Annotated in this window: 573 protein-coding genes, 5 tRNA genes, 3 rRNA genes, 2 other RNA genes, 4 pseudogenes and 1 other annotated feature (2 of these 588 running past the window's edge); of the genes and pseudogenes, 369 read left to right on the top strand and 218 right to left on the bottom strand. The window is 23.5% G+C overall.

The features are described 5' to 3' along the window. The 3 genes from tyrS to AACK83_RS01775 form a co-directional block, all read left to right on the top strand. On the top strand, nt 1–445 hold the 3' portion of the coding sequence (gene tyrS, locus AACK83_RS01765; RefSeq protein ID WP_338958964.1) for a tyrosine--tRNA ligase. The gene continues 1,172 nt to the left of window position 1, outside the view; only the last 445 of its 1,617 coding nucleotides appear in the window; the start codon falls outside the window, past its left edge; it ends in the stop codon at nt 443–445. A gap of 16 nt (nt 446–461) precedes the next feature. Continuing rightward, complete coding sequence (locus tag AACK83_RS01770; RefSeq protein ID WP_338958967.1) at nt 462–1,538, top strand: hypothetical protein; 1,077 nt, start codon at nt 462–464, stop codon at nt 1,536–1,538. A 189-nt stretch (nt 1,539–1,727) separates the two neighbouring features. Beyond that, nucleotides 1,728–2,243 (top strand): hypothetical protein, encoded by a 516-nt coding sequence (locus AACK83_RS01775; RefSeq protein ID WP_338958970.1) that lies wholly within the window; start codon nt 1,728–1,730, stop codon nt 2,241–2,243. Between the two features lie 66 nt (nt 2,244–2,309). Here the strand turns inward: AACK83_RS01775 and AACK83_RS01780 are convergent, their stop codons facing one another. From AACK83_RS01780 to AACK83_RS01800, 5 genes are all read right to left on the bottom strand, one after another. Further along, on the bottom strand, nt 2,310–2,651 hold the full coding sequence (locus tag AACK83_RS01780) for a hypothetical protein (protein WP_338958972.1): 342 nt from the start codon (nt 2,649–2,651) through the stop codon (nt 2,310–2,312). Nucleotides 2,652–2,885: 234 nt separating this feature from the next. Further along, on the bottom strand, nt 2,886–3,497 hold the full coding sequence (gene rpsD, locus AACK83_RS01785) for a 30S ribosomal protein S4 (RefSeq protein WP_174480874.1): 612 nt from the start codon (nt 3,495–3,497) through the stop codon (nt 2,886–2,888). A 273-nt stretch (nt 3,498–3,770) separates the two neighbouring features. Then, the gene (locus AACK83_RS01790) at nt 3,771–4,643 is read right to left on the bottom strand and encodes a BspA family leucine-rich repeat surface protein (protein WP_338958976.1); all 873 of its coding nucleotides are present in this window, start codon (nt 4,641–4,643) and stop codon (nt 3,771–3,773) included. 327 nt (nt 4,644–4,970) lie between these two features. Next, entirely contained in the window at nt 4,971–5,147 is a 177-nt protein-coding gene (locus AACK83_RS01795) for a hypothetical protein (RefSeq protein WP_338958979.1), read from the bottom strand. A gap of 251 nt (nt 5,148–5,398) precedes the next feature. After that, a complete protein-coding gene (locus AACK83_RS01800; protein WP_338958982.1) occupies nt 5,399–6,367 on the bottom strand; it encodes an SGNH/GDSL hydrolase family protein in 969 nt (322 codons plus the stop codon). A gap of 409 nt (nt 6,368–6,776) precedes the next feature. Between AACK83_RS01800 and rplM the strand changes: the two genes are divergently transcribed. From rplM to AACK83_RS01815, 3 genes are all read left to right on the top strand, one after another. Further along, nucleotides 6,777–7,217 carry a 50S ribosomal protein L13 gene (gene rplM / locus AACK83_RS01805; RefSeq protein WP_252319876.1) on the top strand — a complete coding sequence of 147 codons (441 nt, stop codon included), beginning with the start codon at nt 6,777–6,779 and terminating at the stop codon, nt 7,215–7,217. A 6-nt stretch (nt 7,218–7,223) separates the two neighbouring features. Beyond that, on the top strand, nt 7,224–7,631 hold the full coding sequence (gene rpsI, locus AACK83_RS01810; protein ID WP_252319874.1) for a 30S ribosomal protein S9: 408 nt from the start codon (nt 7,224–7,226) through the stop codon (nt 7,629–7,631). 284 nt (nt 7,632–7,915) lie between these two features. Beyond that, entirely contained in the window at nt 7,916–9,016 is a 1,101-nt protein-coding gene (locus AACK83_RS01815) for a hypothetical protein (protein ID WP_338958984.1), read from the top strand. 101 nt (nt 9,017–9,117) lie between these two features. Here AACK83_RS01815 and AACK83_RS01820 read toward each other — a convergent pair whose 3' ends face one another. The 3 genes from AACK83_RS01820 to AACK83_RS01830 form a co-directional block, all read right to left on the bottom strand. Beyond that, nucleotides 9,118–9,540: a hypothetical protein gene (locus tag AACK83_RS01820; RefSeq protein WP_338958986.1), complete on the bottom strand. Its 423-nt coding sequence runs from the start codon at nt 9,538–9,540 to the stop codon at nt 9,118–9,120. Nucleotides 9,541–9,728: 188 nt separating this feature from the next. Further along, nucleotides 9,729–9,986, bottom strand: coding sequence for a hypothetical protein (locus AACK83_RS01825; protein WP_281748997.1), 258 nt, complete (start codon nt 9,984–9,986; stop codon nt 9,729–9,731). 122 nt (nt 9,987–10,108) lie between these two features. Further along, entirely contained in the window at nt 10,109–10,270 is a 162-nt protein-coding gene (locus AACK83_RS01830) for a hypothetical protein (protein WP_252319474.1), read from the bottom strand. Between the two features lie 176 nt (nt 10,271–10,446). Here AACK83_RS01830 and AACK83_RS01835 point away from each other — a divergent pair. The 4 genes from AACK83_RS01835 to AACK83_RS01850 all read left to right on the top strand — a co-directional run bounded on the left by AACK83_RS01835 (nt 10,447) and on the right by AACK83_RS01850 (nt 15,257). Next, nucleotides 10,447–10,523, top strand: a tRNA-Ile gene (locus AACK83_RS01835). Between the two features lie 309 nt (nt 10,524–10,832). Continuing rightward, nucleotides 10,833–11,921, top strand: a complete 1,089-nt coding sequence (locus AACK83_RS01840; RefSeq protein ID WP_252319476.1) for an ABC transporter ATP-binding protein — start codon at nt 10,833–10,835, stop codon at nt 11,919–11,921. After that, nucleotides 11,921–13,333, top strand: coding sequence for an ABC transporter permease (locus AACK83_RS01845; protein WP_338958991.1), 1,413 nt, complete (start codon nt 11,921–11,923; stop codon nt 13,331–13,333). The genes AACK83_RS01840 and AACK83_RS01845 overlap by 1 nt, the downstream gene beginning before the upstream one ends. 100 nt (nt 13,334–13,433) lie before the next feature. Continuing rightward, nucleotides 13,434–15,257 carry an MATE family efflux transporter gene (locus AACK83_RS01850; RefSeq protein ID WP_338958993.1) on the top strand — a complete coding sequence of 608 codons (1,824 nt, stop codon included), beginning with the start codon at nt 13,434–13,436 and terminating at the stop codon, nt 15,255–15,257. 13 nt (nt 15,258–15,270) lie between these two features. On the opposite strand, the gene AACK83_RS01855 is transcribed toward AACK83_RS01850, so the two are convergent. Further along, complete coding sequence (locus AACK83_RS01855; RefSeq protein ID WP_338958996.1) at nt 15,271–16,179, bottom strand: hypothetical protein; 909 nt, start codon at nt 16,177–16,179, stop codon at nt 15,271–15,273. Between the two features lie 321 nt (nt 16,180–16,500). Between AACK83_RS01855 and AACK83_RS01860 the strand changes: the two genes are divergently transcribed. The 38 genes from AACK83_RS01860 to AACK83_RS02070 all read left to right on the top strand — a co-directional run bounded on the left by AACK83_RS01860 (nt 16,501) and on the right by AACK83_RS02070 (nt 51,006). Beyond that, the gene (locus tag AACK83_RS01860) at nt 16,501–16,626 is read left to right on the top strand and encodes a hypothetical protein (RefSeq protein ID WP_338958999.1); all 126 of its coding nucleotides are present in this window, start codon (nt 16,501–16,503) and stop codon (nt 16,624–16,626) included. 4,722 nt (nt 16,627–21,348) lie between these two features. Further along, nucleotides 21,349–21,642, top strand: coding sequence for a hypothetical protein (locus AACK83_RS01890; RefSeq protein ID WP_338959001.1), 294 nt, complete (start codon nt 21,349–21,351; stop codon nt 21,640–21,642). A 23-nt stretch (nt 21,643–21,665) separates the two neighbouring features. Beyond that, nucleotides 21,666–23,324, top strand: a complete 1,659-nt coding sequence (locus AACK83_RS01895; RefSeq protein ID WP_252320392.1) for a DAK2 domain-containing protein — start codon at nt 21,666–21,668, stop codon at nt 23,322–23,324. Nucleotides 23,325–23,377: 53 nt separating this feature from the next. After that, nucleotides 23,378–24,193, top strand: coding sequence for a hypothetical protein (locus AACK83_RS01900; protein WP_338959007.1), 816 nt, complete (start codon nt 23,378–23,380; stop codon nt 24,191–24,193). 365 nt (nt 24,194–24,558) lie between these two features. Next, a complete protein-coding gene (locus AACK83_RS01905) occupies nt 24,559–24,807 on the top strand; it encodes a hypothetical protein (RefSeq protein WP_174481147.1) in 249 nt (82 codons plus the stop codon). A gap of 182 nt (nt 24,808–24,989) precedes the next feature. Next, nucleotides 24,990–25,994: an ornithine carbamoyltransferase gene (gene argF / locus AACK83_RS01910; RefSeq protein ID WP_338959009.1), complete on the top strand. Its 1,005-nt coding sequence runs from the start codon at nt 24,990–24,992 to the stop codon at nt 25,992–25,994. 205 nt (nt 25,995–26,199) lie between these two features. Next, nucleotides 26,200–26,508 (top strand): hypothetical protein, encoded by a 309-nt coding sequence (locus AACK83_RS01915; protein ID WP_338959011.1) that lies wholly within the window; start codon nt 26,200–26,202, stop codon nt 26,506–26,508. A 645-nt stretch (nt 26,509–27,153) separates the two neighbouring features. Next, entirely contained in the window at nt 27,154–27,297 is a 144-nt protein-coding gene (locus AACK83_RS01920; RefSeq protein ID WP_338957035.1) for a hypothetical protein, read from the top strand. Between the two features lie 14 nt (nt 27,298–27,311). Next, on the top strand, nt 27,312–27,464 hold the full coding sequence (locus tag AACK83_RS01925; protein ID WP_338957033.1) for a hypothetical protein: 153 nt from the start codon (nt 27,312–27,314) through the stop codon (nt 27,462–27,464). A 16-nt stretch (nt 27,465–27,480) separates the two neighbouring features. Further along, nucleotides 27,481–27,888, top strand: a complete 408-nt coding sequence (locus AACK83_RS01930; protein WP_338957031.1) for a hypothetical protein — start codon at nt 27,481–27,483, stop codon at nt 27,886–27,888. Between the two features lie 3 nt (nt 27,889–27,891). After that, a complete protein-coding gene (locus AACK83_RS01935) occupies nt 27,892–28,329 on the top strand; it encodes a hypothetical protein (protein ID WP_338957028.1) in 438 nt (145 codons plus the stop codon). After that, nucleotides 28,319–28,612 carry a hypothetical protein gene (locus AACK83_RS01940; RefSeq protein ID WP_338956663.1) on the top strand — a complete coding sequence of 98 codons (294 nt, stop codon included), beginning with the start codon at nt 28,319–28,321 and terminating at the stop codon, nt 28,610–28,612. The genes AACK83_RS01935 and AACK83_RS01940 overlap by 11 nt, the downstream gene beginning before the upstream one ends. Before the next feature lie 3 nt (nt 28,613–28,615). Next, complete coding sequence (locus tag AACK83_RS01945; protein ID WP_338957025.1) at nt 28,616–28,759, top strand: hypothetical protein; 144 nt, start codon at nt 28,616–28,618, stop codon at nt 28,757–28,759. 221 nt (nt 28,760–28,980) lie between these two features. After that, complete coding sequence (locus AACK83_RS01950; protein ID WP_338956667.1) at nt 28,981–29,235, top strand: hypothetical protein; 255 nt, start codon at nt 28,981–28,983, stop codon at nt 29,233–29,235. Beyond that, a complete protein-coding gene (locus AACK83_RS01955; protein WP_286640816.1) occupies nt 29,235–29,480 on the top strand; it encodes a hypothetical protein in 246 nt (81 codons plus the stop codon). The genes AACK83_RS01950 and AACK83_RS01955 overlap by 1 nt, the downstream gene beginning before the upstream one ends. 121 nt (nt 29,481–29,601) lie before the next feature. Continuing rightward, a complete protein-coding gene (locus tag AACK83_RS01960; protein ID WP_338957016.1) occupies nt 29,602–29,802 on the top strand; it encodes a hypothetical protein in 201 nt (66 codons plus the stop codon). After that, a complete protein-coding gene (locus AACK83_RS01965) occupies nt 29,789–30,598 on the top strand; it encodes a hypothetical protein (RefSeq protein ID WP_338959013.1) in 810 nt (269 codons plus the stop codon). Before AACK83_RS01960 ends, AACK83_RS01965 begins: the two co-directional genes overlap by 14 nt. A 15-nt stretch (nt 30,599–30,613) precedes the next feature. After that, entirely contained in the window at nt 30,614–30,772 is a 159-nt protein-coding gene (locus AACK83_RS01970) for a hypothetical protein (protein ID WP_338957013.1), read from the top strand. A gap of 247 nt (nt 30,773–31,019) precedes the next feature. Further along, nucleotides 31,020–31,205, top strand: coding sequence for a hypothetical protein (locus AACK83_RS01975; protein WP_174480219.1), 186 nt, complete (start codon nt 31,020–31,022; stop codon nt 31,203–31,205). A 17-nt stretch (nt 31,206–31,222) separates the two neighbouring features. Continuing rightward, nucleotides 31,223–31,597 carry a hypothetical protein gene (locus tag AACK83_RS01980; protein WP_338959015.1) on the top strand — a complete coding sequence of 125 codons (375 nt, stop codon included), beginning with the start codon at nt 31,223–31,225 and terminating at the stop codon, nt 31,595–31,597. Between the two features lie 18 nt (nt 31,598–31,615). Further along, nucleotides 31,616–33,115: a phage terminase large subunit gene (locus AACK83_RS01985; protein WP_338959017.1), complete on the top strand. Its 1,500-nt coding sequence runs from the start codon at nt 31,616–31,618 to the stop codon at nt 33,113–33,115. A 3-nt stretch (nt 33,116–33,118) separates the two neighbouring features. Continuing rightward, nucleotides 33,119–34,420: a hypothetical protein gene (locus AACK83_RS01990; RefSeq protein WP_338959019.1), complete on the top strand. Its 1,302-nt coding sequence runs from the start codon at nt 33,119–33,121 to the stop codon at nt 34,418–34,420. Further along, nucleotides 34,383–36,809: a hypothetical protein gene (locus AACK83_RS01995; RefSeq protein ID WP_338959022.1), complete on the top strand. Its 2,427-nt coding sequence runs from the start codon at nt 34,383–34,385 to the stop codon at nt 36,807–36,809. The genes AACK83_RS01990 and AACK83_RS01995 overlap by 38 nt, the downstream gene beginning before the upstream one ends. A 176-nt stretch (nt 36,810–36,985) precedes the next feature. After that, nucleotides 36,986–37,528: a translation initiation factor IF-3 gene (gene infC / locus AACK83_RS02000; RefSeq protein WP_174480738.1), complete on the top strand. Its 543-nt coding sequence runs from the start codon at nt 36,986–36,988 to the stop codon at nt 37,526–37,528. 16 nt (nt 37,529–37,544) lie between these two features. Continuing rightward, the gene (gene rpmI, locus AACK83_RS02005; RefSeq protein WP_338959025.1) at nt 37,545–37,733 is read left to right on the top strand and encodes a 50S ribosomal protein L35; all 189 of its coding nucleotides are present in this window, start codon (nt 37,545–37,547) and stop codon (nt 37,731–37,733) included. Between the two features lie 16 nt (nt 37,734–37,749). After that, the gene (gene rplT / locus AACK83_RS02010) at nt 37,750–38,109 is read left to right on the top strand and encodes a 50S ribosomal protein L20 (protein WP_338959028.1); all 360 of its coding nucleotides are present in this window, start codon (nt 37,750–37,752) and stop codon (nt 38,107–38,109) included. An 88-nt stretch (nt 38,110–38,197) separates the two neighbouring features. Next, nucleotides 38,198–39,058 carry a YwaF family protein gene (locus AACK83_RS02015; RefSeq protein ID WP_252320318.1) on the top strand — a complete coding sequence of 287 codons (861 nt, stop codon included), beginning with the start codon at nt 38,198–38,200 and terminating at the stop codon, nt 39,056–39,058. Nucleotides 39,059–39,089: 31 nt separating this feature from the next. Further along, on the top strand, nt 39,090–39,593 hold the full coding sequence (locus tag AACK83_RS02020; RefSeq protein ID WP_338959033.1) for a dUTP diphosphatase: 504 nt from the start codon (nt 39,090–39,092) through the stop codon (nt 39,591–39,593). Nucleotides 39,594–39,628: 35 nt separating this feature from the next. Continuing rightward, nucleotides 39,629–40,336 carry a SprT family zinc-dependent metalloprotease gene (locus AACK83_RS02025; protein WP_338959036.1) on the top strand — a complete coding sequence of 236 codons (708 nt, stop codon included), beginning with the start codon at nt 39,629–39,631 and terminating at the stop codon, nt 40,334–40,336. Next, the gene (locus tag AACK83_RS02030) at nt 40,314–41,093 is read left to right on the top strand and encodes an RNA methyltransferase (RefSeq protein ID WP_338959038.1); all 780 of its coding nucleotides are present in this window, start codon (nt 40,314–40,316) and stop codon (nt 41,091–41,093) included. The genes AACK83_RS02025 and AACK83_RS02030 overlap by 23 nt, the downstream gene beginning before the upstream one ends. 64 nt (nt 41,094–41,157) lie before the next feature. Further along, entirely contained in the window at nt 41,158–42,222 is a 1,065-nt protein-coding gene (pheS, locus tag AACK83_RS02035; protein ID WP_252320310.1) for a phenylalanine--tRNA ligase subunit alpha, read from the top strand. A gap of 24 nt (nt 42,223–42,246) precedes the next feature. Continuing rightward, nucleotides 42,247–44,652 carry a phenylalanine--tRNA ligase subunit beta gene (gene pheT / locus AACK83_RS02040; RefSeq protein WP_338959041.1) on the top strand — a complete coding sequence of 802 codons (2,406 nt, stop codon included), beginning with the start codon at nt 42,247–42,249 and terminating at the stop codon, nt 44,650–44,652. Between the two features lie 76 nt (nt 44,653–44,728). Further along, entirely contained in the window at nt 44,729–46,150 is a 1,422-nt protein-coding gene (locus tag AACK83_RS02045) for an MATE family efflux transporter (protein ID WP_338959043.1), read from the top strand. Nucleotides 46,151–46,608: 458 nt separating this feature from the next. Further along, on the top strand, nt 46,609–47,124 hold the full coding sequence (locus tag AACK83_RS02050) for a hypothetical protein (protein ID WP_338959046.1): 516 nt from the start codon (nt 46,609–46,611) through the stop codon (nt 47,122–47,124). A gap of 12 nt (nt 47,125–47,136) precedes the next feature. After that, a complete protein-coding gene (locus tag AACK83_RS02055) occupies nt 47,137–47,436 on the top strand; it encodes a hypothetical protein (protein ID WP_338959048.1) in 300 nt (99 codons plus the stop codon). 102 nt (nt 47,437–47,538) lie between these two features. Continuing rightward, nucleotides 47,539–49,368 (top strand): hypothetical protein, encoded by a 1,830-nt coding sequence (locus tag AACK83_RS02060; protein ID WP_338959050.1) that lies wholly within the window; start codon nt 47,539–47,541, stop codon nt 49,366–49,368. Nucleotides 49,369–49,507: 139 nt separating this feature from the next. Beyond that, nucleotides 49,508–50,239 (top strand): ABC transporter ATP-binding protein, encoded by a 732-nt coding sequence (locus AACK83_RS02065; RefSeq protein ID WP_338959053.1) that lies wholly within the window; start codon nt 49,508–49,510, stop codon nt 50,237–50,239. After that, the gene (locus AACK83_RS02070; protein ID WP_338959055.1) at nt 50,239–51,006 is read left to right on the top strand and encodes an ABC transporter permease; all 768 of its coding nucleotides are present in this window, start codon (nt 50,239–50,241) and stop codon (nt 51,004–51,006) included. The genes AACK83_RS02065 and AACK83_RS02070 overlap by 1 nt, the downstream gene beginning before the upstream one ends. A gap of 99 nt (nt 51,007–51,105) precedes the next feature. On the opposite strand, the gene AACK83_RS02075 is transcribed toward AACK83_RS02070, so the two are convergent. Continuing rightward, entirely contained in the window at nt 51,106–51,723 is a 618-nt protein-coding gene (locus AACK83_RS02075; RefSeq protein ID WP_338959057.1) for a BspA family leucine-rich repeat surface protein, read from the bottom strand. A gap of 409 nt (nt 51,724–52,132) precedes the next feature. On the opposite strand from AACK83_RS02075, the gene AACK83_RS02080 reads away from it, so the two are divergent. Further along, nucleotides 52,133–52,543 carry a GNAT family N-acetyltransferase gene (locus AACK83_RS02080; protein WP_338959060.1) on the top strand — a complete coding sequence of 137 codons (411 nt, stop codon included), beginning with the start codon at nt 52,133–52,135 and terminating at the stop codon, nt 52,541–52,543. 730 nt (nt 52,544–53,273) lie between these two features. Then, entirely contained in the window at nt 53,274–55,901 is a 2,628-nt protein-coding gene (locus AACK83_RS02085; protein ID WP_338959063.1) for a valine--tRNA ligase, read from the top strand. 7 nt (nt 55,902–55,908) lie between these two features. Here the strand turns inward: AACK83_RS02085 and AACK83_RS02090 are convergent, their stop codons facing one another. Next, complete coding sequence (locus AACK83_RS02090; protein WP_338959066.1) at nt 55,909–56,391, bottom strand: hypothetical protein; 483 nt, start codon at nt 56,389–56,391, stop codon at nt 55,909–55,911. Between the two features lie 102 nt (nt 56,392–56,493). Here AACK83_RS02090 and AACK83_RS02095 point away from each other — a divergent pair, with 102 nt between their 5' ends. From AACK83_RS02095 to AACK83_RS02115, 5 genes are all read left to right on the top strand, one after another. Beyond that, nucleotides 56,494–57,039: a hypothetical protein gene (locus tag AACK83_RS02095; RefSeq protein ID WP_338959069.1), complete on the top strand. Its 546-nt coding sequence runs from the start codon at nt 56,494–56,496 to the stop codon at nt 57,037–57,039. Nucleotides 57,040–57,311: 272 nt separating this feature from the next. Next, nucleotides 57,312–59,150, top strand: a complete 1,839-nt coding sequence (locus tag AACK83_RS02100; RefSeq protein ID WP_338959072.1) for a ComEC/Rec2 family competence protein — start codon at nt 57,312–57,314, stop codon at nt 59,148–59,150. 196 nt (nt 59,151–59,346) lie between these two features. Next, nucleotides 59,347–60,345, top strand: coding sequence for an SGNH/GDSL hydrolase family protein (locus AACK83_RS02105; RefSeq protein WP_338959074.1), 999 nt, complete (start codon nt 59,347–59,349; stop codon nt 60,343–60,345). 215 nt (nt 60,346–60,560) lie between these two features. Continuing rightward, nucleotides 60,561–61,472, top strand: a complete 912-nt coding sequence (gene holA, locus AACK83_RS02110) for a DNA polymerase III subunit delta (protein WP_338959077.1) — start codon at nt 60,561–60,563, stop codon at nt 61,470–61,472. Nucleotides 61,473–61,515: 43 nt separating this feature from the next. Beyond that, on the top strand, nt 61,516–62,958 hold the full coding sequence (locus AACK83_RS02115; RefSeq protein ID WP_338959080.1) for a hypothetical protein: 1,443 nt from the start codon (nt 61,516–61,518) through the stop codon (nt 62,956–62,958). A 56-nt stretch (nt 62,959–63,014) separates the two neighbouring features. On the opposite strand, the gene AACK83_RS02120 is transcribed toward AACK83_RS02115, so the two are convergent. After that, nucleotides 63,015–64,625, bottom strand: a complete 1,611-nt coding sequence (locus tag AACK83_RS02120; protein ID WP_338959083.1) for an ABC transporter ATP-binding protein/permease — start codon at nt 64,623–64,625, stop codon at nt 63,015–63,017. Nucleotides 64,626–64,964: 339 nt separating this feature from the next. Between AACK83_RS02120 and ilvA the strand changes: the two genes are divergently transcribed. Next, on the top strand, nt 64,965–66,215 hold the full coding sequence (ilvA, locus tag AACK83_RS02125) for a threonine ammonia-lyase (protein WP_338959085.1): 1,251 nt from the start codon (nt 64,965–64,967) through the stop codon (nt 66,213–66,215). 106 nt (nt 66,216–66,321) lie between these two features. Here the strand turns inward: ilvA and rpsT are convergent, their stop codons facing one another. Beyond that, the gene (gene rpsT, locus AACK83_RS02130; RefSeq protein WP_338959088.1) at nt 66,322–66,582 is read right to left on the bottom strand and encodes a 30S ribosomal protein S20; all 261 of its coding nucleotides are present in this window, start codon (nt 66,580–66,582) and stop codon (nt 66,322–66,324) included. Nucleotides 66,583–66,794: 212 nt separating this feature from the next. Between rpsT and AACK83_RS02135 the strand changes: the two genes are divergently transcribed. The 5 genes from AACK83_RS02135 to AACK83_RS02155 are packed head-to-tail and all read left to right on the top strand — an operon-like array spanning nt 66,795 to nt 71,055. Next, nucleotides 66,795–67,076, top strand: a complete 282-nt coding sequence (locus AACK83_RS02135; RefSeq protein ID WP_174480491.1) for a hypothetical protein — start codon at nt 66,795–66,797, stop codon at nt 67,074–67,076. Between the two features lie 21 nt (nt 67,077–67,097). Continuing rightward, nucleotides 67,098–67,706, top strand: coding sequence for a hypothetical protein (locus AACK83_RS02140; RefSeq protein ID WP_338959091.1), 609 nt, complete (start codon nt 67,098–67,100; stop codon nt 67,704–67,706). A 36-nt stretch (nt 67,707–67,742) separates the two neighbouring features. Then, entirely contained in the window at nt 67,743–69,497 is a 1,755-nt protein-coding gene (locus AACK83_RS02145) for a DUF2779 domain-containing protein (RefSeq protein ID WP_338959094.1), read from the top strand. Next, nucleotides 69,484–70,431: a methionyl-tRNA formyltransferase gene (gene fmt / locus AACK83_RS02150; RefSeq protein WP_338959096.1), complete on the top strand. Its 948-nt coding sequence runs from the start codon at nt 69,484–69,486 to the stop codon at nt 70,429–70,431. Before AACK83_RS02145 ends, fmt begins: the two co-directional genes overlap by 14 nt. 42 nt (nt 70,432–70,473) lie before the next feature. Continuing rightward, a complete protein-coding gene (locus tag AACK83_RS02155) occupies nt 70,474–71,055 on the top strand; it encodes a hypothetical protein (protein ID WP_338959098.1) in 582 nt (193 codons plus the stop codon). Here AACK83_RS02155 and AACK83_RS02160 read toward each other — a convergent pair whose 3' ends face one another. Beyond that, complete coding sequence (locus AACK83_RS02160; protein ID WP_338959100.1) at nt 71,056–71,865, bottom strand: hypothetical protein; 810 nt, start codon at nt 71,863–71,865, stop codon at nt 71,056–71,058. 269 nt (nt 71,866–72,134) lie between these two features. On the opposite strand from AACK83_RS02160, the gene AACK83_RS02165 reads away from it, so the two are divergent. Then, on the top strand, nt 72,135–72,443 hold the full coding sequence (locus tag AACK83_RS02165) for a hypothetical protein (RefSeq protein ID WP_338959102.1): 309 nt from the start codon (nt 72,135–72,137) through the stop codon (nt 72,441–72,443). Nucleotides 72,444–72,526: 83 nt separating this feature from the next. On the opposite strand, the gene AACK83_RS02170 is transcribed toward AACK83_RS02165, so the two are convergent. From AACK83_RS02170 to AACK83_RS02180, 3 genes are all read right to left on the bottom strand, one after another. Next, nucleotides 72,527–73,378 carry a hypothetical protein gene (locus AACK83_RS02170; RefSeq protein WP_338959104.1) on the bottom strand — a complete coding sequence of 284 codons (852 nt, stop codon included), beginning with the start codon at nt 73,376–73,378 and terminating at the stop codon, nt 72,527–72,529. 270 nt (nt 73,379–73,648) lie between these two features. Further along, a complete protein-coding gene (locus tag AACK83_RS02175; RefSeq protein WP_338959107.1) occupies nt 73,649–74,965 on the bottom strand; it encodes an ETX/MTX2 family pore-forming toxin in 1,317 nt (438 codons plus the stop codon). 38 nt (nt 74,966–75,003) lie between these two features. Continuing rightward, a complete protein-coding gene (locus AACK83_RS02180) occupies nt 75,004–75,678 on the bottom strand; it encodes a BspA family leucine-rich repeat surface protein (RefSeq protein ID WP_338959110.1) in 675 nt (224 codons plus the stop codon). A gap of 224 nt (nt 75,679–75,902) precedes the next feature. Here AACK83_RS02180 and lepA point away from each other — a divergent pair, with 224 nt between their 5' ends. Continuing rightward, entirely contained in the window at nt 75,903–77,711 is a 1,809-nt protein-coding gene (gene lepA, locus AACK83_RS02185) for a translation elongation factor 4 (RefSeq protein WP_422397099.1), read from the top strand. Nucleotides 77,712–77,744: 33 nt separating this feature from the next. On the opposite strand, the gene AACK83_RS02190 is transcribed toward lepA, so the two are convergent. Then, on the bottom strand, nt 77,745–78,047 hold the full coding sequence (locus AACK83_RS02190) for a hypothetical protein (RefSeq protein WP_338959115.1): 303 nt from the start codon (nt 78,045–78,047) through the stop codon (nt 77,745–77,747). A gap of 183 nt (nt 78,048–78,230) precedes the next feature. Between AACK83_RS02190 and AACK83_RS02195 the strand changes: the two genes are divergently transcribed. Next, nucleotides 78,231–78,584 (top strand): hypothetical protein, encoded by a 354-nt coding sequence (locus tag AACK83_RS02195; RefSeq protein ID WP_338959118.1) that lies wholly within the window; start codon nt 78,231–78,233, stop codon nt 78,582–78,584. Nucleotides 78,585–78,659: 75 nt separating this feature from the next. After that, nucleotides 78,660–79,172, top strand: a complete 513-nt coding sequence (locus AACK83_RS02200) for a hypothetical protein (protein WP_338959121.1) — start codon at nt 78,660–78,662, stop codon at nt 79,170–79,172. Nucleotides 79,173–79,350: 178 nt separating this feature from the next. Here AACK83_RS02200 and AACK83_RS02205 read toward each other — a convergent pair whose 3' ends face one another. Then, on the bottom strand, nt 79,351–80,319 hold the full coding sequence (locus tag AACK83_RS02205) for a hypothetical protein (protein WP_338959124.1): 969 nt from the start codon (nt 80,317–80,319) through the stop codon (nt 79,351–79,353). A 278-nt stretch (nt 80,320–80,597) separates the two neighbouring features. Here AACK83_RS02205 and AACK83_RS02210 point away from each other — a divergent pair, with 278 nt between their 5' ends. From AACK83_RS02210 to AACK83_RS02230, 5 genes are all read left to right on the top strand, one after another. After that, complete coding sequence (locus AACK83_RS02210) at nt 80,598–81,779, top strand: prolipoprotein diacylglyceryl transferase (RefSeq protein WP_338959126.1); 1,182 nt, start codon at nt 80,598–80,600, stop codon at nt 81,777–81,779. A 123-nt stretch (nt 81,780–81,902) separates the two neighbouring features. After that, the gene (locus tag AACK83_RS02215; RefSeq protein WP_174480536.1) at nt 81,903–82,211 is read left to right on the top strand and encodes a hypothetical protein; all 309 of its coding nucleotides are present in this window, start codon (nt 81,903–81,905) and stop codon (nt 82,209–82,211) included. 19 nt (nt 82,212–82,230) lie between these two features. After that, complete coding sequence (locus AACK83_RS02220) at nt 82,231–83,289, top strand: MSC_0882 family membrane protein (RefSeq protein WP_338959129.1); 1,059 nt, start codon at nt 82,231–82,233, stop codon at nt 83,287–83,289. A gap of 296 nt (nt 83,290–83,585) precedes the next feature. After that, on the top strand, nt 83,586–84,518 hold the full coding sequence (locus tag AACK83_RS02225) for a BspA family leucine-rich repeat surface protein (RefSeq protein WP_338959131.1): 933 nt from the start codon (nt 83,586–83,588) through the stop codon (nt 84,516–84,518). Between the two features lie 484 nt (nt 84,519–85,002). Then, nucleotides 85,003–86,583, top strand: coding sequence for a hypothetical protein (locus AACK83_RS02230; RefSeq protein ID WP_338959133.1), 1,581 nt, complete (start codon nt 85,003–85,005; stop codon nt 86,581–86,583). Between the two features lie 87 nt (nt 86,584–86,670). Here AACK83_RS02230 and AACK83_RS02235 read toward each other — a convergent pair whose 3' ends face one another. Continuing rightward, a complete protein-coding gene (locus AACK83_RS02235) occupies nt 86,671–87,213 on the bottom strand; it encodes a hypothetical protein (protein WP_338959135.1) in 543 nt (180 codons plus the stop codon). A gap of 246 nt (nt 87,214–87,459) precedes the next feature. Here AACK83_RS02235 and topA point away from each other — a divergent pair, with 246 nt between their 5' ends. The 4 genes from topA (at nt 87,460) to AACK83_RS02255 (ending at nt 91,670) form a co-directional block, all read left to right on the top strand. Then, on the top strand, nt 87,460–89,421 hold the full coding sequence (gene topA / locus AACK83_RS02240; RefSeq protein ID WP_338959137.1) for a type I DNA topoisomerase: 1,962 nt from the start codon (nt 87,460–87,462) through the stop codon (nt 89,419–89,421). A 9-nt stretch (nt 89,422–89,430) separates the two neighbouring features. After that, the gene (gene truB / locus AACK83_RS02245) at nt 89,431–90,354 is read left to right on the top strand and encodes a tRNA pseudouridine(55) synthase TruB (protein ID WP_252320746.1); all 924 of its coding nucleotides are present in this window, start codon (nt 89,431–89,433) and stop codon (nt 90,352–90,354) included. Beyond that, nucleotides 90,347–91,231, top strand: coding sequence for a riboflavin biosynthesis protein RibF (ribF, locus tag AACK83_RS02250; RefSeq protein ID WP_338959141.1), 885 nt, complete (start codon nt 90,347–90,349; stop codon nt 91,229–91,231). Before truB ends, ribF begins: the two co-directional genes overlap by 8 nt. A gap of 136 nt (nt 91,232–91,367) precedes the next feature. After that, a complete protein-coding gene (locus AACK83_RS02255) occupies nt 91,368–91,670 on the top strand; it encodes a hypothetical protein (protein WP_252320869.1) in 303 nt (100 codons plus the stop codon). 50 nt (nt 91,671–91,720) lie between these two features. Here the strand turns inward: AACK83_RS02255 and AACK83_RS02260 are convergent, their stop codons facing one another. Further along, nucleotides 91,721–92,395 (bottom strand): phosphotransferase, encoded by a 675-nt coding sequence (locus tag AACK83_RS02260; protein WP_338959144.1) that lies wholly within the window; start codon nt 92,393–92,395, stop codon nt 91,721–91,723. A 211-nt stretch (nt 92,396–92,606) separates the two neighbouring features. On the opposite strand from AACK83_RS02260, the gene AACK83_RS02265 reads away from it, so the two are divergent. Genes AACK83_RS02265 through AACK83_RS02275 form a run of 3 tightly spaced genes read left to right on the top strand, consistent with a single transcriptional unit; the run spans nt 92,607 to nt 93,895 of the window. Next, entirely contained in the window at nt 92,607–93,140 is a 534-nt protein-coding gene (locus AACK83_RS02265; protein WP_338959145.1) for a cob(I)yrinic acid a,c-diamide adenosyltransferase, read from the top strand. Further along, nucleotides 93,140–93,733, top strand: a complete 594-nt coding sequence (gene rdgB / locus AACK83_RS02270; RefSeq protein WP_338959147.1) for an RdgB/HAM1 family non-canonical purine NTP pyrophosphatase — start codon at nt 93,140–93,142, stop codon at nt 93,731–93,733. The genes AACK83_RS02265 and rdgB overlap by 1 nt, the downstream gene beginning before the upstream one ends. A 9-nt stretch (nt 93,734–93,742) precedes the next feature. Further along, complete coding sequence (locus AACK83_RS02275; protein ID WP_252320877.1) at nt 93,743–93,895, top strand: hypothetical protein; 153 nt, start codon at nt 93,743–93,745, stop codon at nt 93,893–93,895. 326 nt (nt 93,896–94,221) lie between these two features. Here AACK83_RS02275 and AACK83_RS02280 read toward each other — a convergent pair whose 3' ends face one another. After that, nucleotides 94,222–95,199: a hypothetical protein gene (locus tag AACK83_RS02280; protein WP_338959150.1), complete on the bottom strand. Its 978-nt coding sequence runs from the start codon at nt 95,197–95,199 to the stop codon at nt 94,222–94,224. 241 nt (nt 95,200–95,440) lie between these two features. Then, nucleotides 95,441–96,088 carry a hypothetical protein gene (locus AACK83_RS02285; RefSeq protein ID WP_338959153.1) on the bottom strand — a complete coding sequence of 216 codons (648 nt, stop codon included), beginning with the start codon at nt 96,086–96,088 and terminating at the stop codon, nt 95,441–95,443. A gap of 136 nt (nt 96,089–96,224) precedes the next feature. Here AACK83_RS02285 and AACK83_RS02290 point away from each other — a divergent pair, with 136 nt between their 5' ends. The 3 genes from AACK83_RS02290 (at nt 96,225) to AACK83_RS02300 (ending at nt 98,999) form a co-directional block, all read left to right on the top strand. Next, entirely contained in the window at nt 96,225–97,499 is a 1,275-nt protein-coding gene (locus tag AACK83_RS02290) for a hemolysin family protein (RefSeq protein WP_338959155.1), read from the top strand. Between the two features lie 75 nt (nt 97,500–97,574). Next, nucleotides 97,575–98,645, top strand: a complete 1,071-nt coding sequence (locus AACK83_RS02295; RefSeq protein WP_338959158.1) for a hypothetical protein — start codon at nt 97,575–97,577, stop codon at nt 98,643–98,645. Nucleotides 98,646–98,738: 93 nt separating this feature from the next. Continuing rightward, nucleotides 98,739–98,999 carry a hypothetical protein gene (locus AACK83_RS02300; protein WP_338959160.1) on the top strand — a complete coding sequence of 87 codons (261 nt, stop codon included), beginning with the start codon at nt 98,739–98,741 and terminating at the stop codon, nt 98,997–98,999. Nucleotides 99,000–99,244: 245 nt separating this feature from the next. Here AACK83_RS02300 and AACK83_RS02305 read toward each other — a convergent pair whose 3' ends face one another. Next, nucleotides 99,245–100,120, bottom strand: a complete 876-nt coding sequence (locus AACK83_RS02305) for a Cof-type HAD-IIB family hydrolase (protein ID WP_174481248.1) — start codon at nt 100,118–100,120, stop codon at nt 99,245–99,247. A 12-nt stretch (nt 100,121–100,132) separates the two neighbouring features. Further along, a complete protein-coding gene (trpS, locus tag AACK83_RS02310) occupies nt 100,133–101,158 on the bottom strand; it encodes a tryptophan--tRNA ligase (protein ID WP_338959163.1) in 1,026 nt (341 codons plus the stop codon). Nucleotides 101,159–101,349: 191 nt separating this feature from the next. Here trpS and AACK83_RS02315 point away from each other — a divergent pair, with 191 nt between their 5' ends. Next, nucleotides 101,350–102,969, top strand: coding sequence for a hypothetical protein (locus tag AACK83_RS02315; RefSeq protein WP_338959165.1), 1,620 nt, complete (start codon nt 101,350–101,352; stop codon nt 102,967–102,969). A 50-nt stretch (nt 102,970–103,019) separates the two neighbouring features. Here AACK83_RS02315 and AACK83_RS02320 read toward each other — a convergent pair whose 3' ends face one another. Both AACK83_RS02320 and AACK83_RS02325 read right to left on the bottom strand, forming a co-directional pair. Then, nucleotides 103,020–103,325 carry a hypothetical protein gene (locus AACK83_RS02320; protein ID WP_338959168.1) on the bottom strand — a complete coding sequence of 102 codons (306 nt, stop codon included), beginning with the start codon at nt 103,323–103,325 and terminating at the stop codon, nt 103,020–103,022. Further along, on the bottom strand, nt 103,294–103,440 hold the full coding sequence (locus AACK83_RS02325; protein ID WP_338959170.1) for a hypothetical protein: 147 nt from the start codon (nt 103,438–103,440) through the stop codon (nt 103,294–103,296). Before AACK83_RS02325 ends, AACK83_RS02320 begins: the two co-directional genes overlap by 32 nt. A gap of 399 nt (nt 103,441–103,839) precedes the next feature. On the opposite strand from AACK83_RS02325, the gene AACK83_RS02330 reads away from it, so the two are divergent. From AACK83_RS02330 to AACK83_RS02340, 3 genes are read left to right on the top strand one after another with little or no spacing between them, the layout of a single operon-like run. Further along, nucleotides 103,840–104,235, top strand: a complete 396-nt coding sequence (locus AACK83_RS02330; RefSeq protein WP_174481244.1) for a Spx/MgsR family RNA polymerase-binding regulatory protein — start codon at nt 103,840–103,842, stop codon at nt 104,233–104,235. Between the two features lie 23 nt (nt 104,236–104,258). Further along, nucleotides 104,259–105,074, top strand: coding sequence for an NAD(+)/NADH kinase (locus tag AACK83_RS02335; RefSeq protein WP_338959173.1), 816 nt, complete (start codon nt 104,259–104,261; stop codon nt 105,072–105,074). 38 nt (nt 105,075–105,112) lie between these two features. After that, nucleotides 105,113–105,511, top strand: coding sequence for a hypothetical protein (locus AACK83_RS02340; protein WP_338959176.1), 399 nt, complete (start codon nt 105,113–105,115; stop codon nt 105,509–105,511). 1 nt (nt 105,512) lies between these two features. On the opposite strand, the gene AACK83_RS02345 is transcribed toward AACK83_RS02340, so the two are convergent. Further along, nucleotides 105,513–105,848 carry a rhodanese-like domain-containing protein gene (locus tag AACK83_RS02345; RefSeq protein ID WP_252320544.1) on the bottom strand — a complete coding sequence of 112 codons (336 nt, stop codon included), beginning with the start codon at nt 105,846–105,848 and terminating at the stop codon, nt 105,513–105,515. Between the two features lie 105 nt (nt 105,849–105,953). Here AACK83_RS02345 and AACK83_RS02350 point away from each other — a divergent pair, with 105 nt between their 5' ends. Both AACK83_RS02350 and AACK83_RS02355 read left to right on the top strand, forming a co-directional pair. After that, entirely contained in the window at nt 105,954–108,068 is a 2,115-nt protein-coding gene (locus AACK83_RS02350; RefSeq protein WP_338959181.1) for a polyribonucleotide nucleotidyltransferase, read from the top strand. A 178-nt stretch (nt 108,069–108,246) separates the two neighbouring features. Then, nucleotides 108,247–110,016, top strand: a complete 1,770-nt coding sequence (locus AACK83_RS02355) for a ribonuclease J (RefSeq protein ID WP_338959184.1) — start codon at nt 108,247–108,249, stop codon at nt 110,014–110,016. A gap of 346 nt (nt 110,017–110,362) precedes the next feature. Here the strand turns inward: AACK83_RS02355 and AACK83_RS02360 are convergent, their stop codons facing one another. Continuing rightward, nucleotides 110,363–110,857 (bottom strand): hypothetical protein, encoded by a 495-nt coding sequence (locus AACK83_RS02360; protein ID WP_338959187.1) that lies wholly within the window; start codon nt 110,855–110,857, stop codon nt 110,363–110,365. Nucleotides 110,858–111,201: 344 nt separating this feature from the next. On the opposite strand from AACK83_RS02360, the gene AACK83_RS02365 reads away from it, so the two are divergent. Both AACK83_RS02365 and uvrC read left to right on the top strand, forming a co-directional pair. Beyond that, nucleotides 111,202–112,302: a hypothetical protein gene (locus tag AACK83_RS02365; RefSeq protein ID WP_338959190.1), complete on the top strand. Its 1,101-nt coding sequence runs from the start codon at nt 111,202–111,204 to the stop codon at nt 112,300–112,302. Between the two features lie 104 nt (nt 112,303–112,406). Continuing rightward, nucleotides 112,407–114,176, top strand: coding sequence for an excinuclease ABC subunit UvrC (uvrC, locus tag AACK83_RS02370; protein WP_338959193.1), 1,770 nt, complete (start codon nt 112,407–112,409; stop codon nt 114,174–114,176). A gap of 682 nt (nt 114,177–114,858) precedes the next feature. Here uvrC and AACK83_RS02375 read toward each other — a convergent pair. After that, nucleotides 114,859–116,043, bottom strand: a complete 1,185-nt coding sequence (locus AACK83_RS02375) for an ankyrin repeat domain-containing protein (protein WP_338959194.1) — start codon at nt 116,041–116,043, stop codon at nt 114,859–114,861. A 355-nt stretch (nt 116,044–116,398) separates the two neighbouring features. Between AACK83_RS02375 and parE the strand changes: the two genes are divergently transcribed. From parE to AACK83_RS02525, 30 genes are all read left to right on the top strand, one after another. Then, a complete protein-coding gene (parE, locus tag AACK83_RS02380; RefSeq protein ID WP_338959197.1) occupies nt 116,399–118,321 on the top strand; it encodes a DNA topoisomerase IV subunit B in 1,923 nt (640 codons plus the stop codon). A gap of 20 nt (nt 118,322–118,341) precedes the next feature. Continuing rightward, nucleotides 118,342–120,855, top strand: coding sequence for a DNA topoisomerase IV subunit A (gene parC, locus AACK83_RS02385; RefSeq protein ID WP_338959200.1), 2,514 nt, complete (start codon nt 118,342–118,344; stop codon nt 120,853–120,855). A 159-nt stretch (nt 120,856–121,014) separates the two neighbouring features. Continuing rightward, nucleotides 121,015–122,454, top strand: coding sequence for an NADP-dependent glyceraldehyde-3-phosphate dehydrogenase (locus AACK83_RS02390; RefSeq protein ID WP_338959202.1), 1,440 nt, complete (start codon nt 121,015–121,017; stop codon nt 122,452–122,454). A gap of 200 nt (nt 122,455–122,654) precedes the next feature. Beyond that, nucleotides 122,655–123,605 (top strand): L-lactate dehydrogenase, encoded by a 951-nt coding sequence (locus AACK83_RS02395; RefSeq protein WP_252320496.1) that lies wholly within the window; start codon nt 122,655–122,657, stop codon nt 123,603–123,605. A gap of 20 nt (nt 123,606–123,625) precedes the next feature. After that, nucleotides 123,626–124,453, top strand: a complete 828-nt coding sequence (locus AACK83_RS02400; protein WP_338959204.1) for a formate/nitrite transporter family protein — start codon at nt 123,626–123,628, stop codon at nt 124,451–124,453. Nucleotides 124,454–124,908: 455 nt separating this feature from the next. Further along, entirely contained in the window at nt 124,909–126,045 is a 1,137-nt protein-coding gene (locus AACK83_RS02405) for a hypothetical protein (protein WP_338959207.1), read from the top strand. A gap of 173 nt (nt 126,046–126,218) precedes the next feature. Then, a complete protein-coding gene (gene rpmG, locus AACK83_RS02410; RefSeq protein ID WP_174481164.1) occupies nt 126,219–126,368 on the top strand; it encodes a 50S ribosomal protein L33 in 150 nt (49 codons plus the stop codon). 83 nt (nt 126,369–126,451) lie between these two features. Further along, on the top strand, nt 126,452–127,528 hold the full coding sequence (locus tag AACK83_RS02415) for a M24 family metallopeptidase (RefSeq protein WP_252320433.1): 1,077 nt from the start codon (nt 126,452–126,454) through the stop codon (nt 127,526–127,528). A 2-nt stretch (nt 127,529–127,530) separates the two neighbouring features. Further along, on the top strand, nt 127,531–128,094 hold the full coding sequence (gene efp / locus AACK83_RS02420; RefSeq protein ID WP_174481165.1) for an elongation factor P: 564 nt from the start codon (nt 127,531–127,533) through the stop codon (nt 128,092–128,094). Between the two features lie 14 nt (nt 128,095–128,108). Next, nucleotides 128,109–128,477 carry a hypothetical protein gene (locus AACK83_RS02425; protein ID WP_338959220.1) on the top strand — a complete coding sequence of 123 codons (369 nt, stop codon included), beginning with the start codon at nt 128,109–128,111 and terminating at the stop codon, nt 128,475–128,477. Then, nucleotides 128,443–128,847, top strand: a complete 405-nt coding sequence (gene nusB / locus AACK83_RS02430) for a transcription antitermination factor NusB (RefSeq protein ID WP_338959222.1) — start codon at nt 128,443–128,445, stop codon at nt 128,845–128,847. The genes AACK83_RS02425 and nusB overlap by 35 nt, the downstream gene beginning before the upstream one ends. Nucleotides 128,848–129,194: 347 nt before the next feature. Continuing rightward, nucleotides 129,195–129,977: a rolling circle replication-associated protein gene (locus AACK83_RS02435; RefSeq protein WP_338959224.1), complete on the top strand. Its 783-nt coding sequence runs from the start codon at nt 129,195–129,197 to the stop codon at nt 129,975–129,977. 51 nt (nt 129,978–130,028) lie between these two features. Continuing rightward, nucleotides 130,029–130,256 carry a hypothetical protein gene (locus tag AACK83_RS02440; RefSeq protein WP_338956646.1) on the top strand — a complete coding sequence of 76 codons (228 nt, stop codon included), beginning with the start codon at nt 130,029–130,031 and terminating at the stop codon, nt 130,254–130,256. A 4-nt stretch (nt 130,257–130,260) separates the two neighbouring features. Then, the gene (locus tag AACK83_RS02445; protein ID WP_338956648.1) at nt 130,261–130,641 is read left to right on the top strand and encodes a hypothetical protein; all 381 of its coding nucleotides are present in this window, start codon (nt 130,261–130,263) and stop codon (nt 130,639–130,641) included. Nucleotides 130,642–130,856: 215 nt separating this feature from the next. Further along, nucleotides 130,857–131,144: a hypothetical protein gene (locus tag AACK83_RS02450; RefSeq protein ID WP_338956649.1), complete on the top strand. Its 288-nt coding sequence runs from the start codon at nt 130,857–130,859 to the stop codon at nt 131,142–131,144. Nucleotides 131,145–131,193: 49 nt separating this feature from the next. Next, nucleotides 131,194–131,388 carry a hypothetical protein gene (locus AACK83_RS02455; RefSeq protein ID WP_338959227.1) on the top strand — a complete coding sequence of 65 codons (195 nt, stop codon included), beginning with the start codon at nt 131,194–131,196 and terminating at the stop codon, nt 131,386–131,388. A gap of 114 nt (nt 131,389–131,502) precedes the next feature. After that, complete coding sequence (locus tag AACK83_RS02460; RefSeq protein WP_338959229.1) at nt 131,503–132,360, top strand: hypothetical protein; 858 nt, start codon at nt 131,503–131,505, stop codon at nt 132,358–132,360. Between the two features lies 1 nt (nt 132,361). Then, on the top strand, nt 132,362–132,487 hold the full coding sequence (locus AACK83_RS02465) for a hypothetical protein (RefSeq protein WP_338956654.1): 126 nt from the start codon (nt 132,362–132,364) through the stop codon (nt 132,485–132,487). Next, nucleotides 132,487–132,675, top strand: a complete 189-nt coding sequence (locus AACK83_RS02470; protein WP_338956656.1) for a hypothetical protein — start codon at nt 132,487–132,489, stop codon at nt 132,673–132,675. The genes AACK83_RS02465 and AACK83_RS02470 overlap by 1 nt, the downstream gene beginning before the upstream one ends. Before the next feature lies 1 nt (nt 132,676). Next, nucleotides 132,677–132,877 (top strand): hypothetical protein, encoded by a 201-nt coding sequence (locus tag AACK83_RS02475; RefSeq protein ID WP_338959231.1) that lies wholly within the window; start codon nt 132,677–132,679, stop codon nt 132,875–132,877. Nucleotides 132,878–132,911: 34 nt separating this feature from the next. Beyond that, nucleotides 132,912–133,172 (top strand): hypothetical protein, encoded by a 261-nt coding sequence (locus tag AACK83_RS02480; RefSeq protein ID WP_338956747.1) that lies wholly within the window; start codon nt 132,912–132,914, stop codon nt 133,170–133,172. 12 nt (nt 133,173–133,184) lie between these two features. Further along, on the top strand, nt 133,185–133,508 hold the full coding sequence (locus AACK83_RS02485; RefSeq protein ID WP_338959233.1) for a hypothetical protein: 324 nt from the start codon (nt 133,185–133,187) through the stop codon (nt 133,506–133,508). Nucleotides 133,509–133,510: 2 nt separating this feature from the next. After that, entirely contained in the window at nt 133,511–133,708 is a 198-nt protein-coding gene (locus tag AACK83_RS02490; protein ID WP_338959235.1) for a hypothetical protein, read from the top strand. Nucleotides 133,709–133,717: 9 nt separating this feature from the next. Then, nucleotides 133,718–133,909: a hypothetical protein gene (locus AACK83_RS02495; protein ID WP_338959238.1), complete on the top strand. Its 192-nt coding sequence runs from the start codon at nt 133,718–133,720 to the stop codon at nt 133,907–133,909. Between the two features lie 2 nt (nt 133,910–133,911). Continuing rightward, nucleotides 133,912–134,967, top strand: a complete 1,056-nt coding sequence (locus tag AACK83_RS02500; protein ID WP_338959241.1) for a hypothetical protein — start codon at nt 133,912–133,914, stop codon at nt 134,965–134,967. Between the two features lie 9 nt (nt 134,968–134,976). After that, a complete protein-coding gene (locus AACK83_RS02505; RefSeq protein WP_338959243.1) occupies nt 134,977–135,837 on the top strand; it encodes a hypothetical protein in 861 nt (286 codons plus the stop codon). 163 nt (nt 135,838–136,000) lie between these two features. Beyond that, nucleotides 136,001–136,249 (top strand): hypothetical protein, encoded by a 249-nt coding sequence (locus tag AACK83_RS02510; RefSeq protein ID WP_338959246.1) that lies wholly within the window; start codon nt 136,001–136,003, stop codon nt 136,247–136,249. Nucleotides 136,250–136,377: 128 nt separating this feature from the next. Further along, the gene (locus tag AACK83_RS02515) at nt 136,378–137,166 is read left to right on the top strand and encodes a hypothetical protein (RefSeq protein ID WP_338959248.1); all 789 of its coding nucleotides are present in this window, start codon (nt 136,378–136,380) and stop codon (nt 137,164–137,166) included. A 1,429-nt stretch (nt 137,167–138,595) separates the two neighbouring features. Further along, nucleotides 138,596–139,339 carry a hypothetical protein gene (locus AACK83_RS02520; protein ID WP_338959250.1) on the top strand — a complete coding sequence of 248 codons (744 nt, stop codon included), beginning with the start codon at nt 138,596–138,598 and terminating at the stop codon, nt 139,337–139,339. A gap of 16 nt (nt 139,340–139,355) precedes the next feature. Continuing rightward, on the top strand, nt 139,356–140,135 hold the full coding sequence (locus tag AACK83_RS02525) for an alpha/beta hydrolase-fold protein (RefSeq protein WP_338959252.1): 780 nt from the start codon (nt 139,356–139,358) through the stop codon (nt 140,133–140,135). 6 nt (nt 140,136–140,141) lie between these two features. Here AACK83_RS02525 and AACK83_RS02530 read toward each other — a convergent pair whose 3' ends face one another. After that, the gene (locus AACK83_RS02530) at nt 140,142–140,420 is read right to left on the bottom strand and encodes a SemiSWEET family sugar transporter (protein ID WP_286641432.1); all 279 of its coding nucleotides are present in this window, start codon (nt 140,418–140,420) and stop codon (nt 140,142–140,144) included. A gap of 132 nt (nt 140,421–140,552) precedes the next feature. Here AACK83_RS02530 and AACK83_RS02535 point away from each other — a divergent pair, with 132 nt between their 5' ends. Beyond that, a complete protein-coding gene (locus AACK83_RS02535) occupies nt 140,553–141,083 on the top strand; it encodes a hypothetical protein (RefSeq protein ID WP_338959255.1) in 531 nt (176 codons plus the stop codon). Between the two features lie 89 nt (nt 141,084–141,172). Next, nucleotides 141,173–141,601: a DUF3137 domain-containing protein gene (locus tag AACK83_RS02540; protein ID WP_338959258.1), complete on the top strand. Its 429-nt coding sequence runs from the start codon at nt 141,173–141,175 to the stop codon at nt 141,599–141,601. A 53-nt stretch (nt 141,602–141,654) separates the two neighbouring features. Here AACK83_RS02540 and AACK83_RS02545 read toward each other — a convergent pair whose 3' ends face one another. Next, on the bottom strand, nt 141,655–143,277 hold the full coding sequence (locus AACK83_RS02545; RefSeq protein ID WP_338959260.1) for an ABC transporter ATP-binding protein/permease: 1,623 nt from the start codon (nt 143,275–143,277) through the stop codon (nt 141,655–141,657). Nucleotides 143,278–143,608: 331 nt separating this feature from the next. Between AACK83_RS02545 and AACK83_RS02550 the strand changes: the two genes are divergently transcribed. Together AACK83_RS02550 and AACK83_RS02555 are read left to right on the top strand one after the other, a co-directional pair. Beyond that, nucleotides 143,609–145,849: a hypothetical protein gene (locus tag AACK83_RS02550; protein ID WP_338959262.1), complete on the top strand. Its 2,241-nt coding sequence runs from the start codon at nt 143,609–143,611 to the stop codon at nt 145,847–145,849. 141 nt (nt 145,850–145,990) lie between these two features. Beyond that, nucleotides 145,991–147,565 carry an APC family permease gene (locus AACK83_RS02555; protein ID WP_338959264.1) on the top strand — a complete coding sequence of 525 codons (1,575 nt, stop codon included), beginning with the start codon at nt 145,991–145,993 and terminating at the stop codon, nt 147,563–147,565. 28 nt (nt 147,566–147,593) lie between these two features. Here AACK83_RS02555 and AACK83_RS02560 read toward each other — a convergent pair whose 3' ends face one another. Both AACK83_RS02560 and AACK83_RS02565 read right to left on the bottom strand, forming a co-directional pair. After that, a complete protein-coding gene (locus AACK83_RS02560; protein WP_338959267.1) occupies nt 147,594–147,761 on the bottom strand; it encodes a hypothetical protein in 168 nt (55 codons plus the stop codon). A 322-nt stretch (nt 147,762–148,083) separates the two neighbouring features. Beyond that, nucleotides 148,084–149,202, bottom strand: a complete 1,119-nt coding sequence (locus AACK83_RS02565) for an Mbov_0401 family ICE element transposase-like protein (protein ID WP_338956980.1) — start codon at nt 149,200–149,202, stop codon at nt 148,084–148,086. A gap of 296 nt (nt 149,203–149,498) precedes the next feature. Between AACK83_RS02565 and AACK83_RS02570 the strand changes: the two genes are divergently transcribed. Beyond that, the gene (locus tag AACK83_RS02570) at nt 149,499–149,732 is read left to right on the top strand and encodes a hypothetical protein (protein WP_338956981.1); all 234 of its coding nucleotides are present in this window, start codon (nt 149,499–149,501) and stop codon (nt 149,730–149,732) included. A gap of 87 nt (nt 149,733–149,819) precedes the next feature. Here AACK83_RS02570 and AACK83_RS02575 read toward each other — a convergent pair whose 3' ends face one another. The 23 genes from AACK83_RS02575 to AACK83_RS02685 form a co-directional block, all read right to left on the bottom strand. After that, nucleotides 149,820–151,946 (bottom strand): hypothetical protein, encoded by a 2,127-nt coding sequence (locus AACK83_RS02575; protein ID WP_338959270.1) that lies wholly within the window; start codon nt 151,944–151,946, stop codon nt 149,820–149,822. Then, entirely contained in the window at nt 151,891–153,138 is a 1,248-nt protein-coding gene (locus AACK83_RS02580; protein WP_338957148.1) for a hypothetical protein, read from the bottom strand. Before AACK83_RS02580 ends, AACK83_RS02575 begins: the two co-directional genes overlap by 56 nt. A gap of 18 nt (nt 153,139–153,156) precedes the next feature. After that, entirely contained in the window at nt 153,157–153,279 is a 123-nt protein-coding gene (locus tag AACK83_RS02585; RefSeq protein WP_255495924.1) for a hypothetical protein, read from the bottom strand. 4 nt (nt 153,280–153,283) lie between these two features. Then, nucleotides 153,284–153,580 carry a hypothetical protein gene (locus AACK83_RS02590; RefSeq protein WP_338959271.1) on the bottom strand — a complete coding sequence of 99 codons (297 nt, stop codon included), beginning with the start codon at nt 153,578–153,580 and terminating at the stop codon, nt 153,284–153,286. Then, nucleotides 153,514–155,634 (bottom strand): hypothetical protein, encoded by a 2,121-nt coding sequence (locus tag AACK83_RS02595; RefSeq protein ID WP_338959272.1) that lies wholly within the window; start codon nt 155,632–155,634, stop codon nt 153,514–153,516. Before AACK83_RS02595 ends, AACK83_RS02590 begins: the two co-directional genes overlap by 67 nt. 3 nt (nt 155,635–155,637) lie before the next feature. After that, complete coding sequence (locus tag AACK83_RS02600) at nt 155,638–157,335, bottom strand: hypothetical protein (protein WP_338956996.1); 1,698 nt, start codon at nt 157,333–157,335, stop codon at nt 155,638–155,640. Between the two features lie 14 nt (nt 157,336–157,349). Next, complete coding sequence (locus AACK83_RS02605; protein ID WP_338957176.1) at nt 157,350–158,531, bottom strand: hypothetical protein; 1,182 nt, start codon at nt 158,529–158,531, stop codon at nt 157,350–157,352. A gap of 18 nt (nt 158,532–158,549) precedes the next feature. Further along, a complete protein-coding gene (locus tag AACK83_RS02610; RefSeq protein WP_338957002.1) occupies nt 158,550–158,924 on the bottom strand; it encodes a hypothetical protein in 375 nt (124 codons plus the stop codon). A 17-nt stretch (nt 158,925–158,941) separates the two neighbouring features. Continuing rightward, nucleotides 158,942–159,127 (bottom strand): hypothetical protein, encoded by a 186-nt coding sequence (locus AACK83_RS02615; RefSeq protein ID WP_174480219.1) that lies wholly within the window; start codon nt 159,125–159,127, stop codon nt 158,942–158,944. Nucleotides 159,128–159,144: 17 nt separating this feature from the next. Next, entirely contained in the window at nt 159,145–159,333 is a 189-nt protein-coding gene (locus tag AACK83_RS02620; RefSeq protein ID WP_338957011.1) for a hypothetical protein, read from the bottom strand. A gap of 41 nt (nt 159,334–159,374) precedes the next feature. Further along, complete coding sequence (locus AACK83_RS02625; RefSeq protein WP_338957013.1) at nt 159,375–159,533, bottom strand: hypothetical protein; 159 nt, start codon at nt 159,531–159,533, stop codon at nt 159,375–159,377. A 15-nt stretch (nt 159,534–159,548) separates the two neighbouring features. Beyond that, nucleotides 159,549–160,358 carry a hypothetical protein gene (locus tag AACK83_RS02630; protein ID WP_338957014.1) on the bottom strand — a complete coding sequence of 270 codons (810 nt, stop codon included), beginning with the start codon at nt 160,356–160,358 and terminating at the stop codon, nt 159,549–159,551. Continuing rightward, entirely contained in the window at nt 160,345–160,545 is a 201-nt protein-coding gene (locus AACK83_RS02635) for a hypothetical protein (RefSeq protein ID WP_338957016.1), read from the bottom strand. The genes AACK83_RS02630 and AACK83_RS02635 overlap by 14 nt, the downstream gene beginning before the upstream one ends. Before the next feature lie 121 nt (nt 160,546–160,666). Next, nucleotides 160,667–160,912 (bottom strand): hypothetical protein, encoded by a 246-nt coding sequence (locus AACK83_RS02640; protein ID WP_286640816.1) that lies wholly within the window; start codon nt 160,910–160,912, stop codon nt 160,667–160,669. After that, nucleotides 160,912–161,166, bottom strand: coding sequence for a hypothetical protein (locus tag AACK83_RS02645; protein ID WP_338956667.1), 255 nt, complete (start codon nt 161,164–161,166; stop codon nt 160,912–160,914). Before AACK83_RS02645 ends, AACK83_RS02640 begins: the two co-directional genes overlap by 1 nt. Nucleotides 161,167–161,387: 221 nt before the next feature. Further along, nucleotides 161,388–161,531: a hypothetical protein gene (locus AACK83_RS02650; protein ID WP_338957025.1), complete on the bottom strand. Its 144-nt coding sequence runs from the start codon at nt 161,529–161,531 to the stop codon at nt 161,388–161,390. 3 nt (nt 161,532–161,534) lie between these two features. Then, entirely contained in the window at nt 161,535–161,828 is a 294-nt protein-coding gene (locus AACK83_RS02655; protein WP_338956663.1) for a hypothetical protein, read from the bottom strand. Further along, complete coding sequence (locus AACK83_RS02660; RefSeq protein ID WP_338957028.1) at nt 161,818–162,255, bottom strand: hypothetical protein; 438 nt, start codon at nt 162,253–162,255, stop codon at nt 161,818–161,820. Before AACK83_RS02660 ends, AACK83_RS02655 begins: the two co-directional genes overlap by 11 nt. A gap of 3 nt (nt 162,256–162,258) precedes the next feature. After that, nucleotides 162,259–162,666, bottom strand: coding sequence for a hypothetical protein (locus AACK83_RS02665; protein ID WP_338957031.1), 408 nt, complete (start codon nt 162,664–162,666; stop codon nt 162,259–162,261). Nucleotides 162,667–162,682: 16 nt separating this feature from the next. After that, the gene (locus AACK83_RS02670) at nt 162,683–162,835 is read right to left on the bottom strand and encodes a hypothetical protein (protein ID WP_338959274.1); all 153 of its coding nucleotides are present in this window, start codon (nt 162,833–162,835) and stop codon (nt 162,683–162,685) included. A gap of 14 nt (nt 162,836–162,849) precedes the next feature. Next, nucleotides 162,850–162,993, bottom strand: a complete 144-nt coding sequence (locus tag AACK83_RS02675; RefSeq protein ID WP_338957035.1) for a hypothetical protein — start codon at nt 162,991–162,993, stop codon at nt 162,850–162,852. 747 nt (nt 162,994–163,740) lie between these two features. Next, nucleotides 163,741–164,649: an ABC transporter ATP-binding protein gene (locus tag AACK83_RS02680; protein WP_338959276.1), complete on the bottom strand. Its 909-nt coding sequence runs from the start codon at nt 164,647–164,649 to the stop codon at nt 163,741–163,743. 13 nt (nt 164,650–164,662) lie between these two features. Continuing rightward, complete coding sequence (locus AACK83_RS02685) at nt 164,663–166,384, bottom strand: hypothetical protein (protein ID WP_338959278.1); 1,722 nt, start codon at nt 166,382–166,384, stop codon at nt 164,663–164,665. 455 nt (nt 166,385–166,839) lie between these two features. Between AACK83_RS02685 and AACK83_RS02690 the strand changes: the two genes are divergently transcribed. From AACK83_RS02690 to AACK83_RS02790, 21 genes are all read left to right on the top strand, one after another. After that, the gene (locus AACK83_RS02690) at nt 166,840–167,775 is read left to right on the top strand and encodes a rolling circle replication-associated protein (RefSeq protein ID WP_338958223.1); all 936 of its coding nucleotides are present in this window, start codon (nt 166,840–166,842) and stop codon (nt 167,773–167,775) included. 359 nt (nt 167,776–168,134) lie between these two features. Then, the gene (locus tag AACK83_RS02695; protein ID WP_338958222.1) at nt 168,135–168,416 is read left to right on the top strand and encodes a hypothetical protein; all 282 of its coding nucleotides are present in this window, start codon (nt 168,135–168,137) and stop codon (nt 168,414–168,416) included. Between the two features lie 2 nt (nt 168,417–168,418). Then, entirely contained in the window at nt 168,419–168,619 is a 201-nt protein-coding gene (locus AACK83_RS02700) for a hypothetical protein (protein ID WP_338958221.1), read from the top strand. 18 nt (nt 168,620–168,637) lie between these two features. After that, nucleotides 168,638–168,877, top strand: a complete 240-nt coding sequence (locus AACK83_RS02705) for a hypothetical protein (protein WP_338958218.1) — start codon at nt 168,638–168,640, stop codon at nt 168,875–168,877. A 22-nt stretch (nt 168,878–168,899) separates the two neighbouring features. Further along, on the top strand, nt 168,900–169,064 hold the full coding sequence (locus tag AACK83_RS02710) for a hypothetical protein (protein ID WP_338958215.1): 165 nt from the start codon (nt 168,900–168,902) through the stop codon (nt 169,062–169,064). Nucleotides 169,065–169,183: 119 nt separating this feature from the next. Beyond that, nucleotides 169,184–170,041, top strand: a complete 858-nt coding sequence (locus tag AACK83_RS02715) for a hypothetical protein (protein WP_338959280.1) — start codon at nt 169,184–169,186, stop codon at nt 170,039–170,041. A gap of 1 nt (nt 170,042) precedes the next feature. Next, the gene (locus AACK83_RS02720) at nt 170,043–170,276 is read left to right on the top strand and encodes a hypothetical protein (RefSeq protein ID WP_174479931.1); all 234 of its coding nucleotides are present in this window, start codon (nt 170,043–170,045) and stop codon (nt 170,274–170,276) included. A gap of 1 nt (nt 170,277) precedes the next feature. Further along, the gene (locus AACK83_RS02725) at nt 170,278–170,484 is read left to right on the top strand and encodes a hypothetical protein (RefSeq protein ID WP_174480862.1); all 207 of its coding nucleotides are present in this window, start codon (nt 170,278–170,280) and stop codon (nt 170,482–170,484) included. 21 nt (nt 170,485–170,505) lie between these two features. After that, nucleotides 170,506–170,760 carry a hypothetical protein gene (locus AACK83_RS02730; RefSeq protein ID WP_174480864.1) on the top strand — a complete coding sequence of 85 codons (255 nt, stop codon included), beginning with the start codon at nt 170,506–170,508 and terminating at the stop codon, nt 170,758–170,760. 11 nt (nt 170,761–170,771) lie between these two features. Beyond that, on the top strand, nt 170,772–171,065 hold the full coding sequence (locus tag AACK83_RS02735) for a hypothetical protein (RefSeq protein ID WP_338958209.1): 294 nt from the start codon (nt 170,772–170,774) through the stop codon (nt 171,063–171,065). 84 nt (nt 171,066–171,149) lie between these two features. Next, entirely contained in the window at nt 171,150–171,347 is a 198-nt protein-coding gene (locus tag AACK83_RS02740) for a hypothetical protein (RefSeq protein ID WP_338959282.1), read from the top strand. 9 nt (nt 171,348–171,356) lie between these two features. Beyond that, nucleotides 171,357–171,548 carry a hypothetical protein gene (locus AACK83_RS02745; protein ID WP_338958204.1) on the top strand — a complete coding sequence of 64 codons (192 nt, stop codon included), beginning with the start codon at nt 171,357–171,359 and terminating at the stop codon, nt 171,546–171,548. Between the two features lie 2 nt (nt 171,549–171,550). Further along, nucleotides 171,551–172,603, top strand: coding sequence for a hypothetical protein (locus AACK83_RS02750; RefSeq protein WP_338959284.1), 1,053 nt, complete (start codon nt 171,551–171,553; stop codon nt 172,601–172,603). A gap of 11 nt (nt 172,604–172,614) precedes the next feature. Next, nucleotides 172,615–173,520 carry a hypothetical protein gene (locus AACK83_RS02755; protein WP_338958200.1) on the top strand — a complete coding sequence of 302 codons (906 nt, stop codon included), beginning with the start codon at nt 172,615–172,617 and terminating at the stop codon, nt 173,518–173,520. Nucleotides 173,521–173,895: 375 nt separating this feature from the next. Further along, nucleotides 173,896–174,030: a hypothetical protein gene (locus AACK83_RS02760; RefSeq protein ID WP_338959286.1), complete on the top strand. Its 135-nt coding sequence runs from the start codon at nt 173,896–173,898 to the stop codon at nt 174,028–174,030. A 13-nt stretch (nt 174,031–174,043) separates the two neighbouring features. Beyond that, entirely contained in the window at nt 174,044–174,178 is a 135-nt protein-coding gene (locus AACK83_RS02765) for a hypothetical protein (protein WP_338959288.1), read from the top strand. Between the two features lie 24 nt (nt 174,179–174,202). Then, nucleotides 174,203–175,225, top strand: coding sequence for a hypothetical protein (locus AACK83_RS02770; RefSeq protein WP_338959290.1), 1,023 nt, complete (start codon nt 174,203–174,205; stop codon nt 175,223–175,225). Then, complete coding sequence (locus AACK83_RS02775) at nt 175,185–175,412, top strand: hypothetical protein (protein WP_338959292.1); 228 nt, start codon at nt 175,185–175,187, stop codon at nt 175,410–175,412. The genes AACK83_RS02770 and AACK83_RS02775 overlap by 41 nt, the downstream gene beginning before the upstream one ends. 26 nt (nt 175,413–175,438) lie before the next feature. After that, nucleotides 175,439–175,810 carry a hypothetical protein gene (locus AACK83_RS02780; RefSeq protein ID WP_338959293.1) on the top strand — a complete coding sequence of 124 codons (372 nt, stop codon included), beginning with the start codon at nt 175,439–175,441 and terminating at the stop codon, nt 175,808–175,810. A gap of 457 nt (nt 175,811–176,267) precedes the next feature. Continuing rightward, a complete protein-coding gene (locus AACK83_RS02785) occupies nt 176,268–177,509 on the top strand; it encodes a DEAD/DEAH box helicase (RefSeq protein ID WP_338959295.1) in 1,242 nt (413 codons plus the stop codon). 194 nt (nt 177,510–177,703) lie between these two features. After that, on the top strand, nt 177,704–178,138 hold the full coding sequence (locus AACK83_RS02790) for a hypothetical protein (protein ID WP_338959296.1): 435 nt from the start codon (nt 177,704–177,706) through the stop codon (nt 178,136–178,138). Between the two features lie 2 nt (nt 178,139–178,140). On the opposite strand, the gene AACK83_RS02795 is transcribed toward AACK83_RS02790, so the two are convergent. After that, complete coding sequence (locus AACK83_RS02795) at nt 178,141–179,262, bottom strand: Mbov_0401 family ICE element transposase-like protein (RefSeq protein WP_338959297.1); 1,122 nt, start codon at nt 179,260–179,262, stop codon at nt 178,141–178,143. 300 nt (nt 179,263–179,562) lie between these two features. Between AACK83_RS02795 and AACK83_RS02800 the strand changes: the two genes are divergently transcribed. Then, on the top strand, nt 179,563–180,462 hold the full coding sequence (locus AACK83_RS02800) for a hypothetical protein (protein WP_338959298.1): 900 nt from the start codon (nt 179,563–179,565) through the stop codon (nt 180,460–180,462). A gap of 111 nt (nt 180,463–180,573) precedes the next feature. After that, nucleotides 180,574–180,759 carry a hypothetical protein gene (locus tag AACK83_RS02805; protein WP_338959299.1) on the top strand — a complete coding sequence of 62 codons (186 nt, stop codon included), beginning with the start codon at nt 180,574–180,576 and terminating at the stop codon, nt 180,757–180,759. On the opposite strand, the gene AACK83_RS02810 is transcribed toward AACK83_RS02805, so the two are convergent. The 5 genes from AACK83_RS02810 to AACK83_RS02830 all read right to left on the bottom strand — a co-directional run bounded on the left by AACK83_RS02810 (nt 180,760) and on the right by AACK83_RS02830 (nt 185,562). Then, nucleotides 180,760–182,124, bottom strand: a complete 1,365-nt coding sequence (locus tag AACK83_RS02810; protein WP_338959300.1) for a hypothetical protein — start codon at nt 182,122–182,124, stop codon at nt 180,760–180,762. Further along, complete coding sequence (locus AACK83_RS02815; RefSeq protein WP_338959301.1) at nt 182,096–183,307, bottom strand: hypothetical protein; 1,212 nt, start codon at nt 183,305–183,307, stop codon at nt 182,096–182,098. Before AACK83_RS02815 ends, AACK83_RS02810 begins: the two co-directional genes overlap by 29 nt. Nucleotides 183,308–183,325: 18 nt before the next feature. Continuing rightward, the gene (locus tag AACK83_RS02820) at nt 183,326–183,448 is read right to left on the bottom strand and encodes a hypothetical protein (protein ID WP_338959302.1); all 123 of its coding nucleotides are present in this window, start codon (nt 183,446–183,448) and stop codon (nt 183,326–183,328) included. Between the two features lie 4 nt (nt 183,449–183,452). Beyond that, complete coding sequence (locus AACK83_RS02825) at nt 183,453–184,952, bottom strand: hypothetical protein (RefSeq protein WP_338959304.1); 1,500 nt, start codon at nt 184,950–184,952, stop codon at nt 183,453–183,455. A 112-nt stretch (nt 184,953–185,064) separates the two neighbouring features. After that, nucleotides 185,065–185,562, bottom strand: coding sequence for a hypothetical protein (locus AACK83_RS02830; protein WP_338959305.1), 498 nt, complete (start codon nt 185,560–185,562; stop codon nt 185,065–185,067). Nucleotides 185,563–185,843: 281 nt separating this feature from the next. Between AACK83_RS02830 and AACK83_RS02835 the strand changes: the two genes are divergently transcribed. Beyond that, nucleotides 185,844–186,974 (top strand): ribosome-inactivating family protein, encoded by a 1,131-nt coding sequence (locus AACK83_RS02835; protein WP_338959307.1) that lies wholly within the window; start codon nt 185,844–185,846, stop codon nt 186,972–186,974. Between the two features lie 21 nt (nt 186,975–186,995). Here AACK83_RS02835 and AACK83_RS02840 read toward each other — a convergent pair whose 3' ends face one another. The 6 genes from AACK83_RS02840 to acpS form a co-directional block, all read right to left on the bottom strand. Beyond that, nucleotides 186,996–187,733, bottom strand: a complete 738-nt coding sequence (locus AACK83_RS02840) for a pseudouridine synthase (RefSeq protein ID WP_338959308.1) — start codon at nt 187,731–187,733, stop codon at nt 186,996–186,998. Beyond that, nucleotides 187,726–188,307, bottom strand: a complete 582-nt coding sequence (scpB, locus tag AACK83_RS02845) for an SMC-Scp complex subunit ScpB (protein WP_286641535.1) — start codon at nt 188,305–188,307, stop codon at nt 187,726–187,728. The genes AACK83_RS02840 and scpB overlap by 8 nt, the downstream gene beginning before the upstream one ends. Then, nucleotides 188,300–189,052: a segregation/condensation protein A gene (locus AACK83_RS02850; RefSeq protein WP_338959311.1), complete on the bottom strand. Its 753-nt coding sequence runs from the start codon at nt 189,050–189,052 to the stop codon at nt 188,300–188,302. Before AACK83_RS02850 ends, scpB begins: the two co-directional genes overlap by 8 nt. Before the next feature lie 155 nt (nt 189,053–189,207). Further along, on the bottom strand, nt 189,208–190,530 hold the full coding sequence (locus AACK83_RS02855) for a hypothetical protein (protein ID WP_338959312.1): 1,323 nt from the start codon (nt 190,528–190,530) through the stop codon (nt 189,208–189,210). A gap of 75 nt (nt 190,531–190,605) precedes the next feature. Then, the gene (locus tag AACK83_RS02860; RefSeq protein ID WP_338959314.1) at nt 190,606–191,913 is read right to left on the bottom strand and encodes a thymidine phosphorylase; all 1,308 of its coding nucleotides are present in this window, start codon (nt 191,911–191,913) and stop codon (nt 190,606–190,608) included. 28 nt (nt 191,914–191,941) lie between these two features. Then, nucleotides 191,942–192,262, bottom strand: coding sequence for a holo-ACP synthase (gene acpS / locus AACK83_RS02865; RefSeq protein ID WP_174479919.1), 321 nt, complete (start codon nt 192,260–192,262; stop codon nt 191,942–191,944). 131 nt (nt 192,263–192,393) lie between these two features. Here acpS and AACK83_RS02870 point away from each other — a divergent pair, with 131 nt between their 5' ends. From AACK83_RS02870 to AACK83_RS02885, 4 genes are all read left to right on the top strand, one after another. Beyond that, a complete protein-coding gene (locus AACK83_RS02870; protein ID WP_338959317.1) occupies nt 192,394–193,254 on the top strand; it encodes a ribonuclease HIII in 861 nt (286 codons plus the stop codon). 166 nt (nt 193,255–193,420) lie between these two features. Further along, entirely contained in the window at nt 193,421–193,687 is a 267-nt protein-coding gene (locus AACK83_RS02875) for a hypothetical protein (RefSeq protein WP_338959319.1), read from the top strand. A gap of 643 nt (nt 193,688–194,330) precedes the next feature. Then, entirely contained in the window at nt 194,331–195,578 is a 1,248-nt protein-coding gene (locus tag AACK83_RS02880; protein WP_338959321.1) for a hypothetical protein, read from the top strand. Nucleotides 195,579–195,735: 157 nt separating this feature from the next. Continuing rightward, nucleotides 195,736–195,903 (top strand): hypothetical protein, encoded by a 168-nt coding sequence (locus AACK83_RS02885; protein ID WP_338959323.1) that lies wholly within the window; start codon nt 195,736–195,738, stop codon nt 195,901–195,903. A gap of 259 nt (nt 195,904–196,162) precedes the next feature. Here AACK83_RS02885 and AACK83_RS02890 read toward each other — a convergent pair whose 3' ends face one another. After that, on the bottom strand, nt 196,163–196,747 hold the full coding sequence (locus AACK83_RS02890) for a hypothetical protein (RefSeq protein WP_338959325.1): 585 nt from the start codon (nt 196,745–196,747) through the stop codon (nt 196,163–196,165). Between the two features lie 718 nt (nt 196,748–197,465). On the opposite strand from AACK83_RS02890, the gene AACK83_RS02895 reads away from it, so the two are divergent. The 13 genes from AACK83_RS02895 (at nt 197,466) to AACK83_RS02955 (ending at nt 208,601) form a co-directional block, all read left to right on the top strand. Next, nucleotides 197,466–197,630 carry a hypothetical protein gene (locus tag AACK83_RS02895; protein ID WP_338959327.1) on the top strand — a complete coding sequence of 55 codons (165 nt, stop codon included), beginning with the start codon at nt 197,466–197,468 and terminating at the stop codon, nt 197,628–197,630. A gap of 160 nt (nt 197,631–197,790) precedes the next feature. Further along, a complete protein-coding gene (locus AACK83_RS02900) occupies nt 197,791–198,186 on the top strand; it encodes a terminase small subunit (RefSeq protein ID WP_174480004.1) in 396 nt (131 codons plus the stop codon). After that, nucleotides 198,180–199,532 (top strand): phage terminase large subunit, encoded by a 1,353-nt coding sequence (locus AACK83_RS02905; protein WP_338959331.1) that lies wholly within the window; start codon nt 198,180–198,182, stop codon nt 199,530–199,532. The genes AACK83_RS02900 and AACK83_RS02905 overlap by 7 nt, the downstream gene beginning before the upstream one ends. Nucleotides 199,533–199,535: 3 nt before the next feature. Continuing rightward, a complete protein-coding gene (locus AACK83_RS02910) occupies nt 199,536–200,027 on the top strand; it encodes a hypothetical protein (RefSeq protein ID WP_338959333.1) in 492 nt (163 codons plus the stop codon). 25 nt (nt 200,028–200,052) lie between these two features. Continuing rightward, nucleotides 200,053–200,838, top strand: a complete 786-nt coding sequence (locus AACK83_RS02915; RefSeq protein WP_338959335.1) for a hypothetical protein — start codon at nt 200,053–200,055, stop codon at nt 200,836–200,838. After that, nucleotides 200,801–203,626: a hypothetical protein gene (locus tag AACK83_RS02920; protein ID WP_338959336.1), complete on the top strand. Its 2,826-nt coding sequence runs from the start codon at nt 200,801–200,803 to the stop codon at nt 203,624–203,626. Before AACK83_RS02915 ends, AACK83_RS02920 begins: the two co-directional genes overlap by 38 nt. Before the next feature lie 16 nt (nt 203,627–203,642). Continuing rightward, nucleotides 203,643–204,137: a hypothetical protein gene (locus tag AACK83_RS02925; protein ID WP_338959337.1), complete on the top strand. Its 495-nt coding sequence runs from the start codon at nt 203,643–203,645 to the stop codon at nt 204,135–204,137. A 1-nt stretch (nt 204,138) separates the two neighbouring features. After that, nucleotides 204,139–204,402: a hypothetical protein gene (locus AACK83_RS02930; RefSeq protein ID WP_338957953.1), complete on the top strand. Its 264-nt coding sequence runs from the start codon at nt 204,139–204,141 to the stop codon at nt 204,400–204,402. A 1-nt stretch (nt 204,403) separates the two neighbouring features. Further along, on the top strand, nt 204,404–205,594 hold the full coding sequence (locus AACK83_RS02935) for a hypothetical protein (RefSeq protein WP_338959339.1): 1,191 nt from the start codon (nt 204,404–204,406) through the stop codon (nt 205,592–205,594). Nucleotides 205,595–205,599: 5 nt separating this feature from the next. Further along, a complete protein-coding gene (locus AACK83_RS02940) occupies nt 205,600–206,382 on the top strand; it encodes a hypothetical protein (RefSeq protein WP_338959340.1) in 783 nt (260 codons plus the stop codon). Next, entirely contained in the window at nt 206,366–207,949 is a 1,584-nt protein-coding gene (locus tag AACK83_RS02945; protein ID WP_338959341.1) for a hypothetical protein, read from the top strand. The genes AACK83_RS02940 and AACK83_RS02945 overlap by 17 nt, the downstream gene beginning before the upstream one ends. Before the next feature lie 304 nt (nt 207,950–208,253). Next, on the top strand, nt 208,254–208,376 hold the full coding sequence (locus AACK83_RS02950; protein WP_338957331.1) for a hypothetical protein: 123 nt from the start codon (nt 208,254–208,256) through the stop codon (nt 208,374–208,376). Between the two features lie 18 nt (nt 208,377–208,394). After that, a complete protein-coding gene (locus tag AACK83_RS02955) occupies nt 208,395–208,601 on the top strand; it encodes a hypothetical protein (RefSeq protein WP_338957961.1) in 207 nt (68 codons plus the stop codon). A gap of 37 nt (nt 208,602–208,638) precedes the next feature. On the opposite strand, the gene AACK83_RS02960 is transcribed toward AACK83_RS02955, so the two are convergent. Both AACK83_RS02960 and AACK83_RS02965 read right to left on the bottom strand, forming a co-directional pair. Next, nucleotides 208,639–209,424, bottom strand: a complete 786-nt coding sequence (locus AACK83_RS02960; protein ID WP_338959342.1) for a hypothetical protein — start codon at nt 209,422–209,424, stop codon at nt 208,639–208,641. Continuing rightward, the gene (locus AACK83_RS02965) at nt 209,411–209,593 is read right to left on the bottom strand and encodes a hypothetical protein (protein WP_338957966.1); all 183 of its coding nucleotides are present in this window, start codon (nt 209,591–209,593) and stop codon (nt 209,411–209,413) included. The genes AACK83_RS02960 and AACK83_RS02965 overlap by 14 nt, the downstream gene beginning before the upstream one ends. A 471-nt stretch (nt 209,594–210,064) precedes the next feature. On the opposite strand from AACK83_RS02965, the gene AACK83_RS02970 reads away from it, so the two are divergent. The 4 genes from AACK83_RS02970 to AACK83_RS02985 all read left to right on the top strand — a co-directional run bounded on the left by AACK83_RS02970 (nt 210,065) and on the right by AACK83_RS02985 (nt 213,773). Beyond that, nucleotides 210,065–210,517: a hypothetical protein gene (locus AACK83_RS02970; protein WP_338959344.1), complete on the top strand. Its 453-nt coding sequence runs from the start codon at nt 210,065–210,067 to the stop codon at nt 210,515–210,517. A gap of 4 nt (nt 210,518–210,521) precedes the next feature. Continuing rightward, a complete protein-coding gene (locus AACK83_RS02975; protein WP_338957828.1) occupies nt 210,522–210,644 on the top strand; it encodes a hypothetical protein in 123 nt (40 codons plus the stop codon). Between the two features lie 13 nt (nt 210,645–210,657). Beyond that, complete coding sequence (locus AACK83_RS02980) at nt 210,658–211,557, top strand: hypothetical protein (protein ID WP_338959346.1); 900 nt, start codon at nt 210,658–210,660, stop codon at nt 211,555–211,557. Nucleotides 211,558–211,844: 287 nt separating this feature from the next. After that, nucleotides 211,845–213,773, top strand: coding sequence for a hypothetical protein (locus tag AACK83_RS02985; protein ID WP_338959347.1), 1,929 nt, complete (start codon nt 211,845–211,847; stop codon nt 213,771–213,773). Between the two features lie 91 nt (nt 213,774–213,864). Here AACK83_RS02985 and AACK83_RS02990 read toward each other — a convergent pair whose 3' ends face one another. The 3 genes from AACK83_RS02990 to AACK83_RS03000 all read right to left on the bottom strand — a co-directional run bounded on the left by AACK83_RS02990 (nt 213,865) and on the right by AACK83_RS03000 (nt 216,001). Beyond that, complete coding sequence (locus AACK83_RS02990; RefSeq protein ID WP_338957535.1) at nt 213,865–214,008, bottom strand: hypothetical protein; 144 nt, start codon at nt 214,006–214,008, stop codon at nt 213,865–213,867. Beyond that, nucleotides 213,962–214,144 (bottom strand): hypothetical protein, encoded by a 183-nt coding sequence (locus tag AACK83_RS02995; RefSeq protein ID WP_338957532.1) that lies wholly within the window; start codon nt 214,142–214,144, stop codon nt 213,962–213,964. The genes AACK83_RS02990 and AACK83_RS02995 overlap by 47 nt, the downstream gene beginning before the upstream one ends. 150 nt (nt 214,145–214,294) lie before the next feature. After that, nucleotides 214,295–216,001, bottom strand: a complete 1,707-nt coding sequence (locus AACK83_RS03000) for a hypothetical protein (RefSeq protein ID WP_338959349.1) — start codon at nt 215,999–216,001, stop codon at nt 214,295–214,297. Nucleotides 216,002–216,074: 73 nt separating this feature from the next. Between AACK83_RS03000 and AACK83_RS03005 the strand changes: the two genes are divergently transcribed. The 12 genes from AACK83_RS03005 (at nt 216,075) to AACK83_RS03060 (ending at nt 230,351) form a co-directional block, all read left to right on the top strand. Further along, nucleotides 216,075–217,235 carry an Mbov_0401 family ICE element transposase-like protein gene (locus AACK83_RS03005; protein ID WP_338959351.1) on the top strand — a complete coding sequence of 387 codons (1,161 nt, stop codon included), beginning with the start codon at nt 216,075–216,077 and terminating at the stop codon, nt 217,233–217,235. A 199-nt stretch (nt 217,236–217,434) separates the two neighbouring features. After that, on the top strand, nt 217,435–217,680 hold the full coding sequence (locus AACK83_RS03010; protein WP_338959353.1) for a hypothetical protein: 246 nt from the start codon (nt 217,435–217,437) through the stop codon (nt 217,678–217,680). Nucleotides 217,681–217,698: 18 nt separating this feature from the next. Further along, nucleotides 217,699–218,883 (top strand): hypothetical protein, encoded by a 1,185-nt coding sequence (locus tag AACK83_RS03015; protein ID WP_338959354.1) that lies wholly within the window; start codon nt 217,699–217,701, stop codon nt 218,881–218,883. Between the two features lie 14 nt (nt 218,884–218,897). Beyond that, a complete protein-coding gene (locus AACK83_RS03020) occupies nt 218,898–220,619 on the top strand; it encodes a hypothetical protein (RefSeq protein ID WP_338959355.1) in 1,722 nt (573 codons plus the stop codon). Between the two features lie 3 nt (nt 220,620–220,622). Continuing rightward, on the top strand, nt 220,623–221,081 hold the full coding sequence (locus AACK83_RS03025; RefSeq protein WP_338959356.1) for a hypothetical protein: 459 nt from the start codon (nt 220,623–220,625) through the stop codon (nt 221,079–221,081). Nucleotides 221,082–221,418: 337 nt separating this feature from the next. Beyond that, nucleotides 221,419–222,957: a hypothetical protein gene (locus AACK83_RS03030; protein ID WP_338959357.1), complete on the top strand. Its 1,539-nt coding sequence runs from the start codon at nt 221,419–221,421 to the stop codon at nt 222,955–222,957. 303 nt (nt 222,958–223,260) lie between these two features. Further along, nucleotides 223,261–223,671 (top strand): DEAD/DEAH box helicase, encoded by a 411-nt coding sequence (locus AACK83_RS03035; protein WP_338959794.1) that lies wholly within the window; start codon nt 223,261–223,263, stop codon nt 223,669–223,671. Nucleotides 223,672–223,784: 113 nt separating this feature from the next. After that, a complete protein-coding gene (locus AACK83_RS03040) occupies nt 223,785–224,693 on the top strand; it encodes a hypothetical protein (RefSeq protein ID WP_338959358.1) in 909 nt (302 codons plus the stop codon). Between the two features lie 245 nt (nt 224,694–224,938). Beyond that, nucleotides 224,939–226,460 (top strand): 16S ribosomal RNA (locus tag AACK83_RS03045). A 192-nt stretch (nt 226,461–226,652) separates the two neighbouring features. After that, nucleotides 226,653–229,589 (top strand): 23S ribosomal RNA (locus tag AACK83_RS03050). Between the two features lie 82 nt (nt 229,590–229,671). Next, nucleotides 229,672–229,778, top strand: a 5S ribosomal RNA gene (gene rrf, locus AACK83_RS03055). Together the 16S, 23S and 5S rRNA genes form the textbook arrangement of a ribosomal RNA operon. 336 nt (nt 229,779–230,114) lie before the next feature. Next, on the top strand, nt 230,115–230,351 hold the full coding sequence (locus AACK83_RS03060; RefSeq protein ID WP_338959359.1) for a hypothetical protein: 237 nt from the start codon (nt 230,115–230,117) through the stop codon (nt 230,349–230,351). Nucleotides 230,352–230,401: 50 nt separating this feature from the next. Here AACK83_RS03060 and AACK83_RS03065 read toward each other — a convergent pair whose 3' ends face one another. Further along, nucleotides 230,402–231,205, bottom strand: a complete 804-nt coding sequence (locus tag AACK83_RS03065; protein WP_338959361.1) for a Pr6Pr family membrane protein — start codon at nt 231,203–231,205, stop codon at nt 230,402–230,404. A 439-nt stretch (nt 231,206–231,644) separates the two neighbouring features. Here AACK83_RS03065 and AACK83_RS03070 point away from each other — a divergent pair, with 439 nt between their 5' ends. Continuing rightward, a complete protein-coding gene (locus AACK83_RS03070) occupies nt 231,645–233,273 on the top strand; it encodes a hypothetical protein (protein ID WP_338959363.1) in 1,629 nt (542 codons plus the stop codon). Nucleotides 233,274–233,702: 429 nt separating this feature from the next. On the opposite strand, the gene AACK83_RS03075 is transcribed toward AACK83_RS03070, so the two are convergent. Beyond that, nucleotides 233,703–234,506 carry a hypothetical protein gene (locus tag AACK83_RS03075; protein WP_338959364.1) on the bottom strand — a complete coding sequence of 268 codons (804 nt, stop codon included), beginning with the start codon at nt 234,504–234,506 and terminating at the stop codon, nt 233,703–233,705. Between the two features lie 122 nt (nt 234,507–234,628). On the opposite strand from AACK83_RS03075, the gene tsaB (AACK83_RS03080) reads away from it, so the two are divergent. The 4 genes from tsaB (AACK83_RS03080) (at nt 234,629) to AACK83_RS03095 (ending at nt 239,272) form a co-directional block, all read left to right on the top strand. Then, nucleotides 234,629–235,210 (top strand): tRNA (adenosine(37)-N6)-threonylcarbamoyltransferase complex dimerization subunit type 1 TsaB, encoded by a 582-nt coding sequence (gene tsaB / locus AACK83_RS03080; RefSeq protein WP_252320355.1) that lies wholly within the window; start codon nt 234,629–234,631, stop codon nt 235,208–235,210. Between the two features lie 50 nt (nt 235,211–235,260). After that, complete coding sequence (locus tag AACK83_RS03085) at nt 235,261–236,103, top strand: MurR/RpiR family transcriptional regulator (protein WP_252320354.1); 843 nt, start codon at nt 235,261–235,263, stop codon at nt 236,101–236,103. 82 nt (nt 236,104–236,185) lie between these two features. Beyond that, a complete protein-coding gene (locus AACK83_RS03090; protein WP_338959365.1) occupies nt 236,186–238,291 on the top strand; it encodes a fructose-specific PTS transporter subunit EIIC in 2,106 nt (701 codons plus the stop codon). A 33-nt stretch (nt 238,292–238,324) separates the two neighbouring features. After that, nucleotides 238,325–239,272, top strand: a complete 948-nt coding sequence (locus AACK83_RS03095; RefSeq protein WP_338959366.1) for a type I phosphomannose isomerase catalytic subunit — start codon at nt 238,325–238,327, stop codon at nt 239,270–239,272. Nucleotides 239,273–239,282: 10 nt separating this feature from the next. Here AACK83_RS03095 and AACK83_RS03100 read toward each other — a convergent pair whose 3' ends face one another. The 3 genes from AACK83_RS03100 to AACK83_RS03110 all read right to left on the bottom strand — a co-directional run bounded on the left by AACK83_RS03100 (nt 239,283) and on the right by AACK83_RS03110 (nt 243,815). Beyond that, nucleotides 239,283–240,491, bottom strand: coding sequence for a trans-sulfuration enzyme family protein (locus AACK83_RS03100; protein ID WP_338959367.1), 1,209 nt, complete (start codon nt 240,489–240,491; stop codon nt 239,283–239,285). A gap of 1,350 nt (nt 240,492–241,841) precedes the next feature. Further along, nucleotides 241,842–242,819: a hypothetical protein gene (locus AACK83_RS03105; RefSeq protein WP_338959368.1), complete on the bottom strand. Its 978-nt coding sequence runs from the start codon at nt 242,817–242,819 to the stop codon at nt 241,842–241,844. Between the two features lie 615 nt (nt 242,820–243,434). Then, complete coding sequence (locus tag AACK83_RS03110; RefSeq protein WP_252320861.1) at nt 243,435–243,815, bottom strand: RidA family protein; 381 nt, start codon at nt 243,813–243,815, stop codon at nt 243,435–243,437. Nucleotides 243,816–244,303: 488 nt separating this feature from the next. Here AACK83_RS03110 and AACK83_RS03115 point away from each other — a divergent pair, with 488 nt between their 5' ends. Next, the gene (locus AACK83_RS03115; protein ID WP_252320859.1) at nt 244,304–244,618 is read left to right on the top strand and encodes an HU family DNA-binding protein; all 315 of its coding nucleotides are present in this window, start codon (nt 244,304–244,306) and stop codon (nt 244,616–244,618) included. Here AACK83_RS03115 and AACK83_RS03120 read toward each other — a convergent pair. After that, a complete protein-coding gene (locus AACK83_RS03120) occupies nt 244,615–245,076 on the bottom strand; it encodes a Holliday junction resolvase RecU (RefSeq protein ID WP_338959369.1) in 462 nt (153 codons plus the stop codon). The two genes, AACK83_RS03115 and AACK83_RS03120, sit on opposite strands and share 4 nt — an antisense overlap. Before the next feature lie 76 nt (nt 245,077–245,152). Between AACK83_RS03120 and AACK83_RS03125 the strand changes: the two genes are divergently transcribed. From AACK83_RS03125 to AACK83_RS03165, 9 genes and pseudogenes are all read left to right on the top strand, one after another. After that, nucleotides 245,153–245,470, top strand: a complete 318-nt coding sequence (locus AACK83_RS03125; RefSeq protein ID WP_338959370.1) for a DivIVA domain-containing protein — start codon at nt 245,153–245,155, stop codon at nt 245,468–245,470. A gap of 29 nt (nt 245,471–245,499) precedes the next feature. Next, nucleotides 245,500–245,849, top strand: an RNA gene (gene rnpB, locus AACK83_RS03130) — RNase P RNA component class B. 48 nt (nt 245,850–245,897) lie between these two features. Further along, complete coding sequence (locus AACK83_RS03135; RefSeq protein WP_338959371.1) at nt 245,898–246,359, top strand: CinA family protein; 462 nt, start codon at nt 245,898–245,900, stop codon at nt 246,357–246,359. A 53-nt stretch (nt 246,360–246,412) separates the two neighbouring features. Continuing rightward, entirely contained in the window at nt 246,413–247,396 is a 984-nt protein-coding gene (gene recA / locus AACK83_RS03140) for a recombinase RecA (RefSeq protein ID WP_338959372.1), read from the top strand. 153 nt (nt 247,397–247,549) lie between these two features. After that, the gene (rny, locus tag AACK83_RS03145; RefSeq protein ID WP_252320144.1) at nt 247,550–249,124 is read left to right on the top strand and encodes a ribonuclease Y; all 1,575 of its coding nucleotides are present in this window, start codon (nt 247,550–247,552) and stop codon (nt 249,122–249,124) included. Between the two features lie 240 nt (nt 249,125–249,364). Continuing rightward, nucleotides 249,365–249,481 (top strand): annotated as a pseudogene (locus AACK83_RS03150) (signal recognition particle receptor subunit alpha); the annotation flags it as partial. 120 nt (nt 249,482–249,601) lie between these two features. Next, nucleotides 249,602–250,644: pseudogene (locus tag AACK83_RS03155) on the top strand (signal recognition particle protein). Between the two features lie 331 nt (nt 250,645–250,975). Beyond that, nucleotides 250,976–251,227: a hypothetical protein gene (locus tag AACK83_RS03160; RefSeq protein ID WP_174480064.1), complete on the top strand. Its 252-nt coding sequence runs from the start codon at nt 250,976–250,978 to the stop codon at nt 251,225–251,227. Beyond that, entirely contained in the window at nt 251,208–252,560 is a 1,353-nt protein-coding gene (locus tag AACK83_RS03165; RefSeq protein WP_338959374.1) for a hypothetical protein, read from the top strand. The genes AACK83_RS03160 and AACK83_RS03165 overlap by 20 nt, the downstream gene beginning before the upstream one ends. Before the next feature lie 596 nt (nt 252,561–253,156). On the opposite strand, the gene AACK83_RS03170 is transcribed toward AACK83_RS03165, so the two are convergent. Beyond that, nucleotides 253,157–254,275 carry an Mbov_0401 family ICE element transposase-like protein gene (locus tag AACK83_RS03170; RefSeq protein WP_338959376.1) on the bottom strand — a complete coding sequence of 373 codons (1,119 nt, stop codon included), beginning with the start codon at nt 254,273–254,275 and terminating at the stop codon, nt 253,157–253,159. Nucleotides 254,276–254,570: 295 nt separating this feature from the next. Between AACK83_RS03170 and AACK83_RS03175 the strand changes: the two genes are divergently transcribed. The 3 genes from AACK83_RS03175 to AACK83_RS03185 are packed head-to-tail and all read left to right on the top strand — an operon-like array spanning nt 254,571 to nt 255,510. Further along, a complete protein-coding gene (locus tag AACK83_RS03175; protein WP_338957601.1) occupies nt 254,571–254,879 on the top strand; it encodes a hypothetical protein in 309 nt (102 codons plus the stop codon). Nucleotides 254,880–254,885: 6 nt separating this feature from the next. Then, complete coding sequence (locus AACK83_RS03180; RefSeq protein WP_338957603.1) at nt 254,886–255,230, top strand: hypothetical protein; 345 nt, start codon at nt 254,886–254,888, stop codon at nt 255,228–255,230. 1 nt (nt 255,231) lies between these two features. Continuing rightward, nucleotides 255,232–255,510: a hypothetical protein gene (locus tag AACK83_RS03185; RefSeq protein WP_338958492.1), complete on the top strand. Its 279-nt coding sequence runs from the start codon at nt 255,232–255,234 to the stop codon at nt 255,508–255,510. 1 nt (nt 255,511) lies between these two features. On the opposite strand, the gene AACK83_RS03190 is transcribed toward AACK83_RS03185, so the two are convergent. The 33 genes from AACK83_RS03190 to AACK83_RS03350 all read right to left on the bottom strand — a co-directional run bounded on the left by AACK83_RS03190 (nt 255,512) and on the right by AACK83_RS03350 (nt 272,111). Further along, nucleotides 255,512–257,545, bottom strand: coding sequence for a hypothetical protein (locus tag AACK83_RS03190; protein WP_338957607.1), 2,034 nt, complete (start codon nt 257,543–257,545; stop codon nt 255,512–255,514). After that, on the bottom strand, nt 257,496–258,737 hold the full coding sequence (locus AACK83_RS03195; RefSeq protein WP_338957608.1) for a hypothetical protein: 1,242 nt from the start codon (nt 258,735–258,737) through the stop codon (nt 257,496–257,498). The genes AACK83_RS03190 and AACK83_RS03195 overlap by 50 nt, the downstream gene beginning before the upstream one ends. A 17-nt stretch (nt 258,738–258,754) precedes the next feature. Further along, nucleotides 258,755–258,877, bottom strand: a complete 123-nt coding sequence (locus AACK83_RS03200) for a hypothetical protein (RefSeq protein WP_255495924.1) — start codon at nt 258,875–258,877, stop codon at nt 258,755–258,757. 265 nt (nt 258,878–259,142) lie between these two features. Further along, nucleotides 259,143–260,579 (bottom strand): hypothetical protein, encoded by a 1,437-nt coding sequence (locus AACK83_RS03205; protein ID WP_338958499.1) that lies wholly within the window; start codon nt 260,577–260,579, stop codon nt 259,143–259,145. 3 nt (nt 260,580–260,582) lie between these two features. Continuing rightward, nucleotides 260,583–260,921 (bottom strand): hypothetical protein, encoded by a 339-nt coding sequence (locus tag AACK83_RS03210; protein WP_338958501.1) that lies wholly within the window; start codon nt 260,919–260,921, stop codon nt 260,583–260,585. A 72-nt stretch (nt 260,922–260,993) separates the two neighbouring features. Continuing rightward, nucleotides 260,994–261,146, bottom strand: coding sequence for a hypothetical protein (locus tag AACK83_RS03215; RefSeq protein WP_338959378.1), 153 nt, complete (start codon nt 261,144–261,146; stop codon nt 260,994–260,996). Nucleotides 261,147–261,169: 23 nt separating this feature from the next. Continuing rightward, a complete protein-coding gene (locus tag AACK83_RS03220; RefSeq protein WP_338959380.1) occupies nt 261,170–262,192 on the bottom strand; it encodes a hypothetical protein in 1,023 nt (340 codons plus the stop codon). Between the two features lie 14 nt (nt 262,193–262,206). Next, a complete protein-coding gene (locus AACK83_RS03225) occupies nt 262,207–263,391 on the bottom strand; it encodes a hypothetical protein (protein WP_338958508.1) in 1,185 nt (394 codons plus the stop codon). Nucleotides 263,392–263,409: 18 nt separating this feature from the next. Then, entirely contained in the window at nt 263,410–263,784 is a 375-nt protein-coding gene (locus AACK83_RS03230) for a hypothetical protein (RefSeq protein WP_338958511.1), read from the bottom strand. Nucleotides 263,785–263,801: 17 nt separating this feature from the next. Further along, nucleotides 263,802–263,987: a hypothetical protein gene (locus AACK83_RS03235; RefSeq protein ID WP_174480219.1), complete on the bottom strand. Its 186-nt coding sequence runs from the start codon at nt 263,985–263,987 to the stop codon at nt 263,802–263,804. A gap of 1 nt (nt 263,988) precedes the next feature. Further along, nucleotides 263,989–264,177, bottom strand: coding sequence for a hypothetical protein (locus tag AACK83_RS03240; RefSeq protein WP_174481134.1), 189 nt, complete (start codon nt 264,175–264,177; stop codon nt 263,989–263,991). A 40-nt stretch (nt 264,178–264,217) separates the two neighbouring features. Beyond that, nucleotides 264,218–264,376, bottom strand: a complete 159-nt coding sequence (locus AACK83_RS03245; RefSeq protein WP_338957615.1) for a hypothetical protein — start codon at nt 264,374–264,376, stop codon at nt 264,218–264,220. A gap of 16 nt (nt 264,377–264,392) precedes the next feature. Beyond that, the gene (locus AACK83_RS03250) at nt 264,393–265,220 is read right to left on the bottom strand and encodes a hypothetical protein (protein WP_338958513.1); all 828 of its coding nucleotides are present in this window, start codon (nt 265,218–265,220) and stop codon (nt 264,393–264,395) included. 11 nt (nt 265,221–265,231) lie between these two features. Further along, on the bottom strand, nt 265,232–265,468 hold the full coding sequence (locus tag AACK83_RS03255) for a hypothetical protein (protein ID WP_281748585.1): 237 nt from the start codon (nt 265,466–265,468) through the stop codon (nt 265,232–265,234). After that, nucleotides 265,468–265,722: a hypothetical protein gene (locus tag AACK83_RS03260; protein WP_338957620.1), complete on the bottom strand. Its 255-nt coding sequence runs from the start codon at nt 265,720–265,722 to the stop codon at nt 265,468–265,470. The genes AACK83_RS03255 and AACK83_RS03260 overlap by 1 nt, the downstream gene beginning before the upstream one ends. A 103-nt stretch (nt 265,723–265,825) precedes the next feature. Next, the gene (locus AACK83_RS03265; RefSeq protein ID WP_338956665.1) at nt 265,826–265,951 is read right to left on the bottom strand and encodes a hypothetical protein; all 126 of its coding nucleotides are present in this window, start codon (nt 265,949–265,951) and stop codon (nt 265,826–265,828) included. A 2-nt stretch (nt 265,952–265,953) separates the two neighbouring features. Continuing rightward, nucleotides 265,954–266,247, bottom strand: coding sequence for a hypothetical protein (locus AACK83_RS03270; protein ID WP_338957621.1), 294 nt, complete (start codon nt 266,245–266,247; stop codon nt 265,954–265,956). After that, nucleotides 266,237–266,401 (bottom strand): hypothetical protein, encoded by a 165-nt coding sequence (locus AACK83_RS03275; protein WP_338958519.1) that lies wholly within the window; start codon nt 266,399–266,401, stop codon nt 266,237–266,239. The genes AACK83_RS03270 and AACK83_RS03275 overlap by 11 nt, the downstream gene beginning before the upstream one ends. A gap of 56 nt (nt 266,402–266,457) precedes the next feature. After that, the gene (locus AACK83_RS03280) at nt 266,458–266,673 is read right to left on the bottom strand and encodes a hypothetical protein (RefSeq protein ID WP_338959382.1); all 216 of its coding nucleotides are present in this window, start codon (nt 266,671–266,673) and stop codon (nt 266,458–266,460) included. A 3-nt stretch (nt 266,674–266,676) separates the two neighbouring features. Further along, entirely contained in the window at nt 266,677–266,886 is a 210-nt protein-coding gene (locus AACK83_RS03285; protein ID WP_338957623.1) for a hypothetical protein, read from the bottom strand. Nucleotides 266,887–266,901: 15 nt separating this feature from the next. Further along, the gene (locus AACK83_RS03290) at nt 266,902–267,084 is read right to left on the bottom strand and encodes a hypothetical protein (RefSeq protein ID WP_338957624.1); all 183 of its coding nucleotides are present in this window, start codon (nt 267,082–267,084) and stop codon (nt 266,902–266,904) included. A 163-nt stretch (nt 267,085–267,247) separates the two neighbouring features. Beyond that, a complete protein-coding gene (locus AACK83_RS03295; RefSeq protein ID WP_338957626.1) occupies nt 267,248–267,400 on the bottom strand; it encodes a hypothetical protein in 153 nt (50 codons plus the stop codon). Between the two features lie 845 nt (nt 267,401–268,245). Further along, nucleotides 268,246–268,494 (bottom strand): hypothetical protein, encoded by a 249-nt coding sequence (locus AACK83_RS03300; RefSeq protein WP_338959384.1) that lies wholly within the window; start codon nt 268,492–268,494, stop codon nt 268,246–268,248. Next, a complete protein-coding gene (locus AACK83_RS03305; RefSeq protein ID WP_338957966.1) occupies nt 268,481–268,663 on the bottom strand; it encodes a hypothetical protein in 183 nt (60 codons plus the stop codon). The genes AACK83_RS03300 and AACK83_RS03305 overlap by 14 nt, the downstream gene beginning before the upstream one ends. Nucleotide 268,664: 1 nt before the next feature. Then, nucleotides 268,665–268,838, bottom strand: a complete 174-nt coding sequence (locus AACK83_RS03310; RefSeq protein ID WP_338957968.1) for a hypothetical protein — start codon at nt 268,836–268,838, stop codon at nt 268,665–268,667. A 2-nt stretch (nt 268,839–268,840) separates the two neighbouring features. Beyond that, nucleotides 268,841–269,104, bottom strand: coding sequence for a hypothetical protein (locus tag AACK83_RS03315; RefSeq protein ID WP_338957971.1), 264 nt, complete (start codon nt 269,102–269,104; stop codon nt 268,841–268,843). 363 nt (nt 269,105–269,467) lie between these two features. After that, the gene (locus AACK83_RS03320) at nt 269,468–269,638 is read right to left on the bottom strand and encodes a hypothetical protein (RefSeq protein WP_338957973.1); all 171 of its coding nucleotides are present in this window, start codon (nt 269,636–269,638) and stop codon (nt 269,468–269,470) included. A gap of 17 nt (nt 269,639–269,655) precedes the next feature. Next, on the bottom strand, nt 269,656–270,567 hold the full coding sequence (locus AACK83_RS03325) for a recombinase RecT (protein ID WP_338959385.1): 912 nt from the start codon (nt 270,565–270,567) through the stop codon (nt 269,656–269,658). A gap of 201 nt (nt 270,568–270,768) precedes the next feature. Next, a complete protein-coding gene (locus AACK83_RS03330; protein ID WP_338957979.1) occupies nt 270,769–270,924 on the bottom strand; it encodes a hypothetical protein in 156 nt (51 codons plus the stop codon). Next, nucleotides 270,917–271,573: a PD-(D/E)XK nuclease family protein gene (locus tag AACK83_RS03335; protein ID WP_338958532.1), complete on the bottom strand. Its 657-nt coding sequence runs from the start codon at nt 271,571–271,573 to the stop codon at nt 270,917–270,919. The genes AACK83_RS03330 and AACK83_RS03335 overlap by 8 nt, the downstream gene beginning before the upstream one ends. Further along, a complete protein-coding gene (locus AACK83_RS03340; protein WP_338957985.1) occupies nt 271,566–271,688 on the bottom strand; it encodes a hypothetical protein in 123 nt (40 codons plus the stop codon). The genes AACK83_RS03335 and AACK83_RS03340 overlap by 8 nt, the downstream gene beginning before the upstream one ends. Nucleotides 271,689–271,706: 18 nt before the next feature. Continuing rightward, nucleotides 271,707–271,880 carry a hypothetical protein gene (locus tag AACK83_RS03345; RefSeq protein WP_338957988.1) on the bottom strand — a complete coding sequence of 58 codons (174 nt, stop codon included), beginning with the start codon at nt 271,878–271,880 and terminating at the stop codon, nt 271,707–271,709. An 18-nt stretch (nt 271,881–271,898) separates the two neighbouring features. Further along, nucleotides 271,899–272,111, bottom strand: a complete 213-nt coding sequence (locus AACK83_RS03350; RefSeq protein WP_338957990.1) for a hypothetical protein — start codon at nt 272,109–272,111, stop codon at nt 271,899–271,901. A gap of 447 nt (nt 272,112–272,558) precedes the next feature. On the opposite strand from AACK83_RS03350, the gene AACK83_RS03355 reads away from it, so the two are divergent. Continuing rightward, on the top strand, nt 272,559–273,050 hold the full coding sequence (locus AACK83_RS03355) for a hypothetical protein (RefSeq protein WP_338959387.1): 492 nt from the start codon (nt 272,559–272,561) through the stop codon (nt 273,048–273,050). A gap of 127 nt (nt 273,051–273,177) precedes the next feature. On the opposite strand, the gene AACK83_RS03360 is transcribed toward AACK83_RS03355, so the two are convergent. The 36 genes from AACK83_RS03360 to asnS form a co-directional block, all read right to left on the bottom strand. Beyond that, nucleotides 273,178–273,309, bottom strand: a complete 132-nt coding sequence (locus AACK83_RS03360; protein ID WP_338959389.1) for a hypothetical protein — start codon at nt 273,307–273,309, stop codon at nt 273,178–273,180. Nucleotides 273,310–273,313: 4 nt separating this feature from the next. Further along, nucleotides 273,314–275,206 carry a hypothetical protein gene (locus AACK83_RS03365; RefSeq protein ID WP_338959391.1) on the bottom strand — a complete coding sequence of 631 codons (1,893 nt, stop codon included), beginning with the start codon at nt 275,204–275,206 and terminating at the stop codon, nt 273,314–273,316. Nucleotides 275,207–275,209: 3 nt separating this feature from the next. Continuing rightward, nucleotides 275,210–276,907, bottom strand: coding sequence for a hypothetical protein (locus AACK83_RS03370; RefSeq protein ID WP_338959392.1), 1,698 nt, complete (start codon nt 276,905–276,907; stop codon nt 275,210–275,212). An 11-nt stretch (nt 276,908–276,918) separates the two neighbouring features. Then, nucleotides 276,919–277,227 (bottom strand): hypothetical protein, encoded by a 309-nt coding sequence (locus tag AACK83_RS03375; RefSeq protein ID WP_338959394.1) that lies wholly within the window; start codon nt 277,225–277,227, stop codon nt 276,919–276,921. Nucleotides 277,228–277,251: 24 nt separating this feature from the next. Continuing rightward, the gene (locus AACK83_RS03380) at nt 277,252–278,103 is read right to left on the bottom strand and encodes a hypothetical protein (RefSeq protein WP_338959395.1); all 852 of its coding nucleotides are present in this window, start codon (nt 278,101–278,103) and stop codon (nt 277,252–277,254) included. Between the two features lie 18 nt (nt 278,104–278,121). After that, entirely contained in the window at nt 278,122–278,499 is a 378-nt protein-coding gene (locus AACK83_RS03385) for a hypothetical protein (RefSeq protein WP_338957549.1), read from the bottom strand. Between the two features lie 16 nt (nt 278,500–278,515). Then, nucleotides 278,516–278,707 (bottom strand): hypothetical protein, encoded by a 192-nt coding sequence (locus AACK83_RS03390; protein WP_338957816.1) that lies wholly within the window; start codon nt 278,705–278,707, stop codon nt 278,516–278,518. A gap of 34 nt (nt 278,708–278,741) precedes the next feature. Further along, a complete protein-coding gene (locus AACK83_RS03395) occupies nt 278,742–278,900 on the bottom strand; it encodes a hypothetical protein (protein WP_338957552.1) in 159 nt (52 codons plus the stop codon). Between the two features lie 15 nt (nt 278,901–278,915). Then, nucleotides 278,916–279,062, bottom strand: a complete 147-nt coding sequence (locus AACK83_RS03400; protein WP_338959396.1) for a hypothetical protein — start codon at nt 279,060–279,062, stop codon at nt 278,916–278,918. Nucleotides 279,063–279,100: 38 nt separating this feature from the next. Next, nucleotides 279,101–279,688, bottom strand: a complete 588-nt coding sequence (locus AACK83_RS03405) for a hypothetical protein (protein WP_338959397.1) — start codon at nt 279,686–279,688, stop codon at nt 279,101–279,103. Further along, nucleotides 279,657–279,932, bottom strand: a complete 276-nt coding sequence (locus AACK83_RS03410; protein ID WP_338957557.1) for a hypothetical protein — start codon at nt 279,930–279,932, stop codon at nt 279,657–279,659. Before AACK83_RS03410 ends, AACK83_RS03405 begins: the two co-directional genes overlap by 32 nt. Further along, nucleotides 279,925–280,068, bottom strand: a complete 144-nt coding sequence (locus AACK83_RS03415) for a hypothetical protein (RefSeq protein WP_338957559.1) — start codon at nt 280,066–280,068, stop codon at nt 279,925–279,927. Before AACK83_RS03415 ends, AACK83_RS03410 begins: the two co-directional genes overlap by 8 nt. After that, nucleotides 280,068–280,580 (bottom strand): hypothetical protein, encoded by a 513-nt coding sequence (locus tag AACK83_RS03420; protein ID WP_338957560.1) that lies wholly within the window; start codon nt 280,578–280,580, stop codon nt 280,068–280,070. The genes AACK83_RS03415 and AACK83_RS03420 overlap by 1 nt, the downstream gene beginning before the upstream one ends. Continuing rightward, nucleotides 280,573–280,860: a hypothetical protein gene (locus tag AACK83_RS03425; protein ID WP_338957561.1), complete on the bottom strand. Its 288-nt coding sequence runs from the start codon at nt 280,858–280,860 to the stop codon at nt 280,573–280,575. The genes AACK83_RS03420 and AACK83_RS03425 overlap by 8 nt, the downstream gene beginning before the upstream one ends. Continuing rightward, nucleotides 280,860–281,084: a hypothetical protein gene (locus tag AACK83_RS03430; protein ID WP_338957562.1), complete on the bottom strand. Its 225-nt coding sequence runs from the start codon at nt 281,082–281,084 to the stop codon at nt 280,860–280,862. Before AACK83_RS03430 ends, AACK83_RS03425 begins: the two co-directional genes overlap by 1 nt. Further along, a complete protein-coding gene (locus AACK83_RS03435; RefSeq protein ID WP_338957563.1) occupies nt 281,084–281,245 on the bottom strand; it encodes a hypothetical protein in 162 nt (53 codons plus the stop codon). Before AACK83_RS03435 ends, AACK83_RS03430 begins: the two co-directional genes overlap by 1 nt. Nucleotides 281,246–281,248: 3 nt before the next feature. Continuing rightward, nucleotides 281,249–281,542: a hypothetical protein gene (locus AACK83_RS03440; protein ID WP_338957564.1), complete on the bottom strand. Its 294-nt coding sequence runs from the start codon at nt 281,540–281,542 to the stop codon at nt 281,249–281,251. Beyond that, on the bottom strand, nt 281,532–281,969 hold the full coding sequence (locus tag AACK83_RS03445; RefSeq protein ID WP_338959398.1) for a hypothetical protein: 438 nt from the start codon (nt 281,967–281,969) through the stop codon (nt 281,532–281,534). The genes AACK83_RS03440 and AACK83_RS03445 overlap by 11 nt, the downstream gene beginning before the upstream one ends. 2 nt (nt 281,970–281,971) lie before the next feature. Beyond that, nucleotides 281,972–282,136, bottom strand: coding sequence for a hypothetical protein (locus AACK83_RS03450; RefSeq protein WP_338957566.1), 165 nt, complete (start codon nt 282,134–282,136; stop codon nt 281,972–281,974). Nucleotides 282,137–282,270: 134 nt separating this feature from the next. After that, nucleotides 282,271–282,789, bottom strand: a complete 519-nt coding sequence (locus AACK83_RS03455; protein ID WP_338959400.1) for a hypothetical protein — start codon at nt 282,787–282,789, stop codon at nt 282,271–282,273. Between the two features lie 12 nt (nt 282,790–282,801). Continuing rightward, nucleotides 282,802–282,933: a hypothetical protein gene (locus tag AACK83_RS03460; protein WP_338958910.1), complete on the bottom strand. Its 132-nt coding sequence runs from the start codon at nt 282,931–282,933 to the stop codon at nt 282,802–282,804. A gap of 509 nt (nt 282,934–283,442) precedes the next feature. Next, on the bottom strand, nt 283,443–283,640 hold the full coding sequence (locus AACK83_RS03465) for a hypothetical protein (RefSeq protein ID WP_338959401.1): 198 nt from the start codon (nt 283,638–283,640) through the stop codon (nt 283,443–283,445). A gap of 17 nt (nt 283,641–283,657) precedes the next feature. Then, nucleotides 283,658–283,843, bottom strand: a complete 186-nt coding sequence (locus AACK83_RS03470; protein ID WP_338959402.1) for a hypothetical protein — start codon at nt 283,841–283,843, stop codon at nt 283,658–283,660. A gap of 1 nt (nt 283,844) precedes the next feature. Further along, complete coding sequence (locus AACK83_RS03475) at nt 283,845–284,033, bottom strand: hypothetical protein (RefSeq protein WP_338959403.1); 189 nt, start codon at nt 284,031–284,033, stop codon at nt 283,845–283,847. 40 nt (nt 284,034–284,073) lie between these two features. Further along, nucleotides 284,074–284,232 carry a hypothetical protein gene (locus tag AACK83_RS03480; RefSeq protein WP_338959405.1) on the bottom strand — a complete coding sequence of 53 codons (159 nt, stop codon included), beginning with the start codon at nt 284,230–284,232 and terminating at the stop codon, nt 284,074–284,076. Between the two features lie 16 nt (nt 284,233–284,248). Then, the gene (locus AACK83_RS03485; protein ID WP_338959406.1) at nt 284,249–285,076 is read right to left on the bottom strand and encodes a hypothetical protein; all 828 of its coding nucleotides are present in this window, start codon (nt 285,074–285,076) and stop codon (nt 284,249–284,251) included. 11 nt (nt 285,077–285,087) lie between these two features. After that, nucleotides 285,088–285,324, bottom strand: a complete 237-nt coding sequence (locus tag AACK83_RS03490) for a hypothetical protein (RefSeq protein WP_338959408.1) — start codon at nt 285,322–285,324, stop codon at nt 285,088–285,090. Next, the gene (locus tag AACK83_RS03495) at nt 285,324–285,461 is read right to left on the bottom strand and encodes a hypothetical protein (protein ID WP_281747958.1); all 138 of its coding nucleotides are present in this window, start codon (nt 285,459–285,461) and stop codon (nt 285,324–285,326) included. Before AACK83_RS03495 ends, AACK83_RS03490 begins: the two co-directional genes overlap by 1 nt. Continuing rightward, a complete protein-coding gene (locus tag AACK83_RS03500) occupies nt 285,454–285,804 on the bottom strand; it encodes a hypothetical protein (protein WP_338959409.1) in 351 nt (116 codons plus the stop codon). The genes AACK83_RS03495 and AACK83_RS03500 overlap by 8 nt, the downstream gene beginning before the upstream one ends. Continuing rightward, nucleotides 285,797–285,976 carry a hypothetical protein gene (locus AACK83_RS03505; RefSeq protein ID WP_338959410.1) on the bottom strand — a complete coding sequence of 60 codons (180 nt, stop codon included), beginning with the start codon at nt 285,974–285,976 and terminating at the stop codon, nt 285,797–285,799. Before AACK83_RS03505 ends, AACK83_RS03500 begins: the two co-directional genes overlap by 8 nt. Nucleotides 285,977–285,979: 3 nt before the next feature. Continuing rightward, the gene (locus AACK83_RS03510) at nt 285,980–286,273 is read right to left on the bottom strand and encodes a hypothetical protein (protein WP_338957297.1); all 294 of its coding nucleotides are present in this window, start codon (nt 286,271–286,273) and stop codon (nt 285,980–285,982) included. After that, the gene (locus tag AACK83_RS03515; RefSeq protein ID WP_338959411.1) at nt 286,263–286,700 is read right to left on the bottom strand and encodes a hypothetical protein; all 438 of its coding nucleotides are present in this window, start codon (nt 286,698–286,700) and stop codon (nt 286,263–286,265) included. Before AACK83_RS03515 ends, AACK83_RS03510 begins: the two co-directional genes overlap by 11 nt. A gap of 2 nt (nt 286,701–286,702) precedes the next feature. Then, entirely contained in the window at nt 286,703–286,858 is a 156-nt protein-coding gene (locus AACK83_RS03520; protein WP_338957292.1) for a hypothetical protein, read from the bottom strand. A gap of 134 nt (nt 286,859–286,992) precedes the next feature. After that, nucleotides 286,993–287,511: a hypothetical protein gene (locus AACK83_RS03525; RefSeq protein ID WP_338959413.1), complete on the bottom strand. Its 519-nt coding sequence runs from the start codon at nt 287,509–287,511 to the stop codon at nt 286,993–286,995. A 12-nt stretch (nt 287,512–287,523) separates the two neighbouring features. Further along, entirely contained in the window at nt 287,524–287,655 is a 132-nt protein-coding gene (locus tag AACK83_RS03530; protein WP_338957288.1) for a hypothetical protein, read from the bottom strand. 794 nt (nt 287,656–288,449) lie between these two features. Continuing rightward, nucleotides 288,450–289,868: an asparagine--tRNA ligase gene (gene asnS, locus AACK83_RS03535; protein ID WP_422397100.1), complete on the bottom strand. Its 1,419-nt coding sequence runs from the start codon at nt 289,866–289,868 to the stop codon at nt 288,450–288,452. A 181-nt stretch (nt 289,869–290,049) separates the two neighbouring features. Here asnS and AACK83_RS03540 point away from each other — a divergent pair, with 181 nt between their 5' ends. From AACK83_RS03540 to tsaE, 4 genes are all read left to right on the top strand, one after another. Further along, entirely contained in the window at nt 290,050–290,586 is a 537-nt protein-coding gene (locus AACK83_RS03540; protein ID WP_286642680.1) for a hypothetical protein, read from the top strand. Between the two features lie 22 nt (nt 290,587–290,608). Further along, nucleotides 290,609–291,184, top strand: a complete 576-nt coding sequence (gene pnuC / locus AACK83_RS03545; RefSeq protein ID WP_338959416.1) for a nicotinamide riboside transporter PnuC — start codon at nt 290,609–290,611, stop codon at nt 291,182–291,184. A gap of 101 nt (nt 291,185–291,285) precedes the next feature. Beyond that, the gene (locus AACK83_RS03550) at nt 291,286–291,501 is read left to right on the top strand and encodes a nicotinamide mononucleotide transporter (RefSeq protein ID WP_338959418.1); all 216 of its coding nucleotides are present in this window, start codon (nt 291,286–291,288) and stop codon (nt 291,499–291,501) included. A 95-nt stretch (nt 291,502–291,596) separates the two neighbouring features. Beyond that, complete coding sequence (gene tsaE, locus AACK83_RS03555) at nt 291,597–292,067, top strand: tRNA (adenosine(37)-N6)-threonylcarbamoyltransferase complex ATPase subunit type 1 TsaE (protein ID WP_286642683.1); 471 nt, start codon at nt 291,597–291,599, stop codon at nt 292,065–292,067. Nucleotides 292,068–292,109: 42 nt separating this feature from the next. On the opposite strand, the gene AACK83_RS03560 is transcribed toward tsaE, so the two are convergent. From AACK83_RS03560 to ileS, 4 genes are read right to left on the bottom strand one after another with little or no spacing between them, the layout of a single operon-like run. Further along, complete coding sequence (locus AACK83_RS03560; RefSeq protein WP_338959420.1) at nt 292,110–293,468, bottom strand: hypothetical protein; 1,359 nt, start codon at nt 293,466–293,468, stop codon at nt 292,110–292,112. After that, entirely contained in the window at nt 293,468–294,391 is a 924-nt protein-coding gene (locus tag AACK83_RS03565) for an RluA family pseudouridine synthase (protein ID WP_338959797.1), read from the bottom strand. Before AACK83_RS03565 ends, AACK83_RS03560 begins: the two co-directional genes overlap by 1 nt. Beyond that, nucleotides 294,279–294,986, bottom strand: coding sequence for a signal peptidase II (gene lspA / locus AACK83_RS03570; RefSeq protein WP_338959421.1), 708 nt, complete (start codon nt 294,984–294,986; stop codon nt 294,279–294,281). Before lspA ends, AACK83_RS03565 begins: the two co-directional genes overlap by 113 nt. Nucleotides 294,987–295,017: 31 nt before the next feature. Beyond that, complete coding sequence (ileS, locus tag AACK83_RS03575) at nt 295,018–297,780, bottom strand: isoleucine--tRNA ligase (RefSeq protein WP_338959422.1); 2,763 nt, start codon at nt 297,778–297,780, stop codon at nt 295,018–295,020. A gap of 244 nt (nt 297,781–298,024) precedes the next feature. On the opposite strand from ileS, the gene AACK83_RS03580 reads away from it, so the two are divergent. The 41 genes from AACK83_RS03580 to AACK83_RS03780 all read left to right on the top strand — a co-directional run bounded on the left by AACK83_RS03580 (nt 298,025) and on the right by AACK83_RS03780 (nt 323,563). Next, the gene (locus AACK83_RS03580) at nt 298,025–298,777 is read left to right on the top strand and encodes a TIR domain-containing protein (protein WP_338959423.1); all 753 of its coding nucleotides are present in this window, start codon (nt 298,025–298,027) and stop codon (nt 298,775–298,777) included. Nucleotides 298,778–299,336: 559 nt separating this feature from the next. Further along, nucleotides 299,337–299,468, top strand: a complete 132-nt coding sequence (locus AACK83_RS03585) for a hypothetical protein (RefSeq protein ID WP_338959425.1) — start codon at nt 299,337–299,339, stop codon at nt 299,466–299,468. 24 nt (nt 299,469–299,492) lie between these two features. Continuing rightward, on the top strand, nt 299,493–299,687 hold the full coding sequence (locus AACK83_RS03590) for a hypothetical protein (protein ID WP_338959427.1): 195 nt from the start codon (nt 299,493–299,495) through the stop codon (nt 299,685–299,687). A 1-nt stretch (nt 299,688) separates the two neighbouring features. Then, nucleotides 299,689–299,859: a hypothetical protein gene (locus AACK83_RS03595; protein WP_338959429.1), complete on the top strand. Its 171-nt coding sequence runs from the start codon at nt 299,689–299,691 to the stop codon at nt 299,857–299,859. Then, the gene (locus AACK83_RS03600; protein WP_338959431.1) at nt 299,852–300,055 is read left to right on the top strand and encodes a hypothetical protein; all 204 of its coding nucleotides are present in this window, start codon (nt 299,852–299,854) and stop codon (nt 300,053–300,055) included. The genes AACK83_RS03595 and AACK83_RS03600 overlap by 8 nt, the downstream gene beginning before the upstream one ends. 8 nt (nt 300,056–300,063) lie before the next feature. Beyond that, the gene (locus tag AACK83_RS03605) at nt 300,064–300,501 is read left to right on the top strand and encodes a hypothetical protein (protein WP_338959433.1); all 438 of its coding nucleotides are present in this window, start codon (nt 300,064–300,066) and stop codon (nt 300,499–300,501) included. Next, entirely contained in the window at nt 300,491–300,784 is a 294-nt protein-coding gene (locus AACK83_RS03610; protein ID WP_338959434.1) for a hypothetical protein, read from the top strand. The genes AACK83_RS03605 and AACK83_RS03610 overlap by 11 nt, the downstream gene beginning before the upstream one ends. A gap of 3 nt (nt 300,785–300,787) precedes the next feature. Next, nucleotides 300,788–300,949, top strand: coding sequence for a hypothetical protein (locus AACK83_RS03615; RefSeq protein WP_338959435.1), 162 nt, complete (start codon nt 300,788–300,790; stop codon nt 300,947–300,949). Continuing rightward, on the top strand, nt 300,949–301,152 hold the full coding sequence (locus tag AACK83_RS03620) for a hypothetical protein (RefSeq protein WP_338959436.1): 204 nt from the start codon (nt 300,949–300,951) through the stop codon (nt 301,150–301,152). The genes AACK83_RS03615 and AACK83_RS03620 overlap by 1 nt, the downstream gene beginning before the upstream one ends. Continuing rightward, nucleotides 301,145–301,282: a hypothetical protein gene (locus AACK83_RS03625; RefSeq protein WP_338959437.1), complete on the top strand. Its 138-nt coding sequence runs from the start codon at nt 301,145–301,147 to the stop codon at nt 301,280–301,282. Before AACK83_RS03620 ends, AACK83_RS03625 begins: the two co-directional genes overlap by 8 nt. Beyond that, nucleotides 301,282–301,527, top strand: coding sequence for a hypothetical protein (locus tag AACK83_RS03630; RefSeq protein ID WP_338959439.1), 246 nt, complete (start codon nt 301,282–301,284; stop codon nt 301,525–301,527). The genes AACK83_RS03625 and AACK83_RS03630 overlap by 1 nt, the downstream gene beginning before the upstream one ends. Before the next feature lie 3 nt (nt 301,528–301,530). Then, entirely contained in the window at nt 301,531–302,358 is an 828-nt protein-coding gene (locus AACK83_RS03635; protein WP_338959441.1) for a hypothetical protein, read from the top strand. Between the two features lie 15 nt (nt 302,359–302,373). After that, nucleotides 302,374–302,532: a hypothetical protein gene (locus AACK83_RS03640; protein ID WP_338959443.1), complete on the top strand. Its 159-nt coding sequence runs from the start codon at nt 302,374–302,376 to the stop codon at nt 302,530–302,532. A gap of 40 nt (nt 302,533–302,572) precedes the next feature. Further along, nucleotides 302,573–302,761: a hypothetical protein gene (locus AACK83_RS03645; protein ID WP_338959445.1), complete on the top strand. Its 189-nt coding sequence runs from the start codon at nt 302,573–302,575 to the stop codon at nt 302,759–302,761. A gap of 16 nt (nt 302,762–302,777) precedes the next feature. After that, nucleotides 302,778–303,155 (top strand): hypothetical protein, encoded by a 378-nt coding sequence (locus AACK83_RS03650; protein WP_338959447.1) that lies wholly within the window; start codon nt 302,778–302,780, stop codon nt 303,153–303,155. 18 nt (nt 303,156–303,173) lie between these two features. Next, a complete protein-coding gene (locus AACK83_RS03655) occupies nt 303,174–304,358 on the top strand; it encodes a hypothetical protein (RefSeq protein WP_338959448.1) in 1,185 nt (394 codons plus the stop codon). 15 nt (nt 304,359–304,373) lie between these two features. After that, nucleotides 304,374–305,108 carry a hypothetical protein gene (locus AACK83_RS03660; RefSeq protein WP_338959449.1) on the top strand — a complete coding sequence of 245 codons (735 nt, stop codon included), beginning with the start codon at nt 304,374–304,376 and terminating at the stop codon, nt 305,106–305,108. Between the two features lie 15 nt (nt 305,109–305,123). Next, complete coding sequence (locus AACK83_RS03665; RefSeq protein ID WP_338959451.1) at nt 305,124–306,092, top strand: hypothetical protein; 969 nt, start codon at nt 305,124–305,126, stop codon at nt 306,090–306,092. Nucleotides 306,093–306,095: 3 nt separating this feature from the next. Next, nucleotides 306,096–307,631 (top strand): hypothetical protein, encoded by a 1,536-nt coding sequence (locus tag AACK83_RS03670; RefSeq protein ID WP_338959453.1) that lies wholly within the window; start codon nt 306,096–306,098, stop codon nt 307,629–307,631. Between the two features lie 41 nt (nt 307,632–307,672). Next, nucleotides 307,673–308,824, top strand: a complete 1,152-nt coding sequence (locus AACK83_RS03675) for a hypothetical protein (RefSeq protein WP_338959454.1) — start codon at nt 307,673–307,675, stop codon at nt 308,822–308,824. Nucleotides 308,825–308,828: 4 nt separating this feature from the next. Then, a complete protein-coding gene (locus AACK83_RS03680) occupies nt 308,829–308,951 on the top strand; it encodes a hypothetical protein (RefSeq protein ID WP_255495924.1) in 123 nt (40 codons plus the stop codon). A gap of 17 nt (nt 308,952–308,968) precedes the next feature. Then, nucleotides 308,969–309,304 carry a hypothetical protein gene (locus AACK83_RS03685; protein ID WP_338959456.1) on the top strand — a complete coding sequence of 112 codons (336 nt, stop codon included), beginning with the start codon at nt 308,969–308,971 and terminating at the stop codon, nt 309,302–309,304. 770 nt (nt 309,305–310,074) lie between these two features. Next, entirely contained in the window at nt 310,075–310,593 is a 519-nt protein-coding gene (locus AACK83_RS03690) for a hypothetical protein (RefSeq protein ID WP_338959457.1), read from the top strand. 134 nt (nt 310,594–310,727) lie between these two features. Next, the gene (locus AACK83_RS03695) at nt 310,728–311,030 is read left to right on the top strand and encodes a hypothetical protein (protein WP_338959458.1); all 303 of its coding nucleotides are present in this window, start codon (nt 310,728–310,730) and stop codon (nt 311,028–311,030) included. Between the two features lie 2 nt (nt 311,031–311,032). Beyond that, nucleotides 311,033–311,470: a hypothetical protein gene (locus AACK83_RS03700; RefSeq protein WP_338959460.1), complete on the top strand. Its 438-nt coding sequence runs from the start codon at nt 311,033–311,035 to the stop codon at nt 311,468–311,470. After that, a complete protein-coding gene (locus AACK83_RS03705; protein ID WP_338959462.1) occupies nt 311,460–311,753 on the top strand; it encodes a hypothetical protein in 294 nt (97 codons plus the stop codon). The genes AACK83_RS03700 and AACK83_RS03705 overlap by 11 nt, the downstream gene beginning before the upstream one ends. 3 nt (nt 311,754–311,756) lie before the next feature. Further along, nucleotides 311,757–311,918, top strand: coding sequence for a hypothetical protein (locus AACK83_RS03710; RefSeq protein ID WP_338959464.1), 162 nt, complete (start codon nt 311,757–311,759; stop codon nt 311,916–311,918). Continuing rightward, a complete protein-coding gene (locus tag AACK83_RS03715) occupies nt 311,918–312,262 on the top strand; it encodes a hypothetical protein (RefSeq protein WP_338959466.1) in 345 nt (114 codons plus the stop codon). The genes AACK83_RS03710 and AACK83_RS03715 overlap by 1 nt, the downstream gene beginning before the upstream one ends. Then, nucleotides 312,255–312,392 carry a hypothetical protein gene (locus AACK83_RS03720; RefSeq protein WP_338959467.1) on the top strand — a complete coding sequence of 46 codons (138 nt, stop codon included), beginning with the start codon at nt 312,255–312,257 and terminating at the stop codon, nt 312,390–312,392. The genes AACK83_RS03715 and AACK83_RS03720 overlap by 8 nt, the downstream gene beginning before the upstream one ends. Next, entirely contained in the window at nt 312,392–312,757 is a 366-nt protein-coding gene (locus AACK83_RS03725; protein WP_338959468.1) for a hypothetical protein, read from the top strand. Before AACK83_RS03720 ends, AACK83_RS03725 begins: the two co-directional genes overlap by 1 nt. Nucleotide 312,758: 1 nt before the next feature. Then, nucleotides 312,759–313,583 carry a hypothetical protein gene (locus tag AACK83_RS03730; RefSeq protein WP_338959469.1) on the top strand — a complete coding sequence of 275 codons (825 nt, stop codon included), beginning with the start codon at nt 312,759–312,761 and terminating at the stop codon, nt 313,581–313,583. A 16-nt stretch (nt 313,584–313,599) separates the two neighbouring features. Continuing rightward, the gene (locus tag AACK83_RS03735; protein WP_338959470.1) at nt 313,600–313,758 is read left to right on the top strand and encodes a hypothetical protein; all 159 of its coding nucleotides are present in this window, start codon (nt 313,600–313,602) and stop codon (nt 313,756–313,758) included. 39 nt (nt 313,759–313,797) lie between these two features. Next, nucleotides 313,798–313,986 (top strand): hypothetical protein, encoded by a 189-nt coding sequence (locus AACK83_RS03740; protein WP_174481134.1) that lies wholly within the window; start codon nt 313,798–313,800, stop codon nt 313,984–313,986. A 1-nt stretch (nt 313,987) separates the two neighbouring features. Continuing rightward, nucleotides 313,988–314,173, top strand: a complete 186-nt coding sequence (locus tag AACK83_RS03745; RefSeq protein WP_174480219.1) for a hypothetical protein — start codon at nt 313,988–313,990, stop codon at nt 314,171–314,173. Nucleotides 314,174–314,190: 17 nt separating this feature from the next. Then, a complete protein-coding gene (locus AACK83_RS03750; protein WP_338959471.1) occupies nt 314,191–314,499 on the top strand; it encodes a hypothetical protein in 309 nt (102 codons plus the stop codon). 86 nt (nt 314,500–314,585) lie between these two features. Continuing rightward, entirely contained in the window at nt 314,586–315,770 is a 1,185-nt protein-coding gene (locus AACK83_RS03755) for a hypothetical protein (RefSeq protein WP_338959473.1), read from the top strand. 14 nt (nt 315,771–315,784) lie between these two features. Then, on the top strand, nt 315,785–316,774 hold the full coding sequence (locus tag AACK83_RS03760) for a hypothetical protein (protein WP_338959474.1): 990 nt from the start codon (nt 315,785–315,787) through the stop codon (nt 316,772–316,774). 22 nt (nt 316,775–316,796) lie between these two features. Next, nucleotides 316,797–317,483, top strand: a complete 687-nt coding sequence (locus AACK83_RS03765) for a hypothetical protein (protein WP_338959476.1) — start codon at nt 316,797–316,799, stop codon at nt 317,481–317,483. Nucleotides 317,484–317,486: 3 nt separating this feature from the next. Then, nucleotides 317,487–320,195, top strand: coding sequence for a hypothetical protein (locus AACK83_RS03770; RefSeq protein WP_338959477.1), 2,709 nt, complete (start codon nt 317,487–317,489; stop codon nt 320,193–320,195). Nucleotides 320,196–320,340: 145 nt separating this feature from the next. Continuing rightward, nucleotides 320,341–321,588 carry a hypothetical protein gene (locus tag AACK83_RS03775; RefSeq protein WP_338959478.1) on the top strand — a complete coding sequence of 416 codons (1,248 nt, stop codon included), beginning with the start codon at nt 320,341–320,343 and terminating at the stop codon, nt 321,586–321,588. After that, a complete protein-coding gene (locus AACK83_RS03780) occupies nt 321,533–323,563 on the top strand; it encodes a hypothetical protein (protein ID WP_338959479.1) in 2,031 nt (676 codons plus the stop codon). The genes AACK83_RS03775 and AACK83_RS03780 overlap by 56 nt, the downstream gene beginning before the upstream one ends. A 1-nt stretch (nt 323,564) precedes the next feature. Here the strand turns inward: AACK83_RS03780 and AACK83_RS03785 are convergent, their stop codons facing one another. Further along, nucleotides 323,565–323,807 (bottom strand): hypothetical protein, encoded by a 243-nt coding sequence (locus AACK83_RS03785; RefSeq protein WP_338959480.1) that lies wholly within the window; start codon nt 323,805–323,807, stop codon nt 323,565–323,567. 383 nt (nt 323,808–324,190) lie between these two features. Here AACK83_RS03785 and AACK83_RS03790 point away from each other — a divergent pair, with 383 nt between their 5' ends. Beyond that, nucleotides 324,191–325,198, top strand: a complete 1,008-nt coding sequence (locus AACK83_RS03790) for a UPF0236 family transposase-like protein (protein WP_338959481.1) — start codon at nt 324,191–324,193, stop codon at nt 325,196–325,198. Between the two features lie 414 nt (nt 325,199–325,612). Here AACK83_RS03790 and AACK83_RS03795 read toward each other — a convergent pair whose 3' ends face one another. Together AACK83_RS03795 and AACK83_RS03800 are read right to left on the bottom strand one after the other, a co-directional pair. Next, entirely contained in the window at nt 325,613–325,798 is a 186-nt protein-coding gene (locus tag AACK83_RS03795; protein WP_338958723.1) for a hypothetical protein, read from the bottom strand. A gap of 25 nt (nt 325,799–325,823) precedes the next feature. Further along, a complete protein-coding gene (locus AACK83_RS03800) occupies nt 325,824–326,024 on the bottom strand; it encodes a hypothetical protein (RefSeq protein ID WP_338958725.1) in 201 nt (66 codons plus the stop codon). Nucleotides 326,025–326,325: 301 nt separating this feature from the next. On the opposite strand from AACK83_RS03800, the gene AACK83_RS03805 reads away from it, so the two are divergent. The 8 genes from AACK83_RS03805 to rpoC all read left to right on the top strand — a co-directional run bounded on the left by AACK83_RS03805 (nt 326,326) and on the right by rpoC (nt 338,876). Continuing rightward, nucleotides 326,326–326,559 (top strand): hypothetical protein, encoded by a 234-nt coding sequence (locus AACK83_RS03805; RefSeq protein WP_338958727.1) that lies wholly within the window; start codon nt 326,326–326,328, stop codon nt 326,557–326,559. Nucleotides 326,560–326,570: 11 nt separating this feature from the next. After that, nucleotides 326,571–327,443, top strand: coding sequence for an Mbov_0401 family ICE element transposase-like protein (locus AACK83_RS03810; RefSeq protein ID WP_422397101.1), 873 nt, complete (start codon nt 326,571–326,573; stop codon nt 327,441–327,443). 562 nt (nt 327,444–328,005) lie between these two features. Further along, nucleotides 328,006–329,598: a hypothetical protein gene (locus AACK83_RS03815; RefSeq protein WP_338959484.1), complete on the top strand. Its 1,593-nt coding sequence runs from the start codon at nt 328,006–328,008 to the stop codon at nt 329,596–329,598. 152 nt (nt 329,599–329,750) lie between these two features. Further along, entirely contained in the window at nt 329,751–329,963 is a 213-nt protein-coding gene (locus tag AACK83_RS03820; RefSeq protein ID WP_252320294.1) for a hypothetical protein, read from the top strand. 168 nt (nt 329,964–330,131) lie between these two features. Beyond that, nucleotides 330,132–330,257: a sequence feature (ribosomal protein L10 leader region), on the top strand. 36 nt (nt 330,258–330,293) lie between these two features. Beyond that, nucleotides 330,294–330,785 (top strand): 50S ribosomal protein L10, encoded by a 492-nt coding sequence (rplJ, locus tag AACK83_RS03825; protein WP_338959486.1) that lies wholly within the window; start codon nt 330,294–330,296, stop codon nt 330,783–330,785. Between the two features lie 40 nt (nt 330,786–330,825). Then, nucleotides 330,826–331,206: a 50S ribosomal protein L7/L12 gene (gene rplL, locus AACK83_RS03830; RefSeq protein WP_252320298.1), complete on the top strand. Its 381-nt coding sequence runs from the start codon at nt 330,826–330,828 to the stop codon at nt 331,204–331,206. Nucleotides 331,207–331,388: 182 nt separating this feature from the next. Further along, nucleotides 331,389–335,099 carry a DNA-directed RNA polymerase subunit beta gene (locus tag AACK83_RS03835; protein WP_338959488.1) on the top strand — a complete coding sequence of 1,237 codons (3,711 nt, stop codon included), beginning with the start codon at nt 331,389–331,391 and terminating at the stop codon, nt 335,097–335,099. A 24-nt stretch (nt 335,100–335,123) separates the two neighbouring features. After that, on the top strand, nt 335,124–338,876 hold the full coding sequence (gene rpoC, locus AACK83_RS03840; protein WP_338959800.1) for a DNA-directed RNA polymerase subunit beta': 3,753 nt from the start codon (nt 335,124–335,126) through the stop codon (nt 338,874–338,876). Between the two features lie 76 nt (nt 338,877–338,952). Here the strand turns inward: rpoC and AACK83_RS03845 are convergent, their stop codons facing one another. The 3 genes from AACK83_RS03845 to AACK83_RS03855 all read right to left on the bottom strand — a co-directional run bounded on the left by AACK83_RS03845 (nt 338,953) and on the right by AACK83_RS03855 (nt 342,118). Then, complete coding sequence (locus tag AACK83_RS03845) at nt 338,953–340,221, bottom strand: TIR domain-containing protein (RefSeq protein WP_338959490.1); 1,269 nt, start codon at nt 340,219–340,221, stop codon at nt 338,953–338,955. A gap of 149 nt (nt 340,222–340,370) precedes the next feature. Then, the gene (locus AACK83_RS03850; RefSeq protein WP_338959492.1) at nt 340,371–340,757 is read right to left on the bottom strand and encodes a hypothetical protein; all 387 of its coding nucleotides are present in this window, start codon (nt 340,755–340,757) and stop codon (nt 340,371–340,373) included. A 623-nt stretch (nt 340,758–341,380) separates the two neighbouring features. Then, nucleotides 341,381–342,118 (bottom strand): hypothetical protein, encoded by a 738-nt coding sequence (locus AACK83_RS03855; RefSeq protein WP_338959494.1) that lies wholly within the window; start codon nt 342,116–342,118, stop codon nt 341,381–341,383. A 176-nt stretch (nt 342,119–342,294) separates the two neighbouring features. On the opposite strand from AACK83_RS03855, the gene AACK83_RS03860 reads away from it, so the two are divergent. Beyond that, entirely contained in the window at nt 342,295–342,948 is a 654-nt protein-coding gene (locus AACK83_RS03860; protein WP_338959495.1) for a DDE-type integrase/transposase/recombinase, read from the top strand. A 70-nt stretch (nt 342,949–343,018) separates the two neighbouring features. Here AACK83_RS03860 and AACK83_RS03865 read toward each other — a convergent pair whose 3' ends face one another. Both AACK83_RS03865 and AACK83_RS03870 read right to left on the bottom strand, forming a co-directional pair. Next, a complete protein-coding gene (locus AACK83_RS03865; RefSeq protein ID WP_338959496.1) occupies nt 343,019–343,471 on the bottom strand; it encodes a GNAT family N-acetyltransferase in 453 nt (150 codons plus the stop codon). A 108-nt stretch (nt 343,472–343,579) separates the two neighbouring features. Next, nucleotides 343,580–343,984 (bottom strand): annotated as a pseudogene (locus AACK83_RS03870) (IS3 family transposase); the annotation flags it as partial. A 162-nt stretch (nt 343,985–344,146) separates the two neighbouring features. On the opposite strand from AACK83_RS03870, the gene thyA reads away from it, so the two are divergent. The 3 genes from thyA to AACK83_RS03885 are packed head-to-tail and all read left to right on the top strand — an operon-like array spanning nt 344,147 to nt 346,247. Further along, on the top strand, nt 344,147–345,016 hold the full coding sequence (thyA, locus tag AACK83_RS03875; RefSeq protein WP_252320867.1) for a thymidylate synthase: 870 nt from the start codon (nt 344,147–344,149) through the stop codon (nt 345,014–345,016). Next, nucleotides 345,016–345,504 (top strand): dihydrofolate reductase, encoded by a 489-nt coding sequence (locus AACK83_RS03880; protein ID WP_338959497.1) that lies wholly within the window; start codon nt 345,016–345,018, stop codon nt 345,502–345,504. The genes thyA and AACK83_RS03880 overlap by 1 nt, the downstream gene beginning before the upstream one ends. A gap of 5 nt (nt 345,505–345,509) precedes the next feature. Continuing rightward, on the top strand, nt 345,510–346,247 hold the full coding sequence (locus AACK83_RS03885; protein ID WP_338959498.1) for a lysophospholipid acyltransferase family protein: 738 nt from the start codon (nt 345,510–345,512) through the stop codon (nt 346,245–346,247). A 44-nt stretch (nt 346,248–346,291) separates the two neighbouring features. Here the strand turns inward: AACK83_RS03885 and AACK83_RS03890 are convergent, their stop codons facing one another. Further along, entirely contained in the window at nt 346,292–347,368 is a 1,077-nt protein-coding gene (locus tag AACK83_RS03890) for a sulfite exporter TauE/SafE family protein (protein WP_338959499.1), read from the bottom strand. 272 nt (nt 347,369–347,640) lie between these two features. Between AACK83_RS03890 and AACK83_RS03895 the strand changes: the two genes are divergently transcribed. Then, the gene (locus AACK83_RS03895; protein ID WP_338959500.1) at nt 347,641–348,204 is read left to right on the top strand and encodes a hypothetical protein; all 564 of its coding nucleotides are present in this window, start codon (nt 347,641–347,643) and stop codon (nt 348,202–348,204) included. A gap of 242 nt (nt 348,205–348,446) precedes the next feature. Here the strand turns inward: AACK83_RS03895 and AACK83_RS03900 are convergent, their stop codons facing one another. Together AACK83_RS03900 and mgtA are read right to left on the bottom strand one after the other, a co-directional pair. Beyond that, nucleotides 348,447–349,973: an ankyrin repeat domain-containing protein gene (locus AACK83_RS03900; RefSeq protein ID WP_338959502.1), complete on the bottom strand. Its 1,527-nt coding sequence runs from the start codon at nt 349,971–349,973 to the stop codon at nt 348,447–348,449. Between the two features lie 161 nt (nt 349,974–350,134). After that, a complete protein-coding gene (gene mgtA / locus AACK83_RS03905; RefSeq protein ID WP_338959504.1) occupies nt 350,135–352,846 on the bottom strand; it encodes a magnesium-translocating P-type ATPase in 2,712 nt (903 codons plus the stop codon). Between the two features lie 381 nt (nt 352,847–353,227). Here mgtA and AACK83_RS03910 point away from each other — a divergent pair, with 381 nt between their 5' ends. From AACK83_RS03910 to AACK83_RS03935, 6 genes are all read left to right on the top strand, one after another. After that, the gene (locus tag AACK83_RS03910; RefSeq protein WP_252320689.1) at nt 353,228–353,428 is read left to right on the top strand and encodes a hypothetical protein; all 201 of its coding nucleotides are present in this window, start codon (nt 353,228–353,230) and stop codon (nt 353,426–353,428) included. A 69-nt stretch (nt 353,429–353,497) separates the two neighbouring features. Continuing rightward, entirely contained in the window at nt 353,498–354,112 is a 615-nt protein-coding gene (gene yihA / locus AACK83_RS03915) for a ribosome biogenesis GTP-binding protein YihA/YsxC (RefSeq protein ID WP_338959507.1), read from the top strand. A gap of 244 nt (nt 354,113–354,356) precedes the next feature. After that, a complete protein-coding gene (locus AACK83_RS03920; RefSeq protein WP_338959509.1) occupies nt 354,357–354,518 on the top strand; it encodes a hypothetical protein in 162 nt (53 codons plus the stop codon). After that, nucleotides 354,499–354,864 carry a hypothetical protein gene (locus AACK83_RS03925; RefSeq protein WP_338959510.1) on the top strand — a complete coding sequence of 122 codons (366 nt, stop codon included), beginning with the start codon at nt 354,499–354,501 and terminating at the stop codon, nt 354,862–354,864. The genes AACK83_RS03920 and AACK83_RS03925 overlap by 20 nt, the downstream gene beginning before the upstream one ends. Before the next feature lie 204 nt (nt 354,865–355,068). After that, on the top strand, nt 355,069–357,366 hold the full coding sequence (locus tag AACK83_RS03930; protein ID WP_338959511.1) for a cation-translocating P-type ATPase: 2,298 nt from the start codon (nt 355,069–355,071) through the stop codon (nt 357,364–357,366). A gap of 61 nt (nt 357,367–357,427) precedes the next feature. Beyond that, nucleotides 357,428–357,700 carry a hypothetical protein gene (locus AACK83_RS03935; RefSeq protein WP_338959512.1) on the top strand — a complete coding sequence of 91 codons (273 nt, stop codon included), beginning with the start codon at nt 357,428–357,430 and terminating at the stop codon, nt 357,698–357,700. A gap of 209 nt (nt 357,701–357,909) precedes the next feature. On the opposite strand, the gene AACK83_RS03940 is transcribed toward AACK83_RS03935, so the two are convergent. The 6 genes from AACK83_RS03940 to AACK83_RS03965 form a co-directional block, all read right to left on the bottom strand. Further along, nucleotides 357,910–358,062, bottom strand: a complete 153-nt coding sequence (locus AACK83_RS03940; protein ID WP_281749279.1) for a hypothetical protein — start codon at nt 358,060–358,062, stop codon at nt 357,910–357,912. Between the two features lie 103 nt (nt 358,063–358,165). Beyond that, nucleotides 358,166–358,984 carry a Cof-type HAD-IIB family hydrolase gene (locus AACK83_RS03945; protein ID WP_252320908.1) on the bottom strand — a complete coding sequence of 273 codons (819 nt, stop codon included), beginning with the start codon at nt 358,982–358,984 and terminating at the stop codon, nt 358,166–358,168. 213 nt (nt 358,985–359,197) lie between these two features. Next, nucleotides 359,198–359,282: transfer RNA gene (locus tag AACK83_RS03950), tRNA-Leu, on the bottom strand. 4 nt (nt 359,283–359,286) lie between these two features. Further along, nucleotides 359,287–359,362: transfer RNA gene (locus AACK83_RS03955), tRNA-Lys, on the bottom strand. A gap of 56 nt (nt 359,363–359,418) precedes the next feature. Further along, nucleotides 359,419–359,493 (bottom strand) — tRNA-Glu (locus AACK83_RS03960). A gap of 24 nt (nt 359,494–359,517) precedes the next feature. Next, nucleotides 359,518–359,592, bottom strand: a tRNA-Asn gene (locus AACK83_RS03965). 245 nt (nt 359,593–359,837) lie between these two features. On the opposite strand from AACK83_RS03965, the gene AACK83_RS03970 reads away from it, so the two are divergent. The 3 genes from AACK83_RS03970 (at nt 359,838) to AACK83_RS03980 (ending at nt 362,219) form a co-directional block, all read left to right on the top strand. Beyond that, nucleotides 359,838–361,001 carry a hypothetical protein gene (locus AACK83_RS03970; protein WP_338959515.1) on the top strand — a complete coding sequence of 388 codons (1,164 nt, stop codon included), beginning with the start codon at nt 359,838–359,840 and terminating at the stop codon, nt 360,999–361,001. A 93-nt stretch (nt 361,002–361,094) separates the two neighbouring features. Continuing rightward, nucleotides 361,095–361,373, top strand: a complete 279-nt coding sequence (locus tag AACK83_RS03975; protein ID WP_338959517.1) for a hypothetical protein — start codon at nt 361,095–361,097, stop codon at nt 361,371–361,373. Nucleotides 361,374–361,409: 36 nt separating this feature from the next. Continuing rightward, entirely contained in the window at nt 361,410–362,219 is an 810-nt protein-coding gene (locus AACK83_RS03980) for a hypothetical protein (protein ID WP_338959519.1), read from the top strand. Between the two features lie 95 nt (nt 362,220–362,314). Here AACK83_RS03980 and AACK83_RS03985 read toward each other — a convergent pair whose 3' ends face one another. After that, nucleotides 362,315–364,276, bottom strand: a complete 1,962-nt coding sequence (locus tag AACK83_RS03985) for a hypothetical protein (RefSeq protein WP_338959521.1) — start codon at nt 364,274–364,276, stop codon at nt 362,315–362,317. Between the two features lie 183 nt (nt 364,277–364,459). On the opposite strand from AACK83_RS03985, the gene AACK83_RS03990 reads away from it, so the two are divergent. The 38 genes from AACK83_RS03990 to AACK83_RS04175 all read left to right on the top strand — a co-directional run bounded on the left by AACK83_RS03990 (nt 364,460) and on the right by AACK83_RS04175 (nt 385,377). Further along, nucleotides 364,460–364,624: a hypothetical protein gene (locus tag AACK83_RS03990; protein ID WP_338959522.1), complete on the top strand. Its 165-nt coding sequence runs from the start codon at nt 364,460–364,462 to the stop codon at nt 364,622–364,624. 492 nt (nt 364,625–365,116) lie between these two features. Next, complete coding sequence (locus AACK83_RS03995) at nt 365,117–365,257, top strand: hypothetical protein (protein ID WP_338957569.1); 141 nt, start codon at nt 365,117–365,119, stop codon at nt 365,255–365,257. A 12-nt stretch (nt 365,258–365,269) separates the two neighbouring features. Further along, entirely contained in the window at nt 365,270–365,788 is a 519-nt protein-coding gene (locus AACK83_RS04000; RefSeq protein WP_338958598.1) for a hypothetical protein, read from the top strand. A gap of 134 nt (nt 365,789–365,922) precedes the next feature. Beyond that, nucleotides 365,923–366,087, top strand: coding sequence for a hypothetical protein (locus AACK83_RS04005; RefSeq protein ID WP_338957566.1), 165 nt, complete (start codon nt 365,923–365,925; stop codon nt 366,085–366,087). Nucleotides 366,088–366,089: 2 nt separating this feature from the next. Next, nucleotides 366,090–366,527 carry a hypothetical protein gene (locus AACK83_RS04010; RefSeq protein WP_338957565.1) on the top strand — a complete coding sequence of 146 codons (438 nt, stop codon included), beginning with the start codon at nt 366,090–366,092 and terminating at the stop codon, nt 366,525–366,527. Beyond that, a complete protein-coding gene (locus AACK83_RS04015) occupies nt 366,517–366,810 on the top strand; it encodes a hypothetical protein (protein WP_338957564.1) in 294 nt (97 codons plus the stop codon). Before AACK83_RS04010 ends, AACK83_RS04015 begins: the two co-directional genes overlap by 11 nt. Before the next feature lie 3 nt (nt 366,811–366,813). Continuing rightward, nucleotides 366,814–366,975, top strand: coding sequence for a hypothetical protein (locus AACK83_RS04020; RefSeq protein ID WP_338957563.1), 162 nt, complete (start codon nt 366,814–366,816; stop codon nt 366,973–366,975). Further along, nucleotides 366,975–367,199: a hypothetical protein gene (locus AACK83_RS04025; protein ID WP_338957562.1), complete on the top strand. Its 225-nt coding sequence runs from the start codon at nt 366,975–366,977 to the stop codon at nt 367,197–367,199. Before AACK83_RS04020 ends, AACK83_RS04025 begins: the two co-directional genes overlap by 1 nt. After that, on the top strand, nt 367,199–367,486 hold the full coding sequence (locus AACK83_RS04030) for a hypothetical protein (protein ID WP_338957561.1): 288 nt from the start codon (nt 367,199–367,201) through the stop codon (nt 367,484–367,486). The genes AACK83_RS04025 and AACK83_RS04030 overlap by 1 nt, the downstream gene beginning before the upstream one ends. Next, the gene (locus AACK83_RS04035; protein ID WP_338957560.1) at nt 367,479–367,991 is read left to right on the top strand and encodes a hypothetical protein; all 513 of its coding nucleotides are present in this window, start codon (nt 367,479–367,481) and stop codon (nt 367,989–367,991) included. The genes AACK83_RS04030 and AACK83_RS04035 overlap by 8 nt, the downstream gene beginning before the upstream one ends. Next, nucleotides 367,991–368,134: a hypothetical protein gene (locus AACK83_RS04040; RefSeq protein WP_338957559.1), complete on the top strand. Its 144-nt coding sequence runs from the start codon at nt 367,991–367,993 to the stop codon at nt 368,132–368,134. The genes AACK83_RS04035 and AACK83_RS04040 overlap by 1 nt, the downstream gene beginning before the upstream one ends. Next, nucleotides 368,127–368,402 (top strand): hypothetical protein, encoded by a 276-nt coding sequence (locus tag AACK83_RS04045; protein WP_338958604.1) that lies wholly within the window; start codon nt 368,127–368,129, stop codon nt 368,400–368,402. Before AACK83_RS04040 ends, AACK83_RS04045 begins: the two co-directional genes overlap by 8 nt. Beyond that, nucleotides 368,371–369,141 (top strand): hypothetical protein, encoded by a 771-nt coding sequence (locus AACK83_RS04050; protein WP_338958822.1) that lies wholly within the window; start codon nt 368,371–368,373, stop codon nt 369,139–369,141. The genes AACK83_RS04045 and AACK83_RS04050 overlap by 32 nt, the downstream gene beginning before the upstream one ends. A gap of 15 nt (nt 369,142–369,156) precedes the next feature. After that, complete coding sequence (locus AACK83_RS04055; protein WP_338957552.1) at nt 369,157–369,315, top strand: hypothetical protein; 159 nt, start codon at nt 369,157–369,159, stop codon at nt 369,313–369,315. Between the two features lie 34 nt (nt 369,316–369,349). Continuing rightward, nucleotides 369,350–369,541, top strand: a complete 192-nt coding sequence (locus AACK83_RS04060) for a hypothetical protein (RefSeq protein WP_338957816.1) — start codon at nt 369,350–369,352, stop codon at nt 369,539–369,541. A gap of 16 nt (nt 369,542–369,557) precedes the next feature. Beyond that, entirely contained in the window at nt 369,558–369,935 is a 378-nt protein-coding gene (locus AACK83_RS04065) for a hypothetical protein (protein ID WP_338957549.1), read from the top strand. Nucleotides 369,936–369,953: 18 nt separating this feature from the next. Further along, entirely contained in the window at nt 369,954–371,138 is a 1,185-nt protein-coding gene (locus AACK83_RS04070) for a hypothetical protein (RefSeq protein WP_338958609.1), read from the top strand. 11 nt (nt 371,139–371,149) lie between these two features. After that, nucleotides 371,150–371,557: a hypothetical protein gene (locus AACK83_RS04075; protein WP_338959523.1), complete on the top strand. Its 408-nt coding sequence runs from the start codon at nt 371,150–371,152 to the stop codon at nt 371,555–371,557. Between the two features lie 645 nt (nt 371,558–372,202). Next, entirely contained in the window at nt 372,203–372,346 is a 144-nt protein-coding gene (locus AACK83_RS04080) for a hypothetical protein (protein WP_338957035.1), read from the top strand. 14 nt (nt 372,347–372,360) lie between these two features. Next, the gene (locus tag AACK83_RS04085) at nt 372,361–372,513 is read left to right on the top strand and encodes a hypothetical protein (RefSeq protein ID WP_338957033.1); all 153 of its coding nucleotides are present in this window, start codon (nt 372,361–372,363) and stop codon (nt 372,511–372,513) included. 16 nt (nt 372,514–372,529) lie between these two features. Beyond that, complete coding sequence (locus AACK83_RS04090) at nt 372,530–372,937, top strand: hypothetical protein (RefSeq protein ID WP_338957031.1); 408 nt, start codon at nt 372,530–372,532, stop codon at nt 372,935–372,937. A gap of 3 nt (nt 372,938–372,940) precedes the next feature. Next, a complete protein-coding gene (locus AACK83_RS04095; RefSeq protein ID WP_338957028.1) occupies nt 372,941–373,378 on the top strand; it encodes a hypothetical protein in 438 nt (145 codons plus the stop codon). Beyond that, the gene (locus AACK83_RS04100) at nt 373,368–373,661 is read left to right on the top strand and encodes a hypothetical protein (RefSeq protein WP_338956663.1); all 294 of its coding nucleotides are present in this window, start codon (nt 373,368–373,370) and stop codon (nt 373,659–373,661) included. The genes AACK83_RS04095 and AACK83_RS04100 overlap by 11 nt, the downstream gene beginning before the upstream one ends. Nucleotides 373,662–373,664: 3 nt before the next feature. Further along, a complete protein-coding gene (locus AACK83_RS04105; RefSeq protein WP_338957025.1) occupies nt 373,665–373,808 on the top strand; it encodes a hypothetical protein in 144 nt (47 codons plus the stop codon). Nucleotides 373,809–374,029: 221 nt separating this feature from the next. Beyond that, nucleotides 374,030–374,284, top strand: coding sequence for a hypothetical protein (locus AACK83_RS04110; protein WP_338956667.1), 255 nt, complete (start codon nt 374,030–374,032; stop codon nt 374,282–374,284). Next, complete coding sequence (locus AACK83_RS04115; protein WP_286640816.1) at nt 374,284–374,529, top strand: hypothetical protein; 246 nt, start codon at nt 374,284–374,286, stop codon at nt 374,527–374,529. The genes AACK83_RS04110 and AACK83_RS04115 overlap by 1 nt, the downstream gene beginning before the upstream one ends. A gap of 121 nt (nt 374,530–374,650) precedes the next feature. Further along, a complete protein-coding gene (locus AACK83_RS04120) occupies nt 374,651–374,851 on the top strand; it encodes a hypothetical protein (RefSeq protein WP_338957016.1) in 201 nt (66 codons plus the stop codon). After that, nucleotides 374,838–375,647, top strand: coding sequence for a hypothetical protein (locus AACK83_RS04125; protein ID WP_338957014.1), 810 nt, complete (start codon nt 374,838–374,840; stop codon nt 375,645–375,647). The genes AACK83_RS04120 and AACK83_RS04125 overlap by 14 nt, the downstream gene beginning before the upstream one ends. A 15-nt stretch (nt 375,648–375,662) precedes the next feature. Next, nucleotides 375,663–375,821, top strand: a complete 159-nt coding sequence (locus AACK83_RS04130; protein WP_338957013.1) for a hypothetical protein — start codon at nt 375,663–375,665, stop codon at nt 375,819–375,821. A gap of 41 nt (nt 375,822–375,862) precedes the next feature. Then, the gene (locus AACK83_RS04135) at nt 375,863–376,051 is read left to right on the top strand and encodes a hypothetical protein (protein WP_338957011.1); all 189 of its coding nucleotides are present in this window, start codon (nt 375,863–375,865) and stop codon (nt 376,049–376,051) included. Between the two features lie 17 nt (nt 376,052–376,068). Further along, entirely contained in the window at nt 376,069–376,254 is a 186-nt protein-coding gene (locus AACK83_RS04140; RefSeq protein ID WP_174480219.1) for a hypothetical protein, read from the top strand. Between the two features lie 17 nt (nt 376,255–376,271). Continuing rightward, nucleotides 376,272–376,646: a hypothetical protein gene (locus AACK83_RS04145; protein WP_338957002.1), complete on the top strand. Its 375-nt coding sequence runs from the start codon at nt 376,272–376,274 to the stop codon at nt 376,644–376,646. 18 nt (nt 376,647–376,664) lie between these two features. After that, nucleotides 376,665–377,846, top strand: a complete 1,182-nt coding sequence (locus AACK83_RS04150) for a hypothetical protein (RefSeq protein ID WP_338957176.1) — start codon at nt 376,665–376,667, stop codon at nt 377,844–377,846. Between the two features lie 14 nt (nt 377,847–377,860). Beyond that, nucleotides 377,861–379,558: a hypothetical protein gene (locus tag AACK83_RS04155; protein ID WP_338956996.1), complete on the top strand. Its 1,698-nt coding sequence runs from the start codon at nt 377,861–377,863 to the stop codon at nt 379,556–379,558. Between the two features lie 3 nt (nt 379,559–379,561). Then, complete coding sequence (locus AACK83_RS04160; RefSeq protein ID WP_338957178.1) at nt 379,562–381,913, top strand: hypothetical protein; 2,352 nt, start codon at nt 379,562–379,564, stop codon at nt 381,911–381,913. Between the two features lie 4 nt (nt 381,914–381,917). Next, the gene (locus tag AACK83_RS04165; protein ID WP_255495924.1) at nt 381,918–382,040 is read left to right on the top strand and encodes a hypothetical protein; all 123 of its coding nucleotides are present in this window, start codon (nt 381,918–381,920) and stop codon (nt 382,038–382,040) included. An 18-nt stretch (nt 382,041–382,058) separates the two neighbouring features. Next, a complete protein-coding gene (locus AACK83_RS04170) occupies nt 382,059–383,306 on the top strand; it encodes a hypothetical protein (RefSeq protein WP_338957148.1) in 1,248 nt (415 codons plus the stop codon). Beyond that, nucleotides 383,251–385,377 carry a hypothetical protein gene (locus tag AACK83_RS04175; protein ID WP_338957151.1) on the top strand — a complete coding sequence of 709 codons (2,127 nt, stop codon included), beginning with the start codon at nt 383,251–383,253 and terminating at the stop codon, nt 385,375–385,377. Before AACK83_RS04170 ends, AACK83_RS04175 begins: the two co-directional genes overlap by 56 nt. Before the next feature lie 87 nt (nt 385,378–385,464). Here the strand turns inward: AACK83_RS04175 and AACK83_RS04180 are convergent, their stop codons facing one another. Next, the gene (locus AACK83_RS04180; protein WP_338956981.1) at nt 385,465–385,698 is read right to left on the bottom strand and encodes a hypothetical protein; all 234 of its coding nucleotides are present in this window, start codon (nt 385,696–385,698) and stop codon (nt 385,465–385,467) included. A gap of 296 nt (nt 385,699–385,994) precedes the next feature. Between AACK83_RS04180 and AACK83_RS04185 the strand changes: the two genes are divergently transcribed. The 3 genes from AACK83_RS04185 to AACK83_RS04195 all read left to right on the top strand — a co-directional run bounded on the left by AACK83_RS04185 (nt 385,995) and on the right by AACK83_RS04195 (nt 390,310). Beyond that, entirely contained in the window at nt 385,995–387,113 is a 1,119-nt protein-coding gene (locus AACK83_RS04185) for an Mbov_0401 family ICE element transposase-like protein (RefSeq protein WP_338956980.1), read from the top strand. A 626-nt stretch (nt 387,114–387,739) separates the two neighbouring features. After that, nucleotides 387,740–388,561, top strand: coding sequence for a hypothetical protein (locus AACK83_RS04190; protein ID WP_338959524.1), 822 nt, complete (start codon nt 387,740–387,742; stop codon nt 388,559–388,561). Between the two features lie 129 nt (nt 388,562–388,690). Beyond that, nucleotides 388,691–390,310 (top strand): hypothetical protein, encoded by a 1,620-nt coding sequence (locus tag AACK83_RS04195; RefSeq protein ID WP_338959526.1) that lies wholly within the window; start codon nt 388,691–388,693, stop codon nt 390,308–390,310. Nucleotides 390,311–390,456: 146 nt separating this feature from the next. Here the strand turns inward: AACK83_RS04195 and AACK83_RS04200 are convergent, their stop codons facing one another. The 19 genes from AACK83_RS04200 to AACK83_RS04290 form a co-directional block, all read right to left on the bottom strand. Next, nucleotides 390,457–390,636, bottom strand: a complete 180-nt coding sequence (locus AACK83_RS04200) for a hypothetical protein (protein WP_338959528.1) — start codon at nt 390,634–390,636, stop codon at nt 390,457–390,459. A 203-nt stretch (nt 390,637–390,839) separates the two neighbouring features. Next, on the bottom strand, nt 390,840–391,277 hold the full coding sequence (locus tag AACK83_RS04205) for a hypothetical protein (RefSeq protein WP_338959529.1): 438 nt from the start codon (nt 391,275–391,277) through the stop codon (nt 390,840–390,842). Between the two features lie 105 nt (nt 391,278–391,382). Further along, nucleotides 391,383–393,209, bottom strand: a complete 1,827-nt coding sequence (locus tag AACK83_RS04210) for a PTS transporter subunit EIIC (RefSeq protein ID WP_338959530.1) — start codon at nt 393,207–393,209, stop codon at nt 391,383–391,385. 41 nt (nt 393,210–393,250) lie between these two features. After that, nucleotides 393,251–393,823, bottom strand: coding sequence for a hypothetical protein (locus AACK83_RS04215; protein ID WP_338959532.1), 573 nt, complete (start codon nt 393,821–393,823; stop codon nt 393,251–393,253). A 153-nt stretch (nt 393,824–393,976) separates the two neighbouring features. Further along, nucleotides 393,977–394,783 (bottom strand): SDR family NAD(P)-dependent oxidoreductase, encoded by an 807-nt coding sequence (locus AACK83_RS04220; protein WP_338959534.1) that lies wholly within the window; start codon nt 394,781–394,783, stop codon nt 393,977–393,979. Between the two features lie 23 nt (nt 394,784–394,806). Next, complete coding sequence (gene pgsA, locus AACK83_RS04225) at nt 394,807–395,448, bottom strand: CDP-diacylglycerol--glycerol-3-phosphate 3-phosphatidyltransferase (RefSeq protein WP_338959535.1); 642 nt, start codon at nt 395,446–395,448, stop codon at nt 394,807–394,809. A 210-nt stretch (nt 395,449–395,658) separates the two neighbouring features. Continuing rightward, the gene (locus AACK83_RS04230) at nt 395,659–397,542 is read right to left on the bottom strand and encodes a VirD4-like conjugal transfer protein, CD1115 family (protein WP_338959539.1); all 1,884 of its coding nucleotides are present in this window, start codon (nt 397,540–397,542) and stop codon (nt 395,659–395,661) included. A 45-nt stretch (nt 397,543–397,587) separates the two neighbouring features. Beyond that, nucleotides 397,588–397,716 carry a hypothetical protein gene (locus AACK83_RS04235; protein ID WP_338959541.1) on the bottom strand — a complete coding sequence of 43 codons (129 nt, stop codon included), beginning with the start codon at nt 397,714–397,716 and terminating at the stop codon, nt 397,588–397,590. A 34-nt stretch (nt 397,717–397,750) separates the two neighbouring features. Continuing rightward, complete coding sequence (locus AACK83_RS04240) at nt 397,751–399,106, bottom strand: Mbov_0396 family ICE element transmembrane protein (protein WP_338959543.1); 1,356 nt, start codon at nt 399,104–399,106, stop codon at nt 397,751–397,753. A gap of 58 nt (nt 399,107–399,164) precedes the next feature. After that, nucleotides 399,165–399,464 carry a hypothetical protein gene (locus AACK83_RS04245; RefSeq protein WP_174480067.1) on the bottom strand — a complete coding sequence of 100 codons (300 nt, stop codon included), beginning with the start codon at nt 399,462–399,464 and terminating at the stop codon, nt 399,165–399,167. 367 nt (nt 399,465–399,831) lie between these two features. Then, entirely contained in the window at nt 399,832–402,519 is a 2,688-nt protein-coding gene (locus AACK83_RS04250) for an Mbov_0397 family ICE element conjugal transfer ATPase (protein WP_338959546.1), read from the bottom strand. Next, a complete protein-coding gene (locus AACK83_RS04255) occupies nt 402,500–402,751 on the bottom strand; it encodes a hypothetical protein (RefSeq protein ID WP_174480064.1) in 252 nt (83 codons plus the stop codon). Before AACK83_RS04255 ends, AACK83_RS04250 begins: the two co-directional genes overlap by 20 nt. Nucleotides 402,752–403,082: 331 nt before the next feature. Beyond that, the gene (gene ffh / locus AACK83_RS04260; RefSeq protein ID WP_252320142.1) at nt 403,083–404,438 is read right to left on the bottom strand and encodes a signal recognition particle protein; all 1,356 of its coding nucleotides are present in this window, start codon (nt 404,436–404,438) and stop codon (nt 403,083–403,085) included. A gap of 131 nt (nt 404,439–404,569) precedes the next feature. Next, entirely contained in the window at nt 404,570–405,727 is a 1,158-nt protein-coding gene (gene rny, locus AACK83_RS04265) for a ribonuclease Y (protein WP_338959550.1), read from the bottom strand. A 6-nt stretch (nt 405,728–405,733) separates the two neighbouring features. Continuing rightward, nucleotides 405,734–406,150, bottom strand: a complete 417-nt coding sequence (locus tag AACK83_RS04270) for a hypothetical protein (RefSeq protein WP_338959553.1) — start codon at nt 406,148–406,150, stop codon at nt 405,734–405,736. Nucleotides 406,151–406,315: 165 nt separating this feature from the next. Next, the gene (recA, locus tag AACK83_RS04275) at nt 406,316–407,245 is read right to left on the bottom strand and encodes a recombinase RecA (RefSeq protein WP_338959803.1); all 930 of its coding nucleotides are present in this window, start codon (nt 407,243–407,245) and stop codon (nt 406,316–406,318) included. 107 nt (nt 407,246–407,352) lie between these two features. After that, nucleotides 407,353–407,814 carry a CinA family protein gene (locus AACK83_RS04280; protein WP_338959371.1) on the bottom strand — a complete coding sequence of 154 codons (462 nt, stop codon included), beginning with the start codon at nt 407,812–407,814 and terminating at the stop codon, nt 407,353–407,355. Nucleotides 407,815–407,862: 48 nt separating this feature from the next. Then, an RNA gene (gene rnpB / locus AACK83_RS04285) (RNase P RNA component class B) lies at nt 407,863–408,212 on the bottom strand. 29 nt (nt 408,213–408,241) lie between these two features. After that, on the bottom strand, nt 408,242–408,559 hold the full coding sequence (locus AACK83_RS04290; RefSeq protein ID WP_338959370.1) for a DivIVA domain-containing protein: 318 nt from the start codon (nt 408,557–408,559) through the stop codon (nt 408,242–408,244). A gap of 85 nt (nt 408,560–408,644) precedes the next feature. Between AACK83_RS04290 and AACK83_RS04295 the strand changes: the two genes are divergently transcribed. Then, nucleotides 408,645–408,890 (top strand): Holliday junction resolvase RecU, encoded by a 246-nt coding sequence (locus tag AACK83_RS04295; RefSeq protein WP_338959555.1) that lies wholly within the window; start codon nt 408,645–408,647, stop codon nt 408,888–408,890. A gap of 202 nt (nt 408,891–409,092) precedes the next feature. Here AACK83_RS04295 and AACK83_RS04300 read toward each other — a convergent pair whose 3' ends face one another. Beyond that, a complete protein-coding gene (locus AACK83_RS04300) occupies nt 409,093–409,407 on the bottom strand; it encodes an HU family DNA-binding protein (protein WP_252320859.1) in 315 nt (104 codons plus the stop codon). 488 nt (nt 409,408–409,895) lie between these two features. Between AACK83_RS04300 and AACK83_RS04305 the strand changes: the two genes are divergently transcribed. The 33 genes from AACK83_RS04305 to AACK83_RS04465 all read left to right on the top strand — a co-directional run bounded on the left by AACK83_RS04305 (nt 409,896) and on the right by AACK83_RS04465 (nt 425,388). Beyond that, a complete protein-coding gene (locus tag AACK83_RS04305) occupies nt 409,896–410,276 on the top strand; it encodes a RidA family protein (RefSeq protein ID WP_252320861.1) in 381 nt (126 codons plus the stop codon). 320 nt (nt 410,277–410,596) lie between these two features. Then, nucleotides 410,597–411,532 (top strand): rolling circle replication-associated protein, encoded by a 936-nt coding sequence (locus AACK83_RS04310; RefSeq protein WP_338959558.1) that lies wholly within the window; start codon nt 410,597–410,599, stop codon nt 411,530–411,532. A gap of 359 nt (nt 411,533–411,891) precedes the next feature. Then, nucleotides 411,892–412,173: a hypothetical protein gene (locus tag AACK83_RS04315; protein ID WP_338958222.1), complete on the top strand. Its 282-nt coding sequence runs from the start codon at nt 411,892–411,894 to the stop codon at nt 412,171–412,173. 2 nt (nt 412,174–412,175) lie between these two features. Beyond that, nucleotides 412,176–412,376, top strand: coding sequence for a hypothetical protein (locus AACK83_RS04320; RefSeq protein WP_338958221.1), 201 nt, complete (start codon nt 412,176–412,178; stop codon nt 412,374–412,376). An 18-nt stretch (nt 412,377–412,394) separates the two neighbouring features. After that, on the top strand, nt 412,395–412,634 hold the full coding sequence (locus AACK83_RS04325; protein ID WP_338958218.1) for a hypothetical protein: 240 nt from the start codon (nt 412,395–412,397) through the stop codon (nt 412,632–412,634). Nucleotides 412,635–412,656: 22 nt separating this feature from the next. Further along, on the top strand, nt 412,657–412,821 hold the full coding sequence (locus AACK83_RS04330) for a hypothetical protein (protein WP_338958215.1): 165 nt from the start codon (nt 412,657–412,659) through the stop codon (nt 412,819–412,821). Between the two features lie 119 nt (nt 412,822–412,940). Next, on the top strand, nt 412,941–413,798 hold the full coding sequence (locus AACK83_RS04335; protein ID WP_338959280.1) for a hypothetical protein: 858 nt from the start codon (nt 412,941–412,943) through the stop codon (nt 413,796–413,798). Nucleotide 413,799: 1 nt separating this feature from the next. Continuing rightward, nucleotides 413,800–414,033, top strand: coding sequence for a hypothetical protein (locus tag AACK83_RS04340; protein WP_174479931.1), 234 nt, complete (start codon nt 413,800–413,802; stop codon nt 414,031–414,033). A 1-nt stretch (nt 414,034) separates the two neighbouring features. Then, nucleotides 414,035–414,241, top strand: a complete 207-nt coding sequence (locus AACK83_RS04345) for a hypothetical protein (RefSeq protein ID WP_174480862.1) — start codon at nt 414,035–414,037, stop codon at nt 414,239–414,241. Nucleotides 414,242–414,262: 21 nt separating this feature from the next. Continuing rightward, nucleotides 414,263–414,517: a hypothetical protein gene (locus AACK83_RS04350; protein WP_174480864.1), complete on the top strand. Its 255-nt coding sequence runs from the start codon at nt 414,263–414,265 to the stop codon at nt 414,515–414,517. Nucleotides 414,518–414,528: 11 nt separating this feature from the next. Further along, a complete protein-coding gene (locus AACK83_RS04355) occupies nt 414,529–414,822 on the top strand; it encodes a hypothetical protein (RefSeq protein WP_338958209.1) in 294 nt (97 codons plus the stop codon). Between the two features lie 84 nt (nt 414,823–414,906). Continuing rightward, nucleotides 414,907–415,104, top strand: a complete 198-nt coding sequence (locus AACK83_RS04360) for a hypothetical protein (protein WP_338959282.1) — start codon at nt 414,907–414,909, stop codon at nt 415,102–415,104. A gap of 9 nt (nt 415,105–415,113) precedes the next feature. Then, nucleotides 415,114–415,305 carry a hypothetical protein gene (locus tag AACK83_RS04365; protein ID WP_338958204.1) on the top strand — a complete coding sequence of 64 codons (192 nt, stop codon included), beginning with the start codon at nt 415,114–415,116 and terminating at the stop codon, nt 415,303–415,305. A gap of 2 nt (nt 415,306–415,307) precedes the next feature. Beyond that, nucleotides 415,308–415,595 carry a hypothetical protein gene (locus AACK83_RS04370; protein ID WP_338959561.1) on the top strand — a complete coding sequence of 96 codons (288 nt, stop codon included), beginning with the start codon at nt 415,308–415,310 and terminating at the stop codon, nt 415,593–415,595. A gap of 9 nt (nt 415,596–415,604) precedes the next feature. Then, nucleotides 415,605–416,360 carry a hypothetical protein gene (locus tag AACK83_RS04375; RefSeq protein ID WP_338959564.1) on the top strand — a complete coding sequence of 252 codons (756 nt, stop codon included), beginning with the start codon at nt 415,605–415,607 and terminating at the stop codon, nt 416,358–416,360. An 11-nt stretch (nt 416,361–416,371) separates the two neighbouring features. Further along, nucleotides 416,372–417,277: a hypothetical protein gene (locus AACK83_RS04380; RefSeq protein ID WP_338958200.1), complete on the top strand. Its 906-nt coding sequence runs from the start codon at nt 416,372–416,374 to the stop codon at nt 417,275–417,277. A gap of 103 nt (nt 417,278–417,380) precedes the next feature. Beyond that, nucleotides 417,381–417,788 (top strand): hypothetical protein, encoded by a 408-nt coding sequence (locus AACK83_RS04385; RefSeq protein WP_338958198.1) that lies wholly within the window; start codon nt 417,381–417,383, stop codon nt 417,786–417,788. 13 nt (nt 417,789–417,801) lie between these two features. Next, entirely contained in the window at nt 417,802–417,927 is a 126-nt protein-coding gene (locus tag AACK83_RS04390; RefSeq protein ID WP_338959567.1) for a hypothetical protein, read from the top strand. Between the two features lie 116 nt (nt 417,928–418,043). Next, entirely contained in the window at nt 418,044–419,210 is a 1,167-nt protein-coding gene (locus AACK83_RS04395; RefSeq protein ID WP_338959569.1) for a rolling circle replication-associated protein, read from the top strand. 61 nt (nt 419,211–419,271) lie between these two features. Then, nucleotides 419,272–419,787: a hypothetical protein gene (locus tag AACK83_RS04400; protein ID WP_338956756.1), complete on the top strand. Its 516-nt coding sequence runs from the start codon at nt 419,272–419,274 to the stop codon at nt 419,785–419,787. A gap of 253 nt (nt 419,788–420,040) precedes the next feature. Continuing rightward, the gene (locus AACK83_RS04405; RefSeq protein ID WP_338956755.1) at nt 420,041–420,316 is read left to right on the top strand and encodes a hypothetical protein; all 276 of its coding nucleotides are present in this window, start codon (nt 420,041–420,043) and stop codon (nt 420,314–420,316) included. 59 nt (nt 420,317–420,375) lie between these two features. Then, nucleotides 420,376–420,579, top strand: coding sequence for a hypothetical protein (locus tag AACK83_RS04410; protein WP_338956753.1), 204 nt, complete (start codon nt 420,376–420,378; stop codon nt 420,577–420,579). Nucleotides 420,580–420,796: 217 nt separating this feature from the next. Beyond that, entirely contained in the window at nt 420,797–421,654 is an 858-nt protein-coding gene (locus AACK83_RS04415; protein WP_338956752.1) for a hypothetical protein, read from the top strand. 1 nt (nt 421,655) lies between these two features. Then, nucleotides 421,656–421,781 carry a hypothetical protein gene (locus tag AACK83_RS04420; protein ID WP_338956654.1) on the top strand — a complete coding sequence of 42 codons (126 nt, stop codon included), beginning with the start codon at nt 421,656–421,658 and terminating at the stop codon, nt 421,779–421,781. After that, nucleotides 421,781–421,969: a hypothetical protein gene (locus AACK83_RS04425; RefSeq protein WP_338956750.1), complete on the top strand. Its 189-nt coding sequence runs from the start codon at nt 421,781–421,783 to the stop codon at nt 421,967–421,969. The genes AACK83_RS04420 and AACK83_RS04425 overlap by 1 nt, the downstream gene beginning before the upstream one ends. 1 nt (nt 421,970) lies before the next feature. After that, a complete protein-coding gene (locus AACK83_RS04430; RefSeq protein ID WP_338956748.1) occupies nt 421,971–422,171 on the top strand; it encodes a hypothetical protein in 201 nt (66 codons plus the stop codon). Between the two features lie 34 nt (nt 422,172–422,205). Beyond that, nucleotides 422,206–422,466 (top strand): hypothetical protein, encoded by a 261-nt coding sequence (locus tag AACK83_RS04435; protein ID WP_338956747.1) that lies wholly within the window; start codon nt 422,206–422,208, stop codon nt 422,464–422,466. 12 nt (nt 422,467–422,478) lie between these two features. Then, complete coding sequence (locus tag AACK83_RS04440) at nt 422,479–422,802, top strand: hypothetical protein (RefSeq protein WP_338957437.1); 324 nt, start codon at nt 422,479–422,481, stop codon at nt 422,800–422,802. A 3-nt stretch (nt 422,803–422,805) separates the two neighbouring features. Further along, nucleotides 422,806–423,003 carry a hypothetical protein gene (locus AACK83_RS04445; protein ID WP_338956743.1) on the top strand — a complete coding sequence of 66 codons (198 nt, stop codon included), beginning with the start codon at nt 422,806–422,808 and terminating at the stop codon, nt 423,001–423,003. 9 nt (nt 423,004–423,012) lie between these two features. Further along, entirely contained in the window at nt 423,013–423,204 is a 192-nt protein-coding gene (locus tag AACK83_RS04450) for a hypothetical protein (RefSeq protein ID WP_174481228.1), read from the top strand. Nucleotides 423,205–423,206: 2 nt separating this feature from the next. After that, on the top strand, nt 423,207–424,262 hold the full coding sequence (locus tag AACK83_RS04455; protein ID WP_338956741.1) for a hypothetical protein: 1,056 nt from the start codon (nt 423,207–423,209) through the stop codon (nt 424,260–424,262). Between the two features lie 32 nt (nt 424,263–424,294). After that, nucleotides 424,295–424,528, top strand: coding sequence for a hypothetical protein (locus AACK83_RS04460; protein ID WP_338956739.1), 234 nt, complete (start codon nt 424,295–424,297; stop codon nt 424,526–424,528). Next, nucleotides 424,528–425,388, top strand: coding sequence for a hypothetical protein (locus tag AACK83_RS04465; RefSeq protein WP_338957761.1), 861 nt, complete (start codon nt 424,528–424,530; stop codon nt 425,386–425,388). Before AACK83_RS04460 ends, AACK83_RS04465 begins: the two co-directional genes overlap by 1 nt. Nucleotides 425,389–425,745: 357 nt before the next feature. On the opposite strand, the gene AACK83_RS04470 is transcribed toward AACK83_RS04465, so the two are convergent. From AACK83_RS04470 to AACK83_RS04545, 16 genes are all read right to left on the bottom strand, one after another. Then, nucleotides 425,746–426,606 carry a hypothetical protein gene (locus tag AACK83_RS04470; protein ID WP_338957761.1) on the bottom strand — a complete coding sequence of 287 codons (861 nt, stop codon included), beginning with the start codon at nt 426,604–426,606 and terminating at the stop codon, nt 425,746–425,748. Continuing rightward, nucleotides 426,606–426,839, bottom strand: coding sequence for a hypothetical protein (locus AACK83_RS04475; protein ID WP_338956739.1), 234 nt, complete (start codon nt 426,837–426,839; stop codon nt 426,606–426,608). Before AACK83_RS04475 ends, AACK83_RS04470 begins: the two co-directional genes overlap by 1 nt. A gap of 32 nt (nt 426,840–426,871) precedes the next feature. Beyond that, entirely contained in the window at nt 426,872–427,927 is a 1,056-nt protein-coding gene (locus AACK83_RS04480) for a hypothetical protein (protein WP_338956741.1), read from the bottom strand. Between the two features lie 2 nt (nt 427,928–427,929). After that, nucleotides 427,930–428,121 carry a hypothetical protein gene (locus AACK83_RS04485; protein ID WP_174481228.1) on the bottom strand — a complete coding sequence of 64 codons (192 nt, stop codon included), beginning with the start codon at nt 428,119–428,121 and terminating at the stop codon, nt 427,930–427,932. A gap of 9 nt (nt 428,122–428,130) precedes the next feature. After that, nucleotides 428,131–428,328, bottom strand: coding sequence for a hypothetical protein (locus tag AACK83_RS04490; protein ID WP_338956743.1), 198 nt, complete (start codon nt 428,326–428,328; stop codon nt 428,131–428,133). 3 nt (nt 428,329–428,331) lie between these two features. Then, nucleotides 428,332–428,526, bottom strand: a complete 195-nt coding sequence (locus AACK83_RS04495) for a hypothetical protein (RefSeq protein ID WP_338959571.1) — start codon at nt 428,524–428,526, stop codon at nt 428,332–428,334. Between the two features lie 142 nt (nt 428,527–428,668). After that, complete coding sequence (locus AACK83_RS04500; RefSeq protein WP_338956747.1) at nt 428,669–428,929, bottom strand: hypothetical protein; 261 nt, start codon at nt 428,927–428,929, stop codon at nt 428,669–428,671. A 34-nt stretch (nt 428,930–428,963) separates the two neighbouring features. Continuing rightward, a complete protein-coding gene (locus AACK83_RS04505) occupies nt 428,964–429,164 on the bottom strand; it encodes a hypothetical protein (RefSeq protein WP_338956748.1) in 201 nt (66 codons plus the stop codon). Between the two features lies 1 nt (nt 429,165). Further along, entirely contained in the window at nt 429,166–429,354 is a 189-nt protein-coding gene (locus tag AACK83_RS04510) for a hypothetical protein (RefSeq protein ID WP_338956750.1), read from the bottom strand. Then, complete coding sequence (locus tag AACK83_RS04515; RefSeq protein ID WP_338956654.1) at nt 429,354–429,479, bottom strand: hypothetical protein; 126 nt, start codon at nt 429,477–429,479, stop codon at nt 429,354–429,356. The genes AACK83_RS04510 and AACK83_RS04515 overlap by 1 nt, the downstream gene beginning before the upstream one ends. Nucleotide 429,480: 1 nt before the next feature. Then, nucleotides 429,481–429,819: a hypothetical protein gene (locus AACK83_RS04520; protein ID WP_338957730.1), complete on the bottom strand. Its 339-nt coding sequence runs from the start codon at nt 429,817–429,819 to the stop codon at nt 429,481–429,483. A gap of 47 nt (nt 429,820–429,866) precedes the next feature. Next, entirely contained in the window at nt 429,867–430,337 is a 471-nt protein-coding gene (locus tag AACK83_RS04525) for a hypothetical protein (RefSeq protein WP_338957763.1), read from the bottom strand. Between the two features lie 217 nt (nt 430,338–430,554). Continuing rightward, complete coding sequence (locus AACK83_RS04530) at nt 430,555–430,758, bottom strand: hypothetical protein (RefSeq protein ID WP_338956753.1); 204 nt, start codon at nt 430,756–430,758, stop codon at nt 430,555–430,557. A gap of 59 nt (nt 430,759–430,817) precedes the next feature. Next, nucleotides 430,818–431,093 (bottom strand): hypothetical protein, encoded by a 276-nt coding sequence (locus AACK83_RS04535; protein WP_338956755.1) that lies wholly within the window; start codon nt 431,091–431,093, stop codon nt 430,818–430,820. A 243-nt stretch (nt 431,094–431,336) separates the two neighbouring features. After that, nucleotides 431,337–431,852 carry a hypothetical protein gene (locus AACK83_RS04540; RefSeq protein WP_338956756.1) on the bottom strand — a complete coding sequence of 172 codons (516 nt, stop codon included), beginning with the start codon at nt 431,850–431,852 and terminating at the stop codon, nt 431,337–431,339. A gap of 61 nt (nt 431,853–431,913) precedes the next feature. Continuing rightward, complete coding sequence (locus AACK83_RS04545) at nt 431,914–432,861, bottom strand: rolling circle replication-associated protein (RefSeq protein ID WP_338956758.1); 948 nt, start codon at nt 432,859–432,861, stop codon at nt 431,914–431,916. Nucleotides 432,862–433,340: 479 nt separating this feature from the next. Between AACK83_RS04545 and AACK83_RS04550 the strand changes: the two genes are divergently transcribed. From AACK83_RS04550 to AACK83_RS04570, 5 genes and pseudogenes are all read left to right on the top strand, one after another. Continuing rightward, a complete protein-coding gene (locus tag AACK83_RS04550) occupies nt 433,341–433,709 on the top strand; it encodes a hypothetical protein (protein ID WP_338959574.1) in 369 nt (122 codons plus the stop codon). After that, nucleotides 433,594–434,568 (top strand): hypothetical protein, encoded by a 975-nt coding sequence (locus AACK83_RS04555; RefSeq protein ID WP_338959577.1) that lies wholly within the window; start codon nt 433,594–433,596, stop codon nt 434,566–434,568. Before AACK83_RS04550 ends, AACK83_RS04555 begins: the two co-directional genes overlap by 116 nt. Before the next feature lie 1,108 nt (nt 434,569–435,676). Then, nucleotides 435,677–436,045, top strand: coding sequence for a hypothetical protein (locus AACK83_RS04560; RefSeq protein WP_338959574.1), 369 nt, complete (start codon nt 435,677–435,679; stop codon nt 436,043–436,045). After that, the gene (locus tag AACK83_RS04565) at nt 435,930–436,904 is read left to right on the top strand and encodes a hypothetical protein (protein WP_338959577.1); all 975 of its coding nucleotides are present in this window, start codon (nt 435,930–435,932) and stop codon (nt 436,902–436,904) included. The genes AACK83_RS04560 and AACK83_RS04565 overlap by 116 nt, the downstream gene beginning before the upstream one ends. Before the next feature lie 1,111 nt (nt 436,905–438,015). After that, a pseudogene (locus tag AACK83_RS04570) lies at nt 438,016–439,214 on the top strand (trans-sulfuration enzyme family protein). A 10-nt stretch (nt 439,215–439,224) separates the two neighbouring features. Here the strand turns inward: AACK83_RS04570 and AACK83_RS04575 are convergent. The 5 genes from AACK83_RS04575 to AACK83_RS04595 form a co-directional block, all read right to left on the bottom strand. After that, nucleotides 439,225–439,362 (bottom strand): hypothetical protein, encoded by a 138-nt coding sequence (locus AACK83_RS04575; RefSeq protein WP_338959579.1) that lies wholly within the window; start codon nt 439,360–439,362, stop codon nt 439,225–439,227. Beyond that, the gene (locus AACK83_RS04580) at nt 439,363–439,515 is read right to left on the bottom strand and encodes a hypothetical protein (RefSeq protein ID WP_338959582.1); all 153 of its coding nucleotides are present in this window, start codon (nt 439,513–439,515) and stop codon (nt 439,363–439,365) included. Next, nucleotides 439,488–440,174 (bottom strand): type I phosphomannose isomerase catalytic subunit, encoded by a 687-nt coding sequence (locus AACK83_RS04585; RefSeq protein WP_338959585.1) that lies wholly within the window; start codon nt 440,172–440,174, stop codon nt 439,488–439,490. The genes AACK83_RS04580 and AACK83_RS04585 overlap by 28 nt, the downstream gene beginning before the upstream one ends. Before the next feature lie 33 nt (nt 440,175–440,207). After that, a complete protein-coding gene (locus tag AACK83_RS04590) occupies nt 440,208–442,313 on the bottom strand; it encodes a fructose-specific PTS transporter subunit EIIC (protein WP_338959588.1) in 2,106 nt (701 codons plus the stop codon). 82 nt (nt 442,314–442,395) lie between these two features. Then, nucleotides 442,396–443,214, bottom strand: coding sequence for a MurR/RpiR family transcriptional regulator (locus AACK83_RS04595; protein ID WP_338959806.1), 819 nt, complete (start codon nt 443,212–443,214; stop codon nt 442,396–442,398). A gap of 487 nt (nt 443,215–443,701) precedes the next feature. Between AACK83_RS04595 and AACK83_RS04600 the strand changes: the two genes are divergently transcribed. The 20 genes from AACK83_RS04600 to AACK83_RS04695 all read left to right on the top strand — a co-directional run bounded on the left by AACK83_RS04600 (nt 443,702) and on the right by AACK83_RS04695 (nt 456,449). After that, nucleotides 443,702–443,833 (top strand): hypothetical protein, encoded by a 132-nt coding sequence (locus tag AACK83_RS04600; RefSeq protein ID WP_338958596.1) that lies wholly within the window; start codon nt 443,702–443,704, stop codon nt 443,831–443,833. Between the two features lie 12 nt (nt 443,834–443,845). Beyond that, nucleotides 443,846–444,364, top strand: coding sequence for a hypothetical protein (locus tag AACK83_RS04605; protein WP_338958598.1), 519 nt, complete (start codon nt 443,846–443,848; stop codon nt 444,362–444,364). 134 nt (nt 444,365–444,498) lie between these two features. Next, complete coding sequence (locus AACK83_RS04610) at nt 444,499–444,663, top strand: hypothetical protein (RefSeq protein ID WP_338957566.1); 165 nt, start codon at nt 444,499–444,501, stop codon at nt 444,661–444,663. A gap of 2 nt (nt 444,664–444,665) precedes the next feature. Beyond that, complete coding sequence (locus AACK83_RS04615; protein WP_338957565.1) at nt 444,666–445,103, top strand: hypothetical protein; 438 nt, start codon at nt 444,666–444,668, stop codon at nt 445,101–445,103. Further along, nucleotides 445,093–445,386 carry a hypothetical protein gene (locus AACK83_RS04620; protein WP_338958601.1) on the top strand — a complete coding sequence of 98 codons (294 nt, stop codon included), beginning with the start codon at nt 445,093–445,095 and terminating at the stop codon, nt 445,384–445,386. The genes AACK83_RS04615 and AACK83_RS04620 overlap by 11 nt, the downstream gene beginning before the upstream one ends. 3 nt (nt 445,387–445,389) lie before the next feature. Then, on the top strand, nt 445,390–445,551 hold the full coding sequence (locus tag AACK83_RS04625; RefSeq protein ID WP_338957563.1) for a hypothetical protein: 162 nt from the start codon (nt 445,390–445,392) through the stop codon (nt 445,549–445,551). After that, a complete protein-coding gene (locus AACK83_RS04630) occupies nt 445,551–445,838 on the top strand; it encodes a hypothetical protein (protein WP_338959591.1) in 288 nt (95 codons plus the stop codon). The genes AACK83_RS04625 and AACK83_RS04630 overlap by 1 nt, the downstream gene beginning before the upstream one ends. Continuing rightward, nucleotides 445,831–446,343 (top strand): hypothetical protein, encoded by a 513-nt coding sequence (locus AACK83_RS04635; protein ID WP_338957560.1) that lies wholly within the window; start codon nt 445,831–445,833, stop codon nt 446,341–446,343. Before AACK83_RS04630 ends, AACK83_RS04635 begins: the two co-directional genes overlap by 8 nt. Next, complete coding sequence (locus tag AACK83_RS04640; protein WP_338957559.1) at nt 446,343–446,486, top strand: hypothetical protein; 144 nt, start codon at nt 446,343–446,345, stop codon at nt 446,484–446,486. The genes AACK83_RS04635 and AACK83_RS04640 overlap by 1 nt, the downstream gene beginning before the upstream one ends. Beyond that, entirely contained in the window at nt 446,479–446,754 is a 276-nt protein-coding gene (locus AACK83_RS04645) for a hypothetical protein (RefSeq protein ID WP_338958604.1), read from the top strand. Before AACK83_RS04640 ends, AACK83_RS04645 begins: the two co-directional genes overlap by 8 nt. Then, nucleotides 446,723–447,493 carry a hypothetical protein gene (locus tag AACK83_RS04650; RefSeq protein ID WP_338958606.1) on the top strand — a complete coding sequence of 257 codons (771 nt, stop codon included), beginning with the start codon at nt 446,723–446,725 and terminating at the stop codon, nt 447,491–447,493. The genes AACK83_RS04645 and AACK83_RS04650 overlap by 32 nt, the downstream gene beginning before the upstream one ends. 15 nt (nt 447,494–447,508) lie before the next feature. Further along, nucleotides 447,509–447,667, top strand: a complete 159-nt coding sequence (locus tag AACK83_RS04655) for a hypothetical protein (protein WP_338957552.1) — start codon at nt 447,509–447,511, stop codon at nt 447,665–447,667. Between the two features lie 34 nt (nt 447,668–447,701). Beyond that, nucleotides 447,702–447,893, top strand: coding sequence for a hypothetical protein (locus AACK83_RS04660; RefSeq protein WP_338957816.1), 192 nt, complete (start codon nt 447,702–447,704; stop codon nt 447,891–447,893). 16 nt (nt 447,894–447,909) lie between these two features. Beyond that, nucleotides 447,910–448,287, top strand: a complete 378-nt coding sequence (locus tag AACK83_RS04665) for a hypothetical protein (protein WP_338959593.1) — start codon at nt 447,910–447,912, stop codon at nt 448,285–448,287. A gap of 18 nt (nt 448,288–448,305) precedes the next feature. Further along, the gene (locus AACK83_RS04670) at nt 448,306–449,490 is read left to right on the top strand and encodes a hypothetical protein (protein ID WP_338958609.1); all 1,185 of its coding nucleotides are present in this window, start codon (nt 448,306–448,308) and stop codon (nt 449,488–449,490) included. 11 nt (nt 449,491–449,501) lie between these two features. Then, the gene (locus tag AACK83_RS04675; RefSeq protein ID WP_338959595.1) at nt 449,502–451,199 is read left to right on the top strand and encodes a hypothetical protein; all 1,698 of its coding nucleotides are present in this window, start codon (nt 449,502–449,504) and stop codon (nt 451,197–451,199) included. A 3-nt stretch (nt 451,200–451,202) separates the two neighbouring features. Beyond that, nucleotides 451,203–453,095, top strand: coding sequence for a hypothetical protein (locus AACK83_RS04680; protein WP_338958614.1), 1,893 nt, complete (start codon nt 451,203–451,205; stop codon nt 453,093–453,095). Nucleotides 453,096–453,099: 4 nt separating this feature from the next. Then, entirely contained in the window at nt 453,100–453,222 is a 123-nt protein-coding gene (locus AACK83_RS04685; RefSeq protein WP_338957828.1) for a hypothetical protein, read from the top strand. A gap of 13 nt (nt 453,223–453,235) precedes the next feature. After that, nucleotides 453,236–454,474: a hypothetical protein gene (locus AACK83_RS04690; RefSeq protein WP_338958617.1), complete on the top strand. Its 1,239-nt coding sequence runs from the start codon at nt 453,236–453,238 to the stop codon at nt 454,472–454,474. Further along, nucleotides 454,425–456,449, top strand: coding sequence for a hypothetical protein (locus tag AACK83_RS04695; protein ID WP_338958620.1), 2,025 nt, complete (start codon nt 454,425–454,427; stop codon nt 456,447–456,449). Before AACK83_RS04690 ends, AACK83_RS04695 begins: the two co-directional genes overlap by 50 nt. On the opposite strand, the gene AACK83_RS04700 is transcribed toward AACK83_RS04695, so the two are convergent. Continuing rightward, nucleotides 456,446–456,724 carry a hypothetical protein gene (locus tag AACK83_RS04700; RefSeq protein ID WP_338959597.1) on the bottom strand — a complete coding sequence of 93 codons (279 nt, stop codon included), beginning with the start codon at nt 456,722–456,724 and terminating at the stop codon, nt 456,446–456,448. The genes AACK83_RS04695 and AACK83_RS04700 overlap by 4 nt on opposite strands. A 150-nt stretch (nt 456,725–456,874) precedes the next feature. Then, complete coding sequence (locus tag AACK83_RS04705) at nt 456,875–458,581, bottom strand: hypothetical protein (protein ID WP_338958622.1); 1,707 nt, start codon at nt 458,579–458,581, stop codon at nt 456,875–456,877. Nucleotides 458,582–458,654: 73 nt separating this feature from the next. On the opposite strand from AACK83_RS04705, the gene AACK83_RS04710 reads away from it, so the two are divergent. Then, on the top strand, nt 458,655–459,794 hold the full coding sequence (locus tag AACK83_RS04710; RefSeq protein ID WP_338959599.1) for an Mbov_0401 family ICE element transposase-like protein: 1,140 nt from the start codon (nt 458,655–458,657) through the stop codon (nt 459,792–459,794). A 364-nt stretch (nt 459,795–460,158) separates the two neighbouring features. Here AACK83_RS04710 and tsaB (AACK83_RS04715) read toward each other — a convergent pair whose 3' ends face one another. Then, complete coding sequence (gene tsaB, locus AACK83_RS04715) at nt 460,159–460,740, bottom strand: tRNA (adenosine(37)-N6)-threonylcarbamoyltransferase complex dimerization subunit type 1 TsaB (RefSeq protein WP_252320355.1); 582 nt, start codon at nt 460,738–460,740, stop codon at nt 460,159–460,161. Between the two features lie 122 nt (nt 460,741–460,862). On the opposite strand from tsaB (AACK83_RS04715), the gene AACK83_RS04720 reads away from it, so the two are divergent. After that, on the top strand, nt 460,863–461,373 hold the 5' portion of the coding sequence (locus AACK83_RS04720; protein WP_252320357.1) for a hypothetical protein. 293 nt of this gene lie beyond the right edge of the window; the window shows 511 of its 804 coding nt (coding positions 1–511); its start codon is at nt 460,863–460,865; its stop codon lies beyond the right edge, outside the window.

Raw genomic sequence — 461,373 nt, forward strand, 5'->3', positions numbered from 1 at the left:
TTTATTTAGTGAAGAACAAATAGCAAAAATTTTAGTAATTCATAACAGTGATGTTAAGCAACATTATGGACAAAAGATTTTAGCAGCTTTATTAACAGTATTTATTCATAAATTAAATGGATATTTTAGTGCTATTAATATTACTAATGCTTTTTTCCACGACCGGATTCATCAAATGAAATCATCTGAGATTTTACAGGTTTTAAAAGATGTACCACATTTTAATCTTAATCATAATGAACAAATAATTGATTTTTTAGTTAATAATCAAATTTGTAATTCAAAAAGAATAGCAAGAGAACTAATTATTCAAGGTTCAATTGTTGTTAATGGTGAAAAAATTACCAATATAAATTTTCTTATTAGTAAAAAAAACGCAATTAATAATCAAGTAACAGTTATTAAAAAAGGTAAGCGTCATTATTTTATAGTTGTTCATAAATAAGGAAGGGTATTTAAATATGATATTTATTAATGTTTCTCCATTATTATGGGATATTATTATTTTTGCTATTATTATTTTTGGTATTGTTACTGGCTTTTTTATTGGGGGAAGAGCATTAACATTTATTAGCGCTGGTAATTTACTTAGTATTGGTTTAATGTTGGCATTTAAACCAATGTTAATAGATTCTTTTAAAAATATGGTATCACCATGGTTTAGTGACCTTAGCGGTAGTTTTGCTTCATTTAAGAATTTATTAACTGATAATATTGGATTTTTGATATATGCTATTGTTTGAATTATTGGTATTAATATTTTATTTTGAATAATCTATATTATTTTATATTTTGTACTTTTTAATAAAAATAAAATTGAACACAAAGCAATAAATGCTACAGCGGGAATTTTAATTAATTTTATTAGAATGAGTATTTTAGGTAGTATCATAATAATTATGATGGGTACTAGTGTTTTCGGTAATAAATTATTAAGTTATGGTGTTATTAAAAATGAAATACCAACAACTTCTGTTACTCATAAAATATTTAGTAGTATTGATAATAATCTTCCTTTTTTAAATGTTAATGTAACAGACATTAACACTGTTATTGATTTATATCAAAATAGTGAAACATTAAAGCAGAGTATAAATGAATTAAAAAATAATACAACTTATGAGGAATGTTATAGTACTGTTGAAAAGTTAAAAATGATAGGTATATTAAGAGTAGATGAAACCGATAAAATTGCTAATGCTCTAAAAGAAATGGAATCAACAGGTGATATCAATGCTAATAAAAAAATAATTATAGAACTCTTGCAACAACACGGAGTTGATAATTTTTTAGATGTTAATGATATGGTATTAGTTTTTAATGCTTATGCTAATATACTTAATTTATATTCGGAAGTAGTACAAGTATTTGATAATAATTTAAAAGATATGCCAAGAATAGATACTACACTTCCAAAAAATATGGGTCGTTATAATCTTTTAAAGCCTAAAATTTCTGCTTTTACTAATTCAATTAAAGATGTAATAGTAAGAGAACATATTATTCAAAATTTAAAAAATATTTATAATCCGTTTTAATAAAAATAAAAAAATAGTTGAGGAATTTAATTTTTACTTATAACTGGAGTAGTAATTTTTCTTTGTGTTTTAAAAAAAAATATGATATTATTACCTAGTAATTTAATAAATGTTCTTTCCTAGTATAGATATTTTCTATATTAGGATTTTTATTAAGTTAATTTTAATAAGCAAAGGAAGATAAAGAATATGTTAGATGATTTATTAAGAAAAACATTAGAAAACACACCTAAAGAATATAAGAAAAATATGATTGACAGTTTCAGAATAAATATAGGTAAAATAATTAATAATATTAATGACTATATAGACGTTGAAGAGAAAATTTATAATGCAGAAAGTAAAGCAGGATATTCTGTTTCTTATAATCCTTTTTATATGTCACTTCAACATCGAATTAATATCCAACTATTAAAAGAAATAGTAAATGCTCTTAATAATGTTGATGAATTAGAAAAGTTTAAAAAATTAGAAGAAATATATAAAGAATTAGTTACTAGAAAAGAAGAAATTGAAACACCAAATTCAAGATGAAAGAATGCTAATAAATATAAAGAACCTAATAATCCTGACTTACAAACAAGAATTAATCAAATTTTAGAAAATGGTCCATTAACAAGACAACAAAATTTTATTGATGCAGCAAATCAAGAACATATTCCTAATAATGGTAATGGTTCAAATAGTTTTCATAATGTTATATAATATATGAACCTATATTAAGTTCATTATTTATAGAGAACATATAAAAGTTACCCTTTGGGGTAACTTTTACAATATTTTATTTTTTATTAAATCAATAGTATTTTCTACTTGTTTATTATTACTTTCTTTTTTGTCTTTTGTCTTAATAAATCGATAAGTACTAATGATTAAAAAACCTATATAAATTAAATAAGATATCGTTAATACTGATATTAGTAAAATATTATCATAATAATTTTTAGTAAAAAATGAAAATATGTTACTAAAAATTAAAGGAATTATAGCTATTCATAAAATTAAATATTTCTTTTTGTTTTTACTAATTCCTAATCAGCCAATAGCTGTTATCATAACAGCTATCACAAAAGTAATACTAACTATTTTTTCAGAAATTTCATTTTTAATCATTTTTATTCTTCCTTTACTCATCTATAATTAACATTATATCATTTAATTTAATTGACATAGTAGTTGTAGAAAATTAATTGGTACTTTTGTTTTAAGGAAATTGATTAATAGATAATTAATTTATATTTTATTTTTTCAAAAATAAAAAAAATAATAAATGCTTTTATTGATATTTACCATCTAAAAAATAAATCTGTTATCAATTGATAACAGATTTTAAATTAATTATTAATTTTAAGCACGTCCATATGATTCAACAACTAATGCTTCATTAATATCAGTATTTAGTTCGTCACGTAGTGGATGACGTACATATGTACCAATAAATGTTTTTTTATTGAATTCAATAAATGGTAATGTTGAAGCATTAGCGCTTAATGCTTCAATAATTTTTGCATTTTTTTGTGCTTTTTCAGTAATAGTAATTTTATCTCCTATTTTAACACGATATGAAGGAATATTAACTTTTTTACCATTAACTAAAACATGACCATGATTTACTAATTGACGAGCACCTTTTCTTGTTAAAGATAAACCTAAACGAAAAACAATATTATCTAATCTTGATTCTAAGAATACCAACAAGTTAGTACCAGTAACACCATGAGTTTTTTTTGATTCATCAAATAAATTTTTCATTTGACGAGCATTTAAACCATAAGTGAAACGAATTTTTTGTTTTTCTTGTAATTGTAATCCATAGTTAGAAAGTTTAATTCTTTTTTGACCGTGTTGTCCAGGAGCGAATGTTCGCTTTTTTCCTTTTGCAAATTCTTTACCAGATTCAAGAATTGAGAAGTTTAATCTTCTTGATTTTCTAAAAACCGGACCAGTATATCTTGACATAATAAAAACCTCCTTGGAATGTATACAAACACAAAGAGACTTTAATAAGTTCTCATTAAGATAGTTTACAATTCGCCAGAACAGCACTGGTTACTATTAAGATTAATAGAAAATTCTACTAATAAAAAGAATAATCTTTGAGGGTAAACTATTTGCAACTTAATAATACTTATTTGCTGCTTTCGTGAATGCTTGTTAATTATAGGATAAGTAATGTTATTTGTCAAATATTATTTTTCATTTTTGCAATTAAATATCATTAAATTTTAGTTATTATTTTTTTAAAAAATAATTTAAATTTATATAATAAAATTTAGTATTTAATTTAAAAAAGTTAGTTATTGAATTTTGGTATTTTTTGTCATCAGTTATTCCTGAATTCCAGAAAAAGTCAATATATTCTATGACTTTTTCTACATTTCATTGTGAAATATCTTGATTAAATTTTTTTGCGTCATAGAACATAAAATTCATATCTGTTACATTTGAAACATTTCAACCGGAAATGTTTTGATTAAATTTTTCGGCACCAGCAAACATACTACGCATGTCTGTTACTTTTTCTACATTTCATGTTGAAAGCTCTTTATCAAATTCAAGAGCGTTACAAAACATGTAACTCATATCTGTTACTTTAGAAGTATTTCAGTTTGAAATATTTCCATTAAAGTATTTTGCATAGTAAAACATGTAACTAATATTTGTTACATTAGAAGTATTTCACTTTGAAAGATCTTGATTGAATTTTGAAGCACCACCAAACATATTATGCATAGTTGTTACATTTGAAACATTTCATTTTGAAATATTTTGATTGAATGATTGTGTAAGAGAAAACATTGATGTCATGTTTGTCACTTTTGAAGTGTCTCAGTTTGAAATGTCTTGGTTGAATTTTGAGCTACCAGAAAACATTTCTTGCAATGATGTTATTTCTGATGGTAGTTTGTCAGGTACTTTTTCAATTATTCTTGGCATTTTAACCACTTGAATTTCACCTTGTTGATTTTTATAAAAACCAATTTGAACAACCTCTTTACTTTCTATATTTGACAAATCTTCTATATTAGTTTTTATTTCTTCTCCATTTTTATTTTTGTAAATTGTATCTTGTTGTGTTTTGTATGTTTTTAATAATATTTTCATTAATAAAACCCCCTTTTTATTTACTTTTAATATTTTTTAGATAAATATAATTGATAGACTTATTATTTTAAACTTATATTTATGAATTTATATAACTTTTTATTATTATCTTAAGATTTATTTAAAAATATTTACTTTTAATTTATAATAAAATTTTTATTTAAGTTCATAATTATGATATTAAAGATAAGCAATATAGTTTTGATAAATCTTAATTAAAGTTTATATGTGAAAAAATTAATATACAATAAAAAATATTTAATGTTAATTATTATGAGTAAACTTGATTAAAATTTTTAATTATTTATTTTTAATACCATTTTTTATTTATTGACTAAAAACACCCATACTATCATTTTTATCTCATGAACCAATTCTATTTGTAACAAGCCTTATTCCTTGATCTTCTGGTAGTCTTTTAAAAAAATTATTTATTTCTTGAAAATGATCAATAATAACTTTTATTGTTGTATAAATATCATCTTGACTTATACTACCACCCAATCCAGTATCGTCTTCTTTTGCAAATTTATTGATAATTTTAAAAAATAATTGTTTAAAATTTTCTTGTTTTTCAGTATTATAGATATTTTGGATATGTAAAAAGTTATCATAACTAATTTTTACTTTTATTCAATCATGTGCAGCAGGACGATAATCTACTTCAAATAGATTTTTATTATTAAATTTGTATAAAAATTTGTATAAATCATTAGCAATTTGTTCTTGAACTCATTTTGTTGGATGAAATTGATCTAAAAAAAATAGTTATCAATATTTTGTGAGTTTGCACCAGAAACATATTGAGTTTGTAATATTCCATTTTTTCCAAGAGTATTTATATCAATTTTAGTAGCATTTGAATCTTGGTATTGACTTCCTCTATTTTTGAATTGTTCAAATAGTTTATTAAATTTTGAAAAAACATCATACTCTTTAATATTTGTTTTTTCAAAGTTTTTATTTGCTTTTTTAATTTCTTCAGTTAATTTTAAGTTAAATTTATTTACAAGATTTGTCATTGGTTGTTGATTAATAGTTTCTTTATAGTTAGGAATTAATCCCATATCAGCAATATTTGTTATAACTATTTTTTTAATATTTTTATTAATTAATTCTGTTAAATCTTCATCAAGTTTATTAATAATTTTATTAATAGCATTATCAATATCAGTAATGTTATGATCAATTATTCACATTAAATCATTAGTTCCAATGTTTATAAAAACTAAATCATCATTATAAAAATCACTATGTTGTTTTATTAATGATTTTATTTGCTCATCAAGTGAAAATTTATTTAAAAATAAACCTTCAAGACCATAAACTTTTTCTATAAATGTTCCACCAACAGCGTAGTTAGTACCTATTTGTGAAAAATGTTGACCATTTAATGCTATAAAGTCTCATCCAGCTGTAACTTTTTGTTTTAATTTTTTACTAATTAATTCGGTTGCAGCAGGGCCATTACATCAAGATCGATTTTGATAATAAGGAGGTTTTAATTGTACATCATGAGATTTCATAAGTTCCTCTGGGAGGGGAATATTTTGAAAAAATTGACTTCCTGCACCAACCAATGCTCCTACATCTGATAAACTGTCTCCTAAAGTATAAAAATTATTTTGAAAATTACTTGTATTATAATTTGCATTACTTAATGTTGAGATTATGTTTGTCATTAATAAAGAACATGTTGTCATTAGTTTTATTAAATTTTTCATAGTTATTTATTCTCCTTTTAATTTATTTTTAGTTTTTAATTTATTGTTTAAATAATGATATATTTTGGTATATATTTTTTAATTTGTATTTTTGTAGAATTAAATTAAGACTTATTTAAAAAGTATTTTAAATAAGTCTTAATTTAAGTTTATAATTGAAAAAAATAATATATAATAAAAAAATGTTTAATGTAATTATTTTTAGAAAATAATACTATATTTTTAAAAAATAAATATTTTTATAAGAGTTAGTTATAACTTTTAATTATTTATTTTGTAATCGATAATTTTGTGTAAAAATAATTATTAAATCTTTGATAATACTTGTTTTTTTAAATAAGTTTCTATATAATTATTAATGCTTTAAGCAATGTAGTCCCGGTAAAAATTACACTGTAAGGAGAAAAAAATGCGTCAAACAACAATGAATTTCAGTAACATTGAAAAAAAGTGATATGTTATTGATGCCAGTGGTTTAATTTTAGGACGTCTTGCAACTAAAGTTGCAATGATATTGCGTGGTAAAAATAAACCTTCATTTACACCACATTTAGATTGTGGAGATTATATCATTATTATTAATGCAAACAAAATTAAATTAACAGGTAATAAATTACAAGATAAGAAGTATTATAACCATTCACAATATCCTGGTGGATTACGTGTACGTAATGCACAAAGTATGATTGCTAAAGATGCTTCTGAATTAGTAGAGATAGCGATTAAAGGTATGCTACCAAATACTACCTTAGGTCGTAAGCAATTTACACATCTTCATGTTTATAACCATGATCAACATCAACATCAAGCCCAAAACCCCGAAGTTTTAATATTAGGCCAAGAGGAGTAGACTTTTATGACAACATCTAATAAACCCGTAACTTATTCAAGTTCAGGCGGACGTAAAACGTCAACTGCCCGTGTTCATTTAAAAAATACTGGTCAATCAAAAATATTAATTAATGGTTTTGAGCCTTTAAAATATTTAGAACAAGAAATCTTAGTTCAAGATATGTTATTACCTTTAAAAGTAACTAATACGTTAGAAAACTTTGAAATTAATATCAAAGTTGAAGGTGGCGGAAGAACTGGTCAAGCTGGTGCAGCACGTTTAGCTTTATCTAATGTTTTAGTTAAGGTGTCAGAAGATTATCGAGTATTATTAAGACAATTTGGATTATTAACTCGTGATGCACGTAAAAAAGAACGTAAAAAATATGGTTTAAAAGCAGCCAGAAAAGCACCGCAGTTTTCAAAACGTTAATATAATAAAAAAAGAGTCTCAGACTCTTTTTTTATTACTATTATCTAATATTTTTTTATTATTATAGTATTACTAGAATTTTATATATTATTTTTGTTTATAATTTACTTTTTTATTTATATAACTTTCTTTTTTTTAAAATTTGTATTTCTTTAAATAAATTAGAGGTGTTTTTATTATAAACACTATATATGTGTAAAATAAGAATATCAATAATTTGTTTTAATAATAATGTAAAATTAATTTACAAAAAATTTAATAAAATTAAGGAGAGATTTTAATTTATGCCAAAAGAAATTAAAAGAAAAAGAAAAGTTATTGTAGGAATGGTTGGTGGGGCAGTTTTGGCTGGTGGATTAATCGGGGGTATTATAGCAATTTCTGAAATATTAGTTCAAAATGAGGGGGTATATCAAGAAAAATTAAATATTTTTAATTGACCTGAATCTTATGGTGCAATATCAACTTTATTAAATATAAATAATGATTTATATGTCGGAACTAGTAATAGTGTATATAAAATTAAAGATAATGCAAGTAATACAAAAGACAAAATAATAACACCAATTAGTGGTATTAATGGTTATATTTCTAGTTTAGTTGTTACTAATGATGGAACTGTTTATGTAGCAACTTTTGCTAATGGACTTTTTAGATATTCTCCTGAACAAAATATTTTGACACAAATATCAGAAATAACAGGAGAAGTTTATAGTTTAGTAGCTATGGGTAATAATGTATATGTTGGAACAAGAACTTCTGATTGTTATGGTAAGTTATTTATGATTGAATCTAATAAAAAAGTATCAGAAATTAAGGATTGAATTGAAACATATGGTGAAGTTAGAAGTTTAGCGGTTATTGATAATGATTTGTATATTGGTACTAAAACTGGTACATATACTGGAAATTTATTAATATTTAAGCCTAATGGAATATTAGAATTGTTAAAAAAATGAAATCAAAATAATGGTGAAGTTTGGAGTTTAATAGTTTTTGGTAATGATTTATATATTGGAAGTAGAAATCAACTATATGAAAGTAGACTATTTAAACTTTCTCTTAAAGGAGAAAAAATAACAGAAACTATTGGTTGAAGAAATAATAAAAATTATGGTGAGATTTGAAGTTTAGCTTTTGTTAATAATGATTTATATGTTGGAAGTAGAGTTCAAGTTATTGATAATAAATTTTTTAAAGGTGGATTATATAAGTCATCTGATGGTGGTATTACTTTTACTGAAGTATTTGGTTGAAATAAAGATTATGGTGCGGTAGTAAGTTTATTACTTGCAGATAATAATTTATATATTGGAAGCAAAAACTATAGTGATAAAACTAATCAAAATTATCAAGGGAAGTTATTTTTTAAAAGAATAAAATAAAATTATTAAAAAAAATAAAAAACATTATAATAAAAATATTATAATATTTAGAAAATATTTAGTTTTTAAATTATTAATAAGATAAAGTATATTAATAAAAATTAATGAACATAGTAATTATTAATAATTTCACAATTTTCGATTGCATCTCAAAAATTATTATTTTTTTCTTTTATTTTAAAAATAAAAATAATTACTATGAATAGAAATACTGTATATAATAAAATTGGAACGATAATTATACAAAAGATAACTCCAATCTGTAATTGAATTCAAGGATAGTAATTATCAGGAAAATGATTTAAGTTACAGAAAGAACTTGCCGAAGTGCTAATAGTATAATTTAAACCAAAATGTTTTAATATTGTATATCCATCTTTAAAATTTGAATGACATTGTTCCTTATTATCGAATTTAAAATAAAAGTTACTAAATCAAATTAAGTATAAACCAGTAATTGTAATTAAAACCGTGATTGCAAATAATATTATAGTTGTTAACTGTAATATTTTAACTTTTTTCATTTTGATACCTCTTTAAATATAAAAAAACATTTTTAGATAATAAAAATAATAAGTTAAGAACTATATTATTTTATGTAAAAATGATAACAAATTTATATTGTTTTTACAATTATTGATTGTATAAGCAAAGTTTTAATTAATTATATAAATGAATAATATTAAGAAAATATTCAAATATTTTCTTAATATTATTTTGATTTATTAATTTGATTCAATATTCTACTTGCATCTAAATTAAATGGTATTACAATAATTTCATAGTGAATAATTTCGCGATTAGGATATCCAAATTTTGTCACTATTTCTTTAAAACTTAGATGAAATAGTGTTGCTAATTCTAATGTTTCAAATGCTTTATATTTTATGTCATCACTTTGATTTGTTTTATATTTTAATAAATAAATTTCTTTGAGTTTTATTTTCATTTCATTTTTATTGCCATTCATTTTTTTACCTCTCAAACTTATATAATTTAACAAGTAAATTATATATAAATTATATCATTTTACTTAATTCATATTTAGTATTTTTTATTAAAAATTTTAATAAATATACAATAAAAATATGATTATGAAAACGTAGGTGATTTTGCAATAATATCATCATTAATTTTCTCTATATTTTCATTCTCATTTATATCTTTTATATCATCATCATTTAGTGTTGCTTCTTTTCCTAAATTTTGATTTCATTTTTCAATTTTTAAGATATGTATTTTAATCTTTGTCATTCTGAATCCTCTCTTAATAAAAAACCTTGTATGAATAAATTATACAAAAAATTTTTTTTACTTTTAAAAATATAAATTTTTATTATAAGAATATTAAATAAAAATTAAATAAAATATTGTTATTATATATTGCAATCGTGCTTGAACAAATATATAATATCTCTGTTGCTCTTTTTGGGACTATAGCTCAGCTGGTTAGAGCGCACGCTTGATAAGCGTGAGGTCGATGGTTCAAGTCCATTTAGTCCCACCATTATATGTGAAATTATGAAATAAACAGTTTTGTTTATTTTTTTTTATTTAAATCAAATTAAAAATTATAATAAAGATGTAAATCAATTGATTTATTAAGAATATAAAAAGTTATATTAAAAACCTATGATTAATCAGATATTTTAATTAGTGATAGGTTTTTAGTAATTGTTATTTTTTTTAGTATGTTTTATATTATTAATTTTTTTTATTTTTGAATTATAAATTAATATATAATATATCAGTATATTAGTATTAAGTATATTAACCATATAGTAATTATTATATTTAAGTAGTTAGGAGAATGAGTATGAAAAAACAAGAAATATTAAAACCAGTTATTAATAGTTCTTTAGTTGAAGATGATGTTAATGCTAAATCAAAAGAAAAACATAAATTTCTAAATTTTATTAAATCATATTTTAAAAACTGACGTAATCATTATAACCGTAATGTAATAGTTAATCCCGAAGATGCTCAATATGCAGTTTTAATTCGTGATTTTACTAAACAGTTTAAAAAATTTAAAGCTGTTGATAATGCTATTATTAAAGTTAAAAAAGGTACTATTCATGGTTTTATTGGTCCAAATGGATCAGGTAAAACTACTACTATTAAGTGTTTAATTAGCGCTATGGTTGAAACACACGGTGATTTAATTATTCATGGTAAGCGTTCATGAACAGTTGAAGCAAAAAAACAAGTAGGTTATATTCCAGAAGCTGCAAGATTTCCTAAACGAATTACTACTTATGATTATTTAATTTCAATGGGACAAATTAGTGGTTTGAAATATAAAATTGCTAAGGAAAAGACAGAAATGATTTTAAAGGAATTAGATTTATGGAAATTTAAAAAACGCAACCCTAATGCTTATTCTTCGGGTATGAAGAAAAAGGTGTTATTAGCACAATCACTATTAAATAATCCAGATGTCTTAATTTTAGATGAACCAGCCGCTAATCTTGATCCAACAGCAAGAACAGAACTGTTTAATGATTTAAGAAAGCTTCGTGAACAAGGTAAAACTGTTTTTATTTCATCACATATTTTATCTGAATTACAAAATTTAGCCGATGAAGTTACTGTTTTAAATTATAGTAAAGTTGTTTATACAGGATTGGTTAATAAAACTGATTCATTATATGAAATAAGTTCTAATAATAACAATAATAAATTAATGAAGTTATTAATAGATAAAAAATTTTCAGTAGATGTTAATGAAAATCGTTTATTGGTAAATATTAAAACTGAAGCACAAGTTGCAGAAGTATTAGCAATTGCTTTAAGTGCTAATATCATCATTACTTATTTAAAACCATATACTGTTGATTTGCAAACAATGTATGAACGAATTGTTATGGAAGCTAATGATAAAAATAAGAAGGGAGAAAAATAATGCCAATATTTCGTTATATTTTTAAAAAGATGATTGCTACTCCTTCAACTTGAATTATTTTTATTATAACTTTAATTTTTCTTGCTTTATCTTGGTCTTTAATTTCGTTATTTGTGGGTTCTGAAGCAATAAAACAATTAACTTATGATCAAGCATTAAATTTTTATGTACCACAATGAAAAGTATTATCGTTCTCGGTACTTTTATCAATTATGATTTTTGTATTTATTTCAGTTAAAGCAACACAAGTTTTTCGTGATGAAATTGATGATGGTACTTTATTGATTTTAGTATCAAAGCCAGTTAGTAGAACTAGAATTTGAACTGAAAAGTTATTATCTTTACAAGTGGTAATTATTTTATATTTATTTTTATCTATTTTTATTGCTAGTTTTGTTATTACTATTCCTGGCATTGGTAGCTCAACTATTTATAATGTGGTATTTCCTTATTTATGAATTTTATTTGGTGTTGCTATTATTTTTGATTTAATTATTTCTTCAATTGCTATTTTATTTTCATTAATTTTAAATGCTAAGGCTTTAGTTGCAATTATGATTGGAATGGCTGCTTTATTCAATATTTTTGCGACATTAATTAATGGTTTAGTAACATTTGATCCTACATATTATGTTGTTTCACAGTCATTAGCAGTTTATAATAATGTAAAAGCTAAATTAGATAAAACTGATATTGATTGAATTAATGACGTATATAGAAAAGACCCAACAACTACTATTGAATCTATTCAAAAGGCTATGTTTAGTATTTACGATACATATATTAAAGAAGTTAAGTATCCTAATAATTATGATTATCAAAAAGAACAAACAATAGTATTAGCAATTAAGAATGGTAGTACTAGTACTCCACCAACTACTGATGCTCCTAAGGACTTAGTTACTCATATTTACAATATTAGTAATGCTTTTCGTCAATGAAAAGAACAAAGTTTTGAAGAATTAATGACAGGTAAAAAAGTTGGACTAGATAACCTTGGTCCCAAAAGATCAAATGGTGTTGGTAGCAATAATGTTGATTATTCAGTAAATCTTATGATTACGGGTTTAAATACATCTCTTTCTCAATCACAATATGATGCTCTTAATACTAAGACATCACAAGTTAAAGCAATGCGTTATTTAAATATTTTTTATCAATTAAAATATATTTGAGATGGAATATCGACTGAACAAAGTTCAATCTTTGCTTATCCAAGTGAGTATGCTATGACAGCAGATCCTTATTTAGTTAGTTTTAATAAAGTTAACACAAATTATCAAGTTGATACCAATAAAGCAACTAATAGTAAAATTCTTAATTTTCCAGTTTTATTGACTGTGTATGTTTTGCTTGGTATTGGTTTATTGAGTGCTTCATGATTAGTATTTAATCGTAGAGATTTTACTTAGCAGTTTAGTATTTTTTATATATTAAATTTCAAACCTCATTATTTAAATGATGTAAAATTATTATTATAATATAGAGCAAATTAATGATAAGGGTGAAATTATGAAAATTAGTGGATTTAAAATTAATAATAGAGCAAATCCACATAAAATTAGTAATTTTTTTGCTACTAAAAAATGGTATTTATTAGCATTAATGATTATTATTCCGGCAGTATTGCAACAAATATTATCAGCATCAATGAATTTACTAGATAATATTATGGTTGGAGAATTAAAGGATAGTTTTATTAGTGATTTAAAGCCAATGAATGAACATATTAGGGATATTTTTACTTCATTAGGACTTTGAGATAATTGAAGTTGATGAAAAGATAATGGTTTAGAACATTTTTATCATTTGCAATATTCAGCAGGACAAATTGCTGTTTCGGGAGTTACTGCTTCTAATCAAATTTTTGTTATTATTTATGCCGTTATGGGAGGTTTTATCAACGGTGTTAGTATTTTTGGTGCTCAATTTTATGGAGCTGGAAGATATGGTTCTTTAAGACAAACAGTAAGAATGAGAATTATTTTTGGATTTTTAATTGGAGTGATAGTTATTATTTTATCTTATACAGTGGGTGAATATTTAATTTCTTATACTACTAGTCCTAGTAGTGCATTGGATAAATTTAATCAATTATGTGCTGCTAAAGGATTAACTCTTAATGATATTAATGAGTTAAAGGACATTTTAAATTATAATCATGCTTTTGATGAAAATTCACTTATTAATTTTATGAATGTTCATAATATTGATAAAAACGATCCCCAATTTGTACAAATTATTTTACGTTATTATGAATTTCATTCAGCATCTTTAGCAACAGCACAAGGTATTGATTATAATCAATGAATTGTTTTTTCTTATCCATTGTTAGGAATAAACTTTGCTTTTGTTTCAGTATTTCGTGAAACAAAACGTGGTTATATTCCATTAATATTAACTTTTGTTTCAGTATTTATTAACTTTTTATTAAATTTATTATTAATTAATGGTATTTGTGCAGTTGCAGGAATTGGAGCACGAGGTTCAGCAGTTGCTACTTTAACAGCGAGAATTTCTCAGTTGGCATTAATTAGTAGTTTTATTATATGAAAGAAATATGAATTTCAACCAAAAGTTTTGAAAATGTTTAAGATTAGGGGTGATTTATTTAAAAAAATTATAATTAAAACATGGCCATTAATGTTAAATGATTTATTATTTGCAGTTGCTACGACAATGATTATTAGATTAATTTCGCAATGAAGCTTTGAAGCATTAAGTGGTTCGGCAATTGCTTCCACGATTAATACCATGTTCTATACTTTATATATTGGATTTGGTATTGCTTCTTCGGTGTTAATTGCCAATCGTTTAGGTGCCGATGATTTGATTGGTGCTAAATATAATGCTAAACATTTAATTAGGTTAGGCTTTTTTGTATCATTATTTTTTGCTGGTTTATTAGTTTTATCTTCATTTTTTTTACCACAATTATTATTTAATGCAACAACAGAAGCCTTACGAATTTCTAGTTGAATGATGCGTGTTGATGCTATAGTTTTTAGTGCTTATACTATTTTGTATACTTGTATTTATGCATTTCGTGCTGGTGGTTTAGCAATTACTGTTTTACTTGTTGATAGTTGTTTTACTTGATGTTTTTCAATATTAATTTTATTTATTGAGGTACATTATAGTCCTTTAGATATTGTTTATATTTATGCTATTATGCGTTCTTGTGATGTTATTAAAATGATTATTTCTTTATTTATTTATCATCGTGGTAAATGAGTAAGAAATTTAGCAAGTAGTATGAATAAAGTATATCCAGAATCTCCACCAGTAATTGATATACCAAAAGCAAAAGATAAAGTTGATATTGCTAATTTCTAAATATGTTTAATTTTTAAAATTTTATTATTCTTGAATTAGTTGGCTTTATTCTTTGCTTATAATTTTTTGTTGGAATATCATTTTCATATTTACGTAGTGTTTGTTCTCAAGGGATGTCTTTTTCTTTTTGTTTATTAATAGGGTTAGATATTTGTGGTTTTGGTTGTATTTTTAGAGGTACTGAAATATCTGAATTTAAAGAATCTGTTGATGTAGATTTTGAATTAAAGCCTTCATCACTACTGTTAGATAATAATTGATTTTCCAAATCACAAATTTTTTCACTAAGTTGAAATATTTCTGATTCAAATTGTTCAACCATTTGCTCATTGACTTCGACAATTGTTTCTTTTTCTTGCTGTTCTTTTTGATTTATTAAATCAATTAATAAATTATTATTATTATTTAACAAATTATTTTTATCTTCTAATAATTTGTTTTCATGTTCAGTTATTTGATTAATATTAGTTATTAAATTTGCGTATTTTGTTTGTTTTTCAATATAATTTGAATTTAAAATATTAATTTTTTGTTGATTATTTAATTTTGTTTTTTTAAATAATTCACAATTTATTTCTTCTGTTTCAATTAAACTATTAATACTTTTATTTTTATTTATTTTTCCAAATGAAAAAAGATTAATAAAAAAATTTTTAATTTTGTTAATTTTTTGTTCCTTTAATTTATAGATTTGAATATTAAATTGAAATACTTTATCTTCTATTTCTTTATTTTGTTTAATTCAAAATTGAATAGTTTTTTGATAATTATTAATTTCTTTTTCAATTTTCTCACTTTTTTCAATAAGTTTTATTTTTTCTCCTTTTAAATTTAGTAATTGTTTTTTAATTTTTTCTACAGTTTCATAATTTATTAAATATGCTTTGTTAGTAAATATTTGTTCTTTTTTAATTGTTTTCATTTTGTCCCCCTTTTAAAATAAAAACCTATTTGTTAAAAAATAAAACAATAGGTCAAAAACTATATCTTTAGTTTACAAGTATTATATCTAATATTTTTTTGTAAACGAGAAATTACTTTATTTGTAATATTTATTATAAGAAATTATTTTAGTAATAAAATGAAATATTAAATTTTATTAAAATCAATATTTGTGATAGTATTATTAATAATTTAATATATGTTCATTACTAATATAAGTATTTTTTATTTATATTAGTTTTTTATTAAATTATATTAATCAGAAGGATATTTTTCATAGATTAGAAAGAGAGAAATAAAAATGGATATTAGTAAATCTTCATTTGCTTCTTCAATGCAAGATGAAAATAATTATGTAGTGGAAGTTGTTAAACCTTCACTATCAAGAAAAAAAGTTTTCGAAAGAAATTTAAAAAAAATTTTGTAAAAAATTTACCTATAATAACTGCCGGTACTGCTACAGTAGTAACATTAGCGGTTGGTGGAATTGATGGCTTTCAATGTTCTGATTTAGGAATAGCAGCTAGTGCAGGTACATCTGCTGCTATGATGGGTGCAGTTATTAAAGCTACGATTAAACAAAATAAACAAGAGAAAGTAGAATTAGAAGATGACAATAATGAAAAATCAAGTATTCTTCAGAGAAAATTAGAAGAATTACAATTAGAAACAGTAGGAGCAAAAATTCTTAAAAAACAATTAGAAAGAACTAAAGTTGAACTTGAATTAGTTAAAGCAAGAGAAAAATTAGCAAAACTTAATAACATAACTAGTTTAAATATTACTTCATCACCGATCCCTCAAGAATTAAATTTAGCAAAAGTAGTAAATGTAGAAACAAGTAATAATTGTTCATTATCAATTCATAAAAAAATAAGTACATATATATAAAAATGTAAATAAACAATTGAAAAGGATAAAAGATATGAAAACAGAATTGTAAAATTTAAATGATTGTAATAATGAAACTGTTGTTATTGCAAAAAAAACTTTAGATAAAGAAAATAAAAAATTTTATTGAAAAACTGGTATTCAAGCTGTTATAAGTACTGCTGCTATTACTGGCTTGTTTGTAAGTGGTGTTGGGTTAATACCAATATCTATTTTTTCTGGAAGTGTAATAATTGGTAATACACTTTCAATTTGAGCAGAAAGAAAAAGAAGAAAAAATGTCAAAAAATTTTTTCAAGAATGAAATAAAAAATTAAATAAGGAATTAGAAATTAGTAAAATAAGATCAGAAATACAAAAAGAAAGATTAGAAGCAGAAAGATTAGAAGCAGAAAATTTAATTAAGCAAGAAGAACTTGAACAATTAAAGTTAGAAATAAATGAAAAAGAATTAATTATTTTAACTAAACAAATAGAATATAAAAAAATAGAATTAGAAAAAAGGAAGATAGAAGCAGAAAATTTGATTAGGGAAAAAGAACTTGAACAATTAAGTCTAGAAAAAAGTAGGGTACAACAAGATATTTTAACTAAGCAGTTAGACCTTGCAAAATTAGAAATGACTACCACGTTAGAAACAGATAAAACATTAGTACAATCTCAATTAAATGGTACATTAAAAGTAGAAAGTTTATTTGATATTTTAGAAAAAAATAGATTAGCAAAAAAAGAGAGTAGAAGGAAATTTTTTGAAGATGAATCATTAGATGAAAGATTAAATATTGAAAAAATTAATAAATCAGAATCACAAAATCAACAATCTTTAACAAAAAATTATTCGCAAGAAAGTTGCAAATTTAAAGTTTATTAAAAATATTATGATACATTTTTATTAAGTTAAATCTAAATTTTAATTTTCAAGAAGTATTTTTATAAAGGTTATATTTTCATTTATATTTCATAATTGTCGTTAAACATGTTAATCATCATTTATGATAGAATTTAATATATGAGATTTTAGAGTTGTGAGGTTTTAGTATGGAAGTGTCAGCAGAGAATTATAGAAACATTAATTCTCATAATCGTTGAGGAATTATTGTTAGTTCGGGATTAATGGCAATAACTTTGATTATAAGTTGAGTATTATGACTTATACTTTATCGTACTAATGTTAATGAGATTTTAGCAATTTTAACTGAAGTAATTAATAGTAAAGGCATTACATTTACTCTTACTTTTCAGATTTTAACAATTTTTACTTTAATTTTTTCGGTTATTACTCTAGTGTTTATTACAATTCCATTTATTTTTTTAAATAAATATGGAATAATAATTTTAGTATGAGCATTAATAGTAGTAGTAATTTCGCTTGTCTTACTTATTGGTTCAGGATTATTAATAAGTTATGGTTATAAAAAAATTTATAGTTATGTTATGGACAAAAAAATTATTAATGTTTTATTTTTTATTTTACCTTGAGGCTTTGCATTAATTTGTAGTTTCTTTTTAGTACTTTTTTCTTTATGATTAATAATGGCTAATTTAAGAAATAAATCAAAAAAAGCATTATCATTGACAAATAATAATGCTTTATCAGCAACAGAAATACCCGCAAGTGTTGAACAAAATTCTCTTTTTGGTGAACAAACTATTGGACCATCATTTACAGATCGATTTTTTAATGAACATGATAAATCAACACAAGGTATAAATATAGTTATTAATAATACTGGTGGAGGTGCACTTCCACAATCAAAATTACTTGATAATCAAGTAACTAGTAATCCAAATCCTGTTCAAACTAATAACAGTAGTAATAACAGTAGTAATAACAGTAGTAATGTTGTTAATAGTGAAGTAACTTGAACACCACAACAAATTGAAGAAGTATGAAATAAAGGAGAAATTATTGATGATTATAATCCACAGTTATATCGAAAAGACTATGCGGGTGCGCTAATGTTTAAAAATAACTTTATTAGTAATGTTAAACTTAATGATGATCCTAAAAGTTATAATTGAACTATTATACATCAACGACCTTTATTTCATGGAGGCACTTCTGATATTAGTAATTTACAACCAATGAATAATACTAATGCTATTACTAAAGGTAATAATTATCCACGTTGAAAAACAGCTATTACTTTTAATGGAAAACAAAATTTTTTAAAACAAAAATCATGAAAAGATAAAAAATAGAGTATTAATCATTAATTTAACTGAAGATGATATTAAGCATATTATAAATATAATTGGTATTTTGCTTAGTTGTTAATAATTTAAATTTAATTACACTATTATCTTTTAAAATTTATTTGTTTATGGGAAAATGTATATAATAATTAAAAGATAGGAGCAATTAATCATGCAAGTTATTGTCCATGGAAAAAATATTAATATTACTTATGAAATTAAAATTGCTGTTGATAAAAATTTTAATTATTTACAAGAAAAGTATTCTAAATATATTAAAAAAGATATGATTGCTAAAGTTGGTATTGAAAGAAATAGTAATCATACATATAATATTTCCGTTCATATTCAGTTATTAAATAATAATTTTTTACAGTGTTTAGTAGAAAATCACGATCTTTATGTTGGCATTAATAAAACATTAGTTCCGTTGGAAAAACAATTAAGTCGTTTAAAAACGGTTGCTGATAAAACTGGTGCTGAAAGCGTTGGTCAATTTATAACTAAAGAAATTCTTGATGATAATAGTGAAGTTATTATTGACGTAACAGAAAATAAAGATTAAAGAAAACGTTTATGAAAGTATACAATTATTAGCATTAGTTTTTTTATGTAAATATGATGCATCATATTTTTCATTTTCTGCATCTTGTGCTTTTTTTTGTAAATTTTCTTCTGGTGTTATTTTTAAATTTCGCTTATAAATATTTGTATCCATTTTGTTTATTATTAAAATGGCATATTCAAGACTTTTTTTTATTTCTTTAATTAATTGTATATTTAAATTATCTTGATAGTTTTTTGTTGAAATATGTTTCTTTTTTTTGTTATCTCTAATTCTAAAATGTTTGATATAGTTATAGTAATAAAAAATATAATAGAGATTTTTAAAAGTATTAATAATTTTTTTTGTATATTTTTCAATAAAAAAATCACTAATATCACTATTAGTTGCGTTATCTTTTATACAAATTTTATAAAAAATTATAGTTAAAGTAGTTGTATTATTAAATACTTCACTTACTTCTTTTTCAATTTCTTTTGTTAATTTTTTATTTATTGTTATTAGTGGAATTTTAATTTTATGATGTGTATCATAAAATTCTTTTATTAATGTTTCTAAATCCATATTTTTTGTTTTATTAAATTCATTAGCAATTTTTTCATTAGTCAAAAATGTAATAAATTTTTGATCTAGAAACCCATTGACTGTTGTATAAAAATATATAATTTTTTCTATTAAAGTTTTGAATATATATTCACAAAAAACTTTAGCATATTCAGTGGGATCTGGTAAATAATTAGTAGATATTTTTAACATATTATTGTTCCTTTCAAAATCATTAAATTTTATGTATATAAAATTTCAATACTTATTATAGTTAACACTTTTGAATGTTAACATTTAAATATTATTTTATATTATATAAAATTACAATTGTTAATAAGTGGTTGAACATTAAATTTAGTTATTAAGAAGTTAATATATTTTCGTTATCATTAAATTAATTTTTATTTTAAAAAGTGATAATCTTTTTATATAAAATAGGAGGTAATTTATTGAAATATGTAATTGTTATTATGAAAATTGTAATTGAAATTTCTGCAAAAAATAAGATTACGATTAAAAACACAAAAATTCCTAAAATTTATATAGTAAATTTTTGAAGTATAGTTTAATTATTAATTATACTTTTGGTTAGTTAGTATTTTATATATTTTAAATTTTATTATTTTCTATTATATAATGTTTAAGTATAAAAATAAGACAGTTAAGAATAAGTAATTATTTAATTATTATTGTATTACTTTACTAAAAGTAATATTAATATTAATTTTTAAAATTATAGATAGTATTTTATATTTAATAATTAGGTAGTTTAGTTTTTCTTAATTATGTTTTTATATAGAAAAAACCATTATCAATATATAATATCTTTATCTTTAAGATTATTATTGTCTTGATATATTATATTAGGTATAATATAAAAGACTATAAAAATTATAAGAGATTTTATTTTATATAAATTTAATTTATTATTAATATAATAGGGGTGATTATGTGGAGAAAGATAAAGATATTATGAACATTATTAAAAAAGCATTATCAGAAAGTATTTTATCTGTACCAGGTGTTGCCAATATTTATGAAAAAAATAATAATTATGGAATTAAAGTTAACAAGTCTGATTTAGGTTGAATTATTGATATTAATATAGTTTGTTTTTTTAATAATAATATTTGAAATATTATGAATCAAACTCAGAAAAATTTAAAATATATTGTTGAAAAGATTATTAAACATCAAGACTATATAGTACTTAACATTTTTGTTCATGATTTAATTGAAGAATAAAAGAAAATATAAGGTGAAATTAAATGAAAAAAATTGATATTAAAACCTTAAAAGTTATGCTTATTAGCGGTGCTAATAATCTTTATAATCATCATTTTGAAGTTGATAAATTAAATGTTTTCCCAGTACCTGATGGTGATACTGGAACAAATATGAATTTAACAATGATGAATGGTATAAAAGAATTAAATGGCAAAGAATATGATAGTTTAAAAACATTTGCTACTACTTTTTCTCGTGGTTTAATGATGGGTGCGCGTGGTAATTCTGGAGTTATTTTATCTCAAATTTTTCGTGGTTTTTTTCAAACTATAAAAACAAAAGATTTAAAAAATGATTTCATTAGTAATGAGGATTTATTAAAATCTTGAAAAAGTGCGCAAGATTATGCATATCGTGCAGTTATGAAACCAGTAGAAGGTACTATTCTTACTATTATTAAAGATGGTGCTAATTATATTAATGAATTAGAAATAACAGGCAAAGATTCGCTTTATATTTTTGAAAAATTACTAGAAGGAATGAATGAATCATTAAAAAGAACACCTGATTTATTGCCAATTTTAAAAAAAGTAGGAGTTGTTGATTCGGGTGGTGCTGGTTTAGTTTATATTGTTGAAGGTATGGTGTATGGTTTAAAGCACGGTAAAGCTATTTCACCAAAGAAAAAATTAGAACAACAAGATACAGCAAAATTAGAAATGGTTTTAAATCAAGAAAACTTTGGTTATTGTTCAGAAGTTATTGTAAAACTAAATAAAGTTAGTAAGTTAGATTTTAATTTAAGCAAAACACGAACTGATTTAGAAACAATGGATGGTCAATCAATAGTTTTAGTAGATGATGAAGATTTAATCAAAGTTCATGTTCATACTTTAAAACCAGGTCAAATTTTAAATTATTTTCAGAAATTTGGTGAAATTTTAAAAGTAAAAATTGAAAATATGACCGAACAGGCAAAAGCACATACACAAACTATTAAACCAATTCGTAAATTAAATAATAAATTTGCTTTAATTGCTGCTGTTCCTGGTAGAGGAATTGAAACCTTTTTTAGAGATGAATTAAAGGTTAACAATATTATTATGTATTCAAAAAGAATTAATCCATCAACAGATGACTTTTTAAAGGCAATTGAAATTGTCGATGCAAAAAATGTCTTTATTTTGCCAAATGATAGTAATTTATTTTTAGCAGCAGAACAAGCAAGAAAATTAGAAAAAAAATCAAAAGTTTTTGTATTACCTGCTAAAAATATTGCTCAAGGTATGCGTGCCGCTTTAAATTTCAATCCTGAATTAAGTGCAAAAGAAAATAATAAAAATATGTGAAGTGAAATTAAATATGCTGCTTTTGGTTATGTAACAGTTGCTGATCGTGATGTTGAAATAGATGGTATTAAAATTGGAAAAAAACACTTTTTTTCTGCTGTTAGTTTTCGTAATAAAGATGGTAAAGAAAAAATTATTGCTTCAAATGAAAATTTATTTAATGTAATTAAAGTATTGTTTACTAAATTAATTTGAGATGGTGCAGAAATAATTACTATTTTTAAAGGTAAAGGTTATTCAAAAGATCAAATTAATTTTATGAAAAAAATTTTAGATGAAGATTATGATATTGAATATGAAATTGTTGATGGTGATCAAGAAGTTTATAACTTTCTTTTCGTGGTGGAATAATACTATGTTATAATATTGTAGACTCTATTCAAATAGTTAGAAAGGAGAAGATTATGACTAATTTATTATTATCCTCAGTTAATCCAAATGATCCAAAGACTTGATCAACTAGTTTAATTGTTTTAGCAAGCTTATTAGCTATTGTTGGTGTAATTTTGTTTGTTGTTACTATGATTTGATTTTTCACTTGAATTAAGTATTCTTGATTCCATCGTGAAAATAGTGCTAATTTAACTGGTGGCGAGTTATCTCAAAAATATTTAAAAACATACGGTATTAATGCAAAAAGAATAAAATTTAAGGGATTTGGTAATATTAATAGTATTACTGTTGAACCTAGGTTTTTTTATTTAAGGCCATATTTATTTAATAATGGTAATTTTACTTTAAGACTATTACCATGAACTTATCACCGTCGTTCTATTTATACTTTAGCAATGGCAATGGAAAGTACTTGGGCAGTAAGTAGTTCAAATAGTAGTCGTTTTAATACTTTTTGATGAGATTTTTCTCGTAAAATAACATTATTTTTTGTTTTAATTCCTTTTGCACTTGCTATTCTATTTGCTCTTTCACCTGCTAATTCTTGAATTACTTTATCAGCAGCGAGCGCAAATATACTTTCAATTGTTTTATCAATTTTAGGTAGTATTTTATTAATTCTTTTTTCTTCAATGCAAATGATTTTTTATGCTAAATCAAGAAAAGAAATTTGTCAAAATCTTGTTGGTATTTTAAATGAAAAAGAAATACGTGCTATTAGTTGAATTTTCCAAATTAAGTTTATTTATTACTTGATTCGTATGATTTATGAAATATTACAACTTATTTTACGTATTGTGATGTACACACAGCAAAATGAGAAATAATAAAAATTTGTACCTATAATTTAGGTACAAATTTTAAATTTAAAATTATATTAAGTTTTATTGATAAAACATTATTTTCAAAACTTTTATAAAATATTCTATTTTAGTAAGTTTTAAAGTTTTGTTTTTTTAATTTTACATTTAATTACTAAACTAATATTTTTCATTTTCATTTATTATTGTATATTTAAAATTTTATTTTGATAGTTTTAAATTTTAAATATACAATAAAATACACTTATTAATTTAATATATACATATTCATTAGTAATTTTTTGTATATTTATTGCAAAAATATAAAAAAAGGTTTTAAATGTTAACTATGAGAGAGAAAAAAGAATATTTTAAGTTAAGGAGAATACTGAATGCAAAGTAAGTCTGCTATTAATATATATTCAGAAATTAATAAATTAAAAATAGTTTTATTACTTGCTAAAATTTTTATCAGAAATGGTATTGGAGTATTTTATATTAAAAAGTTTGTTGTAATGAGTATTATCCAAGATAAAAAAATATGTTCTTACTTAATCAATCAAATTTTAAAAGAATGGAATTCTAAAAAAGAATATATTATTTCACTAGAAAAATATTTAAAACAACTTTCAGTTCAATAATTTATTAACAAAATAATTACTTGCTGTTAATAAATTTGAGTTAAAAATTAAATATAATAATACATATCCATGTTTATGAAATTACTAATTCTGAATTGTCATGTGGCCAGAGTGTTGCCCATATTGTATATTAATGTTAAATTAAATAAAGATATTAGGAACTGAAAGGAAGAAAACATATCATGGCTATTAATTTAAAAGGCAGAAATTTTATTTGTTTATTAGATTTTACTTCAGAAGAAATTTATTACTTATTAGAATTAGCTGCTACTTTAAAAATTGCAAAACAAAAAGGAATAGAAAAACAGCCATTAAAAGGCTATAGTGTTGCTTTATTATATCGAAAAGATTCATTAAGAACAAGAAGCGCGTTTGAAGTTGCTGCTTGTGATTTAGGAATGCATTCAACATATTTTGATCCAACTAGTAGTAAATTAGGAGTTAAAGAATCAATTATTGATACCGCTAAATTTCTTGGTAGAATTTATAATGGTATTCAATTTCGTGGATATAAACAAACTGATGTTGAAGAATTAGCTGAAAATGCCGGTGTTCCGATATGAAATGGCTTAACTGACTTATATCATCCAACACAAATGTTAGCTGATATTATGACAATTCAAGAGTGTAAAAAAAATAAAGATGTTAAAGGTATTAAATTTGTTTATTTTGGAGATGCTCGTTTTAATATGGCTAATAGTTATATGATTATTAGTGCAAAATTAGGAATGAATTTAGTAATCTGTACTAATAAAAATTTATGACCATATCCTCAACTATTAAAACAATGTCAAGAAATTGCTCAAGAAACGGGTGGTTCTATTATTTTAACAGAAGATTATAAAACAGCAAGTAAAGATGCTGATGTAGTTGCTACTGATGTTTGAACATCTGTATGTGAAGATAAAATTTTATTAAAACAACGAATTAAAGAATTAATGCCATATCAAGTTAATGATGAAAAAATGAAAATTGCAAAATCAGATGTTATATTTTTACATTCTTTACCAAGTTTTCATGATGGTAATACACAAATTACTCAAGATATTGTTAAACAATATGGTGGAACAGTTGAATTAGAAGTTACTGATGAAGTATTTCGATCTTCTGCATCAAAGGTATTTCAACAATCAGAAAATTGTTTACATACTATTAAAGCTGTAATGTTAGCAACTTTGAAAGGATAATATATGAGAGTATATTAATAATGAAAAGAAGCTTTAATTATTTTATTATTTAATAAACTTATTTCCATTAATTAGTTTTTATTATTCTTATTTTAGAATATTAAATATATTAATTAATTGTTTAATAAAATATTAATGTTAGTTTTTATGTTAAGATATTAATAATTAATTTTATTAACTCAAATTAGAAAAATAGGAGTAAATTATGATAAGACAAGAAAGAATATCAGAAGATAGTAGACAACAATTAATATATAATTATCAAGGATTAAATATATGAGAAAAAGTGGGTATTATTGGTAGTGGGTTTTTGCTTAGTACAATACCAGGAATTGGTATAACATATTTATGTAATGAAAAAATTGTTAAAGCACTTGGTAGTAATGAAAATAAATTTTCATTACCAATTCGAATGCTAATTGGTGCTGCTACTAGTTCATTATTAGTATTATTTATTATGGGGCCATTTGTAATTATGGGAGGTTCCCAAAAACGTAGGAAGATAAATTACTAGATAAATAAATTCTTTTGAATATTACCATTTCAAAATGATGATAGACAAATTAAATTCTCTTTTACCCTTAAATTTATATTCGACGTATTTTAAAAAATATAGATTTTATAAGATAAAATAAAAATTATTCTCAAAGGAAAAAGACAAGAAATAATCTTGTCTTTTTTTGTAATTGTAAAATTTTAAAATTTTTATTATTAACACCCTTTAAATATCTACTACACGCAGTGACCAAGTAGGAGAAAGTTAATAATTAATAACCCTCTTTAACACTATTATCAACACGTGTTAGGGAATTAAAACAGTGAACTACAACACAGTTGTTAAAAATAGTGGCCAAAACATGTGGACTTGCATGGATAAATAAAAAGTGGAGTGATACCTAATAAAATATACTAACCAGTAATGGTAATTCTTGGGGTGGGAGCGAATTGGAAACTAGTATATATAGACCTACTAGGGAACCTACTATATTAATTCTATTCTTTATTTAACCAACCTTGCCACCCCCCAGTGAGCAAGCGTTGGTTTTATTTTTTTTGAAAATTTTTTTGGGCGAAAAAATAAATTTCAAACTTGTAAAAAAAATTGAGCGGTGCCGGTTCAATTAAAATATTAATTTGTTTAACACAAATTAAATAAATATTGAATCGAATGCCTCGATTTCTTTTTAAAATTTCACAATTTATTTTTGAGCCCAGAATTTCTGGAATGAATAAAACTAATAGTATTAATAATATAAAAATAAAAATATATATTCTTTATGCTACAAGCAACAGAATATATTAGAAAAGAAAGTAAAAATGGAAGAAAAAGAAAAGAAAGAATTAATAGAACAAAAAATCAAAATAGCAAAAGAACATCAAAAAAAGTGATTAAAAATAAAAATAATTATTACTTTAATTTCAACTTTAATTGGATTAATAATTTTATTAATTACTGTAAGTAAAAATTAAAGAAATAAATAAAGTTATGAATATTAATGAAAATAAAAAATGTGAATTAAGAATTTGTAAAAATAAAGTTTGAAAAGATTGTATTAATAATTCTACTAAAACTATTAAATATAAAAATTGACCAATACCTTATTTAATATGTGACAGTTGTTATCACAAACTACCTAAATACCTTAAACAAACAGCAAAAATAATTGAAAAGGATATTTTGATTATGAATAAAACTAAAAAAAGAAGAAAAAGATGTGTTGAATGTAATGAATTATATGAAGATAACAAAATCAATATGCTTTATCACTTTAAAACAGAATTAGAAGCAGAACAACATAATACTAAAAAATATGAAGATAATTATGATATTGAAAAACATTTAGATTATACAAAATCATATGGATATGTTTGTGATTGATGTAGAGATGATTAATAAATGCAATACGAATTAATCATTGGTATTGACCCTGCTGGTATTGGTAATAATGGAATTGTTATATACTCAAATGAAACTAATAATATTATTTTTAATGAAACATTTAAAGCAAAAACAGTTTTAGAAAGTAAAAATATATATAAAGAATATTTTAAATTAATTAAAAAACAATTTAAAAATAAAAAAATATTAGTTATTGTAGAAAATTTCTTTTTAAGTTCAAAACAGTTATTAACTAATCCATTAGCAACACCAAAAGTTATTGGTGCTTTAATGATATTAGTACAAGATGTTATGAACTGAGATTATCATGAAAATGAACCAAAAAACAAAAATAAAATAGAAGATTATAAAGGAAATATAAAATTTACAAAACATGAACAAGATGCTTATAAACATATTCAATATTATTTAAGGAATTATAAAAATGAAAAATAAAGAAAATTACGTTAAATTAACAGTAAAACTTAGTAATACTATTGAAGTAAAATATCATGAAAAAGGTAATAAACAATTATATTATACTGTTCGTGGTCAATGAAATGGATTAAACTATGTTACTTTAATTTTTAATAACCCAAAATTTTATAAACGATGTATTTTATTAAACAAAAATGATGAAATTATAGTAACTGGTCAAATCTTTAATACTTTAAATATTCCTAAAAATCGTGCATTTTGTTCAATTAATGTTAAATGATTTAAAAAATGAAAGGAATAAATAATGAATTTTGATGAATGATACATGAAAAAAATAAAAGAAACTTTAAAAATTATTGAAAGTGATAGTTATAAAGAAGAACTAAAAAAACATAATGAAATCATTGAAAAACATAAAAATTTAATGAAAGAACTAAATAATGAATAAAGAAAAATTAATTAATTATATTAAAAAACAACAAAAATTCTATAACGGTACAGAAATAGATTTGATACTTGATATTTTATTGTAAAAAATAATTAATGGTGAATTTAATAATGAATAAATGTAAAAAATGTAATAAAAGAATCTGATTAAGTAAAAATTGATGTATGACATGTTTAGAAATAATAGTTAATAATTTAAATAAAAATAAGGAGAAATAGATAGTGAATAAAGACCAAGAAATTATTAATGAATATAATAAAAAACGTAATAAAGAAATAACTGAAGAACATTTATATAATATAGAAAAATTAAGAGAAGAGTTTAAACAAAAAGTAATTAATAAATATAATGAAAAATTAATTATCTGATTGAATAAGCAAATTAGTATTTGTTTATGTGATTCATTAAAAGAAGCAGGTAAACTTACTGCTTATTATAAATTAATTGAGTTTATAGAAAATGGAGAACTTCATTAATGATAATATTACCTACTTTGTTTGAAAATAAAGATGAAATTGAAATATTATCACCATTTCCAAAAGCAATTCATACAAGTAATGATATTAGAGCAATTATTTTAAGACAATATCCAAATGTTAAATCAAAACACATAATTGTTTCTGACCCCGAAAGTAATGTTGCATTAATAGTTGGTGATAATGATGTTTATCAAGGTTGAATTAAAGTAACAGTTAAAAAATTAGAAATTAAAGGAGAATAAACAAATGCAAAAGGAAAAAATTAAAATTAGAAATTATGAATTTGAATTAAATTCTTATGTAGTAGATTCCTTATTAGATGTTATAAGAGAACTGATAAAAACAAATAAAGGAGAATAAATTATGTTAGATGAAATTTTAAAAGTAATTTTTGATAGAGCAGATAAAAAAGAATTAATTAATATGATAGAAAGATTAATTCTTTGTACTAATAATAGAAAAGAAACAAAAAAATGACTTATTAGAGAATTTGATAAAAATAATTATGTTTTAGAAAAATTATTACAATTAGAAATACAAGGAGAAAAAAATGGAAACAAATAATTATACTTTAACTAAATTAATTAGAACTGGTATAAGTCCTATTTGTGCAATGATTGGTACAAGTGCTTATTATGGTCAAGTAATTGCAAATCCAATATTAGGTTCAATTAATAGTTTATTATTTGGTAAAAAATTAGGTTTAGATATATGAAATTTAAATCAAAGACCAAATACAAAAACTAAATTAATTAATAGTTCTAAAAAAATTATTTTAGGTTTAGAAACAATTGGTTTAGCAAATTATAGTAAATGAACAGAAAATAATATTAATCCTATTATTCCAACAACACCAACTCCAATAACTACTACAACTACAACAGAAGGTCCTCCATGATTACTATTAAATAAACAAGAAAATCAGTCATTAATGGATTGAGATACATATATTAGTTTAAATGCTTATGGTATATCAAATCTTATTAGTGGAATTCTAGAATTAATACCTAATAAATTTGAAGCAATAAGAAAAATTTGTAATATGGCAACTGGTGGATGTTTAATATCAAGTGATGTTGCTATGGGTATTAATAATGATTTTAATAATTCTTATGCAGTACCTACCATAATTGCTGGTGTAAGTGAAATTATCCATAATTTACTTCCAATAGAAACAAATCATAATAGAGAAATGCAAGAAACTTCATTTACAAATGAAACTGCAAGATTAATAAATGATAATAGATTTACTATTAATAGTGAAACATCAAGTCAATATGGTAGTGGTAATATAAGCGAAGCACTATTAAATAATGATAATGCTTCATTAAATTGAGATTATAATCACATGAGTTTATAAAGGAGGTGAAAAATAATGAATAAAGAAAAATTACTTGAATATTACAATGATAAATTAAAACAACATGAAAAAGATTTACAAGAAATACGACTGAATGAAGGTATAGCTAAAAATATTTTAATAGACACAAAATATATGATTGAAAAAATTAATAAAGGTGAATTTGATGAATAATCAAAAATAAAAAAATAAAAAATTGAAAGGAAAATATAAAAATGAAATAATTTTTAAAAGCACTTGAAACAATTGGAATAAGCACTGGTATATTAATTTGCAGAGAAATTATTGTTTTATTAAAACGATTTATTACAACTCCAAAACATGTTAGAGCAAATAACAAAATTATCAAACATCAAAAAAAATTAGCAAAATTAAATGAAAAGATTAATAAAGAAAATAAATAATAAAGGAGAAAAATAATATGACAAAAATTGAATTTAATGAAAAATATAGAAAACAAGATATCAGTATTGATAGAGATTTTGATTTACATATTGATAATTGTTTTAAATTTTCTGATATCAATACATTAGAAAATGCTGTTAATGATTATAAAAAACTAATAAGTGAAATGCCACAATTAGTTAAAGATTGATTATTGGGATAAGATTAGGAGAATGTTAAATGTTAGAAAATGAAAATAATGTTCAACAAACAACTGAACCTTTAACTGAAAATAATGCTCAACAAGAAATAGAAAATAAAGTTAATGAAGCAGAAAATAAGTTAAATAAACTTAATCAAGAAATTAAAGAAAAAGAAATGATTAATATATTTAAAAAATATCAAGTTAAAACTGAATTTTATGATTATTTAAAATTTAAAACTAATAATTTAGAAAATTCAAAAATTGAAGAAACTATTAAAAAAATCATTAAAGAACAACCAGTATTTAAAGAAACAATTAATACAGGTGGCAAACCACAAACAATAATAACAAATCAACCAAGTTCAATAAAAAGTACATTATTGGATTATAAAAAAAATAATAATTTATAACAGAAAGGAAATCAAAAAATGGCAATACAATTCAATAAAAATTTAGATAATACCGAAAAATTAGTAGAAGCACCAGAGTTTATAGAATTTTATAAACAATCAAATTCACCATGAGCAAGTTTTTTTCCTATCGAAATGGTTAATTCAACAAAAATTGAATTTATAGTTAAAAAACCAAAAAATTCAGAAATTAAAGTATTAAAATGAAATGATAAAAGCAAAGGATTAGATGTTAGTTATGCTGAAACTATTAAAATTTTAAAAGAAATTAAAGAAGAAGCAGTTGCGGGTGAAATAATTGCTAATGTTGATTTAAATGCTGAAAATGGACAAAATTTATTAAATACAATGCAATATGAAGTTGCTAATGACTTAGCAGATTATTTAGCAAATAATGATACAAATGTAATTGCAAAATATGCAACTAAAATAGACGAAACTAAAAAAACTATTGAATTTAATGGTAGTAAAATAACTTGTAAATATTTACATTCACAAGATAATAGTAATGTTAAATTAACTGGATTAGCAAGTAATTATTTATATGATTATGTAATTATATGAAGTGATGAAAGATATGAAATTACTGAAAATGATTATCAAGATTTAAAAGATGCTATTCGTGGTGCAAATCAATTATTAGAAATTGAAAGTTGTAATCCTTGAAGTATTTTAAATGAATTTATTAAAAAAACTATAAATGCTTGTCCTCAAAATGAAAAACAAATTATTAATGAATATGAACAATTTACTATTATTGATAATACTATTTATCATTATCAAAATTGAAAATTAAATACTCATTTAAAAGATAGTGATAAACAACAATTATTAGAAATAGAACTTCTAGACCCAATATCTGCAAGAGTAAGAAGTCATGGTTTAGTAGGTTATGAATCTGGTGGAATATATTCACATTTAATTCATAAGATTAGTAGATTATTACAACCAAGTTATAGATTTAGTGCTGGATTAGATTATGGGTTTAAAGATGATGCTTTAGCATGTTTATTAATAGGTTTTGATTATAATTTTAAATTTGTTAATGTTATTGATTGTTTAAAAATAGAAAATAAATTAATTCGTTATGATAATAAACAATTAGCAAGATTAGTAGTTGAGTTTTATATTAAATTAGCAAAAGAAAATAATTTGTTATATGAATATGGTTTAACTGTATATTGTGATTTTAGTAATTATACATTTATTGAAATGTTAAATGATACAGCAATTAAATATCAAGTTAATTCATGGCTATATTTTAAAGATTGTGTGAAATTAAGACTTGAGTTTAGAATAGGTAAAAATGTGGCTTTAATGGCATCAGAACGCTTAAATATTAGTATGAATGCACAAGCATTATTAGATGAATTTAGATTGGCTGTATGAGACCCTAAAAGTATTAAACAAATACCATTAGCTGGTAATGACCATTTACGTGATGCATTTGATTATGCAATTGAGCCATATATTAGAAATTTAAGTGCAAATATAAATCCTTATTTTGAAAGGAAGTAACATATGAATAATCATAATACTGAAATATTAATTCCTAAGTGATGTATGATTAATCTTCAAGAAATAATAGCAAATCATGCAAGTAAATTATTATGGGGTAATGGTTATACTTTAACAAGTGAACATGAAGAATATAAAAGAGCAATTGAAAAAATAAAAGAATGAAATAATTTTGATAGTTTGTTTTATCAAGATTGTCATATTAAATCTGGTTATGGTTATAGTATTGTTCAAATTGATAAAAGTAAAACTGGTAGAATATCATTAAATTTTGCTCAGCCATATGCTCAATCAAGAGTTGCAAGAGTATTAGAAACTGAATATAGTGCATCAACATGGTCAAGAGTACAGTATGATGACCAAAGTATTTATGTTAAAACAACATATACTCAAAATCAAATAATTAGATATTTTACAAGTGATTATGTTACTTTAGATGGTTTACAAGAAAAGATAAGTAAAGATTTACAATTACCATTAATAGAAAATCATAATTTAGGTATTATTCCAGTTAAATTTATGCAAAATTTACCTAAAAAGAATTTTTTTGGTGGAGTTATTGGTGATTATTATCCAGATATGACTCCAATTAAAAAATTACAAGAATTATTAAATAAAACATTTGAATCAATTGACCATGAACTTGAATTTAATGTTACTCGTGTATTTTTAGATATTACTGAACAAGAGATAAATCAATCTAAAACTGCTTTTGATTTAAAAAAATTAATAGGTAAATTTATTTTACAAGCAAATTTAAGAAGTTTAGGAAGTACTAGTGGAACACCACCAATTGCAATATTACAAGGTAGTCCAATATTAGATAAATATGCTGAATTTATACAATTTATTATTGATAAAGCATTTGAAGGTAGTGGATATAGTCCAGTAAATGATACTACAAGTCAAAAAACTGAAGCAGAAGTATTAATTACTAATTCTCGTGATATGGAAACTACAAGAATTAAAAGAACTTTAAATCAAAGTGATTGAAATGAAATATTTCAAAGATGTTTTATATTAATGGGATTAGATGGTGATAAATATAAATGAACATTTGAAATTAAAGAAAATACTATTACAGATAGATTAAAATCACTTGAAATTGATGAAGCAGAATTAAGATTAGGAATTACTAATATTAAAAGAATTATTGTTAAAAGATATGGTGTTAGTGAAGAAGAAGCACAACAAATTATTAATGAAAATAGAAAATATCAAAAAGAAGAAATTGAATTTAATAATACTTTTTTAGGAGAAACTAAAAATGGGAATGACACCAAAACAGAATCATCAATTAATTAAAACTGTATGAAAAAGTACAGGTGAAATTGAAAAAGATTTTACACAAAATAAAGATTTACAATTTCGTGTATGTCCTTTTACTATTATTTTAGGTGCTATAAATTCAACAGAAACGGGATATAAACCACCAACTAGTATTCCTAATGATTATACTTCATTTAGTAAAATCTTTACTGGTAGAGAAGCCATACAAGCAGTTTGAGACCATTCTTATTATCCTATTCAAAATAAAGATAATCCAGATGAAGCATATAAACAATTACAAATTGGTGATGTATTTTATGGAAATATTGTAAGTGACCAATTAGGTATTACTTATTCAGCAACGCCAGCAAATAATGCTTTTATTCAAGAACAAGCAATTAAAAATGTAGTTATTAATATTCCAAATGAAAAAAAGAATTTTAATTTTATTAATAATATTGTTTCAAATTTATATAAGTTATATATGATTCCAGAAATTAATAAAGTTATAAATACTGATAAATCAATTAAAGTTGATAGACAATGATATATTCTTGAAGTTGCAACTAAAACTTATAATCCAGAAAATAAAGAATTGGCTTATATTCAATGTACTTTTAGTAGTTTAAATGATAAATTAGCACATAGTGGATTAGCAATTAATCAATATGTGCAATTAGGTGCGCCCGGTGACCCAGTAGCATTACCAGCATTAGATGAAAATAATAATATTGTTTTGGATGGTAATTATTTAACACCATTACCAGTTACTCATTGTCAAATATCTTTTTATGGTTCAGTTAAGCCTATTTCAATAGCATTATGAGGTAGAGATATTGATAATAATCCTATTAATACTAAAAAACATAAATATAGACAATATCCAAGTAAATTATTATTTCCATGACAATATCAATGTTCAACTTATGACCCAGTAAGTTTTCAAGCATTACCAGAAACTAATTATGTTTTAACTGTTCAAGGACAATCAGTTATGGATAGTTATCAAGATTGACAAAAAGTAATTTCTCCAAATTATGATGATGGTGCAACTAAACATTATGAAGGTCATTTAAGAACTAATGTTGAAAAAACTAAAAATACTAATAAAGTTGATGTTTCAAATAGATTAGTAAATTATTGAGATAATAATTTTTTAAATGGTGCTGAAATTGAAGATTATAATTATGCAACTGCTGGTAATCCATATTTTCAATATTATAATAAAAATAATAAAAAATTTATTGGTAATACTCATTATAATATGAATAATAATAAATTTAAGCAATTAAATACTATTAATGCATTACATTATTTTATTTATAATCCTATTAGTGAAATACCGTTAACAGTACGAGAAACAATTAAAATTAATCTTAATACTATACCTATATTTGGGTCATTTATGAATGCTTTTGTTGGTGGTTTAGATATAGGTGCTAAATTATCAAGTAATTTATTAATACCTCAATTTCCTTATATAAATGGCTTAATTTCTGCTGAATTATATAATTTTTATACAACATTATTATATAGTTCACAAAGTACTAATCCAGCATTAATTCCGTTAGATGTATTTAGAAATGATACTCCAGATGCTATACAAGCAGTTGCTGGAACAGCAAGTCATATGACATCATTTACATTTAATTTAACTGATATGATTAATTTACAAAATTTTGATATTAATGATGGAAGTATTTCTTCACAAGGAATTTATGATACTGTAAATTTAGTTCAAAATGGTGCTGGTGGTAAAGATACAATTTCATTATTAGCAAAAGAAGATAGTTCAATTCCATTATTAAATGAACCTAAATTTACTAATACAAATATAGTTAAATGAGCAATTGATATGATTGATATTAAAGTTGTAGGTAAAAGTAATTTTAAAATAACATTTTATTCAATGCCTGATAATAGAAATGGTGCTGTTAATGATAATTTTAGTATTTGAAGTGGTACTTATCAAACAGTAGGTAAAGCAAGTAATAATAGTAGATTAATTCAAAATACATTTATTTTAGCAAACAATACTTTTAAATTTGACCAACCATTTAATTATCCACAAGCAATCCAACCACCCCCATTAATAGAAAGAGCGCACCCTATATTTATTGATTTAAGTAATCAAAGTCAATATGGGATTAATAATAATATTGATGGTACATTAAAATCTACAACTGTTGATATTTATCAAATGAGACCACATACTTTAGAAGATATTAAAGGTAAATTTAATAATAGTATTGGTATTTATATAAATCAATATGGTTATGATAATATTGATAAATTTAAAGAAGATTATGAAAGTATAACATTTAATTTTAATCTTAATCTTAATTCTATTTGAAAAACATCTTATAATCAACCTACTTATATTAACTCAAAAAGTTGATTTACACCTATTAAAAAAATCTTGTAATTTATTAAAAATCTAATATAATAATACTTGACATAAAGAAAGTAGTTTTTACGCTCACCTGATAGCTAAGTTGTTATAGGTTCAATGCTTTAAATTTTTATTTTTAAAATAAAGTTTTGTAGTGGTGAGTGTGCGTTTTAGCACACTTTTATTTATGCAAATTAAAGGAGGTATGTATGGCTTTTAAAAATAATGATAATTTATGAAATAGTAATATTCCCTTTTATGAATTTTTATTAATTGGTAATGATGGTACTAATTATGGTTTAATGAAAAAAAATGATGCTTTAAAAAAAGCAGAAGATTTAGGATATGACCTATTATGTATATCACCAAATGCTAAACCACCTGTTTGTAAAATGTTTAAATTTGATACATATCGTTTTGAACAACAAAAAAAGGAAAAAGAAGTTAAAAAAGCACAAAAATTAACAATTGTTGAAGAAAAAGAAATTCGACTAAGTGTTGTTATTGATAACAATGACATTAAAACAAAGGCAAATAAGGCTCGTAAATTTCTAAGTAATGGTAACAAAGTAAAAGTTACATTAAAATATCGTGGTCGTGAATTACATAATCCTGAAGCAGGATTTGAAGTAATTACAAAATTTTATAAAGAATTAGAAGATATTTGTATTTATGATAAAAACTTTGATAAAAAAGAAAAAAATATACAAACTATTTATCTTTTTCCAAAAAAGAAAAATCAAGAAAATTAACAATAGGAGGTAAAATATGCCAAAAATGAAAGCAAAAAAAGCTTTAAAAAAAAGAATTAAAGTAACAGGAAGTGGTAAATGAATGCGTAGTGGTGCTTTTGTTTCTCACTTAGCTCAAAATAAAACAACAAAACAAAAACGTCAATTACGTGGGTGAAGTGAAGTATCTGCTTCTGACTATAAGCGTTTAAAAGATTTAATTTAGGAAGGTGACAAAATAAATGGCTAGAGTTAAAGGTGGTTATATAACTAATCATCGTCGTAAAAAAATACTAAAAGCAGCAAAAGGATATTATGGAGCAAAACATAGTTTATATCGTACAGCAAATGAACAAGTAATGAACTCATTAGCATATGCTTATCGTGATCGTAAAAATTGTAAACGTGAGTTTCGCAAGTTATGAATTCAAAGAATTAATGCAGCTGTTCGTAATTATGATTTATCATATTCACGTTTTATTGATGGCTTAAATAAAGCTAATATTAATCTTAATCGTAAAATATTGTCTGAGTTATCAATTAATCAACCAGAAGAATTTGAAAAATTAGTTTTGGCATCAAAATCTGCTTTAGCAAAATAATTAATTGCATAATTTTATATAAATTAAAAAATAAATTCGCTTCTTAGTATAAAAATAAGAAAGAAATTTAAAAAAAGAGGGGGCCATTATGCAATTTGTTTTTCTTGGATTTTTTGATGGTAATCCACAAGCAGTTATTAATCCTTTATTTGGTATGTATTATTGAATTGGCTTATCTATATCATTATTCTTGATAATTAGTTTATTTATTTTTAAAAGGTTTTATGCTAATTTAAGTAAGTGCTATAGTTTTAAATGTAGTTTAGGTATTTTTCAAATACTTTTATATATTAGTTTTTATATTGTTCATGGATTGAATGGTGATAATTATCAATGGTATGATTATTTTCCTTTTCAATTATGTTCGGTATTAAATATTACTAGTGGTATACTATTAATTATTCCTAATAAAAGTTTATTTAATATTACTTTTCCTTTAATTGGTCCTGTTATTTTGGCATTTTTATTACCAGATAAAACAAAATGAGTTTTTGGTCCACAGCATTTTCTTTATTGAAATTATTATTTTATTCATATTATTATTCTTTTTTCTTATTTACTTTTATATTTATATGGTCATATTGAATATGACAAAATATATATCAAAAAAAGTATATTATATTTAACTTTATTTGGTAGTGGTGTTTTTATTTTTAATACTTCTTTTGGTACTAATTACTTATTTATTGGTAATGCTGGTTATACAGCAAGTTTTGGTAAAAAAGTATTAGACACTTCAGTGTGGTTACCAATTTTACGTTTTACATTTATGTCTGTTGTTGGTATTTCATTACTAGTTTTAACATATATTTTTATTATAAAAACTTTATCTCCTTTTTATTTAGAAAAAGGAACAAAAATTAATCCTATTTATAAAGATAAAAAATCATTAATTACAAAATTTTATAAAAAATTAAATTTAAAAGATAAAAAAATAATGAAATCTTAATTAATAATTAAAAAAAGAAAGTGAGTTAATTATGTTAAATTCAAAACAATTTTTAACAATTATCCAACTTCAAAATGAGTTAGATAAAAAAATAATTATTAATCGTGGTGTTAGCGATATTAAAACATTAAATTCTAGATTTTTAGCACTTTTAGTTGAATTAGGTGAATTTGCAAATGAACAAAGATGTTTTAAATATTGAAGTTCAAAACCAAGTAGTGAAAAATCAGTAATGCTTGAAGAATATATTGATAGTCTTCATTTTATTCTTAGTATCGGTAATAGCCTTAATATTGATTTTCAAAATTTTAGTTTTTCAGAAAAAACAAATTATCAAGATCTTAATCTTGCATTCATTGATTTATTTGCTTTTGTTACAACTCTTTTTAAATCAAAATCAAGTAATGATTTTTTTGAATTATTAAATATTTATTTTACAATTGGTAAAAAATGTAATTTTAATAGTGAAGACATTATTTCTTGTTATATTTATAAAAATGAAATAAATCATTTACGACAATCACAAAATTATTAATGGAAATAAGTGATCGTTTTATTTAGGAGATTAAAATGACTAATGTTAAAATTTTCAATTATAATAATACAAAATGAGAGTACATTATTACATATAAACAACAAAAACATATGTATTTAAAAGTGCGCAACGATCAAATTATTATTAGTGCTCCATTTTTTATGCAAGAAAAATTAATTGAAGATTTCATTTTAAAAAGTTTACCTAAAATTTTAAAAAAGAAAACTATATTAAAACCTAATATTGTTATTAATAATAATGACAGTTATCTTTATTTTTTAAGTAAAAAATATAAATTAATTACTAAGTATCATTCAAAAAAAACCATTATTTATTTTGAATTTAATAATTTGGTAGTATGCACAAATATTCAAGATGATAAGCAAATATTAATTAAAATTCAAAAATTTTTAAAAGAAGAGTCAAAAAATATTTTTATGAGTCGCTTACAATATTGATCAGAAATTATCAATATTGAGTTTTCAGTACTAAAAATTCGTTCGATGTTAAATAAATGAGGTGTTTGTCAACCAAATACTAAAATCATTACACTTAATTATAAATTAATTCATTTTGATTATGCTGTAATTGATTATGTTATAATTCATGAGTTAACGCATATAATTCATGCTCATCATAAAAAAACATTTTGAAATTTTGTTGCTCAATATTGTCCAGATTTTCAAGATTGTCAAAAAATATTAAAACAAGGAGTTATGGATGAAACAAATAACCTCACTTAAAAATCCAATAATTCAAGAATTAGTTTTATTACATGAAAGAAAACATCGCAATGTTAAAAAAAAGTTTTTAATTGAAGGAGAACATTTAATTAGTATTGCATTATTAAAAAAAAGATTACTTGCAGTATATGTTGATGAGAAGTATTTAGACAAATATGCAAATTTATTAAAAACTTGTAATAATATTGAAGTTATTGTTGTAAATAGTATGATTATTAAAAAAATTTCACAACAAAAAACACCACAACCAATAATTGGCGTTTGTAATATTGTTAAACCTTTAAATTATTTTTATTCTTCTCATATTATTCTAATTGATACAATTCAAGATCCAGGTAATTTAGGAAATATTTTACGCAGTGTTACTGCTTTTAATATTTCTGAAGTATATTTATCAAATGAAAGCGTTGATTTATATAATCACAAAGTAATTAGTGCAAGTCAAGGAGCTATTTTTTATACTAATGTGTATTATGAAAATTTTGATCAATTTTTATTAAAAGTAAAAAATGCAAATTATATGATTTATGGTACATTTCTACATGAAGATAATAGTACTAATTTATCTGAAATTACCTTTAAGCAAAAGAATGCTTTTTTATTTGGCAATGAAGGACAAGGTATTAATAAAAAGTATAAAGATAAAATTAATAGTAATATTTTTATTCCAACTTCTTTTAATGTTGAATCATTAAATTTAGCAACAAGTGTAGCAATAGTAACGTATTGCTTATTTACTAGTAATATATTAAAATAAATTATACTTATTTTGAATTATAAAAATTTAATTATACATATTAATAAATTAATGGAGGAATAGAATGTTAGCGGTTAACGATTTAAAAAAAAGATTAGAAATTATTAGACAGCAAGCATTTAATAATATTGATGAAGTTGCTGATTTACATAAATTGCAAGTTTTAAAATCACAATATTTAGGTAAAAATTCGGATATTAATAATATATTAAAATCTTTAGAAAAGTTTCCTCATAATTTTAGAATTGAAATTGGTCAAGCAGCTAATAAATTAAAAAAAGAAATTAATGAATATATAATAAAAAAATTTAATGAAATTGAGAAAGATAACATTAATGAGCGTCTTAAATCTTCAGAAATTGATTTAACACTACCGGGTATTGATTTTAATATTGGTCACACCAATCCTTTATTAAAAACTGTTACCGAAATATCTGAAATTTTTAAAAATTTGGGTTATCAAATCATTAGTGGTAATGAAGTAGAAAATGAAGAATATAATTTTAATCGCTTAAATTTACCATTTGATCATCCAGCAAGAGATATGCAAGATACTTTTTATCTTGAAAATAATAATGACAAACTTAATCGTTGATTATTAAGAACACACGCTACAAATATGACTGCACGCATTCTTAGCGAGCAAGATAAAAATTCAAAAGAAACCACGGCTATTATTAGTTTAGGAAATGTTTATCGAAAAGATGATGATGATGTTACTCATTCTCACCAATTTATGCAAGTTGATGGGTTTTTAGTTGGATCTAATATTACTTTTGCAAATTTAAAATGAACATTAAATTATTTTTGTCAGCAATTTTTTGGTATGGAAACTAAAACAAGATTACGTCCTAGTTATTTCCCATTTACGGAGCCTTCAGTTGAAGTAGATGTAAGTTGCCCAAAATGTAATACAGAAGGTTGTTCATTATGTAAGTATACTGGTTGAATTGAAGTTTTAGGTGCTGGTATGATTCATCCAAATGTTTTTATTGCTGCTGGTTTAGATGAAACAACAGCAGGTTTTGCCTTTGGTGTAGGCATTGAAAGAATTACTATGATTAAATATGGCATTGACGATATCAGATTATTTTATAATAATGATTTTCGATTCTTAAAACAATTTTAAAAATTAAAAGGAGTATAAAATAAAATGATAGTTTCACGTAAAATCATTTCGCAGTGATTGAATATTAATAGCATTAAAGATTATGAAATCGTTGATGCTTTAAATAGTTTGGGTTTTGAGGTTGATCAAGTAAAAAATTTAATGTTCAGTAATACAAACTTAGTTGTTGGTCAAATTACTAAAATTACTAAACATCCTAAATCAAATAAATTAAATATTTGTGAAGTAACAGTAGGCACTGAAATGTTAACTATAGTTTGTGGTGCAGCAAATGTAGTTATTGGTATTAAAGTTGTTGTAGCAAGGATAGGAAGTACTTTAGGTAATGGTCTTACTATTGTTGAAAGAACAATTCAAGACGTTGTTTCTTCAGGAATGCTTTGTTCATTAACAGAATTAGGATTAAGTGGTATTGTTCAGAATAAAGAAGAATTAAGTGGTATTATTCATTTACCAGATGATGCAATGGTTGGTAATATTAATCCATTACAATATTTAAATTTAGATGATACAATTTTTTTTATTGATTTAACAGTAAATCGTAGTGATTGTTTGGGGATTTATAGTATTGCTAGAGAATTAAGCGGTTATTTTAAAATTCCTTTAAAAAACATGGAAGTTAGTAGTATAGGAAAATTTGATAATAAAAGTCAAGTTAGTGTTCTTAATGGTAAAATTCAAGCTTTAGCAACATTAAAGATTGAATTTGATGATAAATCTGTAATAACACCAATTTGAATTAGAAGAACACTACAACTTGCAAATATTGTACCCAAAACTTTATCAGAAGATATTATTCATTTAGTAATGTTAGAATTGGGTCAACCCTTAATTACTTTTAGTGCCGATGTTTTAAAAAAACCATCTTTAAATATTTCACCTAAATCATACCCAGAAGGTAATTTGCAAATTAAAGAGGGTGATATTTTATTACATGATAAATATTTGGCTTTTAGTGTTTTAGGAGTTAGTCATAATATTGAATATGAAGTTAAACCAAGTTCCAAAGAAGTTTTTATATTTTCAATTAATCCTGATGTTACCTTAATGAGTAAACAAGCAAAGCGACATGGTGCTCTTATTAATACATTATTAGAACGTTTAACAAGACCAGTTGTTCCTGATTATTATTTAATTGCTTTACAACGTTATTTGTTTATTTTAGGACAATTACAAGTTAAATATGAAATTACTGGTTTTAGTAATGATGTTCCTTATCAAGTTAAAACAAAAGTGATCAATTTTAATTTTAATTTTATTAATAAAATTTTAGGTACAAATTTTGGGGTTAATGAAATAATTAATTATTTGACTATTATTGGTTGTCAAATTGAAATTGATGCAAAAAATCAAGAAATTTTAAAAGTAACAGTTCCTAATCATCGTAGTGATTTAAATAATGCTAATGATTTTAGTGAAGAAGTTGCCAGAGTATTTGGATATGATAAATTACCAGTTATTAAACCACAATTTAATGTATCATTTAAGTCACCAACGGCAATGGAAAATTTAATGATGAAGTGAAGACAACATTTAACAAGTTATGGTTTTAATCAAGTAAAAACATATAGTTTAACAAGTATGCAGAGATTAAATGATTTTAATTTTTTTAAATATAAAATACCTGTAAAATTAGAAGCACCTTTGACATTAACAAGAGAAGTTATGCGTTTTAGTTTGACAGATAGTTTATTAAGAATTTGTCAATATAATTATGCACGTAAAGAAACACAATTAAAAATTTTTACTGATGAAACTATTTATACAGGTGATGAAACTGATGATAATCATCATTTAGCTTTTATGATTATGGATAATTTTTGACCAAAAATTAATACTAATAGAATTACTAATAGTACGTATTATTTTATTAAAGGTTTTTTAGATGGTTTTTTAGCAAAAGTTATGCCAAATTTATTTAACTCTATTGTTTATAAAACAAATAATAATTCTTTAATGCATCCGTATTTAAGCGCAGATATTTTTTATGAGCAAGAACATATTGCTACTATTGGCGCACTGCATCCACAAACTGAAAAAATAATGAATGTTGAAAAAATATTCTTAGCAGAAATTAATTGTAGTAAGTTAGTTAAAATCATAGAAGAACAACAAAAAGTAGTTTCTAAATTTAAGCTTTGATCAAAATTTAATGCTTTAAGTCGTGATATATCAATTATTGTTAATAGTAATATTCAATTTTCTGATGTAAAAAATGCTATAATATTTGCAAATATTGATTTTTTAGAACAAATATCTTTGGTAGATTTTTATAATGATGAAAAATTAAAATCACAAAATCAACACTCATTAACTTTTAATTTGAAATTTAATAGTCAAGAAGAACAATTAGATGAAACAAAAGTAAGTGGACAAATAAGTATTATTCAAGAAATATTAAAGAAAAAATTTCAAGCAATTATTCGTTAAAAATATAACAAAATATTAAATAATAACATTAATATATTTTTTTATTATATTAAATTTTTAAATTGGGTGAGATAATATGAAAACATTAAACAAAGATAATTTAAACTTTTATAAAATGGCATTATTATTTATGATTCCAATTTGTGCACAATCTTTAATTGAAACATTAATAAACTTAATGAATAATTTTGTGGTTGGTCAATTTGGAAATGATGATGCTATTGCTGGAGTTGCATCATCAAGTAATATTTATGATATGGTTTGATATATCTTTTTTGCTATCGTTGCTACCGGTAATATTTTTACTGCTCAATATTTAGGTATTAAAGATAAGAAGAAAATTCAAGAAACTACTAATATAAAATTATTTTATACTTTAATTTTTTCAATATTTTTTGTTGTAATATTAGAATTATTTAGCAAACAAATTATGGGAGTAATTCTTGGTGCTGAAGATAATTCTCATGAAAATGCTATTGGTATTGCTGAAGAATATAGTAAATTAATTGCTTGAAATTACCCATTGTTAGGTTTTGCTTTTATTATGTCAATTACTATGAATACATGTGGTAATGTTAAAACACCATTGATAACTTCTATTTGCTCATTACTCTTAAATACATTTTTAGTTTGTATTTTATCATTACCATATAGTGGGGGACCACAATTAGGTATTGAAGGATTAGCAATAAGTTTAATTATTTCAAGAGCAGTAGAATGTTTTATATTGTTAGGTTATTTAATTTATAAAAAACCAATTTATGCTCCTAATTGAAATATTTTTAAATTTACAAAAGATTTACATAAAAAATATATTATTACTTTTATTCCTTTATTTGCTAGTCAAGTATTATTTGGTGTTTCAGTAGTAATGTTAACAGCTTTATATTCTCATTTTGGTGATACTGAAGTTGTTGCCGCTGTGCAAATTGTTGGTAGTGTTGTTGCTATTTTTTATTCTACTTTTAGGGGATATAATGCTTTAGTTGGATATGCTGTTGGTAGCAAGTTAGGTTCAGGAGAACTAGTACTGGCTAAAGAAAATGCTAACAAGATATTAAAATTGAGTTTTGCTATTTCAACTGTTATTGCTTTAATTATTTTGGGTAGTGCTTTTTGAGTTCCAAAAGTATTATTTCCAAATTTATCTAATAATGCTATGAAACTTGCAGTTTGATATATGGCTTTTTCAGCAGTAACTTATTTTTTCATTAATATGATGCAACCATTATTTAGTTTTCTTTATGCTGGTGGCTATACTTTAATTATTAGTATTGCTGATCTATTTTTAATTTGATTTATTGATATTTTTATTACTTTTGCTTTATTGCAGTGAACTGACTTAAGTATTAAAATGGTAATTATGATTTCGTGTTTAAGTAAATCAGCTGATTTTATTTGTGCTTATGTATTTTATAAAGTAATTCCTTGAAATAAAAATATTATTAATTCTAAAGTAGAAAATGTACCTCATCCGACATTTGAACCACATGGATAATATAAAAATCCCTTTTTAATAATAGATTTTATTTTAATAAATTTTGTTTAAAAAATGTTAAAAAAATTTTATTATATTTTAGCAAATAAATTCATATTTATCGTTTTATTTTTATTGTATTTAATATACAATTATTATAGTTACTGGTGTGATTTTAGAGGATGGTAGAAGTAATGATTTTTTTATTTTTAGTTATAATTAAACTTTTATAATAATTAAATTTTAAATAACTAAATAAATACGGACATTAAAAATTTTGACATACCTTTATTATAAGAAATTTTTGTTTTTTGAAAGAATTTTAAAAATAAGTTTAAGTAAATATATAAAAATAGTAATAACACCAGAACTAATAAAATCATTTTGGAATTAAAAAAGAAATTAAGAAATAATAAAAAAATAAAAAAAGCATGATTGTTTTAAAATTTTTTTATTTTTTTATAAAAAGGAGAAAGAAAATGTTAAAGTTTATAAGAAAATTTTATAATAAGTATCTTAAAAAGTACTTTAAAAAGAAAAATAAAGAATTACAAAAATTAAGAAAAGAAATTCTTGATATAGAAGAAGAGATGAAAAAACTAAAAGAAGACAATATTTTTTTATTTAAGACTATTAAAATGTTTTTAAATTATCAAAATAGTTCAATTGATAATCCTTTATATTTTAATCAAGATGATCATATTTATGAAGAAATAAAAGAAAAAACTATTTTTGAAAAATTTATTTATGAAAATGTAAAAGATGAAACAACTTCATTGAGTTCAGTTGGTAATAATGTTCCTCCACAATTACCACCAAGAAATAAAACAAGTGAAAATAATATGAAAGTAACGACCGAAGAAACTAATGAAATTAAACCATCAAATATTACAAAAAAAGTAGAAGAACAACCTATTTATGAAAAAATAAATACCGATCCAATTTATGATGAAGTTAAATCAAATGTTAAACCATTTTGTTGTTCTATTTCTTAGGAGGGCAAAACTATGAAAAAAATATTAAGTATATTTACAATAAGTACTTTAGCATCATTACTTTTCACAAGTAACATTATTAATAGTATCATTATTAATAATGATAGTAATAAAATGGATAATAATGTTGTTAAAAAAAATTCCTTACTACCAAAAAAAGAATCAACAAATGAGCCCTTAACTCATTTATTTAATAATCAATATAATTATTTAACAAATAGTAATTGAATTACTAATCAATCAAATTTAGATCAAAAATTTTACAGTTATGATACAAATCATGCTAATTATAAGTTGAGCAATGATATTTAATGCTAGAGAAGTTTTTTTGTTGATAATGATGGTAATTTAAATTATGATTCTACACTTATTTTAGAAAAGGATAAGTTAAATATTGAAAATACAAAACAAGAAATGATTAACTATAAAAAAGTGACAAAAACTAAAGATAAAAAAAATATATCTAATGAAAGTATTTATGATAATAATTATTTTGAAGGTGATAATAATGATTGACAATATATTCAATTTGGAGGATTAAATAGTCATATTGATATTTCAAATCAAGTAGGTGCTGATAAAGTTGAACACAGTAATAATCTAAATGAAACATTAGGTTTATATTATATTGTTAAAGCAGTACACGAAAATAAAATTACTAAAGGTGTAGCTGATAGTTTAGGAAAGGATTTTATTAGTAAAATTAGTATTAAAAATAGTTTTAATAAAAGTTTAACTAATGAGATTATTAATTTAATTGTTGATAAAGAAAAAGTTTATAAACTAATTAATGAATTGCCCTTTTCTAATGATGCAAGAGATTATTCAATTAATTATATTTTTGATAAAGATAATAATGTAATTGAAATTTATGATAATAAATTTAATAATACGAATTTAAGTAAAAATATTAATATATTTAATTCTCAATCATTTGATGGAACTAATAGTTGAGAAGATTTTAAATCAGAAAACTACACTTTAATTAATTGAACAAAATATGCAAAAAGATGAGAAGAATTTTGTCTATTATGACCTAGCCTTTCATTTAATAATTCTTATATTAAATTAACTAATTCTAATGGTCCTGTTATTAACAATAATCTAAGTTTAATGACTAATAAAATTAATAAATCTATTCCTGAGTATATTGCTCCTCCATTTAATGATCCTGTAGTATTAAATAATGATACTTTTAATTTTAAGTTTGAAAATAATTTTTGAATTTTTATGGCTCAAAATCGAATTCATATATATTTATGTATATGGCACGATGATAATAATATTTATTGTCAATATGCAGGTCATAATTTTTCTCAGTTTTGTGCTAGTGGTAGTTCTTATGATATAAAATTAGATTCTATTACATTTCATAATTTATCTGATTCATCTGTTTTATTAAATAAAAAAATAGCAAATGAAAAAATTTATGCTTTGGGTGTTGATTCACAAAGTAATATTTTTAGAACACAAGAAGATAGAGTTTATAAACTTAGTACTACAGGAGTAGAAACTTTAATAGAAGGATTAGATGCTGGTAAAACTGCCAGAAATATAGTAATTGATAATGAAGATAATGTTTATGTTGGAACTGATTCTGGTTCTGTTTATAAAAGTGATGGAATACATAAATTTGAAAAAATTTTATTGCCAGATTCAACAAATTGAATATGAGCTTTAGCGGTTAATAAAAAAACCGGCATTGTTTATGTTGGGAATGATGATGGTGTGTATAGCATTGATAAAAATAGTAACGTTAATCATATGTTAGGAACACATGATTATATTAATAGTTTAGCAATAGGTGAAGATGGTTCTGTTTTTGCTGGAGCTAATAATCATGGTAAAATTTATAAAAGTAATGGTGTAAATGATTTTCAATTAATTAAAGAACAAAATGATGCTGGGTCAATAAAAAGTTTAGTCGTAGATACTATTGGAACTATTTTTGCTGGTTCTGATAATGGTAATATTTATCAAATTAATAGTGGAAGTATGTATTCTAAAATTTTAAATACAGGTCATGAAATTAAACGATTAATTATTGATAGAGATGGTGTTTTGTTCGCTGGTGTTGATTCAAATCAAATATATAAAAAAGTAAAAAAATCATCTATTTTTTGCAATATGTTAGGAATAGATAATGATAATGAACATATTCTTGCCTTAACAATTAATTCAGAAAATACTTTATATGCTGCAGGAACTGAAGGAATTTTGTATTCAAATAAAAATTTTAAGTAACATTTAAAATGTTACTTAAAATTAAATATATTAAAAAAAATTTTAATTAAAAAAAATGTTGGTTCTTATGATATAAAATTAGATTTTTTTAATGCTATACTTATTTATAAAGTTTAAAATAATATGAAAGGAAGCAATTATGAAAGTAATTAAGGTTAAAAATATTACGAAGTCGTATAATGGTAATGTTGTACTCGGATCTATTAATTTAGAAATTGAGAGTGGTAGTTCTGTTGCTATTTTTGGTGCTAATGGTGCTGGTAAAACCACATTATGTGAGATTATTAGTAATACTAAAAATGCAAGTACAGGAGAAATTGAATATAACTTTAATAAAAAAGATATTCCATATGTTGTTGGAATAAATTTTCAAGATCAAGTTTATCCTAACTTTATAACAGTTAAAGAATTAATAAATTTTTATCATAAGATTTATTTAGATAAAATAAAACCCGAAATTTTTAATAGTATGTTAGATAAGTTTCAATTAACAGAATTATACAAACGTAAAGTAAATAGTTTATCGGGTGGTCAAAGACAAAGAGTTAATTTATTTTTATCATTATTTCATCAACCAAAAATTTATATTGGTGATGAGATTTCAACTGGTTTAGATGTTAAAACAAGAATTGATATTATTAATTTTTTACAAGAACAAATTAGTTTGAATAACATTACTTTAATTTTAGTTAGTCATAACTTAGATGAAATCCAAGCTTTATGTAAACGTATTATTTTTTTAAAGGATGGTCAAATTATTGATGATACTACTGTTGTTGAAGTTACTAAAAAATATGGTTCATTATTAAAATATTATTTAGAAAAAACAGAAACACCATTAGAAATAACTACGAGAAAGGAAAAAAAATAATGCTAGCAATGTTTCAATTATTATTTGGTTATTTTAAGAAATCTTTCCATAGTATTTTCTTTGGTTTTATTTTCCCTATTATTATGTTAACAATTTTAGTTGCTGTATTAACACCCGGTAACCCAAATGCTGCACAAACAGTATTACCGGGGTTAGTGATGTCAGCTTCACCAGTATTAGGAATTGTTACTTTATCAATGACATATTCTGATTTTAAACAATCAATAATTATTAAAAGAATTGGTGCAACACCATTAAAACCATGACAATTTATTAGTAGTATTTTAATATTTCATGTTATTTTAATTTTTATTGGTAGTTTTTGAACATTAGGAATTGGTGCAGCTTTATATCATAATCAGATTAATTGAGAACTAATTAATTGAGGTTATATATTACTAGCAATTCTGCTTTCATCAATTATGTGTTCAGCAGTAGGAATAATGGTTGGTATTCTTGCTTCTGATTTTAAAATTGCTAATGCTTTTGCTTTATTATTATATTTGCCAACATCATTTTTATCGGGTCAATATATTCCGTATGTAGCCATTAAAGGACAACCAGTTTTAGTTATTATTGCTAAAATTATTCCTTTTTCTTATCCTGTTTCTATTATGAATAGAGGATGAAATAATTATGGTACTCCAAATGATTTAATCAATGCAGCACTTTTTGATAATTACTGAATACCGATTTTAGTTAGTTTACTTTGAATTGGAGCATTAATATTTGGAGCAATTATGGCTTATAAATATCGACGTAAATAAGTAAATAAGAAAAAAGATTTGTTTATAAACAAATTATTTAAAATTATAAAAAATATTTACAAAATAAACAAGCCTAATTAGGCTTGTTTTGATTTATTTTTAAAAAAAATGATACTTAAATTTTGGTCATTTACTGCGGCTATCAATTCCTGAATTAGTAGCAAAAAGATCAAAATTAATAACATTTTTTACATTTCATGCTGAAAGGTTCTGATTAAATTTTTTTGCATTTCAAAACATTCCCATCATATTTGTTACATTTGAAACATCTCAACCGGAAATGTCTTGATTAAATTTTTTTGCATCATAAAACATATAACTCATATCTACTATATTTGATATATTTCAAGAAGCTATGTTTTGATCAAATGTTAGATTATTAGCAAACATATTACTTAAAGAAGTAATTTTTGTTGGTAATTGATCTGGTACTTTTTCAACTATTTTTGGCATTTTAACAGCTTGAATTTCTCTAATTCCATTTTTAAAAAAACCGATTTGAACAATTTCTTTACTTTCTATGTCTGACAAATCTTTATCATTAGTTGTTTTTTGTATTCCATTTTTATCTTTGTAAATTGTATCTTGTTGTGTTTTATTTTGAATATAATTAGTTGTAATATTAGTATTTTGTTTGATAGTGTTTAAGAAACTAGTTAAATTACCTGTGGTTGTTGTAAGTATTAAAATACTTAATGTTTTGATTAATGTTTTCACTAAAAAATCTCCTTTTTTTGTTTTTTCCAATAACTTCTTAAGTTTAAGAAGTTAATTATATTTTAATTCGTTTAAAAATAAATTCAATAAGTGTTAAATTTTATGTTAAAAATAAAAATATATAAATATTAGGAAAAATTTTTTATGTTATTAGTAAGTTTAAATGTAATACAAAAGTTATATAATATATTTTAATTTACATACAATTTGTTTATTTTTTTAAAATAAAGATATTTTTATGATATTATTAAATTAATTTAATAACTGTTAATTACTAGTATAGATAGTTTTATCTATATTAGTTTTTTTGTTTTTATTAAATTAATTTAATTAAAAAAAATATTATATATTGGGTTTATTGCGTTTAAAGTCAAGTTTTATATTGAGTTTATTAGAAAGAAGTTAAAATATGGCAAACGGCAGAGAAGTTATTATTACGAATAATTTAAATAATCCAAGTATAAAAAGTTTATTATTAATTGATGAATTTAATAATAAAATCGGTGACGCAATACTTATTATTGATTTAGAAAAAAAAGAAGATATTTTAGAAAGTATATTTATTGAAGAAAAATATCGTAAGCAACAATATGGTAGTTTACTTATTTACAAAATTTTTGAGATATGTCATAGCAATAATATCGAAAACCTTATTTTATTATCAGATCCAACTAATGTTACTGTCGGTGAATTTTATGAAAAATTAGGATTAACTTATGCATGAAATAAAAAAACTTTTTTTATGATTATGAAATTAATATACCTCATGCAATTTTTAATAAAAGAGATGAAATTGAAAAGTGAAAAAATATTAAAATAAAAGAAATTTTTATTGATTTTGATAAGTCAAAATCAAAAGCTATAAATGATGAACAAAAGATATTAGAGGATAGTGAAATATTATCTAGTATTTTAGATGAAGTTTTAATACATGAAGAATCAATTTTCAAGGAAGATTATCAAAAAGTTATTGATTGATTTAATCAACAAAGAGAACAAATAATCAAAAATCCAAAACAATGATGAAATACTTTAACCCCCAAACAAGTAGATGTTGTTAAAAATGAGGCAAAAAAATGGTGAAATAACTTAACACCAGAACAAAGAAAAATAAAATTATTAGAAAAACAAGCATATCAAAAAAAGACAATAAAAAAAGATGATACTCCTTTATTGTGTGATTTTGATCAAAATATAAAAAATAAATTAGACTGCATGCAGTCTATGAAAACATCAACTCCTGTTGTTAAAAAAGATAATTTTAATATTTAGATTTTTTCTTTTCTCAAATGTCTTGTTTTTTAAAATTAACAATGTAAAATAAAATACATAATTAATTTAAAATATAAAAGAGTAAAATTAAATGGTAATTTAGAGACTTAGTGGTTGCTGTAAACTAAGCAAGTTTAATTTGAAGGTAACTTATATTATTAGTAATTTAAATAATAATTAAGTGCATTTACTTTGTAAATGAATTAGGATGGTACCGCGTTAAAAAACGTTCCTATTTGTGGAATGTTTTTTTATTTTAAAAAAAAGGAGTATAACAAATGAATAGAAATTTAAACAAAAAATATAATCATATTGAAATTGAAAAGGATCGTTATGAACAATGAGTAAAATCTGGATTATTTAAGGCAAATGTTAGTTCTATTAATCCTACATTTTCTATTATCTTACCACCACCTAATGTAACCGGACTTTTACATTTAGGTCATGCTTGAGATAGTACTATCCAAGATTTATTAATTCGTTATAAACGTTTACAAGGATTTAATACTTTATTTATACCTGGTGTGGATCATGCTGGCATTGCCACGCAAGTTAAAGTTGCACAACGTATTAAAGAAGAACAAAAACTTAATTTGCAAGAATTAGGTAAAGATAAATTTTTACAACAAGCATGAAAATGAAAAACAGAATATGCACAAAACATAAGAAAACAGTGAGCAAAACTTGGTTTAGCATTAGATTATTCGCATGAAGTATTTACTTTAGATGAAAATGTTAAGCAAGCAGTTAATGAAGTATTTGTAAAGTTATATAAAGAAGGTTTAGTTTATCGAGGAAAAAAGATAGTAAATTGAGATCCAGAATTAAAAACCGCTATTTCTAATATTGAAGTAAATTATCATGAAACAAAAGGAAAAATGTATTATTTAAAATATTTTATAGAAAATAGTAGTGAATTTATTACTATTGCTACTACCAGACCAGAAACAATGTTTGCTGATCAGTGTATAGTTGTAAATAGTAAAGATAAACGTTATTTACAATTTATTGGTAAAATGGTTGTTAATCCGGCTAATAAAATGTTAATTAAAGTCATTGCTGATGATTATGTTGATATGAATTTTGGAACAGGTGCTATGAAATGCACACCAGCACATGATGCTAATGACTATGAAATTGCATTACGTCACAATTTAGCAATGCCTATTTGTATGAATGTTGATGGAACTATGAATGAATTAGCACAATCATATATTAATCAAGATCGAATGGTATGTCGTAAACAATTAGTTGAACAATTAAGAAAAGAAGATTTAGTTGTAAAGGTTGAAGACCATCTTCATCAAGTTGGTTATTCAGAAAGAAGTAACGCTATTATTGAACCATATTTATCACAACAATGATTCATAAAAATGAAACCATTAGTTGAAATGATTATTGATAAACAAAAAAATAAGAAAACAAAGATTGATTTTCATCCAATATTATTTGAACAACAACTTTTGCAGTGATTAAATAATATTCAAGATTGATGTATTTCTCGTCAATTGTGATGAGGTCATTCGCTTCCAGTTTGATATCATAAAAAAACTAAGAAAATTTATGTTGATACTAACCCACCATCACCAATTAACGATTATATTCAAGAATCAGACGTATTAGATACATGATTTTCTAGCGGTTTATGACCTTTTGTAACCTTGGGTTGACCACAAAAAAATGTTGATTTGCAAAAATATTATCCAATATCAGTATTAGTTACTGCTTATGATATTTTATTTTTTTGAGTTGCACGAATGATGTTTATGGGTTGAAAATTTACTAATCAAAAACCATTTACTAATGTTTTAATTCATGGTTTAATTCGTGATGAACAAGGTAGAAAAATGTCAAAATCATTAAATAATGGAATTGATCCAATGGAAGTTATTAAAAAGTATGGTGCGGATGCTTTACGTTACTTTTTAGTTAGCAATTGTGCTCCAGGTCAAGATTTAAGATTTAGTATTACTAAAGTTGAGTCAGCTTGAAATTTCAATAATAAGTTATGAAACGCTGCACGTTATGTACTAATGAATATTGATGATAAGTTTCAATTGGATGAAAATATTGTCTATAATAATTCATTATCATTTATTGATCAATGAATTTTACAAGAACTTAATCAATTGATTATTTATGTAGAGCAATATATGGAAAAATATGAATTTGTTTTAGTAGTTAAAACACTATCAAATTTTATATGAAATAAATATTGTTCTTGATATATTGAATTAAATAAAGTTAATTTACAAAATCAAGAGCAACAAAGTAACTCATTACAAACATTATATTATGTTTTACAACAAATTATTATTATGGTTCATCCCTTTATTCCCTTTATCACAGAAGCAATCTATGAAGAAATGGGGTATAAAAATAGCATTTTAACAAATAAGTTTCCTAAAGTTAAAGTTATGGAAAAAACAAAAGATGTAACTCAATTTGTTGAAATATTAATTGAAATTATTGGTAATATTCGAGAAATTCGTAAAGAACTTAATTTATCTTTAAAATTACCGTTAACTATTCATATCAATACGACTAATTCTTTTTTTGAATTAGAAAAAAATACTTTAAATCCTTATTTATTACAATTAACTAATAGTCAAATTGTTACTATTAGTGATAGTCCGTTGTCTGTTAATAATAAAATAATTAAAATTATTAATTCAGCAGTAATAGAAATTAATGTTTCAAATTTATTTAATAAAGAAGAACAATTAGCAAAATTAAAAGAGGAATTAGTTTATATTGAAAATGAAATAAAACGTAGTAAAGATATTTTAAGTAACCAACAATTTTTAGCAAAGGCACCACCAACAAAAGTTGAAATAGAAAAGCAGAAATTAGAAAAGTATCAAAATCAAAAAATTTTAATCAATGCCAAGATTAAAGAATTATAAAAAACTTTTATTTTAATTCAAGTTGAAAAATTTCATTATTTTCCAATTTAATATCATCGATACCTACTGAAAAATCAATAAATTCTTTACCATTTCAGTGCTCAATGTATCAAAATTTTTTATCTTCTTGAGTACCTTTTTTACCTTTTACAGCAACCAAAAATCTTCCAATTTGACTTTTTTCAACAGTAAAATCATTAGAACAAGCACTTAGTAAATTACCAAGTGTATTAAAAGTAGTAATATAATTAGTTTTTTCAAGAATAGTTTCCTTGCCGTTGATAGCTGTAATTTCAATATTAGTAGTAACGCTATTTTGATTAGTAGTACCATTTAAGAATTTTGGGATATAAATAATATTTAGTATTAATGAAGTTCCTAATATTAATATAATAGAATTATATTTGCATCATTTAATAAATGTTTTATTTTTAATTATTTTTATAAAATTATTTTCTCATTTCTTACCATCAGTTTTTATTTTTGTCATTATTATCAGCCTTTGCATTATCTTTTTTATTTTATTATATTAAAAAAAATAAAAAAAGGAAATTGCTTATCTCATTTTTAATAATTATTGAGGTGAAATTAAATGAGATTATTAATTATAACATTGACAATTCTTTTTCTTGCAAGTAATGGATTAGTTGTATTAAAGTTGATTAAAAATTTTAATGAAAATGAAATAGTTAGTAAGGAAAAAAATGATACAAAAATTATTACTATTACTGTTGAAATTAAAGAACATTTACCAATTAGAGAAGATTTATGTATACGAAATAAATATTATGTTAAAATTCTTAATTCAAAAATAAGTATTATTAATTTAATTAATACTTTAAATATTTCTAATGTTTATTTTGACATTTTAGCATTAAATCTAAATCAAAATATTAGTGAAAATTATAAATTAATATTATCACCAAGAAATAATGCTATTAAATATTATTCCCGTTATACTATTACTTTAGAGCCTTTAATTAATTTAGGTTTAAATAGTCAAGATGCCAAAAAAGTATTATTATTATTTAATAAAAAAAATTTAAATGCAAAACAATTGTTAGAGAATTTAGAAAAATTATTAATAACTACAAAAAGAAAATATATACAATTGATGCATAAATTTATTAGTTTTTAATGATGTTTACTTATCATGCTTTATTAGTTTTATTTCTAATATTTTTAGTTTTCTTTTTATCAAGTTTTACGATATTTAGTGGTTTAGTTTTATTATTAATAATAATTATTATTTTGTATTTTATTTTTTTTAAAAAGCAATCATTTTATAAGTATTTCTTTTTATTATTAGTATTTACTTTTACTTCCTTAGTTAACATTAACTTTAAAAAAGATGAACATATAAATATTGAAAATGTTAATTTGAAAGTAGTAGAAACCCATCCAAATTATTTGATAATACAAGAAGGATGAAAAAAATATTATTTATTATCACATTATTATATTAATAATATGCAGTATACTATTAATGCCCAATTAGATGATACACTTATTTTTAAAGGTCAAACTAAAGATTTAAAAACTATTAATAATTTTTATGAGTTTGATTTTAAATTATTTTTAAATGCTAATAATGTTAATAAACAAATAGTAGTTAATGAAAATAAAGTAAAAGTTGTTTTTGGAAAAACTCTTAGAAGTATTTTTTTTAATTATATAAATACTTTTCCAAAGGAAATTAAAACTTGAACTAAATTATTATTATTTGGTCAGCAAACCGAAGAAAATAAATCTATTTTTACCATTTTTAATAAGTTTGGTATTACTCCAATTATTGTTGTTAGTGGTTTACACATTAATTTTTTCTTTGTTTTTTTAAAAAAAAGTTTTTGATTTATCAAAAATGAATTAATTAAACTTTTAATTTGCTTTGCAATTTTATGTTTTTATTTATATTTACTTAATTGATCTATTGCAGCAATGAAAGCATTATTTTTTTTAATTTTTAGTTGTATTTTAAAATTTAATAAAAAAACTATTCATCCAATTTCTATTCTTAGTTTTAGTGCTTATTGTTGTCTTTGTTTATGACCTTTACAATTCTATCTTTTAGGATTTCAAGTTTCTTTTGGTATTACTTTTTTGATTTTATTTATTAATAATAAATTTAAAAAATATAGTTATTGGATTAGATTATTATTGATTAATATTGTTTTATTTTTATTCACTATTCCTATTCAGTGACAAATAAATCATGGTTTTAGTTTGTTAACTGTTGCATATTTATTATTTTTTACACCAATCATTATTTTTTGTGATGTTATTTTATTTTTAAATTTATTTTTAAATTCAATTTTAAGTTTTTTTGTTTCTCCAATTTTAAATTTTTTAATTATTATTATTAAGTTAATAAATATGAGTAATATTTGAATTCCGACTTTTCAAATTGAAATTTGAATTTTACAACTTTATTTTTTAATTTTAATAGTTATTTATAACTGTTGACGATATTTTAATTGAAGAATGTTAACAGTTATTATTATTAATTTTGTTTTACTTTCAACATTATGAATGAATAGTATTATTAAACCTTATTATGAATTAACGATGATTAATGTTGGTAATGCTATGAGCTTTTTATTAACTAGTCCTTATAATAAATCTGCTATTTTAATTGATGCGGGCACAGAAGATTTAAAACCAAATAATCCAACTATTTATAATTATCTTTCAGCAAAAGGAATTCATAGTTTAAAAGCAGTATTTTTAACTCATCATGATTTAGAACATATTAGTAATATTGGATTTTTGAAAATGAAATTAAAAATAGATAAAATTTATGAAAATACCAATCAATTATCGCAATATATTATTGATGGTTTTAATCCAATTCATAATTTAGTTTATGGTTTTAATTTGCAATATGTTTCTGAAAATAATAAAAGTTTAGTTTTGTTATTAAAAGTTTATAATTATAAAATTTTATTTACTGGTGATATTGAAGAACAAACCGAAAATTTATTAGTTAACACCCATGTATTAAGTAAAATTAATATTTTACAAGTTCCTCATCATGGTTCAAAAACTTCATCAACTATTAGTTTTTTAAAAACTCTTAATCCAGAAATAGCATTAATTTCCGGACATTATCAAAAACGAAGACAGTTTCCGAATATTGAAACATTGAATAATCTTAAAAAAATTAATTCTCAAGTTTATTATTCGGGAAAAAATAAAATTGTGATTATAAGAATATATATGAAACATTATGGTATTATAACGTTAATATAAACTGATATAATAATATTGTGAGATTAGAAATAGTATTTATATTATTCATGTTCAATATGAATATTTAGTAAAAAGTATTGAATAATTAAAAGAAAATTACTTTTTAGAAAAGAAACTAAAAAATATATAATTAAAACAAAAGGGGAAAAATATGAAAAAAATAAATCATTTATTAAAAATTTTGTTGTTACCTTAAATGTTAATAACTACTATTACATCCAATATTAAGGAAGAAAAAACAGTTATTGATTATTATCAATTATACATTCTTGGTGATAGTCTTTCTGATACTGGGAGTTTTGTTGGAGCTGGGAGTGACTTTGTCCAAAAATCACCATTAGCACCTTGATGAGTCGCTCAAGTAGAATTAGGAGATCCATATTATTTAAATCGCTCTTTCAGTAATGGTAAGGTTGCAGCTGAAATTTTAGCTAATAAATTACATTTAAACTTACAAGCAGGATGAAAATATACGATTTTAAATGATGCAGCAACTTATGAGCAATTTGGTAATAACTATGCGGTTGGGGGTGCTGTTGCAGCTGAAAATGATTCATGAACAGGAACATTTTATTCAAATCGTTTTAGCCTTCAACATCAAATGGCTGCTTTTTTATCTCAACATCAAGATTTACAAAGTGATGATTTAGTCTTTCTTGAATCAGGAAATAATGATATGTTGGCTGCTATTGATAGTGGTAACTATTATAAAGGACTTGATATTATTTATAATGCAATTATAAAAGAAGGAGATATAATTCAAGAATTAATTAATAAAGGCATCCAACATATTGTTGCTACTGATGTTCCAGATTTTAGTCTTGTCCCAAAATATTATGGAACTAAATCGCAAGTTTTAGCAAAACAATTATCTGATGCTTATAAAACACTTTGAAATCACGAGATATTTTTATATACAACTAATTATCCTAATTTTATTAGAAGATTTAGTTTAAGAGAAGAATTAAGTAAATATGCACTGATATTTCAACAAGAAGGTAAAAATATTACTCAAAATGCAATTGAATCTGATTATGCTCATATGGCATTAGATGGTGCTGTTACAGCAACATATGTTAATGGTTCAACAAAAGAAACATTAAATAATTATTTCTTCTTTGATGAAGTTCATCCAACAACATTAGTGCATCAAGCGGTTGCTGAAGATCTTTATAATTTAGTTGAAAAGTGATAATGTTTTAAAACATTAGATATAATAATTACTATATAAGATAAAAGTTCAAATTTGGAATATTATCAAAAACGAAAGTATTTTTCAAATATTGAAACACTGAATAATCTTAAAAAAGTTTATTATTGAGGAAAAAATAAAAGTGTGATTATATATGAAACATTATGATATTATAACATTAACATAAAATATATTAATAATTTTGTGAGGTTGGAAACATGGTTTATATTGTTCATGGTCAAGATGAGTATTTAGTAAGAAAAAATATTGAACAATTAATTAAAAAAAATCATAAAAAAGAAAATTATGATTATAATCTATATGAATTACAAGAGGATACAATTGTTAATATTATTAATGAAATTCAAATTATGAGTATATTTGAAGAAAATAAAGTAATCGTAATTAATGATAGCAGTAATTTATGACAAAAATATATTAAAGAAAAAAAATTTGTTAATGCTTTGCTTAATCATAATCAAAAAACAATGATAATTATTAAAAGTTTAAATGTTGATTTTAAAATTAGTAGAGAATTTCAACAATTTAATATTATCAAAATTAAAAATTATACAAAATCACAATTATTATTATTAATTAATAAAGTTTGCAATAGTTTTAAAATTAACATTACTCAAGAAGCAACTAATTTTCTTTTAGAATACTTGCCAAATGATGTCAGTATTATTTTAAATGAGTTATCAAAATTAAGATTAATTGGAAAAAAAATAACTTCAGATATTATTATTGAGGTGGTTCCTAAATATTTTGAAACAAATATTTTTAAAACTGTTGAATATATATTAAAAAAAGATTATAACAATTTTTGAAGACAATATAACTATTATAATGTTATTAATTATGATAAAATTAAATTGATTAATATTCTTGTATATCAATTAGAATTAATTAGAGATATCAAAATTTTAGTTAAACAAAAAAAAAGTAATGAAGATATTTCCAATATATTAAATATTTCTAAGTTTCAAGTAAAAATATTAGAACAATATTTAAATATTAATTTAAATATTAATAATATTTTGTTAAAATTATATGAATTAGATTACAATATCAAAAAAGGAAAGTTTAATAAAAATATTGCAATTGATTTATTTTTTTTGAATATTTAGTATATAATTATAGATGTTTTAAACTCAAGAGGTGATACATATAATGAAAAGTAATAAAAATACTGATGTTACAGAAAAAAAGTTAGTAGAAGAAAATAGTGACATTACATTGGTTAAACCAAAAGTAAAAAGAGTTACAAAGAAAAAAACTGAAAAAGTGTACTCAGAAGAAGATTTAAATGTTGCATTATACTATGAAATATCAAGTACTATATATAACAGTTTAAATAATTTAATTGTTAGAAAATCTATTTTTGCTAATGAAGAACTTTTAAAAATTTTAGAATTACAAATTTCTAATTTATTTTTTCTTGAAAAAGAATTAAAAGATAAAAAGTATGCAATAGAATTTTTGCAGTTAATTTCTAATTTGGTAAATCGTAGTTTGAGTATTACTAAAAGTTCTCCTAAAAATCGTATTGAAATTCTTGAAGAGCGTAACTTATTAATAGTTACAATTACTAATATTTGTAAGACTGTGGAAAAAGAAAGTCTTGAACGAATAAGACAGTTTGATAATAATACTTTTAATGAATTAAATGATCAAATTACTGCATTAAATAATTTTAGTGATGATGCTACTGAGGTTAAGCCAAGTGTTACTCCAAATAATCAGAATGTTGATAATAATGTTGATACAAATCCTAATATTGGTGGCATTGGAAATCTGGGTAATAATTTAAATATTAATAATCTTGATAATAATAGTTTAGCAAATTTAGCGAAGTTAGGTGTATTACCGCAACATCCCGCCACAAATCCTAAATTTTACCCGTATATGAATAAACCAAAATATATTCCACTTTTAAAGAAAATATTATCAGCTTTTTTCTTATTAACAACAGTGCTAGCAATAGCTACTTATATACTAACTTATTTTATAGCAGGTACTTTTCAAATTAAAAATAATAGTACATTACCTGTTTATTATAATTTTGCACAACAATCAAAAACTATAGTTTTCACTATTGTCACAACAATAGTTTTAAATGGAGGCTTTTTATATTCAATTTTAAAACCACCAAAATTAGGTCGTGATTTATATCGAACATCATATTTTTTAATAGTTATTTTAATTTTTTGAATAATTTATACAATTTCAAATTTAATTTATATGACAACAAATGATTCATTATTAAGAACATTTATTTCTTTTTTAGATAAAGGTAATGAAATTAATCCTAATGCTTTACCTTGATTAAAAGGATTAGCAACTTTTAAAGCTTTTCAAATATTAACATATATTACAGCAGCAACAGCAATTTTACCAATTGCTATTATACTAGTTATTGCTATTCTTAATCCAAAAATTGATCGTAATAAAATTATGAGAGCCAATTCGGAATATCAAAATGCTATTAATAATGCTTTAAGTGGTAAACCCTATGAAATCGATCCATCACTTTTTGATGATAGTTTAGATAATGATAATAAAAAAGATACAAAAGATCATAAATTTTGACGTAATAGTGATTTATTTAAATAATAAAATAAAAAAGGACTTTTAGTCCTTTTTTATTTTATTATTTTTAATTATTAGATTTAATATCTTATGCTTGTCAACGTAATTTTGAACTTGCAACTATTGTGTAAATACCAATCAATCCAAGCCGCAACTCCTAGATATATTCCATAAGTTGTTGTAAAAGTAAAACTTGTTCCACTTCAAGCTTGAATAAATGGATCCATAGCGTATTTAAATGGATTAAAGTAAGTTGCGTATTTTAAAACGGGACTACTATTAATTAACTCAGCTGGGAAAAATACCCCACTTAAAAGTGCAACCGGAAAATAAATTACATTTGATGCTGCAACTAAAGCAGTTACTGATTTGAAAATTGAGGCCAATAACATTCCTAAACCCATTGATGAAAAGAAAATTAAGATAATAAATGGGATAGATTCTCCAATAAAATTTGCTGTTACTATATTATTTCACCCATAAGTACCACCAAACATAATTCCAGTTCATAATAAAGATCATAAGAATGTCGCTATCATAAAGAAAAATCCAATTATCATAACTGAAAGAACAAAGAAAATTGGTTTAATATTTGTTGCTCCAATTCGCTTCATTAAAACACTATTTTTAAATTCAACAATTGTTTGTGGAATAATGAAAATTCCTACTGCCATTGGTTGTAACATTGAAATTGAACCAACTAAAGTATGTAAACTTTTTACAGTATCACCTTCCATTTGTTTAAAAGCAAAACCTTCTAAGAACAACATTAGAATTGGAAATAAAACTAAAAAGAAGGGTACAAAAAATCCTCGATAATAATATTTAAACATTAAGTTTATTAATGGTCGACTTTTTTCGGGCATTTTGGCTTTATGAATTCATTTATTTTTTTTCTTATTTTTTTTGATTTCAGCATTTTCTTTTTTTATTTCTTCATATTGTTTTTTTAAATCAGCTTTTTTATTTTTATCAAACATTTTTCATGTAAAGTTATGAACTGAACCATATTTTTTAACAATATCTTTAACATTTCCTGCTTCTTTTATAATTCCATTATGAATGTAAATATACTTTTCACAAAATTCTTCAACTTCGCTCATATTATGAGTAACTAAGATCATTGTCTTATTTTTGTCAATAATATTTTTTCTAAAAAATTCAAAAATTTCTGAACGAACTTCAATATCTAATCCTGTGGAAACTTCATCTAAAATAACTAGATCAGGATCATGAATAACAGCAAGTAAAATATTTAAACGTTGTTGTTGTCCACCCGAAAGTGTTTGAATAAACTTATTTTCAATTCCAAGTAATTGGTATGTCTTCAGTAACTCTAATAGTTCATCTTCTTTCATTGAAATATTAAAAGTATGTAAATAATATTTAATCATATCCATAACAGATATTCCGGCCGGATATCTAGATTCTTGAAATTGTAAACCATTTACTAGATGTTCTTGACGAATTATTTCACCAGATGTTGGTTTACGAATACCACCAATAATTTCACTTAAAGTTGATTTACCACTACCATTTGCACCAATGATTCCAATTCGATCGCCAGGATTAATAGTTAAATTAACTTTATCTAATGCTATTTTATTTTTATATTCCTTTGTTAGATTTAAAATTTCTACTAGTGGCCGAGATTTATCTATTTTTTTCTTATTTTGTTCATTATTTTCCATATATAATACCTCCTGCATTAGATTGTACTATAATTAAGTGTTAAAAAGCAATTATTGAAATTTGTAACAATAAAATAAACAGTATTAATTCTAAATATTTTGGAAAAATATTTTTTAATTTTTGTTTTTCATGTATATATAATATAGATTTGAAAATAGTGATTATGTAGTATAGCAATTTAACATATGCTTTAAATCAACATTTATGAATTCAAATCCCATTTAATTATAAAACCATATACTATTAATGATTACTTTTGTTGTTTTATAAATAAAAGTTATTATATTGTATAATTAATTATATTTGAGAAATTAGATAGAAACTCAGGAGGAACCATTTTGGAAAATTTAGTAAGTGAAGAAGTAATTGAAGAAACGTATTCAAAAATTAAAGATAAAATTAGTAAGACAAGTTTGATAAAAGCAGATAAACTTTCTTCATTTTCTGGTAATAATATATTTTTAAAGTTAGAAAATTTACAAAAAACAGGTAGTTTTAAAATTAGAGGAACTTTAAATAAAATTCTTAATTTATCAAAGGAACAGCAAGCAAAGGGTTTAATTGCTGCTAGTGCTGGTAATCATGCACAAGGAGTTGCTTTAGCAGCTTCAAGTTTAAATTTAGTATCCAAGATAGTTATGCCTTTAACAGCACCACTAGCCAAAATTGCTGCTACTAAAGAATTTGGTGGTGCTAAATGTACTGTTAAACTTTGTGGTAATATGTTTGATGATGCAATGTCTGAAGCATTAAGACTTGAAAAAGAAGAAGGGTTAACGTTAGTTCATCCATATGATGATAATTTTGTTATTGCTGGTCAAGGTACAATTGGTTTAGAAATATATGAGCAAATGAATGCAATGGGTAAAGAAATTGATTATTGTTTAGTTCCAATTGGAGGAGGAGGACTTTTAAGTGGTATTTCAATTTATTTAAAAAGTAAAAATCCAAATATTAAATTTATTGGGATTGAGGCACAAAATGTTGATTCTTATAATCAAGCTTTAAAACAAGGAAAACCATTTAAAATTCAAGGTAAAAGTTCAATTGCTGATGGAATTACTGTTAAACAAACAGGAGAATTAACATTTAATATTTTAAAGAAAAATGTTGATAAAGTTGTTACTGTTAGCGAAGAAGAAATTTCGCAAGCAATGTTATTTTTATTAGAAAAATGTAAAATTGTAACTGAAGGTAGTGGTGCTGTTAGTGTTGCTGCTATTCTTTCTGGTAAATTAGATAAAATCATTGGTAAAGATAAAAATGTTGTTTGTGTAATTAGTGGTGGTAATGTTGATATTACTACATTAGGAACAATTATTAATAGCGCCTTAATTAGTTCACATCGACGAGTTCCTTTTTCAGTTAACGGTAAAATTAATAATAGTACTATTAGCGAAATTATTAATATTATTACTAAAAATGGTGCCTCTATTTATAAAATTCACAGTACATTTGATCGTAATAAATTAGATATTAGTAATTTTAGTATTTTTATAGTTATGGATACATCAGATGAATTTCAAAAAAATAAAATTTTTGCTGAGATTAGAGCATCAAGTTCTAACTTTACATTATTAGCTAAATAGTTTTTAAATTTGGTATTTTATTAAAACAAAAATTTAGTTTAAAAATATCAATTATATTTTAAAAAGAGACACTATTAATAGTGTCTCTTTTTAAAATAAATTATAGTTATTTTGCTTTTGCTAATTTAGTCATAATTTTAGATTTTTGACGAGCAGCTTTATTAATGTGATAAATGTCTTTAACAACAGCTTTATCAATTAAACTACATACTTCATTAACAAGTACTGCAGCATTTTCTGCTTTGTTTTTTATTGATATTTCAGCTTTTTTTAAAGCAGTTTTAACTTTAGATTTATAACTTTTATTAATTTCATTTCTTTTTTGGTTTGTTTTAATTCTTTTAATTTGTGATGCAATGTTAGCCATTTTTTCTCCTTTTTTGTTTTGAACATGTTTTATAGATTAATTACAACAAAAATAATTATAACAAAAATCATAAATGTTGTATAATATTTTTTATTTTTTCAGTATAATTAATGTGTTAGCTTTTTGTTAATAGTATATTTTAATTTTTTTACACTTTTAATGTAAATTATTTGTTTAAAAACTTTAATGATAAATGTAGGTGTGGTAAATAAATGAGTTACTATTTTCGTAACCCTTATCAATTTTCTTACCATAGTATTGGTAGGATTAGAACAAGATTAAAATTGCAAGACTTAAATGATATCCAATTACGTGAATATTGTTTAAAATTGATTAATGAGTCTTATGATATTGAAGAGACAAAAAGTTTTAAATATATTAGAGTAAATAAAACACATCTTTATTTTGTAATTAAAAAAGATGTTAATTTAATTTTAACAATTTCACCGATGAGTCCAACTAAACTATTAGCAGTAATCGAGGAAAATTTATAAATCAAAAAAGAGGAATAAAAAATGGGAAATTTATCTAGTCAATGATGAATGTTAGCGCTTATAGGAGTAGTTTTAATAATTTTTATTTTTACAACAATTTCAGCAAAAAAGAAGAAAAAAGAAGAGAAAAAACAACGTCAAAAAGAAGTAAAAAATATTATTAAATCCTTTATGCGTGATGAATTAAAATTGCAACATAAAACAGTAGAATTTGAACAAGTAGTTTCACGTAGTAGTAAAGAATATCGCTATCGTGATGTTTTTGATGTAATTGTAAAATTATATGATTCTAAGAAAAATGATTTATTTGCAACTAAAGCATTTGAGGTAGAAGGGTTTACTAAACAATTATCAAAGAAAGAATTTGAAACAATTTGAAAAGTAAATTGTGAATTAGATTTAGAAGAAACACTTAAGAAAATTGAAATGTCAAAAAAACGTAGTGGTAAAATTAAAATAAAAAGAAAGACAGCAGAAGAAAAAGCAGCAATTAAAAAAGAAAATGAAGGCGTTAAACTTGCAATTGAAGAAGAACGTTTACAAAATAAAGAAAATAAAAAACGTGCTAAAAATTTAGAAAAACCTAAAATTGCAATTCATGATAAATTTTCTGGATGAAAAGATAAATAAATCTTTATTTTAAAGTAGGCAATTGGGTGATATGTAATGAAAATTTATAAAGATGATTATAAGCATTTCCGTATTTGTCGAAAACTTTCATGATTTTTAAATGCAAAAAATTATGCTTTAGCTAAGCATTTAATTGAAGAGAAAAAGATAATAAATTTTGTTGAACTAACGCATACTAAAACAAGTAGTAAATTTAAATCTAATTTAATTACTATTTCTGATTTAGACGATGATACATTTGAAAATAATTATAATGAAGAAGATGATTCTGAATTTTATCTTGGTGAAACAATTGCAGATGGTATTGAAACTGGGCACTATGCTCAAGAATATTTTAAAGTAAAATATTCTTGTTTTAATTTTGAGTCTGAACTGGGTAGTAATGTTATAGAAATTATTAATAATAAAGAGTATGATGTTTTATTTGAACCAAGATTTGAATATCAGGGTTGTGTTACTAAGTGTGATATTTTAAAGCGAAATAATGATGGTTGGGATTTAATTGAAGTAAAAGCAGTAACTTGAGTTAAAGAAGAACATATGTGAGATTTACTTTATCAGTATGATATTTTAACCAAATGTGGAATTAAAGTAGTTAATACTTATATTATGTATTTAAATAATAATTATGTTAAGAAAGAAAAAATAGATTTAAATGAATTATTTATTGTTAATGGATCAACTTGGCAAAAAAGTCCAAATACTAAAAAAAGTTTTAGTCTTTTTGAATCAATTCAAGATGAAATTTTAAATAATAATTTGAAATTACAATATGAAAATATTAAGAATATTATTAAAATTAGTGATATTGACGAAATAGTTAAATTATTAACTTTACCTTATTGTCATGAAAATAGTAATCAATTTTGTCCTCATATTTTTAAATATTTTTCTATTCATAATACTATTTTTGAATTATATCGTTTAAGAAAAACTAAGAAAGCATTGTGATATTATGAAGAAGATTTCTTAGAAATTAATGATGAAAGATTATTACCATTTTTAACAAAGTCTAATTTACATTTAAGACAATATGATGTAATTAAAAATGGTGAAAAATTAATTGATGGCAATAAATTTGTTGATTTAAAAATTGAATACAAAAAGTACCAATATCCAATTTATATGTATGATTTTGAGACTATGAAATCTGCAATACCTAAGTTTAAAAATAGTAAACCATATCAACAAATTCCTTTTCAATATTCTGTCCATGTGTTATTAGCACCAGATTTTGATTTTAAAACTTATAAATCAATTAAACATTATGAATTTTTAGCAGATGGCAATGATGATCCAAGAGAAATGTTAACAAAAAAATTATGTTATGATTTAATTAATATTCATGGTAAGGGTACGTATGTTGCTTATAATCAATCATTTGAGAAATCTGTTCTTAAAAAATTAGCTTATTATTACCCTCAATATAAAAATAAATTATCATTAATTCATGATGGTACTATTGATTTACAAGATTTTTTTAAAGAATTTAAAATTTATAAAGAACAGTTTTATGGTTCTCTTTCAATTAAAAAAACTTTACCAGCATTTGAACCTTCCTTTTCTTATGAAGGATTAGTTATTAAAAAAGGAGATATGGCATCAGAAGTTTTTCGTAGAAGAGTTGAAAATAACATTAGTTTAACTAATTGAATTCATAATTTTCGTGAAAATATGTTAAAATATTGTGCTCAAGATACTTTAGGTATGGTAGTATTATTCTGACATGTAAAAAATATTATTGAAATGTACAAAGCAAAAATTGAGGGCGAAAATTATGAAAAAATTTAAAATTTTATTTATGGGTTCTTCTTTTTTTTCTGAAAATATTTTAAAAACATTGTTATTAACAATGAAAAATGAAATTGAAATAGTTGGTGTTGTTTGTCAGCCAGATCGTAAAATTGGTCGTAAACAAGAAGTTGTTCCTTTAGCAATTAAACAATTGGCACAAGAATATCAAATTCCTGTTTTCCAACCCGAAAATATTATTGAAAGTTTAAAAGATTTACAATTATTAAATATTGATGTTATTCTTACTTGTGCTTATGGTCAATTTTTACCAAAAGCAATTTTAAATTTACCAAAATATAAATGTTTAAATATTCATGCTTCATTATTACCATCATTGCGTGGTGGTGCCCCTATTCAATGAGCAATTATTAATGGATTACAAACTACTGGTATTACATTAATGAAAATGGTAAGTAAAATGGATGCAGGAGCAATTTATGTTCAAGAACAAGTTTCAATTGGTATTGAGGATACATATACTTCTTTAGTTAATAAGTTGATAACTTTAGCACAAAATATGTTAATAAAATATTTATTAAAAATCATTAATAATGAAATTGAAGAACAAGAACAAGATGAAAATAAAGTAACTTTTGGTTTAAATATTAAAAGAAGTGATGAAAAAATTAATTGAAATCTTTCAGCACAATTAATTTCATGTCATGTTCGTGGATTGTATAATACACCAATTGCTTATACTACGTTGAATGATAATATATACAAAATTCATCAAGTAGCAGTAACTAATGAATTATCAAATGCTCTGCCAGGAACAATTGTTGCAATAAATAAATTAGGTATTATTGTTGCCACTAAAACTAATAACATAGTAATTAAAGTTATTCAACCAGCAGGTAAAAAAGAAATTATAGCAGCTTGTTACTATGGTTCTAAAATTAATCCAATTGCAATTGGTTTTATCTTTAAATAGTAAAAAAATAACTAATATTTTTTGGTAATCTAGGAGGAAAAGATGTATCGTTTTCGCTCAATTAAATATTTAGCAATGACTGGTATTATTACTGGTTTATTAGTAACAATTGGTTATTGTTCAACTTTTCTTTTTGGTTGAGCAATTACTAGTTTATTTGGTGGAAATTCTACTTTGCAATTATTTGATGCTGTTTTTATTCCATTATTGTGCTTTTTTTGAAGGGCCAATGCTGTTATTTGCAGAACCAATTGGGGTGGCATTTTTGATTTAATTAGTGGTGTTAAAATTGTGGTTATTCCTATTACAATTTTTATTAGAATTTTAATGTTTTTTGTTATTAAGTTATTAATTAATAAATATTGATGAAGTACTGTTTATACTTTCTTTTTTGCTGCTATTTTACTATTTATTTACCCATTGTCTTATTTAGTAATTTATCAAGATTATGCTATTACAGTTAATGAATTAATTACTGATAGTATTCAAGCTATCTTTGCTTATTTTGTTGCTATTCCACTTTATTATGCTCTTAGTAAAAATAAAATTAGATCAAATTATAGTTTTTGAAATGATCAAGAATTTGATTATTTAAAAAATAAAAAAATAACTGTTTTAGAATAGTTATTCAAAAGATCATAAAATATTTGGTATTAAATTAATTATTTTTGTGATGAAGAGAGAAAATAATGATTGAATAAAAAGATAAAACAGACATTCTTTATAAGAATAGTTTGTAATAAATTTATTATGCTCTGGGTCATTTCTGAAAGGTATTTTGTTATTTTCTTCAAAATTTATTATTTCATCAATAAGTTTTTTATTTATATCAATATATTTTTTTAGATTATTTAAATTAGAATTATTAATATTGGTTGCAATTAATATTTTTAAATAATCTAAAGTATATTTTCACTTTTTTTCTTTTTTATTTATTATTACTTGATTTATTTTTTTAAGAAATCTTTCATTTATTGAATATAAATTATTGGCATAGTTAATAATTTGTTCATTTTTATCTCCAAATTCTAATTTTCTGATATTAATTTTTTTAGATTTTAAATTATTTAAAAAACTATTAATTTCTATTCATTCATTAAATAATTGTTTTAATGAGTTTCTATTTGAAAGTTTATAGTTTAGTTTTTTATGGTGTTCATCAAGAATCTTTTCTTCTATATATTCTAGCCCTAAATTTTTGTTTAAATTTCTTATATTTTGTGCTGTTCCATCAATTTCTGATTCAATAAAACTTCTTAGATTCATAGTATTTATATTTTGAAAATTTAGTTCATTAAAGAATTTGGAAAATTGATTAATAATAATATTTTCAATTAAATAATCAGAATCAAAATTGTTAATTATTTTTTTTGATTTTTTAAAAATTAATAAAACTTCAAATATATAATCTTCTAATTTATTTAAGTTTAACATTTTGTCACTTCCTAATTTAATTATGAATAATTGACATATAATAAATTATTTTAATTATTAAAAGTAAAAAGATCAATTGATCTTTTTATTTAAATTTGTTTTGTAATGGTATTTAATTGTAAAATAAGTGTATTCTTTACTTATTATCCATTATTTATATCTAATATAGACAATATGGTATAATTTTATAAACTTAATATAAGTTTATACCCATTTACTTAAGTTTTAAGGTAAAGGGTTTTTAATTAAAATAAGGAGAAAAAGGTTTTATGAATAAAAAAATTAAAAAAAGTTTTAAAAAAATATCTAAGTTAAAAAAAGTAATTAAAAATCATATAATCGATCCAACACCATCTGAAACAGTTATTGGAACTACTGTTCTTTCTGCTGCTATTAGTGGTATTATGATTGGAGCTGGTGGTGCGCCTGTTATTGTTCCTGCACTTGCTGGTGGTATTATTGCAGTGGGAACGGTTTCTGCTATTACATATATAGTAGAAAAAATAAATGAATCAGAAAATAATAGTGTTATTGAAGGTAGTAAATCTCAAACAAAGAGATTAACATCAGTAATATAGATAAATTAATATAATGAAATATTATTTTTAATATTTAATTAATAATAAAAAAATGAATATAATAATTATTCATTTTTTTTATTTTAAATAATAGTTAGCGTATATTCACTATTAAATTGAATTTCACCAATTGAAAATTTTACTTTAATAACATCACCTTTTGCAAAATAAGTTCCATCATTTACGGACTTACTTACTTTAACTTTAAAGTGGTCACCTTGTTTCATAAGATCAGCAATTCTTTCTCCTAAAGAATAAATTGGACTTTTTAGATAGTTTGTTAAATCTGTATCAACTAATAATTTTGATTTAGGTTGTCCAATTTTAAATTCTGGAATATCATTAAAGTTATTTAATGATACCTTAGATGTGGTTGGTAATTTAGGTAATACAAGACCATCATTTGGTTTGGATAAAATATTTAATAAATAATTGTCAGATAATTGTTTATTATTTTTTAAAAAAAATATAGTTACTGTACCACCTGTAATTATATAATCTGTATGATCTATTTTTTTATTAATTATTGGTGAGTAAGATTTAACTTTCATCTTAATGGATTGTGTATCACTATGTTTAAAAAGTCTATATTTTCCTTGACCACTAACTGCTTTTAATTTTAAAATATCAACTAAAAAGTTAGCAGCATCAGCAGATTTAGCTTTAGTAGTTTCGCTATCATTTTCTAATAAATTGCTGGCAGTAATATTGTTTAGTTGAATAGAGTTTCATTTTGTTAATTTAGTTATATTATTTTGATAGATATCTAATTTGATTGTTGAATTATTATTTGAATCTAAAAAATTAAAATCTTTTTGTACTTGCATATTCATTTTTAGAATATCATCTGATTGACATGCAATGAGTGAGCCTGTACTAACTGTTGTTAAAATAACTGCTGTCATTAATTTAAATAAAGTTTTTATATTTTTCATATTTTTTCTTTCTCCTTTTAAATCTAGAAAAATTTTAGTTATTTTTAATAATTTAGTAATTAATTAAAAATAATTTTCTGATATAAATTATATATTTTTAGCACTTATTAATGATTTTCATAATAATTTTCTTTTGTTGGTGTTGTTTTAATAATTTTAAAGTTGAATAAAAAAATCTTTAGTGAATAAAAAAATATTTAAAAAAACTGCTCAATTGAGCAGTTTTATTTTAAAAAATGTTATTTTTGAATTAAATATTTTATATAAACTTTAAATTGGTTGTTCTGGATTGACTGTAACATCTAATTCATTAGATTTACCATATAAGGTTAATGGAATAGAATAATATAATTCGTTATTATTAGCATACATTAAACAATTATTAGCAAATTGATTTTTATTTAATTCTGTTAGAAGCTCATAGAAATTATATGTTTGTCAACCTTTATTAACATTATCTTCTCAATAATATAAATTTCCAGAAAAAGTTGAACTCTTATCTAATTTTAAAGTTAGAATATAGTCAGATTTAGTATTATTTAAAAATATATCATAATCTATATTTACCTTTTTATGAGGTAATACATTTATTTTTTGAGATGGATATTTTAATGTTACTGATTCAGAATTTGTATTTGTGGTACTATGGCTAAAGTTAAAATTAAAGGTTGTTTCTTCAAAAGGTATTGATATTTTTTCACTTATACCAACATCATATGTATTAGTAACAGAATAAGTATTTGTTACTTCTTTATCGTATTCTTGTGTACTAAGTTGTTGTTCAAGGTTTGTATTATTTTTAAGTTCTGTTTGTTCAGAAGTTTCAAAGGTCTTAGTTAAATTTATTAATGAAATTTTATCATTTGATAAAATTTCATTATTTTTAATATTAAGTTTCATATTTTCCAATCAATAACCTTTATTTTTCATATGACCCATTACAAGAATATCTAGAAAATTTCATATATTAAAATCAAATTCTTGTCTATAACTTAAAGTAATTTCACCTTTATAGTCACCAGTTCCTTCAATTATAGCACTTGTAGTATTAATAGACCCTTTAATATTAAAATCATTAATAGTTAAAATACTAGCATCATAATTTATGCTTTTGATACCAATTAAAAGTTCCTCTTTGGTTGGAATTAAATTTTTTGCTAAAATTTTAATAAATCCTAGGTTTTGATTTGCTATAAGTAAATTTAAGTCTTTTTTCTCTTGTGTGGTTGTAATATTTATATTTATCGTTTTTTCACCAGTAAAGTTTATAGAAGTACTTAATGCAATTATTTTTATAATTAATTTTCTATTTTTAATATCAGCATCTTGTAGAGGTATATTATTATTTTTACTAATTTTTACATCGCTTAGTTGTAAATTTGAAAATGTTTTTTTTCTTAATTTATTAATTAATTCAACTTTAAAAACTTTTACATTATTATCAAGTGTTGTAATGTCTAAGTTATCAGATAAACCTTTTAAATCTTTTTTATGTACAGGATATACTGCTCCTCCACAAGCAACTAAACTAATACTTGTTGGTGTTGCAACCATTAAAGATAATATAAATCTTAGCAGTTTTCTCATAATTATTTACCACCTTATCTTTTTCTTATTAAATTTTTTTATTGTTTAAATTTTGGTAATTTACTGGGATTATAAATTTTTGAGCCAGTAGCAAAATTACTGTGTTCTATTATTTTTTTTACATTTGATTTTGAAAGGTTTTGATTGAATGATCTTGCATTAAAAAACATTTTATTCATATTTGTTACATTAGAAGTATTTCAATTTGAAATATTTTGATTAAATGTTAAAGCATCAGCAAACATTGAATTCATATTTATTACATTTGATGTATTTCAATCTGCAAGACTTTGATTAAATGCAATGGCATTTTGAAAGATAAGACTTAAATCTGTTACTTTTGAAATGTCTCACTTTGAAATATCTTGATTGAAGACAATAGCATCTCAAAACATATGTTTTAATGATGTTATTTCTGATGGTAATTGATCTGGCACTTTTTGAATTGTTTTTGGCATTTTAACCACTTGAATTTGATTAATAATGTTTTTATAAAATCCAATTTGAACAATTTCTTTGCTATTTATATTTGATAAATCTGTTTCATTAGTTGTTATTTGTTCTCCATCTTTGTCAATGTAAATTGTGTCCTGTTGAGTTTTATTAATTATATGTACATTTTGTTGCCAACTACTATTTAAATTAACATTATTTACATTTCCAACAGTAATTGTAATTGCTAAAATACTTAATGTTGTTAATATTTTTTTCATATTATTAACAACCCCCCTCCTTTTATTTTTTGTTATTATAATTTTACATGATTTTAAAAACTAGTTATTTATGTATATATCTTTTCATATATTGTTAAGTGATAGTTTAATATATTTATAACATTATCTGCAACTTTCGATTTAATTTTATTTAAACTTTGGTATACTAAAACATAGTAAATAGTTTATAAGCAAAAGATAGGTGAATAAATAATATTATGAGTATCGATAAAAAATACATTAGAAATTTTTCAATTATTGCCCATATTGATCATGGTAAATCAACTTTGGCTGATCGTATTTTAGAATTAACTAATGCTGTTTCAAAAAGGGAAATGAAAAATCAATTGTTAGATTCACTAGATTTAGAACGTGAACGTGGCATTACAATTAAACTAAATAGTGTACAACTTAAATATCAATCATTAGATGGTCATACTTATTTGCTTCACTTAATTGATACTCCAGGTCATGTTGACTTTACTTATGAAGTATCGCGTAGTTTAGCAGCATGTGAAGGTGCCATTTTAGTAGTTGATGCTGCTCAGGGTATTGAAGCACAAACTTTAGCAAATGTATATTTAGCATTAGATAATGATTTAGAAATTATTCCTGTTATTAATAAAATAGATTTACCAAGTGCTGAACCAGAAAAAGTTAAGGAAGAAATTGAAAAAGTATTGGGTTTACCTGCTGATTATGCGCCTTTAATTTCTGCAAAAACAGGTATTAATATTCGCGATGTTTTAGAAGCAGTTATTAAATATATTCCTTATCCAATTGATGCTGATGATAATGAACCATTGCGTGCTTTAATTTTTGATTCATTATATGATAAATATCGTGGAGTGATGGCATTTATTAGAATTAAAACTGGTGTAATTAAAGTTGGCGATAAAGTAAGAATGATGTCAACTGGTGCCGAATATGAAATTACTGAATTAGGAGTACGCACACCAAAAGAAGAAAAGAGAGAAATGTTAACAGCTGGTGAAGTTGGTTGAATTAGTGGTGCAATTAAAATAATTAGTGATATTCATGTTGGTGATACGATTACTAGTGTTATTAATCCTGCTGATGAACCATTACCGGGTTATAAAACTTTAAAACCAATGGTTTATTGTGGTTTATATCCAATTGATACTAATAAATATCAAGAATTAAAGGATGCATTATATAAAATTCAATTATCGGATGCCTCATTAATTTTTACTGCTGAAACATCACAAGCATTAGGTTTTGGTTTTCGTTGTGGTTTTTTAGGGTTATTACATATGGATGTTATTCAAGAACGTTTAGAGCGTGAATATAATTTAGTTTTAATTTCAACAGCTCCTTCTGTAATTTATGAAGTAAATTTAACTAATGGTGAAAAGTTAATAATTGATAATCCAGCAAAATGACCAACTGTGCAGACAATTAAAAGTGTAGAAGAACCATTTGTGCAAGTAACAATAATGACACCAGAACAATATGTTGGTGCATTGATGCAATTATGTCAGGATAAACGCGGAACTTATTTAGATTTAAAATATGCTGATAATTTACGAAGAACTCTTATTTATAATATGCCACTGAATGAAATTGTCATTGATTTTTTTGATAAATTAAAATCAATATCAAAAGGTTATGCTTCATTAGATTATGAATTAATTGGTTATCAGGAAAGTAAATTAGTGAAAATGGATATTTTATTAGCAGGTAATATTGTTGATGCATTATCTGTTATTGTTCATAAGGATTTTGCTTATGATCGTGGGCGTGTTTTATGTGAAAAATTAAAAAAATTAATTCCAAAACAAAATTTTGAAGTTGCTATTCAGGCTGCTATTAATAATAAAATTATTGCTCGTCAAACTGTGCAAGCAGTTAGAAAAGATGTTATTGCTAAATGTTATGGTGGTGATATTACAAGAAAAAGAAAACTTTTAGAAAAACAAAAAGAAGGAAAGAAAAAAATGAAATCGATTGGTAATGTTGAATTACCACCAGAAGCATTTCGTGCTGTTTTAAAAATAGATGAAGAAAATTAATAAAAAAGTTATAAATATTTGCTTTGTTTTTTTCTAAATTGGATTATTTGAAAATAAAAAATTAATTGATCTATTTAAGTCAATTAATTTTTTATTTTCATAAAGCATATTTTGAAATAAAAATGAGATTTCTCACAATTTTATGTTAAATATATAGTATTTTTTTAATTCTGCAATTATTTCCATTTTAATTTTTATGTAATTTTTTAGCATTTCAATATTAATTAAATTCTCTTGACTTTTTAAATGATTATTTTCTAAATTATTTTTTATTATTGCGTGACACTCAATTTCTCTAGAGTAATTTTTAATCATATTTTTTATGTTATTAATCATTTTATATTCCCCATTTCAAAGTTTTATAAATAATTTATTTATATTTTTTATTATATCATTTTATTTATAAAAATTATAAATAAAATGATATAATAAAAAAACAATTCCCTAAGAAATTGATAAAATTTTAATTTATAATAAGTATATTAATAATAATTACTTAAATGGGGAGTAGGGGGTTATGTGAAAATTTTATTAAAAATAATTGATTGTTTGAACCCAATTTCTATTTTTAAAAGTATTAAAAAGTATATAGAAAATAGAGCTAAGATTGAAGCAAAATTAATTGATAAAGAAAAGCAAAGACAACATGAAAAAGATTTACAAGATTCTAGATTTAAACGTGAATCACTTGAAAATGAAAAAGACAGAAAATTACAAAAAGAATTAGCTGAAGAAAAAACTAAAAGATTAGGGTTAATATTAGAAAATAAATTAACTATAAATAGACAAAATTATTATTTAAAACATGATAATAATCCTAAATTAGAATTGGAACTTAAAAGAAAACGAATTAAAGGTAAAAAAATAAAGTAATATTGTATTTACAAAAATATGAGGTTAAAATTGATATAATCACTCTATTGAAGGTGATTTTAAGGAGTTTTGATAATGGATTTAAATATCAATAAAAATTTAAAAACAAAAGTTTTAAATAATTTTTTAAATTTATTAGCAATTAATTTAGCAGATACTTATTTAGAAACCTTAAAAAAATATAAATCAAAAGATGTAGATGAATTAGTATTAAATTTTTTAGATCAAATAGTTTATTTAGTCGATGAAGAAATTGATATAACAAACGTTAAAAATAGTTCAAAAATATCAAAAATAAATACTAAACAAAAAGAAAAATTTAATAATGCTTTAAGAAAAGATAATAAATATCGAAAAATGTGTTCAGTTCTTAATTTTATATATCGAGTAATAAAAGAAGAAGAAACACAAGAGCAAGTATTCAATAATATATATCATTTTTATGAAAAATCTGATGCTGAAACTTTAGAAATATTTTCTAATGATTATAAAGAAAAAGAAAGATTTGATTTTTTTAAAGAAATAAAATTAAAGTTAAAAAATAGTAATAGTTTTTTATATAAATCAAATTTACAAGCAAATATATAAGTTTAATATATTTATAAAGTATCTTTAAAAACATCTCTAATAAAATATTAGAGATGTTTTATGAATAAACAAAATTATAAAAAATTAAAATGATTTATAATTTTACTATTAAATTTTCAATAAGTATTACAATTTTTTTAAAAAAGAACTAACTTAAAATTAGTTATTTTAAATTAGATTATTTATTTTTATATATTCCATCAGTAGTTGTTGCATAAATAGTAAAATTATTAGAATTATAAATCAATTCATTAATTGAATTAAGTTTATTTTCATAGAATAAAGTGAAGTTTTTTTCTTGATAACTTTTTCATATATTACCATCTTTATCACCAACTAAAACCCCTGTTCCAAAAGTTATTACTGTTGTATTTATTGTTTCTAAAGTTTGCTTATATGGTAAAAAATTAGCAATAGTAACACGTTTATAATAAACTTTTTTACTGTTGTTAGTAACAAAGATTGTTTCTTTATTATCAACAGCAATACTTGTAATACCACCATCTTTTAGTTGCTCAACTAAATTAAAAGGATTACCCCCAATACTTTTAAAAATCATTCCTTCTGTATTACCAGCATAAATTAAGCCATTTTTAGTTGTTTTTAAAACTGTAATGCTACCTGTTGCCCCATCTATTTTTTCTAATTCAGTTGTTGGACTTGAATTAGTATATACCCCTTGATTTGTTCCTATATAAATATTATTTTCTTTGTCAAAAGTCATTGCTAATAATTGATATGAACTTAAAGTATATTTTTCAGCAAGTTGATCATTTTTAAGAATATAAACTTTTAATTCATTATTTTTTTCATTATAAGTTCCAACATAAATTGTGCCATTAGGTGTTGTAATTAGTGATTTTATTTTATAATCATAATTAAGTAAATTTATTTCTTCAAAAGATTGACCATTGTCACTTTTATAAACAATACCTTCACTATTAACGGCATAAGTTTGTTCCCCCTTAAAAGTTAAACTATTAATTTCACCAGTAGTGCCTGTCATTTTGTTAAAGCTAATTTTAGAAACATTGTTTTTATTTAAAAAAGTAGTATTTTGATTGCTATTAATTATTTTATTATTTGATAATATCATCCCTAAACTTGTAACAGTGGTAATTAATAATAACAATTGTTTAAATTTCATTTTTATTCCCTCCTTTTTTTTAAAATTAAATTAAGATTTAGCAAAAATACATTATTTTTTGTATTTGTTTTTTGGTAAATCTTAATTTAAGTTTATATTTGCAAAAAATAATATACAATAAAAAATCTAAAAAAATGTGAATTACAATTACACTTTATCAAAATTATATATGTAATATATATTGTTTGCCTTTATTTATATTGTGATTCTTAGTTAGTTATGGTATTCTATTATGGTATTCTATATTAAAAGATGGTCTTGTAAGTGAGGTGTTTGTTATGTTAAATTTAGATTTTGTTGGACCTCACGGCATTACTGATACTTATGGTGGATGGTTTCATGTTTATGCATTTGCTATTATGTCGGGTATTTTTGCTTCAATTATTGCTTCTTGAGTAAAATTTAAACGTTATCGTGTTCCTACTGATTCTTTAGCATGATCAATAATATTTATTATTCCTGCTTCATTATTTGGTGCTAGTTTTCTTGGCAAGGATGATCCTAATAAGTCAATTAGTTTTTTTGAAAAATTTGCATTTTGAAAACCAGGGATGTCTATTCATGGTGGTGTTTTATTTGGAATTATTGCTGGTGCAATTATTTTTTACTTTGTTGGTCGTAAGTATAAAATATCATTATGAATATATGGTGATTTAATTATTCCTAATATTTTATTAGGACAGGTATTAGGACGTTGAGGTAATTTCTTTAATCATGAATTACTTGGTAACGTTGTAAGTTATGATTCATTATCATGATTACCTGCTTTTATTCGTGATAATTGTTTTAAATTAAATGGTGGACCAAGTGGCACTCCAGAAACTATTAATGGTGAAATTGTTTATCGTGCACCAATATTTCTTTATGAATCAATTGCTAATTTAGGATTATGATTAGTGATTACACTTGTTGTTCCAAATCTTGGTAAATGATTTGGTAAAAAGCCATGAAAAGTAGAACCAGATAAGTTTCAATTTGATTTTAAAAATAATTTTAAATACTGAGGAAAAATAACTTTTAATCCAAAATATTGAAATAAAGTAAATCGTGACCCAAAACATTTGACTTGAACTAAAATGTGAAATAAAGTTTACTATTATAATCAAGTACCAAAAAATGTAGTAAATAAAGCATTAGCAGAAGTCAAACCTTCTGGTAAGAAAATTAATGATTATATAAATAAAAGCAAAAAACTTTATGAAATAAATAATCCACATCATTATCGAATGATGCATGCAGGTGTTCAAATGGGACTTTACTTTTTTGGATGAAATTTAATTAGATTTATTTTAGAGTTACAGCGCCCACCAGAAGATTTATTTTTAATTAATCGTCCAATTCTTGATTATACAGTTTTATTATTGATTACTTTCTTTGGCCTGTTTCTAGCAATATTTGCACAATTTGTTGCAGCAAAATATTTACGTAGCGAAGGATGAACATATGAAAAAGAATATTAATAATATTCTTTTTTATTATTAAAATAATTATTATAACATAAAATAAACTATTAAATAGATAATATTAATTAGATTTGGTGTTTTTGTTATAATATTTATATACTAATGTATGAGGTGAAATTAGTGTTAGCAGTAGTAAGTGATGATAGTAGTACTAATACCATTAAGTTTTTAGGTTTTGAGATTCCAATTACTACTTTTTTATATTCAATGGGTGGGTTAGCACTTTTGATTTTTCTGTTATTATTATCAATTTTATTAATAATGTATTTACGCAAAAGGATTTCTATTAAAGGATACTTAAGTTTAGAAGAAAAAGATTATCAATTTGAAGATAAAATTTTGGAAATTGAACATGAAATTGCCAAATTACAAAGAAAATTTTATTCAAGTAAACATATTTCTAAAAAGACAAAAAAATATTTTAACTAATTAAATGTAGGTGATGTATATGTCTAAAATAAAATTTAAATTATTTGATAAATTTTTTTCACAAAAAAATAGGTTATCAGATAAAGAAGGTTATCAAAAATCAACTAATAATAACACTTATTTTAGCAATGTTGTACCACCAATTAATAAAAATAAAGAAAATATTCATAATTCTGATTTTAATGAAAATGATTATAATGAAAAAAAATATGATGGTAAAAATATACAAGTTACTAGTTCTTATATAATACCTTTACAAGAAAAAAAGACAGTGCCGATCAATGAAAACTTTACTAAAGAAAAAGATATGTATTATGATCAACCACAAACATTTAATACTATGGAAATAGTTAGTTATAAAAATAGTTTTAAAATTCCAAAACCAATTAGCAGAGAAATTAAATCAGAGAAGCTAAAACAATTAATTTTATTATTTATTGGTGTTATGACATTAATTATTGCTTCAACTTTTATTGGTTTATATTTTGGTATGATTAACATAAAAATTATTCCTCATACTGTAATTACTATTCCATTAGCAATTATTGCTCTTACTATTATTTTAATTAATATTATTGAATTTGTGACATTAAGAAGAGAAGTGGATTTATATATTGAAAGAACATTAAAAGGGTCATTATTACCTCCTAATTTTATAATTAGAAATTATCGTAAAATTCATGCTAACTTGATAATTATTAATTGAATAAGTATTAGTAGTTATATTGTTCTTGGTATTATTATTGGCATTATGTTTTTGATTAGTGGTCAGAAATTAACTTTTATTATTCAAAAATGAACAGTTAATGTTCCTGATATTATTAAAGATGCAATAACTTTAACAATTATTTTAGGTGTTATTTTCTTTATTCATATGATTAATATTGTTATTTTTAAATTTCGTAAACGTAATATTATAAGTTATTATGGCTATGAAATTATTAATCCACAAGAGTTAAATCAATACAAAAAAAAGATAAATAGAATATGTATGATTATTACTATTGGTTTTACTGCTTTAATATTTTTTGCAATTGTTATTCCAATATTTGTATTAAAAAGAAGAAAGAAAAAGTAAAAAAATATTGAATATTATCTATATATAATTAGAGTGTGTCATTAAATAAAATATTTTATGTAATAAAGATTATTTTTAAATAAAAACTAATTTGTATTATGTAAATATTTTTTTATTAAATAGTTAAATTTAAAAAAGTAAGTATTTATTTACAATATTTAATTAGTTAATAACTTTTTATAAATTTAATGTATTATTAACTTGTATAAAATATTGAATCCAAAAAATCAAATAAAAAAAGTAAAATGGGAAATATGAGAAATTTATAAGGATAGAGTCCAAAGGAGAATTAAGTTATGAAAAAATTATTAACAACATTAAGTTTTTTAACACTTGCAACAACCGCAGGAAATTTAACGAATTTCTTAAACTCAACTATACAAAAAAATAATATTACAACTAACTATATTCAAAATAAAACTCAACAAGATACAATTTACATTGATGAAGATGGAAAAGAACAAACAACTAATGCACATGATTTATTACTTATAAAAACTAAAGAAATTGTTCAAATTGGATTTTATAAAAATGAGAAAGAAGAAATTCAAGTTGTCAGAATGCCAGTAACAGTTGAGAAAGTACCTAATCAATTACCACAAGAAATAACATCTTTAAAAAATATGTTTTCTAGTGCTTTTGGTTTTACTGAAAAATTTAATCAAGATATTTCATCTTGAAATACTTCAAATGTAAAAGATATGAGTAGTATGTTTTATGGTGCTATGTTATTTAATCAAGATCTTTCAAAGTGAGATACTTCAAAAGTAACAAATATGTCATGTATGTTTCAAGGTGCACAGCAATTTAATCAAGATATTTCATCTTGAATTACTTCAAATGTAAAAGATATGAGTAGTATGTTTTCTAGTGCTATATCTTTTAAACAAAATATTTCAAATTGAAATACTTCTAATGTAACAAATATGTCAGCTATGTTTGAAGGTGCAAAGCAATTTAATCAAAATATTGGAAAATGAGATACTTCAAAAGTAAAATCTATGGGTTTTATGTTTAGCAATGTTTTTGATTGATTTTCAATATTTAATCAAGATATATCAGAATGAAATGTATCTAATGTAGAAGATATGAGTTATATGTTTTATAATGCTAAAGATTTTAATCAAGATCTTTCAAAATGAAATGTAGAAAAAGTAACAGAACATAAAAATTTTAGTGTTAATTCAGGAATTGATAATCCTAACAAATTACCAAAATTTAAAAATTAATTCATTAAAATTTGTTATATAATTTTTTGTTAGTTATAAGTAATTTTTTTTGATTAATATATTATAAAGTGTGTTATATGAAACTTTTATTTTTTTCATTAATTATTTTTTAAAAAATGTTGAAAATTTAAATTATAAATTTGTATTTCTCTTTTACTTTTGGAAAATTTTACTTGATAACTAATAGGAAGTTGTCACTAAATAATGATAAATTTTAAAAAAATGTTTTCATTTATTTTTTTGATGTTATAATTATTCACATTAACTAAAAATAGTACTTAAAAACTTTAATGAGTGTTTGCTCATTATAGTTTTTTTTATTTTTAGTTAATTTTAATAAAAGTAAGGCATTGGTTTATTTTTAGTTTAAAGTTTACAATTAGAAAATTCGAGAATATATAGATAGGATGAGAAAGTAAATGCCAAAAAAAATCAAAATAGAGGAAGACAAAAAACTTTAATAAATAGTCCAAGTATTACTGAAATGCAAAATTTAAAACTAATAGAATTAGAATTAAAAGAATTAGAAAAAGAAAAAGAAGAAAGTACTATTAATGAAGAAAAAAATATTCATATTCCTTATCAAAATTTAGTTGAGGAAATTACTAATTTTAATGATTTAGCAACTGAGATGACTATTAATACTATTAAACAAAAGGCGTTAGATTGAAGAAAAAGAGAAATAGAATTAAAAGCAAAAATTGATTCTTTACGTACCCAATCATTTAATATTTTTGGTGTTTATAATGTTTGACTAATTCAAGAAGTATTAAATATAGAACCACATTGATGAAATCGTTTTACTAATGCCAGAGAACAATGAAAACAGCTTACAAGTAAAATAAATAATATAACAAAAGAAGAATTTATAGTTAGAAATTTATGTAGTAATAGTATCAGTGATGTTGAACAAACAGAATTGAGAAGAAAACAATTGAGAAAACAATTTAAAAATATTAGTTTTGGACATTTCAGTAGAGAAAAATATTATTCATTATTTCAAGATTGAAATACCATTATAAATAAATTACAAAATGAATGCGATCAATTAAGTCAAGAAAAAATGGAAATGATACTTTTTTTAATAAAGACGGTGGGTAATGCCAACAATAATATTAGTAATAATAAAGTATTAGAAATAATTAAAGAAGTTTTTCCTTTGTCAAAAACTGAAATTTCATTAGAAAATAATAAAGCAGAAGAAATACAAGTAAGTGATGAAGAAAATTTAAAAAAACAACTTGCAGAAGAAAATCAAAAATGTAAAGAAATAATGGAAACAAAAAAAGATGAAATAATTAAAAAAACTAGTTCTTTAAAGAAAGTAAATAAAGAACTAAATACTAGTATAGATATTTGAAGTCAAAGATTAAAAAAATTAAAAAAACAATTTAATGATTATGAAAATAAGCATGGAATGAGTTTAAAACTTAAAGAAATAAATATTAGAATAATAACATTAGAAGCAAAATTACTTGCACTTTTAGAAAAAAATCAATTTAAAATCAAATGATATCGTGAATTACCTTCTAAGTTTGAAGTAGGAGAATATGTTATTAATGAAAATGATTTAGAAAATGCAAAAAAAATAGGAATCCCAATGTTATATGAAAAAGATCTTAAGCAATTATTAGAAAAATATAAAATTACAATTAAAAATAAAAAATATAAAATTGATAATGATAATGGTAGTATTGTTGTTGCTGGTGTCAAGAAATTTGAATTAAAATTAGGAAATTATGGTGGTAGTTTTGAAATTCCTACTTTATTGCAAATTCCTAGTTTTTCTCAAAATGGTAATAGCAATATTCTAGTGAGTGGTAATAATACTGTTAATGGTAATCAATCAGGATCATTATCAGAAAGTGGTGATGTTACTGATGGTAGTTCATCATTTAGTAATTATTCACGATCATTATCAGAAAGTGGTGGTACTACTGATAGTGAACATGATAATGATGATAAAGAAACTTTATCAATATTTACTAGTTCAGAAACTTGTAATAATGGTATGTTAGATCAGACAATGTTAGAAACTAAAAATAATGTAGGTTCTTCTTTATAAATAAATTAAAAAGAATGAGTTTTAATTAATTTTAATTAAACTCATTCTTTTAACTTTTTTTCTTTTTAATATTTTATAAAATATAGTCTATAAAATATTTTTATGAATAGTATTTTTTACATTAGATTGATTATCAATTATTACCCATTCATCTTCTTTGTTTATTTCTGATTTAGCATCATTTAACATATCATATTGTTCTTCAACATTTATTTCTGATTTAGCATCATTTAGCATATCATATTGTTCTTCAACATTTATTTCTGATTTAGCATCATTTAGCATATCATATTGTTCTTCAACATTTTTGCTATTGTTATTATCTAAAATTATTTGATTAATTTTAGTTGCATCATCTAATATCATATTATATTCATATTTACTTATATTACTTGATTGATTTGTTAGATTATTTGAGTTTAATGTAGTTTTCTTTTCATCATTTTTTTGTATTACTTTTATATTTAATTCTTGTTTTTTATTTTTGTAAAAATTTCATGAATAGTAACCAATTCCACCAGCAAGACATACTAGTCCCACTGTAAGAGGATTATTTGGAAGTATTGATTGTAATAAATTAGAAAGTATTTCAGAATTAATTTCGCTCTCATTTGTGTTTAAAAATTTCATTTTTATGTTCCTTTCAAATCAAAATAAAAATCTATTTATTTACAAAAATAAATAGGATAAAAACTTATATTAAATTTTTACTAAATAAATATAGCATAATTTATATATTAATTGTTAATAAGTTATTTAAAATTTTTATAAAAAAGCATATATCCAAAAAAATATTGACTTTCGCGTTAAAGTTATATATATTACAAAATAGTATTTGAATAAAGCTAATAAATTATATATAGAGGAAGATATAAGATGCCATCAAAATTAGTAATCATGGAATCTCCAGTTAAAAGTAAAGCAGTACAATCATATTTAGGTAATGATTATTTAGTGTTATCTTCGGATGGACACATTCGTAATTTAGCAATTAAAGGTCAATATGGTTTGGGAATTGATTTAGAAACTTTTGAACCAATTTACAAAATTGATCGCAAAAAAATGCCAAAGGTAAAAGAATTAAAAAGTAAATTAAAAAGTATTACTCATGTTTATCTAGCAACCGATCATGATCGTGAAGGAGAAGCAATTGCTTATCATTTAGATCAAGTATTAGCAACAAGTAATATATCATCACGAATAACTTTTAATGAAATTACTAAAGATGCAATTTTAACAGCATTTAAATCTCCACATAGTATTGATTTACCATTAGTTCGTAGTCAAGAAGCAAGAAGAATGGTTGATCGTATCATTGGTTTTCGCTTAAGTAATCTATTACAAAAGAAGATCGGTTCACGTAGTGCAGGGAGAGTACAATCAGTAGCATTAAAATTAATAGCAACAAGAGAACGTGAAATTATTAATTTTATTAGTAAAGAATTTTGAACAATTAATAGTACTTATCAAAAAAAAATAATATTAAATTGTGAAAAATATAAAGAAGAACTGTTAGTTATTAATAATGAACAAGAAGCAGTTGCTATTAAAAATGCATTAAGTGATAGTTATCAAGTAATTTCTGTTACTGAACAAAATCGTAAGCGTAATTCATTAAATCCATTTACTACTAGTAGTTTATTACAAGCAGCATCAACACAATTAAATTTTAGTACTGCTAAAACAACGCTTATTGCTCAGCAATTGTATGAAGGAATTGATGTTAATGGAACACTTACTGGATTTATTAGTTATCCTCGTACTGATTCAATACGTTTAAATGATAAATTTATTAAAAATGCCAAAACATTAATTGTTAATGAATATGGTGAACAATATCTTGGACAGAAGAAAGAACAGACTAATAAAAAAAATGTGCAAGATGCTCATGAAGCAATCAGACCAACTGATTTAACAATGAATAATAAACGTGCTATTGATTTTTTAAATAAAGATCAATTAAAACTTTATAATTTAATTTATTTTCGTGCCCTTAGTTCATTAATGGCACCAGCACAATTAATTAGTACTACTGTTTTATTTAAAAATAATGATTATCAATTTCGTTTAACAGGACAACAAATCAAGTTTAAAGGATTTTTAATGCTTGATGTAGAAAGTCTTGAAAATGAAGAACTTTTAGTTTTACCAAAATTTGAAAAAAATCAAATTATTAAAGTTGAGTCAGTAAATTTACAGCAACACTTTACTAAACCAAAACCAAGATACACAGAAGCTAAATTAATTAAAACATTAGAAGAACTAGGAATTGGTCGACCATCGACTTATAATCCAATTATGAACACTATTAAAGAACGCGGTTATGTTATTATTGAAAATAAGTCTTTTAAAGCTACTGAGAAAGGTCTTTTAACTAATGATAAACTTCAAGAGTTTTTTTATGATATTATTAATGAGACATATACTTCACAAGTTGAAACTCAATTAGATCAAATTGCTCATGGTAATTTTGATATGCATCAAGTGGTAAAAGACTTTTGAGTTAAGTTTGAACCAAGGATTGATGATGCTTTTGATAAAATGACTGAGTTTAAAATTAAACCGGTTTTATTAGATCAAGATTGTCCACTTTGTGGTGCCCCACTTGTGCAAAGAACAGGAAGATATGGTAAATTTAACGGTTGTTCAGCATTTCCAAAATGTCGATATATTCAAAAACAATTAGAAAAAATTAAACCTTGTTTAGTATGTACAGATGGTTGAATGGTTGTTAAATCTTCAAAACAAAATCGAAAATTTTTAGGGTGTACTAATTATCCAAATTGTAAACATGTTGAAAAGTATCAAGAAGTAACTTCTGATAAAGAAGTAAAGTAGGTGAAACGCATGTTAAAAGATTATATATTATTAATAGATAAACCTTCATTTATGACATCACAAGATTGTCTTGTTGTTATTAAAAAACGTTTGAAATTAAATAAAATTGGTCATACAGGTACGTTAGATCCTTTAGCAACAGGACTAATGGTAGTACTTGTGAATGAAGCAACCAAAATTAGTGATTTTATTTTAAAAAGTGATAAAGTTTACATTGCAAAAATGCAACTATTTTTAAAAACCGACACCGGCGATATTACTGGTAAAATTATTGAATCAAAACCACATCTTGATTTAAAAGAATCAGAAATTGTTAAAGCACTTGAATTTTATAATAATCGTCAATATGAGCAAATAATTCCTGCTTATGCAGCAGTTAAAATTAATGGTAAAAAACTTTATGAATATGCTCGTGAGAATATTCCTGTTGAATTACCAAAACGTAAGGTTTATATTAAATCTTTAAAATTAATTAGTTTTAATAATGATTTAGTTACTTTTGAAGTAGTATGTTCAAAAGGAACTTATGTTCGAGCTTTGGTTACTGACATTGCTAGAATTTTACATACATCAGCAACTTTAACTTATTTGAGAAGAATTCATCAATCGGGTTTTGATTTAAGTAATGCCCTAAATTTAGATGTTATTAATGAAGAAACAGTTAGTAAAAATCATATTAGTATTTATGATGGTGTTAAAAATATTATGCCAGCGATTGTTGTTGATAATAGTAAAAGTGTTATTGATGGTAAACCTTTAGTTATTGATAGCACTAATGAGCCATATGTTTTAGTTGTTAATTCTGAACATTTGCCATTAGCTATTTATCGTAATCAAAAAAATAATTTATACGTAAGCCAACGAGGTTTTAAATGTAATGAAGATATTAAAATTGAAAAATCTAAATATTCAAAATCAAAAATTGATGTCTAAACCAATTATTGCTTGTTGAGGTTTTTTTGATGGTATTCATCAAGGTCATCAAGCCCTATTTAAACAATTATTAGTTAATTCAACAATAAATAATTATCAAACATGTATTATTAGTTTTGATAGAAAACCACAAAGTGTAATTAGTAATAAAAATAATGAGGTTTTATTAAGTAATGAAGATAAAATTAAAACAATTGCTAAATACAATTTTGATTATTATTGGGAAATTAAGTTTAGTAAAGAAATAGCAACACTTTCACCAGAGCAATTTATTTCGTGATTATTGGCAAATAATGTTAAAGCAGTAGTTGTTAATCCAAATATTAGGTTTGGTTATCAAGGGCAAGGTAATATTAAAACATTACAACAATCTTCATTACAAGTTTATCTTTGTAATGATATTATTGTTAATAATAACAAAGTTTCTTCAACTTATATTAAACAACTTTTACAAAATAAAGATATTAGTAGTGCTAATCTTTGTTTACAACAAGAGCCATATACAATTAGTGGTAAAGTAGTTCATGGTATTAAAGAGGCTAGAACGATTAATTTTCCAACTGCTAATTTATCGTTATTAACAAACTATGCATTACCGGGTCTTGCTACTTATATTACGCTTACTGAAGTAGATAATAAATGATATCAAAGTATGACAGTAATTATGTTACGTAATAATAAGCCGTTAGTTGAAACTTACTTATTAAACTTTAATCAAGATTTATATGGAAAAATCATTAAAGTTAGATTTTTAGATTTTCTTCGTGATAATTTAAAGTTTACTAATTTAGATGATTTAAAAAAACAAGTGGATAAAGATTTAATAGAAACAATTAAATATTTTGCTAATTCTAGTAGTAAATTATTAAAGCCATAATAATTGTGATATTCTTTATATTTACAATAATTATTAACATTATAAATACTATTTATTAAAAACTATTTCCAATAAAATTTAATTTTATTGTATATGCTAATGAAAAATAAAAAAGAAAAAAGGGAGTAAATAAATAATGAAATATTGAGTAAAAGAATTTATAAATCAAATAAAAGATAATAATGAAATTTGCGCAAACTGTGATTATAAAGAAAATTTACAAAAAAATATTACTTCAAATGATAATTGTCAAATTGTAAATGATGAAAGAATGCCATTGTTACAAGAACACGCTTCAAATAATAAATGTATAGTTATTGAAATAGAATCAAACATTTCAGCTGTTAATAATATAGTAGAAATAAATTTACAAGGAAAACAAATTGAACAAAAAAAACAGACTACTAATAAATTACCTAATTATGGTTCAATTTGTTAAGAAGTTAAAACTACATAATCAGGCTTAAAATGATGAATTATTTAAATAACTTATTTTAATAGATTAGTTAATTTACTTTCACTAATTTCTTTATATATGTTTAAATTAGTTTGTTCGTATAAATAACAAGCTCAATAATATCAAATTAAATTTTGATAATTCATTCATTTTTTAGCAATAATTATTTGTTCATTATTTAAATTAAAACAATTAAATCAAGTATTAATTTCGGTTTCAGAAGTTAAACTTTCAGAAGCAAAAGAGGCAATATCAAATAATTCGTCGTTTCAACAAGCAAAATCTCAATCAATTAAATATCAACAATTATTTTTTTTAACAAAATTATTTAATGTTAAATCATTATGAGATAAAACAATTGTTGTTGGTTGATAAGTAGCAATTCATTTGATTACCTCACTGGTTATTTTTTCTAAGCAAGGATTACTAGTAGTTAAATTACAGTATAAATTAAGTTGTTCTAAACCTTTTCAAGTTTTAATTAATGATTTATTATCAAATTTAATATTATGTAGTTGTTTTACCAATGATGAAATTTGTTCTAATATTTGTTTATTAATTATTTGTTCGCTTAAATTAATTAAATTATGATAATATGGCATTAAGGTTAATAGTTTATTATTATTAATATTGACTTCATTAATAGGTAATGTAAATTTTTTTGATTTAATTAATTTAATAACATTAATTTGATTTGTAAAATTCAAAAAAGGTTGCAAAATATCTTTAGATTGTTTTAAAAAAAATGTTTATTTACTAAAAATAAGTCATTGGTTAAACCTTTTGTTTTTAATATCTCTAATTGATATGGTGGTTTAATAGTTTTAAATTTCAAAATGACACCTCTATTTTGCTTGTATTGTCCGTAATAAAATTATACAATTTATTAAATAAAAAATATTGAAAGTAAGTGATAGTATGTTAAAAAAAGGTTATATTCATATTTATAAAGGTGAAGGAAGAGGTAAAACCTCAATTCTTAATGGTATGGTAATTAGAGCATTGGGTAATAATCTTAATGTTAGTTACTTACGTTTTTTAAAAAATCGTCCTTCTGGTGAAATTAATTTTTTAAAACAAAATACTAAACTTAAAATTGAAAGTTTTTATGAATCTTCGCAAAAATTTTTTTGAGAAATGGATGAAGAAGAAAAAAATAAATTAAAACAAGAAACTAATTATGGTCTTACTAGATTAAAACTGTTAAGTCAAAGTGATAATACTGATCTTATTGTTGTTGATGAAATTTTAGGGTGTATTCAAAATAATTTGATTAAAGAACAAGACTTAATTGAAATTTTAAAAAATAAAAAATCACATATTGAAATTGCATTATCTGGTAGATATGCATCTTTTGCCTTAGAGCAATGTGCTAATTTAATTAGTGAAGTTAAATCAATTAAACATTATTTTGAAAAAGGTCAAATTGCTCGTGAAGGGATTGATTATTAATGACTGCTAAAACCTTATGGTTTGCATCTAATAATATCGGTAAAATTAATGAATTAAAGAGTATCTTACAGACAAAGGGATATAATGTCAAATCAATGTTAGATCTTAATTCTCCTCTTGAAATTAATGAAACAGGTACATCATTTATTGAAAATGCAATTTTAAAAGCAACAACACTTGCAAAATTAGTGAATGGTCCTGTAATTGCTGATGATTCAGGGTTAGAAATATTAGCTTTAAATAATTTTCCTGGTATTAACTCAGCACGATGAAAGGGAGAAATGTCCTATCATGATGCAATGTTAGACATTTTAGAACAAATGGAAGGTGAAACTAATCGTGCAGCAGTATTTATTTCTGCTATTGCTTATGTTGATTTTGATCATAAGATTACTAAAGCATTTATTGGTAAACTTGAAGGTGAAATCACTACTGAGATAAAAGGTAATGATGGTTTTGGTTACGATCAAATATTTTATGTTCCAGTAGTACATGCTACTTTAGGTGAATTGTCATTGGCAGATAAAAATAAAATTTCTCATCGTAGTTCAGCAATTCAGCAATTATTAACATTTTTACAAGAACAAAATTAGATAGTTAAAATGAAAAATAAAAAGGATGGTTTAATTCTTTTTTACAGTTTTTCTTTTTTAAAGATTGAATTTTGTTTAGAAACTATTTTAAATAATAGTTTAAGTAAAATAGATAAATTAAAAAAAATTAGTAAAGATACTATGTTAGTTATATCATTTTAGTAATAGTTTACTTGTTTATTTTTTAGTGATATTATTAAAAAATGAAAGAATGGTTTATATAAAAAAATAACGCAAAATGAAGTTGATTCATTACAAGAAGTAGTTGTTATTGGATTTCCTAGAACATATAATACTTTTGGTAATACTGAACTTTAATATTAAAACATAGTATTAGTTTTGATAGTTTTTTAATATTCAAGAAATAAATGAAAATGGTAAACGAGATTTTACTATTAATAGTAGTCAAAAATTTAATTTTATATCAATATAATTTGTTTAAAAATTAATTTTTAAAAAGCTTGTAACTTTTAAGTTACAAGCTTTTTTTACATTTTTGGTAAATTTGGTTTAAATTCACTTGTTGTTGATTGAGTTTGCAAATCCATAGTGTTAATCTTTGTGATTACTTGTTTTGGTCAAAATACTTCTTTTTGTTCTTCTGTAAATCAAGAAATTTGTTCTTGTGTAAATGATTGTATTTGTTCTTTAGTAAATCATGGAATTTGTATAGGTGTAAATGATTGTATTTGTTCATTTGTGAAACTTTGCATTTGTATAGGTGTAAATGATTGTATTTGTTCACTTGTGAAACTTTGCATTTGTTTTTGTGTAAATGATTGTATTTGTTCTTTAGTAAATCATGGAATTTGTATAGGTGTAAATGATTGTATTTGTTCATTTGTGAAAGTTTGCATTTGTATAGGTGTAAATGATTGTATTTGTTCACTTGTGAAAGTTTGCATTTGTTTTTGTGTAAATGATTGTATTTGTTCTTTAGTAAATATTTCAATTTGTTTGATTGTGAATGCTTGTATTTGTTCACTTGTGAAAGTTTGCATTTGCTCTTTTGTAAAAGCAGAGATTTGTCAAAATGTAAATTGTTCAATTTGATGCACCATTAATGCTTGAATTTGTTCAGGTAAAAATGATTGTATTTGTTGAACTGTAAAACTTTGTATTTGTTCTGCTGTAAGTTCTTTAATTTGTCAATTTGTTAATCATTTTATTTGTTTTGGTGATAATCTTTGTATTTGTTCTGTTGTTAGTGTTGAGACTAATATATTTGTGCTTCTTTTTTTATGTCTGTTTTTAATTTTAGTTGTTGTTAATGGTGTTGTTATTTGTTGTCTTAACTTTTTTCCTCATTCTTGTGATTTTAAAAAAATTTGATATGTTTGTTCAACTTTATTTTTGTGTTCTTGAATAGAATTTTTTCAAGTAATATTTTTTATATTAGTAGGATCTGTACTGTTAGTATTAAAAGTTACCAATTCACTGGTATTATTAATAAGTAAATCATTCATTTTAGATACCTCTTTTTAACTATAAAACTCATTACTTTTTTTAAAGTAATGAGTTAGAAATGTTTAGAATTATTGTTATTTTTATTAAATCTGCTTATCTACTAAAATTTTAGCACCTTATAAATAAAATACAATAAAAAATAAACACGTATCTTAGTTAAATTAATTTATAAAAAATGGAATAATCAATATTAAGAAATAAAAAAGTAAAAGAAGATATATAATTATCTTCTTTTAAAAATTATATAGTTTTTTTAGCAGCAGTTTTTAATAGATTACCTGTGATTAAAGCTGTTAGTTGATCAAAAAACTGATTTGGACTATCAATAGTTCCTCATTCTTGGCCAACAGTTATTAGTTTACCTTTATTAACAATAAAAACAATTGGTAAAGCTTTAAATGCTCTTTCTTTATCAACAGGATTTTGAATTTCCTTGACACCTGAATCAGCAACAGGTGCTGAACTATTATCAGAAATTTTATGGTCAAGTAGTCAATGATAAATTTGTTGTTGTCAACTAATTTTTTTATCATTTCAAAATTGGTTAACAATATCACTACTAGGGTTGGCATAAGGAGATTTTTCATAAATTTTAATATCAATAGTCCCATTAGTAGTAACACTGTTTATTTCAGTTTTCTTTTCTGTTAATCAGTTATCTCATTTACTTGGCACATTATTATTTTTGATTTGCATTGTGTGTAAACCGTCAATAATTTGCTTAGAAAGTGGATTATCAGCAGCACCAAGTATGCCAAAAAAAGCATGCCCATTATTAACATCACTAATAAATTCTTGATATTTTGAATCATCTGTACAAGCACTAACTTGTAAACTAGTTGTTGTGCCTATTATTAAGGCTGCTATTAGTTCAAATTTTTTACGCATTTATTTTCATCACCTTCAATATAATATCATAAAGTTATATGAGTAATAAATTAATAATTAAATATAACGTACTAAGTATACTATGTTATAATCTTAATAACAATATAAAAATCAAAAGGAGTAGTTTTTTTTCTATATGGACAGTAATTGGTATATTTATTTAATAATATTGCTAGTTTTATTATTTTTAAGTGGTTTTTATTCATCTGCTGAAACATCATTAACTTCTTTAAGTGTTATAAGAATTAAATCTATTGGTAAATTACGTAGTAAGAAAAGTCGTCGTGCTAATATTGTATTTAAGTTAGTTAAAAATTATAATGTAACTTTAACAACAATTTTACTTGGTAACACAGTAATTAATGTTGGAATTGGTACTTTAAGTACCATATTATTTATTGATTCTTTTCATGTTTCTCCTACTTATGGTCCTTTAATATCAACTTTAGTTTCAGCAATTGTTGTTTTAATTATTGGTGAAATTATACCTAAAAGTGTTGCAAAATTACATCCTGAGACAATAGCTTTAAATTATGCATATATTTTGTATATTCTTAATATTATTTTTTATCCAATAACTTTTATTGTTACTTTATTTCAATTTAAAAGTAAAAAACCAACAAGTTCTGAACAAGAACTTATTGAATTGATTTCAATAATTGAAAGAGAAGGAGTTCTTGAAAAAGCAGAACGTGATTTAATTGAATCTGCAATTAAATTTGATGAAAAATCAGTTTTTCAAGCTATGCATCCCAAAAGTAAAATTAAATATATTTATGATGATACGCCACCTAAAGTTATTAAACATCTATATTTAGAAGAAAAATATAGTAGAATTCCTGTTTTAGATCATGTTAATCAAAATGTAATTGGTATTTTAAATATTAAAGAATTTATTATTAATATGTTAGAAAATGAAAATCCAGATTTATTACAATTAATGTTACCAGCAATTTTTATTTCTAAGCGTACTAAGTTAAATGAAGCATTGGAAATTTTACAAACCGAAAGAATGCATATGGCTATTGTCTGCAATAATAAAGATAAAAAAGATTTTAATGGTATTATTACACTTGAAGATATTCTTGAAGAATTAGTTGGTGAAATTTATGATGAAACTGATGAAATTGGATTGATACAAGAAATAGGAACACATAAGTTTCGTGTTGATGGTTCTTCAAAACTTGAAGTATTATTTAAACGTTATTTAAAAAGAAAACCTCCAAATTATAATAAACAAACTGTCCAAGAATGATATATGTTCAAAACAAAAGTAAAGAAAGTAAGGAAAAATAGTCCACTTTTAAAATTTCGAAATTTTTCATTTAAAGTTATAAAGGTTCGCAAAGAATTTGCTGTTTTTGAAGTTGAAATTTTTACTAATAAAAAAATTAAAAATAAATGAGAATAGTTAGTGCAGGATTTTTATTTAAATGCTACAATGTAAAATCATAATTATAATTATGATATGAAGGGGAGGTTAATTATGAAAAAAGGTATTAAATTAGTAACTATGATTGCAGCATTAAATCTTGTAACAGTTAATGGTTTAATGTTAACGTTTTCTCCAGACAGTGATCATTATGTCTATTTAAATAAGCATGATGCTAATGCTAGTTTATTAAAATGAAAACTTTCACCAGAAGATGCAAAGATGGTAAAAAAATATGAATATAAAATCCATCAAATGGCAAGTAAAGAAAGTATTGATGAATTTAATAACTTGTATGATAATAATAAAAGTGATGTAATTTGAAGTAATTATGATAGTTTACAATATGATTTAACTCATACTAAAATTGGTGGTAAAACCATTGATGTTAATTGAGTTGAAATGTATAAAAAAGCTGGTTTAAATAATGAACAATTACAATTAGCAGAGCAACAACAATTACGTTTTTATAATATTTTTGCTAAAGTTTTTCATAAAAACACTGTTATTAAACTAATTCAAAAAGTAGCATCAGTTGCTGTAAGTGATAGCACAGTAGCATGAACTGCTTTTAATTCAGAAGCTGATAATCAACGTATGGGTTATGGTCCTGAATTTGCAAATATTAATTTAATTGATCAACAATTTCAAGAGGGATTTTGATCTTCAGATCAAATAATTAGTGTTACAACTCACGAATATGGTCATGCTTTAAGTAATTTTATTGGTTTAAGTGCTGATGAAAGAAATTCATTTAATGCTAATTGAAAGTGACCAGATAGCAGTTATAGTGATTTTAATACTAATATGACATCAGTTTCTCATAAACTAACTGTTAACAATGATAACAAACAAATTTATGATCGTACTTGATATTTAATTGATTATTTAGGTCAACAAGCAAAATTAACTAATATTAAGCAAGAATTATTATTTGGTTTAATAACAGTTAATAGTAATTATGGTCGTAGTGTCTGATTTAATGGTAAATATAATATAAATCTTGATGATGAATTTTTTGCCGAAAGTTTTGCTAGATGAATTTTAACACCTCAGAATCAGCGTGATTGAGGATGAGAATTAGAAAATAGTTTTTTCTTACATTATTTACCAACGGTTTTATAACATTTTACTAGTTAAAAAGGAGAAATAATTCTCCTTTTTTATTATTTGGTATAATAAATTTAAGTAAAAGAATTGAGGAAAGTAGGTAATTTTATGTTTGGCAAAAATATCCATGATCATGAATCACAGCAAAATAGTTGTTTAAAATGTCAGTATGAAAAACTTTTTAAAACAGGTAAAATATTATTTGATGAATGAGATAAACAACCACCAGCACCTGCTCAATTACTTAAAATAAAAAAGCAATTAAATGAATTAAAAATTAAAATTGAAGAACAAAAAAATGATTCGGAATTAAAGTTTTGTGCCAATCACCCAGAAATTTTTGACTTCTTGCCTTTAGAAGTTTTATAGTTTTTTGTATTAATAGTATTAAAATATTTATATTTAGTAGAAGTTTAATATAATTAATGTCCTATTGTTTTGAAAAATAAAACAATAGGTTTTTTATTTTAGTATATTAAATTTATAAAAAACTTTTTTAATAAAAACCTATTTACTTTAAAAATAAAGTAAATAGGTTAAAAACTTATATTAATGTTTAAAAACTATATCATATTACAAATATAGAAATAATAGTTAATATATTTTCATTTCCATTAAATATAAATTTCACTTTCTTCATAAAGATTTAATAATTTTGATAAATGATCACCAACGCCACCCTCATCATTAGTTTTAGTAGTAATATCATTGGCAATACTTTTAATAACAATATTACCATTTTTCATTGCTACACCATAGCCAACTTCCATCAACATTTCTTTATCATTAATTTCATCACCATAAGCAATAACATCTCTAATATCAACATTATAATATTGAGCCAAAATGCGAGCTGTCATTCCTTTATCAATAAATTTACTTGAAATTTCAAAGATTAGTTTATTATTATCATAACGATTTCAAGTATTTACCTTAATTGAGTTTGAATATTTTTCCAAGTCACGATATACTTGATCAAGATTAGTATTTTCTTTAAATTCAATTAAAATGGCATTAGCGCTCCCTTTTCAATCACGAATTAATTTACTAATTGTAAAAGTATCATTTTCAATAGTATCTAAATGAAAATAAGTTTCAAAGAAATCATCTTTTTTTCAACATACTGCTTTGTTGTAATATTCAATAACCGCGTTTTCAATTTGTTGAAAAATATAGTCTTCATTTAAAATATGTTTAACAATTGTTTCAGAAATTGGAAAAACTAATCGTTTGAATTTTTTGATTTTTGGATCATGAATATGGCCACCATTAAAATTGCATAGTAATGTATTAAGACCTAATTCACGATAAAATTTAATTGATCCACGATAAGGTCGACCAGTGACAATACAAACAATATGACCTTGTTTTTGAGCATCAATTAGTGCTTTTTTAGTATTAATATGAATTTCTCGACCACCACTTTTTAATAGAGTACCATCTAAATCAACTAGGATTAAATGTTTTTGTTTTTTATTGTATAAAGACATTGTCTCTTCCTCCTATCTTTCTTTCTCGATAAAATTAATACCCATTGTGTCTTGAACAAAGTTTAATTTTTTAGTAGCAATATTATTAGCAAAATTTGCACCTTCTTCTAAATATTTTGCTAATTGTGATGATTTTTCATTAATAAGTTCTTGGTGTTTTTTTTGCATTGGTTCTAATAAATCATTTATTACTTTAATTACTTCTTCTTTTAAAAAACCATAATTGTGATTGCTGAAGTATTGTTCACAAGTTTTGATATCTTTTTTAGTAATGCTAGCATAAATAGTTAATAAATTACTAACTCCAGGCTTATGTTCTGGATCAAATTTAATAATATTTTCTGAATCAGTAACTGCTTTTTTAATTTTATTGGTAACTTCTTGTTTGCTATCGCTTAAAAAAATAGTATTTTTTAGATTAGTATCAGATTTTGACATTTTTTTTTCAGGCTCTTGTAAACTCATAATTTTCTGTGCTTGTTTATCAATAATTATTTTAGGAATTTTGAATAAATCAGTTTTATAATTGTTATTCATTCTTGTTGCTAAAGTTTTTGTCAATTCTAAATGTTGAGTTTGATCAACACCAACTGGCACAAAATCAGCGTCATATAGTAAAATATCAGCAGCCATTAATGCTGGATATGTAAGAATACCTGTTGGAATACTAATCGTTTTATTTTGTTGATTTGTCATTTTTTGACTTTTATCTTTAAATTGTGTCATTCGTTCTAATTCACCGACATAACTATTACATAATAATATATATCCTAATTGACTATGGGGTAAAACATCAGATTGAATAAAAATATGAGATTTATTTGGTATAATACCAGCAGCAAAATATCAAGCGGCAATATCTTTAATATTATCTCTTAATTCTTGTGCTTTTATTGGTAGTGTTAATCCATGTAAATTTGCAACAAATATTAAGAGTTCATGTTCTTCTTGCAATTTTAAAAAATTATTAATTGCTCCCAAGTAGTTACCAAGAGTTAATTTTCCAGTGCTAGTTATTCCAGATATAATACGAGCCATATATTTTGCTTCCTCCAAATTAATTTTTTAATATAATTAATTATCAATGATAAAGTTAAATAATTCAATTAATTATATTAAAATTTGTTTGATTTTGATATAATAAAAACATAAATTAAAAATAGTTTTTGACCCATAGCTTTTATTTTTTAAGAGTAATGGGTTTTTTACTTTTATAAAGGAGTTTTTTTATGTTATTTGGAGAAGAAAAATATAAGGATGATTTACAAAAATATTTAAAGAAAATAAAAGTTCGAAACAATGTGAAAGAATATCTTCAAACTCTTGGGTTAAAACTTGAGGAATTAGAAATCAAGAAACAAAATATTGCCAAAAAACAAGCAAGTTTTGAATTTGAAAGAAAACAACTAGAAGATATATTGAAGAAAGCTGAAAGTCAATTAAGAAATATCAAAGATAGTGAAGATAAAAAAACATTTATTGAACAATATGTTAATCAGATGACTGATAAATTAAAAGCAGTTAATGAAAATATATATACTTTAGAAGTTGAAAGTAAAGAAACTGATAAAGATATAAAAAACAGAAATCTAGACAAAGTAGATAACAGAAGAACCTTAGAAAGAATTAGAAATGAATTATTTAATTTAAAAGAAATAATTCAAGAATCATCTTTTTTTAATGGTAGTTTAAAAGCATTAAAAGAAAATATGACAAAATTACAAGAAGAAAAAACTAAAATATTAAATTTAAAAAAAGAAATTTTAAAAAAAGAAGAATTGAAAGCGGAATTACAAAGTTTAGAAAATTTAATTGCATTAATAAAACAAAAATCAGAAATTGAATTAGAAATTGAAAGATTAGAAAAAAACAAGGAACAATTAACAACAGACATTGATGCAAATAAAGGTCAAATACAATCTATTTTGAATGATAATGAAAGTTCTAAAGAACAATTAATCACAAAAATAGATGAAATAAATTTAAATATTAAAACATTAAATGACAATATAGATGCAAAAACTAATTCAATTTCTTGTTTAGAAAAAGAAATTAAAAGTAATGAAGAAAATATTAGTTTAAAACTAAAAGATTCAGAAAATATTTTTCAAAATATTATAGTTTTACAAGATTGAAGAGATAGTATTTGACGTCGTGTTATTTCACTATTAACTTTTGGCATTTTTTGTAATTACAAAAGTGTTCAAAAAAAATTATATAAAGAATTTGTTAATCGAAGTAATATAAATAAAGAAATTATTGATTTACGAATGGCAAATGAAAAAAAAATAAAACAAGAAAAAGATTTGTTTAATGAGATATTAAAACATAAAAAAGAGACAAATATATTAAAGGAAAATTGACTAGTATTAAAAGCACAATTAAGCAAAAAGAATAGTACTAAAGAAATAGAAGATTTCAAAGTGACTAATAGTCAAAAACAATTTTTATTAGAAAATACAATACTAAAAATTAAACAACAAAGAGAAAAATTAAAAAATATTTCAATTGAAAATATGCAACCATTAACTGATTTAGAAATACTTCAAAAAGAAAAAAGTGATAAATTAAATTCATTAAATGCCATTAGTTTAGATAAACTTGATAAAGATATAGAAACACTAATAGTAAGAGAAAGTGAATTAAAAATAAAAATTAATGAAAATAAATCATCTATTTCAGATTCTAGTTTAGATAATTTTAAGATAGAAGTAGAAATTGAAACAAAAAAACAACTTTCAGAAGTAGAACCATTTACTAAAGTAAAGCCACTCTTAGAAAAGAGTAATTCTAACGATTCTGGTATTGATATAACAACAGAATCAATTAAAATGATAAGATCAGTTTAATTTATTAAGCTATTTAAATTAAATTTTATTTGTCTTTAAAAGATAAATATTTATAAAGTATTAATTGTTACTTTATTATTTATATTATTGACTGGGTTTTGTAATTCAAAGTTATTGATGTTCGTTACATCATTATTTGCTAATAAAGGAGTTCTATTTTTAGATTTTGAAAATGATACTAGCATATTTTCTACTAATCCTTTAGTGGCATTTGTTATTTTTTTATTACCAACTTGTGTTATGTTTAAACTATGAATTAAAGGTACAGAACCCATTATGCATACTACTAAATTATTTGGATTTAAAATAGTATTTAATTTATCTTTATATTGATTTTCCATTTCTTGTATTATCATAAAAAAATAAAATAGTTGATAAACTAAGACCAGTTAATAATATTCCGGTGGAACTAATTATAGTTCCAATTATGAATTCTTTAAAATATTTACTGTTATTATTTTGAATAGGCATGTTTAGTTAACTCCTTGTTTTTTTACGCATAAAAATTATTTATTTTTAATTATTTACTTTAAAATAAAGAAAATTTAATTTTATAATTTCATTATATTATAATTCAAATTATTAATAAAATTTGATAGTAAAATATATGTTAAATTTTTTTATAAAATTTAAGGAATAAAAGTATCTATTTTTCAAAAAATAATATGATATAATATGTGGGTGAAGGATATAGCGGAAAAGGTCTTTCATGTACTTATTTTCTAAGCTTGGTCAAAGATAGTGTGGAAATATATATTATTATAGTAATGTAGAGTTTATTAACTTTTATCTTTTAAAGATAAAAAAATATTAATTTTAAAAAAGAGTATTTAAATCAAATGTAGTCTAAAAGCAAAGAGGGGTATTGTCATGATTAAAATATATGTTTCGCCAAGTTGTTTGTCTTCAAAAAAAGTTATTCAATTTTTTGATAAACATAAAATTCCATATATTAAACGTAATATTATCCATAATCCATTGACCGATACTGAAATTAAATTATTATTAAGATTTGTACCAAATGGTGTTGGTGATATTATTTCAACAAGAGCAAAGTTTATTAAAACACATGCTATTAATATTGAAAAGTTAACAATGTTACAAGTTTTTGATTTAATTAAAACTTCACCAACTGTTTTAAAACGTCCAATTATTGTTCAAGAAAATAAACAACGTATTCAAATTGGTTATAATGAAGACGAGATTGAATTATTTTTACGTGGTTCTATTGAAAACGAATTTGAAGATTCTTGTGAAATATTTTAATTGAAATATGATTGGAATACATGATGAAAAATTATAAATTTACAATTATTGCTAATAAATATGAGAATTCTCAATCATTAGCTAAGGAATTAAGGGCCAAGTTATTGGCTCTTAAAGCACTTGAAGATACTTCTTTTCCAGATATTGTTTTTATTATTGGCGGTGATGGAACATTTTTAAAAGCTGTTCATGATTATAATAATATGCTCAATACTGTTAAGTTTGTTAGTTTTAAATGTGGTAATCTTGGTTTTTATGAAAACTTTTTAAACACAGAAGTTGACAAAGTATTAATGTGAATTGATAAAAATGATAATAATTTAATAGTAAATAAATTTTCATTATTAGAAGTAAATATTAATAATAAGATTTTATATGCTATTAATGAAGTTAAATTTGTTAATTTAACAACAACTCTTTCATGTCAAGTGTTAATTAATAATCAATTATTTGAAAACTTTCGTGGTTCTGGTTTAGTTATTGCAACAAGAACTGGTTCGACGGGTTTAATGAAATCACTTGGTGGTGCTGTTTTAATTTCAAATCATAACTTAATGCAATTTCATGAAATTGCTCCAGTAGATAATAATAGTTATCGCAGTTTAAATTCACCACTAATTTTGGATGAAAATCATGAAATTACTTTGAAAAATATTCAAAAAGATAGTAAATTGAGTGATTTTGGAAAATTAATTGTTGATACTTTTGATTTTAATGATAAACTAAATGATAAGGTAACAATTAAATTATCAGAATTAACGTTACAAGTTTTAGAATATCGACTTAATCATTATTCTTTACTTGCTAAAGTAAAAAAAGCTTTTATTCAAGAAGATTAAGAAAATATTTAAAAATATATTAATTAAGGAAGGTAATCATGCCAATTTGACAAATAGTATTATTAGTTATTGCATTGTTATTTGCTGTGGCTAGTATTGGGATTTGAATATGAAATGTTAGTACAGCTAAAAAATTACGCAATCAACAAGAAAGTAGTTCAAAACCTATTAATAAACCACAAAAATTCCCATTTAAATTACAAAATTTTATTGTTGATTTAGGGGGAATTGATAATATTAAAGAGACAACAGCAACAGCAAATAAAATTAAGGTAGAGATTATTGATCATTCAAAAATTAATTTTAATAATCTTAAAAAAATTAAAAATCGTGGTATTTTAGACCAAGACGATAGTGTTAGTTTAGTCTTAGGAACTTATTGTAATAATTTAAGTATTGCTATTAATGATCTTATTAAATTAAATAATGAGAAATAAGTTATTTTTTGTAATATCCATAAATACCATTAATTAAAACATAAGTGTTAGTATAGCCCAATTCTCTGAGTGTTAGTGCAGCAGCAGTTGAACGATTTCCTGCATTACAAATAGTTATAATCACTTGATTTTTGTTTTCAATATATTTACTAGGATTTTTAATCAAATCATAGTAAGGAATATTAACAATATTAAGTTCACCATTATCATTTGTTATTTTTTTTAAAATTTGATATTCAGCAACATCACGAACATCAATAATTAAAGCTTTATTTTTAATTTTATCAAAGTCTTTATTTGAAATTGAAATTTCATTTTGAATTTTATGTTTAAACATAAGTTATGACCTCCTAAAATAAAATTGTTCTATAACTTATTTTAACATTTTATTATGCTATAATGCTCATAGTTGCGACAAAAAATGGAAGCTAAGGAGTAAATAATGTTAAAAGAAAAATTCCTTTTTAAAGAAGGAAAATATGAATTAATTGTTGAATTAGGTACAATGGCTAATTTAGCAGAAAAATCAGTAAAAATTACTTATGGAAATACAGTTGTATTAACAACTGTATCATATAATGAAGTTATTAATAATCAAGATTTTTTTCCATTACAAATAGTTTTTCAAGAAAAGTTATATTCAGTTGGTAAGATTCCAGGTGGTTTTTTAAAGCGTGAAGGTCGACCTAGTGAATATGCAACACTATGTGCTAGATTAATTGATCGTTCAATCCGTCCATTATTTCCAAAAGGTTTTGTTAATGAAGTGCAAGTTGTAAATAATGTTTTTGCGTTAGATGATGCTTGTGATGTTAGAGTAAATGCAGCTTTTGGTACTTCACTTGCTTTAGGATTAAGTAGTTTGCCATTTCAGGGTCCTAGTGCTACTGTTGTTGTTGGTAAAATAAATGATGAACTTGTCCTTAATCCAACACAAGAGCAATTATTAAATTCAAAAATGGAATTGATTGTTGGTGGAACAAAAGATGCCATCAATATGGTTGAAGCTGGATGTCATGATATTTTAGAAAAAGATATGATTAAAGCATTAAAATTTGCACATGAACATATTATTAAATTAATAATTTTTCAAGAAAGTATCATTGAAAAATTAAAACCAAATAAATTTAAACCACAGTTAGCATTAATTCCTGTTAATATTGAACAATTTGTAGAAACAAATTGTCAATCACAAATTAGTAAAATTAGTACTACTGTTGATAAAAAAAGTCGAAGCAACTTGATTAAAAATTTAGTTGAAGAAACATTTCAAAGTTTTAAAAATAAATTTAATCAAGAAGTTTTAAATGTTGGTGAAGAAACAACTATTCATAATTTACGCAAAAGTATTGATCAATTATTACAAAAAGCAATGCGTACTATGATTTTAAAAAATAATGTACGAGTTGATGGACGAAAAGCAGATGATATTAGAAAATTAACAAGTATGATTGATGTTTTACCTATTGTTCATGGTAGTGCAATGTTTACTCGTGGTGAAACACAAGTTTTATCAGTTTTAACTTTGGGTGCACTTGCGGAACATCAAATTATTGATGGATTAGGTAAAGAAGAGTATAAACGTTTTATTCATCATTATAATTTTCCTCCATTTTCTGTTGGTGAAACCGGAAGAATGGGTGTTCCTTCACGACGTGAGATTGGTCATGGCGCCCTTGGTGAAAAAGCATTATTACAAATTATTCCTCTTGAAAAAGATTTTCCTTATACAATTAGATTAGTATCAGAAGTATTAGCATCAAATGGTTCAACTTCACAAGCAGCAATTTGTGCTTCATCAATGGCATTAATGGCTGGTGGTGTACCGATTAGAGCTGCAATTGCTGGTATTGCCATGGGTTTAATTAAAGAAGAAAAAGATTTTACAATTTTAACTGACATTCAAGGATTAGAAGATCACTTAGGTGATATGGATTTTAAAGTGGCAGGAACAGCTAATGGTATTTGTGCTTTACAAATGGATATTAAAATTACTGGTATTGATTTTAATATTATTACACAAGCTTTAGAAAAAGCCAGAATTGCGAGATTACAAGTATTAGCAAACATGAATGAAGTAATTAAAAAACCTAGAACTACATTGGCACCTAATGCTCCAAAAATTATTCAAAAGTTAATTCCAATTGATAAAATTCGTGATATTATTGGTGTTGGTGGGAAAGTTATTAATAAAATTATTACCGACTGTGATAATGTTAAAATTGATATTGAAGATGATGGACGATTGATGATTTATCATAATGAACAATCAGCCATTGATAAAGCTTGACAAATTATTGAAAGTATTGTTAATCCTGTTCAAATTAAAATCGGTTCTGAATTTGATAGTAAAGTTGTAAAAATTGTTAATTTTGGTGTTTTTGTTAATTTACAAGATAAGATTGATGGTTTAATTCATATTTCAGAATTTTCAAAAAAATTTAATAAACGTATTGATAATTTAAATAATGTCGTTAAAATCAATGATATAATTAAAGTTCGAGTAATTAAAGTTGAAGATAATAGTAAGCTTAGCTTAGAAATTATTGATAAATAATTTGAAACTATTTTTAATGAAAATTAATTACAGTTTTATTATTAAATTAGTGTTAAAATACTAATAACATAATATAGCAGCATCTTGGGAATTTAAGTTAAAGTTTTAATTTTTATGTTCTTCTAAGATATTAAATTTTATAAAATAAAAATAAAGAAAGTAGAAAACTGGTGAAAACATGGCAAAGATAAAAGTATTTGCTCTGGGTGGATTAGATGAACGTGGTAAAAACTTATATGTTGTTGAAGTAAATGATAAGATATTTGTATTTGATGCCGGCATTAGACTCCCAGAAAGAGAAATTTTAGGAATTGATATTATTATTCCAGATTATACATATTTAAAAGAAAATAAACATCGTATTCAAGGTATATTTATTTCAAAACCATCTGATGATGCTTTTGGAGCACTACCTTATATTTTAAAAGATTTTAATAAAATAAAACCCGAGTATAAAGTTCCAATCTTTACTAGTAAACTAACTGATTTTATGATTAAGCAGAAATTAGAACGTTTTCGTTTTATTAATCAAAATGAAATTATAATTAAAACTATTGAACCCGAACAAAAAGTATCATTTGGTAATGTTGTTGTTAAAACATTTAAAACAACTACTTCAATTCCAGGTAGTTTAGGTTTTGTTCTAACTGTAAATAATGGTGAAAATATTAAATTAAATGAAACAATTGTTTATACGGGTGATTATATTTTTGATGGTGAACATCGTAGTGATTTTACTACTGATATTCAACATTTAGCTAGTGTTTCTAAAAATGATGTTTTATTATTAATTAGTGAAGCAACATGTGCCAATAGAAAAGCTTTTACAGCTCCTAAGCATAAAATTCAAACTATTATTGAGCCAGTATTAAAAGAAGCACCAGGAAGGGTTATTCTTGCATGTTATGATCAAGATTTATATCGTGTTAGTGAAATTCTTAATGCTATTAAAGAAACTGACTCTAAACGTAAAATTGCAGTTTATGGTGCAACTTTATATGATATTTTATTAAAAGTTAATGATTTAAACGCTTTCAATATTGATAAATCACAAATTATTAATTTAGCACAAACAATTGGTACTAAAGATACAGTAATTATTGTTACTGGTAGTGGTGAGCGTTTATTTACTAGAATGAATAAAATTGCTATTGGTAATGATGATTATTTAAAACTTGAATCCCAAGATACAATAATTTTAGCAACTCCACCAATTCCAGGAAATGAATTGGCTCATGCAGCCTTATTAGATGACTTAGCACGTACTGATGTTAAAGTTATTAATATATCAGAAAAACAAGCTTGAAGTTTAAATGCTTCTTATGAAGATATTAAGTTAATGGTTAATATTATTGAACCAAAATATTTTTTGCCAGTTAAAGGTTTATATAAAGATTTTGTAGCAGCACAAGCAGCAGCCATTGATGCTGGTGTATTACATAACAATGCTTTAATTCATGATAATGGTGAAGTTATTACTTTTGAAAATGGTAAATTAATTGATAATTTTGTTAAACAGTATGTTGCACGTCCTTCTCGTTTTAATGATAAAAATGCTACTAATAAAACAACAGATAACTTAATAAAAACTGGTGATGTATATGTAGATGGTATTGGTGTTGGTGATATTGGTTCCATTGTTATTAGTGAAAGAAAACAATTACAACGTGATGGTATTTTAATTACAGGAGTGACAATAAATCGTAAAACTAAAGAAATTGTTTCTTTAATTGATGCACAAATGCGTGGTGTTGTTTATTTAACTAATAATGAAGAAATGTTGAAAAAATTGCAAAATATTATTATTAATGTTATTGAAAAATATAAAACTAATAATGCTTTTAGTCTTAGTGAAGTTAAGACTAAAATGAAAAATGACTTACAAGATTATATTAAAAAAGAAACTGGTAAGTTACCTATGATTTTAACAATTGTTAATGAAATTTAAGGTTAATGATAATATCATTAACCTTAACTTATATAATTTTTCATATTTAAACTAATTTTAAAATTTATATAATGTTTAGTAAATTAGAACTAGTTTAGAAAATTACTAAAAGCTATTGAAAATCAATTTAAAATAATTTATAGTGCATTTAGTAAAAAAACATGAAAATTATTGCTGGAGAATTTGAAAATAATAAAAAAATTTCTTCAACTGGTATATTAGTTTTGGTTGAAGAAATTTTTTATTTTATTAATTAAAAATCTAATAACTTTGTAAACTACATTATATAAATTAATAGAAAAATTTAAAATTTAAAAATTTCATGGATTATAATGTCCTTTACCTTTTATTTTTGCTGCATTTTCTGCTTCTGCACGTTCTCTTTTTGTCTTTCATCTTCTTCAGCTGCTCTGGCGCGTTCTCTTAATTCTTTAGCTCGATCTTCTTTTAATTTTTCTTGAAAAATTTTTTCTCGTTTTTCTTCTCTTTCTATTCTTTGTTTTTCCATATATTCATTTGCTTCTTTTACACGTTGGCTTTCTTCTTCAGCTTTTCTATTTTTTTCTTCTCTTTCTCTTTCTTCTTTTTGTTTTTGTCTTTCTTCTCTTTCGGCTTTTAATCTAGCTTGGTCTCTTTCAATTTTTCATAGTTGTTCTGCTTGTTTTTCGGCTTCTCTTTGCTTTTCTTTTTTTTCTTGTTCTTCTTTTTGTCTTTTTCTTTCTTCTCTTTCGGCTTTTAATCTAGCTTGGTCTCTTTCAATTTTTCGTAGTTGTTCTGCTTGTTTTTCAGCTTCTCTTTGTCTTTCTTGTTCTTCTTTTTTATTTTTATTAAAACCCCACATTGTTTATGTCCCCTTTAAAATTAGAAAATAAAAACCCATTTTACTTTAAATAAAGCAACGGGTAAAACTTATATTAAGTTTACAATGATTATATAATATTATATAAATTAATTGTTAAATAAATATAAATAAGAAAAATGATTTATTTTAAATTTTTAAAATCTAGAAAATAATGAATATGAAATTTAAATAATACATTTTTTATGATAAAAGTATTAAAAAATTAATATTGTTTTTTGCAATAATAAATCAAAAATCGATTATAGAAAGATATTACATATATCAATTATGTTATACTATTTTTATAAGTTATTTTGTGGAGAATGTTAAGAGGTGATGTTCTTATGATTAAAAATGGCATTAAAATATCAAAATCTCAATCTCGTGGTGATGAAGTTGGATTACTTTTTTTCTTATTAGTAATCTTCTTTTTCCTAATGGTTAGTTTAACTAGATTTTCAATAATTGGTAAAGTACTTGATGATTTTCTTTTTTCTTTTTTATTTGGGTGAATGAAATATGCTGTTTATTTCTTTCTTTTTTTAATGATTATTCCTTTAGCTTTTGGTTATCGCATGCAATTTAAATTGAAGTATATTTTTGTTTATTTTTTATTTTTAGTGATTAGTTGTTGGACAACGCAAACTTTAACTTTAATAATTTTAGGAAAGAATAATTTATGAACTAGTTATTATAATTTAAACCTATTAAATATTAGTGAAATATACGTTAAAACATGATGAAATATAAATGGTATAAATAATTATCTAGGTTTTTTTGCTTCACCAATTTCTTTTAAAGATTTTAGTGTTGAAACCTTTTTTCCAGCATATGCTACTGGTGGCATTATTAGTAATGTTTTAATAGGTATTTTTAATTATGGTTTTTTTGTTACTAATTTAATTGCAAACTTTATTAGTATTTTTTCTTTAACTTGTTTATTTATTTTTAATAAACCTTTTATTTTCTTTAGCAAAATGAAACAAATTATTAAACAAATTATTATTAATAATAAAAATAAAAAGCAAAAAAATAAATTAAATGCTGATTTAAAACAAAAACATATTAAGTTAAAAAAAGAAAAATTATTAATTGATAAACAAGTTAAAAAATCTTTTAGAAAAGAAAATAGTTTTAATAAGGAATCAAAGAAGGAACCGCCTATATCACCAGTAAAAAAAGCAGAAATAAAACAAAATGAAATAAAACAAAATGAAATAAAACAAAATGATAATAGTGACATTATCAATAAACCTTCTTCGCCTATTGTTTATTTTAATGAAAATAGTTATTTAACTCCTTTTGGTAAAATTGACCCTGAAAAACAAAAAGATGTAATGAGTAATAGCAAAGGTACTCTGGTAGTTAAAAAAAGTTTAGAAGATAGTATTTTAAATCGTGAAATTCTTAATGATAACGAAACTATTATTAATAACGAATCATAAGTAATTAATAATGAATAAAATTAAGAATTTACTTTAGGATAAAACATTATATTAATGTTAAAATCAAAGTATCTTTTAATTTGTTAATAAATTTAGGTGAACTAATGGCAGAAAAATCTTTACTACAAATGAAAATTAAACTTTTACCTAATATTGCTGGATGTTATTTATTTAAAGATATACATAATAATTTAATTTATGTTGGTAAAGCTAATTCATTAAAAAAACGAGTAACTTCATATTTAAATAAAGCCAGTAATTTTAAAACAATGTTATTAGTTAATGATATTCATGATGTTGAATACATTACGACATCTAATGAAAAAGAGGCTTTAATTTTAGAACAAACATTGATTAAAAAACATCATCCTAAATATAATATTTTGTTAGCAGATGATAAAAAATATCCTTATATTCAAATTACTAATAATCGTGATCCACAATATCGTTATGTACGTAGTGCTACTAAAAAAGAGGGACATTATTATGGACCATTTCCCGATGGTACTGGTGCGCGTGAAATTTTAAAGTTATTGGAACGAATTTTTCCATTACGAAAATGTGCTGGTAATCTTGGTAAACCTTGTTTATATTATCATTTACAGCAATGTTCTGGTGCTTGTTTTAAATCGGTACCTATTACTTATTATGAAGATATGATTAGTAAAATTGATCAATTTTTCAAAGGGAATGTTACTGCTGTTAAAAAAATATTAATTAATAATATGAATATTAGTGTTGAAAACTTACAATTTGAAAATGCTAATCGTATTAAAATTTTGTTATTAAAAATAGATTTATTTTTATCACAACAAGTTGTTGAGTTTCAAGATTATGGAAATCGCGATTTTATTAATTTTTTAATTGAAGATGAAATGGTTGTTTTAATTACTTTATTTTATCGTAATGGTAAATTGCAAGCTAAAGATGAACAAATAGTTCAAAATAATTACTTAGAAATTCAAGATTTAATTCGTAATTATTGTCAACAACTATATAGTAAAAATACATTGCCAAATGAAATATATTTACCATCAAATATTGATTTAAAACAATTAAAATTATTATTTCCACAAATAAAATTTATTAATCCAATTAAAGGAACAAAAGAACATATTTTAACATTGGCAAAAACCAATGCCATTTACGCATGAAATAATTATTTACAAACTAATCAATTTAATGCACCGTTAAATATGATGAAAGTATTATCACAATGATTAAAAATTCCTAATTTAAATCATTTAGAGGTTTTTGATGTTTCTAATCTTCAACAAAGTGCTAGTGTTGGCGGTATGATTGTTTATAAGAATGGTAATCCTAGTTTTAATGATTATCGCAAATTTTTATTAGATCCAAAAATTATTGATGATTATCATCGTTTTTGTGAAATGATTTATCGTAGATATCATCACTTAGTTATTAATAAATTGCCACTTCCTGATTTAATTATTGTTGATGGTGGAAAACCACAAATTAGTGCTACATTAGAACAACTAACATTATTAAACTTAACAATTCCTATTATTGGATTAGTTAAAAATAAAAAACATCAAACTGATAAAATTATAAATGATAAAATGCAAATTATTAATATTCCTAAAACTGATGCTTGTTTTTTATTTTTGAGTAAATTACAAGATCAAGTTCATAATTATGCAATTAAATATCATAAAACAAAACGAAGTCAATCAATGATAAGTAGTGTTTTATCATCAGTACCAGGAATTGGTTTACAATTACAAAATAAAATATTACAGCAATTTCCAACTTGACAATTATTGCAAAATGCTACAAAAACAGAACTTTCATCATTAGTTAAATCAAAAGTAATTTTAGAAAAACTATGAAAAGAATTACATAGTTTTGAATAATATATTATTAAGAAATAAATAATAACGTAAATAAGATATTTATCTAAGTTACTAATGTAAAAATATCAAAAATTAGATAAAAAATATCTTAATGTTTTAAGATATTGAAAATTTTAAGGTATTGCTTTCGTTTGTGAAAGAATTTTGCATTTGTAAATCGATACTACTAATATGTTCTCAACTTTCAATACTATTTTTATCTTTTGGCATATAATAGTCAATAATTTTTTTTCTATTTTCACTGGCATTTTTATTAATTTCTTTTTTTCAATTGGATTTCAATTTGTAGATGAAGGAATTAATTGTTTTATAAATACTTTATTTTTATAAGTTAATTGATGTTCTTTTTTAATAGTCAAAGTATTTTTTGATTGTAATAACATACAAGCATGATTTCATGCCGAATTTCCTGAATTATCTTTATAATCAATATCAACTGGTCATTCATTTATTAAATAAGTTACTAATTTTTGTCAATCATTTAATACTGCTATATGTAATAATGAATAATTTTCTTTTCCAAACTTGATAATATTAATAAAATCTTTTTTTAGAGAATGATTATTAAGTTCTGAATTAATATTTTTAAGTTTTTGATTTAAATTATGTTCATAGTTATCAATGATTTCAATAATTTCTTCTTGATTATTTTTTCAAATTTCATTATCATTTTGATTATCTTTTATTTCATTAGTTTTTTTAGTTGTTCATTTAAAGCCTTATTAATGTTTAGTATCATTTCTTTAGCATTTATTAAATTTTCTGCTTTTAGTTGATTTAGTTGATTTATTTGCTCGATTATTCATGCTATTTTTATATGGTTATTTTTATTGGCCATCATTAAAGCTGTATTACCATTTTGATTTGCATAATTAAGATTAGCGTTATTTTCTATTAAAGCATTAGTAATTTCTAAAAAACCATTTTCAGCAGCTATCATTAAAGGACTATAACCAGATTGATCTGAATAATTAACATTAACATTTTTTGTTAGTAAAGTGTTAACTATTTCCAAATAACCTTTTCAAGTACTTCATATTAAAGCTGTATCACCTTTTTCATTTACATAATTAATATTGGTATTATGTACTATTAAACTATTAACTATATTTAGATAACCATTTCGCGCGCTTCATACTAAAGCATTATTATTTATTTGATTTGTATGATCAGCATTAGCATTATGCGCTATTATAACATTAGCTATATCTAAATATCCGTTTCTGGCGGCTCACTTGAAAGCAGTGTAACCTTCTATATTTTCATGATTAATATTAATATTATGTTGCATTATTAAGCTATTAACAATATTTAAGTGTCCGTTTCTAACGGCTCATATTAAAGCTGTATCACCATAACGATTTTCATGATTAATATTAGCAAAATTATCGATTAAGAGATTAATGATTTCATGGTGTCCGTTTCTGGCGGCTAAGATTAAAGCGGTTTCATCATTATCTTCATTTATATGATTAACATTGGCATTATGTGTTATTAATACATTAACGATATTTAAGTGTCCATTTTTAGCAGCTAATAATAAAGCAGTTTCATTACCATTATTTTCATGATTAATATTAGCGTTATTTTCTATTAGTGTATTAACTATTTCAATATGATTATTTTCAGCAGCTAATAATAAAGCAGTATTACCAAATATATTAGCATGATTGATATTAGCACCATTTTCTAGTAAAGTTTTAACGATATTTAAGTGTCCATTTCAGGCGGCTAGTGTTAAAGCACTAAAATTATTTATAGTTAAATAATTAACATCAGCACCATTATTTGTCAGTAAAATATTAATTGTATCTAAATCACCATTTCAAGCACTATTTATTAATTTTTCATTTAAATCGTCATTCATTTTTTTACTCCTTTAACAATAAAAACCCATTTACTTTGTAAATATTAAAATAAATAAGCGATAAAATTCTATAATCTTTATAAGATTATTATATTTATTTTTTTTATGATTCAAATATTAACTTTTAAATTAATTAAAAGTTAATAGTTTTTTTATATTTATTTTATAACTGTTTTATTAATAATTAAAAATTATTAGATAAATATTTATTTTAAATGTATTATATTAAATTTTGTATAGAAACCTTTAACTTTAAATTATAAAATTGATTTAGTTCTTTTATCGACATTATCTTTAAATAAATAAATATATGATAAAATGAAAATGAAATAAATTGTAGTAAGGAGTTTTTTTCATGGCAAATAAACCAAAAAGCAGTGTTTATAATGAATCATCAATTCAAATTTTAGAAGGTCTAGAAGCAGTTAGAAAAAGACCTGGAATGTATATTGGTTCTACTGATAATCGTGGTCTTCATCATCTAGTTTGAGAAATTGTTGATAATGGTATTGATGAAGCATTAGCTGGCTTTTGTACTAGTATTGTTGTTACTATTAATTTTGATAAGTCAGTTACTGTTGAAGACAATGGTCGTGGTGTTCCAACTGGTATGCATGCTTCAAAAAAAAGTACTCCCGAAGTTATTTATACGGTTTTACATGCTGGTGGAAAATTTGACACTAATAGTTATAAAACCTCGGGTGGTTTACATGGTGTTGGTGCTTCAGTAGTAAATGCTTTAAGTAATTGAATGATTGTTACTATTCATCGTGATAAAAAAATTCATGAAATTAAATTTAAAAATGGTGGTAAGATTGATCAAAGTTTAAAAATGATTGGTAGCACTTATAAAACAGGAACTAGGGTACAATTTTTACCTGATTTTCATCGTGTTTTTCTAGGTTGTGATTGAAATGTTCATTTATTTGAACAACATTTACGTGAAAGTGCTTTTTTAATTAATGATTTAAGTATTCAATTAATTGATAAGAGGACAGGTACTGAAGAAACTTTTCATTATGAAAATGGCTTAGTTGCTTTCATGCAATATTTAAATAAAGATAAAAAAAATTTATCACCAATTGTTAGTTTAAAAGGTAAACAAAATAATATTGACGTTGAAATTGTATTACAATATACTGAAGATTATAGTGAAACGTTAGTAGGGTTTGCTAATAATGTTAAAACTGTTGATGGTGGAAGTCATTTAGTTGGTTTTAAAAGTGGTTTAACGAAAGCTATTAATGAATATGCAAGAAAACAAGAATTATTAAAAGCAAAAGATAAAAATTTAGAAGGTAATGATTTGCGAGAAGGTTTGGTTGCTATTGTTTCGTTGCGTATTCCTGAAAATTTAATTCAATATGAAGGTCAAACAAAAGGTAAATTAGGAACGCCCGAAGCAAGAATTGTTGTTGATAATATTGTTAATGAAAGATTTTCATTTTGACTTCACGAAAATAGTGATGCTGCTAAAAAAATTATTGATAAAGCCATTAAGGCTCGTGATATTCGTAATGCTTTAAGAAAAGAACGCGAATCATTGCGTAATAAAAGTAAAGATACGCAAAAATTTTTAGTAGGTAAATTGGTGCCTGCACAAAGTAAAAATCCTAACATTAATGAATTATTTTTAGTGGAAGGAGATTCCGCTGGTGGCAGTGCCAAGTCAGGTCGTGATCGTAAGTTCCAAGCGATATTACCGTTAAAAGGAAAAGTAATTAATGCCGAAAAAACTAAAGTAATTGATCTTTTTAATAATGAGGAAATTAGTATGATTATTAATGCGATTGGTGCTGGTGTTGGTAACGAATTTAGTATTGAAAATTGTAATTATAATAAAGTCATTATTATGACTGATGCCGATACTGATGGTGCCCATATTCAAATTTTATTACTAACTTTTTTCTATCGTTATATGCGAGATTTAATTACTTCGGGTAATATTTATATTGCATTACCGCCTTTATTTAAAATTTCTTTTAAAGAAGAAGAGCAAGAGAAACATGTATATGTTTGAAATGAGTTAGAATTAAAAGATAAAGTTGAAACAATTAAAGGTAAATATGACCTGCAACGTTATAAAGGTTTAGGAGAAATGAATGCTGAACAATTATGAGAAACAACTATGGATCCAAATGTCCGTCAATTAATTAAAATTACTATTGAGGATGCTCTATCAGCAGAAACAGAAATTCAAATATTAATGGGTGATAAACCAGAAAAAAGACGAAAATGAATTGAAGAAAATATTTCTTTTGAAGCTAGTGATTATTAAGAAAAAGGAGTTTATAAGTTATGAATAGTAAAGAAGAGATTCAACAAAATAATGAACAAATTTTATCTTATCCTATTGATGATATTGTTGCAGAACGTTTTGGTCGATATGCCAAATATATTATTTTAGAACGAGCATTGCCCGATATCCGTGATGGTTTGAAACCAGTTCAACGTCGAATTTTGCATGCTATGAATGATTTGGGTTTAACCAATGATAAAGCATATAAAAAAGCAGCTCGTGTTGTTGGAGAAGTAATTGGTAAATATCATCCTCATGGTGATACAGCGGTTTATGCTGCTATGTGTAGAATGGCACAAGAGTGAAAGGTAGCATGACCATTAGTACAAATGCATGGTAATAAAGGTTCAATTGATGGTGATAATCCTGCTGCGATGCGATATACAGAAGCGCGTTTATCATTAATTTCAGAATTATTATTGAAGGATATTAAGAAAAATACTGTTAGTTTAATTAAAAATTTTGATGAATCAGAAACAGAACCAACAGTTTTACCTGCCTATTTTCCAAATTTATTAGTAAATGGTGCTTCTGGAATTGCTGTTGGAATGGCAACTAATATTCCACCTCATAATTTACAAGAAGTAATTAATGCAATTGTCATGAGAATTAATAATCCACAATGTAATTTAAGCGAATTAATGCGTGTTATTAAGGGTCCTGACTTTCCAACCGGAGGAATTATTCAAGGTATTAAAGGTATTAAAGAAGCTTATCGTTCTGGTAAAGGGCGAATTGCAATTCGTGCTAAAACTCATATTAATAATGAAGGTGAAATTCCACAAATAATTATTACCGAAATTCCATTTGAAGTTATTAAACAAGATTTGATTAAAAAAATTGATGATGTTAAAACATTAGCAAAAATTCATGGTATTAAAGAAGTACGTGATGAAACGGATCGTTTTGGTTTACGAATAGTTATTGATTTAGTAGAAGATAGTAAACCGCAAGAAATTTTAAATTATTTATTTAAAAATACCAATTTACAAATTTATTATAACTTTAATTTAGTAGCAATCGCTAACAAAAAACCAGTACAAATGAGTTTAATTAATATGTTAGATTTTTATATTAATCATCAAATTGATGTTGTTACTAAGCGTTCACAATATGACTTAGCACAATTAGAACGAAGATTAGAGATTGTTAATGGTTTAGTTATTGCATTAAGTGAAGTTGATAAAGTAATTAAAATTATTAGAACATCAACTGACCGTATGCAAGCAAAATTAAATTTAATATCAGCTTTTAATTTTACTGATATTCAAGCAGAAGCAATTGTACAATTGCGTTTATATCGTTTAACTGCTACTGATATTCAATCATTAGTTTTAGAAAAAGCAGATATTGAAAGTAAAATTATTGTTTTACAAGAAATTCTTAATAATGAAAATTCACTACGTCAAGTTATTATTACTGAGTTAGAACAAATTAATTCTCATTTTTCTGGATTAAGAAAATCACAAATTCAAGGTGAAATTTCTGAAATTACAATTGATGAAAAAGCAACATTGCGACAAGAAAATGTATTTGTTAGTATTAGTTATGATGGTTGAATTAAGGTAATAAGTAGTAAAGTATTTTTACAAAATCTTGATTATCAAGATTTTGGACGTAAGCCAAATGATGTTATTATTGGTGGAGCAATGTTCAATAATTTTAATAATTTATTATTTTTTACAAATAAAGGTAATTATTTTTTAATACCAATTTTTAAATTAGAAGAAAATAAATGAAAAGATAATGGTATTCATGTTAATACGTTATGTAAACTTGAAGGAAATGAAAAAATTATTAGTGTTGCGCAAGTTAATAGTTTTGAACAGCCAAATGTAAATATAGTAGTCGCTACTAGATATGGTTTAATTAAAAGAATGCCACTTTTAGAGTTAGCAACTACTAGATTTAATAAAACCGCCAAATATGTTAAGTTAAAAGAGAACGATAGTGTTATTAGTGTTAATAGTACTACCGGTCATGATTTTATTGTTATTAGTACTCGCAAGGGTATGACTTTAAAATATTTAGAAACGAAAGTTCCATTATTAACTAAAACTGCAACAGGTGTTAAAGCTTTGAAAATTAATTCTGAAGAAGATGAAGTGGTAGGAATGGCTTGTGGTAATAGTAATGATATTTATGCAATGTTAACATCAGTTGGAACAATTAAACGAATGTTATTCAATACTATTGAACAAACTTCACGAACAACAAAAGGTAATAAAGTAATAAAAGTTCCTAAAAGTAAAAGTATTAGTATTATTAAAACCTTCTTATCACCAGCAACATCTTTTATTAATATATTAACGAAAAAAGAAAAATGATTAGTGATTAAAGCAAGTGACATTAATCTTAGCAAGGTAAATGAAGGAACTGGCAAAGTAGTTGCTGATGATATTATTGCTGGTGGTAATAATTTAGTGATTGATTTAAAAACTGATGTTATTGATGCTGATATATCATCAATATCAGAAAATTTTAATACAAAAGAAAGCAACAATGGTATTTAAAATAAACTTTTTTATTGAAAATTATGAACTTTTTTAAAGAATTAGTTTTTTTGATTTTCATAATATAAATTTAAATAATAATTTTAGTTAAGAGTGAATAGGATAGGACTTATATCAATGCTATAATTATTATAGTAGTGATTTAAGGAGGAAGTATAGATGACAAATAATATTATTAAATATCAATCTCTAATTAATGGTGAGTTGTATGAAAATGGTAATTGAATATCAGTTATTAACCCCACTACTAATAAAATAGCAGGCCAAGTTCCTGCCTTAACTAAAGTTGAAATTAAAAAAGTATATGAATTTGCAAAATTTGCTCAAAAAAATTGAGAACAAATGCCTATTTTAAAAAGAATTTCTTTTTTAAATTCTTGAAAACAATTAATTATTCGCGATAAATTAATACTTGCTGAATTAATGACCAATGAAATTGCTAAAGGCACAAAAGCGGCTTGCAGTGAAATTGATAGAACAGTTGAATATATTGAATATACTTTACAAGAAGCATTACGTCTTCATCCTGAATCTTATACAGGTGATAGTTGAGGAAGTATGAACAAATTAGCTATTTTTGAATACGTACCAAAAGGAATTGTTCTTGCTATTTCCCCTTTTAATTATCCGATAAATTTATCAGTCTCTAAAATATTTCCAGCACTTGTGACCGGTAATAGTGTTGTTTTTAAACCTGCAACACAAGGATCATTGGTGGGATTACACTTAGCTAAATTAGCCAAAGAAGCTAACATTCCTAATGGTGTTTTTAATGCTATAAGTGGTAAAGGTAGTGAAATTGGTGATAGTTTAGTTGAAAATGAAGCAATTAATGTTATTTCTTTTACTGGTAGTGCTGTTGTTGGTAATCGTATTTCACAGAAATCTTTAAAAGCTGATTTGATTTTAGAATTAGGAGGTAAAGATCCAGCAATAGTGCTTAATGATGCTGATCTTGAAGATACAGCAACCAAAATCATTAAAGGTGCATTTAGTTATTCAGGACAACGATGTACTGCTATTAAGAGACTGTTAGTACAAAGAACAATTAGTAGCAAATTAATTCCAATTTTAAAAGAAAAAGTTGAAAAATTAACTGTTGGTTTGCCCACAGATGATTGTGATATTACTCCTGTTATTGATCAACCAACAGTTGATAATGCTAAAAAATTAATTAAAGATGCTTTAGATAAAGGAGCCAATTGTTTAATTGGTAATAAATTTAAAGAAAATTTAATGTGACCAACTATTATTACTGACGTAACAACAAAAATGAATTTAGCATGAGAAGAACCTTTTGCACCATTGTTGCCAATTATTATTTTTGATGAAGTAAAAGAAGCAATTAATATTACAAATAATTCACAATATGGTTTACAAGCTTCTGTTTTTACTACTAATATTAATAGTGCAATGAGTATTGGTAAATTATTAGAAGTTGGAAGTGTTAATATTAATGATCAGTCACAACGTGGTCCCGATCACTTTTCTTTTGTTGGTGTTAAGGATTCAGGTCTTGGCGTACAAGGTATTCGTCCTTCGTTACTTGCTTTTACTAGACCAAAAGGGATTGTTATTAATTGAAAAACAAAAATTTAAAAGAAAAAATAGTGGTAAGATAAAAATGTAATAAATTTTTGTCCTTGTTAATTAGATTTTTATTTTTTTAACATTCTTATATAAAAAGCATAATAAAAATATTACATATCATTGTAACTTTTATTTTAAAAAGTAAGTTATTAAAATAGTGCCGAGGATAAAGTACTGTTACATGAAATGCAAAAAATATGGAGGTAAATATGGCAAAACGAAAAATTGTCCTTGTTGGATGTGGAGCTGTTGGTAGTAGTTTTATTTACAGTGCCATTAATCAAGGTTTAGCCCAAGAATATGTATTAATTGATGCTTTTGAAGGTATAGCTGAAGGTAATGCGATTGATTTTGCTGATTGTCAAGCAGCTTTAGATCATCCTTTTATTTCAATTAAGGCTGGAAATTACAGTGATTGTAAAGATGCTGATATTATTGTTATTACTGCTGGAAGACCACAAAAAGATGGTGAAACAAGATTAAATATGGTAGCAGATAATGCCAAAATTATGAAGAGCATTGCTTTAGAAATTAAAAAATCAGGATTTAAAGGTGTTACTATTATTGCATCTAATCCTGTTGATATAATGACAACTGTTTATCAAAAAATTACACAATTTGATTATCATCAAGTATTAGGTTCTGGTACAATTTTAGATACCTTACGTTTACAATATTTAATTGGAGAAAAAATTGCAGTTAATCCAAAGTCAGTTGCTGCTTATGTAATTGGTGAACATGGTGATTCTTCAATGATTCCTTGAAGTTCGGTTTCGGTAGGTAATAAAACTATTTATCAACAAATTACTGAAGGTAGAATTAAAGAAAAAGATTTAGAAGAATTAAGAAAAGAAGTAGCACAAAGAGCTTATAAAATTATTAAATTAAAACGCGCAACTTTTTATGGTATTGGTGCAGCATTGGCATTATTAGTAAGAAATATCCTTGAAGGACAAAATCACGTTTTAGTAGCGGGTGCTTATTTACAAGGAGAATATGGACAGCAAGGTTTTTATATTGGTGTACCAACAATACTTTACGAAAAAGGTTGAAAAAGAGTAGTTCAGTTACCATTAACGAAAGAAGAGCAAACGGCATTTGATAAATCTTGTGCAATTATTAAAGAAACTTTAGAAACAGCTTTTGCTGCTATTAAATAAAAGATAGGAGTAGTTTATTCGTGAATACAAGTGTAGAAAATATGAATAATGAAGAAACATTAACAAGTATTGAAACTTATATTGCTGTTTATAAGTATGCATTAAAGAAAGCACAAAGTCCGTTATTAAAAACTTTTTTAATGGGTATTGCGGCCGGACTTTTTGTTGGTATTGCTTATATTGCGGCTATTTTTGGTAGTAGAGGATTAAGTGATAATGGTATTAAAAATTTAACATTTGGTTTTATTTTTACTTTAGCAATTACTATGATTGTCTTTATGGGTGGTGAACTTTTTACTTCTAATTCCATGATATTTATGCCATTAATAAAAAAACAAGTTAAGTTAACAAGAATGTTAATTAACTTACTAGTAGTATTAATTGGTAATTTTATAGGTTGTTTTATTCTTTCATTATTTACATGATGAGCAGGATTTTTTGATAATCAAGCTTTTTTGGATAATGCTGTTAGTATTTTTAATCATAAATTAGTAATGTCTTGATGAAAAGCCTTTTTTAGTGGTATATTATGTAATTTTTTAGTAGCAGGAAGTGTTTATATTTCTCATGCCACTCGTTCATCTACTGCTAAATTTTTATTAATAGGATTAGTAATTATGGTTTTTGCCTTATCTGGTTTTTCTCACGTTGTAGCAAATTCTTATGCTTGAGGATTAGGACCTTTGTTTAATATTTATGGAATTCATAGTGGATTTAATGACTTTTTACAATTTGGTTATCAAGTACAACTTCCAACCTTATTTGGTAATTTTATTGGTGGTGGTATTTTATTACCTGGTATGTATTATTTAATCTTTAGAAAAGAATTACCAAAAATAACATTATAAATATATTATTAGTTTAATATAAAAATTAATCCATTACTTTAGTTTTAAGTAATGGATTTATTAATTTTATGAAAATAAATTAATTGTAAATAGAAGTTATTTGATAAGCATATTTTAAAATTTGTCAAATTAAAGATTTTAAAAAGGAGAATGGTTTTGATAAAAAATATTTTTTAGAAAATAGATTAGAATACTTTAATATTAATTTTTTATTGCATTTATTTTTTTTGAAAATTAAAATGTAATTAACTTCTTAAATTTAAGAAGTTAATGGGGAAAAAGGGGGTTTTCATCATGAAAGCATTATTAAAAACATTAAGTGTTTTAACACTTGCAACAACTGTTAGCAGTTTAAGTAGTATTTTAAATACTAATAAATAGGTACGAATGCTAATCAGTTACAAGATTTAAAATGTAATCTTCAACAAAATAAAGATGATATTTCTTTAATTAATTTGAATAAAAAAGGTAAATTTTATTTTTTTAATAATAATCTTGGTTTAGTGATTAATGGAAATCAATTATGATTTTTAGATAAAGATAAGAAGTTTCAAGAAATTTCTAATCCTGATCATGTAAGATTCACTGAATTCACTAATGGTCAAGGAGGAAATTACGGAATTTTAACAGAAAAATCTACCAAAAACCTGTATTTATTAACTTCTAATGGTGTTTTAACTTCATTAAAAATAGAAATATTTAAAGAATTTAATCTTTATGGCAAGGTAACAGCAATTAGTAATACAAAATTTTTAATTGAAACAAAAATTTTAAATCACACTATACTTACTCTTGGAGAAGTAAAAGATCAAAAATTAATGCCATTAAAATTTGTTTCTTTATTTCATACAATAAAAGAAATTAACTATATTCGTGATGATGAAGTTATTATTAAGTCAGATAATGGAGACTATAGTCTTTTAATAAGTAATTCCGATTTTACTATTAATAAATTATCGTGAACAGCAAAATATTTTTTTAAAACTAATAGGGAAGTTTGAGTAATTAAAGATGATAATAATCAAGTATTAATTTATGATTATGTAAGTAATACATATTCTGAATTAGATCTTTATGGAATTGATATTATTAGATTAAATAGTAAAACATATATTTTAAAAGAAGATAGTAAAAATATTCAAATTATTGATTCATCAGGTCAAGTTATTAAAGGAAAATATAATTTTGAAATTTCTGATGATTATGATTTATTGAATATTAATAGTCAATTATTACTTTTATTTGATCGACAACAAAAAATGACAGTTAGAATAATTGAGAGAAATCTTAATTCTGAAAATGAATTAGTTGTATTAAAAACAATAAATTTAACTAATGAAATAAGTGAAATAAAATTATTAAATAATCAAGAAAATAAGGGTAAATCTTCAACTAATTTTTTCGTTAAAACATTAAATAATACAAATTATGTTCTTAATATTGATGCAAATATAAACAAAATTGAGAATTTAGAAGTTAATACTAAAAGTATTCCTGATGGAATGAATGGCGAAATTAATAGATATAATAAAACAGTTAGTATTTTTACACAGTATAAAACTGATGACTTATATTGATATCAAGTGTTTTAAATAATATTATTTAAATAATTACCTAGTTACTGATATTTTTTATTTTTAATATTAGTAACATTTTTTCATATAAGGAAGTTTAAAAATAATTCCTTTATTTAATTGAACTAACTATTTAATTATGCAATAATATTGTATTGTATATAACTCAATTATTATTAAGGAGGCGCACAATGCGTGATGGATTAACTTTAAGATGTGAAGTTTGCAAAGAAGAAAATTATATTGCTGATCGTAATAAAAAAACTAAGCCTGAAAAATTAGAAACAAAAAAACATTGTTCTCGTTGTAATCAACATACACTACATAAAGAAAAGAAATAAGTTTTACTTATTTCTTTTCTTTAATTTGCAGTACAATATACTTAGTTATTAATTAATGATTTATTAAAAGGATTGAATTTAAAATGAAAAATTTAAATAAAAAAGAAATTATTGAAACAATATTAACCAAAAATAAAATAGATGCTATGTTATTTTATTCTCCCGAAAATCGCTTTTGATATAGTGATTTTATTTCAACGTTAGGTTATTTATTGATTAGCAAAAATGATGCAAATTTATTATTAGATGGAAGATATATTACTGAGGGAAAAGAAAATGCCAAAAATGTTAAATGCATTCAATTTAGTAATATTTTTTCTTCATTGAAAGATTTATTAAAATCACAAAAAATTAAAAAAATTGGTTTTGAAGCAGAATATATTACTATTGCTCAATTAGAAAGTTGAAAGCAAGAAATTAAAGATATTGAATTTGTTCCAATTTATGTTAGTTCACTAAGAATGATTAAAGATGAAATCGAAATTGCACGAATTGCAAAAGCTTGTGCTATTGGTGATTTGGCTTTTAATGAAGTTTTAAACTTTATCCGACCTGGTGTTAGTGAAAAAGATGTTGAAGATATAATATTACGTTCATTTGTTAAAAATGGTGCAACAAAAGCATCATTTGATACTATTGTTGCTTCTGGAGAAAGAGGAGCAATGCCTCATGGTAAAGCTAGTAATAAAAAAATTGGCAATAATGAGTTAATTACTTGTGACTTTGGTTGTGTATATGAAGGTTTTTGTTCAGATATGACTAGAACTTTTGCGATTGGTAAAGTTAATCCAAAATTAATTGAAATTCATGAAATAGTTAAGTCAGCACAAATGGCAGGAATTAAGGCTGTAAAGCCGGGTATAGCTATTGGTGAAATTGATAAGATTTGTAGAGAATATATTAAAGAAAAGGGTTATGAACAATATTTTACTCATGGTACTGGTCATGGACTTGGTATTGAAATTCATGAATCACCTTGAGTTATTAAAAATGAATCTACTATTTTAGTTCCGGGAATGGTTATTACTGTTGAACCAGGTATTTATATTCCTAATTTAGGTGGTGTTAGAATTGAAGATGATATTTTAGTTACCAAAGATGGTTATCAAATTTTAACAAAATCATCTCGTGAAATTGATATTTGAAAGGAGAAAAAATAAAAATGATTAACGTTAATGATTTTAAACCAGGAATTACTTTTTTACATAATAAAACTGATATTTTAATAGTTATTGAATCAGCACATTCTAAAAGTGGACGTGGACAAGCGCATGTGAAAGTAAAAGCAAAAAATTTAAGAACACAAGCTATTATTAGTATTACTTTTACTGGTGGTGATACAGTTTATCCAGCTATTATTGATAAACGACCAGCAATTTATAGTTATGATGATGGTATGTATTCAGTTTTTATGGATAATGAAGATTATAATGAAATTAGGATTGATCAATCACGCTTATCATGAGAAAAAAAATTTTTAGTTCCTGGTAATGAAGTATCATTAAGGGTTTATAAAAATTTAGAAATATTAGGTATTGATTTACCTCCTTCGGTAGTATTAGCGGTTGTTGATGCTCCACCAGGAGTAAAGGGAAATAGTGTTTCTAATACAACAAAAACAGCTATTTTAGAAACTGGTTTACAATTACAAGTACCAATGTTTATTAATAATGGTGATAAAATTGTAGTAAGTACAGATGAAGGGAAATACAAAACTCGCGCTTAAGAAAGGTGAATATTATGGAAATACTTATTGAAGAAAGTAAAGTTGGAACATTAAAATTATCTTCGTTAATTATTAAAAAATTTATTTATATGTTATTAATTAATGATAACTATCAATTAACATTAGAAGATGTTGAAGTTCTAATGTTAGAAACAAATGATATTACTGCTATTAATAATAATATTGTTGTGCGAATAAAATTAATTGTTAATCCAAATGAAGATTTAGTAAATTTAAAAAATAAAATTAATAATTTAATTTTAAGACGTACTGAATCAGCTTTAAATTTATTTTTATTAAATATTCATATAATATTTATTGCTCAAACTAAGGAAGTAGAAATCAACAATGCAAGAACAAAAGAAGATAACCCAGCATCATAAAAGAATTGGCATGATGGAAGTATTATATCAATATTTCCTTGAAGGCCAATCACAACAATCGTTTAAACAATTTCTTTTTGAAGAAGAAGGTAAGAGTTTAATTACTGAACAATGTGAGATATTAAATAAAATAATTGATTATGAATATGATTTAATAGATTTAATCAATAATAATTTAAAACAAGGATGAGATTTTGAAAATTTAAAACCAATTGAACAAGCAATTTTAATTTTAGCAGTGTATGAAATTGTCCATACTAAAACAGATAAAAAAATTATTATTAATGAAGCTATTATTATAACTAAAGCTTATTGTCCAAATGATGCTTATAAATACATTAATGGTGTTTTAGATAAAATAAATAAGTAATTATAACTAGTATATGATTGAATTTAGTTAATAACTATATTTCTAATATAAATATATTATATTATTTTAAAGATAATTTTTTATTTTATAATCCAATATTTTTGTTCAATATAACTATTTTTTTAAAATTAATAGTTAAAAAATAAAAAAATAAAGTATATTATACTTATTAAGTAACACAATTCACCGCAAGATAATTTATTAATTATTTTGTTTTTTATGTTATGATTATTTTGTTATTAAAGTATATAAAATTATTAAAAAATCTGTGGAGTTTTATATATGCAAGAGAATTTTATATTAAAAAAGTATATTATGGTGCTTATGTTAAAAATATAGTTTTACCTATGAGTGCTATATTAAATAATAAACGTAATGGACAAGGTATTAAAAATTTAGGTATTAATGATAAAAAGTTGCGTAATTCTACTATTCGTACTAAAACAAAATTAATACATAAAGCATATCATAATTTTTATAATTCAAATGTTTTAAGTTTTGTTACTTTAACTTATAAAGATAATATGCAAGATATTAATAAAGCAAAACATGATATTGCTATATTCTTTAAACGTTTGAAACGTTGATGAAATGACCCTAAACGTGCTAAATATTTAGGTGAATTAAAATATATGTATGTTTATGAATATCAAAAACGCGGTGCTATTCATTTTCATATTCTATTTAATAGAAAAATACATAAAAGTATGTTACCTCAATGATGACCATTTGGTTTTAATGATGTAAAATTTGTTCAAAAAGGTACTAATGAAAATATAGTTAAGTATTTAAGTAAATATGTTGTAAAAGTGCAAAATGATATAAAATCTCAAAATCAATATGATTTAGGTGTGCGTGCTTATGCTTTTTCTCGTAATTGCTCTAATCCAAAAGTAATTAAAGGTCAAAAAATAATGTTATATCAACGTTTAATTGACGCTTCTGTAAATGCCTTACATACACAATTTTTTAAAAAGAAAATTGATAATTTAGGTCGTACTATACTTTTTGGTGGTAGTTTTGATACTACTGTTTTTGGCGATAATTTTAAAGATTATAATGAATATGTTTCAATTGATAGTATTCGTTTTAGAAATGCTATTAAAGGTATACCAAGAATTTTACATTAGTGAAATATTTTGATATAATTTATGAAAAATTGTAAAGAGTTGATTATTTTTATGTCTAATGAGAATTTAAAATATTTTTTAGATAATGCTTATAAACCAAAATGTGATTATAAAGAAGTAAACTTAGTTGCACCTAAAAGTAATGATTTAGAAATATGAAAATTATTTTTATTTCTATGTTTCATTAATGATAATATTTATCTTACATATTCTAGTTTAGAACTTAAATTTAGAAAAGCATTAATAAAAATTAATGTATTTCTTAAAAAAAGAATATAACTTAATGTTAAATAATGATGAAAAATTTAATCAAAATATATTTGAAATTAAAAATATAAAAGATGCTTTTGATGAAATAGATAAATTATATAATGAAGTAGCAAATAAATTTCAAAAATATAAGAAAAATAAATTATTGAAGTTAGAAGCACTTGAAATAAATTATTCAAGTTTTATAAATTTTATTTATTCTGATAATAAGTATAACTTAGGTATATTTTTAAATAATTATTGTTCAACTATTATTCAAATACCAAAATTAATTTTAAAAACAAAATATTTAGAAAAGAAAAAAACGAAAATAATCTTTTCATTTGTAAAAGATTTATTATTTTTAGTTTTATCTATTTTGTCAATAATATTAGCAATAGTTGCTTTAAAATAAAATATTATTTTTATAAAATCACTTGTATGTATATATATATATATATATAATGGTTAATAGCAAAGATGTAAAGTTTTACCACAGATTTAACTTTATGTTTTTGCTTTTTTTGTTGTTTTTTTATTTTTTTATGTTATATTATAAATAATAATGTTTATTACTCGTTACTCGCATTATTAATCTGGCTATTATTAGTCTAATCTGTGGAGGTTAAAATGTATTTTCTTTGTCAATTGACAAAAATTAGAAGTAATGAAGTAATTAAAGATGAAAAAAGTGGTAAGTCCAAAAATTATGATGTACTTACTTTTTCGCCGTTTTATGTTACTGATAAAGGTATTAAAATATCAACTGGTGAAAAATCTAAGGATAAATGGGTTTTACATGATAGTGAATTATTTATTAAACTTTCTAAAATGAATTTAAGTCTTGGTTCTTATTATGATGTTGAAATAACATGAGAAGCAAAAATTATTGACATACATAATTTAAAAACTAAATAGTTATTTATTATAGGGTAATTGTTAAATAATTATTTAAAGGATTTAAGTTATGTCAAAAATTAATAATTGTGCTTGTGAACAACATTTTCATTTAGCAATGTATATATGTAAACTTTGTGACCAAGTTATTTGTCCTAAAAGAGTTTTACAAAATTTATATACTGGAAAATATTACTGTCCAAATTGCATATTAGATATTGCTTTGGTTAAACAAAAAGAACAATTACAACAAAAAGAGAATTAAAAACTAAATAGGGAGCATATATATATATATATATACTTTTTTGTGTACTTTGCTCCCATGTTATACAAATTAGTATAAATATGCTCCTTATTAAATAAGTAAGGAGTTTTATTTATGCCTAATGAGTTAGAACAAACTAGTAATTATACTTTAACTAAAATATTAAGAACTGGATTAAGTCCATTAAGTGCTATGGTAGGAGTTAGTGCTTATTATGGTCAATATTTAAAAGACCCAATTTTAGGAAGTATTAATTCTTTGTTATTTAGTAAAAAGTTAGGAATTGATATATGGAATATTAATCAAAGACCAACTACTAGAAATAAAGCTATTAATAGTTATAAAAAAATATTTTTAGGTTTAGGAACAATTGGTTTAATAAATTATGCTAAGTTTGTTCAGTATGTAGATAAGTCAGTTTCTTTATTAAGAGATGAACCTTGTTTTTGGCCACCTTGTCCTACTGAGCCACCAATTCCTACTCCAATACCAACTCCTAAACCAGTAATTGATAAACCTTTTGTAGATTGAGATACTTATATATCTTTAAATAGTTTTGGTATAGCGAATATTATTAGTGGTTTAACTGAATTAATACCTAATAGATTTCAAAATATAAGAAAAATAGCGAATATGGGTACTGGTGGTTGTTTGATTAGTAGTGGTGTTGCTATGGGTATTAATAATGATTTTAATAATTATTTTGCTATTCCTACGATTATTGCTGGAGCAAGTGAGATTATAAATACTTTATTGTTACCTTTGGGAAGTACACATAATAATACTGAATTACAAGAAGTATTTACTGATGAAAGAGCAAGAATAATTAATAACAGTGTTAATGATTATCAAAGTACAGATGACGGTATGGTTGAAGTTGATTTAAATGATGATAATATGTCGGAGATTAATTTAGATAGAGCAAGTTTAAACTGGGATTATTCTTATGCTTATACATTAGGTGGTGTTTAAAATGAAAAAAGATAAATGAAAAAATATGCCAAGACAAAAGTTACATAAGAAAAAAGCAAAGAGAAATTTTGAACAAAGATTAAGTGAAAATATGAGTTTTGATAATTTTTTAGGAGGTAAAAAATAATGGTTAAATGAATAGTTGTGATATTGGCTGTGCTTGGTACTTCTTGGGCTTTTAAGGGTACTATTAAAAAGATAATTTGAAAATTTAAACATAAAAAGCATAATGTAATTGACCCAGATTGTTGTTATTGTAAAGAACAAAAACGTAAAGAAAGAGCAAGAAAAGAATTAGAGGAGGGAGGTGATTAGAATGCCCGCAGGTTTAACCGCACTATTAAATATGATTGGAGGTATTGGCCAACAATTATTAAGTTCTTTTAGTTATGTATTTAATTGAGTGTTTGCTGGTGACTCAATTATGACAAATTGACCGGTATTAATTCCAATATTTATGATGGTTTTAGTATTTATTAAAGAATTTATAGGACATATTATTCGTGGATTTAGATAGAAAAAATTAAAGTTATTTTTAGGAGGTAATAGTTATGATTAAATTATTTTTTGCAATAATTTTTGTTTTTCCTTTATTAGGTAAACTTTTACCTTCTTTAAATAATATTGTTCAAAATATTTTACAAAGTTATATTACTGATTTTTCTGGTTTACATAATTTATCTTTGGTTATTAAAAGTTTTATTTTTGGTGATAGTTCACAACAAATAGTTTCTATGCCAGCACCATTATTAGCAATTATTTTAGTACTTTTTACTTTTTCATTAATTTTAAAATTATTAAAAATTATATAGGAGTAGTTTATTATGGGTATTGCTTTTATTTCAAAAATTTTAGAATTATTTGGACAAATTTTTATGAAATTTTGAAATTTGCCAATGGCAGATTTAGGTTTTAATTTGGGAACTTTTGTTGTTTTTATTCTTTTAATAAAGTTTGCTATGTCAGTTTTTTTAAATATTGATATTCAGCCAGTTTCTACATCGGGTACTGTAAAGCAAAGTTATAAAAATATTAAAGGTAGTTCGAAATTTGTTGGAAAGCAAATTGCTAAACAACATGAAAGAAAACGTTTAAGAAATAAGGCTAAGGGTTTTGAAAATAAAAAAGGGAAGTTTGTAGGTACTTAATTATGAGTGATTTTGTGAATAGTATATTGCATTTAATTTTTATATTTTCTAGTAAAGATATTCAAATATTTTTAAATCAACCAAATATTACTAATGAAGTTTATATTTTGTTTAATTTGACTTTTTGGTTGGTATTAGGTGTATTTTTTAATTTTATTTATCGTAGTATTAAATTTATTTTTAGGTCATTGTTTGGGTAGGTGTTAATTATGAGTGTTTGAGATATTTACAATAAAATACATCAATGTATAGTTGATTATTGAACTATGTTTATAGGTAATCCAGTTGATGATTTTACTACTATTTTATGAAATTTAGTAGTTTATGGAACTCAGTTTTTTATTGGATTTATTATATTTTATGGTTCATGGTGAATTTTAAAATGTTTATTTGGTAAATAATTATGTGATTTAAGTTTGCTAAATTATTTTTTGTTGTAAATAGTACTGTTCAAGCACCCACTAGTTTAATTGTTTCTAATGCACCTAGTGAAAGTAATTACACTATAACTAGCGATATGGTTAAACCCGTTAAATATAATGATTTTAATGATTGAGCAACTATTCCTTGAAATTCTGCTTATTTTGATGTTGGTCAGCCAGATTTAAAATTAGTTTCTGCCGTTGTTCATAAAACTACTGTTACTCCTTATTCAATTCAATTTCATTCTGATGTTGTAGGTAATTTTGATAGGCGAGTTAGTGATTTGTCCACAGATTATAGATTTACAGAACAAGACTTAGACCAATTATCTCTTATTTTATTTAATCATAATTATATACAAACTGGTAAGTTTAATGAGTTAGTTTTTTGGAATTATAATGTTTCTAATAATTTAAGTTTTAAGTTGACTTTTGAAATTTCAAAACCTTTGAGTTTTTATATACAAGGTTTTATGTTTTATATTTCTGCTGAATATTTTAGTTATTTTTCTTCTATTTATACATTTTCGTTTTTAGATTATGAGGGTAATATTCGTTATAATTTTAAAGGTGTATTAAATGATAAAGATAGTGTTTATAATTTAGGAAAATATAATTTTGTTATTATGCCGGTTCGTGTTCCTAATTTAAAACATTTAACGATTAATTTTGATTTATCTTCATTAACTAATCGTGACGGTTTGCATGTTAAATTTGGTCAGATGAATATTTTTTCTTCCAAAGATATTGTTCCAGTACCACCAAATAGTCCTTTTAACCCTGATTATGAACGTGTTAGTTGATATGATGTTTTTGGTCATTTGCGTAATGCTTTTAGATGAGTACTTTATGGTGTTGTTGGTAAAGTTTTACCAGTAGAACCATTAAGACAGTTTTTGTTTACAACAGATAGTTTATTACGACATATTTTTTCAGATACTATTAGTACCGCTTTAAATGTTGATATTGTTAGTGGAATAGAAAATATTATACCTTTATGATTATTTGTTAGAGCAATTAGTTTAATTATAGGTTAGGAGTTTATTATGCCTTGATATGGTTATGTGTTATTAGTTATAGGTTTGATTATGATTATTTATCCAATTTGTATAACTATTCGTAATGTTAAAATTTTAAAACGAGTTGGTAGTTATATTATTTCAGCGCCACCACGTACTGGTAAATCTGCTCTTGCTTGTTGTTTAGCACAAACTCATAAAAAACGAGTAGTTAGTCCTTTTCCTATTAAATTAAAAAATGGTTATTCTTATTTGGTTAATTATAATGATGTTTTTACTTTTAATCAGTTAGCAAGTAATTATGCTTTTGAAGAAGAAGATTTAATAATTTTAGATGAATTAGCATTAAAGATAAATTCTAATGATTTAGGAGTACAGTTTAAAAATCAACAAGAAAGTTTAGGGCAATTTTGTAAGTTAATAGGTCATATGTTTAATGGTACTATGTATTTGATTGAACAACATCCTAATAGAATACCAGTACAAGCAAGAGAAAAAGTAGAGTATGTTGTGCAAGTTAAAAGAATGCGTTTTTTGGGCTTTGTTGTTATATTTAATCTTAATTTATATACTAATATTGATGATTATAATAAAGTAGTGTTTTCACGACGTAGAACAAAGAAAATGATTAAAAAAGGCATTATGCCTCCAAGTTATAGTGGTGAAGCAATGGCTATGACTTTATTTTTTCCTAGACACTGGTTAAAAAGGTATAATTCACGTGCTTTACATTATGTGCATGAACTTAAAAGTGAATTGTCACCTAAAAAATACCTTAAAGAAGCAAGTAGTATTGATATGACTTATACTGATATTAAGTCTGCTGGTTTAGATAAATTAGACAATATTTTAAAGAAAAAAGATAAACCTAAAAATAAAGATAAATAAAAATAGTTATAGTCGCAGTGAACCTACTGCGACTATAATTTGGGTGAGCCACGTAGTGGCGAGGGACGTAGTCCCTATATACTTGATAAACTTAATATAAGTTTTTACCCATTGTTTTTTTAAAGCAAATGGGTTCTTTTGTTTTTAAAAAGGAGAAGTATATATGCCATTAACTAAAGAAGAATCTTTTTTAATATTAGATAAAGAAATTAAAGAATTAGATGAAAAAATATCTTATATTGATAAAAAAAATACAGAATTAAAATTAAATATTTCATTAATCAAAGAGGAGGAATTTTTTACATTAGATGAAGAAATCAATGAATTAACTGGACAAATATTTGATGAAGAAGATAAAAATATAAAATTAATTGGAAAAATTAAAGTATTAGAAAAAATATTAAAGTTCTAGAAAAACAAAAAAACCAAAAAAATTGAAAACTAACTTTTTTAAATGTATTTACTTTTGGTATTTTTAAATATTATAAAAATAAAAATATTGATAAGCAAATTAAAGAAATAAAAATTAATAGAGAATGTTTGAAACAAAGGATAAATAATAATAAAAATATTATTAAATTGTTAAAAATTAAAAAATTAAAAATTATTAAAAAAACTAATATTCTTTTAAAAAACTTATTTTTTGTTAACAATCGATTAATTAAAATTAATAAAGAATTTTTTCAACAGTTAGATAATTTAAAAAATCAAATAGCAAAAAAAATAGTAGTTCCTATTAATAATGATTCTTCATTAGAACAAAATTCTTCTGGATATAATAGTGCTGATGATAGTGATATTGAAGTACTTTCTGAATCTGAGAAAAAAGATGATATGTTAAAAGTATCTTTAAATAAAAAAATTATCTTTAGTGAAGAAATGGAAGTAGATGTTACTGTTAATAAATTAAATTTTAATGATGATGATAGTGATATTGAAGTACTTTCTGAATCCGAGCAAGAAGATGATATATTTTTAAGTAAAGATAGTGGTTTTAATGATGATGATGGCAGTGATATTGAAGTACTTTCTGAATTAGAACAAGAAAATGATAATATAAAAATATATTCAAAGTCAAGCAGTATCAATTTTGAAAGACAATTATCAGATATACCAGAAGAAGAAATTACAATAACATCTTCAAGTAGCGATAGTACTTTTAATGAAGATGATGATGGCAGTGATATTGAAGTACTTTCTAAATCAGTGGAAGAAGAGGATGCTAAAATATTTGGAAGTTGTTGTTTTAGTCAAAATTTAATAAATAATTTCGCGAAAAGTTTTTCTACAGTACCTCCTATTTTACAACAAAGTATTTTAACTAGTTAAAATACTTTTTTTAAAACATATTAGTGAAAAAAATAAAAATAATAATTAAAAATAAAAAAGTAAGTATAATTTAGTTTATAAACTAAATATAGTTTTTAACCTATTGCTTTATTTATAAGTAAATGGGTTTTTTTAATTTTTAAAGGAGAAAAAAATGTTAATTGAAAAAATTAATATATTAAAAAAAGCAAAAGAAGACTTGGATAAAGAAATATTTTTTATTGAGAAAAAAAGTGAATAAATAGTTGAGCAAATTGAATCTTTAGAAAATAAAATTAAACGTTTAAAAAAACTAAAAAAATCAAAAAAAATACAACTATTTTCAAATATTAATAAACAAATTAAAGAAACAGAATTAAATATAAAAGCTTTAATAGAAGAAATTGATGAAAATGAAAAAAATGCACAACCATTTAAAAATTCAAAATTAAATATTTTAAAAGAAATTATTGATTTACAAGGTCAGTTATATGAAAATAAAGTTAAGAGATATAAAGAAATATTTGAACAATTAGATTTTATTTTAAAAAATAAAAACTTTGAAGAATTAGAACATTCTATATATCCATCTAAGAAAAATCCTTTTGAAGAAGATGGTGATACAGAATTATTTGATAGTATTAGTTTCTCAGTAATTCAAATTAAGGATTTAGAACAAAAAATATTTGATTTTCAAGAAAAAAATAAAGAAATATTAGATAAAATTGATTTACTTGAACTTGATATTAAAAATTTAAGAGAAAAAAAGCAGAAAAAAATTGAAAACTAACTTTTTTAAATGTATTTACTTTTGGTATTTTTAAATATGTTAGAAACAAAAAAGTTAATAAAGAAATTAAAGAAATAAAATTGAAAACAAGAAATTTAAGAGAAGAAATAAATGAAAATGGAAAAAATATTAAACCACTTAAAGTTTTAAAATTAAATATTTTTGAAAATATTATTAATTTACAAGTCAGTTTGATTAATAAAATTACAAATGAAAAAATGAAGAAATTTTTGATAAATTAAATTTTATTTCAGAAAATGAAATATCAAAGCAATTTGATGAAGACAATCCTTTTTCTAGTAAAAAACAATTAATTTCAAGAGTTAATAGTCAATATAGTGATCTTGGTTTTGAAACAGATATTGAAAAAAATCAATCTTGTTTTAGTTTGCCAAATGAAGATAAAGCAGAAGAAAAATTAAGTTCTTCTTTGAAATCAATAAATTCTTTATAAGAAAAAAAGATTTTAGTTAAAAATGAATTTAAAAAGTTATTATTTAAAATAACTTTTTATTTTTATATATTAAATATAATTAATTATCAATGATATTATTGGCAATTAAATATAATAAATAAGTAACATTATGTACTTATTTATTTCAATGTTATAATTATTTTAAGATTAAATTTAAAAATATATAATTAGATTGGAAGTAAAAAATGATTCCCGAATATCGATTATTTAACCATCTTTTGCTTTTAAAAAGTAATTATTTTTTTAAGCGCGAAATTAAAAAAAAATTAGGTCATTTAAAAGCAAAAGATTATCGTAATACTTATAACTTAATATTTAATAGTAATCAAAATTTAATGTTTATGAAAATAGTAAGTGTTTATTTATATTTTAATAAAATTTCTTATAAAGAATATTTAAGATTAGTTGCAAATTTTATATTAACTATTTCTGCTTTAATTCCTACTTTTAAGCGTCAAGAAAAACAGTTAGATGATTATCAAAATGCCAAGGAACTTTTATTATTACTTGGATGTAAAGACCAAATAAAAGTTTGGTTTGATGATACTTCAAAAGTAGTATTACCTGATTTTTTGGTAAATAATTCTAATTTGAAAAAAGAAAGTTTGCTCATAATTAAAAGATTGGTAAATATTAGTGGTAATATTTTTATTAATTTAACTAAGAATGAAACAAACATAAAAAATAATTATGAGTTTGGAAGTTTATTAATGTTATTTTACTTGTTGGATTTAGAAACTAGAAAAACATTGCTGACAAAAGATAGTACTGATTTAAATTTAAAAGCTTTTTTTTCATATGAAACTTTATTTACTAATAAGTTGATAATTTTAGATGAATTGGTTAAATGTGCTATGCGCTTAGAACAAACTAATTTTAATTTTTATATTAGAATAATGAATTATTCTTTGTTAGGAAATTATCAATAAATTAAGGAGAAAAAATATGAATAATTATGATATAAAAGTTGAAAATATTAAAAGTAAATTTTTAAACATTAATAAAGATATTATTATTACTTTACCTTCTATTTATGATCAAAATATTGCTTATGAAGTTTATTTAGTTTTTGATGGTAAAGATATGTTACTTAATAGTAATAGTAATATTTTATTTGAAAATAATAGTAATTGTATTTTTATTGGTATTGGTAGTACCAATAATATGACTCGTTTTAATGATTTAGCAACTTATACCAATGATGATGTAAAAATATTAATGACAAAATATTTTCCTGAATTAAAAAAAAGTAACATTGATTTTCTTGGTGGTAATGGTAAAAATTACTTAGAATTTATTATTAATGAGGTTATACCATTTGTTATTAAAAAGTTTAATTTAAAAATTAAAAATTTAAATGCCATTGGTTGTTCTTTGGGAGCATATTTTTGTTTACAAATGTTATATTTATCAAAATTACAATTTACAAAATTATTATTATTTTCGCCAGCAATTTGATTTAATTCACAAATTATTGAAGATTTAAAAACTAAAGTTTTAAATAATAATCAACCTTTAATAGTTGAACTATGGGTAGGAAAAAAAGAACCAAAGTTTTTTGAAGGCAAATTAGTAACAAATTATGAAAGTAATACTATTGAATTAAAAAAAATATTAACTAATAGAAAAATTACCACTAATTTAGTAATTGATGAAAATGGTAGTCATGGTTTTAAATGATGAATTAAATATATTAATGAAAATCCTTTAATTCTTATTACCTAATTGAAACTATGGTTTTTCTTTTTTTCTAAAAATATTATTAATTTTTAGAATTAAAATAATACTTGCAAAAAATAATACAATAGTATTAGTTGTAATAATAGCAGGTTGATTAGACAATATTGCAAAAATAATTCATGTTATTGCTGATAGTACAAAAATAATATACATATATAATGATAATGATTTTGTATCTCTGGTGCGAATTATTTTAAAACTTTGAGGAATTAAAACAATACTAGTTAAAATTGCTCCAATCCAAGATAAAATATTAATTGTAAGTTCCATATCTTTCTCTCCTAAATTCTTACTATATTTTAGTATTCTAAATGTTATTATAAGATATTAATGGTTAAGTTGATAGTAAAAATAATAATTTTAAGTATAATTATTTTAATAAATTAATATATGGGAGGAAAAATGAGCAGAAATAATAGTATTATAAAGTTTAATGAGAATGAATTAAAAATTATTAAAGAAAATATACATTCAATTTATAACAAGATTTTAAATACTTCCTTTAAGCGAATGTTTATAAGCAATGTATATAAAATTATTGCTTATATTATTTTGGCATTAGGTTTTTTTACTATTATGTTAGGGATAATTTTTCTGAGTAGTTTATTACCTGAAAAAGTGTCTAGCACATTTTATTTAGTAATAGTTATTATTGGTATTATTTTTATTTTAGTTGGAACATTGTTAGTAACAGTTGGACAAACTTTTTCTAAAAAAATAAAACGAGAATTTTTAGAATATAATATTAATTATTTAAAAATGGCAGTTAATTCTACTTTTAAAGCAGTTGAAATTACTAATGTTACTAATAATTTTACCATTGTACCACAAAAATTCTTAGTTATTGGTAGTGATTTTAATCATCGTGTTTGAACTAAAAAGTTATTATTGGTAGTATTAATGATAAAAATTTTAATTGTGGAACAACCTTAGAAAAGATTACTAGAACTTACAAGACAGGAAAAACTACAACTACTAGTACTACATATAATCGATATCTTTATTTTACGTGTTTAATTGATATGCAAGATGTAATAACAACGATTGTTCCTGAAACATTAGGTTCAAGAATTATGGGTTCAAATCGTGGTGATCAACTTGAATCAGCAGCATTTGAAAAGTTATTTGCTCTTGATTATAGTGATCCAATTAAGTTAAGAAAGTTATTAGTGCCGAAAGTAATGAGCAAAATGGTTGATTTAGCAAATACACAAGAAAAAATACCACGTATTTATGTTAATAAAAATCAAGTCACTCTAATGCTTCCTTATATGAATATTGGTTCTGATAATAGTTCTACTGCTAATTTATTAAATTTAGTTATTGCTAATAGTGAAGAAAAATTATTAGAAAATGTTGTTGAAATGTTAAATTTTACATTAGATATTATAATAAACTCTTATCAATGAGTAGTAAGTTTAGATTTAAGTAAGGAATTATTATTTAAATAATTAAAAAATATTAAAAGTGATTGGGAATCCCAATCACTTTTAAATTTAGATTATTAATCTTGTCATTTTAATTTGCGAGCAGCAATTCCCATAAAAATTGCTAGTATTATTAAACTAATACCTCCATATAAATACATTTCTCATGTCATTTTAAATGTTCCATTTCAACATTCAAAGTAAGGCAAAGTAGAGTATTTAAATGGTGAGAAATAACTAATAATATTTAATACTTTACTACTTGTAATTCAATCAATAGGCATAATTGAGCCACTTAAGTAAGCAACAGGTAAATATAATACGTTGGCAACAGCAATAAATGAAGTAATAGTCTTAAATAGTGATGCTAACATTATTCCTAAACCAATAGTAGTAATAAAAATAATAATAATTCATGGAATAGAAGCACCAATTTGAGTAGGAAGAGCAATAACACTTCAGCCATACGTACCACCAAAGTAAATGCCCCCTCATAATAATGTTCATAAGAAAGAAATTATTGAAGCAAATACACCGATGATAATTACAGCAGTAACAAAAAATAAAGGATGAATATTAGTTGCACCAATTCTTTTTAGTAATACAGATAATTTAAATTCAATAATTGTTTGAGGAATAATAAATATTCCAACTGAAATAATATTAACAATCGCAATACCAGCAATCATTTGTTTAACAGCAGTAATGGTGCTAGCAACATCAGCACCAGTATGCCGTATTGATTCTCCTTGAATTCCCAAAATTAGAATTGGATAAACAATTAGAAAAAATGGGACAAAGAAGCCTTTTAGATAATATTTAAACATTAAATTCAATAACGGTATTTGTTTAGAAGTGCGTGTTTTTGCGGCATTTACAATTTTGTTTGGATCTTGCTGACCTTTTTTCTTAGATAATGCTTCTTTTTCTGCAGCAATAGTAGGTTTTTTATATTTTTGAAATTGTTGAGATGTATAGTTATGAACTGAACCATATTCTTTAACGACTTCTTTAACAGTCCGTTTTTCAATAATGTCACCATCATGCATATAAATGATACGTGTACAGAAATGTTCAATTTCACTCATGTTATGAGTAACTAAAATCATTGCTACATTTTTTTCAACAATATTTTTTTGTAAAAAATCAAATATTTCTTCCTTAACTTCAATATCTAAACCAGTTGATACTTCATCTAAAATAACCAAGTCAGGTTTATGAATAACACTTAATAATATATTAAGTCGTTGTTGTTGACCACCAGATAGAAACATAATATTTTTATTTTTAGCAGCTGATAATTGATAGGTATTTAATAATTCATTTAATTGACCAACATTGATTTCGATATTAAATGTTTCTAAATAATAAGTAAGCATATCCATAACAGTAATCCCTGGTGGATATTTTGATTCTTGAAATTGAAAACCAATAACAATGCCTTCTTTTTTTTCAATAACTCCTGAAGTTGCATGTCTAATACCAGCAATAATTTCTGTTAGTGTTGACTTACCACTACCATTTGCACCAATGATTCCAATTCGCTCACCAGCTTTAATTTGAATATTTAATTTATTTAAAACCGTTTTATCACCGTATACTTTAACAATGTCAGTAGCATTAATTAGAAAGTCACTATTTTTAACTCTTTTTTCATGTGTTGTTTCTGTTAAATTTGTTTTTGTTTCTTTTTCTAACATTTTTTATTTCCTCTCCTTTCAATCTAAACTACTATTTTCACTATCTAAATTTGGTTCTAATAAATCATTATATATCATCTTGGTGCTGTTAACAATTAAAATATGAGTAAATAATTTTTATTTTAGTTAAGTAATATTATTAATATTTTTTAAATATGTTTTTAAAAGTTATCTTTTTATAAAAAATTGAATTAATAGTATTATTTATAACACTATTTTAAAATAGTGTATTATTACAATAATATTAAAAGAATATAAATTTTTAACCCTTTACTTTATTTTTGAAAGTAAGTGGTTTTTTTATCTCTAAAAAGAAAGGACAGTATATATTATGAAAATTTTTAATATAAATTATTGATTTAAAGCATGAACATTAACTGCTTTTAGTTTTGAACAACAAAATAAAAAAACACATGATATACCTATGACAAATAATGAAATGATAACAAGAAATCAATTATTAATTGATAATAAAAATATTACAACGATATTAGATTTTAATTTAAATAGAATTAAAAGGGAAACTAATTCAATTGATAATATAAATATAATGAAAATTTATGAATTAAATTTATTACAAATTCAAGAATTAACAAAAAAACAGATTCAAAACATTCAAGTATGAGATATTACAATAATTAGAGAAAAACAAATTTCATGATTTAAACCAGAACAAATTTCATGATTTAAACCAGAACAAATTTCATGATTCAAATCATGACAAATTTCAGAATTTACAGAAAAACAAATACAATCATTTACAGAAAAACAAATGAAATCGTTTGAACCATATCAAATTCAAGCATTTACTCCAAAACAAATTTCATGATTTAAACTAGAACAAATCCCATGATTTACTTCAGAACAAGTCCAGTATTTTACACAAAAACAGATTCAATCTTTTACAGAAGAACAAATTAATAAATTTACACCAGAAAAAACTAAATTATTTTTATGAGAAGTTTTTTGATTAACATCGGCACAACTTTCAGAAATAGCACCAGAGCAAATTGCAAAAATTTCCCTAGAACATTTTTTATTATTAACAATTTCTCAAATTAAAGCATTGACCCCAATACAAATTAAAGCATTAACAAAAGAACAAATTCAAATTTTTACAATACAACAAATTAAAGCATTAACAGAAAAACAAATTAAATCATTGATGCCTAAACAAATTTCATGATTTAAACCAGAACAAATTTTATTATTATGAACATGACAAATTTCAGAATTTACAGAAGAACAAATTAAATCACTAACAAGAGAACAAATTGAATTTTTTACAATACAACAAATTAAAGCATTGACCCCAATACAAATTAAATTTTTTAAACCAGAACAAATTTCATGATTTAAACCAGAACAAATTTCAAAATTTACAGAAGAACAAATTTCAGAATTTATAGAAAAACAAATTCAAGAGTTTTTACCACTACAAATTAGATCATTGACAAAACAACAAGTAAGTTCATTTTATTTATGACAAATTTTAGAATTTAAAGCAAGTCAATTAGTGCAATTATCACCATTGAAAAAACAATATTTTACATCAATTATAAATGGTAATAGTTTTAACATTAAAACATGAGATGGTAAAATTAAAAGTTGTATACATGAAGCAGGACATATTATGAATGATTTTAATTCCGTTTTTTTTAAAGATTTTATTATTTCAATGGAAGTTTTTAATAGAGAAAATGTTACAGGAATAACCAAACTTAATATTACTGGTTATATAACAGATGTTGAAAATACACAATATATATATTCTTGACTTAGATCTGTACTTGGTGGTGCTTCAGCTGAAATAGTTATGAAATATCCGTACCCTTATCGTCGTAATGGTCATGAAGTAGCGCCAAATATAAAAATAGTGCATGAAATGTTAGTAATAAAAAGAAGGCAAATTTCAAATTTAGATTTTCAAATTTTAATTGAACAATTAAAAAAGGATTCAATAAAAGTAATAGAAGATAATAAAATAGCATTTAGTAAAATAATCGAAATATGTAGTATTTTCAGTAAAGTTACTAAAGAAGAAATTGAATATATTTTTAAATATAAAAGTTTGCCAGTAATAGTCGAAAATATAAAAAGTCAAATTCAACAACGTATAGATAATATTGATTGAAATGAAATAAATTCATTTCATTTACAAAGTATAGAAAAAGTATTAGTAAATGCCAAAGATAATTTTGTCGGAAATGAATGATTATTATTTTTAGCCTGTGCTATTTTTGTTTCAATGGGATTTGGTTTTGTTTATAATAAACCATTTGCTTTAAAATCACAAATCGATAAAACAATAGCAGAAAGTAATTTAGATAATTTAACAGAGTTAGTTACTATTGATCAACAATTTTATCAAACAGAAATAAGCATGAAAACAGTATTTCTAATTAATAATGCAAGTAATGAAGATTTAGATCAACATCAAAAAGAAATCGAAAAAGAGCATCATAAAGGAGAAATAATTCCTTTATTACAAGATGAAATAACTTCAATAAATAATCTTGATTTGCAAAATCAACTTTCAATAAGTAGACATAGTAGATTGTTATTTACTTAAATGGTTTTAATAATTATTATCATTAAAATTAGAATATATATCATTAATTTAATTAATAACAAAATATTTAATGAAAAATATTTTGTTATTTTTCTTTTTAAATGTTATAATTAATCTTAAAAATATTAAGGAGGAAAAAAAATGAAGAGTGATGAATCTCATAAACGATTATCGTTAAAAGAATTTGTTTGATTAGGTTTTAATTATGCAGTAGGAATTGGTTTTATTGGTAATTTTGCAATATTATCTAATATTGGAAAACCTAACTCAATTGGAATTAATGCAATATGAGTGTATTTATTAATTGGTTTTGTGGCGGGTAATTGTGCATGAGATTTTGCAAAATTATCTAGAATTCATAATTCTGATAATAATGGTGGTGCATATATCTATGTTAGGACAACTTTTGGTAGATTCTGAGGTTGATTAGTAGGTTTTATGCAATATGCTTGTTTACCATTTGTTGTGACAATTCAAGTAATGATGTTAATTAGAGGAACTTTTTCTCCAGAATTTATTAGTAATGGTCAACCACAATGATATAGTGGTAATTGAGGACCATTTTCTGATTTATATTTAGATTTCATTGGAATTTTTATTTATATGATTTCAGCTTCTGTTATTTTTGCTGGGATTAAAATATATAAAAAAATGGCACATACAACATCAATTATTAAGTGATTAACAGCCGGATTTTTAGTTATTGCTGGAATTAGTTTAGCAATAACTAATGGTTCATCAAATTGAAATTACTGAACTACTGAGAGTACATTTTCTTTTGCTGGATTTATGAATACTTTTACTTCATGTTTCTTTTTCTTTGCTGGTTTTGAAATTTTTTCAACAGCAGGTAAAAATGTTAATAACCCTGAAAAAAATATTGGTAAAGGTATTACTTTAATTATGATAATTATGACAGTTTTCTATGTTGTTATTTCATTAATTTTCTTTTTAGGATATAGCGTCTTTGTGCAAAATATGAATATGGGTGCGTGAAGTCCTTTTACAAGCAAAATAATTATCTATGGTGGTCCAATTATAATGATTATTAGTGGGTTAGCTTTAAAAATTAATATCGCAATGCAAAATGCTTTATATGGTGGTACCACATTACAGCCACTTTCTAAAGAAGGATATATTTCTAATAAGTTATTTAATTTAAATAAAGATGGCATTCCTGTTAAAGCAGCAGTTATTAATTTAATAGTAACATCTGTTATGTTAATTTTATGATTAGTTATTCCTGATTTGATTAAAGGAATTTGGTTAGTTTCACATCCTGATCAACAATATTCATCAGCTTTTAATGTTGCTAATTTATCATCAGCTTTTTCTGTAATTACAATGTTTATTTATATCATGGTTTTAATTACAGTATTAAAATTAGCATTAGATAAAAAATTAAAACTGAATTGATATGAAAAAATTACTTTTCCATTTATTTTGGTAACTTTAGGTTTAATGTTCGTTTGACATTATTATTCTATTATTTATGATGCAGTTACAGCAACTGATTCAAGTGCAATAATTGCTATGGTTATTGAATTAGTATTTATTTTAAGTAATGTGATTTTTGCAATAACTTGATACTTTGCTTATTACTCTAAAAAATATAAACTTCGTTTAAAAACAAATCCTAATTTACAAGTAGAATTGAATAGTGAATTTACTTTTAATTTAGAACATCAAGCAAAATTAGCAAAATGTAATAGTTAACAAAAAATAAGTTACTCTATAGAGTAACTTATTTTTTTATTAAATTAGTTTTTTTATATTTGTTGTTTATTTCTTCTCTTAAATTATTAATTATTTTGTGTTCTTGTTCTCAATTTATTTTTATTTGATTTCTTTCTTCAAGTGTTTTCTTAAATTCATGTTGATGTTTATTTATTCATTCATTAACTTTTCGCATTTTTTCTCCTTATTAAAATGTAAAGGTATTTATTTAAAATAATTAAACTTATATTAAGTTTATAAATAATTATAGGTTATAGGGACGGTAACAAAAACGGAGGATATAATTACTTTTTAAACATTTCTTTTAAATTATAGACAAGAAATAATTGTAATTATATGCAATTGTAAGTAAATATTACTACTAAATTAAATTAATTTCAATTAAAATACAAATATTAAAAAATCAATAAGAAAATTTAATATAAATACACAACAAAAATTCTTATTAACTTTTAATTAATAAGTTTTTAATATTTTAATAAAAATAAAAATTTTGATTATGTTTTAGAATTGACAAGATTACACTTAAAAATAACCATTTTAATATAAATATCTATGCTATATGTTCTATTACCAAGCATTTCTTTTAAAATATATCAAATATTACTTTCAGCAAAAGTACCAATATTTCATTTTGCACCTTGATTTTCAATTCCTTGTTTATTATTTTTAAAATATTGTTTTTTTAATTTTTTATGATTTTTTAATATTTCATTCATATACTTTATTAATTCATCATATTGACCATTTTCAATAAAGTTTCTACAAGTATTATATTCTTCAAAATATTTTCCTTTGTTTCCAGCAATAATTCCTACATACAACTTTTTAACTAAATGGAATTTATCTAAAACAAATTGTGCATCTAAATAATTAGCAACATCTTTAATTCATTCTGCACTATCACCACAAATAATGATTTTTGCTTGGTCAAAATTTTCAAAAAATCTATTTCCTTGTTCTAAAATAAATTCAGCAGTTTTTTGAACTCCAATTTTAGTTTTTGTTGGTCTTATTATTACATCTACTCTTTTATTAACTAATTTATGATTAACATTATCTGTACAAAATAACACTAAACGCATTGAATATTTACCAGAATTTCGTTTAAATTTTCAAAACTTTCGATGTCCATCATCAATACTAATATAAATAAATTGATTTGGTTCTAATTTTATTTTAGGAACATCTAATTTACTAACTTGATATTCTTGAAATAATCTACTAATACTTGTTGTGCTAAATTTTGTTTGTTTCATAGTATGTAAAATGTCAATATACCTTTTTCCATCTGCAAAATGTTCAATAACATTATTTTTGATATCCTGACAAGTCCTTTTGTATTTAGGTAATTGCAATTTTTCATCTAATAAACAAATAGGAACTCATTTTTTTAATTGTTCATCATAATATTTATAATCACGACATTTATAAGTAACAAGACCATTGATAGTATTTCTAGTTCTTGTTTTAATTTTAACGGGGATATATTTTCTATCTCTTTCTTTTAAGATTCTTCAATCTGTTTTTTCTCATTGATTTTTTACATCATCTCTAAATGATTGATACATTCTTTTTGTTGCTTCTTTTAAAGTTCATAAATAATTAAAACTCATATTTTTTCTCCTAACTTTTTTTAAATTTTAAATTTATTGTAAATATATTTAAAAAATTAATTTACTTTTTTATTATAAACATATATAAGTGTAATTTAAAATTAAATCAAAACTTTTTAAAAAACGACTTTCATATTTAAAATATAATAAACAATTTCAATATAATTAATAGTATAGGTATCATAAAATAAACGCCTTTAATTTAGGCGTTATTTTGCATTTAAAAGCATACTTGTAAAAATAATGAAAAATAGTACAATTTAGAAATAAAATTAAGAAAAAAGGAGTAATTAAACATGAATGAACAAAATTCTGAATTACATTATGCTAAAAATATAGCAAAACAAAGAAAAACACAAAGGAATATATTTATTGGTATATCTACATTTATGACTGTATTATTTATTATTTCAGCAACAGCATTAGGTCTTGCTTGTAAAGACGGAAGACAAAAATTAAGTTTTTATTTAAAACCCGACCATACAGCAGTCTGGGGGGGCAACTATATGAGAACATCGTTATGACCATAATATAATTTCATTATATTTTGCAAATAAAAAAGGTGATAAAACAGATATCAAATGAGATGGTACTTATCCTAATGGATATTTTAATAATTAAATTTCAATATTAATATAAGATAATGTTTCATCATTTGAATTAAATAATTGAATATTATTAATATTTATGGTTTTACTTTCTGTTTCTAGCAGAATATCATAATTACCAATACCAAAAATTCCGGAAATTTCTAGTTTATGTAAATTAGAAATTTCTTTTTCTATATTGAATTTAATTTCATTACTAAAATAATCTTTTTGCACGAAATTAAATCAATCTCAACTTGAAAAATATTGTTTTTGACTATTAAATAATTTTAATAACTCTAAAACGTTATTAATTATACTTTTAACCATATATTTACCATATTCACCATTATTTAAACTAATATCTTGTGGTAATAATGAAGGTATGTTATTACTTTCTAGATTATTAGTTAATGATAATCAATTAAATTGGTTATTACTTAGTTTAAATCATTCATTTTGACTAATATTCTTATTTTTAACTTTAATATTATTAGGGTCAGTAAAATCAAAATACTCAGATTTTAAAACAACATAAACATTATCAAAACTTCATCTATCATGACTTGATTTTCTTGTTGGTTTTGATTTTAATTCAAAGTAATAAGGTAATAATAATTTATAGTCATCATCTAAACCTTTATTAATTGATAAATAAGAAAGTATACAATTTGATAACATCATAATTACTTGTTTAAAAATTTTTACTTTTGAATTATTAATAAAATTAGGATTGTCTAATTTTCATTGTTCAAATAAATTATTAATTACATCATGTGGTTTTTGATTTTCAAACTCATTTCTTAATTTTGTAATATCAGGTGTTTCTTTAACATCTGGATTTGCATCATATTTTGGGTCATAACCTTTAAAATTTGCTTGATAATTATAAGTATAACCTAACATATCCATTAATAATTTTCCCAATGTTGTAGTTGGTTTAATTTTATCGTAAGTTAAAACTACACTATCAATTTCATTGATTTTTCAATGTGTTTGTGCAGTTGCTTGTCCTTCTGCAACTTTAATAGTTCACTTTTTATTTTCTAATAATCTAGGACAGTTAGGACCACATGAAGTATCAGTATCTGCTGAAATATAACTACTTTCATCATTTTTTGAAAAAATAAAATTCATTTCTTTTTGAATATTAGTTTGTTGGTTTTTTTCATTAGTAACGATTGTTTCAACATTTTTTAATTCAATTTTTTTAACGTGTTTAAATTCTTGTGATGGTGGATTAGGTATAATTTCACCAATATCTAAATATTCTAAAATAGAATTTTGATTAATGAAATTTTTAGCAATATTTCACTCTAAAATTTGGTCACTAAATCATTGTTGTAAAATATTAACTTTTGGTTGAGTTTGAATTGGTAAAGCATATAATGGAAATAATTGGTTATCATCAGCAATTAATAAATTTGGTGATACTTTTAATCCATCAATTTCACCATTTACTTTTATATTGCCAAATAACATTGTTTTAGGAAATTTTAAAGTTATACTTTTAACCTTGGTATCTTTGTCTAATGGTTTTTGTAATTTAATAATAATTGGATAACCATCTCTTGTTTTAAAATCTTTAATTTTAATAATAGTAATACTTTTAGTACTTCTTGTTTTTGGATTTTGATAAGGTTGTGAATAGTTATTAATGATATATAAATTATCAATATTATTTTCAGTTAATGGTTCATTAATAGATACTGCATATAACTTAAATTGATTTAATAAATTTATTTCTTGAAATATTAAATTTTTAATATCAGTCATACTATATTCAATTGTATTATCATTAATATTAGTACTTGCTCTTTGATTTAATTGCATAGTAAAGTCTGATGTTTCAGCAGCAGTAGTTTTTAATACTTTATCAATATCAATAAAACCTATTTTAATAGTATTTGCTGAAAATCTTAAATTATTATTTTCATTATTTTTAAATAAACGCTCAATTTCATAAATATAAATTGTTCTTTTTTTAAATTCATCGTATGCTCTATTAATATCTGGGTCACTAGTAGCACCCATCATATTAGTAAAATCATATGGAATATTATCAATTAAATAATCATTTTCTACTTCTGCTTGATTAAGTTTAGTTTGCTTCTGTTTCTGTGGAAACTTCGTTTGTGGTTTGTTGTTGTTTTCCATTGTTATCTCCTATTAATTGGTTATTTTCGGGATTAAATAATTTTAATTTAACTGTTAAATTATTAATTTCTTGTTCATCATTAATATTAAATGTTTTACTATTTAATAAATCTTTATCAATTTTCACTAATATTTGAATAAATTTAAGAATATCAATATTAAATTGTCATAATTTTTGTTCAATATAATTAATAGTTGAAATATTAACTGCTGTACTTTCGGGAACTGATTGTTGTGCAGATTTCTTTTGACTTGGTATATGAATACCACAACGTTTAAATATTTCATTAACATTTCAATCATATATATCAGTTAAATTTTTACCTTTAAAATTACTATTTGTCATATTGATATTTTCGTTTTGTTCATTATTATCTCCACCACTTTTAAATATGTAGTTTTTAGTAACCAAAGTTCTTACTGCTTCTTCTAATGCTGATTGAACATTACCATAAGTTTGACTAAATATAAATTTAGGTGAGTTTAAAATAGTATCTAAAACAATTTGTTCATAAATAACATCTAATGCTTTAATTTTATCCATTACTTTATCACAATCTGCTTGTTCATTTGCTTTATTTCTCATAATTGCTATTGGTATATAGTTAATGTTTAATGTTTGTTCTTGTGATAAATTAGGATTATTAATGTATGATTTAAAATCTAATGGAAATTGTTTTTTATTATCACTAATACTATAAATTGCACGATTAATTGTTACTTGTTCATTATTTAATGTATAAACTTCGAATAATCTTACAGTTTGTGCATTTTGTTGATAACTATCATAAAAAATAGTACATTCAATTAATTTACCAGTAATATCATAAACTCTTTGTTGTATATCAACTACTTGAAAATATAAATTATCATTTGCAATATAAATTAAATAACCACTAATTCCTAATTTACTTAATTTAAAAATAGAATTTCAATTTTTTCTATAAAATTCTTGTTGAATTAAATATTGTTTAATGGTTTCATTATTAATTTCTAATGGAGCATTATATAAATTAGCATTATTTTCTGCTACAAAATCAGTAAAATAAGTTTCATGGTTAAAATCATTAAAACCAAAATAATTTAAAATAGAAGCATGTGTACTTTTATTTTTATTAGTTAAAAATTTTAATTTTTCACTTTGATTATCATTAATATTATTTTTTTCTTTTCTTTTAAATAAACTTAGCATAATATTCACCACCTTTCTTTAAAATATTTGATTAATTTTTAATATAATTTTTACAATAATGAATATAATTAAACCAGCAGTTGCTGATGATAGAATTACTCCAATTAAACCTAAAATAATTTTTATAATTTTAAAAAACATAATATTATTCCTGTAATTCTTCTAATTTTCATACATTACCTTTTAAATTACCTTTTCCACTATAAATAGTAATCAATTTAGCATGTTGAACTGATAAAATTACTATATTAACACTATCATTAAAGGTTTGTATTGGTACACCAGCAATTTTGTTATCCGTTATAATAAATTCTTGAATAGTATAAACTGGATTATATATACTTCAAGAATAATAAACTCTATAATGTTTATTAACTATAAAATCATAAGTAATTTGTCAATTATCTCATTTATTTTTTTTCTTGTTCCTACATCTTTTCATTGTTGATTATTTGGACTTGGTGTTGGATTATCTGGTAATTCAATATCTCAACAATTTTCTTCAACTTCATTTGTTTCTAAACTTTTTGAATTAATTTTTATTTTTGGTGTAACATCAACTTTAATTGTATTTTGTAATTCTTCTAATGAAAGAATAGCACCATAATTAATATCTCCACCTTTTAAATATAAACTACAATTAAAACTACTTTCTCTAACAGTTAAAGTTAATATTACATCTTCATCTTTAATTTTAAATTTTGCAAGTAAATAATCTCCACCTAAATAATTACCAGTTTTAAATTCTACTTTATGCTTTATATTTGCTTGATTTACTGGTAATTCATCTAATGTTATAATTACTCTATATACAGTATTAAAATTAATTTCAAACGTATCTCATTCACGATTATTTTTACTTTTACTTATTACTTTTCATATTTCTTTATCTTGTTTTTTATCAATATTTGCTTTATTTTCATTAATAGCACCAGCAACAGTTTTATTAATAGTTTCTAAATTAGGGATTTCTTGACTTACAGCATTCAATTGAAATGCAATAGGGAATTGTGACTTTACATCTTCTAATTTTTTATCAATTTCTGGTTTTGTATAATATTTAGTTGGGTCAACTCCACCACCACTATCTTTAATTCATTGTTTAATAAATTTAGTTGGTGGAATATCTAAATCACCCGTAAATAAACCAGTTCCTAATTCTCTATATTGTAAAACTTTATAAGTAATATCTTCTTTAATTAAAGATAATTTATCTTGTTTTTTATCTAATAAATTATTAGTTTCTAGTTTTGTATAATAATCACGTTCAGTATTTTCTTCTGCTATAAATTCAGTTGGTGTTCCAGTACCTTGATATTGATATATATTATGAATTATTGGTGTATACTTTTTTGTGCTATTAGCAACAATAAATTTTATTAAATTATCATCATATAATAACATTACTTTGTCAATATTAACATCAATTTTTTCAATTATTATTTGTCTATTTTCTATTTGATGATTAGTAATTCTTATATTAGATTTAGTTAATTTATTATTACTTATAATAAGTTGTTTACTATCGATAAAATAATATGTTCAATCAATAATATATCATATATCTGTTTTAATATTTTCATTTTTAACTTTTTTTCATAAAGGACTAGTTTCAATATTAAATCAATTATTTTTAATATCATCAATATTTTGTTTATTAATATCAACTTTATTTTCTAATAATTTAATACTATTTTCATTAGTAGTAATTCTTTTTTGTTGTTTAGCAGAAAAGTCAGCAGTCGCAGCATGAGTAAAATCACCAATTTGTGGATTATTTTGTAATGCTTCTGGTGGTAATGTACCAATTTCATCAGGTCAATCTAAAATCATTGTTTCAGTTTTTGGGTCATAATCAGTTGCAACATAACCTTTATTTATAAAGTTTGTAACACGACCCCTATATATCTCATTTTCGTTATCATTAACTAAATCATCATATAATTTTATTTGTTTTGATAATGTAAATTCTTTTTGTTCTTTAATTAATTCATCAACTTGATTTCTAGTATAAAATACTTTTAAGTCAATTTTTTCAATATCTATTTCATCTTGATTATAATTTGAAAATACTTGTTTTAATTCTGTTAATCTTGCTCATATTTTCATTCTACTTGGTGCTAAATCTCAAACATTAATTGTAGGAATACTACTTGCATTAAATGATGTACCATTATTGAATTGAATAGTAGCATCAACATTAAATTCAATTGGTGTACGATTAAATACTCAATGTTCAACCATTACATAAACCATATCTCTTAATGTTTCTTTAATTAATTCATCTTTAAAACTATCAAAAGGAAATTTAGATAAAATAAAATCAAGATAAGCATTAATATCATTTTGAGCGCGAATAGCAAAAGTTGTAAATCAGTCTTTTACATTAGGTCATGTATTTATATATTGCGGTGGAGTTTCTGTAATTTTTCCAGTTAATGGATATCAGTTATTATAATTTTCAAGACTGACATCAGTTCAAAGTTTATTAATCATAATTTATCATTCCTTAAAAAATGCTTTTTTATAATGTTTAGTTTTTGTTTTAGTTTTCCTATGTGATATATGGATAATTTCTTTTTGTAATTTTTTCTTACCTTTTTCTACAACTTGACTATATGCAAATTTTTCTAAATGATGTAATAGTCCAGTACCAAATAAAGTATTAACTGAAAATTTTAAACCAACACTTTTAAATGATTTATTAATATTTTCAATAGGATTATTAATAACATTTACTACTTTATGATAAGTTCTAATAGTTCTAAATATTTCTCTATATACTTTAAAACTATCTCTAATTACTTGTTGCACCACTGGTGGAGCAAATGCTATTGCTTTTAATCATTTATTACGATTAACACCATAACCAATGTATCAACCACTATATCAACGATATCAATGAAATGGATGTATTTGAGTAACAAAAGTTTTTGCTTTAAGAATACTATCAACAACTGTAATTGGTTTATACTTAGGATTACGATGATAAATAGTAATTGCACATTTGTCTAATGATAAAGGTTGAATTTTACAACCCATAAATACTGGTGAATTTAGTGGAATTAATTGTGCATGTTTAATTGCTCTTTTTTCTGCACTAGTAAATAAATCTGTTGCTTTTTCTTTTAATTTATTAATTTTTTCAAATGCTTGTTTTTCTAATTTTTCAAATTTTTCTTGTAATTTATATATACTTTCTCGTAATTTTTCAAAATATGGTGTATCTTTTCAAAATTTATTTAAACCTTTTTTTAAATAAAATCTAATATCAAAATACTTAAAAATTTTATTTGCATTTAAAACAATTTTATGAATTGAACTATTTTTAAAATTAAATTTAATAGCATTAGCACGAATTTTTTGTAAATCTAAAATTAAAGTTTTTCCATATCTATTCTCTGTATGTATTGTATGAACTAAATTTAATCAATCATGTTGGTTCATTTTTAATACTTCTTTTAATTCAGTATTATATTTTTTTAAAAAGTTATTTGCTTTTTCAATATCTTTAATTTTAAACTTTGGAGTTAATTGTGGACTTAATTTTATTAATGTATTTTGTAATGATAAATATTCTTTTATTTGTTGTGATTTTAAAGATTTAAAATTATTTTTAAATTGTTTTTCAGCAACATAACCTAAATTTTGTGTTATTGTTTCACGATTAGGTGCCAAACTATAATTAAATAAATAACGTTTATTACCAATGATTTTATCTGTTAAAATTTCTTTTCCACTTACTTGACTAATAATTTCTTGTAAATTTTTTGCTTCTTTAACACCAATTTGTTCTAATGTTTTAGTTTTTTGTGCTAACTTAATAAATTTAGTAGTACGATAACCACGACTAATTTTATTAATTCCAACAAATGCAGGTAATATATTAAAAAAAGTATTTAATGGTGTTACATTTCCTTTTAAATAATCATAAACTTGATTAATAGTAAAATCAGTTGTAGCATAAATACCAAAATTAATAGTACTTGCAATAAAATCACTTGCACCTAATCCAAGTGCTATACTTTCACTTAAACCACCAGTAAAAGGAGCAAGTGCTACTGCTATTACTTGTACACCAATCATTTCTAAAATTTCTCATCAAAAACTTTTATTTTCTTGTTGGTTACTTGTTCTAGTATGTTTTGGTTTATTTATGTTTAAAAGTATTGCTGTACTAGTTGTACCAATTGGCATGATATTAATTTCCTTTATTTAAGAGTTATTTTAATTGGATTTGTTGTTCCTTTATAATTTAAGTCATTAATATTTGCAGTAATAGTTATATATAAGTCACCTGCTTTTTGTTTTTGATTACTTACATTAGTTTTTCCTTGTGCATCACTAAAATATTTAATAGTTGGATTTGTTAAATTTGGATTTAATGATTTAAGTTCATTAGTACTTTTTATTTCTGTATTTAATTCATTGTTATTGTTATTACCATTTGCAGTAATATCAGTTGTTAAATTTGTAATCTTAGTTTTTAAATCATTTTTATCATTATTAACAATTGCACATAACATTCAGCGTGAAGTTGTTTCTTCATCTGTTATATAGGGTATTGATTCACCAGTTACTTCTCCACCAACTAAATATCTTCTTCCAACTTTACCATCAGCAATATCTTGAACATATACAACTGTATTTTGTAACATATATCTTTTCATTGCTCTTGGTGTTGCTAAAACAAAAGACATAATTTTAGTTTCATTATTATCAGTAAATGTCATATAATCATCCATTACAATTTGACATAGTACACCTTTAATATATAAATCATTTCCATTTAATCTTAATTGTTGAGCAATCTGATTATCAGTAATTAATCCTTTATTATTAGCTAAATAAACAATACTATCATAAAGATTATTAGTAATAAAAAAACGACAATTATTACTATTTCTTAGTTGAAATAAAGTATTTCAAGCATCTAACATTGATTTTAAATATCCTACTGGTGATTTATCAGTAATGTCTATTTTAGTTGCATATTTTGCAATTACATTTGTATCATTATTTGCTAAATAATCTGCTAAGTCATTAGCAACTTCATATTGCATTGTATTTAATAAATTTTGTCCATTTTCAGCATTTAAATCAACATTAGCAATTATTTCACCCGCAACTGCTTCTTCTTTAATTTCTTTTAAAATTTTAATAGTTTCAGCATAACTAACATCTAATCCTTTGCTTTTATCATTTCATTTTAATACTTTAATTTCTGAATTTTTTGGTTTTTTAACTATAAATTCAATTTTTGTTGAATTAACCATTTCGATAGGAAAAAAACTTGCTCATGGTGAATTTGATTGTTTATAAAATTCTATAAACTCTGGTGCTTCTACTAATTTTTCGGTATTATCTAAATTTTTATTGAATTGTATTGCCATTTTTTGATTTCCTTTCTGTTATAAATTATTATTTTTTTTATAATCCAATAATGTACTTTTTATTGAACTTGGTTGATTTGTTATTATTGTTTGTGGTTTGCCACCTGTATTAATTGTTTCTTTAAATACTGGTTGTTCTTTAATGATTTTTTTAATAGTTTCTTCAATTTTTGAATTTTCTAAATTATTAGTTTTAAATTTTAAAAAATCATAAAATTCACTTTTAACTTGATATTTTTTAAATATATTAATTATTTCTTTTTCTTTAATTTCTTGATTAAGTTTATTTAACTTATTTTCTGCTTCATTAACTTTATTTTCTATTTCTTGTTGAGCATTATTTTCAGTTAAAGGTTCAGTTGTTTGTTGAACATTATTTTCATTTTCTAACATTTAACATTCTCCTAATCTTATCCCAATAATCAATCTTTAACTAATTGTGGCATTTCACTTATTAGTTTTTTATAATCATTAACAGCATTTTCTAATGTATTGATATCAGAAAATTTAAAACAATTATCAATATGTAAATCAAAATCTCTATCAATACTGATATCTTGTTTTCTATATTTTTCATTAAATTCAATTTTTGTCATATTATTTTTCTCCTTTATTATTTATTTTCTTTATTAATCTTTTCATTTAATTTTGCTAATTTTTTTTGATGTTTGATAATTTTGTTATTTGCTCTAACATGTTTTGGAGTTGTAATAAATCGTTTTAATAAAACAATAATTTCTCTGCAAATTAATATACCAGTGCTTATTCCAATTGTTTCAAGTGCTTTTAAAAATTCTTTCATTTTTATATTTTCCTTTCAATTTTTTATTTTTTTATTTTTGATTATTCATCAAATTCACCTTTATTAATTTTTTCAATCATATATTTTGTGTCTATTAAAATATTTTTAGCTATACCTTCATTCAGTCGTATTTCTTGTAAATCTTTTTCATGTTGTTTTAATTTATCATTGTAATATTCAAGTAATTTTTCTTTATTCATTATTTTTCACCTCCTTTATAAACTCATGTGATTATAATCTCAATTTAATGAAGCATTATCATTATTTAATAGTGCTTCGCTTATATTACCACTACCATATTGACTTGATGTTTCACTATTAATAGTAAATCTATTATCATTTATTAATCTTGCAGTTTCATTTGTAAATGAAGTTTCTTGCATTTCTCTATTATGATTTGTTTCTATTGGAAGTAAATTATGGATAATTTCACTTACACCAGCAATTATGGTAGGTACTGCATAAGAATTATTAAAATCATTATTAATACCCATAGCAACATCACTTGATATTAAACATCCACCAGTTGCCATATTACAAATTTTTCTTATTGCTTCAAATTTATTAGGTATTAATTCTAGAATTCCACTAATAAGATTTGATATACCATAAGCATTTAAACTAATATATGTATCTCAATCCATTAATGACTGATTTTCTTGTTTATTTAATAGTAATCATGGAGGACCTTCTGTTGTAGTTGTAGTAGTTATTGGAGTTGGTGTTGTTGGAATAATAGGATTAATATTATTTTCTGTTCATTTACTATAATTTGCTAAACCAATTGTTCCTAAACCTAAAATAATTTTTTTAGAACTATTAATTAATTTAGTTTTTGTATTTGGTCTTTGATTTAAATTTCATATATCTAAACCTAATTTTTTACCAAATAATAAACTATTAATTGAACCTAATATTGGATTTGCAATTACTTGACCATAATAAGCACTTGTACCAATCATTGCACAAATAGGACTTATACCAGTTCTAATTAATTTAGTTAAAGTATAATTATTTGTTTCCATTTTTTTCTCCTTGTATTTCTAATTGTAATAATTTTTCTAAAACATAATTATTTTTATCAAATTCTCTAATAAGTCATTTTTTTGTTTCTTTTCTATTATTAGTACAAAGAATTAATCTTTCTATCATATTAATTAATTCTTTTTTATCTGCTCTATCAAAAATTACTTTTAAAATTTCATCTAACATAATTTATTCTCCTTTATTTGTTTTTATCAGTTCTCTTATAACATCTAATAAGGAATCTACTACATAAGAATTTAATTCAAATTCATAATTTCTAATTTTAATTTTTTCCTTTTGCATTTGTTTATTCTCCTTTAATTTCTAATTTTTTAACTGTTACTTTAATTCAACCTTGATAAACATCATTATCACCAACTATTAATGCAACATTACTTTCGGGGTCAGAAACAATTATGTGTTTTGATTTAACATTTGGATATTGTCTTAAAATAATTGCTCTAATATCATTACTTGTATGAATTGCTTTTGGAAATGGTGATAATATTTCAATTTCATCTTTATTTTCAAACAAAGTAGGTAATATTATCATTAATGAAGTTCTCCATTTTCTATAAACTCAATTAATTTATAATAAGCAGTAAGTTTACCTGCTTCTTTTAATGAATCACATAAACAAATACTAATTTGCTTATTCAATCAGATAATTAATTTTTCATTATATTTATTAATTACTTTTTGTTTAAACTCTTCTCTTAATTTTTCTATATTATATAAATGTTCTTCAGTTATTTCTTTATTACGTTTTTTATTATATTCATTAATAATTTCTTGGTCTTTATTCACTATCTATTTCTCCTTATTTTTATTTAAATTATTAACTATTATTTCTAAACATGTCATACATCAATTTTTACTTAATCAGATTCTTTTATTACATTTTTTACATTTATTCATTATTAAATTCACCATTAATTATTTTTTACAATAAAATATCAAGTATCAAATCTATTTCTGTACCGTTATAGAATTTTTGTTGTTTTTTAATATAATTAATTAATTTTTCTTTATTCATTATTTAGTTCTTTCATTAAATTTTTATGTTTTTCAATGATTTCATTATGTTTTTTTAGTTCTTCTTTATAACTATCACTTTCAATAATTTTTAAAGTTTCTTTTATTTTTTTCATGTATCATTCATCAAAATTCATTATTTATTCCTTTCATTTTTTAAATCATTTAACATTAATTGAACAAAATGCACGATTTTTAGGAATATTTAAAGTATTAAAGATTTGACCAGTTACTATAATTTCATCATTTTTGTTTAATAAAATACATCGTTTATAAAATTTTGGGTTATTAAAAATTAAAGTAACATAGTTTAATCCATTTCATTGACCACGAACAGTATAATATAATTGTTTATTACCTTTTTCATGATATTTTACTTCAATAGTATTACTAAGTTTTACTGTTAATTTAACGTAATTTTCTTTATTTTTCATTTTTATAATTCCTTAAATAATATTGAATATGTTTATAAGCATCTTGTTCATGTTTTGTAAATTTTATATTTCCTTTATAATCTTCTATTTTATTTTTGTTTTTTGGTTCATTTTCATGATAATCTCAGTTCATAACATCTTGTACTAATATCATTAAAGCACCAATAACTTTTGGTGTTGCTAATGGATTAGTTAATAACTGTTTTGAACTTAAAAAGAAATTTTCTACAATAACTAATATTTTTTTATTTTTAAATTGTTTTTTAATTAATTTAAAATATTCTTTATATATATTTTTACTTTCTAAAACTGTTTTTGCTTTAAATGTTTCATTAAAAATAATATTATTAGTTTCATTTGAGTATATAACAATTCCATTATTACCAATACCAGCAGGGTCAATACCAATGATTAATTCGTATTGCATTTATTAATCATCTCTACATCAATCACAAACATATCCATATGATTTTGTATAATCTAAATGTTTTTCAATATCATAATTATCTTCATATTTTTTAGTATTATGTTGTTCTGCTTCTAATTCTGTTTTAAAGTGATAAAGCATATTGATTTTGTTATCTTCATATAATTCATTACATTCAACACATCTTTTTCTTCTTTTTTTAGTTTTATTCATAATCAAAATATCCTTTTCAATTATTTTTGCTGTTTGTTTAAGGTATTTAGGTAGTTTGTGATAACAACTGTCACATATTAAATAAGGTATTGGTCAATTTTTATATTTAATAGTTTTAGTAGAATTATTAATACAATCTTTTCAAACTTTATTTTTACAAATTCTTAATTCACATTTTTTATTTTCATTAATATTCATAACTTTATTTATTTCTTTAATTTTTACTTACAGTAATTAATAAAATTATTAATCCAATTAAAGTTGAAATTAAAGTAATAATTATTTTTATTTTTAATCACTTTTTTTGATGTTTTTTTGCTATTTTGATTTTTTGTTCTATTAATTCTTTCTTTTCTTTTTCTTCCATTTTTACTTTCTTTTCTAATATATTCTGTTGCTTGTAGCATAAAGAATATATATTTTTATTTTTATATTATTAATACTATTAGTTTTATTCATTCCAGAAATTCTGGGCTCAAAAATAAATTGTGAAATTTTAAAAAGAAATCGAGGCATTCGATTCAATATTTATTTAATTTGTGTTAAACAAATTAATATTTTAATTGAACCGGCACCGCTCAATTTTTTTTACAAGTTTGAAATTTATTTTTTCGCCCAAAAAAATTTTCAAAAAAAATAAAACCAACGCTTGCTCACTGGGGGGTGGCAAGGTTGGTTAAATAAAGAATAGAATTAATATAGTAGGTTCCCTAGTAGGTCTATATATACTAGTTTCCAATTCGCTCCCACCCCAAGAATTACCATTACTGGTTAGTATATTTTATTAGGTATCACTCCACTTTTTATTTATCCATGCAAGTCCACATGTTTTGGCCACTATTTTTAACAACTGTGTTGTAGTTCACTGTTTTAATTCCCTAACACGTGTTGATAATAGTGTTAAAGAGGGTTATTAATTATTAACTTTCTCCTACTTGGTCACTGCGTGTAGTAGATATTTAAAGGGTGTTAATAATAAAAATTTTAAAATTTTACAATTACAAAAAAAGACAAGATTATTTCTTGTCTTTTTCCTTTGAGAATAATTTTTATTTTATCTTATAAAATCTATATTTTTTAAAATACGTCGAATATAAATTTAAGGGTAAAAGAGAATTTAATTTGTCTATCATCATTTTGAAATGGTAATATTCAAAAGAATTTATTTATCTAGTAATTTATCTTCCTACGTTTTTGGGAACCTCCCATAATTTATACTATGAGAAATTAAAAAGATTAGAAATTTTATAGTTAAATTTTTGTTTTTTTATTTTATAAAAAATTTTTTAAATGTGATAAATCTATTTCTTTTTCATAAAGATTTTGAATACCAATTTTATATTTATTTAAAATTGAACTAAGATTATCAATTTTTTCTTGTGTATCTAAGCGAATTAAGATTTCATTTAAATCTTTAAGATATTTAAATTGATATTGATATTTTGTTAATATAGTGGCTGTTAATGGTAAATTGTTGGTAGTTAAAATAAAAATTTTGCCAACATCAAATTTTGCTATTGGTCCACTATAAAGCATTTTTCCCAAATCAATAATAGTACAATCATCAATAATATCTTTAACCTCGTTAATCATATGAGTTGTTAAGAAAATAGTTTTACCTTCTTCTTTTAATCTTTTTAATACATTTGTAAAATATTTTCGTGACTCTGAATCTAAGTTTGCACCAGGTTCATCAAGAATTACTAATTCTGGATCATGTGCTAAGGCTTGAATTAGCATAATTCTATTTTTCATTCCTGAAGAGAAAGAATTTAAACCCTTATTACGATGTTCTCATAAATTAAAATTATTTAATAATTTTTGTAAATTAACTTCTAAAGCACTATCGGTAATAGTAGTTGTTTGTCCTAAATATTTTAGAAAATTATAAGCTGTTAAACCTTGTGGAAAGTTTTCTAAATTTAAGGAATAACCTAAGCTTAATTTTGATTTTGCACTTCCTGCTTTGTAATCATTAACCTTAATTGTACCACTGTATCTGTTACTAGGCATTGCACCAATGATAGACTTTAATAAAACGGATTTTCCGCTACCAGATTGACCAACCAAAGCATGAATAGTTCCTTTAAATACAGTAAAATTTATATTACTAATATTAAACTTTTTAAATTTTTTGTTATAGTTTCTGACACTAATCATAATGTCTTCTGTAGTTCCCATAATAAGTTTTCTCCTAACTAACAATTTTTCGATTATACATTAAATAAGAAAGTAAGAATAAAATGATAGAAAATCCACAATATATTTCAAGAACTGATTTATTATTTTGAAAATAATCAATGTTATCGGTTTTTATTTTTTTATTATTTAATGTTAGTTTAAAATCAGGATAACTAAATAAAGTATTTTTTTGTGTATCAAAATCGATACTAGATGTTGCATAAGGTTCAAATCAAAAATCACCATAGTAGTCCATAAAATAAGTCCAAATTTGATTTCAATGTTCAATAAAATTTATTGCATTGATAAATTGATAACTATTTGCAATACTAATGTAATTTTTATAATTTTTATCATTAGTAACAGAATTATTAGTAATCTGACGATAAATATAAATTTGATTATAAATATATTCTTCGGTTGTTCTAACTAAAAAATAAACAGGATTATAAAAAATTTTATTAAATTCATTACGAAAATCAAATTTATATGCATATGTATCAATAAAAATATTTTTAATTTCCTTGGGTGATAGTGGAACAGGTTGTTCTAATATTGGACCTGTAATTTGTATATAAGTATTATTAATATCAGTATCGTATGTTAATAGTGAAGGTGCTTTACCGCTTTGCAGATCCATAAATGAATCAATATTATATTTTTTATCATAATCATTAATTATATTAATTAAGTCTTCTGTAATTTGATTATTATCAACATTGTTTTTTAATTCATCTAAGTTTTTAAAATAACTATTAAAAGTAATTTTCATAAATATATTTTTATTTTGAAATTCAGGTGGTTTTCAAGAGGTTGTTTTACCACTAAGAGTTTTAACAGTAGGATTTGTTTTAATAAATCCTAATTTTTGATAAAAATCAATACGCTTATTAATAACATTATTTTCTTTAATATCCTTTAATTCTTGATCACTAAGATTAGAATAAAAATCAAAAATAGCTTTTGTTAAATTTGGATATTTAATTAATCCTTTTTCTAAATTTTGTTTAAATAAAATTGCTTCTTTGATTTCACTAACAGTATATTGGATATTATTTTCAAAATTAATTTTAATAATGTCACTATTTATTTTGGTTAATGAGTAAGGCAAACCACCTAATAAAAATAGACTACAGAAAATAACAAAAATTAAAAAAACTGTTTGTGATGGAGTAAAAGCTAACATTGTTACTACACCAATAGTAACTAAAACAGCAAATAAAGAGCAAAAGCCAAAAAACTTTAGGATCGTTAATACGTAAAAAGTTAAATAAGAAACTTTTATAATAATTCCGCAAATCCCGCCAAAGATTAATAAAGCAATAATATTTATGAAAATAAAAGTTAAACTCATAAAAAATAAAGCAGCGTATTGAGTTAAAATAATAACATTTCTTGTATAAGGTTTAGTAAGTAATAATAAGAAAGAACTATCTTCAAATTGAGTACCAAAAATTTTTATAGCATTTAATAAAATAAAAATAAATAAAAATATACTATAAAAAATCATAATATAATATTGTAAATCAATAATAAAATCTTCTATTGATAAATTTAAAAAAAACAAAACACTAATGCTCAATACCGAAATTACTATTGAAAATAAAAATAAAAATGCTGTAATAAAACTGTAACTAATTTTAATTATAATTAATCTAAATAACTTAAATCAACTTGCCTTTTTGGTTTTAGTTTTTTCTATAGTTTTCGTTGTGGTTTCTAGTAATCTGTCCATTATTTTTTCTCCTTTACATATTATCAATTATAATCAATTATTTTTTTTGTTTATAAAATATAATTTAATGAAAATGAAAAAATATTTATTATTAAACTGTATTAAAAAAAGAAATATTATTTGAACATTTTAATTATAAGTAATAAAATTTAACAAATTTTGATATAAAAGATAATCTAATAATTATGATTACAATGCTTATTTTTTGATTATTAAATTAAACTTTATTTTTTTTATAAACTTATTAGTTTACATAAATATTAAACTTAATATATTCACAACATTTTAATTATAAATATTATAGAATATACTAAAACTTTAGTTAAGTATCATTTTTCACCGCAAGTGTCAAATTTGATACTTTTTTTTATTTTTTATGATAATATATATAAAGATTTATATTTATTTATAAATCATTCAATTTTATCAAAAATTCCTACCAGGATTGATTATAGATGAATATTTCATACAATTTTTATGTTAAAAAAATTTTTTATGCTTGTTATGTTAAGAATGTTGTTTTGCCTATTGATATTTTAAAAAATGAGAGAAATAAATTAGGTATAAAGAATATTGGTAATAATACTAAATTAAGAAATAATAATGTTCGTACTAAATGTAAATTAGTTCAAAAAGCATTACATAATTTTTATAATGCAAGAGTTTTGAGTTTTTTAACTTTAACTTATCATAAAAATGAAACTGATATTAAAAAAGCAAAACATGATTTACAATTATTCTTTAAACGTTTAAAACGTTGATGAAATGACCCTAAACGTGCTAAACATTTGGGTGAATTAAGATATTTTTATGTTTATGAATATCAAAAGCGTGGTGCAGTTCATTTTCATATATTATTTAATCGTAAAATACCATATAGTATGATAACTACATGATGAACACATGCTGGTAATAATAAAGGTATTGATTTAAAGGTTGTACATAAAGGAACAAATGAATTTGTAGTTAAATATTTGAGTAAATATGTAACAAAAGTACAAGAAAATATTAAATCATTAAATCAAAAAGATGTTGGTGTTCAAGCATATTCATTTAGTAGAAATTGTAGAAATCCGCTTGTAGTTCGCGGAACTAAAATGTTAAGTTTACAAGAATTAGTACAAGCATGTGCAAAAGCAAAAGAATTTTATTTATTTAAAACTAAACCAAATGAACAAGGTGTTACCAATTTAATTGGTGGAAGTTATGATTATGTTGCAAATTGTGATTATTTTAAAGACTTTAATTATTATGTTAGTTTAGAAAGTTTACGATTTAGGTATTGATTAAAAAATACATTTAATAAAAATGATATTTTAGATTTTATTTATAAAATTTTTGATAAAAGCAAAATTCAAAAAATATTTTTAAATAAACGGATTTTACATTAATTTTATATTTTTTTTGTAATATTTGTATTTTTTGGTACATTTGTTATACTTTAATTGTGGTAAAGATATTTGCTGTTCTGGTAGGTAGTAAATGTCTTTACTTTTTGTTTTATATTTATTGATATTTTATTTAATTATGATATTATCTACTTATAAGTAAATATATTTTAGATTAGTTTTTAAATTATATTTAACTTATTTGAATTGGTTTACAATTCCCTACCAGGAATAGTTAAATATTAATATAAGAACTTTTTATTTATTAAATTAATTTTATAGTTGTATATTTTTAATTTAGTTATTTATAATTGTTTGCCAATTCAATTTATATTTTATATAGAAAGAAGTTGGCAATTTTTATGTTTAAAGTTCAATTGGTTAATATTGATAAAAATAGAATGATACCTGATAAAAATAATCAAGGTCAAAATTTGAAATTTGATGTTTTAACTTTTTTAGAAATTAATAAACAAACAAATATACCTACCGGTAAAGTACGGGATAAATGATATAACCCGTTAGTAGTTAATGATTTTACACAATATTTACATAAACTTAGTTTTAAAGTTGGTAATTATTATGATTTAAAATTAGATTTATCCGGTACTATTGTAGATATTATTGAATGAAAAGATAAATAATTATGGTTAAAAATGATAATTGTTTATGTGAACAAGCATTTCATTTAGCAATTTATATGTGTAAACTTTGTGACCAAGTTATTTGTCCTAAAAAAGTTTTACAAAATTTATATACTAAAAATTATTATTGTCCTAATTGTATATTAAATATAGCGTTAAATAAATCAATGAGAAAAAAACAATTACAGTTAAAAGAAAATTAAAATTAAGGTAGGTTTAAAATGTTAAATGTTGAAAGTTATTTAAAAATGAATGGAATTGATGAAAAAAAGTTTTTAGATTTTTTATTAGATGAATTTGTTAATTTTCGTTGTAGTAATAAAAAATGTACTACAAAATTTTTAAAGCCTTATGGTAATTTTGATGTTTCAATGATATTAACTATGCTTGAAAATTTAATTTGTGTTGATTGTAATAAATGTTATCATTGTTGAAATAAAAATCATAAATGTAATAAATAAAAAAATAAGGTGGTATATAAAAGTGCAAGATTTAGAAAAACGTATTGAAGAATTAGAAACGGTTGTTAATGATTTAATTAAATTTCAAACTTTACTTTTACATTCTTTTAATTATCTTGGTAAAGATGAAGAAAAGTTTAAATATAGTGAGATTAAAAGAAAGACTGTTATTAAACATTTAAAATAATATTTTAAAAAAAACTAAATAGGGAGTATATATATACTTTTTTGTGTACTTTGCTCCCATGTTATACAAATTAGTATATATATGCTCCTTATTATTATATAAAGTAAGGAGTTTTATTTATGCCTAATGAATTAGAGCAAACTAGTAATTATACTTTAATTAAAATTTTAAGAACTGGATTAAGTCCTTTAAGTGCTATGGTTGGCGTAAGTGCTTATTATGGTCAATATTTAAAAGACCCAATATTAGGTTCTATTAATTCATTATTATTTAGTAAAAAGTTAGGAATTGATATATGGAATATTAATCAAAGACCTACTACTAGAAATAAAGTTATTAATAGTTATAAAAAGATATTTTTAGGTTTAGGAACAATTGGTTTAATTAATTATGCTAATTTTGTTCAGTATGTAGATAAGTCAGTTTCTTTATTAAGAGATGAACCTTGTTTTTGACCACCATGTCCTACTGAACTACCAATTCCTACACCAATACCAACTCCTAAGCCAGTAATTGATAAGCCTTTTGTAGACTGAGATACTTATATATCTTTAAATAGTTTTGGTATAGCAAATGTTATTAGTGGCTTAACTGAGTTAATACCTAATAAATTTCAAAATATAAGAAAGATAGCAAATATGGGTACTGGTGGATGTTTGATTAGTAGTGGTGTTGCTATGGGTATTAATAATAATTTTAATAATTATTTTGCTATTCCTACTATTATTGCCGGAGCAAGTGAGATTATAAATACTTTATTGTTACCGTTAGGAAATACACATAATAATACAGAGTTACAAGAAGTATTTACTGATGAAAGAGCAAGGTTAATTAATGCTAGTGTTAGTGATTATCAAAGTACAAATGATAGTATGGTTGATGTTGATTTAAATGATGATAGTATGTCTGAGATTAATTTAGATAGAGCAAGTTTAAATTGGGATTATTCTTATGCTTATACGTTAGGTGGTGTTTAAAATGGATTTTAAGGAGATTATAAAATATGCTTTATATATTGGTGGGTTTTGTCTTATACTTTGATTTTGTCGTAATTGAATACATGAGGGTATACAGAAATTCAAACATAAAAAACATGTAAAGGAAAAAGAAAATGACCCTGATTGTACTTTTTGTCGTAAAGATTTTGAAAAGAAGAAACGTAAATTAGAAATGGAAAAACAACAAAAAGAATTAGAGAAAGGGGGTGATTAATATGCCCGCTGGACTATCAGCATTATTAACCATGATAGGTGGTGTTGGACAACAATTATTAAATGCTTTTACTTATATTTTTGGTTGAGTATTTACTACTGGCGATGGTGGAACACTTACAAATTGACCAGTTTTAATTTCAATCGTATTTATGGTTCTTGTATTTATTAAGCAGTTTGTTGGTCATATTATCCATGGAACTCATTAGTAATTAGAAAGGAGTAAGCAAATGGTAAAGTTATTTTTTAGTTTGGTTTTTGTTTTACCATTATTAGGTAGACTTTTACCAGTTGTTAATACTTTGGTACAAACTATTTATATGCAGTATTTAAGTTCTTTTGCTGGATTACATACTGTGACACTTTTTATTAAGTCGTTTTTTTATGATAGTTTATACACTTTACCTTTGCCTATTCTTGCTTTAATAAATGTTAGTTTTGTATTTTATTTAATTTTAGGATTATTTAGATTTACAAGACATTAGGATGTGAAATTATGTTTATACCTTTTATTACAACTGTTATGCAATTATTTGCTTCAATTTTTATGAAGTTTTTTAGTTTTCCACTTGGTGATTTAGGTTTTAATTTAGGTACGTTAATGATATTTTTGATTTTGCTTAGATTTGCATTTAGGGTTATTTTACCTGAATTGATGTTACCAACATTAGGTTTAGGATATGCTGTTAAGTTCATTGGTAAAAGTTCTGTTTCTTTGGGTGTTGGTACTGGTCAACAAATTGCTAAGAGTTATCAAAGACGTGTTGAAAAAGTGAAAAACAAGAAATAAACAACAAGGTAAGTTTAAAGGTGGTGCTGATGGTAATAAGTTTACTGGTAGTTCAACTCGTGATTTTGGTATTGGTGATTAATTATGTCTAATTTTGTTCTTAGTATATTACATTTTATTTTTATATTTTCTAGTAAAGATATTCAAATATTTTTAAATCAACCAAACATTACTAATGAAGTTTATATTTTGTTTAATTTGACTTTTTGGTTGGTATTAGGTGTATTTTTTAATTTTATTTATCGTGTTATTAAATTTGTTTTTAGGTCATTGTTTGGGTAGGTGTTAAGTATGAGTGTTTTAGAAATTTATAATAAAATACATCAATGTATAGTTGATTATTGAACTATGTTTATAGGTAAGCCAGTTGATGATTTTACTACTATTTTATGAAATTTAGTAGTTTATGGTACACAGTTTTTTATTGGATTTGTTTTGTTTTATGGTTCATGGTGAATTTTAAAATGTTTATTTGGTAAATAATTATGTGATTTAAGTTTGCAAAAATATTTTTTGTTGTAAATACTTCTGTTCAAGCACCAACTAGTTTAATTGTTTCAAATGACCCTAATGTTGTTAATTATGATATTACAAAAGAAATGGTTAAACACGTTAAGTATAATGATTTTAATGATTGAGCAACAATTCCATGAAATTCTGCTTATTTTGACATTGACCAACCGGATTTAAAATTAGTTAGTGGTGAATATATTGGTAATCAGGGTACTTATATATGTTCTTATTATAGTGATACAGTTGGTGTTCCAAAACAACAGATAAATATGGGGTCTGGCGTTTATACTTTTAATAGAAAACAATTGGATGAATTTTCACGTATTATGTTTAATCATAATTATGTTTCAGAAAAGAATACTAATCATTTGAATTTTGTTAATAACGATAGGAGAGTTATAAATTTTCAAACACAGTTAAATTTTGAAATTGATAAACCTTTGAGTTTTTATATTCAAGGATTTATGTTTTATTTTGAATATGAACGTTTTAAAACTTTTACTGCTAATTTTACTTTTAGTTTTTTAGATTATGTTGGTGATACAAAGTATGTTTTTAAAGGTAAGGTTGATAATAATATTTATCAGCAACATTTATATAATTTTGTTACTTTGCCTATTCGTGTACCAAATTTAAAACATTTAACAGTATTTTTTGATGTTCACGGCGATTCATATTCTTATATGTCACCACAGTTAAATCTTGGTCAAGTTAATATTTTTTCAAGTGAAAAAGTTATGCCAGTTCCACCAAATAGTCCTTTTAACCCTGAGTATGAGCGTGTTAGTTGATATGATGTTTTTGGTCATTTGCGTAATGCTTTTAGATGAGTACTTTATGGTGTTGTTGGTAAAGTTTTACCAGTTGAACCATTAAGAGAATTTTTTACTAAACTTGATGGATTATTGAGACGTATTTTTGATGATACTATTAGTTCTGTTTTAAATGTTGATTTTACTAGTGGTTTAGAACAAGTTTTAACTTTATGAGTATTTTTAAAAGCAGTAGGATTTTTAGTTGGTTAGGAGTTGAAATAATGCCTTGATATGGTTATTTCCTTTTAGGAATTTTATTATTAATAATACTATATCCATTTTTAATAACTAGAAAAAATATAAAGATATTACAACGTGTAGGTAGTTATATTATTTCAGCACCACCACGTACTGGTAAATCTGCCCTTGCTTGTTGTTTAGCACAAAAACATAAGGGTAGGGTAGTTAGTCCTATTCCTATTAAAGTACGTAATGAATATAGTTATCGCTGTTCTTATGATGATGTTTTTAAGTTTAATCAATTAAATAGTAATTATGCTTTTAAAGAGAATGATATGCTTGTTTTTGATGAATTAGGTTTAAAAATTAATAGTAATGATTTGTCACCCGAATTTAAAGAAACACAGGAAAGTTTAGGAATGTTTTGTAAATTGATAGGTCATAATTTTAATGGAATTATGTATATGATTGAACAACACCCCGATAGAATACCAAAACAAGCACGTGAAAAAGTAGAGTATATTGTTCAAGTTAAAAGAATGCGTATTTTATTATTTTTAGTTAAGTTTAAACTTAATATTTATACTAATGTTGATGATTATAATAAAATTGTTTTATCTAAAAGACAAACAAAGCGAATAATTAAACGTGGTGGATTACCACCCAGTTATAGTGGTGAAACTATGACTTTTAGTTTATGATTTCCTAAGTCTTATTTACAAAGATATAATAGTCGTGCTTTAAATTATATTCATTCGTTAAAGAGTGAATTAAGTAGTGTTAAAGACTATGAACAGTCACAAGCATTAGATTTTACTGTTGATGATATTAAAGCAGTAGGATTAGATAAGTTGGATAATATATTACAGACTGAAAAGAAAGAAACTAAAAATACTGTATGTCGTGCTTGTTATTATAGAAATAAACATTCTAACAAAAATAAATAAAGATGCTAAAATAAATTCATAAACTTAATATAAGTTTTTAATTCATTATTTTATTTTAAAAATAAATGAGTTTTTTATTTTGAAAAAGAAAGGTGATTAAATTATGTGAAAAAAAAATGAACAATATAAGGAATTTAATGATAAAGCTAAAGCTCAAAAAAAAGAAGATATGAAGAAATATAATGAGTTTCAACAAGAAAGGAAAAAAGAAGAAAAAAAATAAAAGAAAAGCTAAAAAGAGCTGAAAAAGAAGCAAGAGTCAAAGAAGAATGAGAAAAAAGAGACCGTGAAAGAAGAAAAGCAGAAGAACAAAAAGCTCATGAAAAAGCCTGAGAATGTGAACAGAAGGAACGTATAAGAAGAGAACAACAACGAATGGAATTACAAAAAAAAGAAGAAGACAGAAGACTTAAAAAAGAAATTGAAAAACAAATGCAAGAATTAAAAATAAAATCAGAAAAAAAAGAAAATTTTGATAAATTTTCAAAAAAAACAAATCCATTTTTATAAAAATTATAGTATTTTGAAAAATTTAAACCTATATTATTGGTCGGAGCCAACCAGAACCTTGGTTGGTTGGCCGCGGGGTTTAGCCCCGCTGGGGTGAGTTGCGAAGCAACGAGGGGCAAAGCCCCTATTACTTGATAAAAGATATTAAAAGAAATTTTAGGAGGGTACTAGAGTGAAGGGAATATTAGAATTATTAGCAATTTTTGGATTAACAGCACCATTAGCAGTAAATGTAGTGGCATGTGGAAATGGTAATAGTTCTGATACTGATGATGAAGTATCGGAAAATGCTGATGTACAAGAATTATTAAAAAAAGCTAAAGAGCAAATTAGTTTAGGACTTGCAAATTTAATTAGTGAATATAAGAATTTAACTTTTGAAGATGAATTTGGTGAATTTGGAAAAGATATTACTAATAATTTAAATAGTTTATCTAAAGATAGTGACAGTCTGGTTGATAATGAAATAAAAGATATATTTTTAACTAGGCTTCAAGAAGATATTACAAATTTTATTATTGAAGATTATTTATTACAACCATCTGATTTAAAACCATTATTTAATAATATAACTACTAATGAAATTTTAAAAATTGATTTTAATGGAACAACAATGACAAATAAACAATTCAATTGAACTAAGGAAAAAGCTGATTTTGGTATTGAAAATTATGATCCAGAAACGTATAAGATAACAATGTGATATAAACTTACTACAGATTTAAAATTAAAATTATCTTATAAAGATGAAAGTAACAAAAAGACAGAAATTGAAGTATCTAATATTTTTGATTTTAATTACGCTAATACTGGCGCTAATTTAAAAGATTTAATTGAAGCTTCAACTGGTAATGTAACAAAAGTATTAAAAGATTTTATGATAGAAATGGAAAACGCCACTACTGATAGTGAAAGTTTATTACAAAAAGCAAAAGAATTAATTACTGGAAAACTTAATAACAATAAAGTTAATATTACTAAAGTTGATATTAATGCTCAATCAGAAGTTCTTCAAAAAAATGATGTGTATGCTAGTGGTGATCATATGTATGAAGCGCTTACTAAACCTACAATTGATGAAGCAATTGATTCTTTGAAAAATTATTTATCACCAACAGCAACAGCTTTTTCAGATGAGATTACTAAGTGACTTGTTGGAAAACAAGGAGTGCCTGAAGAAAAAAAAGAAAATTAATGCTTTTGGAAAAATCACTATTAGTGATTGAAGCATTTCAGGATTAAGATTAACACCAATGACTTTAGATTTTATTAATATTAATCCTAATCAAACGCAAGGTGAATGAGCAGAGCAAACAGCAACAGCATTAGGTAAAATATTTTATACAAAAAGTGCATTTGCGCTGAAGGGCGTATTGATATAACTACTGATAATAATTTAACAATATATATGAATCCTGGAGATTTTGATGACTTTGTTCAAAATAATAAAAAAATGAGTGATATTAGTGACTATATTAGTTCAAAAATAAATTCTAAAGCTACAACCGAAGATCTTATTAAAGGTAATATTTCAGTTACTTTAAATGGTCTTTGAAAAGGAGCAAAAAATCCTACTTTAAGTGATAGAACTAGTGTGGAAAAAGTAAATGATAATACATTTAAAGTTAAAAGAAATGCGGGTGGTATGCATGGTTATAATTATTTAACTATTCGTTATGCAAACACTAGTTTTTTAACTGGAATGATTAAGAATCATAAAAATAATCATATTTTATTTGATAATTGAATTATTAAAAAAGCAGATACTAATGTTTGATAATTTATATTATTTTTCAAATTTTTTTGTTATGATAAAAAATTTCTAATATAATTTAAATTTTTAAATTGATTAAAATTAAAAATTTGTATAGTATTTTAATTATTATTTTTATATTTTCATTTCTAAAAATTTATCTTTACATTTAATTAAAAATAGTGTATTATATTTAAGTTGTTGATTAATTCGCAATTTTCTTTTAAGATATGATTGATAAAAAAATATCAAAAAGTTGTTAATGATGTCAAAGAAATAAATAATATCATGAAATTATTTGACAACTTTTAATTTTAGAAAAATTAGATGAATTAATACTTTAAAATGTAAGTAAGTATATTATATATAAATAATAAATAAAACTAATCCTTTTTTAAAATAATTCTCTTTTAGAGGTTATTTTTCAGGTTATAATTATCATTTTTTCTAAATTTATTCAAAATTTATTTTTAAGGAGAAATATATGAGTTTTACAGAACTAAATTTAAAACAAGAATTAACTGCTGCTATTGCTAAATGAGGTTATACTACCCCAACACCAATTCAAAAGAAGACAATTCCAGTTTCTTTACAAAAAAAAGATATTATTGGAAAAAGTCATACCGGAACCGGAAAAACTGCTGCTTTTGTCTTACCTATATTACATAATTTAGATATAAAATTATATCGTAATCAAGCCATTATTGTTTGTCCAACTAGAGAATTGGCAATCCAAGTTGCTAAACAAGTAAAAAAATATGCTTATTTTTTAAATGGTGTTAATGTTGCTTTATTATGTGGTGGTGTTAATATTAGAAATCAATTATATGATTTAAGAACTAGTAATATAGTTGTTGGAACACCAGGAAGAATTACTGATCATATTAATCGTGGTAGTTTAAGATTAAATTCAATTAAAACATTAGTTTTAGATGAAGCAGATGAAATGTTAAAAATGGGATTTAAAAAAGATATTGATTTCTTATTTGAGAATTCACCACAAAATATTCAAACTGTCCTTTTTTCAGCAACAATGTCAAAACCAGTTTTAAAAATTGCTGATGATTATCAAAATAATCCAGTTAGTATTACTGTTGAAGATGAAAGTCAAAAATTACAACAAGCAAATATTAAACAATATTATTTTGATTGTCGTAATATAACAAAAGAAACTGCATTAGTTACTTTATATCAAAAATTACAACCACAATTAAGTATTGTTTTTTCAAATACAAAAGATTTTACTAACAAAATTGCACAATTATTAGAACAAAATAATATTAAATGTGCTGTTATTAACGGTGATAAAAGTCAAAGAGAACGTATGGAAGCAATGAGACAATTTAAAAATGGTAAGGTTAAAGTATTAATTGCTACTGATGTTGTTGCTAGAGGAATTGACATTAATGGCATTGATTATGTTTTTAATTATGATATTCCACGTGAATATGAATACTATACTCATCGTATTGGTAGAACAGCTCGTGCTGGAGCACAAGGAACTGCTATTACTTTAGTAAGTAATAGAGTTCAATATAATGAAATTCAAGAAATTCAATATTATCAAAATCATGAAATTACTTTACTAGATACTACAGGTTGAGATTTGCCTAAAAATGTTGTTAAAGTACCAACTAAATTAAATTTTTCATCTCATAATAATAGAAATGATTTTAAACGTAATGTTGATAATAATTCAAAATGAAAAAGAAAACCAAAATATTAAAAGGGCGGTTGTCAAAAATCCGGAATAAATTAAATCTTATATAGTCTTATTATATTTTAGACAAGAAATAATTTGGATTTTTATGAAATTGTATTTAAATAATATATTTTTTTTCAATAAATTGCAACTAAAATACTTATAATTAAATTTGTTAAATGTTAAACTTATGAAGTAAAGTTAAGGAGAATTTAAAAATGAAACTTAAAGCACTTAAAAAATTACAGTTAATAACTGTATTATTATTTATTTTTACTATTTTAATTATGATTATAGGTTTAACTCTTATAGGTTCTTGTGATTATCATTCTCATATTTACAATTTATTAACGAAAAAATATATAAACCTAGAAAAAAATGGATTTGGAATATTAAGTACAACCAGTATAATCCATATTTTAGGTTGTTCTCCCAAATCTGTATGTTCAATAACTAAATGTAATGGAAATTATTGTAGTTGAATTCAATTACAAATTGGAGTGATTTTTTGTCTAATTTTAGTACCAATTTTAATAATTATAATTTTATCATTAACTTTTTTCATTATTGGTTTAAAAGTAAAAATAAAAAATAATAATTTTTGAGATGCTATTCAAAATTGTGAAATAATAAGTAACTATTACATACATTAAAGCTATGTTTCTAAATTTATCTTATTACATTTAAAAATAACCATTTTAATATAAATTAAAATATTATATGTTCTATTACCAAGCATTTCTTTTAAAACATGTCAAATATTAGTTTCTGTAAAACAACCAATATTTCACTTTGCACCTTGATTTTCAATACCTTCTTTATTATTTTTAAAGTATTGTTTTTTTAATTTTTTATGATTATCTAATTGATTATATAAATAGTTAATTAATTGTTCATATTGACCATTATTAATTAAATATTTACAATGATTATATTCTTCTAAATATTTTTCTTTATTTCCAGCGATTATTCCAAGATATAATGTTCTAATTAAATGAAATTTATCTAAAACAAACTGTGCACCTAAATAATCAGCAACTTCTTTAATTCATCCTGCACTATCACCACAAATAATAATTTTTGCTTGTTCAATATTTTCATAAAATTTTTGACAATGTTCTTTAACAAATTCAGCAGTTTTTTTAACTCCAATTTTTGTTTTTGTTGGTCTTATAATTGCCTTTACTCTTTTATTTTGTACTTTATGATTAATATTATCTGTATATGTTACTATTAATCGCATAGAATGTTTTGTACCTTTACGTTTAAAATTTCAAAATTTTCGGTGACCATCATCAATTGCTACAAAAATAGGCTGATTTTTTTCTAACTTTACTTTTACTGGATTTGCTTCAATTACTTCTAAATTTTTAAAAACTCTATGAATAGAACTAAGACTAATATTTGCTTTTTTTATAATATCTCAAATATCTCTGTATCTTTTTCCATCAGCAAAATATTCTATAATAGTTTGTTCAATATCTTCACCTATTCTTTTATATTTTGGCAGTTCTAGTATTTCATCAACTAAACAAACACGAACTCATTTTTGTAATTTTTCATTAAAATATTCATAAATTCTTCTTTTATAAGTTACTAATCCATGTATAGTTTTTCTCGTTCGATATTGATAATCAACAATTTTATATTTCTTTTTATCTCTTGTATTTTTTATTCTTCAATCTATTTTTTCTCATTTATTTGTTATATGTTTTAAAACTAATTTATCAATTTTTGCACTTTGTTCTCTAAAATTTCATTTATAATTAAAATTCACATTTACTTTTCCTAACTATTTTAAAAAAATCTAAATTTATTGTAAATATATTTAAAAAATTAATTTACTTGTTTATTATATACATATATAAGTGTAATTTAAAATTAAATCAAAACTGTTTAAAAAAACCACTTTCATATTTAAAATATAATAAACAATTTCAATATAATTAATAGTATAGGTATCAGAAAATAAACGCCTAAATTAAAGGCGTTTATTTTGTATTTAAAAGCATACTTGTAAAAATAATCAAAAATAGTACAATTTATAAGTAAAATTAAAAATTAAAGGAGTAATTTAATGAATCAAGAATATTTAAAATTTATTAAAGTTGAATTTATGCATGGTGTAGAAGAGCCTTGATGTAATAACCAAGGAGTTGCTATATTGCCTTATGTTATTAAAAACAATGAATACTATTATTTACTAGTTATAGAAAATAATCCATTATTTAAAGATAAACAAATTAGTGAATATGGTACTATCACTGGAGGTCTTGAAAATCTTGACCCTTATCAAACAGTAATTAATGAGATGCTTGAGGAAACTGGAATTGATGTTAAAAATGATAAATCAAAAATTTATTATTTAGATAAACATTATGCAAATAAATCAAGTACAAAATTATGATATTTTTTTTCTATAGATTTAACAATGTTGAATTTGGATTTAACAAAAACATACAAAGGTAGTGGTGATGGAACAGAAGCAGAAAAAGACATCATTGCAAAATTTATAAGTTATGAAAAAATTTGCAAATCTAATGATTCTTTATGTTTAGCAATTTTTGCTAAATGAACTTCTAGAGAAAAAGCAATAAAAGAAAAAGCAAAACAACTATTTAATTTTAAAAATGAAATATTATCTGATAAGTTTTTAACTGGAATTCATCTTAATGAAATTGACGAAGAAAACCCAGAATTAATAAGATGTTTTTTACCTAGAGATAATTGACAAGAATTTTTGAAACTTGAAGAAGATTTAGACAATAGTATATTATATAAACTGCAAGAATTAAATAATGAAATGTTAATTTCAAATTCATCAAATTTACATAAAAATTTGAAATTACAAGCTAGTATATTTTACGATAAAAATAAAAATATTTTTTGAGAATATGAAGCAATAAATAAATTAGGTGATGAATATTATTCAGGTGCAGAAATTTATGAAATAAATTCAATTGCACCTCATTTATAAAAAAGGAGTAATTTAATATGCAAACATGAATAAAAACAAATTTAAGTAAAATAACATTAGCATTAGCACTAACTGGTGCAACAACTGGAACAATAGGATTAATCATGGGGGGTGCTTACCCATAAAATAGATAATTCCTATTTAGAACCAAACGGCGAAAGAGTATTAGGAATAACAACTATTTGATGAAATAAATGAGATAGTCCGAATAAAACTGAATTATATTTTTCTAAATTTAAACATCATGATGAAGATGTAAAATGAGATGGTACTTATACAAATAATTATTTTGAATAATTATATCTCTAAATTTATATAAGAAATATTTTCGTTATATTTATCAAATAAATTAATATTTTGTAAATTTATTTCTTGCTTATCTGTCATTAAAATTAAATCATAATTTCCAGCACCAAATATGCCACTAATTTCAATCCGATTTAAATTATTAATCGGATTTTCTATTTGTAATTCAAATTCGTTATTATTATCAATTTGTAAAATTTCTTTATAAAATTCTAATTTTGAAAATAATTGTGATTTATTTGAACCATATAAATTTAAAACATTTTCAATTTTATTTTTTTCAATAATTGTTCTTGTAAAGTATTTTCCGTATTCTCCATTACCAAGTGTTCAATCAGCAGGAATTAATGAAGGTATATTGTTACTTTCTAATTCATTAGTTATAGATAATCAATTAAATTGATTATCATCTAACTTAAATAATTCATTTTGACTAATATCATTACTTTTTAATTTGATATTATTAATATCAGTCAAATCAAAATATGAAGAGTGTAATATAACTTTTATATCTTTATACTCTCAAATTTTATTTTCATTTTGATGTATTGGTTTTGATTTTAATTCAAAAAAATAAGGTAATAAAATTTTATTATCATCATTTAAACCTTTATTAATTGACATACTTGAATAAATATATTTTGATAACATTATAAATATTTGTTTAAATATTTTCACTTGTAGTAAATTTATGTAATTTGGATAATCTAATTCTCATTGTTTAAACAAATTGGTTATTACTTCTTCGGGTTTTTGTCCTTCAAATTTTGCTCTTAATTTTGCTATATCATTATCGGGTTTACCAGTTTTATCATTATATTTAGCACCTTCAAAATTTCTATTGTAGTTATATGTATAACTTAGCATATCTAGTAATAACTGTTGTAAACTATCAATTGGTGGTTTATCATTTATTTCAATTTCAATGTCATTAAAATTCTGTGATAACTCAATAGCAATATATCTACTTGGATATGGTGGGTTTGGTTCTCTATGACTATATAATGTATATTGTTCATTCTTTTTCATTTCAAAATCAGCTAATTTTTTCGGTACTGGTGATGGTCCATCATATTTACCAATTTTAGCATATGTTACTTTTGCATTATTAATAATTTCTTTTCTTGTTTCACTTCCACCACCAATAGCAATTAAACCTTCAATTTCATAAATATATAAAGTTCTTAGTTTAAATTCATCATATGCTCTTTTAAGCTCAGGGTCACCTTTGCTACTCATAAGATTAGTAAAGTCATAAGGAATATTATCAATTAAATAATCATTTTCTACTTCTGCTTGATTGAGTTTAGTTTGTTTCTGTGGAAACTTAGTTTGTGGTTTGTTGTTGTTTTCCATTGTTCTCTCCTATTAATTGGTTATTTTCGGGATTAAATAATTTTAATTTCACGGTTAAGTTATTAATTTCTTGTTCATCATTAATATTAAAGGTTTTACTATTTAATAAGTCTTTATCAACACTTACTAATATTTGAATAAATTTAAGAATATCAATATTAAATTGTCATAATTTTTGTTCAATATAATTAATAGTTGAAATATTTACTGCTGTACTTTCGGGAACTGATTGTTGTGCAGATTTCTTTTGACTTGGTATATGAATACCACAACGTTTAAATATTTCATTAACATTTCAATCATATATATCAGTTAAATTTTTACCTTTAAAATTACTATTTGTCATATTGATATTTTCATTTTGTTCGTTACTATCTCCGCCACTTTTAAAAATATAATTTTTAGTAACTAATGTTCTTACTGCTTCTTCTAATGTTGATTGAACATTACCATAAGTTTGACTAAATATAAATTTAGGTGAATTTAAAATGGTATCTAAAACAATTTGTTCATAAATAACATCTAATGCTTTAATTTTATCCATTACTTTATCACAATCTGCTAACTCATTTGCTTTATTTCGCATAATTGATATTGGTATATAATTAATATTTAGTGTTTGTTCTTGTAATAGATTAGGATTATTAATAAATGATTTAAAATCTAATGGAAATTGTTTTTTATTATCACTAATACTATAAATTGCACGATTAATTATTACTTGTTCATTATTTAATGTATAAACTTCGAATAATCTTACTGTTTGTGCATTTTGTTCGTAACTATCATAAAAAATAGTACATTGAATTAATTTACCAGTAATATCATATATTCTTTGTTGTATATCAACTACTTGAAAATATAAATCATCATTAGCAATAAAAATTAAATAACCACTAATTCCTAATTTACTTAATTTAAAAATAGAGTTTCAATTTTTTCTATAAAATTCTTGTTGAATTAAATATTTCGTAATAACTTCATTATTAATATCTAATGGAGCATTATATAAATTAGCATTATTTTCTGCTACAAAATCAGTAAAATAAGTTTCATGGTTAAAATCATTAAAACCAAAATAACTTAAAATAGAAGCATGTGTACTTTTACCTTTTAAAAAAGTTAATTTAGTTTTTTCTTCATTATTAGTACTTTTATCTTTTTTTAAAAATCTACCTAGCATAATATTCACCACCTTTTTTTAAAATATTTGATTAATTTTTAATACAACTTTTACTATAATAAATATAATTAAACCTGCTATTGCTGACGATAAAAGAACTCCAATTAAACTTAAAATAATTTTTATAATTTTTCAAATCATAATATTATTCCTGTAATTCTTCTAATTTTCATACATTACCTTTTAAATTACCTTTTCCACTATAAATAGTAATCCATTTTGCATGTTGAACTGATAAAATTACTATATTAGCACTATCATTAAAGGTTTGTATTTGTACACCAGCAATTTTTTTATTAGTTATAATAAATTCTTGAATAGTATAAACTGGATTATATATACTTCAAGAATAATAAACTTTATAATGTTTATTCTCTTGAAAAACATAAGTAATTTGTCAATTATCTCATTTATTTTTTTCTCTTGTTCCTACTTCTTTTCAATTTGAACCACTTGGACTTGGTTGTGGTTGTTTTTCTAATATTTCATTAATAGCCCCAGCAATAGTTTTATTAGTAGTTTCTAAATTAGGAATTTCAGTACCAATAGTATTAATAGAAAAAGCATATTTAAAATGGTCTTTATCCATTTTATCTTCTAATTTTTTATCTATTTCTTCTTTTTTATAATAATCAGATAAATCAGTTTTACCACCAATAGCACTAATAGTATTAGTTACTTCATCAATTTTAATATTTTCGCCAACAGTTAATTTATTTTGCTTTTTATCTAATAAATTATTAGTTTCTATTTTTGTATAATAATCACGTTCAGTATTTTTCTCTGCTATAAATTCAGTTGGTGTATCTATTCCTTGATATTGATATATTTCTTCTATATCACCAATTAAATTAATTTTTCCATGTTCAGGATAAGAATTACCACCACCACTAAATTCTTTCTTTTTATTGTTATAGTAAATCGTTCCGGTATTTAAAATTCTTTTATTTTGGATTTGTTCACTATACGTCATGGAATCAACATTTAACAATTCAAATTCATTAAAAACATGATTTAAATAAATTTTAATTACTTTATAAAATTTCATAAAGTCATTTTCTGTTGAATATCGATAACTGATTTTAATAAAATATCATTTAAATGTTTCTATATTATTATTTTCAACTTTTTTTCATAATGGACTAGTTTCAATATTAAATCAATTATTTTTAACATCATTAATATTTTCGTTTGTTTTAATTAATTCACTATTTAATTTGGTAATTTCATTTTCATTTGTAGTAATTCGTTTTTGTTGTTTAGCAGAAAAATCACAAGTTGGTGCATGTGTATAATCACCAATTTGTGGATTATTTTGTAATGCTTCGGGTGGTAATGTACCAATTTCATCAGGTCAATCTAAAATCATAGTTTCAGTTTCTTTATCATAATCAGTTGCAACATAACCTTTATTAATAAATTTACTAACAGGACCTCTATATATTTCATTTTCATTATCATCAACTAAATCATCATATAATTTAATTTGTTTTGATAATGTAAAGTCTTTTTGTTCTTTGATTAATTCATCAACTTGATTTCTAGTATAAAATGATTTTAAGTCAATTTTTTCAATATCTAGACTGCACTTGATAATAATAATGCACCCATAAATGATAATGGTTTTTTCATATATATACCTCATTTAAATATTGTAAAAAATTAATAATTATTTTAAAGTGATTATATCATAATTTAAAAAAAATTAAATTCTAGATTTTTAAATGATTTTATTAAAAAATAGCTTGTTATATATTTTACATTTTTAATGTATGTACTTTTAATGAAGGAGTTGAAATCGAAATATTTTGTACATCTTTATTAATTTTTTTAATAACAAAATTTGATATTTTATTATCATTTTCTAAGTTTTTCTTTACAAAAAATTGTTTTTTATAACATTCAAAATACTGTTCTTTTCAATATTTAACTATTTCTTTTTCTTTTTTATAAAGTTTAATAGAAAATTTATATCAAAATTTATTGATTGATAATTCTAACTCAAGATTATTAACTAAGAATTCATTATTTATATTTTTACTTAATAAAAAATTTTGATGTTCTAAAAGTTGAATTTTTATTTCTTGAAAATTATAATTTTGTTCTAAAATTGAATCTTTTATCATATCTATCTCTTCGTCACAATAGTTATTTCTATTAAATATGATTTCATTTAAAATTTCATTATTACGTTTATATAATTTTTTTATATTTAATATTTTTTCATTTATCTCTTTTAAATGTTCTTCTTTCATTTTTTTTCCTTTCAAAAAAATTCATTTATTTTAATTTTTAAAATAAACTATAAATAATAATAATAAATGATTATCTAAAAAACATAAAAAATGCTTTTAACACTATTAAAGTTTTTATTATTACTTTTTTTGAAATTTGACCTATTTTGAAATAATATAAAAGATTCTAAAGTTGACAAATTTTTTTTATTTTCTATACTGTATATAACTAAATATTAGTTTTTAATCCATTTACTTTCATAAAAAGTAAATGGGTTTTTATTTTGAAAGGAAAATTAAATATGCCAAAAAAATCAAATTTTGAAAAAAAAGATTGAAAAGAAAAAGAAAAATTTGATGAAGAAGAAATAATCAACTCAAGTATTTTTCATACAATAACAATTTTAGAAGTTTTAAATGATAATCCTATAATATTTTTTAAAAAATTAAATCATATTATTAAAGAACTATATATAGAAACTATTTTATTAAAAATGCCAAATACATATGGTTCAAATGCTAACTCAGAGTTTTATTATATAAATCAAAAAGCACAATATGATTACTTTTCAATTACTGTAAATATTGAACAAAAAACGTTAAAATTATTTTTTTGTTCAAAAAGTTTATACCTACAAGGATTTACTTTTGAAACAACTTATTATTATTTTGAAGACAGCACATTAATAAATCCTAATATAAAAAATATTTTTTGCCAATCTTTACCTTTTGTAGGAAGTTATGTAGCAAGTAATGGACTCCAGGCACATAATAATTATTCTTGACAAACAATACATAATGATTTTTTATTGTTAACAAATTCTAACTTAAATGAAAATCAAATTAAATGCTCATTAATAGGAGTAATTCTAACTACATCAGAAAGTATTCGTTTCAGAAGTGTTAAATATTTTATTCTTCAAAGTCAAAGACCTATAAATCCAATAATACAAAGTTGAGTTTTTTTTCAAAAAATTATAAGAAATTGAGATCGCGGAACACATAATGCTATTAATTATCTTTTAAATAATAAAGGTAACTTAAATAAATATTTTCACCAAGAATTAAGTAATAATGGATTAAGAATAATGGTTTTTAACACAAGCATGTATCATGCAATTAACAATTATCAAAATCCACCATTAATAACTCCAAATCAAAAATGAAAAATAAAAAAATTACAAGATTGAATAGATATCGGTATTAAAATCTGTGAAAAACAAAAATACGCTATTGCTAAAGAAATAAATAAATTTCAAAACTTAAATAATCTTATTGAAATACTGAAAAATTTTAAAAATGATATTATTACAAATAAAAAATTACAAGACGAAATAAAAACAGCAAAAGATTTTGCTGATAATATTATTGAAATAAATAAGGTTTTTGATATAAAGACAAACCCAGAAAATATAAAAAGTTGTTATATTTAAAAAATAAATTATTCTTTTATTTTAACTCTTTTGACTCAATTTCATCAATGTTGTTACTTCTTCTTCTGTCAAATAACGATATTCACCCATTGCTAAATCTTTTAAAGTAATATTAGCAACTTGTAAACGCTTTAAAGTAATTACTCTACTTCCTACTGCTTTAATCATACGTTTAACTTGTTGATTTTGTCCTTCATGAATAGTGAGATGTAGTAAAGTATTTTCTTTTTTTATATTTTTATAAATTATTTTAACAATAGCAGGAGAAGTTGTAAATGAAGTTGATAAAATAATACCGTCTTGTAGTTTTTTAATAGCATTTGATGACAAAATACCACTTGCCAATATTTCATATACCTTATCTATTTTATAACGAGGATGAATAATAGCATTAGTAAATTCACCATCATTAGTCATTAACAACAAACCTGAAGTATCAAAATCTAAACGACCGACTGGGTAAATTCTACTATTAATATTAGTAAAATAATTCATTACCGTTGGTCGATTTTTAGGATCACTTACTGTTGTTAAACAATTAGGTGGTTTATAAAATGCTAAATAAATATGATTAGATTGCTTAATAATTTGATTATTAACTTTAATAACATCACTACTTGTAACTTTAAAACCTAACGTTGTAATAATTTGCCCATTAACTGTTACTTGCCCATTAATAATTAGTAATTCTGCTTTTCGTCGTGAACATACTCCAGAATTAGCAATAACTTTTTGCAAGCGTTCTAAATCATTATTCATTAGTAAAGTTGTAGATTTCTTGTTCATCATTTTGGTTATTAAATTGAGGCAAAGTTGGCAATTGAGTTAAAGATTCGATATTAAAATGATCCATAAATTCATCAGTTAAATCATATAAAATTGGTTTTCCCGGTAATTCACTACGACCAATCTCGGTAATTAAATTTAAACTTTTTAGTTTAAAAATAATAGAATCACAATTTACACCACGAATATCTTCAATTTGTGGTTTAGTAACTGGATGATTATAAGCAATAATAGCTAGTGTTTCTAAAGCTGCTTGTGATAAACGTATTAAAGGTTGTTGTTTTAATACTTGATAGCGATTATAATGAATAGGTTTTGTTGTTAATTTATAAATATTACCAACTTTAATTAAACTTAAACCACTGGTATCATCATCATTTAATTTCATTTGTAAAGATGCAATTAAATTTTCAACAGTTTTTGGTTTTTTTGTTAATTCTAAATATTCAGCAAGTGTTAATAAATCAAGACCTTCATTGCCAGCAATAAATAATAAACCTTGTAAAACTGCTAATCTTTCGTTTGTTTTTCAATTGCTATTATTCATTTTTCTCACCTCGATAAATTACTGTAATTTCAGTAAAAGTATTAGTTTGTATAATATGTAACATTTGATGATTTGCAAGATCTAAAATTGCAATAAAAGTAATAATAAAATAATGTAAAGTTAATGTTTTAGTAAAAAATAATTGTTCTAAAGTAAAATGTTGCTTGGGATTTTTTTTCAGTAACTGTTTAATTTCTTTAGCTCGATCTTCAGCTGAAATTAAGTTTAATGCTAAATTAACTGGTAATTTATTTTCATTTTGTAGTCTATTAAATAAGTTTAACATTGCTTGTGTTAGTTTATTAACATTATTTTTTACCAAAATTGGTGTAATTTCATCAACTAAATATGTTTTTAAATCACTAGGTGCTTTTGTTAATAATTGGGTTCTATATACAGCCTGTTCTTTAAAATAATTACTTATTTCTTTAAATTTTTTATATTCTAATAAACGAGCAATTAATTTTTGACGATTAACTTCATTTTCATAAGCACTATCTACTACTAGTTCTTGTTTTGGTAATAATTGTTTTGATTGCAATTCTAATAAATAAGCAGCAATCGGTAAATATTCACTTACTAAATCAATGTTTTTAATTAATTCTTCATTAATAAAATGAACATATTGGTTAGTAACATCATTTAGATTTAAATCTAAAATATCAATATTTTTTTCTTTAATTAAATGCGAAAGCAAATCCATTGGTCCTTGAAAAGATTCAATTGTAATTACTGGTTGTAACATTATTCTCGTTCCCTCAATATCATTTTATACTTATTAATATTAATTATAACTTAATTTAATAGTACTTGATTAATCTTTAATAAATAAAAAAAACTTATTTTTAATTTTTTAATGATTAAAATAAGTTTTAAAAGTTATTATATTTTTAAATATTATTATTTAACTTCACGTAACGTAATATGAATATTTTCAGCAGATATTTCAAATTTTGAAGTTGTCTTTATATCTGGAAAGACTTTATTTAGATCATATTCTAATTTAAAGTTTAAATTAAAATAACCATTTTTTTCATTAGGATTAAGATTAAATCTACTTTCAGGATTAGTAATAGTTATTACATTATTTCATTTAGGAACAAGAATACTATAAATTTTATTAATATTAGCAAAATAACCATTTGTTATAACTTGTTCTTTTATTTTTCCATCTTTGTCATAATCTGAATACTTATCTGAAGCTTTTGGTAATTCCTTTACTGTATCAACTGTTCAGTCAGAAAATATTTTTGAAATTTGTGTTGTTGCATCAACAAAAGTTTGGTTAATCTTAATAGCAGTAGTACTTTCAATATCACCAGTATTAAAAGTAGAATTACCATCATTACCAACTAAGAAATCAATAGTAATATTACTAACATTACCATTAAATACAATTGATTTATCATCATTATTGGTCACCGTTGGATCTGTCATTTTAAATAAAGTTGATTTAGGAACATTTGAAAAATCACCTGAAAATTCAAAACTTAAACTTAAACCAGAATATTGAACTTTATCTTTAATGGCAACATTTAAATTTTGTTTAATATATGATAACTGAGTTCTAGCAATTTCTTCTTTTTCTTTTTTTTCTGCTCCTTTAATTTCTCCAGTTATTGGTAAATTTTCAACATTAATATTTAGATTACCTTTAGTAATTTCTTCTTTAATAAAGTCTCTAATTGCATCAGCTTTTTTTTGATCATTAGTATGACTTGTATCATTATTAATTGTAATTTTAATATCTTTAGTAACTGATGGTAAATTTAAATAAGAGATTTCCGCTTTTACTCATAAATGACCATTGACTAATTCACTACCAGTTGGTAAAACAAACTTAGGTTTGTCTTTTTCATCATTATCATTATCTTTTTTTGGAACATAGTCCATAATTTTGACATGTGCATCAGGGTGATATCAATTTGTTGGATGTTCATTGGTACTTTCTTTAAGTTTACTAGAGAAAAAGTTACCAATAGCTGTTTGCACAGAAGTATCTAATTCGCTAAAAATTTTACCTTTCATTTCTCCTATATTGGTATCATCTGATAAATTAAGATCAGCCTTAATTTGCACACTACTATCAGTAACAAAAGAGGCAGCAAAATTAAGAATATCCCTTGGAGTCATTTGATTATTTTCACTACCACAAGCAACAACTGTTACAACTGGTGTTGTTGCTAAAGCAAGTGTGCCCAGTAATTTCAATAAAGATTTCACAAAAACGCTCCTTATCATTTCATTTAATTAATATTTTTTAAAATACTGTAACATTATAAACAATTTTAAACTAAATTACATTATTATTTCTAAAATTATTGGTTTAATATCGTATTTTTTATTAGTAATCTGAAATGTAGAAATTGCCAAATCTAAAAATTGTTGATGAAAATGTTGATCTTTATTAGTATGGAGTTCCATAATTACACTATTTTTTTCAACTTTTTGACCATGAATTTGTTTTAAATAAATTCCTGCCACTGGATCAATGATATCAGTTTTAGTAGTTCTTCCTGCTCCTAATATTACTGATAATTCACCTAAAGCATAATTATTAGTAACATCTAAATAGCCCGATAATTGTGCCTTAACTTTAATAATATATTTAGCTGGTGGTAATTTATCAATATTATCAAGATATTTAGTATCTCCACCTTGACTTTTAACAAAATCATAAAAAATTTGTAGTGGTTTTTCACTAGTAAACATAGCATTAACTTTATCAATACCCTCTTTTAAGGTTTTTACGTTTTTAGCTCCCAATAAGGCTAAAGCTACTAAATTACTAACAAGAATTTTCAAATCTTCTGGTCCTTTATTTTTTAAACTTAAAATAACTTCTTGTAATTCTAATGCATTACCAATTGTTTGTCCTAAAGGCTTATTCATATCACTAATAATAGCATAAATTTTTTTATTAAAAGCTTTACCAATATGTACCATTAATTTTGCTAACTTTCTTGCAGTTACTATATCCTGAACAAAGGCACCTTTTCCACATTTAATGTCTAGTAAAATTAAATCAGCACCCATTGCTATTTTTTTAGACATAACACTAGCAGCAATTAATGGCAATGAATCAACTGTTCCTGAAACATCACGTAATGCATATAATTTTTTATCAGCAGGCACTAAATTACTAGTTTGACTAATAATACTCATACCAACTTTATTAACAACTTTAATAAAATCTGATATTTCCAAATCACATTTAAAATTTGGAATTATTTCCAGTTTATCAATAGTACCACCAGTAATACCCAATCCTCTTCCAGAAATTTTTGCAACCTTTAATCCACAAGCAGCAGCTAATGGACCAAATACTAAACTAGTTTTATCACCAACACCACCAGTTGAATGTTTATCAATACTAAAACCAGTAATTTGTGATAAATCCATGGTTTCACCACTATTAATAACGGCTTTTGTATATTCTACTAATTCATCATTAGTCATTCCCTGAAAATAAACAGCCATTGCTCAAGCACTAATTTGATAGTCTGGTATTGTTTCATTGACAATACCTTCTGTTAAAAATTTTAGTTCTTCTTTATTTAAACTTTGTCCTAATTTCTTTTTAGAGATTAAATCAATCATATACATTTTAATAAAACACCTTACTTTCTTTTTATTAAATAACAATTGCAATTGCAATTGCATTAGTTTCATTATGTGATAAAGATAAAAGTAATTGATAATTCTTAATGATAGTTATTGGTTGATTATATTGATTATAACTAATATCAATATTTTTAAATGTTAACTTTTCTTGTGGTAATGCCTTAAAAATTGCTTCTTTTAATGCTCATCTTCCTGCCAAAAATTCCTGTTGACGTTGTAAAGAATATTGATTAAAAAGTATAATTTCTTTCTTACTTAAAATTCTTTTAGCAAATTCTTCAATATTTTCTATTCGATTTACTTCAATAATATCTATACCTACACTACGCATTGTTAACTCCTTATATAAAATAAAAGGTTAAAACCCTAAAATCCTTGTTTTTATTATATAATTAATATGAAAGAAAGTGTGATATTAATTTCAATAAATCAAATAAATTTTGAAAAGATGGTGGTATATTAATGACATTTTACTTAAATCAAAAACAAAAATCATTAATTAAAGAACACTACCAAAACTATAAAGTTGATAATAAAAATAGTAGTTATGAATTATTTCAATATCATAATATAACAATTGAAATTTATCAAGAAAAAGTTATTTTTAAAGGTACTAAAGAGGATATTATTGCAGAATATCGTAGAATTTGAAATCAACTTGATGAAAATCAATCACTAGTCATTGGCAATGCTGAATTTGGTATTAATAATTTTTTTGGTCCACTTGTTATTATTAGTTCTTATATTGGTTCGGGTAATTTAGAAAAATTACGTTTACTTAACATTCGCGATTATAAAGACTTATCACAAAGTAAATTTATTGAATTAGCACAAGATATTATGAAAACAATTATTTTTGAGTCAGTAATCATTAACAATCGTAAATATAATCAATGAATTGATGCGGGTTATAGCCCCAATATTATTAAAACCTGAGGAGAAAATCAAGCATTAGTTCGTATGTTACAACATAGAATTCAATATGATACTATAGTTATTGATCAATATATTAATGAAGATACATATTACAAATACATTGAAAATATGAAAGATAATCGTAATAAAATTATTAAAGATAAAGTTCAATTTGTTACTAATGCAGAAAGTAAGTATTTAGCTATCGCTTGTAGTACTATTATTAGTCGTTATTTATTTTTAGAAGAAATTAAAAAAATAAAAGGTATTGACACTAATACAATTCCATTAGGTACTGGAAAAGAAGTTAATATATTTTTAGAAAAAATTAAAAATGAAAAAACAATTGAATTTAATAAATTTCTTGAACGTCATAGCAAAAAATCATTTACTGAATTTTTTAAATAAATAAAAAACTTAATTTTTATTAACTATATATAAAAAGATATTTTTTATTTAAAAACTATTAAATAAATGATATAATCCAAATCAGATATATGTTTAAATATATTTTTAAGTCCTATTTTGTTTTTATAAACAAAATAGGACTTTTATACTTAAAGGAGAAAATAAAATGCCAAAAGAAGAAAAAAAACCTTTATTAGAAAAAAATAAACATACTAATTATGGAATTACCCAGCAACAATCTTCTATAAATAATAGTAATTCAAGTAGTACTGAAAGTCTTAATAGTTCAAGTACAATCATCGAAATAGAAGATAGTGAAGAAAATAATTGAATAAATTGTAGTAGTCGTTATGGAGGAACAACACAAAAAAACTCGATGATAATGGAAATTGAAAATATGAAACCCAAATTAAAAATAACTTTGATAGTTTAACTTTTTTTAATGAAAGCACTATTACCATTAATAACAATCAATACTGACAAAAACTAACATTTGTTGAAAAAAATGGAACAGTAATTATAGTGATTTTAGAATTATTAAAAATAAACTTTAATAGAAATATATAAAAAAGAATACAATGATGTTGATGAATATATTGATGATAATTTAGATTTAAAAACTTTTCAAAAAAAAGAAAGAAGATTATCACCCGAAGATCAATTCTTAGAAGGTATTACTATAAAAACTATTAATAATCTTAATAAATTTATAACAAATACCAACTCACTTAATGAACAATTAAAATTATTTAAAGAAAATTCTAATAATAGAGATTTAAATGTTTTATTAAAATTATATAAATATTTAACAATAATACAAAATTTTATTGATCAAACAAAACCAGGAATAATAAGAAATATTGCATATAAATTTTTAGGATTATTAGAAATTTATATTGGACTTACTGGTAAAAATTTACAAAGAGTAGTTTCTAATTTTCCCATTGATGGTAAAGAACACACATCCCAAGATTATATTGATGCTATATTTTGAAATTGACAAAATTATGTTATGGTATTACTTGATACTGCACTTGGCACATTTTTCACTTCAGCAGCTTCAAGTTGATCACGAGATGTTTTTTAATAAAAAAAACAAAACAAATCCCATTGAAATCAATCAATTTAATACCAGTGACTTTGAAAAATATAAAGAAATATTTGAAACACTTTTATTTGAAGAAGACCATCAAAAATTAATGAAATATTTTTCAAATATTTCCATACTTAATGATTTAATACAGAAATTTAATCAAATTGAAAATTGTGTAGAAACAGAATTTGAATATCATCCAAATTTTAAAAAAGAAATTGAACGAATTAAAAAACTAATTATTAATTCACAAACAGAAAATAATAATGCTAATAATGATATTGAAATTAAACAAGTAATATCTTTAGCAAATAAAACAATTAAAACTATGGAACAACAAAATAATAAACCAATAGCATTAGTAACTAATTGAGGACGTAATCTTTTAGTTAATTTAACTTTAGAAACACTAACATGGGCAGGTAGTCATATTATTCTAACTGGTTCATCAGAAAATACTTCTAAAGAAGATTTTAATTTACATGATTGAATCACGAAAGACATTTTTACTACAGGTGCTTTAGCAGCAAATATAAGTCGTTATTTTGTTATGAGACCAATTAATAATATTTTTAAATCGGGTTTAACAAACTTAGGAATTCCAACTAATCTTTGTCCTGAAAAACTTTCAAAATGAGTTGAAAAACAAACTAGATATAAAAAAATATTAATGGCAATCCCTTTATTTTTATCAGTCACTTGTACTGTTAATGCTGTTAAAACAGAAGCTGCATTAGTTACTGAATATGGATTTCAAAAAGCCACAAAATTATTTTATGAAAAATTTGTTAGATGAACAACATTAGGATTTTCAATTGGTGTAACAGCAATTGATATAATTGCTTTTGCTATTTCTGATTTTTATAAAGATGTATTTAATCAACCAATAACTATAAAAAAAATAACAGCAATATTAACTAGTTGTTGTGGATTTACTAAAAAAGAAGCAGTTTTTCTTGAAAAACATTTAGAAAAATTAGAAAACAATGGGAAATTCACAACTTTTGATGAATTGTTTAAAAAATATCAGGAAGAAGAATTTGAAGATTCTGGTATTGAAGAAGTTTTATCACAACAAATAGAATCAGAAAAATCATCAAATGAAAAAGAAACTGATGACGAAACATCAATAGAAGAATTTTCTATTGACAATCCATATGAATTTGCAAATGATATAAATAACCAACCATCAACAAGTACAGGAATATACCATCCAATGCCATTCAATTAAAAGCACTATTTAAATTTAATTTTTAGTCACTCTTTTAAAAAGAGTGACTTTTTTAATATTTTATATTTATTTTTTTTCTAAAAAATGTACACTGATTTTGGATATTTTAGATGTATAAGAATAAATATACCAAAAAAGTAGTGAGAAAGGGATTTTTATGGATGAAAAAAATAAAAGAGAAAAAGAAATAGCAAGAATAAAAGAAAAAATTGCAGCTAATAAATTAAAAAAAGAATCCGAAAAAGCTGAAAAAGAAAGACAACAACAAGAAATCGAAAATAAGAAAAAAATGAAAATAAAAAAACTTTATAAAATTAATATTTAAAGAAAAAATCACTTAATTATTAAGTGATTTTTTTATAAAAATGATTAATTTTAATATGGACGGGTTGTCAAAGGACGTATAAGTTTAACCCATAGAATTCAATAACATTTACAATATAACTTGAAAATTCTATGATTTGTTAATTAAATTATACCATAAATTTTAAAAATGTTAAAAAATATAATTACAAAATTACATTTAAATAACACAAAAATTCTAATCTTAAAATTAGTTTTTAAAAATATTAAATTGTATTAATTTAAGTACTATTAAGATAACTTCTATAATTTAAATAATTTGCTTTTGCTATTAACATATTATTTAATGTTTGATAATTATATATTTTTGCTCCATTAGTTAAAGATTTTAAAAAATGATATACATCACTTTCTGCAGAACATCCAATATTTCAATCAGCATTTTGATTAATAATTCCTTGTTCATTATTTTTAAAATAATTATAAGTTTTTTTAGTAACTTTATTATGATTATTTTCTAAAATAGTAATTAATCCATTATAATTACCATTTGAAAAAGTAGTTGTTACATCTAAATACTTTGTTCAATCAAGTGCTTTCTTTTGATGTTTACCACGAACATTAACAAAAGATTTTCATAAATAACTAAAAGCATGATATTTATCTAAAATATAATAACAACCTAATCAACTAGCCATTGCTCTAATTCATAATGCACCATCACCAGCAACTACTAAATTATAATTATTATATTCTCAATTAATAGCAAATATATTTAATTTAATATCATAATGATTATTAATAGTTTGTATTGTAAAATTATGTAATTCTTCTTGTTTTGGTGCATTATTAGTTTTAAATAACATAAATGAAGTTATTTTCTTATCTAATTTATTTCTATATGAATAAATTTCTTTTCTTCCTAAATTATAAGTTAAAAGTCTACAACAATATTGTTGTTTTAAACCATTTTCATCTCAACAAGTTATATAAGCATTATCTGCACATATATTTAATTTTTCATTATCTAATACTTTAAATTTTTCTTCTGGTATTCATTTTGCAATTTTTGCATTTTTAAAAATTCTTGAAATAAGATTTTTAGAAAAAGAAGTATATTTAAATTCTGATTGAATATTAAAATAACCTTTTTTACTTATTAAATTTTCAATTAAATTATCTAATATATCAAAATATAAATCATTAGTAATTCTTGCTCTTTTTTTAATACCAAATTCTTCATAAATTGGATAATAATATTGTTTATTAATTGTATCTCAATAAACTCTTTGTCTAAAAGTTCCTATTCCAATTGGAGTATTTACTGTTCTATTAACTCTTGAATCAATTTTATATTGATTTTTATTTCTATTTTGAAAAAAATATTCATCAAAATCATGGATTTTTTGAAAATATTTTGCTAAAATATTAGTGATTTCAGATTTTAGAGTATAATATTAACAAACGTTTAATAACTTGAAAATTCTATTTACGTTTAAAAGATAACTTTTATTAGTTATCTTTTCTTTTTTAATAAAATAATGTACAATAAAGAAAAATATAAATAGAAAAGGAAAATAAAAAATGATAGGACAGTACTTAACAAATATTGAACATCATGGCCAAGACCCTAAATGATTATTGATAGGTGTAGGTGTAATAGGACTAGGTATTATGTGATGTTTAATAGATTATTTAATAAAAAAAATTAAAAATAAAAGAATAAAAAATAAAAAAATAGCAGTATAATGCTATTTTTTGTTATAATTATATTATAAAAATTAAATAAAAAATATATGAAGTAATTAATAAAGTTAATAAGTTAGTTTTTTCGGTCACTTAACTTAAAGATTATATTAATTATATCATAATTTTTCGTTTTTTAAAGCATATGAAAGGAGATTTTTATGTGCAAGAAGAAAAAATAAAAATAAGAACAATTTTTAATGATGCAAAAGCATTAAGAGAAAAATTAGAAGAATATTTTAATCATTGTAAACAAACTGAAGAAGTACCTACTAAAATTGGTATGTTAGTTTATTTAGATATTACTGAAAATACTCTTTATAGTTGAAAACAAAAAAAGAGAAATACTTTTTTACAACAAATTAATTGAGCATATTTACAAATACGCCATATTAATACACAAAGATATTTAAAAGCAAATGCAAATAATACTGCATGATATTTAGAAAGAGCATTTGTGAAAGAATATCATTTATCTACAAAAATTGATATAAAAAGTAGTGATAATACAGCCCCTATAGCAATTAGTTTAGAAAATAAAGGTAAGAATAAATGTTAAGTAATTTTGGTTATTTATTAGATATTGCTAAAAGAATGTATTTAAAACAACCTTTAAATATTAATAAAATTAAACAATTAGGTAGTCGTAAATCAGGTAAAACATTTAGTGATATTGAATTTCTTGGAATTTTATTAATGTTAGAAAATATTAATATTCATGCTTATTTAATTCGTAATATGTCAAAACAATTAAATGATAGTTGACAAGAATTAAAACAAATTATTAGAGCAACATATCCTAGTATTAATTTTATTATTAGTGAAACTAAAAAAACTATTGAATTTAATGGTAGTAAAATAACTTGTAAATATTTACATTCACAAGATAATAGTAATGTTAAATTAACTGGATTAGCAAGTAATTATTTATATGATTATGTAATTATATGAAGTGATGAAAGATATGAAATTACTGAAAATGATTATCAAGATTTAAAAGATGCTATTCGTGGTGCAAATCAATTATTAGAAATTGAAAGTTGTAATCCTTGAAGTATTTTAAATGAATTTATTAAAAAAACTATAAATGCTTGTCCTCAAAATGAAAAGCAAATTATTAATGAATATGAACAATTTACTATTATTGATAATACTATTTATCATTATCAAAATTGAAAATTAAATACTCATTTAAAAGATAGTGATAAACAACAATTATTAGAAATAGAACTTCTAGACCCAATATCTGCAAGAGTAAGAAGTCATGGTTTAGTAGGTTATGAATCTGGTGGAATATATTCACATTTAATTCATAAGATTAGTAGATTATTACAACCAAGTTATAGATTTAGTGCTGGATTAGATTATGGATTTAAAGATGATGCTTTAGCATGTTTATTAATAGGTTTTGATTATGATTTTAAATTTGTTAATGTTATTGATTGTTTAAAAATAGAAAATAAATTAATTCGTTATGATAATAAACAATTAGCAAGATTAGTAGTTGAGTTTTATATTAAATTAGCAAAAGAAAATAATTTGTTATATGAATATGGTTTAACTGTATATTGTGATTTTAGTAATTATACATTTATTGAAATGTTAAATGATACAGCAATTAAATATCAAGTTAATTCATGGCTATATTTTAAAGATTGTGTGAAATTAAGACTTGAGTTTAGAATAGGTAAAAATGTGGCTTTAATGGCATCAGAACGCTTAAATATTAGTATGAATGCACAAGCATTATTAGATGAATTTAGATTGGCTGTATGAGACCCTAAAAGTATTAAACAAATACCATTAGCTGGTAATGACCATTTACGTGATGCATTTGATTATGCAATTGAGCCATATATTAGAAATTTAAGTGCAAATATAAATCCTTATTTTGAAAGGAAGTAACATATGAATAATCATAATACTGAAATATTAATTCCTAAGTGATGTATGATTAATCTTCAAGAAATAATAGCAAATCATGCAAGTAAATTATTATGGGGTAATGGTTATACTTTAACAAGTGAACATGAAGAATATAAAAGAGCAATTGAAAAAATAAAAGAATGAAATAATTTTGATAGTTTGTTTTATCAAGATTGTCATATTAAATCTGGTTATGGTTATAGTATTGTTCAAATTGATAAAAGTAAAACTGGTAGAATATCATTAAATTTTGCTCAGCCATATGCTCAATCAAGAGTTGCAAGAGTATTAGAAACTGAATATAGTGCATCAACATGGTCAAGAGTACAGTATGATGACCAAAGTATTTATGTTAAAACAACATATACTCAAAATCAAATAATTAGATATTTTACAAGTGATTATGTTACTTTAGATGGTTTACAAGAAAAAATAAGTAAAGATTTACAATTACCTTTAATTAGAAAATCATAATTTAGGTATTATTCCAGTTAAATTTATGCAAAATTTACCTAAAAAGAATTTCTTTGGTGGAGTTATTGGTGATTATTATCCAGATATGACTCCAATTAAAAAACAACAAAAATTATTAAATAAAACATTTGAATCAATTGAACATGAACTTGAATATAATGTTACTCGTGTATTTTTAGATATTACTGAACAAGAAATAAATCAATCTAAAACTGCTTTTGATTTAAAGAAATTAATAGGTAAATTTATTTTACAAGCAAATTTAAGAAGTTTAGGAAGTACTAGTGGAACACCACCAATTGCAATATTACAAGGTAGTCCAATATTAGATAAATATGCAGAATTTATTCAATTTATTATTGATAAAGCATTTGAAGGTAGTGGATATAGTCCAGTAAATGATACTACTAGTCAAAAAACTGAAGCAGAAGTATTAATTACTAATTCAAGAGATATGGAAACTACAAGAATTAAAAGAACTTTAAATCAAAGTGATTGAAATGAAATATTTCAAAGATGTTTTATATTAATGGGATTAGATGGTGATAAATCAAAATGAACATTTGAAATTAAAGAAAATACTATTACAGATAGATTAAAATCACTTGAAATTGATGAAGCAGAATTAAGATTAGGAATTACTAATATTAAAAGAATTATAGTTAAAAGATATGGTGTTAGTGAAGAAGAAGCACAACAAATTATTAATGAAAATAGAAAATATCAAAAAGAAGAAATTGAATTTAATAATACTTTTTTAGGAGAAACTAAAAATGGGAATGACACCAAAACAGAATCATCAATTAATTAAAACTGTATGAAAAAGTACAGGTGAAATTGAAAAAGATTTTACACAAAATAAAGATTTACAATTTCGTGTATGTCCTTTTACTATTATTTTAGGTGCTATAAATTCAACAGAAACGGGTTATAAACCACCAACTTCAATACCTAATGATTATACTTCATTTAGTAAAATCTTTACTGGAAGAGAAGCAATACAAGCAGTTTGAGACCATTCTTATTATCCTATTCAAAATAAAGATAATCCAGATGAAGCATATAAACAATTACAAATTGGTGATGTATTTTATGGAAATATTGTAAGTGACCAATTAGGTATTACTTATTCAGCAACTCCAGCAAATAATGCTTTTATTCAAGAACAAGCAATTAAAAATGTAGTTATTAATATTCCAAATGAAAAAAAGAATTTTAGTTTTATTAATAATATTGTTTCAAATTTATATAAGTTATATATGATTCCAGAAATTAATAAAGTTATAAATACTGATAAATCAATTAAAGTTGATAGACAATGATATATTCTTGAAGTTGCAACTAAAACTTATAATCCAGAAAATAAAGAATTGGCTTATATTCAATGTACTTTTAGTTCATTAAATGATAAATTAGCACATAGTGGATTAGCAATTAATCAATATGTGCAATTAGGTGCACCTGCTGACCCAGTAGCATTACCAGCATTAGATGAAAATAATAATATTGTTTTGGATGATAATTATTTAACATCATTACCAGTTACTCATTGTCAAATATCATTTTATGGTTCAGTAAAACCTATTTCAATAGCATTATGAGGTAGAGATATTGATAATAATCCTATTAATACTAAACAACATAAATATCGACAATATCCAAGTAAATTATTATTTCCATGACAATATCAATGTTCAACTTATGACCCAGTAAGTTTTCAAGCATTACCAGAAACAAATTATGTTTTAACTGTTCAAGGTCAGAGTGTTATGGATAGTTATCAAGATTGACAAAAAGTAATTGCACCAAATTATGATGATGGTGCAACTAAACATTATGAAGGTCATTTAAGAACTAATGTTGAAAAAACTAAAAATACTAATAAAGTTGATGTATCAAATAGATTAGTAAATTATTGAGATAATAATTTTTTAAATGGTGCTGAAATAGAAGATTATAATTATGCAACTGCTGGTAATCCATATTTTCAATATTATAATAAAAATAATAAAAAATTTATTGGTAATACTCATTATAATATGAATAATAATAAATTTAAGCAATTAAATACTATAAATGCATTACATTATTTTATTTATAATCCTATTAGTGAAATACCTTTAACAGTTAGAGAAACTATTAAAATTAATCTTAATACTATACCTATATTTGGGTCATTTATGAATGCTTTTGTTGGTGGTTTAGATATTGGTGCTAAATTATCAAGTAATTTATTAATACCTCAATTTCCTTATATAAATGGCTTAATTTCTGCTGAATTATATAATTTTTATACAACATTATTATATAGTTCACAAAGTACTAATCCAGCATTAATTCCATTAGATGTATTTAGAAATGATACTCCAGATGCTATACAAGCAGTTGCTGGAACAGCAAGTCATATGACATCATTTACATTTAATTTAACTGATATGATTAATTTACAAAATTTTGATATTAATGATGGAAGTATTTCTTCACAAGGAATTTATGATACTGTAAATTTAGTTCAAAATGGTGCTGGTGGTAAAGATACAATTTCATTATTAGCAAAAGAAGATAGTTCAATTCCATTATTAAATGCTCCAAATTTTACTAATACAAATCTTGTTAAATGAGCAATTGATATGATTGATATTAAAGTTGTTGGTAAAAGTAATTTTAAAATAACATTTTATTCAATGCCAGATAATAGAAATGGTGCTGTTAATGATAATTTTAGTATTTGAAGTGGTACTTATCAAACAGTTGGTAAAGCAAGTAATAATAGTAGATTAATTCAAAATACATTTATTTTAGCAAATAATACTTTTAAATTTGACCAACCATTTAATTATCCACAAGCAATTCAACCACCCCCATTAATAGAAAGAGCACACCCTATATTTATCGATTTAAGTAATCAAAGTCAATATGGCATTAATAATAGTATTAAAGGTTCATATGATATAAGACCAAATTATCCTTATCAGATGAGACCTGATATAAATGATGAATTAAGTGGTTATGGTAAAGCAGTATTATTTTCATTTAAAGATTATGGTTATGATAGTTTTGATAAATTTAAAGAAGATTATGAAAGTATAACATTTAATTTTAATTTTAATATGAACGCAATTTATGAAACAGTAACAAATTCAAAAAATTGGTTTACACCTATAAAAATTAATTTAAGTGAATTAAAAGATATTAATGAAAATAATCCACAATTTGAATCACATGTTAATTATTATGATAATAATTCTGGGAATCATAATGATGCTACAGATAATTGAACATTTAATATTATTAATGAAAAAAAATCCCACGATAAATATCCTCGTCAATCAGCAACTTTAAAAGCAACAGATAATATTAATAGCACTTATGTTAATGATTTATTATGAACAAATGATAATTTAAGTCGAGAAAATACAATTGCTTCATCAATTTGATTTAAAATAGTGGCTTATATTAGTTTTGATAAATATATAGTACTAAGATATCAATTTATTGTAACTTTTACATTTAGCATGGGATTACCTCATATTAAAACTAATGCCAATTGAAACTTACAAACTACATCATTGGTAATTAATCCAAAAAGTTCAACTTAGAAAGGTGGTGGTAATTATGTTAAATGAAGATGAAATGAAAGAAGGTAATACTATGGAAGAAAAAGAAAAAGATGAACAAGAAGAAATTGAATCAAATTCAACAGAAAATGAATCAAAAAGCGAAGAAAATGAATTAAAACCATTAGAAAGTGAATCAAAAGAATCAGAAACTGAAGAAGTTAAAGAACCAACTTTAGAAGATAAATATAAAGAATTAGAAGAAAAATATAATGCTTTATATAAAGAAAAAACTGATAAAGATAGAGAAATTAGACATTCAAAAAGTTATAAAAAATATGATTTATCACAAGAAAATATTGATTTATTAAAAAGATATCTTGGAGATAAAGAAGATATTGAAGAAGAATTATCATTATTAAATAAAGATTTTCCACATTTATTTAATAAAAATAAAGATACAAATATTAGTTCTTCTTTAGATGTAAAAGATAAATTTAAAGAAAATAAAGAAGATGAAGTAGATACTAGAAAAATAGGAATGGTAGGTTAATATGACTATTAAAGAATTTAATGAAAAATATAAAAATATAAATCTTCGTTATGATAAAACTTTAAATTCTTTAAGTTTATCTACAGAAGATGATATTAAGAAAATAATAACAAAATATGATGAATTAAAATTTTATCATCATGAACAAATAGATTTTATAGTACAAGTAACAAGTGATTTATTAGAATTACAATCAGTTTGAGAAATTAAACCTACTAGAGAATATTTAAAAATAGAAGAATTAGAAGCGCAAGGAGATAAATAAAATGGCAATTATTACAACACAATCAACAACAATTAATGACCCAAGTAATCCAACTGGGAAATTAGATTTATCAGTTAAATATATTAAAAATTTAAAAGTTTTATTATCAAAAAGAGTAGCGTTAATTAATGCAACAGTAGAAAATAGAGAACAATTAGATGCTGGTACTGCTATTTATAATATTACTAAAAGAAATATTACTGAAGATTATACTGCTGGTGCTGGAGCAAATAATCTAACAGCAGTGAATACAGTTCAAATTCTTTTAAATAAAAAGAAAGAAATTAATTTTGAAGAAGAAACATTAGATTTAAAGTTATTAGGTGCTAAATATGAAGATGGTAATGTTCTTGTATCAGATAGTTTAGCATCAAGTTGAATTGATGCAAAAGCAAAATCTGTTGAAATATATTTAGTTGCAAAATTATTATCATTAGCAGTTAAAACAGCCAAAGATAATGGAATTATTAATATTGCATTACCAAGTAATCCAAAAATAGATGATTATAGAATGTTATTATGATTAAAAATATCAAATACGTTAGCAACATTAAAAGCAAGAATTACTGATGAATATATTGGTACAGATGAAGAAGATTATGTATTATGAGTATCTAGTTTTTTTAAACCATTAGTATTATTATCAACAACTACATTAGGTAGTGATAGTGCTTCACAAGCATTAAAAGATGGTAAAATTGTAGAAATTGGTGGTATTAAAATTATAGAATGTCCATGATTAGGAAGAAATTATCCTGCTGGAGTTATTGATAAACAAGAATCATTTAATTTTTTAGGATGTGATGCTGTATTAGTACATAAAGAAGCATTAGCATTTCCATTTAATCGTGGTCAAGATAATACTTTTGTTTTACAAAGTAATGGTAATGTTAAGAATTTTCATAAGTTTTTAGTTTCAGAAGGTAAAGCATTAAGACCAGATTTAGTTAAAGGATTTACAGTTACTTCAAGTATAGATATTGCAACAGCAATTGAGTTTACGAATTTAGGAAAAATAACTATGGCTGGTGATGCTCCAACTGCAGATGAAGTAGAAAAAGCAGTTATTGCTAAAAATCCTAATTATGTTAAAGGTAATGCTAATTTTTCAGATTTAACAGCAACAAGTGCTAATGTTGAAGGTAAAACTTTATATGATGGTTCTTTACAAGTAACTTTTACAAAGAAGTAATTTAAATGCTTATTATATTACTTTTAAGAATGATATTAGAAACTGCTGTTAGTGATATACAAACTGCTGAATTAATAGAAAAATTTAAAAAAAATAATTCATTATTTAATAGTTTTTTAAAAAATCCAGCAGGAATATTAAAAAATCAATTAATGTCAAAAGTATTAGGACAAGGTAAATCTCAAAAAGAATTATCTGAATTTCAACAAGTTTTACAAAAATTAACAAATTTACCAGTAATTCATAAAAAAATAATGACACATATTACTAATAATAATATTGCTAAATTACAACATATTCAAAAACAATATTTAAATGGTAAGTCATTAATGGATAAAGGTAAAGAAATAATAATGAATTCTTTAACTGAACAAGATTATGATAGTATGATTGGAGTTTATGTAAATCTTTCTAGTAGTGCATTAGCGGGTGGTATATGAACTCCAGTAATACAACAACAGTCGGGTACTTATGGTATTGCTACATTAACTTATAGAACTAATTTATCTAAAAGTTATGATTATTTTATGGTTTCTAGAGAAACTTGAATTGATATGTGTAAAGCAACAGGTGCTTATGGTACTGGTGCTAATAAGATATTTCAAAATCAATATTATCACGGTGGTTTATCAAAATCTGATAGAGAACAAAGAGCCAGAACTAATGTTAAAAATATGAATAAAAAAGTTACTCAACAATCTAAATATAAATCAGTTATTGGTGTAGTTAATAAATCACAAGCAGTACAAGGATATGGAAGGTTTAAAGATTATGGAAAACAAAAATAATATTGATTGAAATGTAAATTTAAATTATATTACAAAAGATGATTTAAAAACTATATATGGTTTTATACCAGATGCTGACCAAACTACTATTGATAATACTAAAACTGATTTTACTATTATGTCTATTGCTATATCAAGTGAGCGAATTAATACTATTACTGGTAATCAAATTGAAGTAATAGGATTTAAAAATCTTAATGAAACTCAACAACAATTAGTTAAAAGAGCAACAGCAAGAATGACTATATATTATTTAACTGATGGAATGGCATTTATAAGAAGTAGTGTATCAATTAGTGGTAATGGTTTATCAAGTAGTATTAGTCCACCAAGTGAACCAGATTATGTATTAATGGAAGTATATAATTTATTACAACAAGCAAATTTACATACTCCAAGAAAAGCAATTAATAATCCTATTTCATGTAATACAGATAATTTTAATACACCTAATATTTTTGATGAAAGTGATACTAGAGTAATTACTTGAGATTCTGGTAATAAAACATTTTTACGAAAAGAAGGATTAATTGCTGGTACTGGTATAAAAATAGATGATATTACTGATACTATACCTAAATTAAAAATTCATGTTGATAGTAATATTGATTCATTATGAGAAGTTGATAAAGATAATCCTAATTTTATAAAGCCAAAAGATGATAAAGGTATTGATGTTAATGGTAAAAGAATTATTGATGTTGGTACTCCTACATTTTTAAGTGATGCTACAACTAAAGAATATGTTGATAAAAAGCAAGATAAATTAATTGCTGGTACTAATATAACTATTGATGAAAATAATAAAATTAGTGCTACTGGTGGTAAAGTAGATTTATCTGATTATTATAAAAAAGAAGAAGTAGATAAAAAATTAGAAGATACAAAAGCAATGTTTCCAGTAGCATTTCAATTAAATGCTATTGGTCAAGAAATTCCTAGTTTAAAAACTACTAATAAAACAGTTGTTGGTGCTATTAATGAAATTAAAGTAAATAGTAGTTCAGTTGATGAAAATAGAATATTTGATAATAAAGAACAGAAAAAAGTAAGTTTACATTTTACAAATGATATTGCTATTGCTGGTGGTCAAACATTTACATATAAAAATAATCCATATTTAACAGAAGATAATGATATACCAAATAAAAAATATGTAGATAATAAAGTAAATGATAAACAAGATAAAATTAATGATTTAGATAATAGAATATTTAAAGATAAAAAACAAAAAGAAAATATTATTGAATTACTTACAAATGCTTTTTATCTTGCAAATACTCTTTTTGATGAAAATGAATTTTATGGAACAAATACAAAAGAATTAGGTAATAAAATTCATTTAAATGCAAATGGTATTGTAAAAATTTTAAAAACTAAAAATATACCAGAATTAGAAACATTTTATAAAACTATTATTGGTGCTATTAATGAATTAAATAAAAGAATACCAAAAATTAAAAGTAAAACATTAAATATTAATGAAGTAGATAATACTTATGATATTGAATTAAAAAATAATCCAACACCAAGTCCAAATATTTCAAATTGAAAAGAAGTAGGATAAATTATAACAGATAAAAATAATAATAATCAAAATTATATAAAATATATATTTAAAGATAAAACACATTATAGAATATATATAAGTTATGGTGATTATACAACTAAAGAAAATAATAAAAATTATAGTTGACAAATAATTAATTTTTATTATCAATTAGATACAAGCGTTGTAAAAAGTAGTTTATGAATAGCAAATAATAACAATAACCAACAAACTGAAATTAATATTTATAACAATAGAATAATGTGGGGTATGGGTAGAGATTATATTTTTAAAAAATTAGAAGAATTACAGGAATAATATTATGATTTGAAAAATTATAAAGATTATTTTAGGTTTGATTGGAGTTTTATTATCTTCTGCTGTTGCTGGTTTAATTATATTTATTATTGTAAAAATTATATTAAAAATTAATCAAATATTTTAAAGAAAGGTGGTGATTAATATGGATACTACAACAATTATTATAGTTGCTAATTTATGTATTAATGGAGGTTATGTTTTAATTAAATTAGGAAAAGCATTAGTTGCATTTGGCAAATCTTTAACAGACCCTAATAAAAAAGCACTTAAAAAACAAAATAAAATTAATAAATTACAAAGTAAATTAAATTCTATTAATAAACAACCAGAAATAAAAAGTATTTATTAATAATAAAAAAATGCCTTTAATAGGCATTTTTATTTATTTATAAACTCATATGACTATAATCTCATCTTAAATTTGATTCACTAATTTCACTAGTAGCACCATATTGACTTATACTATCATTAATAAGATTTGCAGTTTCATTATTAAATGCTGTTTCTTGCATTTCTTCATTATGATGTGTGGTTTCCATAGGTAATAAATTATGGATTATTTCACTTGCACCAGCAATTATGGTAGGTACTGCATAAGCATTATTAAAATCATTATTAATACCCATAGCAACACCACTACTAATTAATGTTCCACCAGTAGCCATATTGGCTATTTTACGTATAGTTTCAAATTTACTTGGTATTAATTCAGTAATTCCAGCAACTAAATTAGCAATACCATATGAATTAAGACTAATAAATGTATCTCAATCCATTAAATGATTATCAGTAGTATTGGGATTGCTTAATAATAAATCTGGTGGAAATGGGTCAACTGTTGTAGTACTAGTAGTAGTTATAGGAATAGGTGTTGTAGTTGGTTCTATAGGATTTGTAGTATTAGTAAATTTAGCATAATTAACTATTCCAATTGTTCCTAATCCTAATAATATTTTTTTAGAACTATTTAATAATTTAGTTTTATAAGAATGTCTTTGATTTAAATTTCAAATATCTAAACCTAATTTTTTACCAAATAATAAACTATTAATTGAACCTAATACTGGATTTGCAATCACTTGACCATAATAAGCACTTGTACCAATCATTGCACAAATTGGACTTATTGAAGAGCGAAGTATTTTTATTAAAGTATAATTATTTGTTTCCATTTTTATTCTCCTTATTTTTTTCCTTAAAATAATTTTTAATACCTTTATTATATATTTCTAATAAATGATTTAATACTGCTTGTTCTCTTTGATATTGATAAGTTGCGACTATACATTTATTAGGTTTATGATTAGCACATATATGTTCTTCTGACATTCTTTCAATCATTTTATTCTCCTTCATTAATTTCTATTTCTAAATTAGAAATAATACATTCTAATATATAAATAAAATCTTTTACTAAATGAAATTGTGATTTTTTTAATAAATCTTTAATTTTCATTTCTTTATAATATCGTAGATGATGTAATTTACTATAACAATAAAAAGAAAGAATTTAGTGGTGGCGGTAATTCTTATCCTGAACGTGGAAAAATTAATTTAATTGGTGATATAGAAGAAATATATCAATATCAAGGAATAGATACACCAACTGAATTTATAGCAGAAGAAAATACTGAACATGATTATTATACAAAACTAGAAACAAATCAATTATTAGATAAAAAACAAGATAAGTTAATTGCTGGTGAAAATATTAAAATTGATGAAAATAATAAAATTAGTGCTACTTGCGGGAAAACTGATTTAACTGATTATTATAAAAAAGAAGAAGTAGATAAAAAATTAGACAATAAAATGGATAAAGACCAATTCAAATATGCTTTTTCTATAAATACTATTGGTACTGAAATTCCTAATTTAGAAACTACTGATAAAACTGTTGCTGGTGCTATTAATGAAATTATCAAAAAACAACCACAACCAATTCCAATTCCTCCAAGTAGTTCAATTTGAAAAGAAGTAGGAATAAGAGAAAAAAATAAATGAGATAATTGACAAATTACTTATGATTTTATAGTTAATAAAAGATATAAAGTTTATTATTCTTGAAATATATATAATAATGTTTTTGCAATTAAAGAATTTATTATAACTAATACAAAAATAGCAGGTGTACCAATAGAAGTTTTTAACAATAATACTAATGTCTTAGTTTTATCAGTACAACACTCAAAATTTATTACTATTTATTCTTTAAAAGGTAGCGATAAAGGTAATACATGAAAATTAGAAGAATTACAGGAATAAAATTATGATTTGAAAAATTATAAAAATTATTTTAAGTTTAATTGGAGTTTTATTATCTTCTGCTGTTGCTGGTTTAATTATATTTATTATAGTAAAAATTGTCTTAAAAATTAATCAAATATTTTAGAAAGGAGAAAAAAATGAAACCTTTTTGACCAAGAAAAGATAAAACAAATATTAATAATAATGAAGAAAAATCTAAATTAATTTTTTTAGAAAATAAAAGTACACACACTTCTATTTTAAGTTATTTTGGTTTTAATGATTTTAATCATGAGACTTATTTTACTGATTTTGTTGCTGAAAATAATGCTAATTTATATAATGCTCCATTGGATATTAATAATGAAACTATTAAACAATATTTAATTAAACAAGAATTTTATAGAAAGAATTGAAATTCTATTTTTAAATTAAGCAAATTAGGAATTAGTGGTTATTTAATTTATATTGCTAATGATGATTTATATTTTCAAGTAGTAGATATACAGCAAAGAATTTATGATATTACTGGTAAATTAATTCAATGTACTATTTTTTATGATAGTTATCAACAAAATGCACAAACAGTAAGATTATTTGAAGTTTATAAATTAAATAATGAACAAGTAACTATTAATCGTGCAATTTATAGTATTAGTGATAATAAAAAACAATTTCCTTTACCTTTTAAAGAATATAGTAATAATCCTAATTTAGAACAAGAACAAACATTAAATATTAATTATATTCCAATAGCAATTATGAGAAATAAAGCAAATGAGTTAGCAGATTGTAATAAAGTAATGGATAAAATTAAAGCATTAGATGTTATTTATGAACAAATTGTTTTAGATACTATTTTAAATTCACCAAAGTTTATTTTTGACCAAACTTATGGTAATGCTAAATCTACAATGGATGAAGCCGTAAGAACATTAGTTACTAACAACTATATTTGAAAAACTACTGGTGATAATAATGAAAAAAGTGAAAATATTAATATGACAAGTAGTAATTTTAAAGGTAAAAATTTAACTGATATATGATTGAAATATTAATGAAATATTTAAACGTTGTGGTATTCATATACCAAGTCAAAAGAAATCAGCACAACAATCGGTTCCCGAAAGTACAGCGGTAAATATTTCAACTATTAATTATATTGAACAAAAATTATGACAATTTAATATTGATATTCTTAAATTTATTCAAATATTAGTACGTTTAGATAAAGATTTATTAAATAGTAAAACATTTAATATTAATGATGAACAAGAAATTAATAACTTAACAGTTAAATTAAAATTATTTAATCCAGAAAATAACCAATTAATAGGAGAAAACAATGGAAAACAACAACAAACCACAAACGAAGTTTCCACAGAAACAAACTAAACTTAATCAAGCAGAAATAGAAAATGATTATTTAATTGATAATATTCCTTATGATTTTACTAATATGATGAGTGCTACTAGTGACCCTGATATTAATAGAGCATACGATGAATTTAAAAAAAGAAAAATTTATATTTATGAAATTGAACGTTTATTTAAAAATAATGAAAATAATAGTTTAAGATTTTCAGCAAATACTATTAAAATAGGTTTTATTGATATTGATAAAGTATTAAAAACTACTGCTGTTGAAACATCTGATTTTACTATGCAATTAAATCAAAGAGCAAGTACTAATATTAATGACAATACAATTGAATATAGTATGACTGATATTAAAAATGTAATATTTCAAGAAATAAATTTATTAAATCAATTTAAGTTATATGCAGTTAGTATAAATGAACCATTAACTGAAAATAATATTGATAATTTATATATTATTAATAATTATTCAGAACCTTATCAAAATCCAAAAACTAGAAGTACTAAAAGTATTACTATTATTAAAATTAAAGACTTTAAAACAAGAGATGGTTATCCAATTATTATTAAATTACAAAAACCACTAGATAAAGACACCAAAGTTATTGGTTTAAAAATTAAAGCACCTAGAAGCATGATTTTTGGCAATATAAAGGTACTTGGTGAAGTCGACAATATGGAGGTATACCCAAAGTTATTTGTCAAAGATAAGATAGCATTTCCGCTATTATCAATGCCTATTGAAACTCAACCAAAAGTTAGAATATTACAACAATGATTTAGTGAACAAATATTACCTTGAAATTTAGCAAAACAATTTATAGGACAAGAAAAATCAGTTTTAGATTTAATTGCTATTGGTGGTGGTAGAGAAACAAGAAAAGAAATTATTAATAATGCAAGAGTAACTAATGCTAAAATTGGTTATGATGTTTCTAAAAATTCAAAAGTATGACCATTATCTGATGAACTAGAATTAAAAGATAAAAAATTAGAGTCATGATTTTTAGTAAGTGACTATAATTTATTTATTTCTACAACAAATAAATTTCATGATGTTGAACTAGAAATAAAAGATAGACCACCAATTGATAGTTTACAAAAAGTATTATTAGATATGTTAACTTATACATATACTTATAATAGAAACTTTGATGGTGCATCATTAAGTAATGTTTTAAAAGAAATGAATGATTTAGATAAAATTCGTGCTAAGTTTGAAGGACAAAAACCAAATGAAGTTATTACTAATTTATTTAAACAATGAGAATTAGATTATCCTAACTATACAAATTTACCACAAGTTAAAATATTAAAACAAATAGTTATAATGCTATCAAAAAATATTTATTCAACCATGTCTATTAATAACGGTTTAAATGATGACTATAAATTATTATTACCTTATTATTTTGAATTAAAATCAAATCCTATACATTCTACACCTGATAAGATTTGAGAATTTAAAGATATAAAAGTAGTATTAAAATCTGTATATTTTGATTTTACAGATATCAATAACATTAAACTAAAAAACAATGACATTAGTCAAAATGAATTATTGAAATTAGATGATAATCAATTTAACTGACTATCCATAACTAATGAATTAGAAAGCAATAATATACCATCATTAATTCCGGCAGATTGAACATTAGGTAATGGTGAATATGGAAAATATTTTACAAGATTAATTATTAATAAAAATAAAACCGAAAATGCTTTAAATTTATATGGTTCAAATAAATCACAATTATTTTCTAAATTAGAATTTTATAAAGAAGTTTTACAAATTGACAATAATAGTGAATTTGAATTACAAATTGAAAATCCAATTAATAACTTAAATCAATTGAAGTTAGCGGACTATTTGGTGCTGGTAATTATGATTTAATTTTAGTAACAAATAAACAAGAAATAAATTTAAATAATATTAATTTATTTGATAAATATAATGAAAATATTTCTTATATAAATTTAGAAATTTAATTATCAAAATATCCATCTGGATAAATACCATCTCATTTTACTGCATCATCAGTTAATTTATTTGATGCTCAGTAAAGAGTAATTTTATGTTTATTACTTACTGGTCTTGCTCAAATAGTTGCCCCCCCAGTGTGCTTCATGGTCGTAATCATAAAAATATGTTAATTGATTATTTTTATTATATGAAACTATTCCTAAGATTAAACCGGTAACACCAGTTATTACAGCAAATGATAATGATATTTTTTGAAAATTTGTTTTTATTCATGTTTTCATAATAAATATCTCCTTTTTTCCTTGATTTTACTTTTAAATTGTACTATTTTTGATTATTTTTACAAGTATGCTTTTAAAAGCAAAATAACGCCTAAATTAAAGGTGTTTATTTTTTGATACCTATACTATTAATTGTATTGCGCTTATTTATTATATTGCAAATGTGAAGATACTTTTTTTTACAGTAGCATTATTTTTACCCCTAATTACATTTTTATATGGATATAATGCATAAAATAATGCATCATAAGGGTCTTGATACATATTTTTGTCAGGAATGTTAGTTTTGGTTTGGTCATAACGTAATTCTTCTAAACATTGAGTTGTTTTTGGTAAATCATCTTTATTTGCATAAAAGTTTCCATAACTCATAATATTTCTCATTCAAACTACTCTATTAGTTAATCCGGCTTCTTGATTTAAATTTGAAGCATGTTTAATAGCGGTTTGTGTTATTAAAATAGTATTGTGTTCATCAATTAATTTTTGATTTAATCAATCCATTGCTGTTCTTGCTTTATCATCATAAAAATAAATTGCTTGTTCAAAATTTTCAAAATTATCCATTAATCCTAAAATTTCATTAACATAAGCATTAATTTTTTCATTTTCATTTATAAAATCATTTGGAGTAACTACTAATTCACAAATAATATAAGCATCATAATAACCAGTATTATTATATTTTTTAAAACCAACTACCATAAATACAGTATGGTCTTTTGATCCCGTAGCTCAATCAATACCAACACTATAAAAATCAAATTTATACATTTCTTTTTCTTGATTATAAAATTGTTTTAAATCATATGATTGTCAATATTTTACTGTTTTTTGAAATGGGAAAATTGTTGCATCGCTATCTAAAAATTCAAAACCATAATAAACAGTATTATATTCATCTGGATTACTTTTTTCCATTTCTAATAATGTTCTTTGTTGAATGTCAGGTAATTTATTTCAAAATGGTTGAATAGTAAATCTTAAAACAAATAAACCTAAACCACTAAACATATCTTTATTTTCATAATAAACTTTACCAACTTTTTTAAGATTTTTCATGACTTCATCATTTAATGGTAAAAATGGTGTACAGTATTTTAAATAAAATGGATGATATTTATCATAAGGATTACATGTAAAAGTAATGAAAAAACTTTTATAAAAATAACGAGTAATCTTTTGTCCAAAGGTAGAACTATATATATTTTTATCAATAAATGTTCAACTTCACTCTTTAATAGGTTTATTTGATACTTTAATACGATTACTTCTAAACATAGAGTTTTGTAAACGTTCATATCGATATGTTAATTGTTTTTCAGTTAATGTTTCTTTTTCTTCTGCCATAATAATTTCATCTGTTCTTGAACCTAAAAAACTTGACCCACCTGCTTCTTTTCCAAAAATCTTATTACCATTAGCATAACCAATAAAGTCAATTTGTTGATTACTTGGAAAGATAATACATCCCCCATCCTTAGTAATTTTTCATTTAATGCCATGTGGATTATTAGGTAATAAATTAATATTATATGTATCTAATAAAACTTGACAAACATTCATTAAAGCACCAATTGTAGTTTCACTATGAGTATTTTCATATCTTCTTACTTCTTGAACACTACTATCTCTAAAATTACAACATATAAATAAATCAAATGCTAAACAGTTTCAAGTTTTTCTTGTTCCACGTGCTGTTGGAACAAAACGATAAAAACAATTAGTAGTAAAATATTCTGCTCATTCATCACCAACAAATTCTTTAAAAATATCTCAACTAAAACCATAATTATTATCACTAAAATTAAGATTATATTTTTTATTTAATTGTCCATAACTACTAATAAAAGCCATATTTACTCCTTATTTTTTAAAAAAAATTAAACTTAAATTATTAACAAACAAAAATTAGAAAGGAACATTAAAAATGTTTATATTACCATTCGCAAATCATTTTGATTGAGACAAACATGATTTTAATCAAGATGAATTAAGTTTAAAACAAACAGAAGAATTATTTGCAAAAATAGATGATTATTTATGAAGTATATGTGATAAATCTGAATATAAATCATATAGATTTAGACAACGAAAATTAAAAGCAAAAAAAGGTTTATTAACTTATAAACGACGTATTTGTACACATTATAACACAAAAACACAAAAAATGGAGTACGTATCATTATTAGATAATTATCTTGGTGTTAAAAAATATAGTAAACTTGCACCTAACGTTATTAAACAAATTTTAAAATATTTTGCTGATGGTAAAAAGTATCGTGATGTTTGTGATACTTTTATTGAAGATTTAATAAGTAATAGTACAGTTTGTAGAACATATCAAAAATTTGAATTACCAAAAGCAAATATTCCCAAAATACCATTACAACCAAATCAAAATTTATATGTAAATATTGATGATGGTCATCGAAAATTTAAGTTTAATGAAAAACACAATACTAAAAATTGTAAAAAATGTTCGATGAGATTAATAGTAATGTGTACTGGTAAAAAGAAAAATGGAAAATTAATTAATAAAAGAGCTGTATGTAAAATAAGAGTTTCAAAAACAGAAATTGGTGCTGAAAAAACCGCAAAATTAATAGAAAAATATGGTAATTTATTTTTTGAAAACTTTGACCAAGCAAATTTAATAGTTTGTGGAGATAGTGCAAAATGAATTAGAAAAACTGCTACAATTTTAAATGCTAAATTTATTTTAGATAAATTTCATGCTTTTCATGTTTTATTTCTTGGTATAATGGCAGGAAGAAGAAAAAATCAAATTGCTAAATTACACTATCAAAATGCAATAAATTTATTTGACAAAGGTCAATATTATGAATTAATTGATTTTTTACAATCATTAACTTTACAATATAAAAAATTAAAAGTTGATTATTTTATTAATGCAAAAGATGGTGTATTAAACCAAGCATTAGTTGAAAATATTGGTTGCTTTACTGAAACTAATATTAAACAAATTTTAAAGCATATGATTGGTGATAGAACTTATAACATTGATATGTATACAAAAATGGTTAATTTTAAATGTTATCAAATAAATACAATTATCCAGTTATTATAAATTAAAACTTAAATTTAAAAAATAAATAAAAATAAAATAAAACTTATTAAAGAAAACTTTAATAAGAATTTTTGAGTTATAAAAGTAAGTATTATTGTTGACTAATATTTTTGAAGTGTTAAGATTAACTTATAATTGCATATTGAAGTCTAAATTATTCTCGTCTAAACTTATAATTTAAAGACAAATTTGAATATTATTGACAACATCGGTATGCTCCCTTAAAAAATATCAAGTTAAAACTGAATTTTATGATTATTTAAAATTTAAAACTAATAATTTAGAAAATTCAAAAATTGAAGAAACTATTAAAAAAATGATTAAAGAACAACCAGTATTTAAAGAAACAATTAATACAGGTGGCAATAAACAAATAATTATTAATAATAAACCAAATGATAAAGAAAATTTTTTAATTAATTATAAAAAGAAAAATTATTTATAAACGAAAGGAAGAAATAAAATGTCAGTACCATTTAATCAAAATTTAGACAATACAGAGAGATTAGTAGAAGCACAAGAATTTATAGAGTTTTTTAAAATTTCAAATAGTCCATGGGCAAACTTTTTCCCTACTGAAATTGTTGACTCAGTAAATATTGAGTTTATTGTTAAAAAACCAAAAAAACCAGAAGTTAAAATTATTGCTTGAGATGATAAAAGTAAAAGATATGAATTACCATATGTTGATACAGATAAAATTAGTAAAAAAATAACTAAAAAATATCTTGCAGGAGAAATTATTGCAGATGTAGATTTAAAAGCAAATAATGGACAAAATTTATTAGATAGTATGCAATATGAAGTTGCAAATGATTTAGCAGATAAATTGGCAATTAATGATACACAAGCAATTGCAAAATTTGCTACTAAAATCGATATTGAAGATACAACACCAGTAGGCTATTTAAAATCAATGTTATCTGCTTGAAATACTTTGTTTCAATTTAGAAATATTGCAAATAGTAAATTTTTTATTACTAATGGTCTTTATGATAGTTTAGTTTATTTAGCAGATAATAAAGGTTTAATTACTGATAATCAGTTGGCACAACAATTACGTTTAAATGGAAATAATTTATATGTAAAAGGTGTATTATGTGAAATCGTTCTTGATGACTATATGGTTTTTACTAATGATAAAAATGAACAACAATTAATGACCTTTATTTTAGCAACACCAAGAGCAATGAAAAGATACATGATAGAAAATACAGTTATTTATGTAGATTTTATTAAAGATGATAAAGCAGGAAGAGCATATAAAGTTGCTGGTGAAGTTGTTGGAGAAGCAATACCATATATTTCTAATAATGAAACAACATCAAGATGAATGTTATGTGGAGTTATTAAAACAGAAAAAACTGATTTAAAAACTAAAATTACAAGTTTAACAATTGATATTACTGCAAATGTTAATAACAATAATAGTGAATTAAATACACAAATAAAAAGTACTAATGAACTTAAATCATTAAATCCAAATTTAACAAATCCAACTATTAAATATTTTAGTGATGCACAAGGAAAAACTAATGTAAGTAATCAAAAACAAAAAGCCGGTGACTTATATATAACTATTACTGCAAATGTTAATGACTTAAATTATAAAGGAACAACAAATCAAATTAAAATAACTCTTAAATAAAGGAAATTAATACCATGCCAATCGGTACAACTAATACAGCAATACTTTTAAACATAAATAAACCCAAACATACTAGAATAAGTAAACAACAAGAAAATAAAAGTTTTTGATGAGAAATTTTAGAAATGATTGGTGTACAAGTAATAGCAGTAGCACTTGCTCCTTTTACTGGTGGATTAAGTGAAAGTTTTGCACTTGGATTAGGTGCAAGTGATTTAGTTGCTAGTATTAGTGCTGTTGGTGTAGAGTTTTTAACTGATTTTACTATTAATCAAGTTTATGATTATTTAAAAGGAAATGTAACAAAATTAAATACTTTCTTTAATATACTTCCTGCATTTGCTGGACTTAATAAAATTAGTCGTGGTTATCGTACAACTAAATTTATTAAATTAGCACAAAAAACTAAAACATTAGAACAAGTTGGAATTAAAGAAGTAAAAAACTTACAAGAAATTATTAGTCAAGTAAGTGGAAAAGAAATTTTAACAGATAAAATTATTGGTAATAAACGTTATTTAATGAATTATAGTTTTAGTCCTAATCGTGAAACAATATTACGAGATTTAGGTTATGTTGCTGAAAGACAATATAAGAATAATTTTCAAAAATTAGAAACACAAAAGTTAAAAGAACACTTATTATTACAAAATACATTAATAAAATTAAGTCCCCATTTAACTCCAAAATTTAAAATTAAAGATATCGAAAAAACAAATAACTTTTTAAAAAAATATAATACTGATTTAAAAAAAGCATTAGAAATGAATCAACATGATTGATTAAATTTAGTTCATACAATACAAACAGAAAATAGATATGGAAAAACTTTAATTTTAGATTTACAAAAAATTCGTGCTAATGCTCATAAATTTTATTGAATTCAAAATGACTTAATTAATAAAAATATTATAAGACTGAATAAAATTTTTAAATATTTTGATATTAGATTTTATTTTAAAAAAGGTTTAAAAAAGTTTTGAAAAGATACAACATATTTTGAAAAAATACGAGAAAGTATATATAAATTACAAGAAAAATTTGAAAAGTTAGAAAAAAAAGCATTTGAAAAGATTAATAAATTAAAACAAAAAGCAACTGATTTATTTACTAGTGCAGAAAAAAGAGCAATTCAGCATGCGCAATTAATTCCATTAAATTCACCAGTATTTATGGGTTGTAAAATTCAACCTTTGTCATTAAATAAATGTGCAATTACTATTTATCATCGTAATTCTAAATATAAGCCTATTGTAGTTGTCGATAGTATTATTAAAGCAGAAACTTTTGTTACACAAATACATCCATTTCATTGATATCGTTGATATAGTGGTTGATACATTGGTTATGGAGTTAATCAAAATAAATGATTAAAATCAATAGCATTTGCTCCACCAATTATTCAACAAATAATTAGAGATAGTTTTAAGACATATAGAATAATATTAAGAACTACGAGAACTTATTATAAAGTTGTTAATATTATCGATAATCCTATGAAAAATATTAATAAATCATTTAAAAATGTTGGTTTAAAATTTTCAGTTAATACTTTATTTGGTACGGGATTATTACATCATTTAGAAAAATTTGCATATAGTCAAGTTATAGCAAAAAGTAAGAAAAAATTAAGAAAAAGCAAAAATAAAATACAAAAAGAAATTGAACATATAACACATAGAAAAACAAAAAAACATACTCATCATTATAAACAAGCATTTTTTAAGGAATGATAAAATATGATTAATAAACTTTGAACTGGTGTCAGTTTAGAAAATTATAATAACTGATATCCATTAACTGGAAAAATTACAGAAACACCACAGCAATATATAAAAACATGACCAAATGTTAATGATTGATTTACAACTTTTGCTATTCGTGCTCAAAATGATATTAATGCTTATCTTGGTTTTATTTTATCTAAATTTCCTTTTGATAGTTTTAAAGATGAATTAATTAAAGAAACATTAAGAGATATGGTATTTGTAACTGCTGAACATTGAGTATTTAATCGTACACCAATTGAATTTAATGTTGATGCTACTATTCAGTTTAATAATGGTAGTCAATTTAGTGCAAGTAGTCTTCCAACAATTAATGTATGAGATTTAGCACCTAGTAGAATGAAAATATTAGCAAGACTAACAGAATTAAAACAAATATTATCAAGTTATAATGATGATGAAATAGACTAGTACAACGGCATGTAATAATCTAACTATATTCAAAAAAGATTTAAAAAAAGATTTAACACAAACAGATTTAAAAATTGTACCAGAGGAACATCGAGGAACAATACCTACAGATTATGAATTAAAATCACAACTATTTATTTTAAATCATGAACTTCATACTGATAATATTAAAATTATTAATAAAACCACTAATTATGCTTTTGTTGTTGGTGATGGTATTTTTTATAATCAAGATAAAATTAAAATTACTTATCAAATCCAAACTATTGATATTAGAACAATAATTGTTGATGGAGCATCCATTGGTAATTTTAGTACTAGTGGTCAAAAACCTACTGTGGAAGCTGTTTACAGTCGTATTAAAGAAAAATATTCTAATTTAGAAATGGATCGCCTTAAAATTGACGTTATTTCTAATAAAGAAGCAACTATTACAGGTATTACGGGTGATGATATTATTCCTCTTTATACTGGTAAGGTAACAGTTACATTTAGTACTAATGATAGTGTTGATTTAAGTACTATTATTAATAAAAAAGATTTAATGGTTAAGACTAGTGGTCATGATATACCATCAAATAATGATGTAATGAGAGCATTACGTGATACTTACCAAGAAAAGTTAGATACTTCTTTTATTGCAATAGAAATTACTTCTACTAATAGTGCCACTATTACTAGTACAAATCAAAAAAAATATACTGGTAAAGTAATACTAAGTTTAAATCTTGATATTAGAATTGCTCTTAAAGACGTTATTAATAAGGGATTAGATAAAATTGCTATTATAGGAAAAGTAATAACTTTAGAAGATGTTAATAGTGCATTGAAAAAACAATATTCAAGCTTAAATATGAATGCTATTCAAGTAACGTTGCAAAATAATAGTGTTACTATTAAATCTATTAATCAATATGTATACACTGGTCCTAATGTAGTAATTGATAATTTACTTATTGATTTCAATAGTGTTTTAAATAATAAATTACCAACTTTTAATATTCCTGGACAAAACAAACCAAGTAAAGGACAATTAATTTCAGCACTTAAAACCGCTAACTATAATCTTGATGTAAGCAAAATTATAGTTGATAAAATTACTGATAATAGTGCAGTTATTAATGGTGATGGTAAATTTTATAGCAATGATAGTATTGTTGTTACTTATGATTGTGATAAAACAGAACTTTTAAGTGATGTTTTTAAAAATTTAAATTTAGGAACAATTAAAACTAATGGATTATCAAAACCAAATATTGAAGAAATTAAAACTGCGATTAGTAAAAGTAATCCAAATGTAAAGTTAGATGCAATTAAATTTAGTGAAGATGATATTACTAATCAACAAGTAACTATTAGTGGTGATGAAACTATTTATAAAGGGAAGATAGTTGCTGATTTTACTATTGATAGTAGTATTATTAATAATGATCAACTAAATTATAATTATAGTGAAACTAATAGTGTTGGTTCATTAAAAAGTACTTGAACCAGCCCCAATATTACTCTATTATCTAATTGAACAAATTATGCACCAGATTGAGATAGTTTTTCTAATAAGTTTAGTAAATTAAGTTTTGGTGATAATTCGTATTTTAGTCTTTATTGTAATACTTATACTGATCAAAAATTAAAAGGTTCGCAATTAAGTATTAATACTAATGATATTAATAATGATAGAAACAAAAATATATTTGAGCTTAGTTATTATTATGATGGTGGATTTTGAGGAGCCTTTCTTGAATTACATGGTTATATTCATATTTGACATGATGAAGAAAATGTTTATGTAAGCATTAATTGAAGCATTGATACAGTTAAATGTTTCCGTGATCGAGTATGGAATATTAACTTGCAAGGTGTAACCTTTAGTTAGAATTTAACAGATTATATTTATATAGTTTTACTGTTAATCATATAATTTTGAAATATTAATTTTTATTAAAAAGATAAATGAGAGATAATACTCTCATTTTTAATATCTTTTTATATAAATTAAGTAAATAACTAAAAAAGGATATACAAAGTAAGTTTAAAAATTAAAATTAAAAATTATTAATTTATAATTATTATAAACTTAATATAGTTTTTATTTTAAAATAAATGAGTTTAGATTGAAAGGAAAAAAATGATGAATAGAGGGTAAGAAATAAATATATTAAATGTAGAGATAAGTTTAATTGAACAAAATCGGATTTGTTTAATTTTTTGTATTAACATTACTCATGCACAAATTGTTGCTAGATTTTTGCAAAATCAGGGCTTAAAAGCAGACTTTTTAACAAGTAAAAATCAAACTAATCGTAGTAAAATAATTAATGATTTTAAAAATAGAATTATTAATTATTTATGTGTAGTAAATATTTTTAATGAAGGAATTGATATTCCTGAAATTGATACTATTATTTTATTACGACCAACTAATTCAAAAACAGTATATTTGCAACAATTAGGAAGAGGATTGAGAAAAACAGAAACTAAACATTGTTTAGAGGTTTATGATTTAATTGCTAATATTGATAAAAAATATGACATAACGATTGGTATTAAAAATCTTTCAAATTCACATATTATCAATGTTAATAAATAATTACCTAATAGTTTTAATTTACCTTATGGATGTACTATTACTTTAGAACAAAGAAGTCAAAACGTCATTTTAACTAATTTAAAGCAATGATATCAATCGCGAAAAAAAATTATTTGGTAATTCAATCATACTATCAACTTTATAATGATAATGCTATTTTTAAAATATTAATTGATTATGATTTGACAATTCAAGAATTTTATAATTTTTTAAATGATTTTTATTTACGAATAGCAAAAAAAATAAAAAATTATCAAACCCATGATAATGATACTAATCGTAATCAAAATATCTTAAAACAATTCTTATTTTTAAATGATTATCAAATAGTTAATTATTTTTATTTAAGATTAAGTCAAGAATTAGATACTAAATTAATTAATTATCATTATGACAATTTATTAATAGCATCATTATTATATGAGGTTACAAGTAATAAAGTATTTAATCGTATTTTTCCAAATTTTAATGAAATACCATGTTTAGTTACAAATTTCATTGAAAATAACAAATTAGTTGTTAATGAACTAAAAATTATTCTTAAATATAAACTAGATTATGAAACATTATTACTTAATGAACATTTTAATCAAGATTACCCTTTATTATCTTATCAATCAACATTTACTGTGCATCAGGCACTATGTGCAATTAATCGTGTTAATTTTAATAAAAAACTTGGACCTTTAAAAATTATTGCCTTTCAATCGGGTCATTTGACATTTAATGAAAATAAATCAGTAATTTTTGCAGATATTGATGGAACAAATTATGGTAAATTAACTAGTTATAATAAATTAACAAAAGAATATTACTGATCAATACCAGAAAATAAAACGATTAATTCAAAATTAGTGAAAGATTTACAAAATAATAATATTGAAAAAATATTATTTTTAAATAATGATTGTAATAAAAAATTTAAAAATCTTGCTTTAAAGTTGTATGACTTTATTGGTATTGGTCAATATCAATTAACAATTAAAAGTGATTATATTACTATTAAATTTTTAGTAGAATAAATAATATTTTATTTTTTTAATTTTATAAAAAATTTTAATAATTTTAATTTTAAAAAAATAATGCTTTTTTATGATAATTAGGTTGACAATAATTATGGCATGTTGTACTATTATTATTGTCCCAAAAATAAATGGGTTACAAACTAGAAAAAACGATCTTTGAAAACTAAATAGAACAAGAATTAATTCGTCAATTTTTTATTAAAAATTAAATAAGTCAGACATCATCTTTTAACAAAAACAATTTTATTGAGAGTTTGATCCTGGCTCAGGATTAACGCTGGCGGCATGCCTAATACATGCAAGTCGAACGAAAGTAGCAATACTTTAGTGGCGAACGGGTGAGTAACACGTATCTAACCTACCATTTAGTGGGGAATAACTGTTGGAAACGACAGCTAATACCGCATATGTTATTTATTTGCAATGATAAATAATGAAAGGAGCATTTGCTTCGCTAATTGATGGGGATGCGGCGCATTAACTAGTTGGTAAGGTAATGGCTTACCAAGGTAACGATGCGTAGCCGATCTGAGAGGATGAACGGCCACATTGGGACTGAGACACGGCCCAAACTTCTACGGAAGGCAGCAGTAGGGAATTTTTCACAATGGGCGAAAGCCTGATGGAGCAATGCCGCGTGACTGATGAAGGTCTTCGGATTGTAAAGGTCTGTTGTAAGGGAAGAAGTGCTAGAATAGGAAATGATTTTAGTATCGACCATACCTTACCAGAAAGCCACGGCTAACTATGTGCCAGCAGCCGCGGTAATACATAGGTGGCAAGCGTTATCCGGATTTATTGGGCGTAAAGCGTGCGTAGACGGTTTTGCAAGTCTGAGGTTAAATTTAGGGGCTCAACCCCTAACCGCCTTGGAAACTACATTACTAGAGTATAGGAGAGGTTAGTGGAATTTCATGTGTAGCGGTGGAATGCGTAGATATATGAAGGAACACCAGTGGCGAAGGCGGCTAACTGGCCTATTACTGACGTTGTGGCACGAAAGCGTGGGGAGCAAATAGGATTAGATACCCTAGTAGTCCACGCCGTAAACGATGAGTACTAAGTGTTGCCATGAGGCAGTGCTGTAGCTAACGCATTAAGTACTCCGCCTGAGTAGTATGCTCGCAAGAGTGAAACTCAAAGGAATTGACGGGGACCCGCACAAGCGGTGGAGCATGTGGTTTAATTCGAAGCAACGCGAAGAACCTTACCAGGTCTTGACATACCTTGCGAAGCTATAGAGATATAGTAGAGGTTAACAAGGATACAGGTGGTGCATGGTTGTCGTCAGTTCGTGTCGTGAGATGTTTGGTTAAGTTCAGCAACGAACGCAACCCTTGTCCTTAGTTGCCAGCATTAAGTTGGGGACTCTAAGGAGACTGCTAGTGTAAGCTAGAGGAAGGTGGGGACGACGTCAAATCATCATGCCCCTTATGACCTGGGCTACACACGTGCTACAATGGCTGATACAAAGAGTCGCTAAACCGCGAGGTCAAGCAAATCTCAAAAAGTCAGTCTCAGTCCGGATTGAAGTCTGCAACTCGACTTCATGAAGTCGGAATCGCTAGTAATCGCGAATCAGCAATGTCGCGGTGAATACGTTCTCGGGTCTTGTACACACCGCCCGTCAAACCACGAGAGTTGGCAATGCCAGAAGTCGGTGTCCTAACCGTAAGGAGGGAGCTGCCAAAGGCAGGGTTGATGATTGGGGTTAAGTCGTAACAAGGTATCCCTACCGGAAGGTGGGGATGGATCACCTCCTTTCTATGGAGTTTAGTTTCTAATAAGAAACCAAGACAACAAGAAAAAATAGATGGATGATTTATTGGATTACTTCTTTTGTTCTGTTTAGTTTTCAGGGATTGTTTTCTCTGAGCAATTGTTCTTTAAAAACTGGATAATAGACATCTTTTAAAAAAAATAAGATAATTTTTATCTTGCAATAGGATATTCTAAAAATAAATTATTAAGAGCGTATGGTGGATGCCTTGGAATTGGAAGACGATGAAGGACGCGATTATCTGCGATAAGCTTCGGGGAGCTGGAAATATGCTTTGATCCGGAGATGTCCGAATGGGGAAACCCACTATCTTTAATCAGATAGTACTGTACAATGAATTCATAGTTGTGCAGAGTGATACCTAGAGAATTGAAACATCTTAGTACCTAGAGGAAAAGAAAGCGAATGCGATTCCCTTAGTAGCGGCGAGCGAAAAGGGAGCAGCCTAAACCAGTCGTCAGACTGGGGTTATAGGACTGTCTATTAGGTTCGACCTATGAAGAGTTACAAAATTTATATATAGCAGAAGTTGTTGGGAAGCAACGCCATAGATGGTGAAAGCCCAGTATGCGAAATGTATAAATCTCTTGACAGTATCCTGAGTACGGCGAGGCACGTGGAACCTTGTCGGAATTTGCGCAGACCACTGCGTAAGGCTAAATACTAACCAATTACCGATAGTGAACCAGTACCGTGAGGGAAAGGTGAAAAGTACCCCGAGAGGGGAGTGAAATAGTTTCTGAAACCATATGCTTACAACAAGTCGGAGCCCGTTAATGGGTGACGGCGTGCCTTTTGTAGAATGAGCCGGCGAGTTACGATTACATGCAAGGTTAAGTTGAAAAGACGGAGCCGAAGTGAAAGCGAGCCTGAATAGGGCGTTTAGTATGTGGTCGTAGACCCGAAACCAGGTGATCTAGCCATGAGCAGGTTGAAGTTAATGTAACAGTTAATGGAGGACCGAACCAACGTTCGTTGAAAAGACCGTGGATGACTTGTGGCTAGCGGTGAAATTCCAATCGAACCTGGAGATAGCTGGTTCTCCCCGATATAGTTTTAGGACTAGCGTCAGAATTAGTGCAATGGAGGTAAAGCTCTGAATGTATGATGGCCCCACCTCGGGGTACTGAATGCAATTAAACTGCGAATGCCATTGTTACATATCTGGCAGTCAGTCTATGGGTGATAAGGTCCATGGACGTGAGGGAAACAGCCCAGATCATCAGCTAAGGTCCCCAAATCAATGCTAAGTGAAAACGATGTGGAATTGTTCAGACAGCTAGGAGGTTGGCTTAGAAGCAGCCATCCTTTAAAGAGTGCGTAACAGCTCACTAGTCGAATGATTCTGCGCGGAAAATGTACCGGGGCTAAGCATTGTACCGAAGCTATGGGTCTATATATATGTTTACATATATTGTGGGCGGTAGGGGAGCGTTCTAATCTGCGACGAAGTTAGACCGGAAGGACTAGTGGAGTGTTTAGAAGTGAGAATGCCGGCGTGAGTAACGATTGAAGGTGAGAATCCTTCATGCCGATTGACCAAGGTTTCCTGGGCTAGGTTCGTCCACCCAGGGTTAGTCAGGACCTAAGGCGAGGCCGAAAGGCGTAGTCGATGGATAACAGGTTGATATTCCTGTACCACCATGGTGACTGATGGAATGACGGAGAAGGCTAAAATGTCCCAGTGATTGGTAGTGCTGGGCTAAGTACAAAGAGGGTTGTGTAGGCAAATCCGCACAGCGTTAACCTTGAAGTACGATGGGGAGTGAACGGTTCGCTTAGTAACGAAGCATTTGATGCCATACTTCCAAGAAAAGTTTCTAAAGACATCACCATGGTGCCTGTACCGAGAACGGACACACGTGGTCAAGGAGAATATCCTAAGGCAAGCGAGATAACTATAGCTAAGGAACTCTGCAAAATAACCCCGTAAGTTAGCGAGAAGGGGAGCTCATAGCAATATGAGTCGCAGTGAAGAGGTCCGGGCGACTGTTTAGCAAAAACACAGCTCTCTGCTAAGTCGTAAGACGATGTATAGGGGGTGACGCCTGCCCAGTGCTGGAAGGTTAAAGAGATTTGTTAGCGTAAGCGAAGCTTTGAATTGAAGCCCCAGTGAACGGCGGCCGTAACTATAACGGTCCTAAGGTAGCGAAATTCCTTGTCAGGTAAGTTCTGACCCGCACGAAAGGCGTAACGATCCGGACGCTGTCTCGGCTATAGACTCGGTGAAATCTTAGTACCTGTGAAGATGCAGGTTACCCGCGATTAGACGGAAAGACCCCGTGGAGCTTTACTACAACTTGATATTGAATTTTGGTGTAGTTTGTACAGCATAGGTGGGAGACGTTGATATGCAGACGCTAGTAGGCATGGAGTCACCATTGGGATACCACCCTTGCTATATTGAAATTCTAACTTGAGACCATAATCTGGTCTAAGGACAGTGTCTGGTGGGTAGTTTGACTGGGGCGGTCGCCTCCTAAAAAGTAACGGAGGCGCCCAAAGGTACCCTCAATATGAATGGAAATCATATGTAGAGCGCAAAGGTAAAAGGGTGCTTGACTGCGAGACATACAAGTCGAGCAGGAACGAAAGTTGGGCTTAGTGATCCGGCGGTGCTGTGTGGAAAGGCCGTCGCTCAACGGATAAAAGTTACCCCGGGGATAACAGGCTAATCTCTCCCAATAGTTCATATAGACGGGGAGGTTTGGCACCTCGATGTCGGCTCATCGCATCCTGGAGGTGTAGTCGCTTCCAAGGGTTGGGCTGTTCGCCCATTAAAGCGGTACGCGAGCTGGGTTCAGAACGTCGTGAGACAGTTTGGTCCCTATCTGTCGTGGGCGCAAGAAATTTGAGGAAAGCTGTTCCTAGTACGAGAGGACCGGAATGGACCTACCTCTGGTGCACCAGTTGTCACGCCAGTGGCACAGCTGGGTAGCTATGTAGGGCATGAATAAGCGCTGAAAGCATCTAAGCGCGAAGTCAGTTCCAAGATGAGATTTCTCATTCGAAAGAAGTAAGATCCCTTGAATACTACAAGGTTGATAGGTCAGGTGTGTAAGCATAGTGATATGTTCAGCTTACTGATACTAATAGATCGAGGATTTATTGAAGAATATATTCTCTATTGCAAATCAAAAGTAATCAAATTTAAAGATGTCTGTTTCTAGTTTTTAGGGAGCAATTGCTAAACTATTTGGTGTCCATGGCGGAGTGGTCACACCTGTTCCCATCTCGAACACAGCAGTTAAGCACTCCAGCGGCGAAAATACCAGCAATGGGAAAATAGCACGATGCCAAATTTTTTTTATTGTGTTAATATTTAATTTAAAATTTAAATTTTTTTTATGTTAAGATTGAGAATATTAAAATGTAAAAAAGATTTTAAGAAAAAAGGAGAAAAAATGGATAAGGTTGAAAAGAAATTAGATAAAAAATTATACATTGGAGCTAAAATTGGATTCATAACAAATATTATAAGTATTATTTAAAGTGTAATTATTACAATTATTTTAGCTACAGCAAGTAGTGTCATTTTTAACAGTTTTACAAAATATGATCACACTTCATTAACATCAGGAGTTAGTACAATATTTATTGTTGGATTGATTTTTGGACTTTTAATTGCAATAATTATCATGTGCAATAATGTTTTAAAAGGAAATGCTAATAGTGGTTTAGCTGTTGGAATTGTAACTTTAGTTTTAGCAGGTTTTTCTTTAATAGCTATGTTTTCATCACATTTTAATTTTATTAGTGGTATTAATATTATTTTTTTAGGACTTAATATTGCTTCAGGTGTATTATTAATTATTGGTAAATATCTTCCAGTTACTAATAAACCAGAAGAAGTAGTTTCTATGGTAAATGAATAATTAAAAATATTTAATAAATTATATAAATAAGGCTTTTAATTTCTAAAGCCTTATTTATATAATTTAAAACCATAAGGATAAGTAATGATTGGAAAATTTGGTTTATCATCATCATGCTTTTTTTTATATTGTATATTATTAATTCATAAATAAAGGTATTGTAAACCAATACTAATAATTAACAGAAAAATAATAGCAGTAACTAATACTCCTACACCATATTTTTGGTAGTTGAAAAAAAAGTAAGGATAACAAGTATTAATATTTTCTCCTTGTTTAACACGTAGTACACCACGAACCATTACCATTACTACATAAAAACAAGGATAAAATAAGATAAATCACATATAAAGTTTATGATGATTTTTTAGTGAATAAAAATCACGTCCACATGATAAAGCAAAATTTAAAATCATAACAATTGGCATAATTAGATTTAGAATTATTGTTTTAAATCATAAATAAATATCAGTTCCATATTTACTTCTTTCTTGGCTATTACTAATGATACCTATTCAAAATACTAACATTGTAATTGTAATATAAATAGTAATGCTTAATAAAATATAAAAACTTGGTTTTGAATTTTCTTTAAATTTACTTTCAAATAAAAAAGCAAATAAATAAATGAGTACTAAATAATTAGTTTGAGTTGTAAAATAAAAATAATAAATTGCTAATCTTTCAGTTGGTTTATCAACATTAGGAACAATGAAAGCATTGGGATAATTAATAGTAATTATTAAATCAAAAATTAAGAATAAAGAAATAATAAGTAGACCAAATAAACGTCAAATAAATTTAATAAGATTTCTTTTTTTTAATCGGTATTCACTACTATTTTTTCAATTCATATTTTTTCTCCTATTTATATTAGAATTAAATTTAATTAAATTTTTGATAGGAAATTTAATTTTTTATTATGATTGAATATGCTACTTATTTAGTATATCAAGTTTTTCCTTATCACTATTAATATTTACTAACTGATTATTTAAAACACCTAATAAGTTAAAAAAATTAACTTATTAATTATTTAATCTTGATTTTTTGCTAATAAAGTTTATTATTAATGTTAAGGATATAATTTTTATCCTTATAATTTTAATGAATATATAAGTAATTATATAAGTATTAAAATTATATATGTTGATTTAACAAAAAGTTTAATAATTGATTATATATCCTTAGTTTTATTTTATTAAAACTAAGATTTTAAGTATTTAATTAAATATGCTTAATTTAATATTATAATTATAAACACAAATAATAGGTAAAAAAGGAGTAATCATAATGACAAATTTCTTATCTTTTAGTTTTAAAAAAACTAAAAGTTTTAAAACAATAAGTTTGGCTTTGGCATTATCTCTTACTAGTAGTTTAATGATAGTTACTAATCATCAATCTAATATTAGTACTGTTAATGAGAGTAACAAACTTTCTGGGTTTCATATTACTGTTAAGGAAAATAATAAAAATTTAATTAGTGAAGCTAATACTTGAAATTCAATTAATAATAATTATGAAGATTTTATTAGATTGCATAAAGAAGTAATAACAGAACAATTTAATGATTGATCAGACCTTATTAATAAGGTTAATAATAATCCAAATGATGATATTAGTAAAGATGTTAATAAGAAATTTAAGGAACAAATTGAAAACAAAGCTAATAATATCTTGCCAGATAATGGTATTAAATATTTTACTGATAAAGTTATTGGTCGTAGTGTTGCTAAACAAAGTTTTAATGATATTGTTAGTTTTGGCTATGTTTATGTTGGTTACCATGATAATAGTTTACCAGCGCAGATTAACAATGGTATTTTTGCAACGGTAAATCCTAGGGCAGATTTTAATAATTATTTTAGTATTCCTTATATGATTAAACCGAGCGATGATTTTTTAAATAGTCATAAAAGTGTTCAAGATCGGTTAGCAATTTTACCACTTAATAATGGTAATCCCAATGATACTAATCAACCAATGTTAGCTATTTTAGCAAAAAATAAAAATGATAAGAATGAACAATTATTAATAAATGATAAAAAGGATGAAGTTGTTGATAATGATTCAATTAGTTATGCAATATTAAATCATAAACCAGATGATCATTTAAAATCAACTAGTTTTAATGTTAGTGTTAAAGATAGTGGTTATAGTAAAACTATTAAGTTAACAAATAATAGTTCAAATATTCAATTTAGTACTATTAGTGATGAAAAAGTTAAAGAAAATCCTGTAATTGTACCTCAATATTTAGTTCAAAATAATTCACAAGATAATAAAAATACATTAATAGTTATGAATAAAGCCATTGAGAAAGCTAAAGTAAATATTAGTGATTCACAACAACATTGACTAAAATGAAAAGTTGATTCACAAACTTTACAAAAAGCAAAAAATGATTTGGGAACACCTATTAAAGATGGTGATAATTTAACTCTTAATCAAGGAAGTAATTTTCAAGTTTATTGTATAGGTTTAGATACATCTGACTTACAACGTCAAGCTGCTTCTGAACAATATATTACTGTTTATAGAAGCAATACAAAAATACCTAATTTTCCAAATTGTACTGATTTTTTTGAAAAAACTAATAATTTATTAGCGGGTTTTCAACAATATTTAACTAGTGCTACTAATAATAGTATTAAAATTGAAGATTTAAAAAATAATGCTGCTGGTGAGTTTTTATCATGATTTATTCAATATCAAGGTGATATTACTAAACAAAATTATGTTAATTATTTACAAAGTAATAATTCAGATCGTCCCTGAGATGTTAATATATCATTAACAACTAAGATGATGTTAGTTAATAATTGAAATATTATTATCATTTGTGGCTTCATTATTAGTTTTTTAACTATAATTCCAATAGTTGTTGTTATTATTCGTAAAAAGAAATATTTAAAATAAAGTTTATTATTTTTAAGTAGTACTTGTTAAAAAACAATATTTTATATAAAAATATAAAATGATAAGTGTAAAAAATGTTATTACTTGTTTTTTCTTTTTAGTGAGTTACAATAAAAATGGCAGTTATAAATGTTTAGAAAATATTTAGGTAATGCCGGTTTTAATTTTATATTTGACTTTAAGTCCTTGTATACTATATATGCTATACAAGGAGTTTTTATATAATTTTAAAATAAAATATATTAAGAAAAAGGAGGCAAAAAATAACAAAATAATATTTAAAAAAAATAATACAATTTCAAATTTTTACTTTTCACAAATATATATTCCTCCCTACAATTATTTTTCAATATTTTTTAAATAATAAATAATAGTAATAAAGTGTACTAGTTTATAAACTAGTACACTTTATTTATAAATTATTTTACATTAAAAATTTGTATCTCTTAAAGCCGCTATTGGTTTATTATTTTTTTTATAAAGGATATTCTTATAAAGAGTAAAAAGTAACATCAAAATTATGTATAAGATTAAAATTGCAAAGATATAAATAAAGAAAGTAGTTAAACTTTTATGAAAATCTAAAAATGGATATGGAAATGAATAATCAATTTCTGTTGTTCCTTTTCTTAAAAAACCAACAAAATTTCCTTTAGCAAGTGCATAACCTAAATATACAAACATGTAAATAGAAATAATTGGTATTCAAAGATATGTTTGTTTTCCAAGTTTTCAGTAGTATTTACCAGCAGAAAACATAAAATATAAAATCACTATCACTGGTACTATTAAATGTAATAAAAATGTATTTATAAAATTTAATATGCTAATACTATTACTACTATCTAAATTATTTATCATTGGTTTAAATAATACAGCAAAAAATACGATAAGAGTTACGGTAATATAAACAGTAATTGCTAATGAAAAGCGCCCAAAAACAAATTGTGCGCGATTGTCATGAAAACGATTTGTTAATACAAAACAAAAGAAAAGAAAAACTAAAAAATTTGACTGAATAGTAAAGGTAGAAATCATTGTTCAAATACCAACTCATGGGCCATCTGGAGTTCATAAATTATGAGGATTAGGTGTTCCAACTGTTATTGGTTTATACTCAATTAAAACTATTGCAAATTGCATTATTAGACCTATAACAGCAATAATTAGTCCAGATCAAAGTAAAAAATCAGAAAATTTACTTTTAAATCCTATATTTTTTCCTATTCCCATATGGATCAACTCACAATTCTATATTTTTTCTATTTTAATTACATTATACATGATATTATAATAAGTATGTAAGATATTAGAAAATTATTAATAGCAACTAAATGAAATAATAAGGTGATGTTATGTATCAATTATATTTAGATACAACAAATAACAAATTAACAGTGGTGATTTTGCAAGCTAATAAAATTTTAGCAAGTTCATCATTTATTGCTTGACAAAAACAAACAGAATTGGCAATTCCAACTATTACTAATTTACTTGTAAAATGTAAAATAAAATTAAAAGATATTTCAAAAGTAGTTATTGCAAATGGTCCTGGCAGTTATACTGGAATTAGAGTAGCAATTACTTTTGTCAAAACACTTAAAGTTTTGAATAGTTTTTTAACGGTTTTTACTATTAATAGTTTATTATTACAGGCAGGATTAATAAAATCAATAAGTGTTTTGTCAGCATACAATAATAAAAGTTATTTGGCAGTATGTGATAATGGAAAAATAATTATTCAGCCGCAATTAGTAGATGAAAATGCTAAAATTGGTATTATTAGTGATTTACTAGATTATAAAATAATTGAAAATTTAGAAAAGTGTAATATTGTGGAAAATTTTCAAAAGTTGTCACCATATTTTATCGAAGTAAAAAACATGGAAGATTTGCAACCATATTATATTAATGATCCATTTTCATCACATAATTAAAAAATAATAATATTTAAATATTTTACATTAGTTTAAAAAGGAGCTTTTACATGCTTATCAATGATAATTTTTGATCTAGAGTATCAAAGGAAGAAAATAATTTCACAAAAAAAGAAAAAGTTCTTATTAACTATATTAATAAGAATAGTCAAAAAATGGATCAAGTTACTATTAGTTCTTTGGCTAAAGAAAATACTGTTGGTTATAGTGTTGTTTATAATTTAATTAAGAAATTGGGATTTAAAGGTTATCGTGAATTTATCATTAGTTTAGCTGCGCAAGAAACTACTTTCAAAGCTTTAAATCGTGAGTTTTTTGGTGATCGTAGTGTTTTAAAAGAACATTATAAAAAACTAATGGATTTAAATGATTCAACGATTAATTATGAGGAATTACAAAGATTTATTAATTGAATAGATGATAATCGTAAAGCTTGTATTTATTTAGCAGGCATTGGTCATTCTGGTTTAGGTGCGGAGGATTTATCAAATAAATTATATCGGTTTGGTTTACGATCAATCTGTTTAAATAAAGATGATGATAGTATTTTAATGCATGCTTCTTTAATTATTCCAGAAGATGTAATAATTCTTTTTTCATTATCAGGTAAAACCGCTACTATTGTTGAAGCAGCTAAACTTGCTAAAAAGAATAATGCTAAAATTGCAGTTGTTACATCACAAGATAAAACTGAATTAGTGACTTATGCTGATTGAACATTTAATATTGTTTCTTCAGGACTTTATGAAGCACAAGAAATATTTATTTCTCCATTATTTGCTATTACTTATTTTAATGATTTAGTAACAACATATTTATTAAAATCAAAGCATAAAGATTGATATTTAGAAAATAGAATTAAAACTAATAAAGTAATTAAAAAATTTAATTAATTTTTTAAATAAAAAAACTGTTTTTTTTAAAATAATAATTTAATATTATGTCATGAATATTTATTAAGTAAGGAGATGAAGTATGTTGTCTAAACAAGATGATATTTTGACAGTAGAACACGTTTTTCTTGAATCTGATTGTAAAACACAAGCAGAAGCTTTTCAAGAAATAGCAACTTCTGCTAAAAAATTAGGTTTTTTGAAAAAAAATATTAGTGAAAAATCAGTAGTTAATAGTTTTCTACAAAGAGAAGGAGAAGGAACTACTGGTTTTGGTGGTGGTGTTGCTGTGCCACATGCTCGTAATGAAGATATTGTTAAATCAGGAATTTTTATTATGCGTTTTAAACAGCCAATTCCTTGGAAAGCACTAGATGAACAACCCGTTAAAGCAATTATTGCTTTAATTGTGCCACTAAAAAGTGCTGGTAATGAGCACTTGGAAATTTTATCAAAAGTGGCACAAAGATTAACAAAACCGGAATTTCAATCAATATTATTTAATTCAAAAGATAAAAAAGTAATTATTCAATCACTAAATATTAATAATAAATCTAATGTTGAAACTAGTAGTAAAACTATTAGTGAAGATATGAAAGGTTCTTCAAAAAAAACTAAAAATATTATAGCAATTACTGCTTGTCCAGTTGGGGTAGCACATACTTATATTGCACAAGATAAATTAGAAATTGCTGCAAAAAATTTAGGTTATAATATTAAAGTTGAAACTCATGGTAGTATTGGTATTAAAGGTGCTTTTACAGCAACTGATATTGCCAACGCTGATTTAGTTATTATTGCAGTATCGGCCGGTGTTGCAGATTTAAAATTAGAACGTTTTAATAATAAACCATTATATAAAGTAGAAATTAGCAAAGTTATTAAAAATCCTGAAAGTATTGTTAATGATGCTTTTGCTAACGCAAAACCTTATGAAATAAACAAGTCAGAATCGGGACAAAAAGCGGAAAAAGAAAATAAATCAAATGATTTATTTACTACTGATAAACAGGGAATTATGAAACATATTATGGCTGGTGTTGGCTATATGGTTCCATTTGTTGTTTTTGGTGGAATTATGTTAGCATTATCAATTGGTATTGCTAAAGCAGTTTATGGTGTTGACTTTGATATTTCCAAGTTACCACATAATCATTTTCTTTATTTTATGAATCAAGCTGGAAGTATTGCTTTTACATTAATGATTCCAATTTTAGCTGGTTTTATCGCTAATTCAATTGCAGGACGTGCTGCCTTGGTTCCGGCAATGGTAAGTGCATATGTTGCTAATACAGCAGGATTAGTTTATCCAATTGCTGGTTTAGAGCCAAAGGTTTCTGCTGGATTTTTAGGAGCATTATTAATTGGTCCAAGTGTTGGATATTTAGTAAGATGAATTATTACTTGAAAAGTACCAAAGACTATTGCTCCAATTATGCCAATTTTCTTTATTCCTATTGTAGTAACATTTTTAATTAGTTTCACTTTTATTTATGCAATTGGAGCTCCAATTGGTTGAATAATGGAACAATTTCAAAATGGGTTAACCCACATGCCACGTGAAGCAATGGCAGCAATTGGAATGTTGCTAGGAGCCATGATTGGATTTGATATGGGTGGTCCAATTAACAAAGTTGCTTTTTTAGCAGCCTCAACAACTATAACTGCTGATCCTAGTTCACAATTATTTATGGGAGCAGTAGCTGCAGCTATTCCTGTTGCACCACTTGGAATGGGTTTAACAACTTTGATTTTTCGTAAATTCTTTAATGAAAGTGAACGTACATTAGGTTTAACAGCAATGTTAATGGGGTGTATTGGTATTTCTGAAGGTGCGATTCCTTTTGCAGTAAGAGATCCAAAACGTGCTATTATTAGTAATATTATTGGTAGTGCTGTTGCTGGTAGTATTGCTGGTGCTTTCTTATTAACTGATGCTGCTGGTCATGGTGGTCCTATTGTTGCTATCTTAGGTGCAGTTAGTTCAGTTAATTATGTGCTTTGGGTAAGTATTCTTTTATTCTTTTTAGCCATTATTGTTGGAAGTATTGTTACTTGTTTAGTATATGGTGGATTATTAATTATTCAATCACGTAATATTAAGGTTTTTAAATTAATGAATGAAAGAATCATGAAAATATTTAATAGTAAAAAAACTAAATCTAAAAATAGTAAAAATAAAGTTTAATTGAACAAATAATCAAAGTTTAGGAGAGTGAATATGAATAATAGCACATCACAAATAATTTTTTTAAAACCTGCTTTTATTCGCAAATTGTGAGGTAGTCAAAAATTAGCACACAAATTTAATTTTGATTTACCTAAAAATACACCAATTGGTGAAGCATGATTAGTTAGTGCTCATCCCAATGGAATGAGTTATGTTTTAAATGGCGAGTATAAAGGATTAAGTTTAGCAGAATTGTTTAAACAGCAACCTAGTTTATTTGCTAATCTTGATAGTTCAGGTAGTGTGATTAATAAAGAATATCCATTGTTAACAAAAATTTTAGACGCAAATGATAGTTTAAGCGTTCAAATTCACCCTGATGATAAATTCGCAGAAAAAAATCATCAATGTTTAGGAAAAACTGAATGTTGGTATATATTAGAATGTTTACCCAAAGGTAGAGTTATTTTGGGTCATAATGCTAAAACCAAAGATCAGTTTAATCAATGATTGGCAAAAGAACAATGACATAAACTATTAAAATATATACCAATTAAAAAAGATCAATTTATTTATGTTCCTTCTCTAAAAATTCATGGTTTATTGGCACATACTATGGTTTTTGAATTACAACAATCATCAGATATTACATATCGTTTATATGATTATGATCGTAAAGATGAACTTGGTAATTTACGAAATTTGCATTTGAAAGAAGCATCAACTATTGTTTTAGCTCCTGATTTAAATAGTAGTGAAGCTAATGGTCATGATAATTATTTAGTTGATAACAAGTTTTTTAAGTTAATTAAATTAATTAATGAGGGAATTAACCATTATAGTTATCCTAATACTAGATGATTGCAAATCTCAGTATTGGATGGTAATGGTATAATTGATGATACTAGTATTAAAAAAGGTGACTCATTTATTTTACCAAATGGTTATACTGATTTTTGTTTAAGTGGTAATATGTTGTTGATGGTTGCATATTGCTAATAAATAATTATTATAGTTTTTTTAATGCTTGTTCCAAATCATTTCACAAATCTTCAACATATTCAATACCAATTGAAAGACGAACAAGACCTTCTGAAATATTTGCATCTGCTAATTCTTGTGCATTATAAGTAGAATGTGTCATTGAAGCAGGATGTTCAATCAATGACTCAACTCCACCTAAAGAAACTGCCAAAATTATTAATTTTAAATTATTTAATAGTTTGATTCCTCCATCATATCCACATTTTAATTCGAAACTAATCATTGCTCCTGGTAATTTCATTTGTTGTTCATAAAGTACTTGTTCTGTTGCTGAATTAGTTAGTCCAGGATAAAATACTTTTTTAATCTTAGGATGTTCTTTTAATCTTGCTGCAATTATTCTTGCATTTTTGCAAGCTCTTCATAATCGTAATTCTAAAGTTGATAGTCCTCTTAAAACAAGAAAGGCATCATGAGGTGATAATACAGCTCCTGTTAAATCTTTTAATCCTTCAAAACGAATTTTATTTATTAAAGTACTTTTACCACAAACAATTCCGGCCATAACATCAGAATGACCGTTAATATATTTTGTTGCTGAATGGATAACAATATCAGCACCAAAAATTAATGGTTTAGTAATGATTGGTGTAGAAAAAGTATTATCAACAATTACTTGAATTTGCGGATTATATTGATGGACAATATCACTAATTGCTTTAATATCTAAAATTTCTAAAGTAGGATTAGCTGGTGTTTCGAAAAAAACAACTTTAGTATTTGGTTTTAAATTTTTTTTAATTTCATCAAGTTTAGTAAAATCATCAAAATCAACTTCAATTTGAAAGCGTGATATTCCTTTTTCAATAAGTGAATGAGTACCACCATAAATTGTTTTTGATGATAATAAATGGTCAGTAGCATTCAATAATGTTCAAAAAGTAGATGCAATGGCCCCCATACCCGATGAGAAAGCAATTGCTTCTTCTGATCCTTCTAAATGTGCCATTCGTTTTTCTAAAACAGTTGTTGTTGGATTACCAATTCTTGTATAAACATATCCTTCTTCTTGTAAATTAAATATCCTACCACCTTGTTCGGCACTATCAAAAGCAAAAGTTGTTGATAGATAAATAGGAGGTAGAGCGGCTCCAAATTTATCATTATAATTACCACAATGAACTAATTTAGTTGCAATGTGGTAATTATTTTTATTTTTTTTAATTTTTGTCATAATTATCTCCTTATAGATATAAATTTATTTTATTTTTATGTTATTTCCATTTAATTTGTATTTTAAAACTACCTTTTATATAAATAAAGGTAGCAAGTTTATATTAAAGTATATAAATATCTTAGATTAATGTTAACAATCCTGTTTTAAAAAAGTAGTTATAATCTAATATTCAATTTTTATATGAAAATACTACAATATCTTTTTGTTATTTTATAGTAATTTTTTTTAATAAAAAAGGTTACCTTTTTACTAGTAATCTTTAAATTCATATTTTAAATTCAATACTTATTATAGTTTTTATTAATTAACATAATTTTAGTTTATTATTGATATTTTATATAGATTAAGATTTATTTAGAATGTATTTTATTATTGTTTTAAGTATAAAATATTTAGAATTTTGAGAAAAGTGTGAAATTGTAGTAAGAATATTAAATTGGAAAGTGTAGTAATGTATCATTAAAAATGATATTAGTTTATTTTACTAATATCATTATTATATGAATAAAACTTTTTAAATTTTAAAGTACTTTTTCTAAATAAATCTTGATTTAATTTTATATTCAAAAGTTTACATATGCAATAAATATTTTTATGTTAAAAAAATAATTTATTATAATTAAAATCTATATTATATGTATTAAAATTTAATTATCAATTGGAATACAAAAATTGTAAAAGAAAATTAAATATTAGTTTACAAATGATTATTAGTTTTTCATTTTATTATAAAAATTTTAAATATATTTTAATAATAAATTATAAAAATTTATCAGAAAAAAATTCTAATGATACATTAGTTTTAAAACATTTAATTTTTCAATTTTGAAAATATAACAAAAATGAACTATGTTTATTTAAAATTAAAATATTACAGTTGTTCATTTTTGTAAATTTTAAAGATAGAATTATTTTAAACTAATGCTTTGTAAAATTAAGTTATACTAATTCCTAGAAAGTTTAATTTTATAATTATCTTTTAACTTGATTATTTTTTTAATTTATTTGTTAATTTTGATATTATTGTATTTTACTATAATTTTAATTGTGTAAAGTAAATTTTTTTATTTTAGAACTAAAGAATATCTGAAAAATTGCTATCAAATGATTTCAATTAAAGAGATATTTGATATTTTAGGTGTAGATTGTTTACTAACTCCTAAATAAGTTTTATTTTTATCATAAACTATACTTAAAAGTTCATTACTTTTTATAAGACCAATATTTAAGATTTCATTGTTTTTTGTTACGATATTAATACGTATAAATTCTTCCCCACGATTAACATATAAATATTCTTCATTAAAATTATGATATACTGTTTCATTTTCATCAGTTTTTACAAAATTATATTTTCCTATTTCTTCTAAACTGCTTTTCTTTAATAATTAATTTGTAAATAAATGCAGTTTTAATTGAAGTTTCTGTATTATAATTTATTCCATAAAAATAAAAATTATTTTTAATTTTATAAGCATCAAGTATAATAGCAGCTTTGCTATCTTTAATGACTGGAAATAAAGTTACAATATCATCTAAACTAGTAATAAATATTTGTTCAATTGTATAGTCATTATTTTTATTTTTACTAATAACATAACTATTTGAACCATTTGTAAACATTTTTGAAAATATTAAGTCAGATTTATTTTTTAATGTTAATGTATTTTTATTATTAACTTTATATGCAGTAAATTGTTTATAATTATCAACAAAATATAAATACCCACTTTTTTCATTAAATGTCATATAAAGATTATCATCAGCAGATTGTTTTATTGTTACATTGTCTTCTTTTAAATCTAATATAATTGCTACTGAACTTTTCTCTCACATTGCGGAATGAGTAACAATTATATAATGTTCGTATAGGTATACATGACGATTATTATAGTTATTTAAAAATGGATTATTACTTCCAGTTAAGCGATAAACTGTTGTTGCACTAACTTCTGGTTTAGCTTCATCACTTAAGTCTAAAATAAAAAATTGTGTTTGTGCAGTATTTTTTCCATCACTTATTAAAAATTGATAATAAATTTTTTTGTCCCATTTTTTATTATCTTCTTCATTAGTAAAAGCAATTCCTGAACCATTTTCAATTGGATATGCTCTGTCTTGTTCATAGTCTGCTAATAAAATTAGATTATTCTCTTTATCAATTGTATAAAAACCAATAATATTGTCTTTAATAATAACACCAAATATTTTATCATTAATTTTTGATATTGCTTGTAATCCATAAACTGGTATAGATTGTTCACTATTTCATTGAAAAGAAATGTTATTTGAAATAGCATTTGCTTTTATTTTTTTGTTTAACATAATATGTCTTCTTTCTTTTAATAATTTTTTAAGACTTTATTAATATTTTTTCTAGTAGTTATTTTAACTTACAAATGAAAGGTTATATTAATAAAATCTTAAATTAATTTTATTATTAGAAATTTTAGTATGCCATAAACAATTAAAACTTTATTTTTTACTTATAATTTTTAATTTATATGAAAGTACTACAATATTTTTAGTTTTTTATAACAAAAAATGTTTTGTCAATAAAAAAGGTTACTTTTTACTAGTAATCTTTAAATTTATATTTTAAATTCAATTATTATTTTATTTATAGTTTAAGTAATATTGAATATTATTTTTTGTTAATTTATAATTTATTTTTAAAATTAAGATTTATTTAGAATGTATTTTATTATTGTTTTAAGTATAAAATATTTAGAATTTTGAGAAAAGTGTGAAATTGTAGTAAGAATATTAAATTGGAAAGTGTAGTAATGTATCATTAAAAATGATATTAGTTTATTTTACTAATATCATTATTATATGAATAAAACTTTTTAAATTTTAAAGTACTTTTTCTAAATAAATCTTGACTTAATTTTATAGTTAAAAATTTAGATATGCAATAAAAAAATAAAATTAGAAAAATTATTTTAAATAAGCAATTGCTTCAATTTCAATTAATGCATCTTTGGGAATTCTAGCAACTTGAACTGCTGCTCTTGCTGGAGCGTGTGTACCAAATATTTCTTCATAAACTTTATTCATTTCAACAAAGTGATTTAAGTCTTTTAAGAAAATATTAACTTTTACAATATTATTTAAAGTAATATTAGCAGCTTCACAAATTGCTTTAATATTTAATAAACTTTGCTTAGTTTGTGAAGAAATGTCAGTGCCAATAAATTCACCTGTTTTACTATTAATTGGTAATTGTCCAGAAATATATAAAAAGTCACCTGCAATTATTGCTTGACTATATGGCCCAATAGCAGCAGGAGCATTAGGCGTATGGATAATATTTTTCATAGTTTATCACTCTTTCTAAAATTATTATGTTTTTGCATCATTGAATATATTAGTAAAATGTAGCGTTATTTTTAAGTTATTTACGTGGTATTAAATAATTAATTAGTAATATAAAATTAGCATCATTAATTATTAAAACTTGAACAACTATAAATATATTTTACATGTTTTTCTTTTCATTTTTTTAATAATTATTTTTCATTTTAATTTTAATTAAATATTTATTTAATATTTTATTATCAGTATTGAAAATTAAATTTTATTTTTATTTTTTAACCTTTATAAGTGTAAAAAAAATATTATTCAAATAATTTTATCATTTTTTTAGAAAAAAAATACATTTTATGGTTCACTTTATAAAATGTTACTATATAATTTGATTACAGACCAGTAACATTTTTAAATTGGTTTGAAGATAACGTAGTTATAATAATATCTATAATAGACATTATAATTATAATTCTTAAAACATTAGGAGGAAATTTTTTATGGCAAAAAGTAATTCTAAAACAAAGACAGAAATTATTAAGATAGTGGCGCAAAAGTCTGACGTCACAATTGCCTTAGCGACTAATATTATTGATTTATTTTTTGAAGAGATAAAAGTTGAAGTTGCAAATGGTGGTAAAATTAATATACCAAAATTTGGAATATTTGAAACTATTATTCGTGAAGCAAGAACAGGTCGTAATCCCCAAACTGGTGAATCTATTGTAATTAGTGCTTCTAAAGCACCTAAATTTAAAGCGAGTTCTGAATTTAAAAAACATACTAATCAACAAACAGAAACTTTAGCTTCTTAAATTAAAAATTTTAAAAAATCAAGATAAAATGGATATATAATTTCTAATTTATATCCATTTTGTTCTACTTTTTTATATGTCAGTGCTTTTTTTTGAACTTTTAAAAATTTTAATTTTTCTCAAAAAACTAAAAAAAAGGCATTATGTTCTGAAAAATAAATAATAACAAAACTAATAGCATTAAGATAAAAAGCATTTTCTAAGTATTCAAGTTGATGTTTTTTAAAATTATTTCATGGTAATGTTAAAGACTTAGTACTTTTTGCTTCAAAACACAAATATTTACCATGATAAACTCCATGATAATCAACATTACTTTTTTCTTTAAAAATTTTATTGTTTTGATATAAAATTGATGGATTTTGTTTAAAAATTAGTGCTTGTTTTTCATTATTTATAATTTCAATAGTATAATTAATTATAGTTTCAAGAAACATTCCACGGTTAGCATAAAACATTATTTTAATTCCCCCTTACATATAGAATATTACTAACTTTGGAATAGTTTTCCTTTTAATTAAAGGAGGTATAAGTATGAATATTTGTAAAAAGGATATTATAGATAAAGAATTTACTGTTGATTATAAAGGCTATGATTCTAAAGAAGTAGATTTATTTCTTGATTTAGTAGCTACTAATTATGAAATACTAGAAGAATTTGTAAATAAACTAAAAAAGCAAAATGCAATTTTAGAAAATAATAATTACAAGTTACTTAAAGAAATTGATGTTTTAAAAACACAAATTTTAGTTTTAAAACAAGAAAAACAAAAATTAGAAGAAAAAGGTGTAGAAAATGTTGATATTATTACGAGGTTAAGCAAATTAGAAAGTATTGTACATGAAGAATAAATATGTTATAATTTTTTTCTAAAAGAATAAAAAATGAGCTAATCGCTGCATTAGTATGTAGAGGAAAGTCCACGCTCGCACTTTCTGTGATGAAAGTAATGTTTGTGTTAGAGAAAACAATAACTCTAAGCAGTAATTCTGACGGCTGACAAAAACCTAAGTTTTTTATTAAATAAGGTTCTAGTCTATAAAAGTGTCATAGAGACGAGTTTTAAGGAAACTTAAAAGCTGGAACGAGATAAACCCCACAAGCGAGAAACCCAAATTTAGGTAGGGGCATTGGTTTATTAGAAATGAATAATAAACCGAACTATTGTTTACAATAGTAGATAAATGGTTAGCACTTGCAAGAAGCAAGAACAGAACGTGGCTTATGATTTTTTTATTCTTTTTTTGTATTGTAAATTATTTGATTGAAGGTTTAAAAATGACTGAACTTTTAGTTTTATTAGATAAATTTAATTTTAGAATTAGTTGTTGTGAAAGTATTACTGGTGGACTTTTTGCTCAAGAGATTACTAGTATTGCTGGTGCTTCTAAATATTTTAGTGGTGGTTTTATAACGTATACTAATGAATCAAAAATCAATATTGTTAAAATTAAAAAAACAACCATTGAAAAATATGGTGTAATAAGTAAACAATGTGCTATAGAAATGGCTTTAAATACACAAAAAATTTTAAAAACAAATATTGCTATTAGTTTTACTGGAAATGCAGGACCTAATGCTCTAGAAAATAAACCGGTTGGTTTAGTATATGTAGGTATTGTTATCAATGATAATGTTTGATGTGAAGTGTTAAATATTTCAGGTAATAGAAACGAAATTAGATCAACTATAGTAGCAAAAGCAGTAGTTATTTTAAAAAAAATTTTATTAAGTTTTTAAATTTTAAAAAGGAATTATCTTACAGAGTTATTAATATTTTGTAGGGTGATTTTATGGAAATAAACATTAAAGAAAAAGAGCAATTATTAGAAAAGGCCATTAAGCAAATTGAAAAAGAATTTGGCAAAGGTGCTATTATGTTACTAAGTGATAGTAGTATTGGCGATATTGAAGTTATTAGTTCAGGAAGTATATTATTAGATGATATTTTAGGTGTTAAAGGTTTTCCAAAAGGTCGTATTATTGAAGTTTATGGACCAGAATCGGCAGGTAAAACTACATTAGCATTAATGGCTTTAGCAGAAGTTCAAAAACAAAATGGTAGAATAGCATTTATAGATGCTGAACATGCATTAGATCGTCAGTATAGTCAAAAATTAGGTGTTGATATTAGTCGTTTATTAATTACACAACCAGATTCAGGAGAACAAGCATTAGAAATACTAGATATTCTTGTTAAATCAGAAGCTTTAGATATGATTGTTGTTGATTCAGTAGCAGCATTAGTTCCACAAATTGAACTTGATGGTGATATGAATGATCAAACAATTGGTGCTCAAGCGCGATTAATGTCTAAAGCATTACGAAAAATTAGTGGAAGTATCGCAAAAACTAATTGTATTGTTTTATTTATTAATCAAATTCGAGAAAAAGTTGGTATTATATATGGTAATCCTGAAATAACACCCGGAGGAAAAGCATTACGTTTTTATAGTACAATTAGACTAGAAGTACGTAAAGGTGAACAATTAATCAAAAGTAATCAAATAATTGGTCATAAAATAAAAATAAAAGTTGTAAAAAATAAAGTAGCACCACCATTTAAAACAGCAAGTCTTGATTTTTGTTTTGAAGAAGGATTTTCAAAAATTAGTGAAATCATTACAATTGCTGTTGAGAAAGAAGTTATTAATAAATCTGGTGGCTGATACACTTATGAAGATGTAAAATTAGGACAAGGAAAAATAAAAGCAAAAGAAAGTTTAGAAACAAATACTTTTCTTTTAGAACAAATTAAGGAACGAATCAAGTTTTAAAAAAAACATGCTAAAATTAATGTAGGATTATTATCCTACTTATTTGTGTGTAGATATTAAAGAAGAAAAATATAAAATTTTAATTTTATTTAAGTTTTTGAGTGTAAGGATTCTTTTTCTTGTAGGTGTTTTACAGCAAGGAGAAAAATATAAATGGAAAAAAATATGTTAGCTATATTATCAAATATAAGTAGTCAACAGTTTGGAATGTGAGTAGGTATATCAATTTTTCTAGCAATGATAGTAGGGATAATTGCTGGATTTCTAATTAGAAAAATGTATTTAAAAATTAAAGAACAACAAAGTTTTACTAATATTTTAAAGAGAGAAAAAGAATCTCAAAAATTAATTCAATCCTCAAGAGCCGATGCAAAAATTGAAATAAGTAAAATGAAAAAAGATTTGTATTTAGAGATTGAATATCGTAAAGAACAAAATTTAGAATATGAGAAACTTTTAAATAAAAGAGAACGCAAATTAAGTGAACGTGAAGAAATAATTGAAACACAAACACAAAATCTTTATCATCAACGTGAAATTGTAAAAAATGTTAAATTAGAATATCATCAAAAAATTGATCAAATTATTATGGAATTAGAAAAAATTTCTGGTATGAGTCGAAATGAAGCAAAAGATGAATTGTTTAGTAAATTAAAAGAAAAATTATCATTAGAATTTAATAAAATTATTAAAAATCATGAATATAATATTAAACTTCAATCTAAAGAGTTAGCCAATAATATTGTTAGTGAAGCAATAGAACGTTATGCAAGTAATTTTATTGTTGATAAGTCAGTATCATATGTTAAGTTACCTAATGAAGAAATGAAAGGCAGAATTATTGGTAAAGAGGGTAGAAATATTAAATCTTTTGAGTTAACAGCAGGTGTAGATATTATCATTGATGATACGCCAGAAACAATTCAAATTTCTTCATTTAATCCGATCAGAAGAGAAATTGCAACTAGAGCTTTAGAAGATTTAGTTAAAGATGGAAGAATTCATCCAATTAGAATTGAAGAAATCTTGAGATTTCATGAGCAGGAATTAAATGAAGGTTTTAAAGTTGATGGTAAAAAAATTATTGATGAGTTAAAATTAACTGGTTTTGAACCAGAGTTAGTATCTTATATTGGAAGATTAAAATATCGTACAAGTTATGGTCAAAATGTTTTATTGCATTCCTTTGAAGTTGCCAAACTTGCAGGAGCAATGGCAGCTGAATTGGGTTTAGATGTTAATATTGCAAAACGTGCTGGTTTATTACATGATATTGGTAAAGCTGCTGATTATGAATTAGAAGGTTCACATGTTTATAATGGTGTGATTTTAGCAAAAAAATATGGTGAAAGTGATATTATTATTAATGCTATTCATTCTCATCATGGTGATGTTGCAAAAGATAATGTTTATTCTTCTTTAGTTTCAGCTGCTGATACATTATCAGCAGCTAGACCTGGTTCAAGAAATAATTCATTAGAAGAATTTATAACTAGAATTAAAGAAATTGAAGATTTGTGTAAATCTGTTAAAGGCGTAGAAAAAGCATATGCTGTTCAGGCTGGAAGACAAATTAGAGTTATTGTGGATCCTAAAGTTATTAATGATTTTGATGCTCATATATTAGCAAGAAACTTAAAACAAAAATTAGAACAAATGATTACAATACCAGGCGATATTCATATTACTGTTATTCGTGAAGTAAGAGCAACAGAATTAATTAATTAAAAAATTAATTAATTATTTTTTAGAGAACCCTTAGGTTCTCTTTTTAACTTTATAAAATATATAATTTGTTAATTCAAATATTTATTTTTTTATGTTTAATTTATTTTTTCATTATTATTTTAGTGTTAAAATAATATAGTCTTAAAAATAGAGGAGAATATAAATATGAGTTTTGCTGAAATTATGTCAAAAAAAGTACAAAAAACATTAGAAAAAAATTTAAGTAAAAAAACTTTAACCATGGAAAATATGGAAGCAACAATTAAAGAATTTAGATTAATTTTGTTAGAGGCTGACGTTAATTTTAGAGTGGTTAAAACTTTAACTAATGAAATTATTAATAAAGCAAAAGGTGAATTTATTAAAGAAGGCTTAGATCAAAAAGAAATGTTAATTAAAATTATTCATGATGAATTAACAAAGATTATGGGTACTAAGAATGTTGAATTAGATTTATCTACTAATCCTACTGTTATTATGATAGTTGGTTTACAAGGTTCTGGTAAAACAACAACAATATCTAAACTAGCAAAGTTGTTAACAGATAAATATCAAAAAAATGTTTACTAGTTGCAGGAGATATTTATCGTCCAGCTGCTGTTGAACAATTAAAAGTTTTAGGAAAACAATTGAATATTGAAGTTTTTTCCCAAAAAAATGAAACTCCTACTAATATTGTTAAAAATGCTCAAATATATGCTAATAAAAATAAGTTTGATGTAATATTAATTGATACAGCTGGAAGATTACACATTGATGAAAAATTAATGCAAGAACTAGCAGAAATAAGAAAAATTACTTCACCAAAAGAAGTTTTACTTGTTTGTGATGGTATGGCAGGACAAGATATAATTAATGTTGCTATTGAGTTTAATAATACTATTCCTATTACTGGAAGTATAATCACTAAATTAGATGGTACTGCTAAGGGTGGTTCAGCTCTTTCAATTTCTTATTTAACAAAGATTCCTGTTAAGTTCTTAGGAATGGGTGAAAAGGTAACTGATTTAGAGGTTTTTTATCCAGAAAGAATGGCAGAACGTATTTTAGGAATGGGTGATCTTACTACATTAATGGAGAAGGCCGAAAGTATAGTTTCAACTCGTGATGTTGAAGAAACTATGAATAGAATGATGTTAGGTCAATTTGATTTGAATGACCTTGTTAATCAAATGAAGCAAATTCAAAAAATGGGTAAATTGGGCTCACTTGTAAAAATGATTCCTGGTATGTCTGCTAAAATTAGTGATGCTAAAATTAGTGATGCTGAAACTGATTTAAAAATAGCAGAATATATTATTGCTTCAACAACTGCTCAAGAACGTGAAAAGCCACAAATTTTACGTTATCCAACTAGAAAAGCAAGAGTATTAAAAGGCTCAGGTCGTTCAGAAAAAGAATTAAATAAAGTGCTAAACCAATTTGAAAAAACTAAAAAAGTTATGGATCAAATTGCTGGTCAGATTAAAAAAGGAGAAATGCCAAATATTCCAGGATTAGATAAGTTAATAAAAAGTTAGAAAAATAAAAAAAATTTGTTATTTTTTGTTAATTTGTTAAAATTTATTTAACTCAAGAAATGTATAAAACTTTGATTTCTTGAGTTTTTATAGATATTATTTTATTAAAATTTTTTTAAATTTTCTTCTTTGTTTTTAAAAATTTAATTTATTTTTTAAAGTAAAACTAGATTTTAAAAAGAAAATAGTGTTTAAATAGTGGGTTATTTTAAATTAAAAATATAGCAAAAATTTATTTTTTCTTTTTCAGTTGCTTAATAATATTTAGGGAACAAGATAACTTTGAATTGTGTTTAGTAAACAAATTAAATTCAGTTAGGAGACAATGATTATGAAAGATACGTATACATCTGTTCGATTAGCTCAAAAGCCACAAAATTCTTTTGCTTGCTATCGATGTGGTAGAGTAATTTTGATAGCTGATTACTTAGAAGGAATAAATATTCAAGTTAATTGCAGTCGTTGTGGCTTTAAGAAGCGTGTTAATAGTATAAAGATAGAGAAAATAAACAGTAAACCAAATTCAGCGCTAAATTCTAATGAAATTTCAAAAGAAAAGATAAATGAAATTTTTAATTCCTAAAACTATTAAATTTGTAATTTTACAAATTTGGAGAAGTGTTGGTTTAATTGATTTATTAATTATTTTAATGGTAGTTGGATTTGCTTCAATTATTATTTTATTATTGCAAATTGATATTATTTTTAAAATATTAGCTGTTATTTTAGTTGGTTGTGCTACTATTCCGCTTACTTTTTATTGACAGCCAAGAAAAAAAGGATGAGAAATTATTTTATTATGATTTAAATTTCATAGTAAAAATCGTTATTATAAATCTGAAAAAAATTCACAAATATTAGTACCATTTAAAAAAATTATTAGTAAGAATGTGATGCAATTAAATGTGAAAAATACAAATTATACTAGAGCTTTATTATTGGAGGGTTTTAATATTACATTATTATCTAATGAAGAAGCCTCAAATAAAATTAAAGATTTAGCTGCAGCTTTTAAAATTATTAATATTTCTATGTCTTTAATAAAGATTGATATGCCTTTAGATATAACTGCACAAACTAATTTTTATAAAGAACAACTCGAAAAAATTGATTTAGAAAATATTAGTGAAAAAGCAAAATTAGCAAGAAAATTTCAAATGATATCAGCAATTAATGCTAATAATGAAATTCAAAATCAAAATGAAATGACGCAACCATTTTTTTACTTATTTTTTTATTCATCAAATCAAGAAAAATTAAAAGAAGAAGTAAATGCTTTTAAAAATTATATCAGTCGTAGTGGTGTTAAAGCTAGTGATATTAATTGTTTTGAAATGATGGTTGTTTATAGTAAATTAATAAATTCTAATGAAAATGCTTCGTTAGAAGAAATGTTTACTACAAAAAAAGAAGAAACTGTTAAAAGTAAAGATTTAACTAATGATTTAGCGATTAAAGAATTATTAGTTCATAAGAATAATTTAGAATTTGCTAATTGTTTTCAAACTGTTTATAACATATATGATTATCCATTTGAAGTTTCAGCAGTCTGATTAGCAAATTTAGTAAATATTCCGAATACTAGTTTAATCTTTACTTTTAATAGTATCAGTGAAGAAAGTGCTAAAAAACAATTGAATAAAGCTATGCAAAATTTAGCAACTTTAAATTTTATGACAAAATCATTATCAGAACGAAGAGATTATGATTATCATTATCAATCATTAAATGAATTATTAGATCAAATTGCTGGTGGTGGTGAAAAAATATTTAATACTAATCTATCATTAATAAGATTTGCAGTTTCATTATTAAATGCTGTTTCTTGCATTTCTTCATTATGATGTGTGGTTTCCATAGGTAATAAATTATGGATTATTTCACTTGCACCAGCAATTATGGTAGGTACTGCATAAGCATTATTAAAATCATTATTAATACCCATAGCAACACCACTACTAATTAATGTTCCACCAGTAGCCATATTGGCTATTTTACGTATAGTTTCAAATTTACTTGGTATTAATTCAGTAATTCCAGCAACTAAATTAGCAATACCATATGAATTAAGACTAATAAATGTATCTCAATCCATTAAATGATTATCAGTAGTATTGGGATTGCTTAATAATAAATCTGGTGGAAATGGGTCAACTGTTGTAGTACTAGTAGTAGTTATAGGAATAGGTGTTGTAGTTGGTTCTATAGGATTTGTAGTATTAGTAAATTTAGCATAATTAACTATTCCAATTGTTCCTAATCCTAAATTTTGGGACGGTAACAAAAACGGAGGATATAATTACTTTTTAAACATTTCTTTAAAATTATAGACAAGAAATAATTGTAATTATATGCAATTGTAAATACATCTTACTACTAAATTAAATTAATTGCAATTAAAATACAAATATTAAAAAAATGAAAAATAAAATTAATATTTATACACAACAAAAATTCTTATTAAATTAAAAGTTAATAAGTTTTCAAAATTTTAATAAAAAAATAAATTAAGTTATGTTTTTAAATTTATTTGATTACATTTAAAAATAACCATTTTAATATAAATATTTATGTTATAAGTTCTATTACCAAGCATTTCTTTTAAAATATGTCAAATATTACCTTCTGTAAAACAACCTATATTTCACTTTGCACCTTGATTTTCAATACCTTGTTTATTATTTTTAAAATATTGTTTTTTTAATTTTTTGTGATTTTTTAATATTTCATTCATATATTTTATTAACTCATCATATTGACCATTTTCAATAAAATTTCTACAAATCTTATATTCATCTCAATATTTTCCTTTATTTCCAGCGATTATTCCAACATATAATTTTTTAACTAAATGGAATTTATCTAAAACAAAACTTGCATCTAAATAATCAGCAACTTCTTTAATTCATCCTGCACTATCTCCACAAATAATTATTTTTGCTTGGTCAAAATTTTCAAAAAATCTATTTCCTTGTTCTTTAATAAATTCAGCAGTTTTTTTAACACCAATTGCTGTTTTTGTTGGTCTTATTATTACATCTGCTCTTTTATTAACTAATTTATGATTAACATTATCTGTACAAAATAATACTAAACGCATTGAATATTTACCAGAATTGCGTTTAAATTTTCAAAATTTTCGATGTCCATCATCAATACTAATATAAATAAATTGATTTAGTTCTAATTTTATTTTAGGAACATCTAATTTATTAACTTGATATTCTTGAAATAATCTACTAATACTTGTTGTACTAAATTTTGTTTGCTTCATAGTATGTAAAATATCAACATATCTTTTTCCATCAGCAAAATGTTCAATAACATTATTTTTTATATCCTGACAAGTTCTTTTATATTTAGGTAATTCTAATTCTTCATCTAATAAACAAACTCTTACTCATTTTTTTAATTGTTCATCATAATATTTATAATCACGACATTTATAAGTAACAAGACCATTGATAGTATTTCTAGTTCTTTCTTTAATTTTAACTGGAATATATTTTATATCTCTTTCTTTTAATATTCTTCAATCTGTTTTTTCTCATTGATTTTTTATATCATCTCTAAATGATTGATACATTCTTTTTGTTGCTTCTTTTAAAGTTCATAAATAATTAAAACTCATATTTTTTCTCCTAACTATTTTAAAAAATTCTAAATTTATTGTAAATATATTTAAAAAATTAATTTACTTAATTATTATATAAATATATAAGTGTAATTTTAAATAAAATAAAAATTATTTAAAAAACCACTTTCATATTTAAAATATAATAAACAATTTCAATATAATTAATAGTATAGGTCTCATAAAATAAAGGCCTTTAATTTAGGCTTTATTTTGCATTTAAAAGTATACTTGTAAAAATAATCAAAAATAGTACAATTTGTAAGTAAAATCAATGAAAAAAGGAGAATTTATGAGTAAAAAAAGATGTAAGACAAAAATAAAAATTAAAAAACCAAAAAAACAAAATAAATTTAAAAATCAAAATCATGAAATACTTGTAAATAAATATGAAGTTGAAAATACTAAACTTATTTTTTGTCAAAAAGAAGGATGTTTTAAAGAATGAACTAATGTTATAGATATAGATGAATTTGGTAAATTTTTTTTCTGTCATAAACATGCAAATGAATATGAAGAAGAGTTACCAAGTATTATAGATAATTTACCAAAAGAACAAGCAATAAAAATAATTGAAGCAAGCAAAAAATATAGGGAGTAATTTAAAATGAAAAATATATTAACTATTTTGGGAGTAATAACTTTAGGTTGTATTATAACTTCAAATGTTATTGCATGTGAAAAACCTAATTTAGATAAAGAAAAATATAAAATAAACGAACAAGGAGAAATAATATATAATTTTCAAGAAAAACAATCATACATAATAGGATTTACAATAGATAGTCATATACATGAATCAAATATTTTTATAAGCGATATTCCTTTAAAAACAACAATTTATGGCCAAGGAACACAATATTGAACATATATTAATATTAATCAAAATAAAGCATGAACTACTGGCTGATATACAAATAATTTAATATACTTAAAAAAAGGAGTAATTTAATATGAAAACATGAATAAAAACAAATTTTCAAAAAATAGCGTTATCATTTGCTGTAATTACTGGTGGTATTGGTTTAACTTTAGGTGCAATAGCATATAATCAAACTAATAATTATAAGTCATTTTTAAATTGAGATTATACAGTGACTTGGGGGGCAACTATATGAGAACATCCAAGAGATGATAGTCATAAAATAGATTTATATTTTGGCATTAAACCAAAAAATGAAGGTGATACCAAATGGGATGGTATATATCCTGATGGATATTTTAATAAATAATCTAAATTTCCAAATTAATATATGAAATATTTTCATTATATTTATCAAATAAGTTAATATTATTTAATTGTATTTCTTGTTTATCAGTTATTAAAATTAAATCATAATTGCCAGCACCAAATATACCGCTAATTTCAATCCGATTTAAGTTATTAATCGGATTTTCAATTTGTAATTCAAATTCACTATTATTATCAATTTGTGCAATTTCTTTATAAAATTCTAATTTAGAAAATAATTGAGATTTATTTGAACCATATAAATTCAAAGCATTTTTAATTTTTGTTTTTTCAATAATTGTTTTTGTAAAGTATTTTCCATATTCACCATTTGCTAATGTTCAATCAGCAGGAATTAATGATGGAATATTATTACTTTCTAATTCATTGGTAATAGATAATCAGTTAAATTGGTTATCATCCAGTTTAAATAATTCATTTTGACTAATATCGTTATTCTTTAATTTAATATTATTTATATTTGTAAAATCAAAATAATTAGATTTTAATATTACTTTTGCATTTTTGAATTGTCAAATTTCGTCTTTATTAGGATGTATTGGATTTGATTTCAACTCAAAGTAATATGGTAATAAAATCTTATTATCATCATTTAAACCTTTATTAATTGACATACTTGAATAAATATTATTTGATAACATAATAACTATTTGCTTAAATATTTTTACTTGCTCTAAATCAATATAATTAGGATAATCTAATTTCCATTGTTTAAATAAATTAGTAATTACTTCATCAGGTTTTTGTCCCTCAAATTTTGCACGTAATTCTGCTATTTTATTGCCTAAATTATCTGGTTTAAAACCATCAAAATTACGATTATAATTATATGTATAAGTTAGCATATCTAATAATACTTTTTGTAAACTATCAATTGGTGGTTTATCATTTATTTCAATTTCAATATCATTAAAGTTCTGTGATAATTCAATAGCAATATATTTACTAGGATATGGTGGGGTTGGTTCTCTATGACTATATAATATATATTGTTCATTCTTTTTCATTTCAAAATCATCTAATTTTTTAGGTACTGGTGCTGGTCCATCATATTTACCAATTTTTGCATATGTTATTTTTGCATTATTAATAATTTCTTTTCTTGTTTCAGTTCCACCACCAATAGCAATTAAATCTAAAACTGATTTTTCTTGTCCTATAAATTGTTTTGCTAAGTTTCAAGGTAATATTTGTTCACTAAATCATTGTTGTAATATTCTAACTTTTGGTTGAGTTTCAATAGGCATTGATAATAGCGGAAATGCTATCTTATCTTTAACAAATAACTTTGGGTATACTTCCATATTGTCAACTTCACCAAGTACCTTTATATTTCCAAAAATCATGCTTCTAGGCGCTTTAATTTTTAAACCAATTACTTTGGTATCTTTGTCTAATGGTTTTTGTAATTTAATAATGATTGGATAACCATCTCTTGTTTTAAAATCTTTAATTTTAATAATAGTAATACTTTTAGTACTTCTAGTTTTTGGATTTTGATAAGGTTGTGAATAATTATTAATAATGTATAAATTATCAATATTATTTTCAGTTAATGGTTCATTTATACTCACTGCATATAATTTAAATTGATTTAATAAATTTATTTCTTGAAAAATTAAATTTTTAATATCAGTCATACTATATTCAATAGTATTATCATTAATGTTTGTACTTGCTCTTTGATTTAATTGCATAGTAAAGTCTGATGTTTCAACAGCAATAGTTTTTAATACTTTATCAATATCAATAAAACCAATTTTAATAGTATTTGCTGAAAATTTTAAACTATTATTTTCATTATTTTTAAATAAACGTTCAATTTCATAAATATAAATTGTTCTTTTTTTAAATTCATCGTATGCTCTATTAATATCTGGGTCACTAGTAGCACTCATCATATTAGTAAAATCATAAGGAATATTATCAATTAAATAATCATTTTCTACTTCTGCTTGATTAAGTTTAGTTTGTTTCTGTGGAAACTTCGTTTGTGGTTTGTTGTTGTTTTCCATTGTTCTCTCCTATTAATTGGTTATTTTCGGGGTTAAATAATTTTAATTTAACAGTTAAATTATTAATTTCTTGTTCATCATTAATATTAAAGGTTTTACTATTTAATAAGTCTTTATCAACACTTACTAATATTTGAATAAATTTAAGAATATCAATATTAAATTGTCATAATTTTTGTTCAATATAATTAATAGTTGAAATATTTACAGCTGTACTTTCGGGAACTGATTGTTGTGCAGATTTCTTTTGACTTGGTATATGAATACCACAACGTTTAAATATTTCATTAACATTTCAATCGTATATATCAGTTAAATTTTTACCTTTAAAATTACTATTTGTCATATTGATATTTTCGTTTTGTTCATTATTATCTCCACCACTTTTAAATATATAGTTTTTAGTAACTAATGTTCTTACTGCTTCTTCTAATGTTGATTGAACATTACCATAAGTTTGACTAAATATAAATTTAGGTGAATTTAAAATGGTATCTAAAACAATTTGTTCATAAATAACATCTAATGCTTTAATTTTATCCATTACTTTATCACAATCTGCTAACTCATTTGCTTTATTTCGCATAATTGATATTGGTATATAATTAATATTTAATGTTTGTTCTTGTAATAGATTAGGATTATTAATAAATGATTTAAAATCTAATGGAAATTGTTTTTTATTATCACTAATACTATAAATTGAGCGATTAATTGTTACTTGTTCATTATTTAATGTATAAATTTCAAATAATCTTACAGTTTGTGCATTTTGTTGATAACTATCATAAAAAATAGTACATTGAGTTAATTTACCACCAATATCATAAACTCTTTGTTGTATATCTACTACTTGAAAATATAAATCATCATTAGCAATATAAATTAAATAACCACTAATTCCTAATTTGCTTAATTTAAAAATAGAATTTCAATTTTTTCTATAAAATTCTTGTTGAATTAAGTATTTTTTAATAGTTTCATTATTAATATCTAATGGAGCATTATATAAATTAGCATTATTTTCTGCTACAAAATCAGTGAAATAAGTTTCATGATTAAAATCATTAAAACCAAAATAATTTAAAATTGAAGCATGAGTACTTTTATTTTTATTATTTAAAAATTTTACTTTTTCATTTTGATTATCACTAATATTACTTTTATCTTTTCTAAAAAATTTACCTAACATAATATTCACCACCTTTCTTAAAATATTTGATTAATTTTTAATATGATTTTTACAATGATAAATATAATTAAACCTGCTGTTGCTGATGATAAAATTACTCCTATTAAACCTAAAATAATTTTTATAATTTTAAAAAACATAATATTATTCCTGTAATTCTTCTAATTTTCATACATTACCTTTTAAATTACCTTTTCCAGTATAAATAGTAATCCATTTTGCATGTTGAACTGATAAAATTACTATATTAGTACTATCATTAAAGGTTTGTATTTGTACACCAGCAATTTTTTTATCAGTTATAATAAATTCTTGAATAGTATAAACTGGATTATATATACTTCAAGAATAATAAACTCTATAATGTTTATTTTCTTGAAAATCATAAGTAATTTGTCAATTATCTTATTTATTTTTCTCTCTTGTTCTTACATCTTTTCAATTTGAACTACTTGGACTTGGTGTTGGAGGAATATCTTTTAATTCAATATCTCAATTATTTTCTTCTATTTCATTAGTTTCTAAACTTTTTGAATTAATTTTTATAGGTTTATTTATATTAATTACACTTGGTGAAGTAATATCTAATGTATTACTTTTAATTCTATAAATTTTATTATTTGTCTTAGGCTTATATATTTTAGTTCCTAGTTTATTTCCATCTAGATTAGTTACTATTCAAGAATTACCATCAAAATATGATAGTATTAATTCATCATTTTCGGGTTGGACACTTAAATGAGCTTTAATTTCATTAGTAGAATTTGAATAATAACCTGCTGAATCAATAGCTACATTATGGGCTGTTGGTACTGCACCATAAAAGAAAAATACTCCTTTATGTCCTTGACTGTTTGACATATTAGGTGACCAAAAAATTTGATAATATGTATTTCTTGTTAAAATCATTGATTTTTGTTCTTCTCATTGTGGATTATTTAAAAAATCTTGTGGTGTTACTAAATAAGAACTTACAGATATTACATTATCTTCTGTAATATTAATGCCATGACCAGTACTTAATTTATTTTGTTTAGTATTAGTTAAAGCTGTAATATTTTTTTGTTGTTTAGCAGAAAAATCACAAGTTGGAGCATGTGTATAATCACCAATTTGTGGATTATTTTGTAATGCTTCTGGTGGTAATGTTCCAATTTCATCAGGTCAATCTAAAATCATTGTTTCAGTTTCTTTATCGTAATCTGTTGCAACATAACCTTTATTAATAAATTTACTAACAGAACCTCTATATATTTCATTTTCATTATCATCAACTAAATCATCATATAATTTAATTTGTTTTAATAATGTAAATTCTTTTTGTTGTTCAATTAATTCATCAACTTGATTTCTAGTATAAAATGCTTTTAAGTCAATTTTTTCAACATCTATTTCATCATCATTATAACTTGAAAATATTTGTTTTAATTCAGTTAATCTTGCTCATATTTTCATTCTACTAGGTGCTAAATCTCAAACATTAATCGTAGGAGTACTATTTGCACTAAATTGACTACCATTATTAAATTGAATAGTAGCATCAACATTAAATTCAATTGGTGTACGATTAAATACTCAATGTTCAACCATAACATAAACCATATCTCTTAATGTTTCTTTAATTAATTCATCTTTAAAACTATCAAAGGGAAATTTAGATAAAATAAAATCAAGATAAGCATTAATATCATTTTGAGCACGAATAGCAAAAGTTTTAAATCAATCATTAACATTAGGTCATGTTTGTATGTATTGCTGTGGAGTTTCTGTAATTTTTCCAGTTAATGGATATCAGTTATTATAATTTTCAAGACTGACACCAGTTCAAAGTTTATTAATCATAATTTATCATTCCTTAAAAAATGCTTGTTTATAATGATGAGTATGTTTTTTTGTTTTTCTATGTGTTATATGTTCAATTTCTTTTTGTATTTTATTTTTGTTTTTTCTTAATTTTTTCTTACTTTTTGCTATAACTTGACTATATGCAAATTTTTCTAAATGATGTAATAATCCTGTACCAAATAAAGTATTAACTGAAAATTTTAAACCAACACTTTTAAATGATTTATTTACATTTTCAATAGGATTATTAATAACATTTACTACTTTATGATAAGTTCTTACTATTCTAAATATTTCTCTATATACTTTAAAACTATCTCTAATTACTTGTTGAACCACTGGTGGAGCAAATGCTATTGCTTTTAATCATTTATTATGATTAACACCATAACCAATGTATCAACCACTATATTAACGATATCAATGGAATGGATGTATTTGAGTAACAAAAGTTTCTGCTTTAAGAATACTATCAACAACTGTAATTGGTTTATATTTAGTATTGCGATGATAAATAGTAATTGCACATTTATCTAATGATAAAGGTTGAATTTTACAACCCATAAATACTGGTGAATTTAATGGAATTAATCTTGTAATTTATATATACTTTCTCGTAATTTTTCAAAATATGGTGTATTTTTTCAAAATTTATTTAAACCTTTTTTTAAATAAAATCTAATATCCAAATATTTAAACAATTTATTTGCATTTAAAACAATCTTATGAATTGAACTTTTTTTAAAATCAAATTTAATAGCATTAGCACGAATTTTTTGTAAATCCAAAATTAAAGTTTTTCCATATCTATTTTCTGTGTGTATTGTATGAACTAAATTTAATCAATCATGTTGGTTCATAGATAATACTTTTTTTAAATCAGTATTATATTTTTTTAAAAAATTATTTGCTTTTTCAATATCTTTGATTTTAAATTTAGGAGTTAATTGTGGACTTAATTTTATTAATGTATTTTGTAATAATAAGTAATCTTTTAACTCCTGTGCTTCTAATTTTTGAAAATTATTTTTATATTGTCTTTCAGCAACATAACCTAAATCTCGTAATACTGTTTCACGATTAGGAGTAAAACTATAATTCATTAAATAACGTTTATTACCAATAATTTTATCTGTTAAAATTTCTTTTCCACCTACTTGACTAATAATTTCTTGTAAGTTTTTTACTTCTTTAATACCAACTTGTTCTAATGTTTTAGTTTCTTGTGCTAATTTAATAAATTTAGTTGTACGATAACCACGACTAATTTTATTCAGTCCAGCAAATGCAGGTAGTATATTAAAGAAAGTATTTAATTTTGTTACATTTCCTTTCAAATAATCATAAACTTGATTAATAGTAAAATCAGTTAAAAATTCTACACCAACAGCACTAATACTAGCAACTAAATCACTTGCACCTAATCCAAGTGTAAAACTTTCACTTAATCCACCAGTAAAAGGAGCAAGTGCTACTGCTATAACTTGTACACCAATCATTTCTAAAATTTCTCATCAAAAACTTTTATTTTCTTGTTGGTTACTTGTTCTAGTATGTTTTGGTTTATTTATGTTTAAAAGTATTGCTGTACTAGTTGTACCAATTGGCATGATATTAATTTCCTTTATTTAAGAGTTATTTTAATTGGATTTGTTGTTCCTTTATAATTTAAGTCATTAACATTTGCAGTAATAGTTATATATAAGTCACCTGCTTTTTGTTTTTGATTACTTACATTAGTTTTTCCTTGTGCATCACTAAAATATTTAATAGTTGGATTTGTTAAATTTGGATTTAATGATTTAAGTTCATTAGTACTTTTTATTTGTGTGTTTAATTCATTATTATTGTTATTAACATTTGCAGTAATATCGGTTGTTAAACTTGTGATTTTAGTTTTTAAATCAGGTTTTTCTGTTTTAATAACTCCACATAACATTCAACGTGATGTTGTTTCATTATTAGAAATATATGGGATTGCTTCTCCAACAACTTCACCAGCAACTTTATATGCTCTTCCTGCTTTATCATCTTTAATAAAATCTACATAAATAACTGTATTTTCTATCATGTATCTTTTCATTGCTCTTGGTGTTGCTAAAATAAAGGTCATTAATTGTTGTTCATTTTTATCATTAGTAAAAATCATATAGTCATCAAGAACGATTTCACATAATACGCCTTTTACATATAAATTATTTCCATTTAAACGTAATTGTTGTGCCAACTGATTATCGGTAATTAAACCTTTATTATCTGCTAAATAAACTAAACTATCATAAAGACCATTAGTAATAAAAAATTTACTATTTGCAATGTTTCTAAATTGAAACAAAGTATTTCAAGCAGATAACATTGATTTTAAATAGCCTACTGGTGTTGTATCTTCAATATCGATTTTAGTAGCAAATTTTGCAATTGCTTGTGTATCATCAATTGCCAATTTATCTGCTAAATCATTTGCAACTTCATATTGCATACTATCTAATAAATTTTGTCCATTATTTGCTTTTAAATCTACATCTGCAATAATTTCTCCTGCAAGATATTTTTTAGTTATTTTTTTACTAATTTTATCTGTATCAACATATGGTAATTCATATCTTTTACTTTTATCATCCCAAGCAATAATTTTTACTTCCGGTTTTTTTGGTTTTTTAACAATAAACTCAATATTTACTGAGTCAACAATTTCAGTAGGGAAAAAGTTTGCCCATGGACTATTTGAAATTTTAAAAAACTCTATAAATTCTGGTGCTTCTACTAATCTCTCTGTATTGTCTAAATTTTGATTAAATGGTACTGACATTTTATTTCTTCCTTTCGTTTATAAATAATTTTTCTTTTTATAATTAATTAAAAAATTTTCTTTGTCATTTGTTTTATTATTAATAATTATTTGTTTATTGCCACCTGTATTAATTGTTTGTTTAAATACCGGTTGTTCTTTAATCATTTTTTTAATAGTTTCTTCAATTTTTGAATTTTCTATATTACTTGTTTTAAATTTTAAATAATCATAAAATTCAGTTTTAACTTGATATTTTTTAAATATATTAATCATTTCTTTTTCTTTAATTTCTTGATTAAGTTTATTTAACTTATTTTCTGCTTCATTAACTTTATTTTCTATTTCTTGTTGAGCATTATTTTCAGTTAAAGGTTCAGTTGTTTGTTGAACATTATTTTCATTTTCTAACATTTAACATTCTCCTAATCTTATCCCAATAATCAATCTTTAACTAATTGTGGCATTTCACTTATTAGTTTTTTATAATCATTAACAGCATTTTCTAATGTATTGATATCAGAAAATTTAAAACAATTATCAATATGTAAATCAAAATCTCTATCAATACTGATATCTTGTTTTCTATATTTTTCATTAAATTCAATTTTTGTCATATTATTTTTCTCCTTTATTAATTTTTTCGTTTAATTTTGCTAATTTTTTTTGATGTTTTATAATTTTGTTATTTGCTCTAACATGTTTTGGAGTTGTGATAAATCTTTTTAATAAAACAATAATTTCTCTGCAAATTAATGTTCCAACACTTGTTCCAATAATTATTAATTCATGTAAAAATTCTTTCATTTGAATATTTTCCTTTCAACTATTTATTTTTAATTTTTAATTATTCATCAAATTGACCACCATTAATTCTTTCAATCATTGATTGTGAATTACTTATAATTTCTACTAATACAGATATTTCTTTATTGAATTCTTCTATTCTTTCTTTATATGTTTTTATTTGATGATTATAATATTCAATTAATTTTTCTTTATTCATAAATTATTCACCTCCTTTATAAATTCATGTGATTATAATCTCAATTTAATGAAGCATTATCGTGATTTAATGGTACTTCGCTCATATTATCACTACCATAATATTGACTTGCAGTTTCACTATTAATAGTAAATCTATTGTCATTAATTAATCTTGTAGTTTCATAATTAAATGATGTTTCTTGCATTTCTTGAATATGATTTGTAGTTTCCATAGGTAGTAAATTATGGATTATTTCACTTGCACCAGCAATAATAGTAGGTACTGCATAAGCATTATTAAAATCATTATTAATTCCCATTGCTACACCACTTGATATTAAACATCCACCAGTTGCCATATTACAAATCTTTCTTATTGTTTCAAATTTATTAGGTATTAACTCAGTTAATCCACTAATAAGATTTGAAATACCATAAGCATTTAATGAAATATAAGTATCTCAATCCATTAATGACTGATGTTCTTGTTTATTTAATAATAATCATGGAGGACCCTCAGTTGTAGTTGTAGTAGTTATTGGACTTGGTGATGTTGGAATAATAGGATTAATATTATTTTCTATTCATTTACTATAATTTGCTAAACCAATTGTTCCTAAACCTAATAATATTTTTTTAGAACTATTAATTAATTTACTTTTAGTATTTGGTCTTTGATTTAAATTTCATATATCTAAACCTAATTTTTTACCAAATAATAAACTATTAATTGAACCTAATACTGGATTTGCAATTACTTGACCATAATAAGCACTTGTACCAATCATTGCACAAATTGGACTTATTCCAGTTCTAATTAATTTAGTTAAAGTATAATTTGATTGATTTTCTATACTTGGCATTTTATTCTCCTTTAATTTTCTAATTTTTTAACTGTTACTTTAATTCAACCTTGATAAACATCATTATCACCAACTATTAATGCAACATTACTTTCTGGGTCAGAAACAATTATGTGTTTTGATTTAACATTGGGGTATTGTCTTAAAATAATTGCTCTAATATCATTACTTGTATGAATTGCTTTGGGAAATGGTGATAATATTTCAATTTCATCTTTATTTTCAAACAAAGTAGGCAATATTATCATTAATGAAATTCTCCATTTTCTATAAACTCAATTACTTTATAATAAGCAGTAAGTTTACCTGCTTCTTTTAATGAATCACATAAACAAATACTAATTTGTTTATTTAATCAGATAATTAATTTTTCATTATATTTATTAATTACTTTTTGTTTAAATTCTTCTCTTAATTTTTCTATATTATATAAATGTTCTTCTGTTATTTCTTTATTACGTTTTTTATTATATTCATTAATAATTTCTTGGTCTTTATTCACTATCTATTTCTCCTTATTTTTAGTTAAATTATTAACTATTATTTCTAAACATTTCATACATCAATTTTTACTTAATCAGATTCTTTTATTACATTTTTTACATTTATTCATTATTAAATTCACCATTAATTATTTTTTGTAATAAAATATCAAGTATTAAATCTATTTCTGTACCATTATAGAATTTTTGTTGTTTTTTAATATAATTAATTAATTTTTCTTTATTCATTTTTATTCCTTTCATTTTTTAAATCATTTAACATTAATTGAACAAAATGCACGATTTTTAGGAATGTTTAAAGTATTAAAAATTTGACCAGTTACTATAATTTCATCGTTTTTGTTTAATAAAATACATCGTTTATAAAATTTTGGGTTATTAAAAATTAAAGTAACATAGTTTAATCCATTTCATTGACCACGAACACTATAATATAATTGTTTATTACCTTTTTCATGATATTTTGCTTCAATAGTGTTACTAAGTTTTACTGTTAATTTAACGTAATTTTCTTTATTCTTCATTTTTATAATTCCTTAAATAATATTGAATATGTTTATAAGCGTCTTGTTCATGTTTTGTAAATTTTATATTTCCTTTATAATTTTCTATTTTATTTTTGTTTTTTGGTTCACTTTCTAAATAATCTCAATTCATAACATCTTGTATCAATACCATTAAAGCACCAATAATTTTGGGAGTTGCTAATGGATTAGTTAATAACTGTTTTGAACTTAAAAAAAATTTTCTACAATAACTAATATTTTTTTATTTTTAAATTGTTTTTTAATTAATTCAAAATATTCTTTATATATATTTTTACTTTCTAAAACTGTTTTTGCTTTAAATGTTTCATTAAAAATAATATTATTAGTCTCATTTGAATATATAACAATTCCACTTGTACCAATACCAGCGGGGTCAATACCAATAATTAAGTCATATTGCATTTATTAATCATCCATACATCAATCACAAACATATCCATATGGTTTTGTATAATCTAAATGTTCTTCAATATCATAATCATCTTCAAATTTTCTAATATCATGTTGTTCTGCTTCTTCTTCTGTTTTAAACTGATAAAGCATAGTAATTTTTTCTTCTTTATATAATTCATTACATTCAACACATCTTTTTCTTCTATTGTTAGTTTTATTCATAATCAAAATATCCTTTTAAATTATTTTTGCTGTTTGTTTAAGATATTTAGGTAATTTATCATAACAACTATCACATATTAAATAAGGTATAGACCAATTTTTATATTTAATAGTTTTAGTAGAATTATTAATACAATCTCATCAAATTTTATTTATACAAACTCTTAATTCACATTTTTTATTTTCATTAATATTCATTTTTATATTATTCATAATTTATTTATATTTTTTTCTGCTTATTAATATTCAAAAACATTTATTACAAGTTTTATTTGCAAATGATGAATTTTTATAACATATATCACAAGAACTAATTTTTCTATAATTTCTACTATATTTCATAAGCATTTTATTCCTTTCTTTAATTTTTACTTACAGTAATTAATAAAATTATTAATCCAATTAAAGTTGAAATTAAAGTAATAATTATTTTTATTTTCAAGAACTTTTTTTGATGTTCTTTTGCTATTTTTATTTTTTGTTCTATTAATTCTTTTTTGTCTTTTTCTTCCATTTTTACTTTCTTTTCTAATATATTCTATTGCTTTTAGCAGCATAAAGAATATATATTTTTATTTTTAGATTATTAATACTATTAATTATATTTTTTAAGAAAAATGGGCTCAAAAATAAATTATGAAATTTTAAAAAACATTAAGGCATTCGATTCAATATTTATTTAATTTGTGTTTAACAAATTAATATTTTAATTGAACCGGCACCGCTTAATTTTTTTTACAAGTTTGAAATTTATTTTTTCGCCCAAAAAAATTTTTCAAAAAACAATAAAAAATAAAACCAACACTTGCTCACTGGGGAGTGGCAAGGTTGGTTAAATAAAGAATAGAATTAATACAATAGGTCCCTACAACAGAGGTCTATATATACTAGTTTCCAATTCGCTCCCACCCCAAGAATTACCATTTAATGGTTAGTATAATTTATTAGGTATCACTCCACTTTTTATTTATCCATGCAAGTCCACATGTTCTAGCTACTATTTTTAACAACTGTGTTGTAGTTCACTTTTTTAGTTCCCTAACACGTGTTGATAATAGTGTTAAAGAAGATTATTAATTATTAACTTTCTCCTACTTGGTCACTGCGTGTAGTAGATATTTAAAGGGTGCTAATAATAAAAAATTTTAAAATTTTACAATTACAAAAAAAGACAAGATTATTTCTTGTCTTTTTCCTTGTTGATAATTTTAATTTAACTTATAAAATGTATATTTTATTTTTTTTAAATACGTCGAATATAAAATATAAATTTAATGTTTTAAGAAAAGAGAGTAATTTTGTCTAATTTTAATGATTTTTAAAATAATTCATCTGGAAATAAGTTAATTATGTAGTAATTTAATTTCCTACTTTTTTGGGAACCTCCCTAATATTAGAACTATTTAATAATTTAGTTTTATAAGAATGTCTTTGATTTAAATTTCAAATATCTAAACCTAATTTTTTACCAAATAATAAACTATTAATTGAACCTAATAATGGATTACTTATTACTTGACCATAATAAGCACTTGTACCAATCATTGCACAAATTGGACTTATTGAAGAGCGAAGTATTTTTATTAAAGTATAATTATTTGTTTCCATTTTTATTCTCCTTATTTTTTTCCTTAAAATAATTTTTAATACCTTTATTATATATTTCTAATAAATGATTTAATACTGCTTGTTCTCTTTGATATTGATAAGTTGCGACTATACATTTATTAGGTTTATGATTAGCACATATATGTTCTTCTGACATTCTTTCAATCATTTTATTCTCCTTCATTAATTTCTATTTCTAAATTAGAAATAATACATTCTAATATATAAATAAAATCTTTTACTAAATGAAATTGTGATTTTTTTAATAAATCTTTAATTTTCATTTCTTTATAATATCGTAGATGATGTAATTTAATATTACGTGCAATTACTTCTTTATTCATTTTTATTCTCCTTTTATAAATATAAATTTAAATTTCATATTTCCAATAGTATCTCTATTATTACCACAAATAATTAAATATCCTGTTTGATTATTTTCTAATATTCATGAATAAAAAATATCTTGTGGATATAATTTTGGATATAAATTTAATGATAATAAATAACATAAAGCATCTTCTTTATTTTTTAATAAACTTACTGTTGGGCATTTTATTTCTTTTGGGCTTTTTTCATTATAAAATCATTCAGTTCTAATGTTTCTCATTATTTCACATCCTTTTATGAACTCATCAGCACCGTAATAAACGGTGGACTATAGAATTATAATGTTATCCAAATTTTAATAATTCTATAGTTTCGTTCTGTATAAAATAAAATTTAGGACTTACATTGACATATTATTTAAGCAAGAATAAAAAATAGGGAATAGGAGTTAGAAAGGGTATATGTCAAATGCCTAAATATTAATTATTATTTTCTTTCCTTATCTTTATTTAATTTTTCATTTTCATATTGGATAAAACAAATTTTATGCATATATCAATATGTTTTTATTGTTATTTTAAAAAATCTAAAACTATTTTTTACTCACTCGCCATCCATTATGGATTTTTTACAATAATTACATTTATGAATTATCATTATCAAATTCTCCATTTTCTATACATTTTAGTAATGATTTTATATATAAACATTGTGCTTCACTTACTATTTGTAAATCATTATTTAAATAATTAATTAATTTTTGTTTATATTCGTTTTTATACTCATCAATAATATCTTGGGTAGTAATTTCCATTTTTTATTTTCCTTTCATTAAACTTCAAAATTTTCTATAATTTCTTCTTCTTTTTCTAATTCTTTTAATTTAGATAAAGCAGAATTTATGTCAGTATTATCAGTTGAATTAGTAATAGCATCAATAGTATCATGATATTCTTTAAACTTAGGATTTGAATCAATAATATCAATAATATGATTATTTGGATTATCAATATATATTTTTTCATTTTCAGTAATAATTGCTTGGTCATTTTCATAAGCAGTTTGCATATCAACTGACATAATTCCCCATTTTCTTAATAATTGAGTTAATACAGTTTTTTTAGCCATACTATCAAAATCACTAACAATAAATTTTTGATTCTTTTTATATGTTTCACTATATTTATTAAAATGTTCTATTATTTGTTCAGTTGTTCAATATAAATTTTTTTCAAAACCATTTTTTAATTTAAAATAAGCACAATAACCTACTATTTTTGATTTTAATCTTTCAATAGGATTTTCAATAAATTTAAATTTTATTTCATCTTTTAAATAATCAATCTTTTTTAATTCTCCTTCTCTAACTTCAATAACATTAATTTTTTTATATTGTTGACTTCTTTGTGCTAATTGAATATAACGTTTATATCCCATTTGAAACTGTGCTTCTTTAACAGTTACTCAATTACCTTTTTCATCTTTATATTTACGATTAAAAGGTACAACTCAACAATAACCAAAATTCTTTTCTAATGGTAATTGTAATAATGTTGCTTGATAACATGCTTCTAATATTGTAGTTAAACTAGTTTTTGCTAAACCTAATTGATTTTTAATTGCTAAAGCATTACTTTTAAATCTTTGTACTTCTTTTTCACTCATATTATTACCTTGATTTTTATTAGTAAATCATTGTTCAATAGTTAATGAATTTTTATTATTAGTTAAATCATTACTCATTATTTTCTTCTCCTTTTTTATTTAATAATTCTAAAATTTCATCTAATTTTTTATTAATTTTTCCTAAATATTTTAATAAAATTAAAATTGATTTATCCATTATTATCATCCTTTTTACTTGTTATTTCATCAACTATTATTTCTAAACATTTCATACATCAATTTTTACTTAACCAAATTCTTTTATTACAATATTTACATTTATTCATACTTATTTATCCTTGTTTTTAATAAACTTAATTCATATTTAATTTGTTTTCTAATTTCAAATTCAATTACTTCATCATGCGAATATTCTAATAATTCATTTAAATATTTAATATTTTCTTTAATTTGCTCTATGTTTTCTTTATTCATTTTCATTTTTATTTTCTCCTTTAAAATAATTTATTTTTGCTTCTAATCATTCATTTATTAATTCATGTGTTATTTCTATTTTTATTTCTTGCTGAGTATTTTTATTAGTTAAATAAACATAAGTTTTATAAGATGGAGTTATACCATTCTCAAGTAACATACAATAATAAGCAGTTAATTGTAATTTAATTCTTTTTAATTTATCATCATCAATACAAGCATAAGTTTTATAATCTATTAAATAATATTTATTTTCTTTTTTATTTAAATAAACTAAATCTGGTGTTCCAGCAACTAAAGTATCAGTAATAGGTTTTTCTATAATAAATTCATAATTATTTTTATCTTTAAATTTTTCTTTTAAAAACATAAGTGATTTTTTACAATAAGAATAATTTATTGAATTTGTTACTGGTTTTAATTTTTTTAATAAATCATTAATAATATTTTCTTCATTAATATTTTGTAAATATAATTCATTAAGTTTATGAACTCATTTACCACGAACTGAAGCATTTTTTAATACTTCTGGTGCTATATGACTATAACCAAAACCTAAATAATTATCAATAATTCTAGAAACTGATATTAATTCTTTATCATCTAAAAAATATTGATGAGTTTCTTTTTTAAAACTTAATTTACTCATATTTATTTTTACCTATTAATATTCAAAAACATTTATTACATAATCTATTACCAAAAGAAGATTGTTTTCTACATTTATCACAAGAACCAATCATTCTATATTCTCTATATTCCATAAATATTTTTTCCTTTCATTAATATTTAGAAGCAATAATTATTAATGTTAAAATCATAATAATTATTCAAATTGTTAAAAATATAATTCTACTTTTTCATGATTTTTTATAAAATTCTTTTTGTTCCTCAATTAATTCAATTTGTTCTTTTAATAATTTATTTTGTAATTCTTCATTTTCTTTTTCTTCCATATTTAATTTTTCCTTTCATTAATTAAGTTTTTCTTTAAGTTTTTCTTGATTTGGATATTGCATATCTAATTCAAATGCTAATATTTCATAATGTATAATATATGCATCTTCTAATAAATGATGTTTATAATTTTTATGAAAATTATTTGCTTCCTTAAATGTATAAAAAACTTTATATTTTGTTTCAAATGTATAATTAACTTTGTATTTTACTAAATAAACGTATGTCATATTTATTTTTCTCCTTTTAATTTTTTATTGTGTTATGATATTGTTAATAAGGTATGTATTTATATATAAAACCCCCTATTTTCTTAAATAATACAAATGTAATTGTGAATTAGATTAATGGGTTCTTTACTGAGCCATAATAAGGCTATTCAAATTAATCTATAATTACATTAAGCGATACAGTGTAACATTTTAACTTGCTTAACATTAAATGCTCTTTTATACTGATATAGAAGTATTTACATTTCGTACTCACTATTAGACTTCTACGACAGTTTTATTAAGTTTTAATCTTTTAACAAAAAAAGAACGATATAACTATCGTTCTTTTTTATCCAATTATGAATCTAAGGGTTAAAGTGATGCGCCTTATTACAAGTTTATGATTTATATACTTTAACGCAATCAGGGAATAAACGTTTAGTTAACGCTCAAATGTTTTTAATTTTGAAATATATTGAAAATGAAGTACGAAAAAATAAAAATGATAATGAAATTAATAATAAACAACAATGAATTTCAATTACTATTGATGAAGCCCATTTACTTATTGATAAAGAATTTCCAGCAGCATTATTATTTATGTATCAAATTGTTAAGAGAATTCGTAAGTATACAGGTATGATAAATATTATTACACAAAATATTAACGATTTTCTTGGTTCTGAAGAAATTAAAAAATATACTACTGCTATTATTAACTCAAGTCAATATTTAAAAGTATTAAACTTACAACCTCATGATTTAGCGGCATTAAATGAATTGTATTCTTCATATGGTGGCATTTCTGCTAATGAAACTGATTTTATTGCTCGTGCTAAAGTTGGTGAATGTCTTTTTGCTATTTCTAGTTTATATCGTATGTGTTTAAATATTAATGTTAGTGATGCTGAAACACAAGCAATTAAAAATATAAAAAATAAAGAAATTGAAAATTAGTATATTTTTTTATACATTATCGATTTCATCAATAATTGTTAATTTATTTTAAATTAAATATAAAGATACTTTCATATTAATAAAACTTATAAGTTTTATTAATATTATTTTATTTAAATAAAAAATTTTATAAAACAATAAAAAATAAGTTGATAAAATTGAAAATTTTTACTATAATAAATATAATTAAACCAGCAACAGCAGAAGATAATAAAACTCCAATTAAACTTAAAATAATTTTTATAATTTTTCAAATCATAATTTTATTCCTGTAATTCTTCTAATTTTCATGTATTACCTTTATCGCTACCTTTTAAAGAATAAATAGTAATAAATTTTGAGTGTTGTACTGATAAAACTAAGACATTAGTATTATTGTTAAAAACTTCTATTGGTACACCTGCTATTTTTGTATTAGTTATAATAAATTCTTTAATTGCAAAAACATTATTATATATATTTCAAGAATAATAAACTTTATATCTTTTATTAACTATAAAATCATAAGTAATTTGTCAATTATCTCATTTATTTTTTTCTCTTATTCCTACTTCTTTTCAAATTGAACTACTTGGAGGAATTGGAATTGGTTGTGGTTGTTTTTTGATAATTTCATTAATAGCACCAGCAACAGTTTTATCAGTAGTTTCTAAATTAGGAATTTCAGTACCAATAGTATTTATAGAAAAAGCATATTTGAATTGGTCTTTATCCATTTTATTGTCTAATTTTTTATCTACTTCTTCTTTTTTATAATAATCAGTTAAATCAGTTTTCCCGCAAGTAGCACTAATTTTATTATTTTCATCAATTTTAATATTTTCACCAGCAATTAACTTATCTTGTTTTTTATCTAATAATTGATTTGTTTCTAGTTTTGTATAATAATCATGTTCAGTATTTTCTTCTGCTATAAATTCAGTTGGTGTATCTATTCCTTGATATTGATATATTTCTTCTATATCACCAATTAAATTAATTTTTCCACGTTCAGGATAAGAATTACCGCCACCACTAAATTCTTTCTTTTTATTGTTATAGTAAATCGTTCCGGTATTTAAAATTCTTTTATTTTGGATTTGTTCACTATACGTCATGGAATCAACATTTAGCAATTCAAATTCATTAAAAACATTATTTAAATAAATTTTAATTACTTTATAAAATTTCATAAAGTTATTTTCTGTTGAATATTGATAACTGATTTTAATAAAATATCATTTAAATATTTCTATATTATTATTTTCAACTTTTTTTCATAAGGGACTAGTTTCAATATTAAATCAATTATTTTTAACATCATTAATATTTTCGTTTGTTTTAATTAATTCACTATTTAATTTGGTAATTTCATTTTCATTTGTAGTAATTCGTTTTTGTTGTTTAGCAGAAAAATCACAAGTTGGTGCATGTGTATAATCACCAATTTGTGGATTGTTTTGTAAAACATCAGGTGGTAATGTTCCAATTTCATTAGGTCAATCTAAAATCATAGTTTCAGTTTTTGAGTCATATTCTGTTGCAACATAACCTTTATTTATTAAATTTGTAACTGGTCCCCTATATGTTTCATTTTTATTACCATTAATGGTATCATCATATAATTTTATTTGCTTTGATAATGTAAATTCTTTTTGTTCTTGAATTAATTCATTAACTTGGTTTCTAGTATAAAATGCTTTTAAGTCAATTTTTTCAACATCTATTTCATCATTATTATAATTTGAAAATATTTGTTTTAATTCTGTTAATCTTGCTCATATTTTCATTCTACTAGGTGTTAAATCTCAAATATTAATCGTAGGAGTACTACTTGCACTAAATTGATTACCATTATTAAATTGAATAGTAGCATCAACATTAAATTCAATTGGTGTACGATTAAATACTCAATGTTCAACCATAACATAAACCATATCTCTTAATGTTTCTTTAATTAATTCATCTTTAAAACTATCAAAAGGAAATTTAGATAAAATAAAATCAAGATAAGCATTAATATCATTTTGAGCACGAATAGCAAATGTTTTAAATCAATCATCAACATTTGGTCATGTATTTATATATTGTCGTGGTGTTTCTGTAATTGTTCCAGTTAATGGATATCAGTTATTATAATTTTCTAAACTGACACCAGTTCAAAGTTTATTAATCATATTTTATCATTCCTTAAAAAATGCTTTTTTATAACGTTTGGTTTTTGATTTAGTTTTTCTATGTGATATATGTATAATTTCTTTTTGTAATTTTTTCTTTCCTTTTTTTACAACTTGATTATATGCAAATTTTTCTAAATGTCTTAACAATCCAGTACCAAATACAGTATTAACTGAGAATTTTAAACCAACCCTTTTAAATGATTTATTGACATTATCAATAGGATTATTAATAACATTAATTACTTTATGATAAGTTCTAATTGTCCTTAATATTTGCCTATAAATTTTAAAACTATCTTTAATCATTTGTTGTACAACTGGTGGAGCAAAAGCAATACTTTTTAATCATTTATTTTGACTAACTCCATATCCAATATATCAACCGCTATATCATCTATATCAATGAAATGGATGTATTTGAATAACAAAAGTTTCTGCTTTGATAATACTATCAATAACTACAATTGGTTTATATTTAGGATTACGATGATAAATAGTAATTCCACATTTATCTAATGATAAAGGTTGAATTTTACAAGCCATAAATACTGGTGAATTTAATGGAATTAATTGTGCATGTTTAATTGCTTTCTTTTCAGCACTTGTAAATACATCAATTGTTTTTTCTTTTAATTTATTAATTTTTTCAAATGCTTGTTTTTCTAATTTTTCGAATTTCTCTTGTAATTTATAAATATTTATTCTTATTTTTTCAAAATATGAAGTATCTTTTCAAAATTTATTTAAACCTTTTTTAAAATAAAATTTAATATCAAAATATTTAAAAGTTTGATTTGCTTTTAATACTAATTTATGAATTGAACTATTTTTAAAATTAAATTTAATTGCATTAGCACGAATTTTTTGTAAATCTAAAATTAAAGATTTTCCATATCTATTTTCTGCATGTATTGTATGAACTAAATTTAATCAGTCATGTTGGTTCATTTTTAATACTTCTTTTAAATCAGTATTATATTTTTGTAAAAAATTGTTTGCTTTATCAATATCTTTAATTTTAAATTTAGGAGTTAACTGTGGACTTAACTTTATTAATTCATTTTGTAATAATAAATAATTTTTTAATTCTTGTACTTCTAATTTTGCAAAATTATTTTTATATTGTCTTTCAGCAACAAAACCTAAATTTTGTATTATTGTTTCGCGATTTGGAGCATGGTTATAATTAAATAAATAACGTTTATTTCCAATAATTTTATCTGTTAAAAATTGTTTTTCACTTACTTGACTAATGATTTCTTGTAAATTTTTTGCTTTTTTAATACCAATTTGTTCTAATGTTTTAGTTTTTTCTGCTAAACTAATAAATTTAGTTGTACGATAACCACGACTAATTCTATTAAGTCCAGCAAATGCAGGTAATATATTAAAAAAAGTATTTAATGGTGTAACATTTCCTTTTAAATAATCATAAACTTGATTAATAGTAAAATCAGTTAAAAACTCTACACCAACAGCACTAATACTAGCAAGTAAATCACTTGCACCTAAACCAAGTGCTAAACTTTCACTTAATCCACCAGTAAAAGGAGCAAGTGCTACTGCTATTACTTGTACACCAATCATTTCTAAAATTTCTCATCATCAACTTTTATGTTCTTGTTGTTGACTTGTTCTAGTATGTTTTGGTTTATTTATGTTTAAAAGTATTGCTGTACTAGTTGTACCAATTGGCATAATAATTATCCTTATTTAAGAGTTATTTTTATAGGATTTGTTGAACCTTGATAATTTTTATCAGTGTCATTAGTAGTGATTACTACATATAAATCTCCTGCTTTTTGGTTTTGATTACTTACATCAACTTGACCTTGGGCATCACTAAAATAATTAATAATTGGAGTTGTTAAATTTGGATTTAAATTATTTAGTTCAGTTGTATTTTTAATTGTTGTATCTAATAATTTATTCTTTTTAGTAGTATCAGCAGTAATATTAGTTGTTAATGTTGTAATTTCTTCACTTAAATATTTTTTATTAACAATACCACATAACATTCATCTTGATTCTGTTTCTGAGTTTTACATATAAGGAATAGATTCTCCTGTTACTTGTCCACCAACTAAATATCTTTTTGGAACTTTACCATCTTTAATATCTTCAACATATATACTAGTTTGTTGTAACATATATCTTTTCATTGCTTTTGGTGTTGCTAAAACAAAATTCATAATTTGATTTTTATTTTCAGTATTTTTAAATGTCATATAATCATCCATAACAATTTGACATAATACACCTTTAATATATAAATTTGTTCCATTTAATCTTAATTGTTGTGCTAGTTGATTATCAGTAATTAAACCTTTATTATCTGCTAAATAAACTAAAGTATCATAAAGACTATTTGTTATAAAAAATTTACAATTATTACTATTTCTTAATTGAAATAAAGTATTTCATGCTGATAACATTGATTTTAAATATCCTACTGGTGTTGTATCAGTAATGATTACTTTTTTGGCAGATTTAGCAATTGTATTTGTATCATTATTTGCTAAATAATCTGCTAAATCATTAGCAACTTCATATTGCATACTTTCTAGTAAATTTTGCCCATTATCTGCAAATAAATCAACTTCACCAATCATTTCTCCTGTACTAGCTTCTTTTGTAATTTCTTTAATAATTTTATCAGTATCAACATAACCAACTTCTAATTCTTTACTTTTATCATTTCAATGAAGTATTTTGAATGTTGGGTCTTTTGGTTTTTTAACTATAAATTCAATTTTTGTAGAATTAACCATTTCAATTGGAAAAAAACTTGCTCATGGACTATTTGATTGTTTATAAAATTCTATAAATTCAGGTGTTTCTACTAATTTTGTAGTATTATCTAAATTTTGTTTAAATGGCACTGGATTTGGCATTTTAAATTTTCCTTTCTTTTATAAATTATTTTTCTTTTTATAATCTAATAAACTACTTTTTATTGAAGTTTCTTGATTTGTTAATATTGTTTCTTGTTTACCACCTGTATTAATTGGTTCTTTAAATAGTGGTTGTTCTTTAATCATTTTTTTAATAGTTTCTTCAATTTTTGAATTTTCTATATTACTTGTTTTAAATTTTAAAAATTCATAAAATTCTTTTTTAACTTGATATTTTTTAAATATATTAATTATTTCTTTTTCTTTAATTTCTTGATTAAGTTTATTTAACTTATTTTCTAATTCAACAATCTTAATTTCTTGCTCTTGTTGTAAATTATTATTTTCAGTTAAAGGTTCAGTATTTTGTTCAACATTAGTTTCATTTTCTAACATTTAAATCACACCTTTATTATTTATTTTCTTTTCCATTAATTTTTTCATTAAGTTTTGCTAATTTTTTTTGATGTTTCATCACTTTATTATTTCTTCTAATATGTTTTGGAGTTGTAATAAATCTTTTAAATCAAACAATTAATTCTCTACAAATTAATGTTCCTACACTTGTTCCAATAATAATTAATTCATGTAAAAATTCTTTCATTTTCAATTATTTCCTTTCAATTATTTATTTTTAATTATTCGTCAAATTGACCATTATTAATTCTTTCAATCATTGATTTTGAATTACTTATAATAGTTACCAATAAAGATATTTCTTTATTTAATTGTTCCATTCTTTCCTTATATGTCTGAATTTCATTGTTATAATATTCAATCAATTTTTCTTTATTCATTAGTTATCATCTCCTTTATAAACTATCATATGTAGTTGGTCTTTCATATAAAACATCACTACTTCCACTATTATTACTAATAGCATCACTATTAATTAATCTTCTTGTTTCATTTGTAAATGATGTTTCTTGCATTTCTTGATTATGATTTGTAGTTTCCATAGGTAATAAATTATGTATAATTTCACTTGCACCAGCAACTATTGTTGGTATACTGCATAAGCATTATTAAAATCATTATTTATACCCATAGCTACACCACTTGAAATTAGACATCCACTAGTTGCCATATTACATATTTTTCTTATTACTTCAAATCTATTAGGTATTAATTCACTTAACCCACCAATTAGATTTGATATACCATAAGTACTTAAACTAATATATGTATCTCAATCCATTTGTTGTTTATTATCATTAGTTAATAATAATGGTCATGGTGGTGTTTCTGTGGTAGTAGTTGTTAATCAAGGTGGTGGTTCAGGATTAGGATTGATTTTTGTAAATTTTGCATAATTAATTAAACCAATAGTTCCTAAACCTAATAATATTTTTTTACTTGAATTTAATATTTTCTTTTTAGTACTTGGCATTTGATTTAAGTTTCATATATCAATTCCTAACTTTTTACTAAATAATAAAGCATTAATACTTCCTAATACTGGATTACCAATAATTTGACCATAATAAGCACTTGTACCAATCATTGCTGATAATGGACTTATTCCAATTCTTATTATTTTTAATAAAGTATAGTTATTTGATTGTACATTCGTGTCATTTGGCATTTTCATTTACTCCTTCATTTTTTGGTTTAATAAACACTTCAACTCAACCTGTATAGTGAACGTTATCACCAACTAAAATAGCAGTATTTGCATGTGGTTGAGAAACAACTAAATATTCAGCAATAACATTAGGATATTTTCATAAAATAATTGCTTTTATATCATTACTATCTGTTAAATCTTTGGGATTTGGTGAAAATATTTCTATTTTATCTTGACCAAATAAATCTGTTAATTTAGTCATTATCAAATTCACCTTTTTCTATTTTTTCAATTAATAAATTTAAAATATTTTTGTCCAAATCAGAGTTTGTATAATTAATTTTTTTAGTTCATTTAATTATATCTTTCATATATTTAAGTAATTTTTCTTTATTCATTATTTATTCTCCTTATTTAAATAATATCAACCAATTAATAAACTATCTGCTTCATCATGATTTGATATTTTTATATTTCAATTATTTTCTTTAATAATTTCTTCAGCAACATATATACTTAGTTCTTTATCTCAAGGTCTTAATCAAAAAATAGGTGGGTCATAACGTTCATATCATTTCTTTCATTCACTTGGACTTATTAACATATCTTTTGTTAATAATTTATTAAATTGTCCTGCAATAAAACCACGTAAATGTTCTTGAGTTTCATAACCAATACCATTTTTTGAATTAAAAGTACCACGTTCAATAATTAAATCCAATTCATTATCATTAACTTTTATATCTCAATAAAATTTTCTTTGTCCATCATATTCTTTTAAATTATAACTTTTAACAAATATTGGTTTTCAATTTCAAAAATCATATTTATCATGTAAATAAACTTTTTTTCATAAAGTAAATCCAGTATTTTTAATACTTGGGTCAATTGAAAGTAAATAATTAGTCATTATCAAATCACCGGTCTTTAATTCTGGTTTTAATTGGTTTATAAACTTCTTCATAATATCCGTTTAAGCGATATGTGTTTTTAAGATATTGCATAAATCTTTCTTTATTAATACAATTTTTATGTCTTGATTTATTAATTTCATCAACTTTATTTCTATGTTCTTTATCACCTTGATAACAATGTTCACATACATTTTCTCAGCAGTTTTTTTCACAAGTAAATAAATCATGTTTTTTATCACATACACAACAATCTTCACAACATACTTCTTTATTCATTATTTATTCTCCTTTCTATTATTTCTTTCTTGCTTTATTAATAAATTTATTCAAATAATTTGATTATCACCATCACCTAATTTTTTTAAAAGATATTCATATCTTTTCTTAAAATCTTCACTATCAATATCTCTATCTTGGTAAATTATTTTTTTCAATTTTTTTATTTTATACAAGGTTTTTGGAGAATATATTTCTCCATGCATGCAAAGAAAACATTTCATTATTTATTCTCCTTATTTTCAATTTGATTAGCAATTTCACTTAATATTTTTAATACTTTATATTCATTTTTTAATTCTTTAATAATAAATATTAAAAATATTATTAGTGTTATACTTGTTATTAATATTGGTGCTATTAATAAAATTTCTCATCATATCATTTTTTACTCTTTTCATTTTTTAAATCATTTAACATTAATTGAACAAAATACACGATTTTTAGGAATGTTTAAAGTATTAAAAATTTGACCAGTTACAATAATTTCATCGTTTTTGTTTAATAAAATACATCGGTTATAAAATTTTGGATTATTAAAAATTAAAGTAACATAGTTTAAACCATTTCATTGACCACGAACACTATAATATAATTCTTTATTACCTTTTTCGTAATATTTTGCTTCAATAGTGTTACTTAGTTTTACTGTTAATTTGACATAATTGGCTTTATCTTTCATTTTTATAATTCCTTAAATAGTATTGAATGTGTTTATATGCATCTTGTTCATGTTTTGTTAATTTTATATTTCCTTTATAATTTATTATTTTATTTTTATTTTTTGGTTGGTTTTCTAGATAATCTCAGTTGAAAACATCTTGTACTAATACCATTAATGAACCAATAATTTTAGGAGTTGCTAATGGATTAGTTAATAATTGTTTTGAACTTAAAAAGAAATTTTCTACAATAACTAATATTTTGTTTTCAAAAAATTGTTCTTTGATTATTGATAATATTCTTTTATAACGATTTTTATTTTCAAAAACATGTGTTGTGTTGAATGTTTCTGTATAAATAATCCTATTTGTTTCATTTGAATATATAACAATTCCATTATTACCAATACCAGCGGGGTCAATCCCAATAATTAAGTCATATTGCATTATTAATCAAATTCACCATTTTTAATTTTTTGATTTAATTGAGATATAAGATTTAATCTTCCATTAAAACAACTTTTTCAAAGTTTAGTTACTTTTTCATCGTCTCTCATTTCTTTATTTCATTCTCATTCATCTTTAAGATATTCAAGTATTTTTTCTTTATTCATATTTATACCTCCTACTTAACCTAATATTTAAAATACAGTCATAACAAATTGCTTTACTATTTTTATCTCTTAAAAAATATTTTCTTGTTTTTATATCATTAGTATTAAAGAATAAATAATCTAATTTATTTTGTTTACATGTTCAACAAAAATACTTTTTCATTATGAGTTGAAATTTCCTTATAAGAAGTAACTATATAATTAATTGGTAAATCATCATGTTTATATGGATTATTTATTTTAAAACCTTTTCTGTTTTCTTCTCACGTAATGTTATATTTAAAACAAGGATTAGTAATTTTAGTTTTGTTATCTGTTATTTCATCCATAAATCAACTATTATGCTGTTCATAAAATGTTAATTGTTCAAGTTTTATATCATTAAGATAATATTCTTTTGGAGCAGTTGGTTTATTAACAGTTATTTTTTGGTCTTTAATATATGGTTCTAATAACTTTATTAATTCATTACCACTTAATTCTTTTTTAATATTTTCTAAATTAAAAACTCAATATGTGTAACTGTTATCAACAATAAAAGAATTATTTTTAATCATTCATTTTGGAAGAGATAATTTATATTCAACATAATCAATAAGAATAGATTGTGGTTTATCTTTAACAATTTGTTCTTTTTTAAATTCTATTTGCATAATAATCCTTTCCTAATATGTTCTGTTGCTTCTAGCATAAAGAACATATATTTTTATTCTTAGATTATTAATAATACTACTATTTGTTTTATTCATTCCAGCAATTCTGGGCTCAAAAATAAATTGTGAAATTTTAAAAAACATTGAGGCATTCGATTCAATATTTATTTAATTTGCGTTTAGCAAATTAATATTTTAATTGAACCGGTCCCGCTCAATTTTTTTTACAAGTTTGAAATTTATTTTCTCGCCCAAAAATTTTTCAAAAAAAAATAAAAAATAAAACCAACACTTGCTCACTTGGTAGTGGCAAGGTTGGTTAAATAAAGAATAATAGTTGGTCCCCACTCCGGGTCTATATATACTAGTTTCCAATTCGCTCCCACCCCAAGAATTACCATTTCTGGTTAGTATATTTTATTAGGTATCACTCCACTTTTTATTTATCCATGCAAGTCCACATGCTAGCTACTATTTTTAACAACTGTGTTGTAGTTCACTTTTTTAGTTCCCTAACACGTGTTGATAATAGTGCTAAAGACGGTTATTAAAAATTTTAAAATTTTACAATTACAAAAAAAGACAAGAATTTTATTCTCGTCTTTTGTCATTTATTTTTTAATTTAATAGTTTAAAAAAGAAAGGAGTTATTTTTAAAAATTTTTATTTATCGACATCTTCGGTACGCTCCCTTTTTTAAATATATTAATCATTTCTTTTTCTTTAATTTCTTGATTAAGTTTATTTAACTTATTTTCTGCTTCATTAACTTTATTTTCTATTTCTTGTTGAGCATTATTTTCAGTTAAAGGTTCAGTTGTTTGTTGAACATTATCTTCATTTTCTAACATTTAACATTCTCCTAATCTTATTCCAGTAATCAATCTTTAACTAATTGTGGCATTTCACTTATTAGTTTTTTATAATCATTAACAGCATTTTCTAATGTATTGATATCAGAAAATTTAAAACAATTATCAATATGTAAATCAAAATCTCTATCAATACTGATATCTTGTTTTCTATATTTTTCATTAAATTCAATTTTTGTCATATTATTTTTCTCCTTTATTAATTTTTTCATTTAATTTTGCTAATTTTTTTTGATGTTTTATAATTTTGTTATTTGCTCTAACATGTTTTGGAGTTGTGATAAATCTTTTTAATAAAACAATAATTTCTCTGCAAATTAATGTTCCAACATTTGTTCCAATAATTATTAATTCATGTAAAAATTCTTTCATTTCAATATTTTCCTTTCAACTATTTATTTTTAATTTTTAATTATTCATCAAATTGACCACCATTAATTCTTTCAATCATTGATTTTGAATTACTCATAATGCTTACTAATAAGGCAATTTCTTTATTTAATTGTTCCATTTTATCTTTATATGTCTGAATTTCATTATTATAATATTCAATTATTTTTTCTTTATTCATAAATTATTCACCTCCTTTATAAACTCATGTGATTATAATCTCAATTTAATGAAGTATTATCATGATTTAATGGTACTTCGCTCATATTATCACTACCATAATATTGACTTGCAGTTTCACTATTAATAGTAAATCTATTATCATTAATTAATCTTGTAGCTTCATTTGTAAATGGTGTTTCTTGCATTTCTTCAATATGATTTGTATTTTCCATAGGTAATAAATTATGAATAATTTCACTTGCACCAGCAATTATAGTAGGTATTGCATAAGCATTATTAAAATCATTATTTATACCCATTGCTACACCACTTGATATTAAACAACCACCAGTAGCCATATTACAAATCTTTCTTATTGCTTCAAATTTATTAGGTATTAACTCAGTTAATCCACTAATAAGATTTGAAATACCATAAGCATTTAAACTAATATATGTATCTCAATCCATTAATGACTGATGTTCTTGTTTATCTAATAGTAATCATGGAGGACCCTCAGTTGTAGTTGTAGTAGTTATTGGAGTTGTTGTTGTTGGAATAATAGGATTAATATTATTTTCTGTTCATTTACTATAATTTGCTAATCCAATTGTTCCTAAACCTAGTAATATTTTTTTACTACTATTAATTAATTTAGTTTTAGTATTTGGTCTTTGATTTAAATTTCAAATATCTAAACCTAATTTTTTACCAAATAATAAACTATTAATTGAACCTAATACTGGATTTGCAATTACTTGACCATAATAAGCACTTGTACCAATCATTGCACAAATTGGACTTATTCCAATTCTAATTAATTTAGTTAAAGTATAATTTGATTGATTTTCTATACTTGGCATTTTATTCTCCTTTAATTTTCTAATTTTTTAATTGTTACTTTAATTCAACCTTGATAAACATCATTATCACCAACTATTAATGCAACATTACTTTCTGGGTCAGAAACAATTATATGTTTTGATTTAACATTTGGGTATTGTCTTAAAATAATTGCTCTAATATCATTACTTGTATGAATTGCTTTTGGAAATGGTAATAATATTTCAATTTCATCTTTATTTTCAAATAAAGTAGGCAATATTATCATTAGTCAAATTCACCTTTTTCTATTTTTTCAATTAATAAATTTAAAATATTTTTGTCAAAATCAGAGTTTGTATAATTAATTTTTTTAGTTCATTTAATTATATCTTTCATATATTTAAGTAATTTTTCTTTATTCATTATCAAAGTCTCCCTCATTAATATAAATCTGAAGATTAAATAAAACACTTTCTTTTCCTATTTTAAATAAATTACTAGAATTAGATTCTTTATTTTCTTTTAGAGTTGTTATAATAAAATTAATTAATTTTTCTTTATTAATACAATTTTTATGTCTTGATTTATTAATTTCATCAACTTTAATTCTATGTTCTTTACAATATGCTCTTCCATATTCATCAAATTGCTCATCTGTCATATTTTCACATTGTCTTTGTCTTTGTTTATTTTTAATTTCATCATAATATGGTTCATGAATAAATTTTTCAAATGTTATTGTTTCAGTTCATGTACATCTATTCATTATTTATTCTCCTTATTTGATTATTTTTTTCTAAATTTTTTGCAATTGAATTTAATAATTTTAAAACTTTATATTCATTTTTTAATTCTTTAATAATAAATATTAAAAATATTATTAGTGTTATGCTTGTTATTAATATTGGTACTATTAATAAAATTTTTCATAATATCATTTTTTACTCTTTTCATTTTTTAAATCATTTAACATTGATTGAACAAAATGCACGATTTTTAGGAATATTTAAAGTATTAAAAATTTGACCAGTTACTAAAATTTCATCATTTTTGTTTAATAAAATACATCGATTATAAAGTTTTGGTTTATTAAAAATTAAAGTAACATAGTTTAATCCATTTCATTGAGCACGAACACTATAATATAATTCCTTATTACCTTTTTCGTAATATTTTGCTTCAATAGTGTTACTTAGTTTTACTGTTAATTTGACATAATTGGCTTTATCTTTCATTTTTATAATTCCTTAAATAGTATTGAATATGCTTATATGCATCTTGTTCATGTTTTGTTAATTTTATATTTCCTTTATAATTTTCTATTTTATTTTTATTTTTTGGTTCACTTTCTTGATAATCTCAGTTCATAATATCTTGAACTAATACCATTAACGCGCCAATAATTTTAGGAGTTGCTAATGGATTAGTTAATAACTGCTTTGAACTTAAAAAGAAATTTTCTACAATAACTAATATTTTTTTATCAAAAAATTGTTCTTTAATTATCGATAGTATTCTTTTAAAACGATTTTTACTTTCAAAAACATGTGTTGTGTTGAATGTTTCCATATAAATAATTCTATTTGTTTCATTTGAATATATAATAATTCCATTATTACCAATTCCAGCGGGGTCAATTCCAATAATTAAGTCATAATGCATAATTAATCAAATTCACCATTTTGAATTTTTTCTTGTAATTTCATTATTAATTTAAGTTTTCAATTACTAATATTAATTTTAATTTCATCACTAATATCATCTTTAAGTAATTCCATAAATTCATTATCAAGATAATAAATTAATTTTTCTTTATCCATATTTATACCTCCTACTTAACCTAACATTTAAAATACAGTCATAACAAATTGCTTTACCATTTTTATCTCTTAAAAAATATTTTCTTGTTTTTATATCATTAGTATTAAAGAATAAATAATCTAATTTATTTTGTTTACATGTTCAACAAAAATACTTTTTCATTATGAGTTGAAATTTCCTTATAAGAAGTAACTAAATAATTAATTGGTAAATCATCATGTTTATATGGATTATTTATTTTAAAATCTTTTCTGTTTTCTTCTCACGTAATGTTATATTTAAAACAAGGATTAGTAATTTTAGTTTTGTTATCTGTTATTTCACAGATAAATCAACTATTATGCTGTTCATAAAATTTTAATGGTTCAAGTTTTATATCATTAAGATAATATTCTTTTGGAGCGGTTGGTTTATTAACAGTTATTTTTTGGTCTTTAATATATGGTTCTAATAATTTTATTAATTCATTACCACTTAATTCTCTTTTAATATTTTCTAAATTAAAAACTCAATATGTATATTTATCATCAGCAATAAAACTATTATTTTTAACCATTCATTTTGGACATTGTAATTTATATTCACCATAATCAATAAGAATAGATTGTGGTCTATCTTTAACAATTTGTTCTTTTTTAAATTCTATTTGCATAATAATCCTTTCCTAATATGTTCTGTTGCTTCTAGCATAAAGAACATATATTTTGATTTTTAGATTATTAATAATACTACTATTCGTTTTATTCATTCCAGCAATTCTGGGCTCAAAAATAAATTGTGAAATTTTAAAAAACATTGAGGCATTCGATTCAATATTTATTTAATTTGCGTTTAGCAAATTAATATTTTTAATTGAACCGGTCCCGCTCAATTTTTTTACAAGTTTGAAATTTATTTTCTCGCCCAAAAAATTTTTCAAAAAAAATAAAAAATAAAACCAACACTTGCTCACTGGGGAGTGGCAAGGTTGGTTAAATAAAGAATAGAATTAATACAATAGGTCCCTACAACAGGTCTATATACACTAGTTTCCAATTCGCTCCCACCCCAAGAATTACCATTTCTGGTTAGTATATTTTATTAGGCATCATCCACTTCTTATTTATCCATGCAAGTCCACATGCTAGCCACTATTTTGAACAACTGTGTTGTGGTTCACTTTTTTAATTCCTTAACACGTGTTGATAATAGTATTAAAGAAAATTATTAAAAATTTTAAAATTTTACAATTACAAAAAAAGACAAGATTATTTCTTGTCTTTTTCCTTAATAACTTTGATAATAATTTTTATTTTTTTTAAATGTATATTTTTTAAAATACGTCGAATATAAATTTAAAAATTTAAGGGTTAAAGAGAGTAATTTTGTCTAATTTTCATTATTTTTCAAATAATTCATTTTTGGAAATAAGTTACTAATGTAATAATTAATTATTTCGTAAATTTGACAAATATCCTTTCTTTTTTAACTTATTAATAATTATTTAATACTAAATTAATTATATATTATGTTGGATTTTAATGTAGTAATAGGAGTTTTAAATAACATTATAAGTTTAATTTAAAAAGATATTATTAAAATATTATTATTTTAGAATAATAAGTTATTTGGTGTACGAGGAAAAGGAATAACATCTCTAATATTATTAATACCAGTAATAAACATTAAAAATCTTTCTAGACCTAAACCAAAACCAGCACTTGGTGCATATCCATATTTTCTTAAATCAAAATATCATTGTAGATCATTACCCTCAATTTTGAATTGGGTTTTATTTTTTAGTAATTGTTCATAATTATCTTCACGAACAGAACCACCAATTAATTCACCAATCCCTGGCACTAATAAATCCATAGCTGCCACTGTTTTTTGTTGTGGATAATTACTATCAATTGGATTAAGTTTCATGTAAAAAGCTTTGATGGTTTGTGGATAGTTAATAACAAAAGTTGGTTGTTTAGTTATTTCTTCACATAAATATCTTTCATGTTCTGATTGTAAATCAATTCCTCATTTAATTTCATTAAATTCAAATTTTTTTCCTTTTTTTTGCGCATTTAAAAGTAATTCAATGACTTCTGTATAAGTAATAACTTTAAAATCAGATTTAAAATCGGCAATTTTTTCTAATTTTTCAATTAGTGATTGTTCATTTTTAGTTTCTTGTTTTTGTTCTAAAAATTTTAATTCAGAATTACAATTATTTAGAACATCTCTAATAACAGTTTTTATTAGTTTTTGGGCTAGTATAATATTATCTTGTAGATTACTAAAGGTAAATTCTGGTTCTACCATTCAAAATTCTGCTGCGTGACGTGTAGTATTAGATTTTTCAGCACGAAATGTTGGTCCAAATGTATAAACTTTTTGTAAAGATTGAGCGTAGGCTTCAGCATTTAACTGACCACTAACAGTTAATGAGGCTTTTTTCCCAAAAAAATCCTTTTCATATTTATCATTAGTTATAGTAGTAACAATAAAATTTTCACCAGCACCTTCAGCATCATTAGCTGTAATAAGAGGACTATGTAGGTAAATAAATTGATTATTATGAAAAAAATTATGAATAGATCATGATACTTGATCACGAATTCTAAATAATGACAAGAAAGTATTAGTACGAACACGTAAGTGTGCATGTTCACGAAGAAATTCATTTGTATGTTCTTTTTTTTGGATTGGATAATCATTAGCGCATATGTTGTAGACAGTAGCAGTAATTACTTTTAGTTCAAATGGTTGTTTCGCATTTGGTGTTAAAATTAAATTACCAGTAATAGTAACAGCACTACCAGTAGTAACATTAGTTAAATTGTTAGTATTTTCTAAATTTGGATCATATACTACTTGTAAGTTATTAATTGAAGAACCATCGTTTAAATCTAAAAACCCAACTTTTTTACTATTTCGATTAGAACGAACCCAACCGTTAACAGTTACTTGTGTTGGTATTTTTTTAGTTTTATCGTTACTATTAATAAATAAATTATTAATTGTGTAAATCATTATTGTTCCTCCTATTTATTTTTATATAATAAATAAATTATATATTAACTATTATCTTAGTAGGGAATTATTTATGATTTTTTTCATTAATATTTGGGATAAATTTTATTTTTAGTTAGTATAAAATTTCAAATTGAATTTTAAGTTAATGTTATAATATTACTTATAGTAAAGGGGGTTTATTATGGGCAAATTTTTAAAGTTAATTACTAATGGCTTTATGACAGGTGTTAGTGAACCATGATGTAATAATGAAGGAGTTGCAGTTTTACCTTTTGTATATAAATACAATCAATATTGATTTTTATTAATGAAAGAAAAGAATCCTTTATTTGAAAATAAAAAGATATCATTTTTTAGTACTCTAACAGGTGGTTGTAAATTAGGTAAATCATCACTAGAAACTGTTAAGAATGAAATTTTAGAAGAGACAGGAATTAATATTAGAAGCTTAAAACTTGATTGTATTTATAGACTTGGTAGTTACTATGCTAATAAAACTTCAATAAAAATATGACATTTTTATGCTGTTGATTTATCTAGTTTGAATTTAGATTTAAAGTTAAGTTATTTTGGTAAAGGTGATGGTAGTATTGGTGAAAATGGTATTAATGGTATTTTTATTAATGAGAGTGAACTAGATAAAGTTAATGATGCACTTACATTGGCAATTTATGGAAAATTACGATTGAATAATACAATAGTGAACATAAATAAATAAATAAATTTAAAAGGAAGAAAATATGTTTAAAGATATAAAATTTAGATTTATAAAAAGAAAGAAAAATATAAAAGAATTTTTATTATCAATACCCAAAGATCTTAATAAAATTCCATTTTCTGCTAAAGTAGCTATTATTTGTTTAGGGATTTTTATGTTATGAAATACATTTTTTGATTTGAATCATTTTATTAATCCTAATTTATATCCTTCGGTTTGAACTATTGTAAATCGTCAAGTTTATCATCCTTGACAGCAAGTATTATTATTCTTAAATGGTATTGCTGCTTTTACTAATGTTATTTGTATAATTTTAATTTCATTTGGTAAAATTTCTAATTTTTTTTGAGGCTTTTTTTCTGTTACTATTTATGGTTGTATTGCTTTAGTTTGAGATTATGTTGGTGATATGCAGTTGAATTTATTTTTCTTTTTGCCTTTTCAATTTATTGGCTATAGTTTATGGAAATTTCATTTAGATTCACAACAAGAAATAATTTCTAAACGTTTAAATTTAAAAACAAGTATTGTTACTATTACTTTGCAATTGTTTTATCAGTATTTTTTTATTTTGAAATTCCTGAATTTTCACGTGTAATTTTAGGGAAATATGATTTTGATGGTAATACTTTTCAACAAGTTTTACCACATATTCTAGATTCATTAACTAATTCTTTAAGTATTGTTGCGCAAATACTAATGTTATTACGTTTTCGTGAACAATGAATTTTTTGAATAATTGTTAATATTTTTCAAATAGCTATGTATTCGGGAGTTGCTCATAATCGTTTGGATGTAAATCTTTTATTAATGTGAATTGTTGCTCTTGGTAATTCTGGTTTTGGTTTTTATCAATGATTTTTTGTAAGAAGTAAAGAAAAAGTAGTAGTTAAAAAAGAAACATATGAGCAGTAATAACTTTTAAATAAGAAAAATAATAATTTAGAAAATAAGTTATTATTTTGTATAATAGTTTGTAAAGTATAAAATAATTATCAAAGAAGGTTATTATGAAAAAAAATGTATATATATTAAAAAATTTAGATGACACTAATACTCTTGCCAAAATAATTGCTAAAATTGCTAAACCAAATTTAATTTTATTATTAAATGGTCCGCTTGGTAGTGGTAAAACGCAAATTACTAAATTAATTGGTAATTTACTTGGAGTTAAAAATATTATTAATTCACCAACTTTTATTATTTGAAATAAGTATCAAACTAAATATGAATGAAATTTAATTCATATGGATGCTTATCGTTTAATTAATCCTCATTTAGAAGAATATTATGAAATAATGATGAATAATTTTATGATAATTGAATGATCGGAAAGATTAAAAATTAATTTTAATAATTATTCATATATTGCTATAGATTTTAAAATTATTGATATTAATAGTAGACAGATAGTTATTAATACTAATCTTCTTACAAAAGAGGAAGAAAAGTATTTATTTGATGCATTAAAAAAAATATAGAATTTTATTTATAAAAAAAAGTAGGATTTTTCCTACTTTTTTTTATACTTGTATGTGAAAGTAATTAAGCATAATACTATTAATAGTACTTTGACTAATTAGACCAAATTTTTGATATTGTTTTAATACTTCTAAAGTATAATTATTATCATCAACAGGATAATAATTATTTAAACCTCAAAGTAAACCAGCAAATAATACTAATGAACCAATAGCAATTGGACTAAAAGCATAATACACAGTTATTTTACGATTATGATATCCGATTAAAGAAGCAAATAATCATCCTGTGACAAAAGCAATCATTCAATATAATAATGTCACTACTTGTTGATCAGTTATAAATCAAAATATTAACATTAATAAAATAGTTGTAAAGAAACGACTCATAATTGGAGTTTTAAATAATTTATAATTTCAAATGAAAGGTAACATTGCTCCTAATGAAATTACAGGAAAAACTCAAAATCCTGACATGATATTAATATTATCAACAACACTTTGTAAAATACCGGTTAGAATCATTGCACCAATTCAAATGAAAATTGCTTTTCATAATCCATAAAATCCTTCAACAAATCTACCAACACGATAAAACATTCAAAGTGAAAATATTAAATTAATAGGAGCTGAAGGATTTATATCATTACCAGCAAATGGATAAATTAATCACCTTCAATATTGATAAGCACCAAATATTAAGTTATGATAATTGGCACCAAAAAGCAAATGTTGTTGTTTATAATCTAATGCTAATCAATCATCTTGACTAAGGTTTATAATTACTAGAAAAACAACAAGTGTAATAATAGGAATTATAAAAAGAAATCAGGTAACTGCCAAATTAGCATTAGTACATTTTTTTAATGTTTCGCTTAAGTAACGACGGTTTTGAAAATTAACTTTTTTTCAATTATCACTTAAAGTTCCAGTACTATTATCTTCATTAGTCTCTTCATTATTTTCGGTTTCAGTTTCAAGTTGGGGTAAGTCTACCTTAATAAATTTAGTAATACTAGGATAAAATTTAGATAATTCTTGAACAATTTTGTCACTAGTAGCAATAATAACATCAACCGCTGGTGACATTCGATTTTCGTTTTGGTTATCATCATTTAAAATAACCATTAAATAACGAATATCTTTAACACCTTCATCTGCTAATTGTTTATGTAAAATTTCATAAACTTCATCTTTATTTTTTAAATGGTGAGGATTAAAATTATTTTCTTTAATAATTTTAATGATATGATAAGTATTACTATCTTTATTAGTTAGATATACTTCACCTTTAACATGTAGTTTTAATTCTTTAGGAACATTAAATGGTCGATAATCTTGATGACTAATAAAATAATCAACTAATTGTAAACCTAAAATATCTAGAATATTATCATCCATTATTTAACACTTTCCTTTCGTAATAATTGTAATTTATTTTCAAAAAAATCAGGTAAATTACATTCAAAAGTCATAACTTTTTTAGTTGTGGGATGAGTAAAAGTAATGACTTTAGCATGTAAGTATTGTCCAATATTAGCATTTTCCAATTTAAACTTGCTGTATAAAGGGTCATTTACAATTGGATGTTCAATTCACTCAAAATGAACACGAATTTGGTGTGTTCGACCAGTTTCTAATTGACATTGAACTAAAGTATAGTCTTTAAATCGCTCAATAACTGTAAAATGAGTAGTTGCTTTCTTACTATTTTGTTCATTGACCATCATTTTTAGACGATTATTATTGCTTCTAGCAATAGGCGCTTTAATGGTTCCTGATCTACCTTTAATTGTACCATGAACTAATGCAATATAAATTCGTTTAATTTCATGTTTTTGTAATTGTTCTGCTAAAATATGATGACTAATTTTATTTTTAGCTACTAATAATAACCCTGTCGTTTGTTTGTCAATACGATGAACAATGCCTGGACGTAAATTATTTTCATCAATATTTTCAATTTTAGATTGGAATAATAATCCGTTAACTAAAGTATTATCTCAATTACCTGCTCCTGGGTGGACAACCAAATTATTAGGTTTGTTAATAACAAGAATTTCATTATCCTCATAAATTATTTCAAAATCAATTGCAGTTGCTTTTAAAGTGTTCTCTTTTTCATTTTTAATAATAATATTTATTTCATCATTATTTTTTAATAATAAGTTAGCTGATGAAATAGTTTTATTATTAACTATTACTTGCCCATTAGTGATTAAATTTTGGATAAAATTTCGTGAATAATGATGTTCTGTTAATACCATTGCTAAATATTTGTCGATGCGGATATTTTTGTTTTCATGATATGTTAGTTTTATCATCTTTTGATTTTCTATCATTGATGATTGTTGTGAATGTTCCGTTGTTGACTTCATTATTGTGTTCTCCAAACTTTTCTTGATAGGCATTAATTATGGTTCCAATAATTATTTGTAGAATAATAATTGTGATACCAATGGTAATAAATATATCCGCAGTATTAAAAATAGTATATGGTGGGAATAGTTGTCATAATAAAAAGTCAATAACACCACCATTATGTAAAAATCTATCGGTTAAATTACCGATTGTTCCTGCAATAACAAAACTGAGACCTAGTGCTCTGTTAATAGATTTAGTAAATAATAGTCAGGTGCTACTAGCAATTGCTACTAGAAAAGCAAAAGTTATTAGAAAGATTTTTTGATTTTGAAAAAAACTAAAAGCAGAACCATAATTAATAATAAATTTTAAATTAATAAATCCGGGTATGAATTTATATTCTTCACCAACTTTTATTCCATTTTGTACTGCTAATTTTATCATTTGATCAGTGACAATTAGAATAATAATTGCACAAAAACAAATTATTTTAGTTAATCATTTTCAATCACGTGTTTTTAAATGATTTTTAATTGCTAATCAAGAAAATTCCATAATTACTTCTTTCTAAACTAATATTAGTTATTTACATTATTAAGGATAACACTTCAAAACAACGATTACAAACATCTTCTTTTGTTTCATTAACAATTAATCAACAGCGAGGACATTTAGTACCCTCTTTTGTTTTAACATTAATAGTTCAGTTATTAACGTTGCTATTATTATAATTAATATTAACTTCACTAACAATTAATAATTGTGCTAATTCTTTTTCATCAATTGTTGATAAGATATTATGATTATCTTTAAAAATAATAGTCACTATTGTTTCTAAGGCTGTTTTAACAATTTTGTCTTTTTTAGCTTGTTCAATAACTTTATTAACTTCATTTTTAAAGTTAATAAAATATTCTCATTTTTCCATTAGTTTTGTTGGTTTGTTTAAATTTCATGGTTGTGGAAATTTTTTTAAATGAATAGAATCACTGCTTGTGTTTAAATCTTTTTTAGTTAAACTTTGAAATGCTTCTTCAGTAGTGTGTGGTAAAATAGGGGCTAATAAACCAATTAAAGTTTTTACTATTAAAAACATTGTCATTTGTACTTGTTTTCTTCTAATATCATTTTTGCTATTAACATATAAAATATCTTTAGTAAAATCACAATAAAAAGCAGACAAATCATTAGTAACAAAATTTAAAATTAAATGATAGATAGTATTAAATTGATAAGTTTGATAATTTTCATTAATTTTAGTCACTAATCTGTTTAATTTATTTAAAATATATTGATCAACTTCTGATAAACTATTAATAATTTCTTCTTCTGTTTTATTTTCAATAGTTTTGATATCTAAATCAAATAAATTACCTAGTAAGAAACGAAAAATATTTCTGATTTTACGATAGTTTTCACTAACTTGTTTTAAAATTTCAGTACCAATTCTTGTATCATCAGTAAAATCAACACTGGCTACTCATAATCGTAAAATATCAGCACCATTAGTATCACAAATTGATTTAACACTAATAACATTACCAATTGATTTTGACATTTTATTGCCTTTAGCGTCAGTTACAAAACCATGTGCCAGCAAGTTTTTATAGGGACTACTATTATTAGTAATAGTTCCTGTTGTTAAACTTGAATTAAATCAACCACGAAATTGATCATTACCCTCCAAATATAAATCTGCTGGTCAAGGTAAATTATTATTTTTAATAACTGCTAAGTGGGAAACGCCACTATCATATCAAACATCCATGATGTCTTGTTCTTTATAAAAAATACCATTTGGACTATCTTTATGTTGATATTTAGGTGGTAATAAATCTTTTGCTTCTTTTTCGAATCAAATATTTGAACCATGTTTAGCAAATAAATCAGCAACATGATTAATAAGGTTTATATCCATGATTGGTTCTTTTTTTTCGGTGTAAAAAATTGGAATTGGTAATCCTCAAGCACGTTGACGAGAAATGCATCAATCATAGCGATTATTTGTCATTAATAACATTCTTTTTTTTGCTCATTCAGGAACAAAATTTACTTTATTAATATTTTTAGTAAGTAATGGTTTGATTTTTTCAATAGCGATAAATCATTGTAAAGTGGCACGATAAATAACGGGTTTTTTAGTTCGTCAATCATGTGGATATTGATGTTTAAATCATTTCATACCAATTAATGTACCATTATTTTTTAAGCGCTCAACAATAATTTTATTAGTATCATCATAAAATTTATTGACTAATTGTTCATCATTGATTTCTGCTGTAAATTGACCTTGATCATTAATTGGACAAAGAATTTTGATATTATGTTTTAATCCTAAATCAAAATCTTCTTCACCAAACGCTGGAGCAGTGTGAACAATTCCAGTTCCATCATTTATAGTAACATGAGAACCATGAACGATTGGAGTTTTTCTTTGATATAATGGATGTAATGCTGTTAATCCAATTAAATCTTTACCAGAAATTGTTTTAACAATTATAAAATCGGTGATGTTGTTTGCTTTAGTAAAAGAATCAATCAATGGTTGTGCAATAATATATTGTTGTTCATTAGTTTTAATAATACTATATGTAAATTCTTCATTTACTGCTAACATTTGATTGCTAGGAATGGTTCATGGTGTTGTTGTTCAAATTATTAGTGAGGTAGGTAAGTTAAATATTTTTTTTTCATCATTTAGTAAAAAGGCAACATAAATAGCAGCACTAGTTTTTGTTAAATATTCAACTTCAGCTTCAGCTAAGGCACTTTCGCTTGATGGTGATCAATATACAGGATATAAATTACGATATACTAGTTTTTTTTCTACCATTTTAGCAAAAACTTTAATTTGTTCAGATTCATATTTTTTATCATAAGTAACATAATGATCTTCAAAATCTGTTAATAATCCTAATGTTTTAAATTGATTAATTTGATTAGCAACTTGCAGTTCTGCATATTTTTGACATTGTTTTCTAAAATCTGATACTGCTATTGTTTTACGATTAATTCCCGAGTTAGTAACTGCTGTTTCAATAGGTAAACCATGCGTATCTCAACCTGCAATATAGGGTGCATAATAATTGCTACTATTATAATAGCGAACAATAATATCTTTTAAAATTTTATTTAATGCATGTCCTAAATGTAGATCACCATTAGCATATGGAGGTCCATCATGAAGAATAAAAGTTTTCGTAGATTTTTTATTTTTGTTAATTAGTTGTTGATATATTTTTTGGTCTTGTCAATATTTTTGTAGTTGTGGTTCTTTTATAGTTAAATTAGCACGCATTTCAAAGTTAGTTTGAGGCATTAATAATGTATCTTTATAGTTTTTATTCATGTATATTATTCTCCTTTAAAATAACAAGTTTTATTTGTACTAATTATTCTTTTTTATTCTTAAATCATTATACTAGTAATTACTTGAAATTTGTATAATATTTACTTTATTTTAATAATAAGATTTTATAAAACTTAAAAGTTAAAAATATTACTTTTAGTGAGTATTATTTTATAATAAAGTATAAACTTATTAAAGTTTATAAAAAATATTTTTAAAATTTTAAAAAAGAGGTTAATGAATAATGTTAAAAATTTTTATTTCATATCATCATTTAAGAGAACAAAAAGCAAAGGATGAATTATCAGAATTAATTTCGCAATGTTATGGAGAATATTTTGAAGTGAAAGACGTATCTGTAAAACTAGGTGATATTGATCCGCAATTGCCTCCTAAAAAGATATTTAAAACTATTAGAGAAGAGTATTTAAAAGATTCAGATACTACTGTAGTTATTTTAGGAAAACATACAAAATGTAGAAAACATATTGATTGAGAAATTGCATCTTCATTATCAATATATGGTAGTCTTCATCGAAGGGGAAAAAATGGTTTATTAATACTTTTAACTGATGATTTTATTAAAAAAGCAAAAAAAAATTGTGATTTTAATGATAATGATTACAAAACTTTAATTAATGAACAAAATTCTACTCCAAGAATTTATGAAAATGTAATAAATAACTATGCAATCGTTGAAAGTTTTTCAAATGTAGTTTCAAATCCTTTAAAGTTTAAAAAATTACTTGATAAATGTCAAGATAAAGTTAAAACTGAAAAATTGAAAAAAAACTTTGATCTTTTCAAAGAAATAAATTTGTTTGAAGAAAATATAGAAGATTGTCCAAAAAAATCTAAAAATAAACTAAATTGTTATTTTTCAAAAAAACATAAATCAAAAAAATTATTTTTTGAAAAAGTTAAAACTGAAGTTAATAATAATAATGAAAACTTTGGGGAGGTTCCCAAAAAAGTAGGAAGATGAATTACTAGATAATTAACTTATTTCCAGATGAATTATTTTAAAAATCATTAAAATTAGACAAAATTACTCTCTTTTCTTAAAACATTAAATTTATATTTTATATTCGACGTATTTAAAAAAAATAAAATATACATTTTATAAGTTAAATTAAAATTATCAACAAGGAAAAAGACAAGAAATAATCTTGTCTTTTTTTGTAATTGTAAAATTTTAAAATTTTTTATTATTAGCACCCTTTAAATATCTACTACACGCAGTGACCAAGTAGGAGAAAGTTAATAATTAATAATCTTCTTTAACACTATTATCAACACGTGTTAGGGAACTAAAAAAGTGAACTACAACACAGTTGTTAAAAATAGTAGCTAGAACATGTGGACTTGCATGGATAAATAAAAAGTGGAGTGATACCTAATAAATTATACTAACCATTAAATGGTAATTCTTGGGGTGGGAGCGAATTGGAAACTAGTATATATAGACTTGTTGTAGGGACCTATTGTATTAATTCTATTCTTTATTTAACCAACCTTGCCACTCCCCAGTGAGCAAGTGTTGGTTTTATTTTTTATTGTTTTTTAAAATTTCACAATTTATTTTTGAGCCCAGTTTTCATGGAATGAATAAAACGAATAGTAGTATTATTAATAATCTAAAAATCAAAATATATGTTCTTTATGCTAGAAGCAACAGAACATATTAGGAAAGTAAGTAAGGTAATTTAATAATGAATAATGATTATGAATGAATATGATATTGTGATATTTATGGTTGTAAAAATAACAACAGTAAGCAAGAAATATATGTTTGTTCAATTAAAAAAGATACAAAATTAGGATTATGTAAAACTCATTTTAATAATTATAGAAATATAATCAATGATTATATTATTGATAAAAAACAAGAAAATGTAGGTAAATAAAATGAAAAAGTATTTTTGTTGAACATGTAAACAAAATAAATTAGATTATTTATTCTTTAATACTGATGATATAAAAACAAGAAAATATTTTTTAAGAGATAAAAATAGTAAAGCAATTTGTTATGACTGTATTTTAAATATTAGGTTAAGTAGGAGATATAAATATGGATAAAGAATATTTAACTAAAAGAGGAACGATTTACATACCGGACAGTGATGATATTGAATTTAAAATAGGACTAATTAAACTGATTGATGATTTAAAAAAAGATAATTTAGTTTGTGGTCATAAAGAATTTATTGAAGAATGTAAATATTGTTGATGTAATTGTGATTTAGAAATTATTAAAACAGTTATTAGAGGTTAACTTAATTAATGCAATATGACTTAATTATTGGAATTGACCCTGCTGGAATTGGTAATAATGGAATTGTTATATATTCACATGAAACTAATAATATTGTTTTTAATGAAACATTTAATACATTAACTGTTTTATGAACTAAAAATATGTATAAAGAAAAATTGCAATTAATTAAAGAAAAATTTATTGATAAAAAAATATTAGTTATTGTAGAAAATTTCTTTTTAAGTTCAAAACAATTATTAACTAATCCATTAGCAACACCAAAAGTTATTGGTGCTTTAATGGTATTAGTAGAAGATATTATGAACTGAGATTATCATGAAAATGAACCAAAAAACAAAAATAAAATAGAAAATTATAAAGGAAATATAAAATTAACAAAACATGAACAAGATGCATATAAACATATTCAATATTATTTAAGGAATTATAAAAATGAAAAATAAAGAAAATTACATTAAATTAACAGTAAAACTGAGTAACACTATTGAAGCAAAATATCATGAAAAAGGTAATAAACAATTATATTATAGTGTTCGAGGTCAATGAAATGGATTAAACTATGTTACTTTAATTTTTAATAACCCAAAACTTTATAGACGCTGTATTTTATTAAACAAAAATGATGAAATTATTGTAACTGGTCAAATCTTTAACACTTTAAACATTCCTAAAAATCGTGCATTTTGTTCAATCAATGTTAAATGATTTAAAAAATGAAAAGAGTAAAAAATGATATTATGAAAAATTTTATTAATAGTACCAATATTAATAACAATTATAACATTAATAATATTTTTAATATTTATTATTAAAGAATTAAAAAATGAATATAAAGTATTGAAAATATTAAGTGAAATTTCTAATCAAATTGAAAATAAGGATAATAAATAATGAATAATCATGAAAATTGTATTAATAAAGAAAAAATAATTAAGATTATTGAAGACCGTATAATATGACTTAAAAATGAAATAACTAATGTTAAATCTTTTAAACAAATAGAATTTTATATATGAGAAGAAATATGTTTAAAAGATTTTTTAATTAAAATAAAAAACAAAAATATTGAAATTGGTGAATTTGATAATGAATAAAGAAAAATTACTTAAATATATGAAAGATATAATTAAATGAACTAAAAAAATTAATTATACAAACTCTCATTTTGACAAAAATATTTTAAATTTATTAATTGAAAAAATAGAAAAAGGTGAATTTGACTAATGATTATCTTACCTACTTTGTTTGAAAATAAAGATGAAATTGAAATATTATCACCATTTCCAAAAGAAATTCATACAAGTAATGATATTAGAGCAATTATTTTAAGACAATACCCAAATGTTAAATCAAAACACATAATTGTTTCTGACCCAGAAAGTAATGTTGCATTAATAGTTGGTGATAATGATGTTTATCAAGGTTGAATTAAAGTAACAGTTAAAAAATTAGAAATTAAAGGAGAATAGAAAATGCCAAGTATAGAAAATCAATCAAATTATACTTTAACTAAATTAATTAGAACTGGAATAAGTCCAATTTGTGCAATGATTGGTACAAGTGCTTATTATGGTCAAGTAATAGATAATCCATTATTAGGTTCAATTAATAGTTTATTATTTGGTAAAAAATTAGGTTTAGATATTTGAAATTTAAATCAAAGACCAAATACAAAAACTAAATTAATTAATAGTAGTAAAAAAATACTATTAGGTTTAGGAATAATTGGTTTAGCAAATTATAGTAAATGAACTGAAAATAATATTAATCCTATTATTCCAACAACACCAACTCCAATAACTACTACAACTACAACTGAGGGTCCTCCATGATTATTATTAAATAAGCAAGAAAATCAGTCATTAATGGATTGAGATACTTATATTTCATTAAATGCTTATGGTATATCAAATCTTATTAATGGATTAACGGAGTTAGTACCTAATAAATTTGAAACAATAAGAAAGATTTGTAATATGGCTACTGGTGGATGTTTAATATCAAGTGGTGTTGCTATGGGTATTAATAATGATTTTAATAATGCTTATGCAGTACCTACCATAATTGCTGGTGCAAGTGAAATTATCCATAATTTAATACCTATGGAAACTACAAATCATAATGAAGAAATGCAAGAAACATCATTTAATGATGAAACTGCAAGATTAATTAATGACAATAGATTTACTATTAATAGTGAAACTGCAAGTCAATATTATGGTAGTGATAATATGAGCGAAGTACCATTAAATAATGATAATGCTTCATTAAATTGAGATTACAATCACATGAGTTTATAAGGGAGGTGAAAAGCAATGAATAAAGAAAAAATTATTGAATATTATAATAATGAAATTCAGACATATAAAGAAAGATTGGAACAATTAAATAAAGAAATATCTGTATTAGTAAAAATTATAAGTAATTCACAGTCAATGATTGAAAGAATTAATGGTGGTCAATTTGATGAATAATTAAAAATTAAAAATAAATAGTTGAAAGGAAAATATTGAAATGAAAGAATTTTTACATGAATTAATAATTATTGGAACAAGTGTTGGAACATTAATTTGCAGAGAAATTATTGTTTTAGTAAAAAGATTTATCACAACTCCAAAACATGTTAGAGCAAATAACAAAATTATCAAACATCAAAAAAAATTAGTAAAATTAAATGAAAAGATTAATAAAGAAAATAAATAAAAAAGTGGTGATGTAAATGTTAGAAAATGAAAATAATGTTCAACAAACAACTGAACCTTTAAATGAAAATAATGCTTCTTCACAAGAAATAGAAAATAAAGTTAATGAAGCAGAAAATAAGTTAAATAAACTTAATCAAGAAATTAAAGAAAAAGAAATAATTAATATATTTAAAAAATATCAAGTTAAAACTGAATTTTATGATTTTTTAAAATTTAAAACAAGTAATATAGAAAATTCAAAAATTGAAGAAACTATTAAAAAAATGATTAAAGAACAACCAGTATTTAAAGAAACAATTAATACAGGTGGCAATAAACAAATAATTATTAATAATAAAACAAATGATAAAGAAAATTTTTTAATTAATTATAAAAAGAAAAATTATTTATAAACGAAAGGAAGAAATAAAATGTCAGTACCATTTAATCAAAATTTAGACAATACAGAGAGATTAGTAGAAGCACCAGAATTTATAGAATTTTTTAAAATTTCAAATAGTCCATGGGCAAACTTTTTCCCTACTGAAATTGTTGACTCAGTAAATATTGAGTTTATTGTTAAAAAACCAAAAAAACCAGAAGTAAAAATTATTGCTTGAGATGATAAAAGTAAAAGATATGAATTACCATATGTTGATACAGATAAAATTAGTAAAAAAATAACTAAAAAATATCTTGCAGGAGAAATTATTGCAGATGTAGATTTAAAAGCAAATAATGCACAAAATTTATTAGATAGTATGCAATATGAAGTTGCAAATGATTTAGCAGACAAATTGGCAATTGATGATACACAAGCAATTGCAAAATTTGCTACTAAAATCGATATTGAAGATACAACACCAGTAGGCTATTTAAAATCAATGTTATCTGCTTGAAATACTTTGTTTCAATTTAGAAACATTGCAAATAGTAAATTTTTTATTACTAATGGTCTTTATGATAGTTTAGTTTATTTAGCAGATAATAAAGGTTTAATTACCGATAATCAGTTGGCACAACAATTACGTTTAAATGGAAATAATTTATATGTAAAAGGCGTATTATGTGAAATCGTTCTTGATGACTATATGATGTTTACTAATGATAAAAATGAACAACAATTAATGACCTTTATTTTAGCAACACCAAGAGCGATGAAAAGATATATGATAGAAAATACAGTTATTTATGTAGATTTTATTAAAGATGATAAAGCAGGAAGAGCATATAAAGTTGCTGGTGAAGTTGTTGGAGAAGCAATACCATATATTTCTAATAATGAAACAACATCACGTTGAATGTTATGTGGAGTTATTAAAACAGAAAAAACTGATTTAAAAACTAAAATTACAGTTTTAACAACAAATATTACTGCAAATGTTAATAACAATAACAATGAATTAAATACAGAAATAAAAAGTACTAATGAACTTAAATCATTAAATCCAAATTTAACAAATCCAAATATTAAATATTTTAGTGATGCACAAGGAAAAACTAATGTAAGTAATCAAAAACAAAAAGCAGGTGACTTATATATAACTATTACTGCAAATGTTAATGATTTAAATTATAAAGGAACAACAAATCCAATTAAAATAACTCTTAAATAAAGGAAATTAAATGCCATGCCAATTGGTACAACTAGTACAGCAATACTTTTAAACATAAATAAACCAAAACATACTAGAACAAGTAACCAACAAGAAAATAAAAGTTTTTGATGAGAAATTTTAGAAATGATTGGTGTACAAGTAATTGCAGTAGCACTTGCTCCTTTTACTGGTGGATTAAGTGAAAGTGTAGCCCTTGGATTAGGTGCAAGTGATTTTATTGCAAGTACTATTAATTTTGGTATTTATGCTACAACTGATTTTACTATTAATCAAGTTTATGATTATTTAAAAGGAAATGTAACAAAATTAAATACTTTCTTAAATTTATTACCTGCATTTGCTGGACTTAATAAAATTAGTCGTGGTTATCGTACTACTAAATTTATTAAACTAGCACAAGAAACTAAAACATTAAAACAAGTTGGTATTAAAGAAGCCAAAAATTTACAAGAAGTTATTAGTCAAGTAAGTGGAAAAGAAATTTTAACAGATAAAATTATTGGTAATAAACGTTATTTAATGAATTATAGTTTTACTCCTAATCGTGAAACAGTATTACGAGATTTAGGTTATGTTGCTGAAAGACAATATAAAAATAATTTTCAAAAATTAGAAGCACAAGAATTAAAAGATTATTTATTATTACAAAATACATTAATAAAATTAAGTCCACAATTAACTCCTAAATTTAAAATTAAAGATATTGAAAAAGCAAATAACTTTTTTAAAAATTTAATACTGATTTAAAAAAAAGTACTATCTATGAACCAACATGATTGATTAAATTTAGTTCATACAATACATTCAGAAAATAGATATGGAAAAACTTTAATTTTAGATTTACAAAAAATTCGTGCTAATTCTATTAAATTTAATTTTAAAAATAATGTTATTCATCAACTTGTTTTAAAAGCAAATCAAAGTTTTAAATATTTTGATATTAGATTTTATTTAAAAAAAGGTTTAAATAAATTTTGAAAAGATACACCATATTTTGAAAAAATAAGAGAAAGTATATATAAATTACAAGAAAAATTTGAAAAGTTAGAAAAACAAGCATTTGAAAAAATTAATAAATTAAAAGAAAAAGCAACTGATTTATTTACTAGTGCAGAAAAAAGAGCAATTAAACATGCACAATTAATTCCATTAAATTCACCAGTATTTATGGGTTGTAAAATTCAACCTTTGTCATTAGATAAATGTGCAATTACTATTTATCATCGCAATCCTAAATATAAACCAATTACAGTTGTTGATAGTATTCTTAAAGCAAAAACTTTTGTTACTCAAATACATCCATTTCATTGATATCGTTGATATAGTGGTTGATACATTGGTTATGGTATTAATCGTAATAAATGATTAAAAGCAATAGCATTTGCTCCACCAGTGGTGCAACAAGTAATTAGAGATAGTTTTAAAGTATATAGAGAAATATTTAGAACTATTAGAACTTATCATAAAGTAGTAAATGTTATTAATAATCCTATTGAAAATATTAACAAATCATTTAAAAATGTTGGTTTAAAATTTTCAGTTAATACTTTATTTGGTACAGGATTATTACATCATTTAGAAAAATTTGCATATAGTCAAGTTATAGCAAAAAGTAAGAAAAAATTAAAAAAAGGTAAAAATAAAATACAAAAAGAAATTGAGCATATAACACATAAAAAAACAAAAAAACATACTCATCATTATAAACAAGCATTTTTTAAGGAATGATAAATTATGATTAATAAACTTTGAACTGATGTCAGTCTTGAAAATTATAATAACTGATATCCATTAACTGGAAAAATTACAGAAACACCACAGCAGTATATACAAACATGACCTAATGTTAATGATTGATTTAAAACTTTTGCTATTCGCGCGCAAAATGATATTAATGCTTATCTTGATTTTATTTTATCTAAATTTCCTTTTGATAGTTTTAAAGATGAATTAATTAAAGAAACATTAAGAGATATGGTTTATGTTATGGTTGAACATTGAGTATTTAATCGTACACCAATTGAATTTAATGTTGATGCTACTATTCAATTTAATAATGGTACTCAATTTAGTGCAAATAGTACTCCTACAATTAATGTTTGAGATTTAGCACCTAGTAGAATGAAAATATGAGCAAGATTAACAGAATTAAAACAAATATTTTCAAGTTATAATGATGATGAAATAGATGTTGAAAAAATTGACTTAAAAGCATTTTATACTAGAAATCAAGTTGATGAATTAATAAAAGAACAAAAAGAATTTACATTATTAAAACAAATTAAATTATATGATGATTTAGTTGATGATAATGAAAATGAAATATATAGAGGTCCTGTTAGTAAATTTATTAATAAAGGTTATGTTGCAACTGATTATGATAAAGAAACTGAAACAATGATTTTAGATTGACCTGATGAAATTGGTACATTACCCCCCGAAGCATTACAAAATAATCCACAAATTGGTGATTATACGCATGCACCAACTTGTGATTTTTCTGCTAAACAACAAAAACGAATTACTACTAATGAAAATGAAATTACCAAATTAAATACTGAATTAATTAAAGCAAATGAAAATATTAATGATGTTAAAAATAATTGATTTAATATTGAAACTAGTCCTTTATGAAAAAAAGTTGAAAATAATAATATAGAAATATTTAAATGATATTTTATTAAAATCAGTTATCAATATTCAACAGAAAATAACTTTATGAAATTTTATAAAGTAATTAAAATTTATTTAAATAATGTTTTTAATGAATTTGAATTGCTAAATGTTGATTCCATGACGTATAATGAACAAATCCAAAATAAAAGAATTTTAAATACCGGAACGATTTACTATAACAATAAAAAGAAAGAATTTAGTGGTGGCGGTAATTCTTATCCTGAACGTGGAAAAATTAATTTAATTGGTGATATAGAAGAAATATATCAATATCAAGGAATAGATACACCAACTGAATTTATAGCAGAGAAAAATACTGAACGTGATTATTATACAAAAATAGAAACTAATAATTTATTAGATAAAAAACAAGATAAGTTAATTGCTGGTGAAAATATTAAAATTGATGAAAATAATAAAATTAGTGCTACTGGTGGTAGTGGTGAATCATTATGAGAAGTAGACATTAATTCGCCTAATATTATTCAACCTAAAGAAAAAAGATTAATTACTGCTAATAATAAAAGAATTATTTATATTGGCGAACCAGAACAAGAAAAAGATGCGACTACAAAAAATATGTTGATGAATTAATTGATAAAAAACAAAATAAATTATTATTGATAAATGAAAATATGACATATGGAGAATTAAAATATAATAAATTACCAGAGGGAAAATTTGGTGATGATTTAGGAATACCACCTAATAAAGTTATTAAAGAATGAATTAGTGAAAATGTAAATAAAAAACAAGATAAAATAGAAAATTTACAAGATAAGATTTTTAATAATAAAGATGATAAAGATAGTACTACAAGATTAGTTAATGAAGTTATTAAAACTAATACTAGCGGTAAAACTTTAATTTATAGAGATAATCCTAATATTACTGATGATAATGATATTCCAAATAAAAAATATATAGATGATAAAATACCTAATTTATCTGATTATTATAATAAAACTGAGATAGATAAAAAATTAGCAGATTTTAAAATTATTAAATGAAAAGTAATAGGTAATAGAATTGATGATAAAACATGAAAAATTACATATGCGCCATTGTATCAATATATTTATCGAGTATTTGTAACATGAGAAGTTGCAAATGAAAAACCATTAGACCAAGGTTATCAACAAGTTATATTTTTTAAATCACCAAGAGTAACGGGTACTGGAAATTGAAGAATTGTTTCGGGAAAAATTGGTAATAGTGATGCTACATTAAATATTAATTTTGATAATACAAATTGAACTTTAACTTTAAATGGTGGTAATGGTGGAGCAATTATTAGTTTTGAAGTATTAGAACAAGCAGATGATAATGTTTATCAAATTAATAGTAAAACATTAAATATTATTGCACCTGAAAAAATTGATAAAGAAAAACCTATTAAAATTAATTCATATAGTTTAGAAACTAATGAAATTAGAGAAAATGAATGAGATATTGAATTAAAAAATAATCCAACACCAAATGTTCCAAAATGAAAAAAAGTAGGAACAAGAGAAAAAAATAAATGAGATAATTGACAAATTACTTATGATTTTCAAGAGAATAAACATTATAGAGTTTATTATTCTTGAAGTATATATAATCCAGTTTATACTATTCAAGAATTTATTATAACTGATAAAAAAATTGCTGGTGTACAAATACAAACCTTTAATGATAGTGCTAATATAGTAATTTTATCAGTTCAACATGCAAAATGGATTACTATTTATACTGGAAAAGGTAATTTAAAAGGTAATGTATGAAAATTAGAAGAATTACAGGAATAATATTATGTTTTTTAAAATTATAAAAATTATTTTAGGTTTAATAGGAGTAATTTTATCATCAGCAACAGCAGGTTTAATTATATTTATCATTGTAAAAATCATATTAAAAATTAATCAAATATTTTAAGAAAGGTGGTGAATATTATGTTAGGTAAATTTTTTAGAAAAGATAAAAGTAATATTAGTGATAATCAAAATGAAAAAGTAAAATTTTTAAATAATAAAAATAAAAGTACTCATGCTTCAATTTTAAATTATTTTGGTTTTAATGATTTTAATCATGAAACTTATTTCACTGATTTTGTAGCAGAAAATAATGCTAATTTATATAATGCTCCATTAGATATTAATAATGAAACTATTAAAAAATACTTAATTCAACAAGAATTTTATAGAAAAAATTGAAATTCTATTTTTAAATTAAGCAAATTAGGAATTAGTGGTTATTTAATGTTACGAAATAATTTATTATCATATTAGTAACTTATTTCCAAAAATGAATTATTTGAAAAATAATGAAAATTAGACAAAATTACTCTCTTTTCTTAAAACATTAAATTTATATTTTATATTCGACGTATTTAAAAAAAATAAAATATACATTTTGTAAGTTAAATTAAAATTATCAACAAGGAAAAAGACAAGAAATAATCTTGTCTTTTTTTGTAATTGTAAAATTTTAAAATTTTTAATAACAATCTTTAGCACTATTATCAACACGTGTTAGGGAACTAAAAAAGTGAACTACAACACAGTTGTTAAAAATAGTAGCTAGAACATGTGGACTTGCATGGATAAATAAAAAGTGGAGTGATACCTAATAAAATATACTAACCATTTAATGGTAATTCTTGGGGTGGGAGCGAATTGGAAACTAGTATATATAGACCTGTTGTAGGGACCTATTGTATTAATTCTATTCTTTATTTAACCAACCTTGCCACTCCCCAGTGAGCAAGTGTTGATTTTATTTTTTATTTTTTTTGAAAATTTTTTTGGGCGAGAAAATAAATTTCAAACTTGTAAAAAAAATTGAGCGGTGCCGGTTCAATTAAAATATTAATTTGTTTAACACAAATTAAATAAATATTGAATCGAATGCCTCAATGTTTTTTAAAATTTCATAATTTATTTTTGAGCCCAGAATTGCTGGAATGAATAAAACGAATAGTAGTATTATTAATAATCTAAAAATCAAAATATATGTTCTTTATGCTAGAAGCAACAGAACATATTAGGAAAGGATTATTATGCAAATAGAATTTAAAAAAGAACAAATTGTTAAAGATAGACCACAATCTATTCTTATTGATTATGGTGAATATAAATTACAATGTCCAAAATGAATGGTTAAAAATAATAGTTTTATTGCTGATGATAAATATACATATTGAGTTTTTAATTTAGAAAATATTAAAAAAGAATTAAGTGGTAATGAATTAATAAAATTATTAGAACCATATATTAAAGACCAAAAAATAACTGTTAATAAACCAACTGCTCCAAAAGAATATTATCTTAATGATATAAAACTTGAACCATTAAAATTTTATGAACAGCATAATAGTTGATTTATCGGTGAAATAACAGATAACAAAACTAAAATTACTAATCCTTGTTTTAAATATAACATTACGTGAGAAGAAAACAGAAAAGGTTTTAAAATAAATAATCCATATAAACATGATGATTTACCAATTAATTATATAGTTACTTCTTATAAGGAAATTTCAACTCATAATGAAAAAGTATTTTTGTTGAACATGTAAACAAAATAAATTAGATTATTTATTCTTTAATACTAATGATATAAAAACAAGAAAATATTTTTTAAGAGATAACAATAGTAAAGCAATTTGTTATGACTGTATTTTAAATGTTAGGTTAAGTAGGAGATATAAATATGAATAAGCAAAAACCATTGTCTTATAAAGACCAAGAAATTATTAATAAATATAATAAAAAACGTAATCAAGAAATAACAGAAGAACATTTAAATAATATAGAAAAATTAAGAGAAGATTTTAAAAAAGAAGTTATTAATGAATATAAAGAAAAATTAAGAGAAGATTTAGATGAACGAATAACGTGACTTACAAATGAAATATCTAATGTTAAACATTTTAAACAAATAGAATTTTATATATGAGAAAAAATATGTTCAAAAAATATAATAATTAAAATTGAACAAGGAATATTTGATTAATAATGCAATATGACTTAATTATTGGGATTGACCCTGCTGGTATTGGTAATAATGGAATTGTTATATATTCAAATGAAACTAATAATATTGTTTATAATGAAACATTCAATACATTAACTGTTTTATGAACTAAAAATATGTATAAAAAAAAATTTCAATTAATTAAAGAAAAATTTATTGATAAAAAAATATTAGTTATTGTAGAAAATTTCTTTTTAAGTTCAAAACAATTATTAACTAATCCATTAGCAACTCCTAAAATTATTGGTACTTTAATGGTATTAGTACAAGATGTTTTTAACTGAGATTATCTAGAAAACCACCCAAAAAATAAAAATAAAATAACAAATTATAAAGGAAATATAAAATTAACAAAACATGAACAAGATGCATATAAGCATATTCAATACTATTTAAGGAATTATAAAAATGAAAGATAAAGTCAATTATGTCAAATTAACAGTAAAACTGAGCAACACTATTGAAGCAAAATATTACGAAAAAGGTAATAAGGAATTATATTATAGTGTTCGAGGTCAGTGAAATGGTTTAAACTATGTTACTTTAATTTTTAACAACCCAAAATTTTATAGACGCTGTATTTTATTAAACAAAAATGATGAAATTATAGTAACTGGTCAAATTTTTAATACTTTAAATATTCCTAAAAATCGTGCATTTTGTTCAATTAATGTTAAATGATTTAAAAAATGAAAAGAGTAAAAAATGATATTATGAAAAATTTTATTAATAGTACCAATATTAATAACAAGTATAACACTAATAATATTTTTAATATTTATTATTAAAGAATTAAAAAATGAATATAAAGTATTGAAAATATTAAATGAAATTGCTAATCAAATTGAAAATAAGGAGAATAAGTAATGAATAGATGTACATGAACTGAAACAATAACATTTGAAAAATTTATTCATGAACCACATTATGATGAAATTAAAAATGAACAAAGACAAAAACAATGTGAAAATATGACAGATGAGCAATTTGATGAATATTGTAGAGCATATTGTAAAGAACATAGAATTAAAGTTGATGAAATTAATAAATCAAGACATAAAAATTGTATTAATAAAGAAAAATTAAAATATTTTTTGCTTGAATATTATAATACCTTTAAAAAAGGTAATCAACCATGATTTCAAATAAAAGTAGATACTTATTCAAATTTATTTGAAAAAATAGAAAATGGTGATTTTGATAATGAATAAAGAAAAAATACTTAAATATATGAAAGATATAATTAAATGAACTAAAAAAATTAATTATACAAACTCTGATTTTGACAAAAATATTTTAAATTTATTAATTGAAAAAATAGAAAAAGGTGAATTTGACTAATGATAATATTACCTACTTTGTTTGAAAATAAAGATGAAATTGAAATATTATCATCATTTCCAAAAGCAATTCATACAAGTAATGATATTAGAGCAATTATTTTAAGACAATACCCAAATGTTAAATCAAAACACATAATTGTTTCTGATCCCGAAAGTAATGTTGCATTAATAGTTGGTGATAATGATGTTTATCAAGGTTGAATTAAAGTAACAGTTAAAAAATTAGCAAAATTAAAGGAGAATAAACAAATGCAAAAGGAAAAAATTAAAATTAGAAATTATGAATTTGAATTAAATTCTTATGTAGTAGATTCGTTATTAGATGTTATAAGAGAACTGATAAAAACAAATAAAGGAGAATAAAATGCCAAGTATAGAAAATCAATCAAATTATACTTTAACTAAATTAATTAGAACTGGTATAAGTCCAATTTGTGCAATGATTGGTACAAGTGCTTATTATGGTCAAGTAATTGCAAATCCAGTATTAGGTTCAATTAATAGTTTATTATTTGGTAAAAAATTAGGTTTAGATATATGAAATTTAAATCAAAGACCAAATACTAAAACTAAATTAATTAATAGTAGTAAAAAAATATTATTAGGTTTAGGAACAATTGGTTTAGCAAATTATAGTAAATGAATAGAAAATAATATTAATCCTATTATTCCAACAACACCAATTCCAGTAACTACTACAACTACAACAGAAGGTCCACCATGATTACTATTAAATAAGCAAGAAAATCAGTCATTAATGGATTGAGATACATATATGAGTTTAAATGCTTATGGTGTATCAAATCTTATTAGTGGATTAACTGAGTTAATACCTAATAAATTTGAAACAATTAGAAAGATTTGTAATATGGCAACTGGTGGTTGTTTAATATCAAGTGGTGTTGCTATGGGTATAAATAATGATTTTAATAATGCTTATGCTATACCTACAATAGTTGCTGGTGCAAGTGAAATTATCCATAATTTACTACCTATGGAAACTACAAATCATATTGAAGAAATGCAAGAAACACCATTTAATGATGAAACATCAAGATTAGTAAATGATAATAGATTTACTATTAATAGTGAAACAACTAGTCAATATGGTAGTGATAATATGAGCGAAGTACCATTAAATCATGATAATACTTCACTAAATTGAGATTATAATCACATGAGTTTATAATGGAGGTGAATAATTTATGAATAAAGAAAAATTACTAGAATATTACAATGATAAATTAAAACAACATGAAAAAGATTTAGAAGACATACGATTGAATGAACGTTTAATTGCAAATCTTTTAATGGATACAAAATGTATGATTGAAAGAATTAATAAAGGTGAATTTGATGAATAATCAAAAATAAACAATAAATAGTTGAAAGGAAAATTTGAAATGAAAGAATTTTTACATGAATTAATAATTATTGGAACAAGTGTTGGAACATTAATTTGCAGAGAAATTATTGTTTTATTAAAAAGATTTATCACAACTCCAAAACATGTTAGAGCAAATAACAAAATTATAAAACATCAAAAAAAATTAGCAAAATTAAATGAAAAAATTAATAAAGGAGAAAAATAATATGACAAAAATTGAATTTAATGAAAAATATAGAAAACAAGATATCAGTATTGATAGAGATTTTGATTTACATATTGATAATTGTTTTAAATTTTCTGATATCAATACATTAGAAAATGCTGTTAATGATTATAAAAAACTAATAAGTGAAATGCCACAATTAGTTAAAGATTGATTATTAGGATAAGATTAGGAGAATGTTCAATGTTAGAAAATGAAAATAATGTTCAACAAACAACTGAACCTTTAACTGAAAACAATGCTTCTTCACAAGAAATAGAAAATAAAGTTAATGAAGCAGAAAATAAGTTAAATAAACTTAATCAAGAAATTAAAGAAAAAGAAATAATTAATATATTTAAAAAATATCAAGTTAAAACTGAATTTTATGATTTTTTAAAATTTAAAACTAATAATTTAGAAAATTCAAAAATTGAAGAAACTATTAAAAAATGATTAAAGAACAACCAGTATTTAAAGAAACAATTAATACAGGTGGCAATAAACAAATAATTATTAATAATAAACCAAATGATAAAGAAAATTTTTTAATTAATTATAAAAAGAAAAATTATTTGTAAACGAAAGGAAGAAATAAAATGTCAGTACCATTTAATCAAAATTTAGACAATACAGAGAGATTAGTAGAAGCACCAGAATTTATAGAGTTTTTTAAAATTTCAAATAGTCCATGGGCAAACTTTTTCCCTACTGAAATTGTTGACTCAGTAAATATTGAGTTTATTGTTAAAAAACCAAAAAAACCAGAAGTTAAAATTATTGCTTGAGATGATAAAAGTAAAAGATATGAATTACCATATGTTGATACAGATAAAATTAGTAAAAAAATAACTAAAAAATATCTTGCAGGAGAAATTATTGCAGATGTAGATTTAAAAGCAAATAATGCACAAAATTTATTAGATAGTATGCAATATGAAGTTGCAAATGATTTAGCAGATAAATTGGCAATTGATGATACACAAGCAATTGCAAAATTTGCTACTAAAATCGATATTGAAGATACAACACCAGTAGGCTATTTAAAATCAATGTTATCTGCTTGAAATACTTTGTTTCAATTTAGAAATATTGCAAATAGTAATTTTTTTATTACTAATGGTCTTTATGATAGTTTAGTTTATTTAGCAGATAATAAAGGTTTAATTACCGATAATCAGTTGGCACAACAATTACGTTTAAATGGAAATAATTTATATGTAAAAGGCGTATTATGTGAAATCGTTCTTGATGACTATATGATTTTTACTAATGATAAAAATGAACAACAATTAATGACCTTTATTTTAGCAACACCAAGAGCAATGAAAAGATACATGATAGAAAATACAGTTATTTATGTAGATTTTATTAAAGATGATAAAGCAGGAAGAGCATATAAAGTTGCTGGTGAAGTTGTTGGAGAAGCAATCCCATATATTTCTAATAATGAAACAACATCACGTTGAATGTTATGTGGAGTTATTAAAACAGAAAAAACTGATTTAAAAACTAAAATTACAACTTTAACAACTGATATTACTGCAAATGTTAATAACAATAATAGTGAATTAAATACACAAATAAAAACTACTAATGAACTTAAATCATTAAATCCAAATTTAACAAATCCAACTATTAAATATTTTAGTGATGCACAAGGAAAAACTAATGTAAGTAATCAAAAACAAAAAGCGGGTGACTTATACATAGTTATTTCTTCAAATGTTAATGATTTAAATTATAAAGGTTCAACAAATCCAATTAAAATAACTCTTAAATAAAGGAAATTAATATCATGCCAATTGGTACAACTAGTACAGCAATACTTTTAAACATAAATAAACCAAAACATACTAGAACAAGTAACCAACAAGAAAATAAAAGTTTTTGATGAGAAATTTTAGAAATGATTGGTGTACAAGTTATAGCAGTAGCACTTGCTCCTTTTACTGGCGGATTAAGTGAAAGTGTAGCCCTTGGATTAGGTGCAAGTGATTTTATTGCAAGTACTATTAATTTTGGTATTTATGCAACAACTGATTTTACTATTAATCAAGTTTATGATTATTTAAAAGGAAATGTAACAAAATTAAATACTTTCTTAAATTTATTACCTGCATTTGCTGGACTTAATAAAATTAGTCGTGGTTATCGTACAACTAAATTCATTAAATTAGCACAAAAAACTAAAACATTAGAACAAGTTGGAATTAAGGAAGCAAAAAACTTACAAGAAGTTATTAGTCAAGTAAGTGGAAAAGAAATTTTAACAGATAAAATTATTGGTAATAAACGTTATTTAATGAATTATAGTTTTACTCCTAATCGTGAAACAGTATTACGAGATTTAGGTTATGTTGCTGAAAGACAATATAAAAATAATTTTCAAAAATTAGAAGCACAAGAATTAAAAGATTACTTATTATTACAAAATACATTAATAAAATTAAGTCCACAATTAACTCCTAAATTTAAAATCAAAGATATTGAAAAAGCAAATAATTTTTTAAAAAAATATAATACTGATTTAAAAAAAGTATTATCTATGAACCAACATGATTGATTAAATTTAGTTCATACAATACACACAGAAAATAGATATGGAAAAACTTTAATTTTGGATTTACAAAAAATTCGTGCTAATGCTATTAAATTTGATTTTAAAAAAAGTTCAATTCATAAGATTGTTTTAAATGCAAATAAATTGTTTAAATATTTGGATATTAGATTTTATTTAAAAAAAGGTTTAAATAAATTTTGAAAAATTACGAGAAAGTATATATAAATTACAAGAAAAATTTGAAAAGTTGGAAAAACAAGCATTTGAAAAAATTAATAAATTAAAAGAAAAAACAACTGATTTATTTACTAGTGCAGAAAAAAGAGCAATTAAACATGCACAATTAATTCCATTAAATTCACCAGTATTTATGGGTTGTAAAATTCAACCTTTATCATTAGATAAATGTGCAATTACTATTTATCATCGCAATACTAAATATAAACCAATTACAGTTGTTGATAGTATTCTTAAAGCAGAAACTTTTGTTACTCAAATACATCCATTCCATTGATATCGTTGATATAGTGGTTGATACATTGGTTATGGTGTTAATCATAATAAATGATTAAAAGCAATAGCATTTGCTCCACCAGTGGTTCAACAAGTAATTAGAGATAGTTTTAAAGTATATAGAGAAATATTTAGAATAGTAAGAACTTATCATAAAGTAGTAAATGTTATTAATAATCCTATTGAAAATGTAAATAAATCATTTAAAAGTGTTGGTTTAAAATTTTCAGTTAATACTTTATTTGGTACAGGATTATTACATCATTTAGAAAAATTTGCATATAGTCAAGTTATAGCAAAAAGTAAGAAAAAATTAAGAAAAAACAAAAATAAAATACAAAAAGAAATTGAACATATAACACATAGAAAAACAAAAAAACATACTCATCATTATAAACAAGCATTTTTTAAGGAATGATAAATTATGATTAATAAACTTTGAACTGGTGTCAGTCTTGAAAATTATAATAACTGATATCCATTAACTGGAAAAATTACAGAAACTCCACAGCAATACATACAAACATGACTTAATGTTAATGATTGATTTAAAACTTTTGCTATTCGTGCTCAAAATGATATTAATGCTTATCTTGATTTTATTTTATCTAAATTTCCCTTTGATAGTTTTAAAGATGAATTAATTAAAGAAACATTAAGAGATATGGTTTATGTAATGGTTGAACATTGAGTATTTAATCGTACACCAATTGAATTTAATGTTGATGCTACTATTCAATTTAATAATGGTAGTCAATTTAGTGCAAATAGTACTCCTACAATTAATGTTTGAGATTTAGCACCTAGTAGAATGAAAATATGAGCAAGATTAACAGAATTAAAACAAATATTTTCAAGTTATAATGATGATGAAATAGATATTGAAAAAATTGACTTAAAAGCATTTTATACTAGAAATCAAGTTGATGAATTAATAAAAGAACAAAAAGAATTTACATTATCAAAACAAATTAAATTATATGATGATTTAGTTGATGATAATGAAAATGAAATATATAGAGGTCCTGTTAGTAAATTTATTAATAAAGGTTATGTTGCAACTGATTATGATAAAGAAACTGAAACAATGATTTTAGATTGACCTGATGAAATTGGTACATTACCCCCCGAAGCATTACAAAATAATCCACAAATTGGTGATTATACGCATGCACCAACTTGTGATTTTTCTGCTAAACAACAAAAACGAATTACTACAAATGAAAATACTATTAAATTATTAGAAACTAAAGTTGATAATAATATCAAATTATTAGAAAATAAAATTGAGATTAATAAACAAAATATTGATGATATTAAAAATAACTGATTTAATATTGAAACTAGTCCATTATGAAAAGAAATATCAAATGAACTTTCAACTGATAATTTAAATAAAGAAATATTAGTAATATGAGGTTATATTTATGAAAGTGATATTTATAAATATAAATATACTAGAAAATCTATATTTAAATTAGATAAAGAATCTGCAATAAAATCATATACTCTATTAGATACTTTTTATTCAGATGAAATTAATAATATTAGATTATATTTAACTTGCAGTAATTATAAAATTCGTGCAAGTGCTACACCTGGAACATATTACTCAGGATTTATTTCTAAAATATATCAATATATTGGAAAAGGTACACCAACTGAATTTATAGTAGAAGATAGTACTGAACGTGATTACTATACAAAACTAGAAACTAATAATTTATTAGATAAAAAACAAGATAAATTAATTGCTGGTGAAAATATTAAAATTGATGAAAATAATAAAATTAGTGCTACTGGTGGTAGTGGTGAATCATTATGAGAGGTAGATCCTAATTCACCTAGTATTATTCAACCTAAAGAAAAAAGAATTATTACTGCTAATAATCAAAGAATTGTTTATATTGGTGAACCAGAACAAGAAAAAGATGCAACTACAAAAAAATATGTTGATGAAAAAATTGACAAAAAACAAAATAAATTATTATTGATAAATGAAAATATGGCATATGGAGAATTAAAATATAATAAATTACCAGAGGGAAAATTTGGTGATGATTTAGGAATACCACCTAATAAAGTTATTAAAGAATGAATTAGTGAAAATGTAAATAAAAAACAAGATAAAATAGAGAATTTACAAGATAAGATTTTTAATAATAAAGATGATAAAGATAGTAGTACAAGATTAGTTAATGAAATTATTAAAACAAATGTTGGTGGTAAAACTTTAATTTATAGAAATAATCCAGTTATAACTGATGATTTAGATATTCCAAATAAAAAATATGTTGATGAAAAAATATCTAATTTAACTGATTATTACAAAAAAGAAGAAATAGATAAACAAATAAAAGATTTAAAAATTATTAAATGAAAAAATGTTGGTACAAAAGAAAGTGATATTAAAATTAATTATAATTTTAAATTAAATACTTTATATAAAGTTGGTTATTCTTGAAATACTGATTTAAAAAGTGCAATTTCTTATATTGAATTTTTATGACAAGGAAAAGGTACAGTATTAGATAATTTTTTTCAAGGAACTTATGGAAAAGATGTTGTTGATAGTTATGTTGATTTACTTCTTAGTGATAGAGATATTACAATGGAAAGATATAATTATAATGAAGGTCGTTTACATTCATTAGAAGAAGAAATAAAAGATAATACTTATCAAATTAATAGTAAAACATTAAATATTATTTCACCTGAAAAAATTGATATAGAAAAACCTATTAAAATTAATTCATATAGTTTAGAAACTAATGAAATTAGAGAAAATGAATGAGATATTGAATTAAAAAATAATCCAACACCAAATATTCCACAATGAAAAGAAGTAGGAACAAGAGAAAAAAATAAATGAGATAATTGACAAATTACTTATGATTTTCAAGAGAATAAACATTATAGAGTTTATTATTCTTGAAGTATATATAATCCAGTTTATACTATTCAAGAATTTATTATAACTGATAAAAAAATTGCTGGTGTACAAATACAAACCTTTAATGATAGTGCTAATATAGTAATTTTATCAGTTCAACATGCAAAATGGATTACTATTTATACTGGAAAAGGTAATTTAAAAGGTAATGTATGAAAATTAGAAGAATTACAGGAATAATATTATGTTTTTTAAAATTATAAAAATTATTTTAGGTTTAATAGGAGTAATTTTATCATCAGCAACAGCAGGTTTAATTATATTTATCATTGTAAAAAATCATATTAAAAATTAATCAAATATTTTAAGAAAGGTGGTGAATATTATGTTAGGTAAATTTTTTAGAAAAGATAAAAGTAATATTAGTGATAATCAAAATGAAAAAGTAAAATTTTTAAATAATAAAAATAAAAGTACTCATGCTTCAATTTTAAATTATTTTGGTTTTAATGATTTTAATCATGAAACTTATTTTACTGATTTTGTTGCTGAAAATAATGCTAATTTATATAATGCTCCATTGGATATTAATAATGAAACTATTAAACAATATTTAATTAAACAAGAATTTTATAGAAAGAATTGAAATTCTATTTTTAAATTAAGCAAATTAGGAATTAGTGGTTATTTAATTTATATTGCTAATGATGATTTATATTTTCAAGTAGTAGATATACAACAAAGAGTTTATGATATTGGTGGTAAATTAATTCAATGTACTATTTTTTATGATAGTTATCAACAAAATGCACAAACTGTAAGATTATTTGAAATTTATACATTAAATAATGAACAAGTAATAATTAATCGCTCAATTTATAGTATTAGTGATAATAAAAAACAATTTCCATTAGATTTTAAATCATTTATTAATAATCCTAATCTATTACAAGAACAAACATTAAATATTAATTATATACCAATATCAATTATGCGAAATAAAGCAAATGAGTTAGCAGATTGTGATAAAGTAATGGATAAAATTAAAGCATTAGATGTTATTTATGAACAAATTGTTTTAGATACCATTTTAAATTCACCTAAATTTATATTTAGTCAAACTTATGGTAATGTTCAATCAACATTAGAAGAAGCAGTAAGAACATTAGTTACTAAAAACTATATATTTAAAAGTGGTGGAGATAATAATGAACAAAACGAAAATATCAATATGACAAATAGTAATTTTAAAGGTAAAAATTTAACTGATATATACGATTGAAATGTTAATGAAATATTTAAACGTTGTGGTATTCATATACCAAGTCAAAAGAAATCTGCACAACAATCAGTTCCCGAAAGTACAGCTGTAAATATTTCAACTATTAATTATATTGAACAAAAATTATGACAATTTAATATTGATATTCTTAAATTTATTCAAATATTAGTAAGTGTTGATAAAGACTTATTAAATAGTAAAACCTTTAATATTAATGATGAACAAGAAATTAATAACTTAACAGTTAAATTAAAATTATTTAATCCCGAAAATAACCAATTAATAGGAGAGAACAATGGAAAACAACAACAAACCACAAACGAAGTTTCCACAGAAACAGAAACAAACTAAACTTAATCAGGCAGAAGTAGAAAATGATTATTTAATTGATAATATTCCTTATGATTTTACTAATATGATGAGTGCTACTAGTGACCCAGATATTAATAGAGCATACGATGAATTTAAAAAAAGAACTATATATATTTATGAAATTGAACGTTTATTTAAAAATAATGAAAATAATAGTTTAAGATTTTCAGCAAATACTATTAAAATAGGTTTTATTGATATTGATAAAGTATTAAAAACTATTGCAGTTGAAACATCTGATTTTACTATGCAATTAAATCAAAGAGCAAGTACTAATATTAATGATAATACAATTGAATATAGTATGACTGATATTAAAAATTTAATATTTCAAGAAATAAATTTATTAAATCAATTTAAATTATATGCTGTTTCTATTAATGAACCATTAACTGAAAATAATATTGATAATTTATATATTATTAATAATTATTCACAACCATATCAAAATCCAAAAACAAGAAGTACTAAAAGTATTACTATTATTAAAATTAAAGATTTTAAAACAAGAGATGGTTATCCAATCATTATTAAATTACAAAAACCATTAGATAAAGATACCAAAGTAATTGGTTTAAAAATTAAAGCCCCTAGAAGCATGATTTTTGGCAATATAAAGGTACTTGGTGAAGTTGACAATATGGAAGTATACCCTAAATTATTTGTTAAAGATAAGATAGCATTTCCGCTATTATCAATGCCTATTGAAACTCAACCAAAAGTTAGAATATTACAACAATGATTTAGTGAACAAATATTACCATGAAATTTAGCAAAACAATTTATTGGACAAGAAAAATCAGTTTTAGATTTAATTGCTATTAGTGGTGGTAAAGAAACAAGAAAAGAAGTAATTAATAATGCAAGAGTAACTGATACTTGATTAGGTTGAGAAATGGGTGGTATTTGAAATGGTAATTGACCATTAAAACATGAAATACATTTAGAAGATAAAAAAGTTTTATCTTTTAATAATGAAGGATGATATGTTTATCTTGCAACCAATAATAGATTTAAAAGTATAGAAATTGAAATAAAAGATGCACCAACAATTGATAGTTTACAAAAATTATTATTAGATATGTTAAGTTATACATATAACTATAATAGAAATTTCGAAGGTGCAGATTATGATGATAAAGGTAAACCAAAAAATAAAATAGCAGAATTAAGAAAAAAATTTGAAGGTCAAAAACCCGATGAAGTAATTACCAACTTATTTAGGCAATGAGAGTTAGATTATCCAAATTATGTTAATTTATCACAAGTTAAAATATTTAAACAAATATTTACTATGTTATCAAAATATATTTATTCATCATTATCAATAAATAAAGGATTAAATGATGATAATAAAATTTTATTGCCATATTATTTTGAATTACAATCAAGTCCAATACAACCTAGTGAAAATGATATTTGACAGTATAAGGATATAAAAGTAATATTAAAATCTGTATATTTTGATTTTACTGATGTTAATAACATTAAACTAAAAAATAATGATATTAGTCAAAATGAATTATTTAAATTAGATGATAATCAATTTAATTGATTATCAATAACAAATGAATTAGAAAGTAATAACATACCTTCATTAATTCCCGCTGATTGAACATTAGCTAATGGTGAATATGGAAAATATTTTACAAAATCAATTATTAATAATAATAAAATTGAAAATGCTTTAAATTTATATGGTTCAAATAAATCACAATTATTTTCTAAATTAGAATTTTATAAAGAAATTTCTCAAATTGATAATGTTAATGAATTTGAATTACTAATTGAAAATCCAATTAATAATTTAAATCGGATTGAAATCAGTGGTATTTTTGGTGCTGGTAACTATGATTTAATTTTAATTACCGATAAACAAGAAATAAACCTACAAAATATTAATTTATTTGATAAATATAATGAAAATATTTCTTATATTAACTTAGAAATATAAATTATTTATTAAAATATCCATTAGGATATTTACCATTTCATACTATATCTGTACTGTAATATCAATTTTGAAAAGATATATCAAATTTTCTTCTTAATGGTTCATCTGCAAAATATAACTCAAATTTATAATCTTTTTTTAAAGTATCATTAGGATTAGTTGTTCAAATAGTTTGAACACCTCATTCAACTTGTTTATGTGGAGTTAAAAAATATTTAACTCCACTAACATTATGGGTAAGCACCCCCCATGATTAATCCTATTGTTCCAGTTGTTGCACCAGTTAGTGATAATGCTAATGTTATTTTACTTAAATTTGTTTTTATTCATGTTTTCATATTAAATTACTCCTTTTTTCCTTGATTTTACTTATAAATTGTACTATTTTTGATTATTTTTACAAGTATGCTTTTAAATGCAAAATAACGTCTAAATTAAAGACGTTTATTTTATGATACCTATACTATTAATTATATTGAAATTGTTTATTATATTTTAAATATGAAAGTGTTTTTTTTATTTAATTTTAAATTACACTTATATATGTATATAATAAACAAGTAAATTAATATTTTAAATTATTTACAATAAATTTTGATTTTTTTAAAATAGTTAGGAGAAGTAAATGTGAATTTTAATTATAAATGAAATTTTAGAGAACAAAGTGCAAAAATTGATAAATTAGTTTTAGAACATATAACAAAAAAATGAGAAAAATGAGATTGAAGAATAAAAAATACAAGAGATAAAAAGAAATATAAAATTGTTGATTATCAATATCGAACAAGAAAAATAATGTATGGATTAGTAACTTATAAAAGAAGAATTTATGAATATTTTGATGAAAAATTACAAAAATGAGTTCGTGTTTGTTTAGTTGATGAATGACTAGAATTACCTAAATATAAAAGAATTGGTGAAGATGTTGAACAAACTATTATTGAATATTTTGCTGATGGAAAAAGATATCATGATATTTGTGCTATTTGTAAAAAAGCAGGTATTAGTGTTAGTACTGTTCATAGAGTTTTTAAAAATTTAGAAGTAATTGAAGCAAATCCAGTAAAAGTAAAATTAGAAAAAAATCAACCTATTTTTGTAGCAATTGATGATGGACATCGAAAGTTTTGAGATTTTAAACGTAAAGGTATAAAACACTCTATGAGATTAATAACAACATATACAGATAATATTAATCATAAAGTACAAAATAAAAGAGTAAAAGCAATTATTAGACCAACAAGAACAGCAATTGGAGTTAAAAAAACTGCTGAATTTTTTTTAGATAAATTCCATTTAATTAGAACATTATATCTTGGTATAATGGCGGGAAATAAAGGAAAATATTGAAGTGAATATAATAATTGTAAAGATTTCATTAATAATGGTCAATATGAACAATTAATTGATTATTTATATAAAGAATTAGATAATCATAAAAAGTTAAAAAAACAATATTTTAAAAATAATAAAAAAGGTATTGTTAATCAAGGTGCAAAATGAAATATTGGTTGTTTTACTGAAACAAATATTTGACATGTTTTAAAAGAAATGATTGTTAATAGAACATATAGTATTTTTATTTATATAAAAATGGTTATTTTTAAATGTAATCAAATAAATTTAAAAACATAATTTTACTTATTTTAAAATAAAAAATTAAAAAAACTTATTAAATTAAAAGTTAATAAGAATTTTTGTTATATATTTATGTTAATTAAATTATTAAAATGTTTTTATAATTTATAAAATTGAGTATTTTAATTGTAATATTTTTAAATTAGTAGTAAGATAAATTTACAATTTCATAAAAATCCAAATTATTTCTTGTCTAAAATATAATAAGATTACAACGATTTAATTTATTCCGGATTTTTGACAATCTCCCTTAAATAATATTAACTTATTTGATAAATATAATGAAAATATTTCATATATTAATTTGGAAATTTAGATTATTTATTAAAATATCCATCAGGATATATACCATCCCATTTGGTATCACCTTCATTTTTTGGTTTAATGCCAAAATATAAATCTATTTTATGACTATCATCTCTTGGATGTTCTCATATAGTTGCCCCCCCAAGTCACTGTATAATCTCAATTTAAAAATGACTTATAATTATTAGTTTTATTATATGAAACTATTCCTAAGATTAAACCAGTAACACCAGTTATTATAGCAAATGATAATGCTATTTTTTGAAAATTTGTTTTGATTCATGTTTTCATATTAAATTACTCCTTACTTATATTTTTATAAAATTGTACAACGTTTTGAACAACATTTATTTTTTTTGATATTTTGTTTTTGTTTATTGTTTTTTATTTTTTTATCTTCTACTACTTCATTTAAATTTATATGTTCTCATACTTCTTCATTATAAGTGATTGATTGTCTAACTCCGTTTATATTATCTACATATCATGTTGTTGTATTATTTTTAGATGTTTTCATATTAAATTACTCCTTTTTTTCCTTGATTTTACTTTTAAATTGTACTATTTTTGATTATTTTTACAAGTATGCTTTTAAATGAAAAATAACGTCTAAATTAAAGGCATTTATTTTGTGATACCTATACTATTAATTATATTGAAATTGTTTATTATATTTTAAATATGAAAGTGGTTTTTTAAATAATTTTTATTTTATTTAAAATTACACTTATATATTTATATAATAATTAAGTAAATTAATTTTTTAAATATATTTACAATAAATTTAGATTTTTTTAAAATAGTTAGGAGAAAAAAATATGAGTTTCAATTATTTATGAAATTTAAAAGAAGCAACCAAAAAAATGTATCAATCATTTAGAGATGATATAAAAAATCAATGAGAAAAAACAGATTGAAGAATATTAAAAGAAAGAGATAGAAAATATATTCCAGTTAAAATTAAAGAAAGAACTAGAAATACTATCAATGGTCTTGTTACTTATAAATGTCGTGATTATAAATATTATGATGAACAATTAAAAAATGAGTAAGAGTTTGTTTATTAGATGAAGAATTAGAATTACCTAAATATAAAAGAACTTGTCAGGATATCAAAAATAATGTTATTGAACATTTTGCTGTTGGAAAAAGATATGTTGATATTTTACATACTATGAAACAAACAAAATTTAGTACAACAAGTATTAGTAGATTATTTCAAGAATATCAAGTTAATAAATTAGATGTTCCTAAAATAAAATTAGAACCAAATCAATTTATTTATATTAGTATTGATGATGGACATCGAAAATTTTGAAAATATAAACGCAATTCTGGTAAATATTCAATGCGTTTAGTATTATTTTGTACAGATAATGTTAATCATAAATTAGTTAATAAAAGAGCAGATGTAATAATAAGACCAACAAAAACAGCAATTGGTGTTAAAAAAACTGCTGAATTTATTAAAGAACAAGGAAATAGATTTTTTGAAAATTTTGACCAAGCAAAAATAATTATTTGTGGAGATAGTGCAGGATGAATTAAAGAAGTTGCTGATTATTTAGGTGCAAGTTTTGTTTTAGATAAATTCCATTTAGTTAAAAAATTATATGTTGGAATAATCGCTGGAAATAAAGGAAAATATTGAGATGAATATAAGATTTGTAGAAATTTTATTGAAAATGGTCAATATGATGAGTTAATAAAATATATGAATGAAATATTAAAAAATCACAAAAAATTAAAAAAACAATATTTTAAAAATAATAAACAAGGTATTGAAAATCAAGGTGCAAAGTGAAATATAGGTTGTTTTACAGAAGGTAATATTTGACATATTTTAAAAGAAATGCTTGGTAATAGAACTTATAACATAAATATTTATATTAAAATGGTTATTTTTAAATGTAATCAAATAAATTTAAAAACATAACTTAATTTATTTTTTTATTAAAATTTTGAAAACTTATTAAATTAAAAGTTAATAAGAATTTTTGTTGTGTATAAATATTAATTTTATTTTTCATTTTTTTAATATTTGTATTTTAATTGCAATTAATTTAATTTAGTAGTAAGATGTATTTACAATTGCATATAATTACAATTATTTCTTGTCTATAATTTTAAAGAAATGTTTAAAAAGTAATTATATCCTCCGTTTTTATTACCGTCCCTTTTAGTAAATAAAACTAAAAAAACTTTATTTTAGTAGTATAATAAAAATACTTACTTAGTTAAGGGTAAGTAAATATTCATTGCGGTTGGCACCTAACAGTGAATAGGAGTTACCATTATTGGTAACTCTTTTATTTTAAATAATTATTATATACCTCAAAATTTAATAATATTTAAATTATTTATATAATATGAAAATAAAAAATATTGTAAAAATTTCTAAAATTTGGTAAAAGATAAGTGTAAAACTAAATATAGTTTTTAACCCATTGCTTTGTTTGTAAGTAAATGGGTTTTATTTTACTAAGAAGGTGTATAAAATGCGTGATAATGATAAAAGAAAATCAACAACATTTCAGCGAATAATGGAAAATAATCCAGAAAATATTTTTGCTCAAACCGATAGTTCTATAAAAAAAAGACATGGAGGTTTAGCAATAAAATCTTCTAGAAGTGAAAATAGTTTAAATGAATCAAATAATGAAGCAAATAATGATAGTAATGTTTTAAATAAATATAAATATAATTGTCTTACAATTATAGAAGATCAAAAGATAAGTAAACTTAGAGAAGAAATTTTTAATTTTACAAAACAATTAGAAGATGTCAAAAGAACAAATGATGATTTAAATAAAAAATTAACTATTATTAGAGAAAATCTTTTTGAATTAGAAATTATTCAACTTAAACCATTACTTGATGATTTAAAACGTAAAGAAAGAAAAATGGAAATAAATAAAACTAAGAAACAAAATACAACCGATAGTGAATTTAGAGAATATTTTGCGCTTAAAAAAACAATATCAGATAAAGAATTAGAAATTGAAGAACAAAGAAATATAAAAAAAGAATTGAATAATAATATTGAAAAAAATAATTCTAAAATTGAAGAATTAGAAAATACTATAAGCAATTTAAATAGTGAACTAGATAGTTATAGTGATGATTGGATGCCGTTATCATTAAAAGAAAATATTAATAGAAGAATAGAACTACAAAGAAAAATTGATGAAGAAAATTTAACTGAAGAGCAAAAACTAGAAATATTAGAAAATATTTCTAAGTTAAAAAAAGAAATAAAAAAAGAATGAAATATTAAAAGTCAAAATGTTCAAAAAATTTATGAAGAAATTTTTCCAATTGAAGATAAGATATTTTATATAACAACTTTAGTTTATAATGATGAATCAATTTTTGAAGAAATAATATATTTTGATAATAATGAAAAAAATGAGGTTGAAGTTTGAAAACAGACTAAAAAGTACCAGAGTATTGAAGAATATAAAAAAAGCACTTGTTTAATTGATAAAGAAAATGCAAATAATATTAGTACAATGCCAGTTAAAGAATTATTAAAAGAACAAATGGAATTAAAATCAAAGCCATCTAAAACCGAGTGAAAAGTTTGGGTTATTATTTTAGTCATTACTATTGTTATTGCTGTTCTTCCAAATTTGCTTCCTGTGATTTTAGCTCCTTATTTGGCTGCTGCAGTAGTGGCAGCAATTAAGATTGATATTGTTATTGCTTCAGTTTTTATTAGTGGAGGTTTTAAAGCAATTACATCAGTTTTTTCAACTGCATCAAAAAAAGTTGAATCATGAATTTATAATAAAATATTTAAAAATAATAAAGATAAAAAAGAAAAAGAAAAAAAAGAAGTTAAATCAGTATCTAAGGATTTAACAAGTGATAAATTAGAAACTAAGTTAGAAACACAATTTAATATATTAAAACAAGAACTGGATGGTAGAAAACTTAAAACTATAAATGAACTAATGAATGATAAAACAATAATAAATGTTGAAAATAATATAATTCCAGTTGAAAATCAGTTTGATGTAGATAAAGCAAATTCTATGGCCAATATGCAACCTCCTACAAATGTAAGACAACGACGTTATTCATTTTAAAATATAACGATAATTAGTTTAATTATTCTTACTTAATTAAGTAAGAATAATTTTTTATATATTTTTATATATATTTTTAATAAAAAATATATAATTTTATTGAGTATTTAAAGGTAGAAAAAATATTCAAAAAGTGAAAGGAATAATAAATTATGCCATGAAAATCTATTGAGAATAATAAATTAAAACAAGAAGCACATGCTAAAAATGCTGATAAAATAAATAAAGCTTGAGGAGAAAAAAATGAATCTGAAAGAAGAGAAAGAGTTTGTAAAAATCTTGAGTTAGATAAATCAAAAATAAATAGTGAATCTTCTTCAAGTGAAAGCAAAAACTCTAGTAGTAAAAACAGTAACCAGTTATAAAAAAAACAATTTTTTTAATTTATTTTTTTAATCTTAATTAAGATATTGATGAAATTAGCATTTATGTTATTAAAAATAGTGTTTATAACTTAAAAGATATATAATAAAAAATTATTTATTTAATCTTTTGTAAATTTTTCTTGATTTTAATATATATATATCATATAATATACAAGCTAGAATAAGCCAAAGACAGCAACGGACTTTTGTCTTAATTATGTTGCTCAGGTAATTTCCATCATTATATATGCATGTGATTTACTCGGTTTTGCTCCGAGTTTTATTTACTACTTATTGCTAGTTATTTCAGAATAATAAGGAGGTGTACTTATGCGCCCAGCAATGGTTGAAAAACAAAAAACTATTGATTTAATTGCTAAGCAAATTAATGATTCAAAAACAACAATTGTTGTACAATATCAAGGTATGAATGTTGAAGAAATTAGTTCTTTACGTAAGGAATTAAGAGCTAAAGGTGCAACATTCACTATTTATAATAATAATTTAGTTGCTCGTGCTTTAAAAAAAGAATATTCATCGCTTGAAAGTAGTTTAGTTGGCCCAAATGGTTTTATCTTTGGATTTGAAAACGACTTAGAAACAGCTAAAATAGTTTCTAATTATGCTAAAATTAATAAATTATTAGTATTAAGAGGTGGCATTTTTGAAGGGAAAGTTATTGACCAAAGTGAGTTACAAAAAATAGCTTCATTACCATCAAAATTAGAATTAATTTCAATGTTAGCTTCTTGTTTACAAGCACCAGTTCGCAATTTGGCTTTAGCAATTAAAGCAGTAGCCCAACAAAAAGAAAACGCATAATTAACACTTATTAAATAAAAAAAATATGGAGGAAAAAATAATGGAAAATATTACAAATAAACAAATTATTGAACATGTTAAAACAATGACAGCAGTTCAATTAAAAGAATTAGTTGAATTAATTGAAACAACTTTTGGAGTAACTGCAGCAGTTGCTTCTGCACCAGCAGCAGCTAAAGAAGAAGCAACAAAACCATCAACAGTTTCTGTAATCTTAAAAGAAGTAGGAGACAAAAAAGTTGATGTTATTAAAGCAGTTAAGGCAATTGTTGGTGGTACAATGTCTTTAATGGATGCTAAAAAAATGGTTGATGCAGTAGCAACAGGACCACAAAAGATTTTAGAAAATATTGATACAGCAAAAGCAACAGAACACGAAGCAACGTTAAAAGCCGTTGGTGCTATTGTTGAAGTTAAGTAGTTCAAATATTAAAAATTTATATGAAAACCAGTTTTAATTAATACTGGTTTTCTGTTTGTTATTTAACTAAAAATTATCAACTTAAAACTTAATATTTTATCAAACTAATTAGTAATTTAATACTAATTAACTGAAATCAAATTATTTGATTTTAATAAATTTTTAAAATTGGAGATGAACCAATGTCATATACTACAAAACAATTTGGTCATTATGCAAAAAGACGTGACTATACTAAAGTATCAGGAAATTTAGATCTTCCTGATTTAATTTCAATTCAACGTGATACTTATAAATGATTTATTGATACAGGAATACAAGAAGTATTTAATGAAATATTTCCGGTAACTGATAATGATAATCGTATTATTTTATCATTGATTGATTGAGAATTTCGTAAACCAAGAAGAACATTAAAAGAAGCAAAAGATGAGTCAAAAACTTATGAAGCACCAATCTATACAAAATTATCTTTATCAATTCATGAAAATAATCGTCATTTAACTATTGCTGCTAAAGATAATATTTTAGATTATTTAATGCGTTGAATTAAAGACCAATTTGGTATTAAAAACATTAATGAACCAAAAGTTAGCGATAATATATATTATTTTGAAGAAAAAAATGTTCATGCTAATAGTGAATTTTCAACTATTGAAGTTACTATTAAAAGTAGAGAAGAAGATGTTTTAATTGTTGATTATACATTAACTCGTGAAGGAGATGTATTTTTAGGTGATTTTCCATTAATGACACAAAAAGGAACCTTTATTATTAATGGAAGTGAAAAGGTTGTTGTTTCACAATTAGTTCGTTCACCAGGTGCATATTTTAAAATTGAAATTGATCCAAAAACCGGATTATATAAATTTTTAGGTGATTTAATTCCATCACGTGGAACTTGACTAGAATTTGAAACTGATTCTAAACGTAATAAATTAGTTGGTAATAAAAATGCAATTAAAGATATTATTCAAGTTAAAATTGAAAAATCACGTAAAATTGCAGTAACCACTTTACTTACTGCCTTAGGATTAACTAAAGATGATGTTATTAATATAATTGGTAAAGATGATGTTTTATTGAATACTTATGAATATGATGAACATCAAAATTGACCAGCAGCAGTACAAGAAATTTATAAAAAAATTAAAGCTGGAGAAACTGCCAGTGTTGATGGTGCTGCAAAATTTTTAACTGGATTATTATTTGATTCAAAAAAATATGATTTAACAAAAGCAGGAAGATATAAGTTAATTCAAAAATTAGCTATTACAGATCGTGTTTTAAATTATACTCTAGCTGAAGATATTAAAGATATTAGAGGTAAAGTTGTTTTATCCAAAAAAACAGTAATTGGTAAATCACAATTAGAAATTCTAAAAACAGTATTAGAAGAAGGAGCATGTTTAGTACCTTTAAAAACATCAATTAGTGATAGTGAACCAAAACATTATGTGCAGTTAATTAAAGTTTATAATGATAAAGAAAGATTAAATGAAGTTATTAATGTTGTTGGAATTAATCCTAAATGTAAAGAAGTAATTATTACTATTGCTGATATTTTAGCAACTCTTTCTTATATTTTAAATTTTGTTCATGGTATTGGTAATGCTGATGATATTGATCACTTAGCAAATCGTCGTATTCGTACAATTGGTGAATTACTACAAAACCAATTTCGTATCGGAATGGGACGTATTGAAAAAAATGTTAAAGAAAAAATGTCAACTACTGATAGTGATAAAATGAAACCAGCAAATATTACAAATAATAAACCATTAACAGCTGTTATTGGTGAGTTTTTTAACTTATCACAATTATCACAATTTATGGATCAAACTAATCCATTAGCAGAATTGGCTAATAAAAGACGTTTAACTGCTTTAGGACCTGGTGGATTATCACGTGATCGTGCTAGTTTAGAAGTTCGTGATGTTCACTATTCTCACTATGGAAGAATTTGTCCAATTGAAACTCCTGAAGGACCTAATATTGGTTTAATCAATAATTTAGCCACTTATGCTCGTATTAATGAATACGGTTTTATTGAAACACCTTACCGTCAAGTAATTGCAGGTAAAATTACTAATGAAATTAAATATTTAACTGCCGGTGAAGAAAAGAATTATATCATTGCACAAGCTAATATTGAATTAGATACTAATAATGTTATTAAAAATAATAATGTTATTGCTCGTAGTAATGGTCAAAATATTATTGTTGGACCAAACGAAGTTGAATATATTGATGTTTCACCAAAACAAATTGTGTCAATAGCTACAAGTTGTATTCCCTTTTTAGAAAATGATGATGCTAACCGTGCTTTAATGGGTGCTAATATGCAACGTCAAGCAATTCCATTATTAAAACCACAAACACCAATTGTTGGTACGGGTGTTGAGTATGCTGTTGCTCGTGACTCAGGATTAGCTATTGTTGCTAATTTACCGGGAGTTGTACAATATGTTGATTCTCATGAAATTATTATTAAATCAGAAGATGAAATAACAACTTATGAGTTAAGTCGTTTTGAACGTAGTAATCAAGGAACAGCAGTAACTCATGTGCCATTAGTAAAAGTTGGTGATAAAGTTGAAGTTAATCAAATTTTAGCAGACGGACCTTCAATGAAAGATGGTGAACTTGCATTAGGACAAAATGTAATTATTGCTTTCATGACTTGACATGGTTATAACTATGAAGATGCTATTATTATTAGTGAACGTTTAGTAAAAGATGATGTTTATACTTCAATGCATATTGAAGAATATAATTTAGAATGTCGAAAAACAAAACAAGGTAAAGAAGAAATTACACGTGAAATCCCTAATACTTCTGAACAATCAAGACGTTATCTTGATGATGAAGGAATTGTTTTAATTGGAACTGAAGTTAAAGAAGGAGATATTCTTGTTGGTAAAGTTACACCAAAAGGTCAAACACAATCAACTGCTGAAGAAAAATTATTAGCAGCTATTTTTGGTGAAAAATCACGTAATGTTAAAGATAATTCATTACGAGTACCTAATGGTGGTGGTGGAATTGTTCAAGATATTAAACGTTATAAACGTGAAGATGGTTTTGACTTACCTTCAGAAGTAGAAGAAGTAGTTAAAGTATTTATTGTACAAAAACGTAAAATCCGAGAAGGAGATAAAATGGCTGGAAGACACGGAAATAAAGGTGTTATTTCTAAAGTCTTACCAATTGAAGATATGCCTTTCCTAGAAGATGGAACACCGGTTGATATTATGTTAAATCCATTAGGAGTACCATCGCGGATGAATATTGGACAAATTCTTGAATTACACTTAGGAATGGCTGCTAAAACTTTAGGAATTAAAGTAGCAACCCCTGTTTTTGATGGTGCAAAAAATCAAGACTTGTTAGATATTATGAAAGAAGCAAAATATAATGACTTTGATAAATTAACATTATATGATGGTTTAACTGGTGAAAAGTTTGCCAAGAAAATTTCAGTTGGTGTTATGTATATGTTAAAACTATCACACATGGTAGATGATAAATTACATGCTCGTAATGTGGGTCCATATTCATTAATTACTCAACAACCATTAGGTGGTAAGGCACAAAATGGTGGACAAAGATTTGGAGAAATGGAAGTTTGAGCATTAGAAGCTTATGGTGCTGCTCATACTTTACAAGAAATCCTAACTATTAAATCTGATGATATTAAAGGTAGAATTAAAACTTATGAAGCGATTCTACGTAATAAACAAATTCCAACGCCAGGTATCCCTGAATCATTTAATGTTTTAACAAAAGAACTACAAGGTTTAGGAATAAATATTGTGTTAATTGACGAAAAAGGTCAAGAACAAAAAGTGGTAACTTACGATGAAGAAGTCGAAAGTTATCTTGAGGATTAGAAAAGGAGTAATAAATATATGCAAATGCAAAAAAATTCAAAACATTATACTGCCCTTAAAATTTCTCTTGCTTCTCCCGATCAAATTCGCTCATGATCACATGGAGAAATTACAAAGCCAGAAACAATTAATTATAAGTCATTAAAACCTGAAAAAGATGGATTATTTGATGCACGAATATTTGGACCAACTAAAAATTATGAATGTACTTGTGGTAAATATAAGAAAATAAAAAATAAAGGTAAAGTTTGTGAACGTTGTTTAGTAGAAATTACTGAAGCAATTGTTCGACGTGAACGTTTAGGACACATTGAGTTAGAAGAACCAGTAACTCATATTTGAATGTTAAAGGCTTCTCCTTCAAGAATTGCGTTAGCATTAGATATGAAAGCTAAAGACTTAGAAGAAGTAGCATATTTTGTTTCTTATATTGTTTTAGATCCAGGGACTGCTAAAGGTTTAAAACAAAAAATGATTATGGATTTAGGTAATGCTAAATCTTCAACTGATACTCGTAATCGTTTACGTAAAGTATTTGCACAAATTTTAGAACAATTAGAACCTTCTTCTTTTGCTTATACTCGTGCTCAAATGTTAACTGATACTTTAGCAGATACTTCACGTCCATTTTCAATGGATGAATGTGCTCAATTTATTACTAAACATACTGGAACAAAATTTGGAATTGGTGCTTCAGCTATTGAGTATTTATTAAAAAATATTAATTTAGAAAAAGAATTTCTTGCCATTAAAAAACAATTGACAAACAAGAAATCACAAACTGATCGTAGAAAACTAGAACGTCGTTTAGATGTTATTGATTCATTTGCTAAATCAGGAAATAAACCAGAATGAATGGTATTACATGCTATTCCGGTGATTCCACCTGATATTCGTCCAATTATTCAGTTAGATGGTGGTCGTTTTACAACATCAGAAATTAATGATTTATATCGAAGAATTATTATTCGTAATGAACGCTTAAAAAAAGTAAAACAAATGGGAGCACCAATCTTAATTATTAATAATGAAAAAAGAATGTTGCAAGAATCAGTTGATGCTTTATTTGATAATGAACGTAAAGCACGTCCAGTAACAGGAAGAGATAAACGTCCATTAAAATCTTTAACTTCAACATTAAAAGGAAAACAAGGACGTTTCCGTCAAAACTTATTAGGTAAGCGTGTTGATTATTCAGGTCGAAGCGTTATTGCTGTTGGTCCGGAATTAAAAATGTATCAATGTGGTATTCCTCGTGATATGGCAATTATTTTGTTCAAACCTTTTGTTGTGCAAAGATTAGTTCATCAAGAATTAGCTTTAAATATTAAAATTGCTGAAAAATTAATTGAAATTCAAGATGAACGAATTTGAGATGTTTTAGAAGAAGTAATTAAAGATCGTCCTGTCTTATTAAACCGTGCTCCAACTTTACACCGTTTAGGAATTCAAGCATTTGAACCAATTCTAGTTAAAGGGAAAGCTATTCGTTTACACCCACTAGTAACTCCTGCTTTTAATGCTGACTTTGATGGTGACCAAATGGCTGTTCACGTGCCAATTACTCAAGAAGCAGTAGCTGAAGCAAGAAGTTTAATGTTAGGTTCAAAAAATATTTTAAGTCCTAAAGATGGTAAACCAATTGTTACGCCAACTCAAGATATGGTTCTTGGTAATTATTATTTAACTATTGAAAAATTAGATGAATTAGGTCAAGGTTCAATTTTTAAAGATGTTAATGAAGCAATTAAAGCTTATGATACAAAACAGGTTTCATTACATGCTATTATTGGAATTCGTGTTGCTAGTTTAGGTGCAAGTAAATTTGCTGCTACCGATCAAAATAAATTTTTAATTACTACTATTGGTAAGATTATTTTTAATCAAATGTTTTCAGAAAGAATGCCATTTATTAATCGCCCAAATATTATTAATTTAACTGAAACTCATAATGAAGATTTAGTTGCCACTGATGTTGATTTTCGTGAATTTATTAAAAAAAGAGTTATTGTTGAACCATTTAAGAAAAAAGCTTTAGCAGATATTATTCATAAATATTTTAAAACTTTTGGAACTCAATTAACTGCACAAATGTTAGATAAAATGAAAAATCTTGGTTTTAAATTTTCAACAATTTCAGGAACAACAATTTCTGCAGGCGATGTTGTATCTTATTCAGGTAAAACAAGATTATTTAAAGAAGCAGATGAATATGTTAAAACAATTAACAAGTTTTATAAACAAGGTATGTTAACTAATCGTGAGCGTCATTACCATATTATTAATAAATGAAGTGGTATTAAAAACAATATTCAAGTTGAACTAGAAACAGTTTTAAGAAAAGATATTGAAAATCCAATCTTTATGATGTGAGATTCAGGTGCTAGAACTAATATTAGTAACTTTACTCAATTAGTAGGGATGCGTGGTTTAATGAATAATCCAAAAGGAGAAGTTATTGAATTACCAATTAAATCTTCATTCCGTGAAGGATTAAATGTTTCAGAGTTCTTTATTTCTACCCATGGTGCTCGTAAAGGAATGGCAGATATGGCGCTTAAAACTTCTGACTCAGGTTATTTAACAAGAAGACTAGTTGACGTTTCACAAGATATTATTGTTACTGAAGAAGATTGTAATACCAGTAATGGCTTTATAATTAGTGACGTTGTTGACCAAAAACGTAATAATATTATTGTGCCGTTACGTGACCGTTTATTTGGACGTTTTGTTCAAGGTGATGTTGTTGATAGTAAAAATAATGTAATTGTTGCAAATAATGAATTAATTACTGAAAAATTAGTAGAAACAATATTAGAGGCAAAAATTACAAAAATAAATATTCGTTCAGTTTTAACTTGTGAAGCAAGTTATGGTGTTTGTCAAAAATGTTATGGTATTAATTTAACAACAGGTTCTATTGTTGCTATTGGCGAAGCAGTTGGAATTATTGCAGCGCAATCAATTGGTGAACCAGGAACTCAACTAACGATGAGAACTTTCCATACTGGAGGAGTTGCTGGTGGTAGTGATATTACCCAAGGATTACCAAGAATTAAAGAATTATTAGATATTACTAATCCCAAAGGTGCTGTTGCTATTATTAGTGAATTTGATGGTAAAGTAACAGATATTCGTGAAGAGCAAGGAATTTATACAATTACTGTAAAGTCAAAACTTGACTATAAAGAATACAAAACTCAATATAATGCGCAGGTAAGAATTAAAATTGGTGATAATGTTAAGATTGGCCAAAAACTAACTGAAGGTGCAATTAATATTACACAATTACTAGAAGTAGCAGGAATCATTGAAGTTCAACAATATATTTTAAAAGAAGTACAACGTGTTTATCGTTTACAAGGAATTGAAATTTCTGATAAGTATATTGAAATTATTGTAAAACAAATGTTGAATCGTATTTTTGTAGTTGAAGGTAATGATTCACCATTATTGCCTGGAGCGATTGTTGATATCAAAGAATTTAAGAATGTTAATGCCAAAATTATTGTTGCTGGTAAAAAACCTGCTTTTGGTCATCCAATTATTTTAGGGATTAAAAAAGCACCATTAGAATCAGAATCATTCTTGGCTGCTGCTTCTTTCCAAGATACAACAAGAGTATTAACTAATGCTGTTATTAAGTCAAAACAAGATAATTTACGTGGTTTAAAGGAAAATGTTATTTTAGGAAACTTGATACCGGCCGGTACTGGTTTAATGCCAACTGAGAAGTTAATAGGTATGGGTAATTCTTCACTTGAAGAAGAATACTAAATTAAATTAAAATAAAAAGTGAGAATTTTATTCTCACTTTTTAAATATTTATATTTTATTTTACTAGTTGTATGTTTTAAAGATAGGATAAATATATTTCTGGACATTCTTGTGTATAATTAATTTTACCAGAATTTATAAATTTTTTTGTTTTTTTATTAAACACTTGCATTGTTTTTTCAGATTTTTCTTTTGCTTCACATTCTTCTGAATTATCTTTTTTATGGAGATGTATTCTTTTAAAATTTTCGTCTTTCAGTATACTTGTTTCTTGTAGTTCACTACCAATTCCACTATCTTTACTATTATGTTTTAAAGATAATTTTCTTAAAAGATTACTTTTATTATCATCTTTAGTAAAGTCCGTTGTAATTTCTTGTAGTAATTGATTGTTAATTTCACTATCTTGACTTAAAGTTAATATTACATTATTTATTTTTTCCTCTGATTTAGAAGGTACTACGATATTACTATCATCATCTTCGTTAAAATCATTATCTTTATTTGAAGTTAATTTTGCATTATCTATTTCTTCGTCTGATTTAGAAGGTACTACAATATTACTATCATCATCTTCGTTAAAATCATTATCTTTATTTGAAGTTAATTTTGCATTATCTATTTCTTCGTCTGATTCAGAAAGTATTTCAATATCACTATCTTCTTCTTTAAAACCATTATCTTTATTTGAAGTTAATTTTGCATTATCTATTTCTTTTTTTTCATTAAAAACAGTATCTTTAGTATTATCTTTTAAAACAGTTGGTTTTAAAAAACTAGGGCTGATAACATTTTGATAAAACATTTCTTCTTTTTTATGATTAGATTGAACTTTATCAAGTAAATTTTTAAGAATTATTATATCTGAAAAGATTTCATCATAAGTAGCAATAATTGCATGTTTATTTATTACGGTTTGATATATTCTTTGACCAGCATTTTCTTGGGTGATTAAAGAAGAATAATCACAAGTGTTATTAAAATTACAATTTGTTTTTGCTTTTTTAATAAAATCAGCAGTTAAAAGTATTATAAAACTATTTATCTTCTTTCTTCTATTTAAACTTCCATATTTATTTAATGAAGCTTCAATTTCTCAGTCAATATGTTGTCTACATTTTGTATGTATTCCTAGAATAAGAATAGTAATAGTTGTATCTTTTAAATGATTTTGTCTAATAGTTTTAGCGATTTCATTATTTGATCATGTGGTATCAATATCCCCTATTTCTACAGACATGTCTTTTATATTTAAATAATTAGCATACTTTTTAATTAACTCTGCTAATTGGTCTTTTTCTTCTTGTTCTCTTAGATGATGATATGAAATAAAAATTTTTCTCACTGTTTAACTCCTTTTTTTAACATTATTAAAAATTATGTTTTATAATCAAAAAAATTATAAAACATAAGTCTTAATAGGTAATTTTAAAGATATTGTTTTAAAAATTTAAATTTGTTTTTTACTTATATTTTATTTAAACATTTAATATTTTAATCTGTGTAGTTTAATAATTTTTTGAGTTGTTCATTAGTTGCAGTTGAAAGTGAAAGTATTGAAATAAAATATAAGTATTTGTTTTCTATTAAATCTTTTCTAACTTTATCAATTTGTTTTCAAAAATCTTCGATTTCTTTTTTGCTTAAATTTTCATCATTAATGATGAAATTACCATTAGTGTCTATTTTTGTTAGTGATCTACTAGCAATTAAGATTGGTCTGATTTTTAAATTCATAATTTTTAAAATTACATCTGTTACTAAGTTATTGTTATCGGAAGTTAATAATAATTGTTTACTTTCATCAAAAGTATTTTTAATACTTTTAATTGCTTCAGAAACTCTTCCTTCGGATTTATTTACTAATATTGAACTTGTCAAAATTATAAAAAAATTTCAGGCAATTTTTGTTGGTTTTTTATTAACTCCACTTTCTGATTTTAGAAATTTTTTAAATAAATTTATATCAACATCTCTAATAAATATTTCTTTAAAATATTTTCTTAGTTTTATTTTTAATTCTTTTTTCGTTCCTATGATTTGACTAAAATCATTTGAAGAAAGTATTCTTTTAACTTTGTTTTTTTTGTTTATAATTTAATAAAAATTTTATTAGTAAAAACATTAAAAGTAATATGAAAAAAATAAGTAAAGCGATACTTGAAATATAAGCTATTCAATTAAATATTTTAGTTGTAGTCAATTTGCTTTTCCTTAGTTTTATCCATAAAATGTTAAACATAATAGTATAAAAAATACATAACTTTTATATTTATAATTTGGGGTATTAGTTTAAAAAAATAAAAAAATTTAGTATTATAATTTTTTAATTAAATAGTTACTTGTTTTCTGTTAGTTATTAATTTTATTTTAGATTCTTATTAATATTTGTTGAAAATTATTATGATATTAATAATAATATTCCATTTTAATTATATACATATATAATTTAAAAAATCTATTAAAAAGCAACATAATATAAGAATTTTTTAAAAAAATTATTGTTATAATGCTTCTTTTTTATGTATTTTATACTGATTTGTGTAGTTTAATAATTTTTTGAGTTGTTCATTAGTTGCAGTTGAAAGTGAAAGTATTGAAATAAAATATAAATATTTGTTTTCTATTAAATCTTTTCTAACTTTATCAATTTGTTTTCAAAAATCTTCGATTTCTTCTTTGCTTAAATTTTCATCATTAATGATGAAATTACCATTAGTGTCTATTTTTGTTAGTGATCTACTAGCAATTAAGATTGGTCTGATTTTTAAATTCATAATTTTTAAAATTACATCTGTTACTAAGTTATTCTTATCGGAAGTTAATAATAATTGTTTACTTTCATCAAAAGTATTTTTAATACTTTTAATTGCTTCAGAAACTCTTCCTTCGGATTTATTTACTAATATTGAACTTGTCAAAATTATAAAAAAATTTCAGGCAATTTTTGTTGGTTTTTTATTAATTCCACTTTCTGATTTTAGAAATTTTTTAAATAAATTTATATCAACATCTCTAATAAATATTTCTTTAAAATATTTTCTTAGTTTTATTTTTAATTCTTTTTTCGTTCCTATGATTTGACTAAAATCATTTGAAGAAAGTATTCTTTTAACTTTGTTTTTTTGTTTATAATTTAATAAAAATTTTATTAGTAAAAACATTAAAAGTAATATAAAAGAAATAAGTAAGCTAGAACCAGAAATAACACCTATTCAACTAAATACTTCATTTTGACTCAATTTAATTTTCCTTTCAAATAACATGAAATATGATATTGATATTTAATCTTAATTATACATAGACATAATAAAAAATAAATATTTATTAAGTGTATTTTACAAATTTTTGAATATGTGAAAGGGTCACCCCTAAGTTGCAAAAAACAATGTTTTAAGTTAGTAAGGAGACTCTTTTTATGACAAGATATAGTAAGGAACTAAAATTAAAAATAATAGAACAATATTTTGCTGGTAAATCTGCCACAACATTAAGCAAAGAAAATAAAGTTAGTAGAAAGATAATTTATATTTGATTTATAGCACCTAATTTACTAAAACAATCTGATGATAGCATTAGTTTTAGTGTTAATAAACCATTAGAAAAAATTGCTTTAGATATTAGTGAATTTAAAATTAATAATCAAAAATTATATTTATGAGCATTTGTTGATTTTTATTCACGAAAAATAGTACATCACCACTGATCTAAAAATCAAGAAAAATCACATCTTATAAAATCTTTAAAAAACATGTCTAATAAATATAATTTGCATAATACAATCGTTTATACTGATCGCGGAATACAGTTTAGAACTCATGATTATTGAAATTATGCTAAAAAAAATAATATTCAATTAAGCATGACAGATGGCTATGCTTCATATCAAAATGCAATTGTTGAAACTGTATTTAAAATTTTAAAAGTTGTTTATTTTAAAAGACAAAAATTCAAAAATATAAATGTATTTTTATTACATATGAATCATGGTATTTGAAAATATAACAATACAAGATTCCATACAAAAATAAAAAATATCCCAGAAAAAGTGTTTCAATTACTTTTTCACTAGAGTGTAATTATTGCAACTTAGGGGTGACCCTTTCCCTCAAAATATCAAAAGTGGTCCAGTAAATTAGGAACTAATCACCTTTGAAAATTAAATTTATTGTTGGATAAGGTAAATTAAAATTATCCAATTCTTTTCTATCATTAAATATAAATCCATTTTTTAAATAAAAACTGTAAGCTCTAGTATTTTGTTCATTGACATCAACTTGATTTATATTAAATTCTTTAATTAATTTTTTTAATATTTTTGAACCAAATCCTTGATTTAAATAATTTATATCTAAAAATAAAGCTTCTAATTTTTGTTCTAAAATAATCGAAAATCCAATAACTTGGTTATAATCATTTTTATATCATAATTGAACATTTAAATTATTTAAATTTTCTTTTAGTGTTTTATTAAATAACAAAAAATGTTCATGTTTTAAAAACACATGTGTTTTTAAAACATTTTTTTTCCAAATTTTATGAACCAAATTAAAATCTTTATTTTCTTTTACTATTATATATTTAAGATTTTCCACAAATTTTTCTTCCTTTATGTACTGTTTTTAAATTTTATCACATAAAGTGTTGCCTTTTCAACTAAAATGGCATTGGTTAGATAAGTGGAATGGCAACCCTTTTTAGGACTATTTTTTGGTAGACATTTGTTTTTGATAATTAATTGGAGTTAAGTAGTTTAGAGTGCTATGAATTCTTATGTTGTTATATCAATTGATATAATCAAATAATTGTAGTTTTAATTGGATAAATGATGTAAAAATTTGTTATTAATAAATTCGGTTTTGAAAGTTTTAAAATTTGCCTTAGCAACAGCATTGTCATAAGGACAGCCTTTTTTGCTTAAAGAGCGGGTAATGTTGAATGCTAGTAAAAGTTTATTAATAGTTTTATTATTAAACTCATTACCGCGATCAGTATGAAATATTTGGATATCTTTTAAACAGCGATTTGATTGCTTAAATGCTTTATGTACCAATGATGCATCTTTTTAGTACCTACACTATATCTCCAATAATTTCACGGTTAAATAGGAAAGGGTCGCCCCTAAGTTGCAAAAAACAATGTTTTAATTTAGTAAGGAGACTTTTTTTATGACAAGATATAGTAAGGAACTAAAATTAAAACTTAGATAAAAAAATATTTTTTGTTAAAATATAATTGATTTAATTTGATTTATGAAAGAGGTAATGATTATGAAACAATATTTAGATTTATGTCAATATGTTTTAGAAAAAGGATATAAAAAAGCTGATAGAACAGGCACTGGTACTGTTTCTACTTTTGGTTATCAAATGCGTTTTGATTTACAAAAAGGTTTTCCCATATTAACTACAAAAAAAGTTCATTTTGCTTCTATTGTTCATGAGTTATTATGATTTATTGCTGGTGATACTAATATTGAATATTTAGTTAAAAATAATGTTAGAATTTGAAATGAGTGACCTTATAAGAAATTTATGGAAAGTAAAAAATATCAAAATGAAACTTTAGAAGAATTTGTTGAAAAAATTAAAACTGATCATCAATTTGCTCTTGAATTTGGTGATTTAGGACCTGTTTATGGTAGACAATGACGTAATTTTAATGGTGTTGATCAATTGCAGGAGTTAATAGAAAATTTAAAAAACAATCCTTTTTCACGAAGACACATTTTATCAGCATGAAATCCTGCAGAAATTAAGAATATGGCACTACCACCATGTCATACTTTAATTCAATTTTACGTTTCTGATGATAAAAAATTATCTTGTCAATTATATCAACGTAGTGCAGATATTTTTTTAGGAGTTCCTTTTAATATTGCTTCTTATGCATTATTAACAATAATGTTAGCACAAATATGTGGCTATCAGTTAGGAGAATTTATTCATACTTTAGGTGATGCTCATATTTATAGTAATCATTTTTCACAAATTAATGAACAATTAAGTAGAAAACCAAAATCATTGCCAATTTTAGTTATTAATAAAAATATTACTAATTTATTTAATTTTAAATTTGAAGATTTTAAATTAGAACAATATGATCCATATCCGTTGATTAGAGGTCAGGTTGCAGTATAATGGTAATTTTAGTTTGAGCAATGACCAAAGAAAAGGTAATTGGTTTTAATAATAAATTGCCCTGAAAAATTAAAGAAGAAATGCAATATTTTCAGAGCATTACTTTAAATAAAAATGTATTAATGGGTTCAAAAACTTTTGAAAGTATTGGCAAACCACTAAAAAATCGTTACAATATAGTTGTTACTAATCATCAAGAACGTTATCAACAATTTCTAAATGATAATAATATTACTTTCACAAATGATATTATTTCATATTTAAAACAATATCAAGGTAATAAAAAAAGAGATATTTGTATTATTGGTGGTGCTGAAATTTATAAGCAGGCATGAGATTATGCTGATTATTTATATGTTTCAGTCATTAAAAATTTATATAATGGTGATCTTTTATTTCCTGTTAGTAATTTTTCTGATTTTAAATTAATCAAAACAACAGAATTTGCAGAATTTGTAGCGAATGTGTATCAAAGAAAGGAAAAATAATAATAATGAACATTTGAAAAGCAATTTTAACTTGACCTTATTTATTACAAACTTATAGTAAATCAGGTTCAATGACAAGAAAGGTATTAAAAGACCCAAGTTTAGTTTCTGAAGCAAAACGATATATTTGATTGAAAAAACGTGTGCGTTATATTAAATGATTATATAATATTAAATTAACCGTTCATAACATTGAAAATTGACCAAAAAGAAAAGGTTGTGTAATGGTTGCCAATCATCAATCAAATTTTGATCCATTATTAGTATTATCGGTAAATGATTATAGTTTATATGCACCTTTAGGTTTTATTGCAAAAGAAGAATTAAAAAAAAGCCATTTGGCACGAAGATTTATTTTTTTAATTGATGTTTTATTTATTGATCGTAATAATCCACGCACAGCCATTACGACTTTTCAAGAAGCAAAGGAATTAATTAGAATTCCGCGTACAATGATGATTTTTCCAGAAGGAACAAGAAGTCATCAACAAGAAATGCAAGAATTTAAAGCAGGTGCTTTTAATATGGCATATCAATCTTATGTACCAATTATTCCTGTTACTATTATTAATTCTTATCAAATTTTTGATCGAAAATATAAAGGCAAAAAAGATATTCATCTTATTTTTCATAAGGCAATTGAACCAAGTGAATTTATTAAATTATCTACTGATGTATTATCAAAGCAAGTATTTAATATTATTAAAAAAGGAATTGATGATTTTAGCAATAATAAAATTTAAGTAGTAATAATAAAAGGTTGTTAACTAACAACCTTTTATTATGTTTAAGAGTCAATAATTAATTTCTGATGTGATTTTTGTTTTTTATAATTACGTAAATTTTTTACTGATGTAATTATTAGTGAAGAAGATGTATATCAAATTATTACGATAATTAATCATAGTAGGATATTAATAAATTGTTCTTTATTTAAGCCAAGACCATTTTGTAATAATAAGAATACACTTAAGTAAGCACAAATAACACCAATTGATGCACCTAGTGTGAAAGCAATTGCTGGTTTAATTTCATAGTTTTTATCTTTAATAAAACGTGTACCAGCAACTGGCATTAAAAAAGCTGCAGATCCCATCATAATTGGAAAAGCACATTCAGCGTTAAGACCTAATAAATAAGTAGTTGCCATTGCTGGAGCATAAATACCAATGCCTAATGCCATGAAAGCACCAAGGATAAAGAATATACTAATACCAACCAAATATTTTCATCAAATATCAAGACTATTATTATTACCCGCTGTTGGCATAATTCCAATTTGTTTTTGACCTAAAAGCATGATAATTGAAACAATAAATAATAGAACACCAATAAATAGTTGTGATCAACTAAGTTTAATTTTATTTGCGATAATGGCGCCTAAATAGGCACCTAATGTTGCAGCAGAAATTAATGAAACTAGTGTTGGTCATGCTACTTGAATTAAAGCAATAAAAATAATTGCTTCTAAACAAGTAGGAATACTATGACCAACATTCATAATTCCTAAAATTTTTTTATCATTACGTACCTGTTTTGTTAATTTTAATAAAATAATACTTACTGCAAATGAACCAATACCAATTGTGTCACAAAAATCAGCAATAAAACCAATTATTCCTAGTTTTCAAAATCGTTGTTTAAAATTATCTTCAAAATTATGGATATGTTCTTTATCAAATTGTGAATAACTATTTTTTATAAGATATCATGTAAAAATTGCTACTATTATTAACAAAATAGTAATAAAAATAATAGCAACAATTGAGGGTTTTCAAATATTTGTTAAAAATAAAGTAAGTAATAATACAAATAAAGAAATAGGAATTATTAATAAACTATAGTATATTGTTTTTTTATTCATAGTTTTGTTCCTTTTTCTTTTAATTTTATTTTTGTGTTATTTAGAATTTTATCATGAAAAAATACAAAAAAATATTATTATTTTTTAATTTTTATATTTCTATTTTTTACTAAAATTATATTTTTAATGATTGGAAATAGTTTAAAATTATTTATTATTTTTTAACACTTTATTTATTAAAAAAATATAATAAAATTAACTTTAATTATTTAATTATTTAACAAAATTAATAAATTAAATAATTAAAGTTAATCTAAACTTAGGGGGTTTATATGAAAAAATATTTATCTATATTAACAGCACTAACTTTGACTACTGGAACAAGTCTAGTAACTAGTTCAATGGTTAACTCAAATGTAATTAAAACAAATCAATTATCTGAGATAAAAGAATCAGTTTCTTGAACTACTAAAATTGCTCATGTTGCTGGTTTTAATTTTAAAGATAGTCAAACTAGTAGTATATCTAAAACAGTAAGCAATATTGATACTAGTATTAGGAGTTATAAATTACTTTTAAAAGATAGTAAAGTAGGATATTGTTGATCTGATGGTAGTAATGCAGGATGACAAGATCAAGTTGTATATAGTCAGAAAGAGTTTAAAATTAATTTTGGTGAACAAAATAAAAAATTTAAACTATCAAGTGGTATTTTTGTAAATAAAACTAAAACTGCAGCAATAGGTTATACTGACTTATATTTATATATTAGTTATAATCATGAAGGATTAACTTATAAATTTGAACAAATTAATCAAGCTTTTCAATCAGCATTGTTTGGGTGAGCTAAAACGGGTGCAGAATATAATTTTGAATTTGATATTATACCTAGTTAATTGTTAATATTAAAAATTATTAATAATAAAAGTGATAATAATATTATCACTTTTTAAATTATTTTCTTAAAGAAAATTTGATTTATTGCATTTATTTGGTAAAAGATGATTTTGTAAATCTGTAGAATTTATTTGTTCTTTTCAAGAATTTGATTCATTAATTATTTTTTGTATTTCTAAATGTCCATTTCTAGTAGATCATGTTAAAGCACTATCACCATTAGCATCTAAATGACTAATATCTACACCATTTTTATTAAAGTGTTAACTACATCTAGGTGTCCGTTTCTGGCAGCTCATATTAAGGCATTTTCACCAATATTATTTTCACGATTAATGTTAATATCATTTTTTATTAAAATTTTAACTATATCTAAGTGCCCATTTTTAGCAGCTATTATTAAAGCAGTATTATTAAATTTAGTTCTATGTAGAATTACATCAGAGTTTATTTTAATTAAAGTATCAACTATTTCTGTGTATCCGTTTCTGGTTGCTATTATTAAAGCACTATCACCATTAGCATCTATGTGATTAATATCAACATTTTTTGTTTTTAGGAAATTGTTAACTATTTTTGTGTGTCCGTTTTCAATAGATAATATTAAAAACGTGTTTTTATTTTTGTCTATATAATTAACATCAGCATTATGTTTTAATAAATTATTAATTATTGCTATGTGTCGATTTTCGGTCGATATTGTTAAAGCAGTATCACCAAAGTCATTTATATAATTAATAATATCACTATTTTTTGTTAATAAAGCATCAACTATTTTTGTGTGTCCGTTTCTGGCGGCACATATTAGAGCAGTATCGCCATCTATATCTTTATCATAAACATTAGCATTATTAGTTAATAGTATGTTAACTATTTTTGTGTGTCCGTTTCTGGCGGCACATATTAGAGCAGTATCATCATTTGTATCTTTATGATTAATATTAGCACCATGTGCTAGTAAAGTGTTAACAATTTTTGTATAACCATTTTCAGCTGCTCATATTAGAGCACTATCATTAAAGTCATTTGTATGATTAAGGTCAATTTCATTTTTTATTAAAGTGTTAACTACATCTAGGTGTCCTTCTTTGGCAGCTCATATTAAAGCACTATTTTTGTTTTTATCTACATTATTAATGTTAGCACCATATGCTAGTAAAATTTTAACTATTTCCAAATAACCTTTTCTGGCGGCTATTATTAAAGCAGAGTCACCAAGGTTGTTTACATGATTATTAATGTCATTATCTTTTGTTATTAAAACTTTAACTGTTTCTGTGTGTCCGTTTTCAGTAGCTCATATTAGAGCAGTATCACCAAATATATTTGTATCATTAATATAAGCACCATTTTTTAATAAAGTTTTAATTGTATTTACATGCCCATTTTGTGCTGCTGATATTAGAGCAGTATTACTAATTCAATTTTTGTGATTAATAATCTTACTATTTGTTGCTAATAAAGTGTTAACTACTTCTGTGTGTCCATTTTTAGCAGCCATTCTTAAAGCATCATCACCAAAATCATTTATATGGTTAATATTAGCGTTATTTTTTAATAAAGTTTGAACAATTTTTAAATTACCATGTTCAGCAGATATTGTTAATGGACTATTACGATGTTCATCTACATAATTAACATCAGCGTTATTTTTTAATAAAGTTTGGGTCAATTCCAAATCATCATGTTTAGCGGCTTTAATTAATTTTTCATTTTTATTAATATTTATAGTTGTATTTAATTTAGATATTTCTTTTAAATTAGACATTTTTTTCTCCTATCAAATTAAAAAACCTATTTATTTTAAAACTAAAATAAATAGGTTAAAAACTTATATTAAGTTTGAAAAAATTATAGCATAAGATTTATTTCTATAGTAAATATAGATAATTGCTATTTAAAATTGCAAACTTTAAGATTAATTAGCTGTTATAATCATTTTTTAAATACTTTAATATATCCCATTTTTATTAATTGACTTAGCACACAATAAGTCATGATTATTCCTAAAACAATTGGAATATAGACTGGCGGTGGTCCTACCATATTCATTTGATGACCAATGTAAGTATAAGGTAAACTTAATCCAATGGTACAAATAACAATTGCCATTATATTTACTGGTCAAGTACCACGACTTTGAATAAAAGGAATTTTTTCAGTTCTAAACATTTGTACTATTAATGTTTGCGTTAATAAACCTTCAATAAATCATCCTGAGTTGAACATATTAATATTTTCTGCAGAAGTATTAGCAAAGACACCAAATCCAAATCCTAAAATTGCAAAAGTAGAGATATCAAAAATGCTACTTATAGGTCCATTAATAAAAGCAAATGGTAACATTCCTTTTGGATTTCAGCGTTGTGGTTTTAATAAAAATGATGGATCAACACGATCAAAGGCAATAGTAAATTGTGAAATATCATATAATAAATTTTGAAATAATAATTGTACTGGTGACATTGGTGCAAAAGCAAATCATGCTGATGCTACTAGCACACTAAAGACATTACCAAAGTTAGAAGCAATCGTAATTTTAATATATTTTAAAATATTTCCAAAAATGCGACGACCTTCAATAATCCCTTTTTCTAAAACTAATAATGATTTTTCTAATAAAATGATATCTGATGCTTCTTTTGCAATATCAGTAGCATTATCAACAGAAATTCCAACATCAGCATTTCTTAATACTAAAGCATCATTAATACCATCACCCATGAAACCAACAACGTGATCATTACTTTTTAAAGTTTGAATAATCTTTGCTTTTTGTAATGGGTTTAGTTTAACAAAAATATTATTATTTTCAACAATTCTTTTTAATTCATATTCAGTTAGGCCAGTTAATTGTTCACCAGAAATTAATCCTTTAATTTCTAGATTAACACGATTACAAATTGCTCTTGTTACTAATTCATTATCACCAGTTAATATTTTAAGATCAACACCATGTGTTTTTAGCAATTTGATCATTTTTGTTGCTGTAGGTTTTGGTGTATCAAGAAAAGTTACAAAACCAAGAAAAATTAAATTTTTTTCGTTTGTTTCATTATATTTATTATTAGTAAGATTTGTATCTTCATATGAGACACCTAAGACACGTAATCCTTGTTCATTTAATTTTGTTATTTTTTTATTAATCATTTTCATTAAATCAGAATTTAATGGTATTACTTTATCTTGATAAACTATACGATTACATGTATTAATAACTTCTTCAATTGCACCTTTACAAATTAATTTTTTATTATTTAATTTATCTTCTAAAACAACTGTTAATTTACGACGATTAAAATCAAAAGGAATTTCATCAATTTTTTGATAATAATTACTTATATTTTTTAATTTATTTTTTTCTCCAAATTCAAGTATTGAATTATCCATTGGATTTTTTATTCCTGTTTGAAAATAACTATTTAAATAAATAAACTTAATTAAATCATTATTTGTTTTATTGTCCAATGTTATATGGTTGACTACTTCAATATTATCATTAGTTAAAGTTCCTGTTTTATCAGTACATAAAATATCAATTGCACCTAAATTTTGAATAGCAGCTAGTTGTTTAACAACTACTTTTTGTTTACTCATTTTACTAGCACCTCGTGCTAGATTAGAGGTAACAATCATTGGTAGCATTTCAGGAGTCAAACCAACAGCAACCGAAATTGAAAAAATAAATGCTGCAGGTCAATCATTTTTTAAAAGGCCATTGATAATTAACACAATGGGTACCATTACTAGCATAAAGCAAATTAACATTAAAGTAACGCGTTTAATTCCTTTAGAAAAACTGCTTAATGGACGTTGTTTATTTATTGTATCAGCAATAGTAGCGAAGTAAGTGTTAGTAGCTGTTGCTATAACAATAGCAATTGCACTTCCAGAAACAACACTTGTTCCCATAAAACAAATATTTTGTAAATCAAATAAGTTTTGATATGCAGGATCGTTAATAGCGTGTTTTTCAGTAGGTAGTGATTCTCCTGTTAATGATGATTGATTAATAAATAAATCGTTACTTAATAAAATTTTTAAATCAGCAGGAATTAAATCACCAGCTGATAAATAAATTAAATCACCGGGTAACAATTCATTAACATTTATTTCTTGTGCTTGTTTAATTATTTTAATTGAGTTTTCTTTAGTAATTTGATTAATGTTTATATTACGAATAACAGTAGTTGTATTTTTGACCAAAATTGTTAAATGTTTAGTAATAAAAAAAGCTCGTATTGATTGAATGTAAATTAAGGTTCCACTTAATAAAATCATAGTTCCAACAATAATAGCGGCAACCAATGAATAAATTGAAGTATCATTTGTTGTAAAATATGAGAATAAATTATAGATAGTAATAATTGCTAAAATTATATTGAATGGTCCAAAATATGCTTTTAAAAATTCTAAAATTCAATTAAATTTTGTATTTTTTAAAGTATTAATACCATATTTTTTTCTTCTTATTTCAATTTGGTCTGTTTTAAGACCAAAATTATGTAAATCTAAATTTTTTAGTAATTGTTTTTGGTTAAATTGTGCAATTTGTTTAATATAATCACCATTTGTGTAAACTAATGGTTTTTTAAAACTAAATTGTAATTTAAAATAAATTTTGTTTAAAAAAATCTTCATAATTTCTTTACCTCCTTATTTTTCTTATTTTAAGACTTTTAAATAAGGATTTAGAAATTTATTAACACGGTAAAAAAATATTTTTTTAGTAAAAATACTAGGAGAATATTTGACTGAATCTTTATTTAAAAGTACACTTTTAAAATTAGTAATTTTAAATTAGTATTGTTTTTATTATTATAAATGGAATCGCTGTCAGTCATGATATCACTCTCCTTTATCCTTTGACATTTTAACATGTTTCTCTTTAAAAAGATAACTTTTTTTAATTTATATAATTTTAGGAAAAAGATGATTATTATAAAATATTCAAATTTATTTTATGTTATTATTAATTAATGTTACGTGTTACTTTAATAATTAAAATAATAGGAGGTAAACATGAATACATTTGTAATAGTTGGTATTATTATAATAGCTATTGCTATTATTAGTTTTATGTTATTATTTAAAATTATAAAATGACTTGCTATTTGTATTATTGTTGGTGGTATCATTTTGGCTGCATTATTTTTTGGTTTTGGTATATGACCATTAGATAATATTCATTTTACTAATTTTATTAATATTAATAAAAATTAAAATAATAAATAATAATTAGTTTAAATTTTAACTATTGACTATAATATATTTTTGAATAAGAGGTAAAAAATGGAACGAATTAAGCAAGCACAATTTTTAACTAGTGCTATTAAAGAAGAACAATGGCCGCAGGATGAAATTCCTGAATTTTGTTTTGTTGGTCGCAGTAATGTTGGTAAATCAACATTTTTAAATACAATTTGTAATAATGGTAAGTTAGCTAGAGTTTCACAAACACCTGGTAAAACACAAATGCTAAATTTTTTTACAATTAATAATAATATTTGTCGCTTTGTTGATGTTCCTGGCTATGGTTTTGCTAAAGTATCAAATGAAAAAAAAATCCAATTTGCGACAATGATGGATGAATATTTTCAGTCACGAAAAAATTTAAAAGCAGTTTTTTTATTATTAGATTTAAGACATGCACCCAGTAAAGATGATATTGATATGTTGGAATATTTACAACATTATCATTTAAAAATTCATTTAATTGCTACTAAAGTTGATAAAGTGAAAAATAGTCAATTAGTAAAAAATAAAAAATTAATATTATCAACTTTAAAACTTAGCACTAATACTCCTATTATTTTATTTTCTAGTATTAGTAAACAAGGAATTGATTTAGTAATTAGTAAATTAACAGATGATGTTAATACTGATGAAGTTGAAGTAGAAACTTAATAGTATAATATTTGTTGCTATAAAAAAGATAAAAGTTGTTTAATATGTATATATTCTTATCTATTTTTTATTTATATTGATTATAAACCAGTATATCTATAAATTGTATATGATAGTTTGCAATTATTAAAAATATCAATATTCAGTATAGAAAAGAATATAATAATTAAACTTAATATAAGTTTTTAACTCATTATTTTGATAAAAATAAATGAGTTTTTATTTGAAAGGAAGATTAAAAGAAATGCCTATAAAAAATGAAATTTTACAAAATCTTGAAGCAAAATCAGAAGAAAATGTAGAACAAAAACCTACAAAATGAAAAAAATTTAAAACAAAACATCGAACAACCGCAAAAATTATAAAAGTGACTAAAGGTGCTGCTAGTGGTTGCTTTGTATATTAATCCTATTGCTCAAATAAGCGCTTTAGTTACTGCTACTGTTGCGGGTGGTGTTAGTGTTGTTAGTGACCGTTCTGAAGAACAATTAAAAACTGATATAATAACTGCTGCTAGTGCTGGTGCTGTTGGTGGGATTGCCAATGCTGTAATATTACCTGTTTGTATTCCTGTTGGTGCTGCTGTTGGTGCTATTACTTTTGGCATAGATGCAGCAAAAAAATTTGATGAAAAACAAAGAAGACAAATTGAAGTTGACAATGATAAGTTTGCAGATAAAAAAACCGCTATAAATAATATAGATTCACAAATTGAAGTAAAAATAGAATCAAAGAAAATGGCCAGTTTATAATTAATTTTTAGATTTAAGATAGTCTATGTTATAATATAAATATATTACTTTTTAAGGTAATAAATCCCCAATTATGTTATTGGGGATTTAGTGTTTTTAATATTTTTTAACATTAAAATGTGTATAATTTATTTTTGTATATATTGTGTGTTAAAAAATAATAAAAAAGATTAAAATATTAAAATTTGAGGAGATGAAGTTAATATGAATAATACAAGTGATATAAATGATAATTTTGTTATTAGTAGAGCAGTACTGTCAGATGTTTCATGTACCTCTTGTGCTAGTGTCATCGAAAGACATTTTACCAAAGAAGATGGTATTACTGTTAGTATCAATTTTGCTACTAAAAAAGCACAATTTAGTTATGATCCTAAGTTTTGAAATGAAAAAAAAATTAAAAAAGCAATGCATCATTTAGGATATGAAATTTGTAAGTTTGAAACTGAGATTAAAGATATAAAAACGAGTCACCAAGTTGATATGAAAGATATTACAGATGATCATAGTAGTCATAGTCATAGTAGTGAACAACATCAATCTCATATGTCAGAACAACATCATAATCATCAACATAATGTTAAATTACGTGATTTAATTGAACTTATTATTGGTTGAATATTGTTACTACCATTATTATTAATTATGATACCTAATACTTCATTTTTTGATAGTTTACGTAATCCTTATGTCCAACTTGCACTAGCACTTCCAATTCAATTTTATTTTGGTCGTAAATTTTATATTGGTATTTATCGAGAATTAATTAAACAAAAATGACCCGGTATGCATACTTTAGTAGCACTAGGAACAACAACGGCATTTATTTTTTCTATTTATTTAATGATAATTAATAAAACCGAACACTTATATTTTGAAGTTAGTGCTTCAATTATTATGATTGTTTTACTTGGTGATTTAATTAGTGCTGTTGCACAGAAAAGGGCTACTAGTAGCTTAGAAAGTTTAATGTCATTAAAGCCAAAATCAATCTTAAAATATGATTATAATACCAAAACAGAAACTTTTATTAATATTGAAGATGTACAATTAAATGATATTTTAATTATTCGAAAAGGTGAAAATATTCCTACTGATGGTCAATTAATTAGTGAAGAAGCATTTATTAATGAATCAATGTTAACTGGTGAATCGCAAGTTATTACGAAACAAGTTAACCAAAATTTAATTGGTGGAACTAATAATGTTGGTGATAGTTTTAGAATGAAAGCAACTAAAATTGGTAAAGACACAGTATTAGCAAGTATTATTAAGGCAGTTGAAGATGCACAATCTCAGAAACCAAAATTACAAAAATTGGCTGATAAAATTTCTGGGTGATTTACACCAACTGTTATTTTAATTGCCATTTTAGTTTTTCTTATTCGTTATTTTGCAGTAGGTAATGGTGTGCAAGAATCATTAGAAATTGCAATTGCAACTTTAATAATTGCTTGTCCTTGTGCATTAGGGATTGCAACACCATTAGCAGTTGCTGTTGGAATTAATAAAGCAGCAAAAATAGGAATTATTTATAATAAGGCTAGTGCTTTTGAAAAAATTACTAAGATTGATACCATTTGTTTTGATAAAACAGGAACATTAACTACTGGTAATTTGGTTATTACTAAAATTTATGGTCAAGAAAAACATGTTAATAAGGCAATTGCTATGGAAAAACATTCAACACATCCTTTGGTTTTAGCTTTTTCTTTATATGCTAATACTAATAATGTTGGACAATCATTGACAATTACCGAAGTTAAAGAACAAATTGGTTTTGGTATTAAAGCAAAATATCAAACTGAAGAATTACAAATTTCATCACTTGAAAATTTACAAAAAGCAAAAATGCCATTTAGTCCATTTCTAAAAACATTTGATTTTGAAACAGTTACTCCTAGCCAGAAAGTATTGGCATTGGCAATTAATAAAGTTGTTACTAATATTTTTATTTTAGAAGATGAATTACAAACAAATGCATTATTAACAATTGAAAAAGTTAAAAAACAGGGAATTGAGGTTATTTTAATTAGTGGTGATAATGAATCACAAACACTTGCTATTGCTAATCGCGTTGGGATAGAAACATACTTTGCTAATGTTACACCACAAGGTAAATCACAAATTGTTGCTGATTTACAAGCAAAAGGGAAAAAAGTAGCGTTTGTTGGTGATGGTATTAATGATGTTATTGCCTTAGAACAATCTGATTTAGCAATTGCAATGGGCTCTGGTAGTGATATTGCTAAAAAAATTGGTGATATTACTATTCTTGATAATGATATTAGTATTATTTATAAGGCTATTGTTTTAACTAAAAAAACTAAAAATAATATTTGAATGAATTTTATTTGAGCATTTAGTTATAATATTATCATTATTCCATTAGCTGCTGCCGGATTTATTATTCCACCGTTGGCTGCAATTGCGATGGCTCTTTCTGATATAACTGTTGTTGGAAATTCATTAATTTTTAAATGAAGAAAATATAAATATTAGATAATATATAAATTAATAATAAATAAAAAAGTACTTTATTTTTTTGAAAGGGGAAATTTAAATGGCTAGACAAAATGAAGAAAAAAGAGCAGAGCTTGATCAAAAGATATCTATTTTACAGGAAATGATACGTATTATAGAAGAAAAAAATAATGTTGAACCAAACCCTGATGAAAAGTTGATTAGAATTAATCAACTGATAATTGATGATTATAAGAACAAACTTTCTCTATTAGTAAAAGAAAGAGAAAATAATGATTGAGAAACAATTAATTTAGAAGATATTGATAAACCATCTACAAGTCAAAATAAATGAAGTTTATCAAAAATATAAAAAAAGTTACCAATTAAGGTAACTTTTTTTATATTTTTAAAAATTAAAACTTACCTTTCTCTATAACCCTACTAGGTAAGTATTTTGATTATACTTTATCATTGTTGATTTGTATAGCAATTTTAGTGTTTTTTTAAAATTTCAATATTTTTTTATATTTAAAAGAGTCAGATTTTAAATCTGACTCTTTTAAGGAATTATCTGTTTATCTATTTGTTTTTAGGATTTTCTTCAGCATTAGCTCATAATGCTGCTGCTTTTCCAAAAGCCTCAGTATGTTTTAATTCTGGGTGTTCTGCTTTAACTTTTGGCAATGTAGTTTTCATAAAAATATTAAAAACAGTAGGTTTTTTTGCTGCCATATTTTCCTTCTCCTTTCACTTTTCTTATATTATTATTATAATATATTTTAATTATTAGTGTGTTAATAAACTATAAGAGTATATTTTTAAAAATATTAAGTTTTTATTTTTTAAAAACATAATTATTAATAATATATCCAACTCCATGTTCATCATTATTTGGAGCAATAGTTTTACCATATGGTTTTAAAGCAATATTAGCATTTTCCATTACTATTGGATGACCAGATACTTCAAACATTGGTAAATCATTAAATCCATCACCAATCGTTAATGCATCTTTAGTGTCAATATTTAAATGATTACATAATCATTGTAGTGCTGAACCTTTATTAATGTTTTTATTACCAATTGAAAAAACATTTGTATGATATTGAACAATTGTTAAATCCGGAAAGTTAGTTTCAAAATTATTAATGAATTTTGTAATTTCATTAGCCTTTCAATATTTTTCTAAAATAACCATTACTTTTGAAATTGGCATTTTAATATCAGTACTATTAGTTAACTTAATAATTTTAATTTGCAGATTTTCAACTCATGTACTTCAACTATTAGCCGCATGGTTAACATACAAAGTATCAATACTATTAAAATGTAAAATCATTTGTTTATTATATTTGGTTAATCATTCATAAAGTTTAATTGTTGTTTCTGAATTTAATTGTTGTAAATAAATTCATTTTTGTTTAGTATATGATCAAATTTCAGCGCCATCATTACCAATAATATAACCATCATATTTTTCAGCATTAATCATTTTACCAACACGAATAGCATTTTCACCATATCTACCTGTATTAATTACAACTTTAATATTATTTTTTTGAGCTTTTAAACAAGCATTAAGATTAATTTCACTTAAGGCACTGCCACTATCAAATAAAGTACCATCTACATCAGTAAAAATTATTTTTACCATCAATCATTTCCTGCTTTCTTTTTTCTATTATTTTATTAATATTATAAAGATAAAATAATAAAATACTATATATTTCCATAGAATAAAATTTCTTAAATTAAAATAAAATATTATATTTTAAACATAATATTTTATTTTAATTTTTATATAATAAAAATTTCAAAAAAGAAAAAAACCTTTAATGAAAAACATAAAGGTTAATAAAATAATGTATGGTGCGGAACAAGGGACTTGAACCCTCATGCCTTTCGGCGCCAGAGCCTAAATCTGGTGCGTCTGCCAGTTTCGCCAATTCCGCATTTTGGTGTCCCGTATAGGCCTCGAACCTACAACCCTCAGATTAAGAGTCTGATGCTCTGCCAATTGAGCTAACGAGACATCTAGGGGAATAAAAAACAAGTAATTATAATACTTGCAGTCTAAATATTAATTAATGGTGACTCGTACGGGGATCGAACCCGTAATGTAGGAATGAAAATCCTATGTGTTTACCAATTCACCAACGAGCCGTAGAAAACAAGAGTTTAGAATAATGGCGCCCAGTATAGGATTTGAACCTATGACACTTCGATTAACAGTCGAATGCTCTGCCGCTGAGCTAACCGGGCATTTACTAAACCTTAATTATTATATTGAAGAAAAGTATAATTTGCAATAACTAATAAAGTTTTTTTTATTTTTTTCTTGATTACGGCAATGTATATGCTTTATTAATCATTTTTTTAAATTAAATATAATAATAACTTAAGTATTATTTGTAATAATGAATACTATTAATGGTAAAAGTAATTAGAAAGAAGTAAACATAGAAATCATGTAGAATTACATTATTAATATAAAGGGGTTTTAATTTATGAAGTTATTATTAGCAACATTAAGTTTTTTAACATTTGGAACAACTGTAGGAACTTTTGGAAATGTATTAAGTACGAATCTAAGCAAAATAAATAATAGTATTAAAGAAACTTATAATATAATTCCTAATTCATTTAGTTTGAAAAGTGAATTAAGAAAAGAAAAAATGAATACTGATAATATTGATGTTGATATGTTAGATGGAATGACAAAGGCTATTATTCGTTATATGCCAGATACAACAGATTTACCTTTTTTAGTTAAAGAGGTTAATTTGCTTTGACTAAGTAATGATATTAGTCAAATAATAACTAAAAAAGCATTGCCTTATAGTAAAAGTTTTGAAAAAAACGGAATAGTTGATAAAGATTTAATTTTAGAAGCAATTAATATTATGAATGGTACTAAGTTTTCTAATAATGATTTAGATGTACTAATTAATCAAGATAATAAAAATATTTCTTTAATAGCAAAAAGTAATAGTCACTTTCAAGGGAAAATAGATATTTTAAATAAGCCAGTAGAATTTTCGGATATTTTTTATGAACAAAATCTTGGAAAAATTTATTTTAATACTGATATGTATGAAAAAAGCACATTCTTACATCCAACAAGTCAATTTGGGAGATTTGCAACAGTTATGGAATATTTAGGAAATCGTAATAAATTAATAAAATTTTATGAAAATGAGATTACATCTGCTTTAACTAGTTCAGCATTAAAAATATATGAGTTAAGTTTTCCCAATTTTAATAATGAAGGAAAGATTGAATTTAGTTTTGCAATTGAAAATATTATGAATTATTCATCATTTAAAGCAAACTTTTTACCATTACCAACAGAAAATAATCGAGTTTTTATTAACTACCAAGGTAAACAACCAAAAAATGATGAAGAAATTGACATTAAGTTAGAAGGATTATATACAGAAAATAATAAAAATAAATTATTTTATGATGTTGTAGTAAAGACACTTGGTAAAAAAATTGCTGATAAGTATAAAGATATTTTATATAATGAATTTCTTATTGAGAGTTTTAATAAAAAATTAAAAACTGCAAAAATAACTCCTAAACCAGGATCAAAAATATTTGCTTTTTCAACAAAAGTATCAGAAAGTTATACAGAAATACCTTATTATAAGTTAAATATTTCATGATAGCATAATTAAATTAATATAAATCCCTAATTATTTAAATATAGATTCAGGAGATAAAGTTATGAGAAAATAATTAGATTTTTTTTAAATTATATTTTGGTTAGTGCAACAACAATAAATGTTATTGCTTGTAGGTGAGGTTGTACTAATAATGATTATGATTTAGCTGATGAAAATGAGCAAGATATTTCTGGTAATTATATTGTTCCTGATATCAATAAGAGAATTAATAAAGTAGTAAGTGATCGCATAAATTTTATTGAAGGTGAAGATGCTGCTAGTTTAAAACAATGATATTTAAAAAATCCGCAAAATTGATTTAATAAAACTAGTAAAAAACTAAACTTTGTTACTAATTTAGAAGAAAAAATTTAATATCAGGCAAAAAAAGAATCGATTAATGAATTTAACTTGTTAGCAAATAATAAGAGTAATTTTACAGATTTTTCTGATTTACAAAATCAAATTAATATTACTAATCTTGGCAAAACTTATACAAATATTAATTGGGATACATTAATTAATTCATCTACAATAAATGCTAATGAAAAAGCAGAGATAAAAGATAAATTAGTTCGATTTTATAATATATTTGCACAAATTTATGGTAAAAAAAATGTTCTTAAACTTTTATATCGAGTGGCTAAAATTAATAAAAATGGCTTATTTGGTTTTGTTAAATCTGGTTATGTTTATGATTCACAATTTCAAAATTATTCATTAGTTCAAGTTATGGTAATAAATCCAAATTCTCTTAGTAAAAGAACTCAATATTGGCAATATGTTAGTGGTTATAAAGCTTCAAAAAGTATTATTAGAACAATTGTTCATGAATATGGTCATGCTTTAGGTTCTTTTATTCGTTTAAATTTTCAAGGAAAACAAAGAATAAATTCACTTGCAGATAATGATCCTAAAAAATGATGAAATAATTATTTTAATTCATCTTATTTATTAAAAGATAATCTAGAAAAAGGAGAAATAACTGATGAAATTAATTATATGATTTCATCATTAGCAAATGGTACAAAAATTAACGATCCAATTTATCAAAAACTTTTAGCATATGGTATTGTGAGAAGTGAATATGGCCGAGAATCACATCTTGATTTATTTGCCGAAGCCTTTGATCAGTGAATAGATACTGAAGAAAGTCAACGTAATATTGCATGAGAAAAATTAGATAATTTTTTTAGAATTGATTTGCCTAGAATATTATAAAAAATATGAATCTAAAATTTAAGTTCAAATTAAATTAATAAAAGAAAAAATAAAATATCTTATTAGAAACAATAAGAATTTATATAAAATAAATTTTATAATTTTCTTGAATTATTCTTAATTTCACTACTTAAAGTTTCATTATTTAAATTATATTTATTTATTTCTTTTGAATTAAAACTTTTAATTTCTTCTTTTCTTAATAAAAGTTGTGGTGAATTTTTAATTTGTTCTTCTGTAAATGACTCAATTTGTGTGGGTGTAAATGCTTGTATTTGTTTTTCATTAAAATATGGAATTTGTCAATCTGTAAATCAGGGTATTTGTTTTTCATTAAAATAAGTAATTTGTGTGGGTGTAAACTCTTTAATTTGTTCTTTTGTAAATGCTTGTATTTGTGTTTTTGTAAATGTTTGAATTTGTTTTTCATTAAAATAAGTAATTTGTGTGGGTGTAAACTCTTTAATTTGTTGTTCTATAAATGCAGATATTTGTTTTGTTGTAAATGTTAAAATTTGTGTGGGTGTAAATGCTTTGATTTGTTTTTTATTAAAATATGGTATTTGTTCTTCTGCTATTGCTAAAACTTGTTTTGATGTAAAAACCGAAATTTGAGTTGGTGTGAGTGCTTGAATTTGGAGATAAATAAGTCAATGAATTTGTTCTTTTGTAAAAGTTTGTATTTGTTGTATTGTTAGTGTTTGTATTTGTACTTTTGTGAGTGCTTGAATTTGTTCAGTTGTAAATCAGGGTATTTGTTCTTTTGTTAGCCAAGTAATTTGTTCTATTGTAAGTGACAAAATTTGTGTCTCTGTTAATGTTTGAATTTGTTTTTCATTAAAAAATGGTATTTGTTCTTTTGCAAAATATGAGATTTGTTTTTCTGTAAAAACTGAAATTTGTTGTGGTGTTAATGTTTGAATTTGGATATAAATAAGTCAATAAATTTGTTCGTTTGTGAGCGCTCGTATTTGTTGATTTGTGAATGATTGTATTTGCAATGGCAAAAATGAAGCAATCTGAATAGGTATAAATCACCCAATTTGGATAGGCATAAATGAACAAATTTGTTCCTTTGTAAACGCTTGGATTTGTTCTTTGGTAAAAGCTTGTATTTGATCTTCTGTGAAGTGTGGTATTTGTTCTGGTACAAATGATTGTATTTGTTCTGTTGTAAATGCTTGAATTTGATTTGTAGTAAATCATTGAATTTGTTCGTTTGTGAACTGTGGAATTTTTTTACTTGTAAATCAATTAACTTGTCAATCTGTGAGTGATTGTATTTGTTCGTTTGTGAGTGTTTGAATTTTAATTTGAGTAAATCATGAAATTTGTTCTTTTGTAAAGTTTTGATTTTCAATGAATCAATAAATTTGTTCTTTTGTAAATGCTAAAATTTGTTCTTTGGTAAAAGCTTGTATTTGATCTTCTGTGAAGTGTGGTATTTGTTCTGGTACAAATGATTGTATTTGTTCTGTTGTAAATGCTTGAATTTGATTTGTAGTAAATCATTGAATTTGTTCGTTTGTGAACTGTGGAATTTTTTTACTTGTAAATCAATTAACTTGTCAATCTGTGAGTGATTGTATTTGTTCGTTTGTGAGTGTTTGAATTTTAATTTGAGTAAATCATGAAATTTGTTCTTTTGTAAAGTTTTGATTTTCAATGAATCAATAAATTTGTTCTTTTGTAAATGCTAAAATTTGTTCTTTTGTCAATGCCAAAATTTGTTCTTTTATAAATCACTTTATTTGTTCGATTGTGAGTGCTTGTATTTGTTTTTTAGTTAAGTTTTGTATTTGTTCAATTGTAAATAATGGAATAGGTATTTCTTTATGTTTCAAAATATAATCTGCGTGTTCTTTATTAACGTAGTTTATTAGACAACATGTTTTAAGAATTTTTTCAAATTCTGGTTTATTATTTATTATTTTTCTTGTTTCATTTAATTGTTTACCTATAAAATTTAAAGGTTCTTCATTGTAGAGTTTTAATTTTCTATTTTCAAATTCTTCTTGATAAATATTATGATAGTCTTGTAAGTCACTTGAATCCATAATTCTTGCTTGTCCAATAATATATTTTAAAGGGTTACTATCAAAAAAGATAGATTCAGCAGCAAATCCACCTAAATCAATTTGTAATAAAGTGTATAAAAGTCATTATCACTTATATTTTTAATTTGATTTAAAGGTATAAACTGATCAGATATTGTTCTTCCAAGGTATTGGGAATCTGAAGTGATAGATTCTAATTTTTGAAATTTGTTTTTAAATTTAGAATCTAAAATAATTGTTGTATGTCCTGCTTCATGAATACAAGTAATGTCTTGATCATTAGATTGTGTACAATCTGCAATAGATATATTTTTAGGTTTTCAATCTTTAATAGTTTCTTTATTATAAATTGTTTTAGCATTAGTATTTTGTAGTTGATTATTAAAAACTGGTGTGATTAATAATCATAGTTTAAATCAATAGTTTGGATTAAAATATTTGGGAGCGTACCGAAGATGTCGATAAATAAAAATTTTTAAAAATAACTCCTTTCTTTTTTAAACTATTAAATTAAAAAATAAATGACAAAAGACGAGAATAAAATTCTTGTCTTTTTTTGTAATTGTAAAATTTTAAAATTTTTAATAACCGTCTTTAGCACTATTATCAACACGTGTTAGGGAACTAAAAAAGTGAACTACAACACAGTTGTTAAAAATAGTAGCTAGCATGTGGACTTGCATGGATAAATAAAAAGTGGAGTGATACCTAATAAAATATACTAACCAGAAATGGTAATTCTTGGGGTGGGAGCGAATTGGAAACTAGTATATATAGACCCGGAGTGGGGACCAACTATTATTCTTTATTTAACCAACCTTGCCACTACCAAGTGAGCAAGTGTTGGTTTTATTTTTTATTTTTTTTTGAAAAATTTTTGAGCCCAGAATTGCTGGAATGAATAAAACAAATAGTAGTATTATTAATAATCTAAGAATAAAAATATATGTTCTTTATGCTAGAAGCAACAGAACATATTAGGAAAGGATTATTATGCAAATAGAATTTAAAAAAGAACAAATTGTTAAAGATAAACCACAATCTATTCTTATTGATTATGTTGAATATAAATTATCTCTTCCAAAATGAATGATTAAAAATAATTCTTTTATTGTTGATAACAGTTACACATATTGAGTTTTTAATTTAGAAAATATTAAAAAAGAATTAAGTGGTAATGAATTAATAAAGTTATTAGAACCATATATTAAAGACCAAAAAATAACTGTTAATAAACCAACTGCTCCAAAAGAATATTATCTTAATGATATAAAACTTGAACAATTAACATTTTATGAACAGCATAATAGTTGATTTATGGGTGAAATAACAGATAACAAAACTAAAATTACTAATCCTTGTTTTAAATATAACATTACGTGAGAAGAAAACAGAAAAGGTTTTAAAATAAATAATCCATATAAACATGATGATTTACCAATTAATTATATAGTTACTTCTTATAAGGAAATTTCAACTCATAATGAAAAAGTATTTTTGTTGAACATGTAAACAAAATAAATTAGATTATTTATTCTTTAATACTAATGATATAAAAACAAGAAAATATTTTTTAAGAGATAAAAATAGTAAAGCAATTTGTTATGACTGTATTTTAAATATTAGGTTAAGTAGGAGGTATAAATATGAATAAAGAAAAAATACTTGAATATCTTAAAGATGAATGAGAATGAAATAAAGAAATGAGAGACGATGAAAAAGTAACTAAACTTTGAAAAAGTTGTTTTAATGGAAGATTAAATCTTATATCTCAATTAAATCAAAAAATTAAAAATGGTGAATTTGATTAATAATGCAATATGACTTAATTATTGGGATTGACCCCGCTGGTATTGGTAATAATGGAATTGTTATATATTCAAATGAAACAAATAGGATTATTTATACAGAAACATTCAACACAACACATGTTTTTGAAAGTAAAAATCGTTATAAAAGAATATTATCAATAATCAAAGAACAATTTTTTGAAAACAAAATATTAGTTATTGTAGAAAATTTCTTTTTAAGTTCAAAACAATTATTAACTAATCCATTAGCAACTCCTAAAATTATTGGTTCATTAATGGTATTAGTACAAGATGTTTTCAACTGAGATTATCTAGAAAACCAACCAAAAAATAAAAATAAAATAACAAATTATAAAGGAAATATAAAATTAACAAAACATGAACAAGATGCATATAAACACATTCAATACTATTTAAGGAATTATAAAAATGAAAGATAAAGCCAATTATGTCAAATTAACAGTAAAACTAAGTAACACTATTGAAGCAAAATATTACGAAAAAGGTAATAAAGAATTATATTATAGTGTTCGTGGTCAATGAAATGGTTTAAACTATGTTACTTTAATTTTTAATAATCCAAAATTTTATAACCGATGTATTTTATTAAACAAAAACGATGAAATTATTGTAACTGGTCAAATTTTTAATACTTTAAACATTCCTAAAAATCGTGTATTTTGTTCAATTAATGTTAAATGATTTAAAAAATGAAAAGAGTAAAAAATGATATGATGAGAAATTTTATTAATAGCACCAATATTAATAACAAGTATAACACTAATAATATTTTTAATATTTATTATTAAAGAATTAAAAAATGAATATAAAGTATTAAAAATATTAAGTGAAATTGCTAATCAAATTGAAAATAAGGAGAATAAATAATGAAATGTTTTCTTTGCATGCATGGAGAAATATATTCTCCAAAAACCTTGTATAAAATAAAAAAATTGAAAAAAATAATTTACCAAGATAGAGATATTGATAGTGAAGATTTTAAGAAAAGATATGAATATCTTTTAAAAAAATTAGGTGATGGTGATAATCAAATTATTTGAATAAATTTATTAATAAAGCAAGAAAGAAATAATAGAAAGGAGAATAAATAATGAATAAAGAAGTATGTTGTGAAGATTGTTGTGTATGTGATAAAAAACATGATTTATTTACTTGTGAAAAAAACTGCTGAGAAAATGTATGTGAACATTGTTATCAAGGTGATAAAGAACATAGAAATAAAGTTGATGAAATTAATAAATCAAGACATAAAAATTGTATTAATAAAGAAAGATTTATGCAATATCTTAAAAACACATATCGCTTAAACGGATATTATGAAGAAGTTTATAAACCAATTAAAACCAGAATTAAAGACCGGTGATTTGATAATGACTAATTATTTACTTTCAATTGACCCAAGTATTAAAAATACTGGATTTACTTTATGAAAAAAAGTTTATTTACATGATAAATATGATTTTTGAAATTGAAAACCAATATTTGTTAAAAGTTATAATTTAAAAGAATATGATGGACAAAGAAAATTTTATTGAGATATAAAAGTTAATGATAATGAATTGGATTTAATTATTGAACGTGGTACTTTTAATTCAAAAAATGGTATTGGTTATGAAACTCAAGAACATTTACGTGGTTTTATTGCAGGACAATTTAATAAATTATTAACAAAAGATATGTTAATAAGTCCAAGTGAATGAAAGAAATGATATGAACGTTATGACCCACCTATTTTTTGATTAAGACCTTGAGATAAAGAACTAAGTATATATGTTGCTGAAGAAATTATTAAAGAAAATAATTGAAATATAAAAATATCAAATCATGATGAAGCAGATAGTTTATTAATTGGTTGATATTATTTAAATAAGGAGAATAAATAATGAATAAAGAAAAATTACTTAAATATATGAAAGATATAATTAAATGAACTAAAAAAATTAATTATACAAACTCTGATTTGGACAAAAATATTTTAAATTTATTAATTGAAAAAATAGAAAAAGGTGAATTTGATAATGACTAAATTAACAGATTTATTTGGTCAAGATAAAATAGAAATATTTTCACCAAATCCCAAAGATTTAACAGATAGTAATGATATAAAAGCAATTATTTTATGAAAATATCCTAATGTTATTGCTGAATATTTAGTTGTTTCTCAACTACATGCAAATACTGCTATTTTAGTTGGTGATAACGTTCACTATACAGGTTGAGTTGAAGTGTTTATTAAACCAAAAAATGAAGGAGTAAATGAAAATGCCAAATGACACGAATGTACAATCAAATAACTATACTTTATTAAAAATAATAAGAATTGGAATAAGTCCATTATCAGCAATGATTGGTACAAGTGCTTATTATGGTCAAATTATTGGTAATCCAGTATTAGGAAGTATTAATGCTTTATTATTTAGTAAAAAGTTAGGAATTGATATATGAAACTTAAATCAAATGCCAAGTACTAAAAAGAAAATATTAAATTCAAGTAAAAAAATATTATTAGGTTTAGGAACTATTGGTTTAATTAATTATGCAAAATTTACAAAAATCAATCCTAATCCTGAACCACCACCTTGATTAACAACTACTACCACAGAAACACCACCATGACCATTATTATTAACTAATGATAATAAACAACAAATGGATTGAGATACATATATTAGTTTAAGTACTTATGGTATATCAAATCTAATTGGTGGGTTAAGTGAATTAATACCTAATAGATTTGAAGTAATAAGAAAAATATGTAATATGGCAACTAGTGGATGTCTAATTTCAAGTGGTGTAGCTATGGGTATAAATAATGATTTTAATAATGCTTATGCAGTACCAACAATAGTTGCTGGTGCAAGTGAAATTATACATAATTTATTACCTATGGAAACTACAAATCATAATCAAGAAATGCAAGAAACATCATTTACAAATGAAACAAGAAGATTAATTAATAGTGATGCTATTAGTAATAATAGTGGAAGTAGTGATGTTTTATATGAAAGACCAACTACATATGATAGTTTATAAAGGAGATGATAACTAATGAATAAAGAAAAATTGATTGAATATTATAACAATGAAATTCAGACATATAAAGAAAGAATGGAACAATTAAATAAAGAAATATCTTTATTGGTAACTATTATAAGTAATTCAAAATCAATGATTGAAAGAATTAATAATGGTCAATTTGACGAATAATTAAAAATAAATAATTGAAAGGAAATAATTGAAAATGAAAGAATTTTTACATGAATTAATTATTATTGGAACAAGTGTAGGAACATTAATTTGTAGAGAATTAATTGTTTGATTTAAAAGATTTATTACAACTCCAAAACATATTAGAAGAAATAATAAAGTGATGAAACATCAAAAAAAATTAGCAAAACTTAATGAAAAAATTAATGGAAAAGAAAATAAATAATAAAGGTGTGATTTAAATGTTAGAAAATGAAACTAATGTTGAACAAAATACTGAACCTTTAACTGAAAATAATAATTTACAACAAGAGCAAGAAATTAAGATTGTTGAATTAGAAAATAAGTTAAATAAACTTAATCAAGAAATTAAAGAAAAAGAAATAATTAATATATTTAAAAAATATCAAGTTAAAAAAGAATTTTATGAATTTTTAAAATTTAAAACAAGTAATATAGAAAATTCAAAAATTGAAGAAACTATTAAAAAAATGATTAAAGAACAACCACTATTTAAAGAACCAATTAATACAGGTGGTAAACAAGAAACAATATTAACAAATCAAGAAACTTCAATAAAAAGTAGTTTATTAGATTATAAAAAGAAAAATAATTTATAAAAGAAAGGAAAATTTAAAATGCCAAATCCAGTGCCATTTAAACAAAATTTAGATAATACTACAAAATTAGTAGAAACACCTGAATTTATAGAATTTTATAAACAATCAAATAGTCCATGAGCAAGTTTTTTTCCAATTGAAATGGTTAATTCTACAAAAATTGAATTTATAGTTAAAAAACCAAAAGATCCAACATTCAAAATACTTCATTGAAATGATAAAAGTAAAGGATTAGAAGTTGGTTATGTTGATACTGATAAAATTATTAAAGAAATTACAAAAGAAGCTAGTACAGGAGAAATGATTGGTGAAGTTGATTTATTTGCAGATAATGGGCAAAATTTACTAGAAAGTATGCAATATGAAGTTGCTAATGATTTAGCAGATTATTTAGCAAATAATGATACAAATACAATTGCTAAATCTGCCAAAAAAGTAATCATTACTGATACAACACCAGTAGGATATTTAAAATCAATGTTATCAGCATGAAATACTTTATTTCAATTAAGAAATAGTAATAATTGTAAATTTTTTATAACAAATAGTCTTTATGATACTTTAGTTTATTTAGCAGATAATAAAGGTTTAATTACTGATAATCAACTAGCACAACAATTAAGATTAAATGGAACAAATTTATATATTAAAGGTGTATTATGTCAAATTGTTATGGATGATTATATGACATTTAAAAATACTGAAAATAAAAATCAAATTATGAATTTTGTTTTAGCAACACCAAAAGCAATGAAAAGATATATGTTACAACAAACTAGTATATATGTTGAAGATATTAAAGATGGTAAAGTTCCAAAAAGATATTTAGTTGGTGGACAAGTAACAGGAGAATCTATTCCTTATATGTCAAACTCAGAAACAGAATCAAGATGAATGTTATGTGGTATTGTTAATAAAAAATATTTAAGTGAAGAAATTACAACATTAACAACTAATATTACTGCTGATACTACTAAAAAGAATAAATTATTAGATACAACAATTAAAAATACAACTGAACTAAATAATTTAAATCCAAATTTAACAACTCCAATTATTAATTATTTTAGTGATGCCCAAGGTCAAGTTGATGTAAGTAATCAAAACCAAAAAGCAGGAGATTTATATGTAGTAATCACTACTAATGACACTGATAAAAATTATCAAGGTTCAACAAATCCTATAAAAATAACTCTTAAATAAGGATAATTATTATGCCAATTGGTACAACTAGTACAGCAATACTTTTAAACATAAATAAACCAAAACATACTAGAACAAGTCAACAACAAGAACATAAAAGTTGATGATGAGAAATTTTAGAAATGATTGGTGTACAAGTAATAGCAGTAGCACTTGCTCCTTTTACTGGTGGATTAAGTGAAAGTTTAGCACTTGGTTTAGGTGCAAGTGATTTACTTGCTAGTATTAGTGCTGTTGGTGTAGAGTTTTTAACTGATTTTACTATTAATCAAGTTTATGATTATTTAAAAGGAAATGTTACACCATTAAATACTTTTTTTAATATATTACCTGCATTTGCTGGACTTAATAGAATTAGTCGTGGTTATCGTACAACTAAATTGGGAGGTTCCCAAAAACGTAGGAAGATAAATTACTAGATAAATAAATTCTTTTGAATATTACCATTTCAAAATGATGATAGACAAATTAAATTCTCTTTTACCCTTAAATTTATATTCGACGTATTTTAAAAAATATAGATTTTATAAGATAAAATAAAAATTATTCTCAAAGGAAAAAGACAAGAAATAATCTTGTCTTTTTTTGTAATTGTAAAATTTTAAAATTTTTATTATTAACACCCTTTAAATATCTACTACACGCAGTGACCAAGTAGGAGAAAGTTAATAATTAATAACCCTCTTTAACACTATTATCAACACGTGTTAGGGAATTAAAACAGTGAACTACAACACAGTTGTTAAAAATAGTGGCCAAAACATGTGGACTTGCATGGATAAATAAAAAGTGGAGTGATACCTAATAAAATATACTAACCAGTAATGGTAATTCTTGGGGTGGGAGCGAATTGGAAACTAGTATATATAGACCTACTAGGGAACCTACTATATTAATTCTATTCTTTATTTAACCAACCTTGCCACCCCCCAGTGAGCAAGCGTTGGTTTTATTTTTTTTGAAAATTTTTTTGGGCGAAAAAATAAATTTCAAACTTGTAAAAAAAATTGAGCGGTGCCGGTTCAATTAAAATATTAATTTGTTTAACACAAATTAAATAAATATTGAATCGAATGCCTCGATTTCTTTTTAAAATTTCACAATTTATTTTTGAGCCCAGAATTTCTGGAATGAATAAAACTAATAGTATTAATAATATAAAAATAAAAATATATATTCTTTATGCTACAAGCAACAGAATATATTAGAAAAGAAAGTAAAAATGGAAGAAAAAGAAAAGAAAGAATTAATAGAACAAAAAATCAAAATAGCAAAAGAACATCAAAAAAAGTGATTAAAAATAAAAATAATTATTACTTTAATTTCAACTTTAATTGGATTAATAATTTTATTAATTACTGTAAGTAAAAATTAAAGAAATAAATAAAGTTATGAATATTAATGAAAATAAAAAATGTGAATTAAGAATTTGTAAAAATAAAGTTTGAAAAGATTGTATTAATAATTCTACTAAAACTATTAAATATAAAAATTGACCAATACCTTATTTAATATGTGACAGTTGTTATCACAAACTACCTAAATACCTTAAACAAACAGCAAAAATAATTGAAAAGGATATTTTGATTATGAATAAAACTAAAAAAAGAAGAAAAAGATGTGTTGAATGTAATGAATTATATGAAGATAACAAAATCAATATGCTTTATCACTTTAAAACAGAATTAGAAGCAGAACAACATAATACTAAAAAATATGAAGATAATTATGATATTGAAAAACATTTAGATTATACAAAATCATATGGATATGTTTGTGATTGATGTAGAGATGATTAATAAATGCAATACGAATTAATCATTGGTATTGACCCTGCTGGTATTGGTAATAATGGAATTGTTATATACTCAAATGAAACTAATAATATTATTTTTAATGAAACATTTAAAGCAAAAACAGTTTTAGAAAGTAAAAATATATATAAAGAATATTTTAAATTAATTAAAAAACAATTTAAAAATAAAAAAATATTAGTTATTGTAGAAAATTTCTTTTTAAGTTCAAAACAGTTATTAACTAATCCATTAGCAACACCAAAAGTTATTGGTGCTTTAATGATATTAGTACAAGATGTTATGAACTGAGATTATCATGAAAATGAACCAAAAAACAAAAATAAAATAGAAGATTATAAAGGAAATATAAAATTTACAAAACATGAACAAGATGCTTATAAACATATTCAATATTATTTAAGGAATTATAAAAATGAAAAATAAAGAAAATTACGTTAAATTAACAGTAAAACTTAGTAATACTATTGAAGTAAAATATCATGAAAAAGGTAATAAACAATTATATTATACTGTTCGTGGTCAATGAAATGGATTAAACTATGTTACTTTAATTTTTAATAACCCAAAATTTTATAAACGATGTATTTTATTAAACAAAAATGATGAAATTATAGTAACTGGTCAAATCTTTAATACTTTAAATATTCCTAAAAATCGTGCATTTTGTTCAATTAATGTTAAATGATTTAAAAAATGAAAGGAATAAATAATGAATTTTGATGAATGATACATGAAAAAAATAAAAGAAACTTTAAAAATTATTGAAAGTGATAGTTATAAAGAAGAACTAAAAAAACATAATGAAATCATTGAAAAACATAAAAATTTAATGAAAGAACTAAATAATGAATAAAGAAAAATTAATTAATTATATTAAAAAACAACAAAAATTCTATAACGGTACAGAAATAGATTTGATACTTGATATTTTATTGTAAAAAATAATTAATGGTGAATTTAATAATGAATAAATGTAAAAAATGTAATAAAAGAATCTGATTAAGTAAAAATTGATGTATGACATGTTTAGAAATAATAGTTAATAATTTAAATAAAAATAAGGAGAAATAGATAGTGAATAAAGACCAAGAAATTATTAATGAATATAATAAAAAACGTAATAAAGAAATAACTGAAGAACATTTATATAATATAGAAAAATTAAGAGAAGAGTTTAAACAAAAAGTAATTAATAAATATAATGAAAAATTAATTATCTGATTGAATAAGCAAATTAGTATTTGTTTATGTGATTCATTAAAAGAAGCAGGTAAACTTACTGCTTATTATAAATTAATTGAGTTTATAGAAAATGGAGAACTTCATTAATGATAATATTACCTACTTTGTTTGAAAATAAAGATGAAATTGAAATATTATCACCATTTCCAAAAGCAATTCATACAAGTAATGATATTAGAGCAATTATTTTAAGACAATATCCAAATGTTAAATCAAAACACATAATTGTTTCTGACCCCGAAAGTAATGTTGCATTAATAGTTGGTGATAATGATGTTTATCAAGGTTGAATTAAAGTAACAGTTAAAAAATTAGAAATTAAAGGAGAATAAACAAATGCAAAAGGAAAAAATTAAAATTAGAAATTATGAATTTGAATTAAATTCTTATGTAGTAGATTCCTTATTAGATGTTATAAGAGAACTGATAAAAACAAATAAAGGAGAATAAATTATGTTAGATGAAATTTTAAAAGTAATTTTTGATAGAGCAGATAAAAAAGAATTAATTAATATGATAGAAAGATTAATTCTTTGTACTAATAATAGAAAAGAAACAAAAAAATGACTTATTAGAGAATTTGATAAAAATAATTATGTTTTAGAAAAATTATTACAATTAGAAATACAAGGAGAAAAAAATGGAAACAAATAATTATACTTTAACTAAATTAATTAGAACTGGTATAAGTCCTATTTGTGCAATGATTGGTACAAGTGCTTATTATGGTCAAGTAATTGCAAATCCAATATTAGGTTCAATTAATAGTTTATTATTTGGTAAAAAATTAGGTTTAGATATATGAAATTTAAATCAAAGACCAAATACAAAAACTAAATTAATTAATAGTTCTAAAAAAATTATTTTAGGTTTAGGAACAATTGGTTTAGCAAATTATAGTAAATGAACAGAAAATAATATTAATCCTATTATTCCAACAACACCAACTCCAATAACTACTACAACTACAACAGAAGGTCCTCCATGATTACTATTAAATAAACAAGAAAATCAGTCATTAATGGATTGAGATACATATATTAGTTTAAATGCTTATGGTATATCAAATCTTATTAGTGGAATTCTAGAATTAATACCTAATAAATTTGAAGCAATAAGAAAAATTTGTAATATGGCAACTGGTGGATGTTTAATATCAAGTGATGTTGCTATGGGTATTAATAATGATTTTAATAATTCTTATGCAGTACCTACCATAATTGCTGGTGTAAGTGAAATTATCCATAATTTACTTCCAATAGAAACAAATCATAATAGAGAAATGCAAGAAACTTCATTTACAAATGAAACTGCAAGATTAATAAATGATAATAGATTTACTATTAATAGTGAAACATCAAGTCAATATGGTAGTGGTAATATAAGCGAAGCACTATTAAATAATGATAATGCTTCATTAAATTGAGATTATAATCACATGAGTTTATAAAGGAGGTGAAAAATAATGAATAAAGAAAAATTACTTGAATATTACAATGATAAATTAAAACAACATGAAAAAGATTTACAAGAAATACGACTGAATGAAGGTATAGCTAAAAATATTTTAATAGACACAAAATATATGATTGAAAAAATTAATAAAGGTGAATTTGATGAATAATCAAAAATAAAAAAATAAAAAATTGAAAGGAAAATATAAAAATGAAAGAATTTTTAAAAGCACTTGAAACAATTGGAATAAGCACTGGTATATTAATTTGCAGAGAAATTATTGTTTTATTAAAACGATTTATTACAACTCCAAAACATGTTAGAGCAAATAACAAAATTATCAAACATCAAAAAAAATTAGCAAAATTAAATGAAAAGATTAATAAAGAAAATAAATAATAAAGGAGAAAAATAATATGACAAAAATTGAATTTAATGAAAAATATAGAAAACAAGATATCAGTATTGATAGAGATTTTGATTTACATATTGATAATTGTTTTAAATTTTCTGATATCAATACATTAGAAAATGCTGTTAATGATTATAAAAAACTAATAAGTGAAATGCCACAATTAGTTAAAGATTGATTATTGGGATAAGATTAGGAGAATGTTAAATGTTAGAAAATGAAAATAATGTTCAACAAACAACTGAACCTTTAACTGAAAATAATGCTCAACAAGAAATAGAAAATAAAGTTAATGAAGCAGAAAATAAGTTAAATAAACTTAATCAAGAAATTAAAGAAAAAGAAATAATTAATATATTTAAAAAATATCAAGTTAAAAGTGAATTTTATGATTTTTTAAAATTTAAAACTAATAATTTAGAAAATTCAAAAATTGAAGAAACTATTAAAAAAATCATTAAAGAACAACCAGTATTTAAAGAAACAATTAATACAGGTGGCAAACCACAAACAATAATAACAAATCAACCAAGTTCAATAAAAAGTACATTATTGGATTATAAAAAAAATAATAATTTATAACAGAAAGGAAATCAAAAAATGGCAATACAATTCAATAAAAATTTAGATAATACCGAAAAATTAGTAGAAGCACCAGAGTTTATAGAATTTTATAAACAATCAAATTCACCATGAGCAAGTTTTTTTCCTATCGAAATGGTTAATTCAACAAAAATTGAATTTATAGTTAAAAAACCAAAAAATTCAGAAATTAAAGTATTAAAATGAAATGATAAAAGCAAAGGATTAGATGTTAGTTATGCTGAAACTATTAAAATTTTAAAAGAAATTAAAGAAGAAGCAGTTGCGGGTGAAATAATTGCTAATGTTGATTTAAATGCTGAAAATGGACAAAATTTATTAAATACAATGCAATATGAAGTTGCTAATGACTTAGCAGATTATTTAGCAAATAATGATACAAATGTAATTGCAAAATATGCAACTAAAATAGACATTACTGATAAATCACCAGTAGGATATTTAAAATCAATGTTAGATGCTTGAAATACTTTATTTCAACTAAGAAATAGTAATAATTGTCGTTTTTTTATTACTAATAATCTTTATGATAGTATTGTTTATTTAGCTAATAATAAAGGATTAATTACTGATAATCAGATTGCTCAACAATTAAGATTAAATGGAAATGATTTATATATTAAAGGTGTACTATGTCAAATTGTAATGGATGATTATATGACATTTACTGATAATAATGAAACTAAAATTATGTCTTTTGTTTTAGCAACACCAAGAGCAATGAAAAGATATATGTTACAAAATACAGTTGTATATGTTCAAGATATTGCTGATGGTAAAGTTGGAAGAAGATATTTAGTTGGTGGAGAAGTAACTGGTGAATCAATACCCTATATAACAGATGAAGAAACAACTTCACGCTGAATGTTATGTGCAATTGTTAATAATGATAAAAATGATTTAAAAACTAAGATTACAAATTTAACAACTGATATTACTGCAAATGGTAATAACAATAACAATGAATTAAATACAGAAATAAAAAGTACTAATGAACTTAAATCATTAAATCCAAATTTAACAAATCCAACTATTAAATATTTTAGTGATGCACAAGGAAAAACTAATGTAAGTAATCAAAAACAAAAAGCAGGTGACTTATATATAACTATTACTGCAAATATTAATGACTTAAATTATAAAGGAACAACAAATCCAATTAAAATAACTCTTAAATAAAGGAAATTAATATCATGCCAATTGGTACAACTAGTACAGCAATACTTTTAAACATAAATAAACCAAAACATACTAGAACAAGTAACCAACAAGAAAATAAAAGTTTTTGATGAGAAATTTTAGAAATGATTGGTGTACAAGTAATAGCAGTAGCACTTGCTCCTTTTACTGGTGGTTTAAGTGAAAGTATAGCACTTGGATTAGGTGCAAGTGATTTTATTGCAAGTACTATTAATTTTGGTATTTATGCTACAACTGATTTTACTATTAATCAAGTTTATGATTATTTAAAAGGAAATGTAACACCATTAAATACTTTTTTTAATATATTACCTGCATTTGTTGGAATTAATAAAATTAGTCGTGGTTATCGTACTACTAAATTTATTAAGTTAGCACAAAAAACTAAAACATTAGAACAAATTGGTGTTAAAGAAGCAAAAAATTTACAAGAAATTATTAGTCAAGTAAGTGGAAAAGAAATTTTAACAGATAAAATCATTGGTAATAAACGTTATTTATTTAATTATAGTTTGGCACCTAATCGTGAAACAATAACACAAAATTTAGGTTATGTTGCTGAAAAACAATTTAAAAATAATTTTAAATCTTTAAAATCACAACAAATAAAAGAATATTTATCATTACAAAATACATTAATAAAATTAAGTCCACAATTAACTCCAAAGTTTAAAATTAAAGATATTGAAAAAGCAAATAACTTTTTAAAAAAATATAATACTGAATTAAAAGAAGTATTAAAAATGAACCAACATGATTGATTAAATTTAGTTCATACAATACATACAGAGAATAGATATGGAAAAACTTTAATTTTAGATTTACAAAAAATTCGTGCTAATGCTATTAAATTTAATTTTAAAAATAGTTCAATTCATAAAATTGTTTTAAATGCAAATAAAATTTTTAAGTATTTTGATATTAGATTTTATTTAAAAAAAGGTTTAAATAAATTTTGAAAAGATACACCATATTTTGAAAAATTACGAGAAAGTATATATAAATTACAAGAAAAATTTGAAAAATTAGAAAAACAAGCATTTGAAAAAATTAATAAATTAAAAGAAAAAGCAACAGATTTATTTACTAGTGCAGAAAAAAGAGCAATTAAACATGCACAATTAATTCCACTAAATTCACCAGTATTTATGGGTTGTAAAATTCAACCTTTATCATTAGACAAATGTGCAATTACTATTTATCATCGTAATCCTAAGTATAAACCAATTACAGTTGTTGATAGTATTCTTAAAGCAAAAACTTTTGTTACTCAAATACATCCATTTCATTGATATCGTTGATATAGTGGTTGATACATTGGTTATGGTGTTAATCGTAATAAATGATTAAAAGCAATAGCATTTGCTCCACCAGTGGTGCAACAAGTAATTAGAGATAGTTTTAAAGTATATAGAGAAATATTTAGAACTATTAGAACTTATCATAAAGTAGTAAATGTTATTAATAATCCTATTGAAAATATTAATAAATCATTTAAAAGTGTTGGTTTAAAATTTTCAGTTAATACTTTATTTGGTACTGGACTATTACATCATTTAGAAAAATTTGCATATAGTCAAGTTGTAGAAAAAGGTAAGAAAAAATTACAAAAAGAAATTATCCATATATCACATAGGAAAACTAAAACAAAAACTAAACATTATAAAAAAGCATTTTTTAAGGAATGATAAATTATGATTAATAAACTTTGAACTGATGTCAGTCTTGAAAATTATAATAACTGATATCCATTAACTGGAAAAATTACAGAAACTCCACCGCAATATATAAATACATGACCTAATGTAAAAGACTGATTTACAACTTTTGCTATTCGCGCTCAAAATGATATTAATGCTTATCTTGATTTTATTTTATCTAAATTTCCTTTTGATAGTTTTAAAGATGAATTAATTAAAGAAACATTAAGAGATATGGTTTATGTAATGGTTGAACATTGAGTATTTAATCGTACACCAATTGAATTTAATGTTGATGCTACTATTCAATTCAATAATGGTACATCATTTAATGCAAGTAGTATTCCTACAATTAATGTTTGAGATTTAGCACCAAGTAGAATGAAAATATGAGCAAGATTAACAGAATTAAAACAAGTATTTTCAAATTATAATCAAGATGAAATAGATATTGAAAAAATTGACTTAAAAGTATTTTATACTAGAAATCAAGTTGATGAATTAATTAAAGAACAAAAAGAATTTACATTATCAAAACAAATAAAATTATATGATGATTTAGTTAATGATAACGAAAATGAGATATATAGGGGTCGTGTTACAAACTTTATAAATAAAGGTTATGTTGCAACTGATTATGACCCAAAAACTGAAACAATGATTTTAGATTGACCTGATGAAATTGGTACATTACCACCAGAAGCATTACAAAATAATCCACAAATTGGTGATTTTACTCATGCTGCGACTGCTGACTTTTCTGCTAAACAACAAAAAAGAATTACTACTAATGAAAATAGTATTAAATTATTAGAAAATAAAGTTGATATTAATAAACAAAATATTGATGATATTAAAAATAATTGATTTAATATTGAAACTAGTCCTTTATGAAAAAAAGTTAAAAATGAAAATATTAAAACAGATATATGATATATTATTGATTGAACATATTATTTTATCGATAGTAAACAACTTATTATAAGTAATAATAAATTAACTAAATCTAATATAAGAATTACTAATCATCAAATAGAAAATAGACAAATAATAATTGAAAAAATTGATGTTAATATTGACAAAGTAATGTTATTATATGATGATAATTTAATAAAATTTATTGTTGCTAATAGCACAAAAAAGTATACACCAATAATTCATAATATATATCAATATCAAGGTACTGGAACACCAACTGAATTTATAGCAGAAGAAAATACTGAACGTGATTATTATACAAAACTAGAAACTAATAATTTATTAGATAAAAAACAAGATAAATTATCTTTAATTAAAGAAGATATTACTTATAAAGTTTTACAATATAGAGAATTAGGAACTGGTTTATTTACGGGTGATTTAGATATTCCACCAACTAAATTTATTAAACAATGAATTAAAGATAGTGGTGGTGGAGTTGACCCAACTAAATATTATACAAAACCAGAAATTGATAAAAAATTAGAAGATGTAAAGTCACAATTCCCTATTGCATTTCAATTGAATGCTGTAAGTCAAGAAATCCCTAATTTAGAAACTATTAATAAAACTGTTGCTGGTGCTATTAATGAAAATAAAGCAAATATTGATAAAAAACAAGATAAAGAAATATGAAAAGTAATAAGTAAAAGTAAAAATAATCGTGAATGAGATACGTTTGAAATTAATTTTAATACTGTATATAGAGTAATTATAACATTAGATGAATTACCAGTAAATCAAGCAAATATAAAGCATAAAGTAGAATTTAAAACTGGTAATTATTTAGGTGGAGATTATTTACTTGCAAAATTTAAAATTAAAGATGAAGATGTAATATTAACTTTAACTGTTAGAGAAAGTAGTTTTAATTGTAGTTTATATTTAAAAGGTGGAGATATTAATTATGGTGCTATTCTTTCATTAGAAGAATTACAAAATACAATTAAAGTTGATGTTACACCAAAAATAAAAATTAATTCAAAAAGTTTAGAAACAAATGAAGTTGAAGAAAATTGTTGAGATATTGAATTACCAGATAATCCAACACCAAGTCCAAATAATCAACAATGAAAAGATGTAGGAACAAGAGAAAAAAATAAATGAGATAATTGACAAATTACTTATGATTTTATAGTTAATAAACATTATAGAGTTTATTATTCTTGAAGTATATATAATCCAGTTTATACTATTCAAGAATTTATTATAACGGATAACAAAATTGCTGGTGTACCAATACAAACCTTTAATGATAGTGTTAATATAGTAATTTTATCAGTTCAACATGCTAAATTGATTACTATTTATAGTGGAAAAGGTAATTTAAAAGGTAATGTATGAAAATTAGAAGAATTACAGGAATAATATTATGTTTTTTAAAATTATAAAAATTATTTTAGGTTTAATTGGAGTAATTCTATCATCAGCAACTGCTGGTTTAATTATATTCATTATTGTAAAAATTATATTAAAAATTAATCAAATATTTTAAAGAAAGGTGGTGAATATTATGCTAAGTTTATTTAAAAGAAAAGAAAAAAATAATATTAATGATAATCAAAGTGAAAAATTAAAATTTTTAACTAATAAAAATAAAAGTACACATGCTTCTATTTTAAATTATTTTGGTTTTAATGATTTTAACCATGAAACTTATTTTACTGATTTTGTAGCAGAAAATAATGCTAATTTATATAATGCTCCATTAGAAATTAATAATGAAACCATTAAACAATATTTAATTCAACAAGAATTTTATAGAAAAAATTGAAATTCTATTTTTAAATTAAGTAAATTAGGAATTAGTGGTTATTTAATTTATATTGCAAATGATAATTTATATTTTCAAGTAGTTGATATACAACAAAGAGTTTATGATATTACTGGTAAATTAATTGAATGTACTATTTTTTATGATAGTTATCAACAAAATGCACAAACTGTAAGATTATTCGAAGTTTATACATTAAATAATGAACAAGTAACAATTAATCGTGCAATTTATAGTATTAGTGATAATAAAAAACAATTTCCATTAGATTTTAAATCATACATTAATAATCCTAATTTATCACAAGAACAAACATTAAACATTAACTATATACCAATAGCAATTATGAGAAATAAAGCAAATGAACAAGCAGATTGTGATAAAGTAATGGATAAAATTAAAGCATTAGATGTTATTTATGAACAAATTGTTTTAGATACTATTTTAAACTCACCTAAATTTATATTTAGTCAAACTTATGGTAATGTTCAATCAGCATTAGAAGAAGCAGTAAGAACTTTGGTTACTAAAAACTACATATTTAAAAGTGGTGGAGATAATAATGAACAAAACGAAAATATCAATATGACAAATAGTAATTTTAAAGGTAAAAATTTAACTGATATATATGATTGAAATGTTAATGAAATATTTAAACGTTGTGGTATTCATATACCAAGTCAAAAGAAATCTGCACAACAATCAGTTCCCGAAAGTACAGCAGTTAATATTTCAACTATTAATTATATTGAACAAAAATTATGACAATTTAATATTGATATTCTTAAATTTATTCAAATATTAGTGAAAATTGATAAAGATTTATTAAATAGTAAAACATTTAATATTAATGATGAACAAGAAATTAATAATTTAACAGTTAAATTAAAATTATTTAATCCCGAAAATAACCAATTAATAGGAGATAACAATGGAAAACAACAACAAACCACAAACGAAGTTTCCACAGAAACAGAAGCAAACTAAACTTAATCAAGCAGAAGTAGAAAATGATTATTTAATTGATAATATTCCATATGATTTTACTAATATGATGGGTGCTACTAGTGACCCAGATATTAATAGAGCATACGATGAATTTAAAAAAAGAACAATTTATATTTATGAAATTGAGCGTTTATTTAAAAATAATGAAAATAATAGTTTAAGATTTTCAGCAAATACTATTAAAATAGGTTTTATTGATATTGATAAAGTATTAAAAACTACTGCTGCTGAAACATCAGACTTTACTATGCAATTAAATCAAAGAGCAAGTACTAATATTAATGATAATACAATTGAATATAGTATGACTGATATTAAAAATTTAATATTTCAAGAAATAAATTTATTAAATCAATTTAAGTTATATGCAGTATCTATTAATGAACCATTAACTGAAAATAATATTGATAATTTATATATCATTAATAACTATTCACAACCTTATCAAAATCCAAAAACAAGAAGTACTAAAAGTATTACTATTATTAAAATTAAAGATTTTAAAACAAGAGATGGTTATCCAATTATTATTAAATTACAAAAACCATTAGACAAAGATACCAAGGTTAAAAGTATAACTTTAAAATTTCCTAAAACAATGTTATTTGGCAATATAAAAGTAAATGGTGAAATTGATGGATTAAAAGTATCACCAAATTTATTAATTGCTGATGATAACCAATTATTTCCATTATATGCTTTACCAATTCAAACTCAACCAAAAGTTAATATTTTACAACAATGATTTAGTGACCAAATTTTAGAGTGAAATATTGCTAAAAATTTCATTAATCAAAATTCTATTTTAGAATATTTAGATATTGGTGAAATTATACCTAATCCACCATCACAAGAATTTAAACACGTTAAAAAAATTGAATTAAAAAATGTTGAAACAATCGTTACTAATGAAAAAAACCAACAAACTAATATTCAAAAAGAAATGAATTTTATTTTTTCAAAAAATGATGAAAGTAGTTATATTTCAGCAGATACTGATACTTCATGTGGTCCTAACTGTCCTAGATTATTAGAAAATAAAAAGTGAACTATTAAAGTTGCAGAAGGACAAGCAACTGCACAAACACATTGAAAAATCAATGAAATTGATAGTGTAGTTTTAACTTACGATAAAATTAAACCAACTACAACATTGGGAAAATTATTAATGGATATGTTAGGTTATACTTATAATTATCAAGCAAATTTTAAAGGTTATGACCCAAAATATGATGCAAATCCAGATGTTAAAGAAACACCTGATATTACAAAATTAAGAAATGAGTTTGAAAATCAAAAACCACATGATGTAATTAATAATTTATTTGAACAATGAAAATTAGACAATCCTAATTTTATTAATAATTCAAAAGTAAAAATTTTTAAACAAGTAATTATGATGTTATCAAATTGTATACTTTCTTATTTATCAATTAATAAAGGTTTAGATGATGACTATAAATTATTATTACCTTATTACTTTGAATTAAAATCAAAACCAACAAGAAAATCAAGTCATGATAGATGAAGTTTTGATAATGTTTATGTTGTTTTAAAATCTGAGTATTTTGATTTTACTGACCCTAATAATATTAAAGTTAAAAATAAGAATATTAGTCAAAATGAATGATTTAAACTAAGTAATAACCAATTTAATTGATTATCATTAACTAATAATCTAGAAAGTAATAACATACCTTCATTATTACCACAAGATATTAGTTTAAATAATGGTGAATATGGTAAATATATGGTTAAAAGTATAATTAATAACGTTTTAGAGTTATTAAAATTATTTAATAGTCAAAAACAATATTTTTCAAGTTGAGATTGATTTAATTTCGTGCAAAAAGATTATTTTAGTAATGAAATTAAATTCAATATAGAAAAAGAAATTTCTAATTTACATAAACTAGAAATTTCCGGAATTTTTGGTATTGGTAATTATGATATTCTGCTAGAAACAGAAAGTAAAACCATAAATATTAATAATATTCAATTATTTAATTCAAATGATGAAACATTATCTTATATTAATATTGAAATTTAATTATTAAAATATCCATTAGGATAAGTACCATCTCATTTGATATCTGTTTTATCACCTTTTTTATTTGCAAAATATAATGAAATTATATTATGGTCATAACGATGTTCTCATATAGTTGCCCCCCCAGACTGCTGTATGGTCGGGTTTTAAATAAAAACTTAATTTTTGTCTTCCGTCTTTACAAGCAAGACCTAATGCTGTTGCTGAAATAATAAATAATACAGTCATAAATGTAGATATACCAATAAATATATTCCTTTGTGTTTTTCTTTGTTTTGCTATATTTTTAGCATAATGTAATTCAGAATTTTGTTCATTCATGTTTAATTACTCCTTTTTTCTTAATTTTATTTCTAAATTGTACTATTTTTCATTATTTTTACAAGTATGCTTTTAAATGCAAAATAACGCCTAAATTAAAGGCGTTTATTTTATGATACCTATACTATTAATTATATTGAAATTGTTTATTATATTTTAAATATGAAAGTCGTTTTTTAAAAAGTTTTGATTTAATTTTAAATTACACTTATATATGTTTATAATAAAAAAGTAAATTAATTTTTTAAATATATTTACAATAAATTTAAAATTTAAAAAAAGTTAGGAGAAAAAATATGAGTTTTAATTATTTATGAACTTTAAAAGAAGCAACAAAAAGAATGTATCAATCATTTAGAGATGATGTAAAAAATCAATGAGAAAAAACAGATTGAAGAATCTTAAAAGAAAGAGATAGAAAATATATCCCCGTTAAAATTAAAACAAGAACTAGAAATACTATCAATGGTCTTGTTACTTATAAATGTCGTGATTATAAATATTATGATGAACAATTAAAAAAATGAGTTCCTATTTGTTTATTAGATGAAAAATTGCAATTACCTAAATACAAAAGGACTTGTCAGGATATCAAAAATAATGTTATTGAACATTTTGCAGATGGAAAAAGGTATATTGACATTTTACATACTATGAAACAAACAAAATTTAGCACAACAAGTATTAGTAGATTATTTCAAGAATATCAAGTTAGTAAATTAGATGTTCCTAAAATAAAATTAGAACCAAATCAATTTATTTATATTAGTATTGATGATGGACATCGAAAGTTTTGAAAATTTAAACGAAATTCTGGTAAATATTCAATGCGTTTAGTGTTATTTTGTACAGATAATGTTAATCATAAATTAGTTAATAAAAGAGTAGATGTAATAATAAGACCAACAAAAACTAAAATTGGAGTTCAAAAAACTGCTGAATTTATTTTAGAACAAGGAAATAGATTTTTTGAAAATTTTGACCAAGCAAAAATCATTATTTGTGGTGATAGTGCAGAATGAATTAAAGATGTTGCTAATTATTTAGATGCACAATTTGTTTTAGATAAATTCCATTTAGTTAAAAAGTTGTATGTAGGAATTATTGCTGGAAACAAAGGAAAATATTTTGAAGAATATAATACTTGTAGAAACTTTATTGAAAATGGTCAATATGATGAATTAATAAAGTATATGAATGAAATATTAAAAAATCATAAAAAATTAAAAAAACAATATTTTAAAAATAATAAACAAGGAATTGAAAATCAAGGTGCAAAATGAAATATTGGTACTTTTGCTGAAAGTAATATTTGATATATTTTAAAAGAAATGCTTGGTAATAGAACATATAGCATAGATATTTATATTAAAATGGTTATTTTTAAGTGTAATCTTGTCAATTCTAAAACATAATCAAAATTTTTATTTTTATTAAAATATTAAAAACTTATTAATTAAAAGTTAATAAGAATTTTTGTTGTGTATTTATATTAAATTTTCTTATTGATTTTTTAATATTTGTATTTTAATTGAAATTAATTTAATTTAGTAGTAATATTTACTTACAATTGCATATAATTACAATTATTTCTTGTCTATAATTTTAAAGAAATGTTTAAAAAGTAATTATATCCTCCGTTTTTGTTACCGTCCCCTAAATTATTAGTTTAGCAGAAAAAACTAAAACATTAGAACAAATTGGTATTAAAAAAGCAAAAAATTTACAAGAAATCATTAGTCAAGTAAGTGAAAAACAATTTTTAACAGATAAAATTATTGGAAATAAACGTTATTTATTTAATTATAACCATGCTCCAAATCGCGAAACAATAATACAAAATTTAGGTTTTGTTGCTGAAAGACAATATAAAAATAATTTTGCAAAATTAGAAGTACAAGAATTAAAAAATTATTTATTATTACAAAATGAATTAATAAAGTTAAGTCCACAGTTAACTCCTAAATTTAAAATTAAAGATATTGATAAAGCAAACAATTTTTTACAAAAATATAATACTGATTTAAAAGAAGTATTAAAAATGAACCAACATGACTGATTAAATTTAGTTCATACAATACATGCAGAAAATAGATATGGAAAATCTTTAATTTTAGATTTACAAAAAATTCGTGCTAATGCAATTAAATTTAATTTTAAAAATAGTTCAATTCATAAATTAGTATTAAAAGCAAATCAAACTTTTAAATATTTTGATATTAAATTTTATTTTAAAAAAGGTTTAAATAAATTTTGAAAAGATACTTCATATTTTGAAAAAATAAGAATAAATATTTATAAATTACAAGAGAAATTCGAAAAATTAGAAAAACAAGCATTTGAAAAAATTAATAAATTAAAAGAAAAAACAATTGATGTATTTACAAGTGCTGAAAAGAAAGCAATTAAACATGCACAATTAATTCCATTAAATTCACCAGTATTTATGGCTTGTAAAATTCAACCTTTATCATTAGATAAATGTGGAATTACTATTTATCATCGTAATCCTAAATATAAACCAATTGTAGTTATTGATAGTATTATCAAAGCAGAAACTTTTGTTATTCAAATACATCCATTTCATTGATATAGATGATATAGCGGTTGATATATTGGATATGGAGTTAGTCAAAATAAATGATTAAAAAGTATTGCTTTTGCTCCACCAGTTGTACAACAAATGATTAAAGATAGTTTTAAAATTTATAGGCAAATATTAAGGACAATTAGAACTTATCATAAAGTAGTTAATGTTATTAGTAATCCTATTGATAATGTCAATAAATCATTTAAAAGGGTGGGTTTAAAATTCTCAGTTAATACTGTATTTGGTACTGGATTGTTAAGACATTTACTATAATTTGCATATAATCAAGTTGTGAAAAAAGGAAAGAAAAAATTACAAAAAGAAATTATACATATATCACATAGAAAAACTAAATCAAAAACCAAACGTTATAAAAAAGCATTTTTTAAGGAATGATAAAATATGATTAATAAACTTTGAACTGGTGTCAGTTTAGAAAATTATAATAACTGATATCCATTAACTGGAACAATTACAGAAATACCACGACAATATATAAATACATGACCAAATGTTGATGATTGATTTAAAACATTTGCTATTCGTGCTCAAAATGATATTAATGCTTATCTTGATTTTATTTTATCTAAATTTCCTTTTGATAGTTTTAAAGATGAATTAATTAAAGAAACATTAAGAGATATGGTTTATGTTATGGTTGAACATTGAGTATTTAATCGTACACCAATTGAATTTAATGTTGATGCTACTATTCAATTTAATAATGGTAATCAATTTAGTGCAAGTAGTACTCCTACGATTAATATTTGAGATTTAGCACCTAGTAGAATGAAAATATGAGCAAGATTAACAGAATTAAAACAAATATTTTCAAATTATAATAATGATGAAATAGATGTTGAAAAAATTGACTTAAAAGCATTTTATACTAGAAACCAAGTTAATGAATTAATTCAAGAACAAAAAGAATTTACATTATCAAAGCAAATAAAATTATATGATGATACCATTAATGGTAATAAAAATGAAACATATAGGGGACCAGTTACAAATTTAATAAATAAAGGTTATGTTGCAACAGAATATGACTCAAAAACTGAAACTATGATTTTAGATTGACCTAATGAAATTGGAACATTACCACCTGATGTTTTACAAAACAATCCACAAATTGGTGATTATACACATGCACCAACTTGTGATTTTTCTGCTAAACAACAAAAACGAATTACTACAAATGAAAATGAAATTACCAAATTAAATAGTGAATTAATTAAAACAAACGAAAATATTAATGATGTTAAAAATAATTGATTTAATATTGAAACTAGTCCCTTATGAAAAAAAGTTGAAAATAATAATATAGAAATATTTAAATGATATTTTATTAAAATCAGTTATCAATATTCAACAGAAAATAACTTTATGAAATTTTATAAAGTAATTAAAATTTATTTAAATAATGTTTTTAACGAATTTGAATTGTTAAATGTTGATTCCATGACTTATGGAGAACAAATACAAAATAAAAATATTTTAAATATTGGAACTATTTACTATAACAATAAAAAGAAACAATTTAGTGGTGGTGGTAATTCTTATCCTGAACTTGGAAAAATTAATTTAATTGGTGATATAGAAGAAATATATCAATATCAAGGAATAGATACACCAACTGAATTTATAGCAGAAGAAAATACTGAACATGATTATTATACAAAACTAGAAACAAATCAATTATTAGATAAAAAACAAGATAAGTTAATTGCTGGTGAAAATATTAAAATTGATGAAAATAATAAAATTAGTGCTACTTGCGGGAAAACTGATTTAACTGATTATTATAAAAAAGAAGAAGTAGATAAAAAATTAGACAATAAAATGGATAAAGACCAATTCAAATATGCTTTTTCTATAAATACTATTGGTACTGAAATTCCTAATTTAGAAACTACTGATAAAACTGTTGCTGGTGCTATTAATGAAATTATCAAAAAACAACCACAACCAATTCCAATTCCTCCAAGTAGTTCAATCAATATTTTTTTCAATTTCGCTTAAATATTGCATTGAATCATTTTCATCAAAAATTTGATTTACAATTTTCGTTAAAGGCAATGAAGAAGTAATTGGTTTTTGAAACATTTCAAAAATAATTTTTGACAAATCAAAAATATTTTGAATTTTTAATTTAATTCCCTTAATTTTTAATTCATTTTTTTAGATTTATTATTTTTAAAATCACAAATTTTATTTTCATATTCATCGAATAAATTTACAACTTCCTTTTTAAAAATTTTATCAAGTTCTTCAATATTTAATTTATATGGAATTTCAGAATTACTATCTTTAACTAAAATATCCTTAAATTTATTTTCTCTTGACATTATCTCCTTAATTTTTTCATATTCATTACTTGTTAAACTAATTTTATTATCACAATCTTCATCAGTAACAAAATATTTTGATTGATTAGCAATAAAGTTATAAATATTTAATACACCTAATTGATGATTTTCACAAATTGTTTTAAAATGTTTTAATATTTCAAAATTATTATTTAATTGCTCTCTTAATTTATTTAACTTATTTAAGTCCTTGCACGAACTAATTTTTTTAATAAAAAAATATTATCATTTTTCAGGATTTCTATTTTTGTTTTCATAAATTCAATATTAGTAATATCTTTTTTAATAAAATCACTAAAATCACTAAATAATAAAGGATGATTAAAAACATTAATTATTAAAATAATTGAAATCAAACTTTTCAAACTGTATAAATTGTCTTGATCAATATATTGCAAAGAACTATGCAAATTTTTTCTAAACAATTGACTATCAAATTTTTCATCTTCTTGGTGATAATATTTGGCAATATTACTAATAGAACTATCAATAGCATTATATTCTGCACAAGTTATATAGATAATATTAAGCGCAGTAATAATGTCTTCTTTAGTTAATGTTGGTACTTGTGATTTTATTTTTTGTAAAATGTTAGTAATTAAATGTTTACCTACTCCCATTATTTTTACTCCTATCTTTTTTAATCAATTAAAAGCTCATATAGCCATTAAATGGTTATATGAGCTTTAGTAGCTTTAATATTATATTGTAATAATCACTTTTAATTATAGATTAACTTTAGTTTTAATATTCAAAGTTGCTGAATTTTGTAACTGTGTCTTTATTGCATTGGCTACATGTTCAACATCGGTACCAATAACAATTTGCAAAGATTCTTTATTCAAAATTTTAGTACCAAATGCTCCTGCGGCCTTAACTTTTGCCAAATTAACACGTGATGTATCTTTAACAATCAAACGTAACCTAGTAGCACAATTATCAATTTCAACAAAATTATCTGCACCAATTGCTTCAATTAATTTTGTTGCCATTAATGTATATTTATCACTTTTAAGATTTTTATTGCTTAACTCTGATTTTGTTGTTACTTTATTTTCTTCAACACCAAAATCTTCTTCTCTTCCTGGCGTTTCAATATTCATTTTAGTAATTAATGTATAAAATACAATAAAATAAACTCCACCAGCAGCCACAATTAATAATAATACTCATAGTGGATTTGAAGTAATATGATAAGCACCTGTAGCATGATTAGCAAATCCTCATGATTGAGCAAAAGAAATGCAATAGTCAATAATTCCAGCACTAAAACCAAAACCAACTTGGATATGCAATGCTGTCGTTATTGCAATAAATATCCCTGTTAATAAGGCATGAATTACTAATAATAATGGAGCAATAAATACAAATGAAAATTCAATTGGTTCAGTGATTCCACTAATAAAAGAAACTAAAGCAACTCCTCCTAAAAATCCTGATACCATTTTTCTATTTTCTTTTTTAGCTGCCATAATTATAGCTAAGGCAGCAGCAGGAATACCACCCATCATAATAGGAAAGAAACCTGATTGAAAAAATCCAGATCCTTCAATACCTCTAGTAAAAGCATTAATGTCTCCATTTACTCATTCCGTTGTTCCAGATGCAGCACCTGTAATTGGAGATATTATCTGACCATTAATTGGTAATTGAAATCAAAAAAAAGTATTTAAGATTTGATGTAATCCAAAAGGTAATAATAAACGATTTAATATTCCATAAACTGCTGTTCCTGGAATAGCAACTGCTGGATTATTTGGATTAGCAACTAATTGACCAAATTTCATTAATACTAATTGAATTCATGGTCAAACAATAGCAAATGCCAAAGCAGTGGGAATAGTTATTGCTAAAGCCACCATTGGTGCAAATCTTCTACCACCAAAGAATGATAATGCTTGAGGAAGTTTAATTTCTTTATATTTATTATATAAAACTGCAGATAAACACCCCGCTACAATTCCACCAAAAACACCAATGTTTAATACATAAATACCACCGATAATAGTTTTACCATCTGTTCCAAATTCTTCTACATAAAATAATGACGAAAATTTTTCACCTTTACTTGATGTAAAAGTTAAAACATTTTTATATAACATTTCTGGTAATGAATGTTCAATTGACGTCATTGCAGATATTGCCAAATAAAATACTGCTCCAACTAATGCAGCTTCACCACGATGATCTTTAGCTAAACCAAATGCTAAACCTAAAGCAAATAATAATGGTAAATTATCAAATACTATTTTTCCTGGTTGTTGAATAATATATGAAATTCAATAACCAACTTCATTAGTAACATGCATAACACCAGCATCAGTTGTAGTAGTAAATGTAAGCCCTAATGCTCCAAATCTGTTTAAAATAGCAGCGAATGGTAATACTGCAATTGGAAATTGTAATGCTTTACCTAAGTCTTGTAAAAATTTTAAAACATTATTTCAAGGACTTTTTTCTTTTGAGGTTTTTAATTCTTGTTCTAGTTTTTTTTGATAAATTGTTATACTATCGTTTTTTTCTTTATGTTTTTTTCAGAAAACTAAACCCATATTTTAACCCCTTCCTAAAACTTTTTCTTAATTTTTCAAAATTAAAACATTGAACTTATTGAAACTGATAATAGCACAATGGCACCAACTGTTGCACAAAAACCTCTCACAAACTGAGTATCTTTTTCATTATTTGCTGTAACCGTTTCAACACTAACAAATTTAAAAATAAATGCTTTTTGATTTCAATCATAATCGTAACTAACTGTTTGCTGAACTTTATTCATATTTCCTTCATGTGAAATACTATTATCAATAAACTTTGTATCACTAGATACAATAACTGAATTCTTACTTTGATCATTATAATAATAATCTTTTCCATTTATATGAAAATCGACATGACTTTTTATATCAGTTAATTCTATATATTTTAATTTTGAAGGAACACTAAAAAGAACAATAACATTTTTTTCAAAAGTTTTAACTGTAGTTTCTCCATTATCAGCAAAAATAGGGTATTCAACAATATCAATTGGTTGTATTACATCATGTAAATTATCAACATTTATTAAATTGGAATTTTTTACATATGAATTTAATATCGAAGAAGTTGAAAATATTGATGCTGCTGATAATGCTATTGTTGTTAACATTGATAAATATTTTTTCATAAATAACACCTCTTTTTTTAATAACTTCTTAAAATCTTAAGAAGTTGGATACATCATAAACCTTTTTTTTAAAGAAAACAATAAAAAAACATTTATAATAAATAAATGTTTTTTAATAATTTTTACGATTAAAATAAAAAATGAAATTCATTATTAGCGATTTTTTTGATAATTATATACTAACTTAAGTACTGTTTTTAAAGGTAATATTCTAATAATAGTTCTTGTAATTTTATTAGAAATTCCTGTAATAATAACACTTTTTCTTTTTGTTTTTAAGGCTGTTTGTAAAGACTTTTTAGCATAAGTTTCAGTATCTAAAACTGGTAATAATGAACTATAATGTTCTTTATTTCCTTTACCATTACTACTACGATTTCAAAATTCAGTTTTTAATGGACCTGGACAAATTGTAATTACTCTTACTTTACTTTTTGCTCTTTTTAATTCATAATTAACTGCAACACCTAAACTTCAAACATATGATTTAGAAGCATAATAACTAGCAAAAACAGGACCTGGACTAAAAGCTGCCATACTTCCAATATTAATAACACGACCATAATTATTTTTACTAAAACGTTGAACAAATAACTTTGTTAAAATATGTAAACAAGAAATATTTAAATTAATCATATTTAATTCTTGTTCTAACATACTATCTGCAAATGTTCCTCAAACACCATAACCAGCATTATTAATAACTACTGTTACATTTAATTCTTTTGATAACTCAAATAATTTATAAATATTTTTTAAATCAGATAAATCTAAATCATAATTTTTAACTTGTAAGTGTGGATACTTATCTGCTAATTCTAATATTTTTTTACTATCACGTGATACCCCTAATACGTGATAACCTTGTGCTAATAATGCTTGACAGTAATAATATCCCAATCCTTTAGACGCTCCTGTAACTACTGCTCACTGATTCAAAACAATTACTTTATTTATCATTTATATTAATACTCCTTTTATTTTTAGATATTAAACAATTTTTTACTATTTGAACTAATATAATTATAAGCACTAAAAATACTTAATACTGTAGCAACGTACATTGGTATCATTACTAATTGATTAATTAAACCATATTGATCATTATTACTATGACCATTAACACTACCATTTAAAAATCGTCAATTAATAAAAAATAAAATTGTAATTCCTAACATTTGTAATGCTGCCTTTATTCTACCATATTTATCAGCAGTCATTACTGTACCTTTAGTAGCCAAAATTTGACGAACTACATCAATAATAAAATCACGTAATACCAAAATAATTACCATTCAAACCGGAATTATAGTAGCACATGCCATTACAATTAAAACACCATTAGTTAAAAGTTTATCTGCAATTGAATCAAAAAATTTACCAAAAGTTGTTACCTGATTAAATTTTCTTGCTCATCATCCATCAATAAAATCACTAATGGCAGCAATAATAAATAAAATTGCTGCTATTAACCAACTAATCGGTAAACTATAACTATTAATATTAATACTTGTTATTCAAAGATGATAAAAATTATCATTATCTATTGGACCAATAATCATTAAACTAACAATAATTGGGACTAATATTAATCTTATTAAAGAAATAATATTGGGAACATTCATATTTAAAATCCTTTCATATAAGTTTATTTATAATATTTAACATTATTATGTACTTACCTTTTTTAGCATAATTTATAAAAAGTAAAACTTATATTTTTGATCTATTCATGAAATAAGTATATCGTTATTTTCTATATCTATCAATAATATACATTTATATATTAAAATAAATATTCTTTTATATACAATTTCTTAACTATTGTTTGTTTTTTATTTTTCTGATTTTTCTCTTTCGGCAGCAGCTTGTGGATTTTTTCTTTTCTCAATATAATAGAATAAACCAATATAACTTAAATAATAATCTTTATTAAAATCAATTAAACGTGAAGCATTTGTAACAGTTGCTTGTCCTGCCGGTTTACTTCCTCATTCATAAAACGGAATTAAACGTGTTTTTGCTGGATTATGTTTTGCTAAAAAAATAACAGCAGTATCAAAATCTAATTTCATTAACTCACTACCTGTAATTAATTTTTTACCTTGTAATGATGAATTAATATTATCAGCTTTTTTATCTTTATTACCAGAATGGCTATAATTAATAATTGTTTTTTCACCGAACATATCTGAATATTTATTAGCGGTTTGTAAATCCATAGTTTGCAAAAAAGTATGCAAAATACAGTTATTAAAAATAGTTTCTGCTGTTTCTTTACCATATTTTTGTGTTAATTGTTGTAAATCTTGCATAATCATCATGAAAAAAATATTACGACTTCGTGCAACAGTAATCATTTGTGCCATACTAGCAATCGTTGGTATATTACCAAACTCATCAAATAAAAAGTATAAAGGACGTGGTAATTTAATATCAGGTAAAGTACTTGCATAACGAATTGTATTTTTATATAACTGTGCAATAAACATTGATACAAAAGCATTACGTTCATTACTTTCATCAGGAACAACTAAGAAAACAGCACTTGGTTTTTTTACAATTTCATCTAAATTTATATCATTACTACAACTAATATTTCGCGTCACTGGATCAGTAAATAAACGTAATCCATTAGCAACCATTTGACTAATTGATCCCGCAGTTTCTTCAGCACCTTCTAATGCACCTAAACCAATTTGACGAGCTAAACTATGAGTTGGCATTTTTTTTAGAATTTCAACATATCGTTGACGATTAGTAGCAACAATAGCAGCATTTGACATACTAAAGTATTTTAAAGGAACATCAGGTTGATCTTCAAGTTGTTCTAGCATAAATAACATAATTGATTTAACAACTTGCATCGCTGATTGATTTCAAAATTTTTGTTTTGGATCTGATTCAGGAAATAAAGCTTCAACAATATCATTAATTCATGATAATGCCATTGATTCATAAGTAATTGATTCATTTAAAGGATTATTTTCTTTTTTTAAACGCATTGATTCTACATAAAAATCATATACTTTAACAAAAGGATTTCATGAATTAGATACTGATGTATCACGTAAATTAATAACATAAACATCGTAACCATTATCTTTTAATATTTTAGAATGATTTTGAAATAATTCTCCTTTTGGGTCAGTAATAACCATTGATGGTTTAATTTTCGATTGGGCATTTAAATATATAGTTGGAATAACTAATTTTTGAGTTTTACCACTTCCTGTTCCCCCAATTACAATATTATGAGCATCAGACTTAATATTAAATTGGACACCACCAATTTTAGTCTTTGTTGTTTGAACAACAATACCGTAATCATTTTCAACAGTTTTTGATAAAGGAAAGGTATTAGCAATTTCAGTGGGTGTTAATCAAGCAGCAGATCCATACACTTTATTTTTTGAATCACGTAAAAAGCGACTTTTATTATGAGTTTCACAATAAATTTTATATTTATGAATCATAAAGTAAGATAATAAAACTGAAAATTCAATAAGAAATAGAATTAAAAATATTAATCAATAATTAATAACATCCTGTATTAAAAATTTAAGTGTAAATGGTTGTTGATTATCTCCACTATGAGAAAACATGTTACGAACAAAGACTAAAGCATAAACTAATAAAGTATTTATTAATACTAAAAAGGTTATAACAATTATAATTACTGCTGGTAGTACTCATTTTTTTTGACGAATAAATTTCATTTTTATGTTCCTTTATTTTTTATATATTTTATAATAATTTATATTTTACCCATATTGGGAAATAACACCAGCAATACCTGATATTATTAATAATAAAATACCAATAGTTACATTACGTCTTCAATGATAACTTTTTTTCTTTTTAAATTCATTTTTTGTTTTTTTAAATTTCATGATTATTTCTCCAAGATTTTAATATTTTACTTTTTTATTCATCAGGATCTCCTCTTCTTGCATTCTTTCTAGTGTTATTTAAATTTACAAAAGGTTCAACAAAAGCACCCTTAGCCATATTATTTAATCCAACAAAAGGGCTTTTTAAATTATTTTTTGTATCTTGTCATTTAGTACCTTGATCATGAGAATTTTGAAATTTACCAATTCCTTTAGCAACTCCTTTAGTACCTTTACCTAAATAACCTGTTATACCATTTTTTAATAGTCCATTTGCTTTCTTTTGACTACCATCAGGATTTCTTCCATCTTTAGCACCACCAAATGCAATTTGTTTCCCAAGTTTTAATGCACCAGCACCACCTGCTGCAAGGCTAGCAAAAGTCCGAGCTTTACCCATAATATTTCCAGCAATAGCTGCTCCATTAGAATCAATAGCACTTTGTACACCTAAGTTTTGTGTTACTAAGTGATTAATAATTTTTTGAGTTCTTAAACAACTAATAGCACCAGCTGTACAAAATAACGTATATAAAACTTGTTTTTCAAGTCAACTAAAATTAGTATTATTAGTAATATCTAATATTGCCTTTGGTAATATTTGAAGAAAGATATAAATAGGTAACATCGTTCCTGGACCAATAATAAACTTACCTATTACCATTTCTTTTCAAACACCCAATCTTTTTCCTTGATCAACAGGCATCATAGAAGCAACAATTGGTGATATTGAAAATAAAAGTAATAAATCAATAATTCTTTCAACCAATGTCATTGATGCAACAAATAATACATATAAAGTAAATCACACCGCAATAATTTCAAGAATAAAGTTTCAATGTTTTAATTGAGAAATAGGTGGCATTGAATAAACACCAGGATCATGCTGAGCAGCATTAGCATCCGGAGCACCAATACCTCATAATAAATCAGCTAAACTAGCATTTTTTCCTAAAGCTGTAATTTGTAAAACTGCCAATAATCCTGTTATTAAATAATTTATAGTACTCATAAAAAATGGAATGAAAACAATTACTAAAAAAGCTAAAAATGTATTTTTTATAGCTTTACCTAATTTTTCTCTAATTGTATGTGTTTCAAATTGAATAATAATTAATTGCATAATAAACATAATAAGTATTACGCCAATTGAAACAATTGCTAATGCTAAAAAAAATACTGGTAAATTTTTACTATTAAGTGGATCTTTAGTAAAATCTCCAAAAACTAAATTAGTTATCGCATCAGTTGTTAAATAATCAAATATGCCGCCATGACCATGATTAGGTGATCTCAATAAAATATCAATTAAATATAATGGTCCTTGAATGAAAATAAGTCAAGGTATAAATAATAAAGCTCCTAGTATAATATCTGTTAGTCAATCCATATTTTCATCTCTTTTCTCTTCATAACTTAATATTAAGTTAATATATAACTTTCTTTAGTTAGCTAGGAAGAATATTTGGATTACCACCAAAAGCTTGCACAAGAGCAATTATTATTGCTGATGCAGTAATGCCAATAATTGGTGCAATTAATGTATACATAAACGCTTTTTTAATCTCACTTCTACGTTGTGGATCATCACCAGCGGCCGCTAAATCTTTTGCCAATATAATTATTTTAAAAACACTAAATGCAATTAAAGCAGCAATTAGCAATCCTGCAACTGCCGAAACATAAGGTTTTGCTACATCAATGATTTTATTTATATCAGGTCCATCTGATAGATAATTAAAAATCATAAGTTTTTCCTCCTTAAATAATAAAAAAATAAAATTATTTACTAATCAAAATTGTTTATAAAGCATGAATTTATCTAATAATATAATAAGCCCTATTTTACTCCTTAAAGAGATAAATTAGGACTTACAGTCAAATTCATATGTTATAAATAATGTTGATACACTTTAATTATAGTTGGTTTTAAAATAAAGTAAATAAAAATTTTCAATTTTATCAACTTATTTTTTATTGTTTTATAAAATTTTTTATTTAAATAAAATAATATTAATAAAACTTATAAGTTTTATTAATATGAAAGTATCTTTATATTTAATTTAAAATAAATTAACAATTATTGATGAAATCGATAATGTATAAAAAAATATACTAATTTTCAATTTCTTTATTTTTTATATTTTTAATTGCTTGTGTTTCAGCATCACTAACATTAATATTTAAACACATACGATATAAACTAGAAATAGCAAAAAGACATTCACCAACTTTAGCACGAGCAATAAAATCAGTTTCATTAGCAGAAATGCCACCATATGAAGAATACAATTCATTTAATGCCGCTAAATCATGAGGTTGTAAGTTTAATACTTTTAAATATTGACTTGAGTTAATAATAGCAGTAGTATATTTTTTAATTTCTTCAGAACCAAGAAAATCGTTAATATTTTGTGTAATAATATTTATCATACCTGTATACTTACGAATTCTCTTAACAATTTGATACATAAATAATAATGCTGCTGGAAATTCTTTATCAATAAGTAAATGGGCTTCATCAATAGTAATTGAAATTCATTGTTGTTTATTATTAATTTCATTATCATTTTTATTTTTTCGTACTTCATTTTCAATATATTTCAAAATTAAAAACATTTGAGCGTTAACTAAACGTTTATTCCCTGATTGCGTTAAAGTATATAAATCATAAACTTGTAATAAACTACTGCTATTAATATTAGTATGAGCATTTCATAAATTAGCATCAGTACCACCAGTTGCAAATCTTGATAATATAATTAGTAAATTTTTTAATTCATTTTTAGTTCTAATCTCTTCTTCTTTAACCATATCAGATTCAATAATATCATATAAATCTTGAAAAATTGGAAATTGATTTGGTTTTAATAAATGAATTTTTGTTCGAGAAGTAATACCAAATTTTTCATACATTAAATTTACATAAATCATTAATAAACTTGATTCATTTCTCGTTAATCCACCAGTAGCAACGTTTAAAAATTGTTCTAAGAATTGCATATGTGGTGCTAAAATATCACGAGTATTATTATCATTAGTATTATCATCACTCAGTGCCAATGTAATTTGAAATGGATTAATATTGCCAGAAGAACCGTCACCAACATCAATTCAACTTCCATCATGATAATTACATAAATCGCGATATTCACGTTCAGGATCAATAACAATTACTTTATGACCAAGCATAATTTGATAATTTACTTCTTTTTTAGAAGTATAAGATTTTCCTGAACCACTAGTACCAATAATTAATTGATTATGATTTTTACGAGTACTACTTTTAGTTCTTTGATCAAAAAATACTTTATTACCACTTTCATTAAATCCAAGAAACAGTCCTTGTTTATCATTTAATTCTTGATTTAAAAAAGGAAAACTAGCACCTATTGTTAAACATGGCATTTCGTGACCTGTTTCTTTAAATCAATCAGCACTATCTGGCATTACTGATAAAAAAGCTTCTAATTGACGATAATATAATTTATCAAACTTCATATTATTGTTTTTTATTTCGTATTCGGCAGTACTAATATTTTGCTTAAGTTGCTTACGATCAGCACCATTAATTAATAAATACATATTAGTATTAAATATTTTTTCACCACCACCAGCAATTTGATCTAATAATTCATTTAATGATTGATAATGATAATCATAATCTCTTCGTTCTGATAATGATTTTGTCATAAAATTTAAAGTTGCTAAATTTTGCATAGCTTTATTCAATTGTTTTTTAGCACTTTCTTCACTGATACTATTAAAAGTAAAGATTAAACTAGTATTCGGAATATTTACTAAATTTGCTAATCAGACTGCTGAAACTTCAAATGGATAATCATATATGTTATAAACAGTTTGAAAACAATTAGCAAATTCTAAATTATTCTTATGAACTAATAATTCTTTAATCGCTAAATCATTAGTTAAATCTTTACTTTTAACAGTTTCTTCTTTTTTTGTAGTAAACATTTCTTCTAACGAAGCATTTTCATTAGAATTTATTAATTTACTATAAACAACCATCATTTCAAAACAATTAATATCACTAGCTTTAACACCACTACGACTGATATAATTTTTAAAAGCATTTACTTCTTCTTTTAATTTTTCTTGATTTGATGAATAAAAAAATAAGTAAAAAAATGGTTGCGTCATTTCATTTTGATTTTGAATTTCATTATTAGCATTAATTGCTGATATCATTTGAAATTTTCTTGCTAATTTTGCTTTTTCACTAATATTTTCTAAATCAATTTTTTCGAGTTGTTCTTTATAAAAATTAGTTTGTGCAGTTATATCTAAAGGCATATCAATCTTTATTAAAGACATAGAAATATTAATAATTTTAAAAGCTGCAGCTAAATCTTTAATTTTATTTGAGGCTTCTTCATTAGATAATAATGTAATATTAAAACCCTCCAATAATAAAGCTCTAGTATAATTTGTATTTTTCACATTTAATTGCATCACATTCTTACTAATAATTTTTTTAAATGGTACTAATATTTGTGAATTTTTTTCAGATTTATAATAACGATTTTTACTATGAAATTTAAATCATAATAAAATAATTTCTCATCCTTTTTTTCTTGGCTGTCAATAAAAAGTAAGCGGAATAGTAGCACAACCAACTAAAATAACAGCTAATATTTTAAAAATAATATCAATTTGCAATAATAAAATAATAATTGAAGCAAATCCAACTACCATTAAAATAATTAATAAATCAATTAAACCAACACTTCTCCAAATTTGTAATTTTACAAATTTAATAGTTTTAGGAATTAAAAATTTCATTTATCTTTTCTTTTGAAATTTCATTAGAATTTAGCGCTGAATTTGGTTTACTGTTTATTTTCTCTATCTTTATACTATTAACACGCTTCTTAAAGCCACAACGACTGCAATTAACTTGAATATTTATTCCTTCTAAGTAATCAGCTATCAAAATTACTCTACCACATCGATAGCAAGCAAAAGAATTTTGTGGCTTTTGAGCTAATCGAACAGATGTATACGTATCTTTCATAATCATTGTCTCCTAACTGAATTTAATTTGTTTACTAAACACAATTCAAAGTTATCTTGTTCCCTAAATATTATTAAGCAACTGAAAAAGAAAAAATAAATTTTTGCTATATTTTTAATTTAAAATAACCCACTATTTAAACACTATTTTCTTTTTAAAATCTAGTTTTACTTTAAAAAATAAATTAAATTTTTAAAAACAAAGAAGAAAATTTAAAAAAATTTTAATAAAATAATATCTATAAAAACTCAAGAAATCAAAGTTTTATACATTTCTTGAGTTAAATAAATTTTAACAAATTAACAAAAAATAACAAATTTTTTTTATTTTTCTAACTTTTTATTAACTTATCTAATCCTGGAATATTTGGCATTTCTCCTTTTTTAATCTGACCAGCAATTTGATCCATAACTTTTTTAGTTTTTTCAAATTGGTTTAGCACTTTATTTAATTCTTTTTCTGAACGACCTGAGCCTTTTAATACTCTTGCTTTTCTAGTTGGATAACGTAAAATTTGTGGCTTTTCACGTTCTTGAGCAGTTGTTGAAGCAATAATATATTCTGCTATTTTTAAATCAGTTTCAGCATCACTAATTTTAGCATCACTAATTTTAGCAGACATACCAGGAATCATTTTTACAAGTGAGCCCAATTTACCCATTTTTTGAATTTGCTTCATTTGATTAACAAGGTCATTCAAATCAAATTGACCTAACATCATTCTATTCATAGTTTCTTCAACATCACGAGTTGAAACTATACTTTCGGCCTTCTCCATTAATGTAGTAAGATCACCCATTCCTAAAATACGTTCTGCCATTCTTTCTGGATAAAAAACCTCTAAATCAGTTACCTTTTCACCCATTCCTAAGAACTTAACAGGAATCTTTGTTAAATAAGAAATTGAAAGAGCTGAACCACCCTTAGCAGTACCATCTAATTTAGTGATTATACTTCCAGTAATAGGAATAGTATTATTAAACTCAATAGCAACATTAATTATATCTTGTCCTGCCATACCATCACAAACAAGTAAAACTTCTTTTGGTGAAGTAATTTTTCTTATTTCTGCTAGTTCTTGCATTAATTTTTCATCAATGTGTAATCTTCCAGCTGTATCAATTAATATTACATCAAACTTATTTTTATTAGCATATATTTGAGCATTTTTAACAATATTAGTAGGAGTTTCATTTTTTTGGGAAAAAACTTCAATATTCAATTGTTTTCCTAAAACTTTTAATTGTTCAACAGCAGCTGGACGATAAATATCTCCTGCAACTAGTAAACATTTTTTTTGATATTTATCTGTTAACAACTTTGCTAGTTTAGATATTGTTGTTGTTTTACCAGAACCTTGTAAACCAACTATCATAATAACAGTAGGATTAGTAGATAAATCTAATTCAACATTCTTAGTACCCATAATCTTTGTTAATTCATCATGAATAATTTTAATTAACATTTCTTTTTGATCTAAGCCTTCTTTAATAAATTCACCTTTTGCTTTATTAATAATTTCATTAGTTAAAGTTTTAACCACTCTAAAATTAACGTCAGCCTCTAACAAAATTAATCTAAATTCTTTAATTGTTGCTTCCATATTTTCCATGGTTAAAGTTTTTTTACTTAAATTTTTTTCTAATGTTTTTTGTACTTTTTTTGACATAATGTCAGCAAAACTCATATTTATATTCTCCTCTATTTTTAAGACTATATTATTTTAACACTAAAATAATAATGAAAAAATAAATTAAACATAAAAAAATAAATATTTGAATTAACAAATTATATATTTTATAAAGTTAAAAAGAGAACCTAAGGGTTCTCTAAAAAATAATTAATTAATTCTGTTGCTCTTACTTCACGAATAACAGTAATATGAATATCGCCTGGTATTGTAATCATTTGTTCTAATTTTTGTTTTAAGTTTCTTGCTAATATATGAGCATCAAAATCATTAATAACTTTAGGATCCACAATAACTCTAATTTGTCTTCCAGCCTGAACAGCATATGCTTTTTCTACGCCTTTAACAGATTTACACAAATCTTCAATTTCTTTAATTCTAGTTATAAATTCTTCTAATGAATTATTTCTTGAACCAGGTCTAGCTGCTGATAATGTATCAGCAGCTGAAACTAAAGAAGAATAAACATTATCTTTTGCAACATCACCATGATGAGAATGAATAGCATTAATAATAATATCACTTTCACCATATTTTTTTGCTAAAATCACACCATTATAAACATGTGAACCTTCTAATTCATAATCAGCAGCTTTACCAATATCATGTAATAAACCAGCACGTTTTGCAATATTAACATCTAAACCCAATTCAGCTGCCATTGCTCCTGCAAGTTTGGCAACTTCAAAGGAATGCAATAAAACATTTTGACCATAACTTGTACGATATTTTAATCTTCCAATATAAGATACTAACTCTGGTTCAAAACCAGTTAATTTTAACTCATCAATAATTTTTTTACCATCAACTTTAAAACCTTCATTTAATTCCTGCTCATGAAATCTCAAGATTTCTTCAATTCTAATTGGATGAATTCTTCCATTTTTAACTAAATCTTCTAAAGCTCTAGTTGCAATTTCTCTTCTGATCGGATTAAATGAAGAAATTTGAATTGTTTCTGGCGTATCATCAATGATAATATCTACACCTGCTGTTAACTCAAAAGATTTAATATTTCTACCCTCTTTACCAATAATTCTGCCTTTCATTTCTTCATTAGGTAACTTAACATATGATACTGACTTATCAACAATAAAATTACTTGCATAACGTTCTATTGCTTCACTAACAATATTATTGGCTAACTCTTTAGATTGAAGTTTAATATTATATTCATGATTTTTAATAATTTTATTAAATTCTAATGATAATTTTTCTTTTAATTTACTAAACAATTCATCTTTTGCTTCATTTCGACTCATACCAGAAATTTTTTCTAATTCCATAATAATTTAATCAATTTTTTGATGATATTCTAATTTAACATTTTTTACAATTTCACGTTGATGATAAAGATTTTGTGTTTGTGTTTCAATTATTTCTTCACGTTCACTTAATTTGCGTTCTCTTTTATTTAAAAGTTTCTCATATTCTAAATTTTGTTCTTTACGATATTCAATCTCTAAATACAAATCTTTTTTCATTTTACTTATTTCAATTTTTGCATCGGCTCTTGAGGATTGAATTAATTTTTGAGATTCTTTTTCTCTCTTTAAAATATTAGTAAAACTTTGTTGTTCTTTAATTTTTAAATACATTTTTCTAATTAGAAATCCAGCAATTATCCCTACTATCATTGCTAGAAAAATTGATATACCTACTCACATTCCAAACTGTTGACTACTTATATTTGATAATATAGCTAACATATTTTTTTCCATTTATATTTTTCTCTTTGCTGTAAAACACCTACAAGAAAAAGAATCCTTACACTCAAAAACTTAAATAAAATTAAAATTTTATATTTTTCTTCTTTAATATCTACACACAAATAAGTAGGATAATAATCCTACATTAATTTTAGCATGTTTTTTTTAAAACTTGATTCGTTCCTTAATTTGTTCTAAAAGAAAAGTATTTGTTTCTAAACTTTCTTTTGCTTTTATTTTTCCTTGTCCTAATTTTACATCTTCATAAGTGTATCAGCCACCAGATTTATTAATAACTTCTTTCTCAACAGCAATTGTAATGATTTCACTAATTTTTGAAAATCCTTCTTCAAAACAAAAATCAAGACTTGCTGTTTTAAATGGTGGTGCTACTTTATTTTTTACAACTTTTATTTTTATTTTATGACCAATTATTTGATTACTTTTGATTAATTGTTCACCTTTACGTACTTCTAGTCTAATTGTACTATAAAAACGTAATGCTTTTCCTCCGGGTGTTATTTCAGGATTACCATATATAATACCAACTTTTTCTCGAATTTGATTAATAAATAAAACAATACAATTAGTTTTTGCGATACTTCCACTAATTTTTCGTAATGCTTTAGACATTAATCGCGCTTGAGCACCAATTGTTTGATCATTCATATCACCATCAAGTTCAATTTGTGGAACTAATGCTGCTACTGAATCAACAACAATCATATCTAAAGCTTCTGATTTAACAAGAATATCTAGTATTTCTAATGCTTGTTCTCCTGAATCTGGTTGTGTAATTAATAAACGACTAATATCAACACCTAATTTTTGACTATACTGACGATCTAATGCATGTTCAGCATCTATAAATGCTATTCTACCATTTTGTTTTTGAACTTCTGCTAAAGCCATTAATGCTAATGTAGTTTTACCTGCCGATTCTGGTCCATAAACTTCAATAATACGACCTTTTGGAAAACCTTTAACACCTAAAATATCATCTAATAATATACTTCCTGAACTAATAACTTCAATATCGCCAATACTACTATCACTTAGTAACATAATAGCACCTTTGCCAAATTCTTTTTCAATTTACTTAATGGCCTTTTCTAATAATTGCTCTTTTTCTTTAATGTTTATTTCCATAAAATCACCCTACAAAATATTAATAACTCTGTAAGATAATTCCTTTTTAAAATTTAAAAACTTAATAAAATTTTTTTTAAAATAACTACTGCTTTTGCTACTATAGTTGATCTAATTTCGTTTCTATTACCTGAAATATTTAACACTTCACATCAAACATTATCATTGATAACAATACCTACATATACTAAACCAACCGGTTTATTTTCTAGAGCATTAGGTCCTGCATTTCCAGTAAAACTAATAGCAATATTTGTTTTTAAAATTTTTTGTGTATTTAAAGCCATTTCTATAGCACATTGTTTACTTATTACACCATATTTTTCAATGGTTGTTTTTTTAATTTTAACAATATTGATTTTTGATTCATTAGTATACGTTATAAAACCACCACTAAAATATTTAGAAGCACCAGCAATACTAGTAATCTCTTGAGCAAAAAGTCCACCAGTAATACTTTCACAACAACTAATTCTAAAATTAAATTTATCTAATAAAACTAAAAGTTCAGTCATTTTTAAACCTTCAATCAAATAATTTACAATACAAAAAAAGAATAAAAAAATCATAAGCCAGGTTCTGTTCTTGCTTCTTGCAAGTGCTAACCATTTATCTACTATTGTAAACAATAGTTCGGTTTATTATTCATTTCTAATAAACCAATGCCCCTACCTAAATTTGGGTTTCTCGCTTGTGGGGTTTATCTCGTTCCAGCTTTTAAGTTTCCTTAAAACTCGTCTCTATGACACTTTTATAGACTAGAACCTTATTTAATAAAAAACTTAGGTTTTTGTCAGCCGTCAGAATTACTGCTTAGAGTTATTGTTTTCTCTAACACAAACATTACTTTCATCACAGAAAGTGCGAGCGTGGACTTTCCTCTACATACTAATGCAGCGATTAGCTCATTTTTTATTCTTTTAGAAAAAAATTATAACATATTTATTCTTCATGTACAATACTTTCTAATTTGCTTAACCTCGTAATAATATCAACATTTTCTACACCTTTTTCTTCTAATTTTTGTTTTTCTTGTTTTAAAACTAAAATTTGTGTTTTTAAAACATCAATTTCTTTAAGTAACTTGTAATTATTATTTTCTAAAATTGCATTTTGCTTTTTTAGTTTATTTACAAATTCTTCTAGTATTTCATAATTAGTAGCTACTAAATCAAGAAATAAATCTACTTCTTTAGAATCATAGCCTTTATAATCAACAGTAAATTCTTTATCTATAATATCCTTTTTACAAATATTCATACTTATACCTCCTTTAATTAATTTAATTAAAAGGAAAACTATTCCAAAGTTAGTAATATTCTATATGTAAGGGGGAATTAAAATAATGTTTTATGCTAACCGTGGAATGTTTCTTGAAACTATAATTAATTATACTATTGAAATTATAAATAATGAAAAACAAGCACTAATTTTTAAACAAAATCCATCAATTTTATATCAAAACAATAAAATTTTTAAAGAAAAAAGTAATGTTGATTATCATGGTAAATATTTGTGTTTTGAAGCAAAAAGTACTAAGTCTTTAACATTACCATGAAATAATTTTAAAAAACATCAACTTGATTTCTAGTATAAAATGCTTTTTATCTTAATGCTATTAGTTTTGTTATTATTTATTTTTCAGAACATAATGCCTTTTTTTTAGTTTTTTGAGAAAAATTAAAATTTTTAAAAGTTCAAAAAAAAGCACTGACATATAAAAAAGTAGAACAAAATGGATATAAATTAGAAATTATATATCCATTTTATCTTGATTTTTTAAAATTTTTAATTTAAGAAGCTAAAGTTTCTGTTTGTTGATTAGTATGTTTTTTAAATTCAGAACTCGCTTTAAATTTAGGTGCTTTAGAAGCACTAATTACAATAGATTCACCAGTTTGGGGATTACGACCTGTTCTTGCTTCACGAATAATAGTTTCAAATATTCCAAATTTTGGTATATTAATTTTACCACCATTTGCAACTTCAACTTTTATCTCTTCAAAAAATAAATCAATAATATTAGTCGCTAAGGCAATTGTGACGTCAGACTTTTGCGCCACTATCTTAATAATTTCTGTCTTTGTTTTAGAATTACTTTTTGCCATAAAAAATTTCCTCCTAATGTTTTAAGAATTATAATTATAATGTCTATTATAGATATTATTATAACTACGTTATCTTCAAACCAATTTAAAAATGTTACTGGTCTGTAATCAAATTATATAGTAACATTTTATAAAGTGAACCATAAAATGTATTTTTTTTCTAAAAAAATGATAAAATTATTTGAATAATATTTTTTTTACACTTATAAAGGTTAAAAAATAAAAATAAAATTTAATTTTCAATACTGATAATAAAATATTAAATAAATATTTAATTAAAATTAAAATGAAAAATAATTATTAAAAAAATGAAAAGAAAAACATGTAAAATATATTTATAGTTGTTCAAGTTTTAATAATTAATGATGCTAATTTTATATTACTAATTAATTATTTAATACCACGTAAATAACTTAAAAATAACGCTACATTTTACTAATATATTCAATGATGCAAAAACATAATAATTTTAGAAAGAGTGATAAACTATGAAAAATATTATCCATACGCCTAATGCTCCTGCTGCTATTGGGCCATATAGTCAAGCAATAATTGCAGGTGACTTTTTATATATTTCTGGACAATTACCAATTAATAGTAAAACAGGTGAATTTATTGGCACTGACATTTCTTCACAAACTAAGCAAAGTTTATTAAATATTAAAGCAATTTGTGAAGCTGCTAATATTACTTTAAATAATATTGTAAAAGTTAATATTTTCTTAAAAGACTTAAATCACTTTGTTGAAATGAATAAAGTTTATGAAGAAATATTTGGTACACACGCTCCAGCAAGAGCAGCAGTTCAAGTTGCTAGAATTCCCAAAGATGCATTAATTGAAATTGAAGCAATTGCTTATTTAAAATAATTTTTCTAATTTTATTTTTTTATTGCATATCTAAATTTTTAACTATAAAATTAAGTCAAGATTTATTAAATTAAGTATCGTTTTTCTTTTATTATTTGTTTTTATAATTTTTTATGTTAAGATTTATTAAGTATCGTTTTTCTTTTATTATTTGTTTTTATAATTTTTTATGTTAAGATTTGTTTAGTTAAGTATCATTTTTCACCGCAAGTGTCAAATTTGATACTTTTTTTTATTTTTTATGATAATATATATAAAGATTTATATTTATTTATAAATCATTCAATTTTATCAAAAATTCCTACCAGGATTGATTATAGATGAATATTTCATACAATTTTTATGTTAAAAAAAATTTTTATGCTTGTTATGTTAAGAATGTTGTTTTGCCTATTGATATTTTAAAAAATGAGAGAAATAAATTAGGTATAAAGAATATTGGTAATAATACTAAATTAAGAAATAATAATGTTCGTACTAAATGTAAATTAGTTCAAAAAGCATTACATAATTTTTATAATGCAAGAGTTTTGAGTTTTTTAACTTTAACTTATCATAAAAATGAAACTGATATTAAAAAAGCAAAACATGATTTACAATTATTCTTTAAACGTTTAAAACGTTGATGAAATGACCCTAAACGTGCTAAACATTTGGGTGAATTAAGATATTTTTATGTTTATGAATATCAAAAGCGTGGTGCAGTTCATTTTCATATATTATTTAATCGTAAAATACCATATAGTATGATAACTACATGATGAACACATGCTGGTAATAATAAAGGTATTGATTTAAAGGTTGTACATAAAGGAACAAATGAATTTGTAGTTAAATATTTGAGTAAATATGTAACAAAAGTACAAGAAAATATTAAATCATTAAATCAAAAAGATGTTGGTGTTCAAGCATATTCATTTAGTAGAAATTGTAGAAATCCGCTTGTAGTTCGCGGAACTAAAATGTTAAGTTTACAAGAATTAGTACAAGCATGTGCAAAAGCAAAAGAATTTTATTTATTTAAAACTAAACCAAATGAACAAGGTGTTACCAATTTAATTGGTGGAAGTTATGATTATGTTGCAAATTGTGATTATTTTAAAGACTTTAATTATTATGTTAGTTTAGAAAGTTTACGATTTAGGTATTGATTAAAAAATACATTTAATAAAAATGATATTTTAGATTTTATTTATAAAATTTTTGATAAAAGCAAAATTCAAAAAATATTTTTAAATAAACGGATTTTACATTAATTTTATATTTTTTTTGTAATATTTGTATTTTTTGGTACATTTGTTATACTTTAATTGTGGTAAAGATATTTGCTGTTCTGGTAGGTAGTAAATGTCTTTACTTTTTGTTTTATATTTATTGATATTTTATTTAATTATGATATTATCTACTTATAAGTAAATATATTTTAGATTAGTTTTTAAATTATATTTAACTTATTTGAATTGGTTTACAATTCCCTACCAGGAATAGTTAAATATTAATATAAGAACTTTTTATTTATTAAATTAATTTTATAGTTGTATATTTTTAATTTAGTTATTTATAATTGTTTGCCAATTCAATTTATATTTTATATAGAAAGAAGTTGGCAATTTTTATGTTTAAAGTTCAATTGGTTAATATTGATAAAAATAGAATGATACCTGATAAAAATAATCAAGGTCAAAATTTGAAATTTGATGTTTTAACTTTTTTAGAAATTAATAAACAAACAAATATACCTACCGGTAAAGTACGGGATAAATGATATAACCCGTTAGTAGTTAATGATTTTACACAATATTTACATAAACTTAGTTTTAAAGTTGGTAATTATTATGATTTAAAATTAGATTTATCCGGTACTATTGTAGATATTATTGAATGAAAAGATAAATAATTATGGTTAAAAATGATAATTGTTTATGTGAACAAGCATTTCATTTAGCAATTTATATGTGTAAACTTTGTGACCAAGTTATTTGTCCTAAAAAAGTTTTACAAAATTTATATACTAAAAATTATTATTGTCCTAATTGTATATTAAATATAGCGTTAAATAAATCAATGAGAAAAAAACAATTACAGTTAAAAGAAAATTAAAATTAAGGTAGGTTTAAAATGTTAAATGTTGAAAGTTATTTAAAAATGAATGGAATTGATGAAAAAAAGTTTTTAGATTTTTTATTAGATGAATTTGTTAATTTTCGTTGTAGTAATAAAAAATGTACTACAAAATTTTTAAAGCCTTATGGTAATTTTGATGTTTCAATGATATTAACTATGCTTGAAAATTTAATTTGTGTTGATTGTAATAAATGTTATCATTGTTGAAATAAAAATCATAAATGTAATAAATAAAAAAATAAGGTGGTATATAAAAGTGCAAGATTTAGAAAAACGTATTGAAGAATTAGAAACGGTTGTTAATGATTTAATTAAATTTCAAACTTTACTTTTACATTCTTTTAATTATCTTGGTAAAGATGAAGAAAAGTTTAAATATAGTGAGATTAAAAGAAAGACTGTTATTAAACATTTAAAATAATATTTTAAAAAAAACTAAATAGGGAGTATATATATACTTTTTTGTGTACTTTGCTCCCATGTTATACAAATTAGTATATATATGCTCCTTATTATTATATAAAGTAAGGAGTTTTATTTATGCCTAATGAATTAGAGCAAACTAGTAATTATACTTTAATTAAAATTTTAAGAACTGGATTAAGTCCTTTAAGTGCTATGGTTGGCGTAAGTGCTTATTATGGTCAATATTTAAAAGACCCAATATTAGGTTCTATTAATTCATTATTATTTAGTAAAAAGTTAGGAATTGATATATGGAATATTAATCAAAGACCTACTACTAGAAATAAAGTTATTAATAGTTATAAAAAGATATTTTTAGGTTTAGGAACAATTGGTTTAATTAATTATGCTAATTTTGTTCAGTATGTAGATAAGTCAGTTTCTTTATTAAGAGATGAACCTTGTTTTTGACCACCATGTCCTACTGAACTACCAATTCCTACACCAATACCAACTCCTAAGCCAGTAATTGATAAGCCTTTTGTAGACTGAGATACTTATATATCTTTAAATAGTTTTGGTATAGCAAATGTTATTAGTGGCTTAACTGAGTTAATACCTAATAAATTTCAAAATATAAGAAAGATAGCAAATATGGGTACTGGTGGATGTTTGATTAGTAGTGGTGTTGCTATGGGTATTAATAATAATTTTAATAATTATTTTGCTATTCCTACTATTATTGCCGGAGCAAGTGAGATTATAAATACTTTATTGTTACCGTTAGGAAATACACATAATAATACAGAGTTACAAGAAGTATTTACTGATGAAAGAGCAAGGTTAATTAATGCTAGTGTTAGTGATTATCAAAGTACAAATGATAGTATGGTTGATGTTGATTTAAATGATGATAGTATGTCTGAGATTAATTTAGATAGAGCAAGTTTAAATTGGGATTATTCTTATGCTTATACGTTAGGTGGTGTTTAAAATGGATTTTAAGGAGATTATAAAATATGCTTTATATATTGGTGGGTTTTGTCTTATACTTTGATTTTGTCGTAATTGAATACATGAGGGTATACAGAAATTCAAACATAAAAAACATGTAAAGGAAAAAGAAAATGACCCTGATTGTACTTTTTGTCGTAAAGATTTTGAAAAGAAGAAACGTAAATTAGAAATGGAAAAACAACAAAAAGAATTAGAGAAAGGGGGTGATTAATATGCCCGCTGGACTATCAGCATTATTAACCATGATAGGTGGTGTTGGACAACAATTATTAAATGCTTTTACTTATATTTTTGGTTGAGTATTTACTACTGGCGATGGTGGAACACTTACAAATTGACCAGTTTTAATTTCAATCGTATTTATGGTTCTTGTATTTATTAAGCAGTTTGTTGGTCATATTATCCATGGAACTCATTAGTAATTAGAAAGGAGTAAGCAAATGGTAAAGTTATTTTTTAGTTTGGTTTTTGTTTTACCATTATTAGGTAGACTTTTACCAGTTGTTAATACTTTGGTACAAACTATTTATATGCAGTATTTAAGTTCTTTTGCTGGATTACATACTGTGACACTTTTTATTAAGTCGTTTTTTTATGATAGTTTATACACTTTACCTTTGCCTATTCTTGCTTTAATAAATGTTAGTTTTGTATTTTATTTAATTTTAGGATTATTTAGATTTACAAGACATTAGGATGTGAAATTATGTTTATACCTTTTATTACAACTGTTATGCAATTATTTGCTTCAATTTTTATGAAGTTTTTTAGTTTTCCACTTGGTGATTTAGGTTTTAATTTAGGTACGTTAATGATATTTTTGATTTTGCTTAGATTTGCATTTAGGGTTATTTTACCTGAATTGATGTTACCAACATTAGGTTTAGGATATGCTGTTAAGTTCATTGGTAAAAGTTCTGTTTCTTTGGGTGTTGGTACTGGTCAACAAATTGCTAAGAGTTATCAAAGACGTGTTGAAAAAGTGAAAAACAAGAAATAAACAACAAGGTAAGTTTAAAGGTGGTGCTGGTGGTAATAAGTTTACTGGTAGTTCAACTCGTGATTTTGGTATTGGTGATTAATTATGTCTAATTTTGTTCTTAGTATATTACATTTTATTTTTATATTTTCTAGTAAAGATATTCAAATATTTTTAAATCAACCAAACATTACTAATGAAGTTTATATTTTGTTTAATTTGACTTTTTGGTTGGTATTAGGTGTATTTTTTAATTTTATTTATCGTGTTATTAAATTTGTTTTTAGGTCATTGTTTGGGTAGGTGTTAAGTATGAGTGTTTTAGAAATTTATAATAAAATACATCAATGTATAGTTGATTATTGAACTATGTTTATAGGTAAGCCAGTTGATGATTTTACTACTATTTTATGAAATTTAGTAGTTTATGGTACACAGTTTTTTATTGGATTTGTTTTGTTTTATGGTTCATGGTGAATTTTAAAATGTTTATTTGGTAAATAATTATGTGATTTAAGTTTGCAAAAATATTTTTTGTTGTAAATACTTCTGTTCAAGCACCAACTAGTTTAATTGTTTCAAATGACCCTAATGTTGTTAATTATGATATTACAAAAGAAATGGTTAAACACGTTAAGTATAATGATTTTAATGATTGAGCAACAATTCCATGAAATTCTGCTTATTTTGACATTGACCAACCGGATTTAAAATTAGTTAGTGGTGAATATATTGGTAATCAGGGTACTTATATATGTTCTTATTATAGTGATACAGTTGGTGTTCCAAAATAACAGATAAATATGGGGTCTGGCGTTTATACTTTTAATAGAAAACAATTGGATGAATTTTCACGTATTATGTTTAATCATAATTATGTTTCAGAAAAGAATACTAATCATTTGAATTTTGTTAATAACGATAGGAGAGTTATAAATTTTCAAACACAGTTAAATTTTGAAATTGATAAACCTTTGAGTTTTTATATTCAAGGATTTATGTTTTATTTTGAATATGAACGTTTTAAAACTTTTACTGCTAATTTTACTTTTAGTTTTTTAGATTATGTTGGTGATACAAAGTATGTTTTTAAAGGTAAGGTTGATAATAATATTTATCAGCAACATTTATATAATTTTGTTACTTTGCCTATTCGTGTACCAAATTTAAAACATTTAACAGTATTTTTTGATGTTCACGGCGATTCATATTCTTATATGTCACCACAGTTAAATCTTGGTCAAGTTAATATTTTTTCAAGTGAAAAAGTTATGCCAGTTCCACCAAATAGTCCTTTTAACCCTGAGTATGAGCGTGTTAGTTGATATGATGTTTTTGGTCATTTGCGTAATGCTTTTAGATGAGTACTTTATGGTGTTGTTGGTAAAGTTTTACCAGTTGAACCATTAAGAGAATTTTTTACTAAACTTGATGGATTATTGAGACGTATTTTTGATGATACTATTAGTTCTGTTTTAAATGTTGATTTTACTAGTGGTTTAGAACAAGTTTTAACTTTATGAGTATTTTTAAAAGCAGTAGGATTTTTAGTTGGTTAGGAGTTGAAATAATGCCTTGATATGGTTATTTCCTTTTAGGAATTTTATTATTAATAATACTATATCCATTTTTAATAACTAGAAAAAATATAAAGATATTACAACGTGTAGGTAGTTATATTATTTCAGCACCACCACGTACTGGTAAATCTGCCCTTGCTTGTTGTTTAGCACAAAAACATAAGGGTAGGGTAGTTAGTCCTATTCCTATTAAAGTACGTAATGAATATAGTTATCGCTGTTCTTATGATGATGTTTTTAAGTTTAATCAATTAAATAGTAATTATGCTTTTAAAGAGAATGATATGCTTGTTTTTGATGAATTAGGTTTAAAAATTAATAGTAATGATTTGTCACCCGAATTTAAAGAAACACAGGAAAGTTTAGGAATGTTTTGTAAATTGATAGGTCATAATTTTAATGGAATTATGTATATGATTGAACAACACCCCGATAGAATACCAAAACAAGCACGTGAAAAAGTAGAGTATATTGTTCAAGTTAAAAGAATGCGTATTTTATTATTTTTAGTTAAGTTTAAACTTAATATTTATACTAATGTTGATGATTATAATAAAATTGTTTTATCTAAAAGACAAACAAAGCGAATAATTAAACGTGGTGGATTACCACCCAGTTATAGTGGTGAAACTATGACTTTTAGTTTATGATTTCCTAAGTCTTATTTACAAAGATATAATAGTCGTGCTTTAAATTATATTCATTCGTTAAAGAGTGAATTAAGTAGTGTTAAAGACTATGAACAGTCACAAGCATTAGATTTTACTGTTGATGATATTAAAGCAGTAGGATTAGATAAGTTGGATAATATATTACAGACTGAAAAGAAAGAAACTAAAAATACTGTATGTCGTGCTTGTTATTATAGAAATAAACATTCTAACAAAAATAAATAAAGATGCTAAAATAAATTCATAAACTTAATATAAGTTTTTAATTCATTATTTTATTTTAAAAATAAATGAGTTTTTTATTTTGAAAAAGAAAGGTGATTAAATTATGTGAAAAAAAAATGAACAATATAAGGAATTTAATGATAAAGCTAAAGCTCAAAAAAAAGAAGATATGAAGAAATATAATGAGTTTCAACAAGAAAGGAAAAAAGAAGAAAAAAAAATAAAAGAAAAGCTAAAAAGAGCTGAAAAAGAAGCAAGAGTCAAAGAAGAATGAGAAAAAAGAGACCGTGAAAGAAGAAAAGCAGAAGAACAAAAAGCTCATGAAAAAGCCTGAGAATGTGAACAGAAGGAACGTATAAGAAGAGAACAACAACGAATGGAATTACAAAAAAAAGAAGAAGACAGAAGACTTAAAAAAGAAATTGAAAAACAAATGCAAGAATTAAAAATAAAATCAGAAAAAAAAGAAAATTTTGATAAATTTTCAAAAAAAACAAATCCATTTTTATAAAAATTATAGTATTTTGAAAAATTTAAACCTATATTATTGGTCGGAGCCAACCAGAACCTTGGTTGGTTGGCCGCGGGGTTTAGCCCCGCTGGGGTGAGTTGCGAAGCAACGAGGGGCAAAGCCCCTATTACTTGATTAAATTAAGTATCGTTTTTCTTTTATTATTTGTTTTTATAATTTTTTATGTTAAGATTTGTTTATTATTAAAATGTATAAAATTGGTTTTTTAAAACCTAGAACGCGGAAGTTTTATATATGGATATTCAACAAGATTTTTATGTTAAAAAAATTTTTTATGCTTGTTATGTTAAAAATGTTGTTTTACCTATTTCTTTTTTAAATAATATTGGAAATAAAAAAGGTAAATGTTATGTTGGAAATAAACAAAAATTGAGAAATAATACTTCTCGTACTAAAACTAATTTAATTCAAAAAGCATTACATAATTTTTATAATAGTAAAATGTTAAGTTTTGTTACTTTGACTTATAAAAATAATATGCAAGATATTAAAAAAGCAAAAAAAGATATTGGTTTATTTTTTATTAAATTAAAAAAGTGATGAAATGACCCTAAACGTTTTCAAAATTTAGGAGAATTAAAGTATTTTTATGTTTATGAATATCAATCTCGTGGTGCTATTCATTTTCATATAATTTTTAATAGAAAGATATATAAAAGTATGTTAGCAGAATGATGAACTCATGGTTTTAATGATTTAAAAGTAGTTAAAAAAGGTACAAATGAATTTGTTATTAAATATTTAGGAAAATATGTTACAAAAGCCATGGATGATGTTAAATCTATAAATCAGACAGATGTAGGTGTAAAGGCTTATGCTTTTAGTCGTAATTGTAAAAATCCTCTTGTTGTTCGTGGTATTAAAAAATTGACAATTGGAGATATAATTAAAGCAAGTTTTAATGCAACAAATGTATTTTATTTTAAAACTCAAAGAGATAGTAATGGTGATACTGTGATGATTGGTGCTATTATGGAGGGTAAAATTTTAATTGATGATATTGATGTTACTTATAATAGTATTGGTTTTGAACGAAAAATGGCTTATGTTAGTATGCATTTACAGAGTTGAAATAAATTATTTAGTATTCAACGTAACTTAGCAAGAACAGCAATTACTAATAAACCCTTTTTACAAGAAATAAGCAATATTAATCAAAAAATTAAGACTGATATTGAAAACTTAAAAAATACAGGTTTAAATTTAGACAGTGGTTATTTTAAAGAATATGAAGATTACGAAAAATATGTATATTTAAGTGCTTTATCGTATAAACATTATTTATGGACTAGTGAAATTGGTTATTTAAATCATAGAGATAGAGATGTTTTGACTTGGGTTTATAAAGTTTTTGGTAGTAAAGTTGAAGAAATAAATTTTAAGAAAAAAGTTTTACATTAGTTTAATTTTTAGTATTTTTTTTATTTTTTTAAATTATAATAAAATATAAAAGGAGAAAAAAATGGATACTAAAACAATAATTGAAATTTGTACTAGTATTATTAGTGCTATGTCTGTTATTATAACTTTAGGAATTACTATATATTTTCAATTTGAAAATAGAAAAAGAACAATTAGAACAGAATTATATAAAGAATTAGAAAAGATTTGAAATAAATATCAATTTTTTTCTTATGAAGAGAAAAATTTACTTAGAGATTATAAAAATGAAATAATAGGTAGTAAACAACTTTCAGTAAAAGAAATGTCAAAACAATTTATAACACATTTTAATTCGTATTTGTGAGAAGTAAATATTTTATTATCTATTTTTAATTTCGAAAATAAATATGAATGTTCTCAATGTAGAAGTATTATTGATACAAAAAAATGAGATGAATTTACTAATTCATTATATAATAGGAAAAAAATAATTGATTGAAGTGTAATTTTTAAATTCTTTTTAGTAACTGAAAAAAACAAGTTAAAAATTATGATTGCTATTTGCCCGAATTGTTTAAAAAATGATTTAAAATAATAAATTTAAAAATTTTAAGTTTTATCATAAAAAATTAAATTATTAAAGAATATACTTGTATATATATATATATATATATATATAATGGTTAATGAACATTAGTGATTATTCGCGTTCTTACTAATGTTCATTTTTTATTTTTAGTTGAAATTTTATATTTTTATGATATATTATTAGTAAGTATAGGTTTACCCTACTATGCTTGACTTATTAAATTAAATTTTAATGAACGCGAAAGGTTAAGTATTTTTTTATGTTTAAAGTTCAATTAGTTAATATTGAAAAAGGGCGTATTATTCCTGATAAAAATAATAAAGGTCAAACATTAAAGTTTGATGTTTTGAAGTTTGTAGAAATAAACAAACAAACAAGTGTGCCAACTGGTCAAACACGTGATAAATGATATAATCCGGAATTTGCTAGTGATTTTAATAATTGTTTATCTACTCTTGATTTAAAAGTTGGTAATTTTTATTCACTTGAACTTGATTTAAGCGGTAATATTAAAAAACTTTCTAATTGAAAATAGTTATTTATTAAAAGGGTAATTTTAAATAATTATTTTATGTTAGGAGTTAATTTTAAATTATGGCTAGAAGTAATAATTGTTCTTGTGGACAACCGTTTCATTTAGCTATTTATATGTGTAAACTTTGTGACCAAGTTATTTGTCCTAAAAGAGTTTTACAAAACTTATATACTAGAAAATATTATTGTCCAAATTGTATATTAGATATTGCTTTAAATAAGGCAATGAGACAGCAAGAAAGTAAGTTAAATTATGAGACATAAATGTAGTGATTGAACTTATGAACGAGTATATGGTTGTGAAATGTGTTACAGAGTTGCTAATGAAATGGAACGAATAAAAAAAGAGAATAAAAGAAATAAGTAAAAATTAAATAAGGGGCTTATATATGGATTATATATTTTTCATTAAGCCCCAATGGATTAGATTATAATTCATAAATAAGCTCCTTATTAGTATATAAAGTAAGGAGTTTTATTTATGCCTAATGAATTAGAGCAAACTAGTAATTATACTTTAACTAAAATTTTAAGAACTGGATTAAGTCCATTAAGTGCTATGGTAGGTGTTAGTGCTTATTATGGTCAATATTTAAAAGACCCAGTATTAGGTTCTATAAATTCTTTGTTATTTAGTAAAAAGTTAGGAATTGATATATGGAATATTAATCAAAGACCAACTACTAGAAATAAAGTTATTAATAGTTATAAAAAGATATTTTTAGGTTTAGGGACTATTGGTTTAATTAACTATGCCAAGTTTGTTCAGTATGTAGATAAGTCAGTTTCTTTATTAAGAGATGAACCTTGTTTTTGGCCGCCTTGTCCTACTGAACCACCAATTCCTACTCCAATACCAACTCCTAATCCAGTAATTGATAAGCCTTTTGTAGATTGAGATACTTATATATCTTTAAATAGTTTTGGTATAGCGAATGTTATTAGTGGTTTAACTGAGTTAATACCTAATAAATTTGAAGCAATAAGAAAGATATGTAATATGGCTACTGGTGGATGTTTGATTAGTAGTGGTGTTGCTATGGGAATTAATAATAATTTTAATAATTATTTTGCTATTCCTACGATAATTGCGGGAGCAAGTGAAATTATAAATAGTTTATTGTTGCCATTAGGCAATACACATAATAATATAGAGTTACAAGAAGTATTTACTGATGAAAGAGCAAGATTAATTAACACTAGTGTTAGTGATTATCAAAGTACAAATGACAGTATGGTTGATGTTGATTTAAATGATGATAATATGTCGGAGATTAATTTAGATAGAGCAAGTTTAAACTGGGATTATTCTTATGCTTATACATTAGGTGGTGTTTAAAATGAAAAAAGATAAATGAAAAAATATGCCAAGACAAAAGTTACATAAGAAAAAAGCAAAGCGAAATTTTGAACAAAGATTAAGTGAAAATATGAGTTTTGATAATTTTTTAGGAGGTAAAAAATAATGGTTAAATGAATAGTTGTAATATTGGCTGTGTTTGCTACTTCTTGGTTTTTTAAAGGTACTATTAAAAAGTTAGTTTGAAAATTTAAACATAAAAAACATGATATAGTTGATCCCGATTGTTGATATTGTAAAGAACAAAAACGGAAAGAAAGAGCAAGAAAAGAATTAGAGGAGGGAGGTGATTAAAATGCCCGCAGGTTTAACCGCACTATTAAATATGATTGGAGGTATTGGCCAAAAATTATTAGAATCTTTTAGTTATGTATTTGATTGAGTATTTGCTGGTGATTCAATTATGACAAATTGACCAGTTTTAATTCCAATATTTATGATGGTCTTAGTATTTATTAAAGAATTTATAGGACATATTATTCGTGGATTTAGGTAGAAAAAACTAAAGTTGTTTTTAGGAGGTAATAGTTATGATTAAATTATTTTTTGCAATAATTTTTGTTTTTCCTTTATTAGGTAAACTTTTACCTTCTTTAAATAATATTGTGCAAAATATTTTGCAAAGTTATATTACTGATTTTTCCGGTTTACATAATTTATCTTTGGTTATTAAAAGTTTTATTTTTGGTGATAGTTCACAACAAATAGTTTCTATGCCAGCACCATTGTTAGCAATTATTTTAGTACTTTTTACTTTTTCATTAATTTTAAAATTATTAAAAATAATATAGGAGTAGTTTATTATGGGTGTTGCTTTTATTTCAAAAATTTTAGAATTATTTGCGCAAATTTTTATGAAATTTTGAAATTTGCCAATGGCAGATTTGGGTTTTAATTTGGGGACTTTTGTTGTTTTTATTCTTTTAATAAAGTTTGCTATGTCAGTTTTTTTAAATATTGATATTCAGCCAGTTTTTACATCGGGTACTGTAAAGCAAAGTTATAGAAATATTAAAGGAAGTTCAAAATTTGTTGGAAAGCAAATTGCTAAACAACATGAAAGAAAACGTTTAAGAAATAAGGCTAAGGGTGTTGAAAATAAAAAAGGGAAGTTTGTAGGTGCTTAATTTATGAGTGATTTTGTTAATAGTATATTGCATTTAATTTTTATATTTTCTAGTAATGATATTAGTATATTTTTAAATCAACCAAATATTACTGATGAAGTTTATATTTTGTTTAATTTGACTTTTTGGTTGGTATTAGGTGTATTTTTTAATTTTATTTATCGTAGTATTAAATTTGTTTTTAGGTCATTATTTGGGTAGGTGTTAATTATGAGTGTTTGAGATATTTACAATAAAATACATCAATGTATAGTTGATTATTGAACTATGTTTATAGGTAGTCCAGTTGATGATTTTACTACTATTTTATGAAATTTAGTGGTTTATGGAACTCAGTTTTTTATTGGATTTATTATATTTTATGGTTCATGGTGAATTTTAAAATGTTTATTTGGTAAATAATTATGTGATTTAAGTTTGTTAAATTATTTTTTGTTGTAAATAGTACTGTTCAAGCACCAACTAGTTTAATTGTTTTTAATGCACCTAGTGAAAGTAATTACACTATAACTAGCGATATGGTTAAACCCGTTAAATATAATGATTTTAATGATTGAGCAACTATTCCATGAAACTCTGCTTATTTTGATGTTGGCCAACCAGATTTAAAATTAGTTTCTGCTGTTGTACATAAAACTACTGATACTCCTTATTCAATTCAATTTCATTCTGATGTGGTAGGTAATTTTGATAGACGAGTTAGTGATTTGTCTACAAATTATGATTTTACAGAGCAAGATTTAAACCAGTTATCTCTTATTTTATTTAATCATAATTATATACAAACTGGTAAGTTTAATGAGTTAGTTTTTTGAAATTATAATGTTTCTAATAATTTAAGTTTTAAGTTGACTTTTGAAATTACAAAACCTTTGAGTTTTTATATACAAGGTTTTATGTTTTATATTTCTGCTGAATATTTTAGTTATTTTTCTTCTATTTATACATTTTCATTTTTAGATTATGAGGGTAATATTCGTTATAATTTTAAAGGTGTATTAAATGATAAAGATAGTGTTTATAATTTAGGAAAATATAATTTTGTTACTATGCCGGTTCGTGTTCCAAATTTAAAGCATTTAACAATTGATTTTGATTTATCTTCGTTAACTAATCGTGACGGTTTGCATGTTAAATTTGGTCAGATGAATATTTTTTCTTCCAAAGATATTGTTCCAGTACCACCAAATAGTCCTTTTAACCCTGAGTATGAACGTGTTAGTTGATATGATGTTTTTGGTCATCTGCGTAATGCTTTTAGATGAATACTTTATGGTGTTGTTGGTAAAGTTTTACCAGTTGAACCATTAAGACAATTTCTTTTTACAACAGATAGTTTATTACGACATATTTTTTCAGATACGATTAGTACTGCTTTAAATGTTGATATTGTTAGTGGAATAGAAAATATTATACCTTTATGGTTATTTGTTAGAGCAATTAGTTTAATTATAGGTTAGGAGTTTATTATGGAAAATAAAAGATTGTTTTGATGTGAAATTTTGATTACAGTTGTTGTTTGTTTTTAACATCATTAGTTACTGCATTATTTTTTAATTTTGATGTAGATAAATTAAAATTATTTTATGAAAATTCTGGTTTTGATGTTCAATTTTTATTGTTTATTTTTAATTTTATTTTTTCTTTTGTTTTTGGTTCATATTTTATGAAATTTTGTTTTTGAATTAAAAGTAAGTTTAAAAATAAAAATAAGGTGGTTAAATAATGCCTTGATATGGTTACGTGTTATTGGTTATAGGTTTGATTATGATTATTTATCCAATTCTTATAACTATTCGTAATGTTAAAATTTTAAAACGTGTAGGTAGTTATATTATTTCAGCGCCACCACGCACTGGTAAATCTGCTCTTGCTTGTTTTTTAGCACAAACTCATAAAAAACGAGTAGTTAGTCCTTTTCCTATTAAATTAAAAAATGGTTATTCTTATTTGGTTAATTATAATGATGTTTTTACTTTTAATCAGTTAGCAAGTAATTATGCTTTTGAGGAACAAGATTTAATAATTTTAGATGAATTAGCATTAAAAATAAATTCTAATGATTTAGGAGTACAGTTTAAAAATCAACAAGAAAGTTTAGGACAATTTTGTAAGTTAATAGGTCACATGTTTAATGGTACAATGTATTTGATTGAACAACACCCTAATAGAATACCAGTACAAGCAAGAGAAAAAGTAGAGTATGTTGTGCAAGTTAAAAGAATGCGTTTTTTGGGCTTTGTTGTTATATTTAATCTTAATTTATATACTAATATTGAGGATTATAATAAAGTAGTGTTTTCACGACGTAGAACAAAGAAAATGATTAAAAAAGGCATAATGCCTCCAAGTTATAGCGGTGAAGCAATGGCTATGACTTTATTTTTTCCTAGACATTGGTTGAAAAGGTATAATTCTAGGGCTTTACATTATGTGCATGAACTTAAAAGTGAATTATCACCTAAGAAATACCTTAAAGAAGCAAGTAGTATCGATATGACTTATAGTGATATTAAATTTGCTGGTTTGGATAAATTGGATAATATTTTAAAGAAAAAAGATAAACTTAAAAATAAAGATAAATAAAAATGATTATAGTCCCAGTGAACCTACTGGGACTATAATTTGGGTGAGCCACGTAGTGGCGAGGGACGAAGTCCCTATATACTTGTTTAGAATGTATTTTATTATTGTTTTAAGTATAAAATATTTAGAATTTTGAGAAAAGTGTGAAATTGTAGTAAGAATATTAAATTGGAAAGTGTAGTAATGTATCATTAAAAATGATATTAGTTTATTTTACTAATATCATTATTATATGAATAAAACTTTTTAAATTTTAAAGTACTTTTTCTAAACAAGTATATAGGGACTTCGTCCCTCGCCACTACGTGGCTCACCCAAATTATAGTCCCAGTAGGTTCACTGGGACTATAATCATTTTTATTTATCTTTATTTTTAAGTTTATCTTTTTTCTTTAAAATATTATCCAATTTATCCAAACCAGCAAATTTAATATCACTATAAGTCATATCGATACTACTTGCTTCTTTAAGGTATTTCTTAGGTGATAATTCACTTTTAAGTTCATGCACATAATGTAAAGCCCTAGAATTATACCTTTTCAACCAATGTCTAGGAAAAAATAAAGTCATAGCCATTGCTTCACCGCTATAACTTGGAGGCATTATGCCTTTTTTAATCATTTTCTTTGTTCTACGTCGTGAAAACACTACTTTATTATAATCCTCAATATTAGTATATAAATTAAGATTAAATATAACAACAAAGCCCAAAAAACGCATTCTTTTAACTTGCACAACATACTCTACTTTTTCTCTTGCTTGTACTGGTATTCTATTAGGGTGTTGTTCAATCAAATACATTGTACCATTAAACATGTGACCTATTAACTTACAAAATTGTCCTAAACTTTCTTGTTGATTTTTAAACTGTACTCCTAAATCATTAGAATTTATTTTTAATGCTAATTCATCTAAAATTATTAAATCTTGTTCCTCAAAAGCATAATTACTTGCTAACTGATTAAAAGTAAAAACATCATTATAATTAACCAAATAAGAATAACCATTTTTTAATTTAATAGGAAAAGGACTAACTACTCGTTTTTTATGAGTTTGTGCTAAAAAACAAGCAAGAGCAGATTTACCAGTGCGTGGTGGCGCTGAAATAATATAACTACCTACACGTTTTAAAATTTTAACATTACGAATAGTTATAAGAATTGGATAAATAATCATAATCAAACCTATAACCAATAACACGTAACCATATCAAGGCATTATTTAACCACCTTATTTTTATTTTTAAACTTACTTTTAATTCAAAAACAAAATTTCATAAAATATGAACCAAAAACAAAAGAAAAAATAAAATTAAAAATAAACAATAAAAATTGAACATCAAAACCAGAATTTTCATAAAATAATTTTAATTTATCTACATCAAAATTAAAAAATAATGCAGTAACTAATGATGTTAAAAACAAACAACAACTGTAATCAAAATTTCACATCAAAACAATCTTTTATTTTCCATAATAAACTCCTAACCTATAATTAAACTAATTGCTCTAACAAATAACCATAAAGGTATAATATTTTCTATTCCACTAACAATATCAACATTTAAAGCAGTACTAATCGTATCTGAAAAAATATGTCGTAATAAACTATCTGTTGTAAAAAGAAATTGTCTTAATGGTTCAACTGGTAAAACTTTACCAACAACACCATAAAGTATTCATCTAAAAGCATTACGCAGATGACCAAAAACATCATATCAACTAACACGTTCATACTCAGGGTTAAAAGGACTATTTGGTGGTACTGGAACAATATCTTTGGAAGAAAAAATATTCATCTGACCAAATTTAACATGCAAACCGTCACGATTAGTTAACGAAGATAAATCAAAATCAATTGTTAAATGCTTTAAATTTGGAACACGAACCGGCATAGTAACAAAATTATATTTTCCTAAATTATAAACACTATCTTTATCATTTAATACACCTTTAAAATTATAACGAATATTACCCTCATAATCTAAAAATGAAAATGTATAAATAGAAGAAAAATAACTAAAATATTCAGCAGAAATATAAAACATAAAACCTTGTATATAAAAACTCAAAGGTTTTGTAATTTCAAAAGTCAACTTAAAACTTAAATTATTAGAAACATTATAATTTCAAAAAACTAACTCATTAAACTTACCAGTTTGTATATAATTATGATTAAATAAAATAAGAGATAACTGGTTTAAATCTTGCTCTGTAAAATCATAATTTGTAGACAAATCACTAACTCGTCTATCAAAATTACCTACCACATCAGAATGAAATTGAATTGAATAAGGAGTATCAGTAGTTTTATGTACAACAGCAGAAACTAATTTTAAATCTGGTTGGCCAACATCAAAATAAGCAGAGTTTCATGGAATAGTTGCTCAATCATTAAAATCATTATATTTAACGGGTTTAACCATATCGCTAGTTATAGTGTAATTACTTTCACTAGGTGCATTAAAAACAATTAAACTAGTTGGTGCTTGAACAGTACTATTTACAACAAAAAATAATTTAACAAACTTAAATCACATAATTATTTACCAAATAAACATTTTAAAATTCACCATGAACCATAAAATATAATAAATCCAATAAAAAACTGAGTTCCATAAACCACTAAATTTCATAAAATAGTAGTAAAATCATCAACTGGACTACCTATAAACATAGTTCAATAATCAACTATACATTGATGTATTTTATTGTAAATATCTCAAACACTCATAATTAACACCTACCCAAATAATGACCTAAAAACAAATTTAATACTACGATAAATAAAATTAAAAAATACACCTAATACCAACCAAAAAGTCAAATTAAACAAAATATAAACTTCATCAGTAATATTTGGTTGATTTAAAAATATACTAATATCATTACTAGAAAATATAAAAATTAAATGCAATATACTATTAACAAAATCACTCATAAATTAAGCACCTACAAACTTCCCTTTTTTATTTTCAACACCCTTAGCCTTATTTCTTAAACGTTTTCTTTCATGTTGTTTAGCAATTTGCTTTCCAACAAATTTTGAACTTCCTTTAATATTTCTATAACTTTGCTTTACAGTACCCGATGTAAAAACTGGCTGAATATCAATATTTAAAAAAAACTGACATAGCAAACTTTATTAAAAGAATAAAAACAACAAAAGTCCCCAAATTAAAACCCAAATCTGCCATTGGCAAATTTCAAAATTTCATAAAAATTTGCGCAAATAATTCTAAAATTTTTGAAATAAAAGCAACACCCATAATAAACTACTCCTATATTATTTTTAATAATTTTAAAATTAATGAAAAAGTAAAAAGTACTAAAATAATTGCTAACAATGGTGCTGGCATAGAAACTATTTGTTGTGAACTATCACCAAAAATAAAACTTTTAATAACCAAAGATAAATTATGTAAACCGGAAAAATCAGTAATATAACTTTGCAAAATATTTTGCACAATATTATTTAAAGAAGGTAAAAGTTTACCTAATAAAGGAAAAACAAAAATTATTGCAAAAAATAATTTAATCATAACTATTACCTCCTAAAAACAACTTTAGTTTTTTCTACCTAAATCCACGAATAATATGTCCTATAAATTCTTTAATAAATACTAAGACCATCATAAATATTGGAATTAAAACTGGTCAATTTGTCATAATTGAATCACCAGCAAATACTCAATCAAATACATAACTAAAAGATTCTAATAATTTTTGGCCAATACCTCCAATCATATTTAATAGTGCGGTTAAACCTGCGGGCATTTTAATCACCTCCCTCCTCTAATTCTTTTCTTGCTCTTTCTTTCCGTTTTTGTTCTTTACAATATCAACAATCGGGATCAACTATATCATGTTTTTTATGTTTAAATTTTCAAACTAACTTTTTAATAGTACCTTTAAAAAACCAAGAAGTAGCAAACACAGCCAATATTACAACTATTCATTTAACCATTATTTTTTACCTCCTAAAAAATTATCAAAACTCATATTTTCACTTAATCTTTGTTCAAAATTTCGCTTTGCTTTTTTCTTATGTAACTTTTGTCTTGGCATATTTTTTCATTTATCTTTTTTCATTTTAAACACCACCTAATGTATAAGCATAAGAATAATCCCAGTTTAAACTTGCTCTATCTAAATTAATCTCCGACATATTATCATCATTTAAATCAACATCAACCATACTGTCATTTGTACTTTGATAATCACTAACACTAGTGTTAATTAATCTTGCTCTTTCATCAGTAAATACTTCTTGTAACTCTATATTATTATGTGTATTGCCTAATGGCAACAATAAACTATTTATAATTTCACTTGCTCCCGCAATTATCGTAGGAATAGCAAAATAATTATTAAAATTATTATTAATTCCCATAGCAACACCACTACTAATCAAACATCCACCAGTAGCCATATTACATATCTTTCTTATTGCTTCAAATTTATTAGGTATTAACTCAGTTAAACCACTAATACATTCGCTATACCAAAACTATTTAAAGATATATAAGTATCTCAATCTACAAAAGGCTTATCAATTACTGGATTAGGAGTTGGTATTGGAGTAGGAATTGGTGGTTCAGTAGGACAAGGCGGCCAAAAACAAGGTTCATCTCTTAATAAAGAAACTGACTTATCTACATACTGAACAAACTTGGCATAGTTAATTAAACCAATAGTCCCTAAACCTAAAAATATCTTTTTATAACTATTAATAACTTTATTTCTAGTAGTTGGTCTTTGATTAATATTCCATATATCAATTCCTAACTTTTTACTAAATAACAAAGAATTTATAGAACCTAATACTGGGTCTTTTAAATATTGACCATAATAAGCACTAACACCTACCATAGCACTTAATGGACTTAATCCAGTTCTTAAAATTTTAGTTAAAGTATAATTACTAGTTTGCTCTAATTCATTAGGCATAAATAAAACTCCTTACTTTATATACTAATAAGGAGCTTATTTATGAATTATAATCTAATCCATTGGGGCTTAATGAAAAATATATAATCCATATATAAGCCCCTTATTTAATTTTTACTTATTTCTTTTATTCTCTTTTTTTATTCGTTCCATTTCATTAGCAACTCTGTAACACATTTCACAACCATATACTCGTTCATAAGTTCAATCACTACATTTATGTCTCATAATTTAACTTACTTTCTTGCTGTCTCATTGCCTTATTTAAAGCAATATCTAATATACAATTTGGACAATAATATTTTCTAGTATATAAGTTTTGTAAAACTCTTTTAGGACAAATAACTTGGTCACAAAGTTTACACATATAAATAGCTAAATGAAACGGTTGTCCACAAGAACAATTATTACTTCTAGCCATAATTTAAAATTAACTCCTAACATAAAATAATTATTTAAAATTACCCTTTTAATAAATAACTATTTTCAATTAGAAAGTTTTTTAATATTACCGCTTAAATCAAGTTCAAGTGAATAAAAATTACCAACTTTTAAATCAAGAGTAGATAAACAATTATTAAAATCACTAGCAAATTCCGGATTATATCATTTATCACGTGTTTGACCAGTTGGCACACTTGTTTGTTTGTTTATTTCTACAAACTTCAAAACATCAAACTTTAATGTTTGACCTTTATTATTTTTATCGGGAATAATACGCCCTTTTTCAATATTAACTAATTGAACTTTAAACATAAAAAAATACTTAACCTTTCGCGTTCATTAAAATTTAATTTAATAAGTCAAGCATAGTAGGGTAAACCTATACTTACTAATAATATATCATAAAAATATAAAATTTCAACTAAAAATAAAAAATGAACATTAGTAAGAACGCGAATAATCACTAATGTTCATTAACCATTATATATATATATATACAAGTATATTCTTTAATAATTTAATTTTTTATGATAAAACTTAAAATTTTTAAATTTATTATTTTAAATCATTTTTTAAACAATTCGGGCAAATAGCAATCATAATTTTTAACTTGTTTTTTTCAGTTACTAAAAAGAATTTAAAAATTACACTTCAATCAATTATTTTTTTCCTATTATATAATGAATTAGTAAATTCATCTCATTTTTTTGTATCAATAATACTTCTACATTGAGAACATTCATATTTATTTTCGAAATTAAAAATAGATAATAAAATATTTACTTCTCACAAATACGAATTAAAATGTGTTATAAATTGTTTTGACATTTCTTTTACTGAAAGTTGTTTACTACCTATTATTTCATTTTTATAATCTCTAAGTAAATTTTTCTCTTCATAAGAAAAAAATTGATATTTATTTCAAATCTTTTCTAATTCTTTATATAATTCTGTTCTAATTGTTCTTTTTCTATTTTCAAATTGAAAATATATAGTAATTCCTAAAGTTATAATAACAGACATAGCACTAATAATACTAGTACAAATTTCAATTATTGTTTTAGTATCCATTTTTTTCTCCTTTTATATTTTATTATAATTTAAAAAAATAAAAAAAATACTAAAAATTAAACTAATGTAAAACTTTTTTCTTAAAATTTATTTCTTCAACTTTACTACCAAAAACTTTATAAACCCAAGTCAAAACATCTCTATCTCTATGATTTAAATAACCAATTTCACTAGTCCATAAATAATGTTTATACGATAAAGCACTTAAATATACATATTTTTCGTAATCTTCATATTCTTTAAAATAATCATTTACAACAGTACTCTCAATAATAGCACCAATCATCACAGTATCACCATTACTATCTCTTTGAGTTTTAAAATAAAATACATTTGTTGCATTAAAACTTGCTTTAATTATATCTCCAATTGTCAATTTTTTAATACCACGAACAACAAGAGGATTTTTACAATTACGACTAAAAGCATAAGCCTTTACACCTACATCTGTCTGATTTATAGATTTAACATCATCCATGGCTTTTGTAACATATTTTCCTAAATATTTAATAACAAATTCATTTGTACCTTTTTTAACTACTTTTAAATCATTAAAACCATGAGTTCATCATTCTGCTAACATACTTTTATATATCTTTCTATTAAAAATTATATGAAAATGAATAGCACCACGAGATTGATATTCATAAACATAAAAATACTTTAATTCTCCTAAATTTTGAAAACGTTTAGGGTCATTTCATCACTTTTTTAATTTAATAAAAAATAAACCAATATCTTTTTTTGCTTTTTTAATATCTTGCATATTATTTTTATAAGTCAAAGTAACAAAACTTAACATTTTACTATTATAAAAATTATGTAATGCTTTTTGAATTAAATTAGTTTTAGTACGAGAAGTATTATTTCTCAATTTTTGTTTATTTCCAACATAACATTTACCTTTTTTATTTCCAATATTATTTAAAAAAGAAATAGGTAAAACAACATTTTTAACATAACAAGCATAAAAAATTTTTTTAACATAAAAATCTTGTTGAATATCCATATATAAAACTTCCGCGTTCTAGGTTTTAAAAAACCAATTTTATACATTTTAATAATAAACAAATCTTAACATAAAAAATTATAAAAACAAATAATAAAAGAAAAACGATACTTAATTAAATCTTAATTTTAAAAATAAATTATAAATTAACAAAAAATAATATTCAATATTACTTAAACTATAAATAAAATAATAATTGAATTTAAAATATAAATTTAAAGATTACTAGTAAAAAGTAACCTTTTTTATTGACAAAACATTTTTTGTTATAAAAAACTAAAAATATTGTAGTACTTTCATATAAATTAAAAATTATAAGTAAAAAATAAAGTTTTAATTGTTTATGGCATACTAAAATTTCTAATAATAAAATTAATTTAAGATTTTATTAATATAACCTTTCATTTGTAAGTTAAAATAACTACTAGAAAAAATATTAATAAAGTCTTAAAAAATTATTAAAAGAAAGAAGACATATTATGTTAAACAAAAAAATAAAAGCAAATGCTATTTCAAATAACATTTCTTTTCAATGAAATAGTGAACAATCTATACCAGTTTATGGATTACAAGCAATATCAAAAATTAATGATAAAATATTTGGTGTTATTATTAAAGACAATATTATTGGTTTTTATACAATTGATAAAGAGAATAATCTAATTTTATTAGCAGACTATGAACAAGACAGAGCATATCCAATTGAAAATGGTTCAGGAATTGCTTTTACTAATGAAGAAGATAATAAAAAATGGGACAAAAAAAATTTATTATCAATTTTTAATAAGTGATGGAAAAAATACTGCACAAACACAATTTTTTATTTTAGACTTAAGTGATGAAGCTAAACCAGAAGTTAGTGCAACAACAGTTTATCGCTTAACTGGAAGTAATAATCCATTTTTAAATAACTATAATAATCGTCATGTATACCTATACGAACATTATATAATTGTTACTCATTCCGCAATGTGAGAGAAAAGTTCAGTAGCAATTATATTAGATTTAAAAGAAGACAATGTAACAATAAAACAATCTGCTGATGATAATCTTTATATGACATTTAATGAAAAAAGTGGGTATTTATATTTTGTTGATAATTATAAACAATTTACTGCATATAAAGTTAATAATAAAAATACATTAACATTAAAAAATAAATCTGACTTAATATTTTCAAAAATGTTTACAAATGGTTCAAATAGTTATGTTTTTAGTAAAAATAAAAATAATGACTATACAATTGAACAAATATTTATTACTAGTTTAGATGATATTGTAACTTTATTTCCAGTCATTAAAGATAGCAAAGCTGCTATTATACTTGATGCTTATAAAATTAAAAATAATTTTTATTTTTATGGAATAAATTATAATACAGAAACTTCAATTAAAACTGCATTTATTTACAAATTAATTATTAAAGAAAAGCAGTTAGAAGAAATAGGAAAATATAATTTTGTAAAAACTGATGAAAATGAAACAGTATATCATAATTTTAATGAAGAATATTTATATGTTAATCGTGGGGAAGAATTTATACGTATTAATATCGTAACAAAAAACAATGAAATCTTAAATATTGGTCTTATAAAAAGTAATGAACTTTTAAGTATAGTTTATGATAAAAATAAAACTTATTTAGGAGTTAGTAAACAATCTACACCTAAAATATCAAATATCTCTTTAATTGAAATCATTTGATAGCAATTTTTCAGATATTCTTTAGTTCTAAAATAAAAAAATTTACTTTACACAATTAAAATTATAGTAAAATACAATAATATCAAAATTAACAAATAAATTAAAAAAATAATCAAGTTAAAAGATAATTATAAAATTAAACTTTCTAGGAATTAGTATAACTTAATTTTACAAAGCATTAGTTTAAAATAATTCTATCTTTAAAATTTACAAAAATGAACAACTGTAATATTTTAATTTTAAATAAACATAGTTCATTTTTGTTATATTTTCAAAATTGAAAAATTAAATGTTTTAAAACTAATGTATCATTAGAATTTTTTTTCTGATAAATTTTTATAATTTATTATTAAAATATATTTAAAATTTTTATAATAAAATGAAAAACTAATAATCATTTGTAAACTAATATTTAATTTTCTTTTACAATTTTTGTATTCCAATTGATAATTAAATTTTAATACATATAATATAGATTTTAATTATAATAAATTATTTTTTTAACATAAAAATATTTATTGCATATGTAAACTTTTGAATATAAAATTAAATCAAGATTTATTTAGAAAAAGTACTTTAAAATTTAAAAAGTTTTATTCATATAATAATGATATTAGTAAAATAAACTAATATCATTTTTAATGATACATTACTACACTTTCCAATTTAATATTCTTACTACAATTTCACACTTTTCTCAAAATTCTAAATATTTTATACTTAAAACAATAATAAAATACATTCTAAATAAATCTTAATTTTAAAAATAAATTATAAATTAACAAAAAATAATATTCAATATTACTTAAACTATAAATAAAATAATAATTGAATTTAAAATATAAATTTAAAGATTACTAGTAAAAAGTAACCTTTTTTATTGACAAAACATTTTTTGTTATAAAAAACTAAAAATATTGTAGTACTTTCATATAAATTAAAAATTATAAGTAAAAAATAAAGTTTTAATTGTTTATGGCATACTAAAATTTCTAATAATAAAATTAATTTAAGATTTTATTAATATAACCTTTCATTTGTAAGTTAAAATAACTACTAGAAAAAATATTAATAAAGTCTTAAAAAATTATTAAAAGAAAGAAGACATATTATGTTAAACAAAAAAATAAAAGCAAATGCTATTTCAAATAACATTTCTTTTCAATGAAATAGTGAACAATCTATACCAGTTTATGGATTACAAGCAATATCAAAAATTAATGATAAAATATTTGGTGTTATTATTAAAGACAATATTATTGGTTTTTATACAATTGATAAAGAGAATAATCTAATTTTATTAGCAGACTATGAACAAGACAGAGCATATCCAATTGAAAATGGTTCAGGAATTGCTTTTACTAATGAAGAAGATAATAAAAAATGGGACAAAAAAAATTTATTATCAATTTTTAATAAGTGATGGAAAAAATACTGCACAAACACAATTTTTTATTTTAGACTTAAGTGATGAAGCTAAACCAGAAGTTAGTGCAACAACAGTTTATCGCTTAACTGGAAGTAATAATCCATTTTTAAATAACTATAATAATCGTCATGTATACCTATACGAACATTATATAATTGTTACTCATTCCGCAATGTGAGAGAAAAGTTCAGTAGCAATTATATTAGATTTAAAAGAAGACAATGTAACAATAAAACAATCTGCTGATGATAATCTTTATATGACATTTAATGAAAAAAGTGGGTATTTATATTTTGTTGATAATTATAAACAATTTACTGCATATAAAGTTAATAATAAAAATACATTAACATTAAAAAATAAATCTGACTTAATATTTTCAAAAATGTTTACAAATGGTTCAAATAGTTATGTTTTTAGTAAAAATAAAAATAATGACTATACAATTGAACAAATATTTATTACTAGTTTAGATGATATTGTAACTTTATTTCCAGTCATTAAAGATAGCAAAGCTGCTATTATACTTGATGCTTATAAAATTAAAAATAATTTTTATTTTTATGGAATAAATTATAATACAGAAACTTCAATTAAAACTGCATTTATTTACAAATTAATTATTAAAGAAAAGCAGTTAGAAGAAATAGGAAAATATAATTTTGTAAAAACTGATGAAAATGAAACAGTATATCATAATTTTAATGAAGAATATTTATATGTTAATCGTGGGGAAGAATTTATACGTATTAATATCGTAACAAAAAACAATGAAATCTTAAATATTGGTCTTATAAAAAGTAATGAACTTTTAAGTATAGTTTATGATAAAAATAAAACTTATTTAGGAGTTAGTAAACAATCTACACCTAAAATATCAAATATCTCTTTAATTGAAATCATTTGATAGCAATTTTTCAGATATTCTTTAGTTCTAAAATAAAAAAATTTACTTTACACAATTAAAATTATAGTAAAATACAATAATATCAAAATTAACAAATAAATTAAAAAAATAATCAAGTTAAAAGATAATTATAAAATTAAACTTTCTAGGAATTAGTATAACTTAATTTTACAAAGCATTAGTTTAAAATAATTCTATCTTTAAAATTTACAAAAATGAACAACTGTAATATTTTAATTTTAAATAAACATAGTTCATTTTTGTTATATTTTCAAAATTGAAAAATTAAATGTTTTAAAACTAATGTATCATTAGAATTTTTTTTCTGATAAATTTTTATAATTTATTATTAAAATATATTTAAAATTTTTATAATAAAATGAAAAACTAATAATCATTTGTAAACTAATATTTAATTTTCTTTTACAATTTTTGTATTCCAATTGATAATTAAATTTTAATACATATAATATAGATTTTAATTATAATAAATTATTTTTTTAACATAAAAATATTTATTGCATATGTAAACTTTTGAATATAAAATTAAATCAAGATTTATTTAGAAAAAGTACTTTAAAATTTAAAAAGTTTTATTCATATAATAATGATATTAGTAAAATAAACTAATATCATTTTTAATGATACATTACTACACTTTCCAATTTAATATTCTTACTACAATTTCACACTTTTCTCAAAATTCTAAATATTTTATACTTAAAACAATAATAAAATACATTCTAAATAAATCTTAATCTATATAAAATATCAATAATAAACTAAAATTATGTTAATTAATAAAAACTATAATAAGTATTGAATTTAAAATATGAATTTAAAGATTACTAGTAAAAAGGTAACCTTTTTTATTAAAAAAAATTACTATAAAATAACAAAAAGATATTGTAGTATTTTCATATAAAAATTGAATATTAGATTATAACTACTTTTTTAAAACAGGATTGTTAACATTAATCTAAGATATTTATATACTTTAATATAAACTTGCTACCTTTATTTATATAAAAGGTAGTTTTAAAATACAAATTAAATGGAAATAACATAAAAATAAAATAAATTTATATCTATAAGGAGATAATTATGACAAAAATTAAAAAAAAATAAAAATAATTACCACATTGCAACTAAATTAGTTCATTGTGGTAATTATAATGATAAATTTGGAGCCGCTCTACCTCCTATTTATCTATCAACAACTTTTGCTTTTGATAGTGCCGAACAAGGTGGTAGGATATTTAATTTACAAGAAGAAGGATATGTTTATACAAGAATTGGTAATCCAACAACAACTGTTTTAGAAAAACGAATGGCACATTTAGAAGGATCAGAAGAAGCAATTGCTTTCTCATCGGGTATGGGGGCCATTGCATCTACTTTTTGAACATTATTGAATGCTACTGACCATTTATTATCATCAAAAACAATTTATGGTGGTACTCATTCACTTATTGAAAAAGAAATATCACGCTTTCAAATTGAAGTTGATTTTGCTGATTTTACTAAACTTGATGAAATTAAAAAAAATTTAAAACCAAATACTAAAGTTGTTTTTTTCGAAACACCAGCTAATCCTACTTTAGAAATTTTAGATATTAAAGCAATTAGTGATATTGTCCATCAATATAATCCGCAAATTCAAGTAATTGTTGATAATACTTTTTCTACACCAATCATTACTAAACCATTAATTTTGGTGCTGATATTGTTATCCATTCAGCAACAAAATATATTAACGGTCATTCTGATGTTATGGCCGGAATTGTTTGTGGTAAAAGTACTTTAATAAATAAAATTCGTTTTGAAGGATTAAAAGATTTAACAGGAGCTGTATTATCACCTCATGATGCCTTTCTTGTTTTAAGAGGACTATCAACTTTAGAATTACGATTATGAAGAGCTTGCAAAAATGCAAGAATAATTGCAGCAAGATTAAAAGAACATCCTAAGATTAAAAAAGTATTTTATCCTGGACTAACTAATTCAGCAACAGAACAAGTACTTTATGAACAACAAATGAAATTACCAGGAGCAATGATTAGTTTCGAATTAAAATGTGGATATGATGGAGGAATCAAACTATTAAATAATTTAAAATTAATAATTTTGGCAGTTTCTTTAGGTGGAGTTGAGTCATTGATTGAACATCCTGCTTCAATGACACATTCTACTTATAATGCACAAGAATTAGCAGATGCAAATATTTCAGAAGGTCTTGTTCGTCTTTCAATTGGTATTGAATATGTTGAAGATTTGTGAAATGATTTGGAACAAGCATTAAAAAAACTATAATAATTATTTATTAGCAATATGCAACCATCAACAACATATTACCACTTAAACAAAAATCAGTATAACCATTTGGTAAAATAAATGAGTCACCTTTTTTAATACTAGTATCATCAATTATACCATTACCATCCAATACTGAGATTTGCAATTATCTAGTATTAGGATAACTATAATGGTTAATTCCCTCATTAATTAATTTAATTAACTTAAAAAACTTGTTATCAACTAAATAATTATCATGACCATTAGCTTCACTACTATTTAAATCAGGAGCTAAAACAATAGTTGATGCTTCTTTCAAATGCAAATTTCGTAAATTACCAAGTTCATCTTTACGATCATAATCATATAAACGATATGTGTAATATCTGATGATTGTTGTAATTCAAAAACCATAGTATGTGCCAATAAACCATGAATTTTTAGAGAAGGAACATAAATAAATTGATCTTTTTTAATTGGTATATATTTTAATAGTTTATGTCATTGTTCTTTTGCCAATCATTGATTAAACTGATCTTTGGTTTTAGCATTATGACCCAAAATAACTCTACCTTTGGGTAAACATTCTAATATATACCAACATTCAGTTTTTCCTAAACATTGATGATTTTTTTCTGCGAATTTATCATCAGGGTGAATTTGAACGCTTAAACTATCATTTGCGTCTAAAATTTTTGTTAACAATGGATATTCTTTATTAATCACACTACCTGAACTATCAAGATTAGCAAATAAACTAGGTTGCTGTTTAAACAATTCTGCTAAACTTAATCCTTTATACTCGCCATTTAAAACATAACTCATTCCATTGGGATGAGCACTAACTAATCATGCTTCACCAATTGGTGTATTTTTAGGTAAATCAAAATTAAATTTGTGTGCTAATTTTTGACTACCTCACAATTTGCGAATAAAAGCAGGTTTTAAAAAAATTATTTGTGATGTGCTATTATTCATATTCACTCTCCTAAACTTTGATTATTTGTTCAATTAAACTTTATTTTTACTATTTTTAGATTTAGTTTTTTTACTATTAAATATTTTCATGATTCTTTCATTCATTAATTTAAAAACCTTAATATTACGTGATTGAATAATTAATAATCCACCATATACTAAACAAGTAACAATACTTCCAACAATAATGGCTAAAAAGAATAAAAGAATACTTACCCAAAGCACATAATTAACTGAACTAACTGCACCTAAGATAGCAACAATAGGACCACCATGACCAGCAGCATCAGTTAATAAGAAAGCACCAGCAATACTACCAGCAACAGCACTACCAATAATATTACTAATAATAGCACGTTTTGGATCTCTTACTGCAAAAGGAATCGCACCTTCAGAAATACCAATACACCCCATTAACATTGCTGTTAAACCTAATGTACGTTCACTTTCATTAAAGAATTTACGAAAAATCAAAGTTGTTAAACCCATTCCAAGTGGTGCAACAGGAATAGCTGCAGCTACTGCTCCCATAAATAATTGTGAACTAGGATCAGCAGTTATAGTTGTTGAGGCTGCTAAAAAAGCAACTTTGTTAATTGGACCACCCATATCAAATCCAATCATGGCTCCTAGCAACATTCCAATTGCTGCCATTGCTTCACGTGGCATGTGGGTTAACCCATTTTGAAATTGTTCCATTATTCAACCAATTGGAGCTCCAATTGCATAAATAAAAGTGAAACTAATTAAAAATGTTACTACAATAGGAATAAAGAAAATTGGCATAATTGTAGCAATAGTCTTTGGTACTTTTCAAGTAATAATTCATCTTACTAAATATCCAACACTTGGACCAATTAATAATGCTCCTAAAAATCCAGCAGAAACCTTTGGCTCTAAACCAGCAATTGGATAAACTAATCCTGCTGTATTAGCAACATATGCACTTACCATTGCCGGAACCAAGGCAGCACGTCCTGCAATTGAATTAGCGATAAAACCAGCTAAAATTGGAATCATTAATGTAAAAGCAATACTTCCAGCTTGATTCATAAAATAAAGAAAATGATTATGTGGTAACTTGGAAATATCAAAGTCAACACCATAAACTGCTTTAGCAATACCAATTGATAATGCTAACATAATTCCACCAAAAACAACAAATGGAACCATATAGCCAACACCAGCCATAATATGTTTCATAATTCCCTGTTTATCAGTAGTAAATAAATCATTTGATTTATTTTCTTTTTCCGCTTTTTGTCCCGATTCTGACTTGTTTATTTCATAAGGTTTTGCGTTAGCAAAAGCATCATTAACAATACTTTCAGGATTTTTAATAACTTTGCTAATTTCTACTTTATATAATGGTTTATTATTAAAACGTTCTAATTTTAAATCTGCAACACCGGCCGATACTGCAATAATAACTAAATCAGCGTTGGCAATATCAGTTGCTGTAAAAGCACCTTTAATACCAATACTACCATGAGTTTCAACTTTAATATTATAACCTAAATTTTTTGCAGCAATTTCTAATTTATCTTGTGCAATATAAGTATGTGCTACCCCAACTGGACAAGCAGTAATTGCTATAATATTTTTAGTTTTTTTTGAAGAACCTTTCATATCTTCACTAATAGTTTTACTACTAGTTTCAACATTAGATTTATTATTAATATTTAGTGATTGAATAATTACTTTTTTATCTTTTGAATTAAATAATATTGATTGAAATTCCGGTTTTGTTAATCTTTGTGCCACTTTTGATAAAATTTCCAAGTGCTCATTACCAGCACTTTTTAGTGGCACAATTAAAGCAATAATTGCTTTAACGGGTTGTTCATCTAGTGCTTTCCAAGGAATTGGCTGTTTAAAACGCATAATAAAAATTCCTGATTTAACAATATCTTCATTACGAGCATGTGGCACAGCAACACCACCACCAAAACCAGTAGTTCCTTCTCCTTCTCTTTGTAGAAAACTATTAACTACTGATTTTTCACTAATATTTTTTTTCAAAAAACCTAATTTTTTAGCAGAAGTTGCTATTTCTTGAAAAGCTTCTGCTTGTGTTTTACAATCAGATTCAAGAAAAACGTGTTCTACTGTCAAAATATCATCTTGTTTAGACAACATACTTCATCTCCTTACTTAATAAATATTCATGACATAATATTAAATTATTATTTTAAAAAAAACAGTTTTTTTATTTAAAAAATTAATTAAATTTTTTAATTACTTTATTAGTTTTAATTCTATTTTCTAAATATCAATCTTTATGCTTTGATTTTAATAAATATGTTGTTACTAAATCATTAAAATAAGTAATAGCAAATAATGGAGAAATAAATATTTCTTGTGCTTCATAAAGTCCTGAAGAAACAATATTAAATGTTCAATCAGCATAAGTCACTAATTCAGTTTTATCTTGTGATGTAACAACTGCAATTTTAGCATTATTCTTTTTAGCAAGTTTAGCTGCTTCAACAATAGTAGCGGTTTTACCTGATAATGAAAAAAGAATTATTACATCTTCTGGAATAATTAAAGAAGCATGCATTAAAATACTATCATCATCTTTATTTAAACAGATTGATCGTAAACCAAACCGATATAATTTATTTGATAAATCCTCCGCACCTAAACCAGAATGACCAATGCCTGCTAAATAAATACAAGCTTTACGATTATCATCTATTCAATTAATAAATCTTTGTAATTCCTCATAATTAATCGTTGAATCATTTAAATCCATTAGTTTTTTATAATGTTCTTTTAAAACACTACGATCACCAAAAAACTCACGATTTAAAGCTTTGAAAGTAGTTTCTTGCGCAGCTAAACTAATGATAAATTCACGATAACCTTTAAATCCCAATTTCTTAATTAAATTATAAACAACACTATAACCAACAGTATTTTCTTTAGCCAAAGAACTAATAGTAACTTGATCCATTTTTTGACTATTCTTATTAAGGGAGCGTACCGAAGATGTCGATAAATAAAAATTTTTAAAAATAACTCCTTTCTTTTTTAAACTATTAAATTAAAAAATAAATGACAAAAGACGAGAATAAAATTCTTGTCTTTTTTTGTAATTGTAAAATTTTAAAATTTTTAATAACCGTCTTTAGCACTATTATCAACACGTGTTAGGGAACTAAAAAAGTGAACTACAACACAGTTGTTAAAAATAGTAGCTAGCATGTGGACTTGCATGGATAAATAAAAAGTGGAGTGATACCTAATAAAATATACTAACCAGAAATGGTAATTCTTGGGGTGGGAGCGAATTGGAAACTAGTATATATAGACCCGGAGTGGGGACCAACTATTATTCTTTATTTAACCAACCTTGCCACTACCAAGTGAGCAAGTGTTGGTTTTATTTTTTATTTTTTTTTGAAAAATTTTTGGGCGAGAAAATAAATTTCAAACTTGTAAAAAAAATTGAGCGGGACCGGTTCAATTAAAATATTAATTTGCTAAACGCAAATTAAATAAATATTGAATCGAATGCCTCAATGTTTTTTAAAATTTCACAATTTATTTTTGAGCCCAGAATTGCTGGACTGAATAAAACAAATAGTAGTATTATTAATAATCTAAGAATAAAAATATATGTTCTTTATGCTAGAAGCAACAGAACATATTAGGAAAGGATTATTATGCAAATAGAATTTAAAAAAGAACAAATTGTTAAAGATAAACCACAATCTATTCTTATTGATTATGTTGAATATAAATTATCTCTTCCAAAATGAATGATTAAAAATAATTCTTTTATTGTTGATAACAGTTACACATATTGAGTTTTTAATTTAGAAAATATTAAAAAAGAATTAAGTGGTAATGAATTAATAAAGTTATTAGAACCATATATTAAAGACCAAAAAATAACTGTTAATAAACCAACTGCTCCAAAAGAATATTATCTTAATGATATAAAACTTGAACAATTAACATTTTATGAACAGCATAATAGTTGATTTATGGGTGAAATAACAGATAACAAAACTAAAATTACTAATCCTTGTTTTAAATATAACATTACGTGAGAAGAAAACAGAAAAGGTTTTAAAATAAATAATCCATATAAACATGATGATTTACCAATTAATTATATAGTTACTTCTTATAAGGAAATTTCAACTCATAATGAAAAAGTATTTTTGTTGAACATGTAAACAAAATAAATTAGATTATTTATTCTTTAATACTAATGATATAAAAACAAGAAAATATTTTTTAAGAGATAAAAATAGTAAAGCAATTTGTTATGACTGTATTTTAAATATTAGGTTAAGTAGGAGGTATAAATATGAATAAAGAAAAAATACTTGAATATCTTAAAGATGAATGAGAATGAAATAAAGAAATGAGAGACGATGAAAAAGTAACTAAACTTTGAAAAAGTTGTTTTAATGGAAGATTAAATCTTATATCTCAATTAAATCAAAAAATTAAAAATGGTGAATTTGATTAATAATGCAATATGACTTAATTATTGGGATTGACCCCGCTGGTATTGGTAATAATGGAATTGTTATATATTCAAATGAAACAAATAGGATTATTTATACAGAAACATTCAACACAACACATGTTTTTGAAAGTAAAAATCGTTATAAAAGAATATTATCAATAATCAAAGAACAATTTTTTGAAAACAAAATATTAGTTATTGTAGAAAATTTCTTTTTAAGTTCAAAACAATTATTAACTAATCCATTAGCAACTCCTAAAATTATTGGTTCATTAATGGTATTAGTACAAGATGTTTTCAACTGAGATTATCTAGAAAACCAACCAAAAAATAAAAATAAAATAACAAATTATAAAGGAAATATAAAATTAACAAAACATGAACAAGATGCATATAAACACATTCAATACTATTTAAGGAATTATAAAAATGAAAGATAAAGCCAATTATGTCAAATTAACAGTAAAACTAAGTAACACTATTGAAGCAAAATATTACGAAAAAAGTAATAAAGAATTATATTATAGTGTTCGTGGTCAATGAAATGGTTTAAACTATGTTACTTTAATTTTTAATAATCCAAAATTTTATAACCGATGTATTTTATTAAACAAAAACGATGAAATTATTGTAACTGGTCAAATTTTTAATACTTTAAACATTCCTAAAAATCGTGTATTTTGTTCAATTAATGTTAAATGATTTAAAAAATGAAAAGAGTAAAAAATGATATGATGAGAAATTTTATTAATAGCACCAATATTAATAACAAGTATAACACTAATAATATTTTTAATATTTATTATTAAAGAATTAAAAAATGAATATAAAGTATTAAAAATATTAAGTGAAATTGCTAATCAAATTGAAAATAAGGAGAATAAATAATGAATAAAGAAGTATGTTGTGAAGATTGTTGTGTATGTGATAAAAAACATGATTTATTTACTTGTGAAAAAAACTGCTGAGAAAATGTATGTGAACATTGTTATCAAGGTGATAAAGAACATAGAAATAAAGTTGATGAAATTAATAAATCAAGACATAAAAATTATATTAATAAAGAAAGATTTATGCAATATCTTAAAAACACATATCGCTTAAACGGATATTATGAAGAAGTTTATAAACCAATTAAAACCAGAATTAAAGACCGGTGATTTGATAATGACTAATTATTTACTTTCAATTGACCCAAGTATTAAAAATACTGGATTTACTTTATGAAAAAAAGTTTATTTACATGATAAATATGATTTTTGAAATTGAAAACCAATATTTGTTAAAAGTTATAATTTAAAAGAATATGATGGACAAAGAAAATTTTATTGAGATATAAAAGTTAATGATAATGAATTGGATTTAATTATTGAACGTGGTACTTTTAATTCAAAAAATGGTATTGGTTATGAAACTCAAGAACATTTACGTGGTTTTATTGCAGGACAATTTAATAAATTATTAACAAAAGATATGTTAATAAGTCCAAGTGAATGAAAGAAATGATATGAACGTTATGACCCACCTATTTTTTGATTAAGACCTTGAGATAAAGAACTAAGTATATATGTTGCTGAAGAAATTATTAAAGAAAATAATTGAAATATAAAAATATCAAATCATGATGAAGCAGATAGTTTATTAATTGGTTGATATTATTTAAATAAGGAGAATAAATAATGAATAAAGAAAAATTACTTAAATATATGAAAGATATAATTAAATGAACTAAAAAAATTAATTATACAAACTCTGATTTGGACAAAAATATTTTAAATTTATTAATTGAAAAAATAGAAAAAGGTGAATTTGATAATGACTAAATTAACAGATTTATTTGGTCAAGATAAAATAGAAATATTTTCACCAAATCCCAAAGATTTAACAGATAGTAATGATATAAAAGCAATTATTTTATGAAAATATCCTAATGTTATTGCTGAATATTTAGTTGTTTCTCAACTACATGCAAATACTGCTATTTTAGTTGGTGATAACGTTCACTATACAGGTTGAGTTGAAGTGTTTATTAAACCAAAAAATGAAGGAGTAAATGAAAATGCCAAATGACACGAATGTACAATCAAATAACTATACTTTATTAAAAATAATAAGAATTGGAATAAGTCCATTATCAGCAATGATTGGTACAAGTGCTTATTATGGTCAAATTATTGGTAATCCAGTATTAGGAAGTATTAATGCTTTATTATTTAGTAAAAAGTTAGGAATTGATATATGAAACTTAAATCAAATGCCAAGTACTAAAAAGAAAATATTAAATTCAAGTAAAAAAATATTATTAGGTTTAGGAACTATTGGTTTAATTAATTATGCAAAATTTACAAAAATCAATCCTAATCCTGAACCACCACCTTGATTAACAACTACTACCACAGAAACACCACCATGACCATTATTATTAACTAATGATAATAAACAACAAATGGATTGAGATACATATATTAGTTTAAGTACTTATGGTATATCAAATCTAATTGGTGGGTTAAGTGAATTAATACCTAATAGATTTGAAGTAATAAGAAAAATATGTAATATGGCAACTAGTGGATGTCTAATTTCAAGTGGTGTAGCTATGGGTATAAATAATGATTTTAATAATGCTTATGCAGTACCAACAATAGTTGCTGGTGCAAGTGAAATTATACATAATTTATTACCTATGGAAACTACAAATCATAATCAAGAAATGCAAGAAACATCATTTACAAATGAAACAAGAAGATTAATTAATAGTGATGCTATTAGTAATAATAGTGGAAGTAGTGATGTTTTATATGAAAGATCAACTACATATGATAGTTTATAAAGGAGATGATAACTAATGAATAAAGAAAAATTGATTGAATATTATAACAATGAAATTCAGACATATAAAGAAAGAATGGAACAATTAAATAAAGAAATATCTTTATTGGTAACTATTATAAGTAATTCAAAATCAATGATTGAAAGAATTAATAATGGTCAATTTGACGAATAATTAAAAATAAATAATTGAAAGGAAATAATTGAAAATGAAAGAATTTTTACATGAATTAATTATTATTGGAACAAGTGTAGGAACATTAATTTGTAGAGAATTAATTGTTTGATTTAAAAGATTTATTACAACTCCAAAACATATTAGAAGAAATAATAAAGTGATGAAACATCAAAAAAAATTAGCAAAACTTAATGAAAAAATTAATGGAAAAGAAAATAAATAATAAAGGTGTGATTTAAATGTTAGAAAATGAAACTAATGTTGAACAAAATACTGAACCTTTAACTGAAAATAATAATTTACAACAAGAGCAAGAAATTAAGATTGTTGAATTAGAAAATAAGTTAAATAAACTTAATCAAGAAATTAAAGAAAAAGAAATAATTAATATATTTAAAAAATATCAAGTTAAAAAAGAATTTTATGAATTTTTAAAATTTAAAACAAGTAATATAGAAAATTCAAAAATTGAAGAAACTATTAAAAAAATGATTAAAGAACAATCACTATTTAAAGAACCAATTAATACAGGTGGTAAACAAGAAACAATATTAACAAATCAAGAAACTTCAATAAAAAGTAGTTTATTAGATTATAAAAAGAAAAATAATTTATAAAAGAAAGGAAAATTTAAAATGCCAAATCCAGTGCCATTTAAACAAAATTTAGATAATACTACAAAATTAGTAGAAACACCTGAATTTATAGAATTTTATAAACAATCAAATAGTCCATGAGCAAGTTTTTTTCCAATTGAAATGGTTAATTCTACAAAAATTGAATTTATAGTTAAAAAACCAAAAGACCCAACATTCAAAATACTTCATTGAAATGATAAAAGTAAAGGATTAGAAGTTGGTTATGTTGATACTGATAAAATTATTAAAGAAATTACAAAAGAAGCTAGTACAGGAGAAATGATTGGTGAAGTTGATTTATTTGCAGATAATGGGCAAAATTTACTAGAAAGTATGCAATATGAAGTTGCTAATGATTTAGCAGATTATTTAGCAAATAATGATACAAATACAATTGCTAAATCTGCCAAAAAAGTAATCATTACTGATACAACACCAGTAGGATATTTAAAATCAATGTTATCAGCATGAAATACTTTATTTCAATTAAGAAATAGTAATAATTGTAAATTTTTTATAACAAATAGTCTTTATGATACTTTAGTTTATTTAGCAGATAATAAAGGTTTAATTACTGATAATCAACTAGCACAACAATTAAGATTAAATGGAACAAATTTATATATTAAAGGTGTATTATGTCAAATTGTTATGGATGATTATATGACATTTAAAAATACTGAAAATAAAAATCAAATTATGAATTTTGTTTTAGCAACACCAAAAGCAATGAAAAGATATATGTTACAACAAACTAGTATATATGTTGAAGATATTAAAGATGGTAAAGTTCCAAAAAGATATTTAGTTGGTGGACAAGTAACAGGAGAATCTATTCCTTATATGTCAAACTCAGAAACAGAATCAAGATGAATGTTATGTGGTATTGTTAATAAAAAATATTTAAGTGAAGAAATTACAACATTAACAACTAATATTACTGCTGATACTACTAAAAAGAATAAATTATTAGATACAACAATTAAAAATACAACTGAACTAAATAATTTAAATCCAAATTTAACAACTCCAATTATTAATTATTTTAGTGATGCCCAAGGTCAAGTTGATGTAAGTAATCAAAACCAAAAAGCAGGAGATTTATATGTAGTAATCACTACTAATGACACTGATAAAAATTATCAAGGTTCAACAAATCCTATAAAAATAACTCTTAAATAAGGATAATTATTATGCCAATTGGTACAACTAGTACAGCAATACTTTTAAACATAAATAAACCAAAACATACTAGAACAAGTCAACAACAAGAACATAAAAGTTGATGATGAGAAATTTTAGAAATGATTGGTGTACAAGTAATAGCAGTAGCACTTGCTCCTTTTACTGGTGGATTAAGTGAAAGTTTAGCACTTGGTTTAGGTGCAAGTGATTTACTTGCTAGTATTAGTGCTGTTGGTGTAGAGTTTTTAACTGATTTTACTATTAATCAAGTTTATGATTATTTAAAAGGAAATGTTACACCATTAAATACTTTTTTTAATATATTACCTGCATTTGCTGGACTTAATAGAATTAGTCGTGGTTATCGTACAACTAAATTTATTAGTTTAGCAGAAAAAACTAAAACATTAGAACAAATTGGTATTAAAAAAGCAAAAAATTTACAAGAAATCATTAGTCAAGTAAGTGAAAAACAATTTTTAACAGATAAAATTATTGGAAATAAACGTTATTTATTTAATTATAACCATGCTCCAAATCGCGAAACAATAATACAAAATTTAGGTTTTGTTGCTGAAAGACAATATAAAAATAATTTTGCAAAATTAGAAGTACAAGAATTAAAAAATTATTTATTATTACAAAATGAATTAATAAAGTTAAGTCCACAGTTAACTCCTAAATTTAAAATTAAAGATATTGATAAAGCAAACAATTTTTTACAAAAATATAATACTGATTTAAAAGAAGTATTAAAAATGAACCAACATGACTGATTAAATTTAGTTCATACAATACATGCAGAAAATAGATATGGAAAATCTTTAATTTTAGATTTACAAAAAATTCGTGCTAATGCAATTAAATTTAATTTTAAAAATAGTTCAATTCATAAATTAGTATTAAAAGCAAATCAAACTTTTAAATATTTTGATATTAAATTTTATTTTAAAAAAGGTTTAAATAAATTTTGAAAAGATACTTCATATTTTGAAAAAATAAGAATAAATATTTATAAATTACAAGAGAAATTCGAAAAATTAGAAAAACAAGCATTTGAAAAAATTAATAAATTAAAAGAAAAAACAATTGATGTATTTACAAGTGCTGAAAAGAAAGCAATTAAACATGCACAATTAATTCCATTAAATTCACCAGTATTTATGGCTTGTAAAATTCAACCTTTATCATTAGATAAATGTGGAATTACTATTTATCATCGTAATCCTAAATATAAACCAATTGTAGTTATTGATAGTATTATCAAAGCAGAAACTTTTGTTATTCAAATACATCCATTTCATTGATATAGATGATATAGCGGTTGATATATTGGATATGGAGTTAGTCAAAATAAATGATTAAAAAGTATTGCTTTTGCTCCACCAGTTGTACAACAAATGATTAAAGATAGTTTTAAAATTTATAGGCAAATATTAAGGACAATTAGAACTTATCATAAAGTAGTTAATGTTATTAATAATCCTATTGATAATGTCAATAAATCATTTAAAAGGGTTGGTTTAAAATTCTCAGTTAATACTGTAGTTGGTACTGGATTGTTAAGACATTTAGAAAAATTTGCATATAATCAAGTTGTAAAAAAAGGAAAGAAAAAATTACAAAAAGAAATTATACATATATCACATAGAAAAACTAAATCAAAAACCAAACGTTATAAAAAAGCATTTTTTAAGGAATGATAAAATATGATTAATAAACTTTGAACTGGTGTCAGTTTAGAAAATTATAATAACTGATATCCATTAACTGGAACAATTACAGAAACACCACGACAATATATAAATACATGACCAAATGTTGATGATTGATTTAAAACATTTGCTATTCGTGCTCAAAATGATATTAATGCTTATCTTGATTTTATTTTATCTAAATTTCCTTTTGATAGTTTTAAAGATGAATTAATTAAAGAAACTTTAAGAGATATGGTTTATGTTATGGTTGAACATTGAGTATTTAATCGTACACCAATTGAATTTAATGTTGATGCTACTATTCAATTTAATAATGGTAATCAATTTAGTGCAAGTAGTACTCCTACGATTAATATTTGAGATTTAGCACCTAGTAGAATGAAAATATGAGCAAGATTAACAGAATTAAAACAAATATTTTCAAATTATAATAATGATGAAATAGATGTTGAAAAAATTGACTTAAAAGCATTTTATACTAGAAACCAAGTTAATGAATTAATTCAAGAACAAAAAGAATTTACATTATCAAAGCAAATAAAATTATATGATGATACCATTAATGGTAATAAAAATGAAACATATAGGGGACCAGTTACAAATTTAATAAATAAAGGTTATGTTGCAACAGAATATGACTCAAAAACTGAAACTATGATTTTAGATTGACCTAATGAAATTGGAACATTACCACCTGATGTTTTACAAAACAATCCACAAATTGGTGATTATACACATGCACCAACTTGTGATTTTTCTGCTAAACAACAAAAACGAATTACTACAAATGAAAATGAAATTACCAAATTAAATAGTGAATTAATTAAAACAAACGAAAATATTAATGATGTTAAAAATAATTGATTTAATATTGAAACTAGTCCCTTATGAAAAAAAGTTGAAAATAATAATATAGAAATATTTAAATGATATTTTATTAAAATCAGTTATCAATATTCAACAGAAAATAACTTTATGAAATTTTATAAAGTAATTAAAATTTATTTAAATAATGTTTTTAATGAATTTGAATTGCTAAATGTTGATTCCATGACGTATAGTGAACAAATCCAAAATAAAAGAATTTTAAATACCGGAACGATTTACTATAACAATAAAAAGAAAGAATTTAGTGGTGGCGGTAATTCTTATCCTGAACGTGGAAAAATTAATTTAATTGGTGATATAGAAGAAATATATCAATATCAAGGAATAGATACACCAACTGAATTTATAGCAGAAGAAAATACTGAACATGATTATTATACAAAACTAGAAACAAATCAATTATTAGATAAAAAACAAGATAAGTTAATTGCTGGTGAAAATATTAAAATTGATGAAAATAATAAAATTAGTGCTACTTGCGGGAAAACTGATTTAACTGATTATTATAAAAAAGAAGAAGTAGATAAAAAATTAGACAATAAAATGGATAAAGACCAATTCAAATATGCTTTTTCTATAAATACTATTGGTACTGAAATTCCTAATTTAGAAACTACTGATAAAACTGTTGCTGGTGCTATTAATGAAATTATCAAAAAACAACCACAACCAATTCCAATTCCTCCAAGTAGTTCAATTTGAAAAGAAGTAGGAATAAGAGAAAAAAATAAATGAGATAATTGACAAATTACTTATGATTTTATAGTTAATAAAAGATATAAAGTTTATTATTCTTGAAATATATATAATAATGTTTTTGCAATTAAAGAATTTATTATAACTAATACAAAAATAGCAGGTGTACCAATAGAAGTTTTTAACAATAATACTAATGTCTTAGTTTTATCAGTACAACACTCAAAATTTATTACTATTTATTCTTTAAAAGGTAGCGATAAAGGTAATACATGAAAATTAGAAGAATTACAGGAATAAAATTATGATTTGAAAAATTATAAAAATTATTTTAAGTTTAATTGGAGTTTTATTATCTTCTGCTGTTGCTGGTTTAATTATATTTATTATAGTAAAAATTGTCTTAAAAATTAATCAAATATTTTAGAAAGGAGAAAAAAATGAAACCTTTTTGACCAAGAAAAGATAAAACAAATATTAATAATAATGAAGAAAAATCTAAATTAATTTTTTTAGAAAATAAAAGTACACACACTTCTATTTTAAGTTATTTTGGTTTTAATGATTTTAATCATGAGACTTATTTTACTGATTTTGTTGCTGAAAATAATGCTAATTTATATAATGCTCCATTGGATATTAATAATGAAACTATTAAACAATATTTAATTAAACAAGAATTTTATAGAAAGAATTGAAATTCTATTTTTAAATTAAGCAAATTAGGAATTAGTGGTTATTTAATTTATATTGCTAATGATGATTTATATTTTCAAGTAGTAGATATACAGCAAAGAATTTATGATATTACTGGTAAATTAATTCAATGTACTATTTTTTATGATAGTTATCAACAAAATGCACAAACAGTAAGATTATTTGAAGTTTATAAATTAAATAATGAACAAGTAACTATTAATCGTGCAATTTATAGTATTAGTGATAATAAAAAACAATTTCCTTTACCTTTTAAAGAATATAGTAATAATCCTAATTTAGAACAAGAACAAACATTAAATATTAATTATATTCCAATAGCAATTATGAGAAATAAAGCAAATGAGTTAGCAGATTGTAATAAAGTAATGGATAAAATTAAAGCATTAGATGTTATTTATGAACAAATTGTTTTAGATACTATTTTAAATTCACCAAAGTTTATTTTTGACCAAACTTATGGTAATGCTAAATCTACAATGGATGAAGCCGTAAGAACATTAGTTACTAACAACTATATTTGAAAAACTACTGGTGATAATAATGAAAAAAGTGAAAATATTAATATGACAAGTAGTAATTTTAAAGGTAAAAATTTAACTGATATATATGATTGAAATATTAATGAAATATTTAAACGTTGTGGTATTCATATACCAAGTCAAAAGAAATCAGCACAACAATCGGTTCCCGAAAGTACAGCGGTAAATATTTCAACTATTAATTATATTGAACAAAAATTATGACAATTTAATATTGATATTCTTAAATTTATTCAAATATTAGTACGTTTAGATAAAGATTTATTAAATAGTAAAACATTTAATATTAATGATGAACAAGAAATTAATAACTTAACAGTTAAATTAAAATTATTTAATCCAGAAAATAACCAATTAATAGGAGAAAATAATGGAAAACAACAACAAACCACAAACGAAGTTTCCACAGAAACAAACTAAACTTAATCAAGCAGAAATAGAAAATGATTATTTAATTGATAATATTCCTTATGATTTTACTAATATGATGAGTGCTACTAGTGACCCTGATATTAATAGAGCATACGATGAATTTAAAAAAAGAAAAATTTATATTTATGAAATTGAACGTTTATTTAAAAATAATGAAAATAATAGTTTAAGATTTTCAGCAAATACTATTAAAATAGGTTTTATTGATATTGATAAAGTATTAAAAACTACTGCTGTTGAAACATCTGATTTTACTATGCAATTAAATCAAAGAGCAAGTACTAATATTAATGACAATACAATTGAATATAGTATGACTGATATTAAAAATTTAATATTTCAAGAAATAAATTTATTAAATCAATTTAAGTTATATGCAGTTAGTATAAATGAACCATTAACTGAAAATAATATTGATAATTTATATATTATTAATAATTATTCAGAACCTTATCAAAATCCAAAAACTAGAAGTACTAAAAGTATTACTATTATTAAAATTAAAGACTTTAAAACAAGAGATGGTTATCCAATTATTATTAAATTACAAAAACCACTAGATAAAGACACCAAAGTTATTGGTTTAAAAATTAAAGCACCTAGAAGCATGATTTTTGGCAATATAAAGGTACTTGGTGAAGTCGACAATATGGAGGTATACACAAAGTTATTTGTCAAAGATAAGATAGCATTTCCGCTATTATCAATGCCTATTGAAACTCAACCAAAAGTTAGAATATTACAACAATGATTTAGTGAACAAATATTACCTTGAAATTTAGCAAAACAATTTATAGGACAAGAAAAATCAGTTTTAGATTTAATTGCTATTGGTGGTGGTAGAGAAACAAGAAAAGAAATTATTAATAATGCAAGAGTAACTAATGCTAAAATTGGTTATGATGTTTCTAAAAATTCAAAAGTATGACCATTATCTGATGAACTAGAATTAAAAGATAAAAAATTAGAGTCATGATTTTTAGTAAGTGACTATAATTTATTTATTTCTACAACAAATAAATTTCATGATGTTGAACTAGAAATAAAAGATAGACCACCAATTGATAGTTTACAAAAAGTATTATTAGATATGTTAACTTATACATATACTTATAATAGAAACTTTGATGGTGCATCATTAAGTAATGTTTTAAAAGAAATGAATGATTTAGATAAAATTCGTGCTAAGTTTGAAGGACAAAAACCAAATGAAGTTATTACTAATTTATTTAAACAATGAGAATTAGATTATCCTAACTATACAAATTTACCACAAGTTAAAATATTAAAACAAATAGTTATAATGCTATCAAAAAATATTTATTCAACCATGTCTATTAATAACGGTTTAAATGATGACTATAAATTATTATTACCTTATTATTTTGAATTAAAATCAAATCCTATACATTCTACACCTGATAAGATTTGAGAATTTAAAGATATAAAAGTAGTATTAAAATCTGCATATTTTGATTTTACAGATATCAATAACATTAAACTAAAAAACAATGACATTAGTCAAAATGAATTATTGAAATTAGATGATAATCAATTTAACTGACTATCCATAACTAATGAATTAGAAAGCAATAATATACCATCATTAATTCCGGCAGATTGAACATTAGGTAATGGTGAATATGGAAAATATTTTACAAGATTAATTATTAACAAAAATAAAACCGAAAATGCTTTAAATTTATATGGTTCAAATAAATCACAATTATTTTCTAAATTAGAATTTTATAAAGAAGTTTTACAAATTGACAATAATAGTGAATTTGAATTACAAATTGAAAATCCAATTAATAACTTAAATCGAATTGAAGTTAGCGGACTATTTGGTGCTGGTAATTATGATTTAATTTTAGTAACAAATAAACAAGAAATAAATTTAAATAATATTAATTTATTTGATAAATATAATGAAAATATTTCTTATATAAATTTAGAAATTTAATTATCAAAATATCCATCTGGATAAATACCATCTCATTTTACTGCATCATCAGTTAATTTATTTGATGCTCAGTAAAGAGTAATTTTATGTTTATTACTTACTGGTCTTGCTCAAATAGTTGCCCCCCAGTGTGCTTCATGGTCGTAATCATAAAAATATGTTAATTGATTATTTTTATTATATGAAACTATTCCTAAGATTAAACCGGTAACACCAGTTATTACAGCAAATGATAATGATATTTTTTGAAAATTTGTTTTTATTCATGTTTTCATAATAAATATCTCCTTTTTTCCTTGATTTTACTTTTAAATTGTACTATTTTTGATTATTTTTACAAGTATGCTTTTAAAAGCAAAATAACGCCTAAATTAAAGGTGTTTATTTTTTGATACGTATACTATTAATTGTATTGCACTTATTTATTATATTGCAAATGTGAAGATACTTTTTTTTACAGTAGCATTATTTTTACCCCTAATTACATTTTTATATGGATATAATGCATAAAATAATGCATCATAAGGGTCTTGATACATATTTTTGTCAGGAATGTTAGTTTTGGTTTGGTCATAACGTAATTCTTCTAAACATTGAGTTGTTTTTGGTAAATCATCTTTATTTGCATAAAAGTTTCCATAACTCATAATATTTCTCATTCAAACTACTCTATTAGTTAATCCGGCTTCTTGATTTAAATTTGAAGCATGTTTAATAGCGGTTTGTGTTATTAAAATAGTATTGTGTTCATCAATTAATTTTTGATTTAATCAATCCATTGCTGTTCTTGCTTTATCATCATAAAAATAAATTGCTTGTTCAAAATTTTCAAAATTATCCATTAATCCTAAAATTTCATTAACATAAGCATTAATTTTTTCATTTTCATTTATAAAATCATTTGGAGTAACTACTAATTCACAAATAATATAAGCATCATAATAACCAGTATTATTATATTCTTTAAAACCAACTACCATAAATACAGTATGGTCTTTTGGTCCCGTAGCTCAATCAATACCAACACTATAAAAATCAAATTTATACATTTCTTTTTCTTGATTATAAAATTGTTTTAAATCATATGATTGTCAATATTTTACTGTTTTTTGAAATGGGAAAATTGTTGCATCGCTATCTAAAAATTCAAAACCATAATAAACAGTATTATATTCATCTGGATTACTTTTTTCCATTTCTAATAATGTTCTTTGTTGAATGTCAGGTAATTTATTTCAAAATGGTTGAATAGTAAATCTTAAAACAAATAAACCTAAACCACTAAACATATCTTTATTTTCATAATAAACTTTACCAACTTTTTTAAGATTTTTCATGACTTCATCATTTAATGGTAAAAATGGTGTACAGTATTTTAAATAAAATGGATGATATTTATCATAAGGATTACATGTAAAAGTAATGAAAAAACTTTTATAAAAATAACGAGTAATCTTTTGTCCAAAGGTAGAACTATATATATTTTTATCAATAAATGTTCAACTTCACTCTTTAATAGGTTTATTTGATACTTTAATACGATTACTTCTAAACATAGAGTTTTGTAAACGTTCATATCGATATGTTAATTGTTTTTCAGTTAATGTTTCTTTTTCTTCTGCCATAATAATTTCATCTGTTCTTGAACCTAAAAAACTTGACCCACCTGCTTCTTTTCCAAAAATCTTATTACCATTAGCATAACCAATAAAGTCAATTTGTTGATTACTTGGAAAGATAATACATCCCCCATCCTTAGTAATTTTTCATTTAATGCCATGTGGATTATTAGGTAATAAATTAATATTATATGTATCTAATAAAACTTGACAAACATTCATTAAAGCACCAATTGTAGTTTCACTATGAGTATTTTCATATCTTCTTACTTCTTGAACACTACTATCTCTAAAATTACAACATATAAATAAATCAAATGCTAAACAGTTTCAAGTTTTTCTTGTTCCACGTGCTGTTGGAACAAAACGATAAAAACAATTAGTAGTAAAATATTCTGCTCATTCATCACCAACAAATTCTTTAAAAATATCTCAACTAAAACCATAATTATTATCACTAAAATTAAGATTATATTTTTTATTTAATTGTCCATAACTACTAATAAAAGCCATATTTACTCCTTATTTTTTAAAAAAAATTAAACTTAAATTATTAACAAACAAAAATTAGAAAGGAACATTAAAAATGTTTATATTACCATTCGCAAATCATTTTGATTGAGACAAACATGATTTTAATCAAGATGAATTAAGTTTAAAACAAACAGAAGAATTATTTGCAAAAATAGATGATTATTTATGAAGTATATGTGATAAATCTGAATATAAATCATATAGATTTAGACAACGAAAATTAAAAGCAAAAAAAGGTTTATTAACTTATAAACGACGTATTTGTACACATTATAACACAAAAACACAAAAAATGGAGTACGTATCATTATTAGATAATTATCTTGGTGTTAAAAAATATAGTAAACTTGCACCTAACGTTATTAAACAAATTTTAAAATATTTTGCTGATGGTAAAAAGTATCGTGATGTTTGTGATACTTTTATTGAAGATTTAATAAGTAATAGTACAGTTTGTAGAACATATCAAAAATTTGAATTACCAAAAGCAAATATTCCCAAAATACCATTACAACCAAATCAAAATTTATATGTAAATATTGATGATGGTCATCGAAAATTTAAGTTAAATTGTAAAAAATGTTCGATGAGATTAATAGTAATGTGTACTGGTAAAAAGAAAAATGGAAAATTAATTAATAAAAGAGCTGTATGTAAAATAAGAGTTTCAAAAACAGAAATTGGTGCTGAAAAAACCGCAAAATTAATAGAAAAATATGGTAATTTATTTTTTGAAAACTTTGACCAAGCAAATTTAATAGTTTGTGGAGATAGTGCAAAATGAATTAGAAAAACTGCTACAATTTTAAATGCTAAATTTATTTTAGATAAATTTCATGCTTTTCATGTTTTATTTCTTGGTATAATGGCAGGAAGAAGAAAAAATCAAATTGCTAAATTACACTATCAAAATGCAATAAATTTATTTGCCAAAGGTCAATATTATGAATTAATTGATTTTTTACAATTATTAACTTTACAATATAAAAAATTAAAAGTTGGTTATTTTATTAATGCAAAAGATGGTGTATTAAACCAAGCATTAGTTGAAAATATTGGTTGCTTTACTGAAACTAATATTAAACAAATTTTAAAGCATATGATTGGTGATAGAACTTATAACATTGATATGTATACAAAAATGGTTAATTTTAAATGTTATCAAATAAATACAATTATCCAGTTATTATAAATTAAAACTTAAATTTAAAAAATAAATAAAAATAAAATAAAACTTATTAAAGAAAACTTTAATAAGAATTTTTGAGTTATAAAAGTAAGTATTATTGTTGACTAATATTTTTGAAGTGTTAAGATTAACTTACAATTGCATATTGAAGTCTAAATTATTCTCGTCTAAACTTATAATTTAAAGACAAATTTGAATATTATTGACAACATCGGTATGCTCCCCTTATTAATATAGTTAATAAGAACTTTTTCTTTTTTTGTGAAATTATTTTCTTCCTTTGATACTCTAGATCAAAAATTATCATTGATAAGCATGTAAAAGCTCCTTTTTAAACTAATGTAAAATATTTAAATATTATTATTTTTTAATTATGTGATGAAAATGGATCATTAATATAATATGGTTGCAAATCTTCCATGTTTTTTACTTCGATAAAATATGGTGACAACTTTTGAAAATTTTCCACAATATTACACTTTTCTAAATTTTCAATTATTTTATAATCTAGTAAATCACTAATAATACCAATTTTAGCATTTTCATCTACTAATTGCGGCTGAATAATTATTTTTCCATTATCACATACTGCCAAATAACTTTTATTATTGTATGCTGACAAAACACTTATTGATTTTATTAATCCTGCCTGTAATAATAAACTATTAATAGTAAAAACCGTTAAAAAACTATTCAAAACTTTAAGTGTTTTGACAAAAGTAATTGCTACTCTAATTCCAGTATAACTGCCAGGACCATTTGCAATAACTACTTTTGAAATATCTTTTAATTTTATTTTACATTTTACAAGTAAATTAGTAATAGTTGGAATTGCCAATTCTGTTTGTTTTTGTCAAGCAATAAATGATGAACTTGCTAAAATTTTATTAGCTTGCAAAATCACCACTGTTAATTTGTTATTTGTTGTATCTAAATATAATTGATACATAACATCACCTTATTATTTCATTTAGTTGCTATTAATAATTTTCTAATATCTTACATACTTATTATAATATCATGTATAATGTAATTAAAATAGAAAAAATATAGAATTGTGAGTTGATCCATATGGGAATAGGAAAAAATATAGGATTTAAAAGTAAATTTTCTGATTTTTTACTTTGATCTGGACTAATTATTGCTGTTATAGGTCTAATAATGCAATTTGCAATAGTTTTAATTGAGTATAAACCAATAACAGTTGGAACACCTAATCCTCATAATTTATGAACTCCAGATGGCCCATGAGTTGGTATTTGAACAATGATTTCTACCTTTACTATTCAGTCAAATTTTTTAGTTTTTCTTTTCTTTTGTTTTGTATTAACAAATCGTTTTCATGACAATCGCGCACAATTTGTTTTTGGGCGCTTTTCATTAGCAATTACTGTTTATATTACCGTAACTCTTATCGTATTTTTTGCTGTATTATTTAAACCAATGATAAATAATTTAGATAGTAGTAATAGTATTAGCATATTAAATTTTATAAATACATTTTTATTACATTTAATAGTACCAGTGATAGTGATTTTATATTTTATGTTTTCTGCTGGTAAATACTACTGAAAACTTGGAA

The organism is Spiroplasma endosymbiont of Tiphia femorata (assembly GCF_964020225.1).
Taxonomy (GTDB): Bacteria; Bacillota_I; Bacilli_A; order Mycoplasmatales; family VBWQ01; genus Spiroplasma_E.